Source organism: Enterococcus sp. AZ129, assembly GCF_051714505.1.
GTDB lineage: Bacteria > Bacillota > Bacilli > Lactobacillales > Enterococcaceae > Enterococcus > Enterococcus faecalis.
In genome coordinates this window covers 1800244-2261616 of record NZ_JBIORY010000001.1, presented here as the reverse complement: position 1 = coordinate 2261616, position 461373 = coordinate 1800244, and the positions used below count along the sequence as shown (strand labels likewise).

Sequence of the window (461373 nt, the reverse complement as noted above, 5' to 3'; positions counted from 1 at the left end):
TAACTTTTTATCTTTTATTAAGTTAATTGATGCGGTTGGTGGCATAGATGTCAATGTCAAGCAGGCGTTTGATGGTGTTACCAAAGACGGGCCAGGATCCATTCATTTTGATGCAGGGAAACAGCATTTAGATGGTACGAAAGCTTTATCTTATGCCCGTGAAAGACATAGCGATAACGATATTATGCGTGGATTCCGACAACAAGAAATTATTCAAGCAGTTGAAGACAAGTTGAAATCTGGTCAATCAATCATGAAAATAATGGACATTATTGATTCGTTAAATGGAAACATTCAAACTGATGTGGATTCCAATGAATTGACTCATTTAGTCAAAGAAGGTTTGACTTGGACCAATTATGATAAACAACAGCTTTCTTTTGACTGGCGCACTTTTAGTAATGAAGGGCGCAGTATGGTTGAACTATATCCAGATAGTATTGAAAATGTCCGTCATCAATTACGTGTGTCTTTAAATTTAGAAAAGCCAGATGAACGAGATCAAGACGGCTATGTCTTCCATACGAACGGTGAATTTTTATATCAAAGTGATTATACCGTTCAAGATGAAGCAGCTGAGGAAAACGAAATGACTTCCATCAACGGCAATACGTATATTGGTGTTCCTGGCAATACACAGACCGGCCCGTTGCCATCAGTTAAAACGGAAAATGGCTTTATAAAATAATTTATTTTCCAAGTGTAGAAAATCCGAACATAACGGATTAAGTAATCCGCTTACTTATTATTCTTCTAAGGAAAAAACGAAGGATTTTAGTAAGAAAACAGCGTATCATTTGATATAAACCCAACATTCCCTTTATAATGAAAGTAACAAGCAAATTTTTGTTACTTAGAAGGGGAAGGGAGCAAGGAGTTATGTTTAGTTATACAGATACCATTTTGTCAATTATGCAAAGAATTGAAGTATACAACGAAATTTTCAAAGCCATCTCTAAAGAAGTTCAAGAATACGGTTGTAATCAGGCTGCACATCGGAGAGGCCGTGACACTTATATGTTTTGCCGAAATAATGTGAATCGTTTTTTTACAGAAGAAATGATGTTTCGTAAAAATTTAGAGCCGTATTATGATAAAGAAGCAACGAAAATCTTGCTAGAAGGATTAGATACGTATAAAGAAGGAGTATTTTTCTGGTTAGAGGCATTAAGTGAATCTTGCCAAGTGACAGATGAATTGAAATATCAATTAGGAATCCGCCAAAAAGAATCCTCTTATTTATTAATTAATCAAGCTTGTAAAGAAGCCTGTGAGGGCATTCAAAGCGCTCATAGTGTTCATAAGATGTAAAAAGTTAGGTACGACTGTCAATCTGACAGTCGTACCTAACTTTTTTACTTCAATATCATCTGATAAGCATAACGTTCGCCATCGTTAACATCTAAAATCACGTCACCTTGATAAACAAAGCCAGCTTTTTTAATCAGGTGCTGCATGGCGAGATTTTGTGGATGTGTATCGATTCGAATATCAGTAGCACCTTGCAAACGAGCGGCTGTAACCAGTGAGCGCAAAAGCACCAAGGCCAGTCCTTGACCTTGAAAGGAACTTTTTAGAGCAACACGATGAATTGCCGTATACGTAGCTTGAGAATGAGGTTGCCAAGAACCATTAAAAATCGCTTCATAAGCAGGATCAATCTCCGAACATAAAACACCAACGCCTGCCAAGGCATCCTCAACCATTAAAATATAGCAAGTTTGCTGGTCGATATCTTTTGCTAAAATTTCTTGATTCGGGCCATCGCCGTTTTGCCATTGGGGAATGCCACTTTTTTGTAAGGTGCGGCGTCCATCTTCAATGATAGCAAGGATGTCAGGCAAATCAGAAGGTTCTGCTTTTCTTAAGTAAACAGTCAAAAAATATTCCCTCCTCTTAGAACCCTGTCGTTGTTTTCAATTGGTAAATTTTTGAAGGGCGGCCAATGCCAACGGGACGTTCACCTAACTCTTCAAAATATTGTGTCATGGCTTTTTTAAAATTTGAATGGTCAATGCTGCGATAATCAACGCCGAGGAACTTCGCAAAAACTTTACGGGCTTCCGTAATGGTGAAATCTTTTCCTAAGACTTGAAGCACTTGCGGTTCATGTTCCATTTTATCAACAACACGATTAAACGCCTTAATTATAATTTCACTATGGTCGAAGGCTAATGTATCTTTACCAAGAGAGGCCGCTGTTTTCAAGTCTAAAGTAATTTCCACATCTTCATGAGATAATGTGATGTGTTGACCATGCCGTTCAAGATTGAACCAGTGGACTTCTTTGGCATCGTCGCCAGCAATTAAAGGTTCTTCACCAATAAAGGCTAAATAGCTGACTGTCACGACCCAGCCACGAGGATCTCGATCTGGGCGACTAAAGCTGTGTAATTGTTCAATATTTTCTTGAGAAATCACCACACCAGTTTCCTCTTTTGTTTCTCTTAAAACACTATCTTCAGTAGATTCGTTGCGATTAACAAAACCGCCAGGAAGCGCCCATGAGTTTCTAAAGGGGTGACCTTTACGTTGAATCAGTAAGACTTTCAATTGATCGGCTTCCTTGTTGTAACAAAGAAGAACCATATCAACGGTTAAAGAGGGTTTTTCATATTCAGGTAATTCTTGTTGATGATACCAAGTTAAAAACTCTGCTAAGCTAGCTTGGCGTTCATAATAATTTTTTTCTTCGGCTTTAGAAGCAAATTGTGGCACAATTGCTCCTCCTTTCAAAAAGAAACATGGTTTTCTTTTATTGTATCATTAAGTGGCTGAAATACAATATTCAAGCGTAAAAAGAAAAGCAAGCCTGGGACAAAAATCACTTTGGATTTTTGTCCCAGGCTTGTACTATAAGAAGTTTGTTCTAAACGTTGTTTATTGTGTTAATTCTAATAATTTATTTTTCAAATCTTCTTCCATATGGCCAAGTTCGATTTCGGCAGCTTGGCGTTTTTCTTTTCCTTCTTGTTGAATACGTAATGTTTCTTGGATAGTTTCAATTAAATCATTTTGTGTTTTTTGTAATGTTTCAATATCGACTAGGCCACGTTCGTTTTCTTTTGCTGTTTCAATTGCAGAAATTTTTAGCATTTCTGAATTTTTCTTCAGTAAGTCATTGGTGGTTTCAGAGACTTGGCGTTGAGCAGTCACAGCATCTTTTTGACGGAGTAAGGTTAAGGCGATGACTACTTGGTTTTTCCATAACGGAATCGCCGTATTCACCGATGATTGAATTTTCTCAGCCAAAGCTTGGTTAGTATTTTGGATTAAACGAATTTGTGGGGCTTGTTGAATCGTAATTTGACGAGCCAAGCGTAAATCATGGGTTCTTTTTTCTAAACGGTCTAGGAATTGATTATAATCATTAACAATTTGGACATCCATTTGATCCCCAGATTCTTCCGCTTTTTTCATGGCTTCAGGAATAATTTGTGTCCGTAGTTCTTCTGCTTTTAATTCCCCAGCGGCAATATAGATGTTTAAGGCATCAAAATAATCTTTATTTTTTTGATACAATTGATCTAACATGGCATTATCTTTTAAAAGACCATCTTTTTCATGGGTTAATTTGACAGCAATTTTGTCAATTTGCGCACCAATTTTTTGATATTTGGCGGTAATTTCGTAAACGGATTGTTTGACTTTACCTAACATTTTTTGAATAAAGTTGCCTTCGCCAGCACGTAATTCATTGGGATTGGCTTCATTTAAACGAAACATTAGATCGGTCAGTGAATCACCAACAGGACCAATGTCTTGTGCTTGAACGTGGTTTAACATCGCTTGCGAAAATTCGCCGAGTTTGATTTGGGCATTTGAACCATAGGTAATTACTGCTTGTGAATCTTGGACGTCAATTTTTGAAGCTAACTCTTTTGCTTGGGCTTGACGTTCTTGTGGTAATTTATCAATTAAACGAGGAGCTGCTTGCTGTTCTTTTAACTCAGATAGTTCATTTTGTTGCGTTGGTGTTAGTTCATCCATTGATGAAAATGGATTACTTAATAAATCATCCAATGTATTGGTTACAGATGTTGTTTCTTTGGGTTGTTGCTCAGTCATTTTTTTTCCTCCCTAATGATTATTGCTGGTCTTCGTTTACTTGAGGTGATTCCTCAGTTGCAGCTTTTTGCGACAAGCTGCTTTTAGCGATCGACATTTCGACATCTAAATCGTCTAAGTCATCGGAAACGATTTCCTCATAATCATTTTTAACTAATTTTGACAATTGGTCAATGATTTGTGCGCTTTCTTCTAATTTTTCATACGTTTGTTTGTTTTTTACTTCATGTTGTTCGATTTCTAAATGTTTACTTGTTAAGTCAACGATATTTGGTAAATGTGTGTAGAGAAAGTGATTGGCTAAGTGTAACTTTTTAGGTTCTTTCACTAACTCTTTAAACAGAGCTTTAGAAACCTTCGTTGTATCATTACGTAAGTCAATCGCCCGTAATTTAGTTGAACGATTCATGTTTTCTTGTAATTGTATGATTTGTTTTTTGGCTGTGCTCATTGTACTTCTGAAAAAATCAATTTCTTGTGGAGATAACCCCAACTCACGATAATGGGCTTCTTTATCTTTCGTTAAGTAAGGCATTTGATCGCTCTTGTCGGCGGCATTTTTCTTTTTTCGATAGAGAACGAATACTAAAAAGCCTACCAGAATCACAAAAGCGAAGAAGCCATATTCTCTAGCGACAGCAATGATTAAGGCTCCTAAAAGAATATAGCCAATCAGTAATTTTGTATTTAATTTGTTCATTTATATAGTTCCTCCTATCTATCTAATCCTCGAAAGAGTCAGCTCTCGTTACAATAGTTATTTTAGCATACTCTGTGAGAGAAAAGACATACAGCGGAAGATGTATTTTATGATTTAGTGAAATCCTAAGAAAAAAAGTATAAAACGCAAAAAAAGACCCGTCCTAATTGGGGGTAGGACGGGAAAGGAGTTAAAAATGAAAAAGTGTTTTGTTAGGGTTGTTTGTTGGTATGCTTAAATAATACAAGGAAGTTGTGAATTTTTTATGTCTATTTTTTTTCGAAAATGTAATTTTTTTCTAAAGCAATAAATTTTTTTCTTTGAAAAGGGTTTAACTAGAGAAGAAGGGGTGCGATTTTTATCATTTTAGGGTATGATAAACAAGAAAGGTTGGTGAAAGATATGTTAAATTATGAGGACTTCGAAGAAAAAACACTTCAACGTCGAGAAATTTTTAAAGGAAAGATTATTGATGTTTTTTTGGATGACGTGGCTTTACCGACAGGCGGCACAGCTAAACGCGAATTGGTTTTTCATTCAGGCGCAGTAGCTATGATTCCGTTAACCGCAGAAGGAAAAATCGTCTTAGTTAAACAATTTAGAAAACCCTTGGAACAAGTGATTTTAGAGATTCCGGCGGGAAAAATTGATCCTGGAGAAGAAAATCAATTGGAAATGACGGCTATGCGGGAATTAGAAGAAGAAACTGGGTATCGTGCAGGTCAGCTCACCTACATAAATTCAATGTATCTGTCACCAGGATTTGCTAACGAAAAATTGGCTCTCTATTTGGCAACGGATTTGCAGAAAGTCGAAAATCCGCGTCCTCAAGATGAAGATGAAATCTTGGAACTTTACGAGCTAACAATAGCTGAAGCCAAAGCAGAAGTGGCAAAGGGCACGATTTGTGATGCCAAAACACTTTTTGCTATACAATACTGGGAATTGTATTTACTGCAGAGACAGTTTAAGGAGGACACGCAATGAGCAAAGGTCCGTTAGTCACTCGGACAGAACTTCGCAAACGCAGAGAAGCAGAAGAAAAAGAAGCAGAACGTCGTCAGCAGGAAGAACAGAAGCTGGCGGAAAAAGCGTATAAGCGAAAAGAAAAAGAAATTTCGACGTTTTATCGTAAAGAAAAGAAAAAACAAAAACCAATCAACAAGTCACGAGTAGGAGAATACTCGAAGCGTCGAGAACGGAGTACTTGGTTAAACAAGGCAATTATTATTGTAGCGATTTTATTAGCCGTTGTGGCGTATATCGTTTTGAATTTATAGAAAAGAGGAATCACTATGAAAATTGGAATTATTGGAGCAATGGATCAAGAGGTCAAAATTCTAAAAGAAAAATTGACAGACACGATGTCATGGGAACGAGCAGGCGCTTTATTTGTTTCTGGTTCGTTAGGAAGACATGAGGTGATTGTGGTTCGTTCAGGAATTGGTAAAGTGGCCTCAGCTGTGACCACGACTTTATTGATTCATCAATATGGCGTAAATATGGTGATTAATACAGGTTCTGCTGGTGGTATCGGTGAAGGACTAAAAGTCGGCGATTTAGTCATTGCAGACAAATTAGCTTACTTTGATGTTGATGTCACTGGTTTTGGTTATGCCTATGGACAATTGCCTGGTGGTGTGCCTTTGTATTTTGAAACAAGTGAATACTTGCGGATGGAAATTGCGAAAGCTGCTGAAAAAACTGGTTTAGCTATTCGTAAAGGATTGATTGTTACTGGAGATACTTTTGTGGACAGCGCTGAGAAAATCGCCAAAATTAAGAAAGAGTTTCCTGAAGCCTTAGCTTGTGAAATGGAAGGCGCAGCAATTGGCCAAGCCGCTTCACAGTTCAATATTCCATTCTTAGTTGTACGGGCAATGAGTGATACAGCAGATGGCGAAGCAACTCAAAGCTTTGACGAATTCATCGATGAAGCTGGGAAAAAATCAGCCGAAATGGTTATTCATTTTGTCGAAAACTTAGTTTAAAAAGAGAAAGAAACAGCCATCATTTCATCAATGAAATGATGGCTGTTTCTTTCTGAGTTATTGTCATTTAATGGAAGGTTTTTAAATACTGTTCTTTTTGTTTACGCGTTAATTTTTTAAAGGCGGCTTCGGCTTTGGTGGCCGCGCTACGTGTTTCAAATTTCTCTGTATGAATCATTTTGACTGGCCGTCGTTTGGCTAATCGAGTATATTTTGCACCAGTTCCGCTATTATGTTCGGTTAATCGACGTTCTGGCTCAGTTGTATAGCCACCGTAAAAGGAACCATCTTGGCAAAGTAAAACATAAAAATAATGGGATTTCTTATTCTCCATAAAGCATAGCCTTCATTTCTGCTTCGTATTCGTTCTTTTCATTGTATGTAAAAAGAGGTGGTAACACACGAAAACCGTCTTTTTTGCCTTGTTTAATGCCTTCAATTAGTAAAACATTAGCTTCTTTGCCTGGCTTCGGATAAACAAACCGAGCTTTTTTCGGCGCAATATTGGCGTTTTCCATGGCATGTAAAATATCCAGGAAACGATCAGGACGATGAACCATTGCGAGGCGACCATTTGTTTTTAATAAATCCGCCGACACAGTGACCACTTCTTGAAGAGACGTGTGAATTTCATGACGGGCAATCGCTAAGTGCGGGTTTGGATTTTTTTGGCTAGTTGGTCGTTCTTTAAAGTATGGGGGGTTACATAGTACTAAATCGACAGAATCTTTTTTGATGACCTCTGTCGCTTGTTTTAAATCACGTTCATACATCGTTACTTGTTTTTCCAATTTATTTAATAGAATACTTCGTTGACCCATATCTGCCAAACGAGGTTGTAATTCGATTTGGTCGATCTTTGCAGCTGTTTTCCGACTAACGAAGAGGCCGACCGCGCCATTGCCAGCACACAAATCGACAATCTTGCCTTTTTTTGGTAGTTGCGGAAAATTAGCCAATAAGACTGCATCAATGGAAAAAGAAAAGACTTCTTTGCTTTGAATAATTTGAATATCATCCGCATATAATTGATCAATCCGTTCGCCGGATAATAACATAGATTAAGAACCTCCAACTTTTCATCTGATTGTTCATGTATTATACTACTTTTAAACCCGTATGACAAAATCTGTTCCCTAGATTAGTGGGGGCATGTTATTTCTCTGATTGATAGAAGTAAAAAAAGCTTGTCAAAAGGTAGAGCTTTCGGCATACTAGAAAGCGGAGAGAAGAAAGGAAGAAAATTATGTTTTTTACATTTATGCGTGGCGTGGTTCGCGTCATTTTATTTGTGATTAATGGAAATGCACATTATGAAAATAAAGAAAAATTACCAAAAGACCAAAACTATGTCTTAGTTGCGCCGCATCGAACATGGTGGGAACCGCTGTATTTAGCTGTTGCTGGCAGTCCTAAGAAGTTTAGCTTTATGGCAAAAAAAGAGTTGTTTAAAAATCCTGTTTTACGTTTCATTTTAAAACATGCGAATGCGTTTCCGGTGGATCGTGAGAAGCCCGGTCCCAGCGCGATTAAAACACCTGTCAAAATTTTAAAAAATTCTGATTTAAGTTTGATTATGTTCCCTAGTGGCACGCGTCATTCCTCAGAATTAAAAGGTGGGGTAGCCTTGATTGCTAAAATGGGTCGAGTACCTATCGTGCCATCTGTTTATCAAGGTCCGTTAACTTTAAAAGAGTTGTTTAAACGTAAAAAAGTAACGGTTCGTTTTGGGGACCCAATCGATATTAGCGATATTAAAAAAATGGATAAAGACGGTTTAGCTGAAGTGGAACGTCGGATGCAAGAAGCATTTGATCAGTTAGATAAAGAAATTGATCCAACTTTTAAGTATGATTCAACAGAAAAAGAATAAAACAAACCGCTATAGAATAGGTATGTTACTGGCAGGTAGTCTCATCAAAAGATGATGCTTCCTGTCTTTTTTCTTGCGTTAAGAAAAAAGTTTGTTAAAAATCTAATTCTTCTGTCCGATTTTCTTAAAAAATACCAGAAATTTGTTATAATAAGAAGAAGGACTTTTTTAGGCGGTGAAAAAATGAAATTTTTACATACAGCAGATTGGCATATTGGCAAAAAATTACATGGTTTTGATTTGTTGGCAGAACAAAGAGAAGCCTTTAAACAAATCTTAGCAATTGCGAAAGAAGAGCAAGTGGATGCTGTTGTGATCGCTGGAGATTTGTATGATCGCTCTGTTCCAGCGGTTGAAGCAGTCGAGGTTTTTAATGAAATGATGATTCAAATGAATCTCAAAGAGCATTTCCCCGTGTTAGCTATTTCGGGAAACCATGATAGCAGTACTCGTTTAGAAACAGGAGGCCCTTGGTTTAACCAAACGCAATTTCATTTGAATACGCGTTTAGAACAAGCCTTTCAACCAATTGAAATCGACAATACCCAATTTTATTTGTTGCCTTATTTTGAACCGATTGCGGCTCGCTTATATTTTGAAGATGAAACGATTCGAACGATTCAGGCGGCGATGGAAAAAGTTGTCGCGAAAATGCAGGAATCTTTTCTCCCCAACAAAAAACAAGTGTTAGTTAGTCATTTTTTTGTCGCTGGCAGTGAAAAAACTGATTCTGAAACAAAATTAACAGTGGGTGGTTTGGATGTTGTTCCAACGGCTTTGTTAGAGCCTTTTGATTATGTCGCGTTGGGCCACTTACATGGAAAAAATGCGTTGCAGGCACCTAATGCTCGATACAGTGGTTCGCCTGTAAAATTTTCTTTATCAGAAATGACACAAGAAAAGGGTGTTTGGCTTGTTGAAACAGAAACTGAAGTTCATTTTCAATTCCGTGCTTTGAAACCATTACGAGACATTCAACAATTGACGGGCTCGTTTCAGCAGTTAACGGATCCCGCTTTTTATCAAGAAGTGAATCGGGAAAATTATTTACATGTCCAATTAACCGACCGAGCGATCATTCCCAACATGATGAATCAATTGCGAAAAATTTACCCCAAAATTATTGGGTTGGAACGTTTGAATGGTCGAGAAACAAGCAACGGAAATCAGAAAAAAGTGGTACAAATAGAACAACGTTCACCAGAAGAACATCTGCATGACTTTTTTAACGATGTGACAGGAGAGGCCTTGACAGAACAACAAGCACAATGGGTCCAAGAAGAACTGAGTACACTTAATCAATTAGAAAGAGGGAAGTAACAGGATGAAACCATTATCTTTAACATTGAAAAACTTCGGACCGTATATTAATGAAACCATTGATTTTACGAAGTTTGAAGATTCTTCACTTTTTCTAATTAGTGGAAAAACAGGGTCTGGGAAAACAACGATTTTTGATGGAATGAGCTATGCTTTGTTTGGTGAAAGTTCTGGAAAATTACGTTTAGGCAAAGAAATGCGTTCCACATTTGCTGACCCCTCAGAAGCCACTGAAGTTACTTTGCTTTTTAAACATAACGAGTATCTCTATGAACTGAACCGCCTTCCCGAACAAGAACTTTTTAAAAAACGTGGCACAGGAGTCCGTAAACAAAGTGCCAAAATTTCTTTAATTGTCAAAGATGCTCAAGGAAAAGAACTACGAGCCTATTCTAAAAGACGTGAAGTGGACGAACTCATTCAAGAATTATTGCATTTAAATGCCAATCAATTTGCTCAAATTGTATTGTTACCACAAGGAGAGTTTCGGACTTTTTTAATTGCTAAAAGTGATGAAAAAGAAAAGGTTTTGCGTAATTTATTCGGAACAGAATTGTATCAGTTGTTCAGCGAAAATTTAAAAGAACGCTTAAAAATTGCCAATCAAGAGATTCAAGAAACCCAGCAAAAAATTGAACTGAAAACAGAACAGTTGCATTGGTCAGAAGAACCTGAACCGACAATGACACTTTTTGAAAAACTTCAATTATTAGAAAGCCAACAACAAGAGGCTCAGCAACAACTATTAGTTGAAAGAGAACAAATTGCAACCTTAAAACAAGCCAAACAAGCAAAAGAGCAAGTTCGTTATGCTATTGAAGAACGGCAAAACTTGCAACAGCAAAAAGAAGAATTACTGGAAAAGAAAGCAAAACAAGCTGAACAGGAAACCGTCATTGAGCGGCTAAAGGAACAGATTCAGCAATTAAAATGGAGCCAAAAACAGCAATCTTTAGCTGAAAAAGTCTTTGAAAAACGAAGCGAAAAACAACAAAAAGAGCAAGAAACAAAGTCCAAACAACAAGCTCTCATGGAAACGCAACAAGCATTGACGGATTGGCAAGCAATCATGAGTGAGTTGGAAGAACAACAACCATTAATTGCTGAAAAACAAGAACGTCTTCAAACGATTCAACGTCAATTACCACAATACCAAGAATATGAACAGTTAGCCCAACGAAAAATAGCAGAGCAAGCCAATTATCAAGCCATTCAAGAAGAGTATGAATCTTGCCAACAGGAAAAAATAACATTAGAGGATAAAGTGGCGACAGCCAAACAATTTATTGAACAAGAAGGAACACTTGAAAAAGCAAATTTTGAATGTTCTAGTGTAGCAGATCATTGGCAAAATTTTGTAGAACGTTGGCAAAAAAATCAAAAAGCTTGGCAAAAAATTAGTCAAAACCAAGCGGAATTGCACGAGTTGACACAACGGTTTGCAGTTGAACAGCAACAAAAAAGCGCCGAAGAAGCGAAGTTGCAGACAAAGAAAAGTCAATGGGCCTCTTTACAAATCCAACGTTTAAGCTTATTACTTGAAGAGGGGGAACCTTGCCCAGTTTGTGGCTCTTTAGAACATCCAAAGCAACAAACTCATCAAGAAGTTTCCCTAGAAGAGATTGATCAAGCGGAACGGGAATTAACGGAAGTTGAAAAAACGGTTCAACGATTTACTGAAACGCTCTCTGCATTAGGGGCGGAAAAGCAACAGAAAGAAAGCCAATTACAAGAACAGGAAGCTGCGTATACTGAGGAACAAGAACAATTAGCAGCCCAGTTTGCTGACTTGCAGTTGCCGTTAACAGGACTAACTTTTTCACAAGTAACACCTGCAGAAATTGCGGAAGTTGAGTCGCAATTAGCTAAAGAAAAACAACGAATAGCACAAAAACTAACGGAAATTTCAGTCGAAAAGGACCATCTAGCGGAACTAGAAGAACAAGTAGCTGAAAATTCCCAACGCTTTGAAGTGCTCCGACAACAAGTAGAAACAATGCAACAAAGTCTGGAAAGAATCACTATCCAGCAGCAAATGATTGCTAGCCAATTATTGGATGCAACCGTCACATACGAAGAAATGACCAAACAACAAACTTTGCTTCAAGAAGAACTCTCTGCATTTGAACGTCAAAAAGAAAACGTGACGACACAAGGAGAAACCTTGAAGAAAGAAGAAATGATCCTTGAAAGTACCTTGACGCATTTGGAGAAAGAACAACAAACACTTCAACAAACAGTCGCGCAACTTGAGAGTCAGTTAAACGCAATTTTAACGGAACAAGGCGTGACAGAGGACCAATTGACGGAGTGGTTGAAAGAGGTACCGACACTAGAAAGTCAGCAAGAACAAATTTCTTTATTTGAACAAGAGCAAACCCAACTGACTATCCAACTCGCTGAAATTGAGAAAAAATTATCTAGTGATACGTTCCCAGAATTATCTTTAATCACCACAGAAATTGAACAAATAACACAACAAATTGAAGAACAAGAAAAAAAATACTATCAACTGCATGAAAAAATGCTGAACAACCAACAGTTGCTTCAAGAAATTAATGCGCAAAGAACAACAATTGAAGACAAGTTTGAGGAAGTTGCTGCACTACAACAGTTGGCAGATACGGTGAATGGCAATAATCCTAAAAAAATTAGTTTTGAACGGTATATGTTACAAACGTATTTAGAAAGAGTGCTGACAGTCGCTAATCAGCGTTTAGACCGCCTGACCAATAGTCGTTATCAATTTGAATTGAATCACGAAGCAGGCAGTTATCGGAATCAAACGGGGCTAGAAATCAATATTTATGATGACAATTCAGGGACGGTGCGCAGCGCTCACACGTTATCAGGCGGGGAAAGTTTTATAGCAGCGTTAGCTTTGGCACTTTCTTTAGCAGAAGTGATTCAAGAACAAGCAGGCGGAGTCTTAATTGATGCGTTGTTTATTGATGAAGGCTTTGGTTCCTTAGATGAAGAAGCATTGGAAATGGCAATGGAGGCGTTAGAAACGATTGAAAATGAAGGCCGCATGATTGGGATTATTAGTCATATTGGCGAATTAAAAGCACGAATTCCACAACAATTACAAATAAAAAGCAATGGGAATGGTCAAAGTACCGTTCGCTATCAGCTAGCTTAGTAGAAGAGGAGGTGAGTCGATGAAATGGAGTATTCCAGAGCGAATCGTTGAACAGGGGCGCGAATATATGCAAGAAGGCCGGGTCTTATCTATCGTTCAAAATCCAGAAAAAAGGATCTGGTTGTCTGAGGTTTTAGGGGAAGAACTTTATCTTGTTGAACTGGATGGTACCGCCAAAGAACAAGATGTTTGTGAATGTCAATATTGGATGGAACATGGCTATTGCAAGCATACAGTGGCAGTTGAACTGGCACTGAAACAACGAGGCGTGTCAAGAATTATTCAAGCGAATCAAACAGTCAGTTTTGAGAAAACAAATCGATCAACAGCTGAAATGTTTACCAAAGGCTTTGCCAAATTAAGCAAACCTTCTGCCGAAGTTCCCTTGCAGCCTTTACGTTTAGAATTTCATTTAGATGTGATTGAAACGAATAATTACTATCCAGAATTATCAACGATTGGTCTTTCTTTAAAAATTGGTTTGGAAGGCACCAAACCTAAAACATATATTGTGAAAAATATTGGTGATTTTTTACAAGCATATGAAAAAGAAATGACTTTTATGGTGAATAAACAACACCAATTTACTTTGCTACATGATTCTTTTTCAATGGAGATTCAAGAAATTTTAACAGAACTTGCGGCAATTTATCATACCAGCCAATTATTAGGTGCAAACGGTATTCAAGTTAAAGGGAAAATCGACAAACGTTATCTATTATTACCAATTGATCGCAGTCAATCGTTAGTTGAAAAAATGAATCGAACGGGTCAGTTTATATTGACCAATCAAACTCATAAGTATCGCTATCTAACGTTCAAAGAAACCAGTTTGCCACTTACGTTTACAGTGCAAAAAACCGAGGAACAAAGCTTCAAATTAACTATTCAGAATCCTATTACAACGTTTCTAGCCCATTATCACTGGGCGATTGCGGATCAAACGGTTTATTTACTAACAGAAGAGCAGGAAGCCATCTACACCACGTTACTTCAATTAATGAAACGCTTGGAAGAGCCGTCAATTATTTATGAAAAAGAAACAGTTTCTGATTTATTTAGTGAAGTGTTACCATTATTGGAAAAAATTGGTCGAGTGTCTGTTGAAGAATCAGTTGAAGAATTAGTCGTCCATCATCCTTTAAAAGCAGTCTTTATTTTTAAGAAAATTAAAGGTCGGATTAACGCTCGGATTGACTATCACTATGGAGAAGTCATTTTCTCGACAAACCCGAAATATGCTCAATTACCTGAAGTTAATCAAGAAATCGTTCGAGATAAAGCAAAAGAAACAGCAATTAAACAGCAATTTCAACAGTTTGCCTATCAGCAAACAACCACAGGCTTTGAAAAAGTCTTACCTGCTGGAGAGTCCTTGTATTATTTCTTTAAAGCCGAGGTTCCAGCTTTCCGTCAATTAGGAGAAGTTCGGATGGGACGGAAATTACGGGAATTGTATTTAGATGCCCAGCATCATCAACCAACGATTGAAGTTGCGGAAGGGGATTCTTGGTTAGATATTCGGTTTGATGTCACTGGCATTGATGAAACCGAAATCGATGCAGTCTTGACTAGTCTGCTACGTAATGATGCTTTTTATACGTTAAAAAGTGGTGAAATTCTTGCTTTTGACTCAGAGGAATTTTTCCATACAAGTGCAATTTTAACGAAGCTGCGAAAAAATATGCATCAAGAAGACAATGTCATTCATGTGCCCAAAAATCAAGGTCTCATGATCGAAAGTTTATTAGAAGACAACGAGCGGGCACATTTTTCAGATTCCTTTAAAAAAATGGTCACGGATTTAACGCATCCAGAAAACTTTGAAGCGCAAGTCCCCAAAACCTTACAAGCAACGTTACGCCATTACCAAGAAACAGGTTATAAATGGCTGAAAATGCTTAGCCATTATCAATTTGGCGGTATTTTAGCTGATGAAATGGGTTTAGGGAAGACACTGCAAACCATTACCTATTTACTTTCGGAAAAAGAAGAAGAGCGCTTGAAAGGGACAGCTTTGATTGTCGCACCTGCAAGTTTAACCTATAACTGGTTAGCCGAAGTCAAACGTTTTGCGCCAACCTTAAATGTTCAAGTGGTTTCTGGCAACCGCCAAGAACGAGCAGCGCTTTTACAAAATAGCACTGAAGATATTCTGATTACTTCTTATGCAAGTATGCGACAAGATGTTCAGCTTTATCAGGAAATGCGTGTCGGCTATTTGATTCTAGATGAGGCTCAAATGGTTAAAAATAGTGGGACCAAAACGGCGCAAGCCTTAAAAAGTTTAAAAGTACCGCAACGTTTTGCATTAAGTGGCACACCAATTGAAAATAATTTAGATGAACTGTGGTCAATTTTCCAAATGATCTTACCGGGATTGTTCCCAGGCAAAAAAGCCTTTCGAGAAATTAAGCCGGAAGAAATTGCCAAAATGATTCAACCATTCATTTTACGACGAGACAAGAAAACGGTGCTCGCAGACTTACCAGAAAAAATTGAAAATAATATGTACAGTGTCTTAACAGAAGAACAAAAAACGGTTTATTTGGCCTATCTAAAACAAATGCAAGCAGATGTTAGTCAAATGGATCAGGCAACCTTCAAGAAAAATCGTATGAGTATTTTAGCAGGCTTGACCCGTTTACGACAAATCTGTTGCGATCCGCGTTTGTTTATTGAGGATTACACGGGAGGTTCTGGCAAAGTGGAACAAGTCAAAGACTTTTTAGTGGCTGCAAAAGAAAACAATCGTCGTGTTCTATTATTTTCTCAGTTCACAAGCATGCTTTCTATCTTAGAAAAAGAATTGAATGAATTAGGTTTAGAGACGTTCTATTTACGAGGAAGTACGAAGCCCCAAGATCGGTTAACGATGGCGAATGCCTTCAATGAAGGAGAAAAAGATGTCTTTTTAATTTCATTGAAAGCAGGGGGAACCGGACTAAATTTAACTGGTGCAGATACAGTTATTTTATACGATTTATGGTGGAATCCCGCAGTCGAAGAACAAGCGGCTGGTCGGGCGCACCGCATGGGACAAAAAAAGGTTGTTGAAGTGTGGCGGATGATTGCAGAAGGAACGGTTGAAGAAAAAATGAATTCCTTACAGCAAGAGAAACGCGAGCTGTTCCAAAAAGTGATTCAAGGAAATGAAGAGCAATTAGCGAAAATGACGGAAGAAGATATTCGCACAATTTTAAGCATTGGAGAATAGAAAAAAACCTAACTACATTTCAAATTTGAAGCGTAGTTAGGCTTTTTTATTTTTAAAGATTAAATAATTTCTCCACAGTCGGACAAAGTTCAGTGAAACAAGTGACTTCTGCAAGGTGTGATGCAGGTTGGCAACTTGGTAGTTCACGAGAGCGGTGGTTAAACCAAAGAGAATGCCAGCCACCATTACGTGCGCCTACAATATCATTGTCATAACTATCACCAACATATAAAGTATGTTCAGGTTCCATACAAAATTGATTACAGGCTAAATCAAAAATTTCCTTTTCAGGTTTTTGAAAACCCGTACTTTGAGAAATAATGATATTTTGGCTTGGAACCCATTTTTCAAGATTCAATTGTTTAACTTTTTTAAATTGATGGTCTGTTGGACCATTTGTAATAATCCCCATCGGAATTTCCTTTTCTTGTAAAGTATCAAGAAGCTTAGTAACTTCTGGATGCATCGTAATATTATCCAATTCTTCTTCATAAACTTGTTGGAAAATTTTTCCTTCTTCTTGTGAAATTCCTGGATAGTTTAGATCCTTTAATGTTTCATTCATCCGGAAAAACCGCATGAAATCTAGGGACCATTCATTGGCTAAAACTTTCGGAAACGTTTCATCGCTGTGGTGTCTAAAACGAAGATACAATTCATGCATATCCTCTGTCGCAACGTTCGGGAAAATTTTAGTCATCGCATTTCGAAAGGGTTGTTGCTGATCGTACAGCGTGTCATCAACATCAAAAACAATGGTTCTCATTTAACAAGTGCACCTCTTAACTTTTTTACAAAACTTTTCATATGTTATATTGTAGCTGATATTTTCACAAATAAATAGAGTATTTTTCACTGTATTTCAAGGTTTTTCGCAGAAATCAAAGCCTTGCGGGAAAAGACAATTATAGTTATTTTTACCGAAAAAATGGAAACGATAAATGAAAAAATATTCTGATAATGAAAAGTTTGTGAAAATGGTTTTGAGTCAAAGTTACTTAAATAACATGTGTTCTGATAGAAGTTAGAATTTTGCAAGAGACCGTCTTTTTCCGTATAATGAGTGAGAATGAAGGGGGAGAGTTAAGGAGTTATGTTAAAGCGTTTTTTTGGGTATTATCGACCTTATCGTCGATTATTTATTTTGGATTTTGGGTGTGCCGTTTTTGCGGGGCTGTTAGAGTTGGCTTTTCCAGTAGCAGTCAACCAAGTAATTGATAAGATTATGCCAAAAGGAGATTTTCGCCTCATTGCATTAGCTAGTGCGGGCTTATTTGCATTTTATATAATCAATACGTTTTTACAATTTATTGTGGTTTATTTTGGTCATATGTTAGGCGTGAATATTGAAACAGATATGCGTGAAGAATTATATCAGCATCTTCAAACACAACCGTTTGAGTATTATGATAATCAAAAAACAGGGAAATTAATGAGCCGTTTGACCACTGATCTTTTTGAAATTTCGGAAGTGGCGCATCATGGTCCAGAAGACGTCTTTATTACGATTATGACGTTAGCAGGTTCTTTTTTATTAATGTTAACCATTCACGTGAAATTAGCCATCGCTACGTTTATTTTATTGCCATTTATCACGATTGCGCTAGGCTATTTTAATAAAAAAATGACAAAAGCGAATACGGATATTTACGATAATTTAGGTGAATTTAATGCTGGGATTGAAGCGTCAGTAAGTGGGATACGTGTCACGCAATCTTTTGCAAATGAACCATTTGAACGAAAACAGTTTAATTATTTAAATCAAATGTATCGAAAATCGAAATTATATTTTTATAAGGTGATGGGTGTCAGTTCCGCCTATAATTACTTATTAATTCGTCTGATAAATTTATTTTCATTAATTTTTGGTGCGTATTATACAATTAAAGGAGAAATTACAGAAGGTCAGTTTGTAGGATTTATTTTATTAGCCAATATTTTTATTCGACCGATTGAAAAAGTCAATAATATGATTGAAAGTTATCCCAAAGGATTTGCTGGTTTTAAACGTTTTACGGAAGAAATGGACAAACAACCGGCCATCAAAGATTTGCCAGGAGCTGTTGCTGTTTCGCATTTAGAAGGAACGATTGCCTATAAAGATGTTTCATTTGCTTATGAAGATGGCACAAAAGTTTTAGACCATATCAATTTAAAAATTCAACCTGGTGAAACCGTTGCTTTCGTTGGACAAAGTGGTTCAGGAAAAACGACCTTGTGTAATCTGTTGCCTCGTTTTTATGAAGTCAGTAGTGGTGAAATTACGATTGACGATAGAAATATCCAGCAAATGACCTTGGCTTCATTACGTAAGCAAATTGGAATTGTTCAACAAGATGTGTTTTTATTCCCTGGAACATTACGAGAAAATATTGCTTATGGGAATTTAAATGCTACAGAAATAGACATTCAACAAGCGGTGAAATTAGCACATTTAGAACATGTAATTCAGCTAATGCCAGATGGCTTGGACACAATTATTGGCGAACGTGGCGTGAAATTATCGGGCGGTCAAAAGCAACGAGTGGCAATTGCGCGAATGTTCTTGAAGAACCCGCCGATTTTAATTCTAGATGAAGCGACTTCTGCATTAGATACAGAAACAGAGCAAGTGATTCAAGAGTCATTAAACTCGTTAGCTGACGGGCGAACAACATTAATTATTGCCCACAGACTGGCCACGATTAAACATGCTGATCGAATAATCGTAGTGAGTGACCAAGGAATTTTAGAAGATGGAACACATGAAACTTTGTACGCGCAAAGAGGACACTATCGTCGCTTGTACGATGCTCAATTTAGAACATAAAAAAAACCGCGAATAAAAATTCGCGGGTTTTTATTATGTTTAGTTAGCGCCGAACTTTTCTTCCCAAACCAACAGCATTTTTCATTCGTTGAAGTGTTTTGTTGGCTACCTGGCGAGCGTTTTCTGCGCCCTCATCTAAAATCATATCTAATTCTTCTGAAGCTAGAAGCTCTTGGTAGCGCACTTGAATAGGTTCTAATAAGGCAACCACTGCTTCTGCTAAATCTGCCTTGAAGTCTCCATAGCCTTTGCCTTCGTAAGCTTGAACAAGCTCCTCAACAGTTTGACCTGTCGCAGCAGAATAAATATTTAGTAAGTTAGTAATGCCAGGTTTTTCTTCTTTATTATATTCAATTACACCAGTTGAATCAGTTACAGCAGAGCGGATTTTTTTGCGAATCACTGCTGGCTCATCAAGCATTGAAATAAAGCCCTTCACATTTGTATCAGACTTACTCATCTTTTTCGTTGGTTCTTGTAAGCTCATAATTCGACTACCTTGTTCAGCGATTTTTACTTCAGGCATCGTTAAAATTTCTTGATTTTTTTGGGCGTAACGTTTGTTGAAGCGTTCCACAAAATCACGTGTTAATTCTAAATGTTGTTTTTGATCATCTCCGACTGGCACTAAGTCAGCGTTGTACAACACGATATCACCAACCATTAATGGAGGGTATGTTAAAAGACCAGCGCTTACGCCAGCACGACCATTTTTTTGAGATTTATCTTTAAATTGTGTCATTCGCTCTAACTCACCAATAGAAGTATTGCACTGAATGATCCAACCAGCTTCTGCATGGGCACTCACTTCAGACTGTATGAAAATTGTTGCTTTTTGTGGGTCTAAACCAACCGCTAGGTAAAGAGCTGCTAAGCTACGAATTTGCTGGCGTAGCTTTTGCGGTTCTTGGGGAACGGTAATGGCATGTTCATCTACAATACAAAAATAACAATTGTATTCATTTTGTAATTCGATAAATTGTTTCATTGCACCAATGTAATTTCCGATTGTCGGAGTACCACTGGGCTGAATACCAGAAAAAATTGTTTTCATTAAATAACCACCTGACTTTAGACTTAAGATAGTGAATAGTTCTATTATACATTTTATTAGAAAAAAATACATGGGAACTTCTTGAAAAATCACCAAGAGAAGTAAATTATAACAGCAACCATAAAAATAGAAAACTGTATTACTTTTTTACAGAATCATAACGAATATCCATAAAATTTCATAAAAATTAACCCTAATTTTACACGGATGTAATGAAGGAAAAATAAACAAAGTTAATAAAAAATGTTTAAAAACCCCTAGTATTTTTATTAGAAATTAGGTATACTGGTTTTAAATAGAGGAACAGTACAGTTCCCTGTTTCAGAAACGCGATGATTCGCGAAAAGGAGTGATGCACAATGTTGACACTTTATACTTCCCCGAGTTGCACGTCATGTCGTAAGGCTAGAGCCTGGTTGCAAGAGCACGAAATTCCTTTTAAAGAAAGAAATATTTTTTCTGAACCTTTAAATATTGAGGAATTAAAAGCAATTTTAATCATGACAGAAGATGGAACAGAAGAGATTATCTCTACTCGCTCTAAAGTTTTCCAAAAATTAAATATGGATTTGGACGAGCTTCCACTTCAAGATTTATTAGAGTTGGTTCAAGAAAACCCTGGATTGTTGCGTCGGCCAATTATGATTGATGAGAAAAGATTACAAGTCGGTTTTAACGAAGATGAAATTCGTCGATTCTTACCAAGAGATGTTCGACAACTGGAATTGCGCCAAGCACAATTAATGGCAGGTTTATAAAAAATATAAAATTTTGTTCTTTATTTGTTAATTGTAATAAAGAACGATTCATATGAATTTAGGGCCAGGGATTTTTATCTCTGGCTTTTTAATACATATTTAGAACTTGTATTCATTTGATTTGGCAGAACGTGGTCAAGGAAAAATAGTATCTTTTTTGGAGAGACTGCGTTAAGATGAAGAGGTAGAAGGAGCGAAAAACCAATCGTTAAAAAAGTTCAAAGTTTATAAAACGTTCGCTAGTTTTCGAGGATTTACAGACTTTCCACTTTACTTTTGTGTAGTTTTCGCTACAATGAACGTAAGAAGTTTCCTGATTGAAGCAAAGAGAGGTGTAGCGCTATGGAAATGGAACATATTAATGAAAATACGATTCGTGTGTTAATTGGCAACGAAGACCTGGCGGATAGAGGGATTACTTTTCTTGACTTACTAGGAAACCACAAAGATGTTGAAAATTTCTTTTATAGTATTTTAGAAGAAGTTGATGTCGAAGATGAATTCCAAGGTAGTGAAGCAGTCACTTTCCAAGTCTTGCCTAAAAATGATGGCTTAGAACTGTTTATTAGTAAAAATGTCGCTATGGACGACTTGTCTTCCTTAGAAGGTCTGAGCGAAGTCAATGCAGATGTTAGCGAATTAATTCGCAAACAAATTGAAGCAGACAAAGCAGCCGCCGATGAACTTGATGAGATGGAAGCCACAGATGAAACAAACAGAAATGTAATCTTTGAATTAGATAATTTTGAAGCGATGATCCAATTATCCAAAGAAGTCTTCATGCAATCTGTTTTGACTAACTTATACACGTACAACGATCGTTATTACTTACAAGTTTTGTTCTTAACCGATGAATTAGAAAAAACAAATGTTGACAATGAAATTGCACAGATTTTAGAATTTGCTCATAAAACAACTGTCACTCAGGATACTTTAGTCGAATATGGCACTTGTATTATGGAACGCAGTGCGCTGGAATTAACACGTTATTACTTTAATGATTAAGCAAAAAAGCAAAAACTTTCGAGTTTTTGCTTTTTTTTTGATGAAAATTAAGAAACTTTGCGTAGTTTATTTATGAGAGGTGAAAATCATGTTAACAGCTTTAACGGCAGACAACCAAGAATTATTTTCTTTAATCGATTGCTCGATTGATGAATTAACACAGATACGAAGCGAACAAGCTTTTGTGTGTCCAATGTGTCATCAATCGGTCATTTTGAAGGCAGGCCCCATTAAAATACCCCATTTTGCTCATCGTAAAAAGAATAGTTGTTGGTACGAAGCAGAAGCTGAAACAGAAGAACACCTCCGCTTGAAGCAGCTTTTTGCGGAAAAGTGTTTACGCGAAAAGCTGTCCTTTCAAGTTGAGGCATACTTACCCACCTTGAAGCAACGCCCAGATTTACTCATTGGCAAGATAGCCATTGAAATTCAATGTAGCCCATTGCCAATTAAACGTTTGGTGGAACGGACAGAGACTTATCAAGCTCATGGCTATCAAGTTGTTTGGATTTTAGGTGAACGATTAGTGCCTAAAGACAAGCTCACGCAATTAACGAAACAATTTCTTTACTTTTCGGAGTCCTTGGGGTTTTATTTATGGACGGCCAATAAGAAACAAGAACGAATAGAGTTACTTTGTCATATTGAAGAGAGTCAATGTCAACAATTTTATAGAAGAAAACAATCATGGGATTTTTACGAAAAAAATTACTAGAAATCATCCAACTACCGACTGCTAATTTAAATTTACTGCCAGGTAGACAGCATACTGGTCAATTGATGCATGATTATTATCAAAAATTGACTCAACAACTTGGTTACAGAAATGCTCAGTTGCTTAGAACACAAAGCTTTTTATACACGAAAGGTTGTCACCTTCTCCAGTTACCTCCTTGGTTTTACTATCCTGGATTGAAGCTATTACCTTCTTCTGAAGAAGATATTCATTTAAAAATGCTTGTTTGGGAAGCACTAAAAACCAAAGAAGGGCGTTTAGTGACCAAACAGGAACTATGGCGTATCTTGGAAGCTAGTTTTTTGGAAGAAGGGAACTTTGTTTGGCAACCACTGCCGAATATTGGCTTAAAAAAGCTTTTTAAAATCGTGGGGAATAGCTTATTGAGCTGGTTACAAGAATGTTATGTGTTAATTAAAGTAAACAATAAGTACCTAATAACTAGTATTTTCCTAAGAGAAGATCCTGAAAAGCTCGTTCATTGGCTAAAAAAAGTGAAAAAACAACATTTTTTTAGTCACACGTGTTAAATTATGATAGTATAATGAGTAAAACGTTTCTTAAAGGAGAGTAAACTATGAGCGAAATTAAACAATTACCAACACGTGATGAAGTTCCAACTCCATTGACTTGGGATTTAACCAAAATTTTTAAAGATGATGCTGCTTTTGATGTTGCGTATAATCAGTTGACAGAGGAGCTAAATCAAGCAGAGTCATTTAAAGGTACCTTAGGGAATGGCGCAGAAGCTTTTCTAGCTGCGTTAGAATACGTTTTAGATGTCTATCGAAAAGTGGAAACATTATATGTCTATTCTCATTTAAAAAATGATCAAGACACTACAAATACAGCTTACCAAGCTTTATATGCCAGAGCTAGTTCTTTATATGCACAAGTTAGTGAAGCTGTTTCTTGGTTTGACCCAGAGGTTTTAACATTAAGTGATGAACAAATCTGGGGATATTTTGAAGAGCAGCCGAAATTAGCTGTTTATCGTCACTATATTCAAAATATTTTAGATGAACGTCCCCATGTTTTATCGATGGAACAAGAAGCTTTACTGGCGGGGGCTAGTGAAATTTTTGGTGCCTCAAGTAATACATTTTCAATTTTAAATAATGCAGACTTAGAATTTCCAACTGTGCAAAATGCTGAAGGCGAAACGATTCAACTTTCTCATGGCGTTTATGGTCAATTAATGGAAAGTGTCGATCCATCTGTTCGTGAAGCAGCATTTAAAGGGTTGTACAAAGTATACAAACAATTTAGAAATACATTAGCCTCAACTTTAGGTGCACATGTTAAAACGCATAATTATAAAGCAAAAATTAGAAATTATGATTCTGCTCGGGCAGCCTCTTTAGCAAGTAATCATATCCCTGAAAGTGTTCACGAAACATTAGTAGCTGTAGTAAATAAACATTTACCTTTGCTACATCGTTATGTAAAATTAAGAAAAAAATTATTAAACGTAGAAGAATTACACATGTACGACTTGTATGCACCTTTGCTAGGTGAAGCACCAATTCGTTACAGCTATGAAGAAGCAAAAGAAAAAGCAATTGAGGCTTTAAAACCACTAGGTGAAGACTATTTATCTATTGTTAAAGAAGCTTTTTCAAGTCGTTGGATTGATGTGATTGAAAATCAAGGAAAACGAAGCGGCGCATATTCTTCAGGAGCTTATGATACAGCCCCATATATTTTAATGAATTGGCATGATAGTTTGGATCAACTATTTACATTAGTCCATGAGATGGGCCATAGTGTTCATAGTTACTATACAAGAAATAATCAGCCGTATGTTTATGGCGACTATTCAATTTTCTTAGCTGAGATTGCTTCAACCACAAATGAAAATATTTTAACAGAATATTTATTACAAACAGAAACAGATCCTAAAGTACGTGCGTATGTCTTAAATCACTATTTAGACGGCTTTAAGGGAACCATTTTCCGTCAAACGCAATTTGCGGAATTTGAACATTTTATTCACACGGAAGATGCTAAAGGCACGCCATTAACGAGTGAATATTTGAGTGAGTATTATGGCGAGCTAAATGCTAAATATTATGGACCAGAAGTAGTTAGAGACGAAGAAATCAGTTACGAATGGGCGAGAATTCCCCATTTTTATTACAATTACTATGTTTATCAATATGCAACTGGCTTCTCAGCCGCTTCGGCATTGTCTAAACATATTTTAGCTGGAGAAGAGGGAGCTTTAGAGAACTATCTTAACTACTTGAAAGCAGGAAGTAGTGACTTCCCAATTGAAGTGATGAAAAAAGCGGGCGTGGATATGACACAAGCCGCGTATATCGAAGATGCAATGAAAGTTTTTGAAGAACGTTTAACGGAATTAGAAGCTTTGGTTGAAAAATTATAAGTCGTAACTTCTTAGTAAACATAAAATATAAACCTGGTTTTATACAGAATAGTAAATATATCTGTGTAAAACCAGGTTTAGTTATATAATTAAATAGATTGTTGCTGTTATATAAAAGAAAGCAAAGATTCTTTGCTTTCTTTTATATCAAGCTTCTATTATCTTTAGAGTAATAAAAGGAGGTTTTTTTTGAACATAGGGAATTCATTAAAAATGAGAAGAAATGAATTAGGATTGACACAATCAGAGGTTGCTGAGAAATTATACGTTACTAGGCAAACAATTTCTAACTGGGAGAATAATAAATCATATCCTAATATTGATTGTTTAATTGAACTAAGTAATCTTTATGAAATGACCTTGGATCGATTATTGAAGGAGGACAATACGATGGTGGAGAAACTTTCGAAAGATATTAGAGAGGGACAGAAGTACAAAAAATTATTTTTAATATTATTAATTATAGTACTATGTATAGGTGGATATTTTACTATTTTACAACTTCGTCTGAATAATTTGTATAGCGGTGTCAAAGAATGGAATCAAAATGGTCAAACTTATAATTTAATAGAAGATAACATTCAATATCATGTGGTTAAAATTGATAGTTATAATCTGTTTACAATTCCAGAAGAATTGGAATTAATGAGTTCGTATATCTCTGAAAATGAAAAGTTTAATATGTATTATAGCGGTGATGATTCGAATATAAAAATTTACTGGACAACAGGAGCATTAAATGGGTTAGAGTTATCTTTTGATAAAGAATTCATCTTTGACACTGTAAATCAAAGAAATAAATTTTCTTATGAGATTCAGGAATTAATAAATAAAAATTTAGATAAGGATAAAAAAGAACTAACCATATTATATAAGCAGACTAAAAATAAATGGGAAGAAATAAATTAGCTTGTGTTAAACCGAATAAAATTTCCTCGATTTTTTGAGTTAGTATCGGCGAGTATTGTCTGATAGCGTTCCAAGAGATTAGTCGATGAACTGAAATAGATATTGGTGGTTGATACAAATTTCGGTGTTAATATTTAAGAGTACATAATATATATACATGGACCCATTCCATAGCTGTCTTTTATAAGAACAAAGCATTAAATGTAGTAGTATTAGACTTTATCTATTATTATAGAACATGGTGAAAATAGTAAAAGAAGGGCCAGACAACTGGCCCTTCTTTTTTATAATAAATGTAAATGTCCATTTGGAAAATGATAATTGGAGCGACGTTTAAATTCAAAGGTTGCGTCACCTTGGTCCAGCAACGGTTCGTTATGTGGATGGACACGACAAAGTTGTTTAATTTCATCCATGTTTTCAAAATTTTCGACTAAAATGCCGAAATCGTTCTCGCAAGTATAGTTGTAAACGACTGCGGTAGGATGTTGTTTAATCCCCATTTCTCGAGCAACTTTTTGGTCGGTTTGGAAAGATTCTTTGACAAAATCTGATTGTCGGTCTTTACGATACATATCAATATCCCCGCCGGCCGCTAGAAGTAGTTCTTCTGATAACTCAGGAGAGTAAGCTAGACCGTCTTCAGCTACTGCTTTTTGTAGGCCAATCAACAATTGTCGGCCTTTTTTTCGGCCTTGTAACTGTGCTGCTTTATAGTCAAGAGCGGCTGAGTATAAATCTTCAAAAATTCGATTCCGTCGTTTAATGTCATTAATCGGAATATGTTGACGACTCAAAAATTCATTGATCGTTTTCATGTTTAATAAAGGGATAAAGCGCAATTGTATTTTCTTCTTGTCGTTAACAGACAATTGTATAATTTCTTTTTCAATTTCTAAACAGACGCCGCCTAAAGGATTGACGAACAAATAAATTTCAACCATTCATACTTCCTCCAATGCCATGCTTTTTCAAATACAGGTGCCAGAACGTCAGTGCTTCGAATACTAAGGGGCAGTGGTCCGCATCATGCGTTGAATCTTGTTAGGTGCAAGCGTAATGGGAATGTTCAAATCAGCCATTAATGTTTGAAACGCTTGCTTGCCGCTTTCAGCTTCAGTAACTTCTAACTCTAATTCAAAATCGTGCTGTTGGTTATACCAACTTTCGTCTAACGCAAGTAGTCCTTGAGGAATTTGTTTTTCTGCACGTGCTGTTTTTAATGAACCAATCAAATGGATCGAGGCGATTTCAATACCTAATTCTTGTAATTTCTTCGCCACAGCCCCCTCAGTAGGGAGGTGATTCCTCTTGATAAAGTGGTTCGCCGTCTCAAGCGATAAAGGGTCATTGATTTCTAATAATCCTTCTGGCGCAGGAACTTTTAAGGTTAACTCACCACGATCTGCTAATACGCGAATTCTTAAGCCCATTCGTTGTGCTTTTAATTGAAAATCGTCCGTATCAAAATAATGATTTGTTTGCGTAAAAAAGTCCGTTTTTTGAATAGCAAAATGGTCGATTAATCGTTTGAAATCTTGTGGACTAACTAATGTTTTAAATTCAATTTCTAAGTGCTCACTCATGGGGTTCTCTCTCTTTCTTAAATCACTCCAATTTTCACATATTATATAGGTTTCCGTCAAGAAAAGTGGTCTTCTCTGTGAAAATTTTTTCTAATGAAAGGCGTTTGGAAATCAAATAGCGAATAACACCCTATTTTAGGGAGGACTGTGGTAAAATAATCAGTGAATGAAATTCAAGGAAATTGAGGGATCTACCATGGAACGAGAGTGGGAGCTGTTTTTAGCGCCATATGAACAGGCGGTCAGCGAATTAAAAGTAAAACTACGAGGTATTCGTAAACAATTTCGGGAGCAAGATAAACACATACCAATTGAATTCGTTACAGGACGTGTGAAACCAGTAGATAGTATTTTGACCAAGACGGCTATTCGGCATATTCCTTTAAATCGGATTGAAGAAGAAATGCAAGACATTGCTGGTTTGCGGATTATGTGCCAATTTGTGGAAGACATTTACCAGGTAGTCGCACTTTTAAGAAATCGTAAAGACTTAAAAATTGTGGAAGAACGGGACTACATTGAAAATAAAAAAGAAAGTGGCTATCGTTCGTACCATGTGGTAGTGGAATATCCTGTGCAATTAGTCACCGGGGAAAAGATTATTTTGGCCGAAATCCAAATTCGGACACTCTCCATGAATTTTTGGGCAACGATTGAACATTCTTTGAATTATAAATATCAAGGTGTCTTTCCTGAAGAAATGAAAGAACGCCTTCAGCGAGCGGCAGAGGCAGCCTATTTATTAGATGAAGAAATGTCATCTATTCGTGAAGAAATTCAAGAAGCACAACATTACTTCTCTCATGGCCGTGGATTGCTAGAAAACGAATACTATAAGCAAATTAAAAACGAAACACCAGAAAATCAGTAAAGGAGTCTGCTTATGAAAGTGGCGATTGTTCATAACTCGGAAGAAAAATCGAAACAAGTCACAAAACAACTGACAACACTATTAGAGCAAAACCAAATTCAAATAGACAATCGTCAACCTGAACTTGTGATTTCAGTCGGCGGAGATGGTACGCTTCTTTCCGCTTTTCATCGATTTAATCATCTTTTAAACGAAGTAAGTTTCTTAGGTGTACATACCGGACACTTGGGTTTCTATACAGATTGGCGTGATTATGAATTAAAAGAACTAGTTGAAAGTTTATGTATTCATCGTGAAAAAAGTACGAGTTATCCATTATTAGATGTGCGGATTCGGTTTAGAGATGGGAAACCAGATAAACATTTTTTAGCATTAAATGAATCGACAATTAAACGAGGAAACCGGACGATGGTGGGCGATGTGTTTATTAAAGACGAACTGTTTGAACGATTTCGTGGTGACGGGTTGTCGATTTCGACCCCAACCGGCTCTACTGCGTATAATAAAAGTATTGGTGGAGCTGTTTTGCATCCTAGCATTAATGCGTTTCAGTTAACCGAAATCGCCTCCTTAAACAATCGTGTCTTTCGAACATTGGGTTCACCGATTGTAATCGCACATACGGAGTGGCTGGAGATTAAATTACAGGAAAGTGATGATTATTTTGTCACGGTGGACCAATTAGATATTTATCAAGAAAATATCGCTTCTGTCTGCTATCGAATTGCAGACGAACGGATTCATTTTGCCTCTTATCGGCACATGCATTTCTGGCATCGAGTGAAAGATGCCTTTATTGGTGAGGATTAATTAAACGATGGAATTTCAATGGACATATGACAAAGAAACAACACAACAAGTGAAATATTTTTTAAAGGAACAAGGCGTTTCAAAAGGGTTATTAGCTAAGGTGAAATTTCAAGGTGGTAAAATCCAAGTGAATGGGACCGTTCAAAATGCCATCTATCCTTTACAAACTGGCGATGTCGTTAAAATGACGATTCCAGATGAAGCGGAACATGAGACATTATTAACAGATGATGAACCGATTGAAATTGTGTTTGAAGATGATCATTTTTTAGTAGTTAATAAGCCCGCTGGCATTGCCTCGATACCTGCTCAGTATCATCCTTCAGGAACGATGGCGAATCGTGTTAAGGGCTATTACAAGCGTCAAAATTACGTGAATCAAGTTATTCATGTCGTGACTCGTTTAGATCGAGATACTTCTGGGCTGATGTTATTTGCGAAACACGGCTTTGCTCATGCTTTAATTGACCAAGAATTACGAGAAAAAAAGGTGACAAAAATTTATTATGCCCTTGTTGGTGGAGCGATTGAGCAGTTAAGCGAGCATCAATTGATTGAAAAGCCAATTGGGCGCGACTTGTCCTCTTTATTAAAACGCCAAGTTATCGAAACAGGTCAATTTGCTAGTACAGAATATTGGCTCGCAAAAAGAGGAGCCCAAGCAGCAGCTGTGCGCATTCAGCTCCATACAGGACGAACACATCAAATTCGGGTACATTTTGAAGCAATTGGCTGTTCATTGTTAGGGGATGAGATGTATCATGGAAAGATGGATCAAGGAATTGAGCGGCAAGCGTTGCATTGCATGGAACTAATTTTTACTCATCCTTTTACCAAAGAAACGGTTCATCTGATTTCCCCACTAGCGGAGGATATGAAAAGTGTAGATGATACGTTATAATAATAAAGAGGCAGGAGGGGAAAGTGTAAGATGAATGAAGGCCAAGAAATGGAAGAGCAATTTGCCCTTCTTTTAGAAACGCTAAAAAATCAACAAATGAACGAATTTCGTGAGCTATTTTTAGCGTTACACATTTATGAACAAGGACAATTTTACCAATCGTTAGATGAAAAAGACCGACAACATTTATACAATTACCTATCTCCGAAAGAACTAGCGGATATGTTTGATGTTATCGAAGAAGATAATGAGAATATGAAAGATTATTTAGCTGAAATGCGTCCAAGTTATGCAGCCGATATGTTAGCTGAGATGTATACCGATAATGCGGTGGATTTACTAAATATGTTAGATAAGAGTCAAAAGGCGAAATATCTTAGTTTGTTAAGTAGTGAAGAAGCAGGCGAAATTAAAGAGTTACTTCATTACGAAGATGAAACTGCTGGGGCGATTATGACCACCGAATTTGTTTCGATTGTGGCGAATCAAACAGTGCGTTCTGCGATGTACGTCTTAAAGAATCAAGCGGACATGGCGGAAACAATCTATTACGTTTACGTAGTCGACCAAGAAAATCATTTAGTCGGCGTTATTTCGTTGCGGGATTTAATTGTTAATGATGATGATACCTTGATTGCTGATATTTTGAATGAACGGGTTATTTCAGTTCATGTTGGCGATGACCAAGAAGATGTCGCGCAAACAATTCGTGACTATGACTTCTTAGCTGTGCCAGTTACAGATTATGATGATCATTTGTTGGGGATTGTAACAGTTGATGATATTATTGATGTTATCGATGATGAGGCCGCTAGCGACTACTCTGGTTTAGCCGGGGTCGACGTTGAAGAAGTTAGTGAGAACCCTTTAAAAGCCGCTTCTAAACGATTACCTTGGTTAATTACACTGCTGTTTTTAGGGATGTCTACGGCCTCGTTAATCAGTAATTATGAGTCTTTAGTTAGCGAAGCGAGTATTTTAGCCGTTTTTATTTCTTTAATTACCGGAACAGCCGGCAATGCCGGGACACAATCATTGGCGGTCGCGGTACGCCGTTTGGCTATGAAAGATGAAAAGGATAGTAATTTTGGTCGCTTAATCTTAAGTGAAGTGCTCACGGGACTAGTGACGGGGGCTGTGACAGGTTTAACCATTATGATTGTGGTTGGAGTGTGGCAACATAATCTTCCGCTTGGATTTGTGATTGGGATGGCAATGCTCTGTGCAATTACTGTGGCGAATTTAGCAGGGAGTTTAATCCCGATGTTAATGGATAAATTAGGGTTTGATCCCGCAGTTGCCAGTGGCCCGTTTATTACTACCTTAAGTGATTTAACCAGTGTATTAATTTATTTCAATATTGCCAGCATGTTTATGCGTTATTTTGTTTAAAAAATTGCACTTATTTATCATGAGACTGAGGTAAAAGGATTCGTTGGTTTGCTTGAAATCAAAAAAGTGAGATAGCCGTTGCTACGACGGCTATCTCACTTTTTTAGATACAAGAAATTAAACAATTTTTGTGCCATGGACTTCTGTGACTTTTAAAGTGTCCATCACAGTTTGAACGTTTTCTGTGGAAATACCGCCACCTGGTAAAATAAGAATCCGTTGATCTGCGTAGGCAATTAATTCTTTTAAATGATCAAAGTTGTCTTCGATAGGGGTACCAGCTGGCCCGCCATGAGTTAAAATACGCGTCACACCACGCTCAGCTAACCAGTCGATCGCCTTAAATTGGTTTTCTTTCGACAAGGCATCAAAAGCCATATGGAAAGTGATTTGCAAGCCTTCAGCTGTTTCAATGAATAAGTCCAAAGCTTCTTCATCTAACCAACCATCCTCAGTTAAACAGCCAATAACAATTCCGTCGGTTCCTAATTTCTTTGCTTCGATTAAATCGGTATGCATAATTTTTAATTCAATATCATTATAGACAAAATTGCCGCCACGAGGACGAATGATTGTCATCACTGGTACTGAATGTTCGCCAGCGTATGCTAAGACTTCTTCAATAACACCAGTACTTGGCGTCGTTCCACCTACGGCTAAGTTATCGCATAATTCGATGCGATTCGCACCTTTTTGAATGGCTTGGGGAATCTTAGTGAAATTTTCGGCACAGAATTCTTTAATCATTTCTTATCGCTCCTTGCTTTTTCTTCACAGGCATTGTACCATAATTCTGCTTACTACCATAGCCCTGAAAAAAAGAGTGCAACTTTTTATAAGAGAAAATGTTCATTTAATGAACGTAAGGAGTTTTAAATGTTAAAGAAAATTGAACGAGCACAACAATTATTGAAAAAAGAAGCAGCCGTATTTCGCTGTCCAACTTGTCATGAACCAATGCATGTAGAAGGGGTTGGTCTGATTTGTCAACAGAGACATCAATTTGATTTATCCAAGAAAGGCACGCTATACTTTCTAAATCATGGCGTTCAGACAGAATATAATAAAAAAATGTTTACTTCTCGAGGAAAAATGATTCAAAGTGGCATGTACGCGCCTGTTTTAAACAAAATTATGCACTATCTTCCTCAAAATAAAACAGTAGTCGATGTTGGTTGTGGTGAAGGGAGTTTTCTTGCTGAGTTAAGTCAAGCAGGCTTATCTGGACTGAAAATCGGGTTTGATTTATCAAAGGAAGGAATCTATTTAGCAAGTAATCAGCCAATTGATGCGTTTTGGTGTGTGGCGGATTTAACGAATTTGCCATTTGCGAATGAAGGGCTTGATACGATTTTGAATATTTTTTCTCCTTCACATTATCAAGAATTTCGGCGAGTATTAAAAGCTGACGGGACTGTGATTAAAATTATTCCTGAAGAGAATTATTTAAAGGAATTACGAGCGGCTTTTTATCCCAATGACGAAAAGAAACAAAGTTATTCCAATCAAAAAGTAGTCCAACGTTTTGCCGAGGAATTAGCTGTGGAAGTAGATGAACGAATAACTTATTGCTTTGACATTCCCGAGGAAAGACGGTTGGATTTATTAGAAATGTCGCCATTAGAGTGGCAAGTTTCTCAAGAAGTTAAAGCCGAGCTACAACAGCGACCATTGGAAAAAATCACGATTGACGTCCGCTTGTTAGTAGGTCGTAAAAGATAGACTTTTTTGTGAAGAAAATCCTAAAAAAGTCTTGCAATAAAGTGACATTGGTGTTATATTACTTACAAGTTGTTTTTTCATTGGTTTTTATCAGGGTCCTGTTCTGATAAAAGTTAGTGAAGAGACCTTCACTAACGTAACGACTCGCCGTGCTAGACACCGAGCCGGTACGTTTTTTTTATTGGTTAGAATAGCTGCCGCCTGACATCATCGCGTCATGCGGTTTTTTTTTTGAAAATAAGTATTGTGGGCGCTATTTATTTTGAATTTATGCTAAAATGAACACGATTGATATTTGAGGAGCTGAAGATAGTTGACGAACCATATTGTTTTATTTGAACCACAAATTCCAGCAAATACTGGAAATATTGCACGGACATGTGCAGCGACGAATACACCGTTGCATTTAATTGAACCTTTAGGATTTTCAACAGATGATAAACACTTAAAACGTGCCGGATTAGATTATTGGAATGATGTAAATATTACGTATCATAAAGATTTGGCTGCCTTTTTAGCCCATGTGGCAGGCAAACACTTGCATTTAGTAACCAAATTTGCTCACCAAACATACAGTGAGGTCAATTATAATGATGGCGAGGACCATTATTTCCTTTTTGGAAAAGAAACAACAGGCTTACCAGAAACGTTTATGCGAGAAAACGAAGAAAAGTGTATCCGAATTCCTATGAATGATGAACATGTGCGCTCATTAAATCTTTCTAACACTGCCGCTCTAATTGTTTATGAAGCCTTACGTCAGCAAAATTTTCCGAACTTAGAACTGACGCATCATTATGAAAATGATAAATTGGATTAAAAAAGTTAAACCAGTAGCGCTTTTTTCAAAAATCTCAGAAGAAAGTGGTTTTATTTTTACCGTTGCCCAATTTCCAAGCCTAGAACAAAAAACAATTTAGATTTTTGTTCTAGGCTTATTTTGCTTGGATTACTAGAAACTTCCATGGATATTTTCGCAGGGAAGTGATAAACTAGAAAGACATATGAAGAGATAAAGAAGTTTGGAGAAGTTACATGAAATTATATTTTACACGACATGGAAAAACTGAATGGAATCAACAGAAACGATTTCAAGGAATGACAGGAGATTCGCCGTTATTACCAACTAGTTATGACGAAATTAAACAATTAGGCCAATATTTACAAGATATTCCGTTTGAAAAAATTTATTCTAGTCCGCTATTACGTGCCAAAAATACTGCGCGGGGAATTCAACAAGAATTGACTCATCCAGTTGAAATTGTTTATACAGATACCTTAAAAGAATTAGGTTTAGGTCGTCTAGAAGGACAATATATTGAAGAAATGCGTAATTTTTATGGAGAAGAATTAGATCATTTACGGCATCGTTTAGATTTGTATGATCCAACAATTTTTGATGGTGAACCAATCGAGCAAGCGATTCAACGGATTTCAGAAACAGTTGCTGAAGCGGCGAAGCAGCACGAAGGTCCAGTTCTATTTGTCGGACACGGAGCAGCCCTGACGGCGGCAATCCAAGCGATGGCTGGTAAACCATTATCAGAATTACGGACAATGGGCGGGCTGTTAAACAATAGCCTTTCAATCCTTGAAACCAAAGAGGCATCAAGGAACATGCCGTACGACTTAACGTTATGGAATGATACGTCTTTTTTAGCTAAAGAAAAAGCACAATAAGCGCACAACAGAAAGGAGGGCTTGTAGTGGTAACACTTTTTGGTGAGGACGAAGAAAAAGCCTTTATTGTTGGGACTGTACAAGCAATCTTTTTTGAAAATCCCAGTAATTTTTATAAAGTTGTTCTTGTAAATGTGACCGATACAAATACAGATTATTTAGAAAAAGAAATTGTAGTAACTGGAAGTTTTGGCCAAGTTCAAGAAGAGGAACCCTATCGTTTCTTTGGTCATTTTGTGGACCATCCTCGTTATGGCAGACAGTTTCAGGTGGATAGTTATCAGCAAGAAAGACCGACTTCGGCTAGTGGGGTGGTTAACTATTTATCAAGTGACAAATTTCCTGGCATTGGTAAACGAACTGCTGAAAAAATTGTTGAAGTATTAGGGGAAAGTGCGATTGACCGAATTATTGATGATCCTAGTGTTTTGGAAGAAGTTACTGTTTTAAATGAAAAAAAACGTCAAGTAATCGTCGAAACAATTCGCTTGAATCACGGGATGGAGCAAGTGATTGTGGGACTAAATCGATACGGCTTTGGTAGTCAGTTAGCTTTTTCAATTTATCAAACCTATCAAGAAGAAACCCTTTCTGTGATTCAAGAAAATCCTTATCAGTTAGTTGAAGATATTGAGGGAGTCGGATTTAAACGAGCGGACAATATTGCTGAACAAATCGGCATTCAGGCGGATTCTGCTGTTCGAATTCGGGCAGCGATTTTACATGAAGTGTTTGAACACTCTATTCGTTCAGGCAATACGTATGTTCAAGCAGATGTTTTATTAGAAGAAGCGATTCGGACCTTGGAAGCAAGTCGCCCAGTGGAAATCTCACCTGATCAAGTAGCCAATGAAATCATTACGTTAGTCGAACATGGAAAAATCCAACAAGAAGAGACTAAACTTTTTGAGAACAGTCTTTATTTTTCTGAATGGGGCATTGGTACTTCGATTCAGCGTTTACTTTCTCGTAAAAAAGAAATTCATTATGAGGAAGAAGAAGTCCAAAAAAATATCCGAATGATTGAGAAACGTTTAAATATTCAGTATGGCGACTCGCAACAAGCAGCTATTGAAGAAGCGATTAAATCGCCATTATTTATTTTAACTGGAGGGCCCGGAACAGGGAAAACAACTGTTATTAATGGGATTGTCTCGTTGTTTGCGGAACTAAATGGTCTTTCATTAGATCTCAAAGACTATACGCAGGAGATGTTTCCAATCTTGCTAGCGGCGCCAACTGGGCGAGCAGCGAAACGTATGAACGAAACGACAGGTTTACCTGCAAGTACCATCCACCGTTTGTTAGGCTTGACAGGTCGTGAAAAAAATCCGAGTTTAACCGCCAAAGAATTAGAAGGTGGTTTGCTAATTGTAGATGAAATGTCCATGGTGGATACTTGGTTAGCCAATACGTTATTAAAAGCTATTCCGACAAACATGCAAGTGATTTTTGTTGGTGATAAGGATCAGCTACCGTCTGTCGGTCCAGGTCAAGTCTTACATGACTTATTGCAAATTAACGAAATTCCCAAATGTGAGCTAAACGAAATTTATCGTCAAGGAGACGGTTCAAGTATTATTCCTCTTGCCCATGAAATTAAAGAAGGAAAGTTGCCTACTGATTTTCAAAAAAATCAAAAGGATCGCTCGTTCTTTGCAAGTGATATTGGTCATATTGAAGAATACATTCGACAAATCGTCACAAAGGCAAAAGCAAAAGGGTTTACGCCACAAGATATTCAAGTTTTAGCGCCAATGTATCGTGGCGCAGCTGGCATTGATGCCTTGAATAAAATGATGCAAGAAATCTTCAATCCAAATGAGGGGAAGAAAAAAGAAGTCAAGTGGAATGACACCGTCTATCGGATCGGGGACAAAGTTTTGCAACTAGTCAATACGCCAGAATTAAATGTGTTCAATGGAGATATGGGAGAAATCGTCGGAATTACTTTAGCCAAAGACTCAGAGGACAAAGTGGACGAGTTGGTTTTACAGTTTGATAATAATGAAGTAACGTATAAAAGAAATGAATGGAATAAAATTACGCTATCGTATTGTTGTTCGATTCATAAAGCGCAAGGTAGTGAATTCCGCATGGTGTTACTGCCAATGGTTCATCAGTATAGCCGAATGCTGCAACGAAATTTGCTGTATACAGCAGTGACACGTAGTAAAGAATTATTAATTCTACTAGGTGAGGTTTCTGCTTTTGAAACATGTGTCAAAAACGAATCGGCTAGTCGCATGACGATGCTAAAAGAACGAATCGTGAACGCAGAACAAATGACCTTAACGACTAGAACTCAGTTAGAAGCCTATGAAGAAGGTTTAACGGCAGACCATCCATTTACTGAAAAGGAAACAAAAGCTGTCTCTTATGAAACTGAACAGCAATCAACGAAAGCCAATCAGATCAAAGAAACAGACGATCAATTAGTTGACACAACGGTACAAGAAGTTTCGCTATTTGCTGATGAAGAGGAAATGTCAACCCCAGAAACAGCAAATAAAGCGACAAAAGTTGTCGAAGAACCATTACCAAAAGAACCACGACTAACAGTCGAAATTATTCAAACAAATGCTGTTGATCCAATGATTGGAATGAAGGATACGACACCTTATCAATTTCTGTGAGAAAAGGAAAGAGTGCCATAAGTCGTTTTGACTTATGGCACTCTTTTTCAACCTTAAGGGACTCAGTTAAAACCAAAACAAACGTTTTTGTGTGGTATAAACCATATCAATACTTCGTTTGCCTAAAATCTCGCCATCTGCGTGAATGGTTTGTGGAATCGTCGAAACAATTCGAATTTTGCTTGATTGAAAATGATGAAAATGCTTAGATTTCCCTTGTTTTTGGCGAAGCAATAGGAAAATAAGCCACAAAATTTTAAAAATATTGATTCGTTCCACGACAACTAAATCCACGACTGCTTTGCGAGGATTGGCCGTCGGCATAATTGATACACCCCCGCCAAAATAAGGATGATTTGTGACCGTACATAGGAAAGCACGATTAAATGTGTATTGTTTACCATTCATTTCAACTAAAATTGGAAAGCCTTTTTGTTTAAAAAAGACATGAATGATTGAAGAAATATAGGAAAGCGAGCCAAGCTTAAATTTATTTAAGGCTTTTTTTGATGACGATTCGTTGGTTTTTTCCACGATTGCCGCATCTAATCCTAAGCCAACATTATTGGTGGCTAAGCCGATTTCTTCTTGGTTGGCTTCTACATAATGAATTGTTTGAATTTCTTTTGGTCGTCTGGTGCGCAGGATTTGATGCAATGCTTTATCAATATTTCTTGATAATCCCACCCCTCGTGCAAAATCATTTCCAGAGCCGCATGGAATATAGCTTAAAGGAATAGCTGAATCATATGGAAGTAATGAATTAATGACATTATGTAGTGTGCCATCGCCGCCTAGCACGACTAGGATTGGAAAAGTTGAAACGTCTAAGTCTTCAGACCAAGGAAGTAAAGTTGTTTCTGCAAGTTCCTTCGTCAATTCTTTTTCATGTCCAGCGTAATCAGTGTAAAGAGCCGTATATTTAAGTTCTTGTTGCTTGAGTTGTTGAATCACTTTTCTAGCGACTTTTCGGCCATTGCCGCTACTTGCCTGCTCGTTGATAATAAGATAGTAGTGAATGTTCATTGAGCTCCTCCTTTGAATCGCTATTGTCCATTATACCAGAGGGAGGAACTTCTGCGAATAAAGATTGCTTAAAAAAGTAAAAAATGACTAGAAAAAGGCACGAAACAATGCATGAGAGGTGAAAACTGCAAATAAGTGCAAAGTAAAACAGGGCTTTCATTGACTATTTTGACGTTCCATATTAGAATGTGAACTGTTGCAATTGTAACCAAGGTTCATCAACCATCCCTTGTAAAAAAACTCGGAGAAAGAAGGAAAAAGTATGCAAAATTCGTTTCAAGCCAATCGAAAGCTAAGAACAGTCTTAGCCAATGGTATCATTATGGGCTTATATATTGTCCTCTCTTTATTGGTTCGGCCAGTTTCTTCTGGTATGATTCAATTTAGAATTTCAGAAAGTTTGAATCACCTAGTCGTTTTCAATCGCAAATTGATGTGGGGTGTTTTAGGCGGCGTTATCTTTTTTAACTTATTTTTTGGTTTTGGTGTAATGGATGCTCTGTTTGGTGGAGCGCAAACATTATTTGCGTTGAGTTTAACAGCTTTTTTACAAAAAAAGGTACCAAGTATTCCTGTTAGAATGTGTCTAAATAGTCTATTTTTCACTGTAAGTATGTTTTTTATTGCCTTTATGCTAGTACCAAGTGGCGGTCAAGCATTTTGGACAACTTATGGTTGGTTAGCATTAAGTGAAGCGATTATTATGACGATTTCAGCACCAATCATGTACTTTATCAACAAGTCATTAAAATTTGAAACACGTATTTAATTGAAAAGATGTGGATAGAAATGATTCATCCTTTGAATGGCAGTGAAGAAAAGTGTCGTTGCTATTAGTGAACTAAGTGGTAGAATGAACTGTTTCTACCTCGTCTTTTTTACATAAAGAATAAGATCTACATTTTTTCTAAAAATTTTCATGTAAAACTTTACTAGTCTGTTGGAATACACTATGATAGTGTAAGATAAACGGACTATTGGAAAGTCACAGCAGAGGAGTTTGAACATGTACACATTTAAAATCGGTATTCCGGCAGAAGTACACGATACATTTGTTAAAAATCACCCATTATGTAATTTACTACAGTCATCTTCATGGGCAAAAGTCAAGGATAACTGGGGTTCTGAAATTGTTGGGGTTTATGAAAAGGATACATTAGTTGCATCAAGTTTAGTTTTAATCAAACCATTACCAGCCGGTTTTACGATGTTATATACACCAAGAGGTCCAGTAATGGACTATACAAATGAACGTTTGGTCAGCTACTTTATGGCTGAATTGAAAAAATTTGGCAAGAAAAAACGAGCTTTATTTATAAAAATGGATCCAGCGGTTCACTATCAAGATTTTCATTTGGGAGAAGAACATCAACCGCATGCTGAAGCGACAGCTATTATTGAGACCTTGAAAGAAGCAGGGGCCAAATATCAAGGACTGACAATGGATATGGGGGCCACCATCCAGCCCCGCTTCCAAGCGAATATTTATCGTGAAGATTTTAGTGAGGAACAATTGTCAAAAAGCACCAAGAAAATGATTAAAACAGCTGAAAAAAAAGGGGTCGTTGTGCAGCAAGGGCATGTTGACTTTGTTGATGAATTTGAAAAAGTCATTCAATCAACCATGGAACGCCAACATATTTCTTTGCGGAATAGTGATTACTTTAAGAAGCTGTTGAACATTTACCCAGAAGACTCCTTTATTATGCTGGCGCAAGTCAATTTAAAGGAACGCTTAGATAGCACGCGACAACGCTATGACAAAAATCAAAAAGACTTGAGTAATTTGAAAGAAAATCAAGTGAAAAAGCGCCATAATTTAGAAGAATTAGATGCTTCCTTGACTCGGGAACTAAAAGAATTAGAAGAAAATATCGCAGAAGCTGGTGAAATCGTCACGGTTGCTGGCGCCTTGGCTGTGACATTTGGTCCAACAAGTGAAATCCTTTATGCTGGCTTAGATGATCGTTATAAACGCTACATGCCAACTTATGTGACTTGGCGAGATGCCATTCAAGAATGTTTTGACCGTGGCTGCGAAAGCTGTAATATGGGCGGTTTAGAAGGTAGTTTAAATGATGGCTTAATTAAGTTTAAAGCGAACTTCAACCCAACGATTAATGAATTTATTGGGGAATTCGATTTACCAGTTAATAAATTATTATTTAAAGCCAGTGAATATGCCTATAAATTACGAAAACAAAAAAAATAAATAAAAAACACAGGGACTAAAAAGCAAACTTGATTTTTAGTCCCTGTGTTTTTTTCTATAGTTTTTGCGTTGCATTCCGTTTCATTAAGCGAAGCAAAACGCTAGCAATTGCTGAAGCAGCTACACCAGCAACAAGAGCTTCTGGCACACCAGAACTGAAAATCGTCGCAATAATAGCTAGGTAAACAGCAGTTCCAGCTTTACCAATAATTTCAGCATAAGCTGAATTAAAAAGAAAATAAATCATGTTCATGACTAAAATGGTATTCGTTGCTGAGCCTAAAACACCAGCCACAAATAAGGAGACAGGTTGCGCTTTTTCCTTCGTTAATTTATTTAGCCATTTGTAAGCGAAATAAGGAACGACCCCAATTAAAATCCGCGGAATGAGCACAATTAAAAGAGCCTTCCAACTACCATGATCGGTACCAATCACAGGAATAAATGGAGAAAAAACAAACGACAAAGGTGTTGGTGCTGTCGTATTTTTAATTAAGCTAATGATCCCAAACGTGCCGCCCAACATACTACCGATTTTTGGCCCTAAAACAATGGAACCAATAATTACAGGAATATGCATCGTGGTCGAATTTAAAGGACCTAATGTGATAAATCCTAGCGGGGTTAAAGCCAGTAAAAGTAAGATAGCTAAGAACATTGCTGTTAACGTAAATTTTTTCGTGTTATTCATAAATTACTCCTTGTTATCAGATGCTAAAATTTTCATCACTGTTTGAAGAATATCTTCAACAGTGGCAAGTGCGCCACGACCATAATCGCCACAAGCTAATAGAGCTTCACGTGGGATTATTTCTTGATAGCCGACTTCTTTTAAAATGCCAATATTTCGTTGGACAATGGGGTTTTGGTACATATACGTATTCATCGCGGGCGCAATAATTTTTGGTGTTTCAGGATAAAGTGCCAAAGCAACTGTTGATAATAAGTCGTCGGCAATCCCATGGGCTAATTTCCCAATTGTATTGGCCGAAGCAGGTGCTACTAAAAATAAATCCGCTTTTTTAGCTAACTCAATGTGATTAATTTTACTGGGATCAATTTCCATCATGACATCCGTATGCACTGGATTCTTAGAAAGTGATTGTAACGTCAGCGGAGTGATGAACGCTGTGCTGCTTTTAGTCATTAAAATTTCCACATTGTAGCCAAGCTTAGCTAGTTGACTTGTAATATCTGCTGCTTTATATGCAGAAATGCTGCCAGAGACGCCTAATAAAATAGTTTTCATTGTTGTTCTCTCCATTTCTTTTCAACATTTTTAACGATCATTGAACCAATCCCTTGTTTTGAACAAGCTTCTTGGACAATGCCCGTTTCGTTAATTAATAATCCTTCGTGTTCTGTTTCATGAACGTTCATCAAGTCATTGGCTAAGACAAAGTCACACCGATTTTTAACCAAAGCGGCTTGTGCAACCTGGACAAGTTCTTCTTGTGAAACGTCGACAAGTAATTTAAAGCCCACTAAAACAGTTTGGGGTTGCTTGTCACGAATCATTTGGATGACTTTAGGATTTTTCTTTAGAAAAATTAATAATCGGTCCGTATCAGATGAAATTTTTGTTGCTGTTTGAGGAATATCAGCAATCTGATTCAATGTGTTTTGAACGATAGTTACCAAGGCTTCTTTGGTCTTTGGCAATGTTTGTTCGCTTAATTGTTGAGCAAAAGAATCAATAAATTGTTCTTCCGTTTGCGCGGTTTCCGTCGTAAAATCACTGACTGCCATTGCGTGAACAATCGCATCAAATTGCTTTTCAGCAAAGAGTTGTTCTAACGTAGTGGCTAATTCAACCGTTGTTTCTATTTCTTTAATTGATAAGTCCAATTGTTGGGTTGGACGTAATGCATGTTTGGTTGTTACGTAGGTTACGGTGTGTCCAGCAGCTAAAAAACTTTCAGCAATTGCTTTTCCTAGTCCGCCAGAAGAATGATTGGTAATCGAACGAACATTATCAATCGGTTCTGACGTTCCGCCAGCAGTAACTAAAACATCCATAATCAAAACGCCTCCTTAAGAAATTCGGACAATGGTCCGTCCAATATGTTGGCCTGCTTGTAATGCTTCAAAAACAGGGGGAAGTTCTTCTAAAGTAATCTCTTGATACACAGCTTTTTCAGTGATGTCTAAATCAGTGGCAAGACGTTGCCAGACTATTTTTCGTTTGTCCATACCAACATTAACCGAATCAATGCCCAATAAATGAACGCCCCGTAAAATAAAGGGTAAAACGGTTGTCTCTATTGTAATTCCAGCAGCGCGGCCACAAATGGCTGAACGGCCATCATAACGAAGTTGTGGTAAAACAGCAGAAGTAATTTCCCCACCAGTGGTATCAATTGCAAAAGCAAAACGCTGTTTCATTAATGCTTTAACAGGAGTTGCTAAGAAATCTTCTACTAATAAGCATTCACTAACACCTAACTCTTTTAAAAGCTCAAAAGAATCTGGCTTTCTAGTTAATGCAGTGATTGAAGTGTAGCCTAATTGATGCAACATCGCAATAGACAATGTCGCAACACCGCCTGTCGCACCAGTTACAATGATGGGGGCTTCTTTGTCGTCGCGTAAGCCATCGTCTTCTAAAGCTGTGACAGATAATCCGGCCGTAAAGCCAGCAGTTCCGAAAATCATTGCTTCTTTGAGACTCATTTTTTCAGGAAGTGGAACTACCCAATCGCCAGGAACACGCACATATTCAGAATAACCACCAGTATGACTAACCCCTAATTGATAGCCTGTTACGATCACTTTATCGCCTTCTTTGAAACGAGGATCTTCCGATGTGACAACAGTGCCACTGACATCAATTCCTGGAATCATTGGATAATTGCGAATCACACCGCCGTCTTTTTTTGAAGCTAAAGAGTCTTTAAAGTTAACTGAGGAGTAGGCTGCTTTGATTACTACAGTGCCTTCTGATAAATCGTCTAAAGTAATGGTTTCTAGTTGACCAATAACAGATGTATCTTGTTCTCTTAACGTAAATGCTTGAAATGAATTCATATAAAAACTCTCCTTCCAATTATGTAAAAAAGCAACTCGTCTTATTTTATCATATTCTGATTTTTTCGTATCATTTTTCTTCTTATAAACAGTAAGTTATACAGAAAAAAAAGATTGTGTGACAATTAGACTAGAAAAATAAAGAAAAATGGTTGAAATTTTTCAAAAAGTTCGTATACTAAAAAAGGTAAAACTAAACTGTAAGTTTAGTATTACAAAACTTTTGTTGAAAAGATTAGCTGAAAATAGAAACGAGGTGTGCCATGGAAATTGGTGAGAAGTTGAGAAATTTACGCATTCAGAAAAATTTAACACAAGAAGAATTAGGCGAAAGAACGGATTTATCCAAAGGCTATATTTCCCAATTGGAGCGGGATTTAAGCTCACCATCAATGGAAACATTTTTCTCAATTTTAGAAGTACTAGGCGTGACGCCAGAGCAGTTTTTTAGTCAGCAACCGCTTGAACAGAAAATTGTCTACAATGAAGAAGAAAGTACCCTCTATTATGATGAAGAACATGGCTATGAACTAAAATGGTTAATTCCAGCCTCAAATGAAAAAGAAATGGAACCTGTCATTATTACTTTTGATAAAAATGGCGAATATAAAACGTTTGAACCTTCTCTATCGGAAACATTTATTTATGTGATTGATGGCTCCATTCGTTTGACATTAGGGGAAGCCACGTATATTGCTAAAAAAGGTCAAACCATGTATTACCAAGCAACAGAACCTCACCAAATTAGCAACAATGGTCGAGGAAAAAGTCGTGCGTTAATTGTGGCGACAGAATCGTATTTATAAAGGACGAAATGGAGGAGTTTATCCAGTGAGAAACCATGTGATTTCATTTGAAAATGTTGTCAAACAATTTGACGATGAACCAGTATTAAAAAATGTCAGCTTTGAAATTGAAGAAGGAAAATTTTATACGTTATTAGGACCTTCAGGATGTGGCAAAACAACGATTTTGCGTATTATTGCGGGATTCAATGACGTGACTTCTGGCGATGTTTATTTTGATGGTAAAAGAATAAATGATGTACCCGCCAATAAACGCCAAGTCAATACCGTGTTTCAGGATTATGCTTTGTTTCCTCACATGAATGTTTTTGATAATGTTGCGTTTGGTTTAAAAATCAAAAAACTATCCAAAGCAGAAATTGAAAAAAAAGTGAAAGAGGCATTACGTTTGGTTCAATTACCCGGCTACGAAACACGTGAAATTAGTGAAATGTCTGGGGGCCAGCGTCAGCGGGTCGCAATTGCACGAGCGATTGTCAATGAGCCAAAAGTATTGCTTTTAGATGAGCCGTTATCCGCTTTAGATTTGAAATTACGCACAGCAATGCAATATGAACTACGTGATTTACAACAACGTTTAGGGATTACTTTTATTTTTGTGACCCATGATCAAGAAGAAGCATTAGCGATGAGCGATGAAATTTTTGTCATGAATAAAGGTCATATCGTGCAAAGTGGCACACCAGTCGATATTTATGATGAACCGATTAATCACTTTGTTGCTGACTTTGTGGGGGAAAGTAATATTGTGGATGGCGTGATGCTGGAAGATAATTTAGTTTCATTTGTGGGCAAAAAGTTTGAATGTGTCGATGGCGGCATGCGGAAAAATGAACCTGTAGAAGTCGTTTTACGTCCAGAAGACTTAACGATTACCACGCTTGAAAAAGGCAAGCTAACCGTAACGGTGGACACGCAGTTATTCCGCGGCGTTCATTATGAAATTATTTGTTTTGATGAACAAGGAAACGAATGGATGGTGCATTCCACTCGAAAAGCCAAAGAAGGTGCTCAAGTAGGTCTCTCTTTTGAGCCAGAAGATATTCACGTGATGCGCTTCAATGAATCAGAAGAAGACTTTGATGCCCGTTTAGAAAGTTACGACGAGTAAACGAAAGGGGAAAATAAAATGAAAACAATGCGTCGAATTTATTCGATTCCCTATGTAATGTGGTTACTTTTATTCGTCATTGCGCCAGTGCTAATGATTATTTATCAATCATTTTTCGATATGAATGGCCAGTTTACTTTGGCGAATTACCAAACGTATTTTACATCAGGAACGTATTTAAGTATGACCATTAATTCGGTTTGGTATGCTTTTCTGATTACCATTTTTACGTTATTGGTAAGTTATCCTACGGCTTATTTTTTGACAAAGCTCAAGCATAAACAGTTGTGGTTAATGCTTGTTATTTTACCAACGTGGGTGAATTTATTATTAAAAGCTTATGCCTTTATTGGGATTTTCAGTATTCATGGGAGTATCAATCAGTTTATGAGTTTTATGGGTTTGGGTTCGCACCAGATTCTGTTTACAGATTTCAGTTTTTTATTTGTCGCAACGTATATTGAAATTCCATTTATGATTATGCCGATTTTTAATGCCTTAGAAGAGATGAATCCTTCATTGATTAGTGCTAGTCGGGACTTAGGAGCTAGCAGTGCGGAAACGTTCCGTCGTGTCATTTTTCCTCTCTCCCTAAACGGTGTGAAAAGTGGCGTTCAAGCTGTCTTTATTCCTTCGCTCTCGCTCTTTATGTTAACGCGTTTAATTGGCGGCAATCGGGTGATTACGTTGGGAACGGCGATTGAGGAACACTTCTTAGTAACGCAAAACTGGGGCATGGGTTCAACAATAGGTGTGATTTTAATTGTTGCCATGTTTATTGTGATGTTGCTGACGGGTGAGAAGAAGAAAGGGCGTGGCAAATAATGCAAAAGAAAAAGTTTAAATGGTCTTATGTGTATTTATTCGTTGTCTTTGCGCTACTGTACGCACCAATCTTTTATTTGATTTTTTATTCGTTTAACGACACGCAAACGATGAATCAGTTTACTGGTTTTACGTTAGATAATTATCGGAACGTTTTCGAAGACACACGCTTGTTAACCATTGTTCTGAATACGTTTTTGCTAGCTTTCTTATCGGCTTTAATAGCAACCATCATTGGAACATTTGGCGCGATGGGGATTTATTATACAAAACGTCGTAAAAACCGGAACACGTTGCTTAGCTTTAATAACATTTTACTCGTTTCACCAGATGTTATTATTGGAGCCAGTTTCTTAATTTTCTTCACGGCAGTAGGGTTTATCAGTTTAGGTTTTACAAGTGTATTATTGTCGCATATTGCCTTTAGTATTCCGATTGTTGTTTTAATGGTTTTACCAAAACTACAAGAGATGAACGATTCTATGGTAGATGCGGCACGGGATTTAGGGGCCAATAATGTTCAAGTGATTAAAAATATTATTTTGCCTTTTTTAGCGCCAGGAATTATTGCTGGCTACTTTATGGCCTTTACTTATTCGTTGGACGATTTTGCCGTAACATTCTTTGTGACAGGCAATGGTTTTTCAACATTATCTGTTGAAATTTATTCACGAGCACGTCAGGGAATTAGTTTAGAAATCAATGCCTTAAGTGCGTTAGTATTCCTATTCTCAATGATTCTAGTTGTCGGTTATTACTTTATCAGTAAAGACAATACGCCAAAACGTTTAAAGAAAATGCGTCGGGAACAAAGTGAGGTGGCCAAGTTAAAATGAAAAAATTACAGTCACTTTTTATTGGAATTATCGCTATTATTGTCATCTTGTTTTTTGGCGTGCGCCAATTGGAGAAAGCAAGTGGCATGGCAGGAGCAGATACCTTGACCATTTACAATTGGGGGGACTATATAGATCCAGCCTTGATTAAGAAATTTGAAAAAGAAACAGGCTATAAAGTCAATTACGAAACCTTTGATTCTAATGAAGCTATGTATACAAAAATTCAGCAAGGTGGCACAGCCTATGATATTGCCATTCCTTCTGAATATATGATTCAAAAAATGATGAAAGCAAAGATGCTTTTACCACTTGATCACAGCAAATTAAAAGGCTTAGAAAACATTGATGCACGCTTTTTAGATCAATCCTTCGATCCCCAAAATAAGTTTTCCGTTCCATACTTCTGGGGCACGTTGGGGATTATTTATAATGATAAATTTATTGACGGCCGTCAGATCCAACATTGGGATGATTTATGGCGCCCGGAATTAAAAAATAATGTCATGCTGATTGATGGCGCTCGCGAAGTGTTAGGATTATCTTTGAACAGTTTAGGCTATTCGTTAAACAGTAAAAACGACCAACAATTACGTCAGGCTACCGATAAGTTAAACCGATTAACGAACAATGTCAAAGCAATTGTTGCCGATGAAATCAAAATGTACATGGCTAATGAAGAAAGTGCAGTTGCTGTAACTTTCTCTGGTGAAGCTGCTGAAATGCTAGAAAACAATGAACATCTACATTATGTGATTCCCAGTGAAGGCTCTAATCTCTGGTTTGATAACATTGTGATGCCTAAGACAGCCAAAAATAAAGAGGGTGCCTATGCATTTATGAACTTTATGTTACGACCAGAAAATGCGGCACAAAACGCAGAATATATTGGTTATTCCACACCAAATAAAGAAGCTAAAAAACTATTACCAAAAGAAGTTGCTGAAGATAAACAATTTTATCCAGATGATGAAACCATCAAACATTTAGAAGTTTACCAAGATTTAGGTCAAGAATACTTAGGAATTTATAACGATCTGTTCTTGGAGTTTAAGATGTATCGGAAATAAAAAAAGTACCTTCGTAACTTTCGAGCCGCCCCTAAAAGTTAGATTTTTAGTCTAACTTTTAGGGGCGGCTTTTATTCATACAAGCTTCTAATTGAGGCACAAAGAATCCTGTGCTACACTTTGTATAAAGCATAAAAGGAGCAAAGAAAATGAAAAGGAAAACAATCCGAATACTACTAATCAGTAGCGGGCTTATTTTAATCCTACTGGTAGGTTACCGTTTGTATCTAGAATATCAAACAGATATTCAATTATTTTTGAATCCTAAAGCCAGTAAGACACAATTATTAGAGCGAATTCGTTCACATGGTTTTTCAGCAGCGCTGTTGTTAGTTTTTTTGACCGCGATCATGTGTGCAGTACCAGGGATTCCAACCTCGGTAATTGGTGTGATTGCAGGATTGAGTTTTGGTCCCTTCAGCGGCACACTCATTAATGTTTTAGGGAATAGTTTGGGAAATTTAGTTGCAATCTTTTTGATGCATCATATAAAATTTTTAGATAGAAAAACGGAGACCAATCATTGGGTCCAATCCATTCGACGGATGAAGCATCCAAAAATTGGGATTATGGTGGGCTACATGATTCCAATTATTCCTTCTTCTGTGATTAATTTTGCTGCAGATACTATGCAGTTGCCATTAAAAAATTTAATAGCCGCTATATTCATTGGTGTAATTCCTTCCTCAATACTTTACGCATGTGGAGGCGAAGCGCTCTTTCATGGATATAATAAAACGGCAGTATTGTTAATTGTGAGTGTTCTTTTGTTCGTTGGCTTGGTGGTCATTATTGAGAAAGATAGAAAAAAATTTCAAAAAACTGTTCTTTAAGAACGGTTTTTTTGTGCATTTGAACAATAAATCCTGTTAAATTTACAATTTTAAAAAGAAAGGACTTTGATAAAATGAAAGCGTAAACAATTTAAGGAGCTGATTTTGAATGCCAGATATTACAATATCTTGGGTTGCTGCAATTTTAGGATTAGTTGTAGCGATAGTATTAATTTTGAAAAAATTTAATCCTGTGTATTCCTTGTTTTTTGGTGCAATTGTTGGTTGTCTTATTGGAGGCGCTTCCCTGTCAGATACAGTCGCTGTTCTATTAAACGGAACACAAAGTATTATGGGAACCGCAATCCGTGTCTTAGCAGCCGGCATGTTGGCGGGTGTGATGATGGAATCTGGTGCGGCAGAATCAATTGCCAACGCCATTGTACAAAAGCTTGGCGAGAAAAAAGCTATTTTATCTTTGGCATTATCCACAATGGTAATTACAGCAGTGGGCGTATTCATTCCTGTTGCAGTGTTGATTGTTGCCCCGATTGCTCTATCTGTTGGGAAAAGTACGGGTATCAGTAAGTTATCATTATTGATTGCCTTATCAGGTGGCGGCAAAGCGGGCAATATTATTTCGCCTAATCCAAATACTATTGCAGCGGCGAACGGCTTTGATTTACCTCTAAGTGACGTTATGATTGCTGGCTTTATTCCAGCCGTATTTGGCTTAATTACAGCTGTTGTTCTTGCAAATATTATGAGAAGTAAAGGATCAATGGTCAAAGAAACGGATCTTGTGGAGGAACAAACAAAAGAATTATTACCTTTGAAAAAGGCGTTAATCGCGCCAGTGTTAGCGATTGTCTTATTATTACTTAATCCGATTGGCGCCGTTTTAAATATTTCTTTCATCAAAAGTTTGAATATTGATGCTCTGTATATTTTGCCGTTCGCTTCAGTTGTTGGGACAATTGCGATTGGGCAAACAAAACAACTGGCCTTTTATGCATCTTCTGGCTTGAAGAGAGTAACCGATACCGTTTTAATTTTAATTGGTGCAGGTGCAATTGCTGGATTAATTTCTGTTTCTGATTTATCAACACAAATTGTCCACTTAATTTCTGTTATGGGAATTTCTGGAACCTTCTTGGCACCGATTTCTGGTATTTTAATGGGCTTAGCAGTTGGTTCAACATCCACAGCGGTTATTTTAGCGACAGGTTCTTTTGGACCAGCGATTTTAGATATGGGCACATCTTCACTTTCAGCAGCAGTCATGGTGCATACTGGGGCAACTGTGATTGATAGTGTTCCTCAAGGCAATTATTTCCATATTACGGCACAAAGTATGAATATGACGATTAAAGAAAGAATTCGAGTGATTCCTTATGAAATGTGTGTCGGTGGGGTAATGACGATTGTTGCAACCATTTTATATGGCTTTATTTTAAACTAGTTGGAAAGTAGGCGCGAAAAGATGACGAAAAAATTTGTTTTGGCTCCAGACTCATTTAAAGAAAGTATGAGTGCAAAAGAAGCCTGTCTGGCAATGGAAAAAGGGATTTTAGCTGTATTTAAAGATGCAGACATTCAACACGTCCCGATGGCAGACGGTGGGGAAGGAACGGTGGATTCCTTAGTGGATGCAACAGGAGGCACAAGAGTACCAGTGCGTGTGGCAGGACCGCTTCCTGATCAAATCGTTGAAACCTATTACGGCTTATTAGGTGACCAAGAAACGGTGGTCATTGAAATGGCGAAAGCCAACGGAATTGAATTGGTCAAAGCAGCAGAACGTAATCCCTTGATCACTTCTACTTATGGTACAGGAGAAATGATTCAACATGCGCTCAATCATGGGGCAAAAAAAATCATTATCGGCATTGGTGGTAGCGTGACAAATGATGGGGGTGCAGGTATGATTCAGGCACTTGGTGCGCGTTTGTTAGACAAGGAAGGGCAAGAATTGACACGTGGCGGTGGTGCATTAGATAAACTGGCGCAGATCGATTTAACACAGTTTGATCAACGCATTTTTGCTACCGAAGTTCTAGTAGCAAGTGATGTGAATAACCCACTAACAGGGCCAACAGGGGCGTCTCATGTCTTTGGCCCGCAAAAAGGTGCGACAGAAGAAATGGTGGCTCAATTAGATAAAAACTTAGCCCATTATGCAGCGATCATCAAAAAAGAGATCGGCATTGATGTTGAGATGATGCCAGGCGCAGGAGCCGCTGGCGGTTTGGGTGCAGGGTTACTAGCATTCACAAAAGCTCAGTTACGCCCAGGAATTGATATTGTCGTAGAAGTGAATCAATTAGAAGAAAAAATAAAAGCCGCTGATTATGTCTTTACTGGTGAAGGCGGTATGGATTTTCAAACAAAATTTGGCAAAGCCCCTTATGGCGTCTCACGTTTGGCCAAGAAGTATCAAAAACCGGTTTTCGCTTGTGCTGGCTATATCGGCAAAGATGTGGATGTCCTCTATGAAGAAGGGATGACGGCTATTTTTGGAATTTTGGCCAAAGCCGAACCATTGGAAGCAGCATTGAAAAATGGACCAGTTAACTTAGAAAGAACCGTTGAAAATATTGCTCGTACATTACAGCTGGTGCCTTGTGACTAAGAACTAACCATGGTATCATCAGTAATGAAAGCTGAAATAAAAATGTTCAGTCGTTGATCTGAAGAATTAAGCGTTTGGGACATAAGTCATTGCGGCTTATGTCCCAAACGCTACTCGCTTTTTAGAAAGTTGGCGATAGCAATGTTAAAATTAGACAAAATCCAAGCAAATAAAATTGTTGAAAAGTTAATGGCGGATATTCCTTATAACATCAATATTATGGATGAACGAGGAAAAATTATTGCGAGTGGAGATTCTGCTCGAATTGGGGAGCGCCATCGTGGCGCAGAAAGAGCCATCAATGAACGAAAAAATATTGAAATTTATAAAGATACTTCTTTAGAGAAAAAAGGCACCAATGAACCGATTATTTTGAATGATCACATTTTAGGTGTCGTAGGCATTTCAGGAGAACCAGACGAGGTGCGCAAATTTACCAAGCTTGTGCGCTCGATTGTTCTTTTACTGACAGAAGAATTAAATACACAACAAGAACGCGAAAAAAAGAAAAAACAAAAAAATCAGTTTATCCAGCACTTAATGCATGTTGATTCTGCTTACTCAGAAGCCTTAAAACTTGAAGCGTTGGAACTATATAACCTTCAATTAGATGACCAGAATCATTGTGTACTGACCAAGGACAAGCGCTTATTATCCAGTTATTATCCTGGCCATGAAATATTTGAATGGGAAAATTGTTATCTGGTGATTACTTCTGAACCACCTCAGATAACAAAGCCAGTAACAGAATACCTTGTGATAAGTTCGGAAAAAGCCACGATTCAACAAATGGTCCAAGAGGCACAAAACACGTATTTACTTCTATCGTTTCTTCAATTAGAAAAGGCTAAGTTTTACCAAGCAGAAGATTTTTTCATTCAAGGCATTTTTAATTTTCCTTTTCATATTGAATTGGATTTTTTTGAAACCATCCAGACGATTTATGATGAATACTATGAAACCGTTATTTTTTTCGCCAATCATAACTTAAACATCAATGAAACCTCACAAGTATTACATATCCATCGAAATACATTGAATTACCGCTTGAAACGAATTCATGAATTGACGGGGATGGATCCAAAAGTTTGGCAAGATTTTTGGAAATTGTTCTATTATTTTGCCTATTGCTTTAAAGAACGTTTTGAAAAGTAGTGAGGAGCAGGAATGCTTGTTTGTTAAGCAAGTGTCAGCATATTTTTCGCCAGAATCAAAAATATCTTTTATAATAATTGTAAGGAATCAAACGATTTAGATATCAATGAGGAGTGGTGCCAGTGAAAAAAGCAGTTTTAATTGTTAACCCCAGTTCTGGTGGTGAAAAAGCCAAAGAATTTGAAACGTTAGCAGAAGAAAAATTAAAGCAGTTATTTGATGAAGTTGTAGTGAAACAAACAGAAAAAGGCGGCGATGCAGAACAATTTGCCCGTGAAGCTGCGGAAAGTCACTTCGACAGTGTTTTCGTAATGGGGGGAGATGGAACCGTTAATGAAGGAATTAGCGGGTTGGCAGAACAAGCTTACCGCCCAAAATTTGGCTTTTTTCCTTTAGGAACGGTGAACGATTTAGCGCGAGCCTTGAATTTACCGATGGACCCTGAAGAAGCGATTCAACAATTAGATTTAGAAAAAACCAGTGCTTTAGATGTGGGGAAAATCAATGACGACTACTTTATGAATGTCGTTGCGATTGGGACGATTCCAGAGTCAATTAACGACGTGGACGTTGAACAAAAAACGAAGTTAGGAAAACTCGCTTATTTTATTTCAGGTGCCAAACATTTAGCGAATGCTCAAACGTATCCTTTTCATTTAAGATTGGATCAAAAAGAACAAACCATTGAAAGTAGTACCGTTTTAGTTGGCTTAACAAATTCAATCGGTGGGTTTGAAACATTATTACCAGAGGCCCAAGTGGATGATGGCAAACTTCATTTAGTTTATTTAAAAGATCAATCATTGTGGGATGCAGTAAAAGCAGTCCCAGATTTGTTAAAAGGCGTCGACCAGTCCACTGATAATTTAGTTTACCTAACCTTTAAAGAAGGAACAATCTCCTTAGAAAACCAAGAAGAATTAACCACTAATGTGGATGGTGATGAAGGAGCTGCTTTGCCAATTACGCTGGAAATTTTACCTAAACACTTGACGGTGTATTGCGGTGAAGAACAAAAAAATAGCTGATTTTTTGAGAAAAGCTAGAACATTTCTATTTGTTTAAAAAACAGATAAGTTCTGGCTTTTCAAATCATCTAAAAGAGAATCAATCAGAGGCTATGCTATACTTTGTTTCTACATATTGATAGATAAGGGAGTTAATGAGATGAGAAGAAAAAAACATAAAAACAAAAAGAAACAAGAACTTTTTGAAGAGATTGAAAAACAAGAATTAGCAGAACAAGAAACTAAGCAATTGAATGAAGAAATCGAAGACCCAGAATTTCGTTCTTTTTTTCAAGATGTCTTGAAAAAATTTCCACAAAAAACGTCTACGGCCATAATGAATGCTTTCGCAACTTCTAAAGGTAAAGCAGAACAATTAGTGACGAACAGTCAAACACAACTCGACAAAGTATTTGATGAATTTTTGGCTGGTGTTTCACCTGACGTGAAAAAGAAAAGTCATCAAACGATTCATTTTGCTGCATTGTCAGCAGCAATTATTGGGTTTTCGCCAATTCCGTTTTCGGATGCTTTTTTACTGGTACCTGTTCAATTAACTATGATGTCACGGCTGCATAAAATTTTTGGTCAGTCTTGGTCTGAAAGCTTAGGGAAAAGTTTAACCAAAGAATTAGTAGTGGTTAGTTTAGGTAAGAGCGCAGTCGGAAATATTCTAAAAGTGATTCCTGTTGTCGGAACTGTGACTGGTGGCATGGTCAATGCTTCAGTTGCAGTAGCAATTACGGAAGCGCTTGGCTGGGTTACCGTCAAAATGTTAAACGATGGTGTTGATATCTTTGATGATGTGATGTCTTTCAAAGGACAATTTTCAACATTATTTAAAGCCATCCAAAATGCTAAAAAGAAATAATCGCTGTATTGATTAACTAGGGTGAGACACATTTAAACTTTTTTAAGTAATTCGTAGCAAATTTCCAAGGTTTTCGTCACAAATTATTCACAGGTTCTCGTTAATATATAAGCATACCAACAAAACACCCAACATAAACACTTTTCATTTTTACTCCTCAAGTAAAAATAACTCCTTTCCACTCAGTCTACCCAACTGAGTGGTTTTTTTTGCGAAAAAAGAGGGCGTTGAACAATTTGTTCAACGTCCTCTTTTAATAGATGGGGAAGTCATTTGTTAAGAATTATTTTTTCCATTCTGCTACTTGGTCTTTATGTGAATCAACCCAATCGCGTGCAGCTTCTTGTGGGTCTTTGCCTTCGTTAATTTCTAACATGACAGATTCCATATCCTTAGTTGTCCAATGGAAATTATCTAACACTTTGTAAGCTTCTGGTTGATCTTCTTTTAGGCCTTGGCGAGCCATTGTGTGAATCGCTTCTTCGCCGCCCATAGTGCCTTTTGGATCAGCTAAATATTTTAAATCATATTTTGCAAACATCCAGTGAGGAGACCAGCCAGTAATAACGATGTCTTCGTTGTTTTTAATTGCTTGTCCTAAGGCGACAGTCATGGCACCTGATGAAGAAGTTTCAACAGACCAATCTTTCAAATTAGGATAAGCTTCTTTAGTTTTCTCTGCTGCTGCAACAACACCAGCCCCAGGTTCAATTCCAGTAATCTTTTTCCCAGCTTGATCAGATAAATCTTCGATAGTATCAACATCCATATAAGAAGGGACGACAATTCCTAGCTTCGCACCTTTAAGGTTTTCACCAAGGTCGTCTAATTTATCTTTATATTGTTTATATTGCTCTGCGTGAGTTCCTGGCAGCCACGCACCAACCATGGCATCTGTTTCACCTTTAGCTACAGATTCCCACATAATTGCGTTATCTAAAGGAGTCGTTTTAACATCATATCCCATATCTTTTAAGACTTCGGCAACCACATGTGTGGAGGCTACTTCGGTATCCCATTCCACATAAGAAAGGGAAATTTGCTTATCATTTGTTGTTGTAAAAATTGAAGCACCAACTAAGCCAGCGACAATTACAACAACCGCTGCAATAATCCCATATTTTTTCTTTTTAGAGGTGGCACCAGCTGCTTTAGGGGCTGCTTTTTTATTATTTAAATGTTGAGTAAAACGGTCAATGATAATCGCTAAAATAACTAAAGCCACACCATTTACGAAACCGTTCCCGACTTGTGCACGTTGTAAAGCGGAAAGGACGCCACGTCCTAATCCAGGCGCACCAATCATTGAAGCAATAACTACCATTGATAGAGCTAGCATGGTTGTTTGGTTAACACCAGCCATAATCGTGTTTTTGGCTAAAGGTAATTCTAATTTGAATAATTTTTGCCATCCAGTACTACCGTAAGAATCAGCTGCTTCAACAAGTTCATTTGGCACTTGTCGAATTCCTAAGTTCGTAAAGCGAACGGTTGGTGGTAAAGCGAAGATAACAGAGGCGAAGACCCCAGGAACCATACCAATTCCGAAGAATGCAACGGCTGGAATCAAGTAAACGAAACCAGGCATTGTTTGCATGAAGTCCAAAATCGGTGTAATAATACTCTTGGCTTTTTCACTTTTCGCCATTAAAATCCCTAGTGGCACACCAATGATAATGGAAATAACACTAGAAAGTAAAACTAACGTAACGGTACTCATTAAATCGTTCCATAAGTTTTGATTATAGATAAACATTAAGCCGATAAACGTGAATAAACTTAAGCCAATTTTTTTATTAGAAATAAAGAAAGCAGCAATCGTTAATAGCACGATCAGCACAAGTGGTGGTACGGCTGTTAGTAAGGCAGTAATGTTGTCCATTACACTTTGACCAATTGTTTGTAAAAAGCTGAATAATCCAGCAAATGTTGAAGTTAACCAATCAGTAAAACTTTCAACCCAAGACGCGACAGGTAATTGATACTTATTCATGTTCGTTCACCTCTGTTTCTGCAAGTGCTTCAAGTACGCTACCACGGATGACCACGCCTAATAGTTTGCCGTTATCAGTCACAGCAAGAGGCGTTTGTGCATCATAAATCAGTGGAAAAATATCATTCACTAACATATCTTTGTCGATTGTTTGAATTTCTGGATCCACACATTCTACAAGAGAAGTCCCGTTTTTACGCGCTTCTAAAGCTTTTTCTGCGCGTACAACGCCTTTTAGTTGGCGTTTTTTATCCACGGCAAGTAACATACTCACTTCTTCTTGACGCATCCGTTTTAAAGCAACAGTTGGGCCATCAATTTCAATGTTAGTAGTTAAAGCAGGTACCATAATATTTTGGGCAGTTAAGACTTTTGAACGATCCACATCTTCCACGAAGGTTCGCACATATTCGTTGGCTGGGTTGGTTAAAATTTCTTCTCCAGTCCCAATTTGCATAATTTGACCATCTTTCATCAAAGCAATCCGGTCGCCGATTCGTAAAGCTTCATTCAAATCATGTGTGATAAAGATAATGGTTTTTTTGACATTTTCTTGTAAATCTAATAGTTCGTCTTGCATTTCACGACGAATTAACGGATCAAGAGCAGAGAACGCTTCGTCCATTAATAAAATTTCTGGATCGTTAGCCAAGGCACGAGCAAGGCCGACACGTTGTTGCATCCCACCAGATAATTGACTTGGTAATTGGTCTTTAAAAGCAATTAAGCTAGAATTTTCTAAGGCTTTTTCAGCTTTTGCTTGGCGTTCTTCTTTAGGAACACCACGAATTTCTAAACCATATTCCGTATTTTCTAAGATAGTTCGATGGGGGAAAAGACCAAAGTTTTGGAAAACCATGCTCATTTTATTTCGACGTACTCCACGTAATCCTTCTTTATCTAAAGAAGAAATATCTTGTCCATCAATATAAATATTTCCTGAAGTTGGTTCAATCAAACGATTTAATAAACGAATTAATGTTGATTTCCCACTTCCTGATAACCCCATAATAACGAAAATTTCGCCTTCTTCAACTTCGAAATTTACATCATAAACACCGACTGTGGCACCCGTTTTTTCTAAAATTTCTGTTTTGCTTTTGTTGGCACGAATCATTTCAAGTGCCGGTTTGGTTTTCTTACCAAAGATCTTGGTAAGGTGATTTACTTTTACTTTTGGCAAATCATTGTTCCTCCTCATTAAAAAAGTGACTACATCAGACTACTATAAAGTTGTCACTTTGTCAAATTAGATGAAAATCTTTCTGAAAATGAAGAAAAACAGTATTTTAACTAGGTTTTATAGTGGTTTTTTATGAAAAATAGAAATAATAAATAAAAAAAGTGACTATTTACCGCAAGATAAGTAGTCACTTTTTTGTTTAAGGATAAAAGAAATTCTGCACTCGTTGTAAGGTTGATTCGTCATGTCCAACAAAATAAAGTGTGTCGTTCAACGAAATCTTTGCATATGGACCAGGTGAGACCAGAAGCTCTTCTTTGTGTTTGATGGCGATAATCGTTGCCGAAGTGTTTTGCCAAAAATTCATTTCGCTAATCGTCGCCTCAAGATAAGCAGCTTCTTCTGTTAAAACTAATGAATAAGGATTCATTGGATTGAAAGAATCAAAACGCTTTGTTTGTTCAACAAGAGTATCTAGAATGCTAGAAAAATGAGTAAGTTCTTCTTTTTGTTTCGCTACGCTATCTAGCAATTCTTCTTTAATTTCAGCAATCGTTTGAACGTCTTGATATTGTGTCACAAAGTCCTGCGCTTTTTCTTTTGATGCCACATAGAAGCCGCTGCCGTGTTTGGCTTTAACGATTTCTAAATCAACTAAAACGATAATGGCTTTGCGAGCTGTTTCTGGCGACACTTGGTATTGGTTAGCTAGGGTGGAACGGGCATGGATTTTATCTCCAACATGTAATTTGCCTTCTGCAATTTTTTCCGCAACATCAACGGCGATTTGTTGATATTTGGGCTTCGTTAAACTGATTTTTTTGGAAGCCATAGTGAATCCCTCCGTTAATTGTTATTTTCCATTTCTTCTAATTCTAAACTGAAATTTTCCCATTGCTCAAGTAGTTCATCTTGTTGCTGACGAGCGTCATCTAATTGTTGGTTTAAAGCCAGCAATTCAACATGATTTTCTAGAATGTCTGGTTGACTCATTTGTGCTTCTAATTGTGCAATTGTCGTATCTAACTGAGCAAGATTTTCTTCGACTTGTGTTATTTTTCTTTGCAAAGTACGGAGTAATTTTTGTTGCTCCTTGTTTTGATAAAAGGTATTTTTGGCTGTAACTGGTTCGGTTTTTTTCGCCGCTTCTTCATTAGCTAAGAGGGCAGCGATTTCTTCTTCCTCTTGTTTCTTTTCTAAATAATAATCATAGTCGCCTAAATAAAGTTTGCTGCCTTTTTCAGAAAGCTCAACAACTTTTGTTGCAATTCGATTGATAAAGTAACGGTCATGGGAAACGAAGAGGATGGTTCCTTCATAATCAATCAGCGCATTTTCTAAAACTTCTTTATTATCAATATCCAAGTGGTTGGTTGGCTCATCGAGAATCAAGAAATTGTCACGATCCATCGCTAATTTTGCTAATGCCACACGTGCTTTTTCACCACCGCTTAATAAAGGAATCGTTTTTTCAACATCATCTCCACTGAAGAGAAAGCCGCCTAAAATACTTCGAATCTCTTTTTCAGGTGTGGTTGGGTGTTCATCCCATAATTCCGCTAAGACCGTTTTATTGCCATGTAAATTGGCTTGCTCTTGGTCATAGTAACCTACAGAAACATTGGTGCCAAAAGTTTTACTTCCTTTAATGAAAGGAATGCGGTCAATAATTGATTTCAAGAGAGTGGATTTACCAATTCCGTTCGGTCCGACTAAGGCAATGGCTTCTTTGCGACGAATATCCAAGTGAATAGGTTCGGATAAAACATGTTCTTGGTCGTAACCAATGGCGGCATCTTCGACTTGTAAAACAACATTTCCCGAGACTTTTTCACTATCGAAAAGAAAATGCGCCGATTTTTCATCTCCTTGAGGTCGGTCTAAACGATCCATTTTTTCTAATACTTTTCGGCGACTTTGCGCACGTTTCGTTGTAGATGCACGAACCAGATTTTTGGCAACGAAATCTTCTAACTTATTGATCTCTTCTTGTTGCTTTTCATACGCTTTCCATTCACTGGCTAATTGTTCTGCTTTTAACTCCAAGTATTTGGAATAGTTTCCTTTGTAGTGAGTCATTTTTTTGCGGCTCAGTTCATAAACTTCATTAACTACCTTATCTAAAAAATAACGATCGTGGGAAACAATCAATAGTGCGCCGGCATAACTTGGCAAATAAGATTCCAGCCAAGAAAGCGTCTCGATATCTAAGTGGTTTGTAGGCTCGTCCAGAATTAAAATGTCTGGTTTTTGTAAAAGCATTCTCGCTAATGCAAGTCGGGTTTTTTGACCACCAGATAAGGTTTGAATATCTTTCGTGTAAAAGGATTCATCAAAGCCAAAGCCGTGAAGGACTGAACGAATTTCATTTTCATAGCCGTAGCCATTTTTTTCAGAAAACGTATGTTGCAATTGATCGTACTCTTTTAAAATTCCTTCATAAACGGAAGTGGTTGGCTCCATTTCACTAATTTTGGTTTCTAATTCTCGCATACGCTGTTCCATTTCTAGGATGTCAGCAAAGGCTTTTGTCATTTCTTCCCAAACGGTTTTATCTGATTCTAAGCCGGTATTTTGAGCTAAATAACCTAACGTAGCAGTTTTATTTTTGGCAATGGTTCCGCTATCGGGAGCATCAATGCCTGCAATGATTTTTAAAAAAGTCGATTTTCCAGCACCATTACGACCAACTAAGGCAATCCGACTTTTTGTTGCAATTTCTAAATGTATGTTTTCAAACAATGTTTCCGAGCCAAAATGCCGGGCAACTTGATTTGCTTGTAATAAAATCATCAGTAGTCCTCATTTCTAAATTCATTGCCCTTAGTGTAGCATAAAATCTGCTAAAATAGCACGTATCAAAAAATGCTTTGTGAAGGTTTATACCTTTTATCACAAACTTTTGAAGAAAAATGCTATTTTTGAGCCATAGAATTGCTTTTTATTGTGAAAAACTGCTATTATGTTAATGGATAAGATTTAAGTGAAAGTATTGGAGGTCCAATTGTGAAAGATCAAGTTATTCCAAAAGCAACGGCGCGACGCCTTCCTTTATATTATCGCTACTTAAGAATGTTACATGATACAGGAAAAAATAAAGTCTCATCAACTGAATTAAGTGAAGCGGTACAAGTAGACAGTGCGACTATTCGTCGTGACTTTTCATATTTTGGTGAATTAGGTAAACGTGGGTACGGCTATGATGTTGAAAACTTAATGAACTTTTTTGCAAAAACGTTGAATGAAGATGAGTTAACCAATGTCGCATTAATCGGGGTTGGTAATTTAGGAAGTGCTTTATTAAAGTACAAATTCCATCAAAGCAACAGTATTCGTGTAAGTTGCGCATTTGATGTGAATGAAGATATTGTGGGACGCATTGTTGACGGTATTCCGGTTTATCCAATGGAAGATATGATGGAACAAATCCGTGTTCAACAAATCGAAGTAGCTATTTTAACTATTCCAGCTCGCAAAGCGCAAGAAGTTGTAAACAAACTTGCCGAAGCAGGGGTTAAAGGAATTCTAAACTTTACGGCTGCGCGTTTAGTAGCGCCACCTGAAGTATTAATTCAAAATGTTGACTTAACCAACGAATTACAAACATTAATTTATTTCTTACATCATGACAACGAATTGATTGACGAAGAAGAATAAGTAAAAGAAAAGGGCCTAGTCGTTTAGACGAAGGCCCTTTTCTTATTGAATTGCACCATTATGCAAAAGTAGTTGAACAATAATCACAATCGTATTCATGCCGCAATGGGCAATAATTGAGGTCCAAATTTTTCCAGTTTGCTTGTACAAAAGAGCAAAGAAAAATCCCATAAAGAAATAAACAAAAAAGTGACCATCGGCATGTGCGAGTGAAAAAATCGCCGAACTAACAGTAGCCGCAATCCAGAAATTTGTAAAAGGCTGGATTAAATGGATAAATGCATAACGAAAGACGAATTCTTCCATAATCGGACCACCGATAGTAGTTGCCAAAATAAATAAAGGATTTGCCAAAATCACCGCTACAATAGCTTGTGTATTTTGAGAAGTAGCTTGTTCTCCTGTGATGGCTACTTCAATGGCGAAAGTAACGCCTTGAATCAGCATGGCAATGAAAATCCCACTAACACCTAGTAAAAAAATAAAAATAGGTGATTTCAAGGTTGCTGTTTCCTCTAAAGGAGAAGGTTCTGTTGTTTTTAAAAAGATGCCAATCATTACAAGGGCACCAATAATGTAGAGAGCAGTTGTCACATTAATCGCTGCATTGGGAGAAATACCCGAAAAAAGTAACGGCCCGAAAAAAGCGATAATGTATGTGATTAAAATAAATAAACTTGATTTTCTTAAGGTCATGGTTAATCCTTTCTATAATTATTTTTTACGATTATTGCGATATCCTAATAAAAGAAAAACGAATAAGAAAAAGAAAAGAGATTCCCAAAGTGTCGAAACAATTCCTTCTGTGACACTGAAAACAAGATTTCCTAAATTCGCTATCACAAAATAAACGAAGGTTGCTATTAGTGCTGTAAGTAAACGTTGTTTCATTTTATTCGCCTCCAATCGTAGTCAACTTATTTTACCATGAATTAAAGGATTGGAAAAACATTCCATGAAAAAAGAATACGCAATAAAAAATGCGTATCTTATAATTGACAAGAAAAAGAGAGAAAAGACTTGCATTTTTAGAGTGAAATGAGTATTATAAATAGTGTGAGTTAGCACTCTTATGTATCGAGTGCTAAAATAAGCGAAAACTTTTTATTTGGAGGGATTTATTGTGTTAAAACCATTAGGCGATCGCGTCGTAATTAGAGTCGCGAAAGAAGAAGAAAAAACTGTTGGAGGAATTGTTCTTGCATCCGTTGCAAAAGAAAAACCACAAACAGGTGAAGTTATCGCAGTAGGTGAAGGTCGTGTGCTTGAAAATGGCACAAAAGTTCCGATGGAAGTAAAAATTGGTGACACAGTAATGTTTGAAAAATATTCAGGAACAGAAGTGAAATACGAAGGCGTAGAATACTTAATTGTATCAGCCAAAGACATTATTGCCACTGTTGAATAATAAACAACTTTTACAGAATAATATAATAGAAGAAAAAAATTATGAGGTGAAGAAATCATGGCAAAAGAGATTAAATTTGCAGAAGATGCACGTGCAGCAATGCTACGCGGAGTAGATGTATTAGCAGATACAGTGAAAGTGACATTAGGCCCTAAAGGTCGTAACGTAGTTTTAGAAAAATCATTTGGTTCACCATTGATTACTAACGATGGGGTAACAATTGCTAAGGAAATTGAATTAGAAGATCATTTTGAAAACATGGGCGCAAAATTAGTTTCAGAAGTTGCTTCTAAAACGAATGATATTGCTGGTGACGGAACAACAACAGCGACTGTTTTGACACAAGCCATTGTTCGTGAAGGCTTAAAAAACGTAACTGCTGGAGCTAACCCATTAGGTATTCGTCGTGGGATTGAATTAGCAACAAAAACAGCAGTAGAAGAATTACACAATATTTCATCTGTAGTTGATTCAAAAGAAGCGATTGCACAGGTCGCTGCTGTTTCATCAGGCTCTGAAAAAGTCGGCCAATTAATTGCTGATGCAATGGAAAAAGTTGGTAACGATGGCGTAATTACCATTGAAGAATCAAAAGGGATTGAAACAGAATTAGATGTGGTTGAAGGAATGCAATTCGACCGCGGTTATTTATCTCAATACATGGTTACTGACAACGATAAAATGGAAGCTGTTTTAGAAAATCCATATATCTTAATTACCGACAAAAAAATCTCAAATATTCAAGATATCTTACCTTTATTAGAACAAATTCTACAACAAAGCCGTCCACTATTGATTATTGCGGATGATGTTGATGGAGAAGCTCTACCAACATTAGTGTTGAACAAAATCCGTGGTACATTTAATGTTGTCGCAGTAAAAGCGCCAGGATTTGGTGACCGCCGCAAAGCGATGCTTGAAGATATTGCTATTTTAACAGGTGGTACAGTAATCACTGACGACTTAGGGTTAGAGTTAAAAGACACAACCATTGAAAACTTAGGAAATGCTAGCAAAGTAGTTGTCGACAAAGATAACACAACAATTGTTGAAGGTGCTGGCTCAAAAGAAGCCATTGATGCCCGCGTTCATTTAATTAAAAACCAAATCGGCGAAACAACGTCTGATTTTGATCGTGAAAAATTACAAGAACGTTTAGCTAAATTAGCTGGCGGGGTTGCTGTCGTTAAAGTCGGTGCTGCAACTGAAACAGAATTAAAAGAATTAAAATTACGAATTGAAGATGCGTTAAACGCAACACGTGCCGCTGTAGAAGAAGGCATGGTTTCAGGTGGTGGTACCGCACTTGTCAATGTAATTGGTAAAGTCGCTGCGTTGGAAGCTGAAGGCGATGTGGCAACAGGGATCAAGATTGTCGTTCGTGCATTAGAAGAACCAATCCGTCAAATCGCTGAAAATGCTGGTTATGAAGGATCAGTGATTGTTGACAAACTAAAAAATGTTGACTTAGGTATCGGATTCAATGCAGCTAACGGTGAATGGGTAAACATGGTTGAAGCCGGTATTGTTGACCCAACAAAAGTAACTCGTTCTGCCTTACAAAATGCAGCTTCTGTGTCAGCTTTATTATTAACAACCGAAGCAGTTGTTGCAGACAAACCAGAACCAGCTGCACCAGCTCCTATGATGGATCCATCAATGGGCATGGGCGGTATGATGTAAAAATAAAAAAGTATTCTAAAAGCTTACGATTGAAAAATCGTAAGCTTTTTTTTACATAAAGAATAAATAATCTGAATAATATCTTTGCTTGTAGTGTTTTCTCAAATATTTACTCATTTAACAAAAAAGATGATAATTTAAAGGCTTCGTTTTAGCTAAACAGCCTTGTTTTTATTCGATAAAATTTAGTAATAACAATCATTTTTTGAAAAATTAGTAGTTGGTGATTTTTATTTATTAATAGAATATAAATAAAAATTATTATATTTTGAAGGAGAATATTAGGAAGATTGAGGTAAAAAAATGGAAAAATATACAATTGGTGTCGTCCCTTTGACAATTGAAACAAAAGAATACTGTCAAAATTGGTTTGTTAGTAATCAAGTAGAATGTCAGATCATCCAAGGAACAAATATACTTCTTCATTTGCACCATATTGATGGATTAGTGATTGAAGTTACTGATTACCAGCAAGTAAATACTTGTTGTGAGTTATTAATGACAATTCGCAAGCAGTCAGACTTGCCAATTTGGTTATTTTCTCGGACAGAAGCAATTAGTAAAGTCAATCGAATTATTTATTTACAATTAGGCGCAGATGGCGTTTTTGATCATTCTTATGATCGCCAAGAATGCGTGTTAAGCATGAGTAATTTATTGCAACGTGTAAAAAGACGTTTTTATCCTAAATTAGTTAGTGCAAACGAGGAACAAACCGTTACTAAGAATCTTTCTGAGAGATTGTATTTAATTGCGCCAAATTTGAGTGTTTGCTTGGGAAGTGGAGAAGAAATTCTTTTAACAAAATTGGAATTTTTCACAATAGAGTATTTATACAAACACGCAGGACAAACAATTACATATGAAGAACTCTATAAAAATGTCTGGAAAGATAGTGCGAATGAACGAAAATATCGTGTCGCTAATGTGATTTTCCATTTGCGTAAAAAAATTGAACAAGATGTGAACAAACCACAATATATCAAAACAATTCGCTCAAAAGGCTATATGTTAACGGTGTAAAAGGTACGAAGGAGGAGAAACAAATGTGGCAATTTTTGACTAAAAACAATGAAGATGAGGAGTATGAGAAGATGCCGGATTTTGAAAATGAACAATCGGGGAAAGCACAACCAAAGGTAACAGAGGAAGCAATCTTTGATGACGAGGTCGTTTATGCAAAAGAGCAAGCTGCAAAAGTTAAGCAGGTCAAGCAAGAAGTGCCGACTGAACTGTCGGAAGAATCGTTTTCTTTTGCTGAAAAACTAGAAGAAGAAAATCAAATATATCAGCAATCCATAAAAAAACTAACGGAGCAATTATTAATGCAAACCAATGAAGTGGAAGCATTACAAAAACAAGTAGTCGAAAAAGATGTTCAACTTAAAGATGTTAAAGAAACGTTAAGTGATAAAGAAGCAACTATCACTTCTTTACAGAAACAATTGTCTGAAGCAAAGATACAACAGAAACAGATTAGCGAAGAGAACTTAGACACAGCCGTTACGCTTTCTCAAAAAGAAATTGGCGAAGTCTTATTAGAAGCCAAACGTCAAGCAAAAGAAACAATTGCCCAAGCTAACCAACAAGTTGCAACAGTTCATGAAGAGATGGAACAACGTTTAGCAACTTTAACACGCATGAAGCAAGTGGCAAGAGAGTACCAAGCTTATTGTGAACAAATGCTAACCATCAAGAATGAATCAACAGGAATGTACCAACAGATAGAGCAATTATTAGCAGAAATAAAGAGGTAAATGAAGGAGAAATGCGATGAAAAAAAGAAAGGCAAGATATTTGAAGTTGGTATGTCTTGGAGTCTTAGGGACTTATGCGGGCGCCAGTTACTACAATTCGGAACCATTAATCGCTCAAGAGGAGACCGAAACGAGTAACGAAAGCCGACAGCTAGTACTGGGAGAAAAAAGAGCGGACCAAGTCAATCAAGACCAAGGAACTCTTACTTCTTCAACGCTGAACGAAACAGTAATAAGTTCGTCTGAACAACAAGAAAGTTCAATACAAAATGACAGCGGTGACCATCAGGAAAATAATATGGAACCTTCAGAATCTGAAAATAGTTTACCGCCACAAGAAAAGCCAATTGCTAGTACTAAACCAACCAAATCGTTACAAAGTGAGCAACCAGCGTCTGAAGAGCGTAAAGCACTCACTGAAAAGCCGCCTCATAATCAGGAACCACAAAATTCTACATTAACTGAAAAGACCAAAGAGCCGTTGGTACATTCAGAGATAGACAATAGTCAAGAAAAGGAAAAGCAAGCAGGAATTCAACAACAAGCCGAGGCAAATTTTGTTGTCCAAGAGAATACTTCTACTTCTGAGTTTATTAGAAAAATCGGTGAAGAAGCACGAGTTATTGGTCAGCGGCATGATCTATACGCTTCTGTCATGATAGCTCAAGCTATTTTAGAAAGTGGCTCGGGCAATAGTGCGTTAGCCGCGCCGCCTAATTATAATTTATTTGGCATTAAAGGCGCTTATCAAGGTCAAAGTGTCAGCTTTTCCACACAAGAAGATGATGGTAAAGGGAAGATGACCACCATTCATGCCGATTTTCGTCAGTATCCTTCCTATAAAGAGTCATTAACAGACTATAGTAAATTAATCATCAATGGGTTGGCGGGGAATCCGACGTTTTATCACGGCGTTTTGAAAGCAAACACGACGAATTATCAGCAGGCAACAAAATTTTTAACAGGTCGTTATGCAACGGATACATATTACGATAAAAAATTAAACGCGTTGATTGAAACCTATCAATTAACTGAATACGATCAAGAAAAGAAGAAACCAGTAGTGACTAATGTGGCAGAAGAAAAGAAACCTTCGTTTGATAAGGAAGCAGTCAAAGAACAGCTAAAAAAAGAAGCAGTCATCTATGAAGTAAGCAAAGGAGATTCTCTCGCCACCATTAGCCAGACGTTTGGTGTGTCAGCAACAGCCATTTTAAAACAAAATTTAAAGACTCAAGAAATGTTTTATATTGGCCAAAAAATCACGATTCCTCAGCATACAGCGGCGACTTCTCTAGAACCGAAAGAACAAGCGTTACTTCAATCACTAATAATCAGTAAATCGGTGACTAATGCTTTGGAAACAGCAGAGCAATCAAATGGTACAGCGAATGACTCAAAAACAGAGTCTACTGAGTATTATGAAGTAAAAAGAGGAGAGACACTCGCAAAAATTGCTAAAAAAACGGGCTATTCCTTAAACGCACTCAAGCAGGAAAATGACTTAACGTATTCTGTATTAACCGAAGGACAAACGATAGCACTTCCTAAGCTAAAGGACTAATGCTGATTTAACTTATTGGTCGATGGAGTCATATATTATTAGACGAAGAGAAGAGGAGAAGTTCATCCATGGATGAACTTCTCCTCTTCTCTTACTATGTTTTTCATAAATACCTTAATAAATAGTAAAATTAGCAAGAGAATTGTGTCTTTACACAAAATAGATAGGTTTTCTTGCCGAAGTTTGATAAAATGATTAGTTGAAAGGATGCGTGAAAATTGAAAGAATTATTTCGTAAATACCGAGAAGTACTGGCTTATTTATTTTTTGGTGGTGCAACGACGGTCGTCAACTTAGTTGTGTTTTTTGTTTGTCAAAACGTGTTAGGGCTGGATTACAAGATAAGTAACGCAATTAGTTGGTTTTTATCTGTTCTATTTGCCTTTTTCACGAATAAATATTGGGTATTCGCAAGTAAGCATGAAAGCATAGCTGGTTTTTTTAAAGAAATGGGCTTATTTTATTGGTACCGAATTTTATCTTTTGTGGCTGATATGGGTTTAATGATTCTCCTAATTGATGGCATTCATTTTTCATCGTTTTGGGCGAAAATGATTACACAAGTTGTAGTAGTGATTTTAAATTATTTCTTCAGTAAATTTTTCATTTTTAAAGAAAAAGAGGTCTAAGCAGATTTTAGGCTAAAAAAAATTTTTTTGTTATAATATAAACAAGTTTTTAATACAAAGAATAGAGGTAGAAAACGATGGACTATACATATGCAGATGATAGTTTGACATTGCATACAGATATGTATCAAATCAATATGATGCAAACATACTGGGAATTAGGGAGAGCAGATTTACATGCTGTTTTTGAATGTTACTTTAGAGAGATGCCCTTTAATCATGGCTACGCAATTTTTGCAGGTTTAGAACGTTTAATCAATTATCTCGAAAATTTAACGTTCACAGAATCTGATATTGCATATCTCCGAGAAGTTGAAGAATATCCAGAAGATTTCTTGACGTATTTAGCAAATTTTGAATTTAAATGTACTGTACGCTCTGCTTTAGAAGGGGATTTGGTTTTTAATAACGAACCGTTAATTCAAATTGAAGGTCCTTTGGCACAATGTCAATTGGTAGAAACTGCCTTGCTAAATATGGTGAATTTCCAAACATTAATTGCGACAAAAGCGGCTCGAATTAAATCCGTGATTGGTGATGATCCTTTATTGGAATTTGGAACACGCCGAGCACAAGAATTAGATGCTGCCATTTGGGGCACAAGAGCCGCCTATATTGGTGGGGCGGACGCGACAAGTAATGTTCGGGCTGGTAAAATTTTTGGCATTCCGGTTAGTGGGACCCATGCCCATTCATTAGTTCAGTCGTATGGAAATGATTATGAGGCATTCATGGCGTATGCCAAAACACATCGGGATTGCGTTTTCCTTGTTGATACGTATGATACTTTGAAAGCGGGAGTGCCAAGCGCAATTCGAGTAGCTCGAGAAATGGGGGATAAAATTAATTTCCTAGGTGTGCGGATTGATAGTGGCGATATGGCTTATATTTCTAAACGAGTTCGTGAACAACTGGACGAAGCTGGCTTTACTGAAGCAAAAATTTATGCATCGAACGATTTAGATGAAAATACGATTTTGAATCTAAAAATGCAAAAATCAAAAATTGATGTATGGGGCGTGGGTACCAAGCTGATTACGGCCTATGATCAACCGGCTTTAGGAGCGGTGTTTAAATTAGTTTCAATTGAAGGTGAAGATGGTCAAATGAAAGATACCATTAAACTATCTAGCAATGCTGAAAAAGTGACAACACCAGGAAAAAAACAAGTTTGGCGTATTACACGTAAATCTGATAAAAAGTCAGAAGGGGACTATGTGACACTTTGGAACGAAGATCCTCGCCAAGAAGAAGAAATTTATATGTTCCATCCCGTTCATACCTTTATTAATAAGTATGTCCGTGATTTTGAAGCACGGCCAGTACTCCAAGATATTTTCGTTGAAGGAAAACGTGTGTACGAATTACCAACTTTAGATGAAATTAAACAATATGCAAAAGAAAATTTAGATTCACTTTGGGAAGAATACAAGCGGGACTTGAATCCGCAAAAATATCCAGTGGACCTTTCAACAGATTGTTGGAACCACAAAATGAATTTATTGGAAAAAGTGCGTAAAGACGTTAAACATTTAACGGAAACGGTGAATAAGGAGGCCTAGAAATGACAACACTTCAAGAAAAAATCATTCAAGAGTTAGGTGTTTTACCGACAATTGATCCAAAAGAAGAAGTTCGTAAAAGTATTGATTTTCTGAAAGCTTATTTAACTAAACATCCTTTTTTAAAAACCTTTGTCTTGGGAATTAGTGGCGGACAAGATTCAACATTAGCTGGACGCTTAGCACAATTAGCGATGACCGAAATGCGCGAAGAAACAGGAGATATGTCGTATCAATTTATTGCGATTCGCCTTCCTTACGGTGAGCAAGCAGATGAAGCTGATGCACAAGCCGCGCTTGCCTTTATCCAGCCAGATGTTTCTTTACGAGTGGATATTAAACCAGCAGTGGATGCAATGGTTGGTTCGCTAGAAAACGCTGGTGTTCAAATTAGCGATTTTAATAAAGGGAACATGAAAGCACGTCAACGTATGATTACACAATATGCAGTAGCTGGCGAAAATGCTGGCGCAGTAATTGGCACAGACCACGCAGCCGAAAATGTGACAGCTTTCTTCACCAAATATGGCGATGGCGGAGCGGATATTTTACCGTTATTTCGTTTAAATAAGCGCCAAGGAAAAGCTTTGCTGAAAGAACTTGGGGCACCAGAAGCTTTGTATCTAAAAATACCAACAGCTGATCTAGAAGATGACAAACCGTTAGTTGCAGATGAAGTTGCCTTAGGTGTCACGTATGATGCCATTGATGATTATTTGGAAGGCAAAAAAGTCTCGGAAGCAGATCAACAAACAATTGAAAACTGGTATAAAAAAGGACAACACAAACGGCATTTACCCATTACAATTTTTGATGATTTTTGGAAATAAAAACACAGACCATCGGCGAATGAACGATGGTCTGTGTTTTTTTACATAACTACTTTTTAGAAAGTAAACAAGCCTAGAACAAAAATCACTTTGGATTTTTGCTCCAGGCTCAAAACCTGATAAACGGCGGAAACAGAACCAACTCCTTCGGAAATAAGCCGAAATTCTCCAAAAATTAAAGAGCAATTTTCGGAAATTTCTTCTTATTTCTCGGAGCTAAACGGTTCTGTCCCGACCTCTATTCTATGATAATGAAAGTCGTTTTCATTTAGGCGTTTTCACTTTCTTTTTCAAAACAGAAAAGGTACGCTCAATAATGTAAAGTGAATGATAGGAGAGAAAAAGAGATGAAGCATGTAACAAAATTGGGGATTACAATTATAACAGGAGTTTTGGCATTATTATTTGAATTTATTTTACATCAGCCGAATTGGGCGTATGGCATTATTTTAATAACAGGTTCTGTAATGGCGTTAATGATGTTCTGGGAAATGATTCAAACCTTACGTGAAGGAAAATATGGTGTCGATATTTTAGCGATTACCGCTATCGTCGCGACCTTAGCTGTGGGAGAATACTGGGCCAGTTTGATGATTTTAATTATGTTGACTGGTGGTGATTCATTAGAAGACTATGCCGCTGGAAAAGCTAACCAAGAGCTGAAGTCATTATTGGATAACTCGCCACAAAAAGCTCATCGCTTGAATGGCGAAAATTTAGAAGATGTTTCTGTTGAGAAAATCAATGTTGGCGATGAATTAGTAGTAAAACCAGGGGAACTAGTTCCAGTTGATGGCTTGGTAAAAACCGGGACATCAACAGTCGATGAATCTTCATTAACAGGAGAATCAAAACCAATTGAAAAAAATCCTGGTGATGAATTAATGTCGGGTTCCGTGAATGGTGATGGCTCTTTGAAAATGGTTGCTGAAAAAACTGTAGCCGACAGTCAATATCAAACGATTGTGAACTTAGTGAAAGAATCTGCGGCACGACCAGCTCATTTTGTACGTTTAGCAGACCGCTATGCGGTACCTTTTACACTAGTTGCCTACCTAATTGCAGGTGTTGCTTGGTTTGTTTCAAAAAGTCCGACACGTTTTGCGGAAGTTTTAGTTGTTGCTTCGCCGTGTCCTTTAATTCTATCTGCCCCAATTGCTTTAGTGGCAGGGATGGGTCGTTCAAGTCGTCATGGGGTCGTTATTAAATCGGGAACGATGGTCGAAAAATTAGCTTCTGCAAAAACGATTGCGTTTGATAAAACAGGCACGATTACGCAAGGACAACTTTCTGTTGATCAAGTCCAACCAATCAATGCTGAAATAACTGCTGCTGAATTAGTGGGATTGGCAGCAAGCGTGGAACAAGAATCAAGTCATATTTTAGCTAGATCAATTGTTGCTTATGCCAGAAAGCAAGATGTTCCATTAAAAAATATTACAGATTTAGCGGAAGTTTCTGGTGCTGGCGTGAAGGCATTTGTGGATGGTGCTGAGATACGGGTAGGTAAAAAGAATTTTGTGACACAAGAGTCTCAAGCAACTGAAAAAATTGATAAAACGACTATTCATATTTCACGTAATGGCACATATTTAGGCCGAATTACTTTTACAGACACTGTACGCCCAGAAGCAAAAGAGACTATGGAAAAATTACACCAATTACATCTTCAACGAATTTTAATGCTGACGGGGGATCAAGAATCCGTCGCAGAAACGATTGCTGCAGAAGTAGGAATTACCGAAGTACATGGGGAATGTTTACCACAAGATAAATTAACTATTCTAAAAGAATTGCCCAAAGAAAACCATCCAGTCATCATGGTAGGAGATGGTGTAAATGATGCACCTTCGCTTGCCGCTGCAGACGTAGGTATTGCTATGGGCGCTCATGGAGCTACTGCGGCTAGTGAAACTGCTGACGTTGTTATTTTAAAAGATGACTTAAGTAAAGTCAGTCAAGCGGTCGAAATTGCCCAAGATACCATGAAAATTGCCAAACAATCTGTATTAATCGGAATTTTTATCTGCGTTTTACTAATGTTAATTGCTAGTACCGGGATCATTCCGGCGCTAATCGGGGCTATGCTACAAGAAGTCGTGGACACTGTGTCAATCTTATCTGCTTTGCGTGCTCGTCGAATTGGCAAGTAAGGTGGAACAATTAATTGCCTGAATGTCCAGCTTAGTGGTAAAATAAAGGTACGTTTTTAATATTAATAAGTTACAGGGGAGAGATTGTGCAATGGAAGGAAACCAAATAGATGGGCAACCAGTCACGGAAGAACAACTATTAAAAGAAGGCTACCGTAAATATACTGGGCAAGGAATTGATATCTTTTATAATAAAGATATTTGTGAACATATTGGTAATTGTGTTCGCGGAAATCCAGAAGTCTTTGAAGTTGGTCGGAAACCATGGATTATTCCAGATAACGGAAGTGTTGAAAATGACATGATTGTGGTAGATTCATGTCCAAGTGGTGCTCTAAAATATATTCGGAAAGCAGGGAACGAATATGCAAATTAAAGAAGAAAACAATCGTTTTGCTCTATATAACGATGAAAACCAAGAAATTGGTGAAATGACATGGTCAGATGCTGGCGAAAGCATGATGATTATTGACCATACGTTTGTTGATCCAACTTATCGTGGACAAAAATTAGCTGAAAAACTTGTTTTAGCCGGTGTTGAAAAAGCGAGAAAAGAGCATAAAAAAATTATTCCGCTATGTCCATTTGCCAAAAAAGAATTTGATACTAAACCTGAATACGGAGACGTATTGAGAAAATAAAAAATAAGTTAGCAACAGCCGCAAGTAGAAATCTGATTCCTACTTGCGGCTGTTGCTATTAGAGACAAATAAGGAAAGACATTAAATTTCACTGGTTTTTACAGATAAAATATGCTACATTAAAGTAGATGAATTTCGCATATTTGTATAAAAAGGAGAATTAACGCATGTATAATCTAATCTTAACGTTGGTCATCATTTTATCTGTTTTAATCGTCATTACTGTTATGATGCAACCAAGCAAACAAAACAGTGCAGCAAGTGCCTTCACTGGCGGTGCAGATAAATTATTTGGGAAGCAAAAAGCGCGCGGCTTTGAAGCTGTTATGCAACGCTCAACAGCAGTTCTTGGCGCAATTTGGATGATTTTATTATTTGTTTTGGCGTTCTTATCTTCAAAATAAGTACGTAATCTTTTAAAATGACAAGTTTAGAACAGAGAGATGAGTGCGAACACTTATTTTTCTGTTCTTTTTCTTTCTGAAAAAGTCTTTGAAACTTATCATTTCGGAAGGTTTTCTTTTGAGAATATGATAGAATGAAGCTGAGGTGAGCGAAGTGGCAAAAAAAATCAATTTACCGAAGCCGTTATTTTCAGAAAAAGGAAAACGGGCGGTCCTTTTATTACACGCTTATTCTGGCAGCAGTAATGATGTACGGATGTTAAGCAGACGTTTAGAAAAAGAAAATTATACTGTCTATTCGCCTAATTTTTCAGGACATGGCACGCTAGTTCCTGAAGATATTTTAGATCAAACAACGGAACAATGGTGGCAAGATACACAAGAAGCAGTCGCTTTTTTGAGAGAAAGAGGCTACCAAGAAATTGCCATTTTTGGTTTATCAATGGGCGGGATTTTCAGTATGCATGCATTAACGGAACAATTAACAGGATTAATTGGTGGTGGATTTTTCTGTTCACCGATCTACCCTGTCGAAAATAAAGTCCCAGAAAATTTTGTATTATACGCAGAAAATGTGATGAAAATCGCAGAAGTTCCTGCAGAGGAACAACAAAGCCGGTTGCAATCGATTGAGCAACGAGTCAAACAACAATTAGGAGCGATTGAAACGATTGCTAGTCAGACGGCTGACAAACTAAACAAAATCCACACCCCTCTTTTCTTAGCGCAAGCTGGCAAAGATGAAATGATTGAGCCAATGGGCGTCTATCAAACGGCCCAAGCGCTAACACAAGCACGTGTGACCTTACAATGGTACCCAAACAGCGGACATGTCATTACGGTGAGTGGAGAACACAAACAATTAGAGCAAGATGTGGTGCAATTTTTAGCAACACTACCTTGGAATGAGGAGAAATAATGACAAAACAAACAATTAAAGAGCAAATTTTACATTTCATGGAAAGCCAAAAAAAGAAAAGCTTTTCAATGGAAGAAATTGCACAAGGCTTGAATTTAGAAAAAAGTTCAGATTTTAAAATTTTAGTGCAAACCATTGCACAAATGGAACGAGAAAAGTCAGTTAGTTTCAACAAAAAAGGCAAAGTCCTGTTACCAATGAAAGACTTATTAATAGAAGGAACGTTTCGTGCAAATGAACGAGGCTTTGGTTTTGTAACCATCGATCCTGAAGAACCAGATGTTTACATTCCTAAAGAGGCAACGAACTTTGCAATGGATGGGGACACGGTTTTAATCGACGTGATCCAACATGCGGATCCTTTTTCAGATCGCGGCGCAGAAGGTAAAGTCAAAGAAATTAAAGAGCGAGCAGTGAGCCAAGTTGTCGGAGAATTTGTGGCATATAGTGAAGAAGAAATGGCAGAAATGGGACTGTATGGCTACATGATTCCCAAAGATAAGAAATTGAATCAGTATACTGTATCAATTGCACCTGAAGGGATTAAGCCAGTAGATGGCAGCATTGTCATTGCTGAAATTACCTATTATCCAGATCAAGAATATCCAACGAGTATGGAAGGACTAGTCAAACAAGTGATTGGTCATAAAAATGATCCAGGAATGGATATTTTATCAATCGTGGTGGCTCATGGAATTCCCACAGCATTTCCTGATGAAGTTTTAGCTGAAGCGGACCAAGTACCAGAAACTATTGCAGAAAGCGATTTAGTCGGTCGTCGGGATTTACGTGATCAGTTGATTGTGACGATTGATGGAGAAGATGCGAAAGATTTAGATGATGCGGTAACGGTACAAAAGTTAGCAAATGGCAATTTCTTTTTAGGGGTGCATATTGCAGATGTTTCTTATTATGTAACTGAAGGAAGCCAATTGGATATGGAAGCGTATGAACGCGGCACAAGTGTCTATTTGACAGATCGAGTTGTGCCAATGATTCCGCAGCGATTATCAAATGGGATTTGTTCGCTAAACCCACATGTTCCACGTTTAACCATGAGCTGTGAGATGGAAATTACACCAGAAGGAGAAGTTATTTCGCATGAAATTTTCCAAAGTGTGATCCAAACAACGGAGCGAATGACCTATACAGCAGTCAATGAAATTTTAGAAGAGCAAAAACCTGAAACGTTAGAACGCTACAAAGAGCTAGTTCCCATGTTTAAAGAGATGGGCGAGCTGCACCATATATTAGAAGAGATGCGTATGCGCCGTGGTGCGATTTCTTTTGAAGATCGTGAAGCCAAAGTCCTAGTTGATGAAAATGGTCATCCCCAAGATATTCTTTTACGCACGCGTGGCGTGGGTGAACGATTAATTGAATCCTTTATGTTGGCAGCGAATGAAACTGTGGCACGTCATTATCATGACTTAAAACTGCCATTTATTTATCGGATTCATGAACAACCAAAAGAAGAAAAAATGCAACGTTTCTTTGATTTTGCTGCAGTACTTGGCATTCTTGTTAAAGGAACAAAAGAAAACATTTCACCGAAAGATTTACAAAAAGTTTTAGAGCAAGTTGAAAATAAGCCGGAAGAAGTGGTTATCAATACGATGTTGCTAAGAAGTATGCAACAAGCGAAATACTCAGAAGACAACTACGGACACTATGGGTTGGCCGCTGAATATTATACGCATTTTACTTCACCAATACGTCGTTATCCAGATTTAATTGTGCATCGTTTGATTCGCAGCTATAGCCAAGATCAATCTGAAAAAAATCAAGAAAAATGGAACGAAGCATTACCAGAAATTGCCAATCATAGTTCAAGTATGGAACGTCGCGCAGTTGATGCAGAGCGTGAAGTGGACGCTATGAAGAAAGCCGAATTTATGGTAGATAAAGTGGGAGAAACGTATGACGGGATCATCAGCTCTGTCACAAAATTTGGTATCTTTGTGGAACTGCCTAATACAATAGAAGGCTTAATTCACGTGAACAACTTAAAACAAGATTATTTCCACTTTATTGAAAATCATATGGCGTTAGTTGGTGAACGGACGGGAATGACTTTGAAAATTGGTCAGAAAGTTCAAATCCGTGTTGAAAAAGCTGATCCAGAAACAAGAGAAGTTGATTTTGAATTGATTTCAGCTGAGGAAGTTGCGCCAGTCGAAGGACCAAAAGGACGTAAAAAAGGTAAAGCCAATTCTTCAACTCGTTCAAATAATCAACGAAGAAATAAAAAAGATGAATCATTTGATGGTAAGAAAAAGAAAAATAAGAAAAAAGGCAAAGGCAAAAAACAACCTTTTTATAAAGAAGCAATGAAACAAAAAAATAAAAAAGGGAAAAAGAAGAAGTAGAGGAGGTCGCTTATGCCAAAAGGGGAAGGAAAATTAATCGCACAAAACCGCAAAGCTAGACATGATTATTCAATTATCGATACGGTTGAGGCTGGGCTTGTTTTACAAGGAACAGAAATCAAATCTATTCGAAATGGTCGTATCAATTTAAAAGATGGTTTTGCACGAATTCGAAACGGGGAAGCCTTTTTGTATAATGTTCATATTAGTCCATATGAACAGGGCAATATTTTTAATCATGACCCATTACGTACCAGAAAATTATTATTACACAAAAAACAAATTAATAAGTTAATCGGCGAAACCAAAAATACAGGTATCACATTAGTACCTTTGAAGGTCTATATTAAAGACGGCTATGCCAAAGTTTTGATTGGTTTAGCTAAAGGGAAAAAGCAGTACGACAAGCGTGAAGACTTGAAACGTAAGGAAGTTGACCGACAAATCAGCCGAACATTAAAAAATAACCGACGTTAAAAATGTAAATTTATTCTTTTTCGCATATTTGCTTGCCTTTCTTCGGATTAGGTGTAAAATCTGGTAAGTGTTGAGTAAATGAATGTAAATGATTCATTTTTTAATCGCTTCGGAAAGCAGTACCACCCTGCATTAGATTGGTTTATGGAAAAGGTTTTCCAACCAATTTTCAACACATGAAATTTTAAAAGTAAACTATTTGTAAATTATCAACAAGTGGTGGTACGATAGCTTTGCCAGGGATTATCACTCAGGAGTAGGATGAAACTTCTGAAAGATTGTTGGAAAAGAGGTGAATTGATTTGGAAGAGAAGAAATTACTCTTCAATATCGGACCAATTTGGTTTGATGGAACCATTGTTTTGATGGTGCTGTTGACGTGTATCATTGTTTTCGCCTTTGTCTATGCTTGTACGAGAAATATGAAGCTACGACCTAAAGGCAAACAAACGGTCATCGAATGGTTAGTGGATTTTATTCGTGGAATCATTACAGACAATTTACCTCGTAAAGAAGTGAGCAATTTTCATTTAATGGCGTTTACCCTCTTCATGTTTGTACTTGTTTCAAACATCTTGGGTCTCGTTACAAAAATCGTTGTGGGCGACGATCTCAGCGTTTGGAAAAGTCCAACCGCCGATCCAATCGTAACCTTAACGTTAGCGATGATGATGATTGTCTTAACACACTTCTTTGGTATGAAACGCTTTGGTTTTAAAGGCTATCTAGTTAATAGTTATTTAAGACCCGTTGGTTTCTTACTACCGGTAAAATTAATGGAAGAATTCACGAATCTATTAACATTAGGCTTGCGTTTGTACGGAAACATTTTTGCCGGCGAAGTTCTATTGGGCTTGATTGCTGGAACCGTAGCAAGCGTTGGATTATGGGTTATCCCACTAGCAATTCCGCTAGAAATGATTTGGGTAGCATTCTCAATCTTTATTGGATGTATCCAAGCGTTTATCTTTGTGACACTTTCAATGGTTTATATGTCACACAAAATTGAAACAGAAGAATAATCAAGAAATACGAAGGACAAAAATTATCTTTTAGGAGGATTTTACACAATGGAAGGATTAAATTTTATCGCAGCAGCAATTGCAATTTTCGGTTCAGCTATCGGAGCCGCTATCGGTAACGGACAAGTTATTTCAAAAACAATCGAGTCAATGACTCGTCAACCAGAAATGTCTGGTCAATTAAGAACAACAATGTTTATCGGGGTCGCTTTAATCGAAGCTGTGCCAATTTTAGGTGTCGTTGTTTCTTTATTACTTTTATTCAGATAAGCAATAAAATGGAGGCAGGACGCTGATTATTATCGGGACCGTCACTGCTTTCTTCTATCTTTAGCCTTTTCAATAGCTGGTGATAAAGCAGTTGAAGAAGCTAAATCGATTTTTGCAGGAAAGGAAGTTGAGACTTCATGCTACTTACTACATTGGTAGTCGGTGAAACGGCTCCTAGTACCACACTAGGCACGATGATTGTTGTCAGTGGTGCATTTTTAATCTTGATGCTCTTATTAAAGAAATATGCATGGGGAGCAATCGTAGATATTTTGACACAACGTGAAGAAAAAATTGCCAACGATTTAGACTCTGCAGAACAATCTCGCGTAGCAGCAGCGAAAATGGAAAAAGAACGTCAACAACAATTACTTTCTTCCAGATCAGAAGCAGCTGAAATTATTAAAAACGCGAAAGAAAGTGGAGAACAGACTCGCCAAAAAACATTAAAAGAAACAACTGCGGAAGTTACTCGCTTACGCGAAAAAGCTCGGACAGATATTTCTCAAGAACGTGAAGAAGCATTGTCTTCAGTAAAAAATGAAGTGGCAGATCTTTCTCTTCAAATTGCAGCCAAAATTTTAAATAAAGAATTAACACCAGATGCACATGAAGCATTGATTGATTCTTATATTGAAAGTTTAGGTAAAGCAAATGAAACTAGATAAATATACAGTTGGTAAACGCTACGGCAAGGCTTTGTTTGAGTTGGCAGTTGAAAAGAACCAAGCTGAAGCAATTTATCAAGAATTATTGACGCTTCGCGAAGTCTATCACCAAGTACCTGGTATTGGCGATATTTTAAGTGATGATCGCTTAGAGCCTTATGAAAAAGACAGCATCATGGAAAAACTAGTAACAGGTTTTAGTGAAATGATGCAAAACTTTTTGCGAGTGGTTTACGAATATCGTCGCATGTATGATCTGCTCTTGATGATTGATGAATATGAACGACGTTATGATGAGCACCAAGGACTAATTTTGGGTTCAGTGACAACAGCCATTCCTTTATCAAAAGAACAACATCAAGCAATGGAAGAAAAAGCTGCCCAATTATTAGGGTATGAACAAGCGCATTTAGTCAATTTAATTGACCCGTCAATTGTCGGCGGAGTGGTTATTGAAGCAAACCATCAAGTAATCGATGGCAGCATCCGCAAACAATTAGAACATATGCAGCAGAAGTTATTAAAATAATCTTTAGGACTACAAAGAGGTGAATTGAATGGCTATCAAAGCAGAAGAAATCAGTGCCTTGATTAAAGAACAAATCGAAAACTATCAACAACAGCTTGCTGTTGAAGAAGTTGGAACAGTCACTTACGTCGGTGACGGAATTGCCCGCGCCCACGGTTTAGAAAATGCCATGAGTGGAGAACTTGTTGAGTTTTCAAACGGTTCATACGGAATGGCACAAAACTTAGAAACAAATGATGTAGGGATTATTATCCTTGGCGATTTTGAAACCATTCGTGAAGGAGATAAAGTACAACGCACAGGCAAAATCATGGAAGTACCCGTTGGGGAAGCTTTGATTGGCCGTGTCGTTAATCCATTAGGTCAACCATTAGATGGTTTAGGCGAAATTAAAACAGACAAAACACGTCCTGTGGAAGCAACAGCTCCCGGTGTTATGCAACGTCAATCTGTTGCTGAACCAATGCAAACTGGCTTAAAAGCCATTGATGCCCTAGTACCAATTGGTCGTGGACAACGGGAATTAGTTATTGGAGACCGTAAAACAGGGAAAACATCGATTGCAATTGATACAATTATTAACCAAAAAGGACAAGATGTAATTTGTATTTATGTAGCGATTGGTCAAAAAGAATCTACTGTTCGTAACCAAGTAGAAACACTTCGTAAATTTGGTGCCTTAGATTATACAATCGTTGTGACTGCAGGGGCTTCACAACCAGCACCATTACTTTACATTGCACCATATGCAGGAACTGCAATGGGTGAAGAATTCATGTATAACGGCAAACATGTCTTAATTATTTTTGATGACTTATCAAAACAAGCCGTGGCTTATCGTGAACTTTCTCTACTATTACGCCGTCCACCAGGTCGTGAAGCTTATCCAGGGGATGTCTTCTATTTACACTCACGTTTGTTAGAACGTGCAGCTAAATTAAGTGATGAATTAGGTGGCGGTTCAATGACAGCCTTACCATTCGTTGAAACACAAGCAGGCGATATTTCTGCTTATATTCCAACAAACGTTATTTCAATCACTGATGGACAAATTTTCTTAGAAAGCGACTTGTTCTATGCAGGCACTCGTCCAGCCGTTGATGCTGGGTTATCTGTTTCTCGGGTCGGAGGATCAGCGCAAATCAAAGCAATGAAAAAAGTTGCCGGAACGCTTCGTTTAGACTTAGCTAGTTACCGTGAGTTAGAAGCCTTTACACAATTTGGCTCTGATTTAGATGCGGCAACACAAGCTAAATTAAACCGTGGTCGTCGTACGGTAGAAATTTTAAAACAAAAACTACATGCGCCACTGCCTGTAGAAAAACAAGTCTTAATTTTATATGCGTTAACACACGGCTTTTTAGATAGCGTGAGCGTAGATAAAATTTTACACTTTGAACAAGATTTATTCGATTATTTTGATGGCAAACATGCAGACTTATTGGAAACCATTCGTACAACGAAAGACTTACCAGATACTGATGCATTAGATGCAGCGATTACAGAGTTTTCTGAAATGTTTGCAGCGGCAAACAACAGCGGAGATTCAGCCAAAGAAGCTTTAGAAAAAATCGATAACGCATAAGAGAGGTGAGCGACATTGGGTGCTTCATTAAACGAAATCAAACAACGCATTGCATCAACAAAAAAGACAAGCCAAATTACCAAAGCGATGCAAATGGTTTCTGCAGCCAAATTGACCAAGTCAGAAGGCGCCTCTAAAAGCTTTCAAGAATATTCTTCAAAAATTCGTAGCGTCGTTACGCATTTAGTAGCTGCTCAGTTAAGTGAATTACGTGAAACAGAACAATCTTCTCTTAGTGAAGGGAACTATCATGTGATGTTAGCACAACGACCTGTCAAAAAAACAGGCTATATCGTTATCACTTCTGACAAAGGGTTAGTTGGTGGCTACAATAGCTCAATCTTAAAACAAACCATGAGTATGATTCAAGAAGACCACGATTCTAATAAAGAATATGCCTTAATCGCCATTGGTGGTACAGGGGCGGATTTCTTTAAAGCACGCGGAATCGATGTTTCCTATGAGCTAAGAGGCTTAACGGATCAACCAACGTTTGAAGAAGTCCGTAAGATTGTGACAACGGCAACGACTATGTACCAAAACGAAGTGTTTGATGAATTGTATGTTTGTTATAATCACCACGTTAACTCACTAACGAGTCAGTTTCGTGTGGAAAAAATGTTGCCAATTACTGATTTAGATCCATCAGAGGCGACCTCTTACGAACAAGAATATCTTTTAGAGCCTTCACCTGAAGCAATCTTGGATCAATTATTACCACAATATGCAGAAAGCTTAATTTATGGGGCGATCATTGATGCGAAAACAGCAGAACATGCTGCTGGGATGACCGCCATGAAAACAGCCACTGACAATGCGCAAAATATTATTAGCGATTTAACAATTTCTTATAACCGTGCTCGTCAAGGGGCGATTACCCAAGAAATTACAGAAATTGTTGCTGGTGCAGCTGCACTAGAATAATCTAGTCTTACGTTTGAACGTTTGTAAAAAACGTTCAAAGCGTGTGACTTTATGAAGACTGGAGGAAAGAAATTATGAGTTCAGGAAAGATTGTTCAAGTAATCGGTCCCGTTGTTGACGTGGAATTTTCATTAGATCAATCCTTACCCGATATTAACAACGCTTTAGTCGTTTATAAAAATGGCGAAGCAAAACAAAAAGTAGTACTTGAAGTCGCTTTAGAACTAGGTGATGGAGTGATTCGTTCTATCGCCATGGAATCGACAGATGGTTTACAACGTGGAATGGAAGTTATCGATACAGGAAAATCAATTTCAGTTCCTGTTGGTAAAGATACATTGGGTCGTGTGTTTAACGTTTTAGGAGACACAATTGACTTAGAAGCGCCATTCCCTGCAGATGCTGAACGTAGTGGGATTCATAAAAAAGCGCCAGCATTTGATGAATTAAGTACCAGTAATGAAATTTTAGAAACAGGGATTAAAGTTATTGACTTATTAGCGCCTTATCTAAAAGGTGGTAAAGTCGGACTTTTCGGTGGTGCCGGTGTTGGTAAAACCGTCTTAATTCAAGAATTAATTCATAATATTGCCCAAGAACATGGAGGGATTTCCGTCTTTACTGGTGTTGGTGAACGGACACGTGAAGGGAACGACCTGTACTATGAAATGAAAGATTCAGGCGTTATTGAAAAAACAGCCATGGTTTTTGGTCAAATGAACGAACCACCAGGTGCACGGATGCGTGTGGCCTTAACTGGGTTAACGATTGCTGAATATTTCCGTGATGTGGAAGGACAAGACGTGCTATTATTTATTGATAACATTTTCCGTTTCACCCAAGCCGGTTCAGAAGTTTCTGCCCTTTTAGGTCGGATGCCGTCAGCCGTAGGTTACCAACCAACCTTAGCGACTGAAATGGGACAATTACAAGAACGGATTACTTCAACGAAAAAAGGATCAATTACCTCTATTCAAGCAATCTATGTTCCAGCCGATGACTATACCGATCCAGCGCCAGCAACAGCGTTTGCCCATTTGGATGCAACAACTAACTTGGAACGTAAATTAACCGAACAAGGGATTTATCCAGCGGTAGATCCGTTAGCTTCATCTTCTAGTGCCTTGGCTCCTGAAATTGTTGGAGAAGAACACTACGAAGTGGCTACCGAAGTGCAACATATTTTACAACGTTACCGTGAATTACAAGATATCATCGCTATTTTAGGGATGGACGAATTATCAGATGATGAAAAAGTACTTGTTGGTCGCGCACGCCGTGTTCAATTCTTCTTATCTCAAAACTTTAACGTTGCTGAACAATTTACAGGTCAACCTGGTTCTTATGTACCAGTTGCGGAAACAGTTCGTGGCTTTAAAGAAATTCTTGAAGGTAAACATGATAATCTGCCAGAAGAAGCCTTCCGTAGTGTCGGTAAAATTGAAGATGCCATCGAAAAAGCGAAACAATTAAACTACTAGAAAGGCGGCAAACACAATGGATAGTCTTACTGTGAATGTAGTAACGCCGAATGGTCTAGTTTATGACCACCATGCAAAAATCGTTGTGGCGAAAACAACAGATGGTGAGATTGGTATTTTACCAAAACATGCGCCAATCATCGTTCCGCTAGCGATTGATGAAGTCCGCATCAAACGGACCGATTCAGATACACATGTTGACTGGGTAGCTGTAAATGGTGGTATCATGGAAGTCCGTGATAATGTCGTTTCTATTATTGCCGATAGTGCTGAACGTGAACGAGATATCGATGTACCTCGTGCTGAACGAGCAAAACAACGAGCAGAACGTTTAATTGAAGAAGCCAAAGCAAAAGATGACCGCGATCAACTACGTCGTGCGACTGTTGCTTTGCATCGTGCAATCAACCGGATCAACGTATCGAAACATGGGTAAAAAAAGGCTGAAGGATTCAGTCACTTTTGTAGAGTTTAAGGCGCTTGCTATTGAGTCAGGTGCCTTAAACTCTATTTCTTCGTATTTTTTAATAAATAGTGTCAAATTTTGGCATTTCAAGTGGATTAATTATCGGTTTTTATTATTTTGTGATAAAATGTTCCTACGTTAGAAAAAAGGAGGCTCCTTATGCAATACTATGGAGTAGATGCTATTGTTCGAATCGTTAGTCATCTTATGTTCATTTACATAAGTTTTTGGGCGTTGCAATCATTGCGTATTGAGCAATTTTTCAAAACCCAATTTACACCGCAAATTAGAATGCTGATGGTATTTTTAGCCATCGCTATCGGATACACAGTTAGCTCTTTTGCTTTAGAATTGATTGCGCTTTGTCGAAATCTTTTCATTGTGTATTTTCCTTAAAAATTGAAAAATAAAAAAAGGTACAATTTTTAGTTGAATAATGGTATAATAGTAAAGATTTTGAATAGGAATACCTATTCTCATTTTTTTGGGGGGAACAAAATGGAACAAATTATTGTTCATGGTGGTAATACAAAATTAGAAGGAACTGTAAAAATTGAAGGCGCCAAAAACGCTGTTTTACCAATTTTAGCAGCTACTCTTTTAGCTGAAGAAGGCGTTACTACTTTAAAAAATGTACCAATTTTATCTGATGTATTTACAATGAATCAAGTAATTAAGCATTTGAATGTAGCCATTGATTTTGATGAAGACGCGAATGAAGTAACAATAGACGCAACACAACCTTTAGGGATCGAAGCAAACTATGAGTACGTTAGTAAAATGCGTGCTTCTATCGTTGTAATGGGACCTTTATTGGCTCGTAATGGCCATGCCAAAGTGGCAATGCCAGGTGGCTGTGCCATTGGGAAACGACCAATTGATTTACACTTAAAAGGCTTCCAAGCATTAGGTGCAAAAATCATCCAAAAAAATGGTTATATTGAAGCAATTGCGGATGAACTAATCGGTAACACTATTTACTTAGACTTCCCAAGTGTCGGCGCTACGCAAAACATTATGATGGCTGCTGTTCGTGCGAAAGGAACAACCATCATTGAAAACGTCGCTCGTGAACCTGAAATCGTTGACTTAGCAAACATTTTAAACAAAATGGGTGCCAATGTTATCGGTGCTGGGACAGAAACGATGCGTATCGAAGGCGTCGATAAATTACATGCCGTAGAGCATTCAATCGTTCAAGATCGAATTGAAGCAGGTACGTTCATGGTAGCTGCAGCAATGACTGAGGGCAATGTTTTAATTGAAGAAGCAATTTCTGAACATAATCGTCCGCTAATTTCTAAATTAACTGAAATGGGTGCAATCATTGAAGAAGAAGAAAACGGCATCCGTGTAATTGGACCAAAACATCTAAAACCAACAGATGTTAAGACAATGCCGCATCCTGGTTTCCCAACAGACATGCAAGCGCAAATGACAGCGATCCAAATGTTTGCTGAAGGAACAAGCATCGTGACAGAAACAGTCTTTGAAAATCGTTACCAACACTTAGAGGAAATGCGTCGAATGAACGCTGACTTAAAAATTGACGGCAACATTGCCGTTATTAATGGTGGCAACCAGTTACAAGGAGCAGCAGTTGAAGCCACTGATTTACGGGCAGCTGCCGCATTGATTTTAGTAGGGTTACGTGCAAATGGCATTACACGTGTCTCTAATTTGAAATATTTAGATCGTGGCTATTATGAGTTCCATAAAAAACTTCAAAAATTAGGCGCGAACGTTGAACGTGTCAATGATGAAAAAATTGAAGAAAAACAAGCAACGACAGTAATCTAAAGGAGTCAAACGTATGAGTTCATTTCGTTATATTTTAGTAACATTATTGAAAATTCTAGTGGTCATTTCGTTAGTCATTATCTTATTTGTTGTGGGAACAATGATTGGTTATGGTTTGATTGGAAATGGGAATCCAATGGATGTCTTTGATGAAAAAATTTGGACTCATATTATGAACTTCTTTAAATAAAAACTTATTTTAAGGCGGTGAACAAAAGTCAATTGACAATTGTTCATCGCCTTTTCTTTTTCCTGAATATCTATTTTATTCTATGCTATAATAATAGAAGTAAGATAATGAAGGAGTGGGATGGAAGATGCAAGCAACCGTAACAGAAATAGGCGAACATGCAATCGATGATTCAGAAAAAATGATTATTCTTTTTGGAGAAACTGCGACCGATACCTTGAAGCAACATGCAGTTATTCAATCATTCCCAGAAAAAGACCAAGTTACCTTGGCAGAAGGAGATCATCTGAAAATTGGCGATACAAATTATACAATCACAAAAGTGGGTTCTTTTGCCAATAGTAACTTGCAAAGTATCGCTCACAGCACTTTAATCTTTGCTGATGCACCAACCGATGAGGATGATGTTATCCGAAATGGTGTTTATTTAACGCCCCATCAGTTACCAAAGATAACGATTGGAACAACAATTGATTACTTAGTAAATGGAGCGTGAATCAATGGATAAAAAACAAACGACTGATAAACGCCTGTCTTGGTTTTGGCGTTGGTTTTTAAATAATCAAGTAGTAACAGCCTTACTGATTGTCTTATTGGTGCTGTTAATTATTCTAACTTTTACGAAAGTTTCTTATTTATTTAAGCCCGTCTGGCAGTTTTTTGGCGTTGTCGGCTTACCAGTAATTATGGCGGGGATTTTATATTATTTATTAAATCCGATTGTCGATTATTTAGAGAAAAAACAAATCTCACGTGTATGGAGTATTATTGGCCTATTTATTTTAATTGTGGCACTACTCATTTGGGGTGGTATTGTAATCGTTCCTAAAATTCGTGAGCAATCTGTCAGCTTTGTAAATCATTTTCCTCAATATATTGATACAATTGATCAAAAATCGCAGGAAATATTAAGTGATCCACTTTTCGCGCAATTTAGAGAACAACTTGAAGCGGCAGGCGATAAAGTTGTCAGTTCGTTAGGTACCATCATTAAAAACGTCTCAACGTTCACAGTACAAGGAATTGGTAATTTCTTTGGGGCGGTGGCTACGATCTTTGTCGCCATCATTACGATGCCGTTTATTCTATTTTATTTACTGAAAGATGGCAAAAACTTAGCGCCATATTTAATGAAATTTTTACCAGTGAAGATGCGGAAACCAACCTTAAAAGTTCTTGCAGAAGTCAATGATCAAGTCTCTTCTTATATTAGAGGACAGTTAACTGTCGCTTTCGCAGTGGCAATTATGTTTATGATTGGTTTTTCTGTCATTGGCTTAGATTATGCAGTCACTTTAGGTATTGCAGCAGGCTTTTTAAATTTAATCCCTTATTTAGGGTCATTTTTAGCCATGATTCCAGCAGTCTTTTTAGGAATTGTCAGCGGGCCAGCTTTGTTAATTAAAGTCTTGATTGTTTTTGCCATTGAGCAAACGGTCGAAGGTCGGTTTATTTCACCACTTGTCCTAGGCAGTCAGTTATCCATTCATCCAGTCACCATTTTGGTTGTTTTATTAACGTCTGGTAAACTATTTGGGATTGTCGGGGTAATTTTAGGAATTCCTGTTTATGCCGCAGCTAAGGTGATAATTACACACATTTTTGAGTGGTACCAAATTGTTTCTGGTTTGTATGATGAAGATAAGCCAGATCAACAAGAATCTACGTAACAAAAGAGACAAGCAGTGAACGAACTGCTTGTCTCTTTTTGCTGTAAATCACTCGGAAAATTTAGAATGTTTTACCGTATTCAGTTGCTTTGGTCATAGCAGTATTTAAAAGTTCTTCCGCACGATCAGGGAAATGATCGATTCCTTCGATGAATAATCCGTCGACTTGATCAACACCAATAAAGTTTAGAATCGCTTTAATGTATTGAGAAGCAAAATCTTTTCCTTCGTAGAAGCCGCCATTTGATTGGATGTGTAAGGCTTTTTTACCACTTGTTAGAGGTTTTGGTCCTTCTGCAGTATATTGGAATGTTTTTCCAGCAACGTTGATTGTATCTACCCAAGCTTTTAAGCGTGTCGGTACGTTTAAGTTCCACATTGGATTAGCAATTACTACTTTGTCTGCAGATAAAAATTGATCAGTTAATTCATTAAAACGAGCCACTTTTTGTTGTTGGTTTTCGCTTAATGTTTCAAATGCTGCACCAGCGCGAAGTGCACCCCAAGCAGATAATAATTCTTCATCGATTTCCGGCATGTTTGTTTCTGGTGCATAAACATCTAAAATTTCGATTTCGTCTGATGGATTTGTTTCACGGTATGAAGCTAAAAATGTTTCTAACGCACGAACTGAGCGTGATTCTTCTTTTGTTAATGGATGTGCTTTAACAACTAATAATTTTGACATTGTGTAATCTCCTTAAAATAAATAGTTTAAAAATTCAACATCTCTATTTTACTAATAAAAAGTAAGAGAAAGCAAGTCTTTTTTTTACTTTTAGTAAACTTTTTTTTAAAATGGATCAAAAGAGTAAAAAATAAATAAAAATATTTTTTGGAAAGGCTTGCATATTAAAAAAAAGCGTGCTATTATTACTTTGTAAATAAGGATTGTTACTGCTTTGCAGGCAAAACCAGAGTCTTCCATTAACACAATCAGTGGAGGGATTCTGGGCTTTTTTTATAAAAAAGTGAGGTTGCATTCATCATGAGGATTGAAAAAGTTTTAAATAATAATGTCGTGCTTTCAAGAAATGAGCAAGGCGAAGAAATTGTTTATATGGGACGCGGCTTAGCCTTTCAAAAGAAGATTGGAGACACGATCAATCCAGATTATGTTGAAAAGGAATTCGTGTTAAAGGACTCCGCTATGGCAGGGCAATTCCAGCAGCTGTTTGAAGACGTCCCCACCAAAGAAGTAGAAGTCGTCAAACAAATCGTTGATTTAGCAGAAACAACGCTAGCGATTGAGCTTTCATCAAATATTTATTTAACTTTAACGGATCATATTCACTATGCGTTACTTCGAGCCAAAGAAGGAATTGATATTCCGAATCCTCTTGTATTCGAAACACGCAAATTTTATCCTAAAGAATTTGAAATCGCAAAGCAAGCATTAGCAATTATTGCTGAAAAGCTAGGGGTTCAATTTTCAGAAAATGAAGCGGGCTTCATTGCTTTTCATATTGTGAATGCTGAACAAGGAAATGGCAATATGGAAGTTACCATGGAAGCAACCAAGATGGTTCGTGATATTTTAACGATTATTAGTCGCTACTTTGGACAGGTGTTTGATGAAGATTCATTGAACTATCAACGAATTGTTACACATCTTCAATATTTTGCGCAACGTTATTTAAAACAAGAAGCGCATGATGAGGAGGACGAATTTCTTTTTGCATTGGTCCAAGGAAAGTATCCTAAGGCGTTTCAAGCGGTCCAACGTATTAATGAGTATTTATTAAAAAGCTATGATCGACCAATTGATCAAGCGGAAATGATTTATTTAACCATTCATATCCAAAGAGTGGTCAATGATAAAAAAGCATAACAACCAATAATCGCGGATTGTTACTGATAATGCAGGCAAAACCTAGATTGAAAAAACCGATAACGATTTTCGCAGACTGCGCAGCTGTGAAGAGAAGGATCTGGCTCTTTTTCAATGTAGGTTTTTTTGATATTAAAAATTAATGGAAATGAGGATCTAGAGATGAGTAAAAATCAAGAAATTGCAGCACGTGTGTTAAAAGCTGTTGGGGGCGAAGGCAACGTTAATAGTGTTGTTCACTGTGCTACGCGCTTACGTTTTAAATTAAAAGATGAGAATAAAGCAGATACAGCTGCATTGAATGCTGACCCAGATGTTATTCAGGTAGTTCAAAGTGCAGGACAATATCAAGTGGTTATTGGCAGTCACGTTAGTGATGTCTATAAGGATTTGATGGCCAACAGTGGACTAGGTAATGATTCTGATAATAGAGAAAAAGAAAGTGGCGGAAATATTTTTAACCGTTTAATTGATATTATTTCTTCTATTTTTACACCGTTTTTAGGTGCAATGGCCGGCGCTGGGGTTCTAAAAGGCTTCTTAACATTAGCTGTAACTATGGGCTGGTTAGCTGACACTTCAGGCGTATATCTTGTTCTCTTTTCGATTGCAGATGGCTTATTTACTTTCTTACCAATTATGTTAGCGTTTACGGCTGCTAAAAAATTCAATACTAATCCCTTTTTAGCGGTTGCTTTGGCGATGGCCTTGGTTCATCCCAGCATTACTGCTTTAGCAGGCAAAACAATTAGCTTTGCTGGTCTTCCAGTGATTATTGGGCCAAGTGGCTATACTTCTTCGGTTTTACCAATTATTTTGGCTGTTTTTGCACAAAGTTATGTAGAACGTTTCTTCAAAAAAGTAATTCCGAGTTTTCTACAAATTATCTGCGTTCCGTTAGCTGTTTTCCTTATTATGGCACCTGTTACCTTCTTAGCTATTGGTCCTATCGGGACGGTCATTGGCGATTGGTTGGGACAAGGATACAACGCAATTTACGCTTTTAGTCCAATTATCGCAGGGTTATTAATGGGTTCGTTGTGGCAAGTCTTGGTAATGTTTGGTATGCATTGGGGCTTTGTACCAATTATGATGTTAAACTTAACACAAGGTGGCGATACGATGGTACCAATGTTATTACCAGCCGTTATTGCACAAGGCGGGGCTGCTTTAGCTGTCTTTTTCCTAACAAAAAATGTGAAACTAAAAGGTTTGGCTTTGTCTTCAAGTATTACGACTATTTTTGGAATTACTGAACCAACTGTATATGGCGTGACTTTACCATTGAAAAAACCATTTATTGCAGCTTGTATTGGTGGCGGTATCGGTGGAGCATTTGTGGCTATGAATCACGTGAAAAACTTTACGTTTGGCTTGGTTAGTATGTTGAGCTTGCCTGGCTTTATTCCTGCAGAGACAAAAGATACTGCACCGATGATTACTGGTGCAATTGGTGCCGGAATTGCCTTTATCATTGCGTTTGTCTTAACGTTTGTCTTACGTTTTGAAGATCAACCTAATCCAGAAACAGCAACTGAAAAAACAGCAACTGATAAGATGGTGGCACCTGTAAAAACGAATCAAGAAGACAAAATTATTTTAGTAAGTCCACTTCAAGGTGAAATTTTACCGCTAGAAAAAGTACAAGACCCTGTTTTTGCGTCAGGTGCTTTAGGAAAAGGTGTTGCAATTGAGCCGACTGAAGGCAAACTATATGCACCCGCAGATGGTGAAATCACCACATTATTTCCGACAGGACATGCTGTTGGCTTGACGACAACAGAGGGCGTTGAATTATTAATGCATATTGGCATGGATACAGTCGAATTAGATGGTAAAGGCTTTGAATTATCAGTGAAACAAGGTGATTCTGTTAAAAAAGGAGATTTGCTGGTTACTTTTGATATTGCTGCCATTAAAGAAGCTGGTTATCCAGTAGTTACACCGATTGTGGTAACGAATACGAATGATTATTTAGATGTTTTGGATATGAACCAAACAGACGTGTTACATGGTGAAGACTTTTTAGCCATTATTAAATAAAAGACAATTGGAGGAGGAACAAGTATGACAACAACGACAAAATTTCCAAAAGGATTTTTATGGGGCGGTGCGACCGCAGCCAATCAATTAGAAGGGGCTTACTTAGCCGACGGTAAAGGTTTATCTGTGGCAGATGCGATGCCGGGAGGAAAACAACGTTTCGCTATTTTAGGAGATGAAGCGTTTGATTGGACGATTGACGAAACGAAATATCGCTACCCTAATCATACAGGAATTGATCACTATGATCGCTTTAAAGAGGACATTGCGTTGTTTGCTAAAATGGGCTTCAAATGTTATCGGTTTTCAATTGCGTGGTCGCGTATTTTTCCACAAGGAGATGAAACACAACCGAATGAAGCCGGCTTGAAATTTTATGATGCGGTTATCGATGAATGTTTAAGCTATAACATTGAACCAGTAATTACGATTTCTCATTATGAAATGCCACTGCATTTAGCGAAAGAATACGGCGGGTGGAAAAATCGTCAATTAGTTGACTTTTATGAACGTTTTGCGGAAACTGTTTTAACACGTTACCACCAAAAAGTTAACTATTGGATGACATTCAATGAAATTAATTCAGCTTTTCATTTCCCAGCACTTAGTCAAGGATTGGTAAAAAGCAATGGAGCCAATGATTATCAAAACATTTTCCAAGCATGGCATAATCAATTTGTTGCAAGTAGTAAAGCTGTAAAAATTGGCCATGAATTAAATCCAGAATTAAAAATTGGATGTATGATTATTTATGCAACAACGTATGGCATTGATTCGAATCCAGTCAATCAAGTTGCTACAATGATTGAAAACCAAGAGTTTAATTATTATTGTACAGATGTTCAAGTTCGTGGTGAATATCCAGCATACGCAGAACGCATATATCAAAAATATGATGTGAAAGACTTAGTCATTGAAGAAGGCGATTTAGAATTATTAAAAGAATACCCAGTGGATTACATTGGCTTTAGTTATTATATGTCGACTGCTGTCGATGTTACTGGTACTACCAACGATACAGCAAATGGGAATCTTTTAGGCGGCGTTAAAAATCCCTTCTTAGAAGCAAGTGAATGGGGTTGGCAAATTGATCCCGAAGGCTTACGAATTGCCCTAAATGAATTATATAATCGTTATCAAAAACCTTTATTTATTGTGGAAAACGGCTTAGGTGCAATTGATAAAGTAGACGAAAATTTCTATGTGGCAGACGACTATCGGATTGATTATTTACGTCGTCATATTGAAGCAATGGCAGAAGCAGTTGCAGATGGCGTCGATTTAATGGGCTATACGCCGTGGGGCTGTATTGATTTAGTCAGTGCTTCCACAGGTGAAATGAGTAAACGGTATGGGTTTATTTACGTTGATTTAGACGATGAAGGAAATGGTACTAAAAACCGTTATGAAAAAAAATCGTTTAATTGGTACAAACAAGTTATCGAAACTAATGGACAAAACTTAGACTAGTTATTGTAATTAAACAAAACAAGATAAGCGTAGCAGGTTGTTGCTTCTGTTCCCACCGTCTATTAATTTTTAAGCTTGGGCCAAAAATCTAAAGTGATTTTTGGCCCAAGCTCTTTTTTGTCAATTTTTCAAAATAGTGCACAATACGTTATAATAGAAACAACTGAGAGGAGCGTTTCTAATGATTAAGCAATTACAACATCCATTTTTTGTTATTATGGGTCCTAGTGGTTCTGGCAAGACCGCAATTACAAGTAAGGTTTTTCCGAAAAACTATAAAGTTATCTCGCATACTACGAGGAAAAAACGGTTGGATGAAGTGGATGGTGTGGATTACTATTTTGAAACAAAAGCAAGTTTTCAAACCTTGATTGAAACCAATCAGTTAGTGGAGTATGATTTTTACCATGGAAACTATTACGGTGTCGGTGTAGCTGCCATCGTTGAAACAACGAAAGAGCATCCAGCCTATAATGCGTTAACTTTTCCAGGCTTTCAAGCGGTCTTTGAGCGTTTTGGCGAGTCCGTCATTCCAGTTTTTTTTGACGTTTCAAAAGAAAATATTTATCAACGTTTAAAGCAACGAGAATCTGATCCTAAAATTATTGAAGAACGTTTAAACCTTTATGATCAAGAAATTCTTATCAAAAACCAATTGGAACAATATCCTAATTATCAACGAATAGATGCCAATGGACCTATAAAAGAGGTCGCTGGCTTGTTACAAGAATGCATCAAACACTATTATTAATCAAGCAACTGGTGAGACAGAATCTAACATCAATTTTGTCTTGCTAGGTGCTTGATTTTTTTTGTAAAAAACTTGCATTCTGAATAGAGAGTGCTATAATGACATGGTGTCATATGACAATGTGTCATAAAAGGGAGGAACACAAATATGCCTACGAATACGTTTTTTCATTTGCCAGAAGAAAAGCAACAACGCTTATTAGATGCTGCGCAAATTGAATTTTCACGCCATTCTTTACAAGAAGCGTCAATTGCAAATATTGTTAAATTAGCGGAAATTCCTCGCGGTAGCTTTTATCAATATTTTGAGAACAAAGAAGATTTGTATTTTTATTACTTTGCGACATTAAGAAAAAATAGTGAACGAGATTTAGAGAAACAAATTATTGCAGAAAATGGTGATTTAATCGAAGCCATGGATGTCTATTTCTCCAAAATGATTGTCGAAGTGCTAACTGGAGAGAATGCTTCTTTCTATCGGAATTTATTTGTCAACATGGATTATCGTGCTTCACGTCGGGTGACGGATAATTTAGCGACTGGAGAAGAGGAAAAAAATAGGAAACAGCACTGTCATAAGCATAGAGGAAGAAAAGGCCATGCTGCCTATGCAGAACATCTTTATCAAATAATTGATCGTTCGAAATTAACCATTGAAACGCCAAAAGAATTCACATGGTTCATGCAGACGGCGATGCATGCCGTTTTCTCAACAATTGTTGATGGGTATCGTCAACAAAGAGAAAATACTGCCTATGATTCAACTGAAGCAGTCAAACAATTAAAAATGAAATTAAATTGGTTGAAAAATGGCGCTTATAAGTAGCAAAAAGGAGGAGAAGTTAGTTGATTAAACTAGTCAAACGGATGTCGTTATGGTCGGTCTTTGCAGCGGTTTTATTTATGATCGTGCAAATTATCGCAGATTTATATCTGCCCACATTAACATCTAATATCATTAATGACGGTGTCGCTAAAGGAGATATTAACTATATTTGGAGTACAGGAGTTGTCATGTTAGGCTTTTCTTTGATTAGCATTGTCGCTTCTATTGGAAATACCTTTTTTGCCACCAAAGAATCACAAAGTTTAGGTAAAAAATTACGGACTGATATTTATCGAAAAGTTGAAAATTTTTCTAATAATGAATTTGACAAATTTGGGACAGCTTCGCTAATTACACGAACAACCAATGATGTCAATCAGATTCAAATGGTTATGCAAATGTTTTTACGTTTAATGATTAATGCACCTTTAACGTTAATTGGTGCAAGTTTTATGGCGTATAACAAGGACCCACAATTAACGAAAATTTTTCTATATGTTTTACCAATTATGGCTGTTTTAGTGGGCGGTATCATGTTTTTAGCGGTTCCGTTATTTAAAAGCATGCAAAAGAAAACAGACCGTTTAAATTTAGTTTTTCGTGAAGGACTGACAGGGGTTCGTGTGATTAGGGCCTTTGGCAAAGCAAACTATGAAGAACAACGTTTTGATGAAGCCAATAAGGATTATACACAAACGGCGATTAAAGTGAATACGATTGTCGCTTTGATGATTCCTTTAATGACACTCATTATGAGTGGTACCAATATTGCAATCACTTGGTTTGGCGGTCATTATATTGCGGAAATGCAACTAGAAGTAGGGAACTTAATTGCCTTTATGACTTATGCCATGCAAATTCTGATGAGTTTCATGATGTTATCTATGATTTTTGTCATGGTACCGCGGGCGCAAGCTTCTGCTGATCGGATTAATGAGGTGCTAAATACTGATTCAGAAATCAAAGATGTACCCAATCCAGAACTGCTCTCTCTAAAAGGCGACGAAGCAACATTGGCGTTTGAACATGTTAATTATCGTTACCAGCATGCTGAAAACTTAGCACTGGAAGATATAGATTTTTCAGCAAAATCTGGGGAGACGGTCGCAATTATTGGTGGGACAGGTTCTGGGAAAACAACGCTGGTTAATCTTTTACCACGTTTTTATGATGTTGAATCTGGCAAAATTTTGCTAAATGGTAAAAACATTAAAGATACGTCACAGCATAATTTACGAGAAATGATTGGCTTTGTACCGCAAAAGGCTGTTTTATTTACAGGAACGATTCGTGAAAATATGCAATACGGCGCCCCAAATGCGACCGATGAAGAAATTTGGCAAGCCTTAGAAATTGCGCAGGCAAAGGCGTTTGTTTCAGAATTGGCAGAAGGTTTGGATAGTCATGTCGAACAAGGCGGCGGTAATTTTTCTGGCGGACAACGCCAGCGGTTGGCTATTGCTCGTGCTTTAGTAAAACCAGCAGATGTCTATGTTTTTGATGATTCCTTTTCTGCATTGGATTTCAAAACAGATGCTAATTTAAGAAAAGCCTTAAAAGAGCAGATGACGGATGCAATTGTCGTTTTAGTGGCCCAACGTGTAAGTACGGTTATGGAAGCATCGACAATTTTAGTATTAGACGAAGGGAAATTAGTTGGTAAAGGAACGCATGAAGAGTTATTAGCGAATAACCAAACGTATCAAGAAATTGTACATTCTCAATTGAGAGAGGAGGACCTTGCATGAGTAGTCGACCAAAAGGCGGACCAATGGGCGGTGGACCAGGACGCAACATTGGCGCAAAAGGGCCAAAACCAAAAAATTTCTGGAAAACAGTGAAACGTTTATTTCGATACATGTCTAAACGAATGCTGTCAATTATTGCTGTCTTAGTGTTAGCAATCGCAGCCGTCGTTTTCCAAATCCAAACACCAAAAGTATTAGGACAGGCAACAACTGAAATTTTTAAAGGCGTCATGAAAGGCGCTGCTGAAATGAAACAAGGCTTAAAAATAACTTCTTTTCCAATTGATTTTGACAAAATCGGTCAAATTTTATTAATTGTTATTGCCATGTACCTTATTTCTGCTGTCTTTAATTTCTTGCAGCAAGTAATTATGACACGTGTTTCACAGCGAACAGTTTATGAATTACGTCAAGAATTAGAAGCGAAAATGAACAAAGTTCCAATTTCCTATTATGATACTCATAGTAATGGGGACATCATGTCGCGGGCAATTAACGACATGGATAATATTGCGAGTACTTTACAACAAAACTTAACCCAATTAATTACCAGTATCGTGACATTTGTGGGTGTACTTTGGATGATGCTGACCATTAGCTGGCAGTTAACACTAATTGCCTTAGCAACAGTGCCATTAAGTTTAATTGTTGTGATGGTTGTGGCGCCTCGCTCGCAAAAACATTTTGCGGCTCAACAAAAAAGCTTAGGATTATTGAATAACCAAGTCGAAGAAACCTACGGTGGTCACGTAGTAGTAAAAAGTTTCAACCACGAAGAAAGTGATCAAGAAGTATTTGAAAAAGAAAATGAAAAATTATACCATGCTGGTCGCAAAGCACAATTTATTTCAGCGATCATTATGCCTTTAATGAACTTTATCAAAAATCTAGGCTATGTGTTTGTTGCAGTCCTTGGTGGCGTAAAAGTAGCGAATGGTATGATGGATTTAGGGGATGTCCAAGCATTTCTTCAATATACCAATCAATTTTCACAACCGATTACTCAAATCGCTAATTTAATGAATACAATCCAAGCTACGGTGGCTTCGGCAGAACGTGTCTTTGAAGTATTAGATGAAGAAGAAATGGTGGATGAACCTTCTGGCATACCAGTGGAAACAGATAGTCCTTATCGTGTTTCTTTTGAACATGTTGCTTTTGGCTATTCACCAGAGAAATTATTAATGAAAGATTTCAATTTAAATGTTAAACCTGGGGAAATGGTCGCAATCGTGGGCCCAACAGGTGCTGGGAAAACAACCCTAATTAACTTATTGGAACGCTTCTATGATATTAGTAGCGGTAGCATCAAATATGATGGCGTTGATACGCGCGATTTATCTCGCGAAGAGTTGCGAGCACACTTTTCAATGGTTCTTCAAGATACTTGGTTGTTCACTGGAAGTATCTATGACAATATTCATTATGGTAATGACCAAGCGAGCGAAGAAGAAGTGATCCGTGCGGCGAAAGCAGCCCATGTGGATGATTTTGTCAGAAAATTACCAGAAGGCTATCAAACGATTCTAAATGAAGAAGCCAGCAATATTTCTCAAGGTCAACGACAATTAATTACAATTGCTCGAGCATTCTTAGCAAATCCAGACGTTTTAATTTTGGATGAAGCCACCTCAAGTGTGGACACTCGAACAGAAATACTGATTCAAGCAGCAATGAATCGTTTATTGGAGAATCGGACCAGCTTTGTAGTCGCTCATCGCTTGTCGACTATCCGTGATGCCGATACGATTATCGTTATGGCAGAAGGTTCAATTGTAGAAACAGGAACCCACGATGAATTAATGGCGAAAAACGGTTTTTATGCTGATTTATATAACAGTCAGTTTTCAGAAGAAGTAGCCTAAAAGGCGAAGAAAAAAATAGTAATTCATGATGGGGCTGAAGGAGCCATAGTCGTAAAGACTGGTTCCTGAAGCCTTATTTTTTTAACAAAAAGTTAGCGAAATTGAAAAATTTCTATTTTCTTTTGAGAAAAACAGGATATTACTTGATGAAATAGCAAGAGATGTATAAAATGGGAGAGAAGAAAATGGAGGTAACAGAAAAAATGACTGAATTTCAATTAGAAAAAGCTGCGACATTAAAAACAATTGCCATTCGTGCGAAAAAAGTTGGCGAAATGGTCGACTTTTATAAAAAAGTAATGGGTTTTGTTTTAAAGTCAGAAGAAAATAACCTGTCTATCTGGGGTACACGTGAAGCAGGAACGCAATTATTAATTTTAGAAGAAACTAGAAAAGCCGAAGATTTTCATAATGAAGAAAAGCAAATGGCTTATTTTTCAATTAAAGTTCCTACGGAAAAAGAATTTTTACAAATTGCTCAACGAGTGCTTGAACAAGACTATCCAATTGATGAAAGTTTCCAAATTGGCACACGTCAAAGCATGTTCATTACTGATCTTGAAGGCAATCAATTTGAGATTTTTCACGATGAAGCAACAGCAAATTCGACTTCTGAAAAGCAACCGATTGTGCTTAAAGATCTTATCAGTGAGGACTTAGAGCCACATCAAGGGTTAGCCGCTGGGTCATATTTAGCGCATGTGCAATTAAAAACAAACAATCAAAAAGAAATAAAAGCATACTATGAGGAAGTTCTGGGTTTAAAACACAATGAAAAAGATCAATTTGTTTTAGAAGATGGCAAAGCAACTATTGGATTCCAAAAACCTGAAACAAGTGAAGTGGATCAATTACCTGATCCACACTTAGGTTTAGATTTCTTTACCATTAAGCTCTCTGATCAAGACCATATTTTAGCAATGGAGCAACAATTAACGTCAAAAAATCAAGAGTTCTTTATTGACCAGAAAAAAGCGATTGTCACTGTGTTTGATCCAATTGGCTTGGAATGGTGGTTTGTCTTAAAATAAACGCTTAGACAGACAAAATAAGCTTGTTTTAGCAAGTCTGGAATAAAGTCGGAATAAAAGTTTAACGCTGCTTTTGTTCGGGACTTATTCTAGACTTTTCCTTTAATATTAAAAATAGTAGGTGAAAAAATGTACGAAAAAACAAAGTGGAAAATTCAAAATATGATGAAAAAAGGTGTTTTTTCGGGGGCTAGTTTTTGTTTCATTGAAGGTGAAAAAGAGGAGAGCAATTGTTGGGGACTCGCACAAGTAAAACCCACCAAAGAACAATTAACCTCGGCCATGCTGTTTGATGTGGCTTCTTTAACCAAAGTAGTCGGCACCACCACCGTTATTTTGCAATTAGTGGAAGAAGGAAAAATTATTCTAGATCAATCATTACAAACTTATTATCCCTCTTTTCAAGATTCTAACATTACAATCCGGCATTTGTTGACACATACGGCAGATTTACAAGGCTATATTCCTAATCGTGATCAGCTGAATGCCCAAGAATTAAAAGACGCCTACAATCATTCATTTCACGCAGGCAAAGCAATAGGTAAAAAAGTCGTCTATACAGATGCAGGGACTATTTTATTAGGCTTTATGTTAGAAGAAATGTTCCAGCAATCAATGATAGAAATTTTATCTGAGCGAGTATTGCTTCCTTTAGGGATGAACGAAAGTACGTTTCTACCAAAGAATCCTTTAAACTGTGTGCCAACAGAATTACATGAACAAAGAGGGTTGATTCGAGGTGCAACCCATGATCCTAAGGCATTCGTTTTACGGGAACATGCAGGGAATGCTGGCTTGTTTAGCAATGTCTATGATTTAACAAAATTTGTTCGAATGTATTTAAATCGAGGCAGTTATCACAATCACCAATTCTTGAAAAAAGAGACGATTGATTTGTTACTAGTTAACCAAGTGCCAGCTGCAGATAAACCACGTTCTCTAGGCTGGGATTTTAAATATGATGTAGCTACGCAACGGCCATTATTATTCCATACAGGCTATACGGGAACTTTTTTGCTAATTGATGTGCAACAACAATCAGCGTTTATCTTTTTATCTAATCGAGTCCATCCAGAGGACCACCGGAACACTTATATCGAAGAAAGAGATCAGTTGTTGGCAACCTATTTAAAAGAGAAATCATCAGTTTCAGATGAAATGACTAGTTTTTAGTGATATAATGAGAGCGAATTCAATTTGGGAGGTCACAGTCAATGCAAGAACCATTATTTTTACAACCTGTTTTTCAAGAAAAAATTTGGGGCGGCAATCGTCTACACACGCTATTTGGTTTTGATTTACCGAGCGATAAAATTGGTGAAGATTGGGCCATCAGTGCACATCCACATGGCGTTAGTACTGTTTTAAATGGCGAATTTAAAGGAAAAAAATTAGATGAATTGTGGGCAGACCATCAAGAGCTATTCGGCCATGCAGGTGGTGCTGTCTTTCCATTATTAACGAAAATTTTAGATGCTGAAGATGATTTATCCGTGCAAGTTCATCCCGATGATGCATATGGCCAAAAACATGAAGGCGAGCTAGGCAAAACTGAATGTTGGTACATTATTGATGCAGAACCTGGCGCTGAAATCATTTATGGACATCACGCGAAAACAAAAGAAGAACTTGCAGAAATGATTGAAGAAGGTCGTTGGGACGATCTTTTAAGAAAAGTACCAGTGAAAAAAGGCGATTTTTATTATGTACCAAGCGGCACTATTCATGCCATCGGCTCGGGTATTTTAATTTTAGAAACGCAACAAAGCAGTGATACTACGTATCGGGTTTATGATTATGATCGAACAGATGATCAAGGAAAGACCCGGGAATTGCATATTCAACAATCCATTGATGTGACAACCGTTCCGGCGAAGGATCCTGACCTCTCTATTCAACAAGAAAATCAAGGACAATCAAGCATTGTTACTTATGTAAAAACAGATTTCTTTAATGTCTATGAGTGGCGTGTCAGTGGGATTCTAAAAGTTAAAAAACAAGCACCTTATACATTAGCAACAGTTATTGAAGGTGTTGGTCGATTGATTACAGAAGATGCTGCAAAAGCAGATGTGGCTACTTTTGATTTGAAAAAAGGCGATAGCTTTATCTTTCCAACAGATATTCCGAGCTGGCGTTTTGAAGGTGATCTAACGATTATAGCTTCAGAACCTGGTAGTCGCTAAAAAAAGAGGGGATCATCAACAGATGATTTCCTCTTTTTTTGGCATTAAAACAGTTTATTTTGTTATAAAGGAACGTTTAGGTAAGGCAGCGATAACAGCTGTGACGATGATGACTGATAGTAGACGATCCCCGTAATCTGTTATCAATTGAACCAACAGGACGCTTGCTAACTGATTGAAGCCTAAACCATATAAAAATTGGACAATTATGCTGGAGCCAGCAGAAGTAATTCCACCAAATAAACAAACTGTAATCAAGGAAGAAATCACTGTTCCTGGTATCGTTAACCACAACGTTTTAAATGGTAATTTGGTTACTTTTAACTGCTGATGAAGGAGCAAGCCTGCTAAAATTCCTGTGCAGAGTTGGACAGGTGAATAATACAGAGAAAAGATATCCGTTGTCAATCCAGTTAGTAGACTTGTTAAAATACCTGTCAGTGCGCTAAAGAGTGGGCCTAATAACGCACCTGTAAAAATAGTTCCCGCGCTATCAAGATAAATTGGTAAACGAAGGAGTAACGCAATGGTACTGCCAAGGTAATTTAAAGCAACACTAAAAGCGATAATTGTAATGATTCGTGGTGTTATTTTTTTCATGGTTATCCCATCCTTAAATTTTTGAAATCTCTTTCGATCTCATCTATTTGTACATTTAAAAGAATGGATAGAAACTTCACGAAAAACTGTTGACTATCAACCGTAGTCAAGACATGACAATTAGCTGGTTGCTGCTGGAAATGATACTGATCGATCATTGATTGCCCCATAGCAATGCCGTCAGGAACAATTTGTCCGTAACTGGAAAAGCCTTGGCAGAGCGTAGGATCAATAAAATAAGCAACCGCTAAGGGATCGTTGATAACACACCCTAAAATACGTTCATATTTCCAATGAAAATCAAAATAAAATTGAGTAATCTCGGCGAGGTAATTCCCCATTTTGGGGTTGAGTCGTTGACAATAATTGAGAATTGTTGGTGTAAAAACAATTTCTCGCGTGACATCTAAGCCGACCATCTCGATTTTTGCACCTAATTCCTCAAAAACCCAAGCTGCTGCATCAGGATCACACCAATAATTAAATTCTGCAACAGGAGAGCAATTGCCGTGGCTTTTAAAGGTACCACCCATTGAGACAAAACGTTGAAGATTTCGCCCCAGAAGAGGTTCTTTTTTTAAAGCCAACGCAATATTTGTTAAAGGACCAAGGGCAATGATTGAGCAATCGGTAGCTTGTTGAAAGGTTTGTGCTAAATAGTCAGCAGCGGAAAGCGCTTGTGCTTGGATTTTGCTAGTTCTGGGGAAATAAGTTTCACCTAAACCATCCATGCCATGTGTATCTTGTGCACTAACAAATGGCCGTTTTAAAGGGCTAGCAGCCCCTTGGTAGACAGGAATATCTAAGCGATTAACTTTTTCTAAACATTTAAAAACATTTCCCACGCCAATTTCCACAGGGACATTTCCACAAACAACTGTAATCGCTTGGACATCTAGCTCTGGTGAAGCAAGTGCATACAAGAGAGCAAGCGTGTCATCAATTCCAGGATCACAATCAATAATTACTTTTTGCATTTTTTCCAATCCTCCTTTTTCGTTAACTGCAAATGATAACTCTTGTTAAAAAAGCTATGACTTGAGTTAGTATTGAGAGATACTTAGTTTTTTATTCTGGGAAGTTTCCGAACCAGTCCGAGAAATTCTCGATTTTAAATGCACCTCTTTATCTTACTATATTTTGTAAAGATGTAAATAGTTGTCGGAGAAATGAAAAAGAATCTAGTCCTATATGTAGGAACTAGATTCTTCTTTTATTTATAAAGCGTTTCAGGAATAGCGATCGGTTCACCATATTTTTTCTCTAAAGCGGTCCGAATTAACCGAATCCCTAGATTTTTGTTGCGTGCTAAGATTGGACCGTGGAAGTAGGAGCCAAACACATTTTTATAGACAACGCCTTCGCCATTATCTTGACCGTTATTGCCTTTGCCTTGTTTGACTGTTCCTAAAGGTCGTTCACCTTCGCCTAAAAAAGTCATGCCATTATGATTTTCAAAACCATAATACGTTTCATCAAATTCTTCATTATAAATTTCGATATCACCAATGAAACGATTGTTGTCTTGGCTCAAAGTGTAATGATCTAATGCACCGATTCCTTTAATTTTTTCGCCTTGTGCGCCGACATAGTAATGTCCTAGAAGTTGATAACCACCACAGATAGCTAACAAGACGCCATCATTTTCAATATAAGAAGTCAAAGCTTCTTTTTTATTCTGAATGTCTTCTGAGATGATCAATTGCTCGAAGTCTTGACCGCCACCAACAAAGACTAAATCATATTTTTCGGGATCAAACGGTTCGTAGATACTGATAATTTCTGATCGGAAGGTAACGCCCATTTTTTCGGTTAAATATTTAAGCATCAATAAATTTCCGTTATCTCCGTAAGTATTTAATAAGTTGCCATATAAATGACAAACGACTAATTCTTTAGACACCATTCATTCCCCCTTGAATATACCCTTGGGCTGTTAATGATTTTCTTAATTGCAAAACAGCAGTATAGGTTGCCAAAATATAGACATGATCTGTCGGCAACGTTTTAATTTCTGAAATTACTTGCTCCAAATCAGGAATTTCTAGTAATTTTTCTTCAGGAATACCCGCAACTTTTAAACGCAAGGCCATATCTTCATGGCGATCACCGCCAGCAATTACTTTTGGAATGTCCATATCAGCAAAGGCTTCATGATTACCATCCCAAATCCAACTGACATCAATTCCATCTGCATAATTGGCATTTAATAATGAAACCAGCGAGAAAGAGTAAGGGGCTAAGCCCATCATATCAATGACCTGATTTAAACCAACGGGATTTTTTACTAAAACTAACGTACATTCTTTATCGCCAACTTTAATAGTTTCTTGACGCCCAAAAACTTTTTCATCATAAGCTAAGCCTGCTCGGATTTTATCTGGTGCCACCTGATAATATTCTGCTACCGCTGTGGCTGCTAGCGCATTATAAACATTATACATCCCGCCAACAGCAATGCCATATTCTTCGCCATCAATCACAAAATCAGCAGATGTGTTATCCATCCGGACCATTTCCGTTAACTGTACATCCAATTCAGGGCGTTTGAAGCCACAATTTGGGCAATAGTAATCACCTAAATTAGCATACGTAATCATTTTATAATGAAGAATATGATTACATTTTGGACATAAAACCCCATCTGTATTGTAATGAGCCAATTGCTCTTTCGGTGGCAAATGATTAAATCCATAGTATTTGCGAGGATTTACAGTTTCTTTTGAATTAAAAATTGGCGAATCACCATTGCACAAAATAGTTGCTTCAGGAGCAGCAGCGGCGCCTTCCATAATTAAGCGATACGTCGTATAGATTTCGCCATAGCGATCCATTTGGTCGCGGAAAATATTCGTAAAAACAAATAATTTTGGTTGAATATATTTAGTGACACGGCTTAAACTTGCTTCATCAATTTCTAAAACCGCAAATTTCTTTTGTCCTTTTTTCGCCTTGGCATTTAAAAAAGTAGAGACAATTCCTTGCTCCATGTTAGCACCCGTTGGATTTGTTAATACCTCATCAAATTCTTGGCGTAAAATGTTAACAGTTAAAGCAGTTGTCAATGTTTTGCCGTTCGTTCCAGTGACTACGACAATTTCATAGTCTTTTGCCAATGTATCTAAAATTTTAGGATCGATTTTTAGGGCTAATTTCCCTGGGTAGCTACTGCCGCCTTTAAAAAATGTTTGTAAAACCCATTGCGAAGTTTTTCCTGCAGCAATTGCTAAATGACTTCGAATCCCCATTTGTTGTCCCCCAATTTCTATATCTTTAATTTTTCGTTATTTTAAATTAAACTCAATCTATCATACCATAACTAAAATAAAAAATTAATTCCTTTTACTTTTTCTTACTATTATTTAAAAAGTCTTTTAGAAAAAGTAGAATAGTGAAGGAAAAAAGAGAATAGACGACTTGTCTTAACAACAAATCGTCCATCGATTTCCATTTTTATTTCGCATCAATATAACTGTATAGCGTATATTTAGAAATATTGAAGAAGTTAGAAACTTTGTCCCCAGATTTAGTGACTAAGAAGGCGCCTTTATTGTTTAAAAATTGAATACACTTGATTTTATCGTCCTTCGTCATTAATGGGACCGGCTTGCCAACTAATTTGACTGATTCATGAATTAAATCGTCTAACAACTCATTAACATCCTGAGGAATGTAATCAGGGTCTTTATCTTCTTCAGGTTCTGCAGTGGAAATCAAAGATTTTAAGTTCGACTCTGCAGCAATCAATGTAGTGATGTCGTAGTTAATAGCAAAAATACCATCGAGTTGACCATTCTCATCTTTAAAATACATTGTACTAGATTTTAAAATACGACCATCATGGGTGCGGGTCAGATAGTTAATATGATCATTCAACTCACTAGGGTCTTTTTTTAAGGCTTCTAAGACTACTTGAGAAGGTCCATCGCCCAGATGACGAGAAGAGACATGACCATTTTCAATGGAAACAATAGAATTGTTAATATTGTCTTCATTGATTTGGTGGATAACGACTTCGCAGTTTTCACCAAATTGACCAGCTAAACCTTTAGCAATTTGTGTTAAAAAAGTAAGTTTTTCGTCGGATAACATAAATAAGCTCCTTTCTAATGTGCCTGGCACAAACAGTTTTTATAAGATTGTGTCAAATTTAACATAATATTTTTAAATGGAATAGGCAGGGCTAAATCCTTTAATGTCGCGTACTACCTGTTCTGAAAAATAATGATAGCATGATAAAAATAATAATACAAGATAACGGCTGTCAAAATTCTAAAAAATATTTTTTAGGTAGCATTGTTTTTTTTAAGGTAAGGTGATATACTTTAATCAAGTTAATGAGTTCGTTAGTAAAAAAATGCAAGCGCTTCAAATGCTTTTCGTAGGAAATATAGATTAGAAAAGCTAGACAAGCTATATTCGTGAATGATTGAGCGATAGATTTGTAAGCGTTTGCCGCTTGTGGGGAATAGGTTGAAAAATAGGAGGAGAATACATGTTATTAATTGGAAATGGGCGTTTAATCACTCGGGATGCGCAGAATCATTTTTTTGAAAATGGGTGCGTGGCGATTGATGGTCAAGTTGTGAAACAAGTCGGAACGACAGAAGAATTAAAACAAGCTTATCCAGAAGCGACATTTATTGATGCTAAAGGTGGAGTGATTATGCCAGGCTTTATTAACATGCACAATCATATTTATAGTACCTTTGCACGTGGGTTAAGTTTAACGAATTATCATCCTAAAAATTTCATGGATATTTTGGTAGATCAATGGTGGCGAATTGATCGTGCCTTGACATTAGAAGACACTTATCAAAGTGGTAAGGTTGCTTATTTAGATAGTATTCGCAACGGTGTTACAACTGTCTTTGATCATCATGCTAGTTACGGAGAAATTACAGGGAGTTTAACCCAATTATCTAATGCAGCGGACGAGTTAGGGATTCGGACCTGCCTTTGTTATGAAGTTTCTGATCGCGATGGTGAGCAGAAAATGCGGGAAGCAGTTCAAGAAAATGCCGCCTTTATTAAAGCCAGTTCCTTAAGAAATGATGATATGCAAAAAGCGATGATGGGTATGCATGCAGCCTTTACTTTATCAGATGCTTCTTTAGAATTATGTGCAGCCAATACGCCAGATGGGATTGGTTATCATATTCATATTGCAGAGGATTTAGCCGATGTTCATGATTCTTTGAAAAAATATGGGAAGCCGATTGTGAACCGATTATTTGATTTAGGAATTTTAGGGAAACAGACAATGGCAGGCCATTGCATCCATATTGGACCTCATGAGATGGAATTACTAAGAGATACAGACACAATGGTGGTCACGAATCCAGAGTCGAACATGGGGAATGCGGTCGGTTGCCCACCTGCAATGCGCATGTTTAATGAGTATGGTATTTTGATGGGTCTTGGCACAGATGGTTATACGAATGATGTGACGGAATCTTATAAGGTAGGAAATGTTATCCACAAACATCATTTAGCTGATCCAAATGCGGCTTGGGCAGAAATTCCTACAATGCTGTTTGATAATAATCCGCAAATGGCTAATCGCTATTTTAAAACAAAGCTAGGCGTTTTAGAACCTGATGCAGCAGCAGACGTCATTATTGTTGATTATCATGGCCCGACACCAATGACAAAAGAGAATTATAACATGCACATTTTATTCGGCATGAATGGTGGGATGGTCACTGACACGGTGATTAATGGAGAAATTCGGATGCGTAATCGTGAAGTTCAAGGAATTGATGAAGAGAAAGTTTGGCATGATGCGCAAACGCAAGCACAATCTTTCTGGAAACGAGTAAATCAATAGCTTTCATTATAAGTAAAAGGAGTGACGTTAATGAGTGATATTATGCATCCCATCTCAATTGAGGCTTTATTAAATTGGATTTTTAGTGAGTATCAACAAGATGGCACAATTTTTGGCATTCGTAAATTTTATCATGCGGATCCTACAAAAACGATTCCGTTATTTGGAGAAAAAATGGAAACCCCTTGTGGTCCAGCAGCAGGTCCTCATACACAATTAGCACAAAATATTATTGCGGCCTATTTAACAGGTTCTCGTTTTTTTGAAGTTAAGACAGTCCAGATACTGGATGGAGAAGATTTACCAGTGAGTAAACCATGTATCGCAGCAGCGGATGAATGTTACAACGTTGAGTGGTCCACAGAATTACGCGTTCCCCAAGCTTATGATGAATACGTCAAAGCATGGTTTGTTTTGAAGTTACTGAGTAAAGAGTTTGAGCTAGGTGACCCGAATGGTTTCATTTTTAACATGAGTGTTGGCTATGATTTGGCAGGGATTCAATCACCAAAAATTGATCGTTATATTAACGAAATGCAGAACGCAGAAGGAACGCCGATTTGGGCGGAATGCCAAGCAGCTGCCAAAAAATATCTATCTTATTTTAAAAAAGTAGATGACTTATATATCGAAGCAATTAGTCCTAAAGTCTGTCATTCTATTACGCTGTCGACTTTACACGGCTGTCCATCAGATGAAATTGAACGAATTGCGGCCTATTTATTAAGTGAAAAAGGGCTCCATTCCTTTATTAAATGTAATCCAACTATGTTAGGTTATGAATATGCGCGTCAAACGATGGATGAGCTAGGGTTTGATTATATGGTTTTTGACGATCACCATTTTAAAGAAGATTTACAATTTGAAGAAGCAGTACCGATGTTACAACGTCTGCAATTATTAGCCAATAGTAAAAATCTAAGCTTCGGAGTTAAAATTACGAACACTTTCCCAGTAACGATTGCAGCAAATGAATTACCTGGTGATGAAATGTACATGTCAGGACGTTCGCTATTTCCTCTTAGTATTTCATTGGCACAAAAATTATCAGAAGCATTTGATGGGAAACTACAAATTTCTTATTCTGGCGGTGCAGATATTTTCAATAGTAAAGAAATATTTGATGCTGGGATTTGGCCAATCACTATGGCAACGACGCTGTTGAAACCTGGTGGCTATCAACGAATGAATCAAGTTGCTAATGTATTAAGCGCAGCAGAATATCCTCAGATGGTTCATGTCAACTTGGATAAATTAGCTCAAGTTGTTGAGAAAGCTAAAACACAAGCACGTTACCAAAAATCAATTAAATTACCAGAAAGTACCAAACTAAGAAAAACAGTTCCGTTAACAGATTGTTATATTGCTCCTTGTAGAAGTGACGGTGGTTGTCCAATCAATCAGGATATTCCTGCTTACCTTCGTTATGTAAGTGAAGGTAATTATTTAAAGGCCTTGCAAGTAATTGTCGATAAAAATCCATTGCCTTTTATTACTGGAACCATTTGTGCACATCCTTGTATGACTAAATGTACACGTCAATTTTATGAAGAATCTATTCATATTCGGGAAGTGAAGTTAGAAGCAGCTGAACATGCTTATGATGAATTATTGACGACACTAGAAAAGCCACAGCCAAAAGAAAATGCACCTAAAACAGCTGTTGTGGGTGGAGGCCCTGCAGGGATCTCTGCTGGGTATTTATTAGCACGTGAAGGCATGCCTGTTACTGTGTTTGAAAAATCCGAGACAATTGGGGGCGTTTGTAGCCAGATTGTACCAGAATTTCGAATTTCTATGGAATCTGTTCAAAAAGACGTTCAGTTAGCGGAATTTATGGGAGCCGAATTCCGTACAGGACAAGAGGCGCCATCATTGGCGGAATTGAAAAACCAAGGCTATACGAATGTTATTTATGCCATTGGTGCATGGAAACATGGGGTCCTTCGTTTAGAATCTGGTCGAGCATTGAACTCGTTAGAATTTTTAAAAGCAAACCGAGAAAATCCAACGATTAATCCTTACGGAGAACAAATTGTCGTCGTTGGTGGAGGAAATACAGCCATGGACTGTGCTCGTGCAGCCACAACATTACCTGGTGTTAAAAAAGTCTCAGTGGTTTATCGTCGGAATAAACGCAATATGCCAGCAGATGAAGAAGAACTTTATTTAGCCTTAGAAGATGGCGTTGACTTTTTAGAATTACTTTCGCCAATTAAACATGAAAATCAACAATTAACTTGTGAAAAAATGGTCCTAGGTGAACGAGATGCCTCTGGACGCCGTCGTCCAATTGGTACAGGAGAAATGATTGATATTCCTGCTGATACAGTGATTGCCGCTGTTGGTGAAAAAGTAGATACAGAATTTTACCAAGCATTAGGCATTCACACAGACAACTATGGGAAAGTCGTTTCAAATCAAGAAACATTGGAAACAAATATACCAGGCGTCTATGTCATTGGTGACGCTAATTTAGGACCAGCCACAATTGTTGAAGCAATCGCTGATGCAACCAAAGCGACCAATAATATTTGTCTTGTCCACAATCATCACTATGAAAAAGATAATTTAAATAGTGATGTCGCATTTGTTAGAAACAAACGGGGTATCCTTGTGACAGACGAGATGTCTTGTAGTCAAGCTAGTCGTTGCTTAGAATGCTCCACAATTTGTGAATCTTGTATGGATGTCTGTCCAAACCGAGCAAATATTGTTGTGTATGTCGAAGGAAAACCACAAATTGTCCATGTTGATCGGATGTGTAACGAATGTGGTAACTGTGAAACATTTTGCCCTTATGCAAGTGCCCCTTACAAAGACAAATTTACCTTATTTAACAGTGAATCTGATTTTTATGACAGTACTAATTCAGGTTTCTATGTTCAAAATCCTGTGGATAAAATTTGTTTACTGCGTTTATGGGGAACGGTGTCAACAATTCAATTAACGGATCAAGGATTAGATGTACCAGAAGATTTAATCGCATTAATGGTAACTATGATTGAAGAATATGCTTATTGTATGCAAGCATAAAAGGAAATTTACGACTGGGGGATAAATAGATGTCTATTCTGCTCAAAGGTGGAACCGTCGTATCTGCATATAATCGTCGTCAATTGGATATTCGAATTGACGGCGAGCAAATTGTAGAGATGGGGGCAAATTTACCAGTAGAAAATTCTCAGATTGAGGATGTTACGGGGTGTTATGTATTACCAGGCTTTATTGATGCGCATACGCATCTGGAATTAAATAATGGCAAAGGTTCGTTAAGTACGGCGGATAACTTTACCACTGGAAGCCAAGCGGCGGTGGCCAAAGGTACGACTACGGTTATTGATATGGCTACACCTAATAAAGGCGGCTCATTGAAAGACTGTTTAGCTACTTGGAATCAATTGGCTGAAGGCAAGAGTTCATGTGATTATACTTACCATATGTCCATGATTGAATGGAAACCAACGATAGCTGCTGAAATTCAGGAAATGATTGCTGCAGGTATTACTTCCTTCAAAATGTATATGGCTTATGATAATTTGCGGACCACAGATGCGGAAATTTTTGAAGCGATGAAGGAAATAAAAAAAGTTAATGGAATGTTAGGCGTTCATTGTGAAAATGGTGATTTAGTAGATGAATTAATCCAATCATATGTTTCTCAAGGAAAGCTAACCCCGCACTATCATCCGTTATCAAGACCGGCGGCTGTTGAAGCAGAAGCGGTAGCAAGATATTTGATGATAGCGGAAATGGCTGATTTGCCGGTTAATATTGTGCATTTAAGCACAAAACGATCGTTAGAAGCGGTGGAACGGGCTCGTCAAAGAGGACAATCAGTTTATGTAGAAACTTGCCCTCAATATCTTTTACTAGATGATCACTTGTACGATGCGCCTAATTTTGAAGCAGCAAAATATGTCTGCTCACCGCCACTACGCAAACGAGAGGATCAACAGGCTTTGTGGCAAGGGATTAAAGAGGGGGCAATCAATACAATATCGACAGATCACTGCAGTTTTAATTTTCACGGACAAAAAACAGTTGGCGAAGATGATTTTAGTAAAATTCCAAATGGGATGCCAGGTGTTGAAACGAGACCAGAATTAATTTACACGGAAGGTGTGGCGAAGGGCCGAATCACCTTGGAAAAAATGGTTGCTCTGCTTTCTGAAAATATTGCTAAACAATTCTCGATGTATCCACAAAAAGGTGTGGTGCAAGAAGGCAGTGATGCCGATTTAGTTGTTTGGGATCCTAGAACAACCGGCGTGATTGCTGCGAGAACGCAGTTACAAAATGTCGATTATACGCCGTATGAAGGATTTGAAACACAAGGACAGGCTCGAATGGTTTATTTAAGAGGTCAAAAAGTTGCTGAAGCTGGGCAAGTCATCTTGGCAAATCAAGGAAAATTTGTTTTTCGTAAAGCAACTTAAAAATAGAAGGAGGAGAAGTATTTTTGGAAAAAATTAAATGGACAGCAAATGACATGCCGAAGACGGAGGATAAGTACTTACCTCTGATGTCTAAAGAAAAAATTGAGAAAGCTTTGGCTTTTCACAAAAGTTTTCCACAGTATTCAGAAACACCATTAGCAGAATTGAATCATATGGCCGCGTATCTGGGGTTAAATGATTTCTTTGTTAAAGATGAATCTTATCGCTTTGGTTTAAATGCTTTTAAAGTATTAGGTGGTTCGTTTGCCATGGCTAACTATATTGCCGAAAAATTAAAGAAAGATGTTTCGGAACTAACATATGATGAATTAACTTCTGATCAATTACGATCAGCTTTTGGACAAGCTACGTTTTTTACAGCAACTGATGGCAACCATGGACGAGGAGTCGCTTGGGCTGCGAATAAATTAGGTCAAAAATCAGTTGTACTCATGCCGAAGGGTTCAACACAGACGAGAAAAGAAAATATTGAAAAAGAAGGCGCAATCGTCACAATTGAAGAAGTTAATTACGATGAATGTGTGCGAATGGCTAATAAAATGGCCGAAGAAACTGAAAACGGTGTCATGGTTCAAGACACCGCTTGGGACGGATATGAAAAAATTCCGACTTGGATTATGCAAGGATATGGAACGATGGCATTAGAAGCCTCTCAACAATTAAGAAAATTTGGCTCTGAACGACCTAGTCATGTTTTTGTTCAAGCTGGTGTCGGCAGTTTAGCTGGTGCAGTGATTGGTTATTTTGCTAATGCTTTTCCAGAAAACCCACCGATTATGGTCGTAGTTGAGGCACAGGCGGCTGACTGTTTATATCAATCAGCAATTAAAAAAGACGGAGAAATTCGCTTTGTCGATGGTGATTTACAGACAATTATGGCTGGCTTAGCATGCGGAGAACCTAATACGATTTCTTTTGATATTCTAAAAAATCATACATCCTTCTTTGTTTCAGCACCAGATTGGGTTTCTGAAAAAGGAATGCGTATGTTGGGCGCACCATTAAAAGGGGATCCGCAAGTTGTATCAGGCGAATCTGGGGCAGTAGCAATGGGCTTAGTAGCTACAGTGATGCAAGATCCCGACTATCAAGAATTACGTGAGGCATTGCAACTGGATGAGACGTCAAACGTTTTAATGTTTTCTACCGAAGGGGACACTGATCCAGACAATTATAAAAAAATTTTATGGAGGTAAAAGGAATGGATTTTAATGCAGTAAATGCAGCAGCAGAAGGTTACAGAGAAGATATGGTCAAATTTTTAAGAGACCTTGTCAAAATTCCAGGAGAAAGTGCAGAAGAAGGCAACAAAATTGCGCGAGCAAAAGCCGAAATGGAAAAATTAGGTTTCGATAAAATTGACATTGATCCTCAAGGGAATTTACTTGGTTATATGGGGTCTGGTGAAAAATTAATTGCTTTTGATGGGCACATGGATACTGTCGGAATTGGTGAAATGAGTAACTGGAAATTTGATCCTTACGATGGTTATGAAACAGAAACTGAGATCGGTGGTCGCGGTACATCTGACCAAGAAGGCGGGATTGTTTCGGCTATTTATGGCGCTAAAATCATGAAAGATTTAGGTCTATTATCAGAAAAATATACTGCTTTAGTAACAGTTACTGTCCAAGAAGAAGACTGTGACGGCTTATGCTGGCAGTACATTATCAAAGAAGACGGTATCCGTCCAGAATTTGTTGTTTCAACAGAGCCAACAGATGGTGGGATTTATCGTGGTCAACGAGGCCGAATGGAAATTAAAGTTGATGTCAAAGGCGTTTCGTGTCATGGCTCAGCACCAGAACGTGGAGATAATGCCATTTACAAAATGGCGGATATCTTACAAGATGTTCGTGCCTTAAACAACAATGGAGATACAGAAAGCACAGCGATTCGTGGTTTAGTTCGTATGTTAGATCCTAAGTACAATCCAGAGTGGCAAGAAGCCCGTTTCTTAGGTCGTGGTACGGTGACTGTTTCGCAAATTTTCCATTCTTCACCAAGTCGGTGTGCTGTTGCGGATGGCTGTACCGTTTCACTAGACCGTCGAATGACTGCTGGAGAAACTTGGGAAAGTTGTTTAGAAGAAATTCGCAATTTACCAGCTGTTAAAAAATATGGAGATGATGTGACGGTTTCAATGTACAACTATGATCGTCCTTCTTATACGGATTTAACTTATGAAATTGAATGTTATTTCCCAACGTGGGTCATTCCAGAAAATCATGATGTAACAAAAGCCTTGATGGAAACGCATAAAAATCTCTATGGAGAAACACGGAAAGGCTCTGTAGAAACAGTGGAAATGCGTGAAGAACGCCCATTGTTAGATAAGTGGACCTTCTCAACAAATGGCGTTTCAATTATGGGACGTAATGGCATTCCTTGTATTGGTTTCGGGCCAGGGGCCGAAGCACAAGCACATGCACCAAATGAAAAAACTTGGAAAGATGATTTGGTTCGTTGTGCAGCCGTTTATGCGGCATTACCAACGGTCTATTGTGGTTAAGTAAAGGATTATTAGACAAGAAAAAAGGAGCAGATGGAATGGAAACGTTTAAAGAATATATTGAGAAATTAGATAAATTAGAATTTGAAAAAATGTACGAAAATGACTTTTTCCTAACTTGGGAAAAAACAAGAGATGAATTAGAAGCTGTTTTCACAGTTGCCGATACATTACGCTATTTAAGAGAAAATAATATTTCAACTAAAATCTTTGATAGTGGCTTGGGGATTTCTTTATTCCGAGACAACTCTACAAGAACACGTTTTAGTTTCGCTTCAGCGTGTAATCTTTTGGGCTTAGAAGTTCAAGATTTAGACGAAGGAAAAAGTCAAATTTCTCACGGAGAAACTGTTCGTGAGACAGCAAACATGATTTCTTTTATGGCTGATATCATTGGTATTCGTGATGACATGTATATTGGTAAAGGCAATGCTTACATGCACGAAGTATCAGAATCTGTCCAAGAAGGATATAAAGATGGGGTATTAGAACAACGCCCAACGTTAGTGAATTTACAATGTGATATTGACCATCCGACGCAAGCAATGGCGGATACGTTGCATTTAATTCATGAATTTGGTGGTATTGAAAACCTGAAAGGGAAAAAAGTTGCCATGACTTGGGCGTATTCACCATCTTATGGAAAACCATTATCTGTTCCTCAAGGAATTGTTGGTCTAATGACCCGTTTAGGAATGGATGTCGTCTTAGCACATCCAGAAGGTTATGAAATTATGCCAGAAGTAGAAGAAGTTGCGAAGAAAAATGCGGCAGAATTTGGTGGAAACTTTACTAAAACGAATAGTATGGCAGAAGCATTCAAAGATGCGGATGTTGTTTATCCGAAAAGCTGGGCACCTTTTGCGGCAATGGAAAAGCGAACTGAATTATATGGCAATGGTGACCAAGCAGGAATTGATCAATTAGAACAAGAATTACTTTCTCAAAATAAAAAGCACAAAGATTGGGAATGTACAGAAGAATTGATGAAAACAACAAAAGACGGCAAAGCTTTGTATATGCATTGTCTACCAGCTGATATTACTGGCGTTAGTTGTGAAGAAGGCGAAGTGGAAGCTTCTGTTTTCGATCGTTATCGGGTCGAACTTTACAAAGAAGCTAGCTACAAACCGTATGTTATTGCGGCTATGATTTTCTTAAGTAAAGTAAAAAATCCGCAAAAAACCTTAACAGACTTAGCGGATAAAGCGACACCAAGAGAAGTAAAATAATGAATTTGGCATGAAGACAGATGCTTTTTCTTTACACAATGAATCATTAGAAGTTGCCTCTTCAACATGAACAAATAAGACCTTCCCAAGTCTATTCATGAATGTGTGATTGTCTCGAGTCAAGAACGCTTAGTCATGTGCGTTGACTTCATGCAACGACAACAGACAGTTAATACGAAAACTCGTTGTGAAAAAGAAAAAGCATCGTCCTTTTTATAAAACAGAAAATGAGGTGAAGCAATGGGCAAACGCGTCGTAGTAGCTTTAGGTGGCAATGCTTTAGGAAATAATTTGACGGAGCAGATGACTGCCGTAAAACAGACTTCCAAAGCGATTGCAGATTTGATTGAAGCAGGATATGAAGTTATTTTATCTCATGGCAATGGTCCTCAAGTAGGGATGATTCAATTAGCTATGGAAGAATTTTCCTTTAATAATCCACAATATCCAGTTGTTCCGTTATCCATGTGCGTAGCCATGAGTCAAAGTTACATTGGCTATGATTTAGAGAATGCGCTACAAGAAGAGTTGCGTCAACGAAATATAAGTAAAGCCGTCACCACCGTAGTCACTCAAGTGGTCGTGGATGAAAATGATCCGGCGTTCAAAAAACCAACGAAACCAATTGGTCGCTTCATGACAAAAGAAGAAGCAGAACAATTAGTCAAAGAAAAAAATATACAAGTGATGGAAGATGCTGGCCGTGGTTATCGCCAAGTCGTCGCTTCTCCTAAACCAAAAAATATTGTCGAACTTCTCACGATTCAAACATTGGTTGATGCTGGCCAAACAGTCATTGCTGGCGGCGGTGGTGGCATCCCAGTCATTCAAGAAGGGAACCGACTAAAAGGTGTAAATGCAGTCATCGACAAAGATTTTTGTAGTGAACGACTGGCTGAACAAGTGGATGCTGATCTGCTCGTGATTTTAACAGCAGTTGAAAAAGTTTGTATTAATTTTGGTAAAGAAAATCAAGAAGCCTTAGGGAATGTTTCAACAGAAAAAATGAAACAATATGCGCAAGAAGGTCAGTTTGCTCCAGGTTCAATGTTACCAAAAGTTGAAGCAGCGATTAAGTTTGCTGAATCTAAGCCAGGTCGAAAAACATTGATTACGTTATTAGAAAAAGCCAAAGAAGGATTATCTGGAAAAACAGGGACTTTAATTGAAAATAAAGAATCATAGAATGGAGGAAAACGATGACAAACAAAATGATTAATTCTGCACAGGCACCAGCTGCTGTAGGGCCTTATTCACATTCTGTCTTAGCGGGAAATACGTTGTACATTTCTGGACAACTAGGATTAGATCCGCAATCGGGCGAAATGAAGACTACAGTGGAAGAACAAGCAAAACAAGCTTTTATCAATTTAGGTTCGATTTTAAAAGAGGTCGAGATGACCTATGATAATGTTGTGAAAACAACGGTGTTTTTACAACATATGTCTGATTTTAGCAAAATTAACGAAATCTATGGGAATTACTTTTCAGAAGTTTTGCCTGCACGTTCTTGTGTAGAAGTAGCCAAGTTGCCAAAAGATGGTTTATTTGAAATTGAAGCAGTTGCTGTCAAAGGATAATTTTTAAGATGTTTCTGAGGGAAAAAGGATTGCATTCTTTACTGATTAAGGGGAACAATCCTTTTAGAATAAAAAGAAGAAGGAAACGATCCTATGAATGAAAAAAAAGAGCAAGCATTATTTGAATATGATGCGAAACTATCAATTTCTGAAGCAATTCCGATGGGATTGCAACACGTTGTCGCGGCAGTAGTAGGGATTGTCACACCGGGAATTATGATTGCCAAAGTTTGCCAATTAAGTCCTAGTGATACGACTATTTTGATTCAAACATCATTGATTTTTTCAGCAGTTGCAACGTTAATTCAACTTTTCCCTATTTTTGGAAAAGTGGGTTCACGGTTACCAGTTATGATGGGGGCAAGTTTTGCGTATGTACCGATTTTGATGGCCATCGGAGCTGATTTTGGAATTGCAGCAATTTTTGGTTCCCAATTAGTTGGCAGTATTCTTGTTATTATTGTTGGTTTGTTCATTAAAAAAATCCGTGTGTTGTTTCCGCCTTTAGTAACAGGAACGGTTATTTTAAGTATTGGCCTATCCCTGTTTCCTGTTGCGATTAAGTATATGGCAGGAGGAGCTGGTAGTGCTGATTTTGGTTCAGCCCGGAATTGGTTAGTTGCATTATTAACCTTTGCGATTGTCTTTTACTTCAATTATTTTGCAAAAGGATTTTTGAAGTTATCAGCAATTTTAAACGGAATGGTTATTGGCTATTTGATTTCTTTAGCTTTAGGGATGGTTAGTTTTGAGCCAGTTCAAAATGCTAAAATCGTTCAGGTAATTACCCCGTTTCACTTTGGACTGGATTTTCAATTGGTACCAATCTTTACGCTTGTGGTGATGTTTATTGTTGATGCTGTTCAAGCCATCGGTCAATTTACAGCAACAACGGTTGGGGCAATGGATCGGGATGCAACGGATGAAGAATTATCTGGCGGAATTATGGGGAGTGGTTTCACTAACTTTATTGGCAGTTTATTTGGATCAATCCCAGTGGCAACTTTTGGGCAAAATGTTGGTCTGGTTACGGTAACAAAAGTGATTAATAAATATGTTCTGGTTTTCGCTTCAGTTATATTATTAATTGCTGGTTTTGTTCCGAAAGTAGCTGCGTTATTAACTACGATTCCTTACGCGGTAATTGGTGGTGCAACGATTTCAGTTTTTGCTTCTATTTCTATGACAGGTATTCGGATGATTGCTTCGCAGGAAATGACTCCTCGAAATACTGGGGTTGTCGGAACAGCTCTAGCATTTGGAATTGGTGTCACATTGTCTACTGGAAGCTTAGCTGGTTTTCCAACTTGGGTAACAACGATTTTCGGTAATTCGGAAGTTATCTTAACCACTTTGGTAGCAGTCCTTTTAAATGTCATTTTAAAACCAAAAAAGCGCGTAGCACTTGAGTGAAGATTGCTTTTTTTGATACGAAAGTGAGTAAGCTTTCGTATCCTTTTTCCCTTACGTTATCTATAAAAAAATGAACGAATAAAGGAGGAGAAGATGTTTACGTATTCCCTAAACTTAAAATTAAAAACAGATCGGAACTTTTTTGGTCCTGGCGTTGTCGAAGTTTTACAAAAAATTCAGCAAACTGGGTCACTAAACTTAGCAGCAAAAGAGATGAAAATATCTTATAATAAGGCATGGCGGATTGTGCGGGTAGCTGAAGAAGAGCTATCTTTTCCATTAATTATCAAAAGTGTTGGTGGTTGTAATGGTGGCGGGTCAATTGTTACGGACCAAGGAAAAGAATTGATTGATCAATATCTTTTATTTGAGAAAAAAGTGTATCAACAGGTAGAGGCATGCTTTGAAGAAATCTTTAAAGAACAGGATGTAGTATCGGAGGAACTGAAATGAGAGAAGTATTTCAGCGTTTGAAACAGGCAATATTGGAAAAGCAAGACACGATGTTATTAACGATTGGTACAAGTTCAGGATCTACACCACGAAGTCAAGGGGCTAGAATGCTGGTTTCCGCCGAAGGTAGAATAGCCGGAACTGTTGGTGGTGGGGCGGTTGAATTTCAGGCTGAACAAGTGGCAAAAAAGCTACTTATTGAGAAAGAAAATGCACAACGTCAATTTATTTTAGCACCGAATAATATTGCTGATTTAGGCATGGTCTGTGGCGGGAATGTCACGATTTTTTTCCATTATCTTTCATGGGAAACGCCATTTTTAAAAGAGTTGTGTGAGTCCATAGAAACGCATTTTCAAAATAATCAACAAGGTTGGTTAATGACTGAACTAGATCAAAACAATTTAGGAAAAGTATCCTTTTATAGTGAAACAGGCAAATTGATTGGTTCCACTTCTTGGGAGGGGGAATTAAGTTTGCTACCTAAAGGTATCCATTGTGAGCAAAAAAAGGACATAATTTTTTTAACAGAAGCGATCCTCCAAGTAGGGAAAGTGTACATTTTTGGAAGTGGTCATGTCGCACGCGCGTTGGTACCTATTTTAAACTATTTATCGTTTTATTGCGTTGTAGTGGACGATCGTCCAGAATTTTTGACGGCACAAGCTTTTCCACAAGCTAAGAAACTACGGGTTATTCCTTTAGAAAATTTAGCTGCGTTTATTGAAATAACGGCGGACGATTATGGTATAGTAATTACCAGAGGACACAATTTTGATTTCATCGTTGCCAAACAGTTATTGGAAACACCAGCCAAATATATTGGTGTGATGGGGAGCAAACACAAAATTGCTTCACAAGTTCGACGGTTAAAAGAGGTCGGTTATACAATGACTGAAATTGAAAGAATTTTCATGCCAATTGGCTTAGACATTGCAGCCGAAACACCAGAAGAGTTAGCGATTAGCATCGCGGGAGAATTAATTCAACAGCGCTATCAATAATGAGGACCTTTAAGTTAAATAAAAAACTTTTTTTGCTAAAAAATAATTTTTAGAACGGAGATTTGTGGTATAATCTAGGTGATTGAACACTAAACTATATCAGAAATCGAGGTGCAAGAAATGTATTCAATTATTGTAAATGGTCAAAGTGAAACCTGTGAAACAAACAAAAAATTAATGGACTTTTTGCGGGAGGATCTGGGCCTAACTGGAACAAAGGATGGCTGTAACCAAGGCTCTTGCGGCGCATGTACGGTGCTAGTAAATGGAAAGGCTTCCAAAGCGTGTTTGTTTACTCTGGAAAAATTAGCTGGCAAAGAAGTCACGACAATCGAAGGTTTAAGCCAACGGCAAAAAGATGTCTATGCTTATGCGTTTGCAAAAACGGGTGCAGTTCAGTGCGGGTATTGCATCCCTGGGATGGTTATTTCGGCACAAGGATTATTGAACAAGAAACCCGAACCCACAAAAGAAGACATTCAGAAAGCTTTACGAGGAAACATTTGTCGTTGTACAGGATATGTGAAAATAATAGAAGCCATTCAGTTAGCTGCTAAAATGTTTTGTGAAGAAACGAGCATTCCAGAAGAACATTCAAATGGTAAATTAGGGGAAGACTTCCAACGGGTTGATGCAGTGGAGAAAACCTTAGGCACAGGGATTTATGTAGATGACGTTAACATAGAAGGAATGCTTCATGCATCTGCTTTGCGGAGTGCCTATCTTCGCGCAAAAGTTCTATCAATCGATAGTACCCAAGCATTGGCGCATCCTGACTGTGTGGCTGTGTTCACAGCTAAAGACGTTCCAGGAAATAATAAAATTGGTCATTTAGAATTTATTTCCGATTGGGATGTAATGATTCCAGAAGGAGAAATAACACGGTATGTTGGGGATGCAGTGGCACTCGTTGTTTCAAAAAGAAAAGAAACCTTACCAGAGATAAAAAATTTAGTGGAAGTTGATTACGAAGAAATGATACCGCTTACTTCTTGTGAAGCTGCTTTAGCAGAAGGTGCACCAGCTATTCATGAAAAGGGCAATATCTTGTCTCATGAACACTTGGTACGTGGCAATGCAGAGGAAGTATTAGCAAATTCTGCGTTTGTAGTGACAGAACATTATTCCGTACCAATTAACGAACATGCCTTTATGGAACCCGAGTGTGCGATTGCACAGCCTGAAGGTGAGGGTATTTTACTCTTTAGTGCGGGTCAAAGTATCTATGATGAACAACGGGAAGTGGCTCGAATGTTAGGACTGGACAAGGAAAAAATTCATGTTCAATCAAAACTTGTTGGTGGTGGTTTTGGTGGAAAAGAAGACATGAGTGTTCAGCATCATGCATCCTTAGCCGCTTGGTTATTGAAGAAACCAGTAAAAGTACTGCTAAGCCGTGAAGAAAGTTTGATGGTTCATCCCAAACGCCATGGCATGGAAATGGACTTTACGACCGGCTGTGATGAAGAAGGCAATTTAACTGCAATGAAAGCAGTGATTTATGCGGATACTGGGGCCTATGCTTCTTTAGGAGGACCGGTATTGCAACGGGCTTGTACACATGCGGCAGGTCCCTACAAGTATCAAACGATTGATGTGGAAGGGTTTGCTGTATATACTAATAATCCGCCAGCAGGTGCATTTCGCGGATTTGGTGTTTGCCAAACGGCTTTTGCAATTGAAAGTAATTTAAACTTGTTAGCAGAAAAAGTCGGACTATCACCATGGGAAATACGCTTTAAAAATGCCGTCGCCCCAGGAGATACTTTACCGAATGGACAATTGGTCTCGAAAAATGCGGCGTTAAAAGAAGCCTTGTTAGCGGTTAAAGACGTCTATGAACAAGCGGAAGTTGCTGGAATTTCTAGTTTCTTTAAAAATAGTGGCGTGGGTGTGGGGCTACCTGATACAGGGCGTTGTATTATTTCTGTTGAAGAAGGAAAAATACATGTCCGCACAAGTGCTGCTTGTATCGGTCAAGGGATGGCAACCGTTACGACGCAAATTGCCTGTGAAACATTAAATTTACTACCAGAAATGATTGTTGCGGAAGCCCCTGATACGAGAAGAACACCGAATTCAGGAACGACAACGGCTTCGAGGCAGTCACTCTTCACAGGAGAAGCAACTAGAAGAGCGGCAATGCAATTACGGTATGAACTTGATATGGGACGTGCTTTAAGTGATTTGGAAGGTGAAGAATTTTATGGGGAATATTCAGCGAAAACGGATCCATTAATTAATGATAAAAAAAGTCCAGTTAGTCATGCTGGTTATGGTTATGCTGCTGAAGTAGCTATTCTAGATGACAAAGGAAAAGTAGCTAAATTTGTGGCTGCGTATGATATGGGACAAGTGGTGAATCCACGAGCTGCTGAAGGTCAAATTGAAGGTGGGATTGCAATGGGCATGGGGTATGCTTTAACTGAAAAATTTGCCTTAGAAGAAGGCTATGTTAAAGCAAAATATGCAACGCTAGGATTAGTGAACGCCACTCAAGTACCACCAATCGAAACAATTTTGGTTCATGCTGACAATCTTCACGAAGGTTTAGCCTATGGAATTAAAGGCGTAGGTGAGTTGGCAACGATCCCTACCGCACCAGCTTTAGCAGGCGCATATTTTGCCTTGGATGGTCAGCTCCGACCAAGTCTGCCTTTAGAAAATACCCCTTATCAAAAGAAAAAAAGATAAAAGGAGACAACTTATGTCACTCGTTAGTGTCATTATTCTAGCATCGGGCAATTCACAACGGATGGGCCAAAATAAATTGTTCTTAAAATATCAAGGAAAAACATTTTTAGAGCACACGTTAACCTTAGTGAATCAATTAGACGTATTAGAACGGATTTTAGTTGTTTCGCCTGAGAATCAGCCAGCGTTTCCTTTACCTAAGAACATTCAGTTGATTCTCAATCATCAATGGCAAGAAGGGCAAAGTAGCAGTATTCGTTTAGGAACCGAACAAGCTCGGGGAGCTGGCTATTTATACTTACCTAGTGATCAACCATTGTTAACACCTAAAATGCTACAACCCGTGTTAGATAAATGTCAGAGAAATAAAATTGTAGTGCCATTACAAAAAGATGGCTGTCCTAGTAGTCCAGTATTATTCGGTAATCAATTTCGACAAGAACTATTAACATTGACTGGTGAAAAAGGCGGACGCATGATTTATGAACGCTTTCCAGAAGCAGTTCAGATGTTGAGAATAGCGACTCCTGGCCGTTTAAAAGATATCGACACGCCAGAAGAGTACCAAAAATTAATTCAAGAAACCAATAGGTTAGAGAGGAAAAACGTATGAAGGACTTGGTTTATTTAAATTATGCAGCGACTTCCTATAAAAAATTTCCAGCAACCATTGAGGCTTTGACTGCCTATTTAGCAGAAAATCAGTTCATGAATTACGGAAGAAATGCCCCTTTGCTTAGAGAGGGGCTTCCTCTTTTAGAGACACGTCAATTGTTAGCAGACTTTTTTCAGGCACCCAGTGCGGCTCAGATTACGTTTACGAATAACGCAACAACTTCCTTAAATCTTGCATTAGCGGGGATTTTACAACCTGGCGACCATGTGATTACGACCATGCTAGAACATCATGCAGTAGCTAGACCGCTTCACTTACTTGAGAAAGAACGAGGTATTTCAGTGACGTATGTTGCTTGTCAAAAAACTGGCCTATTAGATATAGAAGATATTCAGCGAGCCTGGCGAACGAATACAAAAGCCTTGGTGATGACACACGCATCCAATGTCTTAGGCACCATTTTACCCATTGAAGAATGTTTTCAATGGGCCCACCAGAAAGGATTATTAACTGTTTTGGATGCGGCTCAAACGGCGGGATTTTTACCAATAAAAATGACCCAGATGGCCATTGATGTGTTAGCCTTTACTGGACATAAAAGCTTATATGGATTAGCAGGTATTGGTGGGTTAGCTTTTAGTGAGCGAGGGGCTGAAGCGGTCAAACCACTGATAACGGGCGGCACTGGTAGCCATTCTAATTCCTTTGATCAACCCTCTTTTTTACCAGATAAATTTGAAGCTGGTACGTTAAACAGTTTAGGTATTTTAAGCTTAAATAGTTCTATTACAGAGTTGAATAAAATTGGTTTAGCAGCGATTCAAAAGCACGAACGAACCTTAATGCAGAATTTTTTTAATGGTTTATCAGGGTTACCTGTCACAATTTTAGGAACCAAGGACGTGGCACAAACTGTCCCTGTTGTTTCTATCACACTGTGGAATCAGGAAGAAACAGTGGTGGCACAGCAACTAGCAGAACAATATGGCATTATGACGCGCGCAGGTTTGCATTGTGCACCATTAGCCCATGAAACAGCTGGGACTTTAGCAACTGGCACCTTACGTTTTAGCTTTGGCTGGCAGACAACGCCTGAAGAAATTACTTGGACAATTCACGCTTTACAAGAACTACTAATTTGAGAAGGAGTGGACAGCATGGATTTTTTATCACAATGTACATCAGGTGGCTGCGGGGCAAAAATTGAATCCCGTGTACTGAACCAATTGTTGCAACACTTACCCGAAACACCGGCAAATGAGCGGCTACTCGTCGGATTTGAACATGCCGACGACGCCGCGGTTTACCAAATAACGCCTGAAAAAGCTTTGATTTCAACGGTTGATTTTTTTTCACCAATGGTCAATGATCCGTTATCATTTGGAAAAATTGCGGTCGCTAATGCTTTAAGTGATGTCTATGCCATGGGCGGAACAGTCCTTTATGCGCTAAATCTTGTTTGTTTTCCACAAAAGATGTCAAAAGAATGGTTGGAACAAATGCTCTTAGGTGGCAGTTTAAAATTAAAGGAAGCGGGTGCTTTACTGGCGGGAGGCCATTCGATTTATGACCATGAACCCAAGTATGGTCTAGCGGTAACTGGAGAAGTTCATCCAGAAAATTTGTGGCATAATAATACGCCACAGGTGGGGGATGTCTTGATTTTAACTAAAGCATTAGGTGTAGGAATTATTCAAGCGGCTGTTTGGGGGCAATTGGCGAAGCAGACGGAACAAAAAATCGCACAAGATTCGATGGAACGTTTAAATAAATATGCCGCTGCAAATGCTCGATCCTACGCAGTACATGCTTGTACTGATGTGACTGGGTTTGGTCTATTAATTCATGCAAAAGAAATGGCTGATAATCAGGTAACATTACTGATTGATACAGAAGCATTACCAACCATTACAGGAGCGTTGGCCTACGCCGCAGAATGTTTAGTCACTGCAGCTGGGCAAAGAAACCGCCAAACAATCGGAACGACAATCGATTATTCAAAAATTTCTATGGAAATGCAAGAACTTTTGTTTGATCCACAAACATCTGGCGGACTGTTAATTAGTGTCGCTGCTGACGAAGCGGCAGCCTGTTTAGCAGCTATTCAAAAAGAGGACCCTGTTGCCAAAATTATTGGCGAGGTTCTGCCAAAAGAACAACAAGCAGTAGTACTTTTATAGAGAGAAGGGCCAAATATGAAATTAGTAGATGCATTGGGGAAACCTTGCCCAATACCTGTGATTGAAACAAAAAAAGCTTTGGCGGAGTTAGGTTTAGCTGGAGGCACTATCGAGGTTTTAGTCGATAACGAAGTAGCTGTTGAAAATTTGAAAAAATTAGCTGCTAAAAAACAGGCCACTTTGACTGCGAAGCAGATAGAAGCCACGGTTTTCTCTGTCAAAATTACGGTACCTGAAGAAGCGACGCAACAAACAAGTCAGTCAGCAACAGATTTAGTAATTACGATTGGCTCCGATCAATTAGGTACTGGAGACGAGCAGCTAGGACGACTATTAATGAAAAGTTATCTTCAATCCTTATCAGAAGCAGAAACTGTTCCTACACAGCTATTATTCTTTAATCGAGGGGCGTTTTTAACGAATCAAGCAGCGAACACCTTAGCTGATTTGCAACAATTAGCGGAGAAGGGAACCACGATTCAAACGTGTGGGGCCTGTTTAGATTTTTATCATTTAACAGACACCTTAGCCATCGGCTCTATTACTAATATGTACGAAATTGTTGAAACAATGAATCAAGCGGCTAAAGTAATTACGCTTTAACAAAAAAAGAAGGTGAAAAGATGGAGTATTTGCTAACCTTTCCGAATACACATTATGCTGTTCAGGCAGAACAAGTACTGTTGACAAGAAAGGTGGCTGTTCGCGTCTTTACTTTGCCACCATCATTGACGGATGGCTGTGGGATCGGTTTACTCATTAATGAAGCGGAAATAACTCACAGTGTATGTTTTTTAGAAGAAGCAAAAGTACGCGTAGCCTCTATTTTTTCTGTGAAAAATGACCTTGGGGAAAGGAGGTACCAACTGTGGAGTCCTTAAAAAAGTGTTTTGATTTACAAGGAAAGGAGATTGTGTCAATTGTTGGTAGTGGTGGGAAAACAAGCTTAATGTGGGCGCTAGCAAAAACATATCGAAAGGAAGCTGTTCTGGTTAGTACAACTACAAAAATTGGGTTTCCCCAACGTCAATTGTATGATTATTTTTATACAAACCATTTTGAAAAAATAACGCCGAATATCTGCGGAATCACTTTAGCAGGAACCGCTATCAACAATCAAACAAAACTAACGATGCCTGCAATGACCTCGCTTCAAATATTGTTTCAGCACTTCACGAAAGTTTTTTTAGAAGCGGATGGATCCAAACAACGACCTTTGAAAGGCTGGTCCTCTTATGAACCCGTGATATTAAAAGAAACAACCACCACAATTGGTGTGCTTCCGATTTCTGTGATTGGTCAAAAGATAGATGAAACGACCATTCATCGGTTGCCGCTTTTTTTGGAATTAACCGATGCGCAACAACAAGAACCAATCACAGAAACATTGTTAGCTCAACTCATTGCTCATCCAAAAGGATTGTTTAAAGAGAGCCAAGGCAAACGAATTTTGTGTTTAAATCAAACCCATACGCGAAGAGAGTTCGTTCAAGCGATGAATGTCTGTCTTCAGTTACCCAAAAGCTGTTTTGAAAAATTAGACAAAATTATTGCTTGCAATATGGAATTAGAGAAAGGACTTATTTTATGGGAGAAATCAGTCAAAACATCCAAGAAAAATTAGTGATTGTTCGCGGAGGGGGCGATCTAGCGACAGGCGTTATCCAAAAATTATGGCACGTTGGCTTTAAAATACTAGTATTAGAAACAGAATGTCCTCTGGCCATTCGGCGGACTGTTTCAGTTTGTGATGCTATTTTCCAGAAAGAACAAAGAGTGGAAGATTTGGTTGCTGTTCGAATTACTTCATTAAAGGATTGTACGAAATGTTGGCAGCAAAATAAGCTGCCTGTTTTTGTCGATCAAACAGCAAGTGCTATTCAACAATTGAAACCACTGATTGTTATCGATGCGATTTTGGCTAAGAAAAATTTAGGTACGCATCGAGGAATGGCACCGATTACGATTGCTTTAGGACCAGGCTTTTCAGCACCGCAAGATGTCGATGTTGTGATTGAGACAATGCGTGGACATAGGTTGGGACGTTTATACTTTGAAGGAACAGCTTTACCTAATACAGGTATTCCAGGTGAAATTGGCGGAAAAAGTGCGGAACGAGTTGTCCATGCCCCAGCTTCAGGACAAGTTACCCACCTTAAAAACATAGGGGATTTTGTGTTGAAAGGGGAAGCATTATTTTTTATCGATCAGGTTCCAGTTTATTCGCCTCTGACAGGGACTTTGAGAGGATTGATTTCAGAAAAGGTAACCTGTTATCAAGGGTTGAAGTGTGCAGATGTAGATCCTCGACCAGTTGAGAAAGTCGATTGCTTGACGATCTCCGACAAAGCTCGTGCATTAGGGGGAGCGGTTTTAGAAGCAATTTTTATGATTGGAAGAAGGAAAAACGTTTTATAAAAAAGAACCTAAATAATATTTTTTTTACCTTAAAAATATTGTTAAAAAGGTTTGGAGTGTGGTATAGTAAAGACGTAGTAAAAAATACTCTATCTCGAAAGGAGAAGAGTACATACTTAGTTAGATTAGTTTGTGAATAAAATCATTTGTTAAAAAAATTTTTTAGTAGTTAATGTAAGGGGTTACAATTGCATTTGAATGCATTGAAATATTTAGGACAACAGAAAGGAAATGAATGAAGATGGCACTAGTAAAAATTGTTTATGCAAGTATGACTGGAAACACAGAAGAAATTTCCGAGATTTTGGAAGAACAGTTTCAAGAAGCTGGAGTTGAAGTAGAACGTGAAGAGTGTTCAGAAGTTGATGTAGACTTCTTTGATGATGCAGATGCTTGTATTATCGCAACGTATACTTATGGTGATGGGGAACTGCCTTTTGAATTTGAAGATTTCTTTGATGAATTAACTGAAAAGGATTTAGCAGGTAAGCCATTTGGCGTTGTTGGTTCCGGTGATCGTGAATATGGTGAATTTTTCTGTAAATCAGCGCATGATTTTGTAGGAGCTTTTGAAAAAGCTGGTGCTAAAAAAGTAGCTGAAACAGTTGAAATTGAAAACAATGCAGAAGAAGAAGACATCGAAATGCTAAAAACATTTGTTAAAAGTGTCGCCACAACTTTATCTGATAGCGTTGCCTAAGGATTTAAGAAAGTAGGAGTCAGAATGAAAAGGAATGATGAAGGTAGGTATTTCAATGTTTAATATTCTTCAGTCGACTCAATTATCTAGTAATACATTTGATTTTTGGCTGGAAGCGCCAAGAATAGCGACACATGCCCAGGCTGGACAGTTTGTTATTTTAAGAATTGACGAAAAGGGAGAGCGGATCCCTTTAACGATTGCGGAGACAAATCCACAAGCAGGCAGTATTCGAATTATTTTCCAAGTAATCGGTAAGACAACAGCTGCACTTTCCCAGCTTAAAACTTCAGACTCTTTGTTAGATATCACTGGACCTTTAGGTATGCCCACAGAAGTGAAGCAATATGGAACGGTGATGGTTGTCGGTGGCGGGGTTGGCATCGCGGCTATTTATCCAATTATCAAGGCTTTAAAAGAAGCAGGCAACCGAGTGATTACGATTTTGGGGGCACGAACAGCTGAGTTAGTTCTGTTACAAGAAGAATGCCGTCGTTATTCGGATGAACTAATCATTACAACGGATGATGGTTCATTAGGTAAAAAGGGCTTAGTAACAGAAGCGATGGAAGAAGTTATTGCACGTGAATCTGTAGCGTGCAGTTGGGCGATTGGGCCCAGCATCATGATGAAATTTTGTACCTTGACAGCTGAAAAACATCAATTACCAATTTATGTTTCCTTGAATCCTATTATGATTGACGGAACAGGTATGTGTGGCGGTTGTCGGGTCACTGTTGATGGCACCATGAAATTTGCCTGTGTTGATGGACCTGAGTTTAAAGGCAATGAAGTAAATTGGGATGAATTCATTAATCGAATGAAGCAATATCAGGAAGAAGAAGCAGTTTGCTTTACAGATCGTTTGAAAGAGCAGGTGAAGAAAAATGGCTAGAAAAAGTCGTATAAAAACACCGATTGCGGAACAAGCACCTACTATCAGAAAGAGTAATTTTGAAGAGGTTTGCTTAGGCTATACATTAGCAGAAGGGCAAGAAGAAGCGGTTCGCTGTTTACAATGTAAAAATGCACCTTGTATTGCTAAATGCCCCGTGATGATTGATATTCCTGGATTTATTTTAGCTATTCGTGAAGGAAACATGGAACAAGCAGCCGATATTTTAAGTAAATATACGAATTTACCTGCTATTTGTGGACGCGTTTGTCCGCAAGAGAAACAATGTGAACAAGTTTGTAAATTAGGGAAAGCCAAAAACTTTGAATCAGTGGCAATTGGCAAATTAGAACGTTTAGTTGCGGATTGGGCATTAGAAAATCACATATTTCCTAAGAAAACAGCGGAACCAACAAAAGGGAAAGTCGCAGTGGTCGGTTCTGGTCCTTCTGGGTTAACAGTTGCGGGGGATTTGGCAAAGCTCGGCTACGAAGTAATTATTTTTGAAGCGCTTCATGAAGCTGGCGGCGTATTAACCTATGGCATACCTGAATTTCGATTACCGAAAAAAATTGTTAAACAGGAAATTGCGAGTATTGAAGCCTTAGGTGTAACAATAGAAACCAATGTGGTAGTAGGTAAAACGATTACGATGGAAGAAATAATGTCAGAGTTTGATGCCTGTTATCTATCGGTTGGTGCAGGGGCACCAAACTTTATGGGAATCCCAGGAACTAGTTTAAATGGGGTTTATTCTTCTAGTGAATTTTTAACACGAATCAATTTAATGCATAGCTATGAGTTTCCAGAATATGATACACCGATTAAACGTGCTAAAAATGTCGTTGTGATTGGCGGCGGGAATGTTGCAATGGATGCCGCTCGTTCAGCCAAACGATTAGGCGCTGAAAATGTGAATATTGTGTATCGTCGTTCGTTAGAAGAATTACCAGCAAGAATTGAAGAATACCACCATTCCCTTGAAGAAGGAATTAACTATTATTGGTTGACAAATCCGATTGCTTATTTAGATGACCAACAAGGAAATCTAGCCGGTGTTGAATGTGTCAAAATGGTTTTAGGTGAACCAGATGCGTCTGGAAGACGACGGCCAGAACCGGTTCCAGACAGCACGTTTACTATTCCCGCTGATGCAGTAATCGAGGCAATTGGTCAAGGAGCAAATCGAGTCTTGTTATCAACATATCCAGAAATAGAACTAAACCAATGGGGGTACATTCAGGCCGATCCTAAAACAGGAGCAACCTCAATACCTGGCGTTTTTGCTGGGGGCGATATAGTCACAGGTGCTGCCACCGTTATTTTAGCGATGGGCGCTGGGAAAATCGCAGCTAATGCAATTGATCAGTATGTCAAAACACAAAAAACAACAGTCACAAGCAATGTTTAGGAAAGATAAAAGGTGAAAAAATGAAAAAAACAATGGATGGAAACACCGCAGCGGCTTATATTTCATATGCGTTTACAGAAGTTGCCGCTATTTATCCTATCACACCAAGTTCAACAATGGCTGAGTTGGTAGATGAATGGGCGGAAAGTGGATTAAAAAATATTTATGGTCAAAAAGTTCAAGTTATTGAAATGCAATCAGAAGCTGGGGCAGCGGGAGTAGTTCATGGTTCGTTAAAAACAGGTGCGTTAACCACTACTTATACTGCTTCACAAGGTTTACTGTTGATGATTCCCAATATGTATAAAATCGCAGGAGAATTGCTACCTTCTGTGTTCCACGTGGCGGCTCGGGCAGTAACGACAAGTGCGTTGAGTATTTTTGGTGACCATGGCGATGTGATGGCTACCCGCCAAACAGGTTTTTGTATGTTAGCAGAATCGAGTGTCCAAGAAGTAATGGATTTGTCGGCAGTTGCTCATTTAGCTAGCTTAGAAGGTAGTTTACCTTTTGTAAACTTTTTTGATGGTTTTAGAACGAGCCATGAACTACAAAAAATCGAAGTGATTGATTATGATGACCTGAAAGAAATGGTGAATCAGGAAGCTGTAACTCGTTTTAGAATGGGAGGCATGAATCCTAATCATCCCACTGTTTCAGGGACCGCTCAAAATCCTGACATTCATTTTCAACAAAGAGAAACAGTCAATAAAAATTACGAAGAAATGCCAAAAATTGTTCAAAAATACATGAAAAAAATTAACAATCTTCGTGGAACAACGTATGATTTAACCGATTATTACGGGGTTGAAGATGCAACAGAAGTCATTATTTCAATGGGGTCGGCTTCGCCAGTAATCAAACAAACAGTCGACTATCTCAATCAACAAGGACGCAAAGTTGGTTTTATCAATATTCATTTATATCGTCCATTTCCTACCGAAAACCTTCTTGAAAAATTACCAGCTACAGTAGAAAAGGTTGCGGTTTTAGATCGAACAAAAGAATCAGGAGCCGAAGGGGAACCGTTATTGCTAGATGTTCAAAGCGCTCTCTATCAACATGAAAATCGTCCAATTGTGATTGGTGGACGTTATGGGTTAGGTTCTAAAGACGTAGCGCCTAATCAAATTAAAGCGATCTATGACCATTTGTTATTGCCATTTAAAGAATTAAAACAACGCTTTACGGTAGGGATCGTTGATGATGTAACCTATCAATCATTGCCAGAAGAACCTACTTTAGATTTAACGCCAGATACTACCTTCCAAGCAAAATTTTGGGGCTTTGGTTCTGACGGAACTGTGGGAGCAAACAAGCAAGCGATTAAAATTATCGGAGATCATACCGACCTTTATGCACAAGCTTACTTTAGTTATGATTCTAAAAAATCAGGCGGTTTAACCGTTTCGCATCTGCGTTTTGGTAAAGAGCCAATTACTTCCACGTATTTAATTGAACAAGCAGATTTCATCGCTTGTCATAATGCTTCCTATTTGCATAAATACGACCTGTTAAAAGGTTTAAAAGATGGCGGAACGTTTTTACTGAATACTATTTGGGATCAAGAAAAGGTTCATCGTTTATTACCGGCTAAGTTAAAAAAATATATTGGGGAGCACCAAATCAAATTTTATATTATCAATGCGGTTGAGTTAGCTCGCAAAGTAGGCTTAGGCCGTCGGATCAATACAGTGATGTCTACTGCCTTTTTTGAAGTAACAGATATTTTAACGAAAGAGCAATATTTACCGTTACTTAAAGAAGAAGTGAAAAAGACTTATGGAAAAAAATCAATGGAAATTGTTGAAAAAAATTACCAAGCGATTGATGCTACCTTTGAATCGCTGCAAGAAATCGTAGTTCCAGAAGATTGGGTAACCATTGTTTTAGAACCAGAAAATCAAGAGTCGGAAGCTCCAGCTTTTGTGACAAATATTTTAGAACCAATCAATCGTCAAGAAGGGGATCAGCTGACCGTTTCAGATTTGATTGAAAACGGAATGAAGGGCGGTGCCATTCCTATGGGCACTGCGGCTTATGAAAAACGTGGCATTGCGTTAGAAGTGCCTGAGTGGCAAATGAATAAGTGTACGATGTGTAATGAATGTGCCTTTGTTTGTCCACATGCGGCTATTCGACCGTTTTTAGCGGATGAAGAAGAACTGAAAGAAGCACCTGCAGGTTTTGCCATGCGCGAAATGCGTGGCACAGATGGATTGATGTATCGTATCCAAGTTTCTTTAGAAGATTGTACAGGTTGTGGTCTTTGTGTTCAGGCTTGCCCTGTGAAAGACAAGGCGATTTTAATGAAACCTTATGAAACTCAGAAAGAGCAAGCGATGAATTGGGCCTTTGCGATGACTCTTAAACAAAAAGCCAACCCAGTCAAAAAACTTTCTGTTAAAGGTTCCCAATTTAACCAGCCATTGATGGAATTTTCAGGTGCTTGTGAAGGTTGTGGCGAAACACCTTATATTAAGTTGTTGACGCAATTATTTGGTGATCGAATGATGATTGCTAACGCAACAGGCTGTTCATCAATTTGGGGTGGTTCGTCACCAGTGACACCTTATACAACGAACGAATGTGGCCAAGGACCAGCTTGGAGTAATTCGCTGTTTGAAGATAATGCGGAATATGGTTATGGTATGTATATTGCCAATCGAACGAAACGTCAACATTTAGCTAATCTGGTTGAAGAAAGTCTTGCTAAAAATGTCGGATCAGATTCACTACAAGCCTTGTTAAAAGATTGGTTAGAACACATGGCTGAAGGGGAAGGAACACAACAGCGAGCCACCAAACTAGCGGCAGCATTAAGTGAAGAAGCCGATGAAGATCCACTTTTAACAAAAATTTACGAACAAAAAGATTTACTAGTGAAAACGAGTCAATGGATTGTCGGCGGCGATGGTTGGGCCTATGATATCGGGTTTAGCGGCATTGATCATGTTCTTGCCAGTGGGGAAGATGTTAATATTTTTGTTATGGATAACGAAGTGTATGCCAATACAGGCGGACAAACATCTAAAGCTACACCAGCTTCAGCCATTGCCAAATTCTCAGCGGGTGGGAAACATACCTCTAAAAAAGATTTAGGGATGATGGCAATCACTTATGGGAATGTCTATGTTGCACAAGTAGCTTTAGGCGCAAACTCAATGCAAACGATTAAAGCAATTGACGAAGCGGAGCGGTACCCAGGCCCATCAATTATCATCGGCTATACCCCATGTATTAATCACGGGGTCAAAGGCGGAATGGTTCGGACGTTAGATCAAGCCAAAGAAGCCGTTGAATCTGGCTATTGGCCACTTTATCGCTATAATCCAGAGTTAGTTAAGAAAGGCAAAGATCCGATGGTCATTGACTACAAGAAAACAGATTTTGACAAAATGCGTGATTTTCTTGAAAAACAAACACGTTACTCTGCGTTGCATACAATTAAAGAGAATCAAGAAGTAGTCGAACATTTACTTGATAAAACTAAAGAAGATGCAATTGAACGCTCTGAAAGTTATAACAAACTAGCCACACATATGAAAAAATAAAAAACAAAGCCTCTTACTTGAGAGGCTTTGTTTTTTTATCCAATAATAATTTTTTCTGAAGGGTATTCGTAGCCTAAGTCACGTGTTTCTTTTGGTACAAAAATCATTAAGGTATAAAGCATACCAATACGTCCAATAAACATTAATAAGGCAATCATTAATTTACCTACTGTTGTTAAATCGTCTGTAATGCCCAAAGAAAGACCGGTTGTTCCAAAGGCAGAAGCGACTTCCACAATGATTGAAATCAAGGGCAGATTTTCAGTGGCTGACAAAAAGACGACAGCGAAAAAGCACATAATCAAAGATAACATGAAGACGACAATCGATTTTTTGACATCATCGTCATCTATTTTACGGCTAAAGACGCTAATATCATCTTCACTTTTTAAAAAAGCTAACAAATACAAGCCAATAATCGCAACAGTCGTTGTTCGGACACCACCACCAACAGAGCTAGGACTACAACCAATAAACATTAACACAGAAAAAATAATCAATGTTGTGATTTGGAAGTCCCCTAAATCATTAATTTGGAGGCCAGCGTTTCGTGTAGTCATCGAATAAAACATCGAACTTACCCAACGACCACTTTCATTCATTGTCAAAAATAGGTGATCTTTTTCTAATAAGTAAATCAAAATAGTCCCACCAATGAACAGAACAATAAACGCTAGCAAAGCAATTTTACTAAACAATGAAAAGCGGAAAGGCAAGCCTCGTTTCTTCTTGCGAAAGTTCTTTTTATTAAAATGTAACCACTCATGAATTTCCAGTAAAACGGGAAATCCAATTCCGCCGATAAAAATTAAGAACATAATTGCCAGTAAAAAGAGATAATCATGAGCAAAAGGAATAATTGAATCACCTGAAATATCAAAGCCTGAATTAGTCACTGCAGAAATAGCTTGATAAAATCCATAGAATATCGCATCTCGCCAGTTCGTATAATAACCACTTATATAAAAATAAAGTGAAAAGAGCGAGCCGAAGATTACTTGGAACCAAATTAAAATCAAAAAAGTGGTGCGGATCAGTCGAACAATTCCGCTCAGTCGCGGCTGATTCATGTCAGTCATAATTAACTGACGTTGCTTTAAGGTGATTCGCCGTTTTGATAAAATAAAAAAGACCGTTGAAATCATCATAATCCCTAAGCCACCAACTTGGAAAAGAACCTCCAATAAGACAATCCCACGATCATTAAAAACCGAATTAATATCGACTGTGGTGAGTCCAGTAACACTGACTGTACTGATTGCTAAGAAAAATAAATCAATAAAAGGAACATGCGAGTCAGGTTCTCTGAAAATAGGGAGGCAAAACAATAAATAAGAAATAACCGTCATTAATATGTAATAAGCGACGATGATTTGAATAGATGAAAAATTTTTGCGAATAAATCGATCGCTTTTTCGCTGTGCCAGCCACAGCAAACGTGTATGGTTCACTAGATAACCTCCCAATTCTAATTAAACTAAGTATACCAAAACTTTTCGCCTCAAACGAATAATTCTGCCAGAAAATCCTTGAAATGACAAATAAAAATAAGAAATTCGTTAGAAATAATTGGAAAACATCCACAAACAAGCGAGAACATGATATTTTATGAAAGAATAGAAAAATAGGTTGTTCCCCAAACAACTTATTGCTAATTGGTCAGTTTGTCTAACGATACAACTTTAAAAAGTAGTGGTAGCTTTTTTATTTCGGTTGATATGTGAATGTGTTCACTTTATGTAACAAACTGTTATTTTTATTCAAATGAAAAATAAGAAATTGTGTTGGTAGAAATCAATAGTTTATAAGGTGGGAAAACAATGAAAAAAGTGTTAATGGGAGTTCTTTCCCTAGGGTTATTATTAGGTGCAGCAACAGGTTGTACAAGCGATCAAGAAAAAGCTGCTGGTAAAACAAAAGCATCTTCTGAAAAAACAGAAGCAACATCTGGTGCCTCTGCTAATGGTTATACAGATCCAAGTGAACTAAAAGACAGTTATGATGTTGTTATTGTTGGTTCAGGTGGTGCGGGGATGACCGCTGCATTACAAGCCAAAGAAGCTGGCATGAATCCAGTTATTTTAGAAAAAATGCCTGTTGCAGGTGGGAATACAATTAAATCGTCTTCAGGAATGAATGCTTCACAAACAAAATTCCAAGAAAAAGAAGGCATTAAAGATAGCAACGATAAATTCTTTGAAGAAACACTAAAAGGCGGTAAAGGAACCAACGATCAAGAATTACTACGTTATTTTGTTGATCATTCAGCTGAAGCAATTGATTGGTTAGATACAAAAGGAATTACATTGAGCAATTTAACAATTACAGGTGGAATGAGCGAAAAACGCACACACCGTCCTGCTGACGGATCAGCAATTGGGGGCTATCTAGTTGACGGTTTAGTACGTAACGTTCGCGAAGAAAAAATTCCATTGTTTGTTGATGCTGACGTGACAGACTTAGTTGAAGAAAACGGTCAAATCGATGGCGTAAAAGTGAAAATGAAAGATGATAAAGAAAAAACAGTTAAAGCAAAAGCAGTCGTTGTCACAACAGGTGGTTTCGGTGCCAACGAAAAATTAATTACACAATACAAACCAGAATTGAAAAACTATGTTACAACGAACCAAGAAGGCACAACAGGTGACGGTATCCAAATGATTCAAAAAGTTGGCGGTGCGTTAGTGGATATGAAAGAAATTCAAATTCACCCAACTGTTCAACAAAGCGATGCTTTCTTAATTGGTGAAGCAGTTCGTGGAGAAGGCGCAATCTTGGCTTCTCAAAAAGGAGAACGTTTTGTTAATGAGTTAGATACACGCGACAAAGTTTCCGCAGCAATCAATGCCTTACCAGAAAAATCAGCTTATTTAGTCTTTGACCAAGGCGTACGCGACCGTGCAAAAGCCATTGATTTCTATGATCAAAAAGGCTTCGTGGAAAAAGGTGAAACGATTGAAGAATTAGCTGAAAAAATTGGCATGCCTGCCGATACATTGAAAGCAACGATTGATACTTGGAACCAAGATGTTAATGCCAAAGATGACAAACAATTTGGCCGGACAACTGGCATGGAAGCTGACTTAAGCACAGCGCCTTACTACGCAATTAAAATTGCACCAGGGATTCACCACACAATGGGTGGCGTGAAAATCAACACGAAAACAGAAGTTTTACGTGAAGATGGCACACCAATTAAAGGTCTATATGCTGCTGGTGAATTAACAGGTGGCTTACATGGTCAAAACCGTATCGGAGGCAATGCCATCGCCGATATTATCATTTATGGTCGTCAAGCAGGTACGCAATCAGCAGAATTTGCCTCTGCTCAAAAATAACTAGCATTAAAAAGTCTGAAATTGTAGTCAAATAACTACAATTTCGGGCTTTTTTATTGCATACTAGCAGGATCATTAGTTGGAGTATAAACAGCCCTGCTAAAATGACTTTGGCGTAGATTCTGTTTTTTTCAGAAAAATGCACGACCATTTTAGCTAAAAATACTGCTTTTTTGCTGAAAATATAGTAAAATACGTAAGGAACTAACGGAAAGGTGTAGTGAACATGGCTCAATTATTTTTCAAGTATGGCGCAATGAATAGTGGTAAAACCATTGAAATCTTAAAAGTAGCACACAATTACGAAGAACAAGACAAACCAGTTGTTTTGATGACCAGTGGACTAGATACACGTGATGGTGTTGGGAAAGTATCCAGTCGCATCGGATTACGCAGAGATGCTATTCCAATTTTTGAAGAAACCAATGTTTTTGACTTGATTAATGATTTGTCTTACAAACCTTTTTGCGTATTAGTCGATGAATGTCAATTTTTAAACAAGCATCATGTCATTGAATTTGCACGAATTGTTGACGAATTAGATATTCCAGTAATGGCATTTGGGCTAAAGAATGATTTTAGAAATGAATTATTTGAAGGCTCAAAGTATTTACTTTTATATGCAGACAAATTAGAAGAATTAAAAACGATTTGCTGGTTCTGTCATAAAAAAGCAACTATGAACTTGCACTATATTGATGGCAAACCCGTTTATGAAGGGGATCAGGTCCAAATTGGTGGGAATGAAGCCTACTATCCTGTTTGTCGCAAACATTATTTTCATCCAAAAACAGTGAATGAAGAACAGTAAGGAGAGACACTATGTACGATCAATTACAATCTATTGAAGATCGCTATGAGGAATTGGGCGAATTATTAAGTGACCCAGCAGTCATTAGCGATACAAAACGTTTCATGGAATTATCGAAGGAAGAAGCTAATACACGTGAGACGGTTGAGGTTTATCGCCGATATAAACAAGTTGTTGAAGGGATTAGCGATGCCGAAGAACTTTTAAGTGAAAACTTAGATGCGGAAATGGCCGAAATGGCGAAAGAAGAACTTTCTGATTTGAAAAAAGAAAAAGAAGTGTTAGAAGACCGCATTAAAATTTTATTATTACCAAAAGACCCAAATGATGATAAAAATATCATCATGGAAATCCGTGGTGCAGCCGGTGGCGATGAAGCCGCACTTTTTGCTGGCGACTTATTTAATATGTACCAAAAATATGCAGAAGCACAAGGGTGGAAAGCGGAAGTTTTAGAAGCGAACGTCACTGGAATCGGTGGATATAAAGAAGTAATTATGATGATTTCAGGAGATAACGTCTTTTCAAAATTAAAATATGAAAGTGGCGCTCACCGCGTGCAACGAGTTCCTTCAACAGAATCACAAGGACGGATTCATACATCGACAGCAACCGTTGTAGTTATGCCGGAAGCGGAAGAAGTCGAAATCGAATTAGCTGATAAAGATATCCGTGTCGATATTTATCATGCAAGTGGCGCTGGTGGACAGCACGTCAATAAAACCGCTTCGGCTGTTCGTTTAACCCATTTACCAACAGGAATCGTGGTCGCAATGCAAGATGAACGTTCACAGCTAAAAAACCGTGAAAAAGCAATGAAAGTTTTGCGTGCTCGTGTGTATGACCAAATTCAACAAGAAGCACAAAGTGAATATGATGCTAACCGTAAATCGGCGGTGGGGACCGGAGATCGTTCAGAACGAATCAGAACGTATAACTTCCCACAAAATCGAGTAACGGATCATCGTATCGGTTTAACCATCCAAAAACTAGACCAGATTCTTGCTGGCAAATTAGATGAAATCATTGATGCATTAGTCTTATATGATCAAACATCGAAATTAGAAGAGATGCAAAATGGCTAAACGTTACTTTGAAGTCCTTAACTGGGCTTCTTCTTTTTTAGAGGCGCAAGGCAAAGAAGGCTACGCTATTCACTATGTTTTTTTAGAACGTAAAGGTTGGGATAAAACGCAGTGGCTCCTGCATATGCAAGAAGAAATGCCCCAAGAAGAAGAGGAACAATTAAAAACGGATTTAGCCCAATTATTGACAGATTACCCAGCACAATATTTACTAGGACAAGCTGAATTTTATGGACATTCCTTTATTGTTAATGAACATACTTTGATTCCTAGACCAGAAACAGAAGAATTAGTCGAGCGTTGCTTAAAAGCCAATCCAGATACTCCTTTGACGGTCGTGGATGTCGGAACAGGGACAGGTGCCATTGCGATTAGCTTGAAACTGGCACGGCCCAACTGGCGAGTTATTGCCATTGATCTTTCAGAGGAAGCGTTGACTGTCGCTAAACAAAACGCGCAAGCATTAGGTGCTGGCATCGAATTTTATCATGGGAATGGCTTACAGCCAGTTGCTTCTGAAAAAATTGATCTGCTTATTTCTAATCCGCCCTATATTAGTGAACAAGAATGGCATTTAATGGATGCAAGTGTCCGAACGTATGAACCTAAAACCGCTTTATTCGCTGAAAATAACGGTTTGGCTTTATACCAACAATTAATTCATGAAAGTCAAACGATGCTTAAAGCAGACGGTAAAATTTATTTTGAAATAGGGTTTCAACAAGGCGCGACCCTCCAAGAATTATTGAACGCCGCCTATCCACAAAAAACAATTAAAATTGAAAAAGATTTATCTGGCAACGATCGCCTCGCGATAGCCGAGTAACTAAGGTTCTTCGTCGCCACTTTTCTAGAAGGAGCGATTTGCAATGGAAACAAAAAAATTAACCAAACAAGAAATAGCCCAAGCAGCAGCAGCCATTCAAGCAGGCGAGCTAGTGGCTTTTCCAACAGAAACTGTTTATGGCTTAGGTGCCGATGCCTTAAATGAAACGGCAGTAAAAAAAGTTTACCAAGTAAAAGGCCGCCCCAGTGATAATCCATTGATCGTTCATGTGAACAACGTTGAAATGGTCAAAAAATACGTAGCGACCTTACCAGAAGTCGCTACAAAATTGGTGTCTGCCTTTTGGCCGGGACCATTAACTTTAATTTTTAATGTGCCTAGCGATACATTTTCTAAAACAGTAACAGGTGGTTTAGAGACAGTCGCTTTTCGTATGCCAGATAACCAAGCGACCTTAGCTTTGATTGAACAAGCCAATGTTCCGTTGGTCGGACCAAGTGCGAACACTTCTGGCAAGCCTAGTCCAACATCTGCAGAGCATGTTTATCATGATTTGCAGGGGGAAATTGCTGCCATATTAGATGATGGCCCAACGCAGATTGGGGTGGAATCAACGGTCTTAGATTTAACGGCGGAAGATGGTGTGCCAGTTATTTTACGACCAGGAGCAATTACCAAAGAGCAGTTGGAAAGCATTATTCCTCAAGTGAAAATCGATACACATTTAATTAGCGAAAATGCAGCACCCAAAGCGCCAGGGATGAAATACAAACACTATTCTCCTGATGCGGAAGTTTGGATTATAAGCGGTCAAACAGCAGAATGGCAAGCGGCGATTCAGCAAGCAACAGAACAACAGGAAAAAATCGGCTTATTTTTAAGTGATGAACAGGCAGCACAACTAGATACAGAAAATGCGTTTGTTTATTCTTATGGTGCAGAAACGGTTGAAAATGCCACAAAAGAACTATTTGCAGGGTTAAGAGCGTTAGATGAGCAAGGAGCTACCACGATTTTTGCGCAAGGATTTGCAGAAACTGGTTTAGGCACTGCTTACATGAATCGCTTGAAAAAATCAGCCAATCAAAAATTTTTTGAAAAATAAGAGGTATTTGTAACGAAGCTGACACAGAAGTATGATACAATCAGACAAAAGAAAACAAAATGGAGTGTTGTTTGAATGGATTACAAAACGTATGACCCAGATTTATGGAATGCAATTGCAAGAGAAGAAGAGCGCCAAGAAAATAACTTGGAACTAATCGCATCTGAGAATGTTGTGTCAAAAGCAGTTATGGCTGCCCAAGGAAGTATTTTAACGAATAAATACGCAGAAGGTTACCCTGGCAAACGGTACTATGGTGGTTGTGAATTTATCGATATCGTAGAAAATTTAGCTATTGATCGTGCCAAAGAATTATTTGGTGCAAAATTCGCGAATGTACAAGCCCATTCAGGTTCTCAAGCCAATACAGCGGCATACCTTTCATTGGTTGAACCAGGTGATACCATTTTGGGGATGGATTTATCAGCTGGTGGTCACTTAACACATGGTTCGCCCGTTAACTTTAGTGGAAAAACCTATAATTTTGTCAGTTATGGAGTGGATCCTTCAACAGAAGTAATCGATTACGATGTCGTGCGAATTTTAGCAAGAGAACATCGTCCAAAACTAATCGTTGCAGGCGCAAGTGCGTATTCACGAACGATTGACTTCAAACGTTTCCGTGAAATCGCTGATGAAGTAGATGCCAAGTTAATGGTTGATATGGCGCATATTGCAGGCTTGGTAGCTTCAGGGTTGCACCCAAATCCAGTTCCGTATGCTGATATCGTAACAAGTACGACCCATAAAACATTGCGTGGTCCTCGTGGCGGTTTAATTTTGACAAATAGCGAAGAATTGGCGAAAAAAGTAAATAGTAGTATTTTCCCAGGCATTCAAGGTGGCCCATTGGAACATGTGATTGCCGGAAAAGCCGCAGCTTTTAAAGAAGCTTTGGATCCAAGTTTTGCTGAATATAGTCAGCAAGTGATTGCAAATGCACAAGCGATGACGAAAGTTTTCAATCAAGCGCCAGAAGCTCGTTTAATTAGTGGGGCAACAGACAACCACTTATTACTGATTGAAGTGACAGGTTTTGGTTTAAATGGAAAAGAAGCAGAAGCTATTTTAGATAGTGTAAATATTACTGTTAATAAAAATTCAATTCCGTTTGAACAACTAAGTCCATTTAAAACAAGTGGTATCCGTATTGGAACGCCTGCGATTACTTCACGTGGTTTTAAAGAAGAAGATGCGGTAGAAGTTGCTAAATTAATCGTTCAAGTTTTAAAAGATCCAGAAAATACAGCAGTTCATGATGAAGTCAAAGCAGCTGTAGCAGCGCTAACTAAAAAATATCCATTATATAACTAACATCAGGGATAGCTGAAGCGCGATTCTCTGTACAAATAAGAGTCGGAGCTTAGGATTTAAGGAATTCAACTTGTGTCCTAGGCTCTTTTGTTTTACAATAAGAAAGAATAAAATAATGAAGGAGAATAGATATGGGAAAATTTCAAGTAATTGATCATCCGCTAATTCAACACAAACTAACAATGATTCGCGAAAAGAACTGTGGGACAAAGGTTTTCCGCGAAGTTGTCAACGAAATTGCTATGTTAATGGCTTATGAAGTATCACGGGATATGCCTTTAGAGGATGTTGTCATCGAAACACCGATGGGTAAATCAACACAAAAAACACTTTCAGGGAAAAAAGTAGCAATTATTCCTATTTTACGTGCCGGCATTGGCATGGTTGATGGGATTTTAGAATTAATTCCAGCAGCGAAAGTTGGACACGTTGGACTTTACCGTGATGAAGAAACATTGCAACCACATGAATACTTCGTGAAATTACCTGAAGACATTGCAAGTCGTCAATTATTTGTTGTTGACCCAATGCTAGCAACAGGTGGTTCCGCAATTATGGCCATCGATTCATTAAAAGAACGTGGTGCTAGCAACATTAAATTTGTATGTCTAGTGGCCGTTCCAGAAGGTGTGAAAGCTTTACAAGAAGCGCACCCAGATGTAGATATTTATACAGCAGCTTTAGATGAGCGCTTAAACGAAGACGGCTATATCGTTCCTGGTTTAGGGGATGCTGGTGACCGTTTATTCGGAACAAAATAATAACAAAAAACCGTTAGGTAACCGATTATGGTTACTAACGGTTTTCTTTTGCTTAAAGAACTTTTCTAGGTGTATAATAAAAAATAAAAAAACAAAGGAGGAGCTATGAAAAAGAATAAAAAAGTCTTACACGCTATCGCTGTGATTGCTAGTGTGATGTCAGTTTTGATGTATGTTTCGTATATTCCGCAAATTTATGGAAATTTACATGGGGAAAAAGGCAATCCGACGCAACCATTAGTGGCAATGATTAATTGTATTTTTTGGACGATTCATGGGTTATATGGAGACGATGGAGAAACACGAGATAAGTCCATTATTTTTGCTAATGTTCCTGGAATTATTTTTGGTTTTTTTGCGTTCATTACAGCATTATAGTTTCCGACGAATTGGAAAGTATTCCAATTCTGTACATAAAAAAGAGCGGGGGAAATTTCCCACGCTTGAAGAATTAAATCTTTTTCAATTGTTTGTAATTAATAACAATCACACCATTGCTGTGCACCATTAAGTGATTGTTTTTTTGCGTTTCGTCAATTTCGACGACAGCGGCATTTTTTAATTGTTTCGTAACAACGCCTGTTTGTGGCTGTCCGTGAACAAGAAAAGTAACATGGGTGTCAACGGCGAAATCCTTACCAGCATCCGATGGAACAACAGGAGTAACCATACCATTAAAATTTGACATACAAAAAACCATCCTTTCTTGATATCTCTATTATACCACATTTTCAGAAAAAAGTTTGTAAAGTCGCTATTTGGCTTATTTTAAAGAGATTTTGCATAAATAAATAACAAACAGACTTTACAAATAAAGTAGAAAGTCCTATAATAGATTTGTTTCAGGCCAGCTTAGCTCAGTTGGTAGAGCAACGCACTCGTAACGCGTAGGTCACAGGTTCGATCCCTGCAGCTGGCATCTAAAAAAACAGACAGGCACTACCAGATGGTAGTGCCTGTCTGTTTTTTTTAGATAAAATTTTGGATTAGTGCAAATGAAGCAATGCCTACCAGTACAATAAGCAATAAGTTTTTAGTAAGTATTGCGGCTAAAATGGTAGGAAATGAAGCGAATAAATAAGGAAGATTGAGGCTTGGTAAATGCCCTATTCTTTGTTCAAATAAGCTACTAAACCATAAGGCGGACATAATCACAATGGGAACAAAACTTAGATATTCTAATAATTTCTGTGGCAGACTGATTTTTTTTAAAAGTAAAAATGGCAGTATTCTTGAAAGCCAGGTTGCAACGGTACAGCCTAAAATTGTTAAAAAGAGATACTCAGAAGAAGGCATGTTTTATCATCACTCCTATTCCACAACCGATTAACGTGACAACTAAGACAATTAAATTACTGGGAATAAAAATTAGACCAATAGACATCAAACCAAAAGTAATCAGGACCATGATGAGTTGTAAAGCGATTTTCATGGAACGATCACTAATTATCTGCAGATAGAGTAAACCAATGAACATAGCCACAACCGCAAACTCAAGACCTAATGCTTGAGGGTTTGCAATAAAGCGCCCTAGATAGGCACCGATGATCGTCGAAAAAACCCAAGTCGCATAGGAAATCAAATTGGCAGCATTAAACCACTCAAAACTTAAACGTCCTTTGGTGTGGTTTAATTTATTCATTCCTAGTGCAAAACTTTCATCCGTCAGTAAGGTTCCCAACCAGAGATTTTTACCGAGAGATTCGGCTTTAAAGTAAGGCGCAATGGTCATTCCCATAAGAATCATACGTGCATTTACTAAGAAAGTCGCTAACACAATGGATAAAATAGGGCTGCCACCAGTCAACATACTAACTGTTACAAACTGAGCAGATCCTGCAAAAATAAAAAACGACATCGCACTAACAATCAGAGGGGAAAAACCTGCTGCTTGTCCTACGATACCAAAAGCAATGCCAATACCAATATAGCCAAAAACCGTTGGCAAGGCTTCACGAATGCCAGTGCGTGCATCTAATTGGTGGTTCATTCTCTTTTTTTCCTTCTTTCTGTATAAAATTTAAACACGTGTGTCTGAAAATCTAGACCTTCGATAATAAGACACAACGAGCGAATGAGCGTTTTCATTATTAACCACTCCTTTTGAACAACTAAGATATATATTGTATAATACAATAAAGAATACTTTTGTTCAATATATTAAACTTTTGGATGATAAAAAGAAGCAGAAGGAGCAACTATTTTGGAGATTAATACAATTATTGGCAATAATTTAAAAAAAATTAGACAAGAAAAAAAACTTACGTTAGATGAATTAGCTGGGATAACCGGAGTGAGTAAAGGGATGCTTTCGCAGATTGAAAAAGGAACCACCAATCCTACCATAAATACAATTTGGAAAATAAGTAATGGACTCAATGTTCCGTATACGTATTTATTAGAAGATGACTATGTTAAAGAAAATCCCGTGGTAAAAAAAACTGAGACGGTAACACAACATTCTGAAGATCACTCCTATCGAGTCTTTAATTACTACTCGGACAACCAGGAAAGAAACTTTGAACTCTTTCAGTTTGAATTAGATCCAGGGAAAAAGTATCAAGCTGTTGGGCATTCAAAACGTTCGACAGAATATGTCATGGTTATTCAAGGAGCATTAGCTCTTGAAGTGGGCGGTCAGAGATACCTTCTTCCAAAAGACGCCGCTATGTATTTTGATGCTAATCAAGTACACACGTATATAAATGATGGAACAGAGAAAGTCCAAGCTGTCGTCATTAACTATTATACGTAACAGTGGAAAATAAACATTAGGAAATTGCTGCATCTGTTATTTTATGGACAAAAAAAGTAAACAATGCTACCCTAAAAATAATAGAAAATGAAAGATAAAAGAAGAGGTCAAAATGAATAAAAAAATTGAAAGTCTTGGTAATACAGCATTAAGTTTGCTAAGTAATACGATTATTGTTGTGCCTTATTTACTTTACATTCAATTGAGTGATGGACACAACCTTTTAACAATTTTACCATTTGTCTTATTTTATACATTGCGTATGACAGGCATTTTTCTGGTTCGAGGAATTAATTTGTCTTTAACTAGTCTAGGTCTACTAAAGATTTCTCTATTGTTAGGCTTGGCAGGCTCCTTAATTGGGATTGCCGGCGCTTTTTCTTTCCCACTTTATAGTATTTCAGGAATGTTATTAGGACTTAGTGGGGCGTTGTTGCCACCAAGTAATCAAACAATTCGCTTTTTCTTGAAAGAAGAAGGTCAAAAAATTAGTCACAGCAATCTTTTAACGACAGTCTTATTGACCGCTGTTTTATTTGGCGCTTTATTTTTTAAAGCGACTGAGATTGGACTGGCGTTATTGGTGTACGCGCTCTATTTTCTGGTTGCTTTAGTAGCAATCAAGAGCTATCCTGTTTCATTAAACGAGCTAGAAGAAGAATCAGCAGAAGTTTCACGAAAAGAATTAATTCTGTTTGTTATCTTTTTTGTGTTATTACTTTTATTAAGAAGTGGTCGCTTATTAACGAATGCGGTGGAATTTGATTACGCGATTGTTGGCGCCTGCTGTTTCTTTGTGGTGGCTGTCCTTTTCGTTAGTCATTATGGCAAACGCGGTGCGTATAAAGTATCATTAGAAATGAATCTTGCGACCTTGATTAACGGGATTGTCGGGAACTATTTATTTTTATTTGGTTCCATTTATGTTGCAGGGGTTTATGGCAGAGCTCATATGGGCATCTATCTCTATTTACCTTATGTTTTAGGGATGATTTTTGCAATGATTGCAGCTAGTAAAACGAAACAGTGGTCAAACAACATACCAATGATTGGTCTGGCGGGAAGTTTGGGAATATTACTTCTTACCTCGTGGACTATTTTAGGCCTGTTTCTCTTGAGTTTTTTCAAAAGCACATTGAATAGCTTTTTAGCTAGGCGATATTATCAAGAGACAGATTTGCCAAAAGATAGCCGCATCCTTATCAAATATACAACACAAACAAAAGGGAGTTTATTCCATCAATTTATTTTGATGGCGCTTATGTTAGTCACTGTAGTAGGCAAAGGTGGCACGACACAATTTTTATTAGAATTGACTGGTGGCAAAGGCATTTCAATGCAAACAAGTCAATTTTTAACTTTCATTAAAAATAGTAACTCGCTCTTAGTGTTATTGTTTATTGCAGTTTATTTCGTGGTCGTTTTTCGCCAAAAGAAACGATAATTTACAAATATTCATAAAAAAATACTTGGAAAAACAGTGATTGTGGCTGATTTTCCAAGTATTTTTTTATGAAAAGCTGTTTTTTTTTTTCGAAGATTCAAAAAAAATTAATCAATTGTTTCATTTTTAACAAGCTATTATTAGGTTATATGAATTTTATTGAAAGGGGATTAGTATGAAGAAAAAAACTTTTTCTTTTGTGATGTTGAGTATACTTCTCGCACAAAATTTCGGGTTTGCCGTAAATGCCTATGCTGTAACAACGACAGAAGCACAAACAGAGACCACTGATACAGCAAAAAAAGAGGCAGAGTTATCGAGCACAACACCAGCTTTACCTTTAGCAACAACGAATACTTCAGAAATGAATCAACCAACTGCAACAACTGAATCGCAAACCACAGAGGCGAGCACAACAGCTTCCAGTGATGCTGCTACACCATCTGAACAACAAACAACGGAGGAAAAGGACACCTCACTTAATGAAAAAGCCCTACCAGATGTTCAAGCGCCAATTACAGATGAACTACTTGACAGTATGAGTCTTGCGCCGATTGGTGGAACAGAATACAGCCAAACAGAGGTTCACCGCGAATTAAATACAACACCGGTAACCGCTACGTTCCAATTTGCTGTTGGAAACACAGGTTATGCACCTGGATCAGTTTATACAGTTCAATTACCAGAACATTTAGGTTATTCAACTGTTAGCGGAGATGTGACGGGCATTGGCGCAACTTGGGCAGTCGATGCGGCAACCAAAACATTAAGTATTACGTTTAATCAACGAGTTTCAGATACTTCCTTTAAAGTAGAACTAAAAAGTTATCTAACAACAGAGGCGGAACCATTAATCAAAATTGAAACTCCAGGAAAAAATAAAAAAACTTACTCGTTTGATTTATATGAACAAGTGGAACCAATTCAATATAAAGAACGAACCAGAACCACGGGGTTAGATGGCGAAATTTTTTATAATTTAGACCGGACATTAACTGGCAATCAAACATTAGAATTATTAACAACAGAGACGCCAGGCGCTGTCTTTGGAAAACAAGATAACTTGGAACCTCAAGTTTTCAGTTACGATGTCGATATTAATGGTCAAATTTTACCAGAAACGCAAACCTTGTTAACACCTGGCAAAGATTATACATTAAGCGATAATTCACTCGGGCGGATTGCTGTAACTGTTCCAAACATGAATCAACAAAAAGCCTATTCCTTATCGATTAATCGGACAATTTATTTAGAGAGTGCTTCGGACTATAACTACTTATATTCGCAGCAGTATCCAACAACAAAAATTGGGTCAATTTCTTTGAAAAGTACGACAGGAACTAAACAAACAACCGATTTTACTGCTAAGACGAGTCAAACAAGTAAAGTAATTGCTGATCGTGAAATGCGTAGTATGTCCTATATCAGTTTTCAAAGCAAAGGGAAATATTATGTAACAATTTATGGCACGTTAACAGAAACAAAAGTGGGTCAACAAATCGTATTAGAGAGTACAAACGGTCAAGAAATTAAGAATCCTAAATTTACGGCGTATGGTCCTTTATATGAAAATGTAAAATTGGAAGACTATTTTGATATTAAAACTGAAGGTGGCAAGCTCACTTTAACGGCCACAAAAGATAGCTATTTAAGAATAAATATTTCTGATTTAACAATGGATTTTGACAAGAAGGACATTAATCTATCATTAAGTACACCTGTAATTGGTCCTAATAAAGCCATTCAATTAGTATCCGATCAATATATTGAACCAATTAGTGTTGTTAATCCTTTGAATGCTGAAACTGCTTGGGGTAATTATGATCAAAATGGTGCCTATTCATCAAGAACAACTGTCTCAGTTATGGGAAGCAAAGAGAAACCGATTCAAAATTTAGAAATTAAAGTAAAGCATCCTAATTATCTTTCATTACGAGCTACAAAAGAAATTTATTTTTATTACAAGTTAGGAACGGATTATACAGTAACGCCAACGTCAGATGGTTCAGTTATTAAGTTCACTACGCCAATAACCAACGAAATCCAAATTCCAATAGGTTTTAATTATGTGCCAGATAGTTTGCCAAAAGATAAAAGTATCCCAGTCGATACGATACCCATAACAATGAGTGCTGAAGGTTTAACTCCAGTTGATACGACAGTAACTACTAATAGTAAGCGTGGTTCTGAACGAACACTTCAAAGTAGTAAAAATCAATTCCTTGTCAATGCACGAAATGATTCTTTTGACTCACTAAGCGTCCGTACAAAAATTCCAGCTGGTGCCGATGTTCTTTTTGACATTTATGATGTTTCAAACGATCAGGTAGATTCAATTTATCCACAATACTGGGATCGTGGCTATTATTTTGATAAACCAATGTCACCAGACAGTCCTGGATACCCAACGATTACTTTTGACGAAAATACCAATAGTTACACGTTTGATTTTGGAAAAACCAATAAACGTTACATTATTGAGTATAAAAATGCCAATGGCTGGATCGACGTGCCAACTCTTTATATAACAGGGACAGCTAAAGAACCACAATCGAATAATAATGAAGGGTCTGCTACGGTTTCTGTTCAAAATGAAGCGTTAGACATTTTGAGTGCAACACAAGCGGCGAATCCAACATTAAAAAATGTAACAAAAACGACAGTAACAACAAAAAATATTGATAATAAAACACATCGTGTGAAAAATCCAACGATTGAATTAACACCCAAAGGCACAACCAATGCTCAAATCGATTTGAATTCTATTACCGTGAAAGGTGTGCCAGAAGATGCTTATTCATTAGAGAAGACTACAAACGGTGCGAAAATTATTTTTAAAGACTATACATTGACAGAAAACATTACGATTGAATACAATACTGTCTCTGCAAACGCTGGCCAAATCTATACAGAAACAACAATCGACTCTGAAACATTGAACCAGATGTCTGCTAGCAAGAAAAAAGTCGCCACTGCGCCAATCACATTGAAATTCTCAGAAGGTGATGCGGAAGGCATTGTTTATTTAGCAACTGCCACATTCTACACGCATAACGTAGAGGATGAAAACCAAGCAATTGCGAAGGTTTCTTTTGAACTAATTGATAATGTCACGCATACAGCAACCGAATTTACAACAGATGAAAAAGGTCAATACTCCTTTGATGCCATCATGACAGGTGATTATACTTTGCGAGTAACGAATGTACCGCAGGAATATTCCGTGGATGAAGAGTATTTGACAGGCAAAGCCATTAAGCTGGTCAAAGGAGACAACCAACTAAAAATTCCATTAACGAAAACAATTGATCACAGTCGTTTACAAGTCAAAGATTCAACGATTTATGTCGGCGATTCATGGAAACCAGAAGAGAACTTTGTTTCAGCGACAGATAAAACAGGTCAAGATGTCCCATTCGAAAAAATCACTGTTTCAGGTCAAGTTGACACTAGCAAAGCAGGCGTTTATCCAATCGTTTACAGTTACGAAGGTAAAGAAGAAACAGCTAATGTGACTGTCAAACCCGATCAATCTAAGTTAGAGGTTAAAGATACAACGATTTATGTTGGTGATAAATGGAAACCAGAAGATAATTTCGTTTCAGCAACAGACAAAACAGGCCAAGACGTTCCGTTTGAAAAAATTGACGTTCAGGGAACAGTGAATGTCGATAAAATAGGCGATTATGAAATTGTCTATAAAAATGGCACAAAAGAAGCGAAAGCAATCGTTCATGTTCGTGATGACAGTCGCTTACAAGTCAAGGATACAACGATTTATGTCGGCGATTCATGGAAACCAGAAGAGAACTTTGTTTCCGCAACAGACAAAACAGGCCAAGACGTTCCGTTTGAAAAAATTGACGTTCAGGGAACAGTGAATGTCGATAAAATAGGCGATTATGAAATTGTCTATAAAAATGGCACAAAAGAAGCGAAAGCAATCGTTCATGTCCGTGATGATAGTCGTTTACAAGTCAAGGATACAACGATTTATGTCGGCGATTCATGGAAACCAGAAGAGAACTTTGTTTCAGCAACAGATAAAACAGGTCAAGATGTCCCATTCGAAAAAATCACTGTTTCAGGTCAAGTTGATACTAGCAAACCAGGCGTTTATCCAATCGTATACAGTTACGAAGGTAAAGAAGAAACAGCCCATGTGACCGTCAAACCCGACCAATCTAAGTTAGAGGTTAAAGATACAACGATTTATGTTGGTGATTCGTGGAAACCAGAAGATAATTTCGTTTCAGCGACAGATCGTGACGGTCATGCTATATCCTTTGATAAGGTTCAAGTAAAAGGGGAAGTTGATACAAAGAAAACAGGAGAGTACCAGATTTCCTATACCACTGAGCCAGTTAATGAAACCAAACCAGCTGTGCAGTCACGACTTTTCGCAATGTTTTCAAACGAAACACCTCGTCAATTGACGACAGTAGCAACTGTTCATGTGATTGATCGTAATCCTACACCACTACCAGATAAAAATGAGAACAACCAGACTAGTTCCTCAACGAATCAAACCACGATAAAAAGTAGTCAGTATGTCACACATATTGTGAAACCTGACAAGCAAGGACGTTATCCAAAAACGGGAGAACAAACTAATGGTCTATATCGTGTGCTAGGACTTGTTGTGTTACTTATTGTGATTATTAGTGGTATAGTCATCAAGAAGAAACGAAAATAATTAAATGAGCGTGGGGCAAAAGTTTAAAGTAACTTTTGTTCCACGCTTAAAAGATGAATAAGTGCATGAATGAGGGTAGCTGTTTCCTTGGAAAATAGGAAGTTTTACAAGTGACTTTTATTTTAAGAACACCTATTAGCAGGTTTTTCTGTTAAGATAGTTATTTTTATGAAATAGTTTGGAGGAATAATAAACGAGATGAACCAGCGAACTATTTATTATGGTAGTATCGGCACAGCCTTATTTCTTTCTTCAGGAATGTTGATTGCTTCAGTGAATAGCTATGCAAACGAAGCGACAACACCAGGCAAATACACCGTGACTTATGAAGTGGATGGCAAAATTGAAACAGCAACCATTACGGTCAAAGAAAATCAAACGGAACTTAAATTAAAAGACACGTTTTTAGGAGTTAATCAAGCATGGTCACCCTTAGACAATGTCGTTTTTCTAAAAGATAAAGAGGGTCGCCCTTTAAATTTAGAAAATGTAATTATAGAAAATAATGTAAATACTCAAAAAGTAGGCCTTTATTTTGTAACCTTCCGTTACGAGTCATACCTTTCTATTGCGAAGGTGTATGTCAACCCTACTAATTTTGCTGCAGAGGGGAATATGCTTGCAGAGCTTCCTTATAGTCAAGCAATGATTGGCCCAGAAAGACCAATTATTGCCTCGAGACAGGACAAGGAGCAACAAACAAAACAGGAGAAAAAGAAAAATAAAATTGAACAGGAACGAGTAAATAAAAAGGTGCTGTTAAATGATGAGTTGTTGAAAAAAATAGATACGATAGCCCCAGTGGAAATTACTGGAGGAGCGGCAAGTGGGTCCTCTCAATTTGGCACCACTTTAAGCTTCCTGTCAGGCTCACTTTTGTATGGAACAAGGAGAGTTTAAATGGAATTCTTGTTATTAGATGATCGGGAAAATTTAAAATTAGCGATTATTAGAAAGTTAGAGCAACAATATTCATTTTCTGAACGAAAAGATCGTTTATGTAAGCAATTAGCTATTTCTCCTTATTTGCTAGAACGGAACATAACAGAAATCAATGCAGATTTGCAACGCTTTGGTCTGATTAATGAGATGGAAATCAGTGAAAAAAATAATGAAATTTTGTTATCTCAAAGCCTTCGTATTTCTTCAAGTATTATTGAAGAATATTATTTAAAAGACTCGTTAGAATTTAATCTATTAAAAACGATTTTCTTTCATCAGTTTACCTCAATCAAAAAATACGGTGAAAAGCACGGGATGAGTCGAACGGTTGTGTACAAAATTGTTGACCATATCCGGAAAGAATTAGGTCAATACGGTATCAAGTTATCCAAAAATTTACAACTTAGCGGCAATGAAATGGCGATTAGACAATATTTTACTATGCTTTATTACCGAATTTACAAAGATTCTGAAGAATTATATAATCAAACAGATCTTCGCGCAGTGAACCAATTATTGGCTCAATTGAAAGGCTCTTATGAAAATATCACTAATTTTCATTTATTTAAACATTATGTATTGGTGGCGTTAGAACGAACGCAGAGAAAAGCTAATTATTTTTTATCCCAAGAAGAAAATCCATTCGTTTTTGACGAAGAAAGTTCGATTTATCAAGAAATTCAATGTTGGATCAACGAAGTGATGAAGGCGACTCATGCAGAGAAAAACGCAGAAATTCAAGGAATTATCGGCAATTTATCGGTCTATCAAAGTGAACTTATTTCGGAACATTTGCTGAGTTCTCACAATGAGGCAATTACGGCTACGAAAACATTATTCTTTTCTTATATGCCGTTTACAATTTCGGACGAAGAATTTTATCAAGAAATTGTTCCGATTATTTATCAACATCGTTTTATTACGCCGTTCATCGATATCACCTTACGAATTATGGATTTAGAATTTTTTCAGGAACGCTACCCAATTGTTTTTGATAGCTGTCGTCAGTTTTTATTTGCGTTGGACTGCTCGGCGTTTGAGTTTAGTAAGCTTTCTTTATTTTTTGATTTGCTATTAGTGTTATCCCGTCTTTATGACCAAAGGAATGAAAAAAGCACGATCAATCTTTATGTGAATTTTACGCAAGGAGAAAAATATACTCAGTTTATCAAAGAACAAATCAAAATATTCGAATCTTTCAGCATTCACTTTCATTCAGCGATTCGACCAGATACGGATTTAGTAGTTTCGGATTATTTACCAAAAACGTTATTTTCAGTAAAATGTTTAATTTGGCTAGCGCCCCCGCGAGCCAGTGACTGGCAAAATTTTGGCAACGAAATTGTCCGAATTAATAAAGAGCTACAACAAACGAAACAAAGAAAAAGCGAATAAAAACAGTCGCAACGTGTTTTAGTTGCGACTGTTTTTTGTTACTGACTGTTTATAGTAAACTTTCTCATTATCACTGATGTAAAAAATTTTAAATAAAAGCAAAATAGGATTGAAGAAAAAGAAAAAATTGCTAGTGAAGGACCAATTCTCTAAAGTTTTTCTCAAATATAGTAGAATTCCTTTCTTTTCTTCTGTGAGAAAGATATAATAAAAAACGTATGAACAAAGGAAAAGGGATGACGAATGAATAGAAAAGAGAAAACAAATTTAGATAGTCGAATTGATTACGGCGTGATATTACCAGTTTTTCTTTTATCACTAATTGGTATGCTATCGCTTTACGTAGCGCTTTACAATGATCCAAGCAAACCTAAAATTGGTAGTTTGTTAATGAAACAAGGACTGTGGTATTTAGTCGGAGGATTAAGTATTGTCATTATTATGCATTTTAGCTCAAAATTACTCTGGCGGTTAACGCCCGTTTTTTATGCACTTGGATTAGTCTTAATGGGATTACTACTGAAATTCTATGACCCCGTGCTAGCAGAGCAAACAGGTTCTAAAAACTGGATTCGCTTTGGTGGCACCACATTCCAACCATCGGAATTGATGAAGATTGCGTTTATTTTGATGTTGGCCTATATAGTGACCATGCATAATGTTAAATATGTGGACCGAACACTCAAAAGCGACTTTTGGCTAATCGCTAAAATGCTATTAGTGGCGATTCCGGTAATTGTTTTAGTACTTTTACAAAAAGACTTCGGGACGATGTTAGTTTTCTTAGCCATTTTTGGGGGAGTTTTCTTAATGTCTGGCATTACTTGGAAAATTATTGTGCCCGCCTTTATCATAGCTGCTCTAGTCGGAGCTGGAACCATCTACTTGGTAACAACAGAAACAGGAAGAGACTTATTGTCTAAAATTGGCATTAAAGCTTATCAATTTGATCGGATTGATTTATGGCTAAATCCTTTCCATACAGATCCAGATCGCTCATTCCAACCAGCGCTAGCATTAACAGCAATTGGTTCTGGGGGCCTTTTCGGAAAAGGCTTTAACGTGAGTGATGTGTATGTCCCTGTTCGTGAGTCAGATATGATTTTTACAGTTGTTGGTGAAAACTTTGGCTTTATTGGTGGCTGTTTCATTATTTTGTTGTATTTTATTTTAATCTACCGCATGATTCGCGTTTGTTTTGATACAAATAATGAATTCTATGCCTACATTGCCACAGGAATTATCATGATGATTTTGTTCCATGTTTTTGAAAACATTGGAGCGAATATTGGTTTACTACCATTAACTGGGATTCCATTACCGTTTATTAGTCAAGGTGGTTCTTCCATTTTAGGTAACATGATTGGGGTGGGCTTAATTATGTCCATGCGTTACCAACAAGAAACGGTTCGTACCAGAAGTGGTCGTTAAAGAAAGAAGAAAGAAGGGGTAGAAATGTACACACTTTATGAATATCCTAAATGCTCAACTTGTAAAAAAGCGAAAGCGTGGTTAGATCAACAAGGCGTTAAATACCAAGCAATTGATATTAAAGCAACACCGCCTAGTAGTGAACAACTAGCAAAATGGATGAAAGAAACCGGCTTGCCTGTTCGTCGTTTTTTTAACACAAGTGGGGTTTTATATAGAGAACAAGGCTTAAAAGATCTGGTTGACAGTTTTTCTATTGAAGAAGCAAGTCAGCGCTTAGCTGCGGAGGGCATGTTGATTAAGCGTCCAATTCTCTTAAAAGACAATACATTTCTAACGAATGGTTTTAAAGAAGCAGATTACGAAGGAGTGCTTGGAAAATGAGTGAAATGAAACAAATCGATCAATTATGGATCTTACCAACAGAAGCAGGTTATAAAATTGGTTTAACCGCCGAAGCCCAAGAGGATTTAGGGAAGATTACTTTTGCAACATTTCCAAAAGTCGGACAAACATTAGCTAAAGGTGATTCTTTAATTGAATTAGAAGCAGAAAAAGCAGTCAGTGAATTCAGTAGTCCATTATCTGGTAAGGTAGTTGCGATTAATGAAGCGGCTGATCAAGAGCCAAGTGCATTAGATGAAGAAAATGCCTGGATTGCTGTTTTAGCAGATGTTGAACCAACAGAATTTGAAAATCTTTAGTCTTACGTTGACAAGGCCAATGTTTATTGCTATAATTTTCTCAATCTAATCAAAAGAAAGCTTTGAAAAGAAGAGTACATGTTAAGGACGTTTGAAGAGAGCCCTGTTTGCTGAGAATGGGTAACAGATTTAAGATGGAAGATGGTCTTTGAGCAGAGTAAGTGAGCGAAGCAGTGAACTTACTACGGGGCGCCCGTTACAGCCAACGGTATGCGAAGAATCAAGTACCGTATGAGGTTATTATTGAGAAATAATAGCGAATTAAGGTGGTATCACGAAATGACAAACTTTCGTCCTTTTTGCTGTAATAGCAAAAGGATGGAAGTTTTTTTTGTTTTTATTAAGCAAATTCGTTTCATAAAAAGTGCGAAACCTTCAAAATAAGAAAGTAGAACAGAAAGAAGAGGAGAACAAAATGGCATTAATTGAATTACGTCATGTAAAAAAAGAGTTTTCCGGTAAAGCGGGTAAAGTCACGGCTTTAAAAGATATTGATTTAACGGTTGAATCAGGTGATATTTATGGCATTATTGGCTATTCAGGTGCAGGAAAAAGTACGTTGGTTCGCCTATTGAATGGGCTTGAAACACCTACAGAAGGTGAAGTAGAAATTCAAGGACAAGATATTGCATTGTTGCCAAATAAAGAACTACGAAACTTCCGTAAAAAAATTGGGATGATCTTTCAACATTTTAATTTATTATGGTCACGGACGGTCCTAGAAAATATCATGCTCCCATTGGAAATTGCTGGCGTTCCAAAACAAAATCGGAAAAGCCGCGCAGAAGAGTTAATCAAGTTGGTTGGTTTAGAAGGACGGGAAACCGCCTACCCAAGTCAACTCTCTGGTGGACAAAAGCAACGAGTGGGGATTGCCCGTGCCTTAGCTAACAATCCTGACATTTTGCTTTGTGATGAAGCAACAAGTGCTTTGGATCCGCAGACAACCGATGAAGTGCTAGAATTACTACTAAAAATCAACCAAGAATTAAATTTAACGGTTGTATTAATTACCCACGAAATGCACGTGATTCGTAAAATTTGTAATCGCGTAGCCGTGATGGAATATGGTGAAATTGTTGAAGAAGGTAAAGTAATCGATATTTTCAAAAAGCCTCAAACAGAAATTGCGAAACGCTTTATCCAACAAGAAGCGGATAAAAACATTGAAGAAACGGAACTGGTTGTTGAAGAAATGTTGGAACAATATCCGAATGGGAAAATTGTTCGCCTGCTTTTCCATGGTGAACAAGCGAAATTGCCAATTATCTCGCATATTGTCCAAGAATATCAAGTAGAAGTCAGCATTATTCAAGGGAACATTCAGCAAACGAAACAAGGCGCAGTGGGTTCTCTTTATATTCAATTATTAGGCGAAGAGCAAAATATTCTAGCAGCCATTGAAGGATTGCGTAAACTTCGTGTAGAAACAGAGGTGATTGGAAATGAATAATCGTGGCTTAGCAAGTTTCTTTGATTTTTCCCAAATTGATATAAGTAAACTACAAGAAAAAACGATTGAAACACTCTATATGACAGGGATTTCAATCATAGTGGTCGCGATTTTAGGGCTGATTTTAGGACTACTACTTTTTGAAACGTCAGGCAGAAAAGGGATTTTGAGCCGATTACTGTATTGGCTAGTGGCCATTTTTGTAAATATTTTCCGTTCGATTCCGTTTATTATCTTAATCGTTCTGTTAATTCCTTTTACAAAAATTATTTTAGGGAGTATGTCTGGTGTCAAAGGCTCCTTACCAGCATTGATTATTTCCGCAGCACCTTTTTATGCTCGCATGGTCGAAATCGCTTTTCGTGAAGTCGATAAAGGCGTGATTGAAGCAGCCAAAGCAATGGGGGCCAATCGTTTCCAAATAATTTGGAAAGTTCTATTACCAGAAAGTCTGCCAGCGCTTGTTTCTGGCTTAACCGTTACAACCATTTCCTTAGTGGGCTATACTGCAATGGCAGCTGCTATTGGAGCGGGCGGTTTAGGAAGTTTGGCGTATCAAGATGGCTTCCAACGTGGTCAAAATACAGTTACCTTAGTAGCAACGATTTGTATCTTAATTATTGTCTTTGCGATTCAATGGCTTGGGGATACAGTCGCTAAAAAAATAGATAAACGATAAATGGAGGGAATAAGATGAAAAAACGTACATTATGGTCAGTAATTACTGTAGCAGTAGCTGTCTTAGTTTTAGGGGCTTGCGGCAATAAAAAGAGTGATGACTCGGTCTTGAAAGTTGGAGCTTCACCAGTTCCACATGCAGAGATTTTAGAACATGTAAAACCTTTATTAGAAAAAGAAGGCGTAAAACTAGAAGTGACGACTTATACAGATTACGTGCTACCTAACAAGGCGTTGGAAAGTGGCGATATCGATGCCAACTATTTCCAACATGTGCCGTTCTTTAATGAAGCGGTTAAAGAAAATGATTATGACTTTGTGAATGCAGGTGCGATTCATTTAGAACCAGTTGGGCTTTACTCGAAAAAATACAAATCGTTACAAGAAATTCCTGATGGTTCAACGATTTACGTTAGCTCTTCCGTTTCAGATTGGCCACGTGTTTTAACGATTTTAGAAGATGCTGGTTTAATCACGCTGAAAGAAGGGGTAGACCGGACAACTGCTACTTTCGATGATATTGATAAAAATACTAAAAAATTGAAATTCAATCATGAAAGTGATCCAGCAATCATGACCACTCTTTATGACAATGAAGAAGGGGCTGCGGTTTTAATTAACTCAAACTTTGCCGTGGATCAAGGATTAAATCCGAAAAAAGATGCGATTGCCTTAGAAAAAGAAAGTTCACCTTATGCCAATATTATTGCGGTTCGTAAAGAAGACGAAAACAACGAAAATGTAAAAAAATTAGTCAAAGTGTTACGTAGCAAAGAAGTTCAAGATTGGATTACGAAAAAATGGAACGGTGCCATTGTTCCAGTCAATGAATAAAGAGAAAAAGACAATACGATAAAAACTTGAGGTCGGGACAGGCGTGTTAAGCTTCAAGAAATAAGAAGAAAGTTCTGAAAGATGCTTTTTGTCTCTCAAGGACGTTCAACTTATTTCCGAAGAAGCTGCTCCTGTCCCGTTGTTTATTTAAAATTTTAGGGCTAGGCAGATACATCATGTTGATTTACCTGCCAAGTCTAAGTTTTTTTCTTTTAAAAAAGGACCATAAATGATAAAGTTACAAGGAATTTCTTAATTATCAGGAAAATTCAGGGACTATGCATAGGCATTTGCATTAGTTATTGTTATAATAATTAAGATAGATTTTTTGGAATGGAGGGAAAAAGATGTTACGTTTTTTTCCGCAAAAAAATAAATATGTAGAAGAAGCAAGCCAGTACGCCTTTGATAAAGAAGGCCAAATTCCGCAGCACATTGCCATTATTATGGACGGAAATGGCCGGTGGGCACAGAATCGAAGACTGCCGAGAATTGCTGGACATAAAGAAGGCATGGATACGGTCAAAAAAATAACGAAGCATGCTAGTCATTTAGGCGTTAAAGTTTTAACACTTTATGCATTTTCAACGGAAAATTGGAAGAGACCAACAGATGAAGTCAATTTCTTAATGCAATTGCCTGTTGATTTTTTTGATACATTCGTGCCTGAATTAATTAAGGAAAATGTTAAAGTCAATGTAATGGGCTACCAAGAGTTTCTACCAAGCCATACGCAAGATGCTGTTAAGCGGGCCATTGAGCAAACCAAGGACAATACGGGCATGGTTTTGAACTTTGCTTTAAATTATGGGGCGCGTGCGGAGCTACTAACTGCCATGAAACAGATTGCTGCAGAGGTTTCAGAAAAAACATATACGGCAGATGAGATTACAGAAGAAACGATCGCAGATCACTTAATGACTGGCTTTTTACCCACGGAACTTCGTGATCCAGAATTGTTGATTCGAACAAGTGGGGAAGAGAGAATTAGTAATTTCTTGCTATGGCAAATTGCTTATAGCGAGTTGTTTTTTACAAAAGCATTATGGCCTGATTTTTCAGGGGACACTTTAGAAACCGCGATTGCTTCTTTCCAAAATCGTAATCGTCGTTTTGGAGGTCTAAAAGAAACTACAGAAACAGAAGGGAGCGATCCGCAGTGAGACAACGTGTCATCACAGCTATCGTCGCATTAATCATCTTTATTCCAATTATCTGGTATGGTGGTTTTGCAATTGAGATTGCCGCTGTTGCTTTGGCAGTAGTCGGCGTGTACGAGTTATTCCGTATGAAAGGATTAACGTTATTAAGTTTTGAAGGTGTTTTATCAGCATTAGGGGCCGTTTTTTTAGTTATCCCAACAATTAAGTGGTTAAACTTTTTGCCGGAAATGCAAACAAATTTCATTTTATTTTATGTCACTGTAATGTTGTTGTTAGGTGCTTCGGTGATTTCTAAAAATACATATACGATTGAAGAAGCTGGCTTTCCAGTTATTGTCAGTTTATATGTAGGGATGGGGTTCCAGAACTTTATTAGTGCCCGTTCCGCAGGTTTTGAAGTCTTGTTATTTGCTTTATTCATTGTCTGGGCAACGGATATTGGTGCATATCTATTTGGACGACGATTTGGTCGTCATAAATTGATGCCAGATGTTTCACCCAACAAGACAATAGAAGGTGCACTTGGTGGTATTTTATCAGCCGTGGTTGTAGCAGCGTTGTTTTTAGTTTTCACAGCTAATAAAGGGCTATTTCCTTATCCAATGCCGGTGATGCTTGTATTGACGGTTCTATTTTCTATAGTAGGGCAATTCGGTGATTTGGTTGAATCTTCTATCAAACGTCATTATGGCGTGAAAGACTCTGGTAACATCTTGCCAGGACATGGTGGTATTTTAGATCGTTTTGATAGTTTATTATTTGTTTTCCCAATTATGCACTTATGTGGATTATTTTAAATTGATTAACAAAATTTAAAAAAGTATCGTCAAATAAGCAAAAATCCAGAAGAGAGACTCTTCTGGATTTTTGCTGTTTATTGGGTTAGTTTAGGTACCTTGTGAGTTATTTAATTTATAAGAGTAATTGTATAAAGATGGCTAAAGTTTCTAAAAAATTAAATAGGTGATCGGATGTTAAATATCTGAACATTCCAGTGTTATTCGATTGTTAAAAATTAAATTATAACAATCGAATAACACTGGAATGTTTATTTCAATAAAGCCATTGACGTTTAGCATAGATAAATTTATACTTAAAAGAAGAAAAGCAAAATAATGTATTTTACATGCTTGTTCAATCGTGGTGAGAGTTATTCATAAATTTAAGCAAGTAAAGAGAAGATAATTTAGAGATTTGTGAACGCGTTCTTCATACAAAATTATAGATTAGGATTATATTTTTGATAATCTAATGTAAAGGATTAATTCAATGAAAAAATTTTTAGAGAATAGTATACATCAAGCCATAAAAGCTTGTTTTTTCTTTTTAGGTAAACTACCTAAAAAGAAGTTATTTATTTTTGAAAGTTTTCATGGAAAACAGTATAGTGATAATCCACGTGCAATTTTTGAGTACATAAGAGATAACTGTCCTGAATATCAATGTATTTGGGCAGTCAAAAAAGGATATGAGATACCTTTTGTGGAAGAGAATGTTCCTTTCGTCAAACGATTAAGTTGGAGATGGCTATGGTTGATGCCAAGAGCTCAGTATTGGGTTTTTAACACACGGATGCCAGCCTGGATGTATAAGAATCAAACAACAATCTATATACAGACGTGGCATGGGACCCCTCTAAAGAAACTGGGGTTAGATATTGAAACAGTCAAAATGCCAGAGCATGAAACAGAGAGCTATAAACTAGAAGTCATTCAAGAAGCAAAGCGTTGGGATTATCTCATCTCACCTAATGCATACAGTACAAGAGTGTTTCGACAAGCCTTTCATTATGAAGGGGAAATATTAGAAATAGGTTATCCAAGAAATGATTTGTTAGTTTGTGAAAATAAGGACAAAATAGCTTTTTCTGTTCGCAATCAGCTAGGTCTTGCAGCTAACAAAAAAATTATTCTCTATGCGCCAACATGGCGCGATGATGAGTCTATCCGAAAAGGAGCCTATCGTTTTACCAATCATTTGCCAGTTGAACAACTTTTAGAAATTGATTCTTCTATTGTAATACTTACACGATTACATTATTTAATTGCAGAAAGTTTTGATATAAGTGCATTTGGTTCACGTGTAATCGATGTTTCTTCTTATCCAGATATCAATCAACTTTATTTAATCGCTGACTTATTAATTACAGATTATTCATCGGTTATGTTTGATTTTGCATTAACAAAAAAACCGATGCTATTTTTTATGTATGATAAGGAAAAGTATCAAAATAGTACAAGGGGATTCTATTTTGACCCAACAGCAATTTTGCCTGGGAAAATTGTGACAGATACGGATAGCCTAGTAACGTCTGTAAAAAACGTATTGTTTTCTAAAACGGAACAGGAACAACGTTTATATGTGCAGTTTTTTCGTGAATTTTGCCTTGAAAATCAGGATGCCACTAGACAGCTGATTTCAGAAATTTTAAAGAGATAAAAAGCCGGAGGGTGTAGGTTGGAAAAACAAAAAGAAGTCCAAAAAGAATATGAAGAGTATCAATATATGTTAGATACTGAAACGTGGAAAAAGGAGTTAAGTCAATTTAAGCTGTTTTCTTCAGAAAAAATATCAAAAAATCCTAAAGTCTCAATCATTATTGCTAATTACAATAATGCACCATATCTTAAAAAGATGATGGATTCTCTTGTTCAACAAACCATTGGGATCGAGCAATTGCAAGTGATGTTTATTGATGATTGTTCCACAGATCATTCGTTAAAAGTAATAGAGCCATATCTTGAAAGATATCCGAATATTGAAATTTATCAGCTACTTGAAAACACTGGAGGCGCTCACGGCCCAAGAAACGTAGGGATTGTAAATGCACGTGGTGAGTATAGTGTCTTCTTAGATGCAGATGATTGGTATGATTTAAATGCATTGAAATATTTATCAGATCTACTAGATGACTCTCACGATGATTTTGCTGTTTCTGGTCTAATACAGAGTACGGATGGCCACTTAATGTTAAAAAGTAAGCCATATTATGTGGATGGGTCATTTAAAAATCGGTCTATCCAAGAATTGCCAGCTGAATTTTATGGTTGGTTAGGACCGCAAGCTATCATGTTAAGAACTTCACTGATACACAATAATAATTTACACTTTGTTAATCAACGGGTGGCTGATGATGTGCTGTTCTTTTATGAAGCCATGCGATTTTCAAAAACCATTACACAAGGGGAAAGGTTAACGACTTATTTAAATCGAGATGCAGATAATGAAAGTTTAAGCAAATCAATTAATCGGACATTTATGCTTTCTTGGTTGCGTGCGTTAAGTTATATCAATCAACAGTTTCCAGATGATTTGTCTAAAGAACGGATGTTAGCACGCCGTTTAGAATGGCTAATTTATGACTTTTGTATTCGGAGGGATACTGGGTATCCATTTAGTAAAAAGCGATTACAAGACTTTAAAGTACAGATGGATCAGTATTTAGGTGAATTAAATTTTGATCCTAGTCCGTATTTTAGAAGTGATGTGCGCCAAATCATTTGGACATTTTTACAAACTAACGATATTGATGGTTTGTATTGGTTTATTCAATGTCAGTCCATTCGTTGGGTGTTAGTCAATCGCTTTGGTTATGTTTCAAAAACAGAGAGAAGTTATTATTATCCCAGATTATTGAAACGATTCCCAGCAGTTCGCATGAATGCTTATGCAGAAGCAACGCAACGTGAAGGCAATACGCTTTCTTTAAATGTGTATACACACCAAAAAATTACAGGATTTGAAATAAAAGAGCTGAAAAATCCTTTTGAAACAAGACAGAGGCTGGCGTTTAAAAAAATTAGTGAAACTAGTTATCAGGTAGAGTTGCCAGAAAAATTTTCAAATAAAGAAAGTAGATTTACGATAGTTTTTGATAATTATTTAGAAATTGGGGTTAAAGATTTTAGTAAGTTTTTTGCTTAAATTTTGTCCGTTTAAATCAGGATATTTTGAGTATACAACTATAAATGATAAGTGAGGGAAATTTGTTTTATGGAAAATGTGAAAGTGTCAGTCATTGTACCCGTCTATAACGTAGAAACCTATTTAGAAGAGGCATTAATGAGTTTGAAAAACCAAACATTGAAAGAAATTGAATTCTTAATTATTAATGATGGCTCTACTGATAATAGTCAAAAAATTATTGAAGAAATTGCACAAGATGATCCACGTTTTCGCGTTTTCAATGTTAAAAATGGGGGAATTGGAAAAGCCTTTAACTTGGGTGTTTCAGAAGCAAAAGGTGAGTATATTGCTGAATTTGAAAGTGACGATTATGTAGCATTGCATGCCTATGAGCGTTTATACAATACGGCTAAAAGTCATCATGCAGATGTTGTCCGTTGTAATTGGGTTGAATTTTCTTCTGAAGAAGAGGTTGAGCGAGATATATTATGGCAATATCCCGATAAATACAATCAATTGATTGACTTAAAAACGACAGATTTAATTGTACAAGTTTATCCTTGGAATGCTATTTATAAAAAAAGTATGATTGAGAAAGAAAACGTAACTTGGGATGAGGAAATTAAAAGTTATGGGGACACTGGTCTATTTTGGAAAATCAATTCAGCATCTCAGAATGTTATTTTTATTAAAGATTGTTTGTATTTTTATAGACAAGACAACCCGAATTCGACAGTAAATAATGTGGCAACAAAGGTTCCTTTCTTGTTTCAACAATTTAAACTAATTCGTTCAAATTTAATTGAACAAAATAAATTTGAACGCTACAAAGGTTATTTTTATAAGCAAATGTTCGAAAAATACTTTTGGGCGATTGAAAAATTAACCCATTTACGTGACGAGTCGGTTTATGAAGTGATTCAAGAAGTGGCAGTAGATTTTAAACAAGCTATAGAAATAGACCAGCTGAATGATATCGATTTTGAATATATCAAACAATTTTATCAAATTGCGAATGATCCAGTAGCTTATTATGAGGACTACTTGAAAAATCTGTATAAAGTTAGTGTTGTCATGCCGATTCACAATGCATCCAAATATTTAAGACAAACATTAGAAACTGTTTGTGAGCAGTCTTTACGTGAGATTGAAATCATTTTAGTAGAGAATGGCTCTACGGATAATACAATGGATATTATTAACGAATTTGCAGTAAAAGATCCGAGAATTATGGGGATTTCTATTGGTAAAAGTAATCCTGGACACGCAAGAAATGTGGGCATTTCGATGGCACGAGGCCGGTATTTACAATTTTTAGATGCAGATGATCATTTTGAAGTGAATTTATTACAAGACGCTTATTATCGTGCATATGATAGTGCAACAGATATTCTGTTATTTGGCATGAAAGAAAAGTTACCAAATGGAGAAGTGCACGTTGTTCACAATCCATTACTAACTAATGGCGGACGTATGTCTGGTGAAGAAATTTCATTGGATGAAGTAACCCCTTATTTATATGATAAATTATTTTTATTAGAATACATCAAAGAAAATAACTTGGTAAACTTAGAACAATTTGTTGGCGAGGATGCTTATTTCACTTATACAGCATTATTAGGTACCGAAAAAATTGTTGCACTAAACAAATATTTGCTGACTCGAATTGTTAGACAAGATGGTTTGATGTCTACGTACGGAATGAATTATCGTGATGAGTTCAATTTACATGACAAAATGTTGGAGTACTTAAAACAACATGCTCCAAATCGGATTGAAGCATATCGTTTAAAAATTATTAATACATTAAACTGGTTTATTTTTGATATGAATCGTGTTGATCAAGCATTTAAAGAACGTTTCTATCAAGAATTAAAAGAGAAATATATCCAACAATTAGGGCTAGACTTAGTGAAAAAAGAAAAATATTCTAATGACCCAGAACAAGTAGAACGTATCACTCGAATCCAAAATATTTTACAATACAATTTAGAAATATATCAAAATATTTATAAAGATTTTGGGATGAAAAAAACCTTCATTATCCCGAATGTTCATATTCAAGAGCGTGGAGGTAAAGTAATTTTTGGACAAGATAAAGCCCAGGGAAATGGGACGGCAATTGAAATGTTTTCAATTATTATTGCAGATAACGATACAAGCAATGCCAGCGGAGTAATTGATTTCGTTTATATGGGTGACAATACAAAAATAATTCATGATAGTTTATTAGTATCTTTATTAATAAAAAAAGAAGGTACTACTTTAAAATCGATTGTTTTACAAGCCGAGTGGGAAAAAGGCTATACCTTACTACAAGAAAATATGTATTATACTTTCGTAGACAATGTTTTTACAATTTGGGCGGGCTATACTCAAAAATATGCAGCATTTGATTACAATGTTCGAATTTTGACTTCTCGAGAAGGGGAAACACATTTTAGTGTCGTTCGACAAAACCAAGGCTATATCCAAGATACAATGACAAGTATTGGTAACGAATTAACACCTATCAATAAAATTGAAGGAAATGAACCTACAACAATTAAAAAAGCTGTATCAAAAAGTCTTAAAAAAGCAAAAGGGTTGTTAAAATAGAAAGATTTTAAAGGAGATTAAAAATGAACGATTTATGGAATTTTTTAGATAATCATCCTGAAGAGAAAGAATTGATAAAGGCAAAAGCATTACAAGGTTATACAGTTGATGGAATTTTAAATGATCAACTTAATTTTGTTGCTCTAGATACTCTGTCTATTGGTCTGGAAAAATTTGGAAATATTCATTATAGTATCCAAATCCCAGAATTTAATGAATTACTAAGTAAGAAGATGGTAGTACTTTTTGTTCCTGCGGATGGAGTGGGACACTCTGGCGCCAAAGAAAGATATTTTGGATTGAGACAATGGAATACCCTGTCTCAATCTGTTCGAAAAAATACCATCATTCTTAGAATAGCTGATGTTGGCTTTGTGTCAGGATCCTATTACACATTATTTGAGCAAGAAATTTTGGATTTAATTGAAGCAAAGAAAACAGAATTTGGACTGAAGCATCAAGATATAATCTTCTATGGAAACTCTAGAGGCGGAACGGGAGCGTTATTATTAGGTATTACAGGTAATTACAAAACAGTTAGTGTAGATCCAGTAATTGATCGAGAGCCTTGGGTAAACAGCGCGGATGGTAGAATAGATCGCCAGTTAATGTTTGATTTCGTAGAAATGGATTTTTCAAACCGAATAAAAGATAAGATGGAACAGTCAAACTATGAATTAGAAAACATTACGGTGATTGCTTCTGAAGCAAATAAAAAAATGTATGAGAAAATTTACCCCTTATCTAATGGTTTTACCTTGAAAAAATTAGAATTAATGATTGATTCTGAAAATACAATTGGTATACACGGCCTTACGATAATGGAGAGTATTCATTTACAATTAGCGTTAATAAATAATTATTTATTTGATTAAGTAACAGAGAAAGTAGGAGCGGAAAAATGAAAAAAGCAGCAATTATGGGCTGGTGGTATAACCAAAATTATGGATCAATCTTAACATACTATGCTCTAAACAAGTATGTACAGAATAAAGGGTACGAGACGGTTATGATTGATGGACCACTAGGTTATAAAAACAGAAGTAACTTTCGAGCATGGATGCCTTTAGCGTATAATTTTTTTAAGAAAAATAATATGCCCTATACTGAACAATTAACAAAAGAAACGTTACCGACATTGAACGATTTAGAAAATCTAGATACCTTTATTTTAGGCTCTGATCAAATGTGGAATCCGTGGAATGGTTGGGTAGACGACGATGATTTCTTAGATTTTGTTTATCCTCGTAATAAAACAATTGCTTATTCTGTTTCATTAGGAAAAGCAGATACAAGTAAATATGATCCCAAATGGGTTGCAAACCGCAAAAAAGATATTACACAGTTTAATCATGTTTCTATGAGAGAAGATTTTTCTGTACAAATTATGAAAGATATTTTTCAAGAAGAAGTTATTCAGGCTTTGGATCCAACCTATCTTGTTGAAAGAAGTGAATATGATTCTTTAGCTGATCAAGCTACGTTTAAACGACAAGAATCAGGAGATTATATGGCTGTCTTTTTCTTGGATATTAACAAGGAAAAAGTTCGTGTAGCACTAGCGATCGCAGAAAAATTGGGACTGAAATTAGTGGTCTTGCCTAATCCTTTAAAAGGACGTGAACTAGCGAAAAAAACGTTTCCTAATACAGTAGAATATGTTTCTGAAGATACACCAGAAAATTTCTTATCTGTTTATCGAGAAGCAAAATATATTATTACTGATTCATTTCATGGTACTGTTTTTGCGACTATTTTCCAAAAACCGTTTTCAATTTTTTATAATGAACAACGTGGAATTGACCGCTTTAATAGCTTGATGAACCTGTTTGAGCTTGGCGAAACTAGACGTGTCTATGAGCAAAACACAAAACAAGAAATTGAAGAAAATAAAAATATTAGTTTAGCACTTGACTATCAAAAGACCGCTGGAAAGATTGCTAGAGAAAAAGAGATTTCAGATAAGTGGTTAACCGATGCGTTGACAAGTAAATTTAGCCCAGATGAAGACGAAGTATATGATGAATTTAGACGATATATTATCAATAAACCTTTAGATTTTTATCGAGCTAAAACAACTGTTCCGATTTCCGCAGCAATTGTTTTATCGCCAAATGGTACGATAAAAAATTCCAATCCTAATGAAAGCTTTTGGAAGCTAACAGATAAAGAATTAATTTTTATGAATAATCATCGTGAAGTCACTACAAGATTTAATCGTGAAAAGTTTAAGGGAAAGGAAACGTTCAGTCCTTTTAGAATCGTCGGTAAATATGTGAAAGATGAAAAAATCGAACATGTTATGTATTTGCATCCGATACAAAAACCTAATCCTAAACCGAAACAAGGCACAGAAAAAAAAGCATTAGCAATTCCCGAGAATCTTTTAACAAGAAAACAATTAATTATGAAAATTGTGCAAAATGAGAGAATTCGTTCGTGGAAACAAGATCTTTTAGAAGAATTACCAGATTTAGAGTTATTTGTAGGTCGTGAATTAAAAGAATATGCTTCGAATTTTGTTGGTGGTCCAGCAGACCTTTTAATTTTTCCAAAAACGATAGAAGAAGTTGCTTTAATTGTAAAATATGCTAAAAATAATCAGATTCCTTTAACTGTTATCGGTAAAGGTTCAAATATTTTAGTCCGTGATGGTGGTATCCGTGGGATTACTTTAAATATGACTGCCTTGAATTATCGTAAAATTACGGGGAATGTTTTAACAGTTTCGGCAGGTGCAAGTTTAATTGAAACATCTTATTATCTACTAGAACACTTGAAATGCGGTTTAGAATGGGCAGATAATATTCCAGGAACCATTGGTGGCGCAGTTTATATGAATGCTGGGACAGTTAAGGATATTAATAGTATGTTTCTTGAAGCTACGATTGTAGATGAAAATGGAGAAATTAAAGTTTTAAATAAAGAAGATGTTCAATTTAGTCATCGCTATAGTTCATTTATGGATCATCCTGAGTGGATTATTCTAGAAACTAAATTACAGATTTCAGAAGGTAATTTAGAAAATATGGTAAATGACATGGTAGGAACTGTCGAAATTAGAGAAAGGATGCACCCACTAACACATCCAAATCATGGGTCAACTTTTACTTGGGGACGGGCGCCTCGATTAATTCAACAAGCTGGCTTAGTGGGTACTAGAATTGGCGGAGTAAAAGTATCTGAAAAACATCCAGGTTTCTTTATCAATGTTGAACAAGCCTCTGCTCAAGACTATGAAGCATTAATTTATTTAATTATTGCAAAAGTTTATGAATTTTCTGGATTTTTATTAAAACCAGAAGTGAGAATTTTAGGTGCAAATATGTGGGAAGCAAGTTTAACTTTTAAATAAACAGAGGAGTGTGTGACATGAAGAAAATAATCACGATAATTGTGTCTTTAGCAATTGGTATCGGTTGTGGTTTTTGGTCAGGATATTACATCAGTAAAAAATATTCAGAAAACCAAGAGACAACTATTTCCAAAAGTACTAACTCAGAACAACCTTTGATTGCAAATGGAGAGTATCAAGTAACAGCTAATTGGGATTGGAAAACATTAGTTGTTAAAGATAATGTGTGGACACTGGATGGCAAACGTATTTATGATGTTTCCACTACAAATGATAATATTGTGATTTTAAAAGGAAAAAATTTGAAATCACTTGTAGTTTATAAAATAGAAAAAGATAACGAAAAAATCAACTTATATTCTTACACAAAAGAAGGCGTTGGGAAAAAAGTATTGGCTACTCTAGTGAAAAAATAAATAATGCATTTGGTGTTTGAAATAAATTGAAAGTAACTTTGTTAGGAGAAGTTAGTAAATGAAATACAATACGAAAAATTATGACTATTTAATTGTTGGTTCGGGACCTTTTGGGGCAACGTTTGCTTGTGAAGCAGCTAAACGAGGAAAAAAAGTATTAGTGATTGAGAAACGTGCTCATATTGGTGGCAATATGTATACACATAAAGAAAACGGGATTAATGTCCATGACTATGGTGCCCATATTTTTCATACTGACAATAAAGAAGTATGGTCTTATGTCAATCAATTGACGGAATTCAATGGCTACATCAATCAAGTAGTTGCTAATTACAAAGGGGAGCTCTACAACCTACCATTCAATATGAACACGTTCTACCAAATGTGGGGGGTAAAAACACCAGCTGAAGCACATGCAAAAATTTCAGAGCAGCGGGAGGCAGCTGGAATTAAAGGCGCTCCAAAAAATTTAGAAGAACAAGCGATTCGTTTGATAGGAACGGATATCTATGAAAAATTAATTAAAGGCTATACAGAAAAACAGTGGGGACGTAAGGCTACGGAATTACCAAGTTTTATTATTCGCCGTTTGCCAACTCGTTTTACTTTTGATAATAATTACTTTAACCATCGCTATCAAGGCGTACCTGTCGACGGTTACACAGCTATGTTTGATAAATTGTTAGAGAGTGAATTAATTGATATTCAATTGAATAAAGACTTTTTGGCAGAGAAAGAAACTTACTTATCAGAGTTTCCAAAAATTGTTTATACAGGGATGATTGATGCATTCTTTGATTATTCTTATGGTGAATTAGAATATCGTTCAGTACGTTTTGAAAATGAAACAGTAGATTCAAACAATGCACAAGGCAATGCCGTAATTAATTATACAGATGCGGAAACCCCCTATACACGGATAATGGAATGGCGACATTTTGATCAACAGGCCGATGAAAACAAAACAATTTTGACGAAAGAATACCCACAAGATTGGGATCGTTCAAAAGAAGCGTATTATCCTGTTAATGATGAGAAAAATTCGCTTTTGTTTAGAAAATACAAAGAAAAAGCAAACGCTCAAGAAAAAGTTATTTTTGGTGGACGTTTAGCCAATTACCAATACTATGATATGGACCAAGTTTTCGGAGCAGCTTTGAAAGCAGTCGCTAAAGAATTTGGTGAAATGGCCAACTAGTGAACGGTTAGACTCGGAGGAACAAATGGAAAAAGAACTGAAAGTTAGAACAAAATTACTTACCAAAGAATACAGTTTAGCGCAAACACGTATTGACAAATTGAAGACACTTTTTAGTATTTTTCAAAACAAAGTTCCCACATTTTGGGCGTTAAAAGGTGTTAGCCTCGACGTATATTCTGGAGAAACAATTGGTATTATTGGTTTAAATGGTTCAGGCAAATCCACTTTATCAAATATTATTTCAGGCATCACCCCTCAAACGTCAGGAGAACTTGAAATAAATGGTGAAGTTTCAATTATTTCGATTGGTGCAGGACTAAATAATAATTTAACAGGACGAGAAAATATTCGAATGAAATGTTTAATGTTGGGGGAAAAGAATAAAGAAATTGATGCCAAAATCGATGATATTATTGAATTCTCAGAATTAGGCGTTTTTATCGACCAGCCTGTTAAAACTTATTCTAGCGGTATGCGTGCTAAGCTTGGTTTTTCAATTGCGGTTCATCAAAATCCAGATATTTTAGTGATCGATGAAGCGTTATCTGTAGGAGATCAAACCTTCTATAATAAAGGCTTAAAAAAAATGCTTGCATTTAAAGAGCAAGGCAAAACTATCTTTTTTGTCTCTCATTCTATTCAACAAGTAGAGCAAATTTGTGATCGTGTCGCTTGGATGCATTATGGTGACCTACGTGCATTTGGTGAAACTAAGCATATTTTAAAGGAATATCGTGCTTTCTTGCACCGTTATAATCATTTCACTGAACCGCAAAAAGAATCGTATCAGAGAGATGGCAAGGCCAAACAGAGAAATTTTTCTTTGGAACAACTTCAAGAAACAATTCTTGAAAAAGCCAATCAACAAGTAGGCAGTCGCCGGACGACTAAAGAAGTCATAAAATTTACTACTAAAAATAAAATTGGAGATAAAATGACTCTTGGTACGAAGAGCTTGTTAATTTTGCTACTTTGTATGATTTTTTATGTAAGTCTTACCTTTGTAAAAGGTATTTCATTAACAACAGCTTTCATTCATCCAGCGGAAACAATTCAACGTATATTTGTTCCCGAGAAAGTAGCAGGGAAGGATACAAACGCTGTGAAAACAACTAAAGCTAAACCAGCTTCAACAAAAGAATCTAGCCAGCAGGAAGAAGTTCAGTCTAGCTCAACGAACGCATCAGAAAATAATAATGGTGAACAAGCTGTGTCAACGTATACTGTGGAAGTTGGAGATTCAGTCAGTTTGATTGCTGAAAATCACGGACTCACTATAGAACAACTTCAAACTTTGAACCCAGAAATCATTGAGGTACCTATTTATCCTGGACAAGTGTTGAAATTGAAAGAGGTGACTGAATAATGCGCGAGGTAAAATTAATTTTAGCTGAACAGTTTTCATACTTAGGCGTTGCACAACGAATTGCTAAATACAGTAATAAAGCATTATATCAAAGCCACATCTTAGGAAATTTATGGCAAATTTTAAGTCCTTTAATTCAGTTAGGTGTCTATTATTTTGCTTTTGGGATTGCCCTTGGTGGTGCTCGAACCGTAAAAGGAGGAGTATCCTATATTGCTTGGTTGATGGTAGGATTAAGTACATGGATTTTTTTAAGTACAGTAACAAAACAAGCTTCTAGTTCTGTTTATATGCAAGTTGGCATGGTCTCTAGAATGAAGTTTCCAATAAGTATATTGCCAATGGTTAAAATATTTTCTGAGTTACCAAGTTATTTTGCATTCACTACGTTAACAGCGATTGTGTCAATCTCGACAGGTGAAAAGATTTCTATTTATTGGATTCAGCTACCTTACTATATTGTAGCGATGATTATCTTTTTATATAGTTTTAGTCTAATTAATTCAACGATTGCTGCATTAATTAGGGATTATCAAATTTTCTTGAATTCTATTATCCAAGTATTAATGTATATGTCAGGGGTCTTTTGGGATTTGAGTACAAAGAATTTACCGTCTTGGTTATCAAAAATTCTTATGTTGAATCCTTACGCATATATTATTAATGGATTTCGAGATACATTTTTCTATAAAAGATGGTTTTTTGAAGATAAGCCCCAGCTTGTTGTTTTTTGGCTAACAACATTAGTAATATTTATCGTAGGAGCTCATTTACATGTTAAGTTCAGAAGTAAATTTGTTGATTATATGTAACATGTGAAGAAGTAAAACCACCGTATACTGACAAGAATACGGTGGTTTTACTCTTTAATTGACAATAGCCTTCTCTTTAAAGAGAAGGCTATCTAACGAATCAATATTATTATTTTAAAGTTGGATCAGACTATTTCTAGTATTCAAGTATTTTTCATTTAAGCGATGTATTCCCTGCCTCTAATACATCCTTGTATCTCTCTAGACACGCCAGTTTTGAATAAAATCATCAAAACAATTGAATGGTTCGTTTAAAAATATTTTTCGTGTTCTAATTATTATAACATAAAACTCGTCAACTGACCACTAGCTGACGAGTTCATAATTTTTCCAGATAAATAGACAGCCGTTTTCCGCCGACTGTCTAAGATTAAGATAGATTTGTAAAGAAGTGAATAAATGCTTCCTACTATCTCTTTATAACATGAGGAAAAGAAAACTGCAAAAGATAGCTGTGTTTTTTGAAAAAAAGATCAGCTGGTTTCCGCCAGCTGATCATCCGTTGAAAAGAGATATAAAGAAGTGAATAAAGCTTGCTTTACCTCTATTTTATACCATGTTTTGATTCAAATAACTATTCAGTATTAGTTATACTTAAATAATAAATATGTATACGGATGTATTGTTTTGAGGTATAGTCATAGAGAAAAGAGGGAACGGTTATGAAAAAATTTTGTTTAAGTTATAGCTCTGGTAAAGATTGTTTATTGGCGATGGATCGATTGGTACAAGCAGGAAATCAGCCAGTTGCGTTAGTGACAACATTAAGTGATGAAATTAATCGTTCTTGGTTTCACGGCATACCAATCTCCGTCTTAGAAGCAGCAGCCGAAGCGTTAGATTTACCACTTGTTATATCACATAACAATGAAACAAATTACACAGAAAAAGTGGTTGAGGCACTGCAGGAAACCCAAAAATTAGGTGCAGAAACGGTTTGTTTTGGCGATATAGATATTGAACAAAATGGTGCTTGGGATCGCCAAGTTGCATTAAGTGCTGGGCTTGAGCCACAATTACCTCTTTGGCAGGAGAATCGCGAAGCACTTGTGAAAGAATTCTTGGCAAAAGGGTACACAGCAATTATCAAAACGGTCAGCAAAGAGGCAGGCATTCCAATAAAATTTTTAGGAGAACCGTTAGATGAAACATTTATCACGTACCTTAAAGAGCATCAATTAGATATTTGCGGAGAAAACGGGGAGTACCATACGTTGGTAATTGACGGCCCGCTATTTAAAAAGAGGCTCAATTATTATACTTCAGGAATTTATGAAAGTCCTTATGCTTATTCTTTGATTATTGATGCTTAAATGAAAGTAAAAGGACACAAGCTGCCACTTTTTCTAGGGATATGCTATAATTGACTTAAGAAAAGTAGAGAAAGTGAGTGGTTAATTATGGAAGAAACTGTCTTTTTTAATTTAGGAAATGCCCTTGCTTCAAAAAGAGATCAAAAAGAATTAATTAAAGAAGCCCAAATTGCGAAAGATACTCGAAAGATTCCAGGAAAACTGATTATCGTTGAAGATGAAGAAAATGGTACCCATATTTTATTTGAATTAGCTGATCAAACAGAACCGTCTGCTGAAACAAAAGAATTCAAAGTGAAAAAAGTGATTGATTAATAAAAAAGCAACTAATTTTGAGCCGACCCCCAAAAGTTAGACCTAGAAATCTAACTTTTGGAGGTTTTTTTGTATGGCAAAATACAGTTTTGAATTTAAACTTAAACTTGTTCATGACTACTTATCTGGTCAAGGAGGTCTAAGGTTTCTCGCAAAGAAGTATGGGTTTAAAGATAGTTCTCAAATAAGCAAATGGATAAATGCCTATAAAGAACTTGGTGAAGAAGGCCTACTTCGCAGTCGAAAAAATAAGAATTACTCTGTTCAATTTAAGCTAGATGCGATAGAGTTATATTTAACAACAGAGTTGTCCTATCAAGAAGTAGCTAATCTTCTAAAAATGAACAATCCATCATTGATTGCGAATTGGCTTAGAGCGTATCAGAAGTTTGGTATAGAGGGACTCTCTAAACAGAAAGGACGTCCACCTACCATGTCTAAAAAGAAACGAAATGAACCCCAACCACTACCAAGTGAACGATCTCAAGTAGAGAAACTAGAAAAAGAAAATAGAATGTTAAAAATTGAGAATGCCTATTTAAAAGAATTGAGGAGACTGCGTTTAGAGGACGAACAAAAAATGAACGAATCGCACGAATCATTCACAGTCTCCGAAGACACTTTCGATTAAAAGATATTTTGGAAACCCTAAGGTTTCCAAAATCTACTTACATGTACTGGCAAAAACGCCTCGACAGAACAGCTTCAACACAAATCATTGAAGAAGAGATTCAAGCGATTCGTAAAAAACATCAACATTATGGCTATAGAAGGATAACCCAAGAATTGAAACGACGTGGATTTCAAGTGAATAAAAAGAAAGTCCAGCGATTAATACAAAAGTTAAAGTTACAAGTCAAAGCTTTTACTAAGAAATCCAGAAAATATAATTCCTATAAAGGAATCGTTGGTAAAATCGCTAAAAATTTGATTCGTCGCCGATTTAAAACCTCTGTTCCTCATCAAAAAATTACAACTGATACAACTGAATTTAAGTACTTTGAAGCAGATAACGCAGGCATCTTTCGTCAGAAAAAACTATACTTAGATCCATTTATGGATATGTATAATAGTGAAATTCTAAGCTATAGCCTTTCTACTCAACCAAATGGTAAAACAATTATGGAAGGTCTGAAAGAAGCAATTTCTCAAACAAATGATTGTCCCTATCGGCGCACCTTTCACTCTGATCAAGGCTGGGCTTATCAAATGAATGTCTATATACAAACATTAAAGGACAACAATATCTTTCAAAGTATGTCTCGAAAAGGAACCTGTTTAGATAATTCTCCTATGGAGAATTTCTTCAGTATCCTAAAACAAGAAGTGTACTATGGAAAAATCTATCAAAGTCAAAATGAATTGATAGAAGCAATTGAGAACTACATTTATTATTACAATCATCACCGAATCAAGGAAAAACTTAACTGGAAAAGCCCAGTAGAATTTCGACAATTCAATCAAAAAACTGCATAAAAAATAGAGTGGAAAAATCCACTCTATAAAAAGTCTAACTTTTTGGGGTCGCTACATTTTTCTAAATTCGTTGCTTTTTTATATTTTTTTACACAAATGATACAAAAAGAATATCAAAATCAAATAAATGATTAGTATACTTGAAGAAACAAATAGGAAGCAAAGTAAACGTTTTGAGGTGTTCTTTCATGGAAAATCGAGGAATTTTATTTGATAAAGATGGTACGTGTATTCGTTTTGATACTCTTTGGCAAGCAGGTTTGCAAGCTTGTTTTGAAACACTAAGTATGTTAGCCCCTCATCATTCAGCAGAAATAAAAAAGACATTAGCTATTCAGGAGCAACGTTTTTTGCAAAAACATTTACTTGATGAAGTACTTTATCAGGAACTTTATCAGGAATTGGCGCAATTTGAGGAATTAGTCGAACAGGGAATCAGCAGTCGATGGCTGGAGCAATTTTTTTATGATTATTTACGAAAAAATCTGAAAAAGATTGAACCAATTGGTGATTTAAAACAGTTATTTCTTGAGCTAAAACGGAAGAACTATAAAATTGGATTAGCAACTTCAGATACTTTGCCAGCGACTATGTTGATTATGGAATATCTTGGTTTAACAGAAATGTTTGATTTTATTGCGACAGGAGATCGTTACTTACCGAAACCAGATGCGGACATGCTCCAAGCCTTTTGTCAGTCATGTCAATTGAAGTCGACAGAAGTAATTATGGTGGGGGATTCGCTCGTGGATGTTTTCATGGGAACTTGTCATGGCAAAGCAGGAATTGGTGTTTTAACAGGCAACTGCCAGTCAACTGATTTTGAAAAGTTTGAAGTAGCCTATTTCCGTGATATCCATGAAATACCTTATCAAGAATTATTGGAAAATACCAAGAAGAAAAAAATCTATTATTTTTGATATATGTATTGTGAAAAACGTTTCTTTTATTCGAGTATCTAAGCAAGCATACTAGTGTATTTCAATAAAATACCATGATGTTCATAGGTTTTATAATTTCAGCTCACAGATTTTTGTTCAATAAGAAAAAAATTACAACTAAAATAGAAAACGAGCGTGGGACAAAAATCACTTTGGATTTTTGTCCCACGCTCAAAAACTGATAAACGGCGGGAACAGAAGCAACACTTTCGGAAATAAGCCGAAAGTGACTTTCTCACACAAGTGTTCGGGATATCTTAATCCTTACCTACGTGGTGCTCGGAGTTAAACACTTCTGTCCTGACTTCGTTGTTAATATTTTACAATGACAAGTTTTTCTTATTTTAATCCTGAACTTGATTTAGAAATTGCATTTCCATTAGAAAAAGAAACCGTAACAGTAGCACCTAAATCACCATCTAAGTTTTTCATCCAGATTAAAGTATCATTTTTTTCACCATTGATATTTGTAGAAGTAATCCCTGTTGGATCCCCTAAATCTTTTCTAGCTTGTTCTTCAGAATATGAACCATCAGTAGCAATGTTATTTACTTGGTCTGCAGTAACTTTATCATGTTTTGCAACCTTCAAGCCACTTACAGATTTGCTCGCTGCTTTGCCATCAGAGAATGAAACAGTAATAGATGCAAGAAGATCACCACCCTTGACATTTGTCCAAGATAGAGTAGTGGTAGAGATGCCTTGGATATCTGTTGTAGAAGAAGAGGCTGGTTCACCTAAAATTGCTTTTACTTCATCTTCTGTAGAACCGCCTTCGCTGCTGTTCATAATATCACCGACATTAATTTTATCGTAAGTTGCTTTTAAATCAGAGTTATCTTTCGATTTATCTTCTGATTTCTTTTCAGAGCTTTCTTTTTTTGTATCATTTTTTGAACTATTCGTAGCTTTTGAAGAAGAGGCTTCTGTTTTCACTTCTTTGGTATCATTGCTTGCTTTTTTATCCTCTTTGCCAAGACCACTACCAGCAATCCCCAGTACAATAACTACTACAACCCAAAACCAAATTTTCTTATAAAATGGTTTTTTTACTTTTCCTTCATTTGAATCATTTTTTTTCATTTTCACTTTCCCTCCCATAGTTTAGTTAATGATTTGTAGCGCTTACTAAATAGTTGAAAACAATCCCCAATTAAATAACTTTGGACTACAAATCACTTAGTTTAAATGAAAATAAGTATACCGCCATGTGTAAAAATAACACACCACAGTATACTTATTTTATCATTATTTCATAAAAATAACACCATTATTTTTATGAAATAATTAAAAAAGATAAAAAATCTAAAAACTTCGACCGCCGCCACCGAATGTGCCGCCGCCAGTTGAGTGGGTGGTGCTGCCACCACCGCCCATTCCGCCACTGCCGCCATTGTTTTTAGGAATACGACGAGTAGTGATAAAAGAATTGGTTAACTGATCTGTGCGGGAGGTTAAGTTTAAAGTTGTTTTTTCCCTAAAGGGATATTGATAACTTGAAAATTTTAATTGATATTTAGAAATATTGATGCCTAAGAAGACCAAACTGAGTATCAGCGCAGCAGCAAAAGCAATTACCATTTCCAACGGGGTGATGACTTTATAACGGGTAATTTTACCTGTTTCGCTATCCACACGATAGTGCCCCCCAGGAACCCCTTTATCAACAAATGCTTGAGTTTCCTGAACAAAGGTTTGAGCAGCCGCGAAATAATTTCCTTGACTCATATTATCCCATATTTTATCTAAGGTATCATCAATTCGCGCATCTGTCATATAATCAATCATGTTTCCAGAAGTAGAGATGTAGATTTTCCGTAAGTCCATATCAATGAGAAAAAGAATCGCATTTTGGTCCTTGCCAACTTTATTTAAAAGATAATGATCTGCATATTCTTGTTCATCGCCATAGGTATTATTATTTGTGGTCACAATAAAGACAGAGGCTTTTGTTTTTTCTTCTAAAGGTTGTATCTCTTGCTTTAGTTGGTTGATTTGATCAGGTGTCAGTAATTGTGCACCATCATCAATTGAATTTTCAGCCGCCGAAACGGGTAGGGCAAGGCCAAAGGCAAGAAGTATTAGGAAAAAAATAGGTAAAAGTCGTTTTTTCATAGGAAATAACCTCCTAATAAAAAGAGTGCTAAGAGTCCAGCGAAAATGCCTAACGTTGCTAGTCCTAAACGAGTGTAACTAATTGGAAGTACACCGCTTACTTTACCTGTTTGTCCATTCATGGCATAATAATAAACTTTTTTTGATTGTTCCTGACTGCGATAGGTGACTAACCAAATTGGCAAAAGCATATAGTGATTATTTTCTTGGTTTAGAGAAATATCCGTGCGAACATTTGTCAACGTAGTATAACCAGAAGCAGAGTCCCGTAACAATGATTCCGAATAATCTTGTAATTCTTGTTGGACGTGTTTTTTGATTGCTTCATATTCAATATCGCGTTTTTCTGCTTGAAAACCTGCTAGGTATTGGCTTTTGAAAGGCACTGCTTGATCAATTAAAAATGGTTGAACGCCTTCCACCATTTTTTGTTGGACGTTTTTTGACAAGGCATTTTTAACTAATTCTTTAAACGATAATTTTCCTGAACGTCCCACATTGAAACGTTTTGTTTCGGTGTATTCAATATCACCTACGCGCCAAATGCGAATACTTGTGCCAGTAGCTTGCAGTTGTCCGTCGACTTCTGCATCAACGACCCAATAGGGGAAGTAAACCCCAGTTAATTTATCGATTTGATTTTTGCTGAAAAAATCTCGAGGAATGAACCATTTTTTCTTGGTCCAAGCGAGAAATTTTTCAATCGCTTCGTCTTTTTCAATTGTAAAGGGTAAGACGTTTTCTGGTAAAAATTCGCCACTTAATCGACCAGCCAAGACAACTGGATTATGGCAATAATAACAGTATGTGGCTGCCGTTGTTGCATCGGTGACAATTTGAGCGCCACAGCTTGGACAATTAAAAATTTCCATTGTGCCTGCATCTGCAGCTGCTTCATTCTCAGTGGTCTCTGTTTGTTGCGTAGCGGAGGATTCTTCTTCCGCCGTGAAAGTCAAATTTTCCTCGGCAGTCGTTGTTGAGGGATTCTCTAAATGCGCCTCATGTTGCTGTTGCTCATAACGAGTCACTTCTTCTTCCGTGTAAATATTTAAACAATATTCACAATGAAATTTTTGATCTTTGGGATTAAATAAGAGCGGGCCGCCACAGTTGGGGCATTTATGGGTAAATGTTGTTTCCATTGCAACCGTCCTTTCTAATAGAGTGAGTAAATAACAGGAATCTGATTCAAAGAAAAAGGGTAGACTTGTGCCTGACCCTTTTCTTTAATTGTTCACTACTTGCTTATAAAGGAACCCCTTGGAATGGTTTACCACAATGTGGACAGAACTTAGGAATACCATTACTTAAGTCAACAATTTCGCTACATTCACTACATTTCATTTCTAATTTTGGTTTTTCGTTTGTTGGTTTTGGTGTACCACAGTTTGAACAAAACTTCCCAGTGTTTTCAGTCCCACATTGTGGGCAAGTCCAAGTGTCTGTAGCCCCTTGTGCATTTTGCTGGTTTTGTTTTTCTTGCATTTGTTGTTGGTTTGTTTGAGATGCTTGCGCAAAGTAGTTGCCATTCGCATTCATGCCCATACCAACGCCCATAAAGCCGCTCATTGCGCCACCTTCATTTTTACCAGCAGCCTCCATACCACGAGCCAAGGAACCTTGAACATAGCCTTCGCGAACACCTGGATCGCTGAGCATAGCTCCTTCATTTCGCATGTTGATTAATTTAGTTGAATCATCTGTATAAGAAATGCTCGCAACTGCTACAGAAACAATTTCCATGCCGCGATTGGTGCGCCAATCCTCGTCAAGCGCAGTTTGCATATATTTGCTTAATTCAACACTTTTTGAGGGAACGTAAGAAATACGTTGCCCATCAGCAGACATTTGATTGATTGCTGCTTGCAATGCTGTAATGAACTCTGCCAAATATTGTTCATTAATATCATTAATATCTACTTGCGTTTGGTTTTTAGGAATCGCATTAGTATAAAATAGCAAAGGATCTGTAATTTTAATTGAGTAATTTCCGTGTGCACGTAAGAAAAGTTCGGCATTATAAAAATTATCAAAATAGTTTAATGGCGCAGGTGTTCCAAATTTAATGCCTTTAATTTCTTGCAAATTAATATAAAAAACTTGTTGTTTTTGTGGAGTTACGCCACCAAATTTGAAACGACTGAAGGTCTCTGCAATCGCATCTTTTAAAGAACCGTTAAACATTGAAGGCGCAGAATCATTTTTGACTGTATAATAGCCTTCTTCAGCAGTGTAATCGATGATTTTGCCACCATCGACAAGAAGCATCATCATGTTGGGATAGACATGTACAACAGATCCATCTGTTAAAACATCGTCCGTTCCTTTACGATTAGAACCACGTTTATCATCTTTACGTACAAAAATACCTTTTGTCATGACGGTTGTGTCCCCCATATTATCAGGTTCAATAACCTCTAGCCATTGATCGGCCAAGCCACCGCCAACTGAACTTGTTGCTGCTTTAATAAGTCCCATGTTCATTCCTCCTAATAAAAAACTAATTGTTACAGCTAGTATACCACACAATGAATGCAGAGAAATCCAACGAAAGCCTGATGAAATGGAAAAAATTGATCAAACTTTATTAAGAAATTAAAAAAAGTATAGGTGAAACACAAGCATTTTAAAAAAAGTTACGTATAATAGAAGAAAAGACATATTATATAGTTAGGGGATTATTGAATGGAACGAAGCAATCGTAATAAAAAATCTTCAAAAAAACCACTTATTCTTGGTGTTTCTGCCTTGGTTCTAATCGCTGCTGCCGGTGGCGGGTATTATGCTTATAGTCAATGGCAAGCCAAACAAGAATTAGCCGAAGCGAAGAAAACAGCTACTACATTTTTAAACGTATTGTCAAAACAGGAATTTGATAAGTTACCGTCCGTTGTTCAAGAAGCTAGCTTAAAGAAAAATGGCTATGATACTAAATCTGTTGTTGAAAAATACCAAGCAATTTATTCAGGGATTCAAGCAGAAGGAGTCAAAGCTAGTGATGTTCAAGTCAAAAAGGCGAAAGACAATCAATACACATTTACCTATAAATTATCGATGAGCACTCCTTTAGGCGAAATGAAAGATTTGTCTTATCAATCAAGTATCGCCAAGAAAGGCGATACCTACCAAATCGCTTGGAAGCCGTCTTTAATTTTTCCAGATATGTCAGGAAATGATAAAATTTCGATTCAAGTAGATAATGCCAAACGTGGAGAAATTGTCGATCGTAATGGTAGTGGGCTAGCAATTAACAAAGTGTTTGACGAAGTGGGCGTAGTACCTGGCAAACTCGGTTCTGGCGCAGAAAAAACAGCCAATATCAAAGCTTTTAGTGATAAGTTCGGCGTTTCTGTTGATGAAATCAATCAAAAGTTAAGCCAAGGATGGGTCCAAGCAGACTCCTTTGTACCAATCACAGTTGCTTCTGAACCAGTGACAGAATTACCAACAGGGGCTGCGACAAAAGGCACAGAGTCACGTTATTATCCGCTGGGGGAAGCAGCTGCGCAATTAATCGGGTATACGGGCACCATTACTGCAGAAGATATTGAAAAAAATCCAGAGTTAAGTAGTACGGGCGTAATTGGTAAAACTGGCTTAGAACGAGCGTTTGATAAAGAATTAAGAGGGCAAGATGGTGGCTCACTAGTTATTTTAGATGACAAAGAGAATGTCAAAAAAGCTTTACAAACCAAAGAGAAAAAAGATGGTCAAACGATTAAATTAACGATTGACAGTGGCGTACAACAACAAGCCTTCGCTATATTTGACAAACGCCCTGGTAGTGCGGTCATTACCGATCCTCAAAAAGGCGATTTATTAGCAACGGTTAGTTCACCTTCGTATGATCCTAATAAAATGGCCAATGGCATTTCTCAAAAAGAATATGATGCTTACAATAACAACAAAGATTTACCATTCACAGCACGTTTTGCGACAGGTTATGCACCAGGCTCTACCTTTAAAACAATTACCGGTGCCATTGGTTTAGATGCAGGGACATTGAAGCCAGATGAAGAGCTAGAAATTAATGGCTTGAAATGGCAAAAAGATAAATCTTGGGGCGGCTATTTTGCGACACGTGTAAAAGAAGCAAGTCCAGTCAATCTGCGTACCGCTTTAGTTAATTCAGATAATATTTATTTTGCCCAACAAACATTACGGATGGGAGAAGACAAATTTAGAGCGGGTCTTAATAAATTCATTTTCGGTGAGGAACTAGATTTACCAATTGCCATGACGCCTGCTCAAATTTCAAATGAAGATAAATTTAATTCTGAAATTCTTTTAGCAGATACGGGCTATGGTCAAGGTCAATTGTTAATTTCGCCAATCCAGCAAGCTACCATGTATAGTGTTTTCCAAAATAATGGAACACTAGTCTATCCAAAACTAGTTTTAGACAAAGAAACGAAGAAAAAAGACAATGTAATCAGCGCCAACGCAGCGAATACAATTGCCACAGATCTTTTAGGTAGTGTGGAAGATCCTTCAGGTTATGTTTATAATATGTACAATCCGAACTTCTCATTGGCTGCTAAAACAGGAACAGCTGAAATAAAAGATAAACAAGATACAGATGGCAAAGAAAACAGTTTCCTTCTAACGTTAGATCGTAGTAACAATAAATTCTTAACAATGATTATGGTTGAAAATTCAGGAGAAAATGGTTCTGCAACAGATATCAGTAAACCATTAATTGATTACTTAGAAGCAACCATTAAATAAAAAGAGAAAATGAACGAAACGAGGTTTCTGTAAAAAGAAACCTCGTTTTCCCTTTTTAGAAAAAGGAAAGTGTGCTACAATGAAGCGACTAAATTGTAGAAGGAAAGGGATTCGTGTGCGAATTTTAGCAATAGATACATCTAACCAAACATTGAGTATTGCTGTGTGTGAAAATCAAAAAATTCTGGGAAGTTATACAGCAACGGTTAAAAGAAATCATAGCTTAACATTAATGCCGGCAATTGACTATTTGATGAGCCAATTGAACTTGGCGCCAACGGCAATTGATCGTTTTGTCGTAGCAGAAGGACCTGGATCATACACTGGCTTACGTTTAGGCGTGACGACTGCCAAAACATTGGCCTATACTTTAAAGAAAGAGCTAGTAGGCATTTCCAGTCTACAAACGTTAGCTGCCAATTGTGTTGGACAAACCGGTTTAATTGTGCCTCTTTTTGATGCGCGTCGTAAAAACGTCTATGCTGGTGCTTATCGGTTTATCAATGGCGTGTGGCAAAATGAGTTACCGGACCAACATATTTCACTGCGGGAGTTATTAGAACAACTAAAAAATGAACCAAATCTTTTTTTTGTTGGTGAAGATGTTGAAAAATTCACTGAAGAAATAGCTCAAATCATTCCTCATGGGGAAATTTGTGATGTCCCGCAATGGCAAATTCCTAATGCCGCAGTTTTGGCTGCGTTAGGCAGTGTGGCTGAACCTGTTGAAAATGTTCATGGGTTCTTACCTGCGTATTTGAAAAAAGTAGAAGCGGAAGAAAATTGGTTGAAGACACACACGCCTAATGGAGAAAGCTATGTGGAAAAACTTTAATTTTGTGACAAAATACTTTACAAAAAGACGGCAACGGTATATAACTAAAACCATTGCAATGAACCAGCAAGAATTTCAATTGCGTGAAATCACCTACCAAGATATTAAGGATTTACTAGCAATTGAACGTGAAGTTTACGCTGGGGAACTTCCTTGGACGATGTCTGCTTTCATGGCAGAACTTGGCTCAAAAGCGCCGCATCTCTATTTGTTAGCGGCAATTAACGGAAAAACAGTTGGCTTTATTGGCTGTCGGATTCAAGGAACGGATGCACACATTACGAATGTCGCTGTCCATACAGCATACCAAGGCTTAGGTTTAGGTCGTTCTTTAATAGAAGAAACGCGAATTTTTGCCAAGAAAAATCGTTGTGAAACCTTATCGCTAGAAGTACGAATGAGTAATGTTAAAGCCCAACGTTTGTATCGAAAAATTGGCTTTGTCTCACAAACGGTGAAAAAAGGCTATTATGACGAAAATAATGAAGACGCATTAGAAATGATAATTGATTTAAAAGAAGAGTGAAGAAAAAATGTTAGTAACAAAAAAAGAAATATCTGTAGCAAATATTGGTGAAGAATTATGGCGTTTTAGTAATTCTTCTTATACAACTGGCTCCCCTTGGACAGAAACACAATTCGCGGAAGATTTTGCTCAGGAAAATAGCGAATATCTTTTTTTAGTTGAAAATGGCCAGTGGTTAGGTTATATTGCCTATCATTTTATTTTAGATGAAGCAGAAATTAGTCACGTTGTTGTGAATGGTCAGAAACAACACCAAGGAATTGGTTGTCAATTAATGAAAGCTTTTAAAGAATATGTTAAAAGTCGTGACATTACACAAATTTTCTTAGAGGTCAGAGAATCGAATACACTAGCTCAAAAACTTTATGAGAAAACAGGTTTTCGGAAAGTAGCTGTTCGAAAAAATTATTATAAAGAACCTCAAGAAAATGCCTTTGTAATGTGTGCGAAATTAAGGAAGGAAGCCCAATGACAATTTTTACAAAAGAACGTAAATTATTATTAGCTGTGGAAAGTAGCTGTGATGAAACAAGTGTGGCTGTCATTGAAGATGGCGACAAAATTCTTTCCAATATCGTTGCTTCGCAAATTAAGAGCCATCAACGTTTTGGCGGAGTCGTTCCAGAAGTTGCGAGTCGTCATCATGTCGAACAAGTGACAATCTGTATTGAAGAAGCATTAACAGAAGCAAAAGTCACACCTGAAGAGCTTAGTGGCATTGCTGTGACCTATGGGCCTGGGTTAGTCGGTGCTTTATTAATAGGACTTTCTGCAGCAAAAGCATTTGCTTGGGCGCACCAATTACCGCTTATTCCAGTCAATCATATGGCTGGGCACATTTATGCTGCCCGTTTTGTGGCACCGCTCGAATTTCCATTGATGGCCTTACTTGTTAGTGGAGGACATACGGAATTGGTCTACATGAAAGAAGATGGTTCTTTCGAAATTGTTGGTGAAACACGTGATGATGCAGCTGGTGAAGCGTATGATAAAGTCGGACGTGTGTTAGGGTTGCCTTATCCTAGTGGCAAAGAGATTGATGCTTTGGCCCATGAAGGCACAGATACCTATCAATTTCCACGGGCGATGCTAAAAGAGGATAACTATGACTTTAGTTTTAGTGGCTTAAAAAGTGCGTTTATTAACACGGTTCATAATGCAGAGCAACGTGGTGAAGTACTGTCTACAAAGGATTTAGCCGCAAGTTTTCAGGCGAGTGTGGTAGAAGTATTAGTGACTAAAACCATTCGTGCTTGTCAAGAATATCCTGTTAAACAATTGCTAATTGCTGGGGGCGTTGCTGCGAATCAAGGATTACGAGAAGCAATGAGACATGCAATCAGTGAACAATTACCAGAAGTGACATTACTTATTCCGCCATTAAAACTTTGTGGGGATAACGCGGCGATGATTGGCGCTGCCGCCTTTATCGAAGCTGAAAAGAATCACTTTGCTTCGTATAACTTAAATGCAGAACCTGGCGTTAGTTTTATGACAATTAGTGAAGAAGGCTAGCCAGCTAGACAAAAATTTGCTATAATGAAGCCAGTTTAACAATGACATTCGATGATAAAGAGAGTACTTATTTCAACGTCAGCTTAGCGATCTTGGGAAGGTGGGAGCCAAGAGTGATCGGAATGAGGAAGCGCACTTTTAGAATTCTGCTGAAAGCAGACGGCAATCACCGTTATCGATGAAGCAGGTCTATCCAAGTAGTATAGACAATTAGAGTGGTACCGCGGGTAAATTCTCGTCTCTGACAAAACAAATTATTTTGTTTTGTCAGAGACGTTTTTGTTTTTTATACTTACAAATTAATCAGGAGGGTTCTTATGAACAACAAAGAAATCGTAGCAAAAGCGTTACATGATGTTTTAAATGAAGAATTAACGATGGATCAAATCGAACAATTATTGGAAAATCCTAAATCTGTTGATCATGGAGATGTGGCTTTTCCAGCCTTTTCATTAGCTAAAATTTATCGTAAAGCACCACAACAAATTGCAGCAGAATTAGCAGAAAAAATTGATGGCACAAATTTTGAAAAAATTGAAGTGGTAGGACCTTATTTAAACTTTTTCATGAATAAAGAAGCAGTCAGTCAAGCTGTTATTGGCGCAGTAGTCAAAGAAAAAAATAACTACGGAAACAGTACCTTTGGCAATAATGGCAATGTTCCTATTGATATGTCTTCACCAAACATTGCTAAACCAATTTCTATGGGGCACTTACGTTCTACGGTAATCGGGAATTCAATTGCCTTTATTTTAGAAAAAATTGGGTATCAGCCAATTCGGATTAACCACTTAGGTGACTGGGGTACACAGTTTGGTAAGTTAATTGTAGCTTATAAAAAATGGGGTTCTGAAGAAGCAGTCCGCCAACAGCCAATTAATGAATTATTGCGCTTATATGTGCAATTTCATGAAGAAGCAGAAGAAAAACCAGAATTAGAAGACGAAGCACGTGCCTGGTTTAAAAAATTAGAAGAAGGAGACCAAGAAGCTAATGAATTATGGAAATGGTTCCGTAGCGAGTCTCTAAAAGAATTTGATAAAATCTATTCCATGTTAGAAGTTGAATTTGATTCATACAATGGCGAAGCCTTTTATAATGATAAAATGGATGAAATTGTTACTTTATTAGAAGAAAAACATTTATTAACAGAAAATCAAGGTGCAGAAATTGTTGATTTGACAGAATATAATTTAAATCCAGCACTTATTCGTAAATCAGATGGTGCGACGTTATATATCACACGGGATTTAGCTGCTGCGCTTTACCGTAAACGGACGTATGATTTTGCCAAATCACTTTATGTAGTTGGTAACGAACAAAGCAATCACTTCAAACAATTAAAAGCAGTCTTGAAAGAACTAGGGTTTGACTGGTCAGATGATATGGAACACATTCCGTTTGGTTTAATTACTCAAGGCGGTAAAAAATTATCCACACGTAAAGGGAAAATTGTTTTATTAGAAGAAGTATTGAACGAAGCCGTTACTTTAGCAGGAAATCAAATTAACGAGAAAAACCCAGACTTAGCAAATCGTGAAGAAGTGGCGAAACAAGTAGGTGTAGGTGCAGTCATTTTCCATGACCTTAAAAATGATCGTCTAAATAATTTCGATTTTGTATTAGATGAAGTTGTTCGTTTTGAAGGCGAAACTGGCCCATATGTTCAATATACGCATGCTCGTGCGATGAGTATTTTACGTAAAGCAAACTTTACACCAGACGCTACACAACGTTATGCACTAAATGACAAGGATAGCTGGGAAGTCGTGAAGTTGTTACAAAAATTCCCTGAAACTGTGATGCAAGCTGCTGAAAAATATGAACCATCTGTTATTGCGAAACATAGCATTCATTTAGCACAAGCGTTCAATAAATATTATGCCCATGTTCGGATTTTGGATGAAGATGCTCAAAAAGAGGCACGCTTAGCGTTAGTTTATGCAGTAGCTACTGTTCTAAAAGAAGATTTACGTTTACTAGGGTTACATGCACCAGAAGAAATGTAGAAGTTTTTGTGAAAATTTTACTGCGTTGAACGCTAAACTTATTAAGCAAATATTAAAGTTAAGTTACAGATTGAGAAATTCATAGTAATTAAATAGCTGGGGTGCTATACTCGAGTCAAGTTATAAAAGGATTAGAAAAGGTGGCACCCAATTATATGACAGAAAAATGGCGTGAAGACGAAGAATATCTTTCTTATGTAGAAGATTTATTAGCAACCGAAGAAGTCCAAAAATTAGCAGAATACACACAACATATGCATTCAACTCGTTTAGAACATTCAATTAGTGTTTCCTATCATAGCTATAAATTAGCAAAGCGTTGGAACGGCAATGCTCGTGCAACAGCTCGTGCTGGTTTATTGCATGATTTGTTTTACTATGATTGGCGCACAACAAAGTTTGACGAAGGCTCTCATGCCTATGTTCATCCACGAATTGCAGCCAAAAATGCTGAAAAAATTACAGAGTTGTCTGATTTAGAACGAGACATTATTATTAAACATATGTGGGGCGCAACTATTGCACCACCAAAATACAAAGAAAGTTACATTGTAACCTTTGTTGACAAATATTGTGCTGTAAAAGAAGCAGCGTTGCCGATGACGACAGCCATGAAAACCAAATGGCGTCAGTATTTTGGCCAACAGTCAATCTAATAAAAAGCTTATCCTTACGGATAAGCTTTTTTTGTTTGACGTTGACTAAAAAGTCTAGCATTCATCTATTTAAAATAAATATTAAAAGTAATTTTGTTCTGTTAATTTCTTTTGAGCGTATCGAAAGACTGCTTCTTGATTTTCAGTTGTTAACTGTTTGTATATGTTCATAATATTGGTTGGGACAACAAATGGCGTTTCTTCCGTTTCAGGAATACCTAAGATTTCAAGAGGTGATACATCTAAAATTTTAGATAAGGCGACAATTTTATCCCTCCCCATATTTTCAATCATTCCAGTTTCCCATTTCCTGACGGTACTTTTTCCAACACCAACAAAATTTCCAACTTGTTCTAATGTAAGATTTTTCTCCATCCTTTTTTGCTTCAAAAAATTTTCTTTCAAAAAAACCACCTCCGTAAAAAACATTCTAGCACAAAAAGTGTCGCAAAAGAAACATGTTTTACTCTATACATAGAGTGATAAATAACTATTGAATAGGCATATATTGACGGTTTTTTCACAAAATGATATACTTCCAGTGTCTAATAAGACACTAAAAGGGTGAAAAGGGGGAGTAAAATGGAATCAAATTTAATTCATTCAAAATTGAAATTAAAAGGGAAAAATGTTGAATGGTTAGCAAGTGAAATGACCGCTGCAGGTCAACCAATCTCAGCTTCAACAATTTATAAGAAATTAAAAGGAGAGGTTGTATTTAAAGCTTCAGATATTAAATTGATTTCTAAGTTGTTAGATCTGGAAAGCGAAGAAATCATGGTTATTTTTTTTAATGAACTAGTGTCTAAAAAGACACGTGGAGGTTGTTAAAGGTAATGAGTTATTCTTCTATTGCACTTTCCAGAGTTGCGTGGTATTATTTTTAATAGTTTAATAGCAACATGGTGATGGTGTTCACCACGAACTATTTATTGGACGAATAAATTAATGACGCCTACCAAACGGGAGAAGTGTACCCTTTGGTAGGCTTTTTCTGTACGCTAGGATTGGCGATAAGAAAATTGTAAAGGAGCATGTAAAGTGAAAAAAGAAACAAAGCAACTACTATCAATCGGCGGTTATATGGCAAAATGGTTGCTCATTACCGCAATTATTGGTTTATTTATGGGGACGTTATCCGCCTTTTTCTTAAAGAGTCTTACCTATGTAACAGATGTTCGTTTAGCAAACCCTTGGTTACTCTTTATCCTCCCCATTAGCGGTGTCGTTTTTACGTATTTCTATACGCGTTTTGGGAAAAATGCTAGCCGAGGAAATAACTTAGTGATTGAACAAGGCAATGGCGGGGAAGAAGATATTCCCTTGCGCTTAATTCCTTTAACATTGTTTGGCACGATTACTACGCACTTATTTGGTGGTTCTGTTGGTCGTGAAGGGACGGCGGTGCAAATGGGGGGCGCAATCGCAAATGCTGTAGGAAAAGTCTTTAAACTGTCCGCTTTGGAACGACAAGTAATTATTATTAGCGGAATTAGTGCAGGTTTTAGTTCTGTTTTTGGCACACCATTAGCGGGAACGGTTTTCGGATTAGAAGTTTTGGCGATTGGAAAAGTTCGTGCAGAGGCACTTTTCCCAAGTTTTTTTGCAGGCTTATTTGCTAATTTTGTGACTGAAAGTTTTGGTGTAACACATACGCATTATCCGATGGGCAAAATTCCGACTTGGTCGGTTGATCTATTTGTAAAATTATTTTTGGCATCGATTTGTTTTGGTTTGGCAGGTTGGGTTTTTAGTCGTTCCATTGTCTTTTTAAAAAAGACCTACGCAAATTGGTTTGCTAATGTCTACCTTCGTGCGTTTCTTGGCGCTGCCATTGTCGTTCTGTTTGTGCTCGTCTTAAACAACCAACGTTATTTAGGCTTGAGTTTACCTTTATTAGAAGATGCATTTGCAGGCAATGCGCAGCCTTTTGATTTTGTTGGGAAATTATTCTTTACGGTGTTATCCTTGGGTGCCGGATTCCAAGGAGGAGAAGTGACGCCATTGTTTGAAATTGGGGCTACGTTAGGGAGTTCTTTGGCCCCTTTGTTACATCTGTCAATTCCTTTTTTAGCAGGTTTAGGATTTATTGGTGTTTTTTCTGGCGCCACGAACACGCCGATTGCTTGTTTCATTATGGGCATTGAACTATTTGGTAGTGAAGCGGCGGTCTATTTTTTCATGGTCTGCTTAATCAGTTTTATGTGTTCAGGAAATAGCGGTATTTATGCTTCACAACAAAGTTTGTATCGCAAAGGAACAGCAGAATATCCTCTCTTTACTGCATTAAAAAATCGACGTAAATAAGATGTTTTTTTATGAAAATATGCTAAACTAGAGAAGATGAGGTGAAGACATGAAAGACTATCAATATCCATTAGATTTAGATTGGACGACAGAGGAAATGGTGATTGTCACTAATATGTGGACAGCAGTTGAGCAAGCCAACGAAACAGGCTTGCCTGTTGACAAATTTTTAACAACTTATCAACAATTTAAAACGGTCGTTAAAAGTATCGGCGAAGAAAAACGCTTAGGTCGTGAATTTGAAAATGCTTCAGGATATTCGTTATATCGTACGCTTCAACAAGCTAAAAAACAGGGAAGCGGTAAATTAAAGCTGGGGGATGATTAGATGACTGAAACGCAAAAATTTGTTCAAACAATTCAAAGTTGGCTTTTTGAAGCAGCCGATGTGATTCGAATGAACTTGGAATCAGAGTTAACCGTTCAACAGAAAAATGGCCGCACCGATTTAGTGACAAATATGGATGAACAAACCCAAGAATTTTTAATGAATAAAATTCAAACAAATTTTCCCGAAGATCAAATTTTAGGGGAAGAAAAAGGCTACAATACTTTAAAAAGTTTTGCTGGTCGCGTGTGGATCATCGATCCGATTGATGGCACAATGAATTTCGTGATGGAAAGAGAAAATTTTTGTATTATGTTAGCTGTTTATGAAGACGGCATTGGTAAATTAGGTTTTATCTATGATGTGATGCGAGAAGAACTTTATTGGGGCGGCAAAGGGCTTGGCGTTTATCGGAATAATCAATTATTAAAAGCGCCTACTATGAAAGCCTTGGCAGATGGATTATGGGGCATGAATGCTTACATGCATGGAAAAAATATTCATCACGCAACGGAAATCGGACAAGCAAGTATGGGCGTGCGTATTAGCGGTTGTGCAGGTTTGGAAATTATTGCCATGTTAAAAGGCAACCATCATGGCTATTTATCTAATCTAAGTCCTTGGGATTATGCAGCAGGCTTAGTACTTTTGGAAGAATTTGGGTTTAAATACTCTGGTATTACAGGAAAACCATTAACTTTTGATGGCCGTGAATACTTTATTGCAGCAACTCCTGAAACCTATGATGAAGTATTTACCCGATATTTAAATGAATCGGAATAATCCAAGAAGAGCGTTGCTGAAAGGTAAGGCTCTTCCTCTTTTAAAAGAGAAAAATTTGTAAAAAAATGTCCTTGTTTTCAGAAAAAGCCGAATAATTTCTAAAACTTTCATTATTTTTGCAGGCGAAAGCCTTTTTTTAATGAAAAAAGTTTGCTATAATAAGCAGTCGGCTTTTATGGACTTAAGTAACATAAGCGTATATAGATAAGGAGCAATTAAATTGAAATACAGAGATGATATTCGTAACGTGGCAATTATCGCCCACGTTGACCATGGTAAAACAACCTTAGTAGATGAACTTTTAAAACAATCTGACACTTTAGATGGGCATACACAATTACAAGAACGTGCAATGGATTCCAATGCACTTGAAAGTGAACGTGGAATTACTATCTTAGCAAAAAATACAGCCGTAGATTATAACGGTACACGTATCAACATTCTAGATACACCAGGACACGCGGACTTCGGTGGTGAAGTAGAACGTATCATGAAAATGGTAGACGGTGTTGTTTTAGTTGTCGATGCGTATGAAGGAACAATGCCTCAAACACGTTTCGTATTGAAAAAAGCATTAGAACAAAAAGTAACACCAATCGTGGTTGTTAACAAAATTGACAAACCTTCTGCTCGTCCTGAACACGTAGTAGATGAAGTTTTAGAGTTATTCATCGAATTAGGCGCAGACGACGATCAATTAGATTTCCCAGTTGTTTATGCTTCTGCTTTAAACGGAACTTCAAGTGAATCAGATGATCCAGCAGATCAAGAGCCAACAATGGCCCCAATTTTTGATAAAATTATTGAACATGTGCCAGCTCCAGTTGACAATTCAGACGAACCACTTCAATTCCAAGTCTCATTACTAGACTACAACGATTACGTTGGACGTATTGGGATTGGCCGTGTGTTTCGTGGCACAATGAAAGTCGGCGACCAAGTTGCGTTGATGAAATTAGATGGCAGCGTGAAAAATTTCCGTGTAACGAAAATTTTAGGTTTCTTTGGCTTACAACGTGTGGAAATTGATGAAGCAAAAGCGGGCGATTTAATTGCCGTTTCTGGAATGGAAGACATTTTCGTTGGGGAAACAGTTGTAGATGTTCATAATCAAGAAGCATTACCAATTCTACACATTGATGAGCCAACCTTACAAATGACTTTCTTAGTTAACAATTCTCCATTTGCGGGACGTGAAGGAAAATACATCACCGCTCGTAAAATCGAAGAACGTTTAATGGCTGAATTACAAACAGACGTATCTTTACGTGTTGATCCAATTGGCCCAGATTCTTGGACTGTATCAGGCCGTGGCGAATTGCATTTATCAATTTTAATTGAAAACATGCGTCGTGAAGGCTATGAATTACAAGTTTCTCGTCCAGAAGTTATTGAACGTGAAATTGATGGGGTTAAATGTGAACCATTTGAACGTGTTCAAATTGACACACCTGAAGAATACATGGGTAGCGTGATTGAATCACTAAGTTTACGTAAAGGCGAAATGCAAGATATGATTAATGCCGGTAACGGACAAATGCGTTTAATCTTCTTAGCACCAGCTCGTGGCTTAATTGGTTATTCAACAGAATTCTTATCAATGACTCGTGGTTATGGTATTATGAACCACACCTTCGATCAATACTTACCAATGATTCAAGGAACGATTGGTGGCCGTCATCAAGGTGCACTAGTTTCAATCGATACTGGTAAAGCAACGACTTACTCAATCATGAGTATTGAAGAACGTGGTACAGTTTTCGTTGAACCAACGACAGAAGTTTACGAAGGAATGATTGTTGGGGAAAACAACCGCGACAACGATTTAACTGTGAACATCACAAAAGCTAAACAAATGACTAACGTTCGTTCGGCAACGAAAGACCAAACATCAGTCATTAAAAAACCGAAAAAATTAACGTTAGAAGAATCATTAGAATTCTTGAATGAAGATGAATACTGTGAAGTAACACCAGAAAGCATCCGTTTAAGAAAACAAATTCTTAACAAAAATGAACGCGAAAAAGCAAGCAAGAAAAAGAAAAAAGCTGAATAATTTTTCGACAAATAAACATTTAAACCAACTATGCTCGTTTTACTACGAAAATAGTTGGTTTTTTTTATGAAAAAAACGGATTAATGCGTTTTTTTAAGATAAGGATATTTTTTATGTGTGGATAACTACTCGTTATCCACAACAAGCAAATGTCGTTATTTTTGAAAGCTTTTGATAGCAAGCTTTCACAATTTTTCATTCTTTTTGATGTTTCACGTTAACTGGTGTTTCACGATTGTGTCTTGTTTTAACACACCTTGTTCCTGTTAGATTAGCGTGTTAAAATGACTTGTAGAACAAAGATTGGAGCGCAATAAATGAGTGCATTACAAGAATTATTAAAAGATACATTTGGCTATGATGATTTTCGGCCAGGACAAGAAACGATTATTCGTCATGTATTGCGACAAGAAAATGTCTTAGGCATTATGCCAACAGGTGGAGGCAAATCGATTTGTTATCAGTTGCCAGCCTTACTTCTGGATAATTTAACATTGGTGATTTCACCATTAATTTCTTTAATGAAAGATCAAGTAGACGCCCTGAATTTAATGGGGATTCCAGCTACATATATCAATAGTACCATTTCCTATCAAGAGATGAATCATCGTATTCAATTAGCGGTTAACAAAGAAGTCAAGCTATTGTATGTTGCGCCAGAGCGATTAGAATCTTATGATTTTCAACAGATGCTGACACATGTACCGATTGATTTATTGGCAGTAGATGAGGCACACTGTATTTCACAATGGGGGCATGATTTTCGTCCAAGCTATTTGCGTTTAGCAGAGATTATCGATCAATTTCAACAGCAACCAACTGTGATTGCACTAACAGCTACAGCAACGCCACAAGTAGCGGAGGATATTGTCAAGCAATTAAGAATTCCATCAGAAAATGAAATCAAAACAGGATTCGCTCGAGAAAATTTATCTTTTCAAGTCGTGAAAGATCAAAATAGAGACGTTTTTCTTTTGGAATATTTAAAGATGAATACTGGACAATCAGGTATTATTTATGCAAGCACGCGGAAGGAAGTTGAACGAATTTATCATTTATTAGAAAGTAAAAAAATTGCAGCTGGGATGTATCATGGGGGCATGAGTGAACAGTTACGTAGTGAAAATCAAGAAGCATTCTTGTATGATCAAGTGCAAGTGATGGTAGCAACAAATGCCTTTGGTATGGGGATTAATAAGAGTAATGTTCGTTTTGTCATTCACGCACAAGTACCAGGGAATATTGAATCTTATTACCAAGAAGCCGGCCGAGCTGGTCGTGACGGTCTGCCTAGTGATGCTGTGTTAATGTTTGCTCCACAAGACTTGCAAATTCAACAATACTTTATTGAACAATCTGAAATGACCATTGATTATAAGCAGAAAGAGTACTTGAAATTACGGGAAATGTCACAATATGCGAATGCACAAATGTGTTTACAAAAATATATTTTACGCTATTTTGGTGAAGAAGGGACGGACTGCGGTCGCTGCTCGAATTGTCTGGATAATCGAGAATTAGTCGATATTACGGTCGATGCCCAAAAAGTCTTGTCTTGTGTAAAACGTATGGGAGAACGTTTCGGTAAGGGCTTAGTTGGTAAAGTCTTGACTGGCTCAAAAGATCAAAAAATTGATCAATGGCATTTTGATCGTTTGCCAACATACGGACTAATGAAAGGTCGTACGCAAAAAGAAGTCACACAGCTGATTGATTATTTGACAGCAGAACGTTATTTAATTCCTTCTGATGGGCAATTCCCGTTGTTATCAGTCTCGACAGAAGGTGTTCAGGTGCTCTTAGGGGAACGGAAGGTCTTCCGAAAAGAAGACCAAAAAGTTCGAAAAGTAGCAGTGAATGATGCCTTGTTTGAACGATTGCGCGAATTACGTATGGACATGGCTCAAGAGGCAGGCGTACCGCCATATGTAGTCTTTTCCGATAGTACACTTAAAGAAATGTGTGAAAAATTACCGCAAACAACGATTCAATTATTGCAAATAAAAGGGGTCGGCCAAAATAAATTAGATAAATATGGCACCGCCTTTTTAGAAGTAATTAAAGAATATCAAGAGACAAAAAAATGATATAGTTTGTTATTTTATTTAAAATTAAAAGCAGAAAATAAGGAAAAAGTCTTTTAATGTATTTGTTGTTGTATTGATAAAATAAGCTTGTTATATAAAGAGATTTCTTACTTAATATATCGCTTGGTTTCAGAAAATTTCTTAAAGGAAATTTTCTTAAATCATCATGTATCTAACTGAGAATTATGTTATAATTATTTAATTAAGATAGGGAGGTTCTGTACAAATGGACGAAGGAATTTCAAAGAAATTTGCCATTCAATTATTAGAAGACGATGCAGAACGCATTAAAATGCTTATTCGTAATCAAAAAAACAGTTTGTGCATTTCTCAATGTAAAGCATTTGAAGAAGTGGTGGATACACAAATGTATGGTTTTTCAAGACAAGTGACCTATGCGACCCGTTTGGGGATTTTAACTAATGATGAAGGACATCGCTTACTAAGTGATTTAGAACGCGAATTGAATCAATTATATACAGATGTTTATGAAGAAACACAAGAAAAAAACGAGATTGGCAAGGAGGGTTAAGCTTTGCCAAACAAAGTAAAGAAACGGCATTTGCTAGACTATAGTATTTTTATTCCATATTTAATTTTAAGTATCGTGGGATTGATTATGGTATATAGTTCCACATCCGCATTACAAGTAATGAAAGGTTTTTCACCTACCTCATTCGTTATTAACCAGGTTGCCTTTTGGGTAGTAGGGTTAGTTGCAATGTTTTTTATTTATAAGATGAAAACATCCGTTTTCCAGAATCGAAGTTTTATCATGTTTGCCATTGCAGTAATTACGGTTATGGTTTTAGCCGTTCGGATTCCTGGTATCGGGAAAGAAATTAACGGCGCACGTGGTTGGATTGAGATTGGTGGGTTTTCGATGCAACCAGCTGAGTATTTAAAAATTATGGTTGTCTGGTATCTGTCTTATATTTTAGCACGGCGACAAAAGACAATTAATGGAGGCATGGATCAATTTAAACAAGCTGCCGGGCGACCGTTGATGCTCGTTTTTGTATTAATTGCTCTAGTTGCAATCCAGCCTGACTTCGGGAATGCGGCCATTCTAACATTAATTACCATCGTGATGGTTTTAGCAAGTGGGATTAATTATATGTATACCTACTTGGTCGGTGGCTTGGGCATTTTAGGTAGTATCACGGCTATTCAGTTATTAATTATGTCTAAAGGAAAAATTTTCCCAGCGCGTTATCAATATATTTATAATCGTTTTGCTGTTTTTAAAAATCCATTTTTAGATGAACGGAACTTAGGCCATCAGTTAGCTAATTCTTATTATGCAATCAGTAATGGCGGCTGGTTTGGCAAAGGTCTAGGGAATAGTGTTCAGAAAAAAGGCTTTTTACCAGAAGCACATACGGACTTTATCTTTGCGATTACTTTAGAAGAGTTAGGCATTATCGGCGGTCTAGCGATTTTAGGATTGTTGATGTTTATGATTGCGCGAATTATTTTAGTCGGTGTACGCTCGAAGAAACCTTTTAATTCACTAATGTGTATTGGAATTGGTACAATGTTATTAATTCAAGTCTTTATTAATGTTGGTGGGATTACTGGGATTATTCCATTAACAGGAATTACTTTCCCGTTCTTGAGTCAAGGTGGGAATAGTTTGCTGATTATTTCGATTGCTGTAGCCTTTGTCCTGAATATCAGTGCAGATGAAACACGTCAGAAATTAGAAAATGAGTACTATTTATCTTTAGAACAGAACCAATAAATTTGAAGGAAATTGATGGTAGGAGTGACGTTATGAAAAAGGTATTAGTTGCCAATCGTGGCGAAATTGCGATTCGAATTTTTAGAGCTTGTACAGAATTAGATATCCAGACAGTAGCGATTTATGCTGCAGAAGATGAGTATTCTGTTCATCGTTTCAAAGCAGATGAAGCGTATTTAGTTGGTAAGGGGAAAAAACCAATTGAAGCCTATTTAGACATTGAAAATATTATCCAAATTGCCAAAAAATCGGGAGCAGATGCCATTCATCCTGGTTATGGCTTTTTATCTGAGAACTTACGCTTCGCCGAACGTTGTGAAGAAGAAGGAATCATTTTTGTCGGACCTAAAACACATCATTTAGATATTTTTGGCGATAAAATTAAAGCGAAAGAAGCAGCTGTAGCTGCGGGGATTGCTTCGATTCCAGGCTCAGACGGGCCAGTAGCAACGGTGGAAGAGGTCGTAGCTTTTGGTGAAACGCATGGCTTTCCTATCATGATTAAAGCTGCTTTAGGTGGCGGCGGTCGCGGGATGCGCGTTGCCCACGATGCCAAAGAAGCACGAGAAGGTTACGAAAGAGCAAAGAGTGAAGCGAAAGCAGCCTTTGGTTCTGACGAGGTTTATGTTGAAAAGTATATTTCTAATCCTAAACATATCGAAGTACAAATTTTAGGCGATCATCATGGGAATGTCTTGCATTTATTTGAACGTGATTGTTCCGTTCAACGACGCCACCAAAAAGTGGTAGAAGTCGCACCATGTGTATCAATGAATGAAGAACAACGAGCAGCCATTTGTTCGGCTGCTGTGCAGTTAATGGCGCATGTCGGCTACGTGAATGCGGGAACGGTTGAGTTTTTAGTAGAAGGGGATCAGTTTTATTTTATTGAAGTGAATCCTCGTGTTCAGGTAGAACATACTATCACAGAAATGATTACAGATATTGATATTGTGATCTCTCAATTACAAATTGCGCAAGGGCTTGATTTGCATAAAGATATGCATTTGCCAAAACAAAACGAATTGACATTAAAAGGCGCGGCTATTCAATGTCGGATTACGACTGAAGATCCCCTGAACCAGTTTATGCCAGACACAGGGAAAATCGATACGTATCGTTCACCAGGTGGTTTTGGTGTACGTTTAGATGTAGGGAATGCTTATTCTGGCTACGCTGTGACGCCCTACTTTGATTCTTTATTGGTTAAAGTCTGTACGCATGGTTTCTCTTTTGAACAGGCAATCAGTAAAATGCAACGCTGCTTAAAAGAATTTCGGATTCGTGGCGTGAAAACAAATATTCCGTTTTTACAAAATGTTGTGAGCTATCCAGCGTTTCAATCTGGCGAAGCCAAAACAACCTTTATTGATAATACACCTGAATTATTTGAATTTCCTCGTATGCGCGATCGTGGCAATAAAACGATGAAATACATTGGAGAAGTAACGGTCAATGGGTTCCCTGGCATTGAACGAACGGAGAAAAAATATTTTGAAGCCCCGCGCGTGCCGACAGATATTGAAGTTCCAGAAAAAGTGATCACAGCTAAAAATATTCTAGACGCTCAAGGAGCAACCGCCGTCATCGATTGGGTTAAGAATCAAGAAAGTGTGTTAATGACAGATACCACGTTCCGTGATGCGCACCAAAGTTTATTAGCTACTCGTGTGAGAACACAAGATTTTAAAGCAATTGCTGGTCTAACTGATGCAGCCCTGCCTGAGCTGTTTTCTAGTGAAATGTGGGGTGGCGCTACGTTCGATGTTGCCTATCGCTTCTTAACCGAAGACCCATGGCAACGTTTAAGAAAAATTCGTCAGTTGATGCCAAACACACTTTTACAAATGCTGTTCAGAGGATCTAATGCGGTAGGCTATCAAAATTATCCTGATAATGTTATTGAAGAATTTATTAAAGAATCCGCTCGCCAAGGAGTCGATGTTTTCCGAATTTTTGATAGCTTAAACTGGATTCCTCAAATGGAAAAAAGTATTCAAGTCGTTCGGGATACCGGAAAAATTGCGGAAGCAGCAATTTGTTATACTGGGGACATCAATGATCCAGCCCGAGCAAAATATAATGTTCAATATTACCTTGATATGGCTAAAGAATTGGAAAATTTAGGGGCACAAATCATTGCGATTAAAGATATGGCTGGCTTATTGAAACCACAAGCTGCTTATCGTTTAATTAGTGAATTAAAGGCAGCCACGGATTTACCAATTCATCTCCACACTCACGACACTAGTGGCAATGGGATCATCACATATTCAGCAGCTACTAAAGCGGGCGTTGATATTGTTGACGTCGCAATGAGTGCGATGAGTGGCGCAACTAGCCAGCCAAGTATGAACAGTCTATATTATGCTTTAGTCAATGGTGAACGGACGCCAACTATTAACATTGATAATGCACAGAAAATCAATCATTATTGGGAAGATGTGCGCATGTATTATCAACCATTTGAAAATGGCTTAAATGCCCCGCAAACAGAAGTCTATATGCATGAAATGCCTGGTGGTCAATACTCTAATCTGCAGCAGCAAGCAAAAGCGGTAGGCTTAGGGCACCGTTGGGATGAAATCAAAAAAATGTATCACACAGTGAATTTGATGTTTGGCGATATTGTAAAAGTGACACCATCTTCAAAAGTCGTGGGAGACATGGCACTCTTCATGGTTCAAAATAATCTGACAGAACAAGATGTTTATGCGCGTGGTGAAGAACTAAGTTTTCCTGAATCCGTTGTGACTTTTTTCCAAGGTGATTTAGGTCAACCAGTTGGTGGGTTCCCGAAAGAGCTGCAACGAATTATTCTAAAAGGTCGACCAGCCTTCACAGAGCGGCCAGGTGACTTAGCAGCACCTGTTGATTTTGCGAAAGTACAAGAAGAATTAGCCGAAAAAATTGGGTATCAACCTAAATTGGAAGAAGTTTTAAGTTATTTAATGTATCCACAAGTATTTTTAGAGTATCGTCAAAAATACGAAACCTTTGGAGATATAACCTTATTAGATACGCCAACATTCTTTAATGGTATTCGTCAAGGAGAGACATTGGAAGTTCAAATTGAACGAGGAAAAACGTTAATTATTCGTTTAGATGAAATTGGCGAACCTGATATTGACGGAAACCGTGTCTTGTTCTTCAATTTGAATGGGCAACGTCGTGAGGTTTTAGTTAAAGATGCCTCTATTAAGTCTGCTGTTCAAGTAAAACAAAAGGCGGAACCAACTAATAAAGAACAAATCGGCGCAACGATGTCTGGTTCTGTTCTACAAGTATTGGTCAAACGTGGCGATAAAGTAGAAAAAGGTCAGCCGTTGCTGATTACAGAAGCCATGAAAATGGAAACGACTATCGAAGCACGTTTTGCGGGCACGGTAGATCACATTTATGTTGAAGAAGGCGAAGCAATCAGCTCAGGTGATTTGTTATTAGAAGTGAAAGAAAAATAAGATGAGAGGGGAAAAAATGAAGCGATTTTGGGCCTTTACTGCTGTTTTTTTAACAGTTCTACTCATTGGATATTTAGAGCCAGTTTTTTTCCCTGCTGAAAAACCAACCGAAACAGCTCAAAGTGGGCGCTTATCCAGCGCTCACACCGCTGTTCCTCATGAAGAATTGCCAGCTTCTGGCTACGCAGCATACATAGGGAAAGATGTGGAAATCTTTATCCGCCAGTTTGGCAATCCTAAAGAAAAAATTAAAACAGGTCGTACGTATGAATTATGGACGTTCGGTTTGACGATGAATGATTACTTAGAAGTCAACGTTCGAGAAAATAAAGTCATCGCAATTAAGGCCTTTAACAATGACAAAATGATAGAACCGTTTAAAATAGATATGAAGCTTGCTGACTTGTCTGATTTAATGACGATTTATTCGAATTTTGCATTTAATTTTCATCATGAAGCTTACGATGTCGAGCTGATGGAAGAAGATATGAACTATCGACCACTGGTTGCTTTTGATAATGGCAGTTTTGCGGTGTTATTTTTTAATCAGCGGACGGGCGGTTTAATGGCAGTTAATTATGTCAATAAAGAAACGTTGCTCACGGAAATGCCGTATCAATTAAATGAAGGTTCTCCTTTGCCAGTTGATATAACGCAGTCAATGACCTTCGATCCTGTTCAAAGTAACCAAGCGATTTATGTCATGAATCTGGTTAAACAGCAAGAAAATCAAGCTGCTTTTTCAGTTTCTACACAAAGCCAAAAAGATGCCCAAACATTGTATCAAACGCTGGCTAACCATACACCAACAATTTTGTCGGCAAATCGACAAGCAGAATTGTTACAAACGAGAGAGGAACATACAGCCATTCATCCCTTTCATTTGACTAAGGACGAATTTTCTTTATTAGTTAAAACGAGCAAACTTTCGTTGAGAGAACCAGCAGGTATTTTCCAAGAACCTGTTTATGATAGTACCTTTACTATTTTGTCATGGTTTTCGGACCCGCAATATGATAGCTATTTTGCTGAGTCAGAAACGACAGAATTGGGCGTTGCCTTTTCCAATGAAGGTGTGTTAGTCTTATTAGAGAAACGACCAGAAAATAGGCAAATCACGGAGAGTAGTGAAAAGTTATGATTGTGACAGAACATTTATTTGCAATTGAAGATCAAACAGAATGCTTAATTTCAGCACTTTTAGAAAGTGATGCTGTTCAAAACTATAAAGAAACAAAAAAAGCTATGTATGCTTCGGCGGAAGTTGCTCAGTTACAAAAAGCATTTTTAGAAGCTAAGTCAGCCTTTGAACGAGTAGAGGCTTATGGAATTCATGCACCCGATTTTCGGGAGAAACAACGAGCCCTACGTAAAGCGAAGCGGGCGCTTGATTTAAATGAAATCGTTGCAAATTATCGTTTTGCTGAGACAAACGTTCAAACGTTGCTAGATACAATTGGTTTAAAGATTGCGCAACTAATTTCTGAAGATATTAAAGTAGATGCTGGAAATCCTTTCTTTGAACGAGGAAAGAAACATTCAGGTTGTGGAGGAAGCTGCCATGCAAGCTAAAGAAGAAAAAGAATTTACGCTTCAAGAGCGTCGTTGCCTAATTGTTTGGGTATACACATTAAAACCGTTAAAACAGTTACGCCGATATGGACTGATTCACTATGTTTCACGAAAAATGAAATATGTGGTGATTTACATGAATGAAGAAAATATTGAAAGTAACATGGAAAAAATTAATCAGTTACATTTTGTTCGTAGTGTCGATAAATCGTATCGACCAGATGTCGAAATGAATTTTGCTGAAAAAATTGGTACCAAAGCGGCTTATCAAGAACAAGAAGACGACGGCTATGTAGTAGAGGAATTATCTACAGAGATTCGCTTAGCAGAGAATGTCTAATGCAAAAGAGTGAGAAATGTTATGAGAAATTTCAAACATTTTTCACTCTTTTTGTTATAATGAATTATAAAAGAATGATTGATAAAGGAGTCGAAACAATGCGTGTTATTTCTGGAGAATATGGTGGCCGGCGCCTGAAAGCGTTAGATGGCGACAATACTAGGCCTACAACAGATAAAGTAAAAGAATCTATTTTTAATATGATTGGTCCATATTTCGATGGTGGAATGGCGCTGGATTTATATTCAGGAAGTGGCGGGTTAGCGATTGAAGCCGTTTCTCGTGGAATGGACAAAAGTATTTGTATTGAAAAGAATTTTGCTGCACTAAAAGTAATTAAAGAAAATATTGCGATTACAAAAGAACCAGAAAAATTTGAAGTTAGAAAAATGGATGCTAATCGTGCCTTAGAACAGTTTTATGAAGAGAAGCTACAATTTGATTTGGTCTTATTGGATCCGCCCTATGCCAAACAAGAAATTGTTTCACAATTAGAAAAGATGTTAGAACGGCAGTTATTAACAAACGAAGCCGTTATCGTTTGTGAAACAGATAAAACTGTCAAATTACCGGAAACGATTGGTACACTAGAAAAAACAAGAGAAACCGTTTACGGAATCACTCAAGTAACGATTTATCGTCAGGAGGCGTAAGATGCGTAAAATTGCTCTATTTCCCGGAAGTTTTGATCCGATGACAAATGGTCATTTAAATTTGATTGAACGCAGTGCGAAGTTATTTGACGAAGTCATCATTGGCGTTTTTATAAATACAAGTAAGCAAACATTATTTACGCCAGAAGAGAAAAAATATTTAATTGAAGAAGCAACTAAAGAAATGCCAAATGTGCGTGTTATCATGCAAGAAACCCAGTTAACTGTGGAAAGTGCAAAATCATTAGGGGCTAATTTTTTGATTCGTGGCATTAGAAACGTCAAAGACTACGAGTACGAGAAAGACATTGCTAAAATGAATCAACATCTGGCGCCAGAAATTGAAACGGTTTTTCTATTAGCAGAAGAACCATATGCACATGTAAGCTCCAGTTTACTAAAAGAAGTTTTACGTTTTGGAGGCGATGTGTCTGACTATCTTCCTCCCAATATTTATCATGCGTTAAAACAAAAGAAGAATGACTGGAGCTAAAATAATGAATAAAAAAACAGAAAAATTTTCGTTTAAATCACTCATTCCAATGGTATTGACATTGCTGCTAATTGGTTTGTTTATCGTCCCAATTCCTTATTATATTGAAGGACCAGGAACGACAGAAAATTTAAAAGAGTTTGTAACTGTTGATGGAAAAAAAGATACGCAGTCAGGTGCTTTTTATTTAACAACGGTGGGCATTCGTTCGGCCACTATTTTTTCTGCCATAAAAGCAAACTTTTCGGATTTTCAAGAAGTCATGTCAAAAAAAGAATTAATGGGAGATAGTAGTAATAGCGAATATAATCGAATTCAACAATATTATATGGATTCCTCAAAAAACGCCGCAATTGAGCAAGCCTTAAAATTAGCGAAGGTTCCATATGAGATGAAATTTAAAGGCGTCTATGTGTTAGCGATGGAAGACAACTCAAGTTTTAAAGGAAAAATTGAAGTTGGTGATACCGTGACAGGCGTGGATGGTAAATCTTTTAAAAGTAGTGAAGAATTAATGAATTACATTAAAGCACAAAAAGTGAATCAAAAAGTCACTGTTCAATTTATTCAAGATGGTAAAGCAAAAGAAGCGACCGGTAAATTAATTGAATTGCCAACAGATAAAAAAGCGGGGATTGGTATTGGTTTGACTGACCATACAGAAATTGATTCTTCTATCCCAGTATCTATTGAAGCGGGTGATATTGGTGGACCATCGGCTGGTTTAATGTTTACTTTGCAGACCTATGAACAATTAAGTCATAAAGATTTACGAAAAGGTCATGAAATTGCTGGAACGGGTACGATGAACAGTCAAGGAATCGTTGGTAGAATCGGTGGCATTGACAAAAAAGTTGTAACTGCCAGTGAGAACGGCGCAGAAATTTTCTTTGCACCCGATGATGAAATAACTTCAGAAATGAAAAAAGTTGAGCCAAAAATCAAATCGAATTATCAAGAAGCACAAGAAGCTGCGAAAAAAATTGGGACAAAAATGAAAATTGTCCCAGTAAAAACGGTTCAAGATGCCTTGAACTATCTAGAAAAATTAAAATAAAAGTGTGCCTGGGCCAAAAATTACTAGTGATTTTTGGTCCAGGCGCATTTTTTTGTTAAAAAATGCGTAATTATATTTTGAAGGGAGGACAAACGATGGATTGGTTGAAACAGTTACCCAAAAAGTGGCTATTGCTAGGTAGTGGCGCGTCTATAGTTATTTTGATAACTCTATTAGTGGGCATTTATTTGATGGTTAATAAGGAGCCACGAGTAGACACCACAATGTGGGAGGAGACAAGTCTGACCACTACGGCAGAGGTCGCCACAGATGCCACAAAAGAAAGGGCAGAAACAATGATCTATGTTGATATTAAAGGCGCAGTGAAAGTACCAGGAATCTATCAACTAAAAAATCAGCAGCGGATTTGGGATGCTTTAGCTTTAGCTGGAGGTGTTAGCGAGGAAGCAGATACCGTTCAGGTCAATTACGCTCAAAAAGTAAAAGATCAAATGATTATTTACGTGCCCAAAAAAGGAGAATCAGTGGCACAGTCATTAGAAACGCTGCAGGAATCAGCACCTGCTCAGCAAAATCAGGAGGAAAAGATCAACCTTAATACGGCAACAGAAGCAGAGCTACAAACGATTTCAGGAATCGGTGCGAAAAAAGCACAAGAGATTATTCGATTTCGTGACGAACAAGGACCGTTTAAAACCGTCGAGGAACTGAAAAATGTTCCAGGTATTGGAGAGAAAACAGTAGAACGTTTAAAAGACATGTTGACAGTGACTGGCTAACTTTTAACAGAAAATTCCTGAGAATTCTTGACTATGGGATGCGGATAACATACTATTTGTAATAAGATTAAATGATTTGGCAAATCGAACACAGGAGTCATTAAAAATAAAGGAGGTTTATTATGGAACGAATTCCATGGGACCAATATTTTATGGGACAAAGCGTCTTATTATCATTAAGAAGTACTTGCACACGGTTAACTGTCGGAGCAACCATTGTTCGCGACAAACGAATTATTGCAGGAGGTTACAATGGTTCAGTCAGTGGCGGAACGCATTGTATTGATGAAGGATGTTATGTTGTTGATAATCATTGCGTTCGAACAATCCACGCAGAAATGAATGCAATTTTACAATGTGCGAAGTTTGGCGTCCCTACAGAAGGGGCAGAAATTTATGTGACACATTTCCCTTGCCTGCAATGTACAAAGATGATTTTACAAGCAGGGATTAAAAAGATTTATTATTTAAAGGATTACCGTAATGATGCGTACGCCCTAAATTTAATTGAACAAGTAGGAGCCACGGTTGAAAAAGTGACTTTAGTACCAAAATATTTTGCCGAATTACAATGGGGAGAAGAATTTGCCACACTTGAGGACAATCCTTCCTCAGCTGAGGAATAATTGGTTCTTCGTAGCTCTGCTGACTAGTTGTGGGCTGTGGTGTCTTTTCGCACCTAGTCTATTAGGAGCTCTTCTTCTTTCTATCACTGTTATCCGTATTGTCTGTACAAAAAGTTTTCCTGTTATATTGGGAGGTTTTTTGTGCAGTTTTTTAATAGTAGGGGGCATATTGATTTTCCAGTGGTTAAAGCCAGTCTCTTTGTTGCCTAAAGAAGTCCGCTTGTCAGGACAGCTAACGATATTGCCAGATGAAATACAAGTCGATGGTGATCAAGTAAAATTTCCTGCCAATTGGATCGTAAAAGGCAAAAGGCAGAAAGTGATGGTATTTTATCAATTAAAAAGTGTGAAAGAAAAACAGCAATGGCAACAACTAACCACAACCATTCAGGCAACCGCTGTAGGTATTTTAGACTCGCCCCAAGGTCAAACCAACAAAAATGGCTTCAATTATCAACTATTTTTAAAGAATCAAGGAATCGAAGCGATTTTATTCATTGAGGAGATAGGACAACCGCGTTCCTTTTTTTCTTGGCGGTTTAAAGAAATCATTAGCGGCTGGCGGAAGTGGGCGATGGTACATATTCAGAAAAATTTTGCTGAGACTAGTGCAATGTATATGAATGCGTTGCTCTTAGGTTTTCGTAATGAAGAATTTGCTGAAATAAGCGATAAATTTTCAGCATTAGGCATTTTGCATCTTTTTAGTTTGTCAGGGATGCATGTTTCTTTTTTCCTTCGTTTATTTCGCTTACTAATGCTAAGAATTGCTCGCCGAACGCAAGAAAGTTATTTTTTGTGGCAATGCGGTTTTTCACTGATATATGCTGGTTTAACAGGATTCTCAGTTAGTGTCATGCGGGCGCTTTTACAAACAAACCTCAATACGTTCAATCGACGGTTTAATTGGCAGGTTCCGGCCCTCGATTGTTGGAGTTTAACTCTCTTAGTGCACTTGATTGTTCAGCCAACCCTCTTTTTTTCAGTCGGCGGTCAATTTAGTTATTTACTTTCCTTTGTTCTGCTGTTTTTAGAGCAAACATTGGTCGGTTATTCTTCGCCTTTCATTAAAAATTGTTTAGGCTCTTTCCTATTGGCTGTGGCTTCCTTACCTATTTTAGTCCAATCATTTTATGAATGGCCCTTGTTAGGAAGTTTCTTAACATTTCTCTTGTTACCAATTTTTGAACGGTTCTTGTTACCGCTTTTGACGTTGAACTTTTTTCTAGTGATTATTATGCCAGCACGTTATTTAGCAGCCTTGCTCGAACCACTATTTTTAACAATGAATGGCTTATTTGAGTGGGTGCTAGTTCACTTAAATCCGAAGCTGACCATCGGCTATTTAAATGCTTGGATACAAATTAGTTTGTTATTACTAATCGGACTTTCAATGATTTATTTAGCAGACAAGTCTAAAAAAATTCTTTTCTCAATCGGACTACTAATTGTTTTGATAAATAGTAAATACCTTTCGCCAATTGGCATTGTTGCAATGATCGATGTAGGCCAAGGGGATAGTTTGTTTATCCAAGCGCCTTTTCACAGAAAAAATACACTGATCGATACAGGTGGTCGGTTGTCTTTTGACAAAGAAGCTTGGCGGCAACGGAAAAATAGTCGATCAGGAGCGGAATATTCAGTGATTCCTTTTCTCAAAAGTCAAGGGGTCAAACGTTTAGATGAAGTGATCATCACACACGCACATGAAGACCATTTTGGCGATTTATTAGCCATTGCGCAGAAGGTTCCAATTTCTGTTCTTTATTTCCCTAAAGGAGCAGCTGAAGCCAATTTTTCGTTTCGCCAAGTCTTGAAACAACTCCAAAAAAGCGGGACAGACTGTCGGCCGATTTTAGCGCCCAAGCGAATTAATGGGCCCGTTTCTTTTCAAATTTTATCACCAAATAAGAGCAGTATTGGGGGCAATAATGACTCGATAGTGTTTTCCACACAATTAGGCGGACGGCATTTTTTATTTACTGGTGACTTGGAAGCCGAAGGAGAAGAACAAGTGTTGGCTCGCTATCCCCAGTTGAAAATCGACATCTTGAAAGTCGGTCATCATGGTAGTAAAACGTCGTCTACTAAAAGATTTATCAAACAGCTTAATCCGCGAGAAGCATTGATTTCAGCTGGACTGAATAATCGTTTTAAACATCCTCATCAGGAGACATTAGCGACGCTGGAGGAGCAAAAAATAAATTATTATCGGACCGATCTTCAAGGAATGATTTATTATCAATGGTTACCTTGGCAAGGGCTTTCTAAAGCCAAATTTGTTAAAGAACAAGACTAGTATTTCCAGAAGTAACATGATAGGATAAACAAGAGAAACGAGAAAAGGAGCGAGCCAATGGAGTTACAAAAAGCTTTGAAAGAAGTGCGAGAGCAAAAAATCGCTCCAGTGTATTTATTAATAGGAACAGAACTTTATTTAACTGAATTATTTAAAACAACATTGATGAAAGAATTGTTGACGGAAGAGGATGATCAATTTAACTTTTTCTCATTTGATATGGAGGAAACACCTTTAAGTGCAGCGATTGCTGAAGCGGAAACAATTCCGTTTTTTGGTGATTATCGCCTTGTCTTTGTGGAAAATCCTTATTTTTTAACTGCCGAAAGAAAAACAAACGGTGTGGAACATGATGTCAATCTTTTATTGAATTATTTGGAAAGTCCATCACCAACAACTGTTCTTGTTTTTATGGCCTCTTATGAAAAATTAGATGAACGCAAAAAAATTACCAAAGCATTGAAAAAAAATGCCACAGTAGTTGACGTCAATCCAATGGATGAAAAGGCTATTCGTCAGTACATTTCTCAAACGATTGAGAGTGAAGGGTACACTATTCGCTCCGATGCTTTTGATTTATTACTTCAATTGACAGACTTGAACTTATCAAAAATTATGGGAGAATTACAGAAGCTGTATTTATATGCCCTTGAGACGAAGACAATTACACGAGGTGCGGTTCAAGAATTAGTCCCTAAGTCTTTGGAACATAATGTTTTTGACTTAACCAACGAAGTACTTTCTGGAAACAGTGAAAAAGCTGTTCAATTGTATGAAGATTTACTTTTACAAGGAGAAGAAACCATTAAGTTAAATGCAATCTTATTGAATCAGATTCGCCTTTTTCTACAAACAAAAATTTTGGCTAAGATGGGCTATCAACAAGCGAATATCGCTGATACATTAAAGGTTCATCCTTATCGAGTCAAGTTAGCGTTACAACAAGTCCGACGATTTGAATTGTCTCGATTAGAAAGACTTTATGATGAATTAGTTGAAAATGATTACCGCATGAAAACGGGCCAAATGGATAAAGAATTACTATTCCAATTATTTATTTTAAAATTGACTGCGCAAGCAAAATAAGAAAGTACCAGAGACAATCGTCATACAACGATTGTCTCTGGTACTTTCTTATTATTTAGCTCCTAATAGTTCTTCTTTTCCGTGAACAAGCTGTGTCAACATGGCACAGAAAGGTGTTGCTACGTTGTATTTTTGTCCTTTGCGCCAAACAGCACCATTAATGTAATCAATTTCTGTGAGACGATGATTTTTAATTAAATCTTGATACATAGACGGATAGTGCAAGCCAATACCGTTTGGATCATAAGTTTGAGCAATATGTGTATAGACTTCTGCTTGATCTAAATGAATGGCTTCTTTTTCTGCGACTGCTGCAAATTCACTGATTAATGTTTTAACAAGGGATTCACTAACAGGTAGTGCGCCAAATTCGGCAATATTACAATCAAGGATTGTACACAAACCGTTTAGCGTGCCATTGACACAGGCTTTCCGCCAAATAGAGTAGCGAACATTGCTACTATAGCTTGGATTTAAACCAGCTTGTTGGAAGACATCGACGACTTCTAAAGCAAATTCTTTACCAGAAGGATCAATATTTTCTAATTCAATTTCGCCATCACCTAAAAGTTTAACACGTCCCGGTCCTTCTAAACCAGCTGTCCACATGGTAATGCCAACCAAGATGTTTTCTTTTGGCACATATTTTTCTAGTACATCTTCATGACCTAAGCCATTTAATAAACATAGTACATACGTTTTTTCAGTAATCATTGGTTGAATCGCTTTAAACATTGCATCTAATTGTTGTGCTTTGGTTAAAGCAATAATTAAATCTACTTGTTCATTTTGATGGTCAATTTCTTCTGGTGAGAAGATTGGTAGTTTTGCGACAACTTCTTCTCCATTAAAATCAGCGATTAAACCATGTTCACGAATGGCTTCAATGTGCGCGGGCCATTGATCGATTAAAGTTACATCATTTCCGCCTTGATGCAACATAATTCCTAAACGGCTGCCCATAGCGCCGGCACCAGCAATTGCAATTTTCATGTGTATCCATCTCCTTAAAAGTTCTTTAACCGTTATTATTATACAGCAACTTTCCTAAAAATGAATAAATGGGACTTGCAAATTTGTTATTTTTTAAATGTTTCCTAAAAAGTAAGGATTGCATCAAATGGTAAAGTAAGCTAAAGTAAAGCGTGGAAAAGTTTATAAATGAAAGTAGAGGAATCGTTAATGACGAAAGAAAAATTTTGTCGAGAATCACGAGTGATTCAAACACATCGTGTATTTCCCTTTGATTTAAATCCCTTTGGTGCACTATTTGGTGGGAAATTAATGTCTTTAATTGATGACGCCGCATCCATTTCCGTTTCACGACATTGTCGGAGAGGGGCAGTTACAGCATCTTTAGATAACTTGAATTTTTTAAAACCTTTAAAAGAAAATCACTCAGTGTGTGTTGAAACGTTTGTTTCTGGCGTGCATCATAAATCGATGGAAGTATTTGTTAAAGTTGTAGGAGAAGATTTAACAACTGGAGAGCGTTATTTAGCGGCGACTTGTTTTACAACTTTTGTAGCCATTCCGTCTCATATGAATCCCGAAAGTGACTTCCAATTAGCGGCAGTCGTCCCAGAAACTGCAGAAGAAAAGTTGATTTGTTCCAATTATGAAACGAGAAGACAACAACGTTTAGCTTTGCGAGAAGAGACTAAATTATTTAGTCAACATCTCACAACAGATTTACCGTGGATTGATTCACCTTTATAAAAAAATGTCCGAGTCTTTGTGAAAACAGACTTGGACATTTTTTGATGAAAAAAGAAGCTAACATGAATGCTAACTTCTATCTCACATTATTTAGCTAATTTGCTTAAACGAATTTTATCGCGGTTAGCTTTGTTTTTATGGATTAAACCTTTAGTTGCAGCCATATCAACAGCTTTAACAGCTTCGTTGTATAAAGCATCGACGTTATCAGCTCCAGCAGCTACAGCTTCTTCAAATTTCTTGATTGCTGTACGCATTGCGTTTGTTTGAGATGAATTTTTCGCATTCGCGTTAGCACTTGTACGTACGCGTTTGATTGCAGATTCGATATTTGGCATTTGTTTCACCTCCGATGATTTAGGTTTTACACTGGTCAGCCAATGTAATTCAACAGTAATCATTATACCTAATCCATTGTTCCATTGCAATAAAAGACGACAAGTTTTTTTCCTTAACAGACAATTTCAAGAAAAAAATAAGAAAATTTGCCAGAGCCTTAAGAAAAAAGCATACATTTTTTTTAAAACATGCTATGATAAAATAGATAAATGAAAAATGGTGGTGTCTTTGTGAGTATTGCATTATTGGTAACGATTACTTTGGTAATGGGTGTAATTTTTGTTAACGGTTGGACGGATGCGCCGAACGCAATTGCAACCGCTGTCTCGACTCGGGTGTTAAAGCCGAATGTCGCAATTTGGATGGCTGTTGTGATGAACTTTTTAGGTGCATTAGTCATGACCTTTTTTAATGCCCAAGTAGCTGAAACGATTAGCAACATTGTTAGTTTTGACGCAAATGGAAACGCTTCACAGGTGGCTTTGGCTGCTTCGCTTTTTTCAATTGTGGTTTGGGCAGTTGCTGCGTGGTATTTTGGTATTCCCACAAGTGAAAGCCATGCGTTAATTGCCGGCTTGACTGGTTCGGCAATGGCATTAGGTGGTTTGGGTGCAGTCAATGGCTCGGAATGGATCAAAGTGCTTGTTGGTCTAGTTGTTTCTACCGTTATGGGCTTTGGCGGCGGTTATTTGATTGCCAAACTTGTTGTGAAAGCTTTCTCGGCTGTGCCTAGAAGAAAAGCCAACAAATTTTTTACAGTTGGACAAGCCTTTGGTGCAGGAGCTAATGCTTTTTTACATGGTGCGCAAGATGGGCAAAAATTTATGGGCGTGTTCATGTTAGTGCTTTTTTATAATAATTTAGTCGAAAAAACAGGTGGCGGTTTTGTGATTCCGTTATGGGTTATGGTTCTGTGTTCCATTACAATGGGCATTGGAACTTCTGTGGGCGGCATGAGAATCATTAAATCAGTCGGGATGGATATGGTAAAACTTGAACGCTATCAAGGCTTCACTGCAGATTTAAGCACGGCTATTTGTTTATTTTTAGCATCGGCTTTTGGGATTCCAGTTTCAACTACTCATACAAAAACAACAGCGATTATGGGAGTAGGTGCTTCTAAGCGAATCTCAAGTGTTGACTGGCGTATCGTGAAAGAAATGCTGATAGCATGGATTTTAACTTTCCCAGGATGTGGGCTGATCGCTTATGTGATGTCAAAATTATTTATTGCAATTTTTTAAGGAGAGAAAAACATGGCACGTAAAAAACAATTTGATTATTTTGGAGAATTAAACCAGTTAGCAACAAATGCTTATGAAGCGGCAAAGGTTTTGCAAGAAATTGTAGACAATTATTCATTAGAAAACTTAGTAAAAAAATCAGAAGTGATTCATCAATTGGAAAAAGAGAATGATGAAATTGTTCGCAAAATTTTAAATGAACTCTATATTTCCTTTATTACGCCGATTGATCGAGAAGATATTGTCGATATTACGGATCACTTAGATAACATTATCGATAGCATTAATAGTTTGTCTTATTTACTTGATCATTTAGTTGTCGAAGAAATGATAGCGCCCGCGCTAGAATTAACTGCTTATATTGTTAAAGCGACAGAAGGCGTTAAATCAGCAACGAAGGAATTTGCAAAATTTAAGAATTCCAAAACGTTAGTTTCATTGATTGATGAAGTGAATACGATTGAATCTCAAGGCGATAAATTATACAGTAGCGCCATGAAAGATTTGATGACTAACGAAAAAGATTTATTAAAAGTTATCAAGTGGAAAGATGTTTATGATCAGCTTGAGCGCACGATTAATGATTGTGAATCAGCTGTTAATATTATTGTCGGAATTGTCATCAAAAATACGTAAAGAAAAGAGGGGGAGCTGTTGGTTAAAGTAATTATTGATGCTGATGATTTTGGGATGTCAGAAGCGATTAATCATGGCATTATCAAAAGTTATGTCGATGGTTTAACGACGTCGACACTTTTGATGCCCAATTTACCAACAGCAGAACACGCCGTTGCGTTAGCAAAAAATTATCCAGGCTTATTTGTAGGTCAGCATACGAATTTTTTATTAGGGAAACCTTGTGCAGACCCATGTATGATTCCTTCACTGGTAGATGAACAAGGCAATTTTCATCGCTCTTCTTATTATCGTCAACAAAAGCAAGTAACCTTCGTATATGAAGAAGTACGACTTGAAACGATTGCGCAATTGACGCGCTTTAAGGAACTAACTGGACATTATCCTGAACATTTTGATTGCCACTCGATTGGGGATGAAGTGGTTGATCAAGTATTTTTAGAATTAGCAGAAGAGTACGGACTTCATACAACCCTGAAATATAGTGGGGAAAAAGAATATCCACCGCAACAAGGTTATTTCCAGGTGACACATTTGTTAGAGTCTGGGGCGTTATCTTATATTCACGAAGGCGTATCAGTGGAGAATTTTTTAAAAGATGACTTTGGTTTATTACGGATGCCGGAATCGGCAATTGCTGAGATGCATTTTGATGTTGGGTATTTGGATCAATTTGTGTTAGACAATTCTTCTTATACCACTTTACGCTGCAAAGAATTAGCAACGATTTGTGATCCTCGTGTTCGTCAGTGGTTTGAAGAACAGGGGATTGAGCGAATAACGTTTGGCGATTTAAAAAAATAAAACCGTTGCTTTCAACAGTGAAAGCAACGGTTTTATTTTTATGAGAATAACCAGTAGCCAATTAAAATCGCACCTAAAATTACGCGATACCAACCGAAAACTGTAAAATCGTTTTTCTTCAAGTAATTCAATAAGAATTTAATCGCAATGATGGAAACAACGAAGGCAACAATAGAGCCAGTTAATAAAATAATGATTTCTTCTGATCCAAACGTATTTCCTTTGGCCAAGAATTTAAAGATTTTTAAAAAACTTGCTCCAAACATTACTGGAATTCCTAAGAAAAATGAAAACTCTGTTGCAACAAAACGTGAGGCCCCAATTAAGATTGCCCCTAAAATGGTCGCTCCTGAACGTGAAGTTCCTGGAATTAATGCCAGTACTTGGAAAGCACCAACGATTAAAGCGGCTTTATAAGTGAAGTCTTTTAGATTAGTACACTTCGGTGCAACATTTTTATTTCGTTTTTCAATGATAATAAAAGCAATCCCATAAACAATTAACATAATCGATACTGTTAAAAAGTTATAAAAATGTGCATCTAAATAATCATCAAATTTTAGACCAATAACTGCCGCTGGTAAACAAGCGACTAAGACTTTAGACCAAAGAATCCAAGTATCTTTTTTCTCTTCGCCATTTTTCTTTGGTGAGAAAGGATTCAATTTGTGGAAGTATAAAATAACAACCGCCATAATTGCTCCCAATTGGATAACGACGTTGAACATTTCCATAAAATCTTTACTTAGATCGAGTTTAATAAACTCATCCACTAAAATTAAATGTCCGGTACTACTAATTGGAAGCCACTCGGTAATTCCTTCGATAATACCAAGAATAATTGCTTTCCATAGGTTAGCAAAAAGCATGTCACCATTCCTTTCTGAAATAAATGCAAAATACATCAAGTATAAGTATACCCGCTGACAAAGTAAATGCCAATGCAAATTCTTATTTTAAAATAAATTTTAGAATTATACAAAGGTGCCACTTGTAATTCATGAAACTTTTTTCTATACTAGTGATACTTTAAAAAATGGGGGAAGAGAAATGTTTGGATTTTTGAAGAAAAAGAATGAAGTTGTCGAAAATAATACAATGTATGCCGTTGCCAATGGAACCGTTATCCCAATTAGTGAAGTGAATGATCCTGTTTTTTCACAAAAAATGATGGGAGATGGCTATGCAGTAGTTCCAGAAAATGGTGAAATTTATGCACCTATTGAAGGAGAAGTTTTAAGCGTTTTCCAAACAAAACATGCCATTGGTTTAAAAATGACAAACGGTCTTGAAATTTTATTACACATGGGTATCGATACGGTAGAGTTAAACGGGGCACCGTTCACTATTAAAGTGAAAGAAGGCGACCAAGTGACTGCAGATACGGTGGTCGCAATTGCTGATTTAGAAGCAATTAAAGCAGCTGGTAAAGGAACTGAAATGGTTGTCATTATTACCAACATGGATAAAGTAGCACAATTTTCGTTAGAGAAAACTGGCGTGGTTACAGCTGGTACACCAGTTGGCTCTGCCACAGCCAATTAATGCATTAGACGAGGTCGGGACAGAACCGTTTAGCTCCGAGAAATAAGAAGAAATTTCCGAAAATTGATCTTTGATTTTTGGAGACCAAGTAGGTATTGTTCATCATCGAATCACTACGTTCTTTGTGATTCTCAACAATTTCGGCTTATTTCCGAAGGACCTTCAACTCTTAGAGCTTTAGCACTTAGAAGTTGTTGAGATCGGAGCAACGCGGAGTGTTGCTTCTGTTCCCGCCGTTTATCAGTTTTTGAGCGTGGAGCAAAAATCCAAAGTGATTTTTGTTCCACGCTCGTTTTTTTTGAACAGAAATAAAATTTTATTTTGGAATTAAAAAATATTTAGAAAAATAGTTGAAATTTTATTTCAAACAAGTTATAATGAAAGCGTATTAGAGAGGAGCTAAAAAGATGTATGGTATTTCAGTTTTTCTTGGTGAAGAGATTACAAACGATACAATTATTTATATCAAAAAGATGAAAGCGCTTGGATTTGATGGTATTTTCACTTCTTTACACATTCCAGAAGATGATACTTCCCTTTACCGCCAACGCTTGACTGATTTAGGGGCAATTGCTAAGGCAGAAAAAATGAAAATTATGGTAGATATTTCAGGTGAAGCGTTAAAAAGAGCGGGTTTTTCTTTCGATGAATTAGAGCCTTTAATCGAGTTGGGCGTAACTGGCCTTCGGATGGACTATGGCATTACGATAGAACAAATGGCTCATGCTTCACATAAGATTGATATAGGATTGAATGCTAGTACCATTACACTGGAAGAAGTGGCTGAGTTAAAGGCTCACCAAGCGGACTTTTCTCGCTTAGAAGCTTGGCATAATTATTATCCAAGACCTGAAACCGGCATTGGAACAACATTTTTTAATGAAAAGAACCGCTGGCTTAAAGAATTAGGCTTACAAGTTTTTACTTTTGTGCCAGGAGATGGGCAAACAAGAGGCCCAATTTTTGCTGGTTTACCAACATTAGAAAAACATCGGGGACAAAATCCTTTCGCCGCTGCCGTTGGTTTGATGGCTGATCCTTATGTCGATGCTGTTTATATTGGTGATCCCACAATTAGTGAGCGAACCATGGCTCAATTTGGTTATTATCACCAAACCAATCAATTTCTGTTAGAAGTAGCACCTAGCAAGAGCCGCTATTTGAAGCGAATACTTGGGACTCATACCAATCGTTTAGATGCTGCAAGAGATGTTTTGCGAAGTGAATTATCAAGAACGAGTGAAATGTTCAGAAAAGATGAAATTGCAACGATTGAGTCAGAGCAGACTGAAGCACGTCCAGTGGGAACCGTAACGATTGATAATGAAAAATATGGTCGCTATATGGGAGAAATTCAAGTCACACTGGTGGACTTGCCGAAAGATGAAAAAGTCAATACGATTACACGAATTATTGAAAAAGATCAAACGATATTGCCGTTAATCAAGGCAGGAAATCAATTTACGCTGGTCACGGAAGGAACGATAGAGAATGAATTTAGAAAACTTAACAACTGAACGTAGAAATGAAAATACAATGGGCTTAGATGAGATGAGTGTCAAAGAAGCTTTACAAAAAATGAATCAAGAAGACCAAAAAGTTGCAATTGCAGTGGGTCAAGAATTAGCAGCCATTGAACCAGTGGTAGAAGCCATCATCAAAAGCTTCAATCAAGGCGGCCGCTTGATCTACATGGGTGCTGGTACGAGTGGTCGGTTAGGTGTCTTAGATGCAGCCGAATGCGTACCAACTTTTGGCGTCGAGCCAGAGATGGTTCAAGGCCTCATCGCTGGTGGTCAAAAAGCAATGACTGTCGCAGTAGAGGGTGCCGAAGATTCAAAAGAACTAGGTCGTCAAGATTTAGTTGATCTAAAATTATCAGCAAATGACATTGTTGTTGGGATTGCAGCCAGTGGTCGGACGCCTTATGTAATTGGCGGTTTAGAATATGCTACAACGGTGGGAGCAGCTACCGCAACTGTGGCATGTAATAAAGATGCCGAAATTAGTAAGTATGCACAAATGCCGATTGAAGTAGATGCAGGACCTGAATTTTTAACAGGTTCGACTCGCTTGAAATCTGGGACAGCTCAAAAATTAATTTTAAATATGTTATCAACTATTTCCATGATTGGTATTGGGAAAGTCTACAATAACTTAATGGTTGATGTAAAACCAACCAATGAAAAATTAGTGGAGCGTTCCAAACGGATTATTATGGAAGCAACGGGTTGTAGTTATGAAGTTGCCGAACTAAAATTTGTAGAAGCAGAAGAAAATGTGAAGTTAGCAATTGTAATGATTTTAACTGATAGTACTAAAGAAGAAGCAACACAAAAATTAATTGACGGGAATCAATTTATCAAGAATACATTAAATTAAGGAATTAGGAGGGTGTTTTAACATGGCAGAAGAAAGAATTAAACGTATTGCTGATGGGATTTATAAAGAAGTTGGTGGTCAAGAAAACGTGGACAAAGTCATTCATTGTATGACTCGTGTTCGTATGGATATCCGCGATTATGACAAAGTGGATATTGAAGGATTGAAAAAAATTGATGGCGTTATGGGCGTCGTAGAAGATGATACGTTACAAGTAGTTGTTGGTCCAGGGACTGTTAACAAGGTTGCACAAGAAATGGTAGATCAAGCAGGTGTCAAATTGGGAGAACCATTTAATCATGGCACCGCAACGGATGCTTCAGCAGGCAAATCTGGAAAAGATTTAGTAGAAGAAAAAGCCGCTCAAATGAAAGCACAACAAAAAGCGAAACAAAATAACACTTCACCATTTAAAAAAGTGTTAAAAGCCATTTCTAGTATCTTTGTTCCGATGATTCCTGCCTTTGTTGGGGCTGGTATTATTGGCGGGATTGCAGCTGTTATGTCTAACTTAGTTGTTGCTGGTGATATTTCAGCTTCATGGCAACAATATATTGATGTCTTAAATATCATTAAAAATGGGATTTTTGCTTATTTAGCTCTTTACACTGGGATTAACAGTGCCAGCGTTTTTGGTGCAACGCCAGCGTTGGGTGGTGTTATTGGGGCAGTCACAATGTTAACAGGAATGAATCCAGATGCACCAATCAGTAATATTTTCACTGGGGGAACATTATCTGCAGGACAAGGCGGAATTATCGGTGTTATTTTTGCCGTATGGTTATTATCATTGTTAGAAAAACAATTGCATAAAATTGTCCCAGAATCAATTGATATTATCGTAACGCCAACCATTTCACTTTTAGTGATTGGCTTAGCAACTATTTTCTTAATCATGCCTGTAGCCGGAGCTATTTCTAATGGCTTAGTTGGTATTATCAATGTTGTCTTAGAAAAAGGTGGCATGGTTGCTGGCTTTACTCTTGGTTTAACCTTCTTGCCAATGGTAATGTTTGGTTTACATCAAATTTTGACGCCAATCCACATTGAAATGATTAATCAAACAGGGATGACTTTGTTATTACCAATTCTGGCCATGGCTGGTGCGGGACAAGTCGGTGCAGCTTTAGCATTATGGATTCGTTGTAAATCTGATAAAAAATTAGTTGAAATGATTAAAGGTGCCTTGCCAGTTGGGATTTTAGGTATTGGTGAACCATTAATCTACGGAGTTACTTTACCATTAGGACGTCCATTCATTACTGCTTGTATCGGCGGTGGTATTGGTGGTGCGGTGATTGGGGCCTTCGGTAATGTTGGTGCAATTGCTATTGGACCAAGTGGGGTGGCTTTAATTCCATTAATTGCCAACAACCAATGGCTTGCATATGTATTAGGTTTATTGGCTGCTTACGCAGGTGGTTTTGTAGCAACGTTATTCTTTGGGATTCCTAAAGACATGCAAACAACTAAATAATAAATAGAAAAAAGGAGAACTTGGCTTCTCCCTTTTTCTTTGTTAAAATTTAATTGCGTAGGAAATGGTGTATCAGGAGGGGTGTTTATGCAACAAAATATTGTCTTATCTATCCAAGATCGTCTACAACAATTACCAAAATCAGAACGAAAAATCGCAGAATATATTTTAAAAAATACAGAAACAGTTATTTCAATGAATGCGCAAGAGCTAGCGAAACAAGCAGGATCAAGTCCAGCGGCAATTATTCGCTTTTGTCATTCTATGGATGTGAATGGCTTCACAGAGTTGAAACTTTTATTATCTGCAAATCTTGGCCAAATGAAGCAGCAAATGTACACTGAAGTTACTAAAGGGGAATCAACAGCTGATATTAAACAAAAGTTACAGGCGCGCTTTGTTCATGTGGTTGAGCGAAGCGGTCAGACATTAGAGGATGTCGCAGTGAATGAAGCCGTTGATTTGTTGGAAAAAACAGAAGTAATTTTTGTCTATGGGTTGGGCGCCTCTTCGTTGGTTGCTCAAGATATTTATCAAAAGTTTACGCGATTAGGCCGAACGGTATTTACAACATTGGATCATCATTTATTTGCTTCCATGTTAGGCTCTACAGAAAAGCCTAGTGTTTTTATTGTTATTTCTAATTCTGGCACGAATAAAGAAGCAAGTACTTTAGCTGATTTAGCGAAGCAGCAAGGGATTCCTATTGTTAGTATCACACAAGATGAAAAATCAGTGATTGGTGAAAAAAGTGATATCGTCCTTAAAACCTCTAGTGGGGAAGACGTGCCATTGAGAAGTGCGGCTACTGTTTCCTTGGTGGCACAATTGTATGTAGTCGATGTTTTATTTTTTGCTTATGCAGCAAAAAACTATAAGGAAACCTTAGAAAAAATTCAAATCTCAAGAAAAAATGTAGAACGTTTAAAAGAATAAATAAAAAGAGAAGGTTATCTGTCAAAATGACAAATAACCTTCTCTTTTTTTACTATCAACGGCGCTTTTCAGCGATCTTTTTTCCCTTTTCAATATAAGAAATATCATTAATTCCTTGAATGGTAAATGTTCCTTTTTCGTAAGTTAAGGTTGTCACGCTACCATTCTCCAGCGCCATCTGCATAGGCAAACTTGCATCAATTAAGGAAAGTAAAAAGGAAATTGTTAGTCCATGGGAAACCACCATGACTTTGCCGCCACCATTTTTTTCTCGATGATGAGCGATATCTTCGAAACCAGACCAAACACGATCACGAATAACTTCATAAGGCTCCGCCCAGTCAGCCGTATCGGCTTCAATAATAGCATTTGCTAACTCGCGATAGGTAATCTTCGTGGTCATCATGTCCTCATAACTTTTAAAAGCTAAAATGCGTGGCACCACACCCCAAAGTTCACCATCATAGCCACCATCTAAAGAACCAAAACACCACTCACGAATCCGTTTATCGGTTAGGTAAGGAATCTTTTGGTGGTTTTGATGTTCTTGTAAAATAATCTGAGCTGTTTGCATGGCACGACCACTATCACTACTATAGGCTTCCTTAAAGTCTATGTCCCTAAGACCTAAGCCTAAATGATAAATGCCTTCTTCTCCTTGTTTGGTTAAGGGGGTATCTGACCAGCCTTGGGTACGGCCAATCGTATTAAACATCGTTTTTCCGTGACGAATAATATAAAGTGTCGTTGCTTCAGTCATTGCTACTCCTCCTAAGTTTCTTTAAATAGTGAATAAATCTCTAATTAAAAAATGGGTTTGTGGCTTTTTCATGTTGAATGGTCGTGGCATCACCATGGCCTGGATAAACAGGAAATTCTTCTGGTAAAGTGAATAGATAGGTCGTAATGCTGTGTAATAATTGTTGCATATCACCAGTGTGTAAATCGGTACGACCAATACTACCTTTAAACAATGCATCCCCAACAACAACAAAATCATCAAAGACAAAGCTGACGCTACCAATTGAATGACCAGGTGTTGGGACTACGGAAAATTTCATGCCGCCAATTTCATAATCGGTTAGTTTAAATTCATGTTCGGCGGGTTGAACAATAATATTTGCTATATCATCATGTCTGCCTAATCCTGAAAGATTCAAAATAGGATTGGAAAGCCACGCTTGTTCTAATGGACTAACATAAACAGGGATTTGATAATGATGGCGCAATTCTTCTACCGCACCAATATGATCATAGTGAGTATGTGTTAATAAAATAGCGGCTGGTTTCTTCCCTAAACGGGTAATTTCTTGAATTAGTTTTGCACCTTCTGCACCTGGATCAATAATTAATAATGCTTCTTCATTATAAACAAGATAACAGTTTTCTTGAATAACACCTGTTCTAATTTGTTCGATCTGTATCATCTCAGGACCTCCTAAAGTTCTAACGATTCTCTTCAAGTATACCGAAGAATCTTAAGAATAGAAAGTTTTCTTGTTTATCCAAAGAAAAAATAAATCATTTTTAGAATGTTCGGTTTTTGCTTGTTTTAACACGTATTTTTTTTAAAAAAATCACATTTTTATAGTTATTAAGCGAAAGTTTATGTATAATCTTCATGTGATAGTAAGGAGGAGTATTAAATGTTTCATTTTGTAATAAAAGGAACAGGTTTTTCTAGTAAAAATTTGCAAGAGATTAAAGTTTATGAAGAGACACTTTTTTGTATAGATGAGGCCGGAGTAATTCAGGAAATAATTGAACCAGATGCTGAAGCGTATGAAACTGTGCTAGCAGAACAAAAAGAGGCACAACGTTTTCAAGAATTGCCCCAAGATTCTTATCTTTTACCCGGCTTTGTTGATTTACATGTCCATGCACCTCAGTGGGCACAATCTGGGACCGCCTTGGATATTCCATTGTATGAATGGCTGAATACGTACACGTTTCCTTTGGAGTCCAAATTTGCAGATTTAACATTTGCCCAACAAGTCTATGATGAACTGGTAACCCAATTGTTAGCTAATGGGACAACAACAGCCCTTTATTTTGCAACCATTCATTATGAAGCTAGCCGTCGTTTGGCAGAGATTTGTGCGGAAAAAGGGCAGCGTGGCTTAATTGGCAAAGTTGTAATGGATGATCTTAATGAGAATCCTGAATACTATCGTGATCAAACAACGCAACAAGCATTAGAAGAAACGGAACGGTTTATTCAAGAAATTCAAGCATTAGCGCAGCAAACAAAACAAGGCGTGTATCCCGTTGTAACTCCGCGTTTCATTCCTAGTTGTACAGAAGAAGCACTTAAAGGATTAGGAGAATTAGCAGCGAAATATCAAGTCCATGTTCAAAGTCATTGTAGTGAGAGTGATTGGGAACATCAATTTGTTCAAGAACGTTTTGGAAAAAATGATGCTCAAGCATTGAATGATTTTGGTTTATTGACAGAAAAAGCAGTGATGGCACATGCAGGCTTTTTAGAAGAAGCAGATATGAATTTATTCCATGAAACAGGGACGGCTGTGGCGCACTGCCCAATCTCTAATGCTTATTTTGGCAATGCAGTAACACCGATTGCAAAATTAGTACATCAACATCAAGTAGAAGTTGGTTTAGGTAGTGATCTTTCAGGTGGTTTTTCACCAAGTCTTTTTGACAATTTAAAGCAAGCGGTTATTTCTTCTAGAATGTTAGAAGATGGTGTCGATGCTACAAAAAAACCAGAAGTACGAGGTGTTAAAACAGCACGGATTACAGTAAATGAAGCGTTTTATTTAGCTACTGCTGGTGGTGGTCAAGCGCTAAGTTTGCCAATTGGAAAATTAGAAAAAGGGTATGCTTGGGATGTTCAAATTATTAATACAAGCTTGTCACAAGCACGAATCCCTAAAAATCCAGGGGAATCATTGCTTGATATTTTCCAAAAAATCTTATATTTAGCACGACCAGAAAATATTCGAGAAGTCTGGGTACAAGGTGAAAAAGTACATGATAAAAATTTAATGTCAGCAACTAAAGGAGTATAAAAAATGAGTGAAAAGAAACAAAATAATCTTCATTTAACAGTGGGGCCAGAAGATTCAGTATCTTTTGGGCAGGCCACTATGTTAGGGATTCAGCATGTCTTAGCAATGGACGTGTACGTCGTACCTGTGATCATTGCTTCAATTATTGGGATTAGCACAGCACAAACGTCTTCTTTAATCCAAGCAACATTCATAGCAGCAGGACTTGCCACGATTATTCAATCTCATTTTTGTATGAGATTACCAGTTGCGCAAGGCCCTTCATTTATTCCAATCGGGGCAATTGCAGGAATTTATTTTGCCAATAACCAACAAGGAAATGGCTGGGGCGCAGTTTTAGGTGCTAGTTTAGTGGGGGCAATTGTTGTTATTATATTAGGATTTACTGGTATCTTTAATCGTTTAATCACTAAATTTGTTCCACCAATTGTGGGAGGAACAATTATTTTTGTGGTGGGGCTTTCGTTAATGCCAGTCGCTTTATCGGATAATATTTACCACGCAAAAGGGGAATTAGGACAAAATATTTTATTAGCATTTATAGCAGCGGGTACGTTGATCTTCTTTGCGCTCTTAGGTTCTGCTTTGAAAAAAGGGCGGATTTTCCGCGTTTCTTCTGTCATTTTGGCATTATTATTTGGGAGCATCGCGGCACAATTATTAGGGGTACTTGATTTATCAGCCGTTAGTGAAGCGGCTTGGTTTAGTTTGCCTCAGTTACCATTAGTTAACTTTTCTTTCCAATTTGATTGGTCAGCTATTGCCACGATGTTAGTTATTTATCTGGTTTTAATGGCGGAAACAACAGGCACTTGGTTTGCTGTGAGTCATGTTGTCGCTGAACCTTTGACCGAAGAAAAAATTAATCGCGGCGTAATTGGTGAAGGCTTAGGTTGCTTAGTTTCTTCATTCATTGGCGGCACGCCAGTAACTAGTTACTCTACAAATGCTGGGATTATTTCAATCACTGGAGTTGCTAGTCGCAAGGTTTTTGTGGCTGCAGGTGCGTGGTTTGTCTTATTTGGCTTATCTGGAAAACTTTCCACCTTGATTTCGGCCATTCCGGCACCAGTTATCGGCGGTGTTTTTGTGGTCGTTTGTGGCATCATTTCTGTAAGTGGAATGAAAGTCATGAGTGATGTAACAATTCATGAAAAAGAGATGTATGTAATTGCCGTTCCGATTATTATGACGTTAGCGTTGACATTGTTACCAAAAGAGTTTTTGGAAACTCTACCACAATTTTTACAATATTTATTTAGTTCACCCGTGGCAACTGCCTCAATTGTTGCTATTTTATTGCAGGCCATTTTACCAAACGTTCAAGAAGGGTAAAAAGATTAATTTTCGTTAAAACGCCTTTGACAAGTGGCGGTAAATAGTGTAAATTAACAATGGTGTTTGTAAACACGAACGTTAAATGACCGAATGTTCGGTTTTTACGTTATTTTTGTAAATAACTAGGAGGCAGTAAGTATGAAAGTTTTTGATTATGAAGATGTTCAATTAATTCCCAATAAATGTATCGTGAATAGTCGTTCTGAATGTGATACTACAGTAACTTTAGGAAAACATTCGTTTAAAATGCCTGTCGTTCCAGCGAACATGCAAACAATTATTGATGAAACGATTGCGGAAACCCTTGCTGAAAATGGTTATTTTTATATCATGCATCGGTTTGATGAAGAGGCGCGAGTGCCATTTATTAAAAAAATGCAACAAAAGGGCTTAATCACGTCAATTAGTGTGGGTGTGAAAGAAGGGGAATACGCTTTTGTTGAAACGTTAGCCCGAGAAGGTTTAGTTCCTGACTACGTGACAATTGATATCGCCCATGGTCATTCAAATGCGGTGATTAATATGATTCAACACTTGAAAAAATCTTTACCAGAAACGTTCGTTATTGCGGGCAATGTTGGAACACCAGAAGCCGTTCGCGAATTAGAAAACGCTGGAGCCGATGCCACCAAAGTGGGGATTGGACCAGGAAAAGTATGTATTACTAAAATTAAGACTGGCTTTGGGACAGGTGGCTGGCAGTTAGCGGCTTTACGTTGGTGTGCCAAAGCTGCTCGGAAACCAATTATTGCAGATGGTGGAATTCGGACCCATGGAGACATTGCAAAATCTGTGCGTTTTGGGGCAACTATGGTCATGATTGGTTCATTATTTGCTGGACATGAAGAATCACCAGGTGAGACAAAAGTGGAAGATGGTGTTGTTTACAAAGAATACTTTGGTAGCGCCTCTGAATTCCAAAAAGGCGAAAAGAAAAACGTTGAAGGCAAAAAAATCTGGTTACGCCATAAAGGGAAGTTGGCAGATACTTTAGTCGAAATGCAACAAGATTTACAATCTTCCATTTCATACGCGGGAGGTCGCGATTTAGAAGCGATTCGTAAAGTTGATTATGTGATTGTAAAAAATTCTATTTTTAATGGTGATACCATTTAACATTCAACTATAGACTGAAAAGAAGACAGCACGTAGTGCAGAAATTAAAATGATTTCTGCATTACGTGCTTTTTTTACTTTACCTATCGTAGTAATCGTGTTAAGATAATTACAACGACAGACGTAGTACGATAGTTGAAGTACTTGAGGGAGGAATTTATGTGATTGGTAGTGATGCAATTCGAGGATACAACGATACCTTTATTCTCTCAATCTTACAATCCGGCGCTTCATATGGTTATGCGATTTCTAAACGCATTCGTGAAATTTCTAAAGAACAATATTCGATTAAAGAAACGACACTTTATTCTGCTTTTACACGTTTAGAGAAAAATGGCTACATTGAATCATTTCCAGGAGAAGTAACGCATGGCAAAAAGCGGACCTATTATCAAATAACCCATGCAGGAGAGTGTTATTTAGAGGAAAAGTTACTAGAATGGGAAGTAACAAAAGACGTCGTCGAAGCATTTGTAAAGGAGATGGGAAAATGAAAATTATAGAAGAATTTATTGATAGTTTATTTTCAGGTGTTGTTGAAACATCTGAAACAAAACAATTAAAGGCGGACTTATTAGCAAATGCTGAGGATCGTTATGAAGATTTGCTCAGCCAAGGAAAATCGGAAAATGAAGCAATTGGTACAATTATTTCTGAATTTGGTACTATTGATGAATTAATGGAAGAATTGAATTTAGAAAATAAACAAGTGGATGAAACAAACGATTCAATGAACGGTTTGCCAGAAATTTCAGTGGAGGAAGGACTTGACTATTTAGCTGTCCAACGTAAAGGTGCTATTCAAATTGGCCTTGGTGTTGTTGCAATCATGGTGGGTGTTGGCTTGCTGGTTGGTATGCGTGGTGTTCTTTCTAACGGTCTTGGTTTAGTTTGTCTTTTCATAGGTGTGGCAATCGGCGTTCCATTATTTATTGTTGCTGGTAATCGGTTTGTTGCAATGGACAAACAACTGGGGCAACGATTGATTCCGATTAAGTTAAAAAAAGAAGTTGCACAAAGAGAACAAAGTTTTCAACGATCATTTATTTTTTGTATGGCAGCGGGCGTCGTTTTTTGTATTTTGGGTTTAATCCCAGTTGTTGTCTTTAGTAGTGGCCTTCATCTGATGATGCGCCGTTCCATGCATCAAATGATGGGCGGACAGTATTATAATGGAACGATGGGGATTAGTTGGCTCTTCTTTTTAGTATCGGTTGGCGTCTTCTTGTTTATATTTGGTGGAGTAATTAAAGGAAGTTTTAATAAATTGTTGAATGAAACTTATTTTTATTCAGAACATGTTGGTCATCCTGATTTTGCCCCTCAGCAAACAAAAACAGAGGAAGGACCTGTGGGAAATCCTGTCGGTGCAATTATTGCATCCGTTTATTGGCCCTTAGTTGTTGCACTCTATTTATTTATTAGTTTTGTTTTAGGGGATTGGCGGTTTAGTTGGTTAATCTTTATGTTCGCAGGAATCTTTTATAACACCATCCAAGCATTTTTACACAAACATTGAGACAAACCTGTTAATAGTAAAACAGAAAAGTGGGACATTCGTCAAAACGGCTGCCCCACTTTTCTTGTATTTTCGATTGACAAAAGCATTAAACTGGATTACTTTTAACTCATCCAATTGTTGAGGTGATGGCTATGTGGCAACTTAAAAAAGAACAAAGTGTTCCCATTTATCGGAGTATTATGGAAATGATTGTTCAAAAGATTCAAACAGGCGAATTATTACCAGGCGAAAAAATCCCTTCGGAACGTAAACTGGCAGAATACTTGTCTGTCAATCGTTCAACCGTTGTTCATGCATTAGATGAACTGGTGGACTTAGGCTGGATTGTGCGAAAAAGAGGGAGTGGAACGATTGTCAACGAAGGGAAATGGGGGGTAATGATGACACCACGAACGGATTGGCATCGTTATTTAGAACAAAATGTGTTCAAACAAGTTCATCCCTTGGTGACAGAGATTGAGTTACGAGCTAAACAAAATTTGCCGACTGACTTAGATATGTATACAGGCGAGTTGCCGTTAGACTTAATTCCCAGTTTCGATTTTCCAGCATTAAATTGGAAACAATTTTTAAAAGAGGAAGCACAAGATGAATTAGGTTATTTGCCGTTAAGAAAAGAAATCCAAGCCATTACAGCAACGGAATATCAGCTTCATTTACCAAGTGAAAGTTTATTGCTTACTTCAGGTGCGCAACAAGCACTTTTTTTAGTTTTGCAAGTTTTATTGAGACAAGGAGATAGTGTTGCCGTAGAAGATCCATCTTTCTTCTATGCCTTACCAATTTTCCAAGCTGCTGGTGTGCGCTTATTTGGTGTGCCCATGACAGAGGAAGGGATTGATCTTGAAGCGCTAGAACAAACAATCCGACAACATCGCATCAAAATGGTTATGGTTAATCCTTCCTTTCAAAATCCGACTGGGACAGTGATGCCTTTGAGAAAAAGAGAACAGCTCGTGAAAGTCTGTCAAACGTATCAAGTTCCTATTTTAGAAGATGATGTTTTTGGGCAGCTAAGTTTTATACCGAAAACAGAAATTCCTCCTTTAAAAAAATTAGATCCAGATAATGTCTTGTATATCGGTTCGTTGTCAAAAATTTTAGGTTCGACCACGAAAATTGGTTGGTTAAGTGCGCCCCCCTCTGTGACGAAACAAATTGCAGAAGCCAGAAAAATGATGGATGTTTCGTTGAGTATTTTTCCGCAGATGCTCGCTAAAATGGCGATTGAAGATCCTTCTTTTTCTGAAAAAATTACGTTATTAAATAAACAAGTGGAACAACGAGCAACAGCTGTATATCAAGTATTTAAATCGTTGCCAGAATGGGAAGTTTCGCCAGTAAAAGGCGGCTTTTATTTATGGGCACATTGGCGTCAAGGGGCAATTAAGTCAGAAGATTGGCAAGTGTTTTTACGAGAAGGTGTTTTGGTAGCACCAAGTGTAGCTTTTAGTGAAAAACGTGGAAGTATTCGCTTGAACTGTTCCCGAATTTCACCAGAAGAAATGCCTCTTTTTTGTGAGCGAATGGTACGGATTACACGACAGCTTTCTGAAAATAGACAAACAAAAATAGAACACTAAGTAAGATTTTTCTTATAAAAATCATTTGCTGAGAGAAAACGCTACAACTTCCCTTTTCTAAACGAATATCCAATGCTATACTTAAAAAGTAAAAACAAAAAAACAAATGAGGTGTTTTCCATGTCTTGGGAACAAGTTTACCAACAATGGTTAAATGAAGAAAATATTCCAGAAAATTTAAAAAATGAATTAAAGGACTTAAATACAGACCCTGAAAAATGTGAAGATGCATTTTACGCACCATTAGAATTTGGGACTGCCGGGATGCGCGGGATTTTAGGCGCCGGTATTAATCGGATGAATATCTTTACAGTTCGTCAAGCGACAGAAGGGCTTGCACGTTTTATGGATACGCAAGATCCTGAAACAAAACGTCGCGGTGTAGCCATTGCCTATGATTCACGTCATATGTCTCCAGAATTTGCAATGGAAGCAGCTAAAACATTAGCTAAACATGATATTCCTTCTTTTGTGTTTGAAAGCTTACGACCAACACCAGAATTATCTTTTGCGGTCCGTTACTTTAAAGCTTTTGCGGGAATCATGATTACGGCTTCTCACAATCCAGCTGCCTATAATGGCTACAAAGTCTATGGTGAAGACGGTGGTCAAATGCCGCCAGCTGATGCAGATGCATTGACTAAATATGTTCGTAGTATCGAAAATCCTTTGAAAATTGATGTCTTATCAGATGAAGAAGTTGCCCACAGCGGTTTAATTAACATTGTTGGTGAAGAAGTCGATAACGCGTATTTGAAAGAAATTAAAACAGTTACGATTAATCAAGAATTAATTAACGAAATGGGTAAAGAATTAAAATTAGTTTACACTCCCTTACATGGAACTGGGAAAATGTTAGGAGAAAAGGCATTAAAACAAGCCGGTTTTGAAAAATTTGTTTTAGTACCTGAGCAAGCCGTTGCTGATCCTGACTTTACTACAGTTAAGTCACCAAACCCTGAAGAACATTCAGCTTTTGAATACGCGATTCGTTTAGGGGAAAAAGAAGGCGCTGATTTATTGATTGCAACAGATCCAGATGCTGATCGTTTAGGTGCTGCTGTGCGGATGCCAAACGGAGACTACCAAGTATTAACAGGAAATCAATTAGGTTCAATTATGATTCATTATATTTTAGAAGCCCATCAACAAGCAGGCACGTTGCCTCAAAATGCTGCGGTTCTAAAATCAATCGTTTCTAGTGAACTTGCTACAGCGATTGCTGAGAAATATAATACGAAGATGTTTAATGTTTTAACAGGTTTCAAATTTATTGCTGAAAAAATTCAACAATACGAAGAAGCCCACAGTCAAACGTTTATGTTTGGTTTTGAAGAAAGTTATGGTTACTTAGTGAAACCTTTTGTTCGTGATAAAGATGCAATTCAAGCGTTAGTTTTATTAGCAGAAGTAGCGGCTTTCTATAAAAAACAAGGAAAAACATTATACGATGGCTTACAAGATATCTTTGAAGAATTTGGTTACTTTGAAGAAAAAACTATTTCCGTAACAATGAGCGGAATTGAAGGCAGCGGTAAAATCAAAGCTTTAATGGCAAAATGTCGTGAACAAGCGCCAACTGAGTTTGCCGGGATTCAAGTTGCTCAAACGGAAGATTTTAAAGAATTAACACGCACTTTTGCAGATGGTCAAACAGAACAATTACAAACGCCTCCTTCTGATGTGTTGAAATATCATTTAGAAGATGGCAGTTGGATTGCTATCCGACCATCAGGAACAGAACCAAAAATTAAATTCTATCTAGCAACAAAAGCAACAAGTAGTTCAGAAGCTTCTGAAAAAATTGCTGCGTTTGAAGCAGTCGTTAATGAATTAACAAAATAAAATAAACGAAACAGGCTGTACGGAAAAAAGTACGAATGTTAGTGTTTGTGTCAAAAGTCAATTGACTTTTGGCGCAAACACTTTATTTAACTAAGGAGGGAATGCTATGAAAATTGGCTTTATCGGTGCTGGCAGTATGGGCGGTGCCATGATTAAAGGGTTACTGAAAGCTGAGGCAGTCAAGAAGGAACATTTATATGTGAAAGGCGGATCAAGTGGAACAGCAGAAGCACTTCAAAAAGAGTGGGGCTTTCAACTTGTCACAGATTATGCACTTTTCCAAGAATGTAAGGTTATTTTTATTGCGACAGGAGCAAAGGTCGTGTTACCTGTCCTTCAGGAATTAGCTCCTCATTTTTCCAACGAAAGTTTATTGATTTCTGTTGCAACAGGTCATACCATACAAGAAGCACAAATGGCTCTTGGCAATAAAGAAGCCAAAGTTGTTCATGCCATTCCTAATACACCAGTTAGCGTGAATCAGGGTGTGATTGGCGTAGCCTTGGCATCAACAATTGAAGGCCAAACGAAGGACCTGATAATGGAACTTCTTGCTACTTTAGGGTTAGTCAAAGAAATTCGTGAAGCGCAACTGGAAACTTTTGGTACTGTGGCTGGTTGCAGTCCAGCTTTTGTTGATATCTTTATGGAAGCATTGGGAGATGCAGCAGTCTTAGAAGGGTTACCAAGAGACTTATCTTATGAAATTGTCGCACAAATGATAAAAGGAACGGCGACCTTAGCCTTAGACACGAAAAAACACCCAGGAGCATTGAAAGATGAAGTGACTTCTCCAGGAGGAAGTACGATTCGCGGTGTCGTAGCTCTAGAAAAAAATGGCTTCCGTTATGCCGTGATGGATGCAGTTCAGCAAGCCAACCACGAATAGATGAAGAAAGTTGGAAAATCGACAAGTTTGTCATTTTTCCAACTTTCTTTGTGCCATATTTTTCGTAGGAAAGAACAATCGCAGTTCTTATTTTAAAAAACTCTGTGTTATAATGAGTGCAAAGTGAGGCGACTATAATGAAACAAATGGAAGAAATCAAACAAGTAAGTCAATTATATAAAGTATTAAGTGATCCAACACGTTTAAGAATTTTGCTACTTTTAAAAGAAGGCGAGCATAACGTAACGGCGATTAGTGAACAATTGGGAATGGAACAGTCCGCCGTTTCTCATCAACTAAAATTATTAAGAGATAGCCGGGTTGTCAAGGCACGTCGCGAAGGAAAAACGATTTTTTATACATTGGATGATCATCATGTAATAGATATTTTAAATCAGACCTTTGAGCATATTGAACATCGATAAAAAGTAGGAAAAAATAGCGTAACTAGAATAGCGCTGTTGATGGAGGTAAAAATGAAGGATACCTTAAAGATCGGGTTACTAGGATTAGGGACTGTAGGCACTGGCGTTTTAACTCTCTTGAAAGAACATCAAGAGAAAATTTCACAAGTGACAGGAATGAATGTAGTCATTGAAAAAGCATTTGTCCGAAATCTTGAAACGAAACAAGCGCAAGCGGAAGAATACGGTCTTTCTTTAACAACTTCAATTGATGATATTTTAGAAGATAAAGAGATTCAAATCGTTGTGGAATTAATGGGAACCATTGAACCAGCCAAAACGTATATCATGAAAGCTTTAGAAAAGGGCAAACATATTGTGACTGCCAATAAAGATTTACTGGCGCAACATGGGAGTGAATTAGTAGCGTTAGCCCAAAAACATCATTGTGATTTATATTACGAAGCAAGTGTTGCTGGCGGGATTCCAATTTTAAGAACAATTGCTAATAGCTTAGCGGCAGACAATATTCAACAAGTTTTAGGGATTGTGAATGGTACGACGAATTATATGCTTACGCAAATGGTTTCTGCTGATAAAAGTTATGAAGAAGCTTTAGCAGAAGCGCAAGCGTTGGGATTTGCTGAAGCGGATCCGACAAATGATGTCGATGGAATCGATGCAGCCTATAAAATGGTTATTTTAAGTCAATTTGCTTTTGGGATGAATGTTTCATTACCACAAGTTGATATTCGTGGAATTCGCGGATTGTCTTTAGATGATGTCGCCATGGCTAAACAACTGGGGTATGAAATCAAATTGATTGGCTCTGCTGAACAAAATGAGAATAGTATCTCGGTGGAAGTGGCGCCTATGCTAGTCAATCAAAAGCATCCTATTGCATCTGTTCGGAATGAGTACAATGCAGTATTTATAAAAAGTGCAGGCGTGGGCGAATCAATGTATTACGGTCCAGGAGCTGGCGCTAAACCGACAGCAACCAGTGTGGTCAGTGATTTAATTACGATTGCTAAAAACATTCGCTTGGCAACGACTGGCCATATGTTCAATTCGTATCAACATAAAACCCAATTGACGAGTTCCGAAAATGTATTTGGGCAGTACTATTTTTCATTAGATGTTCCAGATACACCAGGACAATTTTTGCAGTTGACGCAATTAATGACTAAAGCAGAAGTCAGCTTTGATCAATTAGTTCAACAGAAATCAGATGGACAGCGAGCAAGAATTGTTGCCATTACACACCAGATATCAAAAGCACAAATGCAACAAGTTGTGACAGCTATTCAAAATACGGAAGCCTTTCAGTTATTGAATGTAATGAAGGTTATAGGAGATGAGTAAACATGTATGAAGGTTTGTTAAAACAGTATCAAGCGTATTTGCCCGTAACAGAAAAAACACCAATGATTTCTTTAGCCGAAGGAAATACGCCACTGATTCCTTTACCTAATTTATCCAAAGAATTAGGTATTCAATTATATGGAAAATACGAAGGCTTAAATCCCACTGGCTCATTCAAAGATCGCGGGATGGTGATGGCTGTAGCAAAAGCGGTAGAAGAAGGTGCCAAAGCGATTGTTTGTGCTTCTACAGGAAATACTAGTGCCGCCGCTGCTGCGTATGCCACAAGAGCAGGCATTAAAGCGTATGTAGTGATTCCAGAAGGAAAAATCGCACTGGGAAAATTGGCGCAAGCTATTATGTATGGGGCAGACATTATTTCGATTCCAGGTAACTTTGATGAAGCATTAAAAGCGGTGCGAGAGATTGCGAAAACTGAGGCAGTTGCGCTAGTTAATTCAGTGAATCCTTATCGCTTAGAAGGGCAAAAGACAGCAGCTTTTGAAGTTTGTGAACAATTAGGTCAAGCGCCCGATGTCTTAGCGATTCCAGTTGGAAATGCCGGCAATATTTCCGCTTACTGGAAAGGCTTTAAAGAATGGCATGAAAAACAAGGAACAACTTTACCAAGAATGCATGGTTTTGAAGCAGAAGGTGCCGCAGCGATCGTGAAAGGCCAAGTGATTGAGCAACCTGAAACCGTGGCAACAGCGATCCGGATTGGAAATCCTGCTAGTTGGCAATTAGCAGAACAGGCACGTGATGAATCGGGTGGTTTCATTGATGCCGTGACAGATCAAGAAATTTTAACGGCTTACCGAAAAATTGCTGCTCAAGATGGGGTTTTCATTGAACCTGGTTCGGCTGCTTCATTAGCTGGAGTTATTCAACATGTTAAAAGCGGTAAAATCAAAGCAGGTGAAACCGTCGTGGCAGTCTTTACTGGTAACGGGCTGAAAGATCCTGATACAGCAATGGAGACAGAAGTAGCTATTTCAAAAATGAGTGACGTGGAAGAAATGCGTCTGCACTTACGAAAAGGAGTCGCAACACTATGAAAATAAGAGTACCTGCCACTAGTGCCAACTTAGGACCTGGCTTTGATTCATGTGGCATTGCATTATCCGCTTATTTAACAATCAACGTTTTAGGTGAAAGTGAATTTTGGGAAATTCAACATACTTTGGGAGAAGAGATTCCTACTAATGAAGAGAATTTATTAATTCAAACGGCATTGAAAATTGCACCAGAATTAACACCAAAAGTTATTCGGATGGTTTCTGACATTCCCCTTGCAAGAGGACTAGGCAGTAGCTCAAGTGTGATTGTAGCAGGCATTGAATTAGCTAACCGACTAGCACATTTAAATTTGTCCCCTAAAGAAAAAGTCCGTTTGGCCACAGAGATGGAAGGACATCCGGATAATGTTGCCCCAGCTATTTTAGGAGATTTCGTGGTGGCTAGCCATGTAGAAAACCAAGTCTACCATGTCAAACATCACTTTCCAATGTGTGATGTCATTGCATTTATTCCAGAGGAACCGTTATTTACCGAAAAAAGTCGCGCTGTTTTGCCCGAAAAATTGGCTTATAAAGAAGCAGTCGCGGCCAGCTCAATTGCCAATGTTATGATTGCCGCAATTTTAAACGGGGATTTACCTTTAGCAGGCAAAATGATGGAACAAGATAAATGGCATGAAACGTATCGTCGTTCATTGGTTCCTCACTTAAAAGAAATTCGTCGTTTAACTCAGCAAAAAGGTGCTTATGGCTCTTTCTTAAGCGGTGCTGGACCTACTGTGCTAATCTTGTCGCCAGAAGAACGAACCAACGAAATTGTTCAAAGTTTGGAAAAATTGTCTACCAAAGCGAGCATTCAAATTTTCAATATTGATCAAGAAGGCGTTCAAGTCTTTTAAAAAAACGAGAAAAAATCACTAGTGATTTTTTCTCGTTTTTTTTTTAATCCTCGGCTGTTTCCGTGGAATAATAACTATGATCTTCTAAGTTCAAAGCATTAAGAATCATTGAGGCAGTTTCTTCAATTGAAAGAGAAGCGACATCAATAACGATACAACCTAATTTTTGATAAAGATCATTAGCAAAAGCCAGTTCTCGCCGAATTTTTTCAATATCTGAATAAGAAGTATTTTCAGGTAATCCATATGCGCGCATTCGTTCTTTACGAATCCCGTTTAAAACATTGGGATCGTTGGTTAAGCCAACAATTTTTTTAGGGTCCATTTCGAATAATTGTTTCGGTAAATGTGCTTCAGGAATTAGTGGCAAATTAGCAACTTTTAAGTTCTTGTTGGCTAAAAAGAGACTTAGCGGTGTTTTAGAAGTTCGGGAAACGCCAAGAAGTAACACATCCGCTTCTAAAAAGCCTCGTGGGTCCTTGCCATCGTCATATTTGACAGCAAATTCCATTGCTTCAATTCGTTTAAAATAATTTTCATTCAAATGATGTAAGGCACCTGGTTCCCGCATGGGCGCGACACCTGTTAATCGTTCGATTTCCGCAACTGGTGGTGTCAAAATGTCAAAATGGAACAATTGATGCTCATTGAAAAATTGATTAGCAATCGCCACGAGATGATCATTAATAATAGTATGCAGTACCATGGCCTCTGCTTTTTTGGCATCTTCTAACGCTTGCACCAGTTTATCTTCGTCTTTAACGAATGTTCGTCTAATCAAAGTAAAATCAACAGTGGGGTACTGGGCCATTGAAGCAGCCGCCAATTTTGAAGCGGTCTCGCCAGCAGAATCTGAGATGACAAAAATCGTCACACATTTTTTTTCTTCAGAAATAGTCATAGAGGGTAAGTCCTTTCTTGCATTTTTAATAATTTTATTATACCATAAGTCCAGAATCTATTTCGTAATGATTCTGATTTAGGTTGGCGAGGGAGGAAATGGCGATGGCACCAGTAAAAACCAATATTGAACAAGCCTTAGAAACCATGAAAGCCAGTGGATTAAAATATACTAAAAAACGAGAATTACTGATGAGCTATTTGATTAAGCGAAATCGGTATGTTTCTGCACGTGAAGTGTATGAATTTATGAATGAAACCTTTAAAGGAGTCAGTTATGATACGGTTTATCGTAACTTGCATGACTTTGAGCGCTTGGAATTGCTGGAAAAAACAGAATTAAATGGCGAGCAAAAGTTTCGCTTCCGTTGTTGCCAAGAGGTGGAACATCATCATCACTTTATTTGTACGGTTTGTGGCAAAACGGAAGAAATTCACATGTGTCCGATGAATTTTTTCGAAGAACAGTTAAAAGGTTGTTCAATTGAGGGACATCGCTTTGAAATACTTGGTCGTTGTGCCGATTGTTGCGAAAAATAGCGAATAAGACGAAAAATCAAACAAAAATTTCGTATTTTATCAGTAGAGTGGTTGACGGTTATTTATGCTTTAGCTATAATATAACAAGGACAGTATTTTAATTTGTGGGTTTTTCCCACAAATAAGAAAAACGGTTACTTTTTAAGCTCGGAGGGAGGGAATAACATGTCAAAAACAGTCGTTCGTAAAAACGAATCTCTTGATGATGCTCTTCGTCGCTTCAAACGTTCCGTTTCAAAAGCGGGTACTTTACAAGAATCACGTAAACGTGAATTCTACGAAAAACCAAGTGTAAAGCGTAAGAAAAAATCTGAAGCAGCTAGAAAACGTAAAAAATTCTAGTTTTGAATGAATTGGAGTTGGTGGTATGTCATTGCTAACCACATTGAATGACGACATTAAAACAGCGATGAAAGCTAAAGACAAAGAAACTTTAGCCGTACTTCGTATGTTAAAGACTGCCATTCAAAATGATCAGATTAAAGCGGGCCGTGAATTGAACGGAGAAGAAGAACTCACTGTATTGTCTCGTGAGATGAAACAGAGAAAAGATTCTTTATCAGAGTTTGAAAAGGCGGGACGCGACGATCTTGTTGAAAAAGTAAAAGTTGAAATAGCAATTGTTGAAAAATATATGCCTCAACAACTAACGGAGGAAGAAATTCGTCAACTAGTTCAAGAGGTAATGACGCAAACTGGCGCCACTTCACCAAAAGATTTTGGTAAAGTGATGGGCGCTATGATGCCGAAAGTCAAAGGCAAAGCCGATGGCAACCAAGTTAACGCAATTGTGAAAGAATTATTACAAGAAAACTAAGAGCGTTATCGAAACTAGGACAGGATACTGTCCTAGTTTTTTTATGCAAAGAGAAAACCGGTAGCTTTTTACGGTTTTCTCTTTTTTGACTTTCAAAGTCAAATCAGGTACGACTTCTTTTTAAACAGATAAGAATGTGGTATCATTGTAAAGGACTATATAATAAAGGAGATGGACGTTTTTTGACAGATAATCAGTCAAAATCTTTGGAATTAATACTTACTGATTCTGATGATGCACACATGCTTTTAGGAACACATGATAAACATATCAAATTTTTAGAAGAGAATACCCACGTAACGATTAATAGTCGTGGCGAAGTTATTCAGTTAATTGGCGAATCATCAGAGGTAGAGTTAGTCGCTTCCGTGTTAAGAGCGCTACAAACATTAATTCAACGAGGCATCAAAGTGCATACGCCAGATGTCGTTTCTGCTTTAAAAATGGCCAAAGCTGGAAATTTAGAGGCGTTTATTGCCATGTATGAAGAAGAAATTATGAAGGACCATCATGGTCGGGCCATCCGAATTAAGAATGTTGGTCAAAAAAAATATATCGATGCAGTTAAAACTCATGACGTCATTTTCGGGGTGGGACCTGCGGGGACAGGAAAAACCTTTTTAGCCGTGGTGATGGCAGTAGCAGCCTTAAAAAAAGGCGAAGTACAAAAAATTATTTTAACTCGTCCAGCGGTGGAAGCTGGCGAAAGCTTGGGCTTTTTACCAGGTGACTTAAAAGAAAAAGTCGATCCTTATTTACGTCCAGTTTACGATGCCTTGTATCAAATTTTTGGTATGGATCATACAAATCGTTTAATGGAACGCGGCGTTATTGAAATTGCCCCGCTTGCTTATATGCGTGGTCGTACATTGGATGATGCTTTTGTCATTCTAGATGAAGCACAAAATACTACGGTTGCCCAAATGAAAATGTTTTTAACTCGTTTAGGGTTTAGTTCAAAAATGATTGTTAATGGAGATACTAGTCAGATTGACTTGCCACGTGGTGTAACAAGTGGTTTAGTTAACGCCGAGCGTACGTTAAAAGACATTGAAAAAATTGCCTTTGTAAATTTTGAAGCCAGTGACGTTGTGCGTCATCCGGTTGTAGCACAAATTATTCAAGCCTATGAAAAAGAACAACAAAAGCATTCCTAAGCAGTTAGGGAAGGAGTGAAAGTACCTTTTGAAAAAAGTACTTACAAAGTTAGGGGATCGTTTAGGTAAAGCCTATTTACCTATTTTATTAGCCGTTTTTTCTCTTCTTTTATTTATGATTATGTTTGGCAGTGTCCATCAGAAAAGAGTAGAAATTAAAGAAGGTCAACTGGCCGAGAAAACCATTCGTGCAAATAAAAATATCGAGAATACCTACGAAACAGAACAAAGAAAAAAATTGGCAGCAGAAGCTGTCACCCCCGAATATATTTATCAAGAAGATACGGCATCTGTCCAACATAATCGTATTGATAAATTATTTAAATTGATTGATTCTGCGAATGAAAAAGTAGACAAAGAGTACAGCAATAAGCAAGCGAAGGCCAAAAAGGAAGAAACGATTCCTGCGCCGACCGTGGAAGAACGAGTAGCTAGCTTAAAGTCATTGTTTGAATCTTTACCGCAAGATGAAGTTACGTTTTATCAAAGTTTTCCTAATATTTTTTATCAAACAATCTTTACATTAACCTCTGAGCAATTGGATAAGGTTCGTTCAGAAAGTTTGATGTTGGTGGATGATGCGATGCAAAATCACGTTCGAGAATCTGATTTAGATAAAATTCGCCAAGAAGCTAACGGTAAAATTCAATACTTAGATATTACGAGTACCATGCAACAAGTCATTCGTTACATTGTTAACCAAGGGATTGTGGTAAATGATATTGCCAATGAAAAACGAACAGAAGAGCTACGCCAAAAAGCGATGAATGCTGTTCAACCCGCAATGATTTATCAAGGCGAAATTATTGTTCGTGAAGGTACTCAAATTGATGCAAAAGCGGTCGAAAAACTTGAGTTACTAGGAATGACTAGTCAAAATACCTCTATTTTTCCGATGGTGGCATTAGCATTGGCTATTTTACTTCAAGTTGAAGTGTTGATTTTCTTTACAAAACAAGTGACTGAGCCTTCGCGACAACGCTCGTTTATTATCTTTTACACGGGTGCTATGCTAATCAGTGTTATTTTAATGAAATTCTTCCAGATTTTCCAAACAGAGCAGTTGATGTATATTCCCTTGTTCTATCCAGCAGCCTTTGCGCCGCTGATTCTAAATCATTTTGTGAATCGTCGTTCAGGGATAATCGCTGCCATTTTCCAAGTCGTTTTTGCGTTATTTATCTTTTATAATTCTATCGGCACAAACTCGTTGACGGTTATTCTGATTATGTACTTATTCTCAGGATTTCTAGCAACAGTTGTTAAACGGAAACGGATGAGTGAGCAAGTTTTCCCAGCTTTAATGTGGGTAGTGGTCTTTCCTGTTTTCATGGCGGTTGTCTTAATGATTTATCAAGGAATGAGTTTAACAGATGGTAAAACGTGGACAGCTTTAATTTGTGCAAGTGCAGGAACGGTACTTTCATTTTTAGCAACAATGGGCTTGCATCCGTATATCGAATTATTAGTGACCGATGATAGTATGATTGTCTTGAATGAATTAAGTAATCCGAACCATCCGTTGTTAAAACAACTGTTAGAAGAAGCGCCAGGTACCTATCATCATAGCATGATGGTGGCTAGTTTGAGTGCTAACGCTGTTGCTGAGATTGGCGGGCGGTCGCTATTAACACGAGTTGCTTGTTATTACCATGACATTGGCAAAATTAAACACGCCAATTTCTTTGTGGAAAACTTACCTGCTGGTGCAGAAAATCCACATAACTTTTTATTACCAGAAGATAGTAAACAAATTATTTTTGGCCACGTAATTGATGGCGCCAAAATTTTAGAAGAGTACAATATGCCGCAAATGGTGATTGACATTTGTCGTCAACATCATGGCACAACATTGATGAAATTTTTCTATGTGAAAGCAAAAGAACGCAATCCTGAAATTAAAGAATCCGACTTCCGTTATCCTGGGCCACGTCCACAAACACGAGAAGCAGGGATTGTGAGTATTGCTGATACTTGTGAGGCTGCTGTGCGGGCGATGGATCATCCGACCAACGAAAAAATTCAAGCCTTTGTGCATAATGTGATTCAAGATAGAATTTCAGATGGCCAATTAGATGAATGTGGGTTAACGATGAAAGAGATTCGCATCATTGAAAAATCATTAATTAATGGATTATGCAGTACCTTCCATTCACGGATTAAGTATCCAAAAATGAAAGCTGAAGCAGAAGAAATGAAAGATGAACAAGAAAAGAGAGATGACTAATGGATATTACTTTCATTGATGAAACCGAGAAAGTACCAACAGAAGAAATCAAAGAAATCGAAAACTTGCTGCAATTTGCAGCGGGTTTTCTAGAAATTGCCGAAGATACGGAGATGTCGGTGACTTTTACAGATAACGCAGGTATCCAAGTGATTAATCGTGACTATCGGGGCAAAGATATGCCTACAGATGTCATCAGTTTTGCTTTAGAGGATGAAGGGGAAGACGAATTGCCAATTATTTTTGATGATGAAGAGTTGGCAGAGCTACCACGGAATCTAGGTGATTTAATTATTTCAACAGAGCGAGCAGCAGAACAAGCAGTTGAATATGGGCACACATTGGAACGAGAAATGGGCTTTTTGGCAGTACATGGCTTTTTACATTTGAATGGGTACGATCATATGGAACCTGAAGATGAAAAAGAAATGTTTGGTTTACAGAAAGAGATTTTAGATGCGTATGGCCTTAAAAGATGAGCAAACAGGAAAAAATAAACATTTTATTAATTCATTAGAATTTGCCTGGCAAGGAATCAAAACAGTTTTTCGAGAAGAACGTAATATGCGCAAACATGTGGCGTTTGGTGTCACGGCCATTGTGTTTGGTTTCTTGTTTTCCTTAACACTTGCTGAATGGCTGTGGTTGCTATTGGCTGTTTTTCTTGTCTGGTTGGCAGAAATTATCAACACAATTTTTGAAAATGTCGTAGATATGTTTACGGATTTTCACTTTCATCCAATCGGAAAAAAAGTTAAAGACATGGCCGCAGGAGCTGTTTTATTAACAGCCGGTTTCGCAGTGCTAGTAGGACTAATTCTATTTGTACCAAAAATTTTACAAATCATTCAAATGTGGAAATAAGAGGAGAAATACAATGACAACTGAACATAAATCTGGTTTCGTAGCCATTGTCGGCAGACCAAATGTTGGAAAATCAACATTGTTAAATCGAATTGTCGGCCAAAAAATTGCAATTATGAGTGACAAAGCACAAACAACTCGTAATAAGATTCAAGGAATTTATACAATTCCTGAAGCACAAATTGTTTTTATCGATACTCCAGGGATTCACAAACCTAAACACCGCTTAGGCGATTTCATGGTGGAAAGTGCCTATAATGCGATGCGTGAAGTAGATGCTACTTTATTTATGGTAAGTGCTGATCAAAAACGCGGGAAAGGTGACGACTTTATTATTGAACGATTGAAAAATAATAATAGTCCAGTCTACTTGATTATTAATAAAATTGACAAAGTCCATCCAGATGATTTATTGAGTATCATTGAAGACTATTCGAAACAAATGGACTTTAAAGAAATTATTCCCATTTCTGCCACTGAAGGAAATAATTTTGAGCATTTGATGGATGTTCTCGTTGAGCAAATGCCAGAAGGACCACAGTATTTCCCTGATGACCAAATTACGGATCATCCAGAATATTTTATCGTTTCCGAATTAATTCGTGAAAAAGTGTTACTTTTAACAAGAGATGAGATTCCTCATTCTGTCGCTGTCGTTGTGGACTCAATGAAACGGGATGAAAACGATAAAGTCCATGTCCAAGCAACCATTATTGTGGAACGGGACAGTCAAAAAGGTATCATTATTGGCAAAGGCGGAAAAATGCTGAAACAAATTGGTACCAAGGCGCGTCAAGATATTGAATATTTATTAGATGACAAAGTGTATTTGGAGCTGTGGGTAAAAGTCCAAAAAGACTGGCGTGACAAAAAAATCTATTTACAAGATTTTGGTTATCGCAAAGAAGAATATTAAGAAAGTAGTGTTTGGGAAGCGAGTGTATAAACGAACTTTCCAAACACTACACTAATTTACATAAGAAATGGAAGTGAATTGAATGGCATTAAGGGAGACCAAAGGCATTATTTTATTTACGAAGGATTTTAAAGAAAAGGATAAACTCGTCAAAATTTTTACAGAATCCTATGGAAAATTGATGTTTTTTGTGAAAGGCGCGCATCGAAAAAATAATCCTCTTTTGCCAGCGATTCTGCCATTTACAGAAGCCGTCTACATCGGGAACTTTAGAGAAGAAGGCTTATCTTTTCTCAATAGCAGCAAAGAAGTTCAACCTTTTCGAAACATTCAACAAGACATATTTATTAACGCATATGGAACATATATTTTAAACTTAGTCGATGCAGCAATTGAAGATCAGCACTATGATCCGAACTTATTTCAATTTACCCACATGGCATTATCCGCTTTAAATGAGCAAAAAGATCCGGAAATCATTACAAATATTTTTGAAATTCAATTGTTAGAACGGTTTGGTGTACGACCAGAATGGCATCATTGTGTGGCTTGTGGCGAAACACAAGGGAAATTTGACTACTCTTCAAAGTATAGCGGTGTGCTTTGTGAAAAACATTGGCATTTAGATGAACAGCGCTACCATGCAGATCCTAGAGCGATTCATTTTATTCGCTTATTTGCGCAAGTCTCCTATGAAAAAGTCCAAAACATTCAAGTAAAAGAAGAAACTAAGAAAAGTATTCGAGAAACGATTGATATGTTATACGATGAATATGTTGGTTTGCACTTAAAAAGTAAAAAATTTATTGATCAAATGAAAACGTGGGAAAATACGTTAAAAATTCCGCCACGAAAGAAGGAAGAAAAATAAACGTAAACAAGCAGACGTTTTTCTAAAAAAATTTGACAACTTCCCTCAGACACCGTATTATGATAGAGAAGTTAAATACGTACGAAGAAAAAGAGAAGTAAAAAGAACCCTCTGTTAAGCGAATCTGGGAGAGTGGGAGCCAGAAACACGGAACTTTTGAAAGGCACTTTGGAGTACGACAAACGAAGCTGCCGATGAACACATCGGAAGTAGGGTGGAACCGCGATAATTATTCGTCCCTATGTCTATTAATAGGCATGGGGACTTTTTGCTGTGAATCACTACGATTGGCGCAAATGCGACAGAGTAGATGATGAACAGTACAAGGTGACCAAAGGGAACGTTGTCTCCTCTATGTTAAAACAAACTGCTTAGCCAAAAACATGGAGTAGATGATGAACAGCACAAGGTGACCAAAGGGAACGTTGTAACCGAATAAAAAAAGCAAACAGTTAACACCAAAAGAAAAAATAGTAACGTTTATTCAAAAAAGCTCAATTGGCGCAAAGGCGACAGAGTAGATGATGAACAGCATAAAAATTATCCCATTCTACAAAATTGTTTCTCTGTAGCCCTTTTTAAATTTACATTCCCGAAGCAAAGCCAATCCCTATGTCTATAAAAAATATTCCAAGGAGGAAAACAATGAAAAACAAGTTAACCGTACAAGAAATGATTTTAACCTTGCAAAAATTTTGGTCATCTAATGGCTGTATGTTAATGCAAGCCTATGATACAGAAAAGGGAGCCGGCACCATGAGTCCTTACACGTTTTTACGTGCCATTGGACCTGAACCATGGAATGCTGCCTACGTAGAACCTTCTCGTCGTCCAGCTGATGGACGCTATGGTGAAAATCCAAACCGTCTATACCAACATCATCAATTCCAAGTTGTAATGAAGCCTTCTCCTGAAAATATCCAAGAACTTTATCTAGAAAGTTTGAAATTATTAGGAATTGATCCATTAGAACATGACATTCGTTTTGTAGAAGATAACTGGGAAAATCCTTCAATGGGCTGTGCTGGTTTAGGTTGGGAAGTTTGGTTAGATGGCATGGAAATTACCCAATTTACGTATTTCCAACAAGTCGGGGGCTTACAATGTCATCCTGTCACTTCTGAAATTACTTACGGGTTAGAACGCTTAGCATCATATATCCAAGAAGTCGAAAGTGTCTATGATTTAGAATGGACACAAGGCGTTAAATATGGTGAAATTTTTGTGCAACCTGAATATGAACATTCAAAATATTCCTTTGAAATTAGTAACCAAGAAATGCTTTTAGAAAACTTTGACAAATTTGAAAAAGAAGCTAAACGCTGTATTGAAGAAAGCTTAGTTCACCCAGCCTATGATTATATTTTAAAATGTAGCCATACATTCAATTTATTAGATGCTCGCGGCGCTGTCTCTGTAACGGAACGTGCAGGATATTTAGCCCGCATTCGGAATATGGCTCGTTCCGTAGCGAAAATTTTTGTGGCTGAACGTGAAAAATTAGGGTTCCCATTATTAAATAAAGATCAAAGTGTATCCAAGGAGGCAGAATAACATGGCAAAAGATTTATTATTAGAAATTGGCTTAGAAGAAATGCCCGCACATGTTGTCACACCAAGCCGTATCCAACTTGAAGAAAAAGTAATCAAATTTTTAGATGAACATCATTTAGACTATGAAACAGTGCAATCCTTTGCCACACCTCGTCGTTTAGCCGTGAAAGTAACTGCGATTCCTGAAAAACAAGCGGATGTTGAAGAAGAAGTAAAAGGTCCAGCGAAAAAAATTGCTTTAGATGCTGAAGGAAATTGGTCAAAAGCTGCACAAGGTTTTGTACGCGGCCAAGGAGTTACAACTGAGGACATTGTTTTCAAAGAATTAAATGGTGTCGAATATGTCTATGTGACGAAGTTTACCAAAGGCCAAAGTGCCAAAGAGGTATTAACAAAATTAAATGACGTGATTACAAGTCTAACTTTCCCGGTAACAATGCACTGGGCAAACTATGATTTCGAATATATTCGTCCAATTCATTGGATTGTGGCACTACTTGATGATGAAGTAATTCCTTTCAAAGTGTTAGAGGTGACGACAGGGCAAACTTCTCGTGGACACCGTTTCTTGGGAGACGATGTGACGTTCCAACACGCTAATGAATATGAAACAAAATTAAAAGAACAATTTGTAGTGGTTCAACCGAATGAACGGAAACAAATGATTGTTGATCAAGCGAACGCACTCGCTGCAGAAAAAAATTGGCAGTTAGCTTTAGATGAAGAGTTATTGGAAGAAGTTACGAATTTAGTGGAATATCCAACTGCATTTGTAGGCAGTTTTGATGAAAAATATTTATCTGTTCCAGATGAAGTATTAGTGACTTCTATGAAAGAACACCAACGTTACTTTGAAGTTCGTAACGACCAAGGCTTATTAATGCCGCATTTTATCGCTGTTCGCAATGGGGATAATGTTCACCTTGAAAACGTGATTAAAGGAAATGAAAAAGTGTTAATTGCTCGTTTAGAAGATGCAGAATTCTTTTACAATGAAGATAAAAAATTAACGATTGAAGCATGTGTTGAAAAACTAAAAAATGTGACTTTCCATGAAAAGATTGGCTCAATTTATGAAAAAATGCAACGGGTTGCTTTAATTGCACAAATCATTGGTCGAAAAGTTGGCTTATCTGAGGATGAATTGGAAGATTTAAAACGTGCCTCTGAAATTTATAAATTTGACTTAGTAACAAATATGGTTGGTGAATTCCCAGAATTACAAGGAATTATGGGAGAAAAATATGCCTTATTACAAGGCGAAAAACCAGCCGTAGCAACGGCGATTCGAGAACATTATTTACCAACTTCCAGTGAAGGTGAATTGCCAGAAACAGCAATCGGGGCTGTTTTGGCCTTAGCCGATAAGCTTGACAGCGTCTTTTCATTCTTCTCAGTTGGTATGATTCCAACAGGTTCTAACGATCCTTATGCACTTCGTCGTCAAACCTATGGCGTTATCCGAATTATTGAAGATAAAGGCTGGACCTTCCCATTAGTCCAATTACAAACAGAAGTTGATGAAGCAGTGAATCAAGATGTTGAGAAATATGGCGTTTTACTAAACGAAGGACAAGCAGAAGTCGTTGAATTTGTGAAAGCTCGCTTACGTCAATTATTAATGACGAAAAATGTTCGCCATGACATTATCGATGCAGTGGTGTCTGCTGAGCAAGCCGATTTATCAAAATTATTTGCTTCAGCGAATATTTTAAAAAGCCGTTTTGAAGATCAAGATTTTAAACCATCAATGGAAGCCTTAACGCGTGTTATTAATTTAGCGAAAAAAGGTCAAGAACTTTTAGGTGATACTGAAGAAGGGATTGATCCAAGTCTGTTTGAAAATAAGGCAGAAAAAGAACTGTATCAAGCAGTTAACGATTTATCTGAAGCATTTGCGACACGCACGATTGCAGAAAACTATGAAGCACTAGTAAATCTACGTCCGTTAATTGATGCGTACTTCAATGAAACGATGGTTATGGTTGAGGATGAAAAAGTCAAACAAAACCGATTAAAACAATTAATGCAAATTGCTAAAATGGCGTTATCAATTGCTAGCTTAGATTTATTAATTGTGAAATAAAAAGCGCTGTTTTTCGACCGCTAAGGAGGAACCGACAGTATGCTAGAAACAACATTTGAACAAATTTTAACACAATTATCAAAGCCAGCTGTTCGTGCGCTAACGAATGAAAAAATCGACAGTGTGGATGAACTCTACGCACGAGGCCGAAAAGCGTTACTTTCGTTGCATGGCTTTGGTCCAAAGTCTATTCGAACTATTGAAGAGATGACTGGGAAAGAATTGAAGTAAAAAAAGGATCGCCGTTTAGAGGCGATCCTTTTTTTATTTACGTTTTTGTTTTCCAGCATTACGACCTTTATTGCCGTTTGCTTTTGGTTGGTTCGTTTTTTGCGTTACTTTGTTTGTTTCTTTTGGTGTCACATCCTTGATAGGAGTAACCACTTGTTTTGGTGGGTTATTTTTCAATTCTTCTTGTACTTGTTTTTTAATTCTTGGACGTAAGAGGATATTTGTGATGGCAGATTGAATACATGTGAAAATACCACCAACTACCCAGTAAAGCGCTACGCCTGCAGGTGAGCTAAAGGACATGAAAACAATCATTAATGGTGAAACAATCAGCATTGATTTCATTGTTTTCTTTTGTTCTTCAGGAATACCAATCATTGAAATATAACCTTGAGCTAAATAGGCTAAACCAGCTAATGCCACTAAAATCATATTTGGTTGCCCTAAATTCATTCCTAAGAAGCTTGCCGTGGCAATACCTTTTGTATAACGAGCAGCAAAGAACAGAGAAGAGAAAATAGGCATTTGAATTAATAAAGGCAAACAACCAATTCCGCCAACCATACTCACATTGTTTTCTTTATAAATCTTTTGTAGTTCTGCTTGTGCGGCCATTTGTTCTTCACGCGTACTTGCTTGTTTCATTTTTGCTTGTGCAACATCCACTTGGGGTTTGATTGCTTGCATTTTTTCCGTTTGGATAAAGCTTTTTTTCGATTGATGTAAGCCTAACGGTAAAATAATGATCCGTACAATAATGGTGATAAAAATAATCGCCCAACCATAGTTCCAATTAAAGTTATCGACAAGATAAGTAATTGCATTACTCATCGGTAAAACAAGGAAGTTATAGACAAAACCTTCACCAGTTGGTTGTCCATCTGCTCCTGTTTTCACACAGCCTGATAAAAACATTACTAAAAATAGTAAGCCAGAGCCGTAAAGCCATCGGTTTAATTTACGCATGTAATTCGGTCCTTTTCTAAAAAATTTTTACATGGTTAACTATACTTGAAACAGCGCTCTTTTTCAATCAAAATCGAAAAGAAGCTCTTACAAAAATCAATAAAAAGCAGGAACTACTTGCTGTTCAAGGCTTCTTCCCAAAGAAATCAATCGTTAGAAAGTAAGTTTATTGAATCACTTTAAATTGTTCCGTTTCTTCTAACAAAGGGTCTTCTTGAATATCAACATACGTTACACGTCCCGCTGGACTGGGGGAATCTTTGATTTTTTTGATAAATGTTTCCATTATGTCTTCAGGTGCAATTGCTGTGATTGAAACGGACCCGTCGTCTTCGTTCTTCACCGAACCAGTGACACCTAATTGATCTGCCACCATTTTGGTCATGTAGCGGAAGCCAACACCTTGGACACGTCCTTGTACATTCATTCTTAGTTTTTCCATGAGAGACACTTCCTTTGCTTTTTTCTTTATGATAGCGATTTTTCTTGGTTCTAGCAAGTATCCAAGCAAGCTAGAAGCATGCTATAATACAAAGGCGAGGTGACTTATGAAAGAAATTACATCAACGAAAAATAACCAATTAAAAGAATGGAAAAAATTACACAAAAAGAAGTACCGAGAAGAACTGAACCAATATATAATAGAAGGATTTCATTTAGTTGAAGAAGCTGTGAAGGCCAATGCCGATGTCCAGTGGATTTTGTTTAACCAAAGAGGTCAACAAGAATGGGGAACTTGGTTAGCTGAACAAGAAACAGAAAAATTAATTTTTGTTAGTGATGAGGTTTTAAATAGTTTGTCGGAGCTGCCAACTTCACAAGGAATTTTGGCAATTGTCACCTTGGAAACGCAACAAGAGCAGTCGCTTTCTTTTAAAGGTGGTTGGTTACTTTTAGATAATATCCAAGACCCTGGCAATGTTGGTACGATGATTCGCACAGCTGATGCAGCAGGTTTAGCAGGCGTGATTTTAGGTAAGGGCACAGCAGATATTTACAATACAAAAGTGTTGCGCTCAATGCAGGGAAGTCACTATCATTTACCAGTTCTCCAACGAGAGTTGACTGAAGTGGTTCAGGCATTCAAGAAGCAAGGACTACCAGTTTTCGGTACAGAATTAAATGAAGCTGCGATTGCTTATTATGAACAAGAGGCAGTGGAAAATTATGCGTTGATTTTAGGCAATGAAGGTAGTGGAGTTTCGCCAGAATTGTTAGCAGAAACCACGAAAAATCTTTATATTCCAATGAAAGGTCAAGCAGAATCATTGAATGTCGCTATCGCAGCGGGCGTGTTAATGTTTTATTTTGAAAATAATCAATAACAGAAACGAGTGTCAAAAAATGCTGACTATCAAAAAGACAACCCAGTTAACAGAAAAAGAATTAGAAACCATTATGGCTATTTGGCTGCAAACGAATCTAGAAGCTCATCCATTTGTCGCACCAACTTATTGGCAAGAAAATAAGGCATTTGTCCGCGCTGCGTTGCCAAAAGCAACACTGATCTTAGCGGAAGAAGAGGGTCAGATAATTGGGTTTTTAGGCTTAATGGATAACTATATCGCAGGAATTTTTATAAAAAAAGCGTTTCAAGGGAGGGGCATCGGCCAGAAATTACTGCAAGAAGCAAAAGAAGAACAGGATGTCTTATCTTTGGCTGTTTACAGGGAAAATCAAGCAGCTTACGCCTTTTATCAAAAACAAGGCTTTGTCCAACAAAAGCGAACCATCGATGAAACGGGAAACGAAGAATGTCATCTTGTTTGGCAAGCGCAGTAGGAGCGACATTTCTAGTTTTAAGGCTTGCTATTTTTCTGAAAATATCTTATACTGTTAAAGGTGTGATTTTCACACACGAAATCCACATTCTTTTCCATCTGCGAAGTGGTGCTACTACGGTAGTTCTTCAAGGAGTTGACGAAAAGAAGAGGAAAATAAAAACCAAACTGGAGGAAACACAACATGGCAGTAATTTCTATGAAACAATTACTAGAAGCCGGCGTACACTTTGGTCACCAAACTCGTCGCTGGAACCCAAAAATGAAGAAATATATCTTCACAGAAAGAAACGGTATCTACATCATTGACTTACAAAAAACAGTGAAATTAGTAGATGCAGCTTACGATTACATGAAAAACGTTGCAGAAGAAGGCGGCGTTGCTTTATTCGTAGGAACTAAAAAACAAGCACAAGAAGCAATCAAAGATGAAGCAATCCGCGCTGGTCAATACTATGTAAACCATCGTTGGTTAGGTGGTACGTTAACTAACTGGGATACAATCCAAAAACGTATTGCTCGCTTGAAAAAAATCAATGCAATGGAAGAAGACGGCACTTTCGAAGTTTTACCTAAGAAAGAAGTTGCTGGCTTAAACAAAGAACGTGAACGTTTAGAAAAATTCTTAGGTGGTATCGCTGATATGCCAAGAATTCCAGATGTAATGTATATCGTTGACCCACGTAAAGAACGCATTGCTGTTCAAGAAGCACACAAATTAAACATTCCAATCGTTGCAATGGTTGATACAAACTGTGATCCTGATGAGATCGATGTTGTAATTCCTTCAAATGATGATGCAATCCGCGCCGTGAAATTAATCACTGCTAAAATGGCTGATGCTTTCATCGAAGGTAACCAAGGGGAAGACCAAGCAACTGAAGAGTTATTCGTTGAAGAAACACCAGAAGCAACTTCAATCGAAGAAATCGTTGATGTTGTTGAAGGAAACAACGAATCAGCTGAATAATAATGATTACGGAGCTGTCTCAAAGGCTAGGCGACAAAAAGCCTGATTCTCCTTTGAGATAGCTTTTTTAAAAAGAATTGATAATATCCGAGGAGGACACAAATAATGGCAGACGTTACAGCTAAAATGGTAAAAGAATTACGCGATATGACTGGCGTTGGAATGATGGACGCTAAAAAAGCATTAGTAAAAGTAGAAGGCGACATGGAAAAAGCCGTAGACTTTTTACGTGAAAATGGTATGGCTAAAGCAGCGAAGAAAAATGACCGCATTGCGGCTGAAGGTTTAGCAAACGTAGCAACTGTAGGTAACGTTGCAGCAATCGTTGAAGTAAACTCAGAAACTGACTTCGTTTCTAAAAACGAAATGTTCCAAGATTTAGTTAAAGATATTGCGACTAAAGTTGCTGAAAACAAACCAGCTACGATGGAAGAAGCAATGGCTATTAAAACTGAAAAAGGCACAATCGAATCTGATTTAATCGAAGCAACAACTGTTATCGGTGAAAAAATCAGCTTCCGTCGTTTTGAAGTTGTCGAAAAAGCTGACAATGCTGCATTTGGCGCTTACTTACACATGGGTGGCCGTATTGCTGTATTAACAGTTATCGATGGCACAACTGACGAAGAAGTAGCGAAAGATGTTGCTATGCACATCGCGGCAATCAACCCTCGCTATGTCAATGAATCTCAAATTCCTCAAGAAGAATTAGAACACGAAAAAGCTGTGTTAACTGAACAAGCATTAAACGAAGGTAAACCAGCAAATATCGTTGAAAAAATGGTTGTTGGTCGTCTACAAAAATTCAAAGCAGAAATCGCTTTGGTTGACCAACCATTTGTTAAAGATCCAGATATGACTGTCGAAAAATTTGTTGCTTCTAAAGGCGGCGAAGTAAAATCATTCGTACGTTTTGAAGTTGGCGAAGGTATCGAAAAACGTGAAGATAACTTTGCGGATGAAGTAATGAGCCAAATGAAAAACTAAGAGCATCAAACGCTCGGTTGAAAAGCCGTGAATCATAAGTATCTAAACAGACAGCGATCCCCAAAGGAAGCTGCATAAATTGATTACTGCTTGATTCAAGGCAGTCTTTCAGCCATTTGGGAACGCATAACTTTGATATGCGCTCCCTTTTTTTAGGCAAAACCAGTGGATCGCACTGCTTGGTCTAAAAAATCATTTTGGTGAAAAGTCATCTAAATGAGGAATTGAATGATTTTTAGAGAATCTTGGAGGGAATTATGATGGTTAAACCTAAGTATCAACGTGTCGTATTAAAGTTAAGTGGAGAAGCGCTAGCCGGAGAAGACGGTTTTGGCATTAAACCACCAGTCATTAAAGAAATCGTCCAAGAAATTAAAGAGGTCCATGAATTAGGTATCGAAATGGCCATCGTGGTTGGCGGCGGAAACATCTGGCGTGGACAAATTGGTGCTCAAATGGGCATGGAACGTGCACAAGCGGATTATATGGGCATGTTAGCTACTGTGATGAATGCCTTAGCATTGCAAGATACATTAGAAAATCTTGGTGTGCCTACACGTGTTCAAACATCAATTGAAATGCGTCAAATTGCAGAACCATACATTCGTCGTCGTGCAGAACGTCATTTAGAAAAAGGCCGCGTTGTTATTTTTGCCGGAGGAACAGGAAATCCTTACTTCTCGACAGATACAACGGCTGCGTTACGAGCTGCAGAAGTAGATGCGGACGTCATCTTAATGGCGAAGAACAATGTTGATGGTGTTTATTCTGCGGATCCACGTGTGGATGAAACAGCGACAAAATTTGAAGAACTAACACATTTAGATGTTATTTCTAAAGGGCTACAAGTAATGGATTCAACAGCAAGCTCATTAAGTATGGATAACGATATTCCTTTAGTTGTCTTTAACCTAAATGAAGCAGGAAATATCCGTCGTGCCATCCTTGGTGAAAATATCGGAACAACTGTAAGGGGGAAATAAAGAATGTCTAAAGAAGTTTTAGCAACAGCCAAAGAAAAAATGACAAAAGCGGAAGAAAGCTTACGCCGTGAATTAGGTCAAATTCGTGCTGGTCGTGCGAACGCAAGTCTATTAGACCGTATTCAAGTAGAATATTATGGTGCACCAACACCAGTTAACCAATTAGCAAGTATCAATATCCCAGAAGCACGTGTATTAATGATTACACCGTTTGACAAAAATTCTATCGCTGACATTGAAAAAGCTATTCAAATGAGTGATATCGGCATTAGCCCAACCAATGATGGAAATGTCATCCGTTTAGTGATTCCACAATTAACGGAAGAACGTCGGAAAGAATTAGCCAAAGACGTGAAAAAAGAAGCGGAAAACTCAAAAGTTGCTGTCCGTAACGTTCGTCGTGATGCAATGGATGAGTTGAAAAAAGCTCAAAAAAATGGCGACATCACCGAAGATGAATTACGTTCATTTGAAAAAGATGTTCAAAAATTAACAGATGATAGCATCAAAAATATCGATGCGATTACTGCTGAAAAAGAACAAGAACTTTTAGAAGTATAAAACCAATCACTAATAAAAATTATTGAATCCAGAGAAGCAAATGCTCTGGATTTTTTTGTATAGATGAGGAAGGCGTATCTCAAATCTCTCTTTGCGAAAGTCATTCTAAAGTAATCATTTAAGAAAACGCTTTCTTTAATAAATTTTTTTATTCTACCAGAATTTTTTTCTTTGTGTAGGGACGATCACTTAAAAATATAGAGAAACTTTGAAATATCAGCCTTTTAAAATTTTCCTTCACAAATTGAATCCTAAAATTTGATGATAAGAGTTGTTATTTTTAGCAATTGTAATTTGCGATTCATTCTCAATTAGGCTAAAATGAGTGAGAACGGAAAAACGATTAAAACAAGTTGGAGGGAATTGTACATGTCTGTGTTAGAAATCAAAAATTTACACGTATCAATTGAAGATAAAAAGATTCTAAAAGGAGTCGATTTAACAATTAATACTGGAGAAATCCATGCAATTATGGGACCTAATGGAACTGGTAAATCTACTTTATCAGCAGCAATTATGGGAAATCCTAACTATGAAGTCACAGAAGGAGAAATTCTATTTGACGGCGTCAACGTTTTAGATTTAGAAGTAGACGAACGCGCTCGCTTAGGTTTATTCTTAGCAATGCAATACCCAAGCGAAATTCCAGGAATTACCAATGCTGAATTCATGCGTGCAGCAATCAATGCAAAACGTGACGAAGACAACAAAATGTCAGTCATGCAGTTCTTAAAAAAATTAGATAGCAAAATGGAATTATTAAATATGCCTGAAGAAATGGCTGAGCGTTACTTAAACGAAGGTTTTTCTGGCGGCGAGAAAAAACGAAATGAAATTTTACAATTATTGATGTTAGAGCCAACGTTTGCCATTTTAGATGAAATTGATTCAGGCTTAGATATCGATGCGTTAAAAGTAGTTTCTAAAGGGGTTAATGAAATGCGTGGCGAGAACTTTGGTGCGTTAATTATTACCCATTATCAACGCTTATTGAACTATATCACGCCAGATGTTGTTCATATCATGATGGAAGGCCGCGTTGTGAAAACCGGTGGGGCTGATTTGGCAAAACGTTTAGAAACAGAAGGCTATGCTGGTATCAGCCAAGAATTAGGTATTGATTACAAAGAAGAAGCGTAAGGAGGACAAGATAAATGAAAAAAGTAAATCTAATGGATTATCTTGACGAAGTCACCGCTTTTTCACTAGAACATGAAGAACCAGATTGGATGACTGAATTGCGAACAACGGCTTTAAAAAACGCTGACGAAAGTGAGTTACCACATATTGATCGTGTGAAATTTCATCGTTGGCCTTTATTAAATGTTCACATGGAAAGTTATGTGCCTTCTGAAGGAAATGTCGCAAGTTTTGATCAAATGAAAGACAATCCTTTAATTGTCCAACAAGGATCTTTTCATGCTTTTGAGCAATTGCCAGCCTCATTAGCGGAACAAGGGGTAATTTTTACAGACATTTTTACTGCTTTACAAGAGCACCCAGAATTAGTTAAAGAATACTATATGACTAAAGCCGTATTACCAGAAGAGGATAAGCTGACAGCAGCTCATGCAGCTTTCATGAATAGTGGCGTTTTCTTATACGTTCCTAAAAACGTAGTGATTGAAGAGCCCATTGAATCTTTGTTTATTCAGGATTCAGATAGCAACCAACCTTTCTTTAAACATGTTTTAATCGTTGCAGATAATCATAGTGAATTCAGTTATTTAGAACGTTTTCAATCAACTGGTCATCACGCAGAGAAAGCTTCTGGAAATATCGTTGTGGAAGTGATTGCGAAAGATGGCGCAAAAGTTAAATACTCAGCCGTGGATCAATTAGGGCAAACTGTAACGACTTATATGAATCGTCGTGGCTATATTATGCGGGATGCCTCTGTTGATTGGGCTCTAGGCGTCATGAATGATGGCGATGTTGTGGCTGATTTTGATTCTGATTTAGTTGGCGAAGGCGCTCATTCAGAAGTTAAAGTTGTTGCAATTAGTGCAGGTAAACAAACACAAGGCATCGACACACGAGTGACAAACAAAGCGCCACATTCAATTGGTCATATTTTACAACATGGAGTTATTCGTGAACGTGGTACTTTAACGTTTAACGGAATTGGCCACATTTTAAAAGGAGCAAAAGGAGCCGACGCACAGCAAGAAAGTCGTGTTTTAATGCTGTCTGATAAAGCTCGTGGTGATGCCAATCCAATTCTTTTAATTGATGAAAATGAAGTGACTGCCGGACACGCAGCCAGCGTTGGTCGAGTAGATCCAGAAGAAATGTATTATTTAATGAGCCGCGGCTTGCGTAAAGAAGAAGCGGAACGTTTGGTGATTCGTGGCTTCCTAGGTTCTGTCATTACAGCAATTCCAGTTAAAGAAGTACAAAATGAATTTGTAGAAGTAATTGAAGGGAAGTTAAACGCATGATGGATGCAGCAACCATTCGTCAATCGTTTCCTATTTTATTTCAAGAAGTTAATGATGAACCGCTAGTTTATTTAGACAATGCTGCGACAACCCAAAAACCAACGGCAGTGTTAGATATTTTACGACATTATTATGAAACCGATAATGCCAATGTTCATCGTGGGGTGCACACGTTAGCCGAACGAGCAACGAAGGACTATGAAGCCTCCCGCGAAAAGGTTCGCCAATTTATCCATGCTAAAGAAACAGCGGAAGTTTTATTTACACGAGGAACAACAACCAGTTTGAATTGGATTGCCAAAAGTTATGGTGACTTGGCAGTTACAGCCGGGGATGAAATCGTCATATCTTACATGGAACATCATTCAAACATTATTCCCTGGCAACAATTAGCTCAACGTACAGGGGCCATTTTGAAGTATATAGACGTCACTGAAGACGGCTTTTTAGATATGGCAAGTGCACGTCAACAAATTACAGAAAAAACGAAAATTGTTTCGATTGCTCATGTTTCAAATGTGTTAGGGGTCATTAATCCAATCGAAGAATTAACACAATTAGCTCATCAAAATGGCGCTGTGATGGTGGTAGACGGCGCGCAAGCAGTTCCTCATATGCCTGTGGACGTTCAAGCCATCGATGCTGATTTTTATGCATTTAGTGGTCACAAAATGTGTGGACCAACTGGAATTGGTGTCCTTTATGGCAAACGTCATTTATTGGAACAAATGGAACCTGTGGAATTTGGTGGCGAAATGATTGACTTTGTTCATCTTCAAGAAAGTACTTGGAAAGAGCTTCCATGGAAATTTGAAGCTGGCACACCTAATATTGCTGGGGCAATTGCCTTAGGTGCCGCCATTGATTATTTAACAGAAATTGGTTTAGAGGCCATTCATCAACATGAAGCAGCCCTTGTTCACTATGTTTTGCCGAAGTTGCAAGCTATCGAGGGCTTGACGATTTATGGTCCACAGAATCCAAAAGACCACACAGGTGTGATTGCTTTTAATATTGACGGTTTACATCCACATGATGTGGCTACGGCGTTAGATATGGAAGGGGTCGCTGTCAGAGCGGGTCACCATTGCGCGCAACCGTTATTAAACTATTTGAGCGTGCCAGCAACCGCACGGGCAAGTTTTTATTTATACAATACCAAAGAAGACGCAGATCGCTTAGTTGAAGCGATTAAAGCGACAAAGGAGTTTTTCCAGCATGGCACTTTCTAAATTAGATAACTTATATCGCCAAGTCATTTTGGACCATTCTAGCCACCCACATCACCACGGAACGCTAGATGCGTCTAGCCAAACAATTGAACTGAATAATCCTACTTGTGGAGATGTGATTGAACTGGATGTGGCCATTGAAGACGGTGTGATTAAAGATATCGCCTTTCAAGGAAGTGGCTGTTCCATCAGTACAGCCAGTGCTAGTATGATGACTGATGCAGTCTTAGGAAAAACAATCGCCGAAGCAACGGCCTTAGCAGAGGATTTCTCTCAACTTGTTCAAGGAAATGAAGTGGCCGAAGATGAAAAATTAGGCGATGCAGCAATGTTAAGCGGCGTAGCTAAATTTCCAGCTCGGATTAAATGTGCAACCCTGGCTTGGAAAGCCTTAGAGCAGGCTGTTGCTAATAACGGCCAAGGCGAAGCCGGTCATTTACATTGTGAAAAATAAAGAAAGGGTGACGACGAATTGAGTACAGTACCTGAATTAGAAGAATATAAATTTGGCTTTCACGACGATGTGGAACCAGTCTTTAGTACCGGAGACGGCCTAACAGAAGACGTCGTTCGCGAAATTTCTCGCGTGAAAGGCGAACCAGAATGGATGCTTGACTTCCGTTTAAAATCGTTAGAACAATTCAATAAAATGCCCATGCAAGAATGGGGTCCAGACCTGTCAGATATTGACTTTAGTAAAATTAAATATTACCAAAAACCGAGTGATAAACCCGCACGCGATTGGGATGATGTACCTGATAAAATCAAAGAAACCTTTGAAAAAATTGGGATTCCCGAAGCTGAGCGTGCTTATCTAGCTGGGGCTTCTGCTCAATATGAATCAGAAGTTGTTTACCACAATATGAAAGAAGAATTTGAAAAATTAGGCATCATTTTTACAGATACCGACTCTGCTTTAAAAGAATATCCTGACTTATTCAAAGAGTATTTTTCAAAACTTGTGCCACCAACAGATAATAAACTGGCCGCTTTAAACTCAGCTGTTTGGTCAGGTGGAACCTTTATTTATGTACCAAAAGGCGTTCGAGTTGATGTACCATTACAAACATATTTCCGAATCAACGCTGAAAATACCGGCCAATTTGAACGGACCTTGATTATTGTCGATGAAGGAGCCAGCGTTCACTATGTTGAAGGATGTACGGCACCCACGTATTCAAGTAACAGCTTGCATGCGGCCATCGTAGAAATTTTCACAAGAAAAGATGCTTATTGTCGTTATACCACTATTCAAAACTGGTCAGATAACGTTTACAACTTAGTAACCAAACGTGCTAAAGCTTACGAAGGTGCCACTGTCGAATGGATTGATGGGAACCTAGGAGCTAAAACAACCATGAAATACCCAAGCGTTTACTTAGATGGCAAAGGTGCCCGTGGCACGATGTTATCGATTGCCTTTGCTGGCGCTAACCAAATCCAAGATACTGGGGCCAAAATGATTCACAATGCGCCGAATACCTCTAGCTCAATTGTTTCAAAATCAATTGCTAAAGACGGCGGCGAAGTTAATTACCGTGGCCAAGTGACTTTTGGCAAAGACAGCGCAGGCTCGATTTCCCACATCGAATGTGACACGATTATCATGGACGAAAAATCAAAATCAGATACGATTCCGTTTAACGAAATCCATAACAGCCAAGTGTCCTTAGAACACGAAGCCAAAGTTTCAAAAATTTCTGAAGAACAATTATATTATTTAATGAGTCGCGGCTTATCTGAAGCCGAAGCGACAGAAATGATTGTTATGGGCTTTGTTGAACCATTTACGAAAGAATTACCGATGGAATATGCGGTTGAGTTGAATCGGTTGATTAGTTATGAGATGGAAGGCAGTGTGGGATAAACCTGTTATAGGAGCTAGAACCCTTAATCTATAAGGATTCTAGCTTTTTTATTTTGTCTTGATAGTAGAAATGACCAGCTTTTTACTGATGAGCCATCATATCAGCAAACTCTTGACCAGTTTTCTTAGGGGCGCTGTTCGCAATATCTGTATAGATAGATTACGTTACTTTTCTATTTATGTTGATGAGTCTATTCCAAATGATCAGCAAGCTATATCAGAAGCAATTAGCCTATCTGTTCAGCAGAATGTGGGAGAAGGGATAACAGTAAGTTTAAAAGAGCCACTGAAAACGGGGTACACTCTTACTCTAATTGAAGTACAACCAACTCAAGCTAATCATACCTTCGGTAGAATGATACAAGGAATTGGATGAATAGGATATAGAATCCTACCCCGTTATTATTTGACCGTACTGAGGGTATCCTTTAAATGAGCTACAGTGCTCACTGGGGGTATTCTTTTTTTGACTTTTGTAAAAGGTTAATAAGTTTTGATACATGAAACGAAATGAAAAAAAGGCTTATAAACGTTGAGGTAGAACGGTTTTTATGTTTCAAATACAGATGAAATGAAAAATAGTTTTTGGTTGAAAATCCTTAAAAAGTACTACATAGTTGTGGGAGTTATTGTAGATGAGACAGACCTACAAATATTTCATATAGCTTCTATTGGTTATCCTTGGCTAAAGAAGGATGATATAATAAGAAACGAGGTGATTGAATGGGAGATAAGATAGCTAAAAATGAAACTATACATGATTTAGAAGAAAGTATACAAGGAGCTAAACTTCTAAGCAGTATTTCTTCATTATTTGGTATTAAAATTGATGAAGATTTTGATTTGCTAGAAAAAAGGATAATAGAAATTAAAGAATTACCAGATAAGTTTAATGAAATATTTTCTTCTAGAGGATGGATTGCGCATGATTCTTTAGATGTTAAAGTAATGAAAGAATGTGTGGAACAGGGAATAGATGGGGAAAGTCTTCTTATAAATTATTATGAAGGAAAGCTAGAATGGCTAATTAACATGTTATCTTATAGACCTATATTCAAGGAAAGAGCTGAGTTACTAAATTTGGCTAAAAAAGACTATTTTGAGGAAAGATATCATAGCTGTATCCCAATTGTGTTAATGTTGGTTGATGGTATAGTTAATGACATTAAACCAACAGGGTTATTTGCTGATACGACAGATTTAGACGTATGGGATAGTATTGCAGGTCATTCTACAGGACTAAATTCTCTTGTAGATATTTTAAAGAAAAATAGAACAAAAACTAATGTAGAACCGATTTATTTACCTTATAGAAACGGTATACTACATGGTAGGGAATTGAAATATAATAATAAGATAGTTGCTATTAAGACATTTGCCATTTTATTTTATGTGAATGACTGGATTCAGTCTTTAGAAAGTGAAGAAAAAAGAAGAGAAGAGTATCTAGAAGAGAAAAAGAAAAGTAGAGAAACAAGTTTTTTTGATATAGCTAGGAAATATACTGATCACAAAAAGAAGTTACAAAAAATGGATAAGCTACTTGAAGAATGGCAACCAAGAAAATTTGAAAATGGTTATGAGCACTTTACTATTAAAGATGGGACACCAGAAGCCAATGCTATTAAATTTTTAGAATGCATTAAAAAAGGAAACTTTGGTACACCAGTTAGTTTGTATTTTGAAAATATATATGGAAAAGTTTCAGTGAAAGAAAAAGCTGGTCTATTTAGAAAAGAATATGAGGATATCAGATTGGATAGTTGTTCTATAACTAAAATAGATGACAAAGGTGCGTCAGTGAGTCATGTATATATATCTATGGTTTATAGACTTGATGGTGTATGCAAAAATAAAGAATTAGATTTTAGGATGATATATGAAAAACAAGGAGAAGTTGAAAACAGGCTGATAGAGGGAGGAGAATGGAAAATAGTGAATATAGAAGGGATAATAGACCAATTGAAATCTTAGTACATTTTTTCACCTACTATATGTAGGGGGTGGATAATCTTTAATTATTATGTTCAGATGATTTGGTAGCGTTCTACAATTAGTTTTTCGTATTTAATATATAGTTTGTTTACAATCTATATAAAAGAATGAGGCACAATATATAGTGTTATAGATTTGACTGTATAAATACATTGTGATATTATCAAGTAATAGAAAAAAGGGCATAGATTGCAGTCTATCCCCGTGGTTGATATTAGTTAAACTAGTTGCAGACACAACACAAAAATCAATTACCTAACTAAAATGTTGACTCTTAGAAGTTTACCAAATGTTTTTGAAAATGTAAAGCTTTTTTGCTTAGAGTATCCAAAACTAGAATTAATTTCGACCTTTTCTATAAAATATTATAGATAGGGAATGATGTAATGGTAAAATTTAGTCAAGCTTTGTATTCAAAGGATGGTGAATCTAGATTTATCGAAGTTAAAAGGATTCCGCATCAAAATAATTATGATGATTTCGTGAACCACTTGTTTTGTCCAGATGAAAATTGTGATGCGAAATTAATTTATGTTAGAACTCGTGAAGGCGGTTACTTGAAAAAACCGCAAGGTTTTGAACATAATGAAGAGTGTGATTATGCTGATGACTCAATTAGGGTTGTCCCTGAAACTGTATATATTGAGATTAATGGAAATATATCAGATGATGGTATTTCTCGTAGAAATAAAAACATGGGTAAAAAGCTAAGAGATTTTTTAAATCCTCCAGAGGAAAAAAAAGTAGCTAAGTCAGATAAGAAAAAGACTACTAGGTCTAAAAAGGATTCAGATGATCCTAACTCCAAAGATGTCAAGACAGGGGTTAGAATAAAGTATGATCCCAATAGTATAGTAAGTAAAGAAAAATTAGATCAAAATGGTACAAAAACAAGAGAACCAGCGTTTATATCGGTTCTTCTTCACCAAATATCAGAGAGAGATTCCAATAAGAATCTGTCGACTGTTGGCTTAATTAAAAATGTAGTTCTTAACAAAGAACAATCATCTGCTTCTATACAAGTTGTGTTTGAAAATGTTAAAGCAACTATTTATCTACCACAAGCTTTTTTTAGTAATTCTATACGTGGACTATCTAAAGAACAACTTTTTGAATATGTTGAAATGTTGGGGAAATATATAAGGACAAATCCTGATAGTCTATATATAAACACCATGTGTCAGACTCATAAGATAGATATAGAAAATTTAGCTCTGTATGTGTATGACCCAGACTTTCCAAGTTTTATACTTGCTTCTAATACTAATAGAGAATTTAGAAGTTTAAGTGTGTTGGCTTCTATGATATCTACAAATGCAATTTAAACGAAATTTAATTGTGAGGAGAGAGGCTTTAATGTTTCTCTTCTTTGTTTCAATAATATGCCTTAAATTGGTAAATATATAAATACTTATGTATAAATGGGAAAACATTTCTGCCTGACAATGATATGAGATTTTTGAAAGCTTGAGAAGATCATGTTACATTTTTGTTCAGGTAATGGTTACTATTATAAATAAACATTGAAAATACCAAGAAAAATGTAACTGATTTTATTGAAGAAAATTGCGAATAAAAAAGCTGAATTTTTTAACAAAACAGCTTTTTAAATTGCTCCCAATAACATATCTAAATTGACCAGATTTTTCCCATCCTAATTTGATAATCATTGATAAATATTGAGTCTCTAAACTACTATAAGAACTCTTAAAAACTTGGTTTGATAGTTAATGACACTGGTTGAGAAGTCGATTCCAATATGGAAGGGTCTGTCGGCTAGTTTTTCACTCTACCAACAAAATAATCAACCAAAATAACAACGGAAAGCCAAACAAGAAACACACTAATCATGCTTCTTCAAAGAAAGTACAAATAAAAAAGCGATGACTCGAGAAGAAAATCTCTATGAAGTCATCGCTTTTTCTTATATTTTAGTTAAAAAATTATTTTACTAAAGGTTGAAGTAACTTGTTCCAAAAACTAATAAGTGGGCCAGCACCAAATGCACAAATAATTGTACCAATCCCAATTGGACCACCAGCAATAAAGCCAATTAATAGGACCAACAAATCTTGTGCTTTTCGAACAGAAGCGTAAGGTTTGTTGATTTGTTGACAGATGGTTGGCGCAATCGCATCATAGGGGGATTCGCCTTGATCTGTAGCCATGTATAAGGCGCAGCCAAATGTAAAAATCAGGACTCCGACGAATAAAGAAAGTAGTTTGCCAATTGTTGAGCCTCCTAAACTATTGGCGTAAGGTTGAAGCCAAGTAGAAATCTGTTGAATCAAAATTCCTACTAAAAGCATATTTAAAATAGTTCCCAGACCAATGGCTTTTTTGTTTTTTAAATAGACATAGAATAAAATAAACGCATTGACAATAATTTGAAAAATGCCTAATTGCATACCAAACATCGAAGAAAGTCCGATATTCATAGCAGTGAAAGGATCAACTCCTAAACCTGCCACTCTTAAAGTGGATGCGCCAATCCCGATAATAACTAAACCAATTAAAATTAAAAGAACATTTTTGACTAGTTTCATGGTAAGCCTCCTGAATAGATTTTGTTGCAGACTACTTTTTAACCAGCTCCGTGTTGGAACGAAGGGTATAGAGACATCCCGCCATCTACAAAGAGTGTTGTTCCGGTTACGTATGAGGATTCATCAGAAGCTAACCAAGCGGCCGCAGCAGCTACTTGATTGGGTTTACCAATAATGCCCATAGGAACCATGCTCGTTGTTTGTTTTAACTGTTCGGGATCGGAAAATTTTTCAGCATTAATAGGTGTGTTAATCGCTCCAGGTGCAATACAGTTGGCACGAATACCATATTCCGCATATTCCAAAGCGATTGTTTTCGTGAACATTTCGGTTGCACCTTTACTTGCCGCATAGTGAGCGAACGTTGGCCAAGGAATTCTTTGGTGAACGGAGGACATATTAATGATTGACCCTTTGATTTTTTGATCTCTAAATATTCGGAGTGCTTCTCTAGAACCCAAAAAGACACCGTTTAAATTGACATCAATGACACGTTGCCATTCTTTTAATGGCATATCAATTGTCGGAAAAGAAGCCTCCACACCGGCGTTATTTACCCAAATGTCAACATGACCAAACTCTTTTAAAGCGGTTTCAGCTAACGCTTTAATATCCTCTTCATTAGAGACATCAGCCTTCACGAATTTTACGCGGTCTGCGTGCTTGGCTTGAACATCTTCAAATTCTTTAGGCAGCTCACCGACATAGTCAGCAACAACATTCATGCCCTCTAAGATATAACGCAGAGTAATAAATAATCCTAAACCCGTAGCTGCACCAGTGACAACGGCCACTTTACCATGTAATTCTCCATACATTGATTCATTCCCCCTAAAATTACTATTAATACTTTCATGGTAGCACATGTCAATCAGCGTGTTGATAAAATACGACAAACTGTCGGAAAAGTTTATGGTCTAAAGTTAGCTACTATTGTTGAAGGTCTTTAAAAAAATACTGGTCGTAGTAATCAATTCCTCTCATTTATAGAGTTTTCTAAAAAAACACAAAATATCCAGACGAAGTGGTCAAGTCCAATGGTTATTTATGAGTGAATATGCTAAAATAAAACTTGTCTTACATAAGGAAAGATTTGTTCACTAACAGTGGCGACTGTTCTCAGTAAACAGTTGCACTGGTTTATCGGGAAGGGAACAGAGCAAGTTTTACGAGACTTTCCCATGTAATAATAAAAAGCACTGAACGTCAGTGAATGAAGGAAGAAGGACATCTATGAAAACAATTATCACATTCATTATTGTCTTCGGTATTCTTGTCCTCGTACATGAATTTGGCCACTTTTATTTTGCAAAACGAGCGGGTATTTTAGTTCGTGAGTTTGCAATCGGAATGGGACCAAAGATTTTTGCGCATCGTGGAAAAGATGGCACCACTTATACGATTCGCTTATTGCCGATTGGTGGCTATGTGCGAATGGCTGGGATGGGCGAAGACATGACAGAAATCACACCAGGTATGCCTCTATCTGTTGAGTTAAATGCCGTGGGTAATGTGGTTAAAATTAATACAAGTAAAAAAGTACAATTACCTCATAGTATTCCGATGGAAGTCGTTGATTTTGATCTTGAAAAAGAATTATTCATCAAGGGCTATGTCAATGGAAACGAGGAAGAAGAAACCGTTTATAAAGTTGACCATGATGCAACGATTATTGAAAGTGATGGGACCGAGGTGCGGATTGCGCCACTTGACGTTCAATTTCAATCAGCGAAATTATCGCAACGCATTTTGACGAACTTTGCGGGACCCATGAATAACTTTATCTTAGGGTTTATTCTGTTTACGTTAGCGGTCTTTCTACAAGGAGGCGTCACTGATTTAAACACGAACCAAATTGGACAAGTGATTCCTAATGGCCCAGCCGCAGAAGCTGGGTTGAAAGAAAACGATAAAGTCTTATCGATTAATAATCAAAAAATCAAAAAATACGAAGATTTTACAACTATTGTGCAGAAGAACCCCGAAAAGCCGTTGACGTTCGTAGTTGAGCGTAACGGCAAAGAAGAGCAACTAACAGTGACACCAGAAAAACAAAAAGTGGAAAAACAAACGATTGGTAAAGTCGGTGTTTATCCTTATATGAAAACCGATTTACCGTCAAAATTGATGGGCGGTATTCAGGATACTTTGAATAGTACGACACAGATTTTTAAAGCACTTGGCTCACTATTCACCGGTTTTAGCTTAAACAAACTAGGTGGGCCAGTCATGATGTTTAAATTATCGGAAGAAGCATCCAATGCTGGAGTAAGTACAGTTGTATTCTTAATGGCCATGTTGTCAATGAACTTAGGGATTATTAATTTGTTGCCGATCCCAGCTTTAGATGGCGGGAAAATTGTCTTAAACATTATTGAAGGTGTACGTGGAAAACCAATTAGTCCTGAAAAAGAAGGCATCATTACGTTAATTGGCTTTGGGTTTGTCATGGTGTTAATGGTGTTAGTTACTTGGAACGATATTCAACGCTTTTTCTTTTAAGGAGAAAGCTTAAGTAAAAAAGTGTGTAAAGAAATCAAAAATAGTTGATTTTAAAATAGAGGAGAGTTTTAATGAAACAGTCAAAAATGTTAATTCCAACGTTAAGAGAAGTACCAAATGATGCAGAAGTCTTAAGTCATCAAATTCTGTTGCGCGCAGGCTATATTCGTCAAGTCGCTGCAGGGATTTATTCTTATTTACCTTTAGCCAATCGTGTTTTAGAAAAATTAAAAACGATTATGCGAGAAGAATTTGAGAAAATTGATGCAGTTGAAATGTTAATGCCTGCGTTATTACCCGCAGAACTTTGGAAAGAATCAGGCCGTTATGAAACTTATGGACCTAACTTGTATCGCTTAAAAGATCGCAATGATCGTGACTATATCTTAGGCCCAACGCATGAAGAAACCTTCACAGAATTAATTCGTGATGAAATCAATTCTTACAAACGATTACCTTTGAATTTATACCAAATTCAAACAAAATATCGTGATGAAAAACGCCCACGTTCTGGCTTATTAAGAGGCCGTGAATTTATCATGAAAGATGGCTATTCTTTCCATGCCGATGAAGCTAGTTTAGATCAATCATACCGTGATTACGAAAAAGCTTACTCACGCATTTTTGAACGCTGTGGACTAGAATTCCGTGCCATTATTGGGGACGGTGGTGCCATGGGTGGTAAAGATTCTAAAGAATTTATGGCGATTTCTGAAATTGGGGAAGATACTATTTGTTATTCAACAGAAAGTGATTATGCTGCCAATTTAGAAATGGCAACAAGTCTTTATACGCCGAAAAAATCACATGAAACACAATTAGATTTAGAAAAAATTGCAACACCAGAAGTGGGTACAATTGCCGAAGTGGCAAACTTCTTTGAAGTTGAGCCACAACGAATTATTAAATCAGTACTATTTATTGCCGATGAAGAGCCAGTAATGGTCTTGGTTCGTGGCGATCATGATGTCAATGATGTCAAATTGAAAAACTTCTTAGGCGCTGATTTCTTAGATGAAGCAACAGAAGAAGATGCTCGCCGTGTCTTAGGAGCGGGCTTTGGTTCAATTGGTCCAGTCAATGTTTCTGAAGATGTTAAAATTTATGCAGATTTAGCTGTTCAAGATTTAGCCAACGCCATTGTTGGAGCTAACGAAGACGGCTATCATTTGACAAATGTAAATCCAGATCGTGATTTCCAACCAATTAGTTACGAAGATTTACGCTTTGTTCAAGAAGGCGATCCTTCTCCTGATGGCAATGGTGTCTTAGCCTTTACCAAAGGAATCGAAATTGGTCATATCTTCAAATTAGGAACGCGTTACAGTGATGCTATGGGCGCAACAGTTTTAGATGAAAACGGTCGTGAAAAATCAGTGATCATGGGTTGCTATGGCATCGGCGTTAGTCGTTTACTTTCAGCAATCGTTGAACAAAATGCAGACGAGCGTGGTATTAATTGGCCAACAGGAATTGCGCCATTTGATTTACACGTGGTCCAAATGAATGTGAAAGATGAGTACCAAACAAAACTATCACAAGAAGTTGAAGCAATGATGACCGAAGCGGGCTACGAAGTATTAGTTGATGACCGCAACGAGCGCGCAGGCGTAAAATTTGCTGATGCTGATTTAATTGGTTGTCCAATCCGTATCACAGTCGGGAAAAAAGCAGTCGATGGTGTGGTAGAAGTCAAAATCAAACGTACTGGTGAAATGTTGGAAGTACGCAAAGAAGAATTAGAAAGTACACTTTCTATTTTGATGAACACAACATCAGAAGTGGAATAATAATGAAAAGGGCGGACAGAATGATTAGGATAAACTGTTTCCGCCACTTATCAGCGTTTAAGCTTGAAGCAAAAATCTAAAGTGATTTTTGCTTCAAGCTCTTCTTAGCTCTTTTTAGAAAAGAAACAAGATTGTTTTTTTACAAAAAACGAGTATACTTAATAGAGAAGCGAATGCAGAGAAACCGAAAAAAGGCACTTGACAGATTTGTCTGAGGGCCTTTTTTCAATGATAGAAGGAGGTTCATTTTGTGACAGAAAAAGCACGCGATTTATTTGATAAACTGATGACGCAAATTCAGTTAGATGACACAGCGAAAGAACATCCCTTAATTCAAAATGGCCGGATTGACAAGGTCATTGTTCACCAACAAAGTCGCTTATGGGAATTTCATTTAAGTTTTGATGAATTGATGCCAGTGATGCTATATCAAACATTTATGCAACAATTGGAACTAGCTTTTCAACAAATTGCGCAGGTTTCCGTTCAAATAACCACAAATCAGACAACATTTACAGAGGAACAATTAACGGATTATTGGCAGTTGGCCTTGTTAAATAGTCAATGTAATACACCGTTAGTTCAGAAAGTCTTAAAAACACAGACACCACAATTTGAAGATCGGAAAATTATCTTACCTGTTGATAATGAAGCAGTTATTCCTTATTTGAAGCAACAATATTTACCAATTATTGAGGAACTTTATTTCTCTTACGGGTTTCCTAAATTTCATATTGAACCAAAAATGGATCAACAGCAAGCTGCAGAAGTGTTGAAAAAGTTTGAAGAGCAAAAATTAGAACAAGCCGCAGCCTTTCAACAACAAGCTGCTGAATCGCTTGTTAAACATGAACAAATGAAAAAAGAAAAACAACAACAAGCGCCTGCGTTTGATGGTCCAATTCGTTTAGGGCGGAATATTCCCAATGATGAACCCATTATGCCAATGGGAAATATACTGGAAGAAGAACGTCGGATAACGATTGAAGGCTTTATTTTTGATAAAGAAGTGCGTGAATTGCGTTCTAAACGAAAAATTTTAATTTTGAAAATAACTGATTATACTTCCTCTTTCGTGGTGAAGAAATTTTCGAATGGGGAAAAAGATGAACAAGTTTTTGATGCGATTCAACCGCAAAGTTGGATTCGTGTTCGTGGTAGTGTACAAGAAGATACCTTCATGCGTGATTTAGTCATGAATGCCCAAGATTTGATGGAAGTCGCCCATGCGCCAAGAAAAGACTACGCGCCAGAAGGTGAAAAACGTGTAGAATTACACATGCATAGTAACATGAGTACAATGGATGCGACCAATAAAGTCGGTGACTTGGTGGCGCAAGCGGGGAAATGGGGTCACAAGGCCATCGCAATTACGGATCATGGCGGCGCCCAAGCGTTTCCTGATGCCCATGCTGCAGGTAAAAAAGCAGGCGTTAAAATTTTATACGGCGTGGAAGCCAATATTGTTGATGATGGTGTACCTATTGCTTACAACGAGGAACATATTGAATTAACAGATGCTACCTATGTGGTCTTTGACGTGGAAACAACGGGGCTTTCCGCTGTTTATGATACCATTATTGAATTGGCCGCTGTCAAAATGCACAAAGGAAATGTCATTGAGACATTTGAGCAATTTATTGATCCTGGCCATCCATTATCTCAAACAACGATCAATTTAACTGGGATTACAGATGAAATGGTGCGCGGTTCAAAATCCGAAGAAGAAGTTTTACGCATGTTTAAAGAGTTTTCAGAAGGAACTATTTTAGTGGCCCACAACGCTTCTTTTGATATGGGGTTCTTAAATACAAGTTATGGCAAACATGGAATACCTGAAGCGGCTAATCCCGTCATCGATACATTAGAATTATCCAGATTCTTGTATCCACATTTCAAAAGCCATCGTCTAAATACCTTATCGAAAAAATTTGGCGTCAACTTAGAACAACATCACCGCGCCATCTATGACTCGGAATCAACAGGTCATTTGTGCTGGATTTTCTTAAAAGAAGCGAAAGAGAATCATGATATGCATTTCCATGATGATTTGAATCGTCATATTGGCGAAGGAGATTCATACAAACGAGCTCGACCTTTCCATGCAACGATTTTAGCAACAACTCAAGCAGGATTAAAAAATCTTTTTAAATTGATTTCCATGTCCAATGTAGATTATTTTTTCCGAGTACCACGGATTCCTCGTTCGCAATTATCGAAGTTAAGAGAAGGGCTTTTAATCGGTTCTGCATGTTCAAACGGCGAAATTTTTGAAGCAATGATGCAAAAAGGTGTCGAAGAAGCAAAAAATCGTGCCAAATTCTACGATTATATTGAAGTTATGCCCAAACCAGTTTACGCGCCATTAATTGAACAAGAATTGGTGAAAAATGAAGCAGATTTGGAAGAAATTATTAGTAATCTGGTGAAAATCGGTGACGAACTTGGCAAGCTGGTTGTCGCCACTGGAAATGTTCATTATTTAAATGAAGAAGATGCCATCTATCGGAAAATTTTAGTCGGGTCTATGGGTGGCGCTAATCCGTTAAATCGCCATAGTTTACCAAAGGTTCATTTCCGAACCACCGATGAAATGTTAACGGAATTCCAATTTTTAGGACAAGACGTCGCTAAGCGAATTGTGGTAGAAAATCCCAACAAAGTCGCTGATTTATGTGAAGAAGTTATTCCAGTAAAAGACGATTTGTATACGCCGAAAATTCCTGGGTCTGAACAAGAAATCACTGATTTAAGCTACAATCGTGCGCGCGAATTGTATGGCGATCCTTTACCAGAAATTGTCGAAAAACGGTTAGAAAAGGAACTGAATTCGATTAACGGAAATGGTTTCTCGGTCATTTATTTAATTTCTCAAAAACTGGTGCATAAAAGTAATGAAGATGGCTATTTAGTTGGTTCACGGGGCTCTGTAGGTTCGAGTTTTGTTGCGACAATGACAGGGATTACTGAAGTAAATCCTTTAGCGCCACATTATTATTGTCCTGAGTGTCAATATTCTGAGTTCTATGAAGATGGTTCCTATGGTTCAGGGTTTGATATGCCTGAAAAAGCCTGTCCAAAATGTGGCGCTCGATTGTTTAAAGATGGTCACGATATTCCTTTTGAAACGTTCTTAGGGTTCCATGGCGACAAAGTTCCCGATATCGATTTGAACTTTTCTGGCGATTATCAAGCCGAAGCCCATAACTACACGAAAGTTCTTTTTGGTGAAGAATATGTTTACCGGGCAGGAACCATTGGTACAGTAGCCGACAAAACAGCGTATGGCTTTGTTAAAGGATATGAAAGAGATCATAATTTACATTTGCGCGGCGCTGAAATTGATCGCTTAGCCAAAGGTTCAACAGGGGTTAAACGGACGACTGGGCAGCATCCCGGCGGTATTATTGTAATTCCTGATTACATGGATGTTTATGACTTTACGCCAATTCAATACCCTGCTGATGATCAAGAGGCAGAATGGAAAACGACGCACTTTGATTTCCATTCCATTCACGATAATATTTTAAAACTTGATATTCTGGGACATGATGATCCAACCGTGATTCGGATGTTACAAGATTTATCTGGGATTGAGCCAAAAACCATCCCAACAGACGATCCAGAAGTGATGCGTATTTTTGAAGGACCTGAGGTTCTAGGTGTGGATGCAGAGCAAATTTATTCTAAAACAGGAACGTTAGGAATTCCTGAATTTGGAACACGTTTCGTTCGAGGTATGTTAGAACAGACCCATCCATCAACTTTTGCAGAATTACTTCAAATTTCTGGACTGTCTCACGGAACCGATGTGTGGCTAGGGAATGCAGAAGAATTGATTCGCCGTGGCGAAGCCAATCTTGCTGAAGTAATTGGTTGTCGGGATGATATCATGGTTTATTTAATTCATGCTGGTTTGGACAGTGGGATGGCCTTTAAGATTATGGAAACGGTACGTAAAGGACAATGGAATAAGATTCCTGATGAACTACGGGATACGTATTTAAATGCGATGAAAGAAAACAACGTCCCTGACTGGTATATTGATTCTTGTTCTAAAATTAAATATATGTTCCCGAAAGCCCATGCGGCAGCATACGTATTAATGGCGTTGCGGGTCGCTTACTTTAAAGTTTATTTCCCAATCTTATATTACTGTGCGTTTTTCTCCGTTCGGGCGGATGACTTCGACTTAGTGGCAATGTCACAAGGGAAAGAAGCTGTGAAAGCACGAATGAAAGAAATTACGGACAAAGGGATGGACGCCTCCACTAAAGAGAAAAACTTATTAACGGTTTTAGAATTATGTAATGAAATGCTGGAACGGGGCTATAAATTTGGCATGATTGATTTGTACAAATCAGATGCTGGAAATTTTGTGATTGAAGGGGATACCTTGATTGCACCTTTCCGAGCAGTGCCAAGTTTAGGACTCAACGTAGCGAAAGCCATTGTCGCTGCACGAGAAGAGCAACCGTTCTTGTCGAAAGAAGATTTGGCAACACGAGGTAAAGTTTCTAAAACGTTAATTGAATACATGAATGAAAATGGTGTCTTAAAAGACTTGCCAGATGAAAACCAATTATCATTATTTGATATGTTATAAAAGAAAAATCTCTTAGAAAAAGGCCGGTGAAGCAACTTATTCACCGGCCTTTTTTAGTCGTCAAATAAATTAGAAAATCATTGCTAGAAGCGTTTTAATTACTTATTAAAAAGCCATCTTTATTTAATTATGTTGAGCTTGTGCATAAAAAGTAAAATGCTTATGATAAATGAAGAGCTTTATTTTTTTAATAAGAAAGGAATTGGTTATATGGACAAAAAGCAATTACGATGGTTCACCGTCGGGTTAATTGCCTTTAACATGGTCTGGGGTCTTGGAAATGTTGTGAATAATTATGCACAACAAGGGATTTCAGTGGTCACTTCATGGCTTTTGATTTTAGTTTTATATTTTATTCCCTATGCGTTAATCGTAGGACAGTTAGGTTCAACATTTAAAGACAGTAATGGTGGGGTTAGTTCGTGGGTGCAAAATACCAGTACTAAACGTCTAGCCTATTATGCAGCATGGACTTATTGGGTAGTGCACATTCCTTACTTGGCACAAAAACCACAAGCAATTTTAATTGCCTTAGGTTGGGCAGTTCAAGGGAATGGAAACTTAGTCAATACGATGCCAATCGTAACGGTATCATTTATTTCATTAATAATTTTCTTGGTTTTCTTGTTATTATCAACAAAAGGGTTAACCACCTTAAAAGTTATTGGTGGTTTAGCTGGAACCGCCATGTTTGTGATGTCTATTTTATTTATTTTATTAGCGGTAGGCGCACCATTTATTAATTCAACGGTTGAATTTGCGACGCCAAACATGTCACAAGTCAGCACTTACATTCCTAAATTTGACTTTAGTTATTTTACAACCGTATCGATGTTAGTTTTTGCGGTAGGTGGCGCTGAAAAAATTTCTCCTTACGTAAATGCAACTAAAAATCCAGCCAAAGAGTTCCCTAAAGGAATGATTTTCCTAGCGGCAATGGTTGGTTTATCGGCTGTTTTAGGTTCATTTGCAATGGGAATGTTATTCTCAAGTGACAATATTCCTAAAGATTTAATGGCAAATGGTGCCTACAGTGCCTTCCAAAAATTAGGCGCATATTATGGTGTCGGTAATCTCTTAATGATTGTTTATGCTTTGACGAATACAGTGGGTCAAGTGGCTGCGTTAGCCTTTTCAATTGATGCTCCACTGAAAATTCTTTTAGCTGAAGCAGATCCAGAATTTGTTCCAAGTTGGTTACGTAAACGTACGAAAAAAGGTACGTTAATTAATGGTTACTTATTAACAGGTATTTTAGTAAGTATTATTATCGCTTTACCGATGTTTGGGTTGAAGGACATGAACGAAGTGGTTAAATGGCTAACTAACTTAAATTCTGTAGTTATGCCAATGCGTTACTTGTGGGTCTTCTTTGCCTATATGCTTCTAAACAAAGCATACAAACAATTTAATTCAGAATATAAATTTGTTAAAAATCCTAAAATTGGTTTTGTGTTTGGTCTTTGGTGTTTCCTATTTACAGCCTTTGCTTGTATCCTAGGAATGGTGCCTAAATTTGAGTATGCCTCAGACCCTCAAGGCTGGTTGTTCCAATTAGCTTCTAACATTGTGACACCAATCGTCTTAATTCTATTAGGAATGATTTTACCAGCAATTGCACGTCGCGAGAAAAAAGACACGATTTTGCCAATTGATTCAGCAGAATAATTGGTTGCATGTTTCAAGGATAAAATAGTCAGTTTAAGTATTTTGCGTGAGATAAATGGTCAATAGGACTGTTTGTCTCACGTTTTTTTCTGTCGATTTTTCTCTAAAATTTCTATTGTCTCTTAAAAATATGAGAAAATCAGAAGAATTTCTCCTGTATACTAAAGGTATCTATCATTAAAAATGGTTATTAACGGAGAAAAAGGAAGTGAATCTCATGACTAAAACACTTGAAACACAACCAGAAGAGAAAACGGTCTTTCTTTGTAAAGAAACGAATCCAGATTTTTTAGGACGAGAAATTTATGCGGATAATGTTGAAACACCGTATAATTTTTACTTAATTCGCAAGCTTTATTTAGCGAAAGAGTACCAAAATTTAGCAGAAGGGGAACAATTTTTTGAGGCTTTATGTGAAAGTTGGGATGAATCAGAACAGTTTGAAGAGTTAATTGTTAAAAAGATTTATGTCTATGTTGAAACGGAGTTAATGTACTACACTATTTATTTTGGAAGCTTTGAGCCGACCACTCGTGACTTACGATTCGCACTAAAACAATGGATGTACGAAATACCGACAACTAAAAATAAAAAAACAGTCCGTACGAATGAAACCAATGTGCAAGTAGTGCCGCAAGAAAATCAAATAACGGAATTAGCTGGTGAAATTGCTGTCTTACGTGAAATGTTGACACTTTTAAAAGAAAATTTAGCCTCCTTGAATGAAGCCGTTAATCAAACGAGAAATCCCGTCATTTCTAGACAAATAAAAACGATCCATTTGAAAAGAGCTTCTCCTGTGATAACCGCAGAACAGGCATCGCTGAAAGTATCAGAGGATGCTAATCTGAAACAACCAGACGTCAATCTCTCGCCTGATAATCGGGAAAATCAAGAAGTTGAAACAACTGTAGCAACAAGTGAAGCAGAGCTTCCTGTTAACAAACCAGCGCTTGAAGAACCAGCGAAAGAACCAGTGCTATCTGAACCAGCGCCATTTAAAGAAGCGCTGCCAGAAAAAAAACAAGAAAACCAACAGAGTACCGCGGCAAAACCTTTATTTACTTTTCTACAAGAAACAGAAAAAAGCTCGCTAAATTCAGTGAATGAGTCTGTCAAAAAAGAAGAGGAGCAGAAGCCAGAAAAAGAAGCTGCCTCTATGGAAAGTGAAGAAGAAAGTTCATCAAGTCGGACAATTCCTGCAGACTTTCAACGACAATTGGACGAATTAGAAGAGGAAATTTATCGTCGCTTTATGAGTCGCCAATTAGAGGATACTGATGGAAATCAAGCAGTACCGAAAATAACGATTGAAAAAAGACAGTTAGAAGCACAAATGATTGAAGCAAAAGCATTCTCACAATCATTTAAACAAGTTCAAAAGAAAAAAGCAGGAGACGTGCGAATTTGCAATCAGTTAAGTTGTATGAAATTAGAAAAAGGATTAGATAAATTTTTAGATGAAGTTACAGAATATGTTGAAAAGCGGACACTATTTAATAAAAAGGTTCGTTGTCCGCTCCCAGTAATCAGAGAATTGGAAGGCTATGGGCAATTAAACCAGTATATGCAGAAAATCCTTGACTGTTATTAATCGTTTATTTAGGAGAAGGTAAGACAAAAACGTTCAGTTTATCAGTTTTTAAACCTGAAACAAAAATCACTTTGGATTTTTGTTTCAGGTTCTTTCTTATTATCTCTGGAAAAGATTTCAAGAGAATTTTTGAAATACTAGTGAAAATCCTATAAATTGTAGTATAATTTTCAAAGATGAATGAAAGGCGTGAAGTCATTGAAAGACAAACAAGTGTATGCAGTAGTTGACCTTGAAACGACTGGAACAGATCCTACAAGTGATCGGATCATTCAGTTTGGATGCGTTCTCGTTCAAGATGGAAAGATTATTGCGAACTTTGCGACAGATGTGAATCCCAATCAAGTAGTACCAAAACAAATTCAAAGTTTAACGGGGATTAGTAATACGCAAGTTCAAAAAGCGCCTTATTTTGAAGATGTAGCACATACAATTTATCATTATCTGGAAGATACTATTTTTGTGGCGCATAACGTCCACTTTGATTATAATTTTTTAGCTCGTGAACTGGTACGGTGTGGCACGCCGCCACTTACCATTCCAGCCATTGATACAGTGGAATTGGCACAGATTTTTTTACCGACAGAAAAAAGTTTCCGTTTAAGTGATTTGTCGGAAAGTTTAGGTTTGTCTCATGAGAATCCCCATCAAGCAGATAGTGATGCGCAGGTTACAGCCGAACTTTTGTTATTAATTCAAGAAAAAATGAAATCTTTACCATTAGTCACTATGGAAAAAATTGCGGAATTAAGTCAACAGACAGCGCGGGAAACCAGTGCCTTTATTCAACAAACATATGAACAAATGAAAAAACAAGTGACACCATTAAATCCAGCTTATCAAGTGGTCAGTGGCATTGCTTTACGCAAAAAAGAAGTTCCTCTTTTTGAAGAAACGTTCTATCAGACTAGTACGTATCCCAAAACTAAAAAAGCCAAAGAAAAACTGTTTGGCGAACGTTTCGCTTATCGTGCGGAACAGAGTCGGATGATGAATTTAGTCTATGATCATTTTACAGAAGGAACGACAAAAGATTTATTTATTGAAGCGGCGACTGGAACGGGAAAAACATTAGGCTATCTGTTACCGATGAGCTATTTAGCAACGCCAGAAAAACCAGTCATTATTTCAACAGTTTCGATTGTTTTACAAAATCAATTAGTAGAAAAAGATTTACCGTTAGCCAATCAAATCTGCCAAGGGAAATTACGTGGCATTGTTATTAAAAGCCATCGACACTATCTTGATTTACAACGCTTTAAGGCAACGTTGAATCAGCCAACTCCGCAAAAACAATACGCTCTTTATCAAATGGGCGTTCTCGTCTGGTTGCTAGAAACAGAAACGGGCGATTTAGATGAACTACAATTGACGAATTTAAATCATTTATTCTGGAAAGAAGTTACACATCGCGGATTGGATTTTCTTTCAAAAAAAGATGAACTTTATGAAGTTGACTTTTTAAGACATCTGTATAAAAAAGTCGCTCAAAGTAACGTGTTGATTGTTAATCATGCATTTTTGGCGCAAGAGTCGCTAAGGAAACAACCGTTATTACCTGAAAGTCCGTGGCTAATTATTGATGAAGCACATCATTTACCAGACATCGCTAGTCGGATGGCGAGCGAACGAGTGAACAGTGTGATACTAAAAAAACAAGTCACGCATTTTATTGAAAAAGAACAACTTTTTGTTGCTTTACAGCAAATTTTTCAACAGTTTTCTGAAGAGCAGCGGCTTGTAAAAATTTATCAGCAAGGTTTACTGGATTTTGTGGATGAATGGCAAGATTTTCTTTTTGAATTGCATCGTTTATTTAGTAAAACGCAGAAGCGGATAGACCATCAGGAGTTGCTTTTAACCAAAGAACGTATTGATTATTTATCTGCTGCGGGAGAAAAACATAGTCAAACGCTCCAGCTTTTACTGCAGGAGTTGTTAACTATTCAAAGTAAGTTACAGCAAACAATTATGAGTCAGTTGGAAACCTTTAGTTTGGCTGATCGCATCGTTTTTGTTCGCTTGTTTCAATTTTTTGATGAAATTGAACGTATTCACCACTGTTTTACCATTTATCTTGATGATTGGCGTCCACGTTGGGTAAAAGAATATTTACCACAAAATGAAGACCATGGCTTGATTGAAATTCATGACTTAGAAGCTAGTTTGCTTCCTGAAACAAAGTGGTATCCGCGGTATGAACGAATTATTTATACAAGCGGCACATTGAAGTTTGGCAACAATAAAAAGTATTTACCGCAACGGTTAGGTTTAACAGAGGTGACGTTCAAAACCCTGCCAACGCCATATAACTATGCAGAAAATGCGCGAGTCTATGTACCGGAAGAAGCAGTAGCCATTCAAAATGCCTCTTCCTATGAGATGGGTCAATACATTTCAGATACCATTGAAAAATTGATGGCGCAAGAGGAACGTTCGATGTTGGTTCTTTTTACTTCGCATGAATTATTGTCCACCGTGTATCATCAAGTCCAGCCAAGATTATTGGAAAAAGGACAAGAGGTCCTCGCCCAAGGGATTAGCGGCAGTCGTGAAAAAATTCTTAAACGGTTCTCTAATGGAAAACCGAATGTCTTGCTAGGAGCCGATAGCTTTTGGGAAGGTGTGGACTTACCAGGAACAGCTTTACAGTTATTGATAGTCACGCGTTTACCTTTTGAAAATCCGAAACGACCACTTGTGCAAGCAAAATATGCATATTTAGAAGCAGAAGGGATACAACCATTTGCTCAAGAAGCGGTACCGAAAGCAGCCTTACGTTTGCGACAAGCACTGGGCCGTCTAATCCGTTCTGAAGAAGACAGAGGGGCATTGCTGATTCTGGATCGTCGTTTAGTCACTGCAAAATATGGCAAACGATTAATCAAAGCGTTTCCCAAGGGACTCTCAGTAAAAGAAGCGCCCATGCCTGAAATTTTAGAAGAATTAAAGGAATTTTTAAACAAATAATCGATTATTTTTAGGTCATATTTGTGAAAGGCCGCTATTTTTCTGCTATAATAAGACCCAGTAAGTTTAGAGAGGATGGAAGGATTTTTGGAGGAATTAGAAGAAAAGAAAGAGAAGAAACGGATTACTGTCCTTTTAACCCTATTGGCAATCCTTTTAGCAATTCTTGTAACAATAATTATCTTTTTTGTACGAACCAATCAACCAATGGCTCAAGCCAAAAAAGAAGCAACCGCAATTGCCAAAACTTCTGCTAATTTAGAAACAGTTGATAAATTTTACTGGTTTACACGCAAAAATACGTATTTTACTTTAACCGGCAAAAATGATAAAGGCACAGAGATTGTCGTGATTGTCCCTAAATCGGGAGAAAAAGTCACGGTCTTAAATCAAAAAGATGGTCAAACTGAACAACAAATAACAGACATGGTTGCTAAAGCCCATCCCGATGAATCGGTGATGAAAGCTACGTTAGGGCTTTATGATAAGCGCCCTGCATGGGAAGTGGTCACCGAAAATGATCAAGGAGTACTAACGTATTATCTTATGAGCTTTGATAAAGGCGAAGAGATTAACGTTGTCAAAGATATTTAATTTAGATAGGTTTTGATGAAAGTGGGAGTGAAAGGTGTATGAACGTATCAAATCGAGCACAGCAATTGACTCCTTCTGTTACATTAGCAGCTGCCGCCAAAGCGAAAGCATTAAAAGCAAAAGGTGTAGATGTTTTAAGCTTAACGGTCGGGGAACCAGATTTTGTAACCCCGAAAAATATTCAAAAAGCAGCAATTGCTTCAATTGAGGATGGAAGAGCAAGTTATTACACACCTTCTGGCGGCATTCCTGAATTAAAGCAAGCAATTGTTTCTTATGTGGAACGAGAATATCAACTTTGTTATCAACCCAAGCAAGTTATTGTGACAGATGGTGCCAAATATGCGCTGTATCTATTATTTCAAGCCATTTTGAACGTTGGGGACGAAGTGATTATCCCTGTCCCTTATTGGGTAAGTTATGGTGAACAAGTCAAGTTAGCAGAAGGCAAGCCAGTGTTTGTATCAAGCACGCAAGAACAATCATTTAAAGTATCAGTCGCACAATTAGAAGCTGTACGAACGGACAAAACAAAAGCAATCATTTTAAATTCACCATCTAACCCAACTGGTGTTATTTATACGGAAGAAGAATTACGCCAAATTGGTGAATGGGCAGTTGCTCATAATATCCTCATTATTGCAGATGATATTTATGGTCGTTTGGTGTACAATGGACATCGGTTCACACCAATTGCAACCATCTCAGAAGCAATTCGTCAACAGACAATCATTATTAATGGTGTTTCCAAAACATATGCAATGACAGGCTGGCGCATTGGTTTTGCAGTCGGTGATGAAAAAATTATTCAAGCAATGACACAACTCGCTTCACAATCCACCAGTAATCCAGTCGCAGTTAGCCAATATGCGGCAATTGAGGCTTTAACAGGTGAACAGACGACAGTTGAAGACATGCGTCAGGCCTTTGAAAAACGCCTGAATCATATCTATCCAAAAGTAGCAGCTTTGCCAGGTGTTTCGCTAATAAAACCTGAAGGCGCCTTTTATCTATTCCCGAATGTCAAAAAAACGTTAGAAATTTGTGGGTATGATAACGTGACTAATTGGGTGGAAGATTTATTACAAGAAGCGCATGTTGCTCTGGTAACGGGAGAGGGCTTTGGTGCACCAGAACATGTGCGGATGAGCTATGCGACAGATTTAATGACGTTAGAAAAAGCGATTGAGCGAATGAACGACTTTATAGAAAAGAAACGGATTCAGCACAACGCCTAAAAGAATAAACTAAGAAATGAACGGAGAGACAGACGTGGAACAAATTCAAATTATTGATTCAAACAAACATGTTGGAGAAACAGTAAAAATTGGCGCTTGGATTGCTAACAAACGCTCAAGCGGAAAAATTGCCTTTTTACAATTACGTGACGGGACAGCCTTTTTCCAAGGTGTCGTGTTCAAACCAAACTTCATTGAAGCCTTTGGTGAAGAAGCTGGTACAGAAAAATTCCAAGAAATTAAACATTTATCACAAGAAACAGCAGTCATGGTTACTGGTGTTATCAAAGAAGATAGCCGTTCTAAATTCGGCTATGAAATGGATATCACTGATTTAGAAGTCGTTGGCGCTTCAGAAGATTACCCAATCACGCCGAAAGAACACGGCACAGATTTCTTAATGGATCATCGTCATTTATGGTTACGTTCAAGCAAACAACATGCAATCATGTTAGTTCGTAACGAAATTATTCGTGCTACTTACGAGTTCTTTAACGAACAAGGATTCATTAAAATTGATAGCCCAATTTTAACAGGCTCAGCACCAGAAGGCACAACAGAATTATTTGAAACAGATTACTTCGGACAACCAGCATTCTTATCACAAACAGGTCAATTATATGCAGAAGCTGGTGCGATGGCATTTGGAAAAGTCTTTACTTTTGGACCAACCTTCCGTGCGGAAAAATCCAAAACTCGTCGTCACTTAACGGAATTCTGGATGATTGAACCAGAAATGGCATACACAACTCATGAAGAATCACTAGATATTCAAGAAGCCTACGTAAAACATTTAATTAAATCAGTATTGAAAAATCAACAATATCCATTGGATGTTTTAGAACGTGATACAGCTTTACTGGAAAAATATGTTTCGGAACCATTCAAACGTATTACTTACGATGATGCGATTGAGTTATTACAAAAAGAAGAAGCAAACAATGATTATGATCACATTGAATGGGGCGAAGACTTTGGTAGCCCACATGAAACCTTTATTTCAAATTACTATGGCGTTCCAACATTCATTTTAAATTATCCAAAAGCAATTAAAGCCTTCTATATGAAACCACATCCAACACGTGAAGATGTTGTAATTTGTGCCGATTTAATTGCGCCAGAAGGTTATGGTGAAATTATCGGTGGTTCAGAGCGTGCAACTGATTATGATTATTTGAAAGAAAAAGTAGCTGAGTTTGGCTTATCTGAAGAAGAATATAGCTGGTATTTAGATTTACGTAAATACGGTTCTGTGCCACATTCCGGCTTCGGGTTAGGTTTAGAACGTGCTGTTACGTTCATTACTGGTAATGAACACATTCGTGAAGCGATTCCGTTCCCACGTATGTTAAACCGTATTTATCCATAGAGAACAAATAAAAAAGAGAACTTCGGCAAAAGCCGAAGTTCTTTTTTTAATTCTGCCATAATTTTTGCATCTGGTCCAAAATATCAATGACTTCTGTCGTGAAAAATAAGGAGCGGTTGGGTTGTGTACCTTTGATTGCTTCAACCATATTGTAGATTTCATAATTCATGGCTTCAGCTGAGTACCCAGAAACGATGGTCTCAACCGTACCGTCATTGTAGTGAACGATTGCTTCATCTGCACGTGGATAATCTGTAATGGTAATATAGGCATCTTCAAAAGCAACAATTCCTTGCTTTGGCATTTTTGCTTGGAATGTTAATGAAATAGTAGCCAACTCATTTTCTTTATTCCGAAGCAATGTCACCGATTGTTCATCAACGCCAGTAGAGAAGGGAACCATGCTAGAAGCTAAAACGTCTGGCTGTGAGCTGAGAAACCAACGAGCAAACGAAACCGCATAAGTACCAATATCTAACAATGCGCCGCCTGCTAAGTCAGGATTAAAAAAGCGATTTTTAGGATCGGGTTCTTTGTAACTTCCAAATGGTGCTTGAATCATTTTTAACTGACCAAATTTGCCAGCATCCATCAAGCGACGTAATTCGTCGTATAGTGGCATGTTAAAAATAGTCATGGCTTCTGCTAAAATAAGGTCATTTTTTTCTGCAACTGCCAAGGCTTGTTTTAATTCTGCCGCGTTCATCGTAATAGCTTTTTCACACAACACATGTTTTCCGGCCTGGAGCGCTTTTAAAATGTGTTCAGCATGTTGTTTATTTGGCACTGCTATATAGACAACATCGATTGTTTCATCTGCTAGCAATTCTTCATAAGAACCATAGGCTTTAGGGATTGAATAATCAGCGGCAAATTGTTCTGCTTTAGACAATGTCCGTGAAGCAACAGCTGCAAGTTGGCTAGTTTCTTGTTTAAACGTTGAAGCAAATTCGTGGGCAATCCCACCTAATCCGACGATGCCCCATTGATATAATTTTTTTGTCAAAAGAAGTCCTCCTAATCTATGCAATTTCTTCAAATCTTCTTCATTATTTATTATACTGTAAACAAGAGAAATTAGAAAACAAGGACAATTTTGTAAATATGATAAAATCCAGAGATAAAAAGATGCTTTTTTTAGAGAATTTCAGTAAAATAGAAAATGGAGGCGAATGATTATGCATCAAGTTTATGTAGATATTATTGTTGACGCAATTATTGAACAGTACCAAACAGAAGAAAATTTTTACTCCGCTTATCAAATTCAAGCAGCCGATTGGCAAGCTTGGAAAGAAGGCCAATTTGGTTTGGACAATGAAGTCATGCAAAAAATTAAGAATTTGTTTACGGATTATGAGTGGATGCTGACTCAAAAAATACTCCGCCAAACCATCTTATTTCCGGAAAAACGTAACCTAGCTGTTTCGGAATATAAACGGTTAAAAACAACAATTGCCAAAAAATGGCTACAATCTGATTTGGGCGTTGTAGAATTAATTCCTAACAATAAACAGGAACAAGAAATTGCTGCTGGTTATATTGATTTGAAAGTGACGCTGGCCTATGGCGAATGGGGTTTTGATGATATTATTACATTCCGGTTACCAGCTACGATTCAACGACAATTGGAAGGTTCAAAAGTTGAATTATTAGATTGGGTCAACGAAAATCTGATGGATACTTACGTAGGTGAATAACGAATAGGAAGGATGGTCTTTTGAAATACACAATTGCTGGGATTTTATCTGTGATTATTATGTTTGGTGCGGTAATTTTTGTCTTTTTTGGCAAAAAGCCAGTTGAAGAATCTGTTCACACATCAACTGAAACAACAGTGAAATCATCCACTAAAATTTCTGAAAGTAGTACAGTTTCTTCAACTGCTACCACTGAATCAAGTACTGAAATCACGAGCGTAAGCAGTGATGAAAGTTGATAATTTTCTGTGAAAATGATACAATTATTCGGTTATAGTAACAAATGAAATCAATCACGAAAGTGAAAGATAATGAAACATTTTATCGGAAAATAAAAGATGAAGTGGGGAATTAATGAAGTGAGCAACTATCAGAAAAAAAGAAAAAAGCAGCTGAATTTGCCAAAGTTATTCTTAGGCATAGTTGTCGTCGGTTTGGCCTTTGTCTTTTCGTTATCTGTCCTTTCTGATTCAGATAAGGGACAAAGCGAGTCAGTCAATCGCCAAAATGAAAACATCTCAAAAGAAGAATTTGTTGCTGAGATCACACCGTATGCACGTGAATTACAAGAATCTTACGGGGTATTACCAAGTATTATTATGGGGCAAGCAGTTTTAGAATCAAATTTTGGACAAAGTCAATTAGCATCGAAATATAACAATCTTTTTGGGATTAAAGCATATGGCAATCAACCAAAAGTCAATTTAGAAACAAAAGAGTATGTCAATGAGGTCTGGATTACGATTCAGGGTGATTTTCGAGTTTATGACAATTGGGAAGAATCCATGCGAGATCATACCAAGTTATTTGTTGATGGGGTCGATTGGGATCCAAATTTATATGAAAAAGTCTTGTTAGCCAAAAATTATAAAGAGGCTGCACAAGCGCTTCAAGATGCTGGATACGCAACGGATCCTACATACGCTGATAAGATCATTCATGTAATTGAAGAATACAATTTAAATAAATACGACCGTTAAGCATGGAGGAACGATGACAATGAGCGAAAAGTGGATTCCAGAAATTATGACGCCGCTGAAACAAGATATTGTAAAAATGCCAGAGATTATTCGGCAAGCCAGTGGCATTAAAATTTTTGGCCGTAAAATAAAATCAATTATTTTTACGACAGATATTGCGATTATCCGCAATACGGATGCACAGGCAGTGATTGCTGTATATCCTTTTACACCGCATCCAGCGATTACAAAAGGCATTATTGAAGCAGCGGATATTCCTGTCTTTTCAGGAGTCGGCGGCGGTTTAACACAAGGCATGCGTTCTGCTTATATGAGTTTATTTGCAGAAGCACAAGGCTCAATGGGTGTCGTTTTGAATGGTCCTACACCAATTGAAACAATTAAAATGGTGGATGAAGCAATCGATATTCCTATTATCAGCACAGTAACTTCTATTCATACGCCAATTGATGAAAAACTTGCGGCTGGCGTGGATATGATTAATATCAGTGCAGGAAAAGACACTGCAGCCACTGTACGCTATTTCCGTGGCAAGTATCCAGAATTACCGATTATTGCAACAGGAGGACCAACTGAATCGAGTATTCATGAAACCATTATCGCCGGAGCGAATGCTATTACATATACGCCCCCTAGTAACGGTGAATTATTCAGCAAAAAAATGAAAAAATATCGTGAACAAGAAAAAGCAACCGATGAAGAATAAAAAACGCTTTGGCAGGATAGACTGCCAAAGCGTTTTTGGCTATTTAATGTTCGCTTTTACGGAACAATGGAAGAATGAACCAATTATTTGAAAATTCTAATGAAAAAAAGTTGTTAAACCATTGAAAGTTAGAGATTTTTGTACTATCCTAGAGAAACATAGAAGCTTGTATAAGGTCAAAATACGGTTGACCGTCTCTACCCAGCACCGTAAATGCTGGTCTATAAGTGAAGAAGAGCGGATAGCCCTTTTTTGCTTTGGCAAAATGGGCTTTTTTCTTTTGTTAGAACACGAATATAAATAGCACTTTGTTTTATTTCGTTCGTTTTTAACGAACCGTCCTTTCCTCAGGATGAGAACAAAGCATCTATCGAAAAATAAGTAAAGGAGTTCATATTGTGAAGGAATTAGTCGAACGTATCAAAAATGATGGCCGTGTATTAGGTGAAGGTGTTTTAAAAGTAGATAGTTTTATTACGCACCAAGTGGATCCAGAATTAATGGAGGCTATGGGTAATCGTTTTGCTGAGGTTTTCGCAGAAGCAGGCATTACCAAAGTAATTACAATTGAAGCATCAGGAATCGCTCCTGCCTTATACGCAGCGCAAAAATTAGGCGTGCCAATGATCTTCGCTCGTAAGGCAAAAAGTTTAACCATGGATGAAGAGCTTTTAACGGCTTCAGTTTATTCATTTACAAAACAAGTGACAAGTCAAATTTCCATTTCAAGAAAATTTTTATCTGATGCTGATAAAGTGTTGATTATTGATGACTTTTTAGCTAACGGACAAGCTGCTAAAGGATTGGTAGAATTATGCCAACAGGCTGGTGCAAAGGTTGAAGGAATTGGTATCGTAATTGAAAAATCATTCCAAGATGGTCGTCAGTTATTAGAAGACATGGGCTTAAATGTAGTCTCTTTAGCACGTATTGCTTCATTAAGTGAAGGAACGGTGACGTTTTTAGAGGAGGATGCATAATCTTGGAAACAAAACAATTGAATACACCACAACAGACGGAAACACCAAATGGGAAAGCCGCCGTTTTAGGATTGCAACATTTATTAGCGATGTATGCTGGAGCAGTTGCCGTACCTTTATTAATCGGAACCGGCTTGAATTTTGATTCGCAACAAATGACGTATTTGATTTCAATCGATATTTTTATGTGCGGCGTTGCGACACTTTTACAATTAACGGTGAATAAGTTTTTTGGGATTGGCTTGCCAGTCGTTTTAGGTTGTGCCATTCAAGCAGTTGCGCCTTTAATCATGATTGGTACGAACAAAGGGGTTGGTGCAATTTACGGTTCAATTATTGCTTCGGGCATTTTTGTCGTTCTTATTGCAGGATTTTTCTCAAAAATTAAACGTCTATTTCCGCCTTTAGTCACCGGCACAGTCATTACAGTTATTGGTTTGACCTTAATTCCTGTTGCTGTTGAAAAAATGGGTGGCGGCTTAGCAACGGACAAAAGTTTTGGTGATCCTAAAAACTTGCTCCTCGCATTTGTAACAATTGCCTTAATCATTGTTGTGCAAGTTTGGGGACGTGGCTTTATCAAGTCAATTGCCGTGTTAATCGGCCTAGTCGGTGGCACAATTTTAGCTGCGTTTCTGGGATTAGTTGATTTGTCTCCTGTTGGTCAAGCTACGTGGTTTCATTTTCCACAGCCATTTTATTTTGGCAAACCAACGTTTGATCTTTCTTCTATTGTGTTGATGATTATTATTTCAATTGTTAGTATGGTTGAATCAACAGGTGTTTATTTTGCCTTAGGAGACATTACAGGGAAGAAAATTGGCGAAGATGATTTACGTCGTGGGTATCATGCAGAAGGTTTAGCCGTCATTTTAGGGGGGATTTTTAATACGTTTCCTTATACAGGTTTCTCTCAAAATGTCGGGTTAGTTCAATTATCTGGGATCAAAACACGTCGACCAATTTATTTTTCTGCTTTTTTCTTAATTATTTTAGGCTTATTACCAAAAATTGGTGCGATGGCCCAAATTATCCCAGAGCCGGTTTTAGGCGGCGGAATGCTGGTTATGTTTGGAATGGTGGCTGTCCAAGGAATGCGCATGTTGTCAAAAGTTGACTACTCAAATGACAAAAATTTATTAATTATTGCCATCTCGATTGGCTTTGGTTTAGGCTTTAATATTATGCCGACGCTCTTTAATAAAGTACCAGAAACTGTTAGCATGTTTACTGGTAATGGAATTGTCATGAGCAGCATTACCGCAATTATTTTAAATCTTTTATTCAATGGTTTAAAAGAAACCTCAGAAAGTAACGAATAGTTTCAAAAAAGTATGATAGATAAGGTCAGGTGGCTTTTCTTTCATACTTTTTTGACCTAATCATCGTTTAGAAAAATTTAATGTTTTCATCAATTTGAAGAGAATAAGAGAAAAAAGCTTGGTTACAAAGAGACGAGTAGTAAGTTACCGCTGTTTTATCCTAAAGTATGTTAATAAATTCTGATGAGAAAACCTAATGGAAACACTGCTGGCACTTGAAGTTGAGCCTTTTTCCTTGTATCATGTAAAAAGAGCACTCTTAAAGGCTAGACTGCGACGAGAAACCGCAGAAGGATTTTAAGGATAAAACTGTGATGGAAAGTTGTGATGAACTTGGATAAACCACTATTACCTGGTCAAGTGATTGGTATCATTGGTGGCGGACATTTAGCAAAAATGATGGCCCTTAGTGCAAGAGAAATGGGGTTTCGAGTGGGTGTGCTAGATCCACAAATTGATTGTCCTGCTGCACAAGTTGCCGATTGGCAATTATTAGGAGCATATAATGATCCTGAAGCGTTAGAGAAATTGGCAAAACGTGCCCAAGTGATTACGTATGAATTTGAACATGCAGATGTTGATGCGTTAACAGCGATTCAACATTTGGCGAATATACCGCAAGGAACAGACATTTTAGCGATTACGCAAGATCGCTTAATGGAAAAAAGTTTCTTGGAAGATAATAATATTGTGATTGCACCTTATGCAACGATTGTTAGTCCGACTGATATTCAAGAAGCAATTGATGGCATTGGTTATCCGTGTATCTTGAAGAATACGCGAGGGGAAGGTCGTTATGTACTACATAGTACTTCAGACTTAGCGCCATCCATGAATCTTCTGAGAGAAGGAACCTGTGTCTTGGAAGCTTGGATTCCTTACGAAAAAGAATTATCTGTTCTGATTTCTGGTAATGGTCGTGGCGAATTTGCGACATTTCCAGTTGTGGAAACAATTAAAAAAGAGCGTAAGCTACATGAAACGATTGCGCCAGCCCGAATTGATGACGAAGTCAGTGGCGAGTTGCAACGAATTGCTAAGGTGATTGCTAAAGCAGTTGGTTTAGTCGGCACCCTTTCAATTGAAATGTTTTATACAGAAACAGGCGGGATTTATGTAAATAAAATTTTACCTCGTCCAGAAGATGCTGGGAATTTTTCAATAGATGCTTGTTCTTTTAGCCAATATGATACGCATATTCGTGGCTTATGTAATTGGTCAATGCCAACGATTCAACTGTTGTCTGAAGCAGTCACGGTCAATGTGCTTGGAAATGAGGCCTATGAAACGATGGACATTATTAATGAACATCCAGATTGGCATTTCCACTATTATGGCCACAGTGAAGCAAAAGCGCAACGAGCGATGGGGCATATTACTATATTAACCAAAGAAATCGATGAAACACTGGAAGAAATTAAAGAAACAAAGATTTGGTCGTAATTATTTTTCAAAAATTGAGGAGTAAAGAGGGGATAAGGCACAATGATTGATCGTTATACAAGACCCGAAATGGGCGCAATTTGGACAGATGAGAACCGCTACAAGGCATGGCTAGAAGTTGAAATTTTGGCGGATGAAGCTTGGGCAGAACTTGGCGAAATTCCTAAAGAAGATGTACAAAAAATCCGAGAAAATGCATCATTTGATGTTGCACGTATTTTAGAAATTGAAGCAGAAACACGTCATGATGTTGTCGCTTTTACTCGTGCCGTTTCAGAAACGCTTGGTGAAGAGCGAAAATGGGTGCACTATGGGTTAACCAGCACAGATGTTGTGGATACTGCCTATGGTTATCTATTGAAACAGGCGAATGATATTTTACGGAAAGATTTACAAACATTTACGGAGATTGTCGGAGCCAAAGCCAAAGAGTATAAACATACGGTCATGATGGGAAGAACGCATGGTGTTCATGCAGAACCTACTACATTTGGTTTGAAATTAGCGTTGTGGTATTCTGAAATGAAACGCAACATTGAACGTTTTGAACATGCAGCCAAAGGTGTCGAAGCGGGTAAAATCAGTGGAGCCGTAGGTACCTTTGCCAATATTTCACCATTTGTTGAAGAATATGTTTGCGAACATTTGGGGATCCGTGCTCAAGAGATTTCGACACAAGTTTTACCACGTGATTTACATGCAGAATATGTTTCTGCCATGGCATTAATTGCGACAAGTATTGAAAAATTTGCAACAGAAATTCGTGGTCTACAAAAATCAGAAACGCGTGAAGTAGAAGAATTTTTTGCAAAAGGACAAAAAGGATCTTCGGCAATGCCGCATAAACGAAATCCAATTGGTTCTGAAAATATGACTGGTTTGGCACGTGTGATTCGTGGTCATGTCATTACTGCCTTTGAAAATGTGAGTTTATGGCATGAACGAGATATTTCTCACTCGTCTGCTGAACGGATTATTATTCCCGATACGACGATTTTGCTAAATTACATGTTGAATCGTTTTGGTAATATTGTCAAAAACTTAACGGTCTTCCCAGAAAATATGAAACGTAACATGGATGCGACTTACGGACTAATTTACAGCCAACGTGTCTTATTAAAATTGATTGACCATGGCATGACACGTGAAGAAGCGTATGATTTGGTCCAACCAAAAACAGCTTACGCATGGGATCATCAAACGGCGTTCCGTCCGTTGCTAGATGCGGATGAAAAAATTACTTCTGTCTTATCAAAAGAAGAGCTAGATGATGCCTTTGATTACCATTATCATTTAAAAAACGTTGACACGATTTTTGAACGTGTTGGTTTAGGATAAAAAGAAATCAGCCAGAAAGAACCGCGTGTTTATTCTGGCTGTTTTTTTCAGAAAAAAAGTTGAAAAGTTATTTAGTAGAAATCAGAAGAAAAAGTGTTAAATTTTAGCGAGCAAACGTCAAAAGGTCAATGTATGACGCATACCTTTTGACGTTTGCTCGTTATTTGTTTTGTTGTTCTTTAGATTCTAAAGGAGATATTTTCAGAAAAGGATGGAATTTAGGCATTTTCATAGTTAGAAAGCGCTGTTAAACCCTTATGGGATAAGAAGATGCCATTTTTTAATTATGGGTTTAAAAATTCAAAATTTTTTTTTGTGTGTCTTCAGCTATAATTAATCTATTAACGATAAGTATTAAAAGAATGGGGGAAAGTTGATTGTAATGAAATTGTCACAAGTCCCAAATAAAACGACAGGGAATGGAATAAAAATATTCGGTTATCTCTGTTTTGTAGTTAGCTGTTATCTAATCTTTTTACGCTTCGAAGTGGCTTTAGCCCAACAACCAGAGCCACAGCCACTGGCGGGTTTCACAGTTGAAAGTGTGATACCAGATAATCAGCTAGATAAGAACCAAACTTATTTTTATTTAGGCGTTCAGCCAAGTAGTCAGCAGATTATTCAAGTGAAAATTAGAAGTTTGCAAAAAGAACCCGTAACTGTCGCTTTAAGTATTCATGATGCAGTGAACGGAACGGATGGACAGATTGATTATACGCAGACAAGCCCCAAATTAGATTCTAGTTTGACGAATTCCATCACACAAATTGTTCATTTGCAAAATAAGGAAGCTACGGTCACTGTAAAAAACTTTGAAGAAAAAATAGTGAATTATGAAATCAAAACACCCAAAGAGCCATTCTCTGGAGTTAAATTAGGCGCATTACGGTTTGTTAAACAATTAGAGGATGAATCATTAACAAGTAATCAATTTACATCAACCTATGCGTATACTATTTCAATCATGCTGACAGAAGATAAACAGCCATTTGATGAAGGAGCAGAATTGAAACTAAAAAAAGTTGATACAACGATCAGCGGTGGCTTACCCGTTGTTCAAGCAACATTCCAAAATCGACAACCAAAAGTTATGAAAGGAGCGACCATTACCAACTGGTTAACCAAAAAAGGTCAGACAAAAGAGTTACTAAAAAAAGTACAAGCGGATGTGACAGTAGCACCTAACTCGCTATTAGCTATGGATTTATCTTTGAATGAGGCCGCACTTCCAGCGGGAACGTATACTTTTCATAGTCAAGCCAGCGCTGGTAATCAAGAATGGCATTGGCGAAAAAATTTTACAATCACACAAATGCAAGTAAAAAAATGGTCGGCTAGTACATCTTCAGCAAAAAGCCCACAGTTTTTTTTAATAGGTGGTAGTATATTGCTCCTCATTGTAATTAGCGTATATTTTTATCTTAAAAAGAGTAGAACAAAATAAAGGAAAAAAAGGAAAAAAGGAAAAGAAGGTGTTGGTTATGAATAAGAAAATGATTCGTCTTATTTGTGTTATATTATTGGGAACAATGATTTTACCAATTAATGGCTTAGCTGAGGGGACTGAGTCAACAACAGTAACGAGTGAAATGCAACAAATTATTGAAGATTCATTACCTAAGCTATCAGAACCGTCTAAGCAAACGATAGAAACAACTGAAACAACCGATTCTTCAATTGAAAAAACTCAAGCAACTGAAGCAACGAAAGAAGTAGAAACTGTTTCCTTTACTTGGTCACAACAAGAATCAGAACGTCAAGTAACTGCCGGAGCGGATTTTTATCTAAAAATAACTAGTAATGTAACTTGGGCGGAAATCCAATTGCCTCAGGAAATTCAATATAATCCCCAAAAGAACCAACAATTGCAGGAGCATAGTTCTTATAATCAAGAACAACATAGCTTGGTTTTAAGAGACTTAGCCCAGTTGGGGGAGAGTTACTTGCTGTTAACGACAACAAAAGCAGGAACCTTTACCTTGTCAGTCAAAGATAAAAACCAAGAAACGTTGGCTAATAATTTAGACGTGACGATTGTGAAAGAGCAAGTAGTAGTGCCACAAGAGACCCAGAAGAGTGGTGAGCAGAAGCAAACAAAGGAAAATGAAAAAAGCAACCCCGTCGTTAAGTCTAAAAACATTGCCGCTAAAGCGAATGGGATTACGGTCGGTTTGACTGCACCAGCCACTTATCGTACATATACTGACCCTGCGACAGGAACAGCACCAGATTACTTAACTGTTTCTTTACCAGTTTCCATCAGCCAAGCGGGCCTCACTGGTACTTCGATTGAGCTTCCTTATGGCTTTTATCCAAGTAAAAGTGACCCGATTTTTAAAGACTTTGATAGTACAGCACCGATTTTTTCGTTGGTCACACCTAGTGCTAACTCCATTGTGGCTTCGTATGTAAATGATACGGCCAATAAAAAATTAATTATTCGCTTGAAAGAAACCAAGACAACTTTAGAGACGATTAATTTACGTTTTAAACTTAATAATGTCTATGATGCCAAAATCCCACCTGAACAAATCGTGTGGAATAATCTCCAAGCGAAGGTATTTGATAATACGGGGACACAAATAGCAAGTTCAGCGGCAAATAAAACCGTAAAAACGGATGTGAGTTCTATCAATTTTCGTGTAGGTTCTGCCTATGCCAATCCTAGTAGCGAGAGTTATTTTGACGGTGATATTGTTATATCAAATAATTATTGGCTTAATTATTTAGCTAGAGCGAATTTAGACCCTCGTTATGAGCATCAAGTGTATGTTGAAATTCCCACGGGAGCTACTTTAACGGGAACTTTAGCCAATAGATTATTGAAAACAGGGATCACAAATGTACAAGACCCTAGTGTGCCAGTTGGTTTTACTCGGTACTATCAGAAATTAGCAACCCTCTCACCAACCATTTTAGACAATCCAGTAACTCTTATTAATTTAAGATATCTTGATACAAGAGTTACTTTGAATAGAACTTATGCAGAAGGGCGTTCTTTTTCCGTCAATTTTGGGATGAAGGTAAAATACTTGAATGGGAAAATAAATACGCTCACCACTACGCAAAGTTATATAAAACGGTCTCGGCCAGATTTTCAATTGTCAGGAACAGGGCATCATAATACTATTGCAGGTTCTACTAACTCAGTTAATAACTTAAGGAATTCAGCGACAGCTGGACCTGTTTTCGCTTTTGGCGTTACGCCTTTTAGTTCCCCTGTTACTATTAAAAATACCGGAACTAAAGCAATTCAAGGGGTGTCATACAGATTACAAGAATTAACTGCGGGCTCAGCTAAAGGAAATTTTGATGATCTCTATATTTATGGTGTTACGGATGGAGTAAGTACCCCAGCCTATTATCGGCCTTGGTATCGTATTAGAAATGCTGTAACTGGAACGAGTCGTTCTGTTTGGAGCAGTACGCCCCCTACTACTGGCAATTTTAGTCCAGCTTTGCCAACCTTAGCAACCAACGAGTATATTTCGGACATTTATGTCATCCCAATGGGAACAGATGGCAAAACAGCTAATTCGTTACCTCCAGGGAACGGAATGATTCTTCGATATGGGGTTAAAAATTGGCCTGATGGGCGGTGGCCAGATGGAACAGCGCTTTCTAAGAAGTCTAATCCAATTACGTTTGGAGCCACCATGCAGTACCAAGATGCAACTGGTACTCCTACATCGCTTAAATTAAGAGATCACGTCATGTATTATAATAATGACGTAGCTTTAAATGTTTCTGCTAGGATGACCAGTGTCAATAGCCAAAACAAGCTGCCTGGAGACACAATTAACTATGAAATAATCATGAGAAATAATGTTTACTATACAAACATTTCCTTGAGGGATTGGGTAAAGCCCATTATTACAATTAAAGTTCCAAAACAGTTACGATTAAAAGCTACCACGAAAAAAGATTTTATTGATGAGAGTAACCAAGTCACCTATCCAGCTTCGGTGACAGTTGAAACGTTACCTATCAAAGACACGGCTTACAATTATTATCGTTTTAAGACGTCCAGCACGGCTTATAAATCTAAAGTACTGAGAGAGTCTAGTGTTTTTCGGATTCCTTTAGAATTTATAGTGGATAGTTCAGCTGCTTCTGGAAGTTATCAAATTCCTTATGTCGCATATAGTAGCTCTCAGGCAACTGATTTCTTTACTGGCGTACCTGCACAATTAGATGCTGCAGAGGCTAAAAAAATCGGTTTAGACAATACAAATGAAAATAGCTACGGGTTGAACGGACCTGTTCTTAGTAATACTGGCTTTTCTGTCGTGGATGCTTCAAAACTAGATAGTGCGACGAATGCTCGTGGATCGGCGACGCAAGCTTGGTCTAGCAGTAATATCTTTGCGGTAGAGAGTAAAGGAACACCGCAAATGCAAACGGTCATTAAAAACTCAGGGAATACAAGCTTTACGAGCGTTCGGTTATATAACCTATTACCTTCTGCTAGTGATGGTCGTGGATCAACAGGAAGTATCGGTTTTACAAACTTGACTAATAATAGTGGAACAGCCAAAATTTACTATACAACTAAGCCGGTCTCACAATTACCTAGTTATACTAACAATGATTTACAAGCATGGAATGCCACTAAACTAACTAGTTTAGGATTCACTACAACTAAACCTGCGAACTCTGCTTTAATCACAGCAATCTATGTCGATTTTGGCGCAACGACAATCAAACCAGGTGAGACATTAGACGCAATTATGAACTTTTTAGTGCCAGATGCGGAGAATCAAAAAGCGATTAATCAATTTCAATATTCTGCCAAAGAAGCTAAAGCAGGAACAACTTTAACAGCAGTCAGTGACAAAATTACCTTTAGTACGGAGTTTGCTCAAGTAGCTTATGAACAAAATTTACCAAGTGTTATCGTGCCAGGAAGTGGAGTTACAGGTCTACCCTCTCCGCAAACGATTCAGTTAAATGTGAATGGGGCTGGAAAAGTTGTTATTCCAACAACAAAACCAACACTTAGTGGTTATACTTTTGTGGAATGGCAAGATGTTGTAGCGCCAACTAAGAACTATCAACCGGGTGCAACGATCAGCTTTACGTCTACTTCAACTACTACAAAAGTAACTCTGAAAGCTATTTGGAAACCAATCTCAGTGAATGTGACTTTTAATGCCAATGGGGGCTCGGGTGGTACAGCGGCTAAAGCCTATAATTTTGGAACTGTAGTTAATTTAAGCACCGTTGCGAAGCCAACAAGAACAGGCTACACTTTCCAAGGTTGGGCCACAACAGCCAATACCACAACACCAAATATTACAACAAACCCTCTCGTTAATTATATCTCAGCTAAGACTTATTATGCTGTTTGGAAAGGGAATACCTATACGGTGAAGTTTGATGCTAACGGGGGAACGGGTAGCATGCCTAATACGAGCTTTATTTATGGAATAGGCAAGCCATTACCAGCCAATACCTTTACAAAGGAAAGTAATACATTTCTTGGCTGGGCAAGGACGCGAGCAAGTGACGTTGTATATACAGATAAACAAATAGTTTCAATGTTAACTGCTACTAATAATGGAACTGTAACGTTATATGCGAAATGGAGTGGGCAACGACCTGTATTGATGGGGACACCAAGTACGTTTGATTTTGGCAAACAAACGATTTCGCCAACGTCAAAAAGTTATGGACTAAATTCAGCAAGCTATGTCGGAAGTCCCGAATTACAACAAGCTGGTTTTATGTTACGTCTAGAAGATAATCGACCAACTAGCACAGGTTGGAAATTAAACGTTAGTTTATCTGAATTTAAAGATAAAACTGGTAAATCTTTACCACAAGGAGAAGGAATTACCTTGAACTTTGCGGACACTCAACTTCAAAAAGTTCAATATGCTAATACAGCCGAGGAATCAGTAACGACTGGTTTTACCAATGGACCGATGTTAGGTTCTCAAGCTTTTCGATCGGGTGCAACAGCCCAATCAATAATCACAGCAACTGGAGCACAAGGAAGTGGAACTTGGCAACTATATTTTCCTTTTGAAGAGATAAAATTAACTGTGCCTGCAAATGTAGGAGAAATATCAAAAGTATATCAATCTACAGTAACCTGGTCATTGGACGATGTAGTCTAATCTTAGTATGTTTCACTTGAAAGGAAAGTTAATTGTATTAAGAAAAAATATAAGTTTTATAGTAATATTAAAAAACAAACGTATTGTTAAATACGTTTGTTTTTTTTCTATACTTTTTTCGATTTATCCTTTATAATGTAACTTAAATAGTTACATTAACTATTTAATGAAAACAAAGGAGGAGAAGTATGGATAAACAACAGCGAGGCATTCAAGTGATTAGAATTTGGCTAGGGGTGACGATGCTAATTCATGGAGTGATGAAAGTAACGTCATTGGAAGATACTTTAGCGTTTTTTGCTAGTATTGGTTTGCCAAGTCTTTTTGTTTATGGTGTAGCAGCAATTGAATTAATTGGTGGATTATTTATGATTATTGGCTTTTTAATTCCTTTGGTATCAGTAGGATTCATAGCAGTTTTAGTCGGAGCTATTTTTTCTTTTGGTTTGGCAAGTGGTTTTAGTGGTTATGAGTACGAATTATTTTTAGCAATAACCAGTTTGGCTATTTTGGTTAGCTATGCCGATAAAAAGTATCTTACGTTAAAACTTTATTTTTAATAAATCAAAGCAATAAAGAGTTGGTCAAACCAGGTGTTATTGCGAAAAAAGCTCTAAAACAGTGATATTTAGCTGTTTTAGGTTTTTTTTATCAAAAAAGGTCAAAAAAGGTCAATTTATTCATTGACCTTTACTGACCAATAGAGTATAATAAATTTATAAGGTTTACGAATACCTTAACTTTTGAAGAAATCCATCAAAAGTCGGATAATAATAATTGTAAAGAATGTTAAAATAAAAAAGACAAAACAATAAACGGGAGGGATCGTTTATGAATATTGAAAAAATGACAACCACGCTACAAGAGGCGATTGCTGAAGCTCAAAAAGTTGCGGTGACACGGCAACATCAAGAAATTGATATCGCACATTTATGGAAAATTTTTCTTCAACCAAACCATTTTGGTCGTAATTTTTACACAGATGCTGGTTTAGATGTTGACGCATTTGAACGAGAAGTAGATAACGCGTTAGATGAATATCCAAGTGTGGCAGGCGGTAATGTGCAATATGGTCAAAATTTAAGTCAAAATTTGTTCCATTTATTGCAAGAAGCTGATTCACTTCGAGAAGAATTCCAAGATGAATTTTTATCAACCGAAATTGTACTTTTAGCTTTAATGAAATTGAAAAATTATCGTTTAACAAAATATTTAATGCAACAAGGCATTACGGAAAAAGAGTTAAGAAAAAATATTGAAGAGATGAGAGGAGGAGATCGTGTGACTTCTCAAAACCAGGAAGAACAATATAAAGCACTAGAAAAATACGGTGTTGACTTAGTACAACAAGTAAAAGCAGGAAAACAAGATCCAATCATTGGTCGTGACGAAGAAATTCGTGACGTTATTCGGATTTTATCAAGAAAAACTAAAAATAATCCAGTCTTAATTGGTGAACCAGGTGTTGGTAAAACAGCGATTGTTGAAGGATTAGCACAACGAATCGTTCGTAAAGATGTTCCCGAAAACTTAAAAGATAAAACCATTTTTTCTTTAGATATGGGCGCCTTAATTGCGGGAGCAAAATTCCGTGGCGAATTTGAAGAACGGTTAAAAGCTGTTTTAAAAGAAGTGAAAAAAAGTGATGGCAAAATCATTTTATTCATTGATGAAATTCATAATATCGTCGGAGCTGGTAAAACTGAAGGCAGTATGGACGCCGGGAATTTATTAAAACCGATGCTAGCACGTGGTGAATTGCATTTAATCGGTGCCACAACGCTTGATGAATATCGCCAATATATGGAAAAAGATAAAGCCTTAGAACGTCGTTTCCAAAAAGTATTAGTCAAAGAACCAACAGTAGAAGATACAATTTCTATTTTGCGTGGCTTAAAAGAACGATTTGAAATTCACCACGGCGTGAATATTCATGACAATGCTTTAGTTGCTGCCGCTACTTTATCCGATCGCTATATTACTGATCGTTTCTTACCAGATAAAGCGATTGACTTAGTCGATGAAGCAAGCGCAACGATTCGAGTGGAAATGAATTCAATGCCGACAGAGCTCGATCAAGTAACACGTCGGTTAATGCAACTAGAAATTGAAGAAGCGGCCTTGAAAAAAGAATCGGATGATGCAAGTAAAAAACGGTTAGCCAACTTGCAAGAAGAATTAGCAGATTTGCGTGAAGAAGCCAACTCAATGAAAATGCAATGGGAAACGGAAAAAGAAGAAGTTAATGCGGTTTCCAACAAACGTGCAGAGATTGATAAAGCAAAACACGAATTAGAAGATGCTGAAAATAATTATGATTTAGAACGAGCTGCTGTTTTGCGCCATGGAACAATTCCACAATTAGAACATGAATTGAAAGAATTGGAAGAAAAGAACGCCAAAGATAACGTCAAAATGGTACAAGAATCGGTTACTGAAAACGAAATTGCGCAAGTGGTCGGTCGTTTAACCGGCATCCCTGTGACAAAATTAGTTGAAGGCGAACGAGAAAAATTAATGAAACTGAATGAAACATTACACAAACGTGTGATTGGTCAAGATGAAGCCGTCGATGCTGTTAGTGATGCGGTGATTCGCTCAAGAGCAGGCTTACAAGATCCAAATCGCCCACTCGGTTCGTTCCTTTTCTTAGGACCAACTGGTGTTGGTAAAACAGAACTTGCTAAAGCCTTAGCTGAAGATTTGTTTGATTCTGAAGATCATATGGTACGGATTGACATGAGTGAATACATGGAAAAACATGCCGTGTCTCGTTTGGTTGGTGCCCCTCCAGGCTATATTGGTTATGAAGAAGGTGGCCAGTTAACAGAAGCTGTTCGTCGAAATCCATATACAATTGTCTTATTAGACGAAATTGAAAAAGCGCACCCAGATGTCTTTAATATCTTATTACAAGTTTTAGATGATGGTCGTTTGACAGATTCTAAAGGTCGGGTCGTTGATTTTAAAAATACAGTTTTAATTATGACAAGCAATATCGGTTCTCAGCTTTTACTGGAAGGTGTGACACCTGAAGGAACAATTCCAGAAGAAGTTGAAAATCAAGTCATGAATATTCTAAAAGGACACTTTAAACCAGAGTTCTTAAACAGAATTGATGATACCATTTTATTCACACCATTGAGCTTGGATAATGTGAAAGGAATCATTGGTAAAATGACCGCACAACTTGCTCATCGTTTAGAGCAACAAGAAATTGTGTTGGAAATCACTGATGAAGCTAAAACATGGATTGCTGAAAATGGGTATGAGCCAGCTTATGGAGCTCGTCCGTTAAAACGTTTCATTACTCGCGAAGTCGAAACACCATTAGCAAAAGAAATTGTTTCTGGACGAGTAATGCCAAAAACAAAAGTCACGATTAGTCTATTAGACAATCAATTAGTTTTTGAAAATGAACCGATAGAAGAAGTATAAAAAAAGAACGAGCGAATTCGCTCGTTCTTTTTTTATTATGACAATCGTTGCTTAATTTCTTCCAACAAATCCTCTTCTGAAGAAACAACCCGACCATTCAATTTAATCAAACCAACTGTGTAAAGGTTTAAATAATGGAATTGATTTTCAGCGACTTCGTTCAAAGCATCAAGCTTTTGGTGATTATCAGCACCTTGTTGGCGGCTGTCTGTGTAAAGGGCAACCACTGGGATTCCTTTGGCATAAGCAACACCAATTTCCGAAGCTACGCCCGCATCAATGGTTGGACCGTCTAATAAAGCAACCAATAAATCGCTAGCAAGGACGTTTTCTGTATCTGCTAAGGCAATCATTTTACTATCGGCATAAGCCGATTTGTCGTTAATCGCCGCATTTTCTTGTGGTAAATAAAGATCGATTGTTTTATCCAATTGTCGAATTTGTTCGACTAAATAGGCATTATAACGTAAGTCAGCTTGCGAAAATAAAGGTCCTGCAAAATAAATTTTTGTCATTTGTCTGTCTCCAATCCAAGGGTTTAGAAATAATCACTGAAATAAGCTTCTTGGTCAGGAAAAATCCGTTCCAAAGAATTTAAAGTTTCTTTATCTGTATCAATGCGCTCAATTCGATGTAAGTACGAAGGGCGTCGGTAATTCATGACTAAACAAGTTAGTGTTTGAATATCTAAGTGAACGGCGGTGCCTAGAGGTTCATCCGTAATGGTTACTTGATCATTTTCATCCCAAATTAAGCCAAAAATACCATTATTCCACTCAGCAACAGGATCTTTAACGACAAAATGGAAGGGCTTAGCCGTACTTTCAAAAGGAAAGTTTTCTAAAAAGGCTTTGACATCGACAATTCGAGCCATATAATAGGGCTCAATGCTTTCTTTAATTTGGCTGTCTTCTAAAAGAAAGGCTAATGGTTCGTTTTTATAGATATCGCCCTTGACCCAATAAACCATCGAAAAATGCGCAGTAATAAAATTCCACAAGCCATTTCGGGCTTCTTGGTTCAAGTAAAACATTTCCTTAATATGAAATACCTCATCGGCCACCCAATAGAAAAGTACTCCTAAAGGTTCTTGATTGGCACCATAATAGACAGCAGCAGTCCGCTCTTCCTCGTTTTCGAAACGCCAATATTCTTCCCAGTTAAAGGCACTACGAATGAGCGCGCCGTGATTTTGACGAGCGAATCGCGCATAGACATCAAAGACATCTGGGTGATCGACAGCTAACCGTTCAATCATTCCTGGAACAGGAACGGTTTTTGGTAATTGCGTATCCCGAATTTTAAAAGATAACTTGTCGGACATGATTTCCCAACCTTTACGTCGGTAATAAGGAATGTTGTAAGGGAAAAGATAAGAAATCCACTGTTTATCTTGGCGCATTTCTTCTAATGCCGTTTGAATCAAGTCTTTCATTAAACCGTGGTTGGCATATTCAGGATAGGTACCGACACCAGTAACGCCGCCCATTTTATACAAAGCACCATGGATATTGACTTCGCATGGATAGATAGCAATTTGTGAAATTAATTGATTTTCGTGAAACCAGCCAAATACTTTTGAAAGTTCTAAAATCGGTTGTTTTGATTTGATAAATGCGCGTTTGTTTTCAAAACCACTTTCTTCAATATCTGCTTCAGTTACTTGAAAAACATAGGAAAGAAGTTCATTAAATTGATCAATGTGTCCTTCCTCAACAGGCTTTAAGGTCAGTTGCTTTCGAAATTCTTGTTCATCCATTTTTCCATCTCCAATAAATTTACTGTTTTTAGTATACCAAATTTTTCGAAACTCTGTTAGCCTTTCGAAACCAAAAGAATAAAAGGGAAGTGCTTTAAATCTTCTTCAAAAATTGGTATAATGAAAAGTGCTGATTATCCTAGACCTTTAAACATGATAATTTGATAAAAAAGGCAACTAAAATATAACAATTGATTAATGAAGCTAGCAGGGAGCTAGCTTTTCTTAAAAGAAATGAGGCAAAAAATGAACAATAAAGAAATGAAAGCAAGACAAGAGAAAATTCGTAATTTCTCGATCATTGCCCACATTGACCATGGGAAGTCAACTTTAGCCGACCGGATTTTGGAAAAAACAAATACAGTTAGCAGTCGAGAAATGCAAGATCAATTACTTGATTCAATGGATTTAGAGAGAGAACGCGGCATTACCATCAAATTAAACGCAATTGAATTAAACTATACAGCCAAAGATGGTGAAACCTATACTTTCCATTTGATTGACACACCAGGGCACGTCGATTTCACCTACGAAGTTTCTCGTAGCTTGGCAGCTTGTGAAGGGGCTGTTCTAGTTGTTGATGCGGCGCAAGGAATTGAAGCGCAAACGCTAGCAAATGTCTATTTGGCATTGGATAATGACTTAGAAATTTTACCTGTTATTAATAAAATTGATTTACCCGCCGCTGATCCAGAGCGTGTTCGGACAGAGATTGAAGACGTAATTGGAATTGATGCATCGGATGCTGTTTTAGCAAGTGCAAAAGCAGGGATTGGTATTGAAGATATTTTAGAACAAGTGGTGGAGTATGTACCAGCTCCATCAGGCGATATTGAGGCTCCTTTAAAGGCTTTGATTTTTGACTCTATTTACGATAGTTATCGGGGGGTCGTTTTAAACATCCGTGTAATTGACGGTGTCGTTCGTCCTGGGGATAAAATCCAAATGATGAGTAACGGTAAAACGTTTGATGTAACAGAAGTCGGCGTTTTTTCACCGAAACCAATCGCTCGTGATTATTTAATGGTTGGTGATGTGGGCTATATCACCGCTAGCATTAAAACGGTTCAAGATACACGTGTCGGGGATACAGTGACTTTGGCCGACAATCCAGCAGCAGAAGCACTACCAGGCTACCGCAAAATGAATCCAATGGTTTATTGTGGCTTATATCCAATTGATACGTCGCGCTACAATGATTTACGGGAAGCATTAGAAAAATTACAATTAAATGATGCGGCGTTACAATTTGAACCGGAAACATCGCAAGCCTTAGGGTTTGGTTTCCGTTGTGGTTTCTTAGGTTTGCTACACATGGATGTTGTTCAGGAACGTTTGGAACGAGAATTTAATTTAGAGTTAATTACAACAGCACCGTCTGTAATCTATCACGTTAATAAAACTGACGGAACAACCGTTGTTGTTGACAACCCAGCTGAATTTCCAGAACCAGTAACGATTGAATCTGTGGAAGAACCTTATGTTAAAGCGCAAATCATGGTGCCAAACGATTATGTAGGAGCAGTAATGGAATTATCACAACGTAAACGTGGCGAATTCATTACAATGGATTACTTAGACGATTATCGTGTAAACGTAGTTTATGAAATTCCGTTATCTGAAATCGTGTTTGACTTTTTCGATAAATTGAAATCAAGTACAAAAGGCTATGCATCCTTAGATTACGAAATGGCTGGCTATCGTACCAGCCGCCTAGTGAAAATGGATATTCTATTAAATGCTGAAAAAGTGGATGCTTTAAGCTTTATTGTTCACCGAGATTTCGCATTTGAGCGTGGTAAAGCGATTGTTGAGAAACTGAAAAAACTAATTCCACGTCAACAGTTTGAAGTCCCAGTTCAAGCGGCGATTGGTCAAAAAATTGTGGCTCGTTCAGATATTAAAGCCTTACGCAAAAACGTACTGGCTAAATGCTATGGTGGCGATGTTTCTCGTAAACGTAAATTGTTAGAGAAACAAAAAGAAGGGAAGAAACGGATGAAACAAATTGGATCCGTGGAAGTTCCTCAAGAAGCCTTTATGGCGGTTCTGAAAATGGATGAAGATGATCAGAAAAAATAACTTATCAAAAAAGTACCTCAGTCTGAGCTGAGGTGCTTTTTTTGAAAATATAAATTAAAGTAAACTACATTTTAAAATAAAACACGCAAAATTGCGTGCTTTTTTATATTGTGATAGAATATACATACGAAAGCTTATAAATAATCAAAATAATTTTGCAAATCAAGTAAATAAGGAGAGAACAAATGGCTGGAACAATAAAAGAAATTGCTGAAAAAGCAGGAGTATCTAGGGGAACTGTGGATCGAGCATTGAATAATCGCGGCCGAATCAATCCTGAGGTTGCTGAAAAAATTAAAACAATAGCGAAAGAAATGAACTATGTTCCGAAGAAAAAAAAGATGGCCAAAGAAGAACCAATCAAATTAGGTGTTGTGACACAATTGGCAAAATCTTCTTTTATGATTCCAATTCGATCAGGTTTACAAGCAGTTATAGGTGATCTAAAAAAAAGAAATATCGATTGCTTTTTAGAGGAAATAGACGGGGTCGATGAAGCGGCGCAGTTACAGGCACTTGAACGCTTGTTAGAACTTGGTGTAAAAGGAATTGCCATCATGCCAGTTGATAGTGTGGCAATTAGGGAAAAAATCAATCAGCTTACGGAACAAGGCATTAAGGTCATCACATTCAATTCGGACATTGTTGGTAGTAAACGTCAATGCTTTGTCGGAATGGATAACTTTAAAAGCGGGAAGACAGCTGCTGGATTATTAGGAATGTTGACAAAAGGAGAGGGAGATGTCCTAGCTATTACTGGATATTTTGGAAATAGTGTGAATAGTTTACGAGTTGCTGGTTTTGTTGAAGAATTGAAACAGTCATTTCCACAATTGAAATTAACAGGTGTTCAAAGCAGTTTTGATTCGAGCGATGAAGTCGAAAAGATTTTAAGTGACACATTAGAGAACTATACTAATTTAAAAGGTGTCGTTGTGTTTTCAGGAGGTCAAGCAGGAATTGCTCGTGTGTTGAAAAAAAGGGCAGGGAAAGACAGACCGTATGTGATTATCTATGATTTAACTGAGAAAAATATCGAGATGCTGAAAAAAAATCAAGTTGATTTTCTAATTGATCAAGATGGTTTTACGCAGGGTTATCGTTCTTTACTATTATTAGCGAATCAACTACAGAATAATAAATTTATAACAGAAGAGATGTTATTTACAGATATCATTATTAAAACAAAATATAATCTTTAAAAGAAGTGTGAATCTTGCTGTAAAGCAATTCATACTTCTTTTTTTGCGTTCTTTTAAAATGCACGCAAAAATAATGTGCTAATTTAATGTTGCACGCATTTTGAAAGCGTGCTATAATTCGTTTGTAAATAATAGAAGAACGAAGAAGAGGTGGATCTATGAGTTATATTAGCTTTGATCAATCAAAAGAATTTGATCTAGTTCTTTTAGGTAGAGTGGCTATCGATTTTAACCCTGCCTATAATGAGCAAGTTAAAGAAGAATTTAAGCCTTTAAAAAATGTTCATATGTTTGAAAAGTTTGTGGGAGGTTCTCCTGCAAATATTTCCGTGGGTATCACCAAACATGGGATGAAAGCTGGCTTCATTGGGAAAGTATCTGATGACCAGTTCGGAGAATATGTTATTGATTACTTTAATGAGCAAGGCATTGATACTTCTCAGATAAGTAAAGCGCAGCATGGCGAAAAGTTGGGTCTGACTTTTACAGAAATGCTATCACCTAAAGAAAGTAGTATTTTAATGTATCGGAACCAAGCTGCGGATTTACAACTAAGTGTCGAAGATATCGATGAAGATTATTTGAAACGTTCAAAAGCCTTATTAATTTCAGGAACTGCTTTGGCGGAAAGCCCTTCAAGAGAAGCCGTGTTAAAAGCTGTGATGTTAGCGAAAAAAAACAACGTCAAAATTATTTTTGATATCGACTATCGAGAATACAATTGGAAAAATGTGGATGAAATCGCTATTTATTATTCAATAGTTGCGAAAGAATCAGATATTATTATGGGCTCGAGAGAAGAATTTGATTTAACTGAAAGATTGATTCAACTAAATATGACAGATAATGAAAGCGCTGTTTTTTGGCATAATTGTGGCGCTCAAATAGTCGTTATTAAACACGGGATGAAAGGCTCAACAGCTTATACAGCAGATCTACAACAGTTTTCAATTAAACCATTTCCAGTGGAGGCACGCAAGGGATTTGGTGGCGGTGATGGCTATGCTGCTGGATTTTTATATGGTTTATTTGAAGGTTGGGAAATTATCGATTGCTTGGAGTTTGGCTCAGCGGAAGCTTCGATGATGGTCAAAAGTAACAATTGCTCAGATTCTTTACCAACGACGCAAGAAGTAAAAGAGTTCATTAAACTGGAGAAGGAAATATACGGCGAAATGATCGCCAGGATTTAAGGTGGATAAAATGGAAAAGACGATTCGTTTAACGACAGCACAAGCATTATTAAAATTTTTGAATCAACAATATATCAGCATTGATGGAAAAGAAACACCTTATGTGGAAGGAATCTTTCATGTATATGGTCATGGGAATGTTTTAGGGATTGGTCAAGCGTTGGAACAAGCTCCGGGACATTTAAAAAGTTACAGTGGAAAAAACGAACAAGGGATGGCTCATGCTGCTATCGCTTTTGCTAGACAAAGTTTACGTAAGAAAATATTCGCAGTTTCAGCGTCTGCTGGTCCAGGTTCAGCTAATTTATTGACTGCTGCTGGAACCGCCTTCGCTAATAATATACCTGTATTGTTTCTGCCAGCAGATACGTTTGCTACTCGGCAACCAGATCCCGTATTACAGCAGTTGGAACATGAATCAAGTGTAACTTTTTCTACCAACGATGCTTTCCAAGCGGTTTCTCGCTATTGGGATCGTATTAATCGGCCAGAACAACTGATGTCAGCATTGCTACGAGCATTTGAAGTTATGACCAATCCTGCAACTACAGGACCTGCCACCATTTGTTTGCCACAAGATGTTGAGTCAGAAGCCTATGATTATCCAGTAGAGTTTTTTAGAAAAAGAGTTCATTATATCGATCGACGGATGCCGACAATTCGTGAGCTTGAAACAGCTAGTCACTTGATAAAGGATAGTAAACACCCAGTAATTATTGTAGGGGGCGGTTGCAAGTATTCAGAAGCAGGTGAGAGCCTTCAGAAAATTTCTCAAGTTCATCAGATACCTTTGGTTGAAACACATGCTGGTAAATCAACTGTTTCATGGAAATTTGAAAATAATCTTGGAGGCTTGGGAATTTTAGGTACCTCAGCTGCTAATAAAGCTGTTCAGCAAGCGGATTTGATTATTGGAATTGGCACGCGTTATACGGATTTTACCACTGCATCAAAAAGTATTTTTAATTTTGAACAATCAAAAATGATAAATATTAACGTAAGTCGACCACAGACTTACAAAATGGAAGCGTTTCAAATTGTGGGAGATGCTCGAGCAACCTTAGAAGGAATTCTGCCAATGATTGAAGGATATCGAACGACTTATGGTGAAAAAATCACTGAACTGAAGAACGAATGGGTGAAAGAGCGGGAGCGATTAAAAACAACTCATTTTAAACGGAAAGATTTTGATCCGGAAATCAAAAACCACTTTACACAGGATATTTTAAATGATTATGCTGATTCTTTGAATACAACTCTGACACAAACAGAGGTTTTCGTTCATCTGAATGATTTTGTCGAAGATGATGCGATTGTGATTGGTTCGGCAGGGTCATTACCAGGAGATATGCAACGATTGTGGAATCCTGTAAAGGAAAATACTTATCATTTAGAGTATGGCTATTCTTGTATGGGCTATGAAATTGCTGGTGCAATGGGGGTACGTCTTGCTAATCCTGATCAAGAGGTTTACGCATTAGTCGGTGACGGTAGTTTTTTGATGTTGCATAGCGAACTGGTCTCTGCATTACAATATGACAAAAAAATCAATATTGTTCTGTTCAATAATTCTGGGTTCGGATGCATTAATAATCTGCAAATGGAGAATGGCGGCGTAAGTCAAGGGACGGAATTTAGAAATACAAAAGGCGAAATTATGAATATCAATTATGCTAAAATCGCTGAAGGATATGGTGCCAAAGCGTATCAAGTCCATTCGATTGAAGAACTAAAACAGGCGATTGTCGACGCGAAAAACCAAACGCAATCGACATTGATTGAAATAAATGTTCTTCCTAAAACGATGACTGCTGGTTACGATGGTAGTTGGTGGAATGTCGGTGTTGCTGAAGTATCAGAAAAACCAGCGATTCAAGAAGCATACCAAGTTAAAAAAGAAAAACTTGCAACTGCTAGAAAATATTAGGTATTCGTCATACAACCAAAAAGTTAGGAGCGAATGAATTGAAAAAAACATTGAAACATCAACCGTTGATAAAAGAACTAGCTCCCGGTGTTCGACAAGTTCAAAATATTCGAAAAAACAACACTGATTTACAGTATATTGAGTTTCAAGTTCTTGAATTAGATAATGGAGCAATGTATCAAGAAGCTGGTAATGAACTGGAAGTTTGTATCGTCGTATTAACTGGCAAAATCAATGTTAAGGTGGGCGATAAATGGTACGAGAATTTAGGTAAACGAACCTCTGTTTTTGAAAAAATTCCGACAGATAGTATCTATATTCCAGCAAAAACGTCGTTTGAACTAATAGCAACTTCTGATACTGTTCGTTTGGCCCTTTGTTATTCGCCAGCTAAAAAAACGTTACCAGTGCACGTGATTACCGCTGAGGAAAATACGGTTGAAAAACGAGGGATATATCAGAATAAACGACTAGTGCATAACATTTTACCAGACAATGTCGATACTGCCAGTAGTTTGTTGGTGGTTGAAGTCTACACTGAAGGTGGTAACTTTTCTAGCTATCCACCACACAAACATGATCAAGAAAATTTACCTGACGAATCTTATTTAGAAGAGACGTATTATCATGAGCTGAATCCAGAGCAAGGCTTTGTTTTCCAACGAGTATATACAGAGGATGGTTCTATAGATGAAACGATGACTGTAGAGCATCAAAATGTTGTGGAAGTACCTAAGGGATATCATCCTGTCGGCGTGCCAGATGGCTACACCTCTTATTATTTAAATGTGATGGCAGGACCTGAACGAATTTGGAAGTTTCATAACGAGAAAAAACACGAGTGGATTTTAAATCGGAACGAATTGACTAACAATTAGAAATAAAAAATAAGTAGACTTTTTTAGGAGGAAAATAAATGACTCGATTTTTAAAGAATTATATAGGTGGCCGCTGGGTAACAAGTGCAGCCACTGAATTTGAAGAAGTGGTTAATCCGGCAACAGAAGAAGCATTAGTAAATGTTCCATTATCTAGTGAAGCAGAAACTGCAGAAGCAATCAGAGTAGCGGATGAGGCTTTTCAAACATGGAAAAAAGTAAGTGTTCCAGTTCGTGGCCGCTATCTTTTCAAATTGCATCATTTATTGATGACGAATAAAGAAGAGCTAGCACGATTAATTACGCTTGAAAATGGAAAATCTTTGTCAGAATCATTAGGTGAGGTTCAGCGAGGGATTGAAAATGTCGAGCACGCAGCGAGCATTACGAATTTAATAATGGGTGATTCTCTATCCACAGCGGCTACAGATATTGAAATTACCAATTACCGTTATCCCATCGGTGTTGTTGGGGGAATTACTCCTTTCAATTTTCCGATGATGGTACCGTTTTGGATTTTCCCAATGGCGTTAGCAGCAGGGAATACGGTGGTGCTGAAGCCTTCCGAAAAAACGCCATTATTGATGGAAAAAATTGTTGAATTAATAGAAGAAGCAGGATTTCCAAGTGGCGTCTTTAATGTTGTCTATGGGGCACACGATGTTGTTAATACTTTATTGCGTGATCCATTAGTAAAAGGAATTAGCTTTGTGGGCTCAAAAAATGTTGGTGAATATGTCTATAAAGAAGGAACAAAAAATCTGAAACGAGTCCAGGCACTAACTGGCGCAAAAAATCATGTCATCGTTTTAAAAGATGCCAACCTTGATCGTGCAGTAAAAGACATTATCGGTGGCTCTTTTGGATCAGCCGGTGAACGCTGTATGGCCGCTTCGGTGATCGTTGTAGAAGAAACTATTGCAGATCAATTCGTTGAAAAATTTAAGGCTGCAGCACAGACGATAAAAATTGGAAATGGTCTGGAAGAAGGAGTCTTTTTAGGCCCCGTGATTCGAAAAGAGGCGCAGCAACGAACATTTGATTACATTCAAAAAGGTATTGATGAAGGAGCGGACTTATTGTTAGATGGCCGTGAAAATATTCCTGAAAAAGGCTACTTCGTGGGACCTACGATCTTTGATCGTGTCACGATGGACATGAAGATTTGGCAAGATGAAATTTTTGCACCCGTTGCCTCAATTGTTCGAGTGAAAAATCTAGAAGCAGCAGTTACACTGACCAATCAATCAGAATTTGCTAACGGTTCATGCCTCTATACGAGTAATGCTTCAGCTATCCGTTACTTTAGAGAGAATGTTGATGCAGGAATGTTAGGCATCAACTTAGGTGTACCAGCACCAATGGCTTGGTTTGCTTTTTCCGGCTGGAAACACTCTTTCTATGGTGACTTACACGCCAATGGAAAAGACAGTGTAGAATTTTATACACATCGAAAAGTTGTAACTGCTCGATACGCTCCTAGCGAAATAAACTAGTTTTACTTCGAAGCTCTGTCAAAGGAGCTTCGAGGATTCTATGATTAAAGCGGTGAAAGTATCTTTTATTAGTACAAATATAAGACATGACTTTCTGAAAATAATGATTGACTAAATAAAATTGTAAGCGTATACATAATACGCATAAAATAAAGAAATCGGAGGACAAATAATTGAAAGTAAAAGTAGGCGTAATTGGTACAGGGGCGATTGGAATCGAACATATTAACAGAATTAATCACAAGACACAAGGCGCTTTTGTAACAGCAGTATCAGATATTAATGTTGAAGCGGCAAGCAAAATTGCTGAGGAGATTGGGGCTCAATTTTTCAAAACAGGCGAAGAATTAATTGCTTCTGAAGAAGTGGAAGTTGTTGTTGTTACTTCCTGGGACCCAACACACGAAAAATATGTCTTGGAAGCAATCAAGCATGGAAAATACGTATTCTGCGAAAAACCATTAGCAATGGATGCCGCAGGATGTCGCCGAATTGTAGATGCAGAAGTCGCTTATGGTAAAAAATTGGTACAGGTAGGCTTCATGCGTCGATACGATCGTGGCTACATTGAGTTGAAAGAAGCAATTGAATCAAAACAGTATGGTGAAGCTCTGATGCTCCATTGTGCGCATAGAAATCCAAGCGCTGATGAAAATTATAAGACGCCAATGGCAATCAGTAATACTGCAATCCATGAAATTGATGTTCTTCGTTGGCTATTAGCCGAAGATTATGCCTCAGTGCAAATGATTTTACCAAAGAAAACCAGTCATACACATGCAGATTTACATGATCCTCAATTACTGATTTTCCAGACGAAATCAGGTGTAACAATTGATTTAGAAATTTTTGTTAATTGTCGTTTTGGCTACGACATTAAGTGTGACGTAGTATTTGAAACGGCAGAAGTCGGAATGACGGATCCAGCCTATACCAAAATTAAAGCTGCGGAGAAAAATTACACACCAATTTCGCCCGACTGGCAAACGCGTTTTTTAGATGCGTATGATTACGAATTTAAGTTATGGGTTGATTCAATTAAAAACGATAAACTTGTTGGTCCAACTGCTTGGGATGGCTACGTGGCAGCAATCACAATGATGGCTTGTCATGAATCTCGTGAGTCAGGGGAAAAAGTAATGATTGAAATAGATGAACAACCAGCGTTATATACCAAATAATTCTTAAATAAAGGAGGGGTTTTGTGGAAAATATTAGAGTAGGAATCGTAGGACTAGGTAGATTAGGCAAGGTACACGCAAAAAATTTATCTTCTGCTGTTAGTGGCTGTGAGCTTACGGCCGCCTGTAGTTTAGTTGAATCAGAATTAGCATTTGCACAGAAGGAGTTAGGTGTTAAGTATACGTTTTCTAGTTATGAAGAAATGGTTCAAAGCGCTGTAATTGATGCCGTTTTTATTGTTTCACCTTCAGGATTCCACTGTGAACAAGTCCGTTTAGCTATGGAAAATGGGAAACACGTATTTACTGAAAAACCATTGGGAATTGAAATTGAGGACATAAAAAAAACACAAGGGGTTATTGAAAAATATCCCGAGCAAGTATTTATGTTAGGTTTCATGCGCCGTTACGATGAATCTTATCAGTATGCGAAAAAAATGGTAGAAGACGGGGAAATTGGGGAAGTCACGTTAATCCGTTGTTATGGAATTGATCCGAGTGATGGACTGGAAAGCTTCGTTAAGTTTGCAATGAACAATGATAGTGGCGGTTTATTTCTAGATATGGCGATTCACGATATTGATTTGGTTCGTTGGTTTACTGGTCAAGAGGTAGAACAAGTTTGGGCAATTGGTAAAAATGCTGCATATCCAGAATTAGATCAAGTCGGTGAATTGGAAACCGGAGCAGCTATGATGAGTCTTAAAGATAAAACAATGGCTTTACTAGTTGCTGGAAGAAATGCTACACATGGTTACCATGTCGAAACAGAAATCATGGGCACCAAAGGGATATTACGAGTAGCGCAAGTACCTGAAAAAAATTTAGTGACTGTTATGAATAATCAAGGGATTGTGCGACCTTGCTCTCAAAACTTTCCAGAAAGATTTAGAGAAGCGTTCATTCGAGAAGCACAAGAATTTATTTCCTGTATTCAAGAAAAACGTCAACCAGCAGTTAATGCAGAAGATGGTCTACAATCAACAAAAATTGCATTAGCTTGTCAAGAATCATTTGATACGAATCGTTTGGTACAACTATAAATGAAGTAGGAGAGTGACATAATGGCGAAACAAATTCAACTAGCTATTGCGCCGATTGCATGGACAAATGATGATATGCCAGAGCTAGGAAGCGAAAATACGTTTGAACAATGCGTTAGTGAGATGGCGCTAGCTGGATTCAAAGGTACGGAGATTGGCAACAAGTATCCAAAAGATCCACAGGTTTTAAAACAATATTTAGATATTCGTGGACTAAAAGTAGCGAGTGCCTGGTTTAGTACATTTTTAACAACAAAACCTTTCGAAGAAACCGCGGAAGACTTCAAAAAACATCGAGATTTCTTACATGCAATGGATGCTAAGGTTATTGTTGTGGCTGAACAAGGACACAGCATACAAGGAATTATGACAGCTCCTGTTTTTAATGAGAAACCAATTTTTTCTGATGAAGAGTGGCAAAAACTAGCTGAAGGATTAGAAAAATTAGGAGACTTGGCACATGAAAAAGGTATGGAGATTGTTTACCATCACCATATGGGGACAGGAGTACAAACGACTGAAGAAATCGATCGATTAATGAAAATGACGGATCCGACAAAAGTTAAATTATTGTTTGACACTGGCCATCTTGTCTTCTCAGGAGAAGATCCAATCGCAATCTATCAGCGCTATCAAGACCGGATTAAACACATTCACTTCAAAGATATTCGCCAACAAATGGCAGAGGAAGTCAGAACAGAAGAAGATAGCTTCTTAAAGGCCGTGAAAAAAGGCGTCTTTACAGTCCCTGGGGATGGTATGATTGATTTCAAACCAATTTGGTCAGCAATCGAAGAGAGTGGCTATGAAGGTTGGATTGTGGTTGAAGCGGAACAAGATCCTGCCAAAGCCAATCCGTTTGAATATGCCGTCAAAGCGCGAAACTATATCCGAAAGGTCACCGATCTTTAATCTAATCGAGAAGGAGCTAGACAATGAATCTATTTTCAATAATCAGTTTCCTAGTAATTGTCATCTGCGTATGGATTTTTGCCTATTCTCGATCCAGAAGTGTAGATACTTCTGGATCAGAAGGTTTCTTCATGGGTGGCCGAAGCTTAACAGCCTTACCGATTGCTGGGACAATTATTATGACCAACCTATCCACAGAGCAAATTGTTGGACAAAACGGTCAAAGCTATCATGCAGGAATGGAAGTAATGGCTTGGGAAGTAACTGCTGCAATTGCAATTGTCGCATTGGCAGTCATTTTTTTACCAAAATATTTTAAATACGGTATTAATACGGTTTCAGATTTCATTGAAATTCGTTATGATACAGTTACAAAACGAATTATTTCAATCTTGTTTATTGTTACCTATATGATTTCTTTTTTACCAGTAGTTCTTTATTCTGGATCACTAGTATTCAATAAGATTTTTCATATTGATGAGCTGCTGGGTGTCGAACCTATTGTCGCAATCATTCTTGTGGCGATGGTGATTGGTATTGTTGGGATTCTTTATCTGCTGATTGGCGGCCTATCTTTAAGTGCCAATAGCGATTCGATTTATGGCGTTGGTTTATTGGTTTGTGGTTTGTTGGTTCCAATACTAGGTTTAATGAAACTGGGTGATGGTAGTTTTATTGGTGGGATTGAACAGGTTGTTGAAAACACACCATGGTTACTGAACTCTGTAGGTGCAATTGATTCTGCTGTTGTACCATGGCCAACATTATTTACAGGGATGTTGTTTAATAATTTGTATTTCTGGTGTACCAATCAGATGATTGTTCAAAAAGCACTTTCAGGAAAAAATTTAGCAGAAGCACAAAAAGGGGCTTTTTTAGTGGGGATTTTCAAAGTGTTTGGCGCATTATTCTTAGTATTTCCAGGAATTGTTGCAAGAAATCTTTTTGGGGATGCGTTGATGTCCAATCCTGATAACGCATATCCATATTTAGTAACTGAAGTTTTACCAAAAATGCTTTTCGGCATTTTTGCTGCAGTTATTTTTGGGGCAATTTTATCTTCCTTTGCGGGGGCTTTAAATGCAACCTCCACTCTGTTTTCGCTAGATTTTTACAAACCAATTATCAATAAGAAAGCAGATGACAAACAAATTGCTCGTGCGGGAAAAACAGTTACAGTTATTGTAGGGATTATTTCAATTATCGTTGCACCGTTTATTTCTTTTGCACCAGCTGGATTGTATCAATTTGTTCAAGAGTTTAATGGATTATACAATATGCCATTGTTAGTGATTATACTTTTTGCATTTTATTCCAAAAAAGCAACTGCTTTTGGAGCAAAAATGACAATTGCTATCCATATTGTTTTGTATGCGCTATCAAAAGTATTTTTGAAAGATATCCATTTTTTATATGTCTTAAGCCTGCTCTTCTTCTTAGACATTCTTATTTTAATAGTAGTTTCTAAAATAAAACCAGATGGCGAATTTGTTTTAAATTCTTTTGATACGAAAGTAAATATTGAACCTTGGAAACATACAAAACTTGTCGCAAGTATATTAGTTGTCGTGGTTATCCTAACCTATGCAGCATTTTCACCAATCGGATTTGCTAGATAAAAATATTTCATGAATGAGGAGAAGTTTATGAGCAAAAACATATTGATTATTTGTGAGACAGGAATTAGTGCATCGCTGTTAGTTTCAAAATTACTTGAAGCAATTAGGGAAAAAGAGTTATCTTATGATTTAGATTATGCGCCTGTTTGTCGGATTGAGGAAAAACTTGGTTATAAAGAGTATGATGTGTTAATGTTGACCCCACAAGTCGCTCGTGTCAAAGAAAAAGTGGAAAAATATTTAGAAGGCTGTCAGGGGCAGGTTGTTTTTATCGATCAAGAAGATTTTCGTTATATGAACACAGAGAAGATACTCGCAAGTATCGAAAAGTAAGATTTAGAGAGTGGGACATCAGTCAGCTTTGGTTGATGTCTTGCTTTTTTATTGTGTTCAAAAAGAGCAGAATCAAAATCTTACGTTTTATAGTGAGTACCAAATACTTTTATAGAAATAAAGCTAAAGTTATTATTTTAGTAAAAAATAGATTAATTTACTAAAATAATATATAATAAAGGTAAAACTAGGAGGGAAGCATATGACGTGTATTTCATTATCGATTTTAAATCAAGAACAAGAAATTAGAAAAGCTAAGATAGATGATTCAGATTCTTTGAAAGAGTTAACTATTACAGGGAAAGATTTTGTTTGTTTAGCTGCTCGGGATTGTCAATTACAAGACGGCGATGTGATTCAAGTTTGTTTAGATACGCCCAATACTTATTTAATGGTGAAGTTAGATGCTACGCTTGATAGCAGTTTAATTTATGTTCCAGAACAAAAATGGACGTTTCCAATCATAAAAAATGAAAACGCTATCGAAGCGCGAGCAGCGTATCGTTTTGAAACCAAGAAACCTTATATAAGTGTGCGTATTGCCACTAAAGAAGAAATTAAGAGTTATCGTAATTGGGCGTTAAATCCGCATGATTTACAACATTTTACTGGTGCGTATCCTCATGCATCTGCCAACGTGGAAACGCGGAATGATGCCACTTTTTTTGCTTGCAATGCGATTGACGGTACCTTTGCTAATCTTTATCATGGGCCGTATCCTTATCAATCATGGGGGATTAATCAGCAATTAGATGCCGCATTAAAAATTGAATTTGGGCGTGAAGTCTTGTTGGATAAAGTGATCTTAACATTACGAGCGGACTTTCCCCATGATAATTATTGGCAACAAGTGACTTTAAAATTTTCCGACGGTACACATGAAGTTTTTAAAACTGTTAAGACTGAGCAACGCCAGAGCTTTACCTTTGCGAAACGGGCAGTGGAGTGGGTGATACTAACAGAGTTAATTCAAGCAGATGAACCATCACCATTTCCAGCATTAACACAAATTGAATTATTTGGTCAAAACAAATAAAAAATAAGGACGGTTCCTTTATAGGAGCGGTCCTTATTTTTTATTTCTGGCGTGGGCTAGTTGTCGATTGGCGGACAACCAATTCTGTGTTTAACAGGACTCTACGAGGAATGCTAGGCATTTGAATTCGTTTGTGCAATAAATTAATGCCTGTCTCGCCCATTTCTTCAGTAAAGGCATGGACAGAGGATAGCGGTGGTGAGACATATTGAGAAATAGAGATATCATTGATCCCCATGACACTAATTTCTTCAGGAACCTTTATACCGTGTGCGGCTAACGTATGTATCACACCGATTGCAAAGGCGTCATTATAAGCAAGAATCGCAGTAGGTAAATCATTTCCCCATTTCTCTAACGCTTCTTCTGTCAATTGTTCCCCTGTTTTGACATCCAACATGCCATTTTCTTTTAAGATAAAATAATCTTCGTTAAACAAGTGATAATGCTGCATAATGTCAAGATAAGCGTTGGTTGTCGGTGTTTTATAGCGACGGAAACCATACATATTTTCGCTTTCTTCGGCACCAATAAAGGCAATTTTTTCGTGGCCCAATTCCAAAAGATGAGTTAAGGCAATCTCGGTTGCTTGATAAAAATCAGTATTTACAGAATCAAATTCTTCCAGTGGGAAATTACTGCCAATTACACAAAGATTTGGATGTAGTTGCTGCAACTCTTGTAACGTCTTTTGAGTGAATTTGCCAATTGCCAAAATGCCATCAATCCCTTGAAGGTTATGTTGTTCCAATTGAGAAACTTTGAGAATATTGTAACCTAATTCTTCGGCCCGTTTTTCAGCGCCTAAGCGAATCGACATATAGTAAATATCCGTTAGTTCTTCGTCATCTGAACGCCACTGAACGACGGCAATCGAAGGCTTTTGCGGAGCTGTTTGTAAGGAAAGGTTAGGTGTCAGTTGCTCCTGCTGTTTGTTTTTATTTTTAGTTTTATATTTCGTATAATTCAGGGTTTCTGCTGCTTCAAAAATTTTTCGCTTGGTTTCCTCTGTAACGGATAAGTTTGGATCATAGTTCAGAACTCGTGATACAGTTGAAATTGAAACATTCGCGACTTTTGCGATATCTGTGATAGTTGCCATTCTAAATGCCTCCTTCTCAAGTACTATTATAGCATATAGTATATTTCTTTTTAGTAAAAAAAAGCAAGAAAAAGCTTTTTTTACTTTTTTTTAGCAAAAACTATTGATTTTTTGACTAAAAAAATATACTATAAAGTCAAAGAAAGCGCTTTAATTCGATGGAGAAGGTGGTTTAGTGAAAAGATTTTCACTTTTTTTACTAATTTTACTTGCTTTAACAGGTTGTAAATCCGGTGAAAAAGAATTTGATGAAGAATCTCTTCAAAATCTAAAGGAAACGGCACAGTCTTATTCAGAAACAGAATTACAAAATGGTGACGTTCGTTTAAATGAATATATTTCTTTGAAAGGGGAGATTGTTGAGAGCGACAGTCGTTCCAGTTTAATAAAAAAAGGTGATCGTTTTATTTTGAAAAGTGGTTCTAGTAAATATCAAGTTTTTAATGAGCAAAAGAAAAAATTGAAGATTGGTGACGAAGTGACAGTTTACGGAGAATATTACGGCTTTTTGAAAGGGACATTAATTGAAAGTGAGGAGAATCATGATTCAGCCACGAATTAGACAGAATCCTTTTGAAACATACGAAGAAGTTGCAGAAGGATTTGAAGATTTATTAGCGCCACTGGAATTGTTTTTTGATCGAGAGTATCAAGGTCATCTGGATTTAGGGACACACGGAACGGTTTATTCTAAAGGGACACGTGATGCGGAGGCATTTTTACGACCATTATGGGGACTAGGTCCTTATGTAACGCAAAATGAAAGTGAGTATTTGAATGACTTTCTAACGGGAATTATCGAAGGAACCGATCCTGAGAGTTCATCTTATTGGGGGAAAACAAAAGATTATGATCAATTGATTGTTGAGATGGCAGCATTAAGTACATTTCTTTTGTTAAACAAAGAAAAAACGTGGGACCAATTAACAAAAGAACAGCAAAACAATTTACACAGTTGGCTGATACAAGCCAATGAAAACATTATTCCGCCAAATAATTGGCATTTCTTTAGAGTGTTGTTGAATTTAGCGATGAAACATTGTGAAATGCCGTATTCAAAAGAACAGATCGCTGTTGATTTGGCTGTAATTGATTGTTTTTATGTCGGTAATGGTTGGTATTATGACGGAGTCGAGACACAAGTTGATTATTATGTTTCTTTCGCTATTCATTATTATAGTTTATTGTATTGTCGTTTTGCCCCGGAAGATACCGCAAGAGTGGCTATTATGAAGGAACGAGCAACTTTGTTCGCGCAAGAGTTTAAGTATTGGTTTACTCAGCCAGGAGAAGCGGTTCCCTTTGGACGTAGCTTAACGTATCGTTTTGCTCAAGTGTCATTTTTTAGTGCCTTAGTTTTTGCAGATGTTGAAGCATTGCCGTGGGGTGAGATTAAAGGTCTAATCAGCCGACATCTTCATCAATGGATGAACAAAGATATTTTTACAACAGATGGATTATTGTCGGTAGGTTATGATTATCAAAATATGGTCTTTGCCGAAGGCTATAATGGTCCTGGTTCACCTTATTGGGCCTTTAAAACATTCATTTTGTTAGCGGTTCCAAAAGAGCATCCTTATTGGCAAGCAGAAACACAGCCTATTAGCTTTCCAGAAAAACACTTACCTTCACCAGAAAGTCGGAACTACTATCAAGTAAATGATGCAGGGACACATGGTTTAATGTTTCCAGCGGGACAATTTATTAATTATCAAGCTCATGCGCATGATAAATATAGTAAATTTGTTTATTCTTCCCATTTTGGTTTCAGTACTATAAAGAGTGATTATTGGTATTACGAAGGTGCTTATGATAATTGCTTGGCTTTAGCTGAAGACGACCATTATTTCCGCACGAAAGGATTAGATGATCAGTACGAAATTCTTGATGATCGTATCATTCATCAATGGCATCCTTGGTCCGATGTAGCAATCAAAACGACAATTGTACCATTAGAAGGCCAGCATTTACGGATCCACGAAATTGAGACACAACGTGCATTAGTGGCTTATGAAGGTGGCTTCTCAATCCCGCTCTTCGATGAAAAGGTCACTTGCGTTTCTGATCAAATGGCTGAGGTAAAAAATGCAAAAGGTGTGTCAAAAGTAGAAAATATCAACGGCTTTTCTGAAGCTGCGATTATTCGAACAGAACCGAATACAAATTTACTTTATCCATTAACGGAGTTGCCATATTTGAAAGCAAACTTGTCGAAAGGGAAACATCTTTTAATTTCATTGGTGACAGGCGTACTACCGAATGAGCAAATTGAGCCAGTTAAAGTTAGGTTAAAAGAAAATCAGCTTTTAGTTGAAGAAAAAGTTGTAATTTTGGGGAATTAGGGGGAGAAATACACAATGACAGAAAATGGACAGATTGAGTGGTTGCCGAAGCAAATCAGTTTTGCTTTAAACAAAGTTCGAGGAAATTTAGAGACATTTAAAGAATTAGTTCCACCCGCGGCAAGTTTAAATCAAATTTATTATCCTGAAGAAAATATTGACTGGACGGCCAGCTTTTGGCCAGGAATGTTATTTTTAGCAAAGGAATTAACAAATTCAACAGAGTTCGATGAAGTGATTACCACACAGATGGCTTCTTTTCAACATCGCTTGGATGAACAAATTGAGCTGGAAACACATGATATAGGCTTTTTGTATATTTTAACAGCCATTGCCGATTATCAAGTCAATGGTCATGAGGCCTCAAAAGAAATGGCCTTGCAAGCTGCGGACTTATTAATGAAACGTTATTCACCAAAAGCCAAGATTATTCAAGCTTGGGGGAATTTAGACGATCCAGAGCAACGAGGCAGAATGATTATTGATTGTTTAATGAACTTACCATTATTATACTTTGCAGCAAAAATGACTGGCAAGCAAGAGTATTATGAAGCTGCCTACAATCATGCGAAACAAACACAAAAATATATTGTGCGAGAAAATCACACCACGTTCCATACGTATTATTTTGATACGGAAACAGGCGAAGCTTTATACGGTAAGACGCAGCAAGGATACTCAGATGATTCTTGTTGGGCTCGCGGCCAAGCCTGGGGAATTTACGGCTTTACGTTAAGTTATTTATATACAGGAGATAGTAGTTTTCTGGAAACAGCAAAAAATGTTGCTGATTACTTTATTCAAGAATTACCAGAAGACAAAATCTGTTACTGGGATTTAATTTTCAATGAAGGGAGTGAAGAAGAACGTGATAGCTCATCTGCTGCAATTGCTGCATGTGGCTTACTAGAATTATCTCGTCAGCTTCCATTAAATGATGAAAAACATGGCTATTATGAAAAGGTTGCGCTAGAACTATTACAAGCATTAGCGGAAAAGTATACAACAGTTTTACGACCAGAGTCGAACGGCCTATTGCTTCATGGTGTCTATGATAAAAAAACAAATACAGGAGTCGATGAATGCATGATTTGGGGCGACTACTTTTATTTGGAAGCGCTAACTCGTTTAGCGAAAAGCTGGTATTCTTTTTGGTAATTCATGGAGGAAAACTCCTAAAAAATAATAAATAGCGGAGGTAGTACAAATGAAATTTTGGAAAAAAGGCTTAACAGCGGCAGCGTTGTTAGCGGTGGCGGCAGTAACTTTAACAGCATGTGGTGGTTCAAGTGAAAAGAAAGCAACTGAAAAGAGTGAAGATGGCAAAACAAAATTAACAGTAACTACTTGGAATTATGACACGACCCCAGAATTTGAGAAATTATTCAGAGCTTTTGAAGCGGAAAATCCTGATATCACCATTGAACCGGTGGACATTGCTTCAGATGATTATGACACAAAAGTAACAACGATGCTTTCATCAGGAGATACGACAGATATTTTAACCATGAAAAACTTACTTTCATATTCTAATTACGCGCTACGCAATCAATTGGTGGATTTAACCGATCACGTTAAAGATTTAGATATCGCACCTGCCAAAGCAAGTTACGAGATGTATGAAATCGATGGTAAAACCTATGCTCAGCCTTACCGTACAGATTTCTGGGTATTGTATTACAATAAAAAAATGTTTGATGAAGCCGGAATTGCCTATCCCGATAACTTAACTTGGGATGAATATGAAGCGTTAGCGAAAAAATTATCTAAACCAGAAGAACAAGTATATGGTGCCTATCAACATACTTGGCGCTCAACCGTTCAAGCGATTGCTGCTGCTCAAAACAATGCCAATTTGATTGAACCAAAATACAATTATATGGAAACTTATTATGATCGCGCATTGAGAATGCAAAAAGATCAATCACAAATGGATTTTGGAACAGCAAAATCAACAAAAGTAACGTATCAATCACAATTTGAAAATTCAAAAGCGGCGATGATGTACATGGGTAGCTGGTACATGGGGACTTTATTAACCAACATTGATGATGGCAAAACAAATGTCGAATGGGGGATTGCCGAAATACCACAACAAGAAAAAGGCAAAGCAACTACCTTTGGCTCACCGACAAGTTTTGCAATTAATAAAAACAGTAAAAAACAAAAAGCTGCTCAAAAATTCTTAGACTTTGCTTCAGGTAAAGAAGGTGCAAAACTTTTAGCAGAAGTAGGAGTGGTTCCTTCTTATAAAACAGATGAAATTGACAAAATCTACTTTGCAAGAAAAGGAATGCCTTCAGATGAAGTCTCACAAAAAGCCTTTAACCCAGATACAATTAATTTAGAATTCCCATCTGATAAAAACGGTGCCGCAATTGATAAAGTATTACAAGAAGAACATGATTTAATTATGGTCGGCGACGAAAAACCAAAAGATGGTATTGCTAACATGGAAAAACGTGTCAAAGCAGAGATAGACTAACTATTATTTCCTGCAAAAACACAAAAGATTGATGAAAAAAATAAGCTGAAATGAGTAACCTACAATGAATTTCAGCTTATTTTTTTAAATAAAGAATGTAGCTTGAGTTTGGAAGGAGGGCCTGTTAAGTTCACTTAACAGAATACAATTATGGAAATTACTTCAAAAACAAAAACAGCAAATAAATTGAGACGAAAAAATACGTGGACTGCGTTATCTTTTATCGCACCAAACTTTATTGGCTTTTTCCTCTTCACTTTAATCCCGGTTATCTGTTCACTGATTTTAGCTTTTATGAGTTGGGATTCTTTTTCAACTCCTGAATTTGTCGGAATGAAAAATTTCACCAAAATGATTCATGATGATACGTTTTGGATTTCGTTAAAACAAACGTTTATCTATACGATTGGTGTTGTTCCGTTAACATTGATTTGCTCATTAGGACTAGCGATTTTGTTGAATCGTAAAATTAGAGGGATGAAATTTTTTAGAACGGCTTTTTTCTTTCCTTATGTAACGTCATTAGTTGCGATTGCGGTCGTTTGGAATATGCTATTTCATCCAACGATGGGACCAATTAATCAATTTTTGAAATTATTTATTGAAAATCCTCCTGGCTGGACATCTAGTTCTACTTGGGCTTTACCAGCAATTATCATCGTTAGTGTGTGGCGCTTTATGGGGTATTATATGATTTTGTATTTAGCTGGTTTACAAAGTGTGCCAAGAGAATTATATGAAGCAGCGTCAATGGATGGCGCGGGTAAATGGAATCAATTTTTAAATGTTACCTTACCTTCACTACGACCAACGACCTTTTTCGTGACTATCATGCTTGTAATTAACTGTTTCAAAGTGTTTGACTTAGTTCAAGTTATGACTGGTGGTGGACCAGGACGTGCAACGAATGTGTTAGTTTACGAAATTTACAATGAAGCCTTTGTCAAATTTAATTTTGGTTATGCATCAGCCATTGCGATGGTCTTATTCATCATCGTTCTAGCGATTACTGTGGCCCAATTTAAATGGAATCAACATCAAGAGAAAGTTTAGGAGGAGAAAAGATGGAAGCAACTTTTTCAAAAAAAGAAAATACTCGAAAAGCAAAAACGAAAAAAGCAGAAAAAGTCACACCTGGTGGGATCCTTGTAATCATTCTCTTAACTTTACTTGCGTTAATTACTTTGGTGCCTTTCATTTGGATGGTTTCAGCATCATTTAAAACAAACAATGAAGTTTTCACCATTCCAATTCAATGGATTCCTAAAAGTTGGCATCCAGAAAACTATTCCGTTATTTGGGAACGCATTCCGTTGTTAACTTTCTTTAAAAATACATTATTTTTAAGTATTGTGATTACGATTATTCAACTATTTACTTCAAGTTTTGCAGCATATGGCTTTTCAAAAATGAATTTTAGAGGAAGAGATACACTTTTTATTACGTACATCGCAACAATTGCTATTCCTTGGCAATCGTATATGATTCCACAATTTATTATGATGCGTCAATTAGGTTTGACTGACACGTTATGGTCACTTGTTTTATTACAAGCATTTAATGCATTTGGGGTTTTTTTACTGAAACAATATTACAGCAGTATTCCAGATTCACTATGTGAAAGCGCGCGGATTGATGGGTTAAGTGAGTGGGGAATTTATTGGAAAATTATTTTACCATTAACTAAACCAGCTTTAGCTAGTCTCACGATTATTACTTTTGTGAATACATGGAATGACTATATGGGACCTTTCATTTATTTATCTTCTACTGAGAATAAAACAATTCAGTTAGGTTTGAAAATGTTCGTCGGTTTATTTGATGCTGAATATGCCTTAATCATGGCCGCATCAGTGGTTTCTATTTTACCAGTAGGGATTGTCTTTTTAGCAATGCAAAAATACTTTGTTGAAGGTATTGCTACATCTGGAATGAAGAATTAGGAGGAAGTTTGAATGTTTACTAAGCAAACCTTTGATAATAATATCTATATGAAAATTTTTCGCTGGCTTTACATTTTATTTATCGGTAATCTAGGGCTTCTCTTAGTGAACATTCCTTTTTTCATAGCGGTGATTAGCTTAGACATTGATCCACGAAACCTCCCACTTTTTGTAGTAACGTTGCTGCCGATGGGGGCAGGGATGATTGCACTTTTAGGTTTAATCGATACTTTTAAAGAAGAAAAGGAGCTGGATCCGTTTAAAACTTTTTTCCAAAAGTTTCGTCAGTTTGGGTTAAGAGGCTTTCTTATCAGCTTGCTAGGCTTAGGAAGTAGCATCATCAGTGTGACAGATATATTCTTTTTTGCCAAAACAACGATTGGTAAATGGTTTATTCCATTGATGGTCCTTCTGTTAATTTTTGGGTTAGCTATTATGCTGAATGCTTGGTATTTTCAAGTACGAAACCCGCAAGCTTCTTTTAAAGATGTGTTTCGGATTTCAATTTACTATGGACTGCGGAAATGGTATGTCAGCTGTCTAAATGTTTTTTTACTATTCTCAATGTTTGCAATGATGTTTTTGAAGCCACAGTTTGGGTTTGTTGTAACCCCTGTCCTTTTCCTAGGGATTATTTATTTAAATACTGGGAAATTGCATGAAAAGCAAAAAAAGAATAAATAATTTTTACCTAATAAGTAATCTCGATTTTCAGGAAAATGAATGAAGGTGGGGTTGCTTATTTTGTTCTTGCCTTGTTTATTAAAGTGGAGGGAGCGAACGAATGAAGAAAAAAATAATTATTTTAAGTAGCTTTTTGATAGGTGCTATTTTTGTGCTCGTTATTTTTACTACCAGCCAGCAAAGTATGATTAATAACGAAGCAATCCAAGTCGAAGAATTGATTGTTTATGGCGATAAAAATATGAATCGTGTAGCGAAGCAATTCTCTGATCAGAATAATTTAACTTCGTTTGGGAAAAATTTCTGGCGCAAAACGTATAACGGAAAATCACCCACTCAGGAACTACTGAAGGTTGCAACGAAGGATTTAGTACAACATAAAATGATTAAACAGCTGGCGACGGAGTTAGAAATAGCCCACTCACAAACATTTGGGCAAGAAAAAAAAGAATGGCAAGACCAAAAGAGCAGTTTAACGCTCTGGCAATTTCTAGATGCAAAAGATCAACAATTACAGGACCAAATAAAAGAGAAATTAATGACGAAAGAAAAGCCAACGCAAAAAGAATTGCGGCAGGCCTTTGAGCAATTGGATGATAAATATAAAAAGACCGATTACTTTGTTGAAGCAATTGAAATTCCAAATTTTTCAGGTAAGCAAGCAGAATTAGAAAAAATAGCCGAAGCAATCTCTCCGAATCTATCTTATGAGGAGACGTTATTGGAGTGGCAAAATAAATTACCTAATCTTGTTATTGAATCGTATCAATTGAAGAGTGCAGAAATCCAAAAAGAGGATATTTATTCGTTGTCTGTTGGGGAGATTCTTAGTGAAAAAGCTGTTGGTACCGTGGTGAAAGGATACCACGAAAACCAATACTTTTATATTTTTAATAAGGAAGGAGGGCAACTTTTACAGTTTGAAGAAGCACCACAATTTGGCAAAAATGCCTATATCAACACATGCTACAAAGAGAAATTAGCTACGTATCAACAAGCAACCAAAGTAGACTTGTTGGAGAAAGACAGAGAAAAGTTTTTCCAAAATTATCAAAATAAAAACAGTTAAGGAGCAGAAAATGAAAAAAAAAGCGTATTTTAAAAGTGTAACCATTTTCCTTTCTATTTTGCTTGTTTTTTCCCAGCTTCAATTATTTAGTCTTCCTGCTTATGGGGAAACAGTGAGTGATCAACCGTTACTTTTTCGTTCAGTAGGTGTCGCTCAAAATGGGACGACCTACTATGTGGATGGGGAAGGAGGAAATAATGCCAATGATGGGCAGTCTCCAGCCAGTGCTTGGCGTGATTTTGAAAAAGTAAATCAGACGGAGTTTCAGCCAGGCGACCATCTTCTGCTGAATGCGCAAAGTACCTGGAATAACCAATTGTTGCATCCAAAAGGGAATGGGACAGCGGCACAAAAGATTGTCATTGATTTTTATGATACGAATGACAAAGGAGAAACCATTTTTGAAACAACACGGCGTCCGATTATTAATGGTGGTGGCACCTACAGCACAGGGACTTTCAAACGTGCAATCTCAGGGGCCGTGCAGTTAGTGAACCAAGAATATTGGGATATTTCAAACTTAGAAGTGACAAATACACCAGAGCTTGATAATCTCGAAGGCTATAAGAAACCAGGAGATGCTCAAAGAGCGGGGATATTAGTACTAGGATATGAACAAAATCGAACGTTCAATAGTGTCACGATAAGGAATAACTATGTTCATGATGTTCAAACAGAATATTATTTGAATCTAAGTGGGAATACTGCAACCAAACGATTAAAAGCGGTAGGTGGAATTATTGTTTTAGGAAGTTGGTTTGATGAGAATGGCAATGTAGTAACGGCAGCCAATGATCATCGAACAACGACTGGATTTAATGATATTTTGATTGAAAATAATGTGATTCAACGAGTGGGACTTGAAGGAATTCGAACAAAAGCTGATTCAGATACCTCAAGAGGCAACACTTTCTACAAAACGTTTTCTAATATTACGATTCGTAATAACTATTTAGAAGATATTGCTGGCGACGGGATTGTCTTGTCAGAAGCCAAAAGTGGCGGTGTCGTCGAAGGAAATGTTGCTGTCCGAATGTGCAATGCTGATTATGGTACACAAAATTACGCGGGCGTTTGGGCAATGTCTGTAGATGACGGACTGTTCCAATATAACGAAGTATACGGAATCAAATATGGATTTAACGATGCTGAAGCTTATGATGTGGACATGCAGTCAAACAATGTTATTTATCAATATAACTATTCACATCATAATACTGGCGGCTTTTTATTGCTTATGTCTGATCAAAAAAATTCGGTTATTCGGTACAATATCTCAGCTAATGACGGCGGTGGTAACCGAGGAACAGGTAAAGACAATCCAGGCGGAGCTGGTGGCTACAATTATAAAGAACAAAGCATTTTCCATTATTGGGTGAAAAATGATGGAGCGGCAATGCCAACTATCCACAATAATACGATTTATGTTGGCGACGGCATTTCAACATCATTATTTGGTGAAGGAAATAGTTCTGACAACAGTGGTACAGTAGCCAATTTTTACAATAATATTTTATACAAAGAAGGTACCGGACAATTAAAATTCTTATCTAATTATCCAACAAATGGGACACAACCAATTGAACGTAAAATGGTCGATAATCCAGAAAAATATTTCAAAAATAATGTTATTTGGCCAAAAGAAATTGCTACAGAAAAAAGTGGTGCAACTGTTGAAAAATTAGTATCAAGTGGAAACATTTTTGAAAAACCACAATTAGAAATCACAGATAACCCTGAAAAAGTGAAAGAGTTGGCAGAGCAAGAATTTACGACAATGAAACCAACAAAAGATAATGTGGTTGAATTTACTTCTAAAGAACGCTTACGTCAGCGAGCGCAAATGTTCCAATTAAAAGAAACCTCGCCAGCGATTGGTAAAGGCTTGTCGGAAGTGAACAGTGCGGCCGAAGACTTCTTTGGAAATAGCTTGAAAAATAAAGTTTTAGATATTGGCGCGCAACAAGCGTCCACAATTGAAAAAAGTATTCGTTATCAAAATCAAGTGTTAGAAATTAGTTCGGCAACAGGTGTGTATCCTAATTTGCCAGAGCAAGTTGAATTAACGTACGAAGAAGTCGTGAATGAAGAAGTGGTTGCGACAGGCAAAAAAGAATTTAAGTTACAATGGGAAGCAATCCCTCAAGAAAAAATTAATACAGCAGGCACAGTTGAAGTTGCAGCAACAGTTATCGGCTTACCGATAGATGCTGTCAAAGTAACAGCCAAGGTCTCTTTTGAGGGTGAACTTGGTGAAGGAAAAGACACCGTTAAACTAAAAACAGCTCAAACTGCCTATGTTCAAAAGAGTGATGGTAACCGAGCATACTCTGCTATAGCAGGCGGTACCGCTGCCATTAGTTCAGGAGACGCCTATAAATATCCTTATGGAGTAAACTATACGGGCAATTACGCATTAAAATTAAAAAATGCTAGTTCTGCGGGGTATAATCGCCGGATTTACGTTGAAATTGATACACAAGAATTGAAGAACTATCAATCACTAAAAAGTGCCAATTTAGAACTAAATGTGATGCGTTATGATGCGTGGAATGGTGCTGGAAATACAAATGATGAACGTTTGAAAAATACGCAGTTCCAAGTAGATGTTTATGGAACAGATACTAATTGGATGAGTAACACCATTACTTGGAACAATGGTCCAAATAATTTAAATGTACCAAATGAAGAATTTATTGCTCGACAATCTTTTACAAATAGTTCAATTATGAATAATCAAAATACAATCTCTATTGATATTAGTAACTATCTACGAAAGCTAATTCAAAGTGGTGAGAAAATTCCAGCCAAGTTAAGTTTCTTATTAGCGATTACAGACAGTCGTTTGCCTGGTTATGATTCTGATAATGCTGGGTTTGATGCTTTTTCAAAAGAAGGCGCACAAAAGGCCTATCAAGACTTTTTAGCAGGCAAATTGACCTTGCCAACTGGTCAACAGCTAACAGAGGATAGTTTAGCTCCTAAAATTGTTTTATCGAATGTTTTCGAAGTCAAACATGAGTCGATTGAGGTCACGACAGAAGCGGGTCAAGCCCCTAATCTACCAGAAAAAACAACTATTTTTTATTCGGATGGTTCACAACGAGAAGTGACTGTCAATTGGTCAGAAGTTCCAGCATCTTCTTATCAAAAAGAAGGAACATTCACTGTTGTAGGACGAGCAGCAGGTGTCTCAATACCAATTATTGCCAATGTAAAAGTCACCGCTAAACATATTGTTGGATTCAAGGAATTGCCTACGCTGGATCGACTAACAGGCACCTCGCGAGGCGAACTGAATTTGCCAACTGAAGTAATTGCAAAATTAGATGATGGTAGCGAAACGAAATTGAAGGTTATTTCTTGGGATGACGATGTTAGTAATTATTCGCCAAGTAGCCCGCCAGGTACTTACCAGTTCCCTGCTGCAGTAGAAGAAAAAATAGGAATTGCGAATCCTGATGAACGAAAAATCTTCCAAGTCGTGCAAACTCATGCGATTCCTGAAAGAATTCAATTTGCTACAGAAACAGCCACTATAAAATCAGGCGAAAATTATCAAATTCAATCTAAAGTGATTGGTCAAGCGCCGCACACAGAAACGGATGCTTGGAGCTCGCAAGTCACGTATGAGTTGGTTACACCAGATGCTGGCAATACAGTAAGTGTAGATGAAAACGGTCTGATTAGGACAGAAGCAACGACTGCCGCAGGAAATTATCAAATCAAAGTAACAAGCAAAGTTTTACCGGTAGTAACTGCACAATTTTCAATTAAAGTCACAAAATAAATAAACTGTTTGAAGAGACTGGAACAAGAATTGCTGTAGCTTGCAATCTTTCTAGTCTCTTCGATTATCTAGAATCAATAAATATTCTATTGCCTACTATTCATTCTTTTTAAAACAAGGTAAAATAATAAATGAAAGTAAACGATAAAGGTGTGTAGACAATGAATACTATCTTAACAGGTGATCGTCCAACTGGTAAATTGCACCTAGGACATTACGTAGGTTCCTTAAAAAAACGAGTAGAAATGCAAGCAGACCCTACAAATCAATTATTTGTCATGATTGCAGATTTACAAGCATTGACAGATAATGCAAAAAATCCCGAAAAAGTTTCAGCCAATGTTTTAGAAGTTGCTTTGGACTATTTAGCAGTTGGTTTAGACCCTACGAAAACAACAATTTTTATCCAATCGCAAATTCCACAGTTAGCTGAATTAACAATGTACTATCTAAATTTAGTGACCACGTCACGTGTACGTCGGAATCCAACGGTCAAAGCAGAAATTGAGCAAAAAAAATTTGGGGAAGGTGTTCCGACAGGATTCTTTATTTATCCCGTTTCACAAGCTGCTGATATTACTGCCTTTCAAGCGAACTTAGTCCCAGTTGGGGAAGACCAAAAACCAATGTTGGAACAAGCGCAAGAAATTGTGCATAGTTTTAATCAGACGTACGGTGAAGTTTTAGTTAGACCGGAAGCTGTGTTACCACCAAAAGGCATGGGACGCTTGCCAGGAATTGATGGCAACGGAAAAATGAGTAAGTCTTTAGGCAATGGTATTTATCTTTCAGATCCAGCTGAAGTGGTACAGAAAAAAGTAATGAGTATGTATACCGATCCAAATCATATTCGTATAGAGGACCCAGGACAAGTTGAAGGAAATATGGTCTTTACTTACTTGGATGTTTTTGGGAAAAATAAAGAATATATTGAAGAATTAAAAGAGCACTATCGCCATGGCGGTTTAGGAGATGTGAAAATTAAACGTTACTTAATTGATGTCCTAGAAGAAGAACTCGCACCGATTCGTCGACGTCGTGAAGAGCTGGCTAAAAATCCAGAAGCAATTATGGAAATGTTGCATAAAGGAAGTCTTGCTGCTGAAAAAGTGGCAGCACAAACCTTAACAGAAGTCAAAAAAGCAATGGGAATTCAATATTTCTAAGCAATAAAAGAACTGGAACGAGTCAAAAGAAGAATGACTTGTTCCAGTTCTTTTTAAGTGGTTTGAAATTGACTATTATATAAGCTGGCGTAAAGAGTCGGAGCTTGTAATAGTTCCTGATGCGTTCCTTTTTCAATAATATCGCCATTTTTCATCACTAAAATTAAATCAGCATTTTCAATCGTGGATAATCGATGAGCGATAACGAAGCTTGTTCGATTTTCTGTGACAGTTTCCATCGCTTTTTGAATATGGGCTTCTGTTCGTGTGTCCACACTCGAAGTTGCTTCATCGAGAATAACAACGGGCGGATTTGCTAAAATGATTCGGGCGATGGTTAATAACTGTTGTTGCCCTTGTGATAATGCACCATTTTCGCTAGAAATAATTGTGTCATATCCTTGAGGAAGGGTCCGAATAAAATGATCACATTGAGCAATTTTAGCCGCTTCAATTATTTCTTCACGAGAAGCGTCTTTTTTTCCATAGGCAATATTATCTGCTACGGTTCCTTCAAATAGCCAAGTGTTTTGTAATACCATGCCAAATAAATTTCTTAGATTTTGTCGAGAAAGTTTCGTAATATCAATCCCATCAAAAGTAATGGCGCCTTGATTTATTTCATAGAAACGCATCAATAAGTTGACTAATGTTGTTTTACCAGCGCCGGTGGGTCCCACAATGGCCACTGTTTTTTTCGGTTGAACAGAAAAATCAACATTCTTCATTAAAATTTTTTCTGGTGTGTAGCCAAATTGAACATTTTTAAATTCAATGGCTCCTTTAGGAGAAGAAATAGTTTCTAAATGAGTTGCTTCTGGCTGTTCATCAGCTTCATCTAAGATAACAAAAATCCGATCAATGGAAGCCATCGCTGCTTGAATTGAGTTAATGACATAAGAAGCGGTAGAAATCGGCTCAGAAATTTGGTTGATATATTGCAAATACGCTTGCAAGAAACCAATCGTAATACCACCAGATAAAACGAGCATTGCGCCTAAGATAGCACTAATAATAAAAGCCAACTGATTAATAAAACGAATAGCTGGATAAATCGCAAAATTTAGAAACTGTGCTTTTTTAAAGGCACGATAATGTTGTTGATTAACAGCATCAATTGTTTTTTCAGCATTTTGCTGTTGATTAAAGGTTTTTGTGACCAAATTTCCTGCTAAATATTCTTCCATCTTATTATTTAATTGACCTAATTCAGCTTGACTTTGATCAGCAAACACCTTGTTTTTATTCGCTATTTTTGTCGTCATGAAAGTACTGCCGCCAATTAGCAGCAACACTAAAATGGTTAATTTTGCATCAATGTAGAACAACATGATTCCTGCAAAAAGGATAGTCACGACGGAAGTGAAAAATTGGTTGATGCCTGTTAAAAGAACTTGTGACAATTGGTTTAAGCCAGTTGTTGAACGACTAATGATATCGCCCACTTGGTGATTGTCAAAGAAGGCCATTGGTAAAGTTTTAAACTTTTTTGTCACTTCTTTTCTAATTCTTAAAGTAACCCGTTCGCTTAAAGAAGCCATTGCTCGTTCCTGAATAAAAGAAGTGATACTACTAATGATTGAAAAGAGAATTAAAAGTAAGACGGGACCTAAGAGCGCTTCTTCAACTAAAGGAAGTGTCATACCTTTGAGCCCGACACGCTTGATAGCTTCTAAGAGGTTATCAATCCCGATTGCCATAATATAGGTCATGGCAACAATTAATAAGTTTCCAATTAAACTGCAGATCATTAGACCATAAAAGATTGGATGCTCAGGTTTAATCATTTTCCAGAAACGTTTAAAGCTTTGAAGATTCATTGTTTTTTTCATTGTATGGCTTGAAAAGAAAACTTTCTTTCAAGCAGTCACATCCTTTCTTTAATTACTTGGGTAAGATACCTTGCGATTTAGCAAAGTCTTGGTAATAGCTATTAGTGGTAAGTAAATCAGCGTGGGTGCCTTGACCAACAATCCTTCCTTCATCTAGGACGATAATATTGTCAGCGTTCATGATTGTACTTAACCGTTGAGCAACAATGAGTAAAGTTTTGTCCGACATTTGTGCATGTAAAGCGGCACGTAGAGCAGCGTCAGTTTTGTAATCTAATGCGGAAAAGCTATCATCGAAAATATAAACGTCTGCCGGTTTGATTAAGGCTCGTGCAATACACATTCTTTGTTTTTGACCACCAGAATAGTTGGACCCGCCTTGTGCTACGAAACTTTCAATCCCTTGTGGTAAGGAATCGATAAATTCAGAAGATTGTGAAATTTCTAGTGCCGTTCTTATTTCTTCTGTAGTTGCTTTGGCATTTCCCATTAATAAGTTTGATAAGATTGTCCCACTGAAAAGAAAGGCTTTTTGTGGCACATAACTGATGACTTTACGAATCGTTTGCTGAGATAATGAGCGGATATCTGTGCCAGAATAGCTAATCGTGCCGGCTGTGACCTCATTTATTCGTAAAAGTAACTTAACTAAAGTACTTTTACCAGCGCCAGTTGCACCAACAATCGCCGTTGTTTTTCCTTTAGGAATAACAAAACTAACATTTTCTAAAACAGGATCAGCTGTTTCTGTGTATTGAAACGTGACGTGATCGAAGCAAATCAAGGCTTTCTCAGGATGATAAGCAATGGTTGCTTCAGTGTGAGGATCGCTAATTTCAATTTCTTCTGACAAAACTTCTTGCAAGCGATTCAAGGAAGCAACGGACCGTGGAATGACAACTAATACCATAGCCGCAATCATTAAGTAGGCCAAAGTTAGAAGCGTATATTCAATCACAGCTGTAACGGTGCCAATTTGTAGGGTGCCTACTGCAACTAAATTACCGCCAAACCACAAAATAGAGGCGTACACAACGCCCATTAATAAAAAGGCAACGGGAGTAATCCAAGCAAAGATTTGATTCACTTTACTCATGCGTTCAGCATAATTTTTAAATGTTTGATTGGTTCGCTGCTCTTCAAAGTCTTGATTATTGAACGCACGAATCATATTAATTCCAGTAAAGAACTCTCGTAAAGTCGTAGTAATTCGATCCATTTTTGGTTGAATTTTTAAAGATAAAGGGGTACCTTTTTTCATTAAAAAATAAACAACGACTAAGTAAAATACGATGGAAGCCAATGTTACCCAAGCGAGTGAAACTGAATAAGAAAATGTCATCACTAAGGCAAATAAACTAATAATAGGCGCTGGAAAGATTAATTGGCAAAACAGCACAATCATTGTTTGAACATTATCTACATCGTTGGTCATTCTAGTTAGCAAAGAATTTGAACCAAATTTATCAACATTTTTCATCGAGAATTGTTGAAATTTTTTAAAGAACAATCCTCTAACTTGAAAACCAAATTTAGCAGCTACTAAAGCAGACAAATAGCTAGAAATAATTGCGGCAATTGTTCCAATGAATGCCACAAGAAACATTTGTATGCCAATCGTTTTAATTACTTGTTGGTCACCGCTAACGATGCCCACATCAATCAACTTGCCAACTAATTTAGGGACGCCAAGGGTTCCTGCGATTTGCAAACAGATGGTTAAAGTTGTCGCAAGAACAATCCATTTATTTTCTTTAATAAACTCTTTCATTAATTTCATGAAATTTCCTCCTTAAACAATACCGTTTTAGCTGTTACAAAGAGTCATTGTACACGTTCAAGTAACTTGAATGTCAACAGTAGAAATGCTAAACTTTTTGATGGAGGGAACAATATGGAAAAAAATTACACAATAAAAGATGTTTCTGAGTTGTTAAATATCCCTAAGTCCACGATTCGTTATTGGGACGAGCAAGGGTTGATTAGTACAACACGCAATGAAGAAAACGGATATCGAACCTTTGATTTAGAAGATTTGTTCAAAATATATGATATTGATTTTTATCGAAAAATGGGGATTCCTATCAAAGATATGTTGAATTTATATAAAAAGACACCTACCGATCTCTATGCCACCATGGAAGCAACAGAAGAACAACTGGGGCAAGAAATAAAAAGGCTTCAACATAAATACAAAGAAATCAAGAAAAGAAAATTACATTTACATGCGTTAATTGATTTAGAAACATTGGTTTTTTCAGATGAACCAATTCCTTTTGATAAAATTGTTGTTGTTGATATTGAGGATCCAGAAGAGATGAAAGTTTACATGGAACACATTTCAACTTTAGGTATTTACGGGGATTTAAGTGAATCCAATGAACTGACGTATGGGATTTGTTTGGCAAATCATGTGAATAAAAAAAGTTTAGATAAAGTGATTTGGCTCAAAGAATCAAGTAGCCAATACAAAGGCTTTATTTTAAAAGTCAATACACAAGATACCCGTTTGAATAATATCGAAGAAGTAAAAAAGCGTTTAGCAAAACAAGGATTTGAAACAGGCATCGTTGTCGGGGAACATATCTTGACACAACTAGAAGAGGAAAATCAATATATTGAATATTATTATGGTTGGATTGAAATTTTAGGGGAAAAGTAAAACAATTAAAAAAAGGAACTAGCAATAGCAAATGTAGCTAAGCTAGTTTCTTTTTTTGGTAAATGTAATGAAAATTACATGAAAAAAGTTTTAGTTTTTAAAACAATTTAGAACGAATGTTATTAAAGGGAAAACAATAAAAAAATTACTCTTAAAGCTAGAACTTACCTATGTTTGTATTTTTTTAGGGAAAGTCAATATATTTGCTTCATATAAAACGTGTTATTTAATTCACGATTTTTTGTTGAAATATCGGGTTTTTTCTTTTTTTAGCTAATATAATGTGTTACTTTTTGATTATAAGGAGAAACGGAAAATCGTACGTTAAAAAAAGTTGTTGTAGCTAAATAAAGAAAGAATTGAAGGTTGAAAAGTATTTTATGGAGGTGGATGTTGAGAAACAATTAGTAATTGTAAAAGTTGTTTGAAGATGATTTGTTTAAGTAAATGAAAAGAACGAAGGAGAATGTAAATGAATAAAGCAGTTAAAAATTTTGTGAGTTACCTTATGATTACCATGCTGTTTATTTTAAATTTGTTACCAATGATGAACGCATTTGCTCAAGAAGTAACAAGTGATGCTGAGAAGACTGTTGAAAAAGACGGGCTCAAAGTAATAGGGAAAATAGAAGATACATCGTCTCAAGAAGATATTAAAACGGTCACTTACGAAGTAACAAATACGCGAGATGTACCAATCAAAGATCTCATTTTAAAACAAAAAAATATCAATGATAGTCCAATCAAATTTGTTTTAGATACTTTAAGTGAAGAGCGAGGACCTACGTCTTTAGAAGAACAAGCAAAGGTTGAAACAAATGAGAAAGATCAAACAACCGATATTAAACTGCTTAACCTTCAACCAAATTCGACAAGAAAGATTACCATAAATGGGCAAATAACTACAAAAGCGTCGAGCAAGTTATTGGTCAGCGTACTAATAGAAGATAATGAAAAAGGAACACTAGTAATTGATTTACCTAGTAAAGATATACTAGCAGATAAAGAGTCGGTTTCGAAGGAAAAACAGGAAACTTCAGAAACAAAAGTAGAAAATCAGGCAAACGAAACAGTCTCTTCTACAAATGAAATGACCGCAACTACTAGTAACGAAACAAAGCCTGAAGCAGGAAAGGCGACAGAAAGTATTCAAGAGACAGCACTAACGCAGGCTACCGAAAGTCCTGAGCAACCTCCATTAAAGGCGCAACCTACTGGTCCGTTAGTGCCACCAACACCTGGTCGGGGGTTTAATACGCCGATTTATCAAAGCGTTCATAAAGGAGAACTTTTTTCAACGGGAAATACCAACTTAAAAATTGAGAATGAAAATACGGCGGCTGCGCAAACATTTTTAAACACACGAGGAGCAAGTAGTGGTTATGCAATTAACAATTTTCCTTTAGAATTTGCAGATGTTGACAATGATCCAAATACGTATAACTCTAGTCGGGCTTATATTGATTTAAATGGTGCAAAAGAGATTGCTTGGGCGGGCTTATTTTGGAGTGCATCTAGATATAAAGGCCCTGCTTACGGAACAAATCTTTCTGATGAAGAAATTAGTGCACCAGTTCAATTTACAACACCAAATGGAACCGTACAGCGTGTTTCGCCCCAAAGGTACCATCGTATCGATCAAGATGCAACAAACCCAGGACAACGTTTCGGGTACAATAACACTGGATTTTCTAATTATGCAGATGTAACTTCAATTTTACAAGGGGATAAAAGTGCGACAGGGAGTTATACGTTGGCAGATATTCCTATGACAAGTAGTTTAAATGGTCAATATCAATATTATAACTTTAGTGGTTGGAGTTTGTTTGTTGTTACAAAGGATCAGGCAAGTAAGTCAAGAGCTTTTAGTATTTACTATGGAGCACGTGGCAATGCTGCTGGAACTAATAATGAATTTACTATGAGCAACTTTTTAACAGCAAAACAAGGAAATCTTGATCCAATTGTGACCTGGTTTACTGTTCAAGGAGATAAATACTGGACTGGAGACAACGCACAAATTAAAAATAGCGCAGGAACTTGGGTAAATATTTCGAACACGCTCAATCCAGTTAACAATGCTATGAACGCAACTGTGACAGATAACGATGAACATATGGTAGATAAGTATCCAGGAAAATTTGCGCCGGATCATCCTAATTTTTTAGATATTGATATCGATCGTATGGCAATTCCCGAAGGTGTTTTAAATGTTGGACAAAACCAAATTAATTTTAGAACAACAAGTAGTGGTGACGATTATTCTACGAATGCGATTGGTTTTGCTGTAAACGCAGAAACGCCTGAATTTGAAATTAAGAAAGAAATTGTGGAACCAAAAGAAACTTACAAAGTTGGTGAAACGATCACGTATCGTGTCTCACTAAAAAATACAAAAGCTGATTCAGAAGCGATAAATTCAGTCTCGAAGGATGCACTAGATGGTCGCTTAAATTATTTGCCAGGCTCTTTAAAAATTATTAGTGGACCAAATTCTGGTGAAAAAACGGATGCTTCAGGCGATGATCAAGCTGAATATGATGAAACCAATAAACAAATTATAGTCCGTGTCGGCAATGGTGCAACTGCTACACAAGGAGGTAGCTACAAAGCTGATACAGCTGAAACAATTTACGAATTTAAAGCGCGGATAAATGAACGAGCAAAAGCAAATGAATTAGTGCCTAATAGCGCAACCATTGAGGCAGTAGATATTTTAACATCTGCAAAAGTCAACGAAACTTCTAATATAGTAGAAGCAAAAATTGCGGACGAACAAGTAACTGGCAAATTAACCGCAACAAAAACCGTTAATAACGCTAAACCAAAACTAGGCGAAACTATCGAGTACACCATTAGCTTCCGCAACACTGTCGAAAATGGCGTCTTAAACAAAGTGGTTATCACAGACCAACTACCAAAAGGACTGACATATGTCAAAGATAGCCTAACAAGTGTTGGTGATGAACCAAAACCAACCAGCTTGAAAGAAGCCAACGGCACAATCACAGCGGAATACCCAAGTATCACCGATATGAAAGAACGGAGTATTCGTTTCAAAGTGATCGTTAACGAAGAAGCGAAAGCGGGCGAAACAATTCTCAACAAAGCCAAAGTAGATGACACAGTTAATCCGCCCGAAGAACCAGAGGTGCCCATTACACCCGAAGAACCAATCACACCTCGAGTAAAAGAAGGCAAACTAGCCGCTACCAAAACCGTTAATAACGCTAAACCAAAACTAGGGGAAGCAATCGAGTACACAATCAGTTTCCGCAACACCATCGAAAACGGCGTCCTAAACAAAGTAGTTATCACAGACCAACTACCAAAAGGACTGACGTATGTCAAAGATAGCCTAACAAGTGTCGGTGATGAACCAAAACCAACCAGCTTGAAAGAAGCCAACGGCACAATCACAGCGGAATACCCAAGTATCACCGATACAAAAGAGCGGAGTATTCGTTTCAAAGTGATCGTTAACGAAGAAGCCAAGGCAGGCGAAACAATTCTCAACAAAGCCAAAGTAGATGACACAGTTAATCCACCAGAAGAACCAGAGGTGCCTGTGGTACCAGAAACGAACGCAGGCAAACTAACCGCTACAAAAACCGTTAATAACGCCAAACCAAAACTAGGCGAAACTATCGAGTACACCATTAGCTTCCGCAACACTGTCGAAAACGGCGTCCTAAACAAAGTAGTTATCACAGACCAACTACCCAAAGGACTAACGTATGTCAAAGATAGCCTAACAAGTGTTGGTGATGAACCAAAACCAACCAGCTTGAAAGAAGCTAACGGCACAATCACAGCGGAATACCCAAGTATCACCGATATGAAAGAACGGAGTATTCGCTTCAAAGTGATCGTTAACGAAAAAGCCAAAGCAGGCGAAACAATTCTCAACAGAGCCAAAGTAGATGACACAGTCAATCCACCAGAAGAACCAGAGGTGCCTGTGGTACCAGAAACGAACGCAGGCAAACTAACCGCAACAAAAACCGTTAATAACGCCAAACCAAAACTAGGCGAAACTATCGAGTACACCATTAGCTTCCGCAACACTGTCGAAAACGGCGTCCTAAACAAAGTAGTTATCACAGACCAACTACCCAAAGGACTAACGTATGTCAAAGATAGCCTAACAAGTGTTGGTGATGAACCAAAACCAACCAGCTTGAAAGAAGCCAATGGCACAATCACAGCGGAATACCCAAGTATCACCGATATGAAAGAACGGAGTATTCGTTTTAAAGTGATCGTTAATGAAGAAGCCAAGGCAGGCGAAATAATTCTCAACAAAGCCAAAGTAGGTGATGGCATCAATCCACCAGAAGAACCAGAAGTGCCCATTACGCCTGAAGAACCAGCGAAAAATAAAAAGGAAACAAAAAAAGTTGTTACAGACCAGAACAAACCTACAAAAAATAGTAAAAATGAAATTGCCATAAACAAGAAAGAAACGTCTAAATCATCCTATTTACCAAAAACAGGAGAAAAAGTCCAAAAAATATTTGCGTATCTGGGTGTAGGACTGATCTTAATTGTATTAATTCTCTATGTTATAAAGAGAAACAAAGAAAAAGAGGAGTAAACAAAATCGATTGTTTTAGAACGACTAATTAGCTGAAAATTTAAGAGTTGACGACATAAGTCAAAATGACCTATGTCGTCAACTCTTTTTGATTTATAACAAGAAATCCAACATATTGTGTGTGCATAAAGGCAAATAGAAAAATAGTAGTGAAATAGCTAATAATAATAAAGAACCAGCTTGCATTAAAACTGTGAAAAAATATACCACAATTAAACTAATTGCTCTAGTGTTTTTACGGATAAAATTCAAAAATAGTCCTCCTCAAAAATAATTAGATAATATCCTTTGTGAAAATAACAAGTTCTCAGCTTTTATACAACAAATACGCACAAGCGAAACCGCTTTATGAGTGAGGTTTAGCCAATTGTTTTTAAGGTTCTTAAACAGTTGTAAAAAAAATATCAGATAAACGTTTTCACAAAGAACAGTCATTTCGGTAAATTTTTACCTTAAAATGACACAAAATCTATAATTTGTTTCTCAAATCCTATAATTTGTTCCTTAAAAAGATATTATGAAAACGCTATTATATTTATGAAAGGAGCGAAACGAATGAAGAAGAAAAACGGGTTTTTTCAAAATGTATGGCGTTATAAGGCCTTAATCCTTATGGCGTTACCAGGATTTATCTGGTTTATATTTTTCTTCTATATACCAGTCTTAGCCAATGTGGTCGCATTTAAAGATTTTCATATTTCACCAGATGGTTTCTTAGCTAGTCTAAGAGAAAGTCCTTGGGTTGGTTTTGAAAACTTTAAATTTTTATTTGCGTCAAAAGATGCTTGGTTAATTACTAGAAACACCATTTTGTACAATGTCGTCTTTTTAGCCTTTAACTTATTCTTCGCGATTGCTTTTGCTATTATTATGAGTGAATTAAGAAATCGTCGCTTGGTTAAAGTTTATCACACGATGTCATTGCTACCATATTTCTTATCTTGGATGGTTATTAACTATTTTGTTTATGCCTTTTTAAGTCCAGATAAAGGGATTTTGAATCAATGGATTACTGGTAATGGCGGCACAATGATTAACTGGTATGCAGATCCACGTTGGTGGCCAGTAATTTTTGTCTTCCTAAATGTTTGGAAGAGTCTAGGCTACAACAGTATTATCTACTATGCTTCTGTGATGGGGATTGATCCGACATACTATGAAGCAGCGATGGTAGATGGTGCCAACAAATGGCAACAAATAAAAAATGTTACGATTCCACAAATTTTACCAATGATGTCTGTTTTATTAATTTTAAACATCGGCGGTATCTTCAGAGCAGACTTTGGTTTGTTCTACATCGTACCAAGAAACTCAGGTGCGCTTTACAACGTGACAAGTGTGTTAGATACCTATATTTACAATGGCTTAACGGCTACTGGTGATGTAGGCATGACGGCAGCTGCAGCGTTATATCAATCTGTCGTTGGGGCATGTTTGTTATTAATTGCGAATTTAGTTGTTCGTCGAATTGAACCAGATTCAGCACTATTTTAGGAGGAAGGATTATGAAAAAGAAAAAAGTCACTAGCGTTAACGTTCGATCCTTCAACCCGACAGCGAATTTGATTTTCAATATTGTCATTGCGATTTTTGCTATTTCCTGTGTGGTTCCGTTTTTCTTTGTTATTATGATTTCATTGACAAGTGAAGGATCATTAGCAGCAAACGGCTACCGGTTTTGGCCAAAAGAATTTTCATTGGAGGCCTATCGTTACATTTTCCAAGGGGCAATGAGTCAACGCATTATTCATGCCTTAGGGGTAACGGTCTTCATTACGGTGACAGGGACGATTGTCAATGCAACAATGACGTCATTATATGCCTATGTCATTTCTCGTTCCAACTTTCCATTTAAAAAATTCTTTACATTGTTTGCGTTAATTACAATGTTATTTTCACCAGGGATGGTTGCGAACTATTTAGTAATGACAAACTTATTGCAATTGAAAGATACAATTTGGGCGTTAATTTTGCCTTTAGCTTTAGGACCATTTAATATTTTAGTGATGCGAACGTTTTTCAAGAAAACCGTGCCTGACAGTATTATTGAATCGGCACGTATTGATGGCGCAAGTGAAATGCGCATTTTTGTCAGCATTGTGTTACCACTAGCCGTTCCAGGGATTGCCACAATTAGTTTGTTTGCGGCTTTGGGTTATTGGAACGATTGGTTCAATGCGTTACTTTACATTCAAAAAGATACCTTGGTACCATTACAGTATTTATTGATGAAAATTCAAAACAACTTAGAGTTCTTATCAAGAAGTACGGATATGGGTGCAGCAGCACAAGAAGGATTAGGCGTTCTACCAAGTGAATCGGCTCGAATGGCGATTGTTGTCTTATCTACGTTACCAATTGCGTTAACTTACCCATTCTTCCAAAAATATTTCGTGGGTGGTTTAACAATCGGCGGCGTGAAAGAATAAAATTGTACAGGAGGAAATAAGGAATGAAAAAATGGCAAAAAGGATTAGCCGTAGCTGGCGCAGCAGCTTTAGCTGTAGGATTAAGCGCGTGCGGTAAATCTTCAAAAGATGCAGCGTCAAAAGGTGATGATAGTACACCAACGTTATTAATGTATCGTGTTGGGGACAAACCAGATAATTATGACCAATTAATCGATAATGCGAATAAAATTATCGAGAAAAAAATTGGGGCAAAATTAAAAATGGAATTTGTTGGTTGGGGCGATTGGGACCAAAAAATGTCAACAATCGTTGCTTCTGGTGAAAGCTATGATATTTCATTAGCACAAAATTATGCAACGAATGCACAAAAAGGCGCCTATGCTGATTTAACTGATTTAGCACCTAAATATGCGAAAGAAGCCTATGATCAATTACCAGATAACTATATTAAAGGAAATACGATCAATGGAAAACTGTATGCGTTCCCAATTTTAGGTAACTCTTACGGTCAACAAGTTTTAACTTTTAATAAAGAATATGTCGATAAATACAATTTAGATATTAGTAAAGTCGATGGTAGTTATGAAAGTGCAACGGAAGTTCTAAAAGAATTCCATAAAAAAGAACCAAATATTGCTGCTTTTGCTATCGGCCAAACATTCTTTGCAACAGGTAATTATGACTTCCCTATTGGTAACCAATATCCATTTGCAGTAAAAACAACTGATACTGGCTCACCAAAAATTATTAACCAATATGCCGACAAAGACATGATTAATAACTTAAAAGTCTTACATCAATGGTATAAAGATGGCTTGATTCCAACAGATGCTGCTACAAGTACAACACCATATGACTTAAATACCAATACTTGGTTCATGCGTCAAGAAACACAAGGACCTATGGATTATGGTGATACAATCTTAACACAAGCTGCTGGCAAACCACTTGTTTCTCGTCCACTAACAGAACCATTAAAAACAACATCACAAGCGCAAATGGCTAACTATGTTGTTGCAAACACGTCTAAAAACAAAGAAAAAGCTGTTGAATTGTTAGGTTTATTAAACAGCAATCCAGAATTGTTAAACGGACTTGTTTATGGTGAAGAAGGCAAACAATATGAAAAAGTTGGCGATGATCGCGTGAAATTATTGAAAGATTACACACCAACAACTCATTTGAGTGCTTGGAACACAGGAAACAACTTAATCATTTGGCCAGAAGAATCTGTCACTGAAGAAATGGTTAAAGAACGTGATAAGAGCATCGAAGAAGCAAAAGATTCACCAATTCTTGGTTTTACTTTTGTAAATGATAAAGTGAAAACTGAAATCACTAACGTTGCTACAGTTATGAATCGTTACGCAGCAAGCTTAAATACAGGAACTGTTGATCCAGAAGAAACACTTCCAAAATTAATGGATGACCTAAAAACAGCTGGCTGGGATAAAGTTCAAAAAGAAATGCAAACACAATTAGACGAATATATCCAATCTCAAAAATAATCACAGGAGGCTGAGGCATTAGCTGAGCGCTTTTGGCTCAGCCTTTTACATAATAGAAAGGAAGAGGAAGATGGAAAGTACAGGGATTCAACGGTTGTTTTACCTTTCCTGGACAGTAATCAAACTAAATTTACTGTTTGTTTTATTTAGTTTAGCTGGAGGGATTATTTTTGGTGTTGGTCCAGCACTCCAAATGATGACTGATTTCATTTTGGAAGAGGGCATGAATTATCAAGCAATCACCGTTAAACGAGCATTTGAATCATGGAAAGCACATTTTAAAAGAAGTAACTGTTATTTTTTACTTTTTCTCTTCACTTTAGGATTTGTTTTTTATAATATTTATTTAGCCGTTCAATTTACCGGAATAATGTGGTTAATTATTACATTTATTTTATTTTTTGTTTCCCTAATACTCGTTATTTTTTACATTTATATGCTACTATATGAAGGAAGCTATTTTATCTCAACTATTGATTTAATGAAGCTTTCATTTATCAGTATCTTTTTAAACCTCGGTGTATTTTTTAAAGTCTTATTCGGTGTAATTAGTATCGTTGCTTTAACTTGGAAAATGAAAGGACTGCTACTATTTGCTTCGTTTGCCTTAATTATGATGTGGTGTGCCTATGTCACGCGCAAAAATCGCCAGTTTATTGATGGAAAGTTGGAACAAAATGAAGCGAATCTTCAAAAAACTGTTTAAAAAAAAATATTTATTAAATCGATTAGTACAAAAATACAGTCTACTGTTAACAAGTATTATTTTGTTAACGGTGGCTGCTTTGTGCGTTTATGTTACTTATACAATTAACTTATCAATTGATTCACAAAAAAATAACGCCGTTTCCCAAATTGACAGCTATGTAACGAATAAAAATAATGCGGCGACGAATATGATTAATGAATTAGCTGGCTCTGCAAGTAAAATTGAAAACATGCGAAAATATATGGAACTTTCTCCTCCTGAGTATTTTGACTATACTTACAGCCAATGGTCGGAAGATCGGGTCAGTACCCACTTTGGAAATAATTTAAGTACATTATTTAGCACCTTTCCTGACTTAGAAGAAGTGATTATTCGCTTAGATGAATTTGATCAGGTTTTGTTCGCCAATCGCACAGCTACAAATGGGAAAAAAATGGATATGTCATCAATTAAAAAACATGGCTTTCAACTAATGCGAATTATCTCCGATCCTTATACAGGACAACCGCTGGGAGAGTTGTACACTGTGTTTTCAAGTCAAGAGTTGCTAGGCAACCAAGCAGACTTATTGAAAAAATCAGGTATTAATGCGTTTATCTATGATAGTGCTGGAAATCAAATTTTTTCTGAAAAAGCACAATTTACCAAAGAAGAAGAGCGGCAACTAGATAAAAGAATGCACACCGATAGTGACATTCAACAGGTTTTTCATAATCGCTACGATATTACGGAAATAGAAAGCAGTGGCCGGAGTACCATTCTCTTATTAACAAGCCGCCGAGTCTTATTTCAACAATTGTTTATGAATTATGCAGCCATTTTAGGGATTGGGTTACTTTTGATTGTTATTTTATTAGTGGGCTTAAACCGCCTATTTAAACGCTATTCTCAACAAGTCCAATTAATTTTAGAAGCGACACGAGCCATTGGCGATGGCAATTTAAAAGAACGAATTGACACGAATCAAGTTCAGGAAGAGTTGAATGATATTGCTTCCGCGATTAATTTTATGGTCGACAGTTTAGATCAATACATTCACGATATTTATACTTTAGAAATTAAGCAACGTGATGCCCACATGAGAGCGTTACAGTCGCAAATTAATCCTCATTTTCTTTATAATACGTTGGAATATATTCGCATGTATGCCTTGAGTCGGCAACAAGAAGAACTAGCTGATGTTGTCTATGCTTTTTCAACATTACTTAGGAATAATATTAACCAAGAAAAAAACACGACTTTGGCAGAGGAAATCTCATTTTGCGAAAAATATGTGTATTTATATCAAATGCGTTATCCCGATCAATTTGCCTATAAGTTCGAAATAGAAGAAACAATTGCTGATGTCGAAATTCCTAAGTTTATCATTCAGCCGCTTGTCGAAAATTATTTTGTGCATGGAATTGACTATCAACGACAAGACAATGCTATTAAGGTCCACGCCTACCGAGAAGGCGAAAAAATTATTGTGGCTGTTGTAGATAATGGAAAAGGAATTACCGCCAATCGGTTAGAGGAAATTCGCGAACGTTTAAATCAAACAGAAATAGAAACGGAACAATCCATTGGATTAAGAAATGTTCATGAACGTTTACAACGCTTTTTTGGGGAGAGTTATGGTTTAACCATTGAAGGGAAAGAAGGAGAAGGGACGACAATTCGTCTTTCGTTTGTAGCATAAGGGGTGAAAAGATGTATCGAGTGATGTTTGTTGATGATGAATATATGATTTTAGAAGGCTTAAAATGGATTATTCCTTGGCAAGAGTTAGGCTTTGAAATTGTTAAAACAGCGCGTAGTGCGCAAGAAGCATTGGCTTTTTTAGAAACAGAATCCATTGATGTTTTATTAACAGATATTACGATGCCAGAAATGAGCGGGATCGAATTAATTGAGCAAGCAAAGAAAAAAGGACATCAATTTATTAGTTTAATTTTATCAGGTTATCAAGAGTTTGATTACGTCAAAAAAGGCATGGCTTTGCAGGTCCAAGATTATCTTTTGAAACCAGTCAATAAACAAGAACTATTAGCCAATATCCAGAGAATTAAAATAGAATTGGACCAACAAAAAAAATCCCATGCCCGCGTGCGTCTATATCTAGAAAATGGCTTGATGCGTTGGCTTAATGATGAAATCAGCGAAGGGGAATACGAAGAGTTAATGCAGCAATTTGCGACTATAAAACCAGGTGATTTTACCGTTTTATTGGTTGAAGCTGAGATGCCATTTTTAGAAACAATCAAGGAACTATTTATGAAAAAAGGCCAACTGTTATTCATTGAAAGTTGGATGAGTACGTACCACCAATTGTTACTTATCTATAAAGGGGCCAGACAAGAAGCGTTCTTATTTATTCGTGAAATTGAAGCGATTCTAGCTGGTCAAGGTCAGATTTTTGTAGGGGAATCTGTCAATGAATGGGAAACGGTTTATGAAAGTTATGAGAAAGTAAAACAGTTGCAAGCAATTGAAACGTTTTATCAAGAATTTCTGCCAAATAATCAAAAAGAACAAATGAATCGTTCGGCAGAAGATTTTACTTTTCTAGCGTTTAACCAAGCCTTGATGATTGGGGATATGCAGACCATTCAACGGGAATTAGATGCTATTTTCAATCAGTTAAGTCAACAACACGCTACGCCAGAATATGTACGCTATGTAGTCTTCTTACTTTTTTCAGATATTTCGCGTCAGTATCCAACTGTGTTAGAAGAAAACTATGAAAAAATCGTGGAAGAAATTCGAGCCAGCAACAATCTTAATACACTGTATGCGTTAATGCAGCAAGTCTTGGCAGAAGTGAAAAATAAACCTAAAATAAAAAAATATTCAGAAAGTGTTAGCCAAGCTGTAGAAAGAATTGAACAAGGCTATTTAGAAGAATTAAACTTAAAAACGGTGGCGGATGAGCTTCATTTGAACCCTAGTTATTTAGGCCAAATTTTCAAAAAAGAAACCAAGCGGAGTTTTTCTCAATATTTGAATCAAGTGCGTACCAAGCATGCCCAGAAATTATTATTGTACACGGATGATACAATCAACGAAATTTCAGAAAAAGTAGGATTTAACAATACCAACTATTTTTCAAAAATGTTTAAAAAATTAAATGGAATTACCCCAAAAGAATTTCGAGAGCAATACCAATCAAATTACGCAGGTGTCGAAGAATAAAAAGAAAGATGTTCAATTTTTATGAACATCTTTCTTTTTATTATTTTTCTGTACTTAATGAAAACGGTCGTTCTGCTGTGTTTTGTGGATTCGGGACAATCCCTAATTGATAATCTAAAGTCCCGCCGTTTAATAGTTCTTGATGAGTAAAATAAGGCGCAGTATGTTTTTCTTGGTTTAACTGAATTTCATGAATAAATTGTTGTTGGACTTTGTTTGGTGATGTTTGAATGGTTAATTGTTTACCATTTGATAGTTTTACTTCCGCCGTCTGGACTAAAGGCATCCCGATTACATATTCACCAGTTCCTGGTGTGACGGGATAAAAGCCTAAGCTATTAAAAATATACCAAGCAGACATGCTGCCATTGTCTTCATCACCTGGATAGCCAGTTGGTGAAGCATCAAATGTTTGCATTAGTTGTTTTAAAAGTGGTTGAGCCATCTCTGGTTTGCCGATGTAGCTGAATAGAAACGGATAATGGAAACTTGGTTGATTTGAGATGGCTAATTGACCAAAATCAATTGCCGCCATTTCACTCATTTCATGAATTTCAAAACCATAGCCTTCAACGTTAAAGTTAGGCGCTTGATTGCAGAGCTGAATTAATTTTTTTTCGAAAGCTAACTCGCTACCATATAGCTTAATCAAACCTGCAAAATCTTGATAAACCGCAAAACTTGATTGCCAAGCACTTCCTTCGGCGTAATCTTTGCCCCAACGAATATCTAAAAAGTCAGGACGGAAATTACCTTCAGTATCCTTTGCTTGCATAAAGCCAGTTTCAGGATTAAAAAGTTGTTGATAATTCAAGGCTTGTTGACGATAAAACGTTGCGGTCTCTGAATCATTCAATGTTTTTGCAACTTGTGAAATGCAGAAATCGCTGTACGCATAATCTAAAGTATGATTGACAGATTCATGATAGGTTGAAGGAACATAGCCATATTTTAGATAATCCAGAGTTCCTTGACGTCCATAATTTTCTCGTTCGCTTTGTTGTGTAGCGCCTTTTTTCATCGCTTCTAGGAACTGAGGCATCAAGTCAGGACGAATCTTTTTCACGGCGGCATCAGCAATTACAGCGTCAATCAAGGTGCCGGGCATTAAACCACGCTCATCTGGAGATAACCATTTTGGCAAGAAACCTGTTTCGTTGTAACTATTTAAAAAGCCTTCTAGCATCTCTTCGTATTTTTCTTGAGCAATTAGTGAGAACAATGGGTAGACCGTTTTATAAGTATCCCAAAAGCCATTATTGGTATATAGTACACCAGGACGAACCGTTTGCGAGAACGTATCATAATGAATCGGCTGCTGATTTTCGTCCAATTCATAAAAGGTTTGCGGAAATAGGAATGTTCGATACAGTGTATGATAAAACGTTTTAGTATGTTCAGGGTTTTCATGCGTTACTTTAAGGCGATCGAAATAATTATTCCAATCTGCGATTCCTTGTTGCAGCATCTCAGTAGAACGCAAAGAGATTTCTCGCGCTAAATTTAACTGCGCTTGTTTTTCAGAAATAAATGAACTACTAAAATGAACAACTTGTTGAGCAATATTTCCAAAAGAAAGAAGGATTTTGCCATCTTCACCTGAAGAAGGGGCAAACCATTTGGTTAAAGGCTGTTCAAAATGAAGCACAAAATAAAAACTAAAATCTGGATCTTCACAACCAGAATAGTTGATGACTTTTACAGCCACTTGATGGTCATCTAATTGTTTTACTTGATAACGTCCAGGCAGAGTTAGTAGTAAGTGATTATCTTTTTGTTGATAATCAATGGTTAAGATACCACCATACATGCTTGGGATTAATTGAGAAGTTATTTGATAGCGTAATTGAGTTAAGTTAATTTCGACAGGAGAAAAAAGGCTTTCTTCTGGACGATAAGAACTTTGGGCATGGAATAAAGAAAGTTCCGACAATGAACCACTGACAGGGGTCATTAATAAATGGCTAAAATCACCCATCCAAGGACTTGGTTGATGCGTTACTCGATAGCCTTGAAATGTTCGATCTTCTGGATGAAACCACCAGCTGCCTTTTTGGTCAGTTGTTTGCGGGGCGTAAAAATTCATCCCAAATGGCACGCCAGTATAGGGTAGACAATTTCCATTTGAAAAACTATGTTGGTTGGCAGTTCCGTGTCGCGTATCAATCGCTTGAATATTCATGAAAGTAGCTCCTTTGTTTTAAATGATATATCATATAGGCTGATTATAGCACAAAAAACAAGAAATGAAAGCGTATTTATTCGCTTTTTTATTTATTTTTAACGAATTGGTATATTCAATTTGAAGAGGGAATTGACAAGCATGTTACAATGGATAAGGAATCGATATTGGAGTGATTGTTATTTATTTTTTTAGTACAAAAAGTCAGCAATTTTTTGCGTATGTTTGGGCCATTTTCCCAGTCATCGCCTTTTTTTTGGTTAGTTTTTATACATTGGATTTTTTATTTTCCCCAAGCTATTTAATTATGGTGCCTGTATTTACTATTATGTTTAAAATTAACTATAAAAAAGATTATTCGTTTGTAGCGCTGCTCAAAATGAGTATCAGGCAATTTGTGATCAGTTTTTTAGCATTTATAGCTAGTAGTTCCTTTAGCTGGTCTATTATTTTAAATAGTAGTGTGACATTTTTAATTGTTTATTTATTTTATTCATCTGCGACACCGATGCGGTATCATAGTTATTTGATGATGTTTACGTTTTGTCAGTTAATCCAGGTTAAAGGAAATACATTTTTGATGCAATCTCAAGTTGTGGCCTTTTTAATTGGTCTTTTTTTATTGGCTTTAACACTAAACGCTTGGTGGCAAACAGGATTAAGTCAGTTAACCAGCTTAAAGAGTAGAGGCCATAAAAGCATTCAATTAAATATGAAGCAACAAAAATTGGCGGTTATTAATTTCTGGCACGACTTACAACAGACTTTTTTTGGGATTACAAGTTTCAAACAATTTTTAGAAAGTCCTGACGAAAGGGTGCAACGATTTCGTTTAGCTATTCGTATGAGTTTCACCATTACGCTGAGTTTTATTTTAATGTGGAGTGTAGGAGGCATTAAAATAATTTGGATTCCGATGAATGTTTTTCTACTCTTGCATCCAGTGAAAGCAGAAATGAATACGCGTATTAAGACACGTTTTTGGGGGACTCTTTTAGGATGTTTCCTTAGTCTGTTTGTTGTCAATTGGCTTCAATTGCCACTGACGCACCTCGTTGTTTCTAGTTTGATTGGCATTTTTGTTTATGCCCTAAAACCAGGAACCGTGTTACAAGTGACAATGGCAACGATTTTTGGGTTATGTTTGGCAACAATTAGTTTACGAGGGATGTACGCCGCAGAGTTGCGGGTCTCTTTTGTATTATTGGCAATTTTTGTTGTTTGTTTAATTGATTTAGGTTTATTTGTTTATCAGCGTATCTTACGTTTTTAAAAAGTGTGGCACAGAGGGTGATTTACCCGTTGTGCCACACTTTTTAATTTTCTAAATTCGTTAATTTTTCTAAGTAATGATTTTCTATTTGCGGAAAATCTATTTTTTCTGGTGCTGCATCAGGGGTTTCAACTACTTGCTTCAAGCGGTTGAGAACAATTGACCAACCAGCGATATCTTTATGGCGAGGTGTTGTAAAATTTTCTGGGAGAGATTCTGAAAAGACTAACAGGGTCTGATGAGGTGCTTGTTCTTTTAAGTCAAAATAGATGATACCAGTATCCCAAGTCACGCCCAAATATTTTTCCTCTGCGTAGTCAGTGAAAGGCATCGTTTCTTCAAAATCGGGCAGAATAAACCGCCAAAACCCGTTAACACCTAATTCACCAATTTCTAATTCTGGAAACCATTGTTTTAGCTTGTCTGTCTCAGTCAGGTAGCGCCAAATCGTTTGAGGGCTGGCTGAAATTGCTCGTTCTGTACCAAAATAAATCGTCTGGTTTTCTAAGCGAAAGGTATCTTTCATTTTGTTTCTCTCCTTTATTTATTATTCATGAAGTTCTAAAGGTAGTCCATCTGGATCAAAAAAGAAGGTCATTTTTTCACCCGTAAAATCATCTACTCGTAGCGGTTCTGTTTCAATTCCTTGCTCATTTAAAAAAGCAATCACTTCTTCAATATGTTCAACTTTAAAAGCTAAATGACGTAATCCTAAAGCTTCAGGATAAGAGGGGCGAGCGGGAAATTGATCAGAAATAAAAATTTCCAATTCTTGGCTGCCTAATTTTAAATCTAATTTAATATCGTTTTTTTCGGGACGATGATTTTCGCGAAGAACTTCAAAGCCCAACTTTTCGACATAAAAATTTTTAGTTACTTGATAATTTGAGGCATTGATTGCCACATGATGAATTTCTTTAAAAAACATTTTTCATACTCCTTTTCGTTTTTTCCCTCTGTAGTATAGCAATAAAGAAGCAGCTAAAAAAGCGTTCTGTTTGACTCTTTAAGAAAAGACAAGGGATTTGTAAAAAAATAAAATTATTTTTTTTGAAAGAAAGCGCTTGCCAAAAAAAGAATAATCAAGTATGATGTATATACAACTTAATTGTATATACAAGTTTGAGAGGAGAATGTAAAATGGGTAAGTTTCAAAGCGATGCACAACAGTTGTTGAAAGCAGTAGGAGGCAAAGAGAATATTTCAGCTGTTTCTCATTGTGCAACTCGAATGCGTTTTGTATTAAAAGATCCAAAAAAAGCGGATGTACCTGTGATTGAAGATATTCCTTCTGTAAAAGGAACCTTTACAAATGCTGGACAGTTTCAAGTAATTATTGGGAATGAAGTCCCACAATTTTATAATGATTTTTCTGCAATTTCCGGTTTAGAAGGGGTTTCAAAAGAAGAAGGGAAAGCAGCTGCCAAAAGTAATTTGAGTCCTGTTCAACGAGTTGTTTCTGTTTTAGCTGAGATTTTTACACCATTGATTCCTGCACTTGTTATCGGGGGATTGATTTTAGGATTCCGCAATATTTTGGAAGGGGTTCCATTTGGCTTTCTTGATGGTCAAACAATCGTGGAAGTTTCTCAATTTTGGAATGGAGTCAATTCATTCTTATGGTTAATCGGCGAAGCAATTTTCCACTTCTTGCCAGTTGGGATTACGTGGAGTATTACGAAGAAAATGGGAACCACACAAATTTTGGGGATTGTCCTAGGGATTACATTAGTCTCACCACAACTTCTGAATGCTTATTCAGTTGCGACGACTAAAGCAGCAGAAATTCCTTTCTGGGATTTTGGGTTTGCTCAAGTTAACATGATTGGTTATCAAGCGCAAGTTATCCCAGCTATGTTAGCTGGCTTCTTGCTTGCCTATCTTGAAATTTTCTTTAGAAAAGTGATTCCTCAAGCAATTTCAATGATTTTTGTCCCATTGTTTGCTTTAGTACCAACAGTATTGGCTGCACATGTCATTTTAGGACCAATCGGTTGGACGATTGGTAGTTGGGTTTCTGATATCGTAAATGCAGGATTAACGTCAACATTTAATTGGTTATTTGGCGCCGTCTTTGGCTTTATGTACGCACCATTAGTCATCACTGGGTTGCATCATATGAGTAATGCTATTGATTTACAGTTGATTGCTGACTTTCAGTCAACCAACTTATGGCCAATGATTGCTCTATCAAATATTGCACAAGGTTCAGCGGTTTTAGCAGTTATCTTTATGCATCGTGGAAACAAAAAAGAAGAACAAGTTTCGATTCCAGCAATGATTTCTTGTTACCTAGGTGTGACTGAACCAGCGATGTTTGGGATCAACTTAAAATATGTTTATCCATTTGTTGCGGGCATGATTGGTTCAGCAATGGCAGGAATGTTTGCCACTTTAATGGGCGTTCGTGCGACAAGTATCGGCGTCGGTGGCTTGCCAGGAATTTTATCTATTGTGCCACAATATTACTTGCCGTTTTTAGGCGCAATGGCGATTGCCATTATCGTACCAATGGGCTTAACTTATATTTTCAGAAAGAAAGGCATTTTTAATAAAGTCGATCCAGTTGATGAAGCAACAGGGATGTTATACAGCGAAGAAGGGTAATCACTTTTTGAAGTAAAGAAGAATTCGTAGAAAAATGTCTACGAATTCTTCTTCTTTTTATAGAAACTATTGGCTTTTTTCTCTCTTTCAGTTAGACTAAAAAGGTTGAGAAAAGGAGAGCGTAAAAATGGATATTTATTTAAAAAAAGCAATTTTACACATTATTGATCGAGAAACTGGGACGCCGGTTTTCTCTGAAAAGGAACTAGATTTAACCACTGAGTATATTCGAACGTATTTAACTGCAAAAATTTCAAAACTTTCGACTGCACAAACAAAGACTGGAACATTGGCGGAAAATAGTTCCTTTGTTGACACGTTACGTGGGATTCCTAGTGATTTTATAAAGAAAAGCCAAGAAGTTACCCAACATTGGTATGATGTTTATTCAGGAAGCGAAGATGCGCCTAGTGCTGATATTTTGTTCATTTTATATGAATTAGATACGGTGTTACATGTCGCAATGATTAAATTAAACTATAAAGAAAGTTACACGCATTACGTCGACTATGAAGAAGAATCCGTTTATAACAAACTGATTATCAACCGAGCAATTTTGTCTTCAAAATCACAAAAACCAGATGAAGGGATTACGGTTGACTTAGATACATTAGCATTTGAATTACTAGAGAAAAGATATGAATTTTCAGGAGAAAAAATCTGGTATTTCTCTGAAAAAGTGATTGAGACGCAAGCGGCACCTTCCATGGAAGAAAATATCAAAGAAATTAAAAAAGCAGTCAAACGCATTGGAAAGAAATTTAACGAAGATGAGTTTGAACTAATGGCTTCTGTAAAAGAAGCGGTGTATGATAGCATTGAGGAAACGGGGACGATTGACAATGAGCAGATTGCTGAGCAAGTGTTTAAAGAAAATGTATCAGCTAAATTAGCTTACCAAGAAGAAGTGAATGAATCGAAGTTTGTCGACAAAACACCGCCAGTCAGAGAATCTCGCGAAATTTCTGAAAAGAAGTTTGGCAAACAGAAGTTAAAAATGGATAACGGTATTGAATTAATTGTTCCGTTAGATGTTTACCGCAATGGCGATTTAATTGAATTCGTCAATAATCCAGATGGCACAGTGTCCATTATGCTAAAAAATATCGAAAAAATTAGTAATCAATTATAAAGAAAAAACCGTTGGTCGTTTGCCAACGGTTTTTTCTTTATTTCAATTTTTCTAAAGCTTTTTCAGGGACTTCTTTTTCTGTCACTTCATTCCAACTGATCACGCCTTTACGGGGATTGACTTTCAATTTTAGATAGGCTTTCATACGTAAAGGTTGATCACGGTATTCGTTTAATTCCACGGTCTTTTCTTCGCCGTTTTTATTAAACGCAGGTTGTTGATAGTAATACATGGTCGTCGGTTCACCAGAATCTGATTTTTCATCTTTCTTTTCACCAGATGTTGTGATTTGTGTATAATAGGCTTCTCCGCCGTAATAGTAATTATAAACGCCCCAGCTACCACCGGCTAAAATGACTAAGGGGATTAATATTTTTAGTAATGTTTTCATTTTCCTCACCTCAAGGAATAGTATGCCTTTTTTTTAGAAAATTTGCCATATTTTTTTCCGTTAATTGAGTGACACTTTTGTTAGTTTTGGTACTTTCTTGAAAAATTCATCATTTTTTTAAACAAAAGACAACGTTTGTCGCTCCCTTTTTTTCTCTATCATGCTACAATAAAGAAAAAAAGATGGAGGTAGAGGACAATGATGCCCTTTTATTTTGGAATCGATCCAACCTATATATTAGTAATTATCGGAATTGCGATTTCTGGTGCGGCCTCCGCATATGTTAACAGTACCTTTCGTAAGTATGATCAAGTACGAAGTAGTAAACATGTTACAGGCACGCAGGCAGCACAGTATATTTTACAAAAAGAACAAATTAATGATGTCGGAGTTCAGCAAATCGCTGGTGATTTAACCGACAATTATAATTCTGGAAACAAAATGTTGAGTTTGTCAGAAGCAACTGCTCAATCGACATCGGTCGCGGCTATTGGCGTGGCGGCTCATGAATGCGGACATGCGGTACAAGATCATACGAACTATGTGCCTTTACGTCTTCGTGCAGCCATTGTTCCAGTTGCCAACATCGGTTCAACCATCTCCTTTCCACTAATTTTGATTGGTGTTTTATTTAGTTGGAATCAAACGTTAATCAACATTGGAATTTTGGCTTTTTCGTTAGCCTTGATTTTTCAATTGGTGACCTTACCGGTGGAGTTTAATGCGTCTAGACGTGCATTAAGTATTCTTTCTGAAGGTGGGTTATTAACAGAAGAAGAAGTCCCAATGGCCAGAAAAGTTCTTTTTGCAGCTGCACTTACCTACGTAGCAGCGGCGCTTTCGACCTTTTTACAACTTTTACGTTTGGTTATTTTATTTGGTGGCAATAACCGACGAGACTAAGTGCTAGTAAAGGTCTTTCTATTACGCATAAAAGTAATAATATGTTATGATTAAAGTAGAAAATAACAGAGGAGCTGAAGGAAATGAAAGCATCAACAAAAATTGGTATCGGTTTAAGCATTGCTGCAGTTGCAAGTGTCTCTGTTGCAGTCATCGCTTCTGAAAAAATTATTAAGAAGGTATCTCATGTTTCCAATCGTTATAAAGTTAAAAAGTTTGTAGACGATAAATTTGATGGAAACCAAAAATTATTATCGATTGTCGATGATTTATCCGATGATGAATTAGATTCTGTTTTAAATGTTGTTGATCGTGTGAAAGATGGCGGTTCAAAATTAGCTGAATATGGCGAAAAAGTTAAAGACAATACAGATTCTTTAAAAGAACGTTTTTTCACATTTATTGAAGATGCAATGAAGTAAAAAAGATGGCCTAGGCCATCTTTTTTTTATAAAAATAATTCTTTTGTTTCAACATAATAGCCTCTGCCACCAACTAGAACTTGATCAATTGTCTTTTGGGATGTAGTGTTCAAACGCACTAAGACTTCTGAAGGAGCGTTTAAGGTATAACCTTGGGCAAAGGTGTAATTGGTTTTTTGTAAAATTTGGTGATGGTGCAGATAACAAGCTAACGCACCATTTGATGTACCAGTAGCGGCTTCTTCATCGATATCATAAAGGGGTGCAAAATTCCTACAAATGATATTTTCTTCAGACAAAGCAAAAAGATGCATCCCGATAACTCCATACTTTTGACTAAGTAACTTAATTTTTTCAAAGTTTGGTTGTAAATCCTGTAATAATTGCGCATTTTTAATGGGAACCAAAATATCTTTTAGACCCGTTGACACAATCTGGATAGGAAAAGCAGTTGCCACTGCGTTTAAATCAAAGCAGCCGCTCAATTCTTCTAAAGTGAGCGTATCATAAAAAGTTGGGACAGTTTGTTCCATAAATAGTTGTTCACCGTTCGCCGTGATTGCGAGCAAACCGCTGTTCGTTTCGATTGTATATGCTGTTTGCAATAATTTATTTAAGTGCTTCATAATGGTGAAAGCGCCAATTGTCGCGTGGCCACATAAGTCGACTTCTTCTTTTGGTGTAAAATATTCAAGGCGGAAATCAGCAATCTTTGAGTCCGAAATAAAAGCAGTTTCTGCAAATCCTAGTTCTTTGGCGATGGCCATTTTTTGGGTTCTCGTTAAGGGCTGTGTCATAAAAACAACGCCTGCTTTGTTGCCACCTTCGTGGTTTTTACTAAATGCACTAGCGACATATGCGGTAATTTTCATTGGAACGCCTACTTTCTAATTGGGAATAAAAAACATACGAGTAAAAAATGGACGTACTACTTTCTTAATAACAAATAACAAAAGATTAAATCATCCATTTTTTTTAAAGATAAGCCAGTTTGTTCAAAAAACTTTTCCAACCGATAGTGTAAAGTATTTCGATGCATAAATAAATCTTTTGCAGTGGAGCTGATATTGCCTTGATTTTTCCACAAAGCGCTGATGATTGGCTGAATATCGGTGTCTTTATTTAATAAACGACGATAATACTCAACAAGTACATTTTGGCTCATGGCTTCCTTGGTAAAATAGTGGAGGGCAACATCAGTTAAACTAAAAACAGTCGTCCGACTAGAGGAATTAAGTTCTTCTGAAAAAATACGTTGTTCTTCATGGAAACAACGCCGGAGAATGTCTTCAGAGGAATAAAAATTGCCAACAAATACAGCACTAGTGCAATCAAAGTCTGTATCTAATGTTAAAAAGATCCCTTGAATTTCTTCTTGTTGAAAGGTATTTTTTGACTGTTCTTCAACTAAAATATACATATTATTACTTGGACTGAAACAATCAACTGTATCTGGAAACATCTTTGTTAAATTAAATTGCCATTCAGCTTGTAATTCTTTTGGGACATTCGTTTGAATTTGCAACATACGAAAGGTCCCTTCGGCAGGTAATTTTGCCTGTTGAAATAAGTAACTGAACCAAGGATGGTTACCAGTAATTGTTGGGTTTTCAGAAATCGGGAAAAGCGCTTCCAACAAATGCTGTTCTTTAATACTTAAGAAAGCTTTATTCACAATGAAAAATTGGTCGTCAACAGGAATTGAATAGGTGGCTTCGGAACCAATTGTTTTTGATAAATAGCCTTTGGGATAAAGCTGAGATAAATTTTCAATAATCATAGACACACCTCACTGATTTATTGTACCATGAAGCAAGACAGAAGTTTAGTGGGAAAAAGCCGAAAGGTGGAAATTAATTGGGAAAAAAAGAAACAACGTTAACACAAGAAGAAAAAGAATTTTTTATGCGAGAAGCCATTGCAGAAGCGAAAAAAGCAGAAGGTTTGGCTGAGGTGCCTATTGGAGCTGTAATTGTTCGGCAAGGGGAAATTATTGGCCGCGGGCATAATCTGAGAGAAGCACGGCAAGAAGCAACGTCGCATGCAGAAATGTATGCAATCCAAGAAGCGTGTCGCGGGATAGAAAATTGGCGTCTAGAAGAAACCCAATTATTTGTAACTTTAGAGCCTTGTCCAATGTGTAGTGGGGCGATGCTTTTAGCACGAATTCCAGAAGTTTATTATGGCGCAACCGATCCTAAAGCAGGCACTGCTGGCACATTGATGAATTTATTAGAAGATGAACGCTTCAATCATGTGGCCTATGTCGAAGCAGGCGTTTTAGAAGAAGAGTGTCGCTTATTGCTAGTTCAGTTCTTTAAAAAGTTACGGGCAAAGAAAAAAGAAGAGAAACTTTTAAAAAATCAAAAGAAAGACTAGTCAAAAGAATAAAAATACGTTATACTAGGTTTTGCCGAAAGGCTAGGACAATGGCGGGCTAGTGAATTGTGTCAGATCCGGAAGGAAGCAGCACTAAGCAAGTGCCGCCATGTGTCTGATTGAATAAGGAACGTATCAAGGCTGAGAAGCCTTTTTTTATTTGAAATAAAAAGAAGCAAGCCGTTATTTTTACGGCTTGCTTCTTTTTAAATTTATGCCCAATCGCCATTTCTAAAAACTGGAACAATCGTCCCGTCTTCCTTAATGCCGTCAATATTCATTTTGTCAGATCCTACCATAAAGTCCACATGTGTTTGGCTACGATTTAAACCAGCTTCAGCTAATTCTTCTTCGCTCATCTCCGTGCCGCCTTGTAAGTTGAAGGCATAGGCCGAACCAAAGGCTAAATGATTAGAGGCATTTTCATCAAACAATGTATTATAAAAAATCAAACCGGATTGTGAAATTGGTGAAGGGTCAGGTACTAAAGCAACTTCCCCTAGGTGTTTGGCACCTTCATCAATAGCTAAGAGATTTTTCAATGCTTCTTCGCCTTGTTCAGCTGAGAAGTCAACAACTTTTCCATCTTTAAATGTAAATTTCATTCCCGAAATGAGTGTGCCAGCATAACTTAGTGGTTTTGTACTAGAAACATAACCATCAACGCGGCGACTATCTGGGGCGGTGAAAACTTCTTCTGTTGGCATATTAGCCATGAATTCTTCCCCACGAGCGTTATAACTACCAGCGCCTTCCCATAAATGGTTTTTAGGCAAACCAATCGTTAAATCTGTCCCAGGAGCTGTGTAGTGTAAAGCAGTAAATTGTTGTTCGTTTAATTCAGCCGCTTTTTCTTGTAATTTTTTATCATGGATATCCCAAGCAATGACTGGGTTTTCTTCATAAATTCGTGTTGTTTTGAAAATTTCATTCCAAAGTGCATCAACTTGTTCTTCACTTGTTGCTAATTCTGGAAAGACTTTAGCTGCCCAGCCTTCACTAGCAGCAGCTACAACAGTCCAACTTACTTTGTTGGCTTGCGTTGCTTTTCGTAGATTGACCAATGCTTTCCCATTAGCCGCTTGGAAAGCTGCTACACGTTGTGCATCCACGCCAGCTAATGCATCAGGATTAGAAGAAACCACGCTAATTCGGCTTGCGCCTTTGGCAATCCAATCATCGGTTTGATCAATTTTATATTGAGGAACATTTTCAATACGATCAGTTGCAGCATGAGCTAAAAATTCACGTTGAATGGTTTCGTCGCTCCATTGAACAATTACTTCGGCCGCACCTAAGCGATAAGCTTCTTCCGTAATTAAGCGGGCAAGGGGCGCTTGATCAACACTGATTTGTAAAACAACCGTATGATTGTCCTGAACATTGACACCCGTTTCAGCAATTAAACGTGCATATTTCTTTAGATTTTCATTAAAATTCTCTAAGGTCATTCGTGATTCCTCCTTCATTTTGATGGGTAATGACTGTTCATATCATAACACGGAAGAGCAGGGAACTCAACGAAATAAAGCCTTTATCAACTGTTATTTTAAGTCGGGGTAAAAGTTGTCGTGCTCCCGCTCAGTGAACTTTTGTACAAAGAGTTGTTCTAATTTTGCATAATAGAAAAATCGTGTTACAATAACCATAAGCATTTATTTGGAAGCGTTGTATATGAATGAATAAAGGGGATAGGGAATTATGGCAAGAAAAAAAACCATTACGAAAGAGCAGATTTTAACAGCTGCCTATGAAGTAGTCGCCACTGAAGGATTTTCGAAGTTCACTGCACGTAATATTGCTAATAAAATGAAATGTTCCACCCAACCGATTTATTTGGAATTTAAAAACATGGATGATTTACGCGATGCTTTATTCCAAAAAATTCATAAATACTTAGCGAAAGAAGTCTTTCCAGTAAAACATACCGGGAATACAATTGTTGATTTGGCTTTAAACTATATTCATTTTGCGACAAGTGAAAGTAAGTTATACCGTGCGCTTTATTTAGAAGAATATGGTGGCGGCAAAAAAATGCAAGAATTCTCTTATCACTATTTTACTGAAGCGGTAAAAGCTGATCCTGAGTATGCTAATTTAAACGATGTTCAAATTGACTCTTTACACATGGGAACATGGGTGGTCGCTACTGGTGTGGCTGCATTGATGACTTCTGGAATTATCCATCCTTCAGAAGAACAAATCATTCATTTAATGAAAGATAGTATTGAAGCAATTCTTGAACGAGATGAACCAATTGATATTGACCTATAAAAATTAAAAAAAGTGTAACCTCATGCTGATAACTTCTGTGAGGTTACAGCAAAAGACTGTTTCTTAAAAGAACGGTCTTTTTTTGTTAAGTGTATTAATGGTAGATTATTCGCAACCATGCTACAGTAAAGAAGAGAAATAGAAAGGGGCAAAAAACATGAACCGAGTGAAAGATAAGCGTTTATGGCTAAGTATTGTAGGAATTACCGGACTAGGGCTCTTGTCGGGCTTATTTTCAGTAAATGCGAGAGAATATTATCAAGCGTTGAGATTACCAAGTTTTGCTCCGCCAGGCTGGTTATTTGGACCGGTGTGGTTGGTGTTGTATATTTTTATGGGCATTACTTTTTATTTCATCTTAGTTCATCCAAATAAACAACAGAAAAAACGGATGATTACGCTATTTATTTTACAATTTATTGCAAACTTTTTCTGGACATTTTTCTTTTTTTCTTTACAAAATAATTTATTATCTGTGATTGATATCTCATTGTTATGGCTATTATTAATAGTTCAACAGTGGGACTACTTGCGTTATAAATTAATAACGCGTGGCTGGTTGATGATTCCTTATATTCTTTGGGTTACTTTTGCGGCAGCATTAAATTACAGTATTTTATTTTTAAATTAGGAATATCAAAACACCAGAGAAAAATGGGAACTAGCCATTTTTTTCTGGTGTTTATTTTATTTATTTCAACGTAGTTATTCTGCGGCAGTTGCTAATTTTTTCGCAAATTCTTCTAAACGTTGGATGTCGTCTTCTTCAGCGGCTAAATCAACTTTAACGCTGTCGGCGCCTTTTTTTGCCCCAATTTGAGTAAAGACTGCTTCGAAGTCGTCCACCGATTTACAAAAATCATCATAAAACGTGTCTCCTGAACCACAAACGCCGAAGATTTTTCCTGATAAATCAATCTCTTGTAAGTCTTCATAAAAGTCGACAATTTCATCAGGTAAATCGCCATCGCCATACGTATATGTAGCTACTACACAGATATCGGCCTCTTCAAAATCAGCGGCATCGACTTGCGTACACTCATCAATTTCGACCTCTAATTCTAAATCTTCAAATGCTTCTGCAACAATGTCGGCAATTTCTTCTGTATTCCCAGTCATGCTTGCATACACAATTTTAGCTAACGTCATAAACTTTCTTCCCCCTCATACAATTCTGTCACTTATTATAGCAGATGCGCATTTCTTATAAAAGACTAGCGAGTGCTTTTATTAAGGGACTTTTTGAAAATTGGTGTTTGAACAATCTTTTTTGCAAAAAATGTGATAAAATAATTTGAATGAAACAAGTTTAGGAGAGATAGTATGATTACATTAAAATCACCACGAGAAATTGAAATGATGGATGAATCAGGGAAATTATTAGCGGATGTTCACCGTCATTTACGGACGTTTATTAAACCTGGCATTACAAGCTGGGATATTGAAGTATTTGTGAGAGACTTTATTGAAAGTCATGGTGGCGTGGCGGCTCAAATTGGCTATGAAGGTTACAAATATGCTACCTGTTGTAGTATCAACGACGAAATTTGCCACGGATTTCCTCGTAAAAAAGTATTAAAAGATGGCGACCTAATCAAAGTAGATATGTGTGTCGACTTAAAGGGCGCAATCTCTGATTCATGCTGGTCTTATGTCGTGGGTGAATCAACACCTGAAATTGATCGCTTGATGGAAGTAACCAAAAAAGCGCTATATCTTGGGATTGAACAAGCACAAGTAGGAAATAGAATTGGCGACATTGGTCATGCAATTCAAACGTATGTAGAAGGAGAAGGCTATGGGGTTGTTCGCGACTTTGTAGGCCACGGCATTGGCCCAACTATCCATGAAAGTCCAATGATTCCTCATTATGGTGAAGCAGGTAAAGGACTACGTTTAAAAGAGGGAATGGTTATTACCATTGAGCCAATGGTTAACACAGGAACTTGGCGCATGAAAATGGACCCAAATGGTTGGACTGCTTATACTGAAGATGGCGGTCTAAGTTGTCAATATGAACATTCATTAGCGATTACGAAAGAAGGTCCAAGAATCTTAACGTCACAAGGCGAAGAATTGACTTATTAATAAGGAGAGTGTGTGATGAAGTTTCTCGACAACATCAAAAAGAATCAATCTTTGATGCGTTTTATTGAGACAACGCAAAGTCACATGGTCACAGCCGAAATAGGCAACAGCTCAGTGGTTGTTGCCTATTATTTATTACTCTCGCTGTTTCCATTACTGATTGCGGTAGGTAATGTCTTACCTTATTTAAGAATCGACCCTAATTCTGTGTTGCCTTATATTGCAGAGGCGATTCCGAAAGATGTTTATAAGAACTTAGAACCAGCGATTCGTTCACTACTGACTCAACGTTCAGGCGGGTTGCTTTCTGTTTCCGCTTTAGCAGCATTTTGGAGTGCCAGTCAAAGTATTAATGCACTACAAAACGCGATGAATAAAGCTTTTGGTGTCGAACAAAGGAAAAATTTTATTCTCGTAAGAGTGGTCTCATTTTTAGTTATTTTGTTATTTATGGTAGCGATTGTTGGTGTAGTAGTAATTTTAGGTCTGGGTCAGTACATTATTGAATTACTGCAACCAATTTTCCATTACTCAACATCTGTGATCGATACTTTCCAAGCGTTAAAATGGCCGTTAACGACCGTTGTTTTATTAGTGATTATGTGTTTGATTTATGCGGTCGTTCCTAATCGGAAATTATCGTTACGTTCTATTTTGCCAGGGGCTATTTTTTCGACAGTCGGTTGGATGCTATTATCACAAATTTTTGGTTTGTACGTAAAATATTTTAGTTCTAGAATCGCAAGTTATCAAATCATCGGGAGTTTTATCATCTTGATGTTATGGCTGAATTTTGCTGCCACGATTATTATTTTAGGAGCAATTGTCAACGCTGTCGTCGATGAATACTTATCTGGAGATAAAGAAAAGAAACAACCAAGTTTTGAACAACGCTTGTTTAGATGGTTTAAAAAGAAAAAATAAATGGATTTCTTTAAAAAAGTCTAAACCGTTGCCAGAACACATGTTTCAGCTTGTAAATGCTTCAGTTTACGGTATAATATACCCTGAACGAGAAGAAAGTGGGTTCGACTATGTCACTATTTATTTATGAAGTTTTAATACGTTTATTTATGACATTTATCTTATCTTTGCTATTAACACCACTTGTTAAGCTTCTAGCGTTTCGGATTGGCGCCTACGATGCACCAGGAGAGCGACGAATCAATACCAAAAATATGCCTACAGCAGGAGGACTTGCAATCTACATTGCTTTTGCTAGTTCATGTTTATTGATTTTTCGTTCGATTATCCCACAAGATTATATTTGGCCGATTATTTTGGCTGGTGGAATGGTTGTTTTGACAGGCCTCATTGATGATATTAAAGAGATTACTCCAATGAAAAAAACAATCGGTATTTTGTTAGCAGCATTAGTTATTTATTTTGTTGCTGGAATTCGGATAGATTTTGTGACGTTGCCAGTTGTTGGAATGATTGATTTGCGCTGGTTTAGTTTACCACTAACTTTATTGTGGATTTTAGCGATTACGAATGCAGTAAATTTAATTGATGGTTTGGATGGTTTAGCATCAGGCGTATCCATTATTGGATTAACCACGATTGGTATTACAGGGTATTTTTTCCTACATGCTAAAACGGTCTATATCCCAATTGTTATTTTTATTTTAGTTGCGAGCATTGCGGGATTTTTCCCATACAATTTTTATCCGGCTAAAATATTTCTAGGAGATACCGGGGCGTTATTCCTCGGGTTTATGATTGCAGTAATGTCGTTACAGGGCTTGAAAAATGCTACGTTTATTACGGTAATTACGCCAATGGTGATTTTAGGTGTGCCAATTACGGATACGGTTTATGCAATTATTCGACGGCTATTGAACAAGAAGCCCATTTCCTCAGCAGATAAAATGCATTTGCATCACCGCTTGTTATCTTTAGGTTTTACCCATAAAGGGGCGGTCATGACTATTTATGCATTAGCGTTAGTTTTTTCCTTTGTCTCTTTATTGTTCAGCTATTCAAGTACAGTAGCATCAATTTTATTAATTGTCTTTTGTTTAATTGGCTTAGAACTATTCATTGAACTAATCGGTCTAGTTGGCGAAGGACATCAACCGTTGATGTATTTGTTACGGATTTTAGGGAATCGTGAATATCGTCAGGAGCAAATGAAAAAGCGACTTGGCAAGCATTCTAAGAGAAAGTAAAGAAATCTTTAGGTTGCTTTGCGAGAGCGTAAACCTATGATATAATTCCATTAAACTTAAAAAAGTATATGTGTGAAACATATGCTTTTTTTTTAAGACGATGTTTCAGTAGTAAGGAGAAATGAGCATGCAAGAAATGGTAACAATCTCGATTGTCACTTATAATAGTCGTTACATTTTTAATGTACTAGACCAATTAAAAGCCGAACTAGGTACTGATAGTATCTATGATATTCATATCTATGACAATCATTCTGAAACAGCGTATCTTGAAAAATTAACAACATATGAACCATTTATTACTATCCATCGCGCTGAAGAAAATCAAGGGTTTGGTCATGGTCATAATCAAGTGTTATTCAATGTTTCGACAAAGTATGCAATTATTTTTAATCCCGATGTTTTGGTTACTAAAGACGTGCTTGATCGTCTATTAGACCGTATCAAAATAGATAAGAACATTGCAGTCGTTAGCCCTAAAGTGTTAAATGAAGATGGCACGACGCAATATTTAGTTCGTCAAAAATTAGATGTCTTCGATTATATGTTACGTTTTATTCCCTTTCAATTTGTAAAGAAAATTTTTGATAAACGTTTGAGTATTTATGAATGTCGCGATTTGTCGGATACAGAAACAACGGATATTAAAATGGGCTCAGGCTGTTTTATGTTGATTGATCGTGAGAAATTCGTTGAAATTGGTGGGTTCGATGAACGTTTCTTCATGTACTTTGAAGACAACGATTTATGTTTACGTTTTGGCAAAGCAGGCTATCGGATTCTCTATACGCCTTTTGAAACGGTTGTTCACATGTATGAAAAGGGCGCCCATAAAAGTCGTAAATTGTTTAAAATCTTTATGCAATCAATGGGGAAATTTTTTAACAAATGGGGCTGGAGGTTCTTTTAATGAGTCAAAGATTAGCGGTAGTCATCGTCTTATATCAAATGAAAATGGCTGATACGCCGAATTATTTGTTATTAAAAGAAGTGGTAGATCACACCGAATTGCACTTATTTATTTATGACAACAGCCCACTTCCTCAAGAAGATGCATTATTTTTACAACAAAATGTTACTTATCGACATAATCCTGATAATCCAGGCCTAGCGACCGCTTATAATGAAGCGATTGCTTTTAGTCAAACGAATCAATGTGAATTATTGTTGCTCCTTGACCAAGACACAGAAGTGCCAGCCTCTTATTTTGATACGTTGATCATCATGCCGTTAGATCCGACTGTGGCAGTCTATGTTCCAATTGTAGAAGCAAATGGACAACAAATTTCGCCAGTATATAGTGATCAATATGTTGGACTTAAAGGAGCAAAGCCAACAGCAGGGATAGCCAACCAACCGTTGATGGCTATCAATTCTGGTACAGTCATTACGGCAGAAACACTGCGCTGGTTGGAAGAATTTTCGGAAGAATTTCCTTTGGACTATTTAGACCATTGGTTCTTTTATCAATTAAATCAAGCCAATAAAAAGATTGAAGTCTTACCAATCCACCTAAAACAAGAATTGTCTGTTTTAGATTATCGTACAATGAGTCCTCAACGTTATCGCTCTATTATTGAAGCAGAAACGTTATTTTATCGTCGATATGATCAAGAAAAGTTTTCCCATCATCGACGCCATTTATTTTTACGCAGTAGTAAGCAATTTTTAACTGTCAAAAATCGCCAAATTTGGCGGCAAACATTGGCAGAATTTCTCAAGTTAATGAAAGGATAATCTATGATCTCAGTTTGTATTGCGACATATAATGGAGAAAAATATCTCGCGGAACAATTAGATAGTATTCTTTTACAAGTCAGTGAAGAAGATGAACTAATTATTTCAGATGATGGTTCTACTGATCATACGTTGGAAATTTTGAGAACGTATGCAGCGAATTATCCCCAAATTCAATTGTTACAAGGTCCAGGACAAGGAGTGATTGCTAATTTTGCATTTGCGCTTACGCATACGAAAGGCGAAGTGATATTTTTAGCAGATCAAGATGATGTTTGGTTGCCAAATAAAGTAACGACGGTGACAGAATATTTTGAAACGCACCCTGACATCCAAGTGGTTATTAGTGACTTGAAAATTGTTGATGCGGATTTACAAGTTACCAATCCCTCTTATTTTAAGTTTCGAAAAGTCAAACCAGGGTTTTGGCGAAATGCGATAAAAAGTGGCTATATTGGGGCAGGTATGGCCTTTCGTCAAGAGATGAAAAACGTCATTTTACCCATTCCGCCAGAAGTTCCTATGCATGATATGTGGATTGGCTTATTAGCTGCACGGAAAAAGCAAACGGGTTTCATTAAAGAACCATTAGTGCTTTACCGAAGACATGGAGCGAATGTCAGCCCTATTATTACCAAAACAAGTTTCCAACAAAAATTAAATTGGCGTGTGAATTTATTAAAAGCTTTACATCAGCGTTTAAAGGAACAACGCTAAACTTTTACAGATTTGTAAAATTTACGTAAAAAACATGACAAACCCTATGCTTAATGCGATAATAGGGAAGGATATTTGGTTTTATAGAAACTAAAAATAGAAGTATTTAAGGAGATTGTTCATGAAAGGAATTATTTTAGCAGGCGGAAGCGGGACACGCTTATATCCGCTAACAAAAGCAACATCAAAACAATTAATGCCAATTTACGACAAACCAATGATTTATTACCCAATGTCAACGTTAATGTTGGCGGGAATTAATGAAATTTTGATTATCTCTACACCAGAAGATACACCACGTTTTGAAAGCTTATTCGGCGATGGCCATGATTTAGGCATTCATATCGAATACGCGGTACAAGAAAGCCCAGATGGTTTGGCGCAAGCATTTATTATTGGTGAAGAATTTATTGGTGATGACAGTGTCTGCTTAGTTTTAGGGGACAATATTTATTATGGTGGCGGCTTATCAAAAATGTTGCAACGAGCGGCTTCTAAAGAGTCAGGGGCAACAGTCTTTGGTTACCATGTAAATGATCCAGAGCGTTTCGGCGTGGTAGAATTTGATGAAGAGATGCGGGCGCTTTCTATTGAAGAAAAACCAGCACAACCGAAGTCAAATTACGCAGTGACAGGTTTGTATTTTTACGACAATGAAGTGGTTGAAATTGCAAAAGGAATCAAACCGTCAGAACGTGGGGAATTAGAAATAACAGACGTTAATAAAGTCTACCTTGAAAAAAATAAACTTTCTGTTGAGGTAATGGGCCGTGGCTTTGCTTGGTTAGATACAGGCACACACGAATCCTTATTAGAAGCGTCAACATTTATTGAAACAATTGAAAAACGTCAAAATTTAAAAGTCGCTTGTTTGGAAGAAATTGCTTATCGAATGGGCTATATTACAAAAGAACAATTGGTAGAATTGGCACAACCATTGAAGAAAAATGGCTACGGCCAATACTTGCTACGTTTAGCAGCAGAATAGGAGCGAAGAAACGTGAAAGTTATTGATACAAAATTACAAGATGTCAAAATTATCGAAATGGATGTTTTCGGTGATCATCGTGGCTTTTTTACAGAAAGTTATTCCAAAGCTAAATTTGCAGAACATGGATTAGACTTTGACTTTGTCCAAGATAATCATTCATTATCAACAGAAGCAGGTGTCTTGCGTGGATTGCATTTTCAAAAAGGCGAAGCTGCGCAAACAAAACTAATTCGTGTTGTAACAGGTGCGGTATTAGATGTGATTGTTGATATTCGTAAAGGGAGTCCAACCTATGGCCAATGGGAAGGCTACATTTTATCAGAACATAATCACCGTCAGCTTTTAGTACCAAAAGGTTTTGCCCATGGTTTTGTCACTTTGACACCGAACGTGAACTTTATGTACAAGTGTGACAATTACTACAATGCGGCAGCAGACGGCGGTATTGCTTTTAACGATCCAGCGTTAGCTATTGATTGGCCAATTGCGCCAGAAAAAGCGATTACGTCAGAAAAGGATCAAAAACATCCAACCTTAAAAGAATTTGAAGCGGAAAATCCGTTTATCTATGGCGAAATTTAAGAAAAAAGTAGGAGAGTTTCAATTATGAAAAAAATCATCGTAACAGGTGGAGCTGGTTTTATCGGCTCAAATTTTGTTCATTATGTTGTAAAGAATCATCCAGAAGTTCATGTAACTGTATTAGATAAATTAACGTATGCAGGAAATGAAAAAAATCTTGAAGGTCTACCAAGTGATCGTGTGGAATTAGTCGTAGGAGATATCGCTGATGCTGAATTAGTTAATCGTTTAGTCGCTGAAACAGATGCGGTCGTTCACTATGCTGCTGAATCGCATAACGACAACTCATTAAACGACCCATTCCCATTTGTACAAACCAATCTGATTGGGACGTACACATTGATCGAAGCTTGCCGTAAAAACAATGTTCGTTACCACCATGTATCGACTGATGAAGTTTATGGCGATTTACCTTTAAGAGAAGATTTACCAGGACATGGAGAAGGCGAAGGGGAAAAATTCACTGCCGAAACGCCTTACAATCCTTCAAGTCCTTATTCTTCAACAAAAGCAGGATCTGACTTGTTAGTCAAAGCGTGGGTTCGTTCTTTCAACTTACAAGCAACAATTTCAAATTGTTCAAATAACTATGGGCCATATCAACATATTGAAAAATTTATTCCTCGTCAAATTACCAATGTCTTAAGCGGCATTACACCAAAACTTTATGGTGCTGGTAAAAATGTTCGTGACTGGATTCATACAAACGACCATTCTTCGGCTGTTTGGGCAATTTTAACAAAAGGGCAAATTGGCGAAACATATTTAATCGGAGCCGATGGTGAAGAAGACAATAAAACAGTGATGGAATTAATTTTAGAATTAATGGGACAACCTGTTGATGCCTATGAGCATGTCAACGATCGTGCAGGACATGACTTACGTTATGCGATTGACTCAACCAGATTACGCGAAGAATTAGGTTGGGAACCAGAATTCACGAATTTCCGTGAAGGCTTGGCAGAAACAATCAAGTGGTATACAGAAAATGAAGACTGGTGGCGTGCAGATAAAGAAGCTGTTGAAGCAAAATATGCACAAAATGGTCAGTAATTTTTTCTGACATGTGAGATAACAGTCGAAAGGCGATGGCAAAGTACAAAAGCTACTTTGCCCTGCCTTTTTTTCAAGAAGGAGCGAAAAAAATGATTTTAATTACTGGTGGAAATGGCCAATTGGGCACAGAATTACGTCACCTATTAGACGAACAAGGAATTGAGTATGTTTCAACGGATTCCACAGAATTAGATATTACTGATGCGGATAGTACGTTGGCAAAAGTGAAAGAAATTCAACCAAGCGTCATTTATCATTGTGCTGCTTATACAGCTGTTGATAAAGCAGAAGATGAAGGCAAGGAATTAGATGAAAAAGTGAATGTAGACGGCACACGTCATGTTGCAGAAGCTGCTAAAGCAGTGGGGGCGACACTTGTTTACGTAAGTACAGATTATATTTTTGATGGAACTAAAAAAGAAGGCGTCTATGCGATTGATGATCAACCGAATCCTTTAAATGAGTATGGTCGGACGAAGTTATTAGGTGAACAAGCGGTCCAAGAAATCCTGGACGACTATTATATTATTCGAACATCATGGGTATTTGGTCAATACGGTCATAACTTTGTCTTTACCATGCAAAAATTAGCGGAAACAAGAGACCAACTAACGGTAGTGGACGATCAGTTTGGCCGCCCAACTTGGACAAGAACGTTAGCCGAATTTATGGCATTTGTTATTGCAGAAAAAGCGCCATTTGGTGTTTATCATTTGTCTAATGAAAACAGCTGTAGCTGGTATCAGTTTGCTAAAGAAATTTTAAAAGATACTGAAGTGGAAGTATTGCCAGTGGATTCAACTCAATTTCCACAAAAGGCGCAAAGACCACAATATTCTGTCATGGATTTAAGTAAAACAGAAGCGTTAGGCTTTAAAATTCCTACTTGGCAAGAAGCCTTAGCACAAATGTTAGAAAATGTTCAACAATAAATTGTTTTGTGTAAGTGAGGGGTTTTGTTAGAGAAAAAGTGGAAAGGTGTTTCTCTTTATGAAGGTACTTTTAATCATTCCTGCTTACAATGAGGAAGAAAACATTTTGCGGACGATTGCTTCCATTGAAACATTTAAACAGGAAGTTACGCATTTTCAACATGAATTGGATTATGTGGTAATTAATGATGGCTCGACAGATGGAACCAAACAAATTTTAGAAGCCAACCAAATTAATGCCATTCATTTAGTGTTGAATTTAGGTATTGGCGGGGCGGTACAGACCGGCTATAAATATGCCTTAGAAAATGAGTATGATGTTGCGGTTCAGTTTGATGGTGATGGTCAACATGATATCAATAGTTTACCTATTTTACTGGAACCATTAGCAGAGGGTAAATGTGATTTTTCGATTGGCTCTCGTTTCATTCCTGGAAACGAAGCGGCTTTTCAAAGTACGAAAATGCGCCGTTTTGGTATTCGTTTGTTATCCTTTTGTATTCGAATGGCTTCTGGTAAAACAATTTATGATGTGACTTCTGGTTATCGAGCGGGAAATCGGAAAGTGATTGCTTTTTTTGCAAAGCGTTATCCGACAAATTATCCTGAGCCAGAATCGATTGTTCACTTAATTAAAAAACGTTTTGTGATTGTTGAAAGACCTGTCAATATGATGGAACGGCTTGGTGGTGTTTCTTCGATTCGTGCATTGGCTTCTGTGAAGTATATGCTGGAAGTCGGCTCAGCAATTCTGATTGCTGCCTTTATGAAGGAGGGAGATTAATGCTACCAACCGTGTTGTGGCTAGCTTTATTTTTATTTGCAATTGGCTTTTTCTTATACATTATTCGAGGAATTAATAAAAATATTTTTCTCCTAAAAAATGCTTTGATTTGGTTATTAATCTCAATTGTCTTAATTATTTTTGCTATTTTCCCGCATGTGGCAGAATGGTTAGCAATGGCCTTTGGGTTTGAAACAACATCAAACTTCTTATTATCAGCTGCGGTGATTGTCCTTTTAATCATGGAAATTAAAAATTCTGTGTTGATTTCAAAACACGAAAATCGCATTAAAACATTATTGCAAGAATTATCTATCATGAAATCTGAAGAAAAATGGGAGAATAGAGAGGGGAAAAATGACTAAAAACAATAATGATGTATTGGATGCCTTCAAATTTATTGCTGCATTAAGTGTAGTTGGAATTCATACCTTTCCCTCTAAATCTATTTTGGGTAGTGATTTGAAAATATTAGCCCGCTTTTCTGTTCCGTTTTTTTTCATAGTATCTGGATATTTTTTGTTTAAAAAAATTTCTTTTAGAGAAAAAGAAAAAGATAAAAAAATACTATTCAATTATATAAAAAGAATCTTAAAAGTATATCTTTCGTGGTTGATCTTTTACATTCCCTTCTTTATCGTATCTATTATGAATTTTGTTAAAGGGGAAATGGATTTAAGAGGAAAAATATCATTTATACTGAGCATATTATTAGGCTATGTCCCCAGAATAGGTGTTTCTTGGTATTTAATCGCATTAGTAATGAGTGTATTTATTATTTATTACATCCGAAGTTATTTTGGTGAGAAAGTATTATTAACAATTGGAATTGTTAGCTTTCTGATAGGAGTATTTACTTCTACTTATGGTAAGTGGTACTTTGACATTGAATGGATTAAACAAGTGCCTTTTTATGGTTCTATATCTTTTTCGATGATTTCTACGATTTGTTATGTGATTATAGGCTATTTTTTAGCAAACTATGTATTTGAAAAGCCTTTAAATAATTTATTCTTAGTTTTAGGTATTGTTATTTTTTCTTATGTAGGACTAAAGGAAGTGAAATTTGCGCAACAATTAGGTGTTTTTTATGATGCACAAAACTATTTTACGTTACCAATAGTTGCTGTGTTAGTGGTTATTTTAAGTTTTAATTTAGAAAATATACGTATTCCTGGAAGTGACTTTTTAAGAAAATCTAGTATTATTATTTATTTAGCGCAAAATCCGATAAAATATTTACTATTTTATGCAGCTAGTCAATTAGGGATTCAAAAGTTAACGTACGATAACTTTAAAACATATGTTGTACAAGTTTTTTTGTTAATTGTTTTTAGTTATATTATCATTAAATTAAGTGAACTGAGACAGTTTTATTGGCTTAAAAATCTATATTAAATAAAACAACAAAGACCTTAAGTTGGAGTTTAAGGTCTTTGTTGTTTTATTTAAGATTCATAATCACAATGCCGACAATAATAACCACAGCACCAATAAGGGCATTCGTTGTGATCGTCTCTTTTAGAATCAGATTTGAAGCGATTAAAATAGCAATGTTTGTACAGGCAACGCCTAAAGGAACAATGTAAGAAACATCGGAACGACTAATAATTAACATCCATAAAATAAAACTAATTAAATAACAAAATAAACCTAATAAAGAAATAAGTGAGATATTCATTGAAAAGATTGTTTGTTGGAGTTGGATGTTCAAACTGCTAGAACCTAGTTTAAATAAGACCAGACCAGCAGAAGACAGAAATACGTAAATAATAAAAAGAACCATAATTTCCCTTCTCTCAAAAATAATTTCCGTGCAAAAAAATGCAAGACCTCCATTATTGTAGCATAATCTCCTAAAAATTGGACAAGATTTTTTAATATAGCGAAATCAGTTAAATTTTTCTTTATAAAAAGGGGTCTACTATTGAAAAGCTAGGCGTTTATCGATAAAATAGAAATGTTGTTTAAAATGGCATTTTTGTATCCAAAAATTTTAGATAAAAATAGTTTATTACGGAAGGAATAAGTATATGTTTAAAGAAACATTTTCAATTTTCAAGAATATTTTTCAGAACAAAAAATTGTTATTACAATTTTCATTTAATGATTTTAAGGCCAAGTATGCTGGTTCAGCACTAGGAATTGTCTGGGCGTTTTTAACGCCATTAGTAACTGTTTTGACGTATTGGTTTGTCTTTTCTGTAGGCCTTCGTTCTAGAGCTGGCGACAATATGCCATTCATTGTCTATTTAGTAACAGGGATGGTACCTTGGTTCTTCTTTTCAGATTCGTTATTATCAGCCACGAATGTGTTTCGTGAATATAGTTATTTAGTTAAAAAAGTCGTGTTTAATGTACAAATTTTACCAACGTCTAAAATTTTATCGAACTTGTACACCCACTTGTTTTTCATTCTAATTGGTTTTGTAATTACTACAGCTAACGGTTATTACCCAAGTCTGTACAGTTTGCAATTAATTTACTACTTAGCTTGTTTATTAGTCTTTTTAACAGCAATTACGTGGATTACTGCTTCAACACAACCATTTTTACCTGATATTATGCAATTTATCAATATCATTATGCAAACAGTTATGTGGACATTGCCAATTTTATGGCAACCAACTGGAATGATTGCGACAATCTTAAAAATCAATCCATTATATTATATTGTTCAAGGATACCGCGAATCTTATTTAGGCGGTGCATGGTTCTGGGAACATTGGCAATATAGCTTATATTTCTGGGGAGTTACTATTGTTTTACTATTAATTGGCTCAACCGTGTTTAGACGCTTAAAACCACATTTTTCAGATGTACTATAAGGAGAGAACGACATGTCAGAATATGCAATCGATATCCAACATATTACCAAAACATACAACATGTATAAAAAGCCGTCCGATCGGTTTAAAGAAGCGCTTAGTCCAACCAAAAAATCCTACCACGATTTGTTTTATGCGTTAGACGATGTCACGATGCAAATTAAAAAAGGCGAGATGATTGGCTTTGTCGGCGAAAATGGTTCTGGAAAATCAACCATGTTAAAAATTATTACAGGAGTACTAACACCAACCTCCGGGTCCATGGTGATTAATGGGAAAATTTCAGCGTTGCTTGAATTAGGTTCAGGTTTTAACCCTGAATATTCAGGATATGAAAATATTTTCTTAAATGGAATGGTCTTGGGTTTTTCCCGAGAAGAGATGGAAGAGCGTGTCCAAGATGTCATTGATTTTGCTGACATCGGCGATCATTTGTATCAACCAGTTAAAACGTACTCTAGTGGTATGTTTGTCCGCTTGGCTTTTGCGGTAGCTATTAACGTGGACCCAGATATTTTAATTGTCGATGAAGCGTTGGCTGTCGGGGATTTAGAGTTTCAATTAAAATGTATGGAAAAATTTACGGAAATTAAAAATTCTGGTAAAACAATTTTATTTGTTTCTCACGATGTAAACTCCATCCGCCGTTTTTGTGATAGAACTTTTTGGTTGCAACACGGGAAAGTCGTTGAATATGGAGATACGATGGACGTGACGACCAACTACGAAAACTTTTTGAAAAAGAAATCAATTAAAACGGTTGACCGCGAAGCGACCATGAAAGATGAAACCCCAACACCAGATATTATTGAAGTGGATCATGCGGAACTTTTAAATGCGGATTATGAACCATTAGAAATGGTAACGCAAGATGAAAAAGTTATTGTAAAAATTGAATATACTGTCAAAAATGACCAAATTAAGAAGCCTGTTTGTGGGGTCGCTATTCGAACAGTGGACAACCATTATGTCTGTGGCTTAAATACGTTATTAGATGGTGTGCAAATTCCTTGGAAAAAAGGACGGAATGTTTTTTATTTAGAATATGAAAAAATGTCATTATTAACAGGTGAATATTATTTTGATATTGCTTTCTTTGAGGAACATGCAACAGTCCCATTAGTCTACAAAACAAAATACGTGACGATGTTTATTACCGGTCGTTATGCCGGAGAAGGAATTGTCATCTTAGATCATAAATGGAAGGATACGACAAAAGATGAAGTATGATTTTGAAATGGAAACAGACGAGAGTACCAGTGTTGGGAAAATCGTAGCACAAATCAAAGAAAATAGTGATGTCTTGGAATTTGGTCCAGGTAATGGGCGAATGACTAGCTATTTGATGGAAGAAAAAAAGTGCCAGGTCTCAATTGTTGAATTAGACAAAGAACTTTATGATCATGTCAGTCAATTTTCAACAGATGCCTTTTATGGCAATATTGATGAAAATGATTGGGTCGAATACTTTGCTGGTAAGACGTTTGATTATATCGTTTTTGCAGATGTGTTGGAACATTTAATGAATCCTCAAAGCGCCTTAGCAAAAGTCAAACCGTTTTTAAAACCAGGCGGTCAAATCTTAATCACTTTCCCTAATTTGGCGCATAATTCTGTCTTAATTGATTTATTTAATAATCGTTTAACGTGGAATGAAACTGGGTTGTTGGATGCTACGCATAAATCATTCTATTTACAAGAAGGATTTGAAAAAGTTTTTGCAGAAGTTGGTTTATACATTGCCAAAGAAGATTTTACATTTAATCAAGTTGGCTACAACGAAATTCCTACGACGTATGAAGCGTTACCTGTAGAAGTACAAGCAGCTTTTAAAGCGCGTCCCTTTGGCGAAGTGTATCAGTACTTTTTTGCCTTGACTGCTGAACCAGTAGAACAGCCAGAGCGAGTGACACCAGTAAATTCATACAATGAAAAAAACGTTCATATTTTAATTAATTGCGGCGAAGAAAAAGAGACTGAGTTGGATCAACCAGTTGATTTACAAAAACCTGAAACAAAACAGTTCCAACTGAAGATACCAGAAGACGTCCAACTGATAAAATTATTCCCAAGTTTAACGGGGGCAATTATTAAATTATCCACGACGATAGACGGCGAGACAGTCCCAGTCGCAGCCACGAATGCTTTTCTGGTACAAGAGAATATCTATTATTTCTTAGATACGCAAGTCCCTGTAATCGAAGTAACCGATGCACAAATGGCAGGCAAAGACCTGACAGTAGACATTGATTATTTCTTTGAAGGCAACTATTCAGAACGTGAAAATACCTTTATTCATGCACTGTTAGATGAAAGAAATCAATTTTTAGAAGAAATGAATAAACAGACGGAGACTGCCCCTATGCCTACTGGAAAATATAAACGAATCACGTTAACTAAATTTGATAAAATGATTAATTTAACCATCGACGATATTGCTCGCGATGTAGAAAATAACGTTTCTGTTATCAGAGGGTGGGCGTATGACAAACAAACAAATTATCCGCTAAGATTCAGCATTGCAGAAGCTAGTGAATCAGTCACTTATACAGTGGAAACAGAATACCGTCGTGATGTTATTGATATGTTTGAATTAGAAGGCGATCAAGATTATGGTTTTGTCATTACGATTAAAGATCCAGAAGATTTACCAGCCTACACGTTAAACATTGACACCAAATCAGGCCAGAAGGTTCAATACGTGGTGGAGCGTCCAAACATGGTTCAACCAGGTACGAAATTTGATCGAGCATGGCGTTCGATTCAGACACGTGGTTTGATGGGCTCAGTGAAGTGGTACTTTAAACGACAAGAAAAACCAGAAGCCCCTGTTGACGTGGAGGCAGTTTTAGCGGAAATTAAAACGTTCCAATTCCAGCCTAAAATTTCTGTCGCTGTGCCTGTTTATAATGTCGAAGAAAAATGGCTTGCAGCATGTGTCTCTTCTTTACAAAATCAGTACTATGAAAATTGGGAGTTATGTTTAGCAGATGATGCATCGCCAAGCGAACATATTAAGCCCATGCTAGAAAAATATAAAGAACTAGATCAACGAATCAAAGTTATTTATCGCGAAGAAAACGGACATATTTCAGAAGCAACTAACTCAGCTTTGTCGATTGCTACTGGCGATTTTATTGGTTTCATGGATAACGATGATGAATTAGCGCCACAAGCATTATATGAAGTGGTCAAAGCTTTAAACACAGACCCAACGATTGATTTTCTTTATACTGATGAAGATAAAATTACAGAAAATGGTCGTCGCTTCAACGCGTTTTACAAATCGGACTGGAATCCAGAACTGATTTTAAATCATAATTACATTACACACTTTGTTGTTGTGAAACGTGATTTATTAGAAAAAGTAGGCGGATTGAACTCAGCATATAACGGCGCTCAAGACTATGATTTCGTATTGCGAGCAACGGAACAAGCAACGAAAATCAAGCACATTCCTGGTATGATGTATCATTGGCGTGCCATTGAATCATCGACTGCTCTAAACCCTGAAAGCAAAGGTTACGCCTATGTGGCTGGTCAAAAAGCGGTTCAAGCGGCGACGGAACGCCGTGGCTTAAAAGCACAAGTAGAGATTGCCGAATTTTATGGTTCCTATAAAATTAACTATCTTTATGATCATGTGCCGATGGTATCATTGATTATTACGAATGATACAGAGAATATGAGTAGCTACTTACGTCAATTATTAGAAAAAACTGCCTATACAAATTATGAAATTCTATTGCCTGCACGCTTCGAGAATCAAATAAATATCCAAAATGACCGTCTTCGTTATGTTTCAACAGAAACTCGTCATGGCATGATTCAAGCTGCTAAGGGAGAATATGTGGCTTTATTAAATGCTGGATTGGTACCAACGAAAAATGATTGGTTAAAAGAGTTAATGAACATTGGTCAACAAGAGACCTCTGGTTTAGTGACTGGCCGCGTAGTTGACGCACGCTATCGCGTGGAAACAGTGGGAGTATCAGTTGATACAGACAAAGGTCGATTACTTTATCCTGAAAAAGGCACCCCTGGTAAAAGCTTAGGTTACTATTACAGAATTGCTTTACCAAGAAATATTCAAGCAGCAACTGAAGACTGCTTACTATTCAACAAACAACTTTACCTAAATTTAGAAGGAATTAACGAAAGCTTAGGAAAAGAATGGATGGGTGTCGATTTATCGTTACAATTTGCTAGCGCTGGTAAACGAAATGTATATGTGTCCTATGCAATTTTGAAAGCAGACGAAAAAATGCAAAACCATGATAAAAAAGGATCTTATAAAGAACTTGCGGAAAAATGGACCGCGGAAGCTTTAGTTGATCCCTACCGAAATCCGAAACATCTATAAGGAGAATGCACATGAATGAAGACATTAAGGTGATCTTTGATAGTATCTATCGCGACAAAATAACAAATAATTTAACCATTACAGGTTGGGCGTTGGATACAATCACTAAAGAAAGCCCAACTTTCACAATTAATAATGAAAACCAAGTGTCCGCTTATAACATTCAGCGCGTTTTACGTGAAGATGTTAATCAAATTTATCAAACAGAGCCTGCGATTGAAGCTGGCTTTGTTGTTACACTTGAAGGAATTAAACAAAAAAAAGTACTCCCTTTTCATTTTCAATCATCAGCACATGTTGTAACGGTGGATTTCCCCTTGAATAAAAAATATCCAGTGATTCCAGGGACAGAAGATAAAGTGACTCGTCTTTGGATAAAAGCCAAAAAAGGATTTAAGTATATGGCTAAAAATGGTATTTCTCATACCATTCAACGAGCGAAAATTGAGAAACTGAGAAATCAAGCTTCGTATCCTAACTGGTTAGCTAGAAATGAAGTACTTGACATAGAAGCGATGACACAAGAAATCGCAACATTTCATTACCAACCTAAAATTTCCATTGCGATGCCAGTGTATAATGTTGAAGAAAAATGGCTTCGGTTGTGCATTGATTCTATTTTGAATCAAGTCTATACTAATTGGGAATTATGTATGGCCGATGACGCCTCAACAGATCCCAATGTCAAAAAGATTTTAACAGAGTACCAACAATTGGATGAGCGAATTCGGGTCGTCTTTCGTGAACAAAATGGTCATATTTCCGAAGCGACCAACTCTGCTTTAGCGATTGCTACCGGAGAATTTGTCGCCTTACTAGACAATGATGATGAATTAGCAATCAATGCTTTTTATGAAGTGGTTAAAGTGCTTAATGAAAACCCAGAACTGGACTTAATTTATAGTGATGAAGATAAGATTGACATGGATGGAAATCGTTCTGATCCAGCCTTTAAACCAGATTGGTCACCTGATTTACTTTTAGGAACCAATTACATTTCGCATTTAGGCGTGTATCGTCGGAGTATTCTAGAAGAAATTGGCGGCTTTCGAAAAGGTTACGAAGGTTCTCAAGACTACGATTTAGTTTTAAGATTTACTGAAAAAACGACAACAGAACGCATTAAACATATTCCAAAAGTTCTTTACTATTGGCGGATGCTGCCAACCTCAACAGCAGTGGATCAGGGCTCAAAAGGTTATGCTTTTGAAGCGGGGCTAAGAGCCGTGCAAGATGCGCTCGTTCGTCGAGGTATTAATGGTCATGCAACGCATGGGGCGGCGAATGGCTTATACGATGTTTATTATGACATTGAATCTGAAAAGTTAGTCTCAATTATTATTCCAACTAAAAATGGCTATAAAGACGTACAACGTTGTGTTTCATCGATTATTGAAAAAACAACCTACCAAAATTACGAGATTATTATGGCTGACAATGGAAGTACAGATCCAAAAATGCACGAATTGTATGCAGAATTTGAACAACAATTACCTGGTCGCTTTTTCGTTGAATCAATCGATATTCCATTCAATTTCTCAACTATTAACAATCGTGCAGCGAAAAAAGCGCACGGAGAGTATTTATTATTTTTAAATAATGATACCGAAGTGATTACAGAGAATTGGTTAACCTTGATGGTTTCACTTGCTCAGCAAGAACGGATTGGCTGTGTAGGTGCGAAATTATTGTATCCAAATAATACGGTCCAACACGCAGGCGTTATTTTAGGATTAGGTGGTGTCGCTGGACATGGTCATTATGGTTATCCCCATGGTGACTTAGGCTATTTTGGTCGGTTAGCTATTAATGTTAATTATTCAGCAGTAACTGCCGCATGCTTACTTATGAAAAAAGCAGATTTTGATGCAGTTGGTGGTTTTGAAGAAGCGTTTACCGTAGCTTTCAATGATGTTGATTTATGCTTGAAAGTCCAAGCTTTAGGACGTGACAATGTCTGGCTTCATGAAGCAGAGCTTTATCATTTTGAATCTCAAACTCGTGGATATGATGATAAAGGCAAAAAGAAAAAACGTTTTGAACAAGAAAAAGTGATGATGGAAGAAAAATGGGGACCTTTAATTGAAAATGATCCATTTTATAATCCTAATCTGACAAGGGATATTCCCAACTTTTCATTACGAATTGACTAGATGCAATTGCGGATGACGAAATGGAGCGAAAAGATGGAACAACAACTAACTACAAGAAAAGAAAAACAACCATTACGCAACCAAGCTGAGCAGAGCGCTCGCTTGGTTGATCATTTGTTACGCTGGCGCTATCTGCTAGCGGCAGTCATTTTTATTTTACTGGTCGCCTTTAAAGTCCATGGTAGTTCATTAAACATGTGGGATGCGTATGTTTCTGAATATGCGGATGGCCAAAAAAGTTCATTAATTGCTGGTGAACCAAGAGGTGTTCGCTCGGATGAATGGCTCGTTCAAACCCCCTTTAGCCTCTCACAAACACAAACAGGTTTGAAAACACATAATGATGTGATTACGTTAAATGGGCAAGACATGGTGGTAGGCTATAATTCACCAGCGTGGAATTTGGCCACGTTAGCGAAACCTTTTACGTGGGGCTATGTACTATTAGGCAAAGAATATGGCTTATCGTGGTATTGGAATCTTAAATTAATTGGCTTAATTTTATTTTCTTTTGAAATTGGCTTGATCGTCACACGGCGGAATAAATATTTAGCTTTGTTAGCAAGTGTTTGGATTCCGTTTTCTTCGGCCCTTCAATGGTGGTTTGTCTCGCCAGTTGGAGATTTAGTATTTTTTGGCTTAGGTTTTTTAGTGGGAATTTATAATTATTTCTATTATCATAGTAGTGTTCGACGTCGTGTCATTTGTGCGATAACGGCTGTTATTATGGCCTCAGGATTTGTTTTAGTTATTTATCCTGCGTTACAAGTACCACTTGGTTATTTGATTTTATTATTTTTAATTTTATTCTTTTTAGAATTTCGTAAAAAAATTAAGTTGGATAAGTGGGATGGGGTCCTGATAGGTGGGGCACTCTTGATGACGGCGATTATTGTTGGCGGATCGCTATATGGCTCATTGGATTCCTTAAAAGCAGTAATGGATACCGCTTATCCAGGAAAACGGGTAAGTTTAGGTGGCGATATGCCTAAACGCGATATTTTGTTATTTTTAACAAATTGGAAAATGCCGTTTCAAGATGTTCCATATTCCAATAATTCGGAAATCAGTAGTTTTTATCAATTATTTTTTGTTATTTTGCCGCTCTCACCATTTATTTTTTATAAAAAAATCAAAGAAAACATTTACGGTTTTGTCTTATTCGTGTATTGTTTATTTAACTTAGTTTGGATGAGCGTTCAATTTCCAACAATTTTTGCTAAGTTGACATTGTGGTCTTATGTGCCAGAACAACGGGCGATGTTATCCTTTGGGTTTGCCGCTGTCTTGTTAAGTTTATGGTTCATCGATTATTTATGGAATCGCCAAGCAAAAATTCCAATGATGGCCTGGTTAGGGGCGCTAGGATTAAATGTTGTTCTGTATTTCTTTGTTTTATATACGGGCAATTTACGGTTATACGTTACACGAATGGACATCATTGGTGTCTTAGTTGTCGCTACCGTTTTAATTGTTGCTTTATTTAAACGTTGGCGCACGTTATTTGTCCTTGTCTTATTAGGAATCATTATGGTTTCTGGTGCCTTTGTTAATCCAATTTCTCGAGGCGTTTCTGCTGTCTATGGTAAAAAATTAGCGGTAGAAGTGGAAGAAATTAACAAAAAAGACCCCAACCAATTGTGGGTGGGCGAACGCTTGATGTATGGCTATTTGCCAATGTTAGGTGTGCATACATTTAACGGTGTTGCTTTTACACCTGACTTAGAGGCTTGGAAACCATTAGATCCAAAAGGAAAAGACACATTTATTTATAATCGCTATGCGCACATCAATGTTGAAGTAGGAAATCAGGCCCCTGTTTTAGAGTTGATGCAAAAAGATGCGATTATTGCTCGTTTATCTCCAGAAAAATTAAAAGAATATGGGATTAAATATGCGGTCGTTTATAAACCATTAGAACCGTTAGACACACCAACGATTCATTTTGAAAAATTATATGGACCTGATCAGAACGGGGCATATATTTATCGAATAAACGACTAGTGATTCATTCATGGAATGAGGTTTGAATATGGGAAAAGTATTGAATAGAATCGGTCGACTTATTTTATTAGTAACAATGATCGGCTCGTATACGATGTGGGTCGTAGGAATTGATGCGCCAGTCACAAAATATATGTATGCCAATAGTTCAATTTTATTATTAATAGCAGTAATACTTGTACTGCTATTAAATTGTACGAAATTAAAATTTATTGACTGGCTAACCGTTGCGTTGGCGTTAGCCACCTGGCTCTTGTTTCACTTTACGGAATCAATCCGTCATAGCACAATGCAAACAGATACAATGATTCCTTTAATTATTTTGTTGGTCCTTTGTTTTAAAGTTTGTGTCTTTGACCGTGTGGATCAAACGCTTTTATTAATTGTCTCTTTAGTTGCTTTGAGTGCGACTTTGTATCGGATGTCCGTGGAGTTGCCTCAGTTGATTCCAGCAGACGAAATTTTTAAAGAATCAAATAAACTAGAAAGTATTTGGATTAATACCAATACGATTGGTGCAACGTTGATGTTTTCAACAATGATGGCCAGTAGTTTGATCAAAGCATATAGAAATAAGGTTTTTAACCTGCTGCTTTTACCTGTATACATTGGTGGTGTTTTAGGTACATGGGTCAGTCAATCCAAAACCTCTTTTGCCATTTTAGTTGGTTTTATTCTGGTGGATAATCTTTTACCAAAACGTTTCTTGCAACGTTCGAAAGTTTGGCTGTTTGGTTTTGTCGGAGTAGCTGCATTGGGACCATTGTTATTTTACTTATGTGCGGAATCGGATACTGTTGATTTATTTACAGGAAGAGAACGAATTTGGCATGAGTTTTTTGCTAAATGGTTATCTGATCCTCAACATATTAAAGTCGGTATGGAGCCTTTTGTGGCCTCATGGAAACCGCTGGGGACACATAATGCTTTTCTATTTACGTTAAGTAATTTTGGTGTCATCGGCTATCTGATTTTATTTGGTTTTTTAGTCAGTATGATTTTATTGATTGGTTTCCGTAAAAAAACATTGGATCGTTTGCAAGTTAGTTTACTTTTAGGCTTCCTTTTAATCTGGATTCATTCATTTATGGAAGATATTTTATTAGCGCCTCATTGGATGCCGATAGTTTATAGTTTCCTTGGGCTAGCCTTCTACTTCCGGCCAGAGAAAAAACGAGGAAGACATGAAAGACCAACGACACCTAAAAGAAGAAAACGAGTGAAACAAACAAGTCCTGTTAGCAATGAAGAGCGCCCGATAGCACCTGTTGACGAAGAGGGCTGGGACCAACCTGAAGAATTAAGTCGTGTCCAAAGACATCGCAGATAATTTTCATCCTATAGAACTTTCTTGTCCGCTGACATTATGGTAATATAGGGGTTGCATGTTATTACAAATAATGTAATTACTGGAAGTGAAGAGAGGAAGTTTTTAATGACATCAAAAAGTGAATGGAGTAATGCAAGACGAATTGTAATTATTTTAGCAGACGTTTTGCTCTATAATTTATCAATCATCTTAGGGTTTATGGTGAAATTTGGCCGAGAAATTCCTTCATTTAACTTTGTGGCTTATGAAAAATCTGCAATTTACATTTCAATCTTTTTTATCTTTTTGAATTTGTTGTTAGGTGCGTATATTTTTTATAATCGCAAAATTAGTGACATCATTTTTGTCACGGTGATTGGTCAAATTTTAATGACTTTAACGATTATGATTGTGACATTTGCCGGACGTTGGTTTACGTTCCCGCGTTCTGTTTTAGGATATTCCTTTATAATCGGAATTATTGTTCTAAGTCTTTGGCGAATTCTTGTTTATTATCTTTACTTAAAGGTCAGCAATGAGCGAAAAGTTGTTTTACTAGGTAAAGAAAATCAAGTTATGCGGTCAATTCAAAACTTTATGTCTGATAAAAATAACAAGCATAAAGTAACGAGCGTTGTTGTCAGCAATTACTATGAAAACTTAAAAAAAATTATCGATGAAATCGATATTGTTTATATTTCAAGTAATGTTGATGAGAACGAAAAAGTAAAATTGTATCAATTAATTGTCAAACACAAGAAAAAAATCTTTTTAGATACAAGTTTTGAAAATCTAATTATGTTAAAACCAAACATGATGAACTTTGAAGATGAAAGTATTATCGAAGTCTCAAATTTTGAAATCCAACCAGAAGAGAATTTTATTAAACGTTTATTCGATATTTTAGTCTCTGTTTGCCTATTTGTGATTACCTCCCCCTTAATGCTTATTGCAGCGATTTTAGTCAAAGCAACCTCACCGGGACCAGTGATTTACAAACAAACTCGGATTACATTAGATCAACGTGAGTTCTCGATTTTAAAATTTAGAACGATGTCGGCAACAGCGGAAGCAAAATCAGGTCCAGTCTTATCTACAAGTAACGACAGTCGCGTCACTACAGTTGGTAAATACTTGCGTGCTTTACGTATTGATGAGTTGCCACAACTAATCAATGTTATTCGCGGGGATATGTCCATTGTCGGACCACGTCCTGAACGACCATTCTTTGTTGATCAATTTAATCAGGAAAACCCGAATTACTATTTACGTCACAATGTACGTGCGGGGATTACCGGCTATGCCCAAGTTTATGGGAAGTATGCTTCTGACTACAATAGTAAATTGAACTTTGATTTACTGTACATCAAGAATTATTCATTACTATTGGATATGAAAATTCTGCTTCAAACCATCAAAATTCTCTTTGATAAAGTATCATCAAGAGGATTGGATGAGTCTGAAGAACGTGAAGAATTGACGATGGATTATTGTAAAGAGAATGCTATTAGAATTTACCGTTAAAAGTTTGAGACATAAGTTATTTAAGCTTATGTCTCAAACTTTTTTTGGAAACAAGGAACGTTGAAATAATAAAAGAGCTATGCGATAATATAAACTGTTACATTCTTACATAAAATGCAACGAGGAGTGAACAAATGGAAACAGCACTTGTTTCAATTATTATGCCCATGTACAATGCTGGCAAATTTTTATCAAAATCTATTGAAAGCGTTCTGGAACAAACCTATCAGAATTGGGAATTATTACTCATTGATGATGGAAGTAAAGATGATTCTATTGATATTGCACTTGCCTTTATGGAAAAAGATTCAAGAATCTTTTTACTGAAAAATGAACAGAACATGGGCATTGCAAAGACCAGAAATAAAGGAATTGAAGCTTCAAAGGGACAATATATTGCCTTTTTAGATAGTGATGATTTATGGCTTCCTAATAAATTAGAAGTTCAAATCAAGTGGATGGAAGAAAAAAAACTTTTATTTACATGTAGTTCTTATTTTGTATGTAATGAAAATGGCAACATTACTCATGAGCGTAATTTTAGTGAAGGACCACAAACCTATCAAGATCTTTTAAAAACAAATACTATCGGCTGCTTAACGGTCGTAGTCGAATCTAATCTGCTTAAACGCCATTTAATGCCGGATTTAAAACATGAAGACTATGCTACTTGGTTAAACATTTTGAAAGAAATAAATACGGTCTATTTTATTAACGAAAAATTAGCCATTTATCGTAAGCTAACCACCTCTACATCTTCTAACAAATGGAATACAATCAGTTGGGTTTGGAAAATTTTGCGCCAAAATGAACAATTTTCAGTTATTAAAAGTTCATTCTACTTAATGCGTTTTTTATTCTATACAACATTTAAATATGCAAAGAATGAATAGGGAGGAAAAGGAAAAGTGGAACAAACAACACAGACGCAATTAGTAGAAATTCAACAAGTCGTTTTACGCATGTCAAAATATTTTGTGGCTTTTTGTGAAGAACATAATCTAACCTGTTATTTTTGTGGAGGCGGTTGTATTGGAGCAATCCGCAGTCAAGGTTTTATTCCATGGGATGATGACTTAGATTTCTTTATGCCAAGACCAGATTATGAAAAATTAAAAGTGCTTTGGCCTAAATATGCGGATACAGAACGTTATCCATTGTTAGTTGCTTCAAAAACTTATAATGATCATAATTCATTTATGACAATTAGGGATGCACAGACAACGTTTATTAAAACCTATCAAGATGGATTAGCGATTCCTCATGGTATTCCTATCGATATTTTTCCTTTAGATGGTGCGCCAAAAGGAAATTTTCAAAGGAAGAAACAAAAAATTTGGGCATTAATTTATGCTTTATTCTGTTCACAAGTGGTACCAGAAAAACATGGTGGCATTTTAGCAACGGGGAGTCGGGTATTATTGAATATCTTTCCATCGAAAAAGGTTCGCTATCATATTTGGCGCTTTGCTGAAAAAAGAATGACTAAGTATTCCTTCGGCTCCACTCCTTATGTTACAGAATTATGTGTCGGACCACGCTACATGGGTAATATTTATCATTTGGAAGATTTTAAATCTGCTATTTTTGTTCCATTTGAAGATACAAAAATGCCAATACCAGTGGGCTACAAGCGCTACTTAACAGAGGTTTTTGGGGATTATATGCAATTGCCACCAGAGGAAGATCGCCAACCCCATCATGAAGCGCTAATTGTTGATACTAAAAAATCGTACACAGAATATCTTAAAAAATAAATAAAAGATGAAAACAATTGATTAAAGATCTGTTTTCATCTTTTTACCATTTAAAAGTAAAAAATTGATATAGGAATGTTAAAAAAGCGTAATTGAATTTGAAATAAAGGTATGAGATAATAATTGGTGTTAGTTTTAAAATGTGAAAACAATTAGTTGAAGGTTATAGGATACACATTTTCGAGAGCGAATGGCAAGTGTTTAAGAAAGATACATATTATTAAATATATAAGGAGAGTTTCATGAAAAAAATCATTTCAGGTATGTTAATTTGTACCGTATTATTAAATAGTTTTAGTGTGATTGCATCTGGAGAAGAGCTTGTAAAAACAGAAACAACGGGGGAGACTGGCTTGGTCACTCAAGCTACGTCAGAAACAACGACTAATTCAACGGAGGATACATCTTCTGTTACAGAAGAAAATACCTCTGAAAGAGATAGTTCTACTTCAAGCACAAAAGAAGAGCCTCTTGATTCTTCAACAAATAGTACAACGGAAGAACATTCTTCTGTTTCAGAAACAAACACAACAGATAGTAAAACAGAAGCATCACAAAGCTCTGAAGTAGAAAAAAAGACCATTGACCAAGATGAAGCGGATTATCAAGAAGCAGCACGTGAAGGAACGAACCATAAAAAAGGAACATATGCTATGAAAAACGGCATTTCTTCTAGGGTAGCGCGAGCAACAGTTGCGAACGTCTATGCGAATGATCCTAATTTGCCTGGCAAGAATTTTATTGACGTTTCTAGTTGGAATGGAGACATTTCAGTAGCTGAATATCAAAAAATTAAAAGCTATGGTGTAACAGGTGTCTCGGTTAAATTGACAGAAGGAACTTGGTATGTTAATCCATATGCTGCGGGCCAAATTAGAAATGCCAAAGCTGCGGGCTTAAAAGTTTCAGCATATCACTATAGTATGTATGTCTCTGCTGCGACAGCACAAGATGAAGCAAGATATTTTGCTCAGGCGGCGGCTAACTCTGGCTTAGATAAAAATACCATAATGTTTAATGATGCGGAAGATCCAACGCTTACAAACAATGGGCGAAACGCCCATGCTAATTCTGTTGCGTTTAACCAGCAATTAAAGGCACTAGGGTATAAAAATGATGCGTTGTATGTTGGCAAATGGTGGTTAACAAATGGCTATATCGACACCTCCGCCTTCGGAAGAGACAGAGTATGGGTAGCGCAATATCCATATACTCCTGATAGTTCCATGCAGTGGAATAATGACCATGGTGCTTGGCAATGGTCTTCGCAAATGTATTTCCCTGGTTTAGCTAATTATGAAGGGCGTCCGTTTGATATTTCCATGACCTATAGTAATTTTTTAAATATGGGTAATAGTAGTGGGCCTGACTTAAGTAAGTATTACACAACTAATCCAGGTCGAGTGATCATGAAAAATGACGATACTTTTTACCAAGATGTAGCGTTTAGAACTCCTGGTTGGCGAGTTAAAAAAAATACACTAGTTACCATTAAGGGGATTGAATATAGTTCAGCAGGAATTCCTCGATTGGTCACAGACCAAGGTTATTTAACAGCAAATAAAGATTATGTATTAGCGGCACAAAGCAATATTGATTTGTATTTTACGACAAATCCTAAAAAAGTTCGTTTGAAAAGCGATGATTATTTCTATGCTGATCCAGAATTTAAGCAAAGGTTGTCTAAGGTTTCGAAGGGAACAATAGTAGAAGTTGAAGATTTAGCTTATACTCAAAGCGGTATATTTCGATTGAAAACAGCGAAAGGATATTTGACTGCAAATAAAAATATAGTTGAACAATATAAAGGATTAGAAGATACTTACTACACATCTAATCCTGGACAAGTAATTACTAGAAATGAAGATACCTATTACAAAGATGTAGAATTCAAGACAAAAGCAAATAAAGTATCTGCAGGCAGTGTTTTAAAAGTAACTGCTATTGAGAAAACAAAATCAGGAATTCCTAGATTGAAGATGGCAAATGGGTATTATTTCACGGCTAACAAGAACTATGTAGTAGCTACTGGATCTTGGATTGCTAACTATCATACGGTTAATCCAGGGCAAATTATTATGAAAAATAGTGATAATTTTTATGGGGATTCAGACTTCTTATATAAAGGAGCAGCTGTTTCCAAGGGAAGTTTAGTTCCTGTTGTGGGAATCGAGTACCGTGAAAATCAAGTTCCTCGTTTGATTACACAAAATGGTTATTTAACGGCTAATAAAAGTTATGCACAAAAAGTTGTGCCAAACATCAAAGATTATCTATATGATTATCCAGAGTATGTAGTTATGAAAACAAATGATTATTATTATCAAGATGTAAATTTCAGTAAAAAAGGTGAGTCTGTTTCTAAAGATACATTAATCAAAGTTTTAAGTGTTGATTATACCGAAAACGGATTACCTAGATTAAAGACTGCCAAAGGTTATATAACTGCTAACAAATCATATGTTACAAAATTGGTATCAAATTCAGATAATTACTTTACTGAAAATCCGCACCAAATTATTATGCGAGTGTCAGATAAACTATATACTGATGTAGAGTTTCGTAATGGTAGCAGAACCTTATCATCTGGGACTGTTGTTCCAGTTAAGGGCATTGAGTATTCCTCTAAAGGTGTTCCTCGCTTGAAGACAGAAGGAGGATATCTTACTGCAAATAAAAACTATGTGACAGCTGCTGGAAATACCAATAACAATTACTTTATCACTAATCCAAAAAAAGTTAAGCTCTTAATTGATGATTGTTTTTACAATAATACTGAGTTTACTAAAAAAGGACAGGCTGTTAAGAAGAATACGATTGTTGAAGTTGAAGCAATCGAATATACAAACAATGGTATACCAAGGTTAAAGACGAAACAAGGGTATTTAACTGCTAATAAGTGGTATGTAGCAAAAGTGGGTTAAGCTATCCGCCAATAAACAACCTTATTGATTATTAAAGTAAAGAGAATATTTGAAAGGTTAAATATATATATTGACATCTTTGTTGGACTTATTTTTATACGAGTTCGACAAAGGTGTTTTTTTTACAGAAAAAAGGATTTTATTGGTCAAAAAATTCCGCTATTTATAAAGGAGCTAAAAGTGTTATTAAAATTGACGAAAAGCATAACAATCATCTTTTTATTCAATCAATATCGAAATAAAAAAAGTAATAAGATAAAACCTAAGACTATTAAAATATATAAAATAAAATACCGCCAATATTTACAGTTCGATTAAGGTCTAAGATAAATTATTGAAACTTACTGATAGTTATGAGAAAATGTAAAAGATTGAATGCAGTTTTGGCTGTATTGATGAATATATAAGTTAAACAAAATTGAAATAAAACTAGTTGTTGACTAGTTAGAGAAAGGATTTTGTATCAAATGATTACAGCTTTAATTATTGCCGGTGGGGTCGGTAAACGAATGGGGCAGGAGATTCCTAAACAATTTATTATGGTAGAGGAAAAACCGATAATTATCTACACATTGGAATCTTTTCAAAAGCATCCACTCATTGATCGAATCTTAGTTGTGTGTAAAAAAGGTTGGGAACAAACACTAGATGCCTATGCAAAAGAGTACCATATTGACAAATTACAATGGATTATTCCAGGAGGAAATTCTGGTCAAGAATCAATTAACAATGGGGTTAATTTCTTAAAAGAACATTCAAACCCAGAAGATACTATTGTTATCCATGACGGAATTCGCCCATTAGTTGATGAATTAGTTTTATCTGATGTAATTGTTAAGTGTCAAGAATACGGCAATGCAGTGACTTCGTTGCCATATAATGAACAAATTTTTGTAAAAGAAACTGAGGAAACAACTCGACAATATATTAATCGTGAAACATTACGTCGCGTGTCAACACCACAAGCCTATAAATTTGAAAAATTAACTTGGGCTTACGAAAAAGCATTCCGTGAGAATATTGGTATTTCTGAATCGTCATACACAAATACTATGATGGTGGATTTAGGCGAAACATTGTATTTTGCTTTAGGCTCAGATAAAAACATTAAGTTAACCACACAAGATGACTTACAGTTATTTAAAGGCTTCTTGAAAATGAAAGAAGAGTAGTGGAGGGGATACCATGTTATTTACAGACGATAATTATTTATCAGACGTTGAACGAGTTTTAGAGAAGACACCAGATTGGACTAAAGTAACTAATAAATCTGTTTTTATAACTGGTGCTTCAGGCATGATTGGGACCTTTTTAATTGATGTGCTTATGTACCAAAATAAAACGAGAAATGCGAATATTTCGATCTGGGCGATGGGACGAACATTGTCGCGTTTAGAAGAGCGATTTACTAGTTATCTAGAAGAACCGTTATTCCATATAGTTATCGGAGATGTCACAGAAGAAATTCAGATAGCAGAAGCTTGTGACTATGTGTTGCATTGTGCTAGTAATACACATCCTAAATCATATGCCAGTGATCCAATTGGGACGATTATGACCAATATTGCTGGTACGCAGCATATTTTAGATTATGCGGTCAAAGCGAATAGTGAAAAAGTGTTATTTTTATCAACTGTTGAAATCTATGGAGAAAATCGTGGAGATCTTGATAAATTTACGGAAGACTATTGCGGCTATATTGACTGTAACACGCTACGGGCCGGTTATCCCGAAGGAAAAAGAGCAAGTGAATCATTATGTCAAGCCTATATTCAGAAATATGGTATTGATGTTGTTATTCCAAGAATTAGTCGTACTTTCGGGCCTACGATGTTACTTTCGGATAGTAAAGCTTCTTCTCAATTTATTCTGAATGCAGTCCATAAAGAAAACATTGTGTTAAAAAGTGCAGGGACCCAACTATATTCTTATGCATATGTTGCAGATATTGTATCTGCTCTTCTGTTTTTATTAGTTAAAGGGCAAAAAGGGGAAGCTTACAATGTTTCAAACGAACATTGCGATATTACGTTACGTACTTTTGCGGAAACATTAGCCAATGTGGCTGGAACAAAAGTGATTCATGGTGAAGCCACCGCCCAAGAAAAACAAGGATTTTCTAAAGCAACAAAAGCACTACTAGACAATCAAAAAATTTACGCGTTAGGTTGGCGGCCACTGTACGACAGTATGGAAGAACCATTAAAACATACAATTAAAATTTTAGAAGGTAGCGGAAATTGATATGCCCAAAATTAGTATTATTGTTCCTGTATACAATGTAGAAAAATATTTAGAAAAATGTGTACGCTCTATTTTAGCTCAAACGTTTACTGACTTTGAATTAATTCTGGTGGACGATGGCTCTCCAGACAGTTCTGGAGCAATGTGTGATCAGTTTGCTGAACAAGATCAACGGGTAAAAGTTATCCATAAAGAAAATGGTGGGCTAAGCGATGCTCGCAATGCTGGAATTGAGCTAGCGACAGGTGAGTATTTAGGTTTCGTAGATAGTGATGATTACATTGCGGATGATATGTATGAGTTATTATATACAAATATCGTAAAAGAAGATGCCGATTTATCAATCTGTGGTATTTATGATGTCTATGAGGGGAAAGAGCCAATTGTAAAAAGTTTAATACAGGGAACTTTTTCCAGAGAAGAAGCATTATTGTTAATTTTACAAGGAAATATTATCTCCGTACATGCTGTAAATAAGTTATATAAACGAAAACTCTTTGCGGATCTAAGATATCCTAAAGGAAAGTATCATGAAGATTCATTTATTATAGTAGATTTGTTGTCTGAATGTCAGAAAGTTTCTATTGATTCAACACAAAAATATTACTATTATCATCGAATGGGCAGCATTAATACAGAAACATTTTCAGATAAACAATTTGAGTTTATAGAAGCTTGGGAGAAGAATGAACTTAAATTGAAAGGTAAGGGAGCAGTTATAGAAGAAGCTGCCCATCAAAGAGTTTGTTTTGCGAATTTTTTAGTATTAGATAAAATTTTGATTAGTAATGCTTCGAAGGAAAAAGAAACGAAACAAATTGTTCGCTATCTTCGGAAAAACTTTATTTTTATTATGAAAAATAAAGTTTTTACAAAAAGTCGTAAACTATCAATGATTTTACTTATGTTTGGTCTTCCTTTTTATAAAATACCAATTAAATTGAAAAGAAAATATATAGAAAAAACAATAGATTAACAAGTTGTAATCTAAAAGTTGTTTTAAATAATTGGAGGATATGATGATTATTAATTTATCACAGCAGATGCAAAAAATAGAAAAAAGGATAGCTATACCATATATTGTTTTTTTTGAGTTAGTTCTAATTTGTCGAATGGTTAGCATTTATTCGACTTTACCAACAAAAATAGATTCATTATTTACCTTGATAATTATGCTATTGTCAGGTGTTTACTTCATATGTCACTTCTTGCCAATTTTTATAGAAAAAAAACAAAGAAGAATAGAATACTGGCTAATTGCTTTTATAGGAATTTTATTTTTAACAACATTTATTAATCATACGTATGCTTTTTCAGAGAACATTAAGTTGATCATTTGGCAATGTATCTTTTTCTTTTCCGTTTACGAAGTAGGGCGTTCGAATGATAAATCTGTTTTTAAAGCTTTTGAGTATGTACTTTTAATTGTTTGGACCGCATTAGTCATCGTTGGGTTATACTTATTTTTTGCGCGAATCAGCTTTTCAAAACCAGTAGAGTCTTTGTATTACGGAATGAGAATCGGTTTTTTTGAAAATCGATTATATGGTGTTTTTGTGGAGCCTAACTATGCATGTACCATCTCATTAGTTTGTATTTTGGTTGGCGTGCGGAATTTTATTAATACCAATAGCAAATGGTTAAAAGTGGTTTGTGTAATGGTGATTTTTCTACAATTTAGTTATGTAGCATTGTCTGGATCAAGATCAGGAGTTATTCAGTTGATTTCAATGGTAATTTTCGGGATGTTCTTTACAATTTGGTTCTTTCAAAAAAATACATCCAAAGCAGTTATAAAAAAAGTTGTGCAAGCAGTATTAGTTTCTTTTTTCTGTGGTGCTATTGTTTTCGGGGGCTTACAGTTAATAGAAAAAGGGTATATTGCTGCTGCAAATTCAGTGAATATTGAAGTACCAAAAGTTTTAGATAATAAAGAAAATGAAATTCTAGGAAATAAGAAAATTACTACTAAGAGACCAGATGTTGAGGGGAAAGACGATATTTCAAATAGTCGATTTGCTCTTTGGCAAAGTGCGATAGATTTAATGAAATTAAATCCTATATTTGGCACTTCTCCAAAAGGTTTTGCAGATATAGCTAAAGATAAATTGCCTCAATCTCATATTGCTAAGACAGCTCAAACACCGCATAGTTTTTTCTTCTATTTATTAGCAGCTACAGGGATTTCAGGTACAATTGTATTTCTAATTTTCTTGCTATCTAAAATGTTTAACTCTGCTAAATTGCTGTTTAGCGTTCGAATTAAAAATTATATGGATTTTGTGTTAGATAACCAAATTGTGTTAGTCATTTTAATTTCTGGATTACTGATAACTGAAGTCATTTTAACAAGACGTTTTGCAACAGTTATCTTTTGGTTATACTTAGGTAAAATTCAGTATCGCACTGACATGGAAAATGATTTGATTAGAGGAAATGAGCAATGATGCTCATTTTTTCTACTATACAATTGATTATTATATAAGTAGGAGAGTAATATCATGCAAAAACTTACGTTAAAAGAGGTTCAGGCGAAGGCTGTTGAAATATTAGTGTATATCGATAATATTTGTCGATCTAACAACTTGCATTATACATTGTTTTATGGAACATTGATTGGTGTAGAACGTCATAAAGGTTTTATTCCTTGGGATGATGATATTGATATAGTTATGCCAAGGCCAGATTATGAATTGTTAATTAAAATCCTTAAAAACGATTCTAACTATCAATTACTTTCTTTTGAAACACGGAAACATTTTCGTTATCCTTTTGCAAAGTTAGTTGATCCTAATACTGTAGCTCATTCCAAACAATATTTTGGTGGAGAAGATAAGGACTTAGGAGTTTTTGTAGATATTTTTCCAATTGATGGTATCCCTGATACTCAAAAGGAGAGAAATGAACTAAGAAATAAAACGGAACAGTATCGGTTAAACTTAATGGATACTTTAGGCTTAAGCTATGCGCGAAGTTTTTATCTTAGTAAGGCTTTAATAAAATTAATAACACGTTATCCTCATCATTTTAAAACAAAAAAAATGGGAAACGATCAATATTGGCGTGATTTATATCAAACGGAGGCAAAAAAAATCCCATTTGGAACAACAAATCATTGTGGTTATCTCGAATGGATTCATATAGATTGGGGTGTGTTTCCTAATGAGTGGTTTTTGGAATATGAAGATGTAGAGTTTGAAGGACATCAATTTATGGCCATTAAAAAGCGAAAACAATTTTTGACTTTACGCTATGGAGATTATATGGAAATGCCTCCGGTAGAAGAAAGAATCACTCATCATCCCTATGATTTTTACCAAAAATAAAGATTATTTATAGGCTTTTTAGAAAGAGGGCGTACTTAAATGGACCAACAATATACAGCAACTGTTGTTATGGCTACCTATAATGGAGAAAAAAACATCTTAGAACAGTTGGATTCTTTAAAAAATCAATCGAAAAAAATTGATGAAGTATTGATTTGGGATGATTGTTCTACAGATTCTACAGTTAAAATAATTGAAAAATTTATCTCTGAAAATAAATTAGGTGAAACGTGGCATTTGAAAATCAATAAGGAAAATTTAGGTTGGCGCAAAAATTTCTTTAATCTATTGAATGCTGCTACAAAAGAAATTGTTTTTACTTGTGATCAAGACGATATTTGGGATGTATCTAAAATTGAAGTGATGTGTAACGCTTTTGTAAACACTGATGTCAAAGTTTTAGTAAGCGATTATACTGAATTAGTAGAACCGGGAGGATTAGCAGAGGAATTAAAAAAAATTGATTCAGTTAAACTGCCTAATCAAAAAGAAGAACAGGTTGTATTTAATGAAAACAATTTATTTTTACGTCGACCAGGTTGTGTATATGCAATTAGAAAGAGTTTTATTGCAAACGTTAATCTATACGCATCTGAAATGGAAAATCCTGTACATGATATGGCGATGTGGGGAAGTTCTTTACTAAGTGATGGGCTCTATATCGTTAGGGAAGAATTAATTAGATGGCGTAAACATGGACAAAGTTCCTTTAAAAAAGAAATTGATTTAGCTAAGAGACAAAACCACTTTGAAGAAAGATTGAATACTTTACGCCGGAGATTACAGCGTACAAAGGCTGCAAAGAATTATTTAAATAATCAACCACATGTTGAAGAATTTGAATATAAAGACAAAGTTCTTTCAAACTTGATTAAAGAGTTGAATATGCGAGTATCTTTATTAGAACGAAAAAAAATTATTCCGATTCTATGTGCCTTTTTTAAGTATCATCATAAGTTTTATTTTAGCACAGATATGTACCATATCATGAAATATAAAATTAGAAAGTGAGCATAATGCTATGAATTCAAAAGCAAAAATGGTGGCTAAAAACCTTTATTATACTGTGGCTGCAAATTTTGCAACGTTGGGTATTTCGGTTCTCTTAAATTTATTTGTTCCTAAGTTGCTAGGCGTTACAGAATACAGTTATTGGCAACTTTATGTTTTTTATTCTTCATATGTTGGATTTCTCCACTTAGGCTGGATTGATGGTATCTATTTAAAAATTGGGGGAGAAGAATACGAAAATTTAGATAAAAGAAATCTCGGTTCTCAATTCTGGTATTTAGCGATTTTTGAATGTTGTATTTCTGCTTTTGTCATTCTTTGGGCTTACTTTTTCATGCCGAAAGAATATCAAGGGATTATTTTGATATTGACGGCCATTGTTTCAGTAATTACAATTGCAAAAACGTTTATTCTGTATGTTTTTCAGTCAACAAATCGTATTAAGGAATATGCTCAATTATCCAGAAATGATCGCTATTTATATGTCCTGTTCATTGCAATTTACTTTGCATTAGGAGGACGAGATTTTTATTGGCTAATCATTATGGATATACTTTCTAAACTGATTATTACGGTTTGGGGAATGTTTAGAGTTAAAGACATGTTGCGTGTGAACATGATGAGTTTGAAGGAAGTTACTCCTGAAATAGTTGATAATATTAACATAGGTAGTAAACTAATGCTCAGTAGTATAGCAAGTATGCTAATAATGGGAACCATTCGCTTTTTTGTTCAACAGCGTTGGACTATCGAAACCTTTGGTAAATTGTCCTTTACTTTAAGTTTATCAAATATGTTTTTAACTTTTATTAATGCTGTTGGAATTGTAATGTTTCCGTTGTTAAGACGGACAAATAAAGAGCGATTGCCGTCTTTATTTGTCACATTAAGAGGTGTTTTTGTTCCGTTGACGTATGCAATTCTGCTGTTATATGTACCCGTCAAATTTGTTTTAGGTATGTGGTTACCCGAATATAGCGAGAGTTTGAAATTTATGGGAATTCTATTTCCTATAGTTATTTATGAAGGTCGGATGTCTTTACTAATTAATACGTATTTAAAAACGTTGAGAAAAGAAAAAACAATTTTATTTGTTAACGTATTGACACTTGCCTTGTCGTTAATCCTATCGCTGTTTGTGATTTTCGTTGTTGGGAACTTGAATTTAACTGTTGGGTTGATATTAGTAAGTTTAGCATTTCGTTGTAATTTAGCGGAAATTTTTCTATGCAAAGATATGAACGTTAAAATAGGTAATAGCACGGTATTGGAAACATTGGTTACATTATTGTTTATCTTTAGTAATCTTTGGTTTGGCGGTAGTATTTATAGTTTCATTTCTTATGGAATTGTGTATATTATCTATTTCTTATTCATTCATAAGAGTTTTGTGAATAACGCAAAGAATTTAAAATATTTAGTAAAAGGTTGAGAAAGTTATTTTCTCTCCTTTTTTATTGAAAAAAACAAACGGTAGTCTTTGACACCTAAAAATGGTAAAATTAATGTATTATTTTAATTGGAGTGGGAAACTTGAGGAACTTTTTAATCACAGGCGGTGCCGGCTTTATCGGCTCAACCTTAGCAAATTATTATAGTAAAGACAATCAAGTTGTGGTCATTGATGATTTATCAATGGGCCAAACTGAAAATTTAAACACATCTGAAAATATCACGTTCATTGAAGGTAGCGTGATTGATCAACAATTAATGGAAAAAGTACTGCAAGAGTATCAGTTCGATTACATTTTTCACTTAGCAGCGATTGCTAGTGTAGCAGATTCAGTAGCACGTCCAGTGGAAACACACCAAGTGAATTTTGAGAGTGTGTTACAATTACTGGAATTAATTCGGAAATACCAGAAAGATTTAAAACGTTTGGTGTTTGCTTCTTCTGCAGCGGTTTATGGTGATGAGCCAACTTTACCAAAACAGGAAGAATCAGTAATTCGTCCATTAACGCCTTATGCAGTGGATAAATTTGCTTCTGAAAAATATGTGTTAAACTATTGTCATTTATATGATGTTCCGACAAGCGCTGTTCGCTTCTTTAACGTTTATGGGCCAAACCAAAACCCTAATTCGCCTTATTCTGGCGTTATTTCGATTGTGATGGACTCTTACAAACGCTTATTAGCCAATCAAGAAGTGACATTCAATATCTTTGGCGATGGAAAGCAATCTCGTGATTTTGTCTTTGTTGAGGACGTGGTTCAAGCATTGAATCTTGTCGCTCATTCTGACCAATCACTTGGGGAAGTGTATAATGTCGGGACTGGGAAAGCAACCGATTTAAATGAGTTAATTTCTTCTTTAAATGATATTATGAAAGTCACTTTGCCAGTTGAATACAAAGAAGCGCGAGCTGGGGACATCAAAGATTCCTTAGCGGATATATCTAAATTACGTGCCATTGGTTATGAACCGAAATATAGTATTCAGTCCGGTTTGGATAAATATGTTAAGTATGAACTAAAAGCGGAAGGTAAGCAGAGATGAAAGTTAAATTGAATAAAAAGAAGATATTTATATGCTCAATTATTATTACATTTTTGGTGATGCTTACTTTAAATAATTTAACACCATTACTTGCAGATGACTATGAATACCTTTATAAAACGAAAAGTTGGATGACGATACTTATAGATGAATACAATCAATACATGACATGGACCGGACGTTCAGTGGTCCATATAATTGCAAGAATATTTTTATTGTTACCAAAAGGAATTTTTAATGTTTTTAACGCTTTGGCATACACAATAGTAACATATTTAGTTTATAGACTTACTTTACAAAAGCAAGATGAAAAGTATAATTCATTTAGATTTGTTATTATTCAAGTGCTATTTTGGTTGTTTATTCCAGCGTTTGGAGAAGTATTTTTATGGGAGACAGGCTCAGCTAATTATCTTTGGGGAAGTTTAATTATTCTTTCGTTCCTTTATGTGTATCATAAAGAAATCATTGAAGAACACGTCTTTACGAAAACAAAATTAATGATTTTTTTGATGTTTGCTTTAGGAATTTTGGCTGGTTGGTGTAATGAAAATACCTCTGGAGGAGCTTTGCTTATCGTTTTAGGGTATCTTGGCTGGCAGTTTTATACAAAACGAAAACTTTCTTTATGGATGTTTACGGGTGTTGCTGGTAATGCTATAGGTTTGGCGTTAATGGCTTTAGCACCAGGAAATAAGATTCGCGCTACTTATTTTGCTAGAAGTACTTGGTCTTTACCAAGAAAGGCCATGACAGGAATCATTACAATATTTGAACAAATGAAAGAAAATTTATCATTATTTTTAGTTATACTGATTTTGTTGCTTGTTTTATATACTTATATTAGTCAAGATAAAAAAAGAGTATACCTAAGTGTTGTTTATTTTGTTTCTGGAATGGCTACTATGCTAGTTTTAGCCATCTCTCCAACGGCATTAACTTATGGACGTTCATACTATGGGGCTGTATTATTCTTGATTATCGCTTTTTCTATGTCACTGCCAAATTATAAAGTAAATATCAGGTTTTCTCCAATTTACAGTTTTTTGTATGTGATTTTGGCATGTACATTCTTCATGAACGTAATGGTTGGTGTAAGTGATATATTCTTGTCAAAATTGGATTTGACAAAACAATATAGTTATTTAGTTGAGCAAGAGAAAAAAGGAAATATCAATCCTGTGTTTCCAGATATATCATATAGTAATACAACAAAATATTCAGCTTATTCTAATCATTTATCGCATGTAAAAACTAATTCAGATGCACAAGTTAATCGTTCTGTTGCAAAATATTATGGCTTGGAGTCTGTGCGAAGTGTTTCAGAAAAAGATTGGGACAATATATATAGAAATGGAAACCCAGAGTTTATGAATATTTTTAATCTTAATGATTATTTACAAAAATTAATTGATACGCAATATACTATTTTATTAAGTGGTTATGGTAATCAAGTCTATCTTTCACAAGCGGAAGAGTCGCTTTTAAAAGACTTGGGGCTAGGCGTAAAATTCGAAGGTAACAATGCATGGACTTTAAGTGCAGTGATTTCAAAAGACAATAAAACAGTTGAAACAAATGCAGAATTATCGAGACTATCTGGTAAATTTGAAGCTTTAAATTATGATGTATTCTCAAGTTATACTAATTATGAAAATCAAACATTCGCTTCTGTAAAAATAAATGATACAGAAATGTCTAGAAATAAAAAAGGTTTGAACTTTGTGATTATTGATAATAATACTAACAAAGTTATTGATTCGGTAAATTTTGATATTACAGAAAAAAATGCTCCAGGAATGCGTTAGTTGTTATATATTAAAAAGAAGCCACTCATTTGTGAGAGGCTTCTTTTTTCTACATTATTTGAACCCACCTCACTCCAATGGTACAATAAACAAGATTGGAGTGAGAGCATGACAGATATTATTGCACATCGAGGAAGTAAAGGCACCCATCCTGAAAATACGTGTATTGCTTTCAGAGAGGCTGTTCGTGTTGGTGCTGAAGGAATTGAATTAGACGTTCACTTATCTAAAGATGGTTATTTAATCGTTATGCACGATGAAACGGTGGATCGTACGACAGATGGTCATGGTGAAATCCAACAGTTAACATTAAACGAATTAAAACAACTAGATGCTGGAAGCTGGTTTCAGAAAAATCCTTCTGTTCAATGTGTTCCAACATTGGAAGATGTTTTAAATTGTCTTGTAGAAGAACAATTCAATGGTTTTTTGAATATTGAACTTAAAACGGATATTATCCATTATGAAGGAATTGAGAAAAAAGTCGTCCAACAAATGAAGCAAAAAAACTGGCCGTTTCGTTATTTATATTCCAGTTTTTATTTTCCAAGTTTAGTTAAATTAAAAAAAGCTGATCCTAAGACAGAAATTGCCTTTATTTATGAATCTGCAGAGGATTTAAGTCAAGCGGGACCGGCATTCGCGCTTGTCGATAGTTTACATCCAAAAATGTCTTGGGTGTTGGCTCATGAAAAAGAACTTATCGCAATTGGCAAACCGCTGCGGCCGTGGACTGTTAATCGGATGGAAGAAATGGAAAATTGTTTTCAGCTAAAATTGGCAGGCGTTCATACAGATTTTCCTGAGGAAGCAAAATTTGCTCGTCAAAATTGGCAAGAAGAAGGAGAAACATAATTGGAGAAAGTATTAGTTATTGTAGGACCCACTGCGGTGGGGAAAACAGCATTAAGTATTGCTTTAGCAAAAAAATTTAATGGTGAAATTATTAGCGGTGACTCCATGCAAGTTTATCGCTCGTTAGACATTGGCACCGCTAAAGTCACAGAAACAGAAAAAGAAGGAATTCCTCACTATTTAATTGATTGCCGTGAAGTCAGCGAAACATATTCTGCCGCTGATTTTCAGAAAGAGGGTCGTCAAAAAATCAAAGAAATTACTGAAAAAGGGAAACTACCAATTATCGTTGGAGGAACAGGTTTGTATATTCAATCACTCCTTTATGATTTTCAACTAGGAAGTCGTGAGATAGATGACTCGCCTGAAATTAGAGAAACGTACAATTTATTTGCGGAAGAAAAAGGGAATCAAGCCTTATGGCTGTTATTACAACAAAAGGATCCTCTAGCGGCTAACAGCATCCATTTTAATAATCGCAAAAAAGTGATTCGTGCGTTAGAGGTCTTTGATAAAACCGGTTATAGTATTTTGACCCCGAAGGAAAAACCAGCTCGTCTCTATGATTATTATTTGTTAGGTTTGGAAACAGATCGCGCTTTATTGTATGAGCGTATTAATCAGCGGGTGGATCAAATGATGACAGAAGGGCTGTTGGAAGAAGCAAAACAGATGTTTCAGCAACCACATGCACAAGCAGCTCAAGGTATTGGCTATAAAGAATTTTTCCCGTATTTTTCTGGTGAACAATCATTAGAGATGGCGGTTGAAACAGTCAAACAGCAATCGCGGCGATATGCCAAACGTCAATTGACTTGGTTTAGAAATCGAATGGCTGCGCATTGGTGGAATTTGGTTCAGCAGCCAACAGATTTGCCCAAGTTGGAAAAAGAAGTAGCGGAATGGCTACAACAGAAGGAGAGTGAGTAGGCGATGACCACTCATGAAAAAGTGATTCTAGTAGGAGTTGAAACGGAAAAAAATTATCAGACATTTTCTGCATCAATGGAAGAACTGGCGAATTTAACGGAAACTGCTAATGGAGAAGTGGTGTTTGTTTTAACGCAAAAACGACCACAAGTTGATCGACAAACCGTAATCGGTAAGGGGAAATTAGAAGAATTAATTCAATTAACAGATGCCTATGAAGCGGATCTTGTGATTTTTAATCACGAGCTCACACCGCGTCAAAATCAACTGTTATCTGAAGCGTTAGCTGTGCGAGTAATTGATCGTGTACAATTAATTTTGGATATCTTTGCTTTGCGTGCGCGCTCCAAAGAAGGAAAGTTACAAGTTGAATTAGCACAATTGGATTATTTATTGCCTCGCTTGGCTGGTCAAGGAAAACAGTTGTCCCGACTTGGAGGAGGTATTGGGACGCGTGGGCCTGGTGAAACGAAATTAGAGTCGGACCGCCGACACATTCGGAATAAAATCTTAGGCATCCGTCGTGAGTTAAAAGAAGTCACTGCTCATCGTGAACGAAGCCGCCAAAAAAGACAAAATTCAGAACTATTTCAAATTGGCTTGATTGGTTATACCAATGCTGGCAAATCAACCATTCTCAACATGTTGACGACAGCAGGAACTTATTCAGAGGATCAATTGTTTGCAACGTTAGATCCTTTAACCAAAAAATGGCAATTGCCTCAAGGCATGGAAGTTACTCTGACAGATACGGTCGGCTTCATTCAAGATTTACCAACACAACTGATTGAAGCCTTTCAGTCGACATTGGAAGAAAGTCGGGCGATGGATTTACTGCTCCATGTGGTGGATGCAAGTGCGCCAGATCGTTTACAACATGAACGCACGGTTCAAACATTGATGAAAGAATTAGCGTTGGAAAATATTCCGTGCTTGACGGTTTATAATAAAAGAGATCAAGTGGACAGTAAAGAATTTGTCCCAACCTTATTTCCCAATGTATTGATCTCAACTAAAATTCCTGAAGATAAAGAACGACTGGTTCAAGCTATCCGTGCCCAAATGATGGAATTATTAGAGCCTTATCAATTAGAAATTAGACCAACTGACGGACAACTATTAAGTGAACTTCGCCGGATGACACTAATGATTTCAGAAGAATATGCTGAAAATGAAAATCGGTATATCGTGAAAGGTTTTGCGAAAAAAGAGTCTAAATGGTTGGCTGAATCCGAAAAAGAATAAAAAATGGTAAGTTGATTAGAAATGATTTGTAAAAACAAATCATTTCTATTTTTTTGGTTAGCAGGAGAAAATCAGCCATGAAAAGATGGGAAAGTCCATATTTATCAGGTTTTTTGTTTTATGTTAGAAAATCTAACATAAGTTCTTGACAATTTGTCATTCTATTGTTATTCTAAGAAATAACTAAGAGAGGAGGATGGAGATGAGAGAAAAAGAGTTACGCCGTTCCATGTCAGTTTTTCCAATTGGTACAGTTATGAAACTAACGGATTTGACCGCTCGACAAATTCGCTACTATGAAGAACAGGGATTGATTCATCCAGAACGTAGTGAGGGCAACCGACGCATGTATTCTTTAAATGATATTGATGTTTTGTTAGAAATTAAAGATTATTTATCTGATGGATTGAACATGGCAGGGATTAAGCGTGTGTATGAAATGAAATTAGAAGAACAAAAAAACACCGCCGAGGCAACTCGTCCGTTAACCGATGCAGATGTTCGTCAGATTTTATACGACGAAATCCTTTCGCAAGGAGGACTTACTCAGCAAAATCCGTTCCAATCGAATGTACCAAGGCTTTAACGTTTCAGCAGCCAATAAAAATGAAGGATGGGGATCAGACCGATGACAAGAAAAGCCAAAACGGCAGAAGAGATTAAACATATTGCAGAAGAAGAAAACGTACGTTTTTTACGACTAATGTTTACCGACATTATGGGAACAATTAAAAATGTTGAAGTTCCTGTGAGTCAGCTAGATAAAGTATTAGATAATAAAATGATGTTTGATGGGTCATCCATTGAAGGATTCGTTCGTATCGAAGAAAGTGACATGTATTTATACCCTGATCTATCTACATGGATGATTTTTCCGTGGGAAAGCGACCATGGAAAAGTTGCGCGCTTAATTTGTGATATTTACAATCCTGATGGTACCCCTTTTGCCGGAGATCCCCGCGGTAATTTAAAGCGCGCCTTAGCAGATATGAAAGAATTAGGCTTTACTTCTTTTAACTTAGGACCAGAACCAGAATTTTTCCTATTTAAATTAGATGAGAATGGTGAAATTACCACTGACTTGAATGATAAAGGTGGCTATTTTGATTTTGCGCCAACCGATTTAGGTGAAAATTGTCGCCGTGATATTGTTTTAGAGTTAGAAAGTTTAGGCTTTGAAGTGGAAGCTTCGCATCATGAAGTAGCACCTGGTCAACATGAAATTGACTTTAAATATGCGGATGTAGTTGATGCTTGTGACAATATTCAAACGTTCAAATTAGTTGTGAAAACTATTGCGCGCAAACATGGCTTGCATGCAACATTTATGCCAAAACCTTTGTTTGGAATTAATGGTTCTGGTATGCACTGCAATATGTCATTATTTAATGAAGAAGGTAATGTTTTTTATGACGAGTCAGGAGAGATGGGCTTAAGCCAAACTGCGTATCATTTCTTAGGTGGTTTGTTAAAACATGCCCGTGCCTATACTGCGGTATGTAACCCAACAGTGAACTCTTATAAACGCTTGGTACCAGGTTATGAAGCACCTGTTTATGTAGCTTGGAGCGGCAGAAATCGTTCACCACTCATTCGAGTTCCTGAATCTCGTGGTTTATCGACTCGTTTAGAGTTACGTTCTGTCGATCCTTCAGCGAATCCGTATTTAACAATGGCTGTCTTATTACAAGCAGGTTTGGATGGTATTCGTAATGAACTTACACCACCGCCAGCAGTTGATCGTAACATTTATGTGATGAATGAGGAAGAACGTCAACATGCACAAATTGAAGATTTGCCATCAACCTTACACAATGCCATCAAAGAATTACGTAAAGATCAAGTAATGATTGATGCATTAGGTCGTCACATTTTTGCCAATTTTGTAGAAGCGAAACGAATGGAATGGGCAGCCTTCCGTCAAACCGTTTCTGAATGGGAAAGAGAACAATATTTGGAGTTGTACTAAAAGCTGTTACTTTTAATAATCTTAATGTTTAGAAAGAGGGAGATAAGTCGAAACGCTTATCTCCCTCTTTCATTTTTTAGTTTGTGAACGAATAGATAATTTCTATTTCACAAAATAAAGTAATTTTAATTCAGTGAAATAGTTTGTTTATAGGGGAAAAAGGGGTTTTTCTCAATTTCTCTTTTATTTTTAAGCAAAAAAATTGACAAAATCTTTCATAATTTGTGAAATTCCGCTATAATAAACAAGAATATGCGTGCAACTATTCTATTTTTTAGATATAAAGGATGAGAAAAACATGCGAAAAATGAAAACAATGGATGGGAATGCTGCAGCAGCTTATATTTCCTATGCTTTTACAGAATTAGCAGCCATTTATCCAATAACACCAAGTTCAACGATGGCTGAACTTGTTGATCAGTGGTCGGCCGAAGGTAAGAAAAATATCTTTGGTCAACCTGTGAAAGTAGTCGAAATGCAATCGGAAGCTGGTGCTGCCGGCGTGGTCCATGGCTCTTTAAAAACAGGCGCGCTTACCACGACCTATACGGCTTCACAAGGGTTACTTTTAATGATTCCTAATATGTACAAAATAGCTGGAGAACTATTACCATCTGTTTTTCATGTGGCGAGCCGAGCTTTAACAACGAATGCTTTAAATATTTTTGGTGATCAAGGAGACGTAATGGCCGCACGCCAAACAGGCTTTGCTATGTTGTCAGAAAGCAGTGTGCAAGAAGTGATGGATTTGGCACCAGTGGCTCACTTAGCTTCGATTGAAGCGAGTGTACCATTTATGAACTTTTTTGATGGCTTTAGAACAAGTCATGAAATTCAAAAAGTGGCAGTTCTTGACTATGAAGAATTAGCACCCTTAGTAAATCAAGAGAAATTAGCCGAATTTCGTCGTCGGAGCATGAACCCGAATCACCCTTCCGTTAGTGGAATGAACCAAAATCCAGATATTCACTTTCAACAACGAGAAACAATAAATCCTTATTATGAAAAATTACCTGGTATTGTTCAAAAATATATGAAAGAAATTAATCGATTACGGGGCACCAATTATGATTTGGTGACGTATTATGGCGCAGAAGATGCGGAAGAAGTGATTGTCACAATGGGTTCAGTTGCGCAAACAATTGAACAGACGGTTGATTATTTACAAGAACAAGGAAGAAAAGTTGGCTTCCTTAATGTCCATCTTTATCGACCATTTCCAGTTGAAACATTTCTTGAAAAAATACCACAATCAGTTAAAGCAATTGCTGTCTTGGATCGGACGAAAGAGCCCGGTGCTGGTGGCGAACCGTTATTATTGGATGTCCAAAGTGCGATGTATGAAGCGGACATTCGCCCAACAATTATTGGTGGGCGCTATGGTTTAGGTTCTAAAGATGTGCTGCCAAATCAAATTGTTGCGGTTTTTGATGAATTAATGAAAGAACGTTCTGCCATGAAGAAGCGTTTTACAATTGGGATTGATGATGATTTAACTTATACTTCATTAGAAGTTGGCAAACCACTTGATTTGACGAATCCGAAAACCTATCAAGCTAAATTTTGGGGCTTTGGTTCTGATGGGACAGTAGGGGCGAACAAGTCAGCAATTAAGATTATCGGTGATCATACAGACAAGTATGCACAAGGCTTTTTCTATTATGATTCAAAAAAATCAGGCGGGTTGACCGTTTCTCATTTACGTTTTGGCGAGACACCCATTCGTTCAACGTACCTCATTGAACATTCTGATTTTGTGGCTTGTCATACAGCCGCTTATTTGCATACCTATGATTTAGTAAAAGGGTTAAAAAAAGGCGGGACTTTCCTCTTAAATACCATTTGGAATGATGAACAACTAGCACGATTTTTACCAAATCAATTAAAACGGTATCTAGCTGAAAATGAGATTCAGTTTTATACAATCAATGCAGTAAAATTAGCTAGTGAAGTCGGACTAGGTGGGCGAATTAATACCGCAATGGAAACAGCTTTCTTCAAATTAGCGGAAATCATGCCTTTTGAGCAAGTGTTGCCAATTTTAAAAGAAGAAGCACTGAAAAGTTATGGTCATAAGTCCATGAAAGTTGTCGAAAAAAATATTCAAGCAATCGATAAGACCGTTGAATTGTTGCATCAGGTACCTGTTCCAGCAGAGTGGAGAACGCTTGAAGTTCAACCTCGAAAACGTTCAGAAAATGTTAGTGATTTTGTTCATGAAATTGTTGAACCGATTAATCGTCAAGAAGGCAATGCGTTATCTGTTGCGACACTAGCGAAAAATGAGATGACAGATGGGCGGATGCCTTTGGGAACTGCGGCAGTTGAAAAACGTGGAGTTGCATTAGAAGTACCTGAGTGGATTAGCAATCGATGTACTATGTGTAATGAGTGTGCCTTTGTATGTCCCCATGCGGCGATACGACCATTCTTAGCAGATGAAGAAGAAATGACCGAAGCTCCAGAAGGATTCATTGTGCGTGATTTACGTGGTGCCGACGGCTTGAAGTATCGTATCCAAGTCTCAGTCAAAGATTGTACTGGCTGTGGTCTTTGTGTTGAAGCCTGTCCAGCTAAAGGCAAAGCTTTAGTAATGAAACCTTATGAAGAAGAAAAAGAGCAGGCTATGAATTGGGCGTTTGCTATGACGTTACGTCAAAAGGAAAACCCAGCAAAACCGAATACTGTTTTAGGTTCGCAATTTAATAAACCTTTATTAGAGTTTTCTGGTGCTTGTTCTGGTTGCGGCGAAACGCCTTATGTTAAATTATTGACGCAAATGTTTGGTGACCGAATGCTGATTGCTAATGCAACAGGTTGCTCATCGATTTGGGGTGCTGCAGCGGGTGTGACACCTTACACTACTAATGAACAAGGACAAGGTCCAGCTTGGTCAAATTCTCTTTTAGAGGATAATGCCGAGTTTGGTTACGGCATGTTGTTAGCAACGCAAGCGCGTCGCGAACGTTTAGCTAGTAAAATGACCAAAGCTTTTTCTGTAGCCAGTGATTCTTTACGTTTATTGATGGAAGATTGGATAGCACATCTGTCCGAAAGTGAAGGTACGCAACAACGTGCAGCTAAATTATGTGCAGCTTTGCTTGAAGAAAAAACGAATCAACCTTTATTGGAAGCAATTTATGACGATCAAGATCTTTTTGTTAAACCAAGTCAGTGGATGATTGGTGGAGACGGCTGGGCTTACGATATTGGCTACGGCGGTATTGACCATGTGTTAGCTAGTGGCGCTGATGTGAATATGTTAGTTCTAGATAATGAAGTCTATTCCAATACAGGTGGCCAAACTTCCAAAGCAACTCCGGCATCAGCGATTGCGAAATTTGCTGCCAGTGGGAAATATGCCTCTAAAAAGGATTTAGGGATGATGGCAATGACTTATGAAAATGTCTATGTCGCCCAAATTGCCTCAGGTGCAAACCAAATGCAGACGATTAAAGCTTTTGAAGAAGCAGAAAAATTCCCTGGACCATCGATTATTATTGCCTATACACCATGTATTACACATGGTTTAGCAGGTGGGATGAGTCAAACGTTGAAAGAAGCGAAAGACGCAGTTCATTCAGGTTACTGGTCTTTATATCGCTATAATCCATTATTGCGAGAAAAAGGCAAAGAACCAATGACATTGGATTTTAAAAAACCAGATTTTTCATTAATGAAAGAGTTTATGCGCCAACAAGTTCGCTTTGCATCCTTAGAATCTAGTCAACCAGATACAGCGGAATTGTTATTTAATAAAACAATTAATGATGCTAAGAGACGGTTCTATAATTATGCTCGTTTAGCTGGTCAAGAAGAAAAAATTCGAGCAAAACTAGAAAAACAAAGTGAACCAGAAATAACTGCGCCAGAGAACGAGAAGCCACGAGTGAAAAAAGAACGCGTAGTTGATCCGGAAGCGGAAGCAAGAAGGGCTGCCCGCCGCGCAGAACGAGCAGCCAAGAGAAAACAACGTGAGCAAGATTAAATAGAAGTCAAAAAAACGTGTCTGAGCTTTTTGCTTGGACACGTTTTTTAGTTAGAAATGCGATTTTTTGATGAAAAATTTCAAGTTATTTGAAAAAGTTCCTAAATTTTTTTGATGTTTCCGCTTGCGTTCTGTGATGAAAGAAAATAATGTGGTATACTTGTTAGGAAATCTTGAGAGAGAAGTGAGGGGTATGATGTCGTTTCAATTGAATCAATTATTAGATTTGAATTATTGGCAGCAAGTCATCTCAACGGATTTCTTATCTAAGGATTTTGTTATCAATATCATAGATATCCTAGTCGTATGGTACCTCGTTTACAAATTAATCATGCTTGTTCGTGGAACAAAAGCAGTCCAACTATTAAAAGGTGTCGCTGTTTTTATCATTATCCGCATTCTAAGTGAGATAATTGGTCTACATACATTATCTTGGTTAATGAATCAAGTCATCATGTATGGTGTAATCGCCGCGGTTGTTATTTTTCAACCAGAAGTGCGAAGAGGGCTGGAACATCTAGGGAGAAGTTCGTTTTTCCGCCCGAATAAAGGTGCGCAACAAGAAGATGAGCGTATTATTCAGGCCTTTGACAAAGCCATTCAGTACATGTCAAAACGGAAAATTGGTGCTTTGATAACCATTGAACGCAATACCGGTTTAGATGAATACATTGAGACAGGTATTGATTTGGATGCCGATATTACTGGTGAATTACTGATTAATATTTTCATTCCAAATACACCACTACATGATGGTGCAGTGATTATCAAAAATGAAAAAATTGCTGTTGCTAGTGCGTATTTACCGCTATCAGAAAGCAATTTAATTCCAAAAGAATTTGGAACGCGCCATAGAGCCGCAGTCGGTATCAGTGAAGTCAGTGATGCCATTACGATTGTTGTTTCTGAAGAAACTGGTGACGTTAGTTTGACGTTGAACAATGAATTAATTCCTGGTCTAACGCAAGAAGAGTATTTAACAATTTTGCGTAAGGAGTTAATTTCGGAATCATCGGAAGATAAAAAAAGTGCTTTGCAGCATTTTATCGATGATGTAACAAAGGGGGTTAAACGCAAATGAGAAAAGCCTCCCAAAAAAGCTGGTTTAATGGTTTGCTTTCATTGCTGTTTGCATTGTTGTTATTTTTTAATGCCAATGCAACAGGCAATAATCCCTCCAATTCAGGTTCAAGCCAAACGTATAGTGAAACACTGAATAATATTCCTGTCCAAGTCCAATACGATAAAGACAAATATTATGTCTCTGGATTTGAAGAGAGTGTAAATGTTCATTTACGTAGTGCGAACCGCATTCAATTAAACATGGAATCAAATGCTGACACACGAAATTTCCAAGTGGTCGCAGACTTAACCAAATTGCCATTAGGGACTTCGGAAGTGCCTTTGACAGTGCGGGGACTAAGTTCAGCTGTTACAGCTGAAATTGAACCGAAAACAGTGACTGTAACGATTGAAAAGAGAGTAACAAAAAAATTCGATGTAGAAGCACAACTTTCTGATAACATTGAAAAAGAAGGCTACAAAGTAAAAAATATTTCTGTAGATCCAAAAACTGTAGAAGTAACAACTGGAGAAGAAACAGCGAAAGCAATTGACAAAGTGATTGCGCCAGTCTCAAGTGCCAAACAAACAATTGATACGATTAAACAAACGGTAAATGTCCAAGCGCTAGATGCCAAAGGTCAAGTCCTAAGTATCGAAAATCCAGCACCACAAGTCAAAGTAACAGTAGGCTTAACCGCGCCAACGAAAGATGTACCACTGAATGTTAGTATGACAGGTACGCCACCTGCTGGGATCGCTCATTACAATTATAGTTTATCAACGTACCAAGTTAGGGTCAGTGGCCCGCAATCAATTTTAGATACGCTAGAATCAATTGAGGTACCGGTAGATATTTCTGATATTCGCAAAGAAACAAAACAATCAGTGACTATTCCCATTAATGGAGAATACGTAGTTACACCAGATGAGGTTGACGTTTCTTTGAGCCCCGTGTACAATCAACAACAGTCATCAAATACAAATGAAACTTCAGGGGAACCTGCAAGTTCAACAACGGTTGGCTCAGGTAGCCAAGCAGTACAACCAAGTACATCCAGTCAAGTAGAATCAAATACTTCTGAAACAACAAGTGAGGGATCAACAGTAGAAAGTACAACTGCTGGTTCAACTGAAAATACAGAGAATCAAGTGACTAAGGAGAATCAAAATGGGTAAATATTTTGGAACAGATGGTGTAAGAGGAATTGCAAATAAGGAGTTAACACCTGAATTAGCTTTTAAATTAGGACGTTACGGTGGTTATGTGTTGAGTCAACATGAAGATAGTTCAAGAAAACCTCGTGTTCTCGTAGGCCGCGATACACGTATTTCAGGTGAGATGTTGGAACAAGCATTGATTGCTGGATTATTATCAGTCGGAATTGAAGTTTTCCAATTAGGGGTGATTTCAACACCTGGTGTAGCATATCTTACTCGTTTACAAAAAGCATCCGCTGGCGTAATGATTTCAGCTTCACATAATCCTGCGGAAGACAATGGGATTAAGTTTTTTGGGGCAGATGGCTTCAAATTAGTAGACGATCAAGAAGCAGAAATTGAAGCATTGTTAGATGCAGAAGAAGACACCTTACCAAGACCTTCTGCAGAAGGCTTAGGCTCGTTAGATGAATTTCCAGAAGGCTTACTAAAATATTCGCAATTTTTAGTTCAAAGTATTCCTGGCGATTTAGCAGATATGACTGTTTGTTTAGATGCGGCCAACGGAGCAACTGCAACAGCAGTCAATCGTGTCTTCGCGGATTTAGAGACAGATTTCTATACAATGGGAACAAGTCCTAATGGATTGAATATCAATGATGGTGTGGGTTCCACTCATCCTGAAGCTTTGGCAGAAATGGTTGTTGAAAAAGGCGCAGATGCTGGTTTGGCTTTCGATGGCGACGGTGATAGAATTATTGCAGTCGATGAATTAGGACGAATTATCGATGGTGATAAAATTATGTATATTTGTGCTAAATATTTAGCTGAGAAAAAACGTTTAAAAAAAGATACAATTGTTACAACAGTGATGAGTAATCTAGGTTTCCATAAAGCTGTAGAAGAAATTGGCTTAAAAGATGTGGTAACGCAAGTGGGTGACCGCTATGTTGTAGAAGAAATGCGTAAAAATGATTACAATTTTGGTGGCGAACAATCTGGTCACATGATCTTTTTAGATTACAACACAACAGGTGATGGCATGCTTTCAGGGATTCAATTGTTGAATGTTATGAAGCAAACGGGCAAAAAATTATCTGAATTAGCGGATGAAGTGACGATTTATCCACAAAAATTAGTCAATATTCGTGTCACAGATAAAAATGGTGCAATGGAAGTTCCGGCAATCAAAGCAGTTGTCGAACAAGCAGAAGCAGAAATGAATGGCGAAGGTCGTATTTTAGTTCGTCCTTCTGGAACAGAACCATTGTTACGTGTGATGGCCGAAGCGCCAACACAAGAAAAAGTTGATTATTACGTTGATAAAATTGCTGAAGTAGTACGTGCAGAAATCGGCGTTGAATAAGAACCAATTAGAAACCAGACACTTAATGCTAGCTTGCGTTAAGTGTCTGGTTTCTTTGTTGGAAATCAAAAAAAGAAAATAGCTAATAAGCTCCGTCTATCATTGACATAGAGCGGTTAAAAGGGTACTATTTTAGAAGTAAGATGCACCGCGTATCTTCTTTTTTTATTTGATAAAATCAAGAAGGGGGCGGCTGTAAATCAATGGAGTTATAGAATGGAGGAGCGAAATGAAAGAAAAAATGTCCGTCAAGACAATTGTAGCAATTGGAATTGGCTCTGCAGTTTTTGTTATTTTAGGTCGATTCGTTGTGATTCCAACTGGGATTCCTAATACGAACTTAGAAACGTCGTATCCATTTCTTGCTTTAATGTCAGTTGTTTTTGGACCAGTAGCTGGAGGGCTAATTGGTTTGATCGGTCACACATTAAAAGATTTTACCACGTATGGTAGCGCTTGGTGGAGCTGGATTATTTGTTCAGGAATTATTGGTATTATTTTTGGCTTCGCTGGTCGTAAAATGGATCTTCAACATGGTGAATTTACAACAAATGACATGGTGCGTTTCAATATTTTCCAAGCCTTTGGCAATATCGTCGTTTGGGGCTTAATCGCGCCTAGTTTGGATATTTTGATTTATAGTGAACCCGCAAGTAAAGTATTTACACAAGGCGTATTCGCGACTGTTTCAAATATTGTCGCTGTGGGGATTATTGGAACATTGTTGATGAAAGCTTATGCATCAACAAGAACAAAGAAAGGCAGTTTATCGAAAGATTAAGAAACTGTCGAAATAATTTAAATGGTTAAGGGTCTGCCCTAGTAATTACTTTGCTAATGCTCAGACCCTTTCTTTTATGGAGAAACTGAGGTGAGGCCGAATGAAAAAACCAATCATTACTTTTAATAATTTTTCCTTTCAATATCATAGCCAATCTGAACCAACATTAAAGGGGATTCAATTAACCATCTATGAAGGAGAAAAGGTTTTAATCGTTGGGCCTAGTGGTAGTGGCAAATCAACATTGGCGCAATGTATCAATGGGTTAATTCCCAATATTTATGAAGGTGAGATTCAAGGAACAGCTACGGTTGCTGGTAAAAATATCCAAGAAACAAGTCTATTTGATTTGTCTTTTGATGTAGGAACTGTTTTGCAAGATACCGATGGGCAGTTTATCGGCTTAACGGTTGCTGAGGATATTGCTTTTGCTTTAGAAAACGATGCAGTTGAACAAGCAGAAATGAAAAAAGCGGTCCACAAATGGTCCGAGATTGTTGAGCTGAATCAGTTATTGCAACACCGTCCACAAGATTTGTCAGGTGGTCAAAAACAACGTGTATCTATGGCGGGCGTTCTAATTAACCAATCAAAAATTTTACTTTTTGATGAACCTTTGGCTAATCTTGACCCACGAGCGGGACAAGAAACAATGACTTTGATTGACACCATTCAACAAGAAACAAAAGCGACCGTTTTAATAATAGAACATCGCTTAGAGGACGTTCTTTGCGAATCAGTTGATCGAATTATTGTCATGAATGAGGGCGCAATTATTTCTGATACAACGCCAGATGAATTGTTACGTCAAGATACGTTGACCCAGCAAGGGATTCGTGAACCTTTGTACGTTACAGCCATGAAATATGCTGGGATTGATTTAACACAAGTTAGTCATTTAGACAAATTAGCCGAAGTATCAGGCGAAACGGTTTTGCCTAAAATGACACAGTGGTCTGTCCAACCTAGTTCAGTTAGTGCAGTCAAAGGAGCTGAACTATTACGTTTGGAACAAGTGTCCTATCAATATGATCGTCATGGTGAAAAAGTGTTAGATGACTTCTCAGTAACTGTTCATCATGGAGAAATGATCAGCATTGTAGGAAAAAATGGTGCCGGGAAGTCTACACTTTCTAAAATAATTTGCGGGTTCATCACGCCTCAATCGGGCAAGATTTTATGGGAAGGACAGGATTTTTCCAATTATTCAATCAAAGAACGTGCAGATAAAATTGGTTATGTGATGCAAAATCCCAATCAAATGATTTCTAAAAAAATGATTTTTGAAGAAGTAGCTTTAGGATTAGTTTTACGAGATGTGCCACAAGCAGAAATTGAGGAACGTGTGACGAATATTTTACATATTTGTGGGCTGTATCCCTTCCGGAACTGGCCGATTTCTGCATTGAGTTTTGGGCAGAAAAAACGGGTAACTATTGCATCAATCTTAGTTTTAGAACCTGAATTATTAATTTTAGATGAACCAACAGCTGGGCAAGATTTTAAACATTATACAGAAATGATGACATTTTTAGAAGAATTGAACCGCTTAGGTGTGACTATTTTAATGATCACTCACGATATGCACTTAATGTTGGAATATACAACACGTGCGTTAGTAGTTTGTGAGGGACGTTTACTAGCAGATGCGACTCCAGTTGCTGTTTTAACAGATGAAAAATTAATTCAAGCAGCTTCTTTAAAAGAAACGAGCTTGTTTACCTTTGCTAAAGCGTTAGGCTTGGAAAATCCCTTGCTATTTACGGAAAAATTTGTTGCTTACGATCGTGAGGTGCGTTTTGGATGAGTGAACGACAAATGTTAGGCTATCATCCTGATTCAACCTGGATTCATCGCTTAAATGGCACAAGCAAATTAGTCTTTTTAATCGTTGTCTCTGTGGCTTGTATGACCACGTATGATACTCGTTATCTGTTAGGAATGTCTGTGGTTTCGCTTGTTTTGTTAAAATTATCAAATATTAAATGGCATCAAATATCTTTTGTTATTAAATTTATTGCTATTTTTTCTTTGTTAAATATCTTAACGGTTTACCTTTTTGCGCCTGAATATGGGGTTGATTTATATCAATCACGTACCGTGATTTGGGAAGGAATCGGACGGTTTACTTTGACACAAGAAGAATTATTTTATGAATTTAATTTAGTTTTAAAATATTTCTGTACGATTCCGTTGGCATTAATCTTTTTATTAACAACAAATCCTAGTGAATTTGCCTCCAGCCTGAATCGAATTGGTGTGAGTTATCGGATTAGTTATGCAGTAGCGCTGGCTATTCGTTATATTCCCGATATCCAAGAAGATTTTTTTAATATTTCTTTAGCACAACAAGCGCGAGGTTATGAGATGTCTAAAAAGGGACGGTTAGGCCAACGAATCAAAGGCGTAGCACAAATCGTTTTACCCTTAATCCTATCTAGTTTAGATCGAATTGAAACTGTGAGTACCGCTATGGAATTAAGGCGTTTTGGTCAAAAGAAAAATCGAACGTGGTATGCGCAACAACCTTTTCATCTGCGTGATTTTTCGGTAATGTTACTTGCCTTATGCTTATTAGGAATCAGTTTCTGGTTGTTCCATGTGAATGGTGGCCGGTTTTATAATCCATTCCAATAAATAACAAATTGATAAGGTTCTATAAATAGAACGGATATTTTTTTATTATTAAGAATCTAGTACTTTCGCTTACTATGAGTGTACTAGATTCTTTTTTTACAACTTTAAAGAACTAGACCAATTTTCGGTTTTTAGATTTTTGTTGACAAGCACCTACTTTTAATTGTATGATTGTTTATGTTTCTACGGAATATATTCACAAAGGAGGTATATAGACCAATATCGGATAGCGCCAGACCTGAACGTTCAGGTGACGAGGAGAGAGCTTATCGAAGATTCGGCGGGTGGCTCTAGGGACTGCACTCTACAGATAACAAAGAAAAACTAATTGTGAAGTTAGAACAAAGCGGTTATCACGCAGGTAGAAACATATAATGGGATTTGCTAGTTAAACAGGACCTAGTAAATACAGAATTTCAATTGGAAAGTAGGAATTAGCATTATGTGTGGAATTGTCGGAATGATTGGAAAAGAAAATGTCACGGAAAGTTTGATTCAAGGATTAACAAAATTGGAATATAGAGGTTATGATTCTGCTGGGATTTGTGTGAATGATCAAAGCCAACAGCCCCATGTAGTTAAGGCAGTTGGGGGCATTGCCGATTTAGCAGCAAAATTAACGCCAGAAATCGATGGAACAGTTGGTATTGGTCATACTCGTTGGGCCACTCATGGCGAACCAACTGTCGCCAATGCACATCCCCATGTTTCAAGCGATCAACGCTTTGCATTAGTGCATAATGGTGTCATTGAAAACTTTGAAGAATTAAAAGAACAATTTTTAAGTGGTGCTCACTTAATTGGTGATACAGATACTGAAATCGTCGTTCAATTAATTGCTCATTTTGCTGAAAATGGTTTTTCAACAAAAGATGCTTTTAAAGCGGCTTTAGCCGAAATTAAAGGTTCATACGCTTTTGCATTAATGGATAAAATGGACCCCAATACTATCTATGTAGCGAAAAATAAAAGCCCGTTACTTATCGGTCTAGGCGAAGGCTTTAATGTTATTTGTAGTGATGCGATGGCGATGATTAAAGAAACCAATCAATTTGTTGAGATTGTTGATGGTGAAATTGTAACTGTTACAGCGGACAAAGTAGTAATCGAAACGCCAGAAGGACAAGTAATCAACCGAGAACCTTTTGAAGCGCAATTAGATTTAAATGACATTGAAAAAGGAACATATCCGTTTTATATGCTCAAAGAAATTGATGAACAACCTGCAGTGATGCGCAAAATTGTTCAAGCGTATACTCAAGGTGAAAAAGTGACTTTAGATGAGGCGTTACTTGAAAAAATTAATCAATGTGACCGAATTTACATTATTGCTTGTGGAACAAGTTATAATGCAGGTTGGGTCGGAAAATCTTTAATTGAAACGATTGCCAGTATTCCTGTGGAAGTTCATTTATCAAGCGAATTTGGCTACAACATGCCTATTTTATCTGAAAAACCGTTCTTCATTTTCTTAAGTCAAAGTGGTGAAACGGCGGATAGTCGTCAAGTACTGGTACAGGTTAATGAATTAGGGCATCCATCACTTACATTAACAAATGTTGCTGGCTCAACATTATCACGTGAAGCGGACGATACCTTGTTATTACACGCTGGACCAGAAATTGCTGTCGCTTCCACCAAAGCTTATACTGCTCAAATCGCTGTCTTAGCTATTTTAGCAAAAGCAATTGGCGAAGAACGCCAAACATTAGCAGCCGTCTCATTTGATGTGGCTCACGAATTGAGCGTGGTAGCAGCTGTCATGGAAACCTTGATTGATGAAAAACAACAAATGAAAGCCTTGGTGGAAGATTATCTGACGTATACTCGAAATGCCTTCTATATCGGGCGAGGAGTCGACTATTATGTGTCGATGGAAGCGGCCTTGAAGTTGAAAGAAATTTCCTACATTCAAGCAGAAGGCTTTGCGGCAGGTGAATTGAAGCATGGAACGATTGCCTTAATTGAAGAAGGAACACCTGTGATTGGGATTGTGACAGATGCCAAAGTCGCAGCCCATACAAGAGGCAATTTAAAGGAAGTCGAAAGTCGTGGAGCAAGAAATATTGTGATTGCTTTGGAATCCTTGGCAAAACCACAGGACCAACTGATTATTCCAGATGTTCATCCGTTACTTTCTGCCTTAGTTAGCATTGTTCCAGGCCAATTATTAGCGTACTATGCAACCTTACAAAGAGGCTACGATGTTGATAAACCAAGGAACTTAGCCAAAAGTGTAACTGTTGAGTAAATCAAGAACCTGAGAGAAAGATGTTCAACGGGTTTTCATGAGTTTTAATATCTGAGGTCGGGACAGAAGCGTTTAACTCCGAGAAACGCGTAGTGTTGCTTCTGTTCCCGCCGTTTATAAGTTTTTGAGCGTGGAGCAAAAATCCAAAGTGATTTTTGTCCCACGCTCAGATATTTTTTATAAAAGAAAGATATTCAGTCAAAAATGAAAGATTCCAAAGAAATTCTTTTTTTTCCGTTGAAAACTGTTTGCATTTTAGCAAAATTAGATATAATTAATAAGAACCGAAAAATAAGAATTAGCCAGTGAGGTAACTTTGTTTGAAAGAAAGCAAAAAGTAGGTTAAGCTGAAAAGTGCTAATTTATTTAACAAAAAAAGATTGTGAGTTGTTTGATATGGATCAGTTTAGTACATTAACTGAACAAGAATTTACTACCTTTGCAATGACACATCCTGCAGGTAACTTTTTAGAAACACCCGAAATGAAACATTTATTGGAACGACGTGGCTGGCATTGTGAATACGTTGGCGTCAAACGAGAAGGCCAACTAATTGCTGCGTGTATCCTAAGCAAGAAAAAAGTCAAAATTGGTTATGCTTTCGACATTGACGGCGGGATTTTGATGGATTATACAGATAAAAAATGTGTAGAAGCCTTTTTCACAGGCTTAAAAAAATATGTGAAAAAAAATGATGGCCTTTATTTAACCTTTACTCCAAATAAACAAATTTGTTTACGTGATTTTAATGGCGGTGAAGTTGAAAAGGTCAATCAAGAAACATTTGACTATTTCACATCAATTGGTTTTGAACACCAAGGGTTTGATGTGCACAATTTTGATGGCGCGCCACGTTGGCTGTTTGTCAAAGATATGGCTGGATTAACAGAAGAAGAGCTTTGGAAATCTTATGGAAAAGATGCTAAATATGACATCAAGAAAACATGGGAATATGGAGTGACAACCCGAGAACTTCGTTACGAAGAGTTACCTCTCTTTAAGAAATTAACGGAAGAAACAAGTGCACGACGTAATTTTGAAGATAAGGATTTAGCTTATTACCAAGCTGTTTATGAAGAGTTTGGTGAACGAGCGAAATTTATGGTGGCGGAACTAAACTTTGCTACTTATTTAGAAAATCTTCATGAGAAATTACGCAAATTACAAGAGACGCTCAACGAAGTCAATGAAGCGTTAATTGCCAATCCTAAAAGCCGTAAAAAAAATAACCAGAAACGTGAATTTGAAGATGAAGTTCGTACCGTGCGCAAACGGATTGACGAGGCTAAAGAAATGAAAACATCAGATGAACCTGAAATTTTAGCAGGCGCCTTATTCATTGTTCATCCACAAGAAGTGGTTTACTTGTTTAGTGGTACGTATGAAAAATATAAACAATACTATGCACCGTATTTAATTCAACATAAAATGTTAACTTACACAGTAGAAAATAACATTCCCAAATATAATTTTTATGGCGTTGACGGTGTCTTTGATGGAAGTGATGGGGTTCTTAAATTCAAACAATCCTTTGGCGGTCATGTCGAAGAATTAATGGGCAATTTCCAATGGAAAGCCAAACCAATGAAATATGCCTTATATCACGCATTAAAAACAATTAAAGAAAAAGTCTAAAATTAAAACCTAATCCTTAAAAAGGAATGGCAAAGTGAGGCGTTTAAATGGAAAATCAAGTTGAGGTTATGACGTATGCACAGTTAAAAGAAATTATGCAGGCGTTAGAAGCAAACGAAGCGATTACAGAAGATACAAAAGTCTTTATTGATACAGGCTGGGATAGCGTGCAAGAAGTAGCACCAGATGCAGTCAGTATTGAAAAAGTTGCTAAATTTACAGTAGCAGATGTTTTAACAAACGAAAGTTTTGCTGGGTATAGTTTAGAAGAAAAGGCGGAGAAGATGAACGCTGAGGGCGACCTAGAAACGGCAATTATTATTCGTAATCTTTACTAAAAAAGTCCGTTTGAATAGTTAAAATCGAGGTCGGGACAGAACCGTTTAGCTCCGAGCAACGCGTAGTGTTGGTTCTGTTCCCGCCGGTTATCAGGTTTTGAGCCTGGAGCAAAAATCCAAAGTGATTTTTGTCCCAGGCTCATCTGCTTTAAATAAGAAATAAAGGAGGTTAGATATGAGTACCATTCATGAATTTCCAAAAAACTATGAACGTTTTATTTCACAAGGAGAAGAAGCACTTGTAGAACATAATCAGATCGCCGCTTTAGAAAATTTTCAACAAGCCTATCAGCTACAACAAACGCCGCCAGTAAACCAAAAAATTGTCCAATTATTGTTGGAAATGGGTGAAGCTGATGAAGCACTAGCATTGGCAGAAGCGTTCCAAGAGTCTTATTTTGAGAACCTTGAAACAGCGGCAATTTATATGCAAATTTATAGTCAAAGTCGTCGCTTTATTGAAGGGTATATTTTATTGAAGCAATTACTTCAAACTAAAAAAATAACGCTAGCACAACAAAAAACGTTAGAACAGCAATTAATGCAAGTGGAAGAGGCGTATCAACAATTAGAAACGCAGCAAATTCAAGCAATTAAAAGGAACTTGTTAGTAAGCGATCAATTGCCCGTTTATCAACAATTAGCGAACATTAAAACCAGTTTATATTTGCCTAAACCAGTATTTGTGGAAGTCGCAAAAGATTTAGTTATGAACCAAGCACTTAGTTATTTTGCTCGGGAATGGTTCATTGAAGAATTAGCACTGTTGCAATTTTCAGAACCACTGACTTTTCTTTGGTATGACAATCAGCCTCAGACAGTCTTACTAGAAGGAAAAAATGGACCGTTAAATACGCCGATCTATTCCGAAATTTGTACTGAACTTAGGAATCGTTTAGAAAATGATGATCCAATTATGCTGCAGCATTTGGAAGAAGAAATTCGGTTGCATCTTGCCTATTTGTATCCATTAGCAGAGACGGTTATTTCAGATCCAACTATCTGGGTCTTGGGTTATTTGGCAACCTACTATCCTGAATATATTGAAAAAGAATTGACTGAAGCAAAAGGCCATCAAATCGCTGCTGTTCAAAAAGTTCAACAGGCGATACGAACGGCTTTTACACAAATAATGCTTTAAAAAATGGCACGTCCTAAAAACGAGGACGTGCCATTTTTTCGGTTTCAGAAATTTGCTGAATCTGCTCTAATTGCTTTTCTTGACTGATTATTGCGGATAATAGAAAAAAGCAAGACAGAAATAAGTAAAAAGGATTCCTTGAATCAAGCAAATCACAACGAACAATGGCGTTGCTCCTGGAAAAGAATCAGAAATCCGTGTAATTAAAAATTCAATTAACCATAAAATCATTGAAAATAAAAATAATTTTTTCTGACGAGTTCTCATAGTCCGCAACAACCTTTCTGGTGATTTTCACTTCTCTATCATAACATAGAAAACGAGCTGTTTTTTCTCAAAAATTTTGTTACTTCATAAGAAAAATGGGAAATAAACAAGTTTCAGGAAGTAATAAATGTACCCGAAAAGAATACTTAATCCATCTTAATCAAACCATACAGTCACGTTTATTGCAAAAGAAGTGTTTTTGGATGGAACAAATTATTTCATAAACACAAATATTTCTTTGTTGTTTGTATAAATGTCATAAAAGTGATTACTTACTACTTTTTGATTTTTAGACATATCCGTATCGGTCAGTGGTGCCATCTCTACTCCTAAATTCGATGAAGTATTGAACCAAACGTAATTAGGGAAGTATAGACCGTCATTTGGTGGCACAATTTTTGAAAGAATTGGGTAGTTTCGACTTGTATTAGCATAAACAGTTGAATTTTTGAAAAACGTATTTAAATAAACTTTTTTTCGTTCGTTTGTTACAACATTTTTTAAATCATCTGTTAAAACAGCTGCTTGGCGATTGAATGCTTCTTTTTGATAGTTTAATGTGGAAGAATACACCAAAACAAACGATAAAATATAATAAGATAACAAGCTGGCCACAAGTAACGAAGTTAGATAAATTGCTTTCACTTGTCGATTGTTAAATAAACTTAACATGCTGATTGTAACAAAAACAGCAAATCCGTAAATATAGCGAGGCGCATCACCAGCGATATTTCTTGAATAGACAATAAAAATACCAAAACTTAAGAGAGAAGCAAGTCCTAAATACAAGATACAATAAAGGAAACTTAAGCCTAAGTTGATTTTGCTATTTGATAGATGACTAATAAAAAATAAAACAAGCAGTAGGAGCAGTAATAAAAGCCATAAACGATTACTCTGGTTCAATAGCTCTGAAAAATAATGGTAACTATTTTGATAAGCCACACTGGGAATATCGTGAAAACTTGGTAAGGCCTGACTGCCCCCAATGTTGTTTGTTGCAGAAGGTACAAATTTTAACTCGATAAGGTAGCTGACTATAGAAAGTAGATAAGCGATAGCAGCAAGTGCGACTTTTTTACAAAGAGCAATGAAATTTTCTCCAGCAAGTAACTGCTTGAAAGTAAGGAATAAGACGATAACTATATAAATTCCTGACGAGGCTTGGTAAGTATTAAACATAACAAACAGTGAAAAGACAGAAACCAAGAAAAACGTAAAAGAATTACGCTGCCACCAATAAAAAGGAAGAAACGAACAAAAAATACTCAATGCCATATAGGGACTATCAAACCTGAAACTAAGACATTGAAGGAACCAAGGATTGAGGCCAATTAAAGTAGCTACTAAAGAGGAACCCCAGCTAATTTTTTGGTCATTGATGATATAAATTGCCAGTATGCTTGTGAGAGATAAGATAAGACCTGTTAGAATCGGTGTGGTCAAGCCCAGATCTGTCAAATGACGACTTCCTTGAACAAACCATGAGAGAAATTCACTGCCCCAACGTGCGTAAGTCGTACCAAAATCTGTCATTCCAGCGACTTGGCGAGCATTATCATCTAAGTAAGGGAAATTGATAATGCCGATGGATAAAACTGCCACTTGATAAATTAAAATGATCAATAGAAGATAGGCTTTATTTTCAATACACCAATTCTTTAAATCAAATTTTTTTGATTCTGTAGGTAATTGTTTCATCATTGTACTCCACTCCAATAATTATTTAACAATTAAAATATACCATAACGAGTGGAATGAAGAAATTGCTTTTGTTATTTTCTCATCTTGACAGAACACTAAGGATAGGCAAAACAAAAAAATCCCAACTCTTTAATAAAGAGTTGGGATTTTACCAAAAAGCCACCTGCCGGGCTTGAACCGGCGACCCCCACCTTACCATGGTGGTGCTCTACCAACTGAGCTAAGGCGGCACTTTCAAAGGCTAAACTAACTCGAGGATTGCAACGAAGTGAAACCCATAGAGTTCATTTTCAAAGGCTACACTGCGACGAGTAATCGTCAAAGTTCCTTTTGAAAAATCGTACAAATCTTGTGCACAAGAAATAGAATAACGTATAGACGAAAGTTTGTCAATTGCTCTTTCGTAAAAAAAGAAAAATGATTTTTTTTCTAAGAAAAACTGTTGACAATCTCTTTTTTCTCTAGTAAAGTGTAAATCAACATCACAGATAACTATTCATTCGTTGAAGAGAAGAGTAAATTTTGATGACCTTCAAAAGAGAGTCCTGATTGGTGAAAAGGGACAAGGTTCAGAAAAGTTGAAGATGGCCTCTGAGAATAAATTGCTGATAAGTAAGCAATTTCGGCTAAGCACCCGTTACCATGTGCACCAAGTTAATAAAGACTTGGATAAGAGATGAGATATAAAGAATCAGTTATATTTCGAAAAAAGGTGGTACCGCGAATCATTCGCCCTTTACTAGCAAAACGCTAGTGAAGGGCTTTTTGCTGTGAATCACTACGACTGGCGCGAAGCGACAGAGTAGATGATGAACAGTACAAGATGACCGAAGGGCAGGTTGTATCATTTGCACGAAAGTGTTCCTACGATTCTCGCCAAGGCTGTGATTCTCGTCACAGTTAAATCCTGTTGAGCACTACGACTGATGCAAAGAGAGAGAGCAGCTATTATCTGCGATTACTCGATGCTTGAAGGGATAGGAACTCTAGTCTGTTTGATTTTGAAAATAAACGAAAATCAGTTTAGAATGAATAAAAATAAAAAAGCAGTGATATAGTAAGTACAAGACTTGATTTGTTTAACAGAGAGCCTAGGTAGCTGAGAATAGGTGACAAAGACGTTTTGGAAAATGGCTATTGAGCAAGCGCTCCGAGTGTTAAACACAAGGCGGCGACGGGGGCTCCCGTTATCGAGCTAGGGTATCGAACATATTGTTCCGTACTTGAAAAGGGAATTTGTGTGAGCAAATTCTGAACATGAGGTGGTAACACGCAAAAAAGCGTCCTCAACGATACAACTTGAGTTGTGTCGTTGAGGATGCTTTTTTCTTTTTTGTGAAAAAATGCAGGTTGGTAAGAATGAAGGGGGATAAAGAATGATTGAACTAAAAAATATCAGTGTGACATTTCAACAAAAAAAACAAGAAATTCAGGCTGTCCAAGATGTGTCTTTGACAATTGATAAAGGGGATATCTACGGAATCGTTGGGTATTCCGGTGCTGGAAAAAGTACGTTAGTACGGGTAATTAATTTATTGCAACGACCAACAGCGGGCACCGTTATTATTAACAAAGAAAATATTTTAACTTTTTCTAAAAAGGAATTACGACAACAACGAAAAAAGATTGGAATGATTTTTCAACATTTTAATTTGATGAAAGAGCGGACCATATTTAGTAATATCGATTTTTCATTAAAATATTCTGGGCTAAGTAAAACTGAGCGGCGTCAAAAAATCAGCCATTTATTAGAGCTAGTTGGACTAAGTGAAAAACGGGACGCTTACCCCAGTCAACTATCAGGAGGGCAAAAACAGCGGGTTGCGATTGCCCGCGCTTTAGCAAATGATCCTGAAATTTTACTTTGTGATGAAGCGACGAGTGCGTTAGATCCAAAAACAACAGGACAGATTTTAGCTTTGTTAAAAAAGTTAAATCAAGAACTGAACTTGACGATTGTCTTAATCACCCATGAAATGCAAGTGGTTAAAGAAATTTGTAATAAAGTCGCGGTGATGGAAAATGGCTGTGTTGTCGAATCAAACGATATTGTTTCGATTTTTAGTCAACCCCAACAACCTTTAACCAAAGATTTTATTCGGACAGCAACTCATATTGATCAAGCATTAACCACGATTCTTGAACATCCTAAATTAGCTGATTTAGATAAAAATCAAGAATTAATTGAGTTTTCTTATGTGGGAGATCAAACGAACGAGCCATTAATTGCACAATTGTATAGCCAATATCAGGTGTATACGAATATCCTTTATGGCAATGTCGAAATTGTTCAAAACGTTCCTATTGGCCATTTAATTGTGGTGCTTTCTGGTGATGAGGCCCAGCGTCAACAAGCCCTTACTTATTTAGCGAAACAAGGCGTGCGAACCAATGTTTTGAAAACCTATCAGCAAACGAAGCAAAAGAAGAATTTACAGGTGATTTAAAAAAGGAGTGAACTGAGAATGTATCAATTATTTGAGAAATATTTTCCGAATGTTGTCCAATTAAAACAAGAATTTCTTCAAAGTACATGGGAAACAGTATACATGGTTTTTTGGACAGCCTTGATTGCTGGCGTGTTAGGAGTCTTATTGGGTGTCGTGCTTGTCAGTACTGGCCCCAGTGGTGTTTTGAAAAATCCACCCCTGTATAGTGTCTTAGAAAAAATTATTAATGTTTGCCGCTCTATTCCTTTCATCATTATGCTCGCACTGATTCAACCATTAACACGAATTTTGGCAGGAACGACAATTGGTACAACCGCAGCGTTAGTCCCATTAGTTATTGGCGTAATCCCGTTCTTCGCGCGCCAAATTGAAAATGCGTTATTAGAAGTGGATCCTGGCGTTATCGAAGCGGCAGAAGCTATGGGGACGAGTCCCTTAGGGATTATTTTTCGGGTTTATCTAATTGAAGGGTTACCAAGTATTATTCGTGTTTCAGCAGTGACAATTATTAATTTAATTGGATTAACAGCCATGGCAGGAGCGATTGGGGCCGGTGGTCTGGGCAACTTAGCGATTACTCGAGGCTACAATCGGTTTCAAACCGATGTGACATTTATGGCCACGTTAATTATTTTAATTATGGTATTTATCAGTCAAGCCATTAGTAATCAATTAATCAAAAAAACATCACATTAGAAAAAGGAGAAATGACAAATGAAAAAATTTAGTAAATTAATTGGACTTATTGGGGTATTAGCTTTTACGATTGCAGGTTGTGCATCGGGGTCTGCGAAGGATACTAAGACAGAAACCGTTAAACTAGGGGTTGTAGGAACAAAAAATGATGAATGGGAATCGGTCAAAGACCGTTTGAAAAAGAAAAATATTGATCTACAATTGGTAGAATTTACAGACTATACGCAACCAAATGCAGCATTAGCAGAAAAAGAAATTGATTTAAATGCCTTTCAGCATCAAATCTTTTTAGACAATTACAATAAAGAACATGGGACGAAATTAGTATCAATTGGCAATACAGTCAATGCACCATTGGGAATTTACGCTAATAAATTGAAAGATATCACGAAAATTAAAGACGGCGGAGAAATTGCTATTCCTAATGACCCAACGAATGGTGGGCGGGCGTTAATTTTATTACAAACTGCAGGACTGATAAAAGTTGATCCTGCGAAACAGCAACTACCGACTGTCAGTGATATTACTGAAAATAAACGCCAATTGAAAATAACTGAATTAGATGCTACGCAAACAGCGCGCGCTTTACAAGATGTCGATGCTTCAGTGATTAATAGCGGCATGGCTGTCGATGCTGGGTATACACCAGATAAAGATGCTATTTTCTTAGAACCTGTAAACGAAAAAGCGAAACCTTATGTGAACATTGTCGTGGCCCGAGAAGAAGATCAAGAGAATAAACTTTATCAAAAAGTTGTAGAAGAATATCAACAAGAAGAAACGAAAAAGGTCATTGCAGAAACATCAAAAGGCGCCAATGTTCCAGCCTGGGAAACATTTGGTAAAAAATAAAGGAGGCATTTATAATGAGTACAACAACGATTCAAACAATCCAAGAAGCTATTGCTACAGAAAATGAATGGATAATCCATTTAAGACGTCATTTTCATCAATATCCTGAAGCAAGTTTAAAAGAATATGAAACGATTAAGCGAATTAAAGAAGAACTACTAGCCTTAGCTATTCCTTTTGTAGAAGTAGGGGAAACGGGTGTTTTAGCAACCATTGAAGGAGGTCTTGGCGCTGGCAAAACGATTTTATTACGTGCAGATATTGATGCGTTGGAATTACCAGATGCAACAGGTACTGCCTATGCTTCTAAAAATCCAGGACTCAATCATGCTTGTGGACACGATGGTCATGCGGCAGCATTGCTAGGTGCAGCTAAAGTGCTCAAAAAACATCAGGATACCTTTTCAGGAACGGTTAAACTGGCCTTCCAGCCAGCTGAAGAAATTGGTGCAGGCGCTCGACAATTTGTGGAAGGAAATTATTTAGAAGCAATCGACCAAGTGTTTGGGATTCATTTAGATTCCAGTGTGCCGGTCGGAAAATTAGTCGCTACCAAAGGCGCCACCAACGCCTCTTGTGATATTTTTAAAATTGAAGTCAGTGGTCAAAGTAGTCACGTCGCCCAACCACAGAATGGCCGGGATGCTGTTTTAGCAGCGGCCAGTATCGTTGTGGAATTACAAAAAATTGTAGCGCGCGAGATTGATCCTTTAGATTCTGTCGTAGTAGGAATTGGCGTTTTACAAGCAGGAACACGCTATAATATTGTAGCAAACCATGCAACCATTGAAGGCACTGTTCGAACATTTAGTCAGGAAACGCGCCAATTTGTTTTACAACGAGTCGAAGAAATTGCCCATGAAATTGCCCAGTCTCATCGCACAGAAATTGCTGATTTTTCTGTTTATGCGGCAGCGAATCCATTAATTAATGAAGAACAAGCAACCAACCGTGCACAGCAGGTAGCCAGTGAAATTGTTGGTTTTGAAAATGTTGTGACCGATCATCCTAAAAGTTTAGGGGCGGATGATTTTGCTGATTACTTAGCGGTAATTCCTGGTATCTATGGACGGGTCGGTTCACGAAACCCTGAAAATCCTGCTACTCATTTTGGACACCATCATGAACAATTTGATATTGATGAACGTGCCTTACTTTTAGCAGCAGAGTACCACGTACGCTATGCATTAAACTATTTATCAGAATAATAGGGATAGGGAGCCGACAAAATGATTGTTTGTGGGCTCCTTTCGTTATAAACCAACGTGGCTTGCTTTCTTGTCATTCTATGGTAGAATACAAGCATAAGAAAGGTGATTCACATGTTTTTTGTTTTAACTGATAAATTAACAAGAAAAGTAGCTCCCGATAGTTTAAGAACAGATGAAGCACTGTTGTGGAGCCGAGCAATTAATTTCTTCATCGCTTGATAGCACATTTTTTGACTAGAAAAGCTAGTCTTATTTGAGTGTACGTACAAGCGGTTGTCGGGATTTCTGTCAGGATGGACGACGTGCAGACGTGGTTCTTTTTTTGTTGTCCCAAAATAATCAGTTAACAAGAAAGAAGTGACGAAAATGAGTATTTTAACTATTGAACATTTAACGCATCGATTTGGCGAAAAGGTCTTGTATGAAGAGGCTTCATTGCAAGTGAATAAAGGGGATCATTTAGGCTTAACTGGCCAAAATGGTGTCGGCAAATCCACCTTAATTAAAATTTTAACGGGGAAAGTATTGCCAGACGAAGGAACGATTCAGTGGCAAAAAAATTGTAAGATTGGGTACTTGGATCAGCACGTTTCTGTAGAACAATCACTAACGATGGTTGATTTTTTGAAACAAGCCTTTCAAGAACTTTTTGATAAAGAAGCGAAACTGACAAAGCTTTATGAAGAATACAGTCAAACGGCTTCGGAAAAACTTTTAGAACAAGCAGGCAAGTTACAAACAGATTTAGATGAAAGTAATTTTTACCAAATCGACACGATTATTCAGGATTTAGCCAATGGGTTAGGACTACAAGCAATTGGTTTGGATAAAAAGTTAGGGGAGCTAAGCGGTGGTCAACGTTCAAAAGTGATTTTAGCAAAATTATTGTTAGAGGCCCCTGATGTGTTACTTTTAGATGAACCCACCAACTATTTAGATGATACACATATTCAATGGCTTGTTCGCTATCTGAATAATTTTGAAGGAAGCTTTCTATTAGTCTCCCATGATTATCAATTTTTAAATGAAGTGACGAATTGCATCGCAGACATTGAGTTTGGCAAGTTAACCAAATATACTGGAAATGTAGAAAAATCTTTTGCACAAAAAGAGCAGAATAAACAAACCTATTTGAAACAGTATCAGGCCCAACAAGAAAAAATTGAAAAAATGGAAGCCTATATTCGTAAATACAAAGCTGGAAATCGAGCAACGATGGCTAAAAGTCGACAAAAACAATTGGACCGGTTGGAACGATTGACTCCGCCTGGTTCCTTGACTAAGCCAGCGATTGAATTTCCTTATCAAGGGTTAGTTGCAACGCAAGCACTAACGACCCAGAAGTTAGTTGTCGGCTATCGGGAACCTTTGTTAGAACCGTTAGATTTAATGGTTCATGTCGGTGAAAAAGTCGCATTGAAAGGCTTTAATGGGATTGGCAAATCAACATTAATTAAAACGTTGACGAAAGTGATTCCTTCATTAGATGGAGAATTTCATTATCCGCTGAATACAAAAATTGCTTATTTTACCCAAGACTTAGCGTGGCCTAATGAGCAGTTAACGCCACTAGACTATTTATCAGATCGTTTTCCAGATACAACGATTAAAGAGCGAAGAAGTCATTTGGCTAGGTCAGGTTTACCAGATAAGTTAGCAATGCAGTCGTTAGCCCTGTTAAGTGGTGGTGAGCAAACAAAAGTAAAACTAGCGGAACTAATGATGCAAACTAGTAATTTGTTATTTTTAGATGAGCCAACCAATCATATTGATGAAGCGGCCAAAAAAAGTTTACAAGAAGCAATTCACGTTTATCCAGGAACGGTTTTTCTGGTTTCCCATGAAGCAGATTTTTATGAAGAAATTGTGGATCGAGTAATAGATATTGAGGAATTAGTTAAATAAAGAAGAAAGAACCAAGTTGAGGGGGAGTCAACTTGGTTCTTTCTTCTTTATTATTTATTTACTCATTAAGCCATCATGGATTTTTGTTAAATTCCAGTTCATCATGCTGTAGTACGTATCTCCTTCTGTTCCTTCTTTGGCAAGGGAGTCTGTGAAAAGTGTATCGTAAATTGGTCGTTTCACTTCTTTTGAGACCCGTTCCATACTACGTTTATCGACACTGGTTTCAACAAATAACACAGGTGCTTTTGATTTCTTAATGGTATCAATAATCGTGGTCATTTGTTCAGGTGTTCCTTGACTTTCTGTGTTAATTTCCCAAATATAAGCGGCATTTAAATCATAAGCTTTGGAGAAATATTTAAAGGCACCTTCACTTGTAACTAATAATTTTTTATCATCAGGAATATCAGCAAATTTAGCTTTGGCTTCCTCATGTAGTTTGCTAAGTTTTTCGGTATAATTTTTCGCGTTTTCTGTATAGAAATCTTTATTTTTTGGATCTTTTTCTACTAACACGTCACGAATGTTTTCTACATATTTAATGCCATTTTCAATGTCTAACCAAGCATGTGGATCTTCTGTTTGTTCTTGACCGGCACTTGTTAAATATTGTGGCGTAACATTTTTGCTTGTAGAAAAGTAATCTTTATTCTCAACTTTTTTGGCCGTTTTCATTAATTTGTTAAACCAGCCATTTCCGCCTGTTTCTAAGTTCAAGCCGTTAAAGAATAAAATGTCCGCTTCAGAAGCTTTCGCAATGTCTTCTGGTAACGGTTCATATTCGTGAGGGTCTGTCCCAATTGGCACAATACTATGCAGCTCAATTTTGTCTTGCCCAACATTTTTCACTAAATCGGATAAGATCGAGTTCGTTGTCACAATTGCTAATTTTTCTTTCTTTTCAGCGGCTTGATTCCCGCAAGCAGCTAACGTTAACCCTGCTAAAAGTGTTAAAAAAAATAAACTAAATTTTTTCATTCGTTGATTCCTCCATTTCTTTCTCACGGTTTACAAATACTAGGCCTTTCTTTGGTGAGAAAAAGAAAGCCAATAAAAAGAATAAGGCGGCGGTTAAAACAATCGTCGCACCAGAAGCTAAGTTATAAGAATAACTAAAGAATAGGCCAATCACTGAACTTAAAATCCCAAAAGTAGAGGCTAAGCCAATCATTGTCGGTAAGTGATTTGTTAATAGATAAGCTGTTGCCGCTGGCGTAATCAGCATGGCAATGACTAAAATAGTTCCGACGGTTTGTAAAGAAGAAACAGCGACTAGTGTTAGTAAAAACATCAATGCATAGTGGAAAAATTGAATATTTAAACCGTAGGCCTGAGCCATTGTGGGATCAAAAGAAGTGAGTTGCAACTCTTTATAAAACAATGCCACAAAAATCAAAACAATCACGCCGACGACACAAGTAATTAAAATATCGGTATCTGCGACCGCTAATACATTTCCAAACAGAATATGATATAAATCGGTGGAACTTTTTGCAAAAGAGATAAAAATAATCCCTAAAGCAAAAAAAGAACTAAAGACAACACCAATGGCAGTATCATTTTTTAGTGGACTTTTTTGGGTAATAAAGCCGATCGATAATGCAGCTAGTAAGCCAAAAATAGAAGCGCCAAAAATATAATTGAAACCAAACATATAAGAAACAGCGACCCCTGGTAAAACAGCATGTGAAATCGCATCACCCATCAAAGACATCCCACGTAAAATAATGAATGAACCAATTACCCCTGAAATGAGTCCGACAATTATAGACGTCAAAAGGGCATTTTGTAAAAATTGATAACGGAATAAACCATCAATAAATGCAGCAATCATTTTGCAACCCCCTGTATTAATAAATCACCTAACAAATCACCGTATGCTTCTTGGAGAGTTTCTGCAGTAAACGTTTGTTCAACAGGACCCGCAGCAATTAGCCGGTTTTTCAAAACGATTAATTCATCAAAATAGTGGGACACTTTGTGCAAATCATGGTGAACAATGATAATCATTTTACCTTGATTTTTTAATGATTTAAGAATATCCATAATCACTTTTTCACTAGACATATCAATGCCGACGAAAGGTTCATCTAAAAAAATCACCTCAGCACCTTGGGCCAAAACACGGGCGATAAACACACGTTGTAATTGGCCACCAGAAAGTTCGCCAATCTGGCGTTGCGCATAGTCTTCTAATTGCACCATTTTTAATGCAGCCATGGCTGCTTGCTTTTCTTTCTTTCCTGGGCGTTTTAATAGTCCCAAGTTTGGATAGGTTCCTAGCAAGACCGTTTCAAAAACGCTAATTGGGAAACTAAGATCCAAGGCGCTACGTTGTTCTACATAGGCAATGGTTGTTTTTTGTTGGTCAATCGCTTGATTATTTAACAAAACATCACGTTCCTTTGTTTTAATCAAGCCTAATAACCCTTTAATAAATGTTGACTTTCCAGCACCATTTGGTCCGATAATTCCAGTAATTTTACCGGAGGGAATAGTAACGTGGATATTATTTAAAGCGGTCCGTCCTTGATATTGAACGGTTAACGCTTGAACAGCTAAGTTAAAGCTTTTTCTCATGAAATTCCTCCTTTTTAGGTTTGCCTTAAAATCAGTATAAGGGATAGTTTAAGAAAATGCAAATAATTTTTAGGCGCACCTAAATACAAGCACTTTTTTCACAAAGAAAACCGTTTCTTTCAATAAATTAAGGAGGATCCCATGATTTTTATGACAAAAAATGGTAGAATATGAATGAAAACGACTATTATTTTATATTGACGGAGGATATCATGACCGAAAACTATCAAGATGACACCTTACGCATCTTCAGTTTAAATGCAAATCGACCACTTGCTGAAAAAATCGCAGCATCAGTAGGAACAGAATTAGGAAAAAGCACCGTGCGCCAATTTAGTGATGGCGAAATTCAAATTAATATTGAAGAAAGTATTCGTGGCGATCATGTCTACATCATCCAAGCAACGAATGCCCCTGTAAATGATCATTTGATGGAACTGCTTATTTTAATTGATGCATTAAAACGTGCTAGCGCAAAAACAATTAATGTTATTTTGCCTTACTATGGTTATGCTCGCCAAGACCGCACAGCGAAACCAAGAGAACCCATTACTGCGAAATTAGTTGCTAATATGTTGGTAGAGGCAGGCGCAACACGTTTGTTGACATTAGACTTGCATACTGTTCAAGTCCAAGGATTTTTTGATATCCCAGTAGATAATTTATTTACAATGCCTTTGTTTGCTCATTATTATCGTCAACAAGCATTAGTAGGGGAAGAAATTGTGATTGTTTCGCCTAAAAACAGTGGCGTTCAACGCGCACGTAGTTTATCGGAGTACTTAGATGCGACCTTAGCAATTGTCGACCATGAAGAGATTGATGGGGTGCGTCAAGAAGGTTACGTTATTGGGAATGTCGCTGGGAAAAAATGTATTCTTGTTGATGACATTTTGAATACTGGTCAAACGTTAGCCACAGCGGCGGAAGTTTTAATGAAAAATGGTGCGCAAGAAGTGTATGCTTGCGCCTCGCATGGTTTGTTATCAGAAGGCGCAAAAGCAACCTTAGAAAATGCGCCAATTAAGGAAATTAGTATTACTGACTCTGTTTATACGACAGCAGACCGCCAACCAGCAACCTTGAATATTATTTCTTGCGCTGAGTTAATGGGGGAAGCGTTACTTCGTATTCATGAAAATAAACCAATGAGTCCATTATTCCGTTTAGAACCAAAAGGAGAATAAGTGATTCCTTAAACTAGAAATAGGTCTAACAACTTTAACAGTGTTGGACCTATTTTTCTTATCTCTTTTATAAATAGAAGAGAAAGTATTCTGATTTTGTGTTTTAAGCTTTTTATGCTAGAATAACGCCAGAACATAAGGAAAGGGACGAGTCATTTGGAACCCATTTATTTAGATCATGCGGCAACAACACCGCTTCATCCAACGGTCATTCAAGCGATGACTGAAAATATGCAAACGACTTTTGGCAATCCATCAAGTATTCATCAGTTTGGACGAAAGGCACACGGTCTTCTGGAAGAAGTGCGTCAAACGATTGCCGAGAGCTTACAAGCCAAACCCCACGAAATTATTTTTAATAGTGGTGGCACAGAAGGGGATAACACAGCCATCTTGGCAGTTGCTTTTTCTCGTCAAAAGGAAGGAAAACATATTATTACTACGGCAATTGAACATCCCGCTGTATTACGAACGATGGAATACTTAGAAACGTTAGGCTTTGAAGTGACTTACTTGCCTGTGAATGAAAATGGTCAGATTTCAATGGATCAATTCAAAAAGTCTTTACGCGAAGAAACGATCTTGGTTTCAATGATGTATGGCAATAATGAAATTGGAAATCGATTACCAATTGCTGAAGTTGGTGCAATTCTTAAAAATCATTCGGCGATTTTTCATACAGATGCCGTCCAAGCTTATGGAAGTGAAGTCATTTTACCTCATGAATTAGGGATCGACTTATTAAGTATTTCCGCTCATAAAATCAATGGTCCAAAAGGCGTAGGGTTTTTATTTAAAAGCGATGCAATCCAATTACCACCTCTTTTACATGGTGGGGAACAAGAAGAAAAACGACGTGCGGGCACGGAAAACTTAGCTGGAATTATTGGCATGGGTACTGCCGTTTCATTACTAACTTCTACAGAAAAGCAAGCAAGAAAAACAGCTTATCAAAGTTTTCAAACGATTATTTTAAAAGCGTTAGAAGAAGCCAATATTGATTTTTCAATTAATGGTGAACCAACCAATCGTTTAGCGCATGTCTTAAATCTTCATTTAAAAGGAATTCCCAGTGATTTGCTCTTAATGCATTTGGACTTAAGAGGTATTGCGATTTCAACAGGCTCGGCTTGTACAGCGGGAACTGTGGATCCTTCGCACGTGTTGACAGCGATGTATGGAGAAAATTCCTCAGCTATTAAAGAATCAATCCGGATTAGTTTTGGCTACGGGAACACACCAGAAGAAATTGCGACTTTTTCTGAAGTACTAGTTGCAGTGATTCAACAATTGAAAAAATAATCTGATTGCGGCAGCTACAGGTTTTCGCTATAATGAAGATAACAATGAAAATAATGAGGTGGAACCCATGGCATTTACAACAACGGCTGCTGTTGAAGGCTCAACAGTTTTTTACAAAGTACATCCTAGTGCAAAACGCTATACATTAAAAGATAACGGCTTTACTGAAACAAAATCAGGGAACTTTCAATTGATTCGTTCCTTAGATCCAACGCCTCAGAGAAATGAAGGCTTCAAATTGAAAATTACGATCACTGCTGATCTAAAAGAGTTGAAAATGTCCATTACAACGGCAAATGGTTTAAAACCAATGAATATTTTCAAGAATGAACAACATGAAATGAGTAAAGAAAAATACTTTTTCTTAATGGATGGCTTAATTAGCCGTGGTGTATTAGAGAAAGTAGAATAATTTAGAGAAACCTGAAGAAACAAGTGAAAGTAGCTTGTTCCTTCAGGTTTTCTGTTTATTTGAAAGCAACAGCTTGTTGGCTGTGTCTTTGTTCCAAGTATTTTCTCATTATACGCCCGGCTTGCTTTACTTATTTCAAAAAAATAGTATAATGAAAAGCACTGAAAAGTTACGACCTTCAAATCGTGGATGATTTCAGAATCTAATTGAAATGATGGTGATAAAATGGCAGATAACAGCAAAACGCGTGTCGTGGTAGGCATGAGTGGCGGTGTCGATTCATCTGTCACAGCGTTGCTTTTAAAAGAGCAAGGCTATGATGTAATTGGGATCTTTATGAAAAATTGGGACGATACAGACGAAAATGGTGTCTGTACCGCAACTGAGGACTATAAAGATGTCGCAAAAGTAGCGGATCAAATTGGGATTCCGTATTATTCGGTCAATTTTGAAAAAGAATATTGGGACCGTGTGTTTGAATATTTTTTAGCAGAATATCGGTTAGGACGGACACCAAATCCAGATGTCATGTGTAATAAAGAAATTAAATTTAAAGCATTCCTAGATTATGCTATGCAACTAGGCGCTGACTATGTTGCAACTGGCCATTATGCACAAGTAGAAACGGATGAAAATGGCGTAGTGCATATGTTACGTGGAATTGACAATAATAAAGACCAAACCTATTTTTTAAGCCAATTATCACAAGCCCAATTGGCAAAAACAATGTTTCCGTTGGGTGGCATGGGAAAGTCAGAAGTTCGTGCAATTGCTGAACGTGCTGGATTAGCCACAGCCAAGAAAAAAGACTCAACGGGCGTTTGTTTTATTGGTGAAAAGAATTTCAAAGAATTTTTGAGTAATTATTTACCAGCTAAAAAAGGCAACATGGTGACAGAAGATGGCGAAATCAAAGGACAACATGATGGTCTTATGTATTATACTATCGGTCAACGCCAAGGCTTAGGAATTGGTGGCGGCGGTAAAACACAAGAACCATGGTTTGTGATTGGGAAAGATTTAACTACCAATACATTATATGTAGGACAAGGATTTCACCATGAAAAACTATATGCAACACATTTAGAAGCTAGTGAGGTTCATTTTACTGTTGATACACCAATGCCAAAAGAGTTTGACTGTACGGCTAAATTCCGTTATCGTCAAGCAGATATCCCAGTGCATGTTTCCTTATCTGAAGATGGCACAAAAGCAACCGTTACGTTTAAGGAACCAGCCCGCGCAGTCACTCCAGGTCAAGCTGTTGTTTTTTATGATGGAATGGAATGCTTAGGGGGCGGCTTAATTGATCGCGCCTACCAAGATGAAAAAGAACTACAATACGTCTAAAAAGTTTCACGAGTTGTGAAACAAAAAGCGTATAGTTAACCAAAAGAAAAGCGGATATGCTGGTCATAAAACCAGTAAATATCAGCTTTTCTTTTTTGTTTTATATGCCTATTTTTTTTAAAATAAGAAAAAGAGAAAAATTAAAAATTCAAATTGTGGATAACTTTTCTGTGTATAACTTAGTCATCATTTTTCTCTTTTTTTAATTCGGCGGTGCTTCGACGAACCCATAGAAGGTTAAGGAGAACCAGACAAGAAGTGGAAATAAAGACCCCACGATAACCGAAAGCGGCAGATACGCTTGAACCAATCATAGGACCAATCACATTTCCTGTCGCTTGGAAAGATTGATTGTAACTGAAAATACGACCTGCAGCGTCACTTGGGGAATAACGAGTGATCAACGTTTGAACAGCTGGTAGTAAACAGGCATCGGAAATCCCAACTAAGAAACGAAGCATGGCAAGCTGCCAGACATTTTGAACAAAGGCCATTGGTAGGTAAACGAAAATGGCTAAAATTAAGCCAATTGTCAAGATGCGTTCACTGCCAATACGATCGCCTAACCGGCCGAAACGAGGGGCGGCTATTAACGTTGCAATCCCTGGAATAGAAGCAATGACTCCGCTGATTAAGGTGACATTTCCGTGACCACCCAACAATTGTTGAATATATAAACTGATGATGGGACTAATTGAATTATTGGAAGCTTGAATGATTAATGTCGTAATAAACATTCCAAGAATCACGTGGGGATGTTCTAGTTTTTTTAAAATTTGTTTCCCAGATGCGGCTTGATTTTTTTCAATTGGCACAAACTCTTCATGGACAAAGACAAGACTCAAAACAAAAACGAGTAATAAAATCGTACCAGTAATGAAAAAGGTTGGCCGATAACCGAAAATAGACGCAGTGACACCGCCCAAAAGAGGACCAAGCAACGTGCCGGTAACAGAACCAGTTGCTAAAGTACCAAGCACTTGACCGCTTTTTTCCTTAGGTGTGCCTGTAGCAACTAACGCAGTCGCATTACTGATATAACCAGAAAAAACACCTTGTAATAAGCGCAAGCCAATCAATTGATAAACACTTGTGACTGCGCCCATTAAACTAATGACGATAGCCATCCCTAATGAAGCGCGTAATAACATTAACTTGCGTCCTTTTCGGTCGGCTAAACGGCCCCACCAAGGTGAAACAATGGTTGTGACTAAAAAAGTGGAGGAGAACGTGATTCCGCTCCAAAAATTCAATTGTTGGTGGGTAAAAGTACCTAATGTGTTGATATAAAGAGGCATGAATGGCATCACTAAGCTAAAGCCAATACCAGCCATAAATGTGCCAAACCATAAAACAAGCAGATTTTTTTCCCAAGGTTGTCTTGGACGGAAAATTTTACTTTTAATTAATTCATACATTCTATTTCCTCACTTTCTAGTAAAGAAATTCAAATTTGGCTTTGGCGAGTCGTTGATCATTCAATGCTTGATGCAATTCATTCGCAAAAAAGCCTTCTTTTAAATTTAGTGGATTTTTTGTAGCGTATACATATAACGTATAGGTGTGCACACCAGAGCGAGGACTTAACCCCAGATAACGTTCGGTTAACTCAGGTAACGTTTCAGTGGCAAGCGCAGGAATCATCTGTTTCCCCAAAGGAGAAGCAAGACTATTTTTTCCTTGAATGGTAGGCTTGAGTGCTGTTCGACTAAAGTCTTCAGGAATCTCATTGGTTACAGGAACATTGGCAGCTAACCAATGAATAAAAGGGAAACCAATTAGAGGAATCGTGTCATAATCAATTAATTCCCAGGATAAATAGCGGGCTTCTTTAGGAATGGCCGCTAAAGAAATAGGAAAAGATAAAATAGGACGTTCGTGTAATAAAAATTCTGCACTGGTTCGTTTGCCATAACGATCGGCCAAATGAGAACGGTTGGTAATATGCATGCCAAACAGCCTTCTTTCAAAAATGATGTTTACAAATTGTTATTATAAACTATAATTTATAGTTTAAAAAGAGTCAATAGATATGATAAACTAATACTTGTCCAAAATTTAAGAATTGGAGGCGTCAGAAAGATGGCAAAAAAACGGAATTTAACGAAAGCCAAAATCCTTGAAAGTGCCCGCAACCTAGCGGAAGAATTGGGCGTTCAACAATTAACCTTTCAAAATTTAGCCGTTGATTTAGGCATCAAGTATCCTTCACTCTATAATCACTTTAAAAATATTGCTGAAGTAAAAAATGCTCTAGTGGACTTGTTAATTCAAGAATTAAATGATGCATTGCGAAGAGCCTTAGTGGGTAAGAGTGGCGCAGAAGCAATTCGGATATATGCTGAAACGTACCAACAATTTGCTTTTGAAAATTCTGCAGTCTATGAATTACTTATCAGTGTGCCGAAAACGCAAAACCAACAATTAATTGAAGGCATCCATGAAACCAATCAAATTATCTTACAACTTTTAGCTTTTTATCCATTTAATAATGAAGAACGACTGCATAAAAGTCGAGAATTACGTAGCTTAATCCATGGTTATATTACCTTACGTTTTTTAGGTTATTTTCAACGCGAAGAAGCCACGCCGGAAGAAAGTTATCGTCGCATGATTGAAGATTTTATTGCTTCTTTAGAAGTGGCAGGATAAAATAAATTTCAAAAATTTCTCAGTCCGAAACCAAATCCTTGCAACTTTTTCAGAAAGTGACTATGATACCTACAGTAGCAAAAAAAGGAGCGGTTCAATGTATCAAGTAATTACAATGTATGGCGACAATGAACCTTGGTGGTTTTTTGATGATTGGCAAGAGGATATTGTTCAAGAAAAAACCTTCGATAACTTGACCGATGCAGAGACATACTATGTGGAAGTTTGGCAAAAACTTTCTCAGAATTATACATACGTCAACACAAAGCCTAATTATTTAACGGCTTTCTGGAATGATGGGGAAGAACGCTGGTGTGAAGAATGCGATGAAGATTTACAACAATACTTCGGTTTAGCATTACTAGAAAATCATCATGCGGTTACTTTTGAAAATAAAGCTGAGTTTACCACAATATCCAATCATTTTGGCAAAACAAAATTCTGCAAACGGAAAGTTATTTGAAACGCATGAGTTTAAAGAAAAACCTCAGGGAATTTTCTTTAAACTCTTTTTCTATTCTCGGAATTTAGAGAAAATTGAGCTAATATTTGGTATAATACGAAAAGATAGCACTCAAAAAGGAGCGAAACTAGTGGTTGCAAAACAATTAATTATTGCTGAAAAACCTAGCGTAGCAAAAGATTTAAGCCGCGTTTTAGGAGCAAATCAAAAAAATAAGAATTATTATGAAGGACCCAACGTGATTGTCACCTGGGCTTTAGGCCATCTCTTAGGACTAAAAATGCCAGAAGATTTAAACAAAGAATGGCAAACGTGGCAAATGGAAACTTTACCGATGATTCCTAAGAATTTAGGGATTAAACCGTTACCGAAAACGGGACATCAATTAAAAGCGATTAAACAATTAGCTAATCGTAAAGATGTTTCTGAAGCCGTGATTGCCACCGATGCTGGTCGTGAAGGTGAATTAGTGGCCCGCTGGATTTTAGAATATGTCCGTTTTAACAAACCAGTCAAACGCTTATGGATTTCATCTCAAACAGACAAAGCCATTAAAGACGGGTTTAAGAAAATTCGCCCAGCGAAAGACTACGATAATTTGTATTACTCTGCCTTGGCACGCGCAAAAGCTGACTGGTTGGTGGGGCTAAACGTCACACGGGCCTTGACAGTGAAATATCAAGATAACTTATCCGCAGGTCGTGTTCAAACACCAACTTTAGCAATGGTACGCCAACAAGAAAAAACGATTGAACAATTTAAGCCTCAAACTTATTTTACTATCTCGTTAACTGTTGAATCAGAAAAAGCAAAGATGACCCAAAAAAATCCATACGCTTTGAAAGAACGGCAGGAAGCAGAACAATTAGTCAAAGAACTCTCAAAACAAAAGGGCTTAGTTACCGATATCCAAGAAAAAGTTAAAACAGAAAATGCGCCGTTACCATATGATTTAACCGAAATCCAGCGTGAAGCCAATCAGCGATTCCAATTTTCTGCAAAGAAAACGTTGTCTCTTGTACAAAGTTTATACGAAACCCATAAAATTGTTTCCTATCCTCGAACTGACAGCAAATATCTAACAACGGATATGAAAGGAACGATGAAAGAACGACTTCAAGCCATTGCTGATTTTTCACCAGAAGTGAAAGGCTACCTTAAAAATGGGGCCGTTGTTAAACAACAAAAAGTTTTCCAAAATGCAAAAGTCACGGATCACCATGGGTTGATTCCAACTGAACAACGTCCTCGTTATGAAAAACTAAGTAATGATGAACAAAAAATCTATCAAATGATTGTTCAACGATTCTTAGGTTTGTTTGCTGAGCCAAACCAAACAAAACAAACAAAAGTTACAGTCGCTTTTGGAAAAGAAACATTTGTCTTTCATCAAAATAAAGTAGTTGTTGCTGGCTGGAAAACAACAGCCGAACAGCCACTATCCACTGTCCAATGGCAAAAAGGCATGACCGTTGCGCCAAACTTTACCATTAACAAAGAATTAACGTCGCCGCCAAAACCATTAACCGAAGGAACGTTGTTAGGAAAAATGGAGAAACACAGTTTAGGCACACCGGCAACGCGAGCTGAAATTATTGAAAAACTGATTAAATCAGAATTGATGGAACGAACCAATAGCGGTTTAAGTGTCTCTGCCAAAGGAAAGCAACTATTAGACTTGGTGAATCCATCACTTGTGACACCTGAACTAACGGAAAAATGGGAAAAATCGCTCGAAGCAATCGCTTCGGGTCAACAAAAGAGTCAACTTTTCTTAAAGGATATTGAAGAGGATACGAAAAAATTAGTCCGTGAAATTAAACAAAGCGAGAAAAAATATCAAGATTTTTCCATTACGCACAAAAAATGTCCAGATTGTGGCTCAAACTTACGGGAAAAAAATACGAAAGATGGGAAGATTTACGTTTGTACAAACCAAGAATGTTCTTATCGTCGGCGAAAAGATCCTAAAGTATCCAATCACCGTTGCCCACAATGCCATAAAAAAATGGTCATCATAGAAGGAAAAAATGGTCGTTCTTTCAAATGTAAATTCTGTTCGATTACTGAAAAAATTCCCGATAAAAAAGAACGAAAACAAAAAATGACTAAACATGAAGAACGTCGTTTGATGAAAAAATATTCACAACCAGACGAACCAGAAGAAAGTGCTTTAGCACAGGCTTTAAAAGCCGCTATGAACCAAGAGTAGCGATTTGACGAATGTTGGCTCTAAATAATCAAGTCATCCTTGTTGGTCTTTAGTAAACTTTCAAATAGAAAGAGAGGGACACGGATGCTCGTAAATTTGAATCAAGCAATGGATTATATTGAAGAACATTTAACGGAAGAAGTATCCTTCGATGAATTGGCGAAAAAGACAGGGATTTCTGTTTACCATTTTAAACGAACTTTTTCGTTTATTGCGGGGATGAGTCTGGCTGAGTATATTAAAAAGAGACGTTTGGCGGAAGCAAATTTAGCATTACTTGCTGGTGAAAAAGTGACAGATGTAGCTTTTAAATATGGTTATCAAAGTATTGAAGGATTCTCAAGAGCCTTTCGCGATTGGTCAGGACAAGCCCCTTCTGAAGTAATGAAAACACAAATCCAAAAAACGTTCCCTAAATTCTCTTTCTATATTGATATTAAAGGAGGACAATCAATGGATGTTAAATTGATTGAAAAACCAGCGTTTCAAATAGTCGGAGTTAGTCAGAAGGTTTCCTTGCAGTATCAAGGGGAAAATCAAGCAATCATGGAATTAGCACAGCGCATTACACCACAACAACGAGCGGAAATGCATACATTTGATGATGTATATCCTCATCAAGTAGTAAATGCTTCTTTTGACTTTCAAGAGGGACGAACAACAGAGGGTGGAGAAATGACACACATGATTGGCTTTGCCACTTTGCAAGAAAATATCTATGAAGATTTGGAGCAACTAAGCGTACCTGCTCATACATGGGCGGTTTTTCCAAATGAAGGTCCTTTCCCACAAATTTTACAAGAAACCTGGGCAAGGATATTCTCTGAATGGTTGCCTTCATCTGGTTACCAAGTCGTTGCAGCACCAGAAATTTCGTTTACGCAATATCAAGGACCAGCAGAAGCTAAGTATAGTGAAATCTGGCTCGCTGTTACAGCTACTAAATAAAGAAAACCCACCATTGAAAAATGGTGGGTTTTTCCGCCAAGAAGGAGAAAGTTTGGTATAATAAACGTGAAGAAAAAAATCAGACCTTCTAAACTGAAATCTAGCTATGGATAAGTGATGCGACTACGGAATCATGGAGAAAAAAATAATTCTCCGAGGTTTTAGAGTCATGTTGTTTGGAATGGTACCAAAACTCCGCCAATGATTACATCGCCCAAAACATTGTTTTAGAGTCATGTTGTTTGGAATGGTACCAAAACTAAATCTGCCATGAAAGGGTAATGACGATTGTTTTAGAGTCATGTTGTTTGGAATGGTACCAAAACAAAGCCAAATAACAAGAACGCCGTAACCAAGTTTTAGAGTCATGTTGTTTGGAATGGTACCAAAACTGAGCCCATTCTATAACAAGATTGTTATCGGTTTTAGAGTCATGTTGTTTGGAATGGTACCAAAACGCTTCGTTAAAAATTCAGCTTTCGAGTGAGGTTTTAGAGTCATGTTGTTTGGAATGGTACCAAAACATAAAGTGGGGACTGCGGGAACCGGTGGATGTTTTAGAGTCATGTTGTTTAGAATGGTACCAAAACGATGTGAGTCGCTTGTGTGAGCGTGTCGGAGTTTTAGAGTCATGTTGTTTAGAATGGTACCAAAACCTGCCAGATTTCAGAGCGGATGAGCTGCCTGTTTTAGAGCCATGTTGTTAAAAAACAAACTATCACCTCAAGCAATCCGTAATTTTCATCACAAGATTAGAATTTTTATCATCAAAGATGAGCTGCTTCAATTTTCGAAAACTAATCAAGTGATAAGTCAAAATGTTGATAGATTGAGATTAGTTCTTCCTTTTTTTAGGAAGGGCTTTTTTTATTGATAGAAGAAAGGGAAGAAATCTTGTTAGCACCTAAAAAAATTGTGAGAAATGCTTCTGTATTGTTTGGTTTCTGCCTCAGAAAGTTGTATACTTAGATTGGAATTATTCTATATTACATGCATTTTCACACTTTTTGGAAAAGTTCACTTGAATTTTCTTTTAGTTTCGTAGATAAAAGGAGTCATCGCTAATGGAAATGAACAATTCAGGTAAGCTTGTTTCTTTGTGTGGAGGCAAATCAGGGAGGAAATAATATGTTTGATATTGTAACATTGGCGAGAATCCAATTTGCGATGACAACAGTTTTCCACTTTTTCTTCGTACCGTTTTCAATAGGATTAGCACTTGTTGTAGCAATTATGGAAACAATGTACGTTGTGAAAAAAGAGGAACGTTATCGTAAAATGGCCAAGTTTTGGGGAAATATATTCCTATTAAGCTTCGCTGTTGGGGTTGTAACCGGGATTATTCAAGAATTTCAGTTTGGGATGAACTGGTCTGATTATTCTCGATTCGTCGGAGATATTTTTGGGGCACCGTTGGCGGTAGAAGCGCTCTTAGCTTTCTTCTTAGAGTCAACATTCTTAGGTTTGTGGATCTTTACTTGGGATAAAATGAATCCAAAAGTTCACGTAACGTTTATCTGGTTAGTCGTATTCGGTTCAATGATGTCTGCTTTCTGGATTTTAGTTGCCAATAGTTTTATGCAACATCCAGTAGGTTATGTCATCAATAATGGCCGTGCTGAAATGGTGGACTTTGTAGCTGTCATCAGCAATCCAAAAGTTTGGTATGAATTTTCACACGTTATCATGGGCGCCTTTACATTGGGCGGCATGGCAGTAGCTGGTATGGCTGCTTTCCAATTGTTGAAAAAACGGGATATTTCATTCCACAAAGCATCTATGCGCATTGGCTTATGGGTTACTTTGTTCGGTTCAATCGGCGTTTTATTAGCTGGCGACTTGCAAATGAAAGCTCTAATTGAAGGACAACCAATGAAATTTGCGGCGATGGAGGGGGCCTATGAAGACTCTGATGATCCTGCTGCTTGGACATTGATTGCTTGGGCAGATGAACGAGAACATAAACAAGTTTTTGGTATCGATATTCCATATATGCTAAGTATTTTATCGTATAACAAATTATCAGGTTCGGTTGATGGAATGGATACAGTCAACAAGCGTTTGGTAGAAAAATATGGGGATGATAAAAATTATTATCCACCAGTTAACACTTTATTCTGGAGCTTCCGTATCATGGCTGGTTTTGGTGCCTTAATGTTATTGGTTGCTGCCTTAGGACTATTCTTTACAAGGAAGAAAAAACCATCGCTGTACGAGAAGAAATGGATGCTGTGGATTGTTGCTTTATGTACGTTCGCACCATTCCTTGCCAATACAACAGGTTGGTTAGTCACTGAATTAGGTCGTTATCCGTGGACTGTCTATGGATTATTTACGATTGAACAAAGTGTTTCACCAAATGTATCGGTTGCTTCATTAATTACGTCAAATGTCATTTATTTCTTATTATTTGCTGGTTTAGGTAGTGTCATGGTTTACTTGGTCATTTTAGAATTACGTAAAGGACCAGACTATGAAGCGAAAAAATTAGCGAAAGAAAATGAACCAGCGTTGGATCCATTTGATAAGGGGGTATTTGGCGAATGAGTACACTACAATTATTATGGTTTGTCCTTATCGGCGTCTTGTTCTCAGGTTTCTTCTTCTTAGAAGGATTTGACTTTGGTGTTGGAATGGCCGTTCAAACGTTGGCACACAATGACGACGAAAAAGATCAAGTCGTTGCAACAATTGGACCTGTTTGGGACGGAAACGAAGTTTGGCTATTAACAGCGGGCGGCGCAATGTTTGCCTCTTTCCCATATTGGTATGCTTCATTATTTAGTGGCTACTATTTAATTCTATTTACGATTTTATTTGGCTTAATTATTCGCGGAGTTTCCTTTGAATTCCGCCACAACATGCCGGAAGGTAAACGTCGTCGGATGTGGAACTGGACGCTATCAATTGGTAGTTTCCTTGTACCGTTCTTCTTTGGTATTTTGTTTATCAGCTTAGTCCAAGGGATGCCTTTAGATGCAAACGGCAATATGCATGCGCAATTTACGGATTATTTTAATCTGTTTTCAATTGTTGGTGGAGTAGCCTTAACATTACTTTGCTACTTACACGGCATGAACTATATTGCTTTAAAAACAGAAGGCCCAATTCGTGAACGTGCTCGAAATTATGCAGAAATCTTATACGGCGTTTTATATGTCGGTTTAGTTGTTTTTGCAGTGTTGATGTACTTCAAAACGGACTTTTATGAAAAGAACTTTGCGGTCACTTTAATTTTAACGTTAGCAATTGTGGTCTTAACGGTCATTGCTAATGTTGGGGTGTTTAAACGCAAAGAGATGTTAGCTTTTCTAGCGAGTGGTTTAACATTAGTTGTACTAGTTGCTCTCTTGTTCAGTGGCTTGTTCCCACGTGTTATGATTGGTAGTGAAGGTTTTGATTTGTTGATTAAAGATGCAACAAGCACACCATATACACTAAAAATTATGACGTGGATTTCTTTAAGCATTTTACCATTCGTGTTAGCTTATACTGCTTGGTCCTATTATATTTTCAGAAAACGTATTTCACAGACAGCCGTACCAGAGGGGTATTAAATCTATGATTGATAAAGACATCTTACAGATGCCTAAAATCAAAAAAATTCTTGTCTTGCTTGCAGGTTTTTCTTTCCTGCAAGCAGTCTTTATAATTGGGCAAGCTTTTTTTCTTTCAAAAGCCATTGTCGGCCTTTGGAGTGGCGGGCATCTTAACCAACAACTACAGAGTATTTTACTCTTTTTTATTTTTTATCTTGGTCGACATGTTATTACGTATTTTCGTGAGAGAATGCTCGATACATTTAGTTATGAACGCTCGAAAGAATTACGCGAACAATTATTAACCAAAATTTTCCGTTTGGGGCCAAATGTTGTTCAAAAAAATGGAACTGGAAATATGGTTACCATGGCTTTAGAAGGCATCAGTCAAACCGAAAATTATTTACAATTGATTTTGACAAAAATGATGAATATGATGATTATTCCTTGGATTATTTTGGCCTTTGTTTTTACACAAGATATTCGTTCAGGCGTAACATTGCTGATTGTTTTTCCGATTATTATTATTTTTATGATTGTGTTAGGTTATGCAGCACAAAGTAAAGCGGACAAGCAATATGCGGCGTTTCAAATGCTTTCCAATCATTTTATTGATTCCTTGCGAGGAATTGACACGCTGAAACTGTTTGGGTTGAGTAAAAAATATGCTGGAAGTATTTACCATACAAGTGAACGATTCAGAAAAGCGACCATGAGTACATTGAAAATTGCTATTTTATCAACCTTTGCGTTAGACTTTTTTACGACATTATCGGTAGCTGTTGTGGCAGTTTTCCTTGGATTAAGTTTATTAAACGGCACGATTTTATTATTTCCTGCCTTGGTTACTTTAATTTTAGCACCTGAGTTCTTTTTACCGATTCGTGATTTTTCAAGTGATTATCATGCAACCTTAGATGGAAAAAACTCTTTTCAAGCGATCCAAGCGGTATTATCATTGCCAGAAGCAGAACAGACCGATGTGCTCACGTTAGATGATTGGCATCAAGAAAGTCAGTTGTCAGTCACAGCGTTAAATTTTTCCTATGAAGATGCAACGCAAGAAGCGATTCAATCGTTGCAATTCTCTGTTGATGGTCGCAAAAAGATTGGAATTATCGGGGCGAGTGGTTCTGGTAAGTCAACGTTAATTAATTTATTAAGTGGCTTTTTATTGCCAACAGAAGAAACGAGTCAATTGGCGATAAATGGCCAAACGATTCCACATTTTTTACAAAAAGACTGGCAAAAACAAATCCTTTATATTCCGCAAGCACCATATATTTTTCAAGATACTTTGGCAAACAATATTCGCTTTTATACACCTGAAGCAACAGATGAGGCGATTCAGCAAGCGATTCAGTTAGTTGGCTTAGACGAGCTGGTTAAAGATCTTCCCGAAGGAATTCATACCTTGATTGGGGAAAGTGGTCGAATGTTAAGTGGGGGACAAGCGCAACGAGTAGCGTTGGCCCGCGCCTTTGTCGATCAAAAACGCCACGTCTTGCTGTTTGATGAGCCGACAGCGCATTTGGATATTGAAACAGAAGTTGAAATGAAAGAGCGCATGTTGCCATTAATGAACAATCATCTTGTCTTCTTTGCGACACATCGTCTGCATTGGATGGAAGAAATGGATTACATTTTAGTGATGGAAAAAGGTCAATTAGTGGAACAAGGAACGCTAGCAGAGTTGATTGAAAAAGATGGCTACTATGTTCAATTAATGAAGCAAATGAGAGGAGGACGCCAATGATGGAAAAACAGCCGACAACGAAAGACGTTTGGAAAAACGATCAATGGGTTCGTCCTTTCTTAAAACGCTATAAAAAAACCTTGTATTTTGCCTTACTTTTAGGCTTCTTGACGTTCTTTAGCGCAGGGGCATTAATGTTTACGTCTGGTTACTTAATCAGTCGTGCGGCTTCCTTACCAGAGAATATTTTATTAATTTATATTCCCATTGTTTTAACAAGAGCATTTGGGATTGGCCGTCCTGTTTTTCGTTATGTGGAGCGTCTAACGAGTCATAACTGGGTGTTAAAAATGACCTCTGATTTGCGCTTGAAACTTTATAATGTGCTAGAAAAAGATGCAATTTTCTTTAAGACAAAATATCGCACTGGGGATATCTTAGGTTTGCTTTCGGAGGATATTAATCATATCCAAAACTTGTATTTACGAACGATTTTCCCAACCGTTATTGCTTGGATTTTGTATATCTTTTTAGTGATTGCATTAGGTTTCTTTTCTTGGTGGTTTGCTTTATGCATGTTACTGATGTTAGGAGTGGTTGTTTTTCTATTGCCACTTGTTTCAGTTCTAGTGAATGGTGCGCGTCAAGAAAAACATAAATATGCCAAAAATGAGTTATATCAAACACTAACCGACAATATTCTAGGTGTGTCTGATTGGGTATTTAGTCAACGAGGCTCTGAATTCGTTGCTCGTTATGAAACAGATGAAGCAAACGTTCGTGCATTAGATGAAAAAATGAAGCAATTTAACCGTGGCCGAGACTTTGTTTTACAACTTCTGTTTGGTGTGATTGCGATTGCTGTCTTAGCTTGGACTAGTGTGCGGTTTCCAGGTAATCATGGGGGCGCAGCCAATTGGATTGGTGCCTTTGTTTTAACCGTTTTTCCGTTAATTGATGCTTTTGCTCCGCTACCTGCTGCAGCACAGGAAACAACGATTTATAAGGATTCCATTCGTCGTTTTAATGAGCTTCCTGAAGGGGAAGATGACTCAACAGAAGCGCCTGTTCAGCCAAATGGCACCAGTTTATCGATAGAACATTTGTCTTTTGCATATGAAAATCAAGAGAAAAAGGTATTAAATGACTTATCGTTAACAATTCCTGAAAAACAAAAATTAGCGATTTTAGGGCGCAGTGGTTCCGGAAAGAGTACGTTGGCTTCGCTCATTCGTGGTGATTTACGGCCTACTTCGGGAGAAATCCTTTTAGGAAATATCCCAACTGAGGCATTTGGTGAGACGATGACTGAATATATTGGGGTTATGCATCAAGCACCGTACCTATTTCGAACAACCATTTTAAATAATATTCGGATTGGTAGAGAAGAAGCAAGCGAAGCAGAAGTTTGGGCGGTTTTAGAAAAAGTCGGCTTAAAAGAAATGGTTGCCCAATTACCAGAAGGTTTACAAACAATGGTGGATGAAGCAGGTTTGCGTTTTTCTGGTGGTGAACGACATCGCTTGGCGCTAGCGCGGATTCTTTTGCAAGATACACCGATTGTGTTATTAGACGAACCAACTACTGGTTTAGATCCAATTACAGAACAGCAATTGCTGGAAACCTTTTTTGAGGCATTAAAAGATAAAACCGTCATCTGGATTACCCACCATTTGCAAGGCGTAACTTTGATGGATCAAGTGATCTTTATTGAAGATGGCCAATTAGAGATGAGTGGTACGCCAGAGGAATTACTTGCAACCAATGCGCATTATCAGAAACTTTACCGAATTGATCGTGGCATTAGTTCTTTCGAGGAATAAAAAAACGACTGGTTGTTGATTAAAGCAAACAATCAGTCGTTTTTCTATTTCAATTAATGGCAATTCTTCTATAAAACGTTTAAAATGAACGATGTAATAAGAGCTCAGTTAAGGAAAGTAAGGTTTCTTTTGCTGTGCCATCAGGCAATTGTTGAATATCAGTGATTGCTTTGTTGGTTACTTTTTTAGCAAAAGCTTGTGCTTCTGTAACGCCATGATAGTCATTGACTAGCGCCGCAACTTCAGCTGCCTCTTCTAAGGTAATGGCGCGTCCTTTATCCAAATAAGGGCTGAATACGTCAGGGGCTGCATGATAAGCGAAGAGAAGAGGTAACGTATAAACACCTTGTGACAAGTCTTCTAAAGCGGGCTTTTTCAAGGTTTCCGTGTCGGCAGTATAATCTAAAATATCGTCATAGACTTGAAAAGCAATGCCAATATGACGGCCAATTCGTTTAGCTAAACGTTGGACTTCTTTTGAACTATGACCGAAATAGGCCCCTTCAAGACAGCTTAGTGAAAAAAGTTCGGCTGTTTTGCCGTTGACACTTCTTAAATAAGCAGGAATCGACATACGGCGGTCAAATCGATGACTCATTTGATCGAGTTCACCAAGTAATAACCGTTTCATTCCTTGTGCATTGATTTTCATAAATTCAGAGCCATTCATGGCATCTGCAATCAAAGTAAAGAATTCAGTGAATAGTAAATCACCTGTGTAAACAGCCACGTCTTTACCATATTGTGATTGAATAGTCACAGCGCCTCGGCGCAATGGAGAATCGTCAATAATGTCATCGTGAATCAACGTAGCCATATGTAGGATTTCCAAAGATGCAGCTATTTTTAATAGTTGTTGTTTCTCTTGTTTTTCTTCATCACCCAGTTGAGCAAAAAGAAAGAAAAAAGCGGGGCGTAATAATTTGCCGCCAGAACGAGCCAAAGTTACTAAGGCTTCTTCAATGTCTTCGTTGCGTGTATGCAACGTTTGTTCAATTAATTCACATGTTTCCGTTAAAGAACGTTCAACGTCAGGAAACGACTTCCAAAATGTGTTCATAAATATACTACGATCCTTTCAGTGGTTCAATACTATTTGATTGTATACGAATTGGCGACAGAAATACAGTAATTAAGTTTTAAAAGTAACAAAGTTTGTAAAAAAGTAGCGGAGGGATAGTTTGAATCGAGAAATATTTTTTGAATTAGTAGAATTAAAAGCAAAAACAGCGAGTGTTTTGCCATTTTTGTTAGGAATTTGTTTTAGTTGGTACCAATATGGGCGGCTCCATGTTGGTTATGTTTTAATTTTTTTCATTGCGATGTTTATTTTTAATATGGCGGTCGATATTTTAGATAATTATAATGATTACCATCATGCCACAGAAGTTCATGATTATAAGGAAAAAACGAACATTATCGGTCGAGAAAATTTATCTTTGCCATTAATACGCAAAATGATTTTTTGGATGATTCTCGTTTCTGCTTTAATGGGGATTGGGTTGTCATTTATTGTCGGCTGGCCGTTATTAATTATGGGTCTTTATTGTTACTTAATTGGTATTTTTTATTCATCAGGACCGAAACCTTTATCCAGTCTACCATTAGGGGAAGTTTTCTCAGGATTTACAATGGGGTTCATGATTACCCTTATTTGTGTCTACATTAATACGTTTGAAGTTTTCAATTGGTCAGCAGCTAATTTATGGGGGATTTTCTTAGTCGCCTTACCTAACACTTGTTACATTGCTAACTTAATGTTAGCAAATAATATCTGTGACTTAGAGGAAGATGAAAATAACAAGAGATATACATTAGTTCATTACCTTGGCAAAGCAAGTTCTTTGAAATTATTCGTCGGATTAAATACAATAGCAATGTTAGCCATTTTGTTAGCTGTCGGTTTAGGATTAACCCCGCCAACAATGTTACTCATGCTTTTAACTTTACCTTTTGTACGGAAACAAACCCAAGCCTTACTGAAGGAACAAGTGAAGAGTAAAACATTTGTTTGTGCTGTGAAGATCTTAGCTGTGGGAGCAACTGCACAAGTGCTATTTTTTGCCATAGGTTTGTGGTGGCTGTAAATTTTTTATAGAGTGGAAGGGAATCAAAATGAATAAGAAACATGTTGTTATTTTAGGTGCTGGTTACGCAGGCTTAAAAACATTACGCGAATTACAAAAAGGCGCCAAAGACGTCGAAATTACTTTAGTGGATCGTAACAACTATCACTACGAAGCAACGGATTTGCATGAAGTTGCTGCTGGAACACAACCAGCTGAAAAAATCACATACAATATTATGGATGTTGTCGATGAAAAAATGACAACCTTTATCCAAGGAACAGTTAAAACAATTGATGCTGCAACACAAACAGTTGCTTTAGAAGATGGTCAAACAATCAATTATGATTACTTAGTTGTTTCTCTTGGGTTTGAATCAGAATCATTTGGTATCCCTGGTGTGCAAGAACATGCTCTACAAATGGTAGATGTGAAAACGGCTTTAAACGTGTATGAACATATCCAAGAACAAATGCGTCAATACAAAGCAACTCAAAACGAAGAATTCTTAAAAATTGTTGTCTGCGGAGCAGGCTTTACAGGGATTGAATTATTAGGTTCTCTTGTTGAAAACAAACAAAAATTTGCTGAAATCGCAGGTGTCTCAGCAGATCAAATCCAAATTTATTGTGTCGAAGCAGTTACTCGCCTATTGCCGATGTTTAACGAAAAACTTGCGAACTATGGTGTGCAATTATTAAAAGATTCAGCTATTCATTTATTATTAGGTAAACCGATTAAAGAAATCAAACCAGGCGCAGTTGTTTATCAAGATAACGA

399 protein-coding genes, 2 tRNA genes, 1 other RNA gene, 3 pseudogenes, 1 CRISPR repeat array, 3 riboswitches and 4 other annotated features (2 of these 413 cut by a window edge) are annotated in these 461373 nt (G+C 37.1%); of the genes and pseudogenes, 333 read left to right on the top strand and 72 right to left on the bottom strand.

The window, feature by feature from the left end; translation table 11 throughout:
- Both IGJ90_RS11000 and IGJ90_RS10995 read left to right on the top strand, forming a co-directional pair.
- Positions 1-688 carry the 3' portion of an LCP family protein gene (locus tag IGJ90_RS11000; RefSeq protein ID WP_002374081.1) on the top strand. It extends 437 nt beyond the left edge of the window, so 688 of the gene's 1125 nt are visible here — the last part of the coding sequence; its start codon lies off the left edge, out of view; its stop codon occupies positions 686-688.
- 137 nt (positions 689-825) lie between these two features.
- Entirely contained in the window at positions 826-1311 is a 486-nt protein-coding gene (locus IGJ90_RS10995; RefSeq protein WP_002356444.1) for a hypothetical protein, read from the top strand.
- Positions 1312-1355: 44 nt separating this feature from the next.
- Here IGJ90_RS10995 and IGJ90_RS10990 read toward each other — a convergent pair whose 3' ends face one another.
- The 4 genes from IGJ90_RS10990 to IGJ90_RS10975 all read right to left on the bottom strand — a co-directional run bounded on the left by IGJ90_RS10990 (position 1356) and on the right by IGJ90_RS10975 (position 4768).
- Positions 1356-1880 (bottom strand): GNAT family N-acetyltransferase, encoded by a 525-nt coding sequence (locus IGJ90_RS10990; protein ID WP_010827689.1) that lies wholly within the window; start codon positions 1878-1880, stop codon positions 1356-1358.
- A gap of 16 nt (positions 1881-1896) precedes the next feature.
- Complete coding sequence (locus IGJ90_RS10985) at positions 1897-2736, bottom strand: NUDIX domain-containing protein (protein WP_002384084.1); 840 nt, start codon at positions 2734-2736, stop codon at positions 1897-1899.
- A 144-nt stretch (positions 2737-2880) separates the two neighbouring features.
- Entirely contained in the window at positions 2881-4068 is a 1188-nt protein-coding gene (locus IGJ90_RS10980; RefSeq protein ID WP_002356447.1) for a toxic anion resistance protein, read from the bottom strand.
- 19 nt (positions 4069-4087) lie between these two features.
- Positions 4088-4768, bottom strand: coding sequence for a 5-bromo-4-chloroindolyl phosphate hydrolysis family protein (locus IGJ90_RS10975; RefSeq protein ID WP_002356448.1), 681 nt, complete (start codon positions 4766-4768; stop codon positions 4088-4090).
- A 402-nt stretch (positions 4769-5170) separates the two neighbouring features.
- Here IGJ90_RS10975 and IGJ90_RS10970 point away from each other — a divergent pair, with 402 nt between their 5' ends.
- The 3 genes from IGJ90_RS10970 to IGJ90_RS10960 are packed head-to-tail and all read left to right on the top strand — an operon-like array spanning position 5171 to position 6759.
- Positions 5171-5755: an NUDIX domain-containing protein gene (locus IGJ90_RS10970; protein WP_002367189.1), complete on the top strand. Its 585-nt coding sequence runs from the start codon at positions 5171-5173 to the stop codon at positions 5753-5755.
- Positions 5752-6048 carry a cell wall synthase accessory phosphoprotein MacP gene (macP, locus tag IGJ90_RS10965; protein ID WP_002356451.1) on the top strand — a complete coding sequence of 99 codons (297 nt, stop codon included), beginning with the start codon at positions 5752-5754 and terminating at the stop codon, positions 6046-6048. Before IGJ90_RS10970 ends, macP begins: the two co-directional genes overlap by 4 nt.
- 15 nt (positions 6049-6063) lie before the next feature.
- Entirely contained in the window at positions 6064-6759 is a 696-nt protein-coding gene (locus tag IGJ90_RS10960) for a 5'-methylthioadenosine/adenosylhomocysteine nucleosidase (protein ID WP_002356454.1), read from the top strand.
- A gap of 67 nt (positions 6760-6826) precedes the next feature.
- Here IGJ90_RS10960 and IGJ90_RS10955 read toward each other — a convergent pair whose 3' ends face one another.
- Complete coding sequence (locus tag IGJ90_RS10955; protein WP_002356455.1) at positions 6827-7093, bottom strand: GIY-YIG nuclease family protein; 267 nt, start codon at positions 7091-7093, stop codon at positions 6827-6829.
- The gene (locus IGJ90_RS10950; protein ID WP_002356457.1) at positions 7083-7817 is read right to left on the bottom strand and encodes a tRNA1(Val) (adenine(37)-N6)-methyltransferase; all 735 of its coding nucleotides are present in this window, start codon (positions 7815-7817) and stop codon (positions 7083-7085) included. The genes IGJ90_RS10955 and IGJ90_RS10950 overlap by 11 nt, the downstream gene beginning before the upstream one ends.
- 188 nt (positions 7818-8005) lie before the next feature.
- Between IGJ90_RS10950 and IGJ90_RS10945 the strand changes: the two genes are divergently transcribed.
- Genes IGJ90_RS10945 through IGJ90_RS10930 form a run of 4 tightly spaced genes read left to right on the top strand, consistent with a single transcriptional unit; the run spans position 8006 to position 16311 of the window.
- Positions 8006-8632 (top strand): lysophospholipid acyltransferase family protein, encoded by a 627-nt coding sequence (locus IGJ90_RS10945; protein ID WP_002367188.1) that lies wholly within the window; start codon positions 8006-8008, stop codon positions 8630-8632.
- A 51-nt stretch (positions 8633-8683) separates the two neighbouring features.
- Positions 8684-9952 carry an exonuclease SbcCD subunit D gene (locus tag IGJ90_RS10940; protein WP_438768104.1) on the top strand — a complete coding sequence of 423 codons (1269 nt, stop codon included), beginning with the start codon at positions 8684-8686 and terminating at the stop codon, positions 9950-9952.
- 4 nt (positions 9953-9956) lie between these two features.
- Entirely contained in the window at positions 9957-13094 is a 3138-nt protein-coding gene (locus IGJ90_RS10935) for an SbcC/MukB-like Walker B domain-containing protein (protein ID WP_002367185.1), read from the top strand.
- Positions 13095-13113: 19 nt separating this feature from the next.
- Positions 13114-16311 carry a DEAD/DEAH box helicase gene (locus IGJ90_RS10930; RefSeq protein ID WP_002367184.1) on the top strand — a complete coding sequence of 1066 codons (3198 nt, stop codon included), beginning with the start codon at positions 13114-13116 and terminating at the stop codon, positions 16309-16311.
- Between the two features lie 52 nt (positions 16312-16363).
- On the opposite strand, the gene IGJ90_RS10925 is transcribed toward IGJ90_RS10930, so the two are convergent.
- Positions 16364-17077, bottom strand: coding sequence for an HAD family hydrolase (locus IGJ90_RS10925; protein ID WP_002356474.1), 714 nt, complete (start codon positions 17075-17077; stop codon positions 16364-16366).
- Positions 17078-17404: 327 nt separating this feature from the next.
- Between IGJ90_RS10925 and IGJ90_RS10920 the strand changes: the two genes are divergently transcribed.
- Complete coding sequence (locus tag IGJ90_RS10920) at positions 17405-19120, top strand: ABC transporter ATP-binding protein (protein ID WP_025186673.1); 1716 nt, start codon at positions 17405-17407, stop codon at positions 19118-19120.
- Between the two features lie 43 nt (positions 19121-19163).
- Here the strand turns inward: IGJ90_RS10920 and trpS (IGJ90_RS10915) are convergent, their stop codons facing one another.
- Complete coding sequence (trpS, locus tag IGJ90_RS10915) at positions 19164-20174, bottom strand: tryptophan--tRNA ligase (protein WP_002359559.1); 1011 nt, start codon at positions 20172-20174, stop codon at positions 19164-19166.
- A gap of 359 nt (positions 20175-20533) precedes the next feature.
- Between trpS (IGJ90_RS10915) and spxA the strand changes: the two genes are divergently transcribed.
- The 5 genes and pseudogenes from spxA (at position 20534) to IGJ90_RS10890 (ending at position 25971) form a co-directional block, all read left to right on the top strand.
- Complete coding sequence (gene spxA, locus IGJ90_RS10910; RefSeq protein WP_002356477.1) at positions 20534-20932, top strand: transcriptional regulator SpxA; 399 nt, start codon at positions 20534-20536, stop codon at positions 20930-20932.
- 342 nt (positions 20933-21274) lie between these two features.
- Positions 21275-21937 carry an adaptor protein MecA gene (locus IGJ90_RS10905; protein WP_002356478.1) on the top strand — a complete coding sequence of 221 codons (663 nt, stop codon included), beginning with the start codon at positions 21275-21277 and terminating at the stop codon, positions 21935-21937.
- 88 nt (positions 21938-22025) lie between these two features.
- Positions 22026-23203, top strand: a pseudogene (locus tag IGJ90_RS10900) (competence protein CoiA).
- A gap of 47 nt (positions 23204-23250) precedes the next feature.
- A complete protein-coding gene (gene pepF / locus IGJ90_RS10895; protein ID WP_002356480.1) occupies positions 23251-25062 on the top strand; it encodes an oligoendopeptidase F in 1812 nt (603 codons plus the stop codon).
- 189 nt (positions 25063-25251) lie between these two features.
- The gene (locus IGJ90_RS10890) at positions 25252-25971 is read left to right on the top strand and encodes a helix-turn-helix transcriptional regulator (protein WP_002367179.1); all 720 of its coding nucleotides are present in this window, start codon (positions 25252-25254) and stop codon (positions 25969-25971) included.
- Between the two features lie 284 nt (positions 25972-26255).
- On the opposite strand, the gene IGJ90_RS10885 is transcribed toward IGJ90_RS10890, so the two are convergent.
- Positions 26256-26915, bottom strand: a complete 660-nt coding sequence (locus IGJ90_RS10885; protein ID WP_002356482.1) for a ClpXP adapter SpxH family protein — start codon at positions 26913-26915, stop codon at positions 26256-26258.
- A 63-nt stretch (positions 26916-26978) separates the two neighbouring features.
- Positions 26979-27557, bottom strand: coding sequence for a CYTH domain-containing protein (locus IGJ90_RS10880; protein ID WP_002356483.1), 579 nt, complete (start codon positions 27555-27557; stop codon positions 26979-26981).
- A gap of 196 nt (positions 27558-27753) precedes the next feature.
- Here IGJ90_RS10880 and IGJ90_RS10875 point away from each other — a divergent pair, with 196 nt between their 5' ends.
- Genes IGJ90_RS10875 through mgtE form a run of 4 tightly spaced genes read left to right on the top strand, consistent with a single transcriptional unit; the run spans position 27754 to position 31531 of the window.
- Positions 27754-28428, top strand: a complete 675-nt coding sequence (locus IGJ90_RS10875) for a GTP pyrophosphokinase (protein ID WP_002356484.1) — start codon at positions 27754-27756, stop codon at positions 28426-28428.
- Between the two features lie 12 nt (positions 28429-28440).
- Positions 28441-29238, top strand: a complete 798-nt coding sequence (locus IGJ90_RS10870; RefSeq protein WP_002356486.1) for an NAD kinase — start codon at positions 28441-28443, stop codon at positions 29236-29238.
- A 7-nt stretch (positions 29239-29245) separates the two neighbouring features.
- Positions 29246-30139 carry an RluA family pseudouridine synthase gene (locus tag IGJ90_RS10865; protein ID WP_002356487.1) on the top strand — a complete coding sequence of 298 codons (894 nt, stop codon included), beginning with the start codon at positions 29246-29248 and terminating at the stop codon, positions 30137-30139.
- 30 nt (positions 30140-30169) lie between these two features.
- Complete coding sequence (gene mgtE / locus IGJ90_RS10860) at positions 30170-31531, top strand: magnesium transporter (protein WP_002362548.1); 1362 nt, start codon at positions 30170-30172, stop codon at positions 31529-31531.
- A gap of 117 nt (positions 31532-31648) precedes the next feature.
- Here mgtE and cutC read toward each other — a convergent pair whose 3' ends face one another.
- The gene (gene cutC, locus IGJ90_RS10855; protein WP_002359565.1) at positions 31649-32278 is read right to left on the bottom strand and encodes a copper homeostasis protein CutC; all 630 of its coding nucleotides are present in this window, start codon (positions 32276-32278) and stop codon (positions 31649-31651) included.
- 129 nt (positions 32279-32407) lie between these two features.
- Here cutC and IGJ90_RS10850 point away from each other — a divergent pair, with 129 nt between their 5' ends.
- The 4 genes from IGJ90_RS10850 (at position 32408) to recD2 (ending at position 37569) form a co-directional block, all read left to right on the top strand.
- On the top strand, positions 32408-33253 hold the full coding sequence (locus tag IGJ90_RS10850; RefSeq protein WP_002362280.1) for a methyltransferase domain-containing protein: 846 nt from the start codon (positions 32408-32410) through the stop codon (positions 33251-33253).
- Positions 33254-33566: 313 nt separating this feature from the next.
- On the top strand, positions 33567-34073 hold the full coding sequence (gene trmL, locus IGJ90_RS10845; protein WP_002356493.1) for a tRNA (uridine(34)/cytosine(34)/5-carboxymethylaminomethyluridine(34)-2'-O)-methyltransferase TrmL: 507 nt from the start codon (positions 33567-33569) through the stop codon (positions 34071-34073).
- 215 nt (positions 34074-34288) lie between these two features.
- Entirely contained in the window at positions 34289-34933 is a 645-nt protein-coding gene (locus IGJ90_RS10840) for a histidine phosphatase family protein (RefSeq protein WP_002362550.1), read from the top strand.
- A 26-nt stretch (positions 34934-34959) separates the two neighbouring features.
- Complete coding sequence (recD2, locus tag IGJ90_RS10835; RefSeq protein ID WP_002367178.1) at positions 34960-37569, top strand: SF1B family DNA helicase RecD2; 2610 nt, start codon at positions 34960-34962, stop codon at positions 37567-37569.
- A 66-nt stretch (positions 37570-37635) separates the two neighbouring features.
- Here recD2 and IGJ90_RS10830 read toward each other — a convergent pair whose 3' ends face one another.
- On the bottom strand, positions 37636-38595 hold the full coding sequence (locus IGJ90_RS10830) for a diacylglycerol/lipid kinase family protein (protein ID WP_002356498.1): 960 nt from the start codon (positions 38593-38595) through the stop codon (positions 37636-37638).
- A 262-nt stretch (positions 38596-38857) separates the two neighbouring features.
- Here IGJ90_RS10830 and IGJ90_RS10825 point away from each other — a divergent pair, with 262 nt between their 5' ends.
- Positions 38858-39364, top strand: a complete 507-nt coding sequence (locus IGJ90_RS10825; protein WP_002356499.1) for a QueT transporter family protein — start codon at positions 38858-38860, stop codon at positions 39362-39364.
- A gap of 237 nt (positions 39365-39601) precedes the next feature.
- Complete coding sequence (locus IGJ90_RS10820; RefSeq protein WP_025186671.1) at positions 39602-40807, top strand: aminoacyltransferase; 1206 nt, start codon at positions 39602-39604, stop codon at positions 40805-40807.
- Between the two features lie 55 nt (positions 40808-40862).
- Here the strand turns inward: IGJ90_RS10820 and IGJ90_RS10815 are convergent, their stop codons facing one another.
- The 4 genes from IGJ90_RS10815 to IGJ90_RS10800 are packed head-to-tail and all read right to left on the bottom strand — an operon-like array spanning position 40863 to position 43834.
- The gene (locus tag IGJ90_RS10815) at positions 40863-41498 is read right to left on the bottom strand and encodes an ECF transporter S component (protein ID WP_002356501.1); all 636 of its coding nucleotides are present in this window, start codon (positions 41496-41498) and stop codon (positions 40863-40865) included.
- A 3-nt stretch (positions 41499-41501) separates the two neighbouring features.
- Positions 41502-42056: a phosphopantothenoylcysteine decarboxylase gene (coaC, locus tag IGJ90_RS10810; RefSeq protein WP_002359573.1), complete on the bottom strand. Its 555-nt coding sequence runs from the start codon at positions 42054-42056 to the stop codon at positions 41502-41504.
- On the bottom strand, positions 42053-42826 hold the full coding sequence (gene coaB, locus IGJ90_RS10805) for a phosphopantothenate--cysteine ligase (RefSeq protein ID WP_002359575.1): 774 nt from the start codon (positions 42824-42826) through the stop codon (positions 42053-42055). Before coaB ends, coaC begins: the two co-directional genes overlap by 4 nt.
- A gap of 15 nt (positions 42827-42841) precedes the next feature.
- Entirely contained in the window at positions 42842-43834 is a 993-nt protein-coding gene (locus IGJ90_RS10800; RefSeq protein ID WP_002367176.1) for a YhdH/YhfP family quinone oxidoreductase, read from the bottom strand.
- Between the two features lie 263 nt (positions 43835-44097).
- On the opposite strand from IGJ90_RS10800, the gene IGJ90_RS10795 reads away from it, so the two are divergent.
- The 11 genes from IGJ90_RS10795 to IGJ90_RS10745 all read left to right on the top strand — a co-directional run bounded on the left by IGJ90_RS10795 (position 44098) and on the right by IGJ90_RS10745 (position 54920).
- Positions 44098-44640 (top strand): helix-turn-helix domain-containing protein, encoded by a 543-nt coding sequence (locus tag IGJ90_RS10795; RefSeq protein ID WP_002356507.1) that lies wholly within the window; start codon positions 44098-44100, stop codon positions 44638-44640.
- A gap of 25 nt (positions 44641-44665) precedes the next feature.
- Positions 44666-45751: an ABC transporter ATP-binding protein gene (locus IGJ90_RS10790; RefSeq protein WP_002356508.1), complete on the top strand. Its 1086-nt coding sequence runs from the start codon at positions 44666-44668 to the stop codon at positions 45749-45751.
- A gap of 18 nt (positions 45752-45769) precedes the next feature.
- Entirely contained in the window at positions 45770-46576 is an 807-nt protein-coding gene (locus IGJ90_RS10785; RefSeq protein WP_002367175.1) for an ABC transporter permease, read from the top strand.
- Entirely contained in the window at positions 46576-47412 is an 837-nt protein-coding gene (locus tag IGJ90_RS10780) for an ABC transporter permease (RefSeq protein ID WP_002356512.1), read from the top strand. The genes IGJ90_RS10785 and IGJ90_RS10780 overlap by 1 nt, the downstream gene beginning before the upstream one ends.
- Positions 47409-48482: an ABC transporter substrate-binding protein gene (locus tag IGJ90_RS10775; RefSeq protein ID WP_002367174.1), complete on the top strand. Its 1074-nt coding sequence runs from the start codon at positions 47409-47411 to the stop codon at positions 48480-48482. Before IGJ90_RS10780 ends, IGJ90_RS10775 begins: the two co-directional genes overlap by 4 nt.
- A 149-nt stretch (positions 48483-48631) precedes the next feature.
- Positions 48632-49315: a TVP38/TMEM64 family protein gene (locus IGJ90_RS10770; RefSeq protein ID WP_002367173.1), complete on the top strand. Its 684-nt coding sequence runs from the start codon at positions 48632-48634 to the stop codon at positions 49313-49315.
- Between the two features lie 109 nt (positions 49316-49424).
- Positions 49425-50717 (top strand): GntP family permease, encoded by a 1293-nt coding sequence (locus tag IGJ90_RS10765; protein WP_002359581.1) that lies wholly within the window; start codon positions 49425-49427, stop codon positions 50715-50717.
- 21 nt (positions 50718-50738) lie between these two features.
- A complete protein-coding gene (locus tag IGJ90_RS10760) occupies positions 50739-51887 on the top strand; it encodes a glycerate kinase (RefSeq protein WP_002367172.1) in 1149 nt (382 codons plus the stop codon).
- Positions 51888-52028: 141 nt separating this feature from the next.
- On the top strand, positions 52029-53042 hold the full coding sequence (locus tag IGJ90_RS10755) for a CdaR family transcriptional regulator (RefSeq protein ID WP_002356518.1): 1014 nt from the start codon (positions 52029-52031) through the stop codon (positions 53040-53042).
- A 122-nt stretch (positions 53043-53164) separates the two neighbouring features.
- Positions 53165-54070 carry a diacylglycerol/lipid kinase family protein gene (locus tag IGJ90_RS10750; protein WP_438768097.1) on the top strand — a complete coding sequence of 302 codons (906 nt, stop codon included), beginning with the start codon at positions 53165-53167 and terminating at the stop codon, positions 54068-54070.
- A 115-nt stretch (positions 54071-54185) separates the two neighbouring features.
- Positions 54186-54920, top strand: a complete 735-nt coding sequence (locus tag IGJ90_RS10745) for a YcjF family protein (protein ID WP_002384134.1) — start codon at positions 54186-54188, stop codon at positions 54918-54920.
- A gap of 283 nt (positions 54921-55203) precedes the next feature.
- Here IGJ90_RS10745 and IGJ90_RS10740 read toward each other — a convergent pair whose 3' ends face one another.
- From IGJ90_RS10740 to abc-f, 4 genes are all read right to left on the bottom strand, one after another.
- Positions 55204-56913, bottom strand: a complete 1710-nt coding sequence (locus IGJ90_RS10740) for an ABC transporter permease/substrate binding protein (protein WP_002367171.1) — start codon at positions 56911-56913, stop codon at positions 55204-55206.
- Positions 56906-58096, bottom strand: coding sequence for a quaternary amine ABC transporter ATP-binding protein (locus IGJ90_RS10735; RefSeq protein ID WP_438768095.1), 1191 nt, complete (start codon positions 58094-58096; stop codon positions 56906-56908). Before IGJ90_RS10735 ends, IGJ90_RS10740 begins: the two co-directional genes overlap by 8 nt.
- Before the next feature lie 199 nt (positions 58097-58295).
- Positions 58296-58928, bottom strand: coding sequence for a GntR family transcriptional regulator (locus IGJ90_RS10730; RefSeq protein WP_002356525.1), 633 nt, complete (start codon positions 58926-58928; stop codon positions 58296-58298).
- Between the two features lie 14 nt (positions 58929-58942).
- Positions 58943-60889: a ribosomal protection-like ABC-F family protein gene (gene abc-f / locus IGJ90_RS10725; protein ID WP_002367169.1), complete on the bottom strand. Its 1947-nt coding sequence runs from the start codon at positions 60887-60889 to the stop codon at positions 58943-58945.
- A gap of 213 nt (positions 60890-61102) precedes the next feature.
- On the opposite strand from abc-f, the gene IGJ90_RS10720 reads away from it, so the two are divergent.
- The gene (locus IGJ90_RS10720; protein ID WP_002356528.1) at positions 61103-61753 is read left to right on the top strand and encodes a redox-sensing transcriptional repressor Rex; all 651 of its coding nucleotides are present in this window, start codon (positions 61103-61105) and stop codon (positions 61751-61753) included.
- Positions 61754-61795: 42 nt separating this feature from the next.
- Here IGJ90_RS10720 and IGJ90_RS10715 read toward each other — a convergent pair whose 3' ends face one another.
- Both IGJ90_RS10715 and IGJ90_RS10710 read right to left on the bottom strand, forming a co-directional pair.
- Positions 61796-62449, bottom strand: a complete 654-nt coding sequence (locus tag IGJ90_RS10715) for a CPBP family intramembrane glutamic endopeptidase (RefSeq protein ID WP_002367168.1) — start codon at positions 62447-62449, stop codon at positions 61796-61798.
- A gap of 18 nt (positions 62450-62467) precedes the next feature.
- Positions 62468-62644: a hypothetical protein gene (locus IGJ90_RS10710; protein WP_002356530.1), complete on the bottom strand. Its 177-nt coding sequence runs from the start codon at positions 62642-62644 to the stop codon at positions 62468-62470.
- Between the two features lie 232 nt (positions 62645-62876).
- On the opposite strand from IGJ90_RS10710, the gene groES reads away from it, so the two are divergent.
- From groES to IGJ90_RS10570, 28 genes are all read left to right on the top strand, one after another.
- Positions 62877-63161, top strand: a complete 285-nt coding sequence (gene groES, locus IGJ90_RS10705; RefSeq protein WP_002356531.1) for a co-chaperone GroES — start codon at positions 62877-62879, stop codon at positions 63159-63161.
- Between the two features lie 57 nt (positions 63162-63218).
- Complete coding sequence (groL, locus tag IGJ90_RS10700) at positions 63219-64844, top strand: chaperonin GroEL (RefSeq protein ID WP_002362559.1); 1626 nt, start codon at positions 63219-63221, stop codon at positions 64842-64844.
- A 303-nt stretch (positions 64845-65147) separates the two neighbouring features.
- A complete protein-coding gene (locus tag IGJ90_RS10695) occupies positions 65148-65867 on the top strand; it encodes a response regulator transcription factor (protein ID WP_002367167.1) in 720 nt (239 codons plus the stop codon).
- A gap of 23 nt (positions 65868-65890) precedes the next feature.
- Positions 65891-66601 carry a hypothetical protein gene (locus tag IGJ90_RS10690; RefSeq protein WP_002367166.1) on the top strand — a complete coding sequence of 237 codons (711 nt, stop codon included), beginning with the start codon at positions 65891-65893 and terminating at the stop codon, positions 66599-66601.
- Positions 66602-66617: 16 nt separating this feature from the next.
- Positions 66618-68165, top strand: coding sequence for a glucosaminidase domain-containing protein (locus IGJ90_RS10685; RefSeq protein WP_438768092.1), 1548 nt, complete (start codon positions 66618-66620; stop codon positions 68163-68165).
- 218 nt (positions 68166-68383) lie between these two features.
- The gene (locus tag IGJ90_RS10680) at positions 68384-68794 is read left to right on the top strand and encodes a GtrA family protein (protein ID WP_002367164.1); all 411 of its coding nucleotides are present in this window, start codon (positions 68384-68386) and stop codon (positions 68792-68794) included.
- Positions 68795-68871: 77 nt separating this feature from the next.
- Positions 68872-70356, top strand: a complete 1485-nt coding sequence (locus tag IGJ90_RS10675; protein ID WP_002367162.1) for a nicotinate phosphoribosyltransferase — start codon at positions 68872-68874, stop codon at positions 70354-70356.
- Positions 70357-70358: 2 nt separating this feature from the next.
- The gene (nadE, locus tag IGJ90_RS10670; protein WP_002367161.1) at positions 70359-71186 is read left to right on the top strand and encodes an ammonia-dependent NAD(+) synthetase; all 828 of its coding nucleotides are present in this window, start codon (positions 70359-70361) and stop codon (positions 71184-71186) included.
- Positions 71187-71509: 323 nt separating this feature from the next.
- Complete coding sequence (locus tag IGJ90_RS10665; protein WP_438768090.1) at positions 71510-73339, top strand: heavy metal translocating P-type ATPase; 1830 nt, start codon at positions 71510-71512, stop codon at positions 73337-73339.
- Between the two features lie 91 nt (positions 73340-73430).
- The gene (locus IGJ90_RS10660; RefSeq protein WP_002367159.1) at positions 73431-73715 is read left to right on the top strand and encodes a (4Fe-4S)-binding protein; all 285 of its coding nucleotides are present in this window, start codon (positions 73431-73433) and stop codon (positions 73713-73715) included.
- Positions 73705-73980, top strand: coding sequence for a GNAT family N-acetyltransferase (locus tag IGJ90_RS10655; protein ID WP_002356545.1), 276 nt, complete (start codon positions 73705-73707; stop codon positions 73978-73980). The genes IGJ90_RS10660 and IGJ90_RS10655 overlap by 11 nt, the downstream gene beginning before the upstream one ends.
- 167 nt (positions 73981-74147) lie before the next feature.
- Positions 74148-74384 (top strand): preprotein translocase subunit SecG, encoded by a 237-nt coding sequence (gene secG, locus IGJ90_RS10650; RefSeq protein ID WP_002356546.1) that lies wholly within the window; start codon positions 74148-74150, stop codon positions 74382-74384.
- Between the two features lie 145 nt (positions 74385-74529).
- Positions 74530-75303, top strand: coding sequence for an alpha/beta hydrolase (locus IGJ90_RS10645; RefSeq protein WP_025186670.1), 774 nt, complete (start codon positions 74530-74532; stop codon positions 75301-75303).
- Positions 75303-77672: a ribonuclease R gene (gene rnr / locus IGJ90_RS10640; RefSeq protein WP_002356549.1), complete on the top strand. Its 2370-nt coding sequence runs from the start codon at positions 75303-75305 to the stop codon at positions 77670-77672. The genes IGJ90_RS10645 and rnr overlap by 1 nt, the downstream gene beginning before the upstream one ends.
- Before the next feature lie 12 nt (positions 77673-77684).
- Complete coding sequence (gene smpB, locus IGJ90_RS10635; protein ID WP_002356550.1) at positions 77685-78149, top strand: SsrA-binding protein SmpB; 465 nt, start codon at positions 77685-77687, stop codon at positions 78147-78149.
- A 302-nt stretch (positions 78150-78451) separates the two neighbouring features.
- A complete protein-coding gene (atpB, locus tag IGJ90_RS10630; RefSeq protein ID WP_002356551.1) occupies positions 78452-79171 on the top strand; it encodes a F0F1 ATP synthase subunit A in 720 nt (239 codons plus the stop codon).
- 48 nt (positions 79172-79219) lie between these two features.
- The gene (atpE, locus tag IGJ90_RS10625) at positions 79220-79441 is read left to right on the top strand and encodes an ATP synthase F0 subunit C (protein ID WP_002356552.1); all 222 of its coding nucleotides are present in this window, start codon (positions 79220-79222) and stop codon (positions 79439-79441) included.
- Between the two features lie 137 nt (positions 79442-79578).
- On the top strand, positions 79579-80109 hold the full coding sequence (gene atpF, locus IGJ90_RS10620) for a F0F1 ATP synthase subunit B (protein WP_002365031.1): 531 nt from the start codon (positions 79579-79581) through the stop codon (positions 80107-80109).
- Entirely contained in the window at positions 80096-80638 is a 543-nt protein-coding gene (gene atpH / locus IGJ90_RS10615; protein ID WP_002356554.1) for an ATP synthase F1 subunit delta, read from the top strand. Before atpF ends, atpH begins: the two co-directional genes overlap by 14 nt.
- Before the next feature lie 28 nt (positions 80639-80666).
- Entirely contained in the window at positions 80667-82223 is a 1557-nt protein-coding gene (gene atpA, locus IGJ90_RS10610; protein WP_002356555.1) for a F0F1 ATP synthase subunit alpha, read from the top strand.
- Positions 82224-82238: 15 nt separating this feature from the next.
- A complete protein-coding gene (locus IGJ90_RS10605; protein WP_002359606.1) occupies positions 82239-83147 on the top strand; it encodes a F0F1 ATP synthase subunit gamma in 909 nt (302 codons plus the stop codon).
- A 74-nt stretch (positions 83148-83221) separates the two neighbouring features.
- The gene (gene atpD / locus IGJ90_RS10600) at positions 83222-84628 is read left to right on the top strand and encodes a F0F1 ATP synthase subunit beta (protein ID WP_002356558.1); all 1407 of its coding nucleotides are present in this window, start codon (positions 83222-83224) and stop codon (positions 84626-84628) included.
- Positions 84629-84644: 16 nt separating this feature from the next.
- Positions 84645-85064: a F0F1 ATP synthase subunit epsilon gene (locus IGJ90_RS10595; RefSeq protein ID WP_002356559.1), complete on the top strand. Its 420-nt coding sequence runs from the start codon at positions 84645-84647 to the stop codon at positions 85062-85064.
- A gap of 189 nt (positions 85065-85253) precedes the next feature.
- The gene (locus IGJ90_RS10590; protein WP_002367155.1) at positions 85254-85490 is read left to right on the top strand and encodes a DUF1146 family protein; all 237 of its coding nucleotides are present in this window, start codon (positions 85254-85256) and stop codon (positions 85488-85490) included.
- Between the two features lie 102 nt (positions 85491-85592).
- A complete protein-coding gene (murA, locus tag IGJ90_RS10585; RefSeq protein WP_002367154.1) occupies positions 85593-86894 on the top strand; it encodes a UDP-N-acetylglucosamine 1-carboxyvinyltransferase in 1302 nt (433 codons plus the stop codon).
- Between the two features lie 13 nt (positions 86895-86907).
- Positions 86908-87084 (top strand): DNA-directed RNA polymerase subunit beta, encoded by a 177-nt coding sequence (locus IGJ90_RS10580; RefSeq protein WP_002356564.1) that lies wholly within the window; start codon positions 86908-86910, stop codon positions 87082-87084.
- Positions 87085-87211: 127 nt separating this feature from the next.
- Positions 87212-87580 carry a PTS glucitol/sorbitol transporter subunit IIA gene (locus IGJ90_RS10575; protein ID WP_002367153.1) on the top strand — a complete coding sequence of 123 codons (369 nt, stop codon included), beginning with the start codon at positions 87212-87214 and terminating at the stop codon, positions 87578-87580.
- Positions 87581-87584: 4 nt separating this feature from the next.
- Positions 87585-88754 (top strand): AI-2E family transporter, encoded by a 1170-nt coding sequence (locus tag IGJ90_RS10570; protein ID WP_002381494.1) that lies wholly within the window; start codon positions 87585-87587, stop codon positions 88752-88754.
- Positions 88755-88815: 61 nt separating this feature from the next.
- On the opposite strand, the gene IGJ90_RS10565 is transcribed toward IGJ90_RS10570, so the two are convergent.
- Positions 88816-89442 (bottom strand): FMN-dependent NADH-azoreductase, encoded by a 627-nt coding sequence (locus tag IGJ90_RS10565; protein WP_002367152.1) that lies wholly within the window; start codon positions 89440-89442, stop codon positions 88816-88818.
- 300 nt (positions 89443-89742) lie between these two features.
- Between IGJ90_RS10565 and licT the strand changes: the two genes are divergently transcribed.
- From licT to manA, 10 genes are all read left to right on the top strand, one after another.
- Positions 89743-90585 (top strand): BglG family transcription antiterminator LicT, encoded by an 843-nt coding sequence (licT, locus tag IGJ90_RS10560; RefSeq protein WP_002359608.1) that lies wholly within the window; start codon positions 89743-89745, stop codon positions 90583-90585.
- A gap of 162 nt (positions 90586-90747) precedes the next feature.
- Complete coding sequence (locus IGJ90_RS10555; protein ID WP_002367151.1) at positions 90748-92628, top strand: beta-glucoside-specific PTS transporter subunit IIABC; 1881 nt, start codon at positions 90748-90750, stop codon at positions 92626-92628.
- A 24-nt stretch (positions 92629-92652) separates the two neighbouring features.
- Positions 92653-94098 carry a glycoside hydrolase family 1 protein gene (locus IGJ90_RS10550; protein WP_002367149.1) on the top strand — a complete coding sequence of 482 codons (1446 nt, stop codon included), beginning with the start codon at positions 92653-92655 and terminating at the stop codon, positions 94096-94098.
- A 181-nt stretch (positions 94099-94279) separates the two neighbouring features.
- Positions 94280-94849 (top strand): guanylate kinase, encoded by a 570-nt coding sequence (locus IGJ90_RS10545; RefSeq protein WP_002367148.1) that lies wholly within the window; start codon positions 94280-94282, stop codon positions 94847-94849.
- Positions 94850-94996: 147 nt separating this feature from the next.
- Positions 94997-95674: a TetR/AcrR family transcriptional regulator gene (locus tag IGJ90_RS10540; protein WP_002367146.1), complete on the top strand. Its 678-nt coding sequence runs from the start codon at positions 94997-94999 to the stop codon at positions 95672-95674.
- Between the two features lie 20 nt (positions 95675-95694).
- The gene (locus tag IGJ90_RS10535; RefSeq protein WP_002367144.1) at positions 95695-97422 is read left to right on the top strand and encodes an ABC transporter ATP-binding protein; all 1728 of its coding nucleotides are present in this window, start codon (positions 95695-95697) and stop codon (positions 97420-97422) included.
- Positions 97419-99287: an ABC transporter ATP-binding protein gene (locus tag IGJ90_RS10530; RefSeq protein WP_002362577.1), complete on the top strand. Its 1869-nt coding sequence runs from the start codon at positions 97419-97421 to the stop codon at positions 99285-99287. The genes IGJ90_RS10535 and IGJ90_RS10530 overlap by 4 nt, the downstream gene beginning before the upstream one ends.
- 161 nt (positions 99288-99448) lie before the next feature.
- A complete protein-coding gene (locus IGJ90_RS10525; protein WP_016614362.1) occupies positions 99449-100318 on the top strand; it encodes a VOC family protein in 870 nt (289 codons plus the stop codon).
- A 129-nt stretch (positions 100319-100447) separates the two neighbouring features.
- Positions 100448-101491, top strand: a complete 1044-nt coding sequence (locus IGJ90_RS10520; RefSeq protein ID WP_002367141.1) for a serine hydrolase domain-containing protein — start codon at positions 100448-100450, stop codon at positions 101489-101491.
- Positions 101492-101532: 41 nt separating this feature from the next.
- Complete coding sequence (gene manA, locus IGJ90_RS10515) at positions 101533-102504, top strand: mannose-6-phosphate isomerase, class I (protein ID WP_002356580.1); 972 nt, start codon at positions 101533-101535, stop codon at positions 102502-102504.
- A gap of 54 nt (positions 102505-102558) precedes the next feature.
- Here the strand turns inward: manA and IGJ90_RS10510 are convergent, their stop codons facing one another.
- From IGJ90_RS10510 to IGJ90_RS10490, 5 genes are all read right to left on the bottom strand, one after another.
- Positions 102559-103104, bottom strand: a complete 546-nt coding sequence (locus IGJ90_RS10510; protein ID WP_438768083.1) for an ECF transporter S component — start codon at positions 103102-103104, stop codon at positions 102559-102561.
- A gap of 2 nt (positions 103105-103106) precedes the next feature.
- Positions 103107-104081: a nucleoside hydrolase gene (locus IGJ90_RS10505; protein WP_002367139.1), complete on the bottom strand. Its 975-nt coding sequence runs from the start codon at positions 104079-104081 to the stop codon at positions 103107-103109.
- A 77-nt stretch (positions 104082-104158) separates the two neighbouring features.
- Positions 104159-104203, bottom strand: a riboswitch (PreQ1 riboswitch).
- Between the two features lie 114 nt (positions 104204-104317).
- The gene (locus tag IGJ90_RS10500; protein ID WP_002356583.1) at positions 104318-105010 is read right to left on the bottom strand and encodes a type 1 glutamine amidotransferase; all 693 of its coding nucleotides are present in this window, start codon (positions 105008-105010) and stop codon (positions 104318-104320) included.
- Complete coding sequence (locus IGJ90_RS10495; RefSeq protein ID WP_002362254.1) at positions 105000-106352, bottom strand: Mur ligase family protein; 1353 nt, start codon at positions 106350-106352, stop codon at positions 105000-105002. Before IGJ90_RS10495 ends, IGJ90_RS10500 begins: the two co-directional genes overlap by 11 nt.
- A 205-nt stretch (positions 106353-106557) precedes the next feature.
- Positions 106558-107196 (bottom strand): helix-turn-helix transcriptional regulator, encoded by a 639-nt coding sequence (locus IGJ90_RS10490; RefSeq protein ID WP_002381503.1) that lies wholly within the window; start codon positions 107194-107196, stop codon positions 106558-106560.
- A 403-nt stretch (positions 107197-107599) separates the two neighbouring features.
- Here IGJ90_RS10490 and ssnA point away from each other — a divergent pair, with 403 nt between their 5' ends.
- The 23 genes from ssnA to nifJ (IGJ90_RS10375) all read left to right on the top strand — a co-directional run bounded on the left by ssnA (position 107600) and on the right by nifJ (IGJ90_RS10375) (position 136056).
- A complete protein-coding gene (gene ssnA / locus IGJ90_RS10485) occupies positions 107600-108934 on the top strand; it encodes a putative aminohydrolase SsnA (protein WP_002367135.1) in 1335 nt (444 codons plus the stop codon).
- Between the two features lie 30 nt (positions 108935-108964).
- The gene (gene ygfK / locus IGJ90_RS10480) at positions 108965-111970 is read left to right on the top strand and encodes a putative selenate reductase subunit YgfK (RefSeq protein WP_002367134.1); all 3006 of its coding nucleotides are present in this window, start codon (positions 108965-108967) and stop codon (positions 111968-111970) included.
- A gap of 29 nt (positions 111971-111999) precedes the next feature.
- On the top strand, positions 112000-113373 hold the full coding sequence (gene hydA / locus IGJ90_RS10475; RefSeq protein ID WP_002362250.1) for a dihydropyrimidinase: 1374 nt from the start codon (positions 112000-112002) through the stop codon (positions 113371-113373).
- A gap of 23 nt (positions 113374-113396) precedes the next feature.
- On the top strand, positions 113397-114590 hold the full coding sequence (gene dpaL / locus IGJ90_RS10470) for a diaminopropionate ammonia-lyase (RefSeq protein WP_002367133.1): 1194 nt from the start codon (positions 113397-113399) through the stop codon (positions 114588-114590).
- Positions 114581-115906: a YgeY family selenium metabolism-linked hydrolase gene (locus tag IGJ90_RS10465; RefSeq protein ID WP_002362247.1), complete on the top strand. Its 1326-nt coding sequence runs from the start codon at positions 114581-114583 to the stop codon at positions 115904-115906. The genes dpaL and IGJ90_RS10465 overlap by 10 nt, the downstream gene beginning before the upstream one ends.
- Positions 115907-115944: 38 nt before the next feature.
- Positions 115945-117138 (top strand): knotted carbamoyltransferase YgeW, encoded by a 1194-nt coding sequence (ygeW, locus tag IGJ90_RS10460; protein ID WP_002367132.1) that lies wholly within the window; start codon positions 115945-115947, stop codon positions 117136-117138.
- A 240-nt stretch (positions 117139-117378) separates the two neighbouring features.
- Positions 117379-118323 (top strand): carbamate kinase, encoded by a 945-nt coding sequence (arcC, locus tag IGJ90_RS10455; protein ID WP_002367131.1) that lies wholly within the window; start codon positions 117379-117381, stop codon positions 118321-118323.
- Positions 118324-118337: 14 nt separating this feature from the next.
- Entirely contained in the window at positions 118338-118718 is a 381-nt protein-coding gene (locus IGJ90_RS10450; protein WP_002362244.1) for a RidA family protein, read from the top strand.
- Between the two features lie 93 nt (positions 118719-118811).
- Positions 118812-120131 carry a nucleobase:cation symporter-2 family protein gene (locus IGJ90_RS10445; protein ID WP_002356594.1) on the top strand — a complete coding sequence of 440 codons (1320 nt, stop codon included), beginning with the start codon at positions 118812-118814 and terminating at the stop codon, positions 120129-120131.
- A gap of 93 nt (positions 120132-120224) precedes the next feature.
- Positions 120225-120584 carry a winged helix-turn-helix domain-containing protein gene (locus IGJ90_RS10440; RefSeq protein WP_002367130.1) on the top strand — a complete coding sequence of 120 codons (360 nt, stop codon included), beginning with the start codon at positions 120225-120227 and terminating at the stop codon, positions 120582-120584.
- Positions 120581-121588: an XdhC family protein gene (locus tag IGJ90_RS10435; RefSeq protein ID WP_438768079.1), complete on the top strand. Its 1008-nt coding sequence runs from the start codon at positions 120581-120583 to the stop codon at positions 121586-121588. The genes IGJ90_RS10440 and IGJ90_RS10435 overlap by 4 nt, the downstream gene beginning before the upstream one ends.
- A gap of 120 nt (positions 121589-121708) precedes the next feature.
- Complete coding sequence (gene xdh, locus IGJ90_RS10430) at positions 121709-124282, top strand: selenium-dependent xanthine dehydrogenase (protein ID WP_438768077.1); 2574 nt, start codon at positions 121709-121711, stop codon at positions 124280-124282.
- 13 nt (positions 124283-124295) lie between these two features.
- Positions 124296-124895 carry a molybdenum cofactor cytidylyltransferase gene (gene mocA, locus IGJ90_RS10425; protein ID WP_002367125.1) on the top strand — a complete coding sequence of 200 codons (600 nt, stop codon included), beginning with the start codon at positions 124296-124298 and terminating at the stop codon, positions 124893-124895.
- Positions 124892-126040: a selenocysteine lyase SclA gene (gene sclA, locus IGJ90_RS10420; RefSeq protein WP_002367124.1), complete on the top strand. Its 1149-nt coding sequence runs from the start codon at positions 124892-124894 to the stop codon at positions 126038-126040. Before mocA ends, sclA begins: the two co-directional genes overlap by 4 nt.
- Positions 126041-126055: 15 nt before the next feature.
- Positions 126056-127078 (top strand): selenide, water dikinase SelD, encoded by a 1023-nt coding sequence (selD, locus tag IGJ90_RS10415; RefSeq protein WP_002367123.1) that lies wholly within the window; start codon positions 126056-126058, stop codon positions 127076-127078.
- Positions 127079-127093: 15 nt separating this feature from the next.
- Positions 127094-127681 carry a sulfurtransferase-like selenium metabolism protein YedF gene (yedF, locus tag IGJ90_RS10410; protein ID WP_002367122.1) on the top strand — a complete coding sequence of 196 codons (588 nt, stop codon included), beginning with the start codon at positions 127094-127096 and terminating at the stop codon, positions 127679-127681.
- A 20-nt stretch (positions 127682-127701) separates the two neighbouring features.
- Entirely contained in the window at positions 127702-127959 is a 258-nt protein-coding gene (locus IGJ90_RS10405) for a DUF3343 domain-containing protein (RefSeq protein WP_002367121.1), read from the top strand.
- A complete protein-coding gene (gene yqeC / locus IGJ90_RS10400) occupies positions 127947-128702 on the top strand; it encodes a selenium cofactor biosynthesis protein YqeC (RefSeq protein ID WP_002367120.1) in 756 nt (251 codons plus the stop codon). Before IGJ90_RS10405 ends, yqeC begins: the two co-directional genes overlap by 13 nt.
- Complete coding sequence (yqeB, locus tag IGJ90_RS10395; RefSeq protein WP_002367119.1) at positions 128666-129496, top strand: selenium-dependent molybdenum cofactor biosynthesis protein YqeB; 831 nt, start codon at positions 128666-128668, stop codon at positions 129494-129496. Before yqeC ends, yqeB begins: the two co-directional genes overlap by 37 nt.
- 235 nt (positions 129497-129731) lie before the next feature.
- A complete protein-coding gene (locus IGJ90_RS10390) occupies positions 129732-130196 on the top strand; it encodes a flavodoxin (RefSeq protein WP_002382673.1) in 465 nt (154 codons plus the stop codon).
- A 37-nt stretch (positions 130197-130233) separates the two neighbouring features.
- On the top strand, positions 130234-131091 hold the full coding sequence (locus tag IGJ90_RS10385) for a sulfide/dihydroorotate dehydrogenase-like FAD/NAD-binding protein (RefSeq protein WP_025186668.1): 858 nt from the start codon (positions 130234-130236) through the stop codon (positions 131089-131091).
- Positions 131084-132502, top strand: a complete 1419-nt coding sequence (gene gltA, locus IGJ90_RS10380) for an NADPH-dependent glutamate synthase (RefSeq protein WP_002367117.1) — start codon at positions 131084-131086, stop codon at positions 132500-132502. The genes IGJ90_RS10385 and gltA overlap by 8 nt, the downstream gene beginning before the upstream one ends.
- 20 nt (positions 132503-132522) lie before the next feature.
- Positions 132523-136056 (top strand): pyruvate:ferredoxin (flavodoxin) oxidoreductase, encoded by a 3534-nt coding sequence (gene nifJ / locus IGJ90_RS10375; RefSeq protein ID WP_174090937.1) that lies wholly within the window; start codon positions 132523-132525, stop codon positions 136054-136056.
- Between the two features lie 35 nt (positions 136057-136091).
- Here the strand turns inward: nifJ (IGJ90_RS10375) and IGJ90_RS10370 are convergent, their stop codons facing one another.
- Positions 136092-137507, bottom strand: a complete 1416-nt coding sequence (locus tag IGJ90_RS10370) for a TrkH family potassium uptake protein (RefSeq protein ID WP_033626681.1) — start codon at positions 137505-137507, stop codon at positions 136092-136094.
- A 369-nt stretch (positions 137508-137876) separates the two neighbouring features.
- On the opposite strand from IGJ90_RS10370, the gene IGJ90_RS10365 reads away from it, so the two are divergent.
- From IGJ90_RS10365 to IGJ90_RS10330, 8 genes are all read left to right on the top strand, one after another.
- Positions 137877-139394, top strand: coding sequence for a flavocytochrome c (locus IGJ90_RS10365; RefSeq protein ID WP_002356617.1), 1518 nt, complete (start codon positions 137877-137879; stop codon positions 139392-139394).
- 226 nt (positions 139395-139620) lie between these two features.
- Positions 139621-140205 carry a thymidine kinase gene (locus IGJ90_RS10360; RefSeq protein ID WP_002356618.1) on the top strand — a complete coding sequence of 195 codons (585 nt, stop codon included), beginning with the start codon at positions 139621-139623 and terminating at the stop codon, positions 140203-140205.
- An 11-nt stretch (positions 140206-140216) separates the two neighbouring features.
- Positions 140217-141290, top strand: a complete 1074-nt coding sequence (gene prfA, locus IGJ90_RS10355; RefSeq protein WP_002356619.1) for a peptide chain release factor 1 — start codon at positions 140217-140219, stop codon at positions 141288-141290.
- Positions 141283-142116 carry a peptide chain release factor N(5)-glutamine methyltransferase gene (prmC, locus tag IGJ90_RS10350; protein ID WP_002367113.1) on the top strand — a complete coding sequence of 278 codons (834 nt, stop codon included), beginning with the start codon at positions 141283-141285 and terminating at the stop codon, positions 142114-142116. The genes prfA and prmC overlap by 8 nt, the downstream gene beginning before the upstream one ends.
- 43 nt (positions 142117-142159) lie before the next feature.
- Entirely contained in the window at positions 142160-143182 is a 1023-nt protein-coding gene (locus IGJ90_RS10345) for an L-threonylcarbamoyladenylate synthase (RefSeq protein ID WP_002367112.1), read from the top strand.
- A gap of 75 nt (positions 143183-143257) precedes the next feature.
- Positions 143258-144496, top strand: coding sequence for a serine hydroxymethyltransferase (gene glyA, locus IGJ90_RS10340; protein ID WP_002356623.1), 1239 nt, complete (start codon positions 143258-143260; stop codon positions 144494-144496).
- 131 nt (positions 144497-144627) lie between these two features.
- Positions 144628-145257, top strand: coding sequence for a uracil phosphoribosyltransferase (gene upp, locus IGJ90_RS10335; protein WP_002356624.1), 630 nt, complete (start codon positions 144628-144630; stop codon positions 145255-145257).
- A 105-nt stretch (positions 145258-145362) separates the two neighbouring features.
- The gene (locus tag IGJ90_RS10330; protein WP_002356625.1) at positions 145363-145635 is read left to right on the top strand and encodes a membrane protein; all 273 of its coding nucleotides are present in this window, start codon (positions 145363-145365) and stop codon (positions 145633-145635) included.
- Positions 145636-145708: 73 nt separating this feature from the next.
- Here the strand turns inward: IGJ90_RS10330 and IGJ90_RS10325 are convergent, their stop codons facing one another.
- Positions 145709-145945: a hypothetical protein gene (locus IGJ90_RS10325; RefSeq protein ID WP_002381528.1), complete on the bottom strand. Its 237-nt coding sequence runs from the start codon at positions 145943-145945 to the stop codon at positions 145709-145711.
- A 158-nt stretch (positions 145946-146103) separates the two neighbouring features.
- Between IGJ90_RS10325 and IGJ90_RS10320 the strand changes: the two genes are divergently transcribed.
- Positions 146104-146176 (top strand) — tRNA-Thr (locus tag IGJ90_RS10320).
- Between the two features lie 50 nt (positions 146177-146226).
- Here the strand turns inward: IGJ90_RS10320 and IGJ90_RS10315 are convergent.
- Together IGJ90_RS10315 and IGJ90_RS10310 are read right to left on the bottom strand one after the other, a co-directional pair.
- Entirely contained in the window at positions 146227-146553 is a 327-nt protein-coding gene (locus IGJ90_RS10315) for an AzlD domain-containing protein (RefSeq protein ID WP_002362235.1), read from the bottom strand.
- Positions 146540-147247: an AzlC family ABC transporter permease gene (locus IGJ90_RS10310; RefSeq protein ID WP_002356628.1), complete on the bottom strand. Its 708-nt coding sequence runs from the start codon at positions 147245-147247 to the stop codon at positions 146540-146542. Before IGJ90_RS10310 ends, IGJ90_RS10315 begins: the two co-directional genes overlap by 14 nt.
- Positions 147248-147460: 213 nt before the next feature.
- Between IGJ90_RS10310 and IGJ90_RS10305 the strand changes: the two genes are divergently transcribed.
- The 26 genes and pseudogenes from IGJ90_RS10305 (at position 147461) to IGJ90_RS10180 (ending at position 180430) form a co-directional block, all read left to right on the top strand.
- Positions 147461-148012, top strand: coding sequence for a helix-turn-helix domain-containing protein (locus tag IGJ90_RS10305; RefSeq protein WP_002362234.1), 552 nt, complete (start codon positions 147461-147463; stop codon positions 148010-148012).
- A gap of 112 nt (positions 148013-148124) precedes the next feature.
- Positions 148125-149456 (top strand): hypothetical protein, encoded by a 1332-nt coding sequence (locus tag IGJ90_RS10300; RefSeq protein ID WP_002367110.1) that lies wholly within the window; start codon positions 148125-148127, stop codon positions 149454-149456.
- A 175-nt stretch (positions 149457-149631) separates the two neighbouring features.
- Complete coding sequence (locus IGJ90_RS10295) at positions 149632-154152, top strand: bacterial Ig-like domain-containing protein (protein WP_438768070.1); 4521 nt, start codon at positions 149632-149634, stop codon at positions 154150-154152.
- A gap of 198 nt (positions 154153-154350) precedes the next feature.
- Positions 154351-155052, top strand: coding sequence for a bacterial Ig-like domain-containing protein (locus IGJ90_RS10290; RefSeq protein ID WP_002356634.1), 702 nt, complete (start codon positions 154351-154353; stop codon positions 155050-155052).
- Positions 155053-156489 (top strand): helix-turn-helix domain-containing protein, encoded by a 1437-nt coding sequence (locus IGJ90_RS10285; protein ID WP_002367108.1) that lies wholly within the window; start codon positions 155053-155055, stop codon positions 156487-156489.
- 243 nt (positions 156490-156732) lie between these two features.
- The gene (locus tag IGJ90_RS10280) at positions 156733-157920 is read left to right on the top strand and encodes an FtsW/RodA/SpoVE family cell cycle protein (RefSeq protein ID WP_002367107.1); all 1188 of its coding nucleotides are present in this window, start codon (positions 156733-156735) and stop codon (positions 157918-157920) included.
- Positions 157921-157944: 24 nt separating this feature from the next.
- Positions 157945-158304, top strand: a complete 360-nt coding sequence (locus tag IGJ90_RS10275) for an arsenate reductase family protein (RefSeq protein WP_002367106.1) — start codon at positions 157945-157947, stop codon at positions 158302-158304.
- A 5-nt stretch (positions 158305-158309) separates the two neighbouring features.
- Entirely contained in the window at positions 158310-158624 is a 315-nt protein-coding gene (locus IGJ90_RS10270; protein ID WP_011109554.1) for a glycine cleavage system protein H, read from the top strand.
- Between the two features lie 53 nt (positions 158625-158677).
- Positions 158678-158925, top strand: a binding site (T-box leader).
- Positions 158926-159039: 114 nt separating this feature from the next.
- Positions 159040-160077, top strand: coding sequence for a methionine ABC transporter ATP-binding protein (locus IGJ90_RS10265; protein ID WP_002356639.1), 1038 nt, complete (start codon positions 159040-159042; stop codon positions 160075-160077).
- Complete coding sequence (locus IGJ90_RS10260; RefSeq protein ID WP_002356640.1) at positions 160070-160756, top strand: methionine ABC transporter permease; 687 nt, start codon at positions 160070-160072, stop codon at positions 160754-160756. The genes IGJ90_RS10265 and IGJ90_RS10260 overlap by 8 nt, the downstream gene beginning before the upstream one ends.
- A gap of 14 nt (positions 160757-160770) precedes the next feature.
- Positions 160771-161589 (top strand): MetQ/NlpA family ABC transporter substrate-binding protein, encoded by an 819-nt coding sequence (locus IGJ90_RS10255; RefSeq protein WP_002359679.1) that lies wholly within the window; start codon positions 160771-160773, stop codon positions 161587-161589.
- Between the two features lie 347 nt (positions 161590-161936).
- A complete protein-coding gene (locus IGJ90_RS10250) occupies positions 161937-162752 on the top strand; it encodes an isoprenyl transferase (protein WP_002356646.1) in 816 nt (271 codons plus the stop codon).
- On the top strand, positions 162749-163549 hold the full coding sequence (locus IGJ90_RS10245) for a phosphatidate cytidylyltransferase (protein ID WP_002359680.1): 801 nt from the start codon (positions 162749-162751) through the stop codon (positions 163547-163549). The genes IGJ90_RS10250 and IGJ90_RS10245 overlap by 4 nt, the downstream gene beginning before the upstream one ends.
- Before the next feature lie 472 nt (positions 163550-164021).
- Positions 164022-165191, top strand: a complete 1170-nt coding sequence (locus tag IGJ90_RS10240; RefSeq protein WP_002367103.1) for a CDP-glycerol glycerophosphotransferase family protein — start codon at positions 164022-164024, stop codon at positions 165189-165191.
- An 18-nt stretch (positions 165192-165209) separates the two neighbouring features.
- Positions 165210-166676: a glycosyltransferase family A protein gene (locus IGJ90_RS10235; RefSeq protein ID WP_002367102.1), complete on the top strand. Its 1467-nt coding sequence runs from the start codon at positions 165210-165212 to the stop codon at positions 166674-166676.
- A 69-nt stretch (positions 166677-166745) separates the two neighbouring features.
- Complete coding sequence (locus IGJ90_RS10230; protein WP_025186666.1) at positions 166746-169256, top strand: glycosyltransferase family 2 protein; 2511 nt, start codon at positions 166746-166748, stop codon at positions 169254-169256.
- A 23-nt stretch (positions 169257-169279) separates the two neighbouring features.
- Positions 169280-170131, top strand: a complete 852-nt coding sequence (gene cpsF, locus IGJ90_RS10225; RefSeq protein WP_002367100.1) for a casular polysaccharide biosynthesis protein CpsF — start codon at positions 169280-169282, stop codon at positions 170129-170131.
- A gap of 26 nt (positions 170132-170157) precedes the next feature.
- Positions 170158-172611 carry a UDP-N-acetylmuramate dehydrogenase gene (gene murB / locus IGJ90_RS10220; RefSeq protein WP_025186665.1) on the top strand — a complete coding sequence of 818 codons (2454 nt, stop codon included), beginning with the start codon at positions 170158-170160 and terminating at the stop codon, positions 172609-172611.
- Positions 172612-172628: 17 nt separating this feature from the next.
- Complete coding sequence (gene cpsH / locus IGJ90_RS10215) at positions 172629-173027, top strand: lipoprotein CpsH (RefSeq protein WP_002382696.1); 399 nt, start codon at positions 172629-172631, stop codon at positions 173025-173027.
- Positions 173028-173085: 58 nt separating this feature from the next.
- The gene (gene glf / locus IGJ90_RS10210) at positions 173086-174225 is read left to right on the top strand and encodes a UDP-galactopyranose mutase (protein WP_002367098.1); all 1140 of its coding nucleotides are present in this window, start codon (positions 173086-173088) and stop codon (positions 174223-174225) included.
- Entirely contained in the window at positions 174209-175594 is a 1386-nt protein-coding gene (locus IGJ90_RS10205) for an ATP-binding cassette domain-containing protein (protein ID WP_002391973.1), read from the top strand. The genes glf and IGJ90_RS10205 overlap by 17 nt, the downstream gene beginning before the upstream one ends.
- Positions 175594-176406: an ABC transporter permease gene (locus tag IGJ90_RS10200; RefSeq protein ID WP_002367095.1), complete on the top strand. Its 813-nt coding sequence runs from the start codon at positions 175594-175596 to the stop codon at positions 176404-176406. Before IGJ90_RS10205 ends, IGJ90_RS10200 begins: the two co-directional genes overlap by 1 nt.
- Before the next feature lie 662 nt (positions 176407-177068).
- On the top strand, positions 177069-177719 hold the full coding sequence (locus IGJ90_RS10195) for a diphthine--ammonia ligase (RefSeq protein WP_002367094.1): 651 nt from the start codon (positions 177069-177071) through the stop codon (positions 177717-177719).
- Between the two features lie 87 nt (positions 177720-177806).
- Positions 177807-178034, top strand: a complete 228-nt coding sequence (locus tag IGJ90_RS10190) for a hypothetical protein (RefSeq protein WP_002362220.1) — start codon at positions 177807-177809, stop codon at positions 178032-178034.
- A 73-nt stretch (positions 178035-178107) separates the two neighbouring features.
- Positions 178108-179510, top strand: a pseudogene (locus IGJ90_RS10185) (IS3 family transposase).
- A gap of 188 nt (positions 179511-179698) precedes the next feature.
- Positions 179699-180430 carry an HAD family hydrolase gene (locus IGJ90_RS10180; protein WP_002367092.1) on the top strand — a complete coding sequence of 244 codons (732 nt, stop codon included), beginning with the start codon at positions 179699-179701 and terminating at the stop codon, positions 180428-180430.
- A 360-nt stretch (positions 180431-180790) separates the two neighbouring features.
- Here the strand turns inward: IGJ90_RS10180 and IGJ90_RS10175 are convergent, their stop codons facing one another.
- The 4 genes from IGJ90_RS10175 to IGJ90_RS10160 all read right to left on the bottom strand — a co-directional run bounded on the left by IGJ90_RS10175 (position 180791) and on the right by IGJ90_RS10160 (position 185044).
- Complete coding sequence (locus IGJ90_RS10175) at positions 180791-181534, bottom strand: DUF3862 domain-containing protein (protein ID WP_002367089.1); 744 nt, start codon at positions 181532-181534, stop codon at positions 180791-180793.
- Between the two features lie 222 nt (positions 181535-181756).
- Positions 181757-182566, bottom strand: a complete 810-nt coding sequence (locus IGJ90_RS10170) for a TPM domain-containing protein (protein WP_104659727.1) — start codon at positions 182564-182566, stop codon at positions 181757-181759.
- The gene (locus IGJ90_RS10165; protein ID WP_002356655.1) at positions 182563-183708 is read right to left on the bottom strand and encodes a hypothetical protein; all 1146 of its coding nucleotides are present in this window, start codon (positions 183706-183708) and stop codon (positions 182563-182565) included. The genes IGJ90_RS10170 and IGJ90_RS10165 overlap by 4 nt, the downstream gene beginning before the upstream one ends.
- Positions 183709-183811: 103 nt before the next feature.
- The gene (locus tag IGJ90_RS10160) at positions 183812-185044 is read right to left on the bottom strand and encodes an SPFH domain-containing protein (RefSeq protein WP_002367085.1); all 1233 of its coding nucleotides are present in this window, start codon (positions 185042-185044) and stop codon (positions 183812-183814) included.
- A 207-nt stretch (positions 185045-185251) separates the two neighbouring features.
- On the opposite strand from IGJ90_RS10160, the gene pbp4 reads away from it, so the two are divergent.
- The 7 genes from pbp4 (at position 185252) to IGJ90_RS10125 (ending at position 192835) form a co-directional block, all read left to right on the top strand.
- Entirely contained in the window at positions 185252-187294 is a 2043-nt protein-coding gene (pbp4, locus tag IGJ90_RS10155; protein WP_002367084.1) for a penicillin-binding protein PBP4(5), read from the top strand.
- A gap of 115 nt (positions 187295-187409) precedes the next feature.
- On the top strand, positions 187410-188129 hold the full coding sequence (gene tsaB, locus IGJ90_RS10150; protein ID WP_002367083.1) for a tRNA (adenosine(37)-N6)-threonylcarbamoyltransferase complex dimerization subunit type 1 TsaB: 720 nt from the start codon (positions 187410-187412) through the stop codon (positions 188127-188129).
- Positions 188101-188655, top strand: coding sequence for a ribosomal protein S18-alanine N-acetyltransferase (gene rimI, locus IGJ90_RS10145; RefSeq protein ID WP_002387121.1), 555 nt, complete (start codon positions 188101-188103; stop codon positions 188653-188655). Before tsaB ends, rimI (IGJ90_RS10145) begins: the two co-directional genes overlap by 29 nt.
- Before the next feature lie 7 nt (positions 188656-188662).
- The gene (gene rimI / locus IGJ90_RS10140; RefSeq protein WP_002359702.1) at positions 188663-189127 is read left to right on the top strand and encodes a ribosomal protein S18-alanine N-acetyltransferase; all 465 of its coding nucleotides are present in this window, start codon (positions 188663-188665) and stop codon (positions 189125-189127) included.
- Positions 189124-190170 carry a tRNA (adenosine(37)-N6)-threonylcarbamoyltransferase complex transferase subunit TsaD gene (gene tsaD, locus IGJ90_RS10135; protein ID WP_002367082.1) on the top strand — a complete coding sequence of 349 codons (1047 nt, stop codon included), beginning with the start codon at positions 189124-189126 and terminating at the stop codon, positions 190168-190170. The genes rimI (IGJ90_RS10140) and tsaD overlap by 4 nt, the downstream gene beginning before the upstream one ends.
- Before the next feature lie 42 nt (positions 190171-190212).
- Positions 190213-190416: a binding site (T-box leader), on the top strand.
- Between the two features lie 71 nt (positions 190417-190487).
- On the top strand, positions 190488-192179 hold the full coding sequence (argS, locus tag IGJ90_RS10130; protein ID WP_002367081.1) for an arginine--tRNA ligase: 1692 nt from the start codon (positions 190488-190490) through the stop codon (positions 192177-192179).
- Between the two features lie 155 nt (positions 192180-192334).
- The gene (locus tag IGJ90_RS10125) at positions 192335-192835 is read left to right on the top strand and encodes an HD domain-containing protein (protein WP_002356666.1); all 501 of its coding nucleotides are present in this window, start codon (positions 192335-192337) and stop codon (positions 192833-192835) included.
- Positions 192836-192916: 81 nt separating this feature from the next.
- On the opposite strand, the gene IGJ90_RS10120 is transcribed toward IGJ90_RS10125, so the two are convergent.
- The gene (locus IGJ90_RS10120; RefSeq protein ID WP_002356667.1) at positions 192917-193249 is read right to left on the bottom strand and encodes a helix-turn-helix domain-containing protein; all 333 of its coding nucleotides are present in this window, start codon (positions 193247-193249) and stop codon (positions 192917-192919) included.
- Positions 193250-193343: 94 nt separating this feature from the next.
- On the opposite strand from IGJ90_RS10120, the pseudogene IGJ90_RS10115 reads away from it, so the two are divergent.
- The 19 genes and pseudogenes from IGJ90_RS10115 (at position 193344) to holA (ending at position 214467) form a co-directional block, all read left to right on the top strand.
- Positions 193344-193666, top strand: a pseudogene (locus tag IGJ90_RS10115) (hypothetical protein).
- A 64-nt stretch (positions 193667-193730) separates the two neighbouring features.
- A riboswitch (Fluoride riboswitch) is annotated at positions 193731-193800 on the top strand.
- 76 nt (positions 193801-193876) lie between these two features.
- Positions 193877-195142 (top strand): voltage-gated chloride channel family protein, encoded by a 1266-nt coding sequence (locus tag IGJ90_RS10110; protein ID WP_002367078.1) that lies wholly within the window; start codon positions 193877-193879, stop codon positions 195140-195142.
- 49 nt (positions 195143-195191) lie between these two features.
- Positions 195192-195470, top strand: coding sequence for a UPF0223 family protein (locus IGJ90_RS10105; RefSeq protein WP_002356679.1), 279 nt, complete (start codon positions 195192-195194; stop codon positions 195468-195470).
- Positions 195471-196253: an inositol monophosphatase family protein gene (locus IGJ90_RS10100; RefSeq protein WP_002359710.1), complete on the top strand. Its 783-nt coding sequence runs from the start codon at positions 195471-195473 to the stop codon at positions 196251-196253.
- Between the two features lie 220 nt (positions 196254-196473).
- Positions 196474-198309, top strand: coding sequence for a translational GTPase TypA (gene typA, locus IGJ90_RS10095; protein WP_002356682.1), 1836 nt, complete (start codon positions 196474-196476; stop codon positions 198307-198309).
- A 317-nt stretch (positions 198310-198626) separates the two neighbouring features.
- A complete protein-coding gene (gene recQ / locus IGJ90_RS10090; protein WP_002367077.1) occupies positions 198627-200396 on the top strand; it encodes a DNA helicase RecQ in 1770 nt (589 codons plus the stop codon).
- A gap of 226 nt (positions 200397-200622) precedes the next feature.
- Complete coding sequence (locus IGJ90_RS10085; protein ID WP_002356684.1) at positions 200623-200928, top strand: YlaN family protein; 306 nt, start codon at positions 200623-200625, stop codon at positions 200926-200928.
- Positions 200929-200931: 3 nt separating this feature from the next.
- Positions 200932-202140, top strand: coding sequence for an FtsW/RodA/SpoVE family cell cycle protein (locus IGJ90_RS10080; RefSeq protein WP_002356686.1), 1209 nt, complete (start codon positions 200932-200934; stop codon positions 202138-202140).
- Positions 202141-202172: 32 nt separating this feature from the next.
- Complete coding sequence (locus IGJ90_RS10075) at positions 202173-205601, top strand: pyruvate carboxylase (RefSeq protein ID WP_002359712.1); 3429 nt, start codon at positions 202173-202175, stop codon at positions 205599-205601.
- A 16-nt stretch (positions 205602-205617) separates the two neighbouring features.
- The gene (locus IGJ90_RS10070) at positions 205618-206742 is read left to right on the top strand and encodes a CAP-associated domain-containing protein (protein ID WP_002367076.1); all 1125 of its coding nucleotides are present in this window, start codon (positions 205618-205620) and stop codon (positions 206740-206742) included.
- Positions 206739-207173 carry a YlbF family regulator gene (locus IGJ90_RS10065; protein WP_002356689.1) on the top strand — a complete coding sequence of 145 codons (435 nt, stop codon included), beginning with the start codon at positions 206739-206741 and terminating at the stop codon, positions 207171-207173. The genes IGJ90_RS10070 and IGJ90_RS10065 overlap by 4 nt, the downstream gene beginning before the upstream one ends.
- Entirely contained in the window at positions 207163-207513 is a 351-nt protein-coding gene (locus IGJ90_RS10060; RefSeq protein ID WP_002359714.1) for a YlbG family protein, read from the top strand. Before IGJ90_RS10065 ends, IGJ90_RS10060 begins: the two co-directional genes overlap by 11 nt.
- 59 nt (positions 207514-207572) lie before the next feature.
- Positions 207573-208166 carry a 16S rRNA (guanine(966)-N(2))-methyltransferase RsmD gene (rsmD, locus tag IGJ90_RS10055; protein ID WP_002414371.1) on the top strand — a complete coding sequence of 198 codons (594 nt, stop codon included), beginning with the start codon at positions 207573-207575 and terminating at the stop codon, positions 208164-208166.
- Between the two features lies 1 nt (position 208167).
- Positions 208168-208659, top strand: coding sequence for a pantetheine-phosphate adenylyltransferase (gene coaD, locus IGJ90_RS10050; RefSeq protein ID WP_002356693.1), 492 nt, complete (start codon positions 208168-208170; stop codon positions 208657-208659).
- On the top strand, positions 208646-209716 hold the full coding sequence (locus IGJ90_RS10045) for a SepM family pheromone-processing serine protease (protein ID WP_025186662.1): 1071 nt from the start codon (positions 208646-208648) through the stop codon (positions 209714-209716). Before coaD ends, IGJ90_RS10045 begins: the two co-directional genes overlap by 14 nt.
- Before the next feature lie 62 nt (positions 209717-209778).
- The gene (locus IGJ90_RS10040) at positions 209779-210456 is read left to right on the top strand and encodes a helix-hairpin-helix domain-containing protein (RefSeq protein WP_025186661.1); all 678 of its coding nucleotides are present in this window, start codon (positions 209779-209781) and stop codon (positions 210454-210456) included.
- 122 nt (positions 210457-210578) lie between these two features.
- On the top strand, positions 210579-211082 hold the full coding sequence (locus tag IGJ90_RS10035; RefSeq protein WP_002356697.1) for a ComE operon protein 2: 504 nt from the start codon (positions 210579-210581) through the stop codon (positions 211080-211082).
- 34 nt (positions 211083-211116) lie between these two features.
- The gene (locus IGJ90_RS10030) at positions 211117-213381 is read left to right on the top strand and encodes a DNA internalization-related competence protein ComEC/Rec2 (protein ID WP_438768330.1); all 2265 of its coding nucleotides are present in this window, start codon (positions 211117-211119) and stop codon (positions 213379-213381) included.
- Positions 213382-213438: 57 nt separating this feature from the next.
- A complete protein-coding gene (gene holA / locus IGJ90_RS10025) occupies positions 213439-214467 on the top strand; it encodes a DNA polymerase III subunit delta (protein WP_002362655.1) in 1029 nt (342 codons plus the stop codon).
- A 51-nt stretch (positions 214468-214518) separates the two neighbouring features.
- Here the strand turns inward: holA and IGJ90_RS10020 are convergent, their stop codons facing one another.
- Positions 214519-215460, bottom strand: a complete 942-nt coding sequence (locus IGJ90_RS10020) for a 2-dehydropantoate 2-reductase (RefSeq protein ID WP_002382740.1) — start codon at positions 215458-215460, stop codon at positions 214519-214521.
- Positions 215461-215628: 168 nt separating this feature from the next.
- On the opposite strand from IGJ90_RS10020, the gene IGJ90_RS10015 reads away from it, so the two are divergent.
- The gene (locus tag IGJ90_RS10015) at positions 215629-216186 is read left to right on the top strand and encodes an acyl-CoA thioesterase (RefSeq protein ID WP_002382741.1); all 558 of its coding nucleotides are present in this window, start codon (positions 215629-215631) and stop codon (positions 216184-216186) included.
- Between the two features lie 86 nt (positions 216187-216272).
- On the opposite strand, the gene rpsT is transcribed toward IGJ90_RS10015, so the two are convergent.
- Positions 216273-216524, bottom strand: a complete 252-nt coding sequence (gene rpsT, locus IGJ90_RS10010; protein WP_002356703.1) for a 30S ribosomal protein S20 — start codon at positions 216522-216524, stop codon at positions 216273-216275.
- A gap of 210 nt (positions 216525-216734) precedes the next feature.
- Here rpsT and IGJ90_RS10005 point away from each other — a divergent pair, with 210 nt between their 5' ends.
- From IGJ90_RS10005 to IGJ90_RS09995, 3 genes are read left to right on the top strand one after another with little or no spacing between them, the layout of a single operon-like run.
- Complete coding sequence (locus tag IGJ90_RS10005) at positions 216735-217769, top strand: inorganic phosphate transporter (RefSeq protein WP_002356704.1); 1035 nt, start codon at positions 216735-216737, stop codon at positions 217767-217769.
- A 12-nt stretch (positions 217770-217781) separates the two neighbouring features.
- The gene (locus IGJ90_RS10000; RefSeq protein WP_002400859.1) at positions 217782-218405 is read left to right on the top strand and encodes a DUF47 domain-containing protein; all 624 of its coding nucleotides are present in this window, start codon (positions 217782-217784) and stop codon (positions 218403-218405) included.
- An 18-nt stretch (positions 218406-218423) separates the two neighbouring features.
- Positions 218424-219209: a ChbG/HpnK family deacetylase gene (locus IGJ90_RS09995; protein ID WP_002372196.1), complete on the top strand. Its 786-nt coding sequence runs from the start codon at positions 218424-218426 to the stop codon at positions 219207-219209.
- Positions 219210-219247: 38 nt separating this feature from the next.
- On the opposite strand, the gene IGJ90_RS09990 is transcribed toward IGJ90_RS09995, so the two are convergent.
- Positions 219248-220078: an undecaprenyl-diphosphate phosphatase gene (locus tag IGJ90_RS09990; RefSeq protein WP_002356708.1), complete on the bottom strand. Its 831-nt coding sequence runs from the start codon at positions 220076-220078 to the stop codon at positions 219248-219250.
- A 115-nt stretch (positions 220079-220193) separates the two neighbouring features.
- On the opposite strand from IGJ90_RS09990, the gene IGJ90_RS09985 reads away from it, so the two are divergent.
- The 5 genes from IGJ90_RS09985 (at position 220194) to IGJ90_RS09965 (ending at position 225549) form a co-directional block, all read left to right on the top strand.
- Positions 220194-220754: a PTS sugar transporter subunit IIA gene (locus IGJ90_RS09985; protein ID WP_002380597.1), complete on the top strand. Its 561-nt coding sequence runs from the start codon at positions 220194-220196 to the stop codon at positions 220752-220754.
- 407 nt (positions 220755-221161) lie between these two features.
- The gene (locus IGJ90_RS09980) at positions 221162-222271 is read left to right on the top strand and encodes a DUF871 domain-containing protein (RefSeq protein WP_002367067.1); all 1110 of its coding nucleotides are present in this window, start codon (positions 221162-221164) and stop codon (positions 222269-222271) included.
- Positions 222246-223136: an N-acetylmuramic acid 6-phosphate etherase gene (murQ, locus tag IGJ90_RS09975; protein WP_002367065.1), complete on the top strand. Its 891-nt coding sequence runs from the start codon at positions 222246-222248 to the stop codon at positions 223134-223136. Before IGJ90_RS09980 ends, murQ begins: the two co-directional genes overlap by 26 nt.
- A gap of 22 nt (positions 223137-223158) precedes the next feature.
- Positions 223159-224613, top strand: coding sequence for a PTS transporter subunit EIIC (locus tag IGJ90_RS09970; RefSeq protein ID WP_002367063.1), 1455 nt, complete (start codon positions 223159-223161; stop codon positions 224611-224613).
- An 87-nt stretch (positions 224614-224700) separates the two neighbouring features.
- Complete coding sequence (locus tag IGJ90_RS09965) at positions 224701-225549, top strand: MurR/RpiR family transcriptional regulator (RefSeq protein ID WP_025186659.1); 849 nt, start codon at positions 224701-224703, stop codon at positions 225547-225549.
- A 55-nt stretch (positions 225550-225604) separates the two neighbouring features.
- Here the strand turns inward: IGJ90_RS09965 and IGJ90_RS09960 are convergent, their stop codons facing one another.
- Together IGJ90_RS09960 and IGJ90_RS09955 are read right to left on the bottom strand one after the other, a co-directional pair.
- On the bottom strand, positions 225605-226309 hold the full coding sequence (locus IGJ90_RS09960; RefSeq protein WP_002364444.1) for a histidine phosphatase family protein: 705 nt from the start codon (positions 226307-226309) through the stop codon (positions 225605-225607).
- A 40-nt stretch (positions 226310-226349) separates the two neighbouring features.
- Positions 226350-226976, bottom strand: coding sequence for an MBL fold metallo-hydrolase (locus IGJ90_RS09955; RefSeq protein WP_002356716.1), 627 nt, complete (start codon positions 226974-226976; stop codon positions 226350-226352).
- 219 nt (positions 226977-227195) lie between these two features.
- On the opposite strand from IGJ90_RS09955, the gene guaD reads away from it, so the two are divergent.
- From guaD to thrB, 12 genes are all read left to right on the top strand, one after another.
- Complete coding sequence (guaD, locus tag IGJ90_RS09950) at positions 227196-228581, top strand: guanine deaminase (protein WP_002367060.1); 1386 nt, start codon at positions 227196-227198, stop codon at positions 228579-228581.
- A gap of 3 nt (positions 228582-228584) precedes the next feature.
- A complete protein-coding gene (locus IGJ90_RS09945) occupies positions 228585-229916 on the top strand; it encodes a nucleobase:cation symporter-2 family protein (RefSeq protein ID WP_002359736.1) in 1332 nt (443 codons plus the stop codon).
- A gap of 141 nt (positions 229917-230057) precedes the next feature.
- A complete protein-coding gene (gene guaC / locus IGJ90_RS09940; RefSeq protein ID WP_002356720.1) occupies positions 230058-231035 on the top strand; it encodes a GMP reductase in 978 nt (325 codons plus the stop codon).
- Between the two features lie 161 nt (positions 231036-231196).
- Positions 231197-231529 carry a PadR family transcriptional regulator gene (locus IGJ90_RS09935; protein WP_002367058.1) on the top strand — a complete coding sequence of 111 codons (333 nt, stop codon included), beginning with the start codon at positions 231197-231199 and terminating at the stop codon, positions 231527-231529.
- A complete protein-coding gene (locus IGJ90_RS09930; RefSeq protein WP_002356724.1) occupies positions 231526-232554 on the top strand; it encodes a permease prefix domain 1-containing protein in 1029 nt (342 codons plus the stop codon). Before IGJ90_RS09935 ends, IGJ90_RS09930 begins: the two co-directional genes overlap by 4 nt.
- A 134-nt stretch (positions 232555-232688) precedes the next feature.
- Positions 232689-234140 carry a PLP-dependent aminotransferase family protein gene (locus tag IGJ90_RS09925; protein ID WP_002367055.1) on the top strand — a complete coding sequence of 484 codons (1452 nt, stop codon included), beginning with the start codon at positions 232689-232691 and terminating at the stop codon, positions 234138-234140.
- 120 nt (positions 234141-234260) lie between these two features.
- Positions 234261-235985 carry a phospho-sugar mutase gene (locus IGJ90_RS09920; protein WP_438768328.1) on the top strand — a complete coding sequence of 575 codons (1725 nt, stop codon included), beginning with the start codon at positions 234261-234263 and terminating at the stop codon, positions 235983-235985.
- Positions 235986-236091: 106 nt separating this feature from the next.
- On the top strand, positions 236092-236874 hold the full coding sequence (proC, locus tag IGJ90_RS09915; RefSeq protein ID WP_438768057.1) for a pyrroline-5-carboxylate reductase: 783 nt from the start codon (positions 236092-236094) through the stop codon (positions 236872-236874).
- Between the two features lie 116 nt (positions 236875-236990).
- Positions 236991-237299: an ArsR/SmtB family transcription factor gene (locus tag IGJ90_RS09910; RefSeq protein ID WP_002356730.1), complete on the top strand. Its 309-nt coding sequence runs from the start codon at positions 236991-236993 to the stop codon at positions 237297-237299.
- A gap of 51 nt (positions 237300-237350) precedes the next feature.
- Positions 237351-238643: a homoserine dehydrogenase gene (locus IGJ90_RS09905; protein ID WP_002356731.1), complete on the top strand. Its 1293-nt coding sequence runs from the start codon at positions 237351-237353 to the stop codon at positions 238641-238643.
- 2 nt (positions 238644-238645) lie between these two features.
- Entirely contained in the window at positions 238646-239701 is a 1056-nt protein-coding gene (gene thrC / locus IGJ90_RS09900) for a threonine synthase (protein WP_002356733.1), read from the top strand.
- Complete coding sequence (gene thrB / locus IGJ90_RS09895) at positions 239698-240561, top strand: homoserine kinase (protein WP_002356734.1); 864 nt, start codon at positions 239698-239700, stop codon at positions 240559-240561. The genes thrC and thrB overlap by 4 nt, the downstream gene beginning before the upstream one ends.
- Before the next feature lie 43 nt (positions 240562-240604).
- Here thrB and IGJ90_RS09890 read toward each other — a convergent pair whose 3' ends face one another.
- Positions 240605-241462: a pyruvate, water dikinase regulatory protein gene (locus IGJ90_RS09890; RefSeq protein ID WP_002389973.1), complete on the bottom strand. Its 858-nt coding sequence runs from the start codon at positions 241460-241462 to the stop codon at positions 240605-240607.
- Between the two features lie 98 nt (positions 241463-241560).
- Between IGJ90_RS09890 and IGJ90_RS09885 the strand changes: the two genes are divergently transcribed.
- The 12 genes from IGJ90_RS09885 (at position 241561) to IGJ90_RS09830 (ending at position 252724) form a co-directional block, all read left to right on the top strand.
- On the top strand, positions 241561-242001 hold the full coding sequence (locus tag IGJ90_RS09885) for a Fur family transcriptional regulator (protein WP_002387080.1): 441 nt from the start codon (positions 241561-241563) through the stop codon (positions 241999-242001).
- A gap of 165 nt (positions 242002-242166) precedes the next feature.
- Entirely contained in the window at positions 242167-242343 is a 177-nt protein-coding gene (gene rpsU, locus IGJ90_RS09880) for a 30S ribosomal protein S21 (protein WP_002356740.1), read from the top strand.
- A gap of 25 nt (positions 242344-242368) precedes the next feature.
- On the top strand, positions 242369-242818 hold the full coding sequence (locus tag IGJ90_RS09875) for a GatB/YqeY domain-containing protein (RefSeq protein WP_002356741.1): 450 nt from the start codon (positions 242369-242371) through the stop codon (positions 242816-242818).
- 242 nt (positions 242819-243060) lie between these two features.
- Positions 243061-243975, top strand: coding sequence for a PhoH family protein (locus tag IGJ90_RS09870; RefSeq protein WP_369810298.1), 915 nt, complete (start codon positions 243061-243063; stop codon positions 243973-243975).
- Between the two features lie 28 nt (positions 243976-244003).
- Entirely contained in the window at positions 244004-246202 is a 2199-nt protein-coding gene (locus IGJ90_RS09865; RefSeq protein ID WP_438768055.1) for an HD family phosphohydrolase, read from the top strand.
- Positions 246202-246681, top strand: coding sequence for an rRNA maturation RNase YbeY (gene ybeY / locus IGJ90_RS09860; RefSeq protein WP_002356745.1), 480 nt, complete (start codon positions 246202-246204; stop codon positions 246679-246681). Before IGJ90_RS09865 ends, ybeY begins: the two co-directional genes overlap by 1 nt.
- Positions 246665-247066 carry a diacylglycerol kinase family protein gene (locus IGJ90_RS09855; RefSeq protein WP_002382764.1) on the top strand — a complete coding sequence of 134 codons (402 nt, stop codon included), beginning with the start codon at positions 246665-246667 and terminating at the stop codon, positions 247064-247066. Before ybeY ends, IGJ90_RS09855 begins: the two co-directional genes overlap by 17 nt.
- A gap of 13 nt (positions 247067-247079) precedes the next feature.
- Positions 247080-247982: a GTPase Era gene (gene era, locus IGJ90_RS09850; RefSeq protein ID WP_002359745.1), complete on the top strand. Its 903-nt coding sequence runs from the start codon at positions 247080-247082 to the stop codon at positions 247980-247982.
- Positions 247983-248064: 82 nt separating this feature from the next.
- A complete protein-coding gene (gene recO / locus IGJ90_RS09845) occupies positions 248065-248853 on the top strand; it encodes a DNA repair protein RecO (RefSeq protein WP_438768053.1) in 789 nt (262 codons plus the stop codon).
- A 645-nt stretch (positions 248854-249498) separates the two neighbouring features.
- Positions 249499-250407, top strand: a complete 909-nt coding sequence (gene glyQ / locus IGJ90_RS09840) for a glycine--tRNA ligase subunit alpha (protein ID WP_002379669.1) — start codon at positions 249499-249501, stop codon at positions 250405-250407.
- A gap of 1 nt (position 250408) precedes the next feature.
- Positions 250409-252493 carry a glycine--tRNA ligase subunit beta gene (gene glyS, locus IGJ90_RS09835; RefSeq protein WP_002367052.1) on the top strand — a complete coding sequence of 695 codons (2085 nt, stop codon included), beginning with the start codon at positions 250409-250411 and terminating at the stop codon, positions 252491-252493.
- A gap of 39 nt (positions 252494-252532) precedes the next feature.
- A complete protein-coding gene (locus tag IGJ90_RS09830) occupies positions 252533-252724 on the top strand; it encodes a DNA-directed RNA polymerase subunit alpha C-terminal domain-containing protein (protein WP_002356753.1) in 192 nt (63 codons plus the stop codon).
- Between the two features lie 33 nt (positions 252725-252757).
- On the opposite strand, the gene yidC is transcribed toward IGJ90_RS09830, so the two are convergent.
- A complete protein-coding gene (gene yidC / locus IGJ90_RS09825) occupies positions 252758-253690 on the bottom strand; it encodes a membrane protein insertase YidC (RefSeq protein ID WP_002356755.1) in 933 nt (310 codons plus the stop codon).
- A 166-nt stretch (positions 253691-253856) separates the two neighbouring features.
- Positions 253857-254132 carry an acylphosphatase gene (locus IGJ90_RS09820; protein ID WP_002356756.1) on the bottom strand — a complete coding sequence of 92 codons (276 nt, stop codon included), beginning with the start codon at positions 254130-254132 and terminating at the stop codon, positions 253857-253859.
- 106 nt (positions 254133-254238) lie between these two features.
- Between IGJ90_RS09820 and IGJ90_RS09815 the strand changes: the two genes are divergently transcribed.
- The 14 genes from IGJ90_RS09815 to IGJ90_RS09750 all read left to right on the top strand — a co-directional run bounded on the left by IGJ90_RS09815 (position 254239) and on the right by IGJ90_RS09750 (position 267832).
- Positions 254239-255015, top strand: a complete 777-nt coding sequence (locus IGJ90_RS09815) for a TrmH family RNA methyltransferase (protein ID WP_002356757.1) — start codon at positions 254239-254241, stop codon at positions 255013-255015.
- 19 nt (positions 255016-255034) lie between these two features.
- Positions 255035-255472: a GNAT family N-acetyltransferase gene (locus IGJ90_RS09810; RefSeq protein ID WP_438768051.1), complete on the top strand. Its 438-nt coding sequence runs from the start codon at positions 255035-255037 to the stop codon at positions 255470-255472.
- 183 nt (positions 255473-255655) lie between these two features.
- Positions 255656-256441: a 30S ribosomal protein S2 gene (rpsB, locus tag IGJ90_RS09805; RefSeq protein ID WP_002356759.1), complete on the top strand. Its 786-nt coding sequence runs from the start codon at positions 255656-255658 to the stop codon at positions 256439-256441.
- A 105-nt stretch (positions 256442-256546) separates the two neighbouring features.
- Positions 256547-257428 (top strand): translation elongation factor Ts, encoded by an 882-nt coding sequence (gene tsf, locus IGJ90_RS09800; RefSeq protein ID WP_002356760.1) that lies wholly within the window; start codon positions 256547-256549, stop codon positions 257426-257428.
- A 260-nt stretch (positions 257429-257688) separates the two neighbouring features.
- The gene (gene pyrH, locus IGJ90_RS09795) at positions 257689-258411 is read left to right on the top strand and encodes a UMP kinase (RefSeq protein ID WP_002356761.1); all 723 of its coding nucleotides are present in this window, start codon (positions 257689-257691) and stop codon (positions 258409-258411) included.
- A gap of 3 nt (positions 258412-258414) precedes the next feature.
- The gene (gene frr / locus IGJ90_RS09790) at positions 258415-258972 is read left to right on the top strand and encodes a ribosome recycling factor (RefSeq protein ID WP_002356762.1); all 558 of its coding nucleotides are present in this window, start codon (positions 258415-258417) and stop codon (positions 258970-258972) included.
- Between the two features lie 369 nt (positions 258973-259341).
- Positions 259342-260112, top strand: a complete 771-nt coding sequence (sufC, locus tag IGJ90_RS09785) for a Fe-S cluster assembly ATPase SufC (protein ID WP_002356763.1) — start codon at positions 259342-259344, stop codon at positions 260110-260112.
- A 14-nt stretch (positions 260113-260126) separates the two neighbouring features.
- A complete protein-coding gene (gene sufD, locus IGJ90_RS09780; RefSeq protein ID WP_438768049.1) occupies positions 260127-261413 on the top strand; it encodes a Fe-S cluster assembly protein SufD in 1287 nt (428 codons plus the stop codon).
- Positions 261410-262645: a cysteine desulfurase gene (locus IGJ90_RS09775; protein ID WP_002410793.1), complete on the top strand. Its 1236-nt coding sequence runs from the start codon at positions 261410-261412 to the stop codon at positions 262643-262645. Before sufD ends, IGJ90_RS09775 begins: the two co-directional genes overlap by 4 nt.
- Complete coding sequence (gene sufU, locus IGJ90_RS09770) at positions 262632-263099, top strand: Fe-S cluster assembly sulfur transfer protein SufU (protein WP_002356768.1); 468 nt, start codon at positions 262632-262634, stop codon at positions 263097-263099. The genes IGJ90_RS09775 and sufU overlap by 14 nt, the downstream gene beginning before the upstream one ends.
- An 18-nt stretch (positions 263100-263117) precedes the next feature.
- A complete protein-coding gene (gene sufB / locus IGJ90_RS09765; protein WP_002356769.1) occupies positions 263118-264512 on the top strand; it encodes a Fe-S cluster assembly protein SufB in 1395 nt (464 codons plus the stop codon).
- Positions 264513-264582: 70 nt separating this feature from the next.
- Positions 264583-264888, top strand: a complete 306-nt coding sequence (locus IGJ90_RS09760) for a hypothetical protein (protein WP_002367010.1) — start codon at positions 264583-264585, stop codon at positions 264886-264888.
- A 347-nt stretch (positions 264889-265235) separates the two neighbouring features.
- A complete protein-coding gene (locus IGJ90_RS09755) occupies positions 265236-266486 on the top strand; it encodes a hypothetical protein (protein ID WP_002367008.1) in 1251 nt (416 codons plus the stop codon).
- Positions 266487-266893: 407 nt separating this feature from the next.
- Positions 266894-267832 carry a hypothetical protein gene (locus tag IGJ90_RS09750; protein ID WP_002367007.1) on the top strand — a complete coding sequence of 313 codons (939 nt, stop codon included), beginning with the start codon at positions 266894-266896 and terminating at the stop codon, positions 267830-267832.
- Positions 267833-268450: 618 nt separating this feature from the next.
- Here the strand turns inward: IGJ90_RS09750 and IGJ90_RS09745 are convergent.
- Together IGJ90_RS09745 and IGJ90_RS09740 are read right to left on the bottom strand one after the other, a co-directional pair.
- Positions 268451-269053: a YczE/YyaS/YitT family protein gene (locus IGJ90_RS09745; RefSeq protein WP_002389010.1), complete on the bottom strand. Its 603-nt coding sequence runs from the start codon at positions 269051-269053 to the stop codon at positions 268451-268453.
- Positions 269054-269091: 38 nt separating this feature from the next.
- Positions 269092-269871, bottom strand: coding sequence for an SDR family oxidoreductase (locus tag IGJ90_RS09740; RefSeq protein ID WP_002359767.1), 780 nt, complete (start codon positions 269869-269871; stop codon positions 269092-269094).
- Positions 269872-270286: 415 nt separating this feature from the next.
- Between IGJ90_RS09740 and rseP the strand changes: the two genes are divergently transcribed.
- From rseP to asnS, 9 genes are all read left to right on the top strand, one after another.
- The gene (gene rseP / locus IGJ90_RS09735) at positions 270287-271555 is read left to right on the top strand and encodes an RIP metalloprotease RseP (RefSeq protein ID WP_002362168.1); all 1269 of its coding nucleotides are present in this window, start codon (positions 270287-270289) and stop codon (positions 271553-271555) included.
- A gap of 71 nt (positions 271556-271626) precedes the next feature.
- The gene (locus IGJ90_RS09730) at positions 271627-273345 is read left to right on the top strand and encodes a proline--tRNA ligase (protein ID WP_002359769.1); all 1719 of its coding nucleotides are present in this window, start codon (positions 271627-271629) and stop codon (positions 273343-273345) included.
- 250 nt (positions 273346-273595) lie between these two features.
- Positions 273596-277951 carry a PolC-type DNA polymerase III gene (locus IGJ90_RS09725; RefSeq protein ID WP_438768046.1) on the top strand — a complete coding sequence of 1452 codons (4356 nt, stop codon included), beginning with the start codon at positions 273596-273598 and terminating at the stop codon, positions 277949-277951.
- A 210-nt stretch (positions 277952-278161) separates the two neighbouring features.
- Positions 278162-279619, top strand: a complete 1458-nt coding sequence (locus IGJ90_RS09720) for an amino acid permease (protein ID WP_002356790.1) — start codon at positions 278162-278164, stop codon at positions 279617-279619.
- A 217-nt stretch (positions 279620-279836) separates the two neighbouring features.
- The gene (locus IGJ90_RS09715) at positions 279837-281213 is read left to right on the top strand and encodes a hypothetical protein (RefSeq protein WP_010826587.1); all 1377 of its coding nucleotides are present in this window, start codon (positions 279837-279839) and stop codon (positions 281211-281213) included.
- A 180-nt stretch (positions 281214-281393) separates the two neighbouring features.
- Entirely contained in the window at positions 281394-284183 is a 2790-nt protein-coding gene (locus IGJ90_RS09710) for an ATP-dependent DNA helicase DinG (RefSeq protein ID WP_025189407.1), read from the top strand.
- A 75-nt stretch (positions 284184-284258) separates the two neighbouring features.
- Positions 284259-284777, top strand: a complete 519-nt coding sequence (locus IGJ90_RS09705) for a cell wall elongation regulator TseB-like domain-containing protein (RefSeq protein WP_025189406.1) — start codon at positions 284259-284261, stop codon at positions 284775-284777.
- 38 nt (positions 284778-284815) lie between these two features.
- Positions 284816-286015: a pyridoxal phosphate-dependent aminotransferase gene (locus IGJ90_RS09700; protein ID WP_002376910.1), complete on the top strand. Its 1200-nt coding sequence runs from the start codon at positions 284816-284818 to the stop codon at positions 286013-286015.
- A gap of 16 nt (positions 286016-286031) precedes the next feature.
- The gene (gene asnS / locus IGJ90_RS09695) at positions 286032-287384 is read left to right on the top strand and encodes an asparagine--tRNA ligase (protein WP_002374359.1); all 1353 of its coding nucleotides are present in this window, start codon (positions 286032-286034) and stop codon (positions 287382-287384) included.
- A gap of 46 nt (positions 287385-287430) precedes the next feature.
- On the opposite strand, the gene IGJ90_RS09690 is transcribed toward asnS, so the two are convergent.
- Positions 287431-288390 carry a Gfo/Idh/MocA family protein gene (locus IGJ90_RS09690; protein ID WP_002382786.1) on the bottom strand — a complete coding sequence of 320 codons (960 nt, stop codon included), beginning with the start codon at positions 288388-288390 and terminating at the stop codon, positions 287431-287433.
- A 166-nt stretch (positions 288391-288556) separates the two neighbouring features.
- Between IGJ90_RS09690 and IGJ90_RS09685 the strand changes: the two genes are divergently transcribed.
- The 12 genes from IGJ90_RS09685 to clpB all read left to right on the top strand — a co-directional run bounded on the left by IGJ90_RS09685 (position 288557) and on the right by clpB (position 305410).
- Positions 288557-289081 (top strand): hypothetical protein, encoded by a 525-nt coding sequence (locus IGJ90_RS09685; RefSeq protein WP_002382789.1) that lies wholly within the window; start codon positions 288557-288559, stop codon positions 289079-289081.
- A gap of 59 nt (positions 289082-289140) precedes the next feature.
- Positions 289141-289320 (top strand): hypothetical protein, encoded by a 180-nt coding sequence (locus IGJ90_RS09680; protein WP_002384259.1) that lies wholly within the window; start codon positions 289141-289143, stop codon positions 289318-289320.
- 99 nt (positions 289321-289419) lie between these two features.
- The gene (locus IGJ90_RS09675; RefSeq protein WP_438768042.1) at positions 289420-290061 is read left to right on the top strand and encodes a glycoside hydrolase family 73 protein; all 642 of its coding nucleotides are present in this window, start codon (positions 289420-289422) and stop codon (positions 290059-290061) included.
- A gap of 19 nt (positions 290062-290080) precedes the next feature.
- Positions 290081-290767 carry a hydrolase gene (locus tag IGJ90_RS09670; protein ID WP_002356802.1) on the top strand — a complete coding sequence of 229 codons (687 nt, stop codon included), beginning with the start codon at positions 290081-290083 and terminating at the stop codon, positions 290765-290767.
- 146 nt (positions 290768-290913) lie between these two features.
- A riboswitch (purine riboswitch) is annotated at positions 290914-291011 on the top strand.
- A 154-nt stretch (positions 291012-291165) separates the two neighbouring features.
- A complete protein-coding gene (locus tag IGJ90_RS09665) occupies positions 291166-291747 on the top strand; it encodes a xanthine phosphoribosyltransferase (RefSeq protein WP_002356804.1) in 582 nt (193 codons plus the stop codon).
- A gap of 2 nt (positions 291748-291749) precedes the next feature.
- Positions 291750-293069 (top strand): nucleobase:cation symporter-2 family protein, encoded by a 1320-nt coding sequence (locus tag IGJ90_RS09660; protein WP_002382793.1) that lies wholly within the window; start codon positions 291750-291752, stop codon positions 293067-293069.
- A 327-nt stretch (positions 293070-293396) separates the two neighbouring features.
- Positions 293397-294512, top strand: coding sequence for a 5-(carboxyamino)imidazole ribonucleotide synthase (gene purK / locus IGJ90_RS09655; protein WP_002384262.1), 1116 nt, complete (start codon positions 293397-293399; stop codon positions 294510-294512).
- A gap of 42 nt (positions 294513-294554) precedes the next feature.
- Entirely contained in the window at positions 294555-295850 is a 1296-nt protein-coding gene (gene purB, locus IGJ90_RS09650) for an adenylosuccinate lyase (RefSeq protein WP_002356808.1), read from the top strand.
- Between the two features lie 382 nt (positions 295851-296232).
- The gene (locus tag IGJ90_RS09645) at positions 296233-297294 is read left to right on the top strand and encodes a DUF916 and DUF3324 domain-containing protein (RefSeq protein ID WP_029739089.1); all 1062 of its coding nucleotides are present in this window, start codon (positions 296233-296235) and stop codon (positions 297292-297294) included.
- Positions 297295-297331: 37 nt separating this feature from the next.
- On the top strand, positions 297332-301972 hold the full coding sequence (locus tag IGJ90_RS09640; protein WP_438768039.1) for a WxL domain-containing protein: 4641 nt from the start codon (positions 297332-297334) through the stop codon (positions 301970-301972).
- A gap of 188 nt (positions 301973-302160) precedes the next feature.
- A complete protein-coding gene (locus IGJ90_RS09635; RefSeq protein WP_002359784.1) occupies positions 302161-302532 on the top strand; it encodes a DoxX family protein in 372 nt (123 codons plus the stop codon).
- Between the two features lie 271 nt (positions 302533-302803).
- Positions 302804-305410, top strand: a complete 2607-nt coding sequence (gene clpB, locus IGJ90_RS09630) for an ATP-dependent chaperone ClpB (protein WP_002362158.1) — start codon at positions 302804-302806, stop codon at positions 305408-305410.
- A 35-nt stretch (positions 305411-305445) separates the two neighbouring features.
- Here clpB and IGJ90_RS09625 read toward each other — a convergent pair whose 3' ends face one another.
- On the bottom strand, positions 305446-305925 hold the full coding sequence (locus tag IGJ90_RS09625; RefSeq protein ID WP_002362157.1) for a nucleoside 2-deoxyribosyltransferase: 480 nt from the start codon (positions 305923-305925) through the stop codon (positions 305446-305448).
- A gap of 23 nt (positions 305926-305948) precedes the next feature.
- Entirely contained in the window at positions 305949-307169 is a 1221-nt protein-coding gene (locus tag IGJ90_RS09620) for a GNAT family N-acetyltransferase (RefSeq protein ID WP_002366990.1), read from the bottom strand.
- Between the two features lie 246 nt (positions 307170-307415).
- On the opposite strand from IGJ90_RS09620, the gene lepA reads away from it, so the two are divergent.
- The 12 genes from lepA to IGJ90_RS09560 all read left to right on the top strand — a co-directional run bounded on the left by lepA (position 307416) and on the right by IGJ90_RS09560 (position 322071).
- Positions 307416-309251, top strand: a complete 1836-nt coding sequence (lepA, locus tag IGJ90_RS09615; protein WP_002366989.1) for a translation elongation factor 4 — start codon at positions 307416-307418, stop codon at positions 309249-309251.
- Positions 309252-309436: 185 nt separating this feature from the next.
- The gene (locus tag IGJ90_RS09610) at positions 309437-310453 is read left to right on the top strand and encodes a LacI family DNA-binding transcriptional regulator (protein WP_002402919.1); all 1017 of its coding nucleotides are present in this window, start codon (positions 309437-309439) and stop codon (positions 310451-310453) included.
- 158 nt (positions 310454-310611) lie between these two features.
- Complete coding sequence (gene iolC / locus IGJ90_RS09605) at positions 310612-311646, top strand: 5-dehydro-2-deoxygluconokinase (protein ID WP_002366987.1); 1035 nt, start codon at positions 310612-310614, stop codon at positions 311644-311646.
- Between the two features lie 10 nt (positions 311647-311656).
- Positions 311657-313573, top strand: coding sequence for a 3D-(3,5/4)-trihydroxycyclohexane-1,2-dione acylhydrolase (decyclizing) (gene iolD / locus IGJ90_RS09600; RefSeq protein ID WP_002366986.1), 1917 nt, complete (start codon positions 311657-311659; stop codon positions 313571-313573).
- A 38-nt stretch (positions 313574-313611) separates the two neighbouring features.
- A complete protein-coding gene (gene iolB / locus IGJ90_RS09595) occupies positions 313612-314451 on the top strand; it encodes a 5-deoxy-glucuronate isomerase (protein ID WP_016617551.1) in 840 nt (279 codons plus the stop codon).
- Positions 314452-314489: 38 nt separating this feature from the next.
- A complete protein-coding gene (locus tag IGJ90_RS09590) occupies positions 314490-315947 on the top strand; it encodes a CoA-acylating methylmalonate-semialdehyde dehydrogenase (protein ID WP_002366984.1) in 1458 nt (485 codons plus the stop codon).
- Positions 315948-316120: 173 nt separating this feature from the next.
- Entirely contained in the window at positions 316121-317128 is a 1008-nt protein-coding gene (locus IGJ90_RS09585; RefSeq protein WP_002364407.1) for a Gfo/Idh/MocA family protein, read from the top strand.
- Between the two features lie 23 nt (positions 317129-317151).
- Positions 317152-318171 (top strand): inositol 2-dehydrogenase, encoded by a 1020-nt coding sequence (iolG, locus tag IGJ90_RS09580; protein ID WP_002366983.1) that lies wholly within the window; start codon positions 317152-317154, stop codon positions 318169-318171.
- A gap of 21 nt (positions 318172-318192) precedes the next feature.
- Positions 318193-319083, top strand: coding sequence for a myo-inosose-2 dehydratase (gene iolE / locus IGJ90_RS09575; RefSeq protein WP_002366982.1), 891 nt, complete (start codon positions 318193-318195; stop codon positions 319081-319083).
- Between the two features lie 23 nt (positions 319084-319106).
- Entirely contained in the window at positions 319107-320702 is a 1596-nt protein-coding gene (locus IGJ90_RS09570) for a solute:sodium symporter family transporter (protein ID WP_002356828.1), read from the top strand.
- Between the two features lie 9 nt (positions 320703-320711).
- Complete coding sequence (locus IGJ90_RS09565) at positions 320712-321035, top strand: PTS sugar transporter subunit IIB (RefSeq protein ID WP_002356829.1); 324 nt, start codon at positions 320712-320714, stop codon at positions 321033-321035.
- A 202-nt stretch (positions 321036-321237) separates the two neighbouring features.
- Entirely contained in the window at positions 321238-322071 is an 834-nt protein-coding gene (locus IGJ90_RS09560) for a hypothetical protein (protein WP_002366981.1), read from the top strand.
- A gap of 40 nt (positions 322072-322111) precedes the next feature.
- Here the strand turns inward: IGJ90_RS09560 and IGJ90_RS09555 are convergent, their stop codons facing one another.
- Entirely contained in the window at positions 322112-323173 is a 1062-nt protein-coding gene (locus IGJ90_RS09555; RefSeq protein ID WP_438768034.1) for a LacI family DNA-binding transcriptional regulator, read from the bottom strand.
- Between the two features lie 175 nt (positions 323174-323348).
- Here IGJ90_RS09555 and IGJ90_RS09550 point away from each other — a divergent pair, with 175 nt between their 5' ends.
- The 10 genes from IGJ90_RS09550 to trpS (IGJ90_RS09505) all read left to right on the top strand — a co-directional run bounded on the left by IGJ90_RS09550 (position 323349) and on the right by trpS (IGJ90_RS09505) (position 336652).
- Positions 323349-323735 carry a hypothetical protein gene (locus IGJ90_RS09550; RefSeq protein WP_002356835.1) on the top strand — a complete coding sequence of 129 codons (387 nt, stop codon included), beginning with the start codon at positions 323349-323351 and terminating at the stop codon, positions 323733-323735.
- Complete coding sequence (locus IGJ90_RS09545; RefSeq protein ID WP_002366979.1) at positions 323716-325515, top strand: DUF2264 domain-containing protein; 1800 nt, start codon at positions 323716-323718, stop codon at positions 325513-325515. Before IGJ90_RS09550 ends, IGJ90_RS09545 begins: the two co-directional genes overlap by 20 nt.
- Before the next feature lie 15 nt (positions 325516-325530).
- A complete protein-coding gene (locus tag IGJ90_RS09540) occupies positions 325531-326673 on the top strand; it encodes a glycoside hydrolase family 88 protein (RefSeq protein ID WP_002356837.1) in 1143 nt (380 codons plus the stop codon).
- Positions 326674-326722: 49 nt separating this feature from the next.
- Positions 326723-328000, top strand: coding sequence for an ABC transporter substrate-binding protein (locus tag IGJ90_RS09535; RefSeq protein WP_002356838.1), 1278 nt, complete (start codon positions 326723-326725; stop codon positions 327998-328000).
- 150 nt (positions 328001-328150) lie between these two features.
- Positions 328151-329053: a carbohydrate ABC transporter permease gene (locus IGJ90_RS09530; RefSeq protein ID WP_002356840.1), complete on the top strand. Its 903-nt coding sequence runs from the start codon at positions 328151-328153 to the stop codon at positions 329051-329053.
- The gene (locus IGJ90_RS09525) at positions 329026-329943 is read left to right on the top strand and encodes a carbohydrate ABC transporter permease (RefSeq protein WP_002383582.1); all 918 of its coding nucleotides are present in this window, start codon (positions 329026-329028) and stop codon (positions 329941-329943) included. The genes IGJ90_RS09530 and IGJ90_RS09525 overlap by 28 nt, the downstream gene beginning before the upstream one ends.
- Before the next feature lie 12 nt (positions 329944-329955).
- Positions 329956-330627 carry a hypothetical protein gene (locus tag IGJ90_RS09520; RefSeq protein ID WP_002389950.1) on the top strand — a complete coding sequence of 224 codons (672 nt, stop codon included), beginning with the start codon at positions 329956-329958 and terminating at the stop codon, positions 330625-330627.
- Between the two features lie 100 nt (positions 330628-330727).
- On the top strand, positions 330728-331696 hold the full coding sequence (locus IGJ90_RS09515; protein ID WP_002366976.1) for a hypothetical protein: 969 nt from the start codon (positions 330728-330730) through the stop codon (positions 331694-331696).
- Positions 331697-331706: 10 nt separating this feature from the next.
- Complete coding sequence (locus IGJ90_RS09510) at positions 331707-335486, top strand: Ig-like domain-containing protein (RefSeq protein ID WP_025186651.1); 3780 nt, start codon at positions 331707-331709, stop codon at positions 335484-335486.
- A gap of 161 nt (positions 335487-335647) precedes the next feature.
- Positions 335648-336652 carry a tryptophan--tRNA ligase gene (trpS, locus tag IGJ90_RS09505; protein WP_002362895.1) on the top strand — a complete coding sequence of 335 codons (1005 nt, stop codon included), beginning with the start codon at positions 335648-335650 and terminating at the stop codon, positions 336650-336652.
- A 53-nt stretch (positions 336653-336705) separates the two neighbouring features.
- Here the strand turns inward: trpS (IGJ90_RS09505) and IGJ90_RS09500 are convergent, their stop codons facing one another.
- Together IGJ90_RS09500 and IGJ90_RS09495 are read right to left on the bottom strand one after the other, a co-directional pair.
- A complete protein-coding gene (locus IGJ90_RS09500) occupies positions 336706-338484 on the bottom strand; it encodes an ABC transporter ATP-binding protein (RefSeq protein WP_002374418.1) in 1779 nt (592 codons plus the stop codon).
- 52 nt (positions 338485-338536) lie between these two features.
- A complete protein-coding gene (locus IGJ90_RS09495; RefSeq protein ID WP_002366974.1) occupies positions 338537-340264 on the bottom strand; it encodes an ABC transporter ATP-binding protein in 1728 nt (575 codons plus the stop codon).
- 66 nt (positions 340265-340330) lie between these two features.
- On the opposite strand from IGJ90_RS09495, the gene IGJ90_RS09490 reads away from it, so the two are divergent.
- Together IGJ90_RS09490 and IGJ90_RS09485 are read left to right on the top strand one after the other, a co-directional pair.
- On the top strand, positions 340331-341146 hold the full coding sequence (locus IGJ90_RS09490) for a MerR family transcriptional regulator (protein WP_002397177.1): 816 nt from the start codon (positions 340331-340333) through the stop codon (positions 341144-341146).
- A 472-nt stretch (positions 341147-341618) separates the two neighbouring features.
- Positions 341619-345743, top strand: coding sequence for an isopeptide-forming domain-containing fimbrial protein (locus IGJ90_RS09485; protein WP_438768031.1), 4125 nt, complete (start codon positions 341619-341621; stop codon positions 345741-345743).
- 93 nt (positions 345744-345836) lie between these two features.
- Here IGJ90_RS09485 and IGJ90_RS09480 read toward each other — a convergent pair whose 3' ends face one another.
- Positions 345837-345995, bottom strand: coding sequence for a hypothetical protein (locus IGJ90_RS09480; protein WP_002366970.1), 159 nt, complete (start codon positions 345993-345995; stop codon positions 345837-345839).
- 285 nt (positions 345996-346280) lie between these two features.
- On the opposite strand from IGJ90_RS09480, the gene IGJ90_RS09475 reads away from it, so the two are divergent.
- The 6 genes from IGJ90_RS09475 to IGJ90_RS09450 all read left to right on the top strand — a co-directional run bounded on the left by IGJ90_RS09475 (position 346281) and on the right by IGJ90_RS09450 (position 353545).
- On the top strand, positions 346281-347237 hold the full coding sequence (locus tag IGJ90_RS09475) for an ABC transporter permease (RefSeq protein WP_002356852.1): 957 nt from the start codon (positions 346281-346283) through the stop codon (positions 347235-347237).
- A gap of 11 nt (positions 347238-347248) precedes the next feature.
- On the top strand, positions 347249-348172 hold the full coding sequence (locus IGJ90_RS09470) for a carbohydrate ABC transporter permease (RefSeq protein WP_002359877.1): 924 nt from the start codon (positions 347249-347251) through the stop codon (positions 348170-348172).
- 23 nt (positions 348173-348195) lie between these two features.
- The gene (locus IGJ90_RS09465) at positions 348196-349662 is read left to right on the top strand and encodes an ABC transporter substrate-binding protein (RefSeq protein ID WP_002359878.1); all 1467 of its coding nucleotides are present in this window, start codon (positions 348196-348198) and stop codon (positions 349660-349662) included.
- Between the two features lie 70 nt (positions 349663-349732).
- Complete coding sequence (locus IGJ90_RS09460; protein ID WP_002362905.1) at positions 349733-350368, top strand: YesL family protein; 636 nt, start codon at positions 349733-349735, stop codon at positions 350366-350368.
- A complete protein-coding gene (locus IGJ90_RS09455) occupies positions 350322-352052 on the top strand; it encodes a sensor histidine kinase (protein WP_438768326.1) in 1731 nt (576 codons plus the stop codon). Before IGJ90_RS09460 ends, IGJ90_RS09455 begins: the two co-directional genes overlap by 47 nt.
- A gap of 11 nt (positions 352053-352063) precedes the next feature.
- Positions 352064-353545 (top strand): response regulator transcription factor, encoded by a 1482-nt coding sequence (locus tag IGJ90_RS09450; protein ID WP_002366967.1) that lies wholly within the window; start codon positions 352064-352066, stop codon positions 353543-353545.
- Between the two features lie 40 nt (positions 353546-353585).
- Here the strand turns inward: IGJ90_RS09450 and IGJ90_RS09445 are convergent, their stop codons facing one another.
- Positions 353586-355727 carry a GH92 family glycosyl hydrolase gene (locus IGJ90_RS09445; protein ID WP_002366966.1) on the bottom strand — a complete coding sequence of 714 codons (2142 nt, stop codon included), beginning with the start codon at positions 355725-355727 and terminating at the stop codon, positions 353586-353588.
- Positions 355728-355899: 172 nt separating this feature from the next.
- On the opposite strand from IGJ90_RS09445, the gene IGJ90_RS09440 reads away from it, so the two are divergent.
- Positions 355900-357000 carry an FUSC family protein gene (locus tag IGJ90_RS09440; protein ID WP_002366965.1) on the top strand — a complete coding sequence of 367 codons (1101 nt, stop codon included), beginning with the start codon at positions 355900-355902 and terminating at the stop codon, positions 356998-357000.
- Positions 357001-357043: 43 nt separating this feature from the next.
- On the opposite strand, the gene IGJ90_RS09435 is transcribed toward IGJ90_RS09440, so the two are convergent.
- Entirely contained in the window at positions 357044-357526 is a 483-nt protein-coding gene (locus IGJ90_RS09435; RefSeq protein WP_002356863.1) for an SRPBCC family protein, read from the bottom strand.
- Between the two features lie 21 nt (positions 357527-357547).
- Positions 357548-357928, bottom strand: a complete 381-nt coding sequence (gloA2, locus tag IGJ90_RS09430; protein ID WP_002366964.1) for an SMU1112c/YaeR family gloxylase I-like metalloprotein — start codon at positions 357926-357928, stop codon at positions 357548-357550.
- Positions 357929-358140: 212 nt separating this feature from the next.
- Here gloA2 and treP point away from each other — a divergent pair, with 212 nt between their 5' ends.
- Positions 358141-359607 (top strand): PTS system trehalose-specific EIIBC component, encoded by a 1467-nt coding sequence (gene treP, locus IGJ90_RS09425; RefSeq protein WP_142960919.1) that lies wholly within the window; start codon positions 358141-358143, stop codon positions 359605-359607.
- A gap of 127 nt (positions 359608-359734) precedes the next feature.
- Positions 359735-360739, top strand: coding sequence for a nucleoid-associated protein (locus IGJ90_RS09420; protein ID WP_002387246.1), 1005 nt, complete (start codon positions 359735-359737; stop codon positions 360737-360739).
- Between the two features lie 37 nt (positions 360740-360776).
- Here the strand turns inward: IGJ90_RS09420 and IGJ90_RS09415 are convergent, their stop codons facing one another.
- Positions 360777-361130, bottom strand: a complete 354-nt coding sequence (locus tag IGJ90_RS09415) for a YxeA family protein (RefSeq protein WP_002398569.1) — start codon at positions 361128-361130, stop codon at positions 360777-360779.
- A 198-nt stretch (positions 361131-361328) separates the two neighbouring features.
- Here IGJ90_RS09415 and IGJ90_RS09410 point away from each other — a divergent pair, with 198 nt between their 5' ends.
- Positions 361329-362033 carry a zinc metallopeptidase gene (locus IGJ90_RS09410; protein WP_002384290.1) on the top strand — a complete coding sequence of 235 codons (705 nt, stop codon included), beginning with the start codon at positions 361329-361331 and terminating at the stop codon, positions 362031-362033.
- 83 nt (positions 362034-362116) lie between these two features.
- Entirely contained in the window at positions 362117-362455 is a 339-nt protein-coding gene (locus IGJ90_RS09405; protein WP_002356871.1) for a hypothetical protein, read from the top strand.
- Between the two features lie 26 nt (positions 362456-362481).
- Here the strand turns inward: IGJ90_RS09405 and IGJ90_RS09400 are convergent, their stop codons facing one another.
- Positions 362482-363327, bottom strand: a complete 846-nt coding sequence (locus IGJ90_RS09400; protein ID WP_002372093.1) for a PhzF family phenazine biosynthesis protein — start codon at positions 363325-363327, stop codon at positions 362482-362484.
- A 56-nt stretch (positions 363328-363383) separates the two neighbouring features.
- Entirely contained in the window at positions 363384-364235 is an 852-nt protein-coding gene (locus IGJ90_RS09395) for a PucR family transcriptional regulator (RefSeq protein ID WP_002398570.1), read from the bottom strand.
- Between the two features lie 77 nt (positions 364236-364312).
- Between IGJ90_RS09395 and tadA the strand changes: the two genes are divergently transcribed.
- Both tadA and ffs read left to right on the top strand, forming a co-directional pair.
- Positions 364313-364834: a tRNA adenosine(34) deaminase TadA gene (gene tadA / locus IGJ90_RS09390; RefSeq protein WP_002366959.1), complete on the top strand. Its 522-nt coding sequence runs from the start codon at positions 364313-364315 to the stop codon at positions 364832-364834.
- A gap of 39 nt (positions 364835-364873) precedes the next feature.
- Positions 364874-364960: signal recognition particle sRNA small type (ffs, locus tag IGJ90_RS09385), an RNA gene on the top strand.
- An 86-nt stretch (positions 364961-365046) separates the two neighbouring features.
- On the opposite strand, the gene IGJ90_RS09380 is transcribed toward ffs, so the two are convergent.
- Positions 365047-366285 carry an aminopeptidase gene (locus tag IGJ90_RS09380; protein WP_438768026.1) on the bottom strand — a complete coding sequence of 413 codons (1239 nt, stop codon included), beginning with the start codon at positions 366283-366285 and terminating at the stop codon, positions 365047-365049.
- A gap of 250 nt (positions 366286-366535) precedes the next feature.
- Here IGJ90_RS09380 and IGJ90_RS09375 point away from each other — a divergent pair, with 250 nt between their 5' ends.
- Together IGJ90_RS09375 and IGJ90_RS09370 are read left to right on the top strand one after the other, a co-directional pair.
- Entirely contained in the window at positions 366536-367108 is a 573-nt protein-coding gene (locus tag IGJ90_RS09375; protein ID WP_002356883.1) for a TetR/AcrR family transcriptional regulator, read from the top strand.
- 157 nt (positions 367109-367265) lie between these two features.
- Positions 367266-367739, top strand: a complete 474-nt coding sequence (locus IGJ90_RS09370; RefSeq protein WP_002356884.1) for a TspO/MBR family protein — start codon at positions 367266-367268, stop codon at positions 367737-367739.
- Positions 367740-367813: 74 nt separating this feature from the next.
- Here IGJ90_RS09370 and IGJ90_RS09365 read toward each other — a convergent pair whose 3' ends face one another.
- Entirely contained in the window at positions 367814-368257 is a 444-nt protein-coding gene (locus tag IGJ90_RS09365; RefSeq protein ID WP_002356885.1) for a flavodoxin, read from the bottom strand.
- A 174-nt stretch (positions 368258-368431) separates the two neighbouring features.
- On the opposite strand from IGJ90_RS09365, the gene map reads away from it, so the two are divergent.
- The 13 genes from map to IGJ90_RS09300 all read left to right on the top strand — a co-directional run bounded on the left by map (position 368432) and on the right by IGJ90_RS09300 (position 379564).
- On the top strand, positions 368432-369196 hold the full coding sequence (gene map, locus IGJ90_RS09360; RefSeq protein ID WP_002366958.1) for a type I methionyl aminopeptidase: 765 nt from the start codon (positions 368432-368434) through the stop codon (positions 369194-369196).
- Positions 369197-369211: 15 nt separating this feature from the next.
- On the top strand, positions 369212-370120 hold the full coding sequence (locus IGJ90_RS09355; RefSeq protein WP_002383768.1) for a YihY/virulence factor BrkB family protein: 909 nt from the start codon (positions 369212-369214) through the stop codon (positions 370118-370120).
- 110 nt (positions 370121-370230) lie between these two features.
- Positions 370231-371367 carry an MraY family glycosyltransferase gene (locus IGJ90_RS09350; RefSeq protein WP_002366956.1) on the top strand — a complete coding sequence of 379 codons (1137 nt, stop codon included), beginning with the start codon at positions 370231-370233 and terminating at the stop codon, positions 371365-371367.
- A gap of 121 nt (positions 371368-371488) precedes the next feature.
- Positions 371489-372277, top strand: a complete 789-nt coding sequence (locus tag IGJ90_RS09345; RefSeq protein WP_002366955.1) for a glycosyltransferase family 2 protein — start codon at positions 371489-371491, stop codon at positions 372275-372277.
- The gene (locus IGJ90_RS09340; RefSeq protein ID WP_002366954.1) at positions 372277-373104 is read left to right on the top strand and encodes a glycosyltransferase; all 828 of its coding nucleotides are present in this window, start codon (positions 372277-372279) and stop codon (positions 373102-373104) included. Before IGJ90_RS09345 ends, IGJ90_RS09340 begins: the two co-directional genes overlap by 1 nt.
- Before the next feature lie 3 nt (positions 373105-373107).
- The gene (locus IGJ90_RS09335) at positions 373108-373821 is read left to right on the top strand and encodes a glycosyltransferase family 2 protein (RefSeq protein WP_002366953.1); all 714 of its coding nucleotides are present in this window, start codon (positions 373108-373110) and stop codon (positions 373819-373821) included.
- Between the two features lie 121 nt (positions 373822-373942).
- Positions 373943-374809, top strand: coding sequence for a glucose-1-phosphate thymidylyltransferase RfbA (gene rfbA / locus IGJ90_RS09330; RefSeq protein ID WP_002364387.1), 867 nt, complete (start codon positions 373943-373945; stop codon positions 374807-374809).
- Positions 374810-374821: 12 nt separating this feature from the next.
- Complete coding sequence (rfbC, locus tag IGJ90_RS09325) at positions 374822-375394, top strand: dTDP-4-dehydrorhamnose 3,5-epimerase (protein WP_002356893.1); 573 nt, start codon at positions 374822-374824, stop codon at positions 375392-375394.
- Between the two features lie 24 nt (positions 375395-375418).
- Positions 375419-376447 carry a dTDP-glucose 4,6-dehydratase gene (gene rfbB / locus IGJ90_RS09320; RefSeq protein WP_002359895.1) on the top strand — a complete coding sequence of 343 codons (1029 nt, stop codon included), beginning with the start codon at positions 375419-375421 and terminating at the stop codon, positions 376445-376447.
- A gap of 92 nt (positions 376448-376539) precedes the next feature.
- Entirely contained in the window at positions 376540-377382 is an 843-nt protein-coding gene (gene rfbD, locus IGJ90_RS09315; RefSeq protein ID WP_002356895.1) for a dTDP-4-dehydrorhamnose reductase, read from the top strand.
- 58 nt (positions 377383-377440) lie between these two features.
- Entirely contained in the window at positions 377441-378166 is a 726-nt protein-coding gene (locus tag IGJ90_RS09310; protein WP_002366952.1) for a glycosyltransferase family 2 protein, read from the top strand.
- On the top strand, positions 378166-378531 hold the full coding sequence (locus IGJ90_RS09305; RefSeq protein ID WP_002359899.1) for a DUF2304 domain-containing protein: 366 nt from the start codon (positions 378166-378168) through the stop codon (positions 378529-378531). The genes IGJ90_RS09310 and IGJ90_RS09305 overlap by 1 nt, the downstream gene beginning before the upstream one ends.
- Positions 378524-379564 carry an acyltransferase family protein gene (locus IGJ90_RS09300; RefSeq protein ID WP_002366951.1) on the top strand — a complete coding sequence of 347 codons (1041 nt, stop codon included), beginning with the start codon at positions 378524-378526 and terminating at the stop codon, positions 379562-379564. Before IGJ90_RS09305 ends, IGJ90_RS09300 begins: the two co-directional genes overlap by 8 nt.
- A gap of 46 nt (positions 379565-379610) precedes the next feature.
- On the opposite strand, the gene IGJ90_RS09295 is transcribed toward IGJ90_RS09300, so the two are convergent.
- Entirely contained in the window at positions 379611-380030 is a 420-nt protein-coding gene (locus IGJ90_RS09295) for an EamA family transporter (RefSeq protein ID WP_434102445.1), read from the bottom strand.
- A 169-nt stretch (positions 380031-380199) separates the two neighbouring features.
- On the opposite strand from IGJ90_RS09295, the gene IGJ90_RS09290 reads away from it, so the two are divergent.
- The 35 genes from IGJ90_RS09290 to IGJ90_RS09120 all read left to right on the top strand — a co-directional run bounded on the left by IGJ90_RS09290 (position 380200) and on the right by IGJ90_RS09120 (position 429275).
- Positions 380200-380994, top strand: a complete 795-nt coding sequence (locus IGJ90_RS09290; RefSeq protein ID WP_002356900.1) for an ABC transporter permease — start codon at positions 380200-380202, stop codon at positions 380992-380994.
- A 12-nt stretch (positions 380995-381006) separates the two neighbouring features.
- On the top strand, positions 381007-382224 hold the full coding sequence (locus tag IGJ90_RS09285) for an ABC transporter ATP-binding protein (protein ID WP_002356901.1): 1218 nt from the start codon (positions 381007-381009) through the stop codon (positions 382222-382224).
- Positions 382214-385357 (top strand): glycosyltransferase, encoded by a 3144-nt coding sequence (locus IGJ90_RS09280; protein ID WP_438768022.1) that lies wholly within the window; start codon positions 382214-382216, stop codon positions 385355-385357. The genes IGJ90_RS09285 and IGJ90_RS09280 overlap by 11 nt, the downstream gene beginning before the upstream one ends.
- Before the next feature lie 11 nt (positions 385358-385368).
- The gene (locus IGJ90_RS09275) at positions 385369-387510 is read left to right on the top strand and encodes a glycosyltransferase family 2 protein (RefSeq protein ID WP_438768020.1); all 2142 of its coding nucleotides are present in this window, start codon (positions 385369-385371) and stop codon (positions 387508-387510) included.
- Positions 387511-389514 (top strand): DUF7657 domain-containing protein, encoded by a 2004-nt coding sequence (locus tag IGJ90_RS09270; protein ID WP_002398588.1) that lies wholly within the window; start codon positions 387511-387513, stop codon positions 389512-389514.
- A gap of 28 nt (positions 389515-389542) precedes the next feature.
- A complete protein-coding gene (locus tag IGJ90_RS09265; RefSeq protein WP_002378510.1) occupies positions 389543-390844 on the top strand; it encodes an EpaQ family protein in 1302 nt (433 codons plus the stop codon).
- A gap of 105 nt (positions 390845-390949) precedes the next feature.
- Positions 390950-392347: a sugar transferase gene (locus tag IGJ90_RS09260; RefSeq protein ID WP_002356909.1), complete on the top strand. Its 1398-nt coding sequence runs from the start codon at positions 390950-390952 to the stop codon at positions 392345-392347.
- A 134-nt stretch (positions 392348-392481) separates the two neighbouring features.
- Positions 392482-393240 (top strand): glycosyltransferase family 2 protein, encoded by a 759-nt coding sequence (locus IGJ90_RS09255; protein WP_002356910.1) that lies wholly within the window; start codon positions 392482-392484, stop codon positions 393238-393240.
- A 15-nt stretch (positions 393241-393255) separates the two neighbouring features.
- Complete coding sequence (locus tag IGJ90_RS09250; RefSeq protein ID WP_002366946.1) at positions 393256-394104, top strand: LicD family protein; 849 nt, start codon at positions 393256-393258, stop codon at positions 394102-394104.
- 242 nt (positions 394105-394346) lie between these two features.
- Complete coding sequence (locus IGJ90_RS09245; RefSeq protein WP_002366945.1) at positions 394347-397028, top strand: DUF5776 domain-containing protein; 2682 nt, start codon at positions 394347-394349, stop codon at positions 397026-397028.
- 467 nt (positions 397029-397495) lie between these two features.
- A complete protein-coding gene (locus IGJ90_RS09240; protein ID WP_002378508.1) occupies positions 397496-398200 on the top strand; it encodes an IspD/TarI family cytidylyltransferase in 705 nt (234 codons plus the stop codon).
- A 13-nt stretch (positions 398201-398213) separates the two neighbouring features.
- Entirely contained in the window at positions 398214-399272 is a 1059-nt protein-coding gene (locus IGJ90_RS09235; protein WP_002366941.1) for an NAD-dependent epimerase/dehydratase family protein, read from the top strand.
- 1 nt (position 399273) lies between these two features.
- Positions 399274-400248, top strand: a complete 975-nt coding sequence (locus IGJ90_RS09230; protein WP_002366940.1) for a glycosyltransferase family 2 protein — start codon at positions 399274-399276, stop codon at positions 400246-400248.
- Positions 400249-400288: 40 nt separating this feature from the next.
- Complete coding sequence (locus IGJ90_RS09225; RefSeq protein ID WP_002366939.1) at positions 400289-401719, top strand: O-antigen ligase family protein; 1431 nt, start codon at positions 400289-400291, stop codon at positions 401717-401719.
- A 54-nt stretch (positions 401720-401773) separates the two neighbouring features.
- A complete protein-coding gene (locus IGJ90_RS09220) occupies positions 401774-402598 on the top strand; it encodes a LicD family protein (RefSeq protein ID WP_438768017.1) in 825 nt (274 codons plus the stop codon).
- Between the two features lie 39 nt (positions 402599-402637).
- Positions 402638-403609: a glycosyltransferase family 2 protein gene (locus IGJ90_RS09215; protein ID WP_002366937.1), complete on the top strand. Its 972-nt coding sequence runs from the start codon at positions 402638-402640 to the stop codon at positions 403607-403609.
- 10 nt (positions 403610-403619) lie between these two features.
- A complete protein-coding gene (locus tag IGJ90_RS09210) occupies positions 403620-405041 on the top strand; it encodes a lipopolysaccharide biosynthesis protein (protein ID WP_002366935.1) in 1422 nt (473 codons plus the stop codon).
- Positions 405042-405133: 92 nt separating this feature from the next.
- Positions 405134-406108: a GDP-mannose 4,6-dehydratase gene (locus IGJ90_RS09205; protein WP_002395291.1), complete on the top strand. Its 975-nt coding sequence runs from the start codon at positions 405134-405136 to the stop codon at positions 406106-406108.
- Positions 406105-407916: a DUF3329 domain-containing protein gene (locus IGJ90_RS09200; protein ID WP_002366933.1), complete on the top strand. Its 1812-nt coding sequence runs from the start codon at positions 406105-406107 to the stop codon at positions 407914-407916. The genes IGJ90_RS09205 and IGJ90_RS09200 overlap by 4 nt, the downstream gene beginning before the upstream one ends.
- A 108-nt stretch (positions 407917-408024) precedes the next feature.
- The gene (locus IGJ90_RS09195; protein WP_002362094.1) at positions 408025-408771 is read left to right on the top strand and encodes a glycerophosphodiester phosphodiesterase; all 747 of its coding nucleotides are present in this window, start codon (positions 408025-408027) and stop codon (positions 408769-408771) included.
- Positions 408772-409701: a tRNA (adenosine(37)-N6)-dimethylallyltransferase MiaA gene (miaA, locus tag IGJ90_RS09190; RefSeq protein ID WP_002366931.1), complete on the top strand. Its 930-nt coding sequence runs from the start codon at positions 408772-408774 to the stop codon at positions 409699-409701. It begins immediately after the preceding gene.
- Positions 409702-409704: 3 nt separating this feature from the next.
- A complete protein-coding gene (gene hflX, locus IGJ90_RS09185; protein WP_104659741.1) occupies positions 409705-410946 on the top strand; it encodes a GTPase HflX in 1242 nt (413 codons plus the stop codon).
- 202 nt (positions 410947-411148) lie between these two features.
- Entirely contained in the window at positions 411149-411532 is a 384-nt protein-coding gene (locus tag IGJ90_RS09180; RefSeq protein WP_002388239.1) for a MerR family transcriptional regulator, read from the top strand.
- A 42-nt stretch (positions 411533-411574) separates the two neighbouring features.
- The gene (gene glnA / locus IGJ90_RS09175) at positions 411575-412915 is read left to right on the top strand and encodes a type I glutamate--ammonia ligase (protein ID WP_002356929.1); all 1341 of its coding nucleotides are present in this window, start codon (positions 411575-411577) and stop codon (positions 412913-412915) included.
- A gap of 256 nt (positions 412916-413171) precedes the next feature.
- Positions 413172-416903, top strand: a complete 3732-nt coding sequence (gene nifJ / locus IGJ90_RS09170; protein WP_025186647.1) for a pyruvate:ferredoxin (flavodoxin) oxidoreductase — start codon at positions 413172-413174, stop codon at positions 416901-416903.
- 196 nt (positions 416904-417099) lie between these two features.
- Entirely contained in the window at positions 417100-417984 is an 885-nt protein-coding gene (cdaA, locus tag IGJ90_RS09165) for a diadenylate cyclase CdaA (protein WP_002389035.1), read from the top strand.
- Positions 417981-419144, top strand: coding sequence for a CdaR family protein (locus IGJ90_RS09160; protein WP_002366928.1), 1164 nt, complete (start codon positions 417981-417983; stop codon positions 419142-419144). The genes cdaA and IGJ90_RS09160 overlap by 4 nt, the downstream gene beginning before the upstream one ends.
- Positions 419137-420492 (top strand): phosphoglucosamine mutase, encoded by a 1356-nt coding sequence (gene glmM / locus IGJ90_RS09155; RefSeq protein ID WP_002356936.1) that lies wholly within the window; start codon positions 419137-419139, stop codon positions 420490-420492. The genes IGJ90_RS09160 and glmM overlap by 8 nt, the downstream gene beginning before the upstream one ends.
- Before the next feature lie 229 nt (positions 420493-420721).
- Positions 420722-421273, top strand: a complete 552-nt coding sequence (locus tag IGJ90_RS09150; protein WP_002356937.1) for an ECF-type riboflavin transporter substrate-binding protein — start codon at positions 420722-420724, stop codon at positions 421271-421273.
- 100 nt (positions 421274-421373) lie between these two features.
- On the top strand, positions 421374-423080 hold the full coding sequence (locus tag IGJ90_RS09145; RefSeq protein ID WP_002366925.1) for an ABC transporter ATP-binding protein: 1707 nt from the start codon (positions 421374-421376) through the stop codon (positions 423078-423080).
- Positions 423077-423910 carry an energy-coupling factor transporter transmembrane component T family protein gene (locus tag IGJ90_RS09140; protein WP_002359933.1) on the top strand — a complete coding sequence of 278 codons (834 nt, stop codon included), beginning with the start codon at positions 423077-423079 and terminating at the stop codon, positions 423908-423910. Before IGJ90_RS09145 ends, IGJ90_RS09140 begins: the two co-directional genes overlap by 4 nt.
- Positions 423911-424352: 442 nt before the next feature.
- Positions 424353-426161 carry a glutamine--fructose-6-phosphate transaminase (isomerizing) gene (glmS, locus tag IGJ90_RS09135; protein WP_002356940.1) on the top strand — a complete coding sequence of 603 codons (1809 nt, stop codon included), beginning with the start codon at positions 424353-424355 and terminating at the stop codon, positions 426159-426161.
- Between the two features lie 354 nt (positions 426162-426515).
- Complete coding sequence (locus IGJ90_RS09130; RefSeq protein ID WP_002384322.1) at positions 426516-427796, top strand: aminoacyltransferase; 1281 nt, start codon at positions 426516-426518, stop codon at positions 427794-427796.
- Positions 427797-427843: 47 nt separating this feature from the next.
- A complete protein-coding gene (locus IGJ90_RS09125; RefSeq protein ID WP_002359936.1) occupies positions 427844-428134 on the top strand; it encodes a hypothetical protein in 291 nt (96 codons plus the stop codon).
- A gap of 175 nt (positions 428135-428309) precedes the next feature.
- The gene (locus IGJ90_RS09120; protein WP_438768013.1) at positions 428310-429275 is read left to right on the top strand and encodes a hypothetical protein; all 966 of its coding nucleotides are present in this window, start codon (positions 428310-428312) and stop codon (positions 429273-429275) included.
- Between the two features lie 87 nt (positions 429276-429362).
- Here the strand turns inward: IGJ90_RS09120 and IGJ90_RS09115 are convergent, their stop codons facing one another.
- The 3 genes from IGJ90_RS09115 to IGJ90_RS09105 form a co-directional block, all read right to left on the bottom strand.
- A complete protein-coding gene (locus tag IGJ90_RS09115; RefSeq protein WP_016630994.1) occupies positions 429363-429542 on the bottom strand; it encodes a hypothetical protein in 180 nt (59 codons plus the stop codon).
- A 213-nt stretch (positions 429543-429755) separates the two neighbouring features.
- Positions 429756-431246 (bottom strand): glucosyltransferase domain-containing protein, encoded by a 1491-nt coding sequence (locus tag IGJ90_RS09110; RefSeq protein WP_002398603.1) that lies wholly within the window; start codon positions 431244-431246, stop codon positions 429756-429758.
- 157 nt (positions 431247-431403) lie between these two features.
- Positions 431404-431476, bottom strand: a tRNA-Thr gene (locus IGJ90_RS09105).
- A gap of 264 nt (positions 431477-431740) precedes the next feature.
- Positions 431741-431986: a binding site (T-box leader), on the top strand.
- 300 nt (positions 431987-432286) lie between these two features.
- Positions 432287-432537: a binding site (T-box leader), on the top strand.
- A gap of 85 nt (positions 432538-432622) precedes the next feature.
- Between IGJ90_RS09105 and IGJ90_RS09100 the strand changes: the two genes are divergently transcribed.
- The 5 genes from IGJ90_RS09100 (at position 432623) to IGJ90_RS09080 (ending at position 438360) form a co-directional block, all read left to right on the top strand.
- Entirely contained in the window at positions 432623-433693 is a 1071-nt protein-coding gene (locus tag IGJ90_RS09100; RefSeq protein ID WP_002366919.1) for a methionine ABC transporter ATP-binding protein, read from the top strand.
- An 18-nt stretch (positions 433694-433711) separates the two neighbouring features.
- Positions 433712-434392 (top strand): methionine ABC transporter permease, encoded by a 681-nt coding sequence (locus IGJ90_RS09095; RefSeq protein ID WP_002366918.1) that lies wholly within the window; start codon positions 433712-433714, stop codon positions 434390-434392.
- An 18-nt stretch (positions 434393-434410) separates the two neighbouring features.
- Complete coding sequence (locus IGJ90_RS09090; RefSeq protein ID WP_002366917.1) at positions 434411-435244, top strand: MetQ/NlpA family ABC transporter substrate-binding protein; 834 nt, start codon at positions 434411-434413, stop codon at positions 435242-435244.
- A gap of 14 nt (positions 435245-435258) precedes the next feature.
- The gene (locus IGJ90_RS09085) at positions 435259-436452 is read left to right on the top strand and encodes an amidohydrolase (protein WP_002366916.1); all 1194 of its coding nucleotides are present in this window, start codon (positions 435259-435261) and stop codon (positions 436450-436452) included.
- Between the two features lie 369 nt (positions 436453-436821).
- A complete protein-coding gene (locus IGJ90_RS09080) occupies positions 436822-438360 on the top strand; it encodes an ABC-F family ATP-binding cassette domain-containing protein (RefSeq protein ID WP_002366915.1) in 1539 nt (512 codons plus the stop codon).
- Positions 438361-438414: 54 nt separating this feature from the next.
- On the opposite strand, the gene IGJ90_RS09075 is transcribed toward IGJ90_RS09080, so the two are convergent.
- The 3 genes from IGJ90_RS09075 to IGJ90_RS09065 are packed head-to-tail and all read right to left on the bottom strand — an operon-like array spanning position 438415 to position 440943.
- Positions 438415-439341 carry a metal ABC transporter substrate-binding protein gene (locus tag IGJ90_RS09075; RefSeq protein WP_002356954.1) on the bottom strand — a complete coding sequence of 309 codons (927 nt, stop codon included), beginning with the start codon at positions 439339-439341 and terminating at the stop codon, positions 438415-438417.
- A complete protein-coding gene (locus IGJ90_RS09070; RefSeq protein ID WP_002364373.1) occupies positions 439328-440197 on the bottom strand; it encodes a metal ABC transporter permease in 870 nt (289 codons plus the stop codon). Before IGJ90_RS09070 ends, IGJ90_RS09075 begins: the two co-directional genes overlap by 14 nt.
- The gene (locus IGJ90_RS09065; protein ID WP_002360005.1) at positions 440194-440943 is read right to left on the bottom strand and encodes a metal ABC transporter ATP-binding protein; all 750 of its coding nucleotides are present in this window, start codon (positions 440941-440943) and stop codon (positions 440194-440196) included. The genes IGJ90_RS09070 and IGJ90_RS09065 overlap by 4 nt, the downstream gene beginning before the upstream one ends.
- A 212-nt stretch (positions 440944-441155) precedes the next feature.
- On the opposite strand from IGJ90_RS09065, the gene IGJ90_RS09060 reads away from it, so the two are divergent.
- The 4 genes from IGJ90_RS09060 (at position 441156) to mnmA (ending at position 445194) form a co-directional block, all read left to right on the top strand.
- A complete protein-coding gene (locus IGJ90_RS09060; protein WP_002362076.1) occupies positions 441156-442130 on the top strand; it encodes a ribose-phosphate diphosphokinase in 975 nt (324 codons plus the stop codon).
- Positions 442131-442286: 156 nt separating this feature from the next.
- Positions 442287-443432: a cysteine desulfurase family protein gene (locus IGJ90_RS09055; RefSeq protein WP_002366913.1), complete on the top strand. Its 1146-nt coding sequence runs from the start codon at positions 442287-442289 to the stop codon at positions 443430-443432.
- Between the two features lie 67 nt (positions 443433-443499).
- A complete protein-coding gene (locus tag IGJ90_RS09050; RefSeq protein ID WP_002356959.1) occupies positions 443500-443844 on the top strand; it encodes a DUF1831 domain-containing protein in 345 nt (114 codons plus the stop codon).
- Positions 443845-444069: 225 nt separating this feature from the next.
- Positions 444070-445194 carry a tRNA 2-thiouridine(34) synthase MnmA gene (gene mnmA, locus IGJ90_RS09045; protein WP_002366911.1) on the top strand — a complete coding sequence of 375 codons (1125 nt, stop codon included), beginning with the start codon at positions 444070-444072 and terminating at the stop codon, positions 445192-445194.
- A 179-nt stretch (positions 445195-445373) separates the two neighbouring features.
- Here mnmA and IGJ90_RS09040 read toward each other — a convergent pair whose 3' ends face one another.
- Both IGJ90_RS09040 and IGJ90_RS09035 read right to left on the bottom strand, forming a co-directional pair.
- Positions 445374-446612 carry a multidrug efflux MFS transporter gene (locus tag IGJ90_RS09040; protein WP_002362074.1) on the bottom strand — a complete coding sequence of 413 codons (1239 nt, stop codon included), beginning with the start codon at positions 446610-446612 and terminating at the stop codon, positions 445374-445376.
- A 16-nt stretch (positions 446613-446628) separates the two neighbouring features.
- A complete protein-coding gene (locus tag IGJ90_RS09035; protein ID WP_002362073.1) occupies positions 446629-447144 on the bottom strand; it encodes a YbhB/YbcL family Raf kinase inhibitor-like protein in 516 nt (171 codons plus the stop codon).
- 132 nt (positions 447145-447276) lie between these two features.
- On the opposite strand from IGJ90_RS09035, the gene IGJ90_RS09030 reads away from it, so the two are divergent.
- The 8 genes from IGJ90_RS09030 (at position 447277) to cydC (ending at position 458527) form a co-directional block, all read left to right on the top strand.
- Entirely contained in the window at positions 447277-447846 is a 570-nt protein-coding gene (locus IGJ90_RS09030; RefSeq protein ID WP_002356965.1) for a TetR/AcrR family transcriptional regulator, read from the top strand.
- Positions 447847-447943: 97 nt separating this feature from the next.
- Complete coding sequence (locus IGJ90_RS09025) at positions 447944-448309, top strand: DUF1033 family protein (RefSeq protein ID WP_002356966.1); 366 nt, start codon at positions 447944-447946, stop codon at positions 448307-448309.
- A gap of 130 nt (positions 448310-448439) precedes the next feature.
- Positions 448440-450521: a DNA topoisomerase III gene (locus IGJ90_RS09020; protein WP_002366910.1), complete on the top strand. Its 2082-nt coding sequence runs from the start codon at positions 448440-448442 to the stop codon at positions 450519-450521.
- An 84-nt stretch (positions 450522-450605) separates the two neighbouring features.
- The gene (locus IGJ90_RS09015; protein WP_002366909.1) at positions 450606-451469 is read left to right on the top strand and encodes an AraC family transcriptional regulator; all 864 of its coding nucleotides are present in this window, start codon (positions 450606-450608) and stop codon (positions 451467-451469) included.
- Between the two features lie 158 nt (positions 451470-451627).
- Positions 451628-452125: direct repeats of the CRISPR family, unit length 36 nt; unit sequence GTTTTAGAGTCATGTTGTTTGGAATGGTACCAAAAC.
- Positions 452126-452597: 472 nt separating this feature from the next.
- Positions 452598-454016 (top strand): cytochrome ubiquinol oxidase subunit I, encoded by a 1419-nt coding sequence (locus IGJ90_RS09010; protein ID WP_002356974.1) that lies wholly within the window; start codon positions 452598-452600, stop codon positions 454014-454016.
- Positions 454013-455026 carry a cytochrome d ubiquinol oxidase subunit II gene (gene cydB, locus IGJ90_RS09005; RefSeq protein WP_002356976.1) on the top strand — a complete coding sequence of 338 codons (1014 nt, stop codon included), beginning with the start codon at positions 454013-454015 and terminating at the stop codon, positions 455024-455026. The genes IGJ90_RS09010 and cydB overlap by 4 nt, the downstream gene beginning before the upstream one ends.
- A gap of 4 nt (positions 455027-455030) precedes the next feature.
- The gene (gene cydD / locus IGJ90_RS09000; RefSeq protein ID WP_002366906.1) at positions 455031-456764 is read left to right on the top strand and encodes a thiol reductant ABC exporter subunit CydD; all 1734 of its coding nucleotides are present in this window, start codon (positions 455031-455033) and stop codon (positions 456762-456764) included.
- Positions 456761-458527, top strand: coding sequence for a thiol reductant ABC exporter subunit CydC (cydC, locus tag IGJ90_RS08995; RefSeq protein WP_002364246.1), 1767 nt, complete (start codon positions 456761-456763; stop codon positions 458525-458527). The genes cydD and cydC overlap by 4 nt, the downstream gene beginning before the upstream one ends.
- Before the next feature lie 79 nt (positions 458528-458606).
- Here cydC and IGJ90_RS08990 read toward each other — a convergent pair whose 3' ends face one another.
- Complete coding sequence (locus tag IGJ90_RS08990) at positions 458607-459587, bottom strand: polyprenyl synthetase family protein (protein ID WP_002366904.1); 981 nt, start codon at positions 459585-459587, stop codon at positions 458607-458609.
- Positions 459588-459708: 121 nt separating this feature from the next.
- Between IGJ90_RS08990 and IGJ90_RS08985 the strand changes: the two genes are divergently transcribed.
- Together IGJ90_RS08985 and IGJ90_RS08980 are read left to right on the top strand one after the other, a co-directional pair.
- On the top strand, positions 459709-460614 hold the full coding sequence (locus IGJ90_RS08985; RefSeq protein WP_002360016.1) for a prenyltransferase: 906 nt from the start codon (positions 459709-459711) through the stop codon (positions 460612-460614).
- Positions 460615-460642: 28 nt separating this feature from the next.
- Positions 460643-461373 carry the 5' portion of an NAD(P)/FAD-dependent oxidoreductase gene (locus IGJ90_RS08980; RefSeq protein ID WP_002366903.1) on the top strand. It continues 481 nt past the right edge of the window, so the window shows 731 of its 1212 coding nt (coding positions 1-731); the start codon lies at positions 460643-460645; its stop codon lies beyond the right edge, outside the window.

Bases quoted from the DNA above. Each gene is read 5' to 3' on its own strand.
- IGJ90_RS10995 (WP_002356444.1), top strand. From the start codon at position 826: ATGAAAGTAACAAGCAAATTTTTGTTACTTAGAAGGGGAAGGGAGCAA.
- IGJ90_RS10980 (WP_002356447.1), bottom strand. From the start codon at position 4,068: ATGACTGAGCAACAACCCAAAGAAACAACATCTGTAACCAATACATTG.
- IGJ90_RS10975 (WP_002356448.1), bottom strand. From the start codon at position 4,768: ATGAACAAATTAAATACAAAATTACTGATTGGCTATATTCTTTTAGGA.
- IGJ90_RS10970 (WP_002367189.1), top strand. From the start codon at position 5,171: ATGTTAAATTATGAGGACTTCGAAGAAAAAACACTTCAACGTCGAGAA.
- macP (WP_002356451.1), top strand. From the start codon at position 5,752: ATGAGCAAAGGTCCGTTAGTCACTCGGACAGAACTTCGCAAACGCAGA.
- IGJ90_RS10960 (WP_002356454.1), top strand. From the start codon at position 6,064: ATGAAAATTGGAATTATTGGAGCAATGGATCAAGAGGTCAAAATTCTA.
- IGJ90_RS10955 (WP_002356455.1), bottom strand. From the start codon at position 7,093: ATGGAGAATAAGAAATCCCATTATTTTTATGTTTTACTTTGCCAAGAT.
- IGJ90_RS10950 (WP_002356457.1), bottom strand. From the start codon at position 7,817: ATGTTATTATCCGGCGAACGGATTGATCAATTATATGCGGATGATATT.
- IGJ90_RS10945 (WP_002367188.1), top strand. From the start codon at position 8,006: ATGTTTTTTACATTTATGCGTGGCGTGGTTCGCGTCATTTTATTTGTG.
- IGJ90_RS10940 (WP_438768104.1), top strand. From the start codon at position 8,684: ATGATGCTTCCTGTCTTTTTTCTTGCGTTAAGAAAAAAGTTTGTTAAA.
- IGJ90_RS10935 (WP_002367185.1), top strand. From the start codon at position 9,957: ATGAAACCATTATCTTTAACATTGAAAAACTTCGGACCGTATATTAAT.
- IGJ90_RS10930 (WP_002367184.1), top strand. From the start codon at position 13,114: ATGAAATGGAGTATTCCAGAGCGAATCGTTGAACAGGGGCGCGAATAT.
- IGJ90_RS10925 (WP_002356474.1), bottom strand. From the start codon at position 17,077: ATGAGAACCATTGTTTTTGATGTTGATGACACGCTGTACGATCAGCAA.
- IGJ90_RS10920 (WP_025186673.1), top strand. From the start codon at position 17,405: ATGTTAAAGCGTTTTTTTGGGTATTATCGACCTTATCGTCGATTATTT.
- trpS (WP_002359559.1), bottom strand. From the start codon at position 20,174: ATGAAAACAATTTTTTCTGGTATTCAGCCCAGTGGTACTCCGACAATC.
- spxA (WP_002356477.1), top strand. From the start codon at position 20,534: ATGTTGACACTTTATACTTCCCCGAGTTGCACGTCATGTCGTAAGGCT.
- IGJ90_RS10905 (WP_002356478.1), top strand. From the start codon at position 21,275: ATGGAAATGGAACATATTAATGAAAATACGATTCGTGTGTTAATTGGC.
- pepF (WP_002356480.1), top strand. From the start codon at position 23,251: ATGAGCGAAATTAAACAATTACCAACACGTGATGAAGTTCCAACTCCA.
- IGJ90_RS10885 (WP_002356482.1), bottom strand. From the start codon at position 26,915: ATGGTTGAAATTTATTTGTTCGTCAATCCTTTAGGCGGCGTCTGTTTA.
- IGJ90_RS10880 (WP_002356483.1), bottom strand. From the start codon at position 27,557: ATGAGTGAGCACTTAGAAATTGAATTTAAAACATTAGTTAGTCCACAA.
- IGJ90_RS10875 (WP_002356484.1), top strand. From the start codon at position 27,754: ATGGAACGAGAGTGGGAGCTGTTTTTAGCGCCATATGAACAGGCGGTC.
- IGJ90_RS10870 (WP_002356486.1), top strand. From the start codon at position 28,441: ATGAAAGTGGCGATTGTTCATAACTCGGAAGAAAAATCGAAACAAGTC.
- IGJ90_RS10865 (WP_002356487.1), top strand. From the start codon at position 29,246: ATGGAATTTCAATGGACATATGACAAAGAAACAACACAACAAGTGAAA.
- mgtE (WP_002362548.1), top strand. From the start codon at position 30,170: ATGAATGAAGGCCAAGAAATGGAAGAGCAATTTGCCCTTCTTTTAGAA.
- cutC (WP_002359565.1), bottom strand. From the start codon at position 32,278: ATGATTAAAGAATTCTGTGCCGAAAATTTCACTAAGATTCCCCAAGCC.
- IGJ90_RS10850 (WP_002362280.1), top strand. From the start codon at position 32,408: ATGTTAAAGAAAATTGAACGAGCACAACAATTATTGAAAAAAGAAGCA.
- IGJ90_RS10840 (WP_002362550.1), top strand. From the start codon at position 34,289: ATGAAATTATATTTTACACGACATGGAAAAACTGAATGGAATCAACAG.
- IGJ90_RS10830 (WP_002356498.1), bottom strand. From the start codon at position 38,595: ATGAACATTCACTACTATCTTATTATCAACGAGCAGGCAAGTAGCGGC.
- IGJ90_RS10825 (WP_002356499.1), top strand. From the start codon at position 38,858: ATGCAAAATTCGTTTCAAGCCAATCGAAAGCTAAGAACAGTCTTAGCC.
- IGJ90_RS10820 (WP_025186671.1), top strand. From the start codon at position 39,602: ATGTACACATTTAAAATCGGTATTCCGGCAGAAGTACACGATACATTT.
- IGJ90_RS10815 (WP_002356501.1), bottom strand. From the start codon at position 41,498: ATGAATAACACGAAAAAATTTACGTTAACAGCAATGTTCTTAGCTATC.
- coaC (WP_002359573.1), bottom strand. From the start codon at position 42,056: ATGAAAACTATTTTATTAGGCGTCTCTGGCAGCATTTCTGCATATAAA.
- coaB (WP_002359575.1), bottom strand. From the start codon at position 42,826: ATGGATGTTTTAGTTACTGCTGGCGGAACGTCAGAACCGATTGATAAT.
- IGJ90_RS10800 (WP_002367176.1), bottom strand. From the start codon at position 43,834: ATGAATTCATTTCAAGCATTTACGTTAAGAGAACAAGATACATCTGTT.
- IGJ90_RS10795 (WP_002356507.1), top strand. From the start codon at position 44,098: ATGGAAATTGGTGAGAAGTTGAGAAATTTACGCATTCAGAAAAATTTA.
- IGJ90_RS10785 (WP_002367175.1), top strand. From the start codon at position 45,770: ATGAAAACAATGCGTCGAATTTATTCGATTCCCTATGTAATGTGGTTA.
- IGJ90_RS10780 (WP_002356512.1), top strand. From the start codon at position 46,576: ATGCAAAAGAAAAAGTTTAAATGGTCTTATGTGTATTTATTCGTTGTC.
- IGJ90_RS10775 (WP_002367174.1), top strand. From the start codon at position 47,409: ATGAAAAAATTACAGTCACTTTTTATTGGAATTATCGCTATTATTGTC.
- IGJ90_RS10770 (WP_002367173.1), top strand. From the start codon at position 48,632: ATGAAAAGGAAAACAATCCGAATACTACTAATCAGTAGCGGGCTTATT.
- IGJ90_RS10765 (WP_002359581.1), top strand. From the start codon at position 49,425: ATGCCAGATATTACAATATCTTGGGTTGCTGCAATTTTAGGATTAGTT.
- IGJ90_RS10760 (WP_002367172.1), top strand. From the start codon at position 50,739: ATGACGAAAAAATTTGTTTTGGCTCCAGACTCATTTAAAGAAAGTATG.
- IGJ90_RS10755 (WP_002356518.1), top strand. From the start codon at position 52,029: ATGTTAAAATTAGACAAAATCCAAGCAAATAAAATTGTTGAAAAGTTA.
- IGJ90_RS10740 (WP_002367171.1), bottom strand. From the start codon at position 56,913: ATGAATAAGTATCAATTACCTGTCGCGTCTTGGGTTGAAAGTTTTACT.
- IGJ90_RS10730 (WP_002356525.1), bottom strand. From the start codon at position 58,928: ATGGCTTCCAAAAAAATCAGTTTAACGAAGCCCAAATATCAACAAATC.
- abc-f (WP_002367169.1), bottom strand. From the start codon at position 60,889: ATGATTTTATTACAAGCAAATCAAGTTGCCCGGCATTTTGGCTCGGAA.
- IGJ90_RS10715 (WP_002367168.1), bottom strand. From the start codon at position 62,449: ATGACCTTAAGAAAATCAAGTTTATTTATTTTAATCACATACATTATC.
- IGJ90_RS10710 (WP_002356530.1), bottom strand. From the start codon at position 62,644: ATGAAACAACGTTTACTTACAGCACTAATAGCAACCTTCGTTTATTTT.
- groL (WP_002362559.1), top strand. From the start codon at position 63,219: ATGGCAAAAGAGATTAAATTTGCAGAAGATGCACGTGCAGCAATGCTA.
- IGJ90_RS10695 (WP_002367167.1), top strand. From the start codon at position 65,148: ATGGAAAAATATACAATTGGTGTCGTCCCTTTGACAATTGAAACAAAA.
- IGJ90_RS10690 (WP_002367166.1), top strand. From the start codon at position 65,891: ATGTGGCAATTTTTGACTAAAAACAATGAAGATGAGGAGTATGAGAAG.
- IGJ90_RS10685 (WP_438768092.1), top strand. From the start codon at position 66,618: ATGAAAAAAAGAAAGGCAAGATATTTGAAGTTGGTATGTCTTGGAGTC.
- IGJ90_RS10675 (WP_002367162.1), top strand. From the start codon at position 68,872: ATGGACTATACATATGCAGATGATAGTTTGACATTGCATACAGATATG.
- nadE (WP_002367161.1), top strand. From the start codon at position 70,359: ATGACAACACTTCAAGAAAAAATCATTCAAGAGTTAGGTGTTTTACCG.
- IGJ90_RS10660 (WP_002367159.1), top strand. From the start codon at position 73,431: ATGGAAGGAAACCAAATAGATGGGCAACCAGTCACGGAAGAACAACTA.
- IGJ90_RS10655 (WP_002356545.1), top strand. From the start codon at position 73,705: ATGCAAATTAAAGAAGAAAACAATCGTTTTGCTCTATATAACGATGAA.
- secG (WP_002356546.1), top strand. From the start codon at position 74,148: ATGTATAATCTAATCTTAACGTTGGTCATCATTTTATCTGTTTTAATC.
- rnr (WP_002356549.1), top strand. From the start codon at position 75,303: ATGACAAAACAAACAATTAAAGAGCAAATTTTACATTTCATGGAAAGC.
- smpB (WP_002356550.1), top strand. From the start codon at position 77,685: ATGCCAAAAGGGGAAGGAAAATTAATCGCACAAAACCGCAAAGCTAGA.
- atpE (WP_002356552.1), top strand. From the start codon at position 79,220: ATGGAAGGATTAAATTTTATCGCAGCAGCAATTGCAATTTTCGGTTCA.
- atpF (WP_002365031.1), top strand. From the start codon at position 79,579: ATGCTACTTACTACATTGGTAGTCGGTGAAACGGCTCCTAGTACCACA.
- atpH (WP_002356554.1), top strand. From the start codon at position 80,096: ATGAAACTAGATAAATATACAGTTGGTAAACGCTACGGCAAGGCTTTG.
- atpA (WP_002356555.1), top strand. From the start codon at position 80,667: ATGGCTATCAAAGCAGAAGAAATCAGTGCCTTGATTAAAGAACAAATC.
- atpD (WP_002356558.1), top strand. From the start codon at position 83,222: ATGAGTTCAGGAAAGATTGTTCAAGTAATCGGTCCCGTTGTTGACGTG.
- IGJ90_RS10595 (WP_002356559.1), top strand. From the start codon at position 84,645: ATGGATAGTCTTACTGTGAATGTAGTAACGCCGAATGGTCTAGTTTAT.
- IGJ90_RS10590 (WP_002367155.1), top strand. From the start codon at position 85,254: ATGCAATACTATGGAGTAGATGCTATTGTTCGAATCGTTAGTCATCTT.
- murA (WP_002367154.1), top strand. From the start codon at position 85,593: ATGGAACAAATTATTGTTCATGGTGGTAATACAAAATTAGAAGGAACT.
- IGJ90_RS10580 (WP_002356564.1), top strand. From the start codon at position 86,908: ATGAGTTCATTTCGTTATATTTTAGTAACATTATTGAAAATTCTAGTG.
- IGJ90_RS10575 (WP_002367153.1), top strand. From the start codon at position 87,212: ATGCAAGCAACCGTAACAGAAATAGGCGAACATGCAATCGATGATTCA.
- IGJ90_RS10570 (WP_002381494.1), top strand. From the start codon at position 87,585: ATGGATAAAAAACAAACGACTGATAAACGCCTGTCTTGGTTTTGGCGT.
- IGJ90_RS10565 (WP_002367152.1), bottom strand. From the start codon at position 89,442: ATGTCAAAATTATTAGTTGTTAAAGCACATCCATTAACAAAAGAAGAA.
- licT (WP_002359608.1), top strand. From the start codon at position 89,743: ATGAGGATTGAAAAAGTTTTAAATAATAATGTCGTGCTTTCAAGAAAT.
- IGJ90_RS10555 (WP_002367151.1), top strand. From the start codon at position 90,748: ATGAGTAAAAATCAAGAAATTGCAGCACGTGTGTTAAAAGCTGTTGGG.
- IGJ90_RS10550 (WP_002367149.1), top strand. From the start codon at position 92,653: ATGACAACAACGACAAAATTTCCAAAAGGATTTTTATGGGGCGGTGCG.
- IGJ90_RS10545 (WP_002367148.1), top strand. From the start codon at position 94,280: ATGATTAAGCAATTACAACATCCATTTTTTGTTATTATGGGTCCTAGT.
- IGJ90_RS10540 (WP_002367146.1), top strand. From the start codon at position 94,997: ATGCCTACGAATACGTTTTTTCATTTGCCAGAAGAAAAGCAACAACGC.
- IGJ90_RS10530 (WP_002362577.1), top strand. From the start codon at position 97,419: ATGAGTAGTCGACCAAAAGGCGGACCAATGGGCGGTGGACCAGGACGC.
- IGJ90_RS10525 (WP_016614362.1), top strand. From the start codon at position 99,449: ATGTATAAAATGGGAGAGAAGAAAATGGAGGTAACAGAAAAAATGACT.
- IGJ90_RS10520 (WP_002367141.1), top strand. From the start codon at position 100,448: ATGTACGAAAAAACAAAGTGGAAAATTCAAAATATGATGAAAAAAGGT.
- manA (WP_002356580.1), top strand. From the start codon at position 101,533: ATGCAAGAACCATTATTTTTACAACCTGTTTTTCAAGAAAAAATTTGG.
- IGJ90_RS10510 (WP_438768083.1), bottom strand. From the start codon at position 103,104: ATGAAAAAAATAACACCACGAATCATTACAATTATCGCTTTTAGTGTT.
- IGJ90_RS10505 (WP_002367139.1), bottom strand. From the start codon at position 104,081: ATGCAAAAAGTAATTATTGATTGTGATCCTGGAATTGATGACACGCTT.
- IGJ90_RS10500 (WP_002356583.1), bottom strand. From the start codon at position 105,010: ATGGTGTCTAAAGAATTAGTCGTTTGTCATTTATATGGCAACTTATTA.
- IGJ90_RS10495 (WP_002362254.1), bottom strand. From the start codon at position 106,352: ATGGGGATTCGAAGTCATTTAGCAATTGCTGCAGGAAAAACTTCGCAA.
- IGJ90_RS10490 (WP_002381503.1), bottom strand. From the start codon at position 107,196: ATGTTATCCGACGAAAAACTTACTTTTTTAACACAAATTGCTAAAGGT.
- ssnA (WP_002367135.1), top strand. From the start codon at position 107,600: ATGTTATTAATTGGAAATGGGCGTTTAATCACTCGGGATGCGCAGAAT.
- ygfK (WP_002367134.1), top strand. From the start codon at position 108,965: ATGAGTGATATTATGCATCCCATCTCAATTGAGGCTTTATTAAATTGG.
- hydA (WP_002362250.1), top strand. From the start codon at position 112,000: ATGTCTATTCTGCTCAAAGGTGGAACCGTCGTATCTGCATATAATCGT.
- IGJ90_RS10465 (WP_002362247.1), top strand. From the start codon at position 114,581: ATGGAGGTAAAAGGAATGGATTTTAATGCAGTAAATGCAGCAGCAGAA.
- ygeW (WP_002367132.1), top strand. From the start codon at position 115,945: ATGGAAACGTTTAAAGAATATATTGAGAAATTAGATAAATTAGAATTT.
- arcC (WP_002367131.1), top strand. From the start codon at position 117,379: ATGGGCAAACGCGTCGTAGTAGCTTTAGGTGGCAATGCTTTAGGAAAT.
- IGJ90_RS10450 (WP_002362244.1), top strand. From the start codon at position 118,338: ATGACAAACAAAATGATTAATTCTGCACAGGCACCAGCTGCTGTAGGG.
- IGJ90_RS10445 (WP_002356594.1), top strand. From the start codon at position 118,812: ATGAATGAAAAAAAAGAGCAAGCATTATTTGAATATGATGCGAAACTA.
- IGJ90_RS10440 (WP_002367130.1), top strand. From the start codon at position 120,225: ATGTTTACGTATTCCCTAAACTTAAAATTAAAAACAGATCGGAACTTT.
- IGJ90_RS10435 (WP_438768079.1), top strand. From the start codon at position 120,581: ATGAGAGAAGTATTTCAGCGTTTGAAACAGGCAATATTGGAAAAGCAA.
- xdh (WP_438768077.1), top strand. From the start codon at position 121,709: ATGTATTCAATTATTGTAAATGGTCAAAGTGAAACCTGTGAAACAAAC.
- mocA (WP_002367125.1), top strand. From the start codon at position 124,296: ATGTCACTCGTTAGTGTCATTATTCTAGCATCGGGCAATTCACAACGG.
- sclA (WP_002367124.1), top strand. From the start codon at position 124,892: ATGAAGGACTTGGTTTATTTAAATTATGCAGCGACTTCCTATAAAAAA.
- selD (WP_002367123.1), top strand. From the start codon at position 126,056: ATGGATTTTTTATCACAATGTACATCAGGTGGCTGCGGGGCAAAAATT.
- yedF (WP_002367122.1), top strand. From the start codon at position 127,094: ATGAAATTAGTAGATGCATTGGGGAAACCTTGCCCAATACCTGTGATT.
- IGJ90_RS10405 (WP_002367121.1), top strand. From the start codon at position 127,702: ATGGAGTATTTGCTAACCTTTCCGAATACACATTATGCTGTTCAGGCA.
- yqeB (WP_002367119.1), top strand. From the start codon at position 128,666: ATGGGAGAAATCAGTCAAAACATCCAAGAAAAATTAGTGATTGTTCGC.
- IGJ90_RS10390 (WP_002382673.1), top strand. From the start codon at position 129,732: ATGAAGATGGCACTAGTAAAAATTGTTTATGCAAGTATGACTGGAAAC.
- IGJ90_RS10385 (WP_025186668.1), top strand. From the start codon at position 130,234: ATGAAGGTAGGTATTTCAATGTTTAATATTCTTCAGTCGACTCAATTA.
- gltA (WP_002367117.1), top strand. From the start codon at position 131,084: ATGGCTAGAAAAAGTCGTATAAAAACACCGATTGCGGAACAAGCACCT.
- nifJ (WP_174090937.1), top strand. From the start codon at position 132,523: ATGAAAAAAACAATGGATGGAAACACCGCAGCGGCTTATATTTCATAT.
- IGJ90_RS10365 (WP_002356617.1), top strand. From the start codon at position 137,877: ATGAAAAAAGTGTTAATGGGAGTTCTTTCCCTAGGGTTATTATTAGGT.
- IGJ90_RS10360 (WP_002356618.1), top strand. From the start codon at position 139,621: ATGGCTCAATTATTTTTCAAGTATGGCGCAATGAATAGTGGTAAAACC.
- prfA (WP_002356619.1), top strand. From the start codon at position 140,217: ATGTACGATCAATTACAATCTATTGAAGATCGCTATGAGGAATTGGGC.
- prmC (WP_002367113.1), top strand. From the start codon at position 141,283: ATGGCTAAACGTTACTTTGAAGTCCTTAACTGGGCTTCTTCTTTTTTA.
- IGJ90_RS10345 (WP_002367112.1), top strand. From the start codon at position 142,160: ATGGAAACAAAAAAATTAACCAAACAAGAAATAGCCCAAGCAGCAGCA.
- glyA (WP_002356623.1), top strand. From the start codon at position 143,258: ATGGATTACAAAACGTATGACCCAGATTTATGGAATGCAATTGCAAGA.
- upp (WP_002356624.1), top strand. From the start codon at position 144,628: ATGGGAAAATTTCAAGTAATTGATCATCCGCTAATTCAACACAAACTA.
- IGJ90_RS10330 (WP_002356625.1), top strand. From the start codon at position 145,363: ATGAAAAAGAATAAAAAAGTCTTACACGCTATCGCTGTGATTGCTAGT.
- IGJ90_RS10325 (WP_002381528.1), bottom strand. From the start codon at position 145,945: ATGTCAAATTTTAATGGTATGGTTACTCCTGTTGTTCCATCGGATGCT.
- IGJ90_RS10315 (WP_002362235.1), bottom strand. From the start codon at position 146,553: ATGCCTTCTTCTGAGTATCTCTTTTTAACAATTTTAGGCTGTACCGTT.
- IGJ90_RS10310 (WP_002356628.1), bottom strand. From the start codon at position 147,247: ATGAACCACCAATTAGATGCACGCACTGGCATTCGTGAAGCCTTGCCA.
- IGJ90_RS10300 (WP_002367110.1), top strand. From the start codon at position 148,125: ATGAATAAAAAAATTGAAAGTCTTGGTAATACAGCATTAAGTTTGCTA.
- IGJ90_RS10295 (WP_438768070.1), top strand. From the start codon at position 149,632: ATGAAGAAAAAAACTTTTTCTTTTGTGATGTTGAGTATACTTCTCGCA.
- IGJ90_RS10290 (WP_002356634.1), top strand. From the start codon at position 154,351: ATGAACCAGCGAACTATTTATTATGGTAGTATCGGCACAGCCTTATTT.
- IGJ90_RS10285 (WP_002367108.1), top strand. From the start codon at position 155,053: ATGGAATTCTTGTTATTAGATGATCGGGAAAATTTAAAATTAGCGATT.
- IGJ90_RS10280 (WP_002367107.1), top strand. From the start codon at position 156,733: ATGAATAGAAAAGAGAAAACAAATTTAGATAGTCGAATTGATTACGGC.
- IGJ90_RS10275 (WP_002367106.1), top strand. From the start codon at position 157,945: ATGTACACACTTTATGAATATCCTAAATGCTCAACTTGTAAAAAAGCG.
- IGJ90_RS10270 (WP_011109554.1), top strand. From the start codon at position 158,310: ATGAAACAAATCGATCAATTATGGATCTTACCAACAGAAGCAGGTTAT.
- IGJ90_RS10265 (WP_002356639.1), top strand. From the start codon at position 159,040: ATGGCATTAATTGAATTACGTCATGTAAAAAAAGAGTTTTCCGGTAAA.
- IGJ90_RS10260 (WP_002356640.1), top strand. From the start codon at position 160,070: ATGAATAATCGTGGCTTAGCAAGTTTCTTTGATTTTTCCCAAATTGAT.
- IGJ90_RS10255 (WP_002359679.1), top strand. From the start codon at position 160,771: ATGAAAAAACGTACATTATGGTCAGTAATTACTGTAGCAGTAGCTGTC.
- IGJ90_RS10250 (WP_002356646.1), top strand. From the start codon at position 161,937: ATGTTACGTTTTTTTCCGCAAAAAAATAAATATGTAGAAGAAGCAAGC.
- IGJ90_RS10240 (WP_002367103.1), top strand. From the start codon at position 164,022: ATGAAAAAATTTTTAGAGAATAGTATACATCAAGCCATAAAAGCTTGT.
- IGJ90_RS10230 (WP_025186666.1), top strand. From the start codon at position 166,746: ATGGAAAATGTGAAAGTGTCAGTCATTGTACCCGTCTATAACGTAGAA.
- cpsF (WP_002367100.1), top strand. From the start codon at position 169,280: ATGAACGATTTATGGAATTTTTTAGATAATCATCCTGAAGAGAAAGAA.
- murB (WP_025186665.1), top strand. From the start codon at position 170,158: ATGAAAAAAGCAGCAATTATGGGCTGGTGGTATAACCAAAATTATGGA.
- cpsH (WP_002382696.1), top strand. From the start codon at position 172,629: ATGAAGAAAATAATCACGATAATTGTGTCTTTAGCAATTGGTATCGGT.
- glf (WP_002367098.1), top strand. From the start codon at position 173,086: ATGAAATACAATACGAAAAATTATGACTATTTAATTGTTGGTTCGGGA.
- IGJ90_RS10200 (WP_002367095.1), top strand. From the start codon at position 175,594: ATGCGCGAGGTAAAATTAATTTTAGCTGAACAGTTTTCATACTTAGGC.
- IGJ90_RS10195 (WP_002367094.1), top strand. From the start codon at position 177,069: ATGAAAAAATTTTGTTTAAGTTATAGCTCTGGTAAAGATTGTTTATTG.
- IGJ90_RS10190 (WP_002362220.1), top strand. From the start codon at position 177,807: ATGGAAGAAACTGTCTTTTTTAATTTAGGAAATGCCCTTGCTTCAAAA.
- IGJ90_RS10180 (WP_002367092.1), top strand. From the start codon at position 179,699: ATGGAAAATCGAGGAATTTTATTTGATAAAGATGGTACGTGTATTCGT.
- IGJ90_RS10175 (WP_002367089.1), bottom strand. From the start codon at position 181,534: ATGAAAAAAAATGATTCAAATGAAGGAAAAGTAAAAAAACCATTTTAT.
- IGJ90_RS10170 (WP_104659727.1), bottom strand. From the start codon at position 182,566: ATGAAAAAACGACTTTTACCTATTTTTTTCCTAATACTTCTTGCCTTT.
- IGJ90_RS10165 (WP_002356655.1), bottom strand. From the start codon at position 183,708: ATGGAAACAACATTTACCCATAAATGCCCCAACTGTGGCGGCCCGCTC.
- IGJ90_RS10160 (WP_002367085.1), bottom strand. From the start codon at position 185,044: ATGGGACTTATTAAAGCAGCAACAAGTTCAGTTGGCGGTGGCTTGGCC.
- pbp4 (WP_002367084.1), top strand. From the start codon at position 185,252: ATGGAACGAAGCAATCGTAATAAAAAATCTTCAAAAAAACCACTTATT.
- rimI (WP_002387121.1), top strand. From the start codon at position 188,101: ATGGAGAAAGCTATGTGGAAAAACTTTAATTTTGTGACAAAATACTTT.
- rimI (WP_002359702.1), top strand. From the start codon at position 188,663: ATGTTAGTAACAAAAAAAGAAATATCTGTAGCAAATATTGGTGAAGAA.
- tsaD (WP_002367082.1), top strand. From the start codon at position 189,124: ATGACAATTTTTACAAAAGAACGTAAATTATTATTAGCTGTGGAAAGT.
- argS (WP_002367081.1), top strand. From the start codon at position 190,488: ATGAACAACAAAGAAATCGTAGCAAAAGCGTTACATGATGTTTTAAAT.
- IGJ90_RS10125 (WP_002356666.1), top strand. From the start codon at position 192,335: ATGACAGAAAAATGGCGTGAAGACGAAGAATATCTTTCTTATGTAGAA.
- IGJ90_RS10105 (WP_002356679.1), top strand. From the start codon at position 195,192: ATGAAAGACTATCAATATCCATTAGATTTAGATTGGACGACAGAGGAA.
- IGJ90_RS10100 (WP_002359710.1), top strand. From the start codon at position 195,471: ATGACTGAAACGCAAAAATTTGTTCAAACAATTCAAAGTTGGCTTTTT.
- recQ (WP_002367077.1), top strand. From the start codon at position 198,627: ATGAGTGCATTACAAGAATTATTAAAAGATACATTTGGCTATGATGAT.
- IGJ90_RS10085 (WP_002356684.1), top strand. From the start codon at position 200,623: ATGGACGAAGGAATTTCAAAGAAATTTGCCATTCAATTATTAGAAGAC.
- IGJ90_RS10075 (WP_002359712.1), top strand. From the start codon at position 202,173: ATGAAAAAGGTATTAGTTGCCAATCGTGGCGAAATTGCGATTCGAATT.
- IGJ90_RS10070 (WP_002367076.1), top strand. From the start codon at position 205,618: ATGAAGCGATTTTGGGCCTTTACTGCTGTTTTTTTAACAGTTCTACTC.
- IGJ90_RS10065 (WP_002356689.1), top strand. From the start codon at position 206,739: ATGATTGTGACAGAACATTTATTTGCAATTGAAGATCAAACAGAATGC.
- IGJ90_RS10060 (WP_002359714.1), top strand. From the start codon at position 207,163: ATGCAAGCTAAAGAAGAAAAAGAATTTACGCTTCAAGAGCGTCGTTGC.
- rsmD (WP_002414371.1), top strand. From the start codon at position 207,573: ATGAATTATAAAAGAATGATTGATAAAGGAGTCGAAACAATGCGTGTT.
- coaD (WP_002356693.1), top strand. From the start codon at position 208,168: ATGCGTAAAATTGCTCTATTTCCCGGAAGTTTTGATCCGATGACAAAT.
- IGJ90_RS10045 (WP_025186662.1), top strand. From the start codon at position 208,646: ATGACTGGAGCTAAAATAATGAATAAAAAAACAGAAAAATTTTCGTTT.
- IGJ90_RS10040 (WP_025186661.1), top strand. From the start codon at position 209,779: ATGCGTAATTATATTTTGAAGGGAGGACAAACGATGGATTGGTTGAAA.
- IGJ90_RS10035 (WP_002356697.1), top strand. From the start codon at position 210,579: ATGGAACGAATTCCATGGGACCAATATTTTATGGGACAAAGCGTCTTA.
- holA (WP_002362655.1), top strand. From the start codon at position 213,439: ATGGAGTTACAAAAAGCTTTGAAAGAAGTGCGAGAGCAAAAAATCGCT.
- IGJ90_RS10020 (WP_002382740.1), bottom strand. From the start codon at position 215,460: ATGAAAATTGCAATTGCTGGTGCCGGCGCTATGGGCAGCCGTTTAGGA.
- IGJ90_RS10015 (WP_002382741.1), top strand. From the start codon at position 215,629: ATGAAAGTAGAGGAATCGTTAATGACGAAAGAAAAATTTTGTCGAGAA.
- rpsT (WP_002356703.1), bottom strand. From the start codon at position 216,524: ATGCCAAATATCGAATCTGCAATCAAACGCGTACGTACAAGTGCTAAC.
- IGJ90_RS10005 (WP_002356704.1), top strand. From the start codon at position 216,735: ATGAAAAATGGTGGTGTCTTTGTGAGTATTGCATTATTGGTAACGATT.
- IGJ90_RS10000 (WP_002400859.1), top strand. From the start codon at position 217,782: ATGGCACGTAAAAAACAATTTGATTATTTTGGAGAATTAAACCAGTTA.
- IGJ90_RS09990 (WP_002356708.1), bottom strand. From the start codon at position 220,078: ATGCTTTTTGCTAACCTATGGAAAGCAATTATTCTTGGTATTATCGAA.
- IGJ90_RS09980 (WP_002367067.1), top strand. From the start codon at position 221,162: ATGTATGGTATTTCAGTTTTTCTTGGTGAAGAGATTACAAACGATACA.
- murQ (WP_002367065.1), top strand. From the start codon at position 222,246: ATGAATTTAGAAAACTTAACAACTGAACGTAGAAATGAAAATACAATG.
- IGJ90_RS09970 (WP_002367063.1), top strand. From the start codon at position 223,159: ATGGCAGAAGAAAGAATTAAACGTATTGCTGATGGGATTTATAAAGAA.
- IGJ90_RS09965 (WP_025186659.1), top strand. From the start codon at position 224,701: ATGCAACAAAATATTGTCTTATCTATCCAAGATCGTCTACAACAATTA.
- IGJ90_RS09960 (WP_002364444.1), bottom strand. From the start codon at position 226,309: ATGACTGAAGCAACGACACTTTATATTATTCGTCACGGAAAAACGATG.
- IGJ90_RS09955 (WP_002356716.1), bottom strand. From the start codon at position 226,976: ATGATACAGATCGAACAAATTAGAACAGGTGTTATTCAAGAAAACTGT.
- guaD (WP_002367060.1), top strand. From the start codon at position 227,196: ATGTTTCATTTTGTAATAAAAGGAACAGGTTTTTCTAGTAAAAATTTG.
- IGJ90_RS09945 (WP_002359736.1), top strand. From the start codon at position 228,585: ATGAGTGAAAAGAAACAAAATAATCTTCATTTAACAGTGGGGCCAGAA.
- guaC (WP_002356720.1), top strand. From the start codon at position 230,058: ATGAAAGTTTTTGATTATGAAGATGTTCAATTAATTCCCAATAAATGT.
- IGJ90_RS09930 (WP_002356724.1), top strand. From the start codon at position 231,526: ATGAAAATTATAGAAGAATTTATTGATAGTTTATTTTCAGGTGTTGTT.
- IGJ90_RS09925 (WP_002367055.1), top strand. From the start codon at position 232,689: ATGTGGCAACTTAAAAAAGAACAAAGTGTTCCCATTTATCGGAGTATT.
- IGJ90_RS09920 (WP_438768328.1), top strand. From the start codon at position 234,261: ATGTCTTGGGAACAAGTTTACCAACAATGGTTAAATGAAGAAAATATT.
- proC (WP_438768057.1), top strand. From the start codon at position 236,092: ATGAAAATTGGCTTTATCGGTGCTGGCAGTATGGGCGGTGCCATGATT.
- IGJ90_RS09905 (WP_002356731.1), top strand. From the start codon at position 237,351: ATGAAGGATACCTTAAAGATCGGGTTACTAGGATTAGGGACTGTAGGC.
- thrC (WP_002356733.1), top strand. From the start codon at position 238,646: ATGTATGAAGGTTTGTTAAAACAGTATCAAGCGTATTTGCCCGTAACA.
- thrB (WP_002356734.1), top strand. From the start codon at position 239,698: ATGAAAATAAGAGTACCTGCCACTAGTGCCAACTTAGGACCTGGCTTT.
- IGJ90_RS09890 (WP_002389973.1), bottom strand. From the start codon at position 241,462: ATGACTATTTCTGAAGAAAAAAAATGTGTGACGATTTTTGTCATCTCA.
- IGJ90_RS09885 (WP_002387080.1), top strand. From the start codon at position 241,561: ATGGCGATGGCACCAGTAAAAACCAATATTGAACAAGCCTTAGAAACC.
- rpsU (WP_002356740.1), top strand. From the start codon at position 242,167: ATGTCAAAAACAGTCGTTCGTAAAAACGAATCTCTTGATGATGCTCTT.
- IGJ90_RS09875 (WP_002356741.1), top strand. From the start codon at position 242,369: ATGTCATTGCTAACCACATTGAATGACGACATTAAAACAGCGATGAAA.
- IGJ90_RS09870 (WP_369810298.1), top strand. From the start codon at position 243,061: ATGCTTTTAGGAACACATGATAAACATATCAAATTTTTAGAAGAGAAT.
- ybeY (WP_002356745.1), top strand. From the start codon at position 246,202: ATGGATATTACTTTCATTGATGAAACCGAGAAAGTACCAACAGAAGAA.
- IGJ90_RS09855 (WP_002382764.1), top strand. From the start codon at position 246,665: ATGGCCTTAAAAGATGAGCAAACAGGAAAAAATAAACATTTTATTAAT.
- era (WP_002359745.1), top strand. From the start codon at position 247,080: ATGACAACTGAACATAAATCTGGTTTCGTAGCCATTGTCGGCAGACCA.
- recO (WP_438768053.1), top strand. From the start codon at position 248,065: ATGGCATTAAGGGAGACCAAAGGCATTATTTTATTTACGAAGGATTTT.
- glyQ (WP_002379669.1), top strand. From the start codon at position 249,499: ATGAAAAACAAGTTAACCGTACAAGAAATGATTTTAACCTTGCAAAAA.
- glyS (WP_002367052.1), top strand. From the start codon at position 250,409: ATGGCAAAAGATTTATTATTAGAAATTGGCTTAGAAGAAATGCCCGCA.
- IGJ90_RS09830 (WP_002356753.1), top strand. From the start codon at position 252,533: ATGCTAGAAACAACATTTGAACAAATTTTAACACAATTATCAAAGCCA.
- yidC (WP_002356755.1), bottom strand. From the start codon at position 253,690: ATGCGTAAATTAAACCGATGGCTTTACGGCTCTGGCTTACTATTTTTA.
- IGJ90_RS09820 (WP_002356756.1), bottom strand. From the start codon at position 254,132: ATGGAAAAACTAAGAATGAATGTACAAGGACGTGTCCAAGGTGTTGGC.
- IGJ90_RS09815 (WP_002356757.1), top strand. From the start codon at position 254,239: ATGAAAGAAATTACATCAACGAAAAATAACCAATTAAAAGAATGGAAA.
- IGJ90_RS09810 (WP_438768051.1), top strand. From the start codon at position 255,035: ATGCTGACTATCAAAAAGACAACCCAGTTAACAGAAAAAGAATTAGAA.
- rpsB (WP_002356759.1), top strand. From the start codon at position 255,656: ATGGCAGTAATTTCTATGAAACAATTACTAGAAGCCGGCGTACACTTT.
- tsf (WP_002356760.1), top strand. From the start codon at position 256,547: ATGGCAGACGTTACAGCTAAAATGGTAAAAGAATTACGCGATATGACT.
- pyrH (WP_002356761.1), top strand. From the start codon at position 257,689: ATGGTTAAACCTAAGTATCAACGTGTCGTATTAAAGTTAAGTGGAGAA.
- frr (WP_002356762.1), top strand. From the start codon at position 258,415: ATGTCTAAAGAAGTTTTAGCAACAGCCAAAGAAAAAATGACAAAAGCG.
- sufC (WP_002356763.1), top strand. From the start codon at position 259,342: ATGTCTGTGTTAGAAATCAAAAATTTACACGTATCAATTGAAGATAAA.
- sufD (WP_438768049.1), top strand. From the start codon at position 260,127: ATGAAAAAAGTAAATCTAATGGATTATCTTGACGAAGTCACCGCTTTT.
- IGJ90_RS09775 (WP_002410793.1), top strand. From the start codon at position 261,410: ATGATGGATGCAGCAACCATTCGTCAATCGTTTCCTATTTTATTTCAA.
- sufU (WP_002356768.1), top strand. From the start codon at position 262,632: ATGGCACTTTCTAAATTAGATAACTTATATCGCCAAGTCATTTTGGAC.
- IGJ90_RS09760 (WP_002367010.1), top strand. From the start codon at position 264,583: ATGACCAGCTTTTTACTGATGAGCCATCATATCAGCAAACTCTTGACC.
- IGJ90_RS09755 (WP_002367008.1), top strand. From the start codon at position 265,236: ATGGGAGATAAGATAGCTAAAAATGAAACTATACATGATTTAGAAGAA.
- IGJ90_RS09750 (WP_002367007.1), top strand. From the start codon at position 266,894: ATGGTAAAATTTAGTCAAGCTTTGTATTCAAAGGATGGTGAATCTAGA.
- IGJ90_RS09745 (WP_002389010.1), bottom strand. From the start codon at position 269,053: ATGAAACTAGTCAAAAATGTTCTTTTAATTTTAATTGGTTTAGTTATT.
- IGJ90_RS09740 (WP_002359767.1), bottom strand. From the start codon at position 269,871: ATGTATGGAGAATTACATGGTAAAGTGGCCGTTGTCACTGGTGCAGCT.
- rseP (WP_002362168.1), top strand. From the start codon at position 270,287: ATGAAAACAATTATCACATTCATTATTGTCTTCGGTATTCTTGTCCTC.
- IGJ90_RS09730 (WP_002359769.1), top strand. From the start codon at position 271,627: ATGAAACAGTCAAAAATGTTAATTCCAACGTTAAGAGAAGTACCAAAT.
- IGJ90_RS09720 (WP_002356790.1), top strand. From the start codon at position 278,162: ATGGACAAAAAGCAATTACGATGGTTCACCGTCGGGTTAATTGCCTTT.
- IGJ90_RS09715 (WP_010826587.1), top strand. From the start codon at position 279,837: ATGACTAAAACACTTGAAACACAACCAGAAGAGAAAACGGTCTTTCTT.
- IGJ90_RS09710 (WP_025189407.1), top strand. From the start codon at position 281,394: ATGAAAGGCGTGAAGTCATTGAAAGACAAACAAGTGTATGCAGTAGTT.
- IGJ90_RS09705 (WP_025189406.1), top strand. From the start codon at position 284,259: ATGGAAGGATTTTTGGAGGAATTAGAAGAAAAGAAAGAGAAGAAACGG.
- IGJ90_RS09700 (WP_002376910.1), top strand. From the start codon at position 284,816: ATGAACGTATCAAATCGAGCACAGCAATTGACTCCTTCTGTTACATTA.
- asnS (WP_002374359.1), top strand. From the start codon at position 286,032: ATGAACGGAGAGACAGACGTGGAACAAATTCAAATTATTGATTCAAAC.
- IGJ90_RS09685 (WP_002382789.1), top strand. From the start codon at position 288,557: ATGATTATGCATCAAGTTTATGTAGATATTATTGTTGACGCAATTATT.
- IGJ90_RS09680 (WP_002384259.1), top strand. From the start codon at position 289,141: ATGTTTGGTGCGGTAATTTTTGTCTTTTTTGGCAAAAAGCCAGTTGAA.
- IGJ90_RS09675 (WP_438768042.1), top strand. From the start codon at position 289,420: ATGAAGTGGGGAATTAATGAAGTGAGCAACTATCAGAAAAAAAGAAAA.
- IGJ90_RS09670 (WP_002356802.1), top strand. From the start codon at position 290,081: ATGAGCGAAAAGTGGATTCCAGAAATTATGACGCCGCTGAAACAAGAT.
- purK (WP_002384262.1), top strand. From the start codon at position 293,397: ATGAACTTGGATAAACCACTATTACCTGGTCAAGTGATTGGTATCATT.
- purB (WP_002356808.1), top strand. From the start codon at position 294,555: ATGATTGATCGTTATACAAGACCCGAAATGGGCGCAATTTGGACAGAT.
- IGJ90_RS09645 (WP_029739089.1), top strand. From the start codon at position 296,233: ATGAAATTGTCACAAGTCCCAAATAAAACGACAGGGAATGGAATAAAA.
- IGJ90_RS09640 (WP_438768039.1), top strand. From the start codon at position 297,332: ATGAATAAGAAAATGATTCGTCTTATTTGTGTTATATTATTGGGAACA.
- IGJ90_RS09635 (WP_002359784.1), top strand. From the start codon at position 302,161: ATGGATAAACAACAGCGAGGCATTCAAGTGATTAGAATTTGGCTAGGG.
- clpB (WP_002362158.1), top strand. From the start codon at position 302,804: ATGAATATTGAAAAAATGACAACCACGCTACAAGAGGCGATTGCTGAA.
- IGJ90_RS09625 (WP_002362157.1), bottom strand. From the start codon at position 305,925: ATGACAAAAATTTATTTTGCAGGACCTTTATTTTCGCAAGCTGACTTA.
- IGJ90_RS09620 (WP_002366990.1), bottom strand. From the start codon at position 307,169: ATGGATGAACAAGAATTTCGAAAGCAACTGACCTTAAAGCCTGTTGAG.
- lepA (WP_002366989.1), top strand. From the start codon at position 307,416: ATGAACAATAAAGAAATGAAAGCAAGACAAGAGAAAATTCGTAATTTC.
- IGJ90_RS09610 (WP_002402919.1), top strand. From the start codon at position 309,437: ATGGCTGGAACAATAAAAGAAATTGCTGAAAAAGCAGGAGTATCTAGG.
- iolC (WP_002366987.1), top strand. From the start codon at position 310,612: ATGAGTTATATTAGCTTTGATCAATCAAAAGAATTTGATCTAGTTCTT.
- iolD (WP_002366986.1), top strand. From the start codon at position 311,657: ATGGAAAAGACGATTCGTTTAACGACAGCACAAGCATTATTAAAATTT.
- IGJ90_RS09590 (WP_002366984.1), top strand. From the start codon at position 314,490: ATGACTCGATTTTTAAAGAATTATATAGGTGGCCGCTGGGTAACAAGT.
- iolE (WP_002366982.1), top strand. From the start codon at position 318,193: ATGGCGAAACAAATTCAACTAGCTATTGCGCCGATTGCATGGACAAAT.
- IGJ90_RS09570 (WP_002356828.1), top strand. From the start codon at position 319,107: ATGAATCTATTTTCAATAATCAGTTTCCTAGTAATTGTCATCTGCGTA.
- IGJ90_RS09565 (WP_002356829.1), top strand. From the start codon at position 320,712: ATGAATGAGGAGAAGTTTATGAGCAAAAACATATTGATTATTTGTGAG.
- IGJ90_RS09560 (WP_002366981.1), top strand. From the start codon at position 321,238: ATGACGTGTATTTCATTATCGATTTTAAATCAAGAACAAGAAATTAGA.
- IGJ90_RS09555 (WP_438768034.1), bottom strand. From the start codon at position 323,173: ATGGCAACTATCACAGATATCGCAAAAGTCGCGAATGTTTCAATTTCA.
- IGJ90_RS09545 (WP_002366979.1), top strand. From the start codon at position 323,716: ATGATTCAGCCACGAATTAGACAGAATCCTTTTGAAACATACGAAGAA.
- IGJ90_RS09540 (WP_002356837.1), top strand. From the start codon at position 325,531: ATGACAGAAAATGGACAGATTGAGTGGTTGCCGAAGCAAATCAGTTTT.
- IGJ90_RS09535 (WP_002356838.1), top strand. From the start codon at position 326,723: ATGAAATTTTGGAAAAAAGGCTTAACAGCGGCAGCGTTGTTAGCGGTG.
- IGJ90_RS09530 (WP_002356840.1), top strand. From the start codon at position 328,151: ATGGAAATTACTTCAAAAACAAAAACAGCAAATAAATTGAGACGAAAA.
- IGJ90_RS09525 (WP_002383582.1), top strand. From the start codon at position 329,026: ATGGAATCAACATCAAGAGAAAGTTTAGGAGGAGAAAAGATGGAAGCA.
- IGJ90_RS09520 (WP_002389950.1), top strand. From the start codon at position 329,956: ATGTTTACTAAGCAAACCTTTGATAATAATATCTATATGAAAATTTTT.
- IGJ90_RS09515 (WP_002366976.1), top strand. From the start codon at position 330,728: ATGAAGAAAAAAATAATTATTTTAAGTAGCTTTTTGATAGGTGCTATT.
- IGJ90_RS09510 (WP_025186651.1), top strand. From the start codon at position 331,707: ATGAAAAAAAAAGCGTATTTTAAAAGTGTAACCATTTTCCTTTCTATT.
- trpS (WP_002362895.1), top strand. From the start codon at position 335,648: ATGAATACTATCTTAACAGGTGATCGTCCAACTGGTAAATTGCACCTA.
- IGJ90_RS09500 (WP_002374418.1), bottom strand. From the start codon at position 338,484: ATGAAAAAAACAATGAATCTTCAAAGCTTTAAACGTTTCTGGAAAATG.
- IGJ90_RS09495 (WP_002366974.1), bottom strand. From the start codon at position 340,264: ATGAAATTAATGAAAGAGTTTATTAAAGAAAATAAATGGATTGTTCTT.
- IGJ90_RS09485 (WP_438768031.1), top strand. From the start codon at position 341,619: ATGAATAAAGCAGTTAAAAATTTTGTGAGTTACCTTATGATTACCATG.
- IGJ90_RS09475 (WP_002356852.1), top strand. From the start codon at position 346,281: ATGAAAGGAGCGAAACGAATGAAGAAGAAAAACGGGTTTTTTCAAAAT.
- IGJ90_RS09470 (WP_002359877.1), top strand. From the start codon at position 347,249: ATGAAAAAGAAAAAAGTCACTAGCGTTAACGTTCGATCCTTCAACCCG.
- IGJ90_RS09465 (WP_002359878.1), top strand. From the start codon at position 348,196: ATGAAAAAATGGCAAAAAGGATTAGCCGTAGCTGGCGCAGCAGCTTTA.
- IGJ90_RS09460 (WP_002362905.1), top strand. From the start codon at position 349,733: ATGGAAAGTACAGGGATTCAACGGTTGTTTTACCTTTCCTGGACAGTA.
- IGJ90_RS09455 (WP_438768326.1), top strand. From the start codon at position 350,322: ATGGAAAGTTGGAACAAAATGAAGCGAATCTTCAAAAAACTGTTTAAA.
- IGJ90_RS09450 (WP_002366967.1), top strand. From the start codon at position 352,064: ATGTATCGAGTGATGTTTGTTGATGATGAATATATGATTTTAGAAGGC.
- IGJ90_RS09445 (WP_002366966.1), bottom strand. From the start codon at position 355,727: ATGAATATTCAAGCGATTGATACGCGACACGGAACTGCCAACCAACAT.
- IGJ90_RS09435 (WP_002356863.1), bottom strand. From the start codon at position 357,526: ATGAAAGATACCTTTCGCTTAGAAAACCAGACGATTTATTTTGGTACA.
- gloA2 (WP_002366964.1), bottom strand. From the start codon at position 357,928: ATGTTTTTTAAAGAAATTCATCATGTGGCAATCAATGCCTCAAATTAT.
- treP (WP_142960919.1), top strand. From the start codon at position 358,141: ATGGGTAAGTTTCAAAGCGATGCACAACAGTTGTTGAAAGCAGTAGGA.
- IGJ90_RS09420 (WP_002387246.1), top strand. From the start codon at position 359,735: ATGGATATTTATTTAAAAAAAGCAATTTTACACATTATTGATCGAGAA.
- IGJ90_RS09415 (WP_002398569.1), bottom strand. From the start codon at position 361,130: ATGAAAACATTACTAAAAATATTAATCCCCTTAGTCATTTTAGCCGGT.
- IGJ90_RS09410 (WP_002384290.1), top strand. From the start codon at position 361,329: ATGATGCCCTTTTATTTTGGAATCGATCCAACCTATATATTAGTAATT.
- IGJ90_RS09405 (WP_002356871.1), top strand. From the start codon at position 362,117: ATGAAAGCATCAACAAAAATTGGTATCGGTTTAAGCATTGCTGCAGTT.
- IGJ90_RS09400 (WP_002372093.1), bottom strand. From the start codon at position 363,327: ATGAAAATTACCGCATATGTCGCTAGTGCATTTAGTAAAAACCACGAA.
- IGJ90_RS09395 (WP_002398570.1), bottom strand. From the start codon at position 364,235: ATGATTATTGAAAATTTATCTCAGCTTTATCCCAAAGGCTATTTATCA.
- IGJ90_RS09380 (WP_438768026.1), bottom strand. From the start codon at position 366,285: ATGACCTTAGAGAATTTTAATGAAAATCTAAAGAAATATGCACGTTTA.
- IGJ90_RS09375 (WP_002356883.1), top strand. From the start codon at position 366,536: ATGGCAAGAAAAAAAACCATTACGAAAGAGCAGATTTTAACAGCTGCC.
- IGJ90_RS09370 (WP_002356884.1), top strand. From the start codon at position 367,266: ATGAACCGAGTGAAAGATAAGCGTTTATGGCTAAGTATTGTAGGAATT.
- IGJ90_RS09365 (WP_002356885.1), bottom strand. From the start codon at position 368,257: ATGACGTTAGCTAAAATTGTGTATGCAAGCATGACTGGGAATACAGAA.
- map (WP_002366958.1), top strand. From the start codon at position 368,432: ATGATTACATTAAAATCACCACGAGAAATTGAAATGATGGATGAATCA.
- IGJ90_RS09355 (WP_002383768.1), top strand. From the start codon at position 369,212: ATGAAGTTTCTCGACAACATCAAAAAGAATCAATCTTTGATGCGTTTT.
- IGJ90_RS09350 (WP_002366956.1), top strand. From the start codon at position 370,231: ATGTCACTATTTATTTATGAAGTTTTAATACGTTTATTTATGACATTT.
- IGJ90_RS09345 (WP_002366955.1), top strand. From the start codon at position 371,489: ATGAGCATGCAAGAAATGGTAACAATCTCGATTGTCACTTATAATAGT.
- IGJ90_RS09340 (WP_002366954.1), top strand. From the start codon at position 372,277: ATGAGTCAAAGATTAGCGGTAGTCATCGTCTTATATCAAATGAAAATG.
- IGJ90_RS09335 (WP_002366953.1), top strand. From the start codon at position 373,108: ATGATCTCAGTTTGTATTGCGACATATAATGGAGAAAAATATCTCGCG.
- rfbA (WP_002364387.1), top strand. From the start codon at position 373,943: ATGAAAGGAATTATTTTAGCAGGCGGAAGCGGGACACGCTTATATCCG.
- rfbB (WP_002359895.1), top strand. From the start codon at position 375,419: ATGAAAAAAATCATCGTAACAGGTGGAGCTGGTTTTATCGGCTCAAAT.
- rfbD (WP_002356895.1), top strand. From the start codon at position 376,540: ATGATTTTAATTACTGGTGGAAATGGCCAATTGGGCACAGAATTACGT.
- IGJ90_RS09310 (WP_002366952.1), top strand. From the start codon at position 377,441: ATGAAGGTACTTTTAATCATTCCTGCTTACAATGAGGAAGAAAACATT.
- IGJ90_RS09305 (WP_002359899.1), top strand. From the start codon at position 378,166: ATGCTACCAACCGTGTTGTGGCTAGCTTTATTTTTATTTGCAATTGGC.
- IGJ90_RS09300 (WP_002366951.1), top strand. From the start codon at position 378,524: ATGACTAAAAACAATAATGATGTATTGGATGCCTTCAAATTTATTGCT.
- IGJ90_RS09290 (WP_002356900.1), top strand. From the start codon at position 380,200: ATGTTTAAAGAAACATTTTCAATTTTCAAGAATATTTTTCAGAACAAA.
- IGJ90_RS09285 (WP_002356901.1), top strand. From the start codon at position 381,007: ATGTCAGAATATGCAATCGATATCCAACATATTACCAAAACATACAAC.
- IGJ90_RS09280 (WP_438768022.1), top strand. From the start codon at position 382,214: ATGAAGTATGATTTTGAAATGGAAACAGACGAGAGTACCAGTGTTGGG.
- IGJ90_RS09275 (WP_438768020.1), top strand. From the start codon at position 385,369: ATGAATGAAGACATTAAGGTGATCTTTGATAGTATCTATCGCGACAAA.
- IGJ90_RS09270 (WP_002398588.1), top strand. From the start codon at position 387,511: ATGCAATTGCGGATGACGAAATGGAGCGAAAAGATGGAACAACAACTA.
- IGJ90_RS09265 (WP_002378510.1), top strand. From the start codon at position 389,543: ATGGGAAAAGTATTGAATAGAATCGGTCGACTTATTTTATTAGTAACA.
- IGJ90_RS09260 (WP_002356909.1), top strand. From the start codon at position 390,950: ATGACATCAAAAAGTGAATGGAGTAATGCAAGACGAATTGTAATTATT.
- IGJ90_RS09255 (WP_002356910.1), top strand. From the start codon at position 392,482: ATGGAAACAGCACTTGTTTCAATTATTATGCCCATGTACAATGCTGGC.
- IGJ90_RS09245 (WP_002366945.1), top strand. From the start codon at position 394,347: ATGAAAAAAATCATTTCAGGTATGTTAATTTGTACCGTATTATTAAAT.
- IGJ90_RS09240 (WP_002378508.1), top strand. From the start codon at position 397,496: ATGATTACAGCTTTAATTATTGCCGGTGGGGTCGGTAAACGAATGGGG.
- IGJ90_RS09235 (WP_002366941.1), top strand. From the start codon at position 398,214: ATGTTATTTACAGACGATAATTATTTATCAGACGTTGAACGAGTTTTA.
- IGJ90_RS09230 (WP_002366940.1), top strand. From the start codon at position 399,274: ATGCCCAAAATTAGTATTATTGTTCCTGTATACAATGTAGAAAAATAT.
- IGJ90_RS09225 (WP_002366939.1), top strand. From the start codon at position 400,289: ATGATGATTATTAATTTATCACAGCAGATGCAAAAAATAGAAAAAAGG.
- IGJ90_RS09220 (WP_438768017.1), top strand. From the start codon at position 401,774: ATGCAAAAACTTACGTTAAAAGAGGTTCAGGCGAAGGCTGTTGAAATA.
- IGJ90_RS09215 (WP_002366937.1), top strand. From the start codon at position 402,638: ATGGACCAACAATATACAGCAACTGTTGTTATGGCTACCTATAATGGA.
- IGJ90_RS09210 (WP_002366935.1), top strand. From the start codon at position 403,620: ATGAATTCAAAAGCAAAAATGGTGGCTAAAAACCTTTATTATACTGTG.
- IGJ90_RS09200 (WP_002366933.1), top strand. From the start codon at position 406,105: ATGAAAGTTAAATTGAATAAAAAGAAGATATTTATATGCTCAATTATT.
- IGJ90_RS09195 (WP_002362094.1), top strand. From the start codon at position 408,025: ATGACAGATATTATTGCACATCGAGGAAGTAAAGGCACCCATCCTGAA.
- hflX (WP_104659741.1), top strand. From the start codon at position 409,705: ATGACCACTCATGAAAAAGTGATTCTAGTAGGAGTTGAAACGGAAAAA.
- IGJ90_RS09180 (WP_002388239.1), top strand. From the start codon at position 411,149: ATGAGAGAAAAAGAGTTACGCCGTTCCATGTCAGTTTTTCCAATTGGT.
- glnA (WP_002356929.1), top strand. From the start codon at position 411,575: ATGACAAGAAAAGCCAAAACGGCAGAAGAGATTAAACATATTGCAGAA.
- cdaA (WP_002389035.1), top strand. From the start codon at position 417,100: ATGTCGTTTCAATTGAATCAATTATTAGATTTGAATTATTGGCAGCAA.
- IGJ90_RS09160 (WP_002366928.1), top strand. From the start codon at position 417,981: ATGAGAAAAGCCTCCCAAAAAAGCTGGTTTAATGGTTTGCTTTCATTG.
- glmM (WP_002356936.1), top strand. From the start codon at position 419,137: ATGGGTAAATATTTTGGAACAGATGGTGTAAGAGGAATTGCAAATAAG.
- IGJ90_RS09150 (WP_002356937.1), top strand. From the start codon at position 420,722: ATGAAAGAAAAAATGTCCGTCAAGACAATTGTAGCAATTGGAATTGGC.
- IGJ90_RS09145 (WP_002366925.1), top strand. From the start codon at position 421,374: ATGAAAAAACCAATCATTACTTTTAATAATTTTTCCTTTCAATATCAT.
- IGJ90_RS09140 (WP_002359933.1), top strand. From the start codon at position 423,077: ATGAGTGAACGACAAATGTTAGGCTATCATCCTGATTCAACCTGGATT.
- glmS (WP_002356940.1), top strand. From the start codon at position 424,353: ATGTGTGGAATTGTCGGAATGATTGGAAAAGAAAATGTCACGGAAAGT.
- IGJ90_RS09125 (WP_002359936.1), top strand. From the start codon at position 427,844: ATGGAAAATCAAGTTGAGGTTATGACGTATGCACAGTTAAAAGAAATT.
- IGJ90_RS09120 (WP_438768013.1), top strand. From the start codon at position 428,310: ATGAGTACCATTCATGAATTTCCAAAAAACTATGAACGTTTTATTTCA.
- IGJ90_RS09115 (WP_016630994.1), bottom strand. From the start codon at position 429,542: ATGAGAACTCGTCAGAAAAAATTATTTTTATTTTCAATGATTTTATGG.
- IGJ90_RS09110 (WP_002398603.1), bottom strand. From the start codon at position 431,246: ATGATGAAACAATTACCTACAGAATCAAAAAAATTTGATTTAAAGAAT.
- IGJ90_RS09100 (WP_002366919.1), top strand. From the start codon at position 432,623: ATGATTGAACTAAAAAATATCAGTGTGACATTTCAACAAAAAAAACAA.
- IGJ90_RS09095 (WP_002366918.1), top strand. From the start codon at position 433,712: ATGTATCAATTATTTGAGAAATATTTTCCGAATGTTGTCCAATTAAAA.
- IGJ90_RS09090 (WP_002366917.1), top strand. From the start codon at position 434,411: ATGAAAAAATTTAGTAAATTAATTGGACTTATTGGGGTATTAGCTTTT.
- IGJ90_RS09085 (WP_002366916.1), top strand. From the start codon at position 435,259: ATGAGTACAACAACGATTCAAACAATCCAAGAAGCTATTGCTACAGAA.
- IGJ90_RS09080 (WP_002366915.1), top strand. From the start codon at position 436,822: ATGAGTATTTTAACTATTGAACATTTAACGCATCGATTTGGCGAAAAG.
- IGJ90_RS09075 (WP_002356954.1), bottom strand. From the start codon at position 439,341: ATGAAAAAATTTAGTTTATTTTTTTTAACACTTTTAGCAGGGTTAACG.
- IGJ90_RS09070 (WP_002364373.1), bottom strand. From the start codon at position 440,197: ATGATTGCTGCATTTATTGATGGTTTATTCCGTTATCAATTTTTACAA.
- IGJ90_RS09065 (WP_002360005.1), bottom strand. From the start codon at position 440,943: ATGAGAAAAAGCTTTAACTTAGCTGTTCAAGCGTTAACCGTTCAATAT.
- IGJ90_RS09060 (WP_002362076.1), top strand. From the start codon at position 441,156: ATGACCGAAAACTATCAAGATGACACCTTACGCATCTTCAGTTTAAAT.
- IGJ90_RS09050 (WP_002356959.1), top strand. From the start codon at position 443,500: ATGGCATTTACAACAACGGCTGCTGTTGAAGGCTCAACAGTTTTTTAC.
- mnmA (WP_002366911.1), top strand. From the start codon at position 444,070: ATGGCAGATAACAGCAAAACGCGTGTCGTGGTAGGCATGAGTGGCGGT.
- IGJ90_RS09040 (WP_002362074.1), bottom strand. From the start codon at position 446,612: ATGTATGAATTAATTAAAAGTAAAATTTTCCGTCCAAGACAACCTTGG.
- IGJ90_RS09035 (WP_002362073.1), bottom strand. From the start codon at position 447,144: ATGCATATTACCAACCGTTCTCATTTGGCCGATCGTTATGGCAAACGA.
- IGJ90_RS09030 (WP_002356965.1), top strand. From the start codon at position 447,277: ATGGCAAAAAAACGGAATTTAACGAAAGCCAAAATCCTTGAAAGTGCC.
- IGJ90_RS09025 (WP_002356966.1), top strand. From the start codon at position 447,944: ATGTATCAAGTAATTACAATGTATGGCGACAATGAACCTTGGTGGTTT.
- IGJ90_RS09015 (WP_002366909.1), top strand. From the start codon at position 450,606: ATGCTCGTAAATTTGAATCAAGCAATGGATTATATTGAAGAACATTTA.
- IGJ90_RS09010 (WP_002356974.1), top strand. From the start codon at position 452,598: ATGTTTGATATTGTAACATTGGCGAGAATCCAATTTGCGATGACAACA.
- cydB (WP_002356976.1), top strand. From the start codon at position 454,013: ATGAGTACACTACAATTATTATGGTTTGTCCTTATCGGCGTCTTGTTC.
- cydD (WP_002366906.1), top strand. From the start codon at position 455,031: ATGATTGATAAAGACATCTTACAGATGCCTAAAATCAAAAAAATTCTT.
- cydC (WP_002364246.1), top strand. From the start codon at position 456,761: ATGATGGAAAAACAGCCGACAACGAAAGACGTTTGGAAAAACGATCAA.
- IGJ90_RS08990 (WP_002366904.1), bottom strand. From the start codon at position 459,587: ATGAACACATTTTGGAAGTCGTTTCCTGACGTTGAACGTTCTTTAACG.